Annotated in this window: 428 protein-coding genes, 4 tRNA genes, 6 pseudogenes and 2 riboswitches (1 of these 440 running past the window's edge); of the genes and pseudogenes, 223 read left to right on the top strand and 215 right to left on the bottom strand. The window is 63.1% G+C overall.

Annotation, left to right across the window (positions count from 1 at the left end; genetic code table 11):
• The 7 genes from AC1RCO_RS02465 to cobW all read right to left on the bottom strand — a co-directional run.
• A protein-coding gene (locus AC1RCO_RS02465; protein ID WP_011061925.1) for a tartrate dehydrogenase crosses the window boundary here: on the bottom strand, positions 1 to 205 show its 5' portion. It extends 908 nt beyond the left edge of the window; 205 of the gene's 1,113 nt are visible here — the first part of the coding sequence; the start codon lies at positions 203 to 205; the stop codon falls past the left edge of the window.
• 161 nt (positions 206 to 366) lie between these two features.
• Positions 367 to 1,269, bottom strand: a complete 903-nt coding sequence (locus AC1RCO_RS02460; RefSeq protein ID WP_011061926.1) for a LysR family transcriptional regulator — start codon at positions 1,267 to 1,269, stop codon at positions 367 to 369.
• An 84-nt stretch (positions 1,270 to 1,353) separates the two neighbouring features.
• On the bottom strand, positions 1,354 to 3,000 hold the full coding sequence (locus tag AC1RCO_RS02455; RefSeq protein ID WP_207239385.1) for a phospholipase D-like domain-containing protein: 1,647 nt from the start codon (positions 2,998 to 3,000) through the stop codon (positions 1,354 to 1,356).
• Positions 3,001 to 3,182: 182 nt separating this feature from the next.
• Complete coding sequence (locus tag AC1RCO_RS02450) at positions 3,183 to 3,779, bottom strand: vWA domain-containing protein (protein ID WP_026020114.1); 597 nt, start codon at positions 3,777 to 3,779, stop codon at positions 3,183 to 3,185.
• A 53-nt stretch (positions 3,780 to 3,832) separates the two neighbouring features.
• Positions 3,833 to 4,840, bottom strand: coding sequence for a magnesium chelatase ATPase subunit I (locus AC1RCO_RS02445; RefSeq protein WP_041752348.1), 1,008 nt, complete (start codon positions 4,838 to 4,840; stop codon positions 3,833 to 3,835).
• Positions 4,841 to 4,967: 127 nt separating this feature from the next.
• Positions 4,968 to 8,741: a cobaltochelatase subunit CobN gene (gene cobN / locus AC1RCO_RS02440; RefSeq protein ID WP_207239387.1), complete on the bottom strand. Its 3,774-nt coding sequence runs from the start codon at positions 8,739 to 8,741 to the stop codon at positions 4,968 to 4,970.
• 3 nt (positions 8,742 to 8,744) lie between these two features.
• A complete protein-coding gene (cobW, locus tag AC1RCO_RS02435; RefSeq protein ID WP_011061931.1) occupies positions 8,745 to 9,815 on the bottom strand; it encodes a cobalamin biosynthesis protein CobW in 1,071 nt (356 codons plus the stop codon).
• A 98-nt stretch (positions 9,816 to 9,913) separates the two neighbouring features.
• Positions 9,914 to 10,125, bottom strand: a riboswitch (cobalamin riboswitch).
• 141 nt (positions 10,126 to 10,266) lie between these two features.
• Positions 10,267 to 10,492, top strand: a riboswitch (cobalamin riboswitch).
• A gap of 96 nt (positions 10,493 to 10,588) precedes the next feature.
• Here cobW and AC1RCO_RS02430 point away from each other — a divergent pair.
• From AC1RCO_RS02430 to cobM, 4 genes are all read left to right on the top strand, one after another.
• The gene (locus AC1RCO_RS02430; protein ID WP_011061932.1) at positions 10,589 to 10,777 is read left to right on the top strand and encodes a CbtB domain-containing protein; all 189 of its coding nucleotides are present in this window, start codon (positions 10,589 to 10,591) and stop codon (positions 10,775 to 10,777) included.
• An 11-nt stretch (positions 10,778 to 10,788) separates the two neighbouring features.
• Positions 10,789 to 11,490: a CbtA family protein gene (locus tag AC1RCO_RS02425; RefSeq protein WP_401017833.1), complete on the top strand. Its 702-nt coding sequence runs from the start codon at positions 10,789 to 10,791 to the stop codon at positions 11,488 to 11,490.
• On the top strand, positions 11,487 to 11,900 hold the full coding sequence (locus AC1RCO_RS02420; protein ID WP_011061934.1) for a cobalamin biosynthesis protein: 414 nt from the start codon (positions 11,487 to 11,489) through the stop codon (positions 11,898 to 11,900). The genes AC1RCO_RS02425 and AC1RCO_RS02420 overlap by 4 nt, the downstream gene beginning before the upstream one ends.
• An 82-nt stretch (positions 11,901 to 11,982) precedes the next feature.
• The gene (cobM, locus tag AC1RCO_RS02415; protein WP_019094335.1) at positions 11,983 to 12,729 is read left to right on the top strand and encodes a precorrin-4 C(11)-methyltransferase; all 747 of its coding nucleotides are present in this window, start codon (positions 11,983 to 11,985) and stop codon (positions 12,727 to 12,729) included.
• 202 nt (positions 12,730 to 12,931) lie between these two features.
• Here the strand turns inward: cobM and nfuA are convergent, their stop codons facing one another.
• Both nfuA and AC1RCO_RS02405 read right to left on the bottom strand, forming a co-directional pair.
• The gene (gene nfuA, locus AC1RCO_RS02410; RefSeq protein ID WP_011061936.1) at positions 12,932 to 13,516 is read right to left on the bottom strand and encodes a Fe-S biogenesis protein NfuA; all 585 of its coding nucleotides are present in this window, start codon (positions 13,514 to 13,516) and stop codon (positions 12,932 to 12,934) included.
• Between the two features lie 142 nt (positions 13,517 to 13,658).
• Positions 13,659 to 15,950: a fatty acid cis/trans isomerase gene (locus AC1RCO_RS02405; protein WP_053152490.1), complete on the bottom strand. Its 2,292-nt coding sequence runs from the start codon at positions 15,948 to 15,950 to the stop codon at positions 13,659 to 13,661.
• Positions 15,951 to 16,104: 154 nt separating this feature from the next.
• Between AC1RCO_RS02405 and metH the strand changes: the two genes are divergently transcribed.
• The gene (metH, locus tag AC1RCO_RS02400; RefSeq protein ID WP_492617336.1) at positions 16,105 to 19,815 is read left to right on the top strand and encodes a methionine synthase; all 3,711 of its coding nucleotides are present in this window, start codon (positions 16,105 to 16,107) and stop codon (positions 19,813 to 19,815) included.
• 139 nt (positions 19,816 to 19,954) lie between these two features.
• Positions 19,955 to 20,176, top strand: coding sequence for a DUF2970 domain-containing protein (locus AC1RCO_RS02395; RefSeq protein WP_015636084.1), 222 nt, complete (start codon positions 19,955 to 19,957; stop codon positions 20,174 to 20,176).
• Between the two features lie 7 nt (positions 20,177 to 20,183).
• Here the strand turns inward: AC1RCO_RS02395 and AC1RCO_RS02390 are convergent, their stop codons facing one another.
• Positions 20,184 to 21,269, bottom strand: a complete 1,086-nt coding sequence (locus AC1RCO_RS02390) for an ABC transporter substrate-binding protein (RefSeq protein WP_011061940.1) — start codon at positions 21,267 to 21,269, stop codon at positions 20,184 to 20,186.
• A 596-nt stretch (positions 21,270 to 21,865) separates the two neighbouring features.
• On the opposite strand from AC1RCO_RS02390, the gene AC1RCO_RS02385 reads away from it, so the two are divergent.
• Together AC1RCO_RS02385 and AC1RCO_RS02380 are read left to right on the top strand one after the other, a co-directional pair.
• The gene (locus AC1RCO_RS02385; protein WP_011061941.1) at positions 21,866 to 23,524 is read left to right on the top strand and encodes a nitrite/sulfite reductase; all 1,659 of its coding nucleotides are present in this window, start codon (positions 21,866 to 21,868) and stop codon (positions 23,522 to 23,524) included.
• The gene (locus tag AC1RCO_RS02380; protein WP_011061942.1) at positions 23,508 to 24,002 is read left to right on the top strand and encodes a DUF934 domain-containing protein; all 495 of its coding nucleotides are present in this window, start codon (positions 23,508 to 23,510) and stop codon (positions 24,000 to 24,002) included. The genes AC1RCO_RS02385 and AC1RCO_RS02380 overlap by 17 nt, the downstream gene beginning before the upstream one ends.
• 422 nt (positions 24,003 to 24,424) lie before the next feature.
• Here AC1RCO_RS02380 and sohB read toward each other — a convergent pair whose 3' ends face one another.
• On the bottom strand, positions 24,425 to 25,459 hold the full coding sequence (sohB, locus tag AC1RCO_RS02375; protein ID WP_492617335.1) for a protease SohB: 1,035 nt from the start codon (positions 25,457 to 25,459) through the stop codon (positions 24,425 to 24,427).
• A gap of 203 nt (positions 25,460 to 25,662) precedes the next feature.
• Here sohB and AC1RCO_RS02370 point away from each other — a divergent pair, with 203 nt between their 5' ends.
• The 3 genes from AC1RCO_RS02370 to AC1RCO_RS02360 all read left to right on the top strand — a co-directional run bounded on the left by AC1RCO_RS02370 (position 25,663) and on the right by AC1RCO_RS02360 (position 28,719).
• The gene (locus tag AC1RCO_RS02370; RefSeq protein WP_492617334.1) at positions 25,663 to 26,373 is read left to right on the top strand and encodes a histidine phosphatase family protein; all 711 of its coding nucleotides are present in this window, start codon (positions 25,663 to 25,665) and stop codon (positions 26,371 to 26,373) included.
• Between the two features lie 51 nt (positions 26,374 to 26,424).
• The gene (locus AC1RCO_RS02365; RefSeq protein WP_011061945.1) at positions 26,425 to 26,739 is read left to right on the top strand and encodes an SCP2 sterol-binding domain-containing protein; all 315 of its coding nucleotides are present in this window, start codon (positions 26,425 to 26,427) and stop codon (positions 26,737 to 26,739) included.
• Positions 26,740 to 27,000: 261 nt separating this feature from the next.
• Positions 27,001 to 28,719 carry a hydrogenase maturation protein gene (locus AC1RCO_RS02360; protein WP_019094329.1) on the top strand — a complete coding sequence of 573 codons (1,719 nt, stop codon included), beginning with the start codon at positions 27,001 to 27,003 and terminating at the stop codon, positions 28,717 to 28,719.
• Positions 28,720 to 28,768: 49 nt separating this feature from the next.
• Here AC1RCO_RS02360 and AC1RCO_RS02355 read toward each other — a convergent pair whose 3' ends face one another.
• Entirely contained in the window at positions 28,769 to 31,402 is a 2,634-nt protein-coding gene (locus AC1RCO_RS02355; RefSeq protein ID WP_492617333.1) for an MGH1-like glycoside hydrolase domain-containing protein, read from the bottom strand.
• A gap of 200 nt (positions 31,403 to 31,602) precedes the next feature.
• Here AC1RCO_RS02355 and AC1RCO_RS02350 point away from each other — a divergent pair, with 200 nt between their 5' ends.
• The 12 genes from AC1RCO_RS02350 (at position 31,603) to AC1RCO_RS02295 (ending at position 45,248) form a co-directional block, all read left to right on the top strand.
• A complete protein-coding gene (locus tag AC1RCO_RS02350; RefSeq protein ID WP_401153894.1) occupies positions 31,603 to 31,878 on the top strand; it encodes a hypothetical protein in 276 nt (91 codons plus the stop codon).
• Positions 31,879 to 32,276: 398 nt separating this feature from the next.
• Entirely contained in the window at positions 32,277 to 33,047 is a 771-nt protein-coding gene (locus AC1RCO_RS02345) for a FadR/GntR family transcriptional regulator (RefSeq protein ID WP_072449937.1), read from the top strand.
• Positions 33,048 to 33,149: 102 nt separating this feature from the next.
• Entirely contained in the window at positions 33,150 to 34,352 is a 1,203-nt protein-coding gene (locus tag AC1RCO_RS02340) for an ABC transporter substrate-binding protein (RefSeq protein WP_015636094.1), read from the top strand.
• Positions 34,353 to 34,422: 70 nt separating this feature from the next.
• A complete protein-coding gene (locus AC1RCO_RS02335; RefSeq protein ID WP_011061951.1) occupies positions 34,423 to 35,283 on the top strand; it encodes a branched-chain amino acid ABC transporter permease in 861 nt (286 codons plus the stop codon).
• A gap of 2 nt (positions 35,284 to 35,285) precedes the next feature.
• Entirely contained in the window at positions 35,286 to 36,296 is a 1,011-nt protein-coding gene (locus AC1RCO_RS02330) for a branched-chain amino acid ABC transporter permease (RefSeq protein ID WP_220222860.1), read from the top strand.
• The gene (locus tag AC1RCO_RS02325) at positions 36,293 to 37,054 is read left to right on the top strand and encodes an ABC transporter ATP-binding protein (RefSeq protein WP_220222861.1); all 762 of its coding nucleotides are present in this window, start codon (positions 36,293 to 36,295) and stop codon (positions 37,052 to 37,054) included. The genes AC1RCO_RS02330 and AC1RCO_RS02325 overlap by 4 nt, the downstream gene beginning before the upstream one ends.
• Positions 37,054 to 37,749: an ABC transporter ATP-binding protein gene (locus tag AC1RCO_RS02320; RefSeq protein ID WP_015636097.1), complete on the top strand. Its 696-nt coding sequence runs from the start codon at positions 37,054 to 37,056 to the stop codon at positions 37,747 to 37,749. Before AC1RCO_RS02325 ends, AC1RCO_RS02320 begins: the two co-directional genes overlap by 1 nt.
• A gap of 13 nt (positions 37,750 to 37,762) precedes the next feature.
• Positions 37,763 to 39,043, top strand: a complete 1,281-nt coding sequence (locus AC1RCO_RS02315) for a Zn-dependent hydrolase (protein ID WP_053159302.1) — start codon at positions 37,763 to 37,765, stop codon at positions 39,041 to 39,043.
• On the top strand, positions 39,040 to 40,452 hold the full coding sequence (locus AC1RCO_RS02310; RefSeq protein ID WP_492617332.1) for an amidase: 1,413 nt from the start codon (positions 39,040 to 39,042) through the stop codon (positions 40,450 to 40,452). The genes AC1RCO_RS02315 and AC1RCO_RS02310 overlap by 4 nt, the downstream gene beginning before the upstream one ends.
• Positions 40,453 to 40,941: 489 nt before the next feature.
• Entirely contained in the window at positions 40,942 to 42,336 is a 1,395-nt protein-coding gene (locus AC1RCO_RS02305) for an amidase (protein WP_492617331.1), read from the top strand.
• An 87-nt stretch (positions 42,337 to 42,423) separates the two neighbouring features.
• Positions 42,424 to 43,773 carry a citrate-proton symporter gene (locus tag AC1RCO_RS02300; protein ID WP_492617330.1) on the top strand — a complete coding sequence of 450 codons (1,350 nt, stop codon included), beginning with the start codon at positions 42,424 to 42,426 and terminating at the stop codon, positions 43,771 to 43,773.
• Positions 43,774 to 43,889: 116 nt separating this feature from the next.
• Complete coding sequence (locus AC1RCO_RS02295; protein ID WP_492617329.1) at positions 43,890 to 45,248, top strand: OprD family outer membrane porin; 1,359 nt, start codon at positions 43,890 to 43,892, stop codon at positions 45,246 to 45,248.
• A 94-nt stretch (positions 45,249 to 45,342) separates the two neighbouring features.
• On the opposite strand, the gene AC1RCO_RS02290 is transcribed toward AC1RCO_RS02295, so the two are convergent.
• Positions 45,343 to 46,245, bottom strand: coding sequence for a LysR family transcriptional regulator (locus AC1RCO_RS02290; protein ID WP_015636103.1), 903 nt, complete (start codon positions 46,243 to 46,245; stop codon positions 45,343 to 45,345).
• A 198-nt stretch (positions 46,246 to 46,443) separates the two neighbouring features.
• Between AC1RCO_RS02290 and AC1RCO_RS02285 the strand changes: the two genes are divergently transcribed.
• Positions 46,444 to 46,917 (top strand): hypothetical protein, encoded by a 474-nt coding sequence (locus AC1RCO_RS02285; RefSeq protein ID WP_015636104.1) that lies wholly within the window; start codon positions 46,444 to 46,446, stop codon positions 46,915 to 46,917.
• A gap of 12 nt (positions 46,918 to 46,929) precedes the next feature.
• Here AC1RCO_RS02285 and AC1RCO_RS02280 read toward each other — a convergent pair whose 3' ends face one another.
• The 4 genes from AC1RCO_RS02280 to AC1RCO_RS02265 form a co-directional block, all read right to left on the bottom strand.
• Positions 46,930 to 48,075 carry an EAL domain-containing protein gene (locus AC1RCO_RS02280; RefSeq protein WP_492617328.1) on the bottom strand — a complete coding sequence of 382 codons (1,146 nt, stop codon included), beginning with the start codon at positions 48,073 to 48,075 and terminating at the stop codon, positions 46,930 to 46,932.
• Between the two features lie 281 nt (positions 48,076 to 48,356).
• A complete protein-coding gene (bsrA, locus tag AC1RCO_RS02275; RefSeq protein WP_011061963.1) occupies positions 48,357 to 49,268 on the bottom strand; it encodes a LysR family transcriptional regulator BsrA in 912 nt (303 codons plus the stop codon).
• A gap of 85 nt (positions 49,269 to 49,353) precedes the next feature.
• A complete protein-coding gene (locus AC1RCO_RS02270; protein ID WP_227454146.1) occupies positions 49,354 to 49,833 on the bottom strand; it encodes a hypothetical protein in 480 nt (159 codons plus the stop codon).
• Positions 49,830 to 60,929, bottom strand: a complete 11,100-nt coding sequence (locus AC1RCO_RS02265; protein WP_492617327.1) for a two-partner secretion domain-containing protein — start codon at positions 60,927 to 60,929, stop codon at positions 49,830 to 49,832. The genes AC1RCO_RS02270 and AC1RCO_RS02265 overlap by 4 nt, the downstream gene beginning before the upstream one ends.
• Before the next feature lie 355 nt (positions 60,930 to 61,284).
• On the opposite strand from AC1RCO_RS02265, the gene AC1RCO_RS02260 reads away from it, so the two are divergent.
• Together AC1RCO_RS02260 and AC1RCO_RS02255 are read left to right on the top strand one after the other, a co-directional pair.
• Positions 61,285 to 62,460, top strand: a complete 1,176-nt coding sequence (locus AC1RCO_RS02260) for an SRPBCC family protein (RefSeq protein ID WP_342403921.1) — start codon at positions 61,285 to 61,287, stop codon at positions 62,458 to 62,460.
• Positions 62,461 to 62,484: 24 nt separating this feature from the next.
• Positions 62,485 to 63,588 (top strand): SMP-30/gluconolactonase/LRE family protein, encoded by a 1,104-nt coding sequence (locus AC1RCO_RS02255; RefSeq protein WP_492617326.1) that lies wholly within the window; start codon positions 62,485 to 62,487, stop codon positions 63,586 to 63,588.
• A 130-nt stretch (positions 63,589 to 63,718) separates the two neighbouring features.
• Here AC1RCO_RS02255 and AC1RCO_RS02250 read toward each other — a convergent pair whose 3' ends face one another.
• The 12 genes from AC1RCO_RS02250 to AC1RCO_RS02195 form a co-directional block, all read right to left on the bottom strand.
• Positions 63,719 to 63,952, bottom strand: coding sequence for a DUF465 domain-containing protein (locus tag AC1RCO_RS02250; RefSeq protein WP_015636110.1), 234 nt, complete (start codon positions 63,950 to 63,952; stop codon positions 63,719 to 63,721).
• A 135-nt stretch (positions 63,953 to 64,087) separates the two neighbouring features.
• On the bottom strand, positions 64,088 to 66,754 hold the full coding sequence (locus AC1RCO_RS02245) for an ATP-binding cassette domain-containing protein (RefSeq protein ID WP_072444274.1): 2,667 nt from the start codon (positions 66,752 to 66,754) through the stop codon (positions 64,088 to 64,090).
• A gap of 141 nt (positions 66,755 to 66,895) precedes the next feature.
• The gene (locus AC1RCO_RS02240; protein WP_011061967.1) at positions 66,896 to 67,162 is read right to left on the bottom strand and encodes a DUF1652 domain-containing protein; all 267 of its coding nucleotides are present in this window, start codon (positions 67,160 to 67,162) and stop codon (positions 66,896 to 66,898) included.
• Positions 67,163 to 67,370: 208 nt separating this feature from the next.
• The gene (locus AC1RCO_RS02235; protein WP_019094004.1) at positions 67,371 to 69,482 is read right to left on the bottom strand and encodes a hybrid sensor histidine kinase/response regulator; all 2,112 of its coding nucleotides are present in this window, start codon (positions 69,480 to 69,482) and stop codon (positions 67,371 to 67,373) included.
• Between the two features lie 249 nt (positions 69,483 to 69,731).
• Positions 69,732 to 70,382 carry a DUF799 domain-containing protein gene (locus tag AC1RCO_RS02230; protein WP_169893267.1) on the bottom strand — a complete coding sequence of 217 codons (651 nt, stop codon included), beginning with the start codon at positions 70,380 to 70,382 and terminating at the stop codon, positions 69,732 to 69,734.
• A 5-nt stretch (positions 70,383 to 70,387) separates the two neighbouring features.
• The gene (locus AC1RCO_RS02225) at positions 70,388 to 70,759 is read right to left on the bottom strand and encodes a DUF4810 domain-containing protein (protein WP_072449923.1); all 372 of its coding nucleotides are present in this window, start codon (positions 70,757 to 70,759) and stop codon (positions 70,388 to 70,390) included.
• Positions 70,760 to 70,788: 29 nt separating this feature from the next.
• A complete protein-coding gene (locus tag AC1RCO_RS02220; protein ID WP_492617603.1) occupies positions 70,789 to 71,448 on the bottom strand; it encodes a CsgG/HfaB family protein in 660 nt (219 codons plus the stop codon).
• Positions 71,449 to 71,898: 450 nt separating this feature from the next.
• Positions 71,899 to 75,003 (bottom strand): error-prone DNA polymerase, encoded by a 3,105-nt coding sequence (locus AC1RCO_RS02215; protein ID WP_492617325.1) that lies wholly within the window; start codon positions 75,001 to 75,003, stop codon positions 71,899 to 71,901.
• A complete protein-coding gene (locus AC1RCO_RS02210) occupies positions 75,000 to 76,415 on the bottom strand; it encodes a Y-family DNA polymerase (protein WP_492617324.1) in 1,416 nt (471 codons plus the stop codon). The genes AC1RCO_RS02215 and AC1RCO_RS02210 overlap by 4 nt, the downstream gene beginning before the upstream one ends.
• Positions 76,416 to 76,422: 7 nt before the next feature.
• On the bottom strand, positions 76,423 to 77,040 hold the full coding sequence (gene imuA / locus AC1RCO_RS02205) for a translesion DNA synthesis-associated protein ImuA (protein WP_011061974.1): 618 nt from the start codon (positions 77,038 to 77,040) through the stop codon (positions 76,423 to 76,425).
• On the bottom strand, positions 77,040 to 77,657 hold the full coding sequence (gene lexA / locus AC1RCO_RS02200) for a transcriptional repressor LexA (RefSeq protein WP_015636117.1): 618 nt from the start codon (positions 77,655 to 77,657) through the stop codon (positions 77,040 to 77,042). Before lexA ends, imuA begins: the two co-directional genes overlap by 1 nt.
• Positions 77,658 to 77,695: 38 nt before the next feature.
• Complete coding sequence (locus tag AC1RCO_RS02195) at positions 77,696 to 78,613, bottom strand: LysR family transcriptional regulator (protein WP_011061976.1); 918 nt, start codon at positions 78,611 to 78,613, stop codon at positions 77,696 to 77,698.
• Positions 78,614 to 78,716: 103 nt separating this feature from the next.
• Here AC1RCO_RS02195 and AC1RCO_RS02190 point away from each other — a divergent pair, with 103 nt between their 5' ends.
• Positions 78,717 to 80,459 carry an amidohydrolase gene (locus AC1RCO_RS02190; protein ID WP_492617323.1) on the top strand — a complete coding sequence of 581 codons (1,743 nt, stop codon included), beginning with the start codon at positions 78,717 to 78,719 and terminating at the stop codon, positions 80,457 to 80,459.
• 101 nt (positions 80,460 to 80,560) lie between these two features.
• The gene (locus AC1RCO_RS02185; RefSeq protein WP_019093757.1) at positions 80,561 to 81,298 is read left to right on the top strand and encodes a TorF family putative porin; all 738 of its coding nucleotides are present in this window, start codon (positions 80,561 to 80,563) and stop codon (positions 81,296 to 81,298) included.
• A gap of 195 nt (positions 81,299 to 81,493) precedes the next feature.
• On the opposite strand, the gene AC1RCO_RS02180 is transcribed toward AC1RCO_RS02185, so the two are convergent.
• The 3 genes from AC1RCO_RS02180 to AC1RCO_RS02170 all read right to left on the bottom strand — a co-directional run bounded on the left by AC1RCO_RS02180 (position 81,494) and on the right by AC1RCO_RS02170 (position 84,695).
• Entirely contained in the window at positions 81,494 to 82,462 is a 969-nt protein-coding gene (locus AC1RCO_RS02180; RefSeq protein ID WP_492617602.1) for a Gfo/Idh/MocA family protein, read from the bottom strand.
• Between the two features lie 17 nt (positions 82,463 to 82,479).
• Complete coding sequence (locus tag AC1RCO_RS02175) at positions 82,480 to 83,367, bottom strand: Dyp-type peroxidase (protein WP_492617322.1); 888 nt, start codon at positions 83,365 to 83,367, stop codon at positions 82,480 to 82,482.
• Between the two features lie 290 nt (positions 83,368 to 83,657).
• A complete protein-coding gene (locus AC1RCO_RS02170) occupies positions 83,658 to 84,695 on the bottom strand; it encodes an AraC family transcriptional regulator (RefSeq protein WP_492617321.1) in 1,038 nt (345 codons plus the stop codon).
• Between the two features lie 260 nt (positions 84,696 to 84,955).
• Between AC1RCO_RS02170 and AC1RCO_RS02165 the strand changes: the two genes are divergently transcribed.
• Entirely contained in the window at positions 84,956 to 85,900 is a 945-nt protein-coding gene (locus AC1RCO_RS02165) for a SphA family protein (protein ID WP_492617320.1), read from the top strand.
• A gap of 226 nt (positions 85,901 to 86,126) precedes the next feature.
• On the opposite strand, the gene AC1RCO_RS02160 is transcribed toward AC1RCO_RS02165, so the two are convergent.
• The 8 genes from AC1RCO_RS02160 to AC1RCO_RS02125 form a co-directional block, all read right to left on the bottom strand.
• Entirely contained in the window at positions 86,127 to 87,332 is a 1,206-nt protein-coding gene (locus AC1RCO_RS02160) for a DSD1 family PLP-dependent enzyme (RefSeq protein WP_161467416.1), read from the bottom strand.
• 85 nt (positions 87,333 to 87,417) lie between these two features.
• Positions 87,418 to 88,746 (bottom strand): D-arabinono-1,4-lactone oxidase, encoded by a 1,329-nt coding sequence (locus tag AC1RCO_RS02155; protein WP_170866355.1) that lies wholly within the window; start codon positions 88,744 to 88,746, stop codon positions 87,418 to 87,420.
• A gap of 86 nt (positions 88,747 to 88,832) precedes the next feature.
• Positions 88,833 to 89,240 (bottom strand): c-type cytochrome, encoded by a 408-nt coding sequence (locus AC1RCO_RS02150; RefSeq protein WP_019093750.1) that lies wholly within the window; start codon positions 89,238 to 89,240, stop codon positions 88,833 to 88,835.
• 197 nt (positions 89,241 to 89,437) lie between these two features.
• Complete coding sequence (locus AC1RCO_RS02145) at positions 89,438 to 90,244, bottom strand: energy transducer TonB (RefSeq protein WP_492617319.1); 807 nt, start codon at positions 90,242 to 90,244, stop codon at positions 89,438 to 89,440.
• On the bottom strand, positions 90,241 to 90,687 hold the full coding sequence (gene tolR, locus AC1RCO_RS02140; protein ID WP_492617318.1) for a protein TolR: 447 nt from the start codon (positions 90,685 to 90,687) through the stop codon (positions 90,241 to 90,243). Before tolR ends, AC1RCO_RS02145 begins: the two co-directional genes overlap by 4 nt.
• A gap of 16 nt (positions 90,688 to 90,703) precedes the next feature.
• Positions 90,704 to 91,414 carry a protein TolQ gene (gene tolQ / locus AC1RCO_RS02135; RefSeq protein ID WP_011061988.1) on the bottom strand — a complete coding sequence of 237 codons (711 nt, stop codon included), beginning with the start codon at positions 91,412 to 91,414 and terminating at the stop codon, positions 90,704 to 90,706.
• A gap of 81 nt (positions 91,415 to 91,495) precedes the next feature.
• Positions 91,496 to 93,418 (bottom strand): phytase, encoded by a 1,923-nt coding sequence (locus AC1RCO_RS02130; protein WP_492617317.1) that lies wholly within the window; start codon positions 93,416 to 93,418, stop codon positions 91,496 to 91,498.
• A gap of 39 nt (positions 93,419 to 93,457) precedes the next feature.
• The gene (locus AC1RCO_RS02125; protein WP_401260326.1) at positions 93,458 to 95,980 is read right to left on the bottom strand and encodes a TonB-dependent receptor; all 2,523 of its coding nucleotides are present in this window, start codon (positions 95,978 to 95,980) and stop codon (positions 93,458 to 93,460) included.
• A 482-nt stretch (positions 95,981 to 96,462) separates the two neighbouring features.
• On the opposite strand from AC1RCO_RS02125, the gene AC1RCO_RS02120 reads away from it, so the two are divergent.
• The 4 genes from AC1RCO_RS02120 (at position 96,463) to AC1RCO_RS02105 (ending at position 101,383) form a co-directional block, all read left to right on the top strand.
• A complete protein-coding gene (locus tag AC1RCO_RS02120; protein ID WP_011061991.1) occupies positions 96,463 to 97,377 on the top strand; it encodes a GGDEF domain-containing protein in 915 nt (304 codons plus the stop codon).
• Positions 97,378 to 97,386: 9 nt separating this feature from the next.
• On the top strand, positions 97,387 to 98,424 hold the full coding sequence (locus AC1RCO_RS02115; protein WP_011061992.1) for an AraC family transcriptional regulator: 1,038 nt from the start codon (positions 97,387 to 97,389) through the stop codon (positions 98,422 to 98,424).
• Positions 98,425 to 98,607: 183 nt separating this feature from the next.
• Positions 98,608 to 100,233 carry an NADP-dependent glyceraldehyde-3-phosphate dehydrogenase gene (locus AC1RCO_RS02110; protein WP_232643393.1) on the top strand — a complete coding sequence of 542 codons (1,626 nt, stop codon included), beginning with the start codon at positions 98,608 to 98,610 and terminating at the stop codon, positions 100,231 to 100,233.
• Positions 100,234 to 100,339: 106 nt separating this feature from the next.
• Positions 100,340 to 101,383, top strand: coding sequence for an FUSC family protein (locus AC1RCO_RS02105; protein WP_011061994.1), 1,044 nt, complete (start codon positions 100,340 to 100,342; stop codon positions 101,381 to 101,383).
• Here AC1RCO_RS02105 and AC1RCO_RS02100 read toward each other — a convergent pair.
• Positions 101,380 to 102,585, bottom strand: coding sequence for a molybdopterin molybdotransferase MoeA (locus AC1RCO_RS02100; RefSeq protein ID WP_401017768.1), 1,206 nt, complete (start codon positions 102,583 to 102,585; stop codon positions 101,380 to 101,382). The two genes, AC1RCO_RS02105 and AC1RCO_RS02100, sit on opposite strands and share 4 nt — an antisense overlap.
• Complete coding sequence (moaB, locus tag AC1RCO_RS02095) at positions 102,582 to 103,121, bottom strand: molybdenum cofactor biosynthesis protein B (protein ID WP_011061996.1); 540 nt, start codon at positions 103,119 to 103,121, stop codon at positions 102,582 to 102,584. The genes AC1RCO_RS02100 and moaB overlap by 4 nt, the downstream gene beginning before the upstream one ends.
• A 226-nt stretch (positions 103,122 to 103,347) precedes the next feature.
• On the opposite strand from moaB, the gene mobA reads away from it, so the two are divergent.
• The 3 genes from mobA (at position 103,348) to fdhD (ending at position 105,848) form a co-directional block, all read left to right on the top strand.
• Positions 103,348 to 103,962 (top strand): molybdenum cofactor guanylyltransferase MobA, encoded by a 615-nt coding sequence (mobA, locus tag AC1RCO_RS02090; protein ID WP_176707089.1) that lies wholly within the window; start codon positions 103,348 to 103,350, stop codon positions 103,960 to 103,962.
• A gap of 109 nt (positions 103,963 to 104,071) precedes the next feature.
• Positions 104,072 to 104,962 carry a LysR family transcriptional regulator gene (locus AC1RCO_RS02085; RefSeq protein ID WP_011061998.1) on the top strand — a complete coding sequence of 297 codons (891 nt, stop codon included), beginning with the start codon at positions 104,072 to 104,074 and terminating at the stop codon, positions 104,960 to 104,962.
• 58 nt (positions 104,963 to 105,020) lie between these two features.
• Positions 105,021 to 105,848, top strand: a complete 828-nt coding sequence (gene fdhD, locus AC1RCO_RS02080; RefSeq protein ID WP_011061999.1) for a formate dehydrogenase accessory sulfurtransferase FdhD — start codon at positions 105,021 to 105,023, stop codon at positions 105,846 to 105,848.
• Positions 105,849 to 105,920: 72 nt separating this feature from the next.
• On the opposite strand, the gene moaE is transcribed toward fdhD, so the two are convergent.
• The 5 genes from moaE to moaA are packed head-to-tail and all read right to left on the bottom strand — an operon-like array spanning position 105,921 to position 109,082.
• Positions 105,921 to 106,379 (bottom strand): molybdopterin synthase catalytic subunit MoaE, encoded by a 459-nt coding sequence (gene moaE / locus AC1RCO_RS02075; protein ID WP_015636138.1) that lies wholly within the window; start codon positions 106,377 to 106,379, stop codon positions 105,921 to 105,923.
• A 2-nt stretch (positions 106,380 to 106,381) separates the two neighbouring features.
• Positions 106,382 to 106,633 (bottom strand): molybdopterin converting factor subunit 1, encoded by a 252-nt coding sequence (moaD, locus tag AC1RCO_RS02070; protein ID WP_011062001.1) that lies wholly within the window; start codon positions 106,631 to 106,633, stop codon positions 106,382 to 106,384.
• Complete coding sequence (gene moaC / locus AC1RCO_RS02065; protein WP_036996513.1) at positions 106,630 to 107,112, bottom strand: cyclic pyranopterin monophosphate synthase MoaC; 483 nt, start codon at positions 107,110 to 107,112, stop codon at positions 106,630 to 106,632. Before moaC ends, moaD begins: the two co-directional genes overlap by 4 nt.
• A 26-nt stretch (positions 107,113 to 107,138) precedes the next feature.
• Positions 107,139 to 108,038, bottom strand: a complete 900-nt coding sequence (locus AC1RCO_RS02060) for a bestrophin family protein (protein ID WP_492617316.1) — start codon at positions 108,036 to 108,038, stop codon at positions 107,139 to 107,141.
• A gap of 45 nt (positions 108,039 to 108,083) precedes the next feature.
• Positions 108,084 to 109,082, bottom strand: a complete 999-nt coding sequence (moaA, locus tag AC1RCO_RS02055) for a GTP 3',8-cyclase MoaA (protein ID WP_041752364.1) — start codon at positions 109,080 to 109,082, stop codon at positions 108,084 to 108,086.
• 456 nt (positions 109,083 to 109,538) lie between these two features.
• Between moaA and AC1RCO_RS02050 the strand changes: the two genes are divergently transcribed.
• The 5 genes from AC1RCO_RS02050 (at position 109,539) to AC1RCO_RS02030 (ending at position 114,703) form a co-directional block, all read left to right on the top strand.
• A complete protein-coding gene (locus AC1RCO_RS02050) occupies positions 109,539 to 111,863 on the top strand; it encodes an FdhF/YdeP family oxidoreductase (protein WP_492617315.1) in 2,325 nt (774 codons plus the stop codon).
• 128 nt (positions 111,864 to 111,991) lie between these two features.
• Positions 111,992 to 113,413, top strand: a complete 1,422-nt coding sequence (locus tag AC1RCO_RS02045) for a cytochrome ubiquinol oxidase subunit I (RefSeq protein WP_065363305.1) — start codon at positions 111,992 to 111,994, stop codon at positions 113,411 to 113,413.
• Between the two features lie 16 nt (positions 113,414 to 113,429).
• Positions 113,430 to 114,446 (top strand): cytochrome d ubiquinol oxidase subunit II, encoded by a 1,017-nt coding sequence (gene cydB, locus AC1RCO_RS02040; RefSeq protein ID WP_015636145.1) that lies wholly within the window; start codon positions 113,430 to 113,432, stop codon positions 114,444 to 114,446.
• Positions 114,433 to 114,564: a hypothetical protein gene (locus tag AC1RCO_RS02035; protein WP_015636146.1), complete on the top strand. Its 132-nt coding sequence runs from the start codon at positions 114,433 to 114,435 to the stop codon at positions 114,562 to 114,564. Before cydB ends, AC1RCO_RS02035 begins: the two co-directional genes overlap by 14 nt.
• The gene (locus AC1RCO_RS02030; RefSeq protein WP_492617314.1) at positions 114,557 to 114,703 is read left to right on the top strand and encodes a DUF2474 domain-containing protein; all 147 of its coding nucleotides are present in this window, start codon (positions 114,557 to 114,559) and stop codon (positions 114,701 to 114,703) included. The genes AC1RCO_RS02035 and AC1RCO_RS02030 overlap by 8 nt, the downstream gene beginning before the upstream one ends.
• A 58-nt stretch (positions 114,704 to 114,761) precedes the next feature.
• On the opposite strand, the gene AC1RCO_RS02025 is transcribed toward AC1RCO_RS02030, so the two are convergent.
• The 3 genes from AC1RCO_RS02025 to AC1RCO_RS02015 all read right to left on the bottom strand — a co-directional run bounded on the left by AC1RCO_RS02025 (position 114,762) and on the right by AC1RCO_RS02015 (position 119,481).
• Positions 114,762 to 115,736, bottom strand: coding sequence for a Dyp-type peroxidase (locus AC1RCO_RS02025; RefSeq protein WP_015636148.1), 975 nt, complete (start codon positions 115,734 to 115,736; stop codon positions 114,762 to 114,764).
• Positions 115,737 to 116,062: 326 nt separating this feature from the next.
• Positions 116,063 to 118,336 carry an FdhF/YdeP family oxidoreductase gene (locus AC1RCO_RS02020; protein WP_011062010.1) on the bottom strand — a complete coding sequence of 758 codons (2,274 nt, stop codon included), beginning with the start codon at positions 118,334 to 118,336 and terminating at the stop codon, positions 116,063 to 116,065.
• Positions 118,337 to 118,587: 251 nt separating this feature from the next.
• On the bottom strand, positions 118,588 to 119,481 hold the full coding sequence (locus AC1RCO_RS02015) for a DMT family transporter (protein WP_011062011.1): 894 nt from the start codon (positions 119,479 to 119,481) through the stop codon (positions 118,588 to 118,590).
• A 132-nt stretch (positions 119,482 to 119,613) separates the two neighbouring features.
• On the opposite strand from AC1RCO_RS02015, the gene AC1RCO_RS02010 reads away from it, so the two are divergent.
• The 17 genes from AC1RCO_RS02010 to AC1RCO_RS01930 all read left to right on the top strand — a co-directional run bounded on the left by AC1RCO_RS02010 (position 119,614) and on the right by AC1RCO_RS01930 (position 138,417).
• Positions 119,614 to 120,051, top strand: coding sequence for an Lrp/AsnC family transcriptional regulator (locus AC1RCO_RS02010; RefSeq protein ID WP_011062012.1), 438 nt, complete (start codon positions 119,614 to 119,616; stop codon positions 120,049 to 120,051).
• 305 nt (positions 120,052 to 120,356) lie between these two features.
• Positions 120,357 to 120,998, top strand: coding sequence for a response regulator (locus tag AC1RCO_RS02005; RefSeq protein ID WP_077934451.1), 642 nt, complete (start codon positions 120,357 to 120,359; stop codon positions 120,996 to 120,998).
• Between the two features lie 71 nt (positions 120,999 to 121,069).
• A complete protein-coding gene (locus tag AC1RCO_RS02000; protein ID WP_492617313.1) occupies positions 121,070 to 124,690 on the top strand; it encodes an ATP-binding protein in 3,621 nt (1,206 codons plus the stop codon).
• A gap of 123 nt (positions 124,691 to 124,813) precedes the next feature.
• Positions 124,814 to 126,343 carry an N-acetylglucosamine-binding protein GbpA gene (gene gbpA, locus AC1RCO_RS01995; RefSeq protein WP_072449898.1) on the top strand — a complete coding sequence of 510 codons (1,530 nt, stop codon included), beginning with the start codon at positions 124,814 to 124,816 and terminating at the stop codon, positions 126,341 to 126,343.
• Between the two features lie 318 nt (positions 126,344 to 126,661).
• Positions 126,662 to 128,182 carry an N-acetylglucosamine-binding protein GbpA gene (gene gbpA / locus AC1RCO_RS01990; RefSeq protein ID WP_073857945.1) on the top strand — a complete coding sequence of 507 codons (1,521 nt, stop codon included), beginning with the start codon at positions 126,662 to 126,664 and terminating at the stop codon, positions 128,180 to 128,182.
• Between the two features lie 66 nt (positions 128,183 to 128,248).
• A complete protein-coding gene (locus tag AC1RCO_RS01985; RefSeq protein ID WP_123430511.1) occupies positions 128,249 to 128,755 on the top strand; it encodes a cytochrome b in 507 nt (168 codons plus the stop codon).
• On the top strand, positions 128,752 to 129,285 hold the full coding sequence (locus tag AC1RCO_RS01980) for a type II secretion system protein N (RefSeq protein ID WP_065363300.1): 534 nt from the start codon (positions 128,752 to 128,754) through the stop codon (positions 129,283 to 129,285). The genes AC1RCO_RS01985 and AC1RCO_RS01980 overlap by 4 nt, the downstream gene beginning before the upstream one ends.
• Positions 129,286 to 129,404: 119 nt before the next feature.
• A complete protein-coding gene (gene gspD / locus AC1RCO_RS01975; protein WP_492617312.1) occupies positions 129,405 to 131,219 on the top strand; it encodes a type II secretion system secretin GspD in 1,815 nt (604 codons plus the stop codon).
• Positions 131,216 to 132,709: a type II secretion system ATPase GspE gene (gene gspE, locus AC1RCO_RS01970; protein ID WP_065363299.1), complete on the top strand. Its 1,494-nt coding sequence runs from the start codon at positions 131,216 to 131,218 to the stop codon at positions 132,707 to 132,709. The genes gspD and gspE overlap by 4 nt, the downstream gene beginning before the upstream one ends.
• A 2-nt stretch (positions 132,710 to 132,711) precedes the next feature.
• Positions 132,712 to 133,929: a type II secretion system inner membrane protein GspF gene (gspF, locus tag AC1RCO_RS01965; protein ID WP_492617311.1), complete on the top strand. Its 1,218-nt coding sequence runs from the start codon at positions 132,712 to 132,714 to the stop codon at positions 133,927 to 133,929.
• A 17-nt stretch (positions 133,930 to 133,946) separates the two neighbouring features.
• Entirely contained in the window at positions 133,947 to 134,381 is a 435-nt protein-coding gene (gene gspG, locus AC1RCO_RS01960) for a type II secretion system major pseudopilin GspG (RefSeq protein WP_072450556.1), read from the top strand.
• Positions 134,382 to 134,384: 3 nt separating this feature from the next.
• A complete protein-coding gene (gene gspH / locus AC1RCO_RS01955) occupies positions 134,385 to 134,879 on the top strand; it encodes a type II secretion system minor pseudopilin GspH (RefSeq protein WP_065363297.1) in 495 nt (164 codons plus the stop codon).
• Entirely contained in the window at positions 134,854 to 135,249 is a 396-nt protein-coding gene (gspI, locus tag AC1RCO_RS01950) for a type II secretion system minor pseudopilin GspI (RefSeq protein ID WP_065363296.1), read from the top strand. Before gspH ends, gspI begins: the two co-directional genes overlap by 26 nt.
• Complete coding sequence (gene gspJ / locus AC1RCO_RS01945) at positions 135,246 to 135,890, top strand: type II secretion system minor pseudopilin GspJ (protein WP_492617310.1); 645 nt, start codon at positions 135,246 to 135,248, stop codon at positions 135,888 to 135,890. Before gspI ends, gspJ begins: the two co-directional genes overlap by 4 nt.
• Positions 135,883 to 136,767 carry a type II secretion system minor pseudopilin GspK gene (gene gspK, locus AC1RCO_RS01940; protein ID WP_492617309.1) on the top strand — a complete coding sequence of 295 codons (885 nt, stop codon included), beginning with the start codon at positions 135,883 to 135,885 and terminating at the stop codon, positions 136,765 to 136,767. Before gspJ ends, gspK begins: the two co-directional genes overlap by 8 nt.
• A gap of 6 nt (positions 136,768 to 136,773) precedes the next feature.
• The gene (gene gspL / locus AC1RCO_RS01935; RefSeq protein WP_262212330.1) at positions 136,774 to 137,913 is read left to right on the top strand and encodes a type II secretion system protein GspL; all 1,140 of its coding nucleotides are present in this window, start codon (positions 136,774 to 136,776) and stop codon (positions 137,911 to 137,913) included.
• Between the two features lie 3 nt (positions 137,914 to 137,916).
• A complete protein-coding gene (locus AC1RCO_RS01930; RefSeq protein ID WP_065363292.1) occupies positions 137,917 to 138,417 on the top strand; it encodes a type II secretion system protein M in 501 nt (166 codons plus the stop codon).
• 79 nt (positions 138,418 to 138,496) lie between these two features.
• On the opposite strand, the gene AC1RCO_RS01925 is transcribed toward AC1RCO_RS01930, so the two are convergent.
• Positions 138,497 to 139,168 (bottom strand): Bax inhibitor-1/YccA family protein, encoded by a 672-nt coding sequence (locus AC1RCO_RS01925; RefSeq protein ID WP_011062013.1) that lies wholly within the window; start codon positions 139,166 to 139,168, stop codon positions 138,497 to 138,499.
• A gap of 123 nt (positions 139,169 to 139,291) precedes the next feature.
• On the opposite strand from AC1RCO_RS01925, the gene AC1RCO_RS01920 reads away from it, so the two are divergent.
• Positions 139,292 to 139,379: transfer RNA gene (locus tag AC1RCO_RS01920), tRNA-Ser, on the top strand.
• Between the two features lie 219 nt (positions 139,380 to 139,598).
• On the opposite strand, the gene AC1RCO_RS01915 is transcribed toward AC1RCO_RS01920, so the two are convergent.
• Positions 139,599 to 139,892: a hypothetical protein gene (locus AC1RCO_RS01915; RefSeq protein WP_041752365.1), complete on the bottom strand. Its 294-nt coding sequence runs from the start codon at positions 139,890 to 139,892 to the stop codon at positions 139,599 to 139,601.
• 287 nt (positions 139,893 to 140,179) lie between these two features.
• On the opposite strand from AC1RCO_RS01915, the gene AC1RCO_RS01910 reads away from it, so the two are divergent.
• Positions 140,180 to 140,521 carry a hypothetical protein gene (locus AC1RCO_RS01910; RefSeq protein WP_401332173.1) on the top strand — a complete coding sequence of 114 codons (342 nt, stop codon included), beginning with the start codon at positions 140,180 to 140,182 and terminating at the stop codon, positions 140,519 to 140,521.
• A 4-nt stretch (positions 140,522 to 140,525) separates the two neighbouring features.
• Here the strand turns inward: AC1RCO_RS01910 and AC1RCO_RS01905 are convergent, their stop codons facing one another.
• The 7 genes from AC1RCO_RS01905 to AC1RCO_RS01875 all read right to left on the bottom strand — a co-directional run bounded on the left by AC1RCO_RS01905 (position 140,526) and on the right by AC1RCO_RS01875 (position 147,412).
• Entirely contained in the window at positions 140,526 to 140,789 is a 264-nt protein-coding gene (locus tag AC1RCO_RS01905) for a hypothetical protein (protein WP_401332171.1), read from the bottom strand.
• Positions 140,786 to 141,139 (bottom strand): hypothetical protein, encoded by a 354-nt coding sequence (locus AC1RCO_RS01900; protein WP_401332169.1) that lies wholly within the window; start codon positions 141,137 to 141,139, stop codon positions 140,786 to 140,788. Before AC1RCO_RS01900 ends, AC1RCO_RS01905 begins: the two co-directional genes overlap by 4 nt.
• A 17-nt stretch (positions 141,140 to 141,156) precedes the next feature.
• Positions 141,157 to 141,609, bottom strand: a complete 453-nt coding sequence (locus AC1RCO_RS01895; protein ID WP_492617308.1) for a structural protein P5 — start codon at positions 141,607 to 141,609, stop codon at positions 141,157 to 141,159.
• 1,245 nt (positions 141,610 to 142,854) lie between these two features.
• Complete coding sequence (locus AC1RCO_RS01890) at positions 142,855 to 145,947, bottom strand: TipJ family phage tail tip protein (RefSeq protein WP_492617307.1); 3,093 nt, start codon at positions 145,945 to 145,947, stop codon at positions 142,855 to 142,857.
• A gap of 57 nt (positions 145,948 to 146,004) precedes the next feature.
• Positions 146,005 to 146,577, bottom strand: coding sequence for a tail assembly protein (locus AC1RCO_RS01885; protein WP_072444327.1), 573 nt, complete (start codon positions 146,575 to 146,577; stop codon positions 146,005 to 146,007).
• A 52-nt stretch (positions 146,578 to 146,629) separates the two neighbouring features.
• A complete protein-coding gene (locus tag AC1RCO_RS01880) occupies positions 146,630 to 146,980 on the bottom strand; it encodes a hypothetical protein (RefSeq protein ID WP_072444329.1) in 351 nt (116 codons plus the stop codon).
• A 39-nt stretch (positions 146,981 to 147,019) separates the two neighbouring features.
• Positions 147,020 to 147,412, bottom strand: coding sequence for a hypothetical protein (locus AC1RCO_RS01875; protein ID WP_072444331.1), 393 nt, complete (start codon positions 147,410 to 147,412; stop codon positions 147,020 to 147,022).
• 680 nt (positions 147,413 to 148,092) lie between these two features.
• Here AC1RCO_RS01875 and AC1RCO_RS01870 point away from each other — a divergent pair.
• Positions 148,093 to 148,437: a hypothetical protein gene (locus AC1RCO_RS01870; RefSeq protein WP_072444335.1), complete on the top strand. Its 345-nt coding sequence runs from the start codon at positions 148,093 to 148,095 to the stop codon at positions 148,435 to 148,437.
• A gap of 19 nt (positions 148,438 to 148,456) precedes the next feature.
• On the opposite strand, the gene AC1RCO_RS01865 is transcribed toward AC1RCO_RS01870, so the two are convergent.
• From AC1RCO_RS01865 to AC1RCO_RS01675, 39 genes and pseudogenes are all read right to left on the bottom strand, one after another.
• Positions 148,457 to 149,239 (bottom strand): C40 family peptidase, encoded by a 783-nt coding sequence (locus AC1RCO_RS01865; RefSeq protein WP_492617306.1) that lies wholly within the window; start codon positions 149,237 to 149,239, stop codon positions 148,457 to 148,459.
• Positions 149,240 to 149,241: 2 nt separating this feature from the next.
• Positions 149,242 to 149,925, bottom strand: a complete 684-nt coding sequence (locus tag AC1RCO_RS01860; RefSeq protein ID WP_492617305.1) for a phage minor tail protein L — start codon at positions 149,923 to 149,925, stop codon at positions 149,242 to 149,244.
• 51 nt (positions 149,926 to 149,976) lie between these two features.
• On the bottom strand, positions 149,977 to 150,390 hold the full coding sequence (locus AC1RCO_RS01855) for a hypothetical protein (protein WP_492617304.1): 414 nt from the start codon (positions 150,388 to 150,390) through the stop codon (positions 149,977 to 149,979).
• A complete protein-coding gene (locus AC1RCO_RS01850) occupies positions 150,377 to 151,801 on the bottom strand; it encodes a hypothetical protein (protein ID WP_492617303.1) in 1,425 nt (474 codons plus the stop codon). The genes AC1RCO_RS01855 and AC1RCO_RS01850 overlap by 14 nt, the downstream gene beginning before the upstream one ends.
• The gene (locus AC1RCO_RS01845; protein ID WP_210713272.1) at positions 151,798 to 152,136 is read right to left on the bottom strand and encodes a phage tail protein; all 339 of its coding nucleotides are present in this window, start codon (positions 152,134 to 152,136) and stop codon (positions 151,798 to 151,800) included. The genes AC1RCO_RS01850 and AC1RCO_RS01845 overlap by 4 nt, the downstream gene beginning before the upstream one ends.
• A 45-nt stretch (positions 152,137 to 152,181) precedes the next feature.
• The gene (locus AC1RCO_RS01840) at positions 152,182 to 155,430 is read right to left on the bottom strand and encodes a phage tail tape measure protein (RefSeq protein ID WP_492617302.1); all 3,249 of its coding nucleotides are present in this window, start codon (positions 155,428 to 155,430) and stop codon (positions 152,182 to 152,184) included.
• A gap of 175 nt (positions 155,431 to 155,605) precedes the next feature.
• Positions 155,606 to 156,136, bottom strand: a complete 531-nt coding sequence (locus AC1RCO_RS01835; protein WP_401154925.1) for a UDP-N-acetylglucosamine acyltransferase — start codon at positions 156,134 to 156,136, stop codon at positions 155,606 to 155,608.
• Positions 156,137 to 156,205: 69 nt separating this feature from the next.
• Positions 156,206 to 156,457 (bottom strand): DUF1799 domain-containing protein, encoded by a 252-nt coding sequence (locus AC1RCO_RS01830; RefSeq protein WP_463588328.1) that lies wholly within the window; start codon positions 156,455 to 156,457, stop codon positions 156,206 to 156,208.
• A gap of 65 nt (positions 156,458 to 156,522) precedes the next feature.
• Positions 156,523 to 156,903 (bottom strand): phage tail assembly chaperone, encoded by a 381-nt coding sequence (locus AC1RCO_RS01825; protein WP_463588329.1) that lies wholly within the window; start codon positions 156,901 to 156,903, stop codon positions 156,523 to 156,525.
• 3 nt (positions 156,904 to 156,906) lie between these two features.
• On the bottom strand, positions 156,907 to 157,560 hold the full coding sequence (locus AC1RCO_RS01820) for a phage tail protein (RefSeq protein ID WP_102881647.1): 654 nt from the start codon (positions 157,558 to 157,560) through the stop codon (positions 156,907 to 156,909).
• Positions 157,561 to 157,962: 402 nt separating this feature from the next.
• The gene (locus tag AC1RCO_RS01815; RefSeq protein WP_492617301.1) at positions 157,963 to 158,379 is read right to left on the bottom strand and encodes a phage tail terminator-like protein; all 417 of its coding nucleotides are present in this window, start codon (positions 158,377 to 158,379) and stop codon (positions 157,963 to 157,965) included.
• Entirely contained in the window at positions 158,376 to 159,029 is a 654-nt protein-coding gene (locus AC1RCO_RS01810) for a hypothetical protein (RefSeq protein WP_492617300.1), read from the bottom strand. The genes AC1RCO_RS01815 and AC1RCO_RS01810 overlap by 4 nt, the downstream gene beginning before the upstream one ends.
• Positions 159,026 to 159,394, bottom strand: coding sequence for a hypothetical protein (locus AC1RCO_RS01805; protein WP_492617299.1), 369 nt, complete (start codon positions 159,392 to 159,394; stop codon positions 159,026 to 159,028). The genes AC1RCO_RS01810 and AC1RCO_RS01805 overlap by 4 nt, the downstream gene beginning before the upstream one ends.
• 13 nt (positions 159,395 to 159,407) lie before the next feature.
• The gene (locus AC1RCO_RS01800) at positions 159,408 to 159,716 is read right to left on the bottom strand and encodes a hypothetical protein (protein ID WP_401332123.1); all 309 of its coding nucleotides are present in this window, start codon (positions 159,714 to 159,716) and stop codon (positions 159,408 to 159,410) included.
• A 34-nt stretch (positions 159,717 to 159,750) separates the two neighbouring features.
• Positions 159,751 to 160,254: a DnaT-like ssDNA-binding protein gene (locus tag AC1RCO_RS01795; RefSeq protein ID WP_492617298.1), complete on the bottom strand. Its 504-nt coding sequence runs from the start codon at positions 160,252 to 160,254 to the stop codon at positions 159,751 to 159,753.
• 3 nt (positions 160,255 to 160,257) lie between these two features.
• Positions 160,258 to 160,566, bottom strand: coding sequence for a hypothetical protein (locus AC1RCO_RS01790; protein ID WP_210457177.1), 309 nt, complete (start codon positions 160,564 to 160,566; stop codon positions 160,258 to 160,260).
• Positions 160,567 to 160,617: 51 nt separating this feature from the next.
• Positions 160,618 to 161,565 carry a major capsid protein gene (locus tag AC1RCO_RS01785; protein WP_492617297.1) on the bottom strand — a complete coding sequence of 316 codons (948 nt, stop codon included), beginning with the start codon at positions 161,563 to 161,565 and terminating at the stop codon, positions 160,618 to 160,620.
• A gap of 11 nt (positions 161,566 to 161,576) precedes the next feature.
• On the bottom strand, positions 161,577 to 162,293 hold the full coding sequence (locus AC1RCO_RS01780) for a hypothetical protein (RefSeq protein WP_492617296.1): 717 nt from the start codon (positions 162,291 to 162,293) through the stop codon (positions 161,577 to 161,579).
• Between the two features lie 82 nt (positions 162,294 to 162,375).
• Positions 162,376 to 162,699, bottom strand: a complete 324-nt coding sequence (locus AC1RCO_RS01775) for a hypothetical protein (protein WP_492617295.1) — start codon at positions 162,697 to 162,699, stop codon at positions 162,376 to 162,378.
• 27 nt (positions 162,700 to 162,726) lie between these two features.
• The gene (locus tag AC1RCO_RS01770) at positions 162,727 to 163,821 is read right to left on the bottom strand and encodes a minor capsid protein (protein WP_492617294.1); all 1,095 of its coding nucleotides are present in this window, start codon (positions 163,819 to 163,821) and stop codon (positions 162,727 to 162,729) included.
• Positions 163,796 to 165,259 carry a DUF4055 domain-containing protein gene (locus AC1RCO_RS01765; protein WP_072444368.1) on the bottom strand — a complete coding sequence of 488 codons (1,464 nt, stop codon included), beginning with the start codon at positions 165,257 to 165,259 and terminating at the stop codon, positions 163,796 to 163,798. Before AC1RCO_RS01765 ends, AC1RCO_RS01770 begins: the two co-directional genes overlap by 26 nt.
• Entirely contained in the window at positions 165,256 to 166,557 is a 1,302-nt protein-coding gene (locus tag AC1RCO_RS01760) for a terminase large subunit domain-containing protein (RefSeq protein ID WP_015636176.1), read from the bottom strand. The genes AC1RCO_RS01765 and AC1RCO_RS01760 overlap by 4 nt, the downstream gene beginning before the upstream one ends.
• Positions 166,544 to 167,005: a DUF2280 domain-containing protein gene (locus AC1RCO_RS01755; protein WP_492617293.1), complete on the bottom strand. Its 462-nt coding sequence runs from the start codon at positions 167,003 to 167,005 to the stop codon at positions 166,544 to 166,546. Before AC1RCO_RS01755 ends, AC1RCO_RS01760 begins: the two co-directional genes overlap by 14 nt.
• Before the next feature lie 31 nt (positions 167,006 to 167,036).
• A pseudogene (locus AC1RCO_RS01750) lies at positions 167,037 to 167,117 on the bottom strand (putative metallopeptidase); the annotation flags it as partial.
• A complete protein-coding gene (locus AC1RCO_RS01745) occupies positions 167,116 to 167,637 on the bottom strand; it encodes an HNH endonuclease (protein ID WP_401260365.1) in 522 nt (173 codons plus the stop codon). The gene AC1RCO_RS01745 and the pseudogene AC1RCO_RS01750, both read right to left, overlap by 2 nt.
• Positions 167,637 to 168,260, bottom strand: a complete 624-nt coding sequence (locus tag AC1RCO_RS01740) for a putative metallopeptidase (RefSeq protein ID WP_492617292.1) — start codon at positions 168,258 to 168,260, stop codon at positions 167,637 to 167,639. Before AC1RCO_RS01740 ends, AC1RCO_RS01745 begins: the two co-directional genes overlap by 1 nt.
• A gap of 493 nt (positions 168,261 to 168,753) precedes the next feature.
• Positions 168,754 to 169,251: a YfbU family protein gene (locus AC1RCO_RS01735; protein WP_492617291.1), complete on the bottom strand. Its 498-nt coding sequence runs from the start codon at positions 169,249 to 169,251 to the stop codon at positions 168,754 to 168,756.
• A 115-nt stretch (positions 169,252 to 169,366) separates the two neighbouring features.
• Positions 169,367 to 169,711 carry a hypothetical protein gene (locus tag AC1RCO_RS01730; protein ID WP_492617290.1) on the bottom strand — a complete coding sequence of 115 codons (345 nt, stop codon included), beginning with the start codon at positions 169,709 to 169,711 and terminating at the stop codon, positions 169,367 to 169,369.
• Complete coding sequence (locus tag AC1RCO_RS01725) at positions 169,708 to 170,037, bottom strand: MFS transporter (RefSeq protein WP_492617289.1); 330 nt, start codon at positions 170,035 to 170,037, stop codon at positions 169,708 to 169,710. Before AC1RCO_RS01725 ends, AC1RCO_RS01730 begins: the two co-directional genes overlap by 4 nt.
• Positions 170,038 to 170,176: 139 nt before the next feature.
• Positions 170,177 to 171,262 carry a RelA/SpoT domain-containing protein gene (locus AC1RCO_RS01720; protein WP_492617288.1) on the bottom strand — a complete coding sequence of 362 codons (1,086 nt, stop codon included), beginning with the start codon at positions 171,260 to 171,262 and terminating at the stop codon, positions 170,177 to 170,179.
• A gap of 34 nt (positions 171,263 to 171,296) precedes the next feature.
• Positions 171,297 to 171,437, bottom strand: a complete 141-nt coding sequence (locus tag AC1RCO_RS01715) for a hypothetical protein (protein ID WP_492617287.1) — start codon at positions 171,435 to 171,437, stop codon at positions 171,297 to 171,299.
• Positions 171,438 to 171,650: 213 nt separating this feature from the next.
• Positions 171,651 to 172,394, bottom strand: coding sequence for a hypothetical protein (locus AC1RCO_RS01710; RefSeq protein WP_492617286.1), 744 nt, complete (start codon positions 172,392 to 172,394; stop codon positions 171,651 to 171,653).
• Positions 172,395 to 172,406: 12 nt separating this feature from the next.
• Positions 172,407 to 173,102, bottom strand: coding sequence for a hypothetical protein (locus AC1RCO_RS01705; protein ID WP_492617285.1), 696 nt, complete (start codon positions 173,100 to 173,102; stop codon positions 172,407 to 172,409).
• Positions 173,099 to 173,710, bottom strand: a complete 612-nt coding sequence (locus AC1RCO_RS01700; protein WP_492617284.1) for a recombination protein NinG — start codon at positions 173,708 to 173,710, stop codon at positions 173,099 to 173,101. Before AC1RCO_RS01700 ends, AC1RCO_RS01705 begins: the two co-directional genes overlap by 4 nt.
• Positions 173,707 to 174,222: a hypothetical protein gene (locus AC1RCO_RS01695; protein ID WP_492617283.1), complete on the bottom strand. Its 516-nt coding sequence runs from the start codon at positions 174,220 to 174,222 to the stop codon at positions 173,707 to 173,709. The genes AC1RCO_RS01700 and AC1RCO_RS01695 overlap by 4 nt, the downstream gene beginning before the upstream one ends.
• The gene (locus tag AC1RCO_RS01690; RefSeq protein ID WP_492617282.1) at positions 174,219 to 175,001 is read right to left on the bottom strand and encodes a hypothetical protein; all 783 of its coding nucleotides are present in this window, start codon (positions 174,999 to 175,001) and stop codon (positions 174,219 to 174,221) included. Before AC1RCO_RS01690 ends, AC1RCO_RS01695 begins: the two co-directional genes overlap by 4 nt.
• Positions 174,991 to 175,896, bottom strand: a complete 906-nt coding sequence (locus tag AC1RCO_RS01685) for a helix-turn-helix domain-containing protein (protein WP_492617281.1) — start codon at positions 175,894 to 175,896, stop codon at positions 174,991 to 174,993. Before AC1RCO_RS01685 ends, AC1RCO_RS01690 begins: the two co-directional genes overlap by 11 nt.
• Positions 175,897 to 175,947: 51 nt before the next feature.
• A complete protein-coding gene (locus AC1RCO_RS01680) occupies positions 175,948 to 176,370 on the bottom strand; it encodes a phage regulatory CII family protein (protein ID WP_492617280.1) in 423 nt (140 codons plus the stop codon).
• 82 nt (positions 176,371 to 176,452) lie between these two features.
• The gene (locus tag AC1RCO_RS01675) at positions 176,453 to 176,695 is read right to left on the bottom strand and encodes a transcriptional regulator (protein WP_492617279.1); all 243 of its coding nucleotides are present in this window, start codon (positions 176,693 to 176,695) and stop codon (positions 176,453 to 176,455) included.
• A gap of 100 nt (positions 176,696 to 176,795) precedes the next feature.
• Here AC1RCO_RS01675 and AC1RCO_RS01670 point away from each other — a divergent pair, with 100 nt between their 5' ends.
• Positions 176,796 to 177,611: a S24 family peptidase gene (locus AC1RCO_RS01670; protein WP_492617278.1), complete on the top strand. Its 816-nt coding sequence runs from the start codon at positions 176,796 to 176,798 to the stop codon at positions 177,609 to 177,611.
• A gap of 49 nt (positions 177,612 to 177,660) precedes the next feature.
• Complete coding sequence (locus AC1RCO_RS01665; protein ID WP_492617277.1) at positions 177,661 to 178,611, top strand: hypothetical protein; 951 nt, start codon at positions 177,661 to 177,663, stop codon at positions 178,609 to 178,611.
• A 257-nt stretch (positions 178,612 to 178,868) separates the two neighbouring features.
• On the opposite strand, the gene AC1RCO_RS01660 is transcribed toward AC1RCO_RS01665, so the two are convergent.
• Positions 178,869 to 179,183, bottom strand: coding sequence for a DUF1654 domain-containing protein (locus AC1RCO_RS01660; RefSeq protein ID WP_492617276.1), 315 nt, complete (start codon positions 179,181 to 179,183; stop codon positions 178,869 to 178,871).
• Between the two features lie 494 nt (positions 179,184 to 179,677).
• Between AC1RCO_RS01660 and AC1RCO_RS01655 the strand changes: the two genes are divergently transcribed.
• From AC1RCO_RS01655 to AC1RCO_RS01610, 10 genes are all read left to right on the top strand, one after another.
• Positions 179,678 to 180,529, top strand: coding sequence for a ParB/RepB/Spo0J family partition protein (locus AC1RCO_RS01655; protein ID WP_492617275.1), 852 nt, complete (start codon positions 179,678 to 179,680; stop codon positions 180,527 to 180,529).
• A 598-nt stretch (positions 180,530 to 181,127) separates the two neighbouring features.
• Positions 181,128 to 181,559, top strand: coding sequence for a hypothetical protein (locus tag AC1RCO_RS01650; protein ID WP_492617274.1), 432 nt, complete (start codon positions 181,128 to 181,130; stop codon positions 181,557 to 181,559).
• On the top strand, positions 181,556 to 181,747 hold the full coding sequence (locus AC1RCO_RS01645; protein ID WP_041118603.1) for a hypothetical protein: 192 nt from the start codon (positions 181,556 to 181,558) through the stop codon (positions 181,745 to 181,747). Before AC1RCO_RS01650 ends, AC1RCO_RS01645 begins: the two co-directional genes overlap by 4 nt.
• Positions 181,744 to 181,944: a hypothetical protein gene (locus AC1RCO_RS01640; protein WP_041118604.1), complete on the top strand. Its 201-nt coding sequence runs from the start codon at positions 181,744 to 181,746 to the stop codon at positions 181,942 to 181,944. Before AC1RCO_RS01645 ends, AC1RCO_RS01640 begins: the two co-directional genes overlap by 4 nt.
• Positions 181,941 to 182,114 (top strand): hypothetical protein, encoded by a 174-nt coding sequence (locus AC1RCO_RS01635; RefSeq protein ID WP_492617273.1) that lies wholly within the window; start codon positions 181,941 to 181,943, stop codon positions 182,112 to 182,114. Before AC1RCO_RS01640 ends, AC1RCO_RS01635 begins: the two co-directional genes overlap by 4 nt.
• 138 nt (positions 182,115 to 182,252) lie before the next feature.
• Positions 182,253 to 183,353, top strand: coding sequence for a hypothetical protein (locus AC1RCO_RS01630; RefSeq protein ID WP_492617272.1), 1,101 nt, complete (start codon positions 182,253 to 182,255; stop codon positions 183,351 to 183,353).
• Between the two features lie 10 nt (positions 183,354 to 183,363).
• Positions 183,364 to 184,125, top strand: a complete 762-nt coding sequence (locus AC1RCO_RS01625) for an ERF family protein (RefSeq protein WP_492617271.1) — start codon at positions 183,364 to 183,366, stop codon at positions 184,123 to 184,125.
• Positions 184,109 to 184,726: a lambda exonuclease family protein gene (locus AC1RCO_RS01620; protein ID WP_492617270.1), complete on the top strand. Its 618-nt coding sequence runs from the start codon at positions 184,109 to 184,111 to the stop codon at positions 184,724 to 184,726. Before AC1RCO_RS01625 ends, AC1RCO_RS01620 begins: the two co-directional genes overlap by 17 nt.
• Positions 184,723 to 185,241, top strand: coding sequence for a hypothetical protein (locus tag AC1RCO_RS01615; RefSeq protein WP_492617269.1), 519 nt, complete (start codon positions 184,723 to 184,725; stop codon positions 185,239 to 185,241). Before AC1RCO_RS01620 ends, AC1RCO_RS01615 begins: the two co-directional genes overlap by 4 nt.
• Positions 185,242 to 185,322: 81 nt before the next feature.
• Positions 185,323 to 185,685, top strand: coding sequence for a hypothetical protein (locus AC1RCO_RS01610; protein ID WP_492617268.1), 363 nt, complete (start codon positions 185,323 to 185,325; stop codon positions 185,683 to 185,685).
• On the opposite strand, the gene AC1RCO_RS01605 is transcribed toward AC1RCO_RS01610, so the two are convergent.
• From AC1RCO_RS01605 to AC1RCO_RS01595, 3 genes are all read right to left on the bottom strand, one after another.
• Positions 185,682 to 185,963, bottom strand: coding sequence for a hypothetical protein (locus AC1RCO_RS01605; protein ID WP_475264027.1), 282 nt, complete (start codon positions 185,961 to 185,963; stop codon positions 185,682 to 185,684). The two genes, AC1RCO_RS01610 and AC1RCO_RS01605, sit on opposite strands and share 4 nt — an antisense overlap.
• Positions 185,964 to 186,285: 322 nt before the next feature.
• Positions 186,286 to 186,795 carry a hypothetical protein gene (locus AC1RCO_RS01600; RefSeq protein WP_492617267.1) on the bottom strand — a complete coding sequence of 170 codons (510 nt, stop codon included), beginning with the start codon at positions 186,793 to 186,795 and terminating at the stop codon, positions 186,286 to 186,288.
• Between the two features lie 87 nt (positions 186,796 to 186,882).
• On the bottom strand, positions 186,883 to 187,260 hold the full coding sequence (locus AC1RCO_RS01595) for a hypothetical protein (protein WP_492617266.1): 378 nt from the start codon (positions 187,258 to 187,260) through the stop codon (positions 186,883 to 186,885).
• Positions 187,261 to 187,337: 77 nt separating this feature from the next.
• Here AC1RCO_RS01595 and AC1RCO_RS01590 point away from each other — a divergent pair, with 77 nt between their 5' ends.
• From AC1RCO_RS01590 to AC1RCO_RS01570, 5 genes are all read left to right on the top strand, one after another.
• Complete coding sequence (locus AC1RCO_RS01590) at positions 187,338 to 187,643, top strand: hypothetical protein (RefSeq protein WP_492617265.1); 306 nt, start codon at positions 187,338 to 187,340, stop codon at positions 187,641 to 187,643.
• Complete coding sequence (locus tag AC1RCO_RS01585) at positions 187,640 to 187,999, top strand: hypothetical protein (RefSeq protein WP_492617264.1); 360 nt, start codon at positions 187,640 to 187,642, stop codon at positions 187,997 to 187,999. The genes AC1RCO_RS01590 and AC1RCO_RS01585 overlap by 4 nt, the downstream gene beginning before the upstream one ends.
• Positions 187,996 to 188,199: a hypothetical protein gene (locus AC1RCO_RS01580; RefSeq protein WP_492617263.1), complete on the top strand. Its 204-nt coding sequence runs from the start codon at positions 187,996 to 187,998 to the stop codon at positions 188,197 to 188,199. Before AC1RCO_RS01585 ends, AC1RCO_RS01580 begins: the two co-directional genes overlap by 4 nt.
• A 114-nt stretch (positions 188,200 to 188,313) precedes the next feature.
• Positions 188,314 to 188,601, top strand: coding sequence for a hypothetical protein (locus tag AC1RCO_RS01575; RefSeq protein WP_492617262.1), 288 nt, complete (start codon positions 188,314 to 188,316; stop codon positions 188,599 to 188,601).
• Positions 188,602 to 188,673: 72 nt separating this feature from the next.
• On the top strand, positions 188,674 to 189,072 hold the full coding sequence (locus tag AC1RCO_RS01570) for a hypothetical protein (RefSeq protein WP_492617261.1): 399 nt from the start codon (positions 188,674 to 188,676) through the stop codon (positions 189,070 to 189,072).
• A 176-nt stretch (positions 189,073 to 189,248) separates the two neighbouring features.
• Here the strand turns inward: AC1RCO_RS01570 and AC1RCO_RS01565 are convergent, their stop codons facing one another.
• Positions 189,249 to 190,043 carry a hypothetical protein gene (locus AC1RCO_RS01565; protein WP_492617260.1) on the bottom strand — a complete coding sequence of 265 codons (795 nt, stop codon included), beginning with the start codon at positions 190,041 to 190,043 and terminating at the stop codon, positions 189,249 to 189,251.
• A gap of 270 nt (positions 190,044 to 190,313) precedes the next feature.
• Between AC1RCO_RS01565 and AC1RCO_RS01560 the strand changes: the two genes are divergently transcribed.
• Positions 190,314 to 190,505 (top strand): hypothetical protein, encoded by a 192-nt coding sequence (locus tag AC1RCO_RS01560; RefSeq protein ID WP_492617259.1) that lies wholly within the window; start codon positions 190,314 to 190,316, stop codon positions 190,503 to 190,505.
• A 52-nt stretch (positions 190,506 to 190,557) separates the two neighbouring features.
• On the opposite strand, the gene AC1RCO_RS01555 is transcribed toward AC1RCO_RS01560, so the two are convergent.
• Positions 190,558 to 191,205, bottom strand: a complete 648-nt coding sequence (locus tag AC1RCO_RS01555) for a hypothetical protein (RefSeq protein ID WP_492617258.1) — start codon at positions 191,203 to 191,205, stop codon at positions 190,558 to 190,560.
• A 57-nt stretch (positions 191,206 to 191,262) separates the two neighbouring features.
• On the opposite strand from AC1RCO_RS01555, the gene AC1RCO_RS01550 reads away from it, so the two are divergent.
• On the top strand, positions 191,263 to 191,550 hold the full coding sequence (locus AC1RCO_RS01550) for a hypothetical protein (RefSeq protein WP_492617257.1): 288 nt from the start codon (positions 191,263 to 191,265) through the stop codon (positions 191,548 to 191,550).
• Between the two features lie 153 nt (positions 191,551 to 191,703).
• Here the strand turns inward: AC1RCO_RS01550 and AC1RCO_RS01545 are convergent, their stop codons facing one another.
• Positions 191,704 to 191,934: a hypothetical protein gene (locus AC1RCO_RS01545; RefSeq protein WP_492617256.1), complete on the bottom strand. Its 231-nt coding sequence runs from the start codon at positions 191,932 to 191,934 to the stop codon at positions 191,704 to 191,706.
• A gap of 83 nt (positions 191,935 to 192,017) precedes the next feature.
• On the opposite strand from AC1RCO_RS01545, the gene AC1RCO_RS01540 reads away from it, so the two are divergent.
• Both AC1RCO_RS01540 and AC1RCO_RS01535 read left to right on the top strand, forming a co-directional pair.
• Positions 192,018 to 192,557 carry a hypothetical protein gene (locus AC1RCO_RS01540; RefSeq protein WP_492617255.1) on the top strand — a complete coding sequence of 180 codons (540 nt, stop codon included), beginning with the start codon at positions 192,018 to 192,020 and terminating at the stop codon, positions 192,555 to 192,557.
• Positions 192,554 to 193,384 (top strand): hypothetical protein, encoded by an 831-nt coding sequence (locus AC1RCO_RS01535; RefSeq protein WP_492617254.1) that lies wholly within the window; start codon positions 192,554 to 192,556, stop codon positions 193,382 to 193,384. Before AC1RCO_RS01540 ends, AC1RCO_RS01535 begins: the two co-directional genes overlap by 4 nt.
• Positions 193,385 to 193,386: 2 nt before the next feature.
• Here the strand turns inward: AC1RCO_RS01535 and AC1RCO_RS01530 are convergent, their stop codons facing one another.
• Positions 193,387 to 193,629 (bottom strand): hypothetical protein, encoded by a 243-nt coding sequence (locus tag AC1RCO_RS01530; RefSeq protein ID WP_492617253.1) that lies wholly within the window; start codon positions 193,627 to 193,629, stop codon positions 193,387 to 193,389.
• A 127-nt stretch (positions 193,630 to 193,756) separates the two neighbouring features.
• On the opposite strand from AC1RCO_RS01530, the gene AC1RCO_RS01525 reads away from it, so the two are divergent.
• From AC1RCO_RS01525 to AC1RCO_RS01480, 10 genes and pseudogenes are all read left to right on the top strand, one after another.
• Positions 193,757 to 194,512: a hypothetical protein gene (locus AC1RCO_RS01525; RefSeq protein WP_492617252.1), complete on the top strand. Its 756-nt coding sequence runs from the start codon at positions 193,757 to 193,759 to the stop codon at positions 194,510 to 194,512.
• A gap of 58 nt (positions 194,513 to 194,570) precedes the next feature.
• Positions 194,571 to 194,762, top strand: coding sequence for a hypothetical protein (locus AC1RCO_RS01520; protein WP_492617251.1), 192 nt, complete (start codon positions 194,571 to 194,573; stop codon positions 194,760 to 194,762).
• Positions 194,759 to 195,136: pseudogene (locus AC1RCO_RS01515) on the top strand (hypothetical protein). The gene AC1RCO_RS01520 and the pseudogene AC1RCO_RS01515 overlap by 4 nt, the downstream one beginning before the upstream one ends.
• Positions 195,137 to 195,279: 143 nt before the next feature.
• Positions 195,280 to 195,660 (top strand): hypothetical protein, encoded by a 381-nt coding sequence (locus AC1RCO_RS01510; RefSeq protein WP_492617250.1) that lies wholly within the window; start codon positions 195,280 to 195,282, stop codon positions 195,658 to 195,660.
• A 37-nt stretch (positions 195,661 to 195,697) separates the two neighbouring features.
• Complete coding sequence (locus AC1RCO_RS01505; RefSeq protein ID WP_041774360.1) at positions 195,698 to 195,940, top strand: DUF4224 domain-containing protein; 243 nt, start codon at positions 195,698 to 195,700, stop codon at positions 195,938 to 195,940.
• Position 195,941: 1 nt separating this feature from the next.
• Complete coding sequence (locus AC1RCO_RS01500; RefSeq protein WP_492617249.1) at positions 195,942 to 196,991, top strand: phage integrase; 1,050 nt, start codon at positions 195,942 to 195,944, stop codon at positions 196,989 to 196,991.
• Positions 196,992 to 197,389: 398 nt separating this feature from the next.
• Positions 197,390 to 197,785 carry a hypothetical protein gene (locus AC1RCO_RS01495; protein WP_492617248.1) on the top strand — a complete coding sequence of 132 codons (396 nt, stop codon included), beginning with the start codon at positions 197,390 to 197,392 and terminating at the stop codon, positions 197,783 to 197,785.
• A 227-nt stretch (positions 197,786 to 198,012) separates the two neighbouring features.
• A complete protein-coding gene (locus AC1RCO_RS01490; RefSeq protein ID WP_176707088.1) occupies positions 198,013 to 198,990 on the top strand; it encodes a fimbrial protein in 978 nt (325 codons plus the stop codon).
• Positions 198,991 to 199,180: 190 nt separating this feature from the next.
• Positions 199,181 to 199,432, top strand: a pseudogene (locus AC1RCO_RS01485) (SOS response-associated peptidase family protein); the annotation flags it as partial.
• Positions 199,433 to 199,677: 245 nt separating this feature from the next.
• Positions 199,678 to 199,941, top strand: a complete 264-nt coding sequence (locus AC1RCO_RS01480; protein WP_073698917.1) for a hypothetical protein — start codon at positions 199,678 to 199,680, stop codon at positions 199,939 to 199,941.
• Between the two features lie 94 nt (positions 199,942 to 200,035).
• Here AC1RCO_RS01480 and AC1RCO_RS01475 read toward each other — a convergent pair.
• Both AC1RCO_RS01475 and AC1RCO_RS01470 read right to left on the bottom strand, forming a co-directional pair.
• Positions 200,036 to 200,344, bottom strand: a pseudogene (locus AC1RCO_RS01475) (lysis system i-spanin subunit Rz); the annotation flags it as partial.
• A pseudogene (locus tag AC1RCO_RS01470) lies at positions 200,343 to 200,851 on the bottom strand (glycoside hydrolase family 19 protein); the annotation flags it as partial. The pseudogenes AC1RCO_RS01475 and AC1RCO_RS01470, both read right to left, overlap by 2 nt.
• 395 nt (positions 200,852 to 201,246) lie before the next feature.
• On the opposite strand from AC1RCO_RS01470, the gene AC1RCO_RS01465 reads away from it, so the two are divergent.
• Positions 201,247 to 202,023, top strand: a complete 777-nt coding sequence (locus tag AC1RCO_RS01465; RefSeq protein WP_232643403.1) for a hypothetical protein — start codon at positions 201,247 to 201,249, stop codon at positions 202,021 to 202,023.
• Positions 202,024 to 202,026: 3 nt separating this feature from the next.
• On the opposite strand, the gene AC1RCO_RS01460 is transcribed toward AC1RCO_RS01465, so the two are convergent.
• Positions 202,027 to 202,683, bottom strand: a complete 657-nt coding sequence (locus AC1RCO_RS01460; RefSeq protein WP_065363288.1) for an HD domain-containing protein — start codon at positions 202,681 to 202,683, stop codon at positions 202,027 to 202,029.
• Between the two features lie 544 nt (positions 202,684 to 203,227).
• Between AC1RCO_RS01460 and AC1RCO_RS01455 the strand changes: the two genes are divergently transcribed.
• A complete protein-coding gene (locus tag AC1RCO_RS01455) occupies positions 203,228 to 203,428 on the top strand; it encodes a hypothetical protein (RefSeq protein ID WP_019094218.1) in 201 nt (66 codons plus the stop codon).
• A 240-nt stretch (positions 203,429 to 203,668) separates the two neighbouring features.
• Here AC1RCO_RS01455 and AC1RCO_RS01450 read toward each other — a convergent pair whose 3' ends face one another.
• Together AC1RCO_RS01450 and AC1RCO_RS01445 are read right to left on the bottom strand one after the other, a co-directional pair.
• A complete protein-coding gene (locus AC1RCO_RS01450; protein WP_011062092.1) occupies positions 203,669 to 204,505 on the bottom strand; it encodes a bifunctional allantoicase/(S)-ureidoglycine aminohydrolase in 837 nt (278 codons plus the stop codon).
• Between the two features lie 186 nt (positions 204,506 to 204,691).
• Positions 204,692 to 205,576, bottom strand: a complete 885-nt coding sequence (locus AC1RCO_RS01445; protein ID WP_011062093.1) for a LysR substrate-binding domain-containing protein — start codon at positions 205,574 to 205,576, stop codon at positions 204,692 to 204,694.
• 223 nt (positions 205,577 to 205,799) lie between these two features.
• Between AC1RCO_RS01445 and AC1RCO_RS01440 the strand changes: the two genes are divergently transcribed.
• A complete protein-coding gene (locus AC1RCO_RS01440) occupies positions 205,800 to 205,994 on the top strand; it encodes a hypothetical protein (protein ID WP_011062094.1) in 195 nt (64 codons plus the stop codon).
• Between the two features lie 80 nt (positions 205,995 to 206,074).
• On the opposite strand, the gene ykgO is transcribed toward AC1RCO_RS01440, so the two are convergent.
• The 9 genes from ykgO to AC1RCO_RS01395 form a co-directional block, all read right to left on the bottom strand.
• Positions 206,075 to 206,224 (bottom strand): type B 50S ribosomal protein L36, encoded by a 150-nt coding sequence (ykgO, locus tag AC1RCO_RS01435; protein WP_011062095.1) that lies wholly within the window; start codon positions 206,222 to 206,224, stop codon positions 206,075 to 206,077.
• Between the two features lie 186 nt (positions 206,225 to 206,410).
• Entirely contained in the window at positions 206,411 to 207,625 is a 1,215-nt protein-coding gene (locus AC1RCO_RS01430) for a TPM domain-containing protein (RefSeq protein WP_065363287.1), read from the bottom strand.
• Positions 207,626 to 207,781: 156 nt separating this feature from the next.
• The gene (locus AC1RCO_RS01425) at positions 207,782 to 209,188 is read right to left on the bottom strand and encodes an aldehyde dehydrogenase family protein (RefSeq protein WP_011062097.1); all 1,407 of its coding nucleotides are present in this window, start codon (positions 209,186 to 209,188) and stop codon (positions 207,782 to 207,784) included.
• Between the two features lie 10 nt (positions 209,189 to 209,198).
• Positions 209,199 to 210,242 (bottom strand): homoserine dehydrogenase, encoded by a 1,044-nt coding sequence (locus tag AC1RCO_RS01420; protein WP_065363286.1) that lies wholly within the window; start codon positions 210,240 to 210,242, stop codon positions 209,199 to 209,201.
• A 375-nt stretch (positions 210,243 to 210,617) separates the two neighbouring features.
• Positions 210,618 to 211,055 carry an Lrp/AsnC family transcriptional regulator gene (locus AC1RCO_RS01415; protein ID WP_011062099.1) on the bottom strand — a complete coding sequence of 146 codons (438 nt, stop codon included), beginning with the start codon at positions 211,053 to 211,055 and terminating at the stop codon, positions 210,618 to 210,620.
• A 22-nt stretch (positions 211,056 to 211,077) separates the two neighbouring features.
• The gene (gene thrC / locus AC1RCO_RS01410; RefSeq protein WP_011062100.1) at positions 211,078 to 212,454 is read right to left on the bottom strand and encodes a threonine synthase; all 1,377 of its coding nucleotides are present in this window, start codon (positions 212,452 to 212,454) and stop codon (positions 211,078 to 211,080) included.
• Between the two features lie 16 nt (positions 212,455 to 212,470).
• Entirely contained in the window at positions 212,471 to 213,361 is an 891-nt protein-coding gene (locus AC1RCO_RS01405; protein ID WP_011062101.1) for a LysR substrate-binding domain-containing protein, read from the bottom strand.
• A 41-nt stretch (positions 213,362 to 213,402) separates the two neighbouring features.
• On the bottom strand, positions 213,403 to 214,839 hold the full coding sequence (locus tag AC1RCO_RS01400) for an amino acid permease (RefSeq protein WP_011062102.1): 1,437 nt from the start codon (positions 214,837 to 214,839) through the stop codon (positions 213,403 to 213,405).
• A 153-nt stretch (positions 214,840 to 214,992) separates the two neighbouring features.
• On the bottom strand, positions 214,993 to 216,267 hold the full coding sequence (locus AC1RCO_RS01395) for a cystathionine gamma-synthase family protein (protein WP_011062103.1): 1,275 nt from the start codon (positions 216,265 to 216,267) through the stop codon (positions 214,993 to 214,995).
• Positions 216,268 to 216,506: 239 nt separating this feature from the next.
• Between AC1RCO_RS01395 and AC1RCO_RS01390 the strand changes: the two genes are divergently transcribed.
• A complete protein-coding gene (locus AC1RCO_RS01390) occupies positions 216,507 to 217,043 on the top strand; it encodes a DinB family protein (RefSeq protein ID WP_011062104.1) in 537 nt (178 codons plus the stop codon).
• On the opposite strand, the gene AC1RCO_RS01385 is transcribed toward AC1RCO_RS01390, so the two are convergent.
• Positions 217,044 to 217,355 (bottom strand): hypothetical protein, encoded by a 312-nt coding sequence (locus tag AC1RCO_RS01385; RefSeq protein WP_041118987.1) that lies wholly within the window; start codon positions 217,353 to 217,355, stop codon positions 217,044 to 217,046.
• A gap of 92 nt (positions 217,356 to 217,447) precedes the next feature.
• Between AC1RCO_RS01385 and AC1RCO_RS01380 the strand changes: the two genes are divergently transcribed.
• Positions 217,448 to 217,747 (top strand): YceK/YidQ family lipoprotein, encoded by a 300-nt coding sequence (locus AC1RCO_RS01380; protein ID WP_125063483.1) that lies wholly within the window; start codon positions 217,448 to 217,450, stop codon positions 217,745 to 217,747.
• Positions 217,748 to 217,810: 63 nt separating this feature from the next.
• Positions 217,811 to 218,200, top strand: a complete 390-nt coding sequence (locus AC1RCO_RS01375) for a YceK/YidQ family lipoprotein (protein WP_041118989.1) — start codon at positions 217,811 to 217,813, stop codon at positions 218,198 to 218,200.
• A 27-nt stretch (positions 218,201 to 218,227) separates the two neighbouring features.
• Here AC1RCO_RS01375 and AC1RCO_RS01370 read toward each other — a convergent pair whose 3' ends face one another.
• Positions 218,228 to 219,001, bottom strand: a complete 774-nt coding sequence (locus AC1RCO_RS01370; protein ID WP_011062108.1) for an EAL domain-containing protein — start codon at positions 218,999 to 219,001, stop codon at positions 218,228 to 218,230.
• A 246-nt stretch (positions 219,002 to 219,247) separates the two neighbouring features.
• On the opposite strand from AC1RCO_RS01370, the gene AC1RCO_RS01365 reads away from it, so the two are divergent.
• A complete protein-coding gene (locus AC1RCO_RS01365) occupies positions 219,248 to 220,249 on the top strand; it encodes an AraC family transcriptional regulator (protein ID WP_011062109.1) in 1,002 nt (333 codons plus the stop codon).
• Between the two features lie 46 nt (positions 220,250 to 220,295).
• Here AC1RCO_RS01365 and AC1RCO_RS01360 read toward each other — a convergent pair whose 3' ends face one another.
• The gene (locus AC1RCO_RS01360; RefSeq protein WP_011062110.1) at positions 220,296 to 220,817 is read right to left on the bottom strand and encodes an SgcJ/EcaC family oxidoreductase; all 522 of its coding nucleotides are present in this window, start codon (positions 220,815 to 220,817) and stop codon (positions 220,296 to 220,298) included.
• Positions 220,818 to 220,990: 173 nt separating this feature from the next.
• Here AC1RCO_RS01360 and AC1RCO_RS01355 point away from each other — a divergent pair, with 173 nt between their 5' ends.
• Genes AC1RCO_RS01355 through AC1RCO_RS01340 form a run of 4 tightly spaced genes read left to right on the top strand, consistent with a single transcriptional unit; the run spans position 220,991 to position 225,589 of the window.
• Complete coding sequence (locus AC1RCO_RS01355) at positions 220,991 to 222,151, top strand: sensor histidine kinase (protein ID WP_019094128.1); 1,161 nt, start codon at positions 220,991 to 220,993, stop codon at positions 222,149 to 222,151.
• Positions 222,148 to 222,816, top strand: coding sequence for a response regulator (locus tag AC1RCO_RS01350; protein WP_011062112.1), 669 nt, complete (start codon positions 222,148 to 222,150; stop codon positions 222,814 to 222,816). The genes AC1RCO_RS01355 and AC1RCO_RS01350 overlap by 4 nt, the downstream gene beginning before the upstream one ends.
• Positions 222,813 to 225,140 (top strand): ATP-binding protein, encoded by a 2,328-nt coding sequence (locus tag AC1RCO_RS01345; protein ID WP_011062113.1) that lies wholly within the window; start codon positions 222,813 to 222,815, stop codon positions 225,138 to 225,140. The genes AC1RCO_RS01350 and AC1RCO_RS01345 overlap by 4 nt, the downstream gene beginning before the upstream one ends.
• A complete protein-coding gene (locus AC1RCO_RS01340) occupies positions 225,137 to 225,589 on the top strand; it encodes a response regulator (RefSeq protein WP_015636233.1) in 453 nt (150 codons plus the stop codon). Before AC1RCO_RS01345 ends, AC1RCO_RS01340 begins: the two co-directional genes overlap by 4 nt.
• Positions 225,590 to 225,754: 165 nt before the next feature.
• Here AC1RCO_RS01340 and AC1RCO_RS01335 read toward each other — a convergent pair whose 3' ends face one another.
• On the bottom strand, positions 225,755 to 226,552 hold the full coding sequence (locus AC1RCO_RS01335; protein WP_015636234.1) for an AraC family transcriptional regulator: 798 nt from the start codon (positions 226,550 to 226,552) through the stop codon (positions 225,755 to 225,757).
• Positions 226,553 to 226,637: 85 nt separating this feature from the next.
• Between AC1RCO_RS01335 and AC1RCO_RS01330 the strand changes: the two genes are divergently transcribed.
• The 3 genes from AC1RCO_RS01330 (at position 226,638) to AC1RCO_RS01320 (ending at position 229,598) form a co-directional block, all read left to right on the top strand.
• Positions 226,638 to 227,636 (top strand): bile acid:sodium symporter family protein, encoded by a 999-nt coding sequence (locus tag AC1RCO_RS01330; protein ID WP_015636235.1) that lies wholly within the window; start codon positions 226,638 to 226,640, stop codon positions 227,634 to 227,636.
• Between the two features lie 104 nt (positions 227,637 to 227,740).
• On the top strand, positions 227,741 to 228,769 hold the full coding sequence (locus AC1RCO_RS01325) for a hypothetical protein (RefSeq protein WP_342403901.1): 1,029 nt from the start codon (positions 227,741 to 227,743) through the stop codon (positions 228,767 to 228,769).
• 208 nt (positions 228,770 to 228,977) lie between these two features.
• Positions 228,978 to 229,598, top strand: coding sequence for a LysE family translocator (locus AC1RCO_RS01320; RefSeq protein ID WP_011062117.1), 621 nt, complete (start codon positions 228,978 to 228,980; stop codon positions 229,596 to 229,598).
• A 12-nt stretch (positions 229,599 to 229,610) separates the two neighbouring features.
• Here AC1RCO_RS01320 and ptrR read toward each other — a convergent pair whose 3' ends face one another.
• On the bottom strand, positions 229,611 to 230,489 hold the full coding sequence (gene ptrR, locus AC1RCO_RS01315) for a putrescine utilization regulator PtrR (RefSeq protein ID WP_011062118.1): 879 nt from the start codon (positions 230,487 to 230,489) through the stop codon (positions 229,611 to 229,613).
• Between the two features lie 101 nt (positions 230,490 to 230,590).
• On the opposite strand from ptrR, the gene AC1RCO_RS01310 reads away from it, so the two are divergent.
• The 6 genes from AC1RCO_RS01310 (at position 230,591) to AC1RCO_RS01285 (ending at position 238,897) form a co-directional block, all read left to right on the top strand.
• Positions 230,591 to 231,982, top strand: a complete 1,392-nt coding sequence (locus AC1RCO_RS01310; RefSeq protein ID WP_342403900.1) for an aldehyde dehydrogenase family protein — start codon at positions 230,591 to 230,593, stop codon at positions 231,980 to 231,982.
• Positions 231,983 to 232,162: 180 nt separating this feature from the next.
• On the top strand, positions 232,163 to 232,477 hold the full coding sequence (locus AC1RCO_RS01305; RefSeq protein ID WP_011062122.1) for an Arc family DNA-binding protein: 315 nt from the start codon (positions 232,163 to 232,165) through the stop codon (positions 232,475 to 232,477).
• A 231-nt stretch (positions 232,478 to 232,708) separates the two neighbouring features.
• Positions 232,709 to 234,892 (top strand): TonB-dependent siderophore receptor, encoded by a 2,184-nt coding sequence (locus AC1RCO_RS01300; protein ID WP_492617247.1) that lies wholly within the window; start codon positions 232,709 to 232,711, stop codon positions 234,890 to 234,892.
• Positions 234,893 to 235,131: 239 nt separating this feature from the next.
• The gene (locus tag AC1RCO_RS01295) at positions 235,132 to 236,556 is read left to right on the top strand and encodes an FAD-binding oxidoreductase (protein WP_220222915.1); all 1,425 of its coding nucleotides are present in this window, start codon (positions 235,132 to 235,134) and stop codon (positions 236,554 to 236,556) included.
• Positions 236,557 to 236,581: 25 nt separating this feature from the next.
• On the top strand, positions 236,582 to 237,529 hold the full coding sequence (locus tag AC1RCO_RS01290) for a LysR family transcriptional regulator (RefSeq protein ID WP_072444464.1): 948 nt from the start codon (positions 236,582 to 236,584) through the stop codon (positions 237,527 to 237,529).
• Positions 237,530 to 237,577: 48 nt separating this feature from the next.
• On the top strand, positions 237,578 to 238,897 hold the full coding sequence (locus AC1RCO_RS01285) for an MFS transporter (RefSeq protein ID WP_492617246.1): 1,320 nt from the start codon (positions 237,578 to 237,580) through the stop codon (positions 238,895 to 238,897).
• An 89-nt stretch (positions 238,898 to 238,986) separates the two neighbouring features.
• On the opposite strand, the gene AC1RCO_RS01280 is transcribed toward AC1RCO_RS01285, so the two are convergent.
• From AC1RCO_RS01280 to AC1RCO_RS01270, 3 genes are all read right to left on the bottom strand, one after another.
• Positions 238,987 to 239,466, bottom strand: a complete 480-nt coding sequence (locus tag AC1RCO_RS01280; protein ID WP_123397474.1) for a DUF4265 domain-containing protein — start codon at positions 239,464 to 239,466, stop codon at positions 238,987 to 238,989.
• A 70-nt stretch (positions 239,467 to 239,536) separates the two neighbouring features.
• Entirely contained in the window at positions 239,537 to 240,223 is a 687-nt protein-coding gene (locus AC1RCO_RS01275) for a hypothetical protein (protein ID WP_220222916.1), read from the bottom strand.
• Positions 240,223 to 241,191 (bottom strand): hypothetical protein, encoded by a 969-nt coding sequence (locus AC1RCO_RS01270; protein ID WP_220222917.1) that lies wholly within the window; start codon positions 241,189 to 241,191, stop codon positions 240,223 to 240,225. Before AC1RCO_RS01270 ends, AC1RCO_RS01275 begins: the two co-directional genes overlap by 1 nt.
• Before the next feature lie 347 nt (positions 241,192 to 241,538).
• Here AC1RCO_RS01270 and AC1RCO_RS01265 point away from each other — a divergent pair, with 347 nt between their 5' ends.
• The 3 genes from AC1RCO_RS01265 to AC1RCO_RS01255 all read left to right on the top strand — a co-directional run bounded on the left by AC1RCO_RS01265 (position 241,539) and on the right by AC1RCO_RS01255 (position 244,505).
• Positions 241,539 to 241,922, top strand: coding sequence for a nucleotide pyrophosphohydrolase (locus AC1RCO_RS01265; protein WP_220222918.1), 384 nt, complete (start codon positions 241,539 to 241,541; stop codon positions 241,920 to 241,922).
• 25 nt (positions 241,923 to 241,947) lie between these two features.
• Entirely contained in the window at positions 241,948 to 243,822 is a 1,875-nt protein-coding gene (locus AC1RCO_RS01260) for a DNA/RNA helicase domain-containing protein (protein ID WP_492617245.1), read from the top strand.
• Between the two features lie 290 nt (positions 243,823 to 244,112).
• The gene (locus AC1RCO_RS01255) at positions 244,113 to 244,505 is read left to right on the top strand and encodes a DUF6124 family protein (RefSeq protein WP_220222920.1); all 393 of its coding nucleotides are present in this window, start codon (positions 244,113 to 244,115) and stop codon (positions 244,503 to 244,505) included.
• A 77-nt stretch (positions 244,506 to 244,582) separates the two neighbouring features.
• On the opposite strand, the gene AC1RCO_RS01250 is transcribed toward AC1RCO_RS01255, so the two are convergent.
• From AC1RCO_RS01250 to AC1RCO_RS01220, 7 genes are all read right to left on the bottom strand, one after another.
• Complete coding sequence (locus tag AC1RCO_RS01250; RefSeq protein WP_213665628.1) at positions 244,583 to 244,876, bottom strand: type II toxin-antitoxin system RelE/ParE family toxin; 294 nt, start codon at positions 244,874 to 244,876, stop codon at positions 244,583 to 244,585.
• On the bottom strand, positions 244,864 to 245,136 hold the full coding sequence (locus tag AC1RCO_RS01245) for a CopG family ribbon-helix-helix protein (protein WP_102864761.1): 273 nt from the start codon (positions 245,134 to 245,136) through the stop codon (positions 244,864 to 244,866). The genes AC1RCO_RS01250 and AC1RCO_RS01245 overlap by 13 nt, the downstream gene beginning before the upstream one ends.
• Positions 245,137 to 245,496: 360 nt before the next feature.
• Complete coding sequence (locus AC1RCO_RS01240) at positions 245,497 to 247,530, bottom strand: LTA synthase family protein (RefSeq protein WP_492617244.1); 2,034 nt, start codon at positions 247,528 to 247,530, stop codon at positions 245,497 to 245,499.
• Positions 247,531 to 247,579: 49 nt separating this feature from the next.
• The gene (locus tag AC1RCO_RS01235) at positions 247,580 to 248,191 is read right to left on the bottom strand and encodes a hypothetical protein (protein WP_262212386.1); all 612 of its coding nucleotides are present in this window, start codon (positions 248,189 to 248,191) and stop codon (positions 247,580 to 247,582) included.
• Positions 248,191 to 249,486, bottom strand: a complete 1,296-nt coding sequence (locus AC1RCO_RS01230; RefSeq protein WP_492617243.1) for a sialidase family protein — start codon at positions 249,484 to 249,486, stop codon at positions 248,191 to 248,193. Before AC1RCO_RS01230 ends, AC1RCO_RS01235 begins: the two co-directional genes overlap by 1 nt.
• 45 nt (positions 249,487 to 249,531) lie before the next feature.
• Positions 249,532 to 250,077 carry a cytochrome b/b6 domain-containing protein gene (locus tag AC1RCO_RS01225; RefSeq protein WP_258610968.1) on the bottom strand — a complete coding sequence of 182 codons (546 nt, stop codon included), beginning with the start codon at positions 250,075 to 250,077 and terminating at the stop codon, positions 249,532 to 249,534.
• The gene (locus AC1RCO_RS01220) at positions 250,077 to 250,343 is read right to left on the bottom strand and encodes a PepSY domain-containing protein (protein WP_041752407.1); all 267 of its coding nucleotides are present in this window, start codon (positions 250,341 to 250,343) and stop codon (positions 250,077 to 250,079) included. Before AC1RCO_RS01220 ends, AC1RCO_RS01225 begins: the two co-directional genes overlap by 1 nt.
• A gap of 170 nt (positions 250,344 to 250,513) precedes the next feature.
• Here AC1RCO_RS01220 and AC1RCO_RS01215 point away from each other — a divergent pair, with 170 nt between their 5' ends.
• The 3 genes from AC1RCO_RS01215 (at position 250,514) to AC1RCO_RS01205 (ending at position 253,288) form a co-directional block, all read left to right on the top strand.
• Positions 250,514 to 251,176, top strand: a complete 663-nt coding sequence (locus AC1RCO_RS01215) for a response regulator (protein ID WP_019092959.1) — start codon at positions 250,514 to 250,516, stop codon at positions 251,174 to 251,176.
• Entirely contained in the window at positions 251,173 to 252,555 is a 1,383-nt protein-coding gene (locus AC1RCO_RS01210) for an ATP-binding protein (RefSeq protein ID WP_015636265.1), read from the top strand. The genes AC1RCO_RS01215 and AC1RCO_RS01210 overlap by 4 nt, the downstream gene beginning before the upstream one ends.
• Positions 252,556 to 252,745: 190 nt before the next feature.
• A complete protein-coding gene (locus AC1RCO_RS01205; RefSeq protein WP_492617242.1) occupies positions 252,746 to 253,288 on the top strand; it encodes a hypothetical protein in 543 nt (180 codons plus the stop codon).
• A gap of 75 nt (positions 253,289 to 253,363) precedes the next feature.
• On the opposite strand, the gene AC1RCO_RS01200 is transcribed toward AC1RCO_RS01205, so the two are convergent.
• The 8 genes from AC1RCO_RS01200 to AC1RCO_RS01165 form a co-directional block, all read right to left on the bottom strand.
• Positions 253,364 to 254,137: a 1,6-dihydroxycyclohexa-2,4-diene-1-carboxylate dehydrogenase gene (locus AC1RCO_RS01200; protein ID WP_103291465.1), complete on the bottom strand. Its 774-nt coding sequence runs from the start codon at positions 254,135 to 254,137 to the stop codon at positions 253,364 to 253,366.
• Between the two features lie 142 nt (positions 254,138 to 254,279).
• A complete protein-coding gene (gene benC, locus AC1RCO_RS01195) occupies positions 254,280 to 255,293 on the bottom strand; it encodes a benzoate 1,2-dioxygenase electron transfer component BenC (protein WP_401017576.1) in 1,014 nt (337 codons plus the stop codon).
• Between the two features lie 10 nt (positions 255,294 to 255,303).
• Positions 255,304 to 255,792 carry a benzoate 1,2-dioxygenase small subunit gene (gene benB, locus AC1RCO_RS01190; protein WP_103407227.1) on the bottom strand — a complete coding sequence of 163 codons (489 nt, stop codon included), beginning with the start codon at positions 255,790 to 255,792 and terminating at the stop codon, positions 255,304 to 255,306.
• A complete protein-coding gene (gene benA / locus AC1RCO_RS01185) occupies positions 255,789 to 257,153 on the bottom strand; it encodes a benzoate 1,2-dioxygenase large subunit (RefSeq protein ID WP_492617241.1) in 1,365 nt (454 codons plus the stop codon). Before benA ends, benB begins: the two co-directional genes overlap by 4 nt.
• A 222-nt stretch (positions 257,154 to 257,375) precedes the next feature.
• Positions 257,376 to 258,332, bottom strand: a complete 957-nt coding sequence (locus tag AC1RCO_RS01180) for an AraC family transcriptional regulator (RefSeq protein ID WP_492617240.1) — start codon at positions 258,330 to 258,332, stop codon at positions 257,376 to 257,378.
• A 136-nt stretch (positions 258,333 to 258,468) separates the two neighbouring features.
• On the bottom strand, positions 258,469 to 259,398 hold the full coding sequence (catA, locus tag AC1RCO_RS01175; RefSeq protein WP_011062148.1) for a catechol 1,2-dioxygenase: 930 nt from the start codon (positions 259,396 to 259,398) through the stop codon (positions 258,469 to 258,471).
• 51 nt (positions 259,399 to 259,449) lie between these two features.
• Positions 259,450 to 259,740 (bottom strand): muconolactone Delta-isomerase, encoded by a 291-nt coding sequence (gene catC / locus AC1RCO_RS01170; protein WP_011062149.1) that lies wholly within the window; start codon positions 259,738 to 259,740, stop codon positions 259,450 to 259,452.
• 10 nt (positions 259,741 to 259,750) lie between these two features.
• Positions 259,751 to 260,899: a muconate cycloisomerase family protein gene (locus tag AC1RCO_RS01165; RefSeq protein ID WP_011062150.1), complete on the bottom strand. Its 1,149-nt coding sequence runs from the start codon at positions 260,897 to 260,899 to the stop codon at positions 259,751 to 259,753.
• 125 nt (positions 260,900 to 261,024) lie between these two features.
• On the opposite strand from AC1RCO_RS01165, the gene AC1RCO_RS01160 reads away from it, so the two are divergent.
• Positions 261,025 to 261,933, top strand: a complete 909-nt coding sequence (locus AC1RCO_RS01160) for a LysR family transcriptional regulator (RefSeq protein WP_011062151.1) — start codon at positions 261,025 to 261,027, stop codon at positions 261,931 to 261,933.
• Between the two features lie 72 nt (positions 261,934 to 262,005).
• Here AC1RCO_RS01160 and AC1RCO_RS01155 read toward each other — a convergent pair whose 3' ends face one another.
• The gene (locus AC1RCO_RS01155; RefSeq protein WP_011062152.1) at positions 262,006 to 262,758 is read right to left on the bottom strand and encodes an outer membrane beta-barrel protein; all 753 of its coding nucleotides are present in this window, start codon (positions 262,756 to 262,758) and stop codon (positions 262,006 to 262,008) included.
• Positions 262,759 to 262,942: 184 nt separating this feature from the next.
• Here AC1RCO_RS01155 and AC1RCO_RS01150 point away from each other — a divergent pair, with 184 nt between their 5' ends.
• The 3 genes from AC1RCO_RS01150 (at position 262,943) to AC1RCO_RS01140 (ending at position 264,542) form a co-directional block, all read left to right on the top strand.
• Complete coding sequence (locus tag AC1RCO_RS01150) at positions 262,943 to 263,398, top strand: RDD family protein (protein WP_492617239.1); 456 nt, start codon at positions 262,943 to 262,945, stop codon at positions 263,396 to 263,398.
• A 61-nt stretch (positions 263,399 to 263,459) separates the two neighbouring features.
• Positions 263,460 to 263,795, top strand: coding sequence for a DUF6388 family protein (locus tag AC1RCO_RS01145; protein ID WP_015636275.1), 336 nt, complete (start codon positions 263,460 to 263,462; stop codon positions 263,793 to 263,795).
• 42 nt (positions 263,796 to 263,837) lie between these two features.
• Positions 263,838 to 264,542, top strand: coding sequence for a YoaK family protein (locus AC1RCO_RS01140; RefSeq protein WP_065363244.1), 705 nt, complete (start codon positions 263,838 to 263,840; stop codon positions 264,540 to 264,542).
• 15 nt (positions 264,543 to 264,557) lie between these two features.
• Here AC1RCO_RS01140 and AC1RCO_RS01135 read toward each other — a convergent pair whose 3' ends face one another.
• Positions 264,558 to 265,307 (bottom strand): SDR family oxidoreductase, encoded by a 750-nt coding sequence (locus tag AC1RCO_RS01135; protein ID WP_401336045.1) that lies wholly within the window; start codon positions 265,305 to 265,307, stop codon positions 264,558 to 264,560.
• 186 nt (positions 265,308 to 265,493) lie between these two features.
• On the opposite strand from AC1RCO_RS01135, the gene tusD reads away from it, so the two are divergent.
• The 6 genes from tusD to AC1RCO_RS01105 all read left to right on the top strand — a co-directional run bounded on the left by tusD (position 265,494) and on the right by AC1RCO_RS01105 (position 268,966).
• A complete protein-coding gene (tusD, locus tag AC1RCO_RS01130) occupies positions 265,494 to 265,886 on the top strand; it encodes a sulfurtransferase complex subunit TusD (RefSeq protein ID WP_019092899.1) in 393 nt (130 codons plus the stop codon).
• Between the two features lies 1 nt (position 265,887).
• The gene (gene tusC, locus AC1RCO_RS01125) at positions 265,888 to 266,250 is read left to right on the top strand and encodes a sulfurtransferase complex subunit TusC (RefSeq protein ID WP_011062158.1); all 363 of its coding nucleotides are present in this window, start codon (positions 265,888 to 265,890) and stop codon (positions 266,248 to 266,250) included.
• Entirely contained in the window at positions 266,250 to 266,546 is a 297-nt protein-coding gene (tusB, locus tag AC1RCO_RS01120; protein ID WP_065363243.1) for a sulfurtransferase complex subunit TusB, read from the top strand. Before tusC ends, tusB begins: the two co-directional genes overlap by 1 nt.
• A complete protein-coding gene (locus tag AC1RCO_RS01115) occupies positions 266,543 to 266,878 on the top strand; it encodes a TusE/DsrC/DsvC family sulfur relay protein (RefSeq protein ID WP_011062160.1) in 336 nt (111 codons plus the stop codon). Before tusB ends, AC1RCO_RS01115 begins: the two co-directional genes overlap by 4 nt.
• Entirely contained in the window at positions 266,875 to 267,876 is a 1,002-nt protein-coding gene (locus tag AC1RCO_RS01110) for a glycosyl transferase family protein (RefSeq protein WP_065363242.1), read from the top strand. Before AC1RCO_RS01115 ends, AC1RCO_RS01110 begins: the two co-directional genes overlap by 4 nt.
• 88 nt (positions 267,877 to 267,964) lie before the next feature.
• Positions 267,965 to 268,966 (top strand): glutathione S-transferase family protein, encoded by a 1,002-nt coding sequence (locus AC1RCO_RS01105; protein ID WP_492617238.1) that lies wholly within the window; start codon positions 267,965 to 267,967, stop codon positions 268,964 to 268,966.
• 71 nt (positions 268,967 to 269,037) lie between these two features.
• On the opposite strand, the gene cysG is transcribed toward AC1RCO_RS01105, so the two are convergent.
• From cysG to AC1RCO_RS01075, 6 genes are all read right to left on the bottom strand, one after another.
• A complete protein-coding gene (gene cysG / locus AC1RCO_RS01100; RefSeq protein ID WP_342402460.1) occupies positions 269,038 to 270,432 on the bottom strand; it encodes a siroheme synthase CysG in 1,395 nt (464 codons plus the stop codon).
• Positions 270,433 to 271,713, bottom strand: a complete 1,281-nt coding sequence (gene serS, locus AC1RCO_RS01095; protein WP_011062164.1) for a serine--tRNA ligase — start codon at positions 271,711 to 271,713, stop codon at positions 270,433 to 270,435.
• 16 nt (positions 271,714 to 271,729) lie between these two features.
• Complete coding sequence (crcB, locus tag AC1RCO_RS01090) at positions 271,730 to 272,104, bottom strand: fluoride efflux transporter CrcB (protein ID WP_011062165.1); 375 nt, start codon at positions 272,102 to 272,104, stop codon at positions 271,730 to 271,732.
• Complete coding sequence (locus tag AC1RCO_RS01085; RefSeq protein WP_015636284.1) at positions 272,101 to 273,426, bottom strand: replication-associated recombination protein A; 1,326 nt, start codon at positions 273,424 to 273,426, stop codon at positions 272,101 to 272,103. The genes crcB and AC1RCO_RS01085 overlap by 4 nt, the downstream gene beginning before the upstream one ends.
• Before the next feature lie 33 nt (positions 273,427 to 273,459).
• The gene (lolA, locus tag AC1RCO_RS01080) at positions 273,460 to 274,083 is read right to left on the bottom strand and encodes an outer membrane lipoprotein periplasmic chaperone LolA (protein WP_011062167.1); all 624 of its coding nucleotides are present in this window, start codon (positions 274,081 to 274,083) and stop codon (positions 273,460 to 273,462) included.
• Between the two features lie 68 nt (positions 274,084 to 274,151).
• Complete coding sequence (locus tag AC1RCO_RS01075) at positions 274,152 to 276,560, bottom strand: DNA translocase FtsK (RefSeq protein ID WP_019092904.1); 2,409 nt, start codon at positions 276,558 to 276,560, stop codon at positions 274,152 to 274,154.
• Between the two features lie 295 nt (positions 276,561 to 276,855).
• Here AC1RCO_RS01075 and trxB point away from each other — a divergent pair, with 295 nt between their 5' ends.
• From trxB to infA, 4 genes are all read left to right on the top strand, one after another.
• Positions 276,856 to 277,806, top strand: a complete 951-nt coding sequence (gene trxB / locus AC1RCO_RS01070) for a thioredoxin-disulfide reductase (RefSeq protein ID WP_492617237.1) — start codon at positions 276,856 to 276,858, stop codon at positions 277,804 to 277,806.
• A gap of 72 nt (positions 277,807 to 277,878) precedes the next feature.
• The gene (aat, locus tag AC1RCO_RS01065; RefSeq protein ID WP_015636287.1) at positions 277,879 to 278,559 is read left to right on the top strand and encodes a leucyl/phenylalanyl-tRNA--protein transferase; all 681 of its coding nucleotides are present in this window, start codon (positions 277,879 to 277,881) and stop codon (positions 278,557 to 278,559) included.
• A 58-nt stretch (positions 278,560 to 278,617) separates the two neighbouring features.
• Positions 278,618 to 279,325 carry an arginyltransferase gene (locus AC1RCO_RS01060; protein ID WP_492617236.1) on the top strand — a complete coding sequence of 236 codons (708 nt, stop codon included), beginning with the start codon at positions 278,618 to 278,620 and terminating at the stop codon, positions 279,323 to 279,325.
• A gap of 100 nt (positions 279,326 to 279,425) precedes the next feature.
• The gene (gene infA / locus AC1RCO_RS01055; protein ID WP_002553999.1) at positions 279,426 to 279,644 is read left to right on the top strand and encodes a translation initiation factor IF-1; all 219 of its coding nucleotides are present in this window, start codon (positions 279,426 to 279,428) and stop codon (positions 279,642 to 279,644) included.
• Between the two features lie 127 nt (positions 279,645 to 279,771).
• On the opposite strand, the gene clpA is transcribed toward infA, so the two are convergent.
• Positions 279,772 to 282,042, bottom strand: a complete 2,271-nt coding sequence (gene clpA, locus AC1RCO_RS01050; RefSeq protein ID WP_492617235.1) for an ATP-dependent Clp protease ATP-binding subunit ClpA — start codon at positions 282,040 to 282,042, stop codon at positions 279,772 to 279,774.
• Between the two features lie 29 nt (positions 282,043 to 282,071).
• The gene (gene clpS / locus AC1RCO_RS01045) at positions 282,072 to 282,434 is read right to left on the bottom strand and encodes an ATP-dependent Clp protease adapter ClpS (protein WP_011062173.1); all 363 of its coding nucleotides are present in this window, start codon (positions 282,432 to 282,434) and stop codon (positions 282,072 to 282,074) included.
• Positions 282,435 to 282,652: 218 nt separating this feature from the next.
• Here clpS and cspD point away from each other — a divergent pair, with 218 nt between their 5' ends.
• Positions 282,653 to 282,916, top strand: coding sequence for a cold shock domain-containing protein CspD (cspD, locus tag AC1RCO_RS01040; RefSeq protein WP_019092905.1), 264 nt, complete (start codon positions 282,653 to 282,655; stop codon positions 282,914 to 282,916).
• A gap of 79 nt (positions 282,917 to 282,995) precedes the next feature.
• On the opposite strand, the gene icd is transcribed toward cspD, so the two are convergent.
• Positions 282,996 to 284,252: an NADP-dependent isocitrate dehydrogenase gene (icd, locus tag AC1RCO_RS01035; RefSeq protein ID WP_011062175.1), complete on the bottom strand. Its 1,257-nt coding sequence runs from the start codon at positions 284,250 to 284,252 to the stop codon at positions 282,996 to 282,998.
• Between the two features lie 504 nt (positions 284,253 to 284,756).
• On the opposite strand from icd, the gene AC1RCO_RS01030 reads away from it, so the two are divergent.
• From AC1RCO_RS01030 to AC1RCO_RS00915, 24 genes are all read left to right on the top strand, one after another.
• Entirely contained in the window at positions 284,757 to 286,982 is a 2,226-nt protein-coding gene (locus AC1RCO_RS01030; protein ID WP_370059372.1) for an NADP-dependent isocitrate dehydrogenase, read from the top strand.
• A 147-nt stretch (positions 286,983 to 287,129) separates the two neighbouring features.
• Positions 287,130 to 287,576 carry an NUDIX hydrolase gene (locus AC1RCO_RS01025; protein ID WP_053152686.1) on the top strand — a complete coding sequence of 149 codons (447 nt, stop codon included), beginning with the start codon at positions 287,130 to 287,132 and terminating at the stop codon, positions 287,574 to 287,576.
• A gap of 71 nt (positions 287,577 to 287,647) precedes the next feature.
• Complete coding sequence (gene mnmA, locus AC1RCO_RS01020; RefSeq protein ID WP_047287898.1) at positions 287,648 to 288,781, top strand: tRNA 2-thiouridine(34) synthase MnmA; 1,134 nt, start codon at positions 287,648 to 287,650, stop codon at positions 288,779 to 288,781.
• Positions 288,778 to 289,401, top strand: coding sequence for a high frequency lysogenization protein HflD (hflD, locus tag AC1RCO_RS01015; protein ID WP_011062179.1), 624 nt, complete (start codon positions 288,778 to 288,780; stop codon positions 289,399 to 289,401). Before mnmA ends, hflD begins: the two co-directional genes overlap by 4 nt.
• A gap of 119 nt (positions 289,402 to 289,520) precedes the next feature.
• Entirely contained in the window at positions 289,521 to 290,891 is a 1,371-nt protein-coding gene (gene purB, locus AC1RCO_RS01010) for an adenylosuccinate lyase (RefSeq protein WP_492617234.1), read from the top strand.
• A gap of 83 nt (positions 290,892 to 290,974) precedes the next feature.
• Positions 290,975 to 292,141 (top strand): ribosomal protein uL16 3-hydroxylase, encoded by a 1,167-nt coding sequence (locus AC1RCO_RS01005; protein ID WP_015636294.1) that lies wholly within the window; start codon positions 290,975 to 290,977, stop codon positions 292,139 to 292,141.
• A complete protein-coding gene (locus AC1RCO_RS01000) occupies positions 292,134 to 292,556 on the top strand; it encodes a GNAT family N-acetyltransferase (RefSeq protein WP_011062182.1) in 423 nt (140 codons plus the stop codon). Before AC1RCO_RS01005 ends, AC1RCO_RS01000 begins: the two co-directional genes overlap by 8 nt.
• Positions 292,557 to 292,734: 178 nt before the next feature.
• Complete coding sequence (locus AC1RCO_RS00995) at positions 292,735 to 293,490, top strand: secretin N-terminal domain-containing protein (RefSeq protein WP_011062183.1); 756 nt, start codon at positions 292,735 to 292,737, stop codon at positions 293,488 to 293,490.
• A gap of 515 nt (positions 293,491 to 294,005) precedes the next feature.
• A complete protein-coding gene (aceA, locus tag AC1RCO_RS00990; RefSeq protein WP_011062184.1) occupies positions 294,006 to 295,331 on the top strand; it encodes an isocitrate lyase in 1,326 nt (441 codons plus the stop codon).
• Positions 295,332 to 295,932: 601 nt separating this feature from the next.
• The gene (locus tag AC1RCO_RS00985) at positions 295,933 to 296,346 is read left to right on the top strand and encodes an NADH-quinone oxidoreductase subunit A (RefSeq protein ID WP_011062185.1); all 414 of its coding nucleotides are present in this window, start codon (positions 295,933 to 295,935) and stop codon (positions 296,344 to 296,346) included.
• A 10-nt stretch (positions 296,347 to 296,356) separates the two neighbouring features.
• Positions 296,357 to 297,031 (top strand): NuoB/complex I 20 kDa subunit family protein, encoded by a 675-nt coding sequence (locus AC1RCO_RS00980; RefSeq protein WP_011062186.1) that lies wholly within the window; start codon positions 296,357 to 296,359, stop codon positions 297,029 to 297,031.
• A gap of 70 nt (positions 297,032 to 297,101) precedes the next feature.
• Positions 297,102 to 298,883 carry an NADH-quinone oxidoreductase subunit C/D gene (gene nuoC / locus AC1RCO_RS00975; protein ID WP_492584113.1) on the top strand — a complete coding sequence of 594 codons (1,782 nt, stop codon included), beginning with the start codon at positions 297,102 to 297,104 and terminating at the stop codon, positions 298,881 to 298,883.
• Between the two features lie 2 nt (positions 298,884 to 298,885).
• Entirely contained in the window at positions 298,886 to 299,383 is a 498-nt protein-coding gene (gene nuoE / locus AC1RCO_RS00970; protein ID WP_011062188.1) for an NADH-quinone oxidoreductase subunit NuoE, read from the top strand.
• Complete coding sequence (gene nuoF, locus AC1RCO_RS00965) at positions 299,380 to 300,735, top strand: NADH-quinone oxidoreductase subunit NuoF (RefSeq protein ID WP_011062189.1); 1,356 nt, start codon at positions 299,380 to 299,382, stop codon at positions 300,733 to 300,735. Before nuoE ends, nuoF begins: the two co-directional genes overlap by 4 nt.
• 137 nt (positions 300,736 to 300,872) lie before the next feature.
• On the top strand, positions 300,873 to 303,587 hold the full coding sequence (gene nuoG, locus AC1RCO_RS00960; protein ID WP_492617233.1) for an NADH-quinone oxidoreductase subunit NuoG: 2,715 nt from the start codon (positions 300,873 to 300,875) through the stop codon (positions 303,585 to 303,587).
• Positions 303,584 to 304,591, top strand: coding sequence for an NADH-quinone oxidoreductase subunit NuoH (gene nuoH, locus AC1RCO_RS00955; RefSeq protein WP_011062191.1), 1,008 nt, complete (start codon positions 303,584 to 303,586; stop codon positions 304,589 to 304,591). Before nuoG ends, nuoH begins: the two co-directional genes overlap by 4 nt.
• Positions 304,592 to 304,602: 11 nt before the next feature.
• Entirely contained in the window at positions 304,603 to 305,151 is a 549-nt protein-coding gene (nuoI, locus tag AC1RCO_RS00950; RefSeq protein WP_003223795.1) for an NADH-quinone oxidoreductase subunit NuoI, read from the top strand.
• Between the two features lie 9 nt (positions 305,152 to 305,160).
• On the top strand, positions 305,161 to 305,661 hold the full coding sequence (nuoJ, locus tag AC1RCO_RS00945; protein ID WP_011062192.1) for an NADH-quinone oxidoreductase subunit J: 501 nt from the start codon (positions 305,161 to 305,163) through the stop codon (positions 305,659 to 305,661).
• Positions 305,662 to 305,665: 4 nt separating this feature from the next.
• Positions 305,666 to 305,989 carry an NADH-quinone oxidoreductase subunit NuoK gene (gene nuoK, locus AC1RCO_RS00940; protein ID WP_011062193.1) on the top strand — a complete coding sequence of 108 codons (324 nt, stop codon included), beginning with the start codon at positions 305,666 to 305,668 and terminating at the stop codon, positions 305,987 to 305,989.
• Entirely contained in the window at positions 305,986 to 307,839 is a 1,854-nt protein-coding gene (gene nuoL / locus AC1RCO_RS00935; RefSeq protein ID WP_011062194.1) for an NADH-quinone oxidoreductase subunit L, read from the top strand. Before nuoK ends, nuoL begins: the two co-directional genes overlap by 4 nt.
• Before the next feature lie 39 nt (positions 307,840 to 307,878).
• On the top strand, positions 307,879 to 309,411 hold the full coding sequence (nuoM, locus tag AC1RCO_RS00930; protein ID WP_019092840.1) for an NADH-quinone oxidoreductase subunit M: 1,533 nt from the start codon (positions 307,879 to 307,881) through the stop codon (positions 309,409 to 309,411).
• Positions 309,412 to 309,418: 7 nt separating this feature from the next.
• A complete protein-coding gene (gene nuoN, locus AC1RCO_RS00925) occupies positions 309,419 to 310,882 on the top strand; it encodes an NADH-quinone oxidoreductase subunit NuoN (RefSeq protein WP_011062196.1) in 1,464 nt (487 codons plus the stop codon).
• A 237-nt stretch (positions 310,883 to 311,119) separates the two neighbouring features.
• A complete protein-coding gene (locus AC1RCO_RS00920) occupies positions 311,120 to 311,470 on the top strand; it encodes a hypothetical protein (RefSeq protein WP_019092839.1) in 351 nt (116 codons plus the stop codon).
• On the top strand, positions 311,457 to 311,774 hold the full coding sequence (locus AC1RCO_RS00915) for a helix-turn-helix domain-containing protein (protein ID WP_053152691.1): 318 nt from the start codon (positions 311,457 to 311,459) through the stop codon (positions 311,772 to 311,774). The genes AC1RCO_RS00920 and AC1RCO_RS00915 overlap by 14 nt, the downstream gene beginning before the upstream one ends.
• A 68-nt stretch (positions 311,775 to 311,842) precedes the next feature.
• Here the strand turns inward: AC1RCO_RS00915 and cysS are convergent, their stop codons facing one another.
• Both cysS and AC1RCO_RS00905 read right to left on the bottom strand, forming a co-directional pair.
• Entirely contained in the window at positions 311,843 to 313,225 is a 1,383-nt protein-coding gene (gene cysS / locus AC1RCO_RS00910; protein ID WP_053159449.1) for a cysteine--tRNA ligase, read from the bottom strand.
• Positions 313,226 to 313,243: 18 nt separating this feature from the next.
• Entirely contained in the window at positions 313,244 to 314,944 is a 1,701-nt protein-coding gene (locus AC1RCO_RS00905) for a glutamine--tRNA ligase/YqeY domain fusion protein (RefSeq protein WP_103290711.1), read from the bottom strand.
• A gap of 270 nt (positions 314,945 to 315,214) precedes the next feature.
• Here AC1RCO_RS00905 and AC1RCO_RS00900 point away from each other — a divergent pair, with 270 nt between their 5' ends.
• Together AC1RCO_RS00900 and AC1RCO_RS00895 are read left to right on the top strand one after the other, a co-directional pair.
• Positions 315,215 to 315,718 (top strand): peptidylprolyl isomerase, encoded by a 504-nt coding sequence (locus AC1RCO_RS00900; RefSeq protein WP_011062201.1) that lies wholly within the window; start codon positions 315,215 to 315,217, stop codon positions 315,716 to 315,718.
• Positions 315,715 to 316,467, top strand: a complete 753-nt coding sequence (locus AC1RCO_RS00895) for a UDP-2,3-diacylglucosamine diphosphatase (protein ID WP_011062202.1) — start codon at positions 315,715 to 315,717, stop codon at positions 316,465 to 316,467. Before AC1RCO_RS00900 ends, AC1RCO_RS00895 begins: the two co-directional genes overlap by 4 nt.
• 194 nt (positions 316,468 to 316,661) lie before the next feature.
• Here AC1RCO_RS00895 and AC1RCO_RS00890 read toward each other — a convergent pair whose 3' ends face one another.
• From AC1RCO_RS00890 to AC1RCO_RS00875, 4 genes are all read right to left on the bottom strand, one after another.
• On the bottom strand, positions 316,662 to 318,191 hold the full coding sequence (locus tag AC1RCO_RS00890; protein WP_011062203.1) for a DHA2 family efflux MFS transporter permease subunit: 1,530 nt from the start codon (positions 318,189 to 318,191) through the stop codon (positions 316,662 to 316,664).
• Between the two features lie 77 nt (positions 318,192 to 318,268).
• Positions 318,269 to 319,471 (bottom strand): HlyD family secretion protein, encoded by a 1,203-nt coding sequence (locus tag AC1RCO_RS00885; protein ID WP_011062204.1) that lies wholly within the window; start codon positions 319,469 to 319,471, stop codon positions 318,269 to 318,271.
• A gap of 14 nt (positions 319,472 to 319,485) precedes the next feature.
• A complete protein-coding gene (locus AC1RCO_RS00880) occupies positions 319,486 to 320,955 on the bottom strand; it encodes an efflux transporter outer membrane subunit (RefSeq protein WP_401402903.1) in 1,470 nt (489 codons plus the stop codon).
• Complete coding sequence (locus tag AC1RCO_RS00875) at positions 320,945 to 321,427, bottom strand: MarR family winged helix-turn-helix transcriptional regulator (RefSeq protein ID WP_011062206.1); 483 nt, start codon at positions 321,425 to 321,427, stop codon at positions 320,945 to 320,947. Before AC1RCO_RS00875 ends, AC1RCO_RS00880 begins: the two co-directional genes overlap by 11 nt.
• A 299-nt stretch (positions 321,428 to 321,726) precedes the next feature.
• Here AC1RCO_RS00875 and AC1RCO_RS00870 point away from each other — a divergent pair, with 299 nt between their 5' ends.
• From AC1RCO_RS00870 to AC1RCO_RS00845, 6 genes are all read left to right on the top strand, one after another.
• Complete coding sequence (locus AC1RCO_RS00870; protein WP_225368700.1) at positions 321,727 to 321,978, top strand: hypothetical protein; 252 nt, start codon at positions 321,727 to 321,729, stop codon at positions 321,976 to 321,978.
• Positions 321,979 to 322,046: 68 nt separating this feature from the next.
• Complete coding sequence (locus tag AC1RCO_RS00865; protein ID WP_492617232.1) at positions 322,047 to 325,220, top strand: hybrid sensor histidine kinase/response regulator; 3,174 nt, start codon at positions 322,047 to 322,049, stop codon at positions 325,218 to 325,220.
• Positions 325,221 to 325,241: 21 nt separating this feature from the next.
• Positions 325,242 to 325,412, top strand: a complete 171-nt coding sequence (locus AC1RCO_RS00860; RefSeq protein WP_019092833.1) for a helix-turn-helix domain-containing protein — start codon at positions 325,242 to 325,244, stop codon at positions 325,410 to 325,412.
• Between the two features lie 268 nt (positions 325,413 to 325,680).
• Positions 325,681 to 326,271 (top strand): fimbrial protein, encoded by a 591-nt coding sequence (locus AC1RCO_RS00855; RefSeq protein ID WP_065363231.1) that lies wholly within the window; start codon positions 325,681 to 325,683, stop codon positions 326,269 to 326,271.
• Between the two features lie 72 nt (positions 326,272 to 326,343).
• Entirely contained in the window at positions 326,344 to 327,093 is a 750-nt protein-coding gene (locus AC1RCO_RS00850; RefSeq protein WP_011062210.1) for a fimbrial biogenesis chaperone, read from the top strand.
• Between the two features lie 85 nt (positions 327,094 to 327,178).
• Entirely contained in the window at positions 327,179 to 329,659 is a 2,481-nt protein-coding gene (locus AC1RCO_RS00845; RefSeq protein WP_492617231.1) for a fimbria/pilus outer membrane usher protein, read from the top strand.
• 4 nt (positions 329,660 to 329,663) lie between these two features.
• On the opposite strand, the gene AC1RCO_RS00840 is transcribed toward AC1RCO_RS00845, so the two are convergent.
• The 3 genes from AC1RCO_RS00840 to AC1RCO_RS00830 form a co-directional block, all read right to left on the bottom strand.
• Positions 329,664 to 333,341: a translocation/assembly module TamB domain-containing protein gene (locus tag AC1RCO_RS00840; protein ID WP_492617230.1), complete on the bottom strand. Its 3,678-nt coding sequence runs from the start codon at positions 333,339 to 333,341 to the stop codon at positions 329,664 to 329,666.
• Positions 333,338 to 335,065: an autotransporter assembly complex protein TamA gene (locus tag AC1RCO_RS00835; RefSeq protein ID WP_065363227.1), complete on the bottom strand. Its 1,728-nt coding sequence runs from the start codon at positions 335,063 to 335,065 to the stop codon at positions 333,338 to 333,340. Before AC1RCO_RS00835 ends, AC1RCO_RS00840 begins: the two co-directional genes overlap by 4 nt.
• A 65-nt stretch (positions 335,066 to 335,130) precedes the next feature.
• Entirely contained in the window at positions 335,131 to 335,781 is a 651-nt protein-coding gene (locus tag AC1RCO_RS00830) for a GNAT family N-acetyltransferase (RefSeq protein ID WP_011062214.1), read from the bottom strand.
• A 176-nt stretch (positions 335,782 to 335,957) separates the two neighbouring features.
• On the opposite strand from AC1RCO_RS00830, the gene xthA reads away from it, so the two are divergent.
• Positions 335,958 to 336,770: an exodeoxyribonuclease III gene (gene xthA / locus AC1RCO_RS00825; protein ID WP_019092829.1), complete on the top strand. Its 813-nt coding sequence runs from the start codon at positions 335,958 to 335,960 to the stop codon at positions 336,768 to 336,770.
• 48 nt (positions 336,771 to 336,818) lie between these two features.
• Here xthA and AC1RCO_RS00820 read toward each other — a convergent pair whose 3' ends face one another.
• Positions 336,819 to 337,151, bottom strand: a complete 333-nt coding sequence (locus AC1RCO_RS00820) for a DUF1508 domain-containing protein (protein ID WP_011062216.1) — start codon at positions 337,149 to 337,151, stop codon at positions 336,819 to 336,821.
• A 294-nt stretch (positions 337,152 to 337,445) separates the two neighbouring features.
• On the opposite strand from AC1RCO_RS00820, the gene AC1RCO_RS00815 reads away from it, so the two are divergent.
• Entirely contained in the window at positions 337,446 to 338,828 is a 1,383-nt protein-coding gene (locus AC1RCO_RS00815; protein WP_492617229.1) for a substrate-binding domain-containing protein, read from the top strand.
• 42 nt (positions 338,829 to 338,870) lie between these two features.
• Here the strand turns inward: AC1RCO_RS00815 and AC1RCO_RS00810 are convergent, their stop codons facing one another.
• Positions 338,871 to 340,100 (bottom strand): acyl-CoA dehydrogenase, encoded by a 1,230-nt coding sequence (locus AC1RCO_RS00810; RefSeq protein ID WP_011062218.1) that lies wholly within the window; start codon positions 340,098 to 340,100, stop codon positions 338,871 to 338,873.
• A gap of 179 nt (positions 340,101 to 340,279) precedes the next feature.
• Between AC1RCO_RS00810 and AC1RCO_RS00805 the strand changes: the two genes are divergently transcribed.
• From AC1RCO_RS00805 to AC1RCO_RS00795, 3 genes are all read left to right on the top strand, one after another.
• Positions 340,280 to 341,215 carry a LysR family transcriptional regulator gene (locus tag AC1RCO_RS00805; RefSeq protein WP_011062219.1) on the top strand — a complete coding sequence of 312 codons (936 nt, stop codon included), beginning with the start codon at positions 340,280 to 340,282 and terminating at the stop codon, positions 341,213 to 341,215.
• 125 nt (positions 341,216 to 341,340) lie between these two features.
• Positions 341,341 to 341,745 (top strand): MerR family transcriptional regulator, encoded by a 405-nt coding sequence (locus AC1RCO_RS00800; RefSeq protein WP_011062220.1) that lies wholly within the window; start codon positions 341,341 to 341,343, stop codon positions 341,743 to 341,745.
• 62 nt (positions 341,746 to 341,807) lie between these two features.
• Positions 341,808 to 342,707 (top strand): hydroxymethylglutaryl-CoA lyase, encoded by a 900-nt coding sequence (locus tag AC1RCO_RS00795; protein ID WP_047337304.1) that lies wholly within the window; start codon positions 341,808 to 341,810, stop codon positions 342,705 to 342,707.
• Between the two features lie 611 nt (positions 342,708 to 343,318).
• Here AC1RCO_RS00795 and AC1RCO_RS00790 read toward each other — a convergent pair.
• Entirely contained in the window at positions 343,319 to 345,022 is a 1,704-nt protein-coding gene (locus AC1RCO_RS00790; RefSeq protein WP_492617228.1) for an AMP-binding protein, read from the bottom strand.
• Positions 345,023 to 345,250: 228 nt separating this feature from the next.
• On the opposite strand from AC1RCO_RS00790, the gene AC1RCO_RS00785 reads away from it, so the two are divergent.
• Genes AC1RCO_RS00785 through AC1RCO_RS00770 form a run of 4 tightly spaced genes read left to right on the top strand, consistent with a single transcriptional unit; the run spans position 345,251 to position 350,812 of the window.
• A complete protein-coding gene (locus tag AC1RCO_RS00785) occupies positions 345,251 to 346,414 on the top strand; it encodes an isovaleryl-CoA dehydrogenase (RefSeq protein ID WP_015636316.1) in 1,164 nt (387 codons plus the stop codon).
• Positions 346,415 to 346,425: 11 nt separating this feature from the next.
• On the top strand, positions 346,426 to 348,033 hold the full coding sequence (locus tag AC1RCO_RS00780) for a carboxyl transferase domain-containing protein (RefSeq protein ID WP_015636317.1): 1,608 nt from the start codon (positions 346,426 to 346,428) through the stop codon (positions 348,031 to 348,033).
• Positions 348,034 to 348,050: 17 nt separating this feature from the next.
• Positions 348,051 to 348,866 carry a gamma-carboxygeranoyl-CoA hydratase gene (locus tag AC1RCO_RS00775; RefSeq protein WP_342402404.1) on the top strand — a complete coding sequence of 272 codons (816 nt, stop codon included), beginning with the start codon at positions 348,051 to 348,053 and terminating at the stop codon, positions 348,864 to 348,866.
• A complete protein-coding gene (locus AC1RCO_RS00770) occupies positions 348,866 to 350,812 on the top strand; it encodes an acetyl/propionyl/methylcrotonyl-CoA carboxylase subunit alpha (RefSeq protein ID WP_019095141.1) in 1,947 nt (648 codons plus the stop codon). The genes AC1RCO_RS00775 and AC1RCO_RS00770 overlap by 1 nt, the downstream gene beginning before the upstream one ends.
• A gap of 53 nt (positions 350,813 to 350,865) precedes the next feature.
• Here AC1RCO_RS00770 and AC1RCO_RS00765 read toward each other — a convergent pair whose 3' ends face one another.
• On the bottom strand, positions 350,866 to 351,531 hold the full coding sequence (locus AC1RCO_RS00765) for a LexA family protein (protein ID WP_011062227.1): 666 nt from the start codon (positions 351,529 to 351,531) through the stop codon (positions 350,866 to 350,868).
• 131 nt (positions 351,532 to 351,662) lie between these two features.
• Between AC1RCO_RS00765 and AC1RCO_RS00760 the strand changes: the two genes are divergently transcribed.
• Together AC1RCO_RS00760 and AC1RCO_RS00755 are read left to right on the top strand one after the other, a co-directional pair.
• The gene (locus tag AC1RCO_RS00760; RefSeq protein ID WP_015636319.1) at positions 351,663 to 352,010 is read left to right on the top strand and encodes a DUF6124 family protein; all 348 of its coding nucleotides are present in this window, start codon (positions 351,663 to 351,665) and stop codon (positions 352,008 to 352,010) included.
• A 488-nt stretch (positions 352,011 to 352,498) separates the two neighbouring features.
• Positions 352,499 to 353,653 (top strand): M14 family metallopeptidase, encoded by a 1,155-nt coding sequence (locus AC1RCO_RS00755; protein WP_011062229.1) that lies wholly within the window; start codon positions 352,499 to 352,501, stop codon positions 353,651 to 353,653.
• 36 nt (positions 353,654 to 353,689) lie between these two features.
• On the opposite strand, the gene AC1RCO_RS00750 is transcribed toward AC1RCO_RS00755, so the two are convergent.
• Entirely contained in the window at positions 353,690 to 354,145 is a 456-nt protein-coding gene (locus AC1RCO_RS00750; RefSeq protein WP_011062230.1) for a winged helix-turn-helix transcriptional regulator, read from the bottom strand.
• Between the two features lie 104 nt (positions 354,146 to 354,249).
• Here AC1RCO_RS00750 and AC1RCO_RS00745 point away from each other — a divergent pair, with 104 nt between their 5' ends.
• Positions 354,250 to 355,470, top strand: a complete 1,221-nt coding sequence (locus AC1RCO_RS00745; protein WP_492617227.1) for an MFS transporter — start codon at positions 354,250 to 354,252, stop codon at positions 355,468 to 355,470.
• A 21-nt stretch (positions 355,471 to 355,491) separates the two neighbouring features.
• Here AC1RCO_RS00745 and AC1RCO_RS00740 read toward each other — a convergent pair whose 3' ends face one another.
• Together AC1RCO_RS00740 and AC1RCO_RS00735 are read right to left on the bottom strand one after the other, a co-directional pair.
• Complete coding sequence (locus tag AC1RCO_RS00740) at positions 355,492 to 356,031, bottom strand: cytochrome b (RefSeq protein WP_011062232.1); 540 nt, start codon at positions 356,029 to 356,031, stop codon at positions 355,492 to 355,494.
• On the bottom strand, positions 356,028 to 357,113 hold the full coding sequence (locus AC1RCO_RS00735; RefSeq protein WP_492617226.1) for a catalase family peroxidase: 1,086 nt from the start codon (positions 357,111 to 357,113) through the stop codon (positions 356,028 to 356,030). Before AC1RCO_RS00735 ends, AC1RCO_RS00740 begins: the two co-directional genes overlap by 4 nt.
• A gap of 167 nt (positions 357,114 to 357,280) precedes the next feature.
• On the opposite strand from AC1RCO_RS00735, the gene AC1RCO_RS00730 reads away from it, so the two are divergent.
• Both AC1RCO_RS00730 and AC1RCO_RS00725 read left to right on the top strand, forming a co-directional pair.
• Positions 357,281 to 357,787 carry an RNA polymerase sigma factor gene (locus tag AC1RCO_RS00730; RefSeq protein WP_011062234.1) on the top strand — a complete coding sequence of 169 codons (507 nt, stop codon included), beginning with the start codon at positions 357,281 to 357,283 and terminating at the stop codon, positions 357,785 to 357,787.
• A complete protein-coding gene (locus tag AC1RCO_RS00725; protein ID WP_019095137.1) occupies positions 357,784 to 358,509 on the top strand; it encodes an anti-sigma factor family protein in 726 nt (241 codons plus the stop codon). Before AC1RCO_RS00730 ends, AC1RCO_RS00725 begins: the two co-directional genes overlap by 4 nt.
• Positions 358,510 to 358,512: 3 nt before the next feature.
• Here the strand turns inward: AC1RCO_RS00725 and AC1RCO_RS00720 are convergent, their stop codons facing one another.
• The 7 genes from AC1RCO_RS00720 to AC1RCO_RS00690 form a co-directional block, all read right to left on the bottom strand.
• Complete coding sequence (locus tag AC1RCO_RS00720) at positions 358,513 to 359,502, bottom strand: Csu type fimbrial protein (protein ID WP_011062236.1); 990 nt, start codon at positions 359,500 to 359,502, stop codon at positions 358,513 to 358,515.
• Positions 359,503 to 359,534: 32 nt separating this feature from the next.
• Positions 359,535 to 361,892, bottom strand: coding sequence for a fimbria/pilus outer membrane usher protein (locus AC1RCO_RS00715; RefSeq protein ID WP_492617225.1), 2,358 nt, complete (start codon positions 361,890 to 361,892; stop codon positions 359,535 to 359,537).
• A 119-nt stretch (positions 361,893 to 362,011) separates the two neighbouring features.
• Positions 362,012 to 362,803 carry a fimbrial biogenesis chaperone gene (locus tag AC1RCO_RS00710; RefSeq protein WP_492617224.1) on the bottom strand — a complete coding sequence of 264 codons (792 nt, stop codon included), beginning with the start codon at positions 362,801 to 362,803 and terminating at the stop codon, positions 362,012 to 362,014.
• A 46-nt stretch (positions 362,804 to 362,849) separates the two neighbouring features.
• The gene (locus tag AC1RCO_RS00705; protein ID WP_015636326.1) at positions 362,850 to 363,350 is read right to left on the bottom strand and encodes a Csu type fimbrial protein; all 501 of its coding nucleotides are present in this window, start codon (positions 363,348 to 363,350) and stop codon (positions 362,850 to 362,852) included.
• 4 nt (positions 363,351 to 363,354) lie between these two features.
• Positions 363,355 to 363,891: a Csu type fimbrial protein gene (locus AC1RCO_RS00700; RefSeq protein WP_015636327.1), complete on the bottom strand. Its 537-nt coding sequence runs from the start codon at positions 363,889 to 363,891 to the stop codon at positions 363,355 to 363,357.
• A 20-nt stretch (positions 363,892 to 363,911) separates the two neighbouring features.
• The gene (locus AC1RCO_RS00695) at positions 363,912 to 364,448 is read right to left on the bottom strand and encodes a Csu type fimbrial protein (RefSeq protein ID WP_011062241.1); all 537 of its coding nucleotides are present in this window, start codon (positions 364,446 to 364,448) and stop codon (positions 363,912 to 363,914) included.
• Between the two features lie 102 nt (positions 364,449 to 364,550).
• On the bottom strand, positions 364,551 to 365,051 hold the full coding sequence (locus tag AC1RCO_RS00690) for a Csu type fimbrial protein (RefSeq protein ID WP_015636329.1): 501 nt from the start codon (positions 365,049 to 365,051) through the stop codon (positions 364,551 to 364,553).
• A 240-nt stretch (positions 365,052 to 365,291) separates the two neighbouring features.
• Here AC1RCO_RS00690 and zapE point away from each other — a divergent pair, with 240 nt between their 5' ends.
• The 4 genes from zapE to AC1RCO_RS00670 all read left to right on the top strand — a co-directional run bounded on the left by zapE (position 365,292) and on the right by AC1RCO_RS00670 (position 368,791).
• The gene (gene zapE, locus AC1RCO_RS00685; protein ID WP_492617223.1) at positions 365,292 to 366,422 is read left to right on the top strand and encodes a cell division protein ZapE; all 1,131 of its coding nucleotides are present in this window, start codon (positions 365,292 to 365,294) and stop codon (positions 366,420 to 366,422) included.
• Positions 366,419 to 367,033, top strand: a complete 615-nt coding sequence (locus AC1RCO_RS00680) for a hypothetical protein (protein WP_169893234.1) — start codon at positions 366,419 to 366,421, stop codon at positions 367,031 to 367,033. Before zapE ends, AC1RCO_RS00680 begins: the two co-directional genes overlap by 4 nt.
• On the top strand, positions 367,020 to 367,388 hold the full coding sequence (locus tag AC1RCO_RS00675; RefSeq protein WP_262212467.1) for a hypothetical protein: 369 nt from the start codon (positions 367,020 to 367,022) through the stop codon (positions 367,386 to 367,388). Before AC1RCO_RS00680 ends, AC1RCO_RS00675 begins: the two co-directional genes overlap by 14 nt.
• Before the next feature lie 89 nt (positions 367,389 to 367,477).
• The gene (locus AC1RCO_RS00670) at positions 367,478 to 368,791 is read left to right on the top strand and encodes a leucine-rich repeat-containing protein kinase family protein (RefSeq protein WP_492617222.1); all 1,314 of its coding nucleotides are present in this window, start codon (positions 367,478 to 367,480) and stop codon (positions 368,789 to 368,791) included.
• 65 nt (positions 368,792 to 368,856) lie between these two features.
• Here the strand turns inward: AC1RCO_RS00670 and AC1RCO_RS00665 are convergent, their stop codons facing one another.
• The 3 genes from AC1RCO_RS00665 to AC1RCO_RS00655 all read right to left on the bottom strand — a co-directional run bounded on the left by AC1RCO_RS00665 (position 368,857) and on the right by AC1RCO_RS00655 (position 372,485).
• Positions 368,857 to 369,561, bottom strand: a complete 705-nt coding sequence (locus AC1RCO_RS00665) for a YebC/PmpR family DNA-binding transcriptional regulator (protein WP_011062247.1) — start codon at positions 369,559 to 369,561, stop codon at positions 368,857 to 368,859.
• A gap of 108 nt (positions 369,562 to 369,669) precedes the next feature.
• Positions 369,670 to 371,061 (bottom strand): FAD-dependent oxidoreductase, encoded by a 1,392-nt coding sequence (locus AC1RCO_RS00660; protein ID WP_011062248.1) that lies wholly within the window; start codon positions 371,059 to 371,061, stop codon positions 369,670 to 369,672.
• A gap of 98 nt (positions 371,062 to 371,159) precedes the next feature.
• Positions 371,160 to 372,485, bottom strand: a complete 1,326-nt coding sequence (locus AC1RCO_RS00655) for an MFS transporter (RefSeq protein WP_492617221.1) — start codon at positions 372,483 to 372,485, stop codon at positions 371,160 to 371,162.
• Positions 372,486 to 372,771: 286 nt separating this feature from the next.
• Here AC1RCO_RS00655 and AC1RCO_RS00650 point away from each other — a divergent pair, with 286 nt between their 5' ends.
• Positions 372,772 to 373,659, top strand: a complete 888-nt coding sequence (locus AC1RCO_RS00650) for a LysR substrate-binding domain-containing protein (RefSeq protein ID WP_011062250.1) — start codon at positions 372,772 to 372,774, stop codon at positions 373,657 to 373,659.
• Positions 373,660 to 373,830: 171 nt separating this feature from the next.
• Here the strand turns inward: AC1RCO_RS00650 and AC1RCO_RS00645 are convergent, their stop codons facing one another.
• Positions 373,831 to 374,691 (bottom strand): LysR substrate-binding domain-containing protein, encoded by an 861-nt coding sequence (locus tag AC1RCO_RS00645; protein WP_053152736.1) that lies wholly within the window; start codon positions 374,689 to 374,691, stop codon positions 373,831 to 373,833.
• Between the two features lie 110 nt (positions 374,692 to 374,801).
• Between AC1RCO_RS00645 and AC1RCO_RS00640 the strand changes: the two genes are divergently transcribed.
• From AC1RCO_RS00640 to AC1RCO_RS00630, 3 genes are all read left to right on the top strand, one after another.
• The gene (locus AC1RCO_RS00640) at positions 374,802 to 375,911 is read left to right on the top strand and encodes a 2-aminoethylphosphonate--pyruvate transaminase (RefSeq protein ID WP_019095128.1); all 1,110 of its coding nucleotides are present in this window, start codon (positions 374,802 to 374,804) and stop codon (positions 375,909 to 375,911) included.
• Between the two features lie 101 nt (positions 375,912 to 376,012).
• Positions 376,013 to 376,840, top strand: a complete 828-nt coding sequence (gene phnX, locus AC1RCO_RS00635) for a phosphonoacetaldehyde hydrolase (RefSeq protein ID WP_015636337.1) — start codon at positions 376,013 to 376,015, stop codon at positions 376,838 to 376,840.
• A 202-nt stretch (positions 376,841 to 377,042) separates the two neighbouring features.
• Complete coding sequence (locus AC1RCO_RS00630; protein WP_011062254.1) at positions 377,043 to 377,597, top strand: cytochrome b; 555 nt, start codon at positions 377,043 to 377,045, stop codon at positions 377,595 to 377,597.
• Here AC1RCO_RS00630 and AC1RCO_RS00625 read toward each other — a convergent pair.
• The 4 genes from AC1RCO_RS00625 to AC1RCO_RS00610 form a co-directional block, all read right to left on the bottom strand.
• Positions 377,588 to 378,517, bottom strand: a complete 930-nt coding sequence (locus AC1RCO_RS00625) for a 1-aminocyclopropane-1-carboxylate deaminase/D-cysteine desulfhydrase (RefSeq protein ID WP_152686316.1) — start codon at positions 378,515 to 378,517, stop codon at positions 377,588 to 377,590. The genes AC1RCO_RS00630 and AC1RCO_RS00625 overlap by 10 nt on opposite strands.
• Positions 378,518 to 378,725: 208 nt before the next feature.
• Positions 378,726 to 380,765 (bottom strand): NADPH-dependent 2,4-dienoyl-CoA reductase, encoded by a 2,040-nt coding sequence (locus AC1RCO_RS00620; protein WP_065363214.1) that lies wholly within the window; start codon positions 380,763 to 380,765, stop codon positions 378,726 to 378,728.
• A gap of 161 nt (positions 380,766 to 380,926) precedes the next feature.
• Positions 380,927 to 382,072, bottom strand: coding sequence for an EstA family serine hydrolase (locus AC1RCO_RS00615; protein WP_011062257.1), 1,146 nt, complete (start codon positions 382,070 to 382,072; stop codon positions 380,927 to 380,929).
• A gap of 148 nt (positions 382,073 to 382,220) precedes the next feature.
• Positions 382,221 to 383,288 (bottom strand): fatty acid desaturase, encoded by a 1,068-nt coding sequence (locus AC1RCO_RS00610; protein ID WP_220222959.1) that lies wholly within the window; start codon positions 383,286 to 383,288, stop codon positions 382,221 to 382,223.
• Between the two features lie 509 nt (positions 383,289 to 383,797).
• Here AC1RCO_RS00610 and AC1RCO_RS00605 point away from each other — a divergent pair.
• Positions 383,798 to 384,928 (top strand): carbon-nitrogen hydrolase family protein, encoded by a 1,131-nt coding sequence (locus AC1RCO_RS00605; RefSeq protein ID WP_019093771.1) that lies wholly within the window; start codon positions 383,798 to 383,800, stop codon positions 384,926 to 384,928.
• Positions 384,929 to 384,932: 4 nt separating this feature from the next.
• Positions 384,933 to 385,973, top strand: a complete 1,041-nt coding sequence (locus AC1RCO_RS00600; RefSeq protein ID WP_077934513.1) for an AraC family transcriptional regulator — start codon at positions 384,933 to 384,935, stop codon at positions 385,971 to 385,973.
• A gap of 28 nt (positions 385,974 to 386,001) precedes the next feature.
• Here the strand turns inward: AC1RCO_RS00600 and AC1RCO_RS00595 are convergent, their stop codons facing one another.
• Complete coding sequence (locus AC1RCO_RS00595) at positions 386,002 to 386,127, bottom strand: hypothetical protein (RefSeq protein WP_011062261.1); 126 nt, start codon at positions 386,125 to 386,127, stop codon at positions 386,002 to 386,004.
• 214 nt (positions 386,128 to 386,341) lie between these two features.
• Between AC1RCO_RS00595 and AC1RCO_RS00590 the strand changes: the two genes are divergently transcribed.
• The gene (locus AC1RCO_RS00590; protein WP_492617220.1) at positions 386,342 to 387,430 is read left to right on the top strand and encodes a transketolase-like TK C-terminal-containing protein; all 1,089 of its coding nucleotides are present in this window, start codon (positions 386,342 to 386,344) and stop codon (positions 387,428 to 387,430) included.
• An 11-nt stretch (positions 387,431 to 387,441) separates the two neighbouring features.
• Here the strand turns inward: AC1RCO_RS00590 and AC1RCO_RS00585 are convergent, their stop codons facing one another.
• Positions 387,442 to 387,912 carry a MarR family winged helix-turn-helix transcriptional regulator gene (locus AC1RCO_RS00585; RefSeq protein ID WP_019093768.1) on the bottom strand — a complete coding sequence of 157 codons (471 nt, stop codon included), beginning with the start codon at positions 387,910 to 387,912 and terminating at the stop codon, positions 387,442 to 387,444.
• Between the two features lie 160 nt (positions 387,913 to 388,072).
• Here AC1RCO_RS00585 and aceE point away from each other — a divergent pair, with 160 nt between their 5' ends.
• Positions 388,073 to 390,748 carry a pyruvate dehydrogenase (acetyl-transferring), homodimeric type gene (aceE, locus tag AC1RCO_RS00580; RefSeq protein ID WP_492617219.1) on the top strand — a complete coding sequence of 892 codons (2,676 nt, stop codon included), beginning with the start codon at positions 388,073 to 388,075 and terminating at the stop codon, positions 390,746 to 390,748.
• A gap of 5 nt (positions 390,749 to 390,753) precedes the next feature.
• On the opposite strand, the gene AC1RCO_RS00575 is transcribed toward aceE, so the two are convergent.
• Positions 390,754 to 391,599 carry a DUF2242 domain-containing protein gene (locus AC1RCO_RS00575; protein ID WP_015636345.1) on the bottom strand — a complete coding sequence of 282 codons (846 nt, stop codon included), beginning with the start codon at positions 391,597 to 391,599 and terminating at the stop codon, positions 390,754 to 390,756.
• Between the two features lie 92 nt (positions 391,600 to 391,691).
• A complete protein-coding gene (locus AC1RCO_RS00570) occupies positions 391,692 to 392,591 on the bottom strand; it encodes a LysR family transcriptional regulator (RefSeq protein ID WP_401334786.1) in 900 nt (299 codons plus the stop codon).
• A gap of 124 nt (positions 392,592 to 392,715) precedes the next feature.
• Here AC1RCO_RS00570 and AC1RCO_RS00565 point away from each other — a divergent pair, with 124 nt between their 5' ends.
• Positions 392,716 to 393,921, top strand: a complete 1,206-nt coding sequence (locus AC1RCO_RS00565) for an MFS transporter (RefSeq protein ID WP_492617218.1) — start codon at positions 392,716 to 392,718, stop codon at positions 393,919 to 393,921.
• A 58-nt stretch (positions 393,922 to 393,979) separates the two neighbouring features.
• Here AC1RCO_RS00565 and AC1RCO_RS00560 read toward each other — a convergent pair whose 3' ends face one another.
• Positions 393,980 to 394,858, bottom strand: coding sequence for a sterol desaturase family protein (locus AC1RCO_RS00560; protein WP_207240008.1), 879 nt, complete (start codon positions 394,856 to 394,858; stop codon positions 393,980 to 393,982).
• Between the two features lie 66 nt (positions 394,859 to 394,924).
• On the opposite strand from AC1RCO_RS00560, the gene AC1RCO_RS00555 reads away from it, so the two are divergent.
• A complete protein-coding gene (locus tag AC1RCO_RS00555) occupies positions 394,925 to 395,890 on the top strand; it encodes an AraC family transcriptional regulator ligand-binding domain-containing protein (protein WP_207240007.1) in 966 nt (321 codons plus the stop codon).
• Positions 395,891 to 395,959: 69 nt separating this feature from the next.
• On the opposite strand, the gene AC1RCO_RS00550 is transcribed toward AC1RCO_RS00555, so the two are convergent.
• From AC1RCO_RS00550 to AC1RCO_RS00510, 9 genes are all read right to left on the bottom strand, one after another.
• Positions 395,960 to 397,831 carry a SurA N-terminal domain-containing protein gene (locus tag AC1RCO_RS00550; protein ID WP_103290744.1) on the bottom strand — a complete coding sequence of 624 codons (1,872 nt, stop codon included), beginning with the start codon at positions 397,829 to 397,831 and terminating at the stop codon, positions 395,960 to 395,962.
• Between the two features lie 226 nt (positions 397,832 to 398,057).
• Positions 398,058 to 398,330, bottom strand: coding sequence for an HU family DNA-binding protein (locus tag AC1RCO_RS00545; protein WP_011062271.1), 273 nt, complete (start codon positions 398,328 to 398,330; stop codon positions 398,058 to 398,060).
• 148 nt (positions 398,331 to 398,478) lie between these two features.
• Positions 398,479 to 400,875, bottom strand: a complete 2,397-nt coding sequence (lon, locus tag AC1RCO_RS00540) for an endopeptidase La (RefSeq protein ID WP_011062272.1) — start codon at positions 400,873 to 400,875, stop codon at positions 398,479 to 398,481.
• Positions 400,876 to 401,037: 162 nt separating this feature from the next.
• Positions 401,038 to 402,321 carry an ATP-dependent Clp protease ATP-binding subunit ClpX gene (gene clpX, locus AC1RCO_RS00535; RefSeq protein WP_011062273.1) on the bottom strand — a complete coding sequence of 428 codons (1,284 nt, stop codon included), beginning with the start codon at positions 402,319 to 402,321 and terminating at the stop codon, positions 401,038 to 401,040.
• Positions 402,322 to 402,433: 112 nt separating this feature from the next.
• Positions 402,434 to 403,069: an ATP-dependent Clp endopeptidase proteolytic subunit ClpP gene (gene clpP / locus AC1RCO_RS00530; protein WP_011062274.1), complete on the bottom strand. Its 636-nt coding sequence runs from the start codon at positions 403,067 to 403,069 to the stop codon at positions 402,434 to 402,436.
• A gap of 92 nt (positions 403,070 to 403,161) precedes the next feature.
• A complete protein-coding gene (gene tig / locus AC1RCO_RS00525; RefSeq protein WP_401261943.1) occupies positions 403,162 to 404,472 on the bottom strand; it encodes a trigger factor in 1,311 nt (436 codons plus the stop codon).
• 411 nt (positions 404,473 to 404,883) lie between these two features.
• Positions 404,884 to 404,968, bottom strand: a tRNA-Leu gene (locus AC1RCO_RS00520).
• Positions 404,969 to 405,025: 57 nt separating this feature from the next.
• Positions 405,026 to 405,101, bottom strand: a tRNA-His gene (locus AC1RCO_RS00515).
• Between the two features lie 32 nt (positions 405,102 to 405,133).
• A tRNA-Arg gene (locus tag AC1RCO_RS00510) sits at positions 405,134 to 405,210 on the bottom strand.
• A gap of 280 nt (positions 405,211 to 405,490) precedes the next feature.
• On the opposite strand from AC1RCO_RS00510, the gene folD reads away from it, so the two are divergent.
• Complete coding sequence (gene folD, locus AC1RCO_RS00505) at positions 405,491 to 406,345, top strand: bifunctional methylenetetrahydrofolate dehydrogenase/methenyltetrahydrofolate cyclohydrolase FolD (RefSeq protein ID WP_011062276.1); 855 nt, start codon at positions 405,491 to 405,493, stop codon at positions 406,343 to 406,345.
• A gap of 283 nt (positions 406,346 to 406,628) precedes the next feature.
• Positions 406,629 to 407,567, top strand: coding sequence for a D-alanyl-D-alanine endopeptidase (gene pbpG, locus AC1RCO_RS00500; protein ID WP_011062277.1), 939 nt, complete (start codon positions 406,629 to 406,631; stop codon positions 407,565 to 407,567).
• Between the two features lie 53 nt (positions 407,568 to 407,620).
• Here pbpG and AC1RCO_RS00495 read toward each other — a convergent pair whose 3' ends face one another.
• Entirely contained in the window at positions 407,621 to 408,295 is a 675-nt protein-coding gene (locus AC1RCO_RS00495) for a peptidase C39 family protein (RefSeq protein WP_011062278.1), read from the bottom strand.
• Between the two features lie 222 nt (positions 408,296 to 408,517).
• On the opposite strand from AC1RCO_RS00495, the gene AC1RCO_RS00490 reads away from it, so the two are divergent.
• On the top strand, positions 408,518 to 408,688 hold the full coding sequence (locus tag AC1RCO_RS00490; RefSeq protein WP_011062279.1) for a hypothetical protein: 171 nt from the start codon (positions 408,518 to 408,520) through the stop codon (positions 408,686 to 408,688).
• A gap of 79 nt (positions 408,689 to 408,767) precedes the next feature.
• On the opposite strand, the gene AC1RCO_RS00485 is transcribed toward AC1RCO_RS00490, so the two are convergent.
• Both AC1RCO_RS00485 and AC1RCO_RS00480 read right to left on the bottom strand, forming a co-directional pair.
• A complete protein-coding gene (locus AC1RCO_RS00485) occupies positions 408,768 to 409,523 on the bottom strand; it encodes a TerC family protein (RefSeq protein ID WP_011062280.1) in 756 nt (251 codons plus the stop codon).
• Between the two features lie 30 nt (positions 409,524 to 409,553).
• On the bottom strand, positions 409,554 to 409,805 hold the full coding sequence (locus AC1RCO_RS00480) for a hypothetical protein (protein WP_011062281.1): 252 nt from the start codon (positions 409,803 to 409,805) through the stop codon (positions 409,554 to 409,556).
• 134 nt (positions 409,806 to 409,939) lie between these two features.
• Between AC1RCO_RS00480 and nhaR the strand changes: the two genes are divergently transcribed.
• Positions 409,940 to 410,845, top strand: coding sequence for a transcriptional activator NhaR (nhaR, locus tag AC1RCO_RS00475; protein ID WP_019092849.1), 906 nt, complete (start codon positions 409,940 to 409,942; stop codon positions 410,843 to 410,845).
• Here nhaR and AC1RCO_RS00470 read toward each other — a convergent pair whose 3' ends face one another.
• Positions 410,846 to 412,003: an MFS transporter gene (locus AC1RCO_RS00470; protein ID WP_019092848.1), complete on the bottom strand. Its 1,158-nt coding sequence runs from the start codon at positions 412,001 to 412,003 to the stop codon at positions 410,846 to 410,848. It lies immediately after the preceding gene.
• A 341-nt stretch (positions 412,004 to 412,344) separates the two neighbouring features.
• Here AC1RCO_RS00470 and sstT point away from each other — a divergent pair, with 341 nt between their 5' ends.
• On the top strand, positions 412,345 to 413,574 hold the full coding sequence (gene sstT / locus AC1RCO_RS00465) for a serine/threonine transporter SstT (protein WP_011062284.1): 1,230 nt from the start codon (positions 412,345 to 412,347) through the stop codon (positions 413,572 to 413,574).
• A 63-nt stretch (positions 413,575 to 413,637) separates the two neighbouring features.
• Here sstT and AC1RCO_RS00460 read toward each other — a convergent pair whose 3' ends face one another.
• Both AC1RCO_RS00460 and AC1RCO_RS00455 read right to left on the bottom strand, forming a co-directional pair.
• On the bottom strand, positions 413,638 to 414,147 hold the full coding sequence (locus tag AC1RCO_RS00460; protein WP_011062285.1) for a DUF1993 domain-containing protein: 510 nt from the start codon (positions 414,145 to 414,147) through the stop codon (positions 413,638 to 413,640).
• A 72-nt stretch (positions 414,148 to 414,219) separates the two neighbouring features.
• On the bottom strand, positions 414,220 to 415,242 hold the full coding sequence (locus AC1RCO_RS00455) for an AraC family transcriptional regulator (protein ID WP_011062286.1): 1,023 nt from the start codon (positions 415,240 to 415,242) through the stop codon (positions 414,220 to 414,222).
• Between the two features lie 177 nt (positions 415,243 to 415,419).
• Between AC1RCO_RS00455 and AC1RCO_RS00450 the strand changes: the two genes are divergently transcribed.
• Positions 415,420 to 417,939 (top strand): flavin-containing monooxygenase, encoded by a 2,520-nt coding sequence (locus AC1RCO_RS00450; RefSeq protein WP_492617217.1) that lies wholly within the window; start codon positions 415,420 to 415,422, stop codon positions 417,937 to 417,939.
• Between the two features lie 221 nt (positions 417,940 to 418,160).
• Positions 418,161 to 418,811, top strand: coding sequence for a YceH family protein (locus tag AC1RCO_RS00445; protein ID WP_019092845.1), 651 nt, complete (start codon positions 418,161 to 418,163; stop codon positions 418,809 to 418,811).
• Positions 418,812 to 418,912: 101 nt separating this feature from the next.
• Here the strand turns inward: AC1RCO_RS00445 and AC1RCO_RS00440 are convergent, their stop codons facing one another.
• On the bottom strand, positions 418,913 to 419,731 hold the full coding sequence (locus AC1RCO_RS00440; RefSeq protein WP_011062289.1) for a shikimate 5-dehydrogenase: 819 nt from the start codon (positions 419,729 to 419,731) through the stop codon (positions 418,913 to 418,915).
• A gap of 249 nt (positions 419,732 to 419,980) precedes the next feature.
• Between AC1RCO_RS00440 and AC1RCO_RS00435 the strand changes: the two genes are divergently transcribed.
• The 3 genes from AC1RCO_RS00435 to AC1RCO_RS00425 all read left to right on the top strand — a co-directional run bounded on the left by AC1RCO_RS00435 (position 419,981) and on the right by AC1RCO_RS00425 (position 421,082).
• Positions 419,981 to 420,349 carry a hypothetical protein gene (locus AC1RCO_RS00435; protein WP_015636359.1) on the top strand — a complete coding sequence of 123 codons (369 nt, stop codon included), beginning with the start codon at positions 419,981 to 419,983 and terminating at the stop codon, positions 420,347 to 420,349.
• A 248-nt stretch (positions 420,350 to 420,597) separates the two neighbouring features.
• On the top strand, positions 420,598 to 420,792 hold the full coding sequence (locus AC1RCO_RS00430; RefSeq protein ID WP_011062291.1) for a hypothetical protein: 195 nt from the start codon (positions 420,598 to 420,600) through the stop codon (positions 420,790 to 420,792).
• 107 nt (positions 420,793 to 420,899) lie between these two features.
• Positions 420,900 to 421,082 (top strand): hypothetical protein, encoded by a 183-nt coding sequence (locus tag AC1RCO_RS00425; protein ID WP_492617216.1) that lies wholly within the window; start codon positions 420,900 to 420,902, stop codon positions 421,080 to 421,082.
• Here the strand turns inward: AC1RCO_RS00425 and AC1RCO_RS00420 are convergent.
• On the bottom strand, positions 421,079 to 422,140 hold the full coding sequence (locus tag AC1RCO_RS00420; RefSeq protein WP_011062293.1) for an AI-2E family transporter: 1,062 nt from the start codon (positions 422,138 to 422,140) through the stop codon (positions 421,079 to 421,081). The genes AC1RCO_RS00425 and AC1RCO_RS00420 overlap by 4 nt on opposite strands.
• Positions 422,141 to 422,299: 159 nt before the next feature.
• Between AC1RCO_RS00420 and trhP the strand changes: the two genes are divergently transcribed.
• On the top strand, positions 422,300 to 423,625 hold the full coding sequence (gene trhP / locus AC1RCO_RS00415; protein WP_492617215.1) for a prephenate-dependent tRNA uridine(34) hydroxylase TrhP: 1,326 nt from the start codon (positions 422,300 to 422,302) through the stop codon (positions 423,623 to 423,625).
• A 149-nt stretch (positions 423,626 to 423,774) separates the two neighbouring features.
• Here the strand turns inward: trhP and ctpM are convergent, their stop codons facing one another.
• Entirely contained in the window at positions 423,775 to 425,454 is a 1,680-nt protein-coding gene (ctpM, locus tag AC1RCO_RS00410; protein WP_053152777.1) for a methyl-accepting chemotaxis protein CtpM, read from the bottom strand.
• A 191-nt stretch (positions 425,455 to 425,645) separates the two neighbouring features.
• Complete coding sequence (locus AC1RCO_RS00405) at positions 425,646 to 426,962, bottom strand: Na+/H+ antiporter family protein (protein WP_161466524.1); 1,317 nt, start codon at positions 426,960 to 426,962, stop codon at positions 425,646 to 425,648.
• 347 nt (positions 426,963 to 427,309) lie between these two features.
• Here AC1RCO_RS00405 and AC1RCO_RS00400 point away from each other — a divergent pair.
• Both AC1RCO_RS00400 and AC1RCO_RS00395 read left to right on the top strand, forming a co-directional pair.
• Positions 427,310 to 428,599 (top strand): annotated as a pseudogene (locus tag AC1RCO_RS00400) (cache domain-containing protein); the annotation flags it as partial.
• Positions 428,600 to 428,701: 102 nt separating this feature from the next.
• Entirely contained in the window at positions 428,702 to 429,457 is a 756-nt protein-coding gene (locus tag AC1RCO_RS00395) for a methyl-accepting chemotaxis protein (protein WP_401402980.1), read from the top strand.
• A 58-nt stretch (positions 429,458 to 429,515) separates the two neighbouring features.
• Here AC1RCO_RS00395 and AC1RCO_RS00390 read toward each other — a convergent pair whose 3' ends face one another.
• From AC1RCO_RS00390 to AC1RCO_RS00375, 4 genes are read right to left on the bottom strand one after another with little or no spacing between them, the layout of a single operon-like run.
• Positions 429,516 to 430,829 (bottom strand): sensor histidine kinase, encoded by a 1,314-nt coding sequence (locus tag AC1RCO_RS00390; protein WP_011062298.1) that lies wholly within the window; start codon positions 430,827 to 430,829, stop codon positions 429,516 to 429,518.
• Positions 430,826 to 431,494 (bottom strand): response regulator transcription factor, encoded by a 669-nt coding sequence (locus AC1RCO_RS00385; protein WP_041119167.1) that lies wholly within the window; start codon positions 431,492 to 431,494, stop codon positions 430,826 to 430,828. The genes AC1RCO_RS00390 and AC1RCO_RS00385 overlap by 4 nt, the downstream gene beginning before the upstream one ends.
• Complete coding sequence (locus AC1RCO_RS00380) at positions 431,494 to 431,811, bottom strand: PepSY domain-containing protein (RefSeq protein ID WP_011062300.1); 318 nt, start codon at positions 431,809 to 431,811, stop codon at positions 431,494 to 431,496. Before AC1RCO_RS00380 ends, AC1RCO_RS00385 begins: the two co-directional genes overlap by 1 nt.
• Complete coding sequence (locus AC1RCO_RS00375; protein WP_011062301.1) at positions 431,811 to 432,119, bottom strand: PepSY domain-containing protein; 309 nt, start codon at positions 432,117 to 432,119, stop codon at positions 431,811 to 431,813. The genes AC1RCO_RS00380 and AC1RCO_RS00375 overlap by 1 nt, the downstream gene beginning before the upstream one ends.
• A gap of 161 nt (positions 432,120 to 432,280) precedes the next feature.
• On the opposite strand from AC1RCO_RS00375, the gene AC1RCO_RS00370 reads away from it, so the two are divergent.
• The 16 genes from AC1RCO_RS00370 (at position 432,281) to codA (ending at position 446,467) form a co-directional block, all read left to right on the top strand.
• Positions 432,281 to 433,360 carry a patatin-like phospholipase family protein gene (locus AC1RCO_RS00370; RefSeq protein WP_370059394.1) on the top strand — a complete coding sequence of 360 codons (1,080 nt, stop codon included), beginning with the start codon at positions 432,281 to 432,283 and terminating at the stop codon, positions 433,358 to 433,360.
• Positions 433,361 to 433,489: 129 nt separating this feature from the next.
• Positions 433,490 to 433,846: a 6-carboxytetrahydropterin synthase QueD gene (queD, locus tag AC1RCO_RS00365; protein ID WP_011062303.1), complete on the top strand. Its 357-nt coding sequence runs from the start codon at positions 433,490 to 433,492 to the stop codon at positions 433,844 to 433,846.
• 83 nt (positions 433,847 to 433,929) lie between these two features.
• A complete protein-coding gene (locus tag AC1RCO_RS00360; RefSeq protein ID WP_346625187.1) occupies positions 433,930 to 434,382 on the top strand; it encodes a GNAT family N-acetyltransferase in 453 nt (150 codons plus the stop codon).
• 17 nt (positions 434,383 to 434,399) lie between these two features.
• Entirely contained in the window at positions 434,400 to 434,906 is a 507-nt protein-coding gene (locus tag AC1RCO_RS00355) for a nucleoside 2-deoxyribosyltransferase (protein ID WP_210671435.1), read from the top strand.
• A gap of 140 nt (positions 434,907 to 435,046) precedes the next feature.
• Positions 435,047 to 435,907 carry a MurR/RpiR family transcriptional regulator gene (locus AC1RCO_RS00350; protein WP_015636369.1) on the top strand — a complete coding sequence of 287 codons (861 nt, stop codon included), beginning with the start codon at positions 435,047 to 435,049 and terminating at the stop codon, positions 435,905 to 435,907.
• Positions 435,908 to 435,939: 32 nt separating this feature from the next.
• Positions 435,940 to 436,497: a D-alanyl-D-alanine dipeptidase gene (ddpX, locus tag AC1RCO_RS00345; protein ID WP_015636370.1), complete on the top strand. Its 558-nt coding sequence runs from the start codon at positions 435,940 to 435,942 to the stop codon at positions 436,495 to 436,497.
• Between the two features lie 148 nt (positions 436,498 to 436,645).
• Positions 436,646 to 438,220 (top strand): ABC transporter substrate-binding protein, encoded by a 1,575-nt coding sequence (locus AC1RCO_RS00340; protein ID WP_011062308.1) that lies wholly within the window; start codon positions 436,646 to 436,648, stop codon positions 438,218 to 438,220.
• Positions 438,221 to 438,338: 118 nt separating this feature from the next.
• Entirely contained in the window at positions 438,339 to 439,355 is a 1,017-nt protein-coding gene (locus AC1RCO_RS00335) for an ABC transporter permease (protein WP_011062309.1), read from the top strand.
• 1 nt (position 439,356) lies between these two features.
• Positions 439,357 to 440,256, top strand: coding sequence for a D,D-dipeptide ABC transporter permease (ddpC, locus tag AC1RCO_RS00330; protein WP_015636372.1), 900 nt, complete (start codon positions 439,357 to 439,359; stop codon positions 440,254 to 440,256).
• Positions 440,253 to 441,248, top strand: a complete 996-nt coding sequence (locus AC1RCO_RS00325; RefSeq protein ID WP_011062311.1) for an ABC transporter ATP-binding protein — start codon at positions 440,253 to 440,255, stop codon at positions 441,246 to 441,248. The genes ddpC and AC1RCO_RS00325 overlap by 4 nt, the downstream gene beginning before the upstream one ends.
• Positions 441,245 to 442,216: an oligopeptide/dipeptide ABC transporter ATP-binding protein gene (locus AC1RCO_RS00320; protein WP_011062312.1), complete on the top strand. Its 972-nt coding sequence runs from the start codon at positions 441,245 to 441,247 to the stop codon at positions 442,214 to 442,216. Before AC1RCO_RS00325 ends, AC1RCO_RS00320 begins: the two co-directional genes overlap by 4 nt.
• A 101-nt stretch (positions 442,217 to 442,317) precedes the next feature.
• Positions 442,318 to 442,941, top strand: coding sequence for an NUDIX hydrolase (locus AC1RCO_RS00315; RefSeq protein WP_011062313.1), 624 nt, complete (start codon positions 442,318 to 442,320; stop codon positions 442,939 to 442,941).
• 86 nt (positions 442,942 to 443,027) lie between these two features.
• On the top strand, positions 443,028 to 443,402 hold the full coding sequence (locus AC1RCO_RS00310) for a hypothetical protein (protein WP_011062314.1): 375 nt from the start codon (positions 443,028 to 443,030) through the stop codon (positions 443,400 to 443,402).
• Entirely contained in the window at positions 443,399 to 443,596 is a 198-nt protein-coding gene (locus tag AC1RCO_RS00305) for a helix-turn-helix transcriptional regulator (protein ID WP_011062315.1), read from the top strand. The genes AC1RCO_RS00310 and AC1RCO_RS00305 overlap by 4 nt, the downstream gene beginning before the upstream one ends.
• Positions 443,597 to 443,768: 172 nt before the next feature.
• Positions 443,769 to 445,040 (top strand): cytosine permease, encoded by a 1,272-nt coding sequence (codB, locus tag AC1RCO_RS00300; protein WP_011062316.1) that lies wholly within the window; start codon positions 443,769 to 443,771, stop codon positions 445,038 to 445,040.
• 170 nt (positions 445,041 to 445,210) lie between these two features.
• Complete coding sequence (gene codA / locus AC1RCO_RS00295) at positions 445,211 to 446,467, top strand: cytosine deaminase (RefSeq protein WP_492617214.1); 1,257 nt, start codon at positions 445,211 to 445,213, stop codon at positions 446,465 to 446,467.
• 83 nt (positions 446,468 to 446,550) lie between these two features.
• Here codA and AC1RCO_RS00290 read toward each other — a convergent pair whose 3' ends face one another.
• Positions 446,551 to 447,540 carry a diaminopimelate epimerase gene (locus tag AC1RCO_RS00290; RefSeq protein WP_492617213.1) on the bottom strand — a complete coding sequence of 330 codons (990 nt, stop codon included), beginning with the start codon at positions 447,538 to 447,540 and terminating at the stop codon, positions 446,551 to 446,553.
• Positions 447,541 to 447,721: 181 nt separating this feature from the next.
• Positions 447,722 to 448,192 carry an Lrp/AsnC family transcriptional regulator gene (locus tag AC1RCO_RS00285; protein ID WP_015636382.1) on the bottom strand — a complete coding sequence of 157 codons (471 nt, stop codon included), beginning with the start codon at positions 448,190 to 448,192 and terminating at the stop codon, positions 447,722 to 447,724.
• Between the two features lie 241 nt (positions 448,193 to 448,433).
• Here AC1RCO_RS00285 and AC1RCO_RS00280 point away from each other — a divergent pair, with 241 nt between their 5' ends.
• On the top strand, positions 448,434 to 449,585 hold the full coding sequence (locus AC1RCO_RS00280) for an MFS transporter (protein WP_492617212.1): 1,152 nt from the start codon (positions 448,434 to 448,436) through the stop codon (positions 449,583 to 449,585).
• Positions 449,586 to 449,928: the final 343 nt, after the last annotated feature.

The following is a 449,928-nucleotide window of genomic DNA, read 5'->3' as shown; positions in this document are numbered from 1 at the left end:
CCCAGTCGTCGGGCATCATGCTGCCATGGGCCTGGTAGTGCTCGCTGCACCAGTTGAAATGATCGAATTGCAAGGCGATGCCGAAGCGCCGGCTAACGGCTTCCAGCACACGCAGGCCTTCGGGGACCACTTCGCGGCCGATGCCGTCACCGGCGATCACCGCAATGCGATGGGGAGGTTTTACAGCGGGATTGATCCTGGACAAGCCGTCTCTCCTGGTCTGACGTGTTGTTGTTATGGAGGCAGGTCAAGCGCACGGGCGAGCCCATTCTGGCCACAGCGCGGGGCCGGTGGGAATTGCTCATTACGGAAACCGCCTTCGCAAAATTCGAAGGCACGCGGGAAGAGTCCTGCTATGACCGGCGGCTAGCCCGCGGCTGCCGCAGCCTGCTCGCAACCGGCCAGGTAGTCGAACAGCTCGCGGCTGGCCAGGGACGGCTGTTCCTGGCGCCGGCAGAGGTACATCTGGCGGTCGGCCCAGGGGTCGTCGATTTCGATAAAACGCAAGGCCATCTCCTTGCGAAAGATCTGCACCGCCCCCTGGGGCAGCACCCCCACGCCCTGCCCTGCGGCGATCAGCCGGCACACGGCCTCGAAGCTGCGCACCTGCACCCGCAGGCGCAAGGGCATGCTCACCGCCGCGGCCGCCTCGCTGATCAGGGGAGTGATCGCGGCGTTGTCCTCCAGGCCGACGAAGTCATAGCCCAACAGGTCCTGAAAGCGCGCGTGGCTCATCTTGAACGGGTGGTCCTGGGGCACGATCAGGCACAACCGGTCGCGGCAATAAGGGATGAAATGCAGGTCCTGGCCCCGTGGCCGGGTGGTGACGATGCCCACATCGGCCACGCCGTCACGCACCGCCAGGAGGATCTCGCGGCTGCGCTCCTCGCGGATGTCCACGCGAATGCCCGGGTGCAGGTCGCTCCACTGGGTCAATTGCCGGGGCAGTTCCTGGCTCATGGCCGAACTGTTGGCGTACAGGCTGACCCGGCCGGTGGCGCCCTTGGCGAAGTCGGCCAGGTCGGCGTGCATCACATCCACCGCCCGCAGCAGGCTTCGCGCGTGCTCGGCCAGGGCCTGCCCCGCCGCCGTCGGCAATACCCCGGTGGAGGTGCGGGTCAGCAGCGCCACCTTGAAATGCTGCTCCAGGAGCGACAGGCGCCGGCTGGCGGCGGACAGCGACAGGTGCGACTGCTCGGCGGCCCGGGACAGGTTGCCCAGGGTCAGGGCCTTGAGAAACAGCTCGATGGAGGTCAGGTCCGGGGCCATGGCAGGGTCCTTGTGCGCGGTCCGTGAAAACTACCCAGTCGGGCGCGCCCTGTCCAACCTTGTGGCGGCTGCTCGCAGCCCCGGTCAGCGCCCGGAAAAACGCAGCCGCGACAGCTGGCGCAGATCCCCTTCCAGGTAGTAGGCGTTGCTCCAGCTGTCGTCCACCGCCAGGGGCTGGACCTGCTTGAGGGCCAGTTGCCTGGCGAAGTAGCGAAAGCGGTAGTGTTCGTAGAACCGCAGCAGCTCCAGGCCGTAGCGGTCCGCCAGGTCGATGTCGCCGCGGATGATCAGGAAGTTCTCGTCATTGCTCTGGCTCGCGCCGACGCTGAGGTTGTGACTGCCGCTGATGATCACCGGCGCCTCGCTGGTGAAGTCGGTGACGATGGCCTTGGTGTGCACCAGCAGGTTGCCCTTCTGGCCTTTGAGCCCCTCCTTGAGCCAGCCCTCCAGGCCATTGTTGAGCAAGGCGGTGGCGGCGAACTCGGCCGTGCGGTCGGCGTGAAAACCGGTGATGCGGCTGGCGGTGTTCTGCAGGCCGTAGCGCAACACATCGTCGCGGGGCTGGCCGAGCAAGGCATCGAGAATGCTGTCGGGCAAGGCGAAGGCGGTGACGAACAGCAGGTCGCGGCGGGCGCCGTTGATGATATCGACGAACTCCGCGAGGTCGCCCTGGCCGCTGCGCGGGGAAAACCCGGCGAACAGCGGCGCCTGCGGCTGCATCGGGTTGTTCCGGGTCAGCCAGGTGCGCGTGGCGCCGACATCCGCCGGCGTCGCCCAGACCTGCTCGAACACCTCCAGGTAGCGCGTGGCGATGTCCACGTGGTCGAGGCTGTGCAACACGTTGGCCTGACGGTAGACACCATTGGCGGTGAAGTTGGTGCTGCCGCACAGCACCGATTGCGGCTGGCGCTGGCCGGCGGCGTCGAGGCGGCCGAGGACGATGAACTTGTCGTGGAAGATCGCGTGGGTCACCCGCCCGCGCTTATTGGCCTCGGGCAGGTGCTGCAGGCTGGCCTGGTTCATCGTGGTGTCGGCATCGCCGGGGGCGGCGTGGTACAGCACCCGCACCTGTACGCCGCGGTCGAAAGCCGCGTTGACGGCATCGATGATCGCCTGCAACTGGTACTCGTAGATGGCGATGTCCAGGCTCCAGCTGGCGTCCGTGGCGCGCTGAATGAACCCCAGCAGCGCCTCCAGCAGGCCGTTTTCCAGCCACTGGCGGGGCGCGTCCGGCCACTTTTCGATGGGCAGGTTCTTGTTGGCGCTGAGCAACGCATCGAGCTCGGGAAACTTGCGCGAGAACGCCTGGCTGGCAGCCACCGCACGGTTGAAGATCACCCGCTGGCCGGGAGGCTGGCCGTTGTCGGCGGTGATGCTCAACTGCAGGGACTCGCCCAGTTGCGGCGCGTCCGGGCTGCCATAGGCCAGGTGCACCCGGTAGTTGAGGGTGGCGCCGGGGTTGACCGCGTAGTCGGCCCAGCGGAATTTCTGCAGGGGCGCCTGATCGCTGGGGGTGGCGTTGTATTGGGGGAAGGTATGGGCCTTGCCGGGGAAGGTCAGGCTGTTGAACAGAAACAGCCAGGGCTTGCTGCCGGTCTGTTTTTCGATGGCAAAACCCAACAGGCCCTGGCGCCGCGACGCATCCAGGTCCATGGCCAGCAGCACCCCGTTGGTTCCGGCATAGGCCTTGACCCGGAAATCGTCCTTGTCGTTACGCACCAGTACCCGCATGAAGTCACTCCTGTGAAAGACAGCGCAAAGCGTAGCCGCTTCCCGCCCCGGCATGCCAAGGCAAATCCCTGTAGGAGCCGGCTTGCCGGCGAAGAGGCCCTTGAAGACTTGCACCGCCAGGCCGGACGCTTTCGCTGGCAAGCCAGCTCCTACGGGGGATGTGCGGTGTGTCGGGGAGGTAGTCAGTCGATATGCTGGTAAACAGCGTTGAGGAGAGTCGCCAGTTCGCGGGCGCGGCCCAGGCGGATCGGGCCTCGTTCGATGTCGAGCAGCAAGGTCGGGCAGTTCAGGGGCCTGGGCGGTGGCAGGTTCTTCAGCCGGCCATCGGTGATCAGCAGCACGCGCTGCTGCTCCGCCGGCAGGCGCCGTTGGCGTTGTTCCAGCCACTGGGCCGCTTCGTTCAGGGCTTGGGGCAAGGGCGTGCCGCCGCCGGCACCCAGGCCGTCGAGCCAGTGCCGCAGGTCCCTGGAGGCCTTCAGGCCCTGGACCTGCCAGCTCGGCGCACGGCCGCTGGCAGTGAGCAGGGCCAGGCGTGCACGCTGGCGGTAGGCGTCGTCGAACAGTTGCGCCAGCAGGCCCTTGGCATCGCTCAGGGCGCTGTGCCGGCGGGTCGAGGCCGACGCGTCGACTATCACCAGCCACAGCTCATGGGGCGAGCGGCTGCGCAAGCGAAACAGCAGGTCTGCACGCAACCGTGGACGGCCTTTGAGCAAGGTGCCGGGCCAGTTGACCGAACCGGCGCTGGCCTCGCGGCTTTTGCCTTGCCGGCCGTGATCCAGGTGCCCCGCCCGGGGCTTGGCATCCGCCCCCCGGTCAGTGCGGGGGCGGATGCCTAGGGCTTTTTTGGCCAGCTGGGCACTTCACGACGGGCGCCGGTGGGCAGGGCCTGGGCCGGCATTTCGCCCCATTGGCCCTGGCCTTCGCTGGGGTTGGCGTTGGCTGGCGCCGGTGCCTGGGGGCTTTGCCCGGACTGTGGCGCGCTGGGCGGTGTCTCCCGCCGCCGGTGGCGCAAGGCGAACTCGGCCACGGCGTCGATATCCTCCTCGGCAATCGCCGGGGCGCCACGCCAGGCGGCATGGGCGCGGGCCGCGCGCAGCCAGACCAGGTCGGCGCGCAGGCCGTCCACGGCAGCAGCAAAGCAGCGCTCGGTAATCAGCGCCAGGGCCTGGTCGTCCAGCGGGATGCTGGCCAGGGCGGCCCGCGCCTGTTGGCAGCGCTCGCGCAATGCCGCCTGGGGTTCGGCCCACTGGGCGCAGAAGCCCTGGGGATCGCTGTCGAAATCCAGGCGGCGGCGGATGATCTGCCCCCGCTCCTGGGGCGCGGGCTGGCCGCTGAGGGCGACGTTGAGGCCAAAACGGTCCAGCAGTTGCGGACGCAGTTCGCCCTCCTCCGGGTTCATGGTGCCGATCAGCACGAACTTCGCCGAATGGCGGTGGGAAATACCGTCGCGCTCGATCAGGTTGGTGCCGCTGGCGGCCACGTCCAGCAGCAGGTCCACCAAGTGGTCAGGCAGCAGGTTGACTTCATCGACGTAGAGCACGCCGCCGTCGGCCTTGGCCAGTACCCCCGGAGAAAATTGCGCCCGGCCCTGGCCCAGGGCGGCGTCCAGGTCCAGGGTGCCCACCAGGCGCTCTTCGGTGGCGCCCAGGGGCAAGGTGACGAACTGCCCGCTGGCCAACAGGTCCGCCAGGCCCCGGGCCAGGGTCGACTTGGCCATGCCCCGTGGGCCTTCGATCAGCACGCCGCCGATCTTCGGGTCGATGGCGGTCAGGCACAGGGCCAGTTTCAGTGCTTCGGCGCCGACCACGGCGGACAGCGGGAAATGTGGGGTGTCGCTCATGTGTGGGTCTCGCTTGGGTCGGGGGTATCCCGCAGGACGCTTTGGCGAGCAAGCTCGCTCCTACAACGGCAATGCCAGCCCTGTAGGAGCGAGCTTGCTGGCGATCGAGTGCGCAGCACTCGCCGCATCAGGAATCTTCTTCTATATCCAGCAGCAGGTGTTCCAGGGCTTCACGATAATCGCCGGGCTCTTGCCACAGGCCACGCTGCTGAGCTTCCAGCAGGCGCTCGGTCATGTCGCGCAGGGCGTGGGGATTATGCTGGCGGACGAACTCGCGGGTCGAGCCATCGAGCAGATAGGCATCGGCCAGCAAGGCGTACTGGTGATCGTCGATCAGCTCGGTGGTGGCGTCGAAGGCGAACAGGTTGTCCAGGGTCGCGGCCATTTCGAAGGCGCCCTTGTAGCCGTGGCGCTTGACCCCTTCGATCCACTTCGGATTGGCCGCCCGGGAGCGGATCACCCGATTCAGTTCTTCCTTGAGGGTGCGGATCTTCGGCAGGTCCGGCTGGCTGTGGTCGCCGTGATAGCTGGCGGCCTGGTTGCCGCTGAGGCTTTCCACCGCCGCCAGCATGCCGCCCTGGAACTGGTAGTAGTCGTTGGAGTCCAGCAGATCGTGCTCGCGGTTGTCCTGATTCTGCAGCACCGCCTGCACCTGCCCCAGGCGGGTGGCGAACTGCTCGCGGGCGGCGGTGCCTTCGTCGCTGCCCCCATAGGCGTAGCCGCCCCAGTTCAGGTAGACCTCGGCCAGGTCCTCGCGGCTCTGCCACAAGCGGCCGTCGATGGCGCCCTGGACCCCGGCGCCATAGGCTCCCGGCTTGGCACCGAAAATCCGCCAGCCGGCCTGGCGCGCGGCCGCATCCTGCTCCAGGCCCGAGGCGATCAAGGCCTCGCGCTCGGCGCGGACCCTGGCCGCCAGCGGGTTCATGTCCTCGGGCTCATCGAGGGCCGCCACCGCTTGCACCGCTGCGTCGAACAGGCGGATCAGGTTGGCGAAGGCGTCACGGAAGAACCCGGACACCCGCAGGGTCACGTCGACCCGCGGCCGGTCCAGCAGGCTCAGGGGCAGGATCTCGAAATCGTCGACCCGCTGGCTGCCGGTGGCCCACACCGGGCGCACACCCATCAGGGCCATGGCCTGGGCGATGTCGTCGCCACCGGTGCGCATGGTGGCGGTGCCCCAGACCGACAGGCCCAATTGCAGCAGGTGGTCGCCGTGATCCTGCAAGTGGCGTTCGAGGATCAGGTTGGCCGACTGGAAACCGATGCGCCAGGCGGTGGTGGTGGGCAGGTTGCGCACGTCCACCGAGTAGAAGTTGCGTCCGGTGGGCAGCACATCGAGGCGGCCACGGCTGGGGGCGCCGCTGGGGCCGGCAGGGACGAAACGCCCGTTCAGGGCGTCCAGCAGGCCGCGCATTTCCGCCGGGCCGCAGGCGTCCAGACGCGGCGCGACCACCTCGCGCAGGCCGTCGATGATGCTCTGCACCGGCTCCCAGCCGGGTTCGTCCAGCTGTGGGACGGGCCCTTGCAGCGCCGCTACGATCAACCCGGCGGCGTAGAGCTCCAGGCGCTCGCGAACGTCACCGGCGGTGCGCCACAGCGCCTCGCTGAGCTGCCGCAACGGCTGCGGCCGGCGCCCGGTCCAGGGCTCGGCCAAGGCACAGTCCAGGGGGTCGAAGCCCAGGCCGAAAGCCTTGGCCAGGGCCCGCAGCAGGCTGGCATGGGCGCCCTTGCCGTCGCCCCGGGGAATGCGCAGCAGGGCCAGCAGGGTGTCGATGCGCAAGCGCCCCTCGGGGGACTCGCCGAACAGGTGCAGGCCATCGCGGATCTGCGATTCCTTGAGGTCGCACAGGTAGGTGTCCAGGCGCGGCAGCCAGAGCGCGGCGTCGGCGTCGCTGTCGAGCTGTTCGCCCAGTTGCAGCTCGCGGTCGATATGGGTCTCGCGCACCAGCTTGAGGATGTCCCGCTGCAGCTCCCGGGCCCGGCGCGGGTCCAGCAACTGGGCTTCGTAGTATTCGTCCGCCAGCAGTTCCAGGTTGCGCAGCGGGCCATAGGTCTCGGCACGGGTCAGGGGCGGCATCAGGTGATCGATGATCACCGCCTGGGTGCGGCGCTTGGCCTGGGCGCCCTCCCCCGGGTCGTTGACGATGAACGGGTAGATGTTCGGCAACGGCCCCAGCAGCGCATCCGGCCAGCATTGCTCGGAAAGGCCCACGCCCTTGCCCGGCAGCCATTCCAGGTTGCCGTGCTTGCCGACATGGATCAGCGCGTGGGCGCCGTAGGCCTGGCGCAGCCAGAAGTAGAACGCCAGGTAGCCATGGGGCGGCACCAGGTCCGGGTCGTGGTAGACCGCGCTGGGGTCCACCTGGTAACCCCGGGCCGGCTGGATACCGACGAAGGTCAGGCCAAAGCGCAGGCCGGCGATCATCATCCGCCCGCCGCGGCACATCGGGTCTTGCTGCGGCGTGCCCCAGCGCGCCAGCACCGCTTGGCGGTTGGCTTCGGGCAGGGCCTGGAACAGCGTCAGGTAGTCGGCCATGGCCAGGCTTTGCTGGCAGGGGCGCTGGTCGAGGCTGTCCAGGTCGTTGCTGACCCCACCCAGCAACTGCTGGATCAACTCGGTGCCGCTGGCCGGCAGTTCGGCCGGCAGCGGATAGCCTTCGGCGTGCAGTGCCTTGAGGATGTTCAGCGCCGCCGCCGGGGTGTCCAGCCCCACGCCGTTGCCGATGCGCCCGTCCCGGGTCGGGTAGTTGGCCAGTACCAGGGCCACGCGCTTGTGGCCGTTGTCCAGGCGCCCCAGTTCGACCCAGCGCCGGGCCAGTTCGGCGACGAAATCCATGCGTTCGGGCTGGCCGCGATAGCAGACCACGTCCGACTGGCTGCGCTCGCTGCGCCAGGCCAGGTCCTTGAAGCTGATGGGCCGGCTGATGATGCGCCCGTCCAGTTCCGGCAAGGCGATGTGCATGGCCAGGTCCCGCGGCCCCAGGCCCTGCTCGCTGTCACGCCAGCCCGGTTCGTTGTCCTGGGCGCAGATCGCCTGGATCACCGGGATATTGCGGCGGAACGGCCGCAGGTGCGGGGCTTCGGGGCTGGACTGGGCAAAGCCGGTGGTATTGAGGATCACCCCGGCCGCGGTTTCATCCAGCCAGTCTTCCACCTGGCTCAGGCAGCCCGGTTCCTTGAGGCTGGCCACCGCTATCGGCAAGGGGTTGAGGCCCGCCGCCAGCAAGCGCTGGCAAAACAGGTCGATAAAGCCGGTGTTGGCCGCCTGCAGGTGGGAGCGGTAGAACAGCAGCGCCGCCACGGCTTGCCCCGGCTGCCAGTCGGCCTGCCAGTCACTGAGGGCAGCCTGGCTTTTGTGCGGGTGGTAGATCGCCGTGCGTGGCAGGGCCTGCGGTTCGCTCCAGGGGTAGTCGCGCCCCAACAGGCCGCTGGCCAGGCAGCGGTAGAAATTCAGCGCGTTGTCACGCCCGCCCTGGCGCAGGAACTGCCACAGGCGGTCGCGTTCGCCGGCAGCCACCGTGCTCAAGTCGCTGAGTTCCGGGTCCGGGCGGTCGTCCCCCGGCACCAGGATCAACTGCACCCCGCGCCTGGACAGCTCCACCAACTGCTCGACGCCGTAGCGCCAGTAAGCGATGCCACCGTGCAGGGAAATCAGGATGACCTTGGCGTGGCGCAGCACCTGGTCCACATACAGGTCCACCGAGGCGTGGTTCTGCACCTGCATCGGATTGGCCAGGCGAAAGCTCGGGTAGTCCTCGGGCAATTGCTCGGCGGCGTCCGCCAGCAGCGCCAGGCTGGAATCGCCGCTGCACAGGATCACCAGCTCGGCGGGGGTTTGTCCCAGGTCGGCAATGTTGTCATCCGACACGAAACCGCCGGGCTGGGTCCTGAGCAGGTGCATGGCTTAGACGCTGAGTGCGGCGCGCAGTTGCGCTTCGAGCTGGGCGGCGTCCAGTTCCTGGCCGATCAGCACCAGGCGCGTGGTACGGGCCTCGTCGGCGCCCCACTTGCGGTCGAAGTGCTTGTCGAAGCGCGTGCCCACGCCCTGGATCAGCAGGCGCATCGGCTTGTTGGGGATGGCGGCGAAACCCTTGACCCGCAGGATGCCGTGCTTGACCACCAGTTGGGTCAGGGCGTCCAGCAGCAGGCTTTCGTCGGCCTGGGGCAGCTCGATGGAGATGGAATCGAAGGCGTCGTGATCGTGGTCGTCGTGATCGTCATCGCCGTCATGGTGATGGTCGTGGTGGCTGTGGCGGCCGTCGATGTGTTCCTCGGAACCGGCACCCAGGCCCAGCAGCACATCCAGGGGCAGGCGACCGCTGCTGGCTTCGATGACCTTGACCGCCGGCGGCAGCTCCTCGGCCACTTCCAGGCGCACCTTGGCCAGGTCTTCGGGGCTGATCAGGTCGGTCTTGTTGAGGATCACCAGGTCGGCGCTGGACAGCTGGTCGGCGAACAGCTCATGCAGCGGCGATTCGTGGTCCAGGTTGGGGTCGAGCTTGCGCTGGGCGTCCACTTGATCGGGGAAGGCGGCGAAGGTGCCGGCGGCCACGGCCGGGCTGTCGACCACGGTGATCACCGCATCGACGGTGCAGGCACTGCGGATTTCCGGCCACTGGAAGGCCTGGACCAGAGGCTTGGGCAGCGCCAGGCCGGAGGTCTCGATGAGGATGTGGTCCAGGTCGCCACGGCGCGCCACCAGTTCGCGCATCACCGGGAAGAACTCCTCCTGCACGGTGCAGCACAGGCAACCGTTGGCCAGCTCGTAGACTCGGCCGCTGGCCTCTTCCTCGGTGCAGCCGATGGCGCATTGCTTGAGAATTTCGCCGTCGATGCCCAGCTCGCCGAATTCGTTGACGATCACCGCAATGCGCCGGCCCTGGGCATTGTCCAGCATGTGCCGCAACAGGGTGGTTTTGCCCGAGCCGAGGAAGCCGGTGACGATGGTGACGGGAAGTTTGGCCAGTGTTTTCATCGGATGCCCTTTGGCAAAAGGAGGCGGGCAAACGGGACGAGAACCGCAACGCCGGGCGCGCGGAGATTTCGCCACCGGATCACCCCGCCCGGTTGTAGTGAGAATCTTGGATCGAGGCAGGTCTCCTGGCTGAGGGCTTGCCAGTCGTCGGACCGGCGATTGCTGCGCCTTCCCACCGGCGTCGTCGACACCCATGCAGTGGCCTTGCAGCAATCGAACCCTTCACAGTTGCGGGGGCAGCCGCGGCATCGACCGCGTTCCCTTCTTAGCTTCGACCCATGGCCGAAGAACCTCGAAAGCGCAAGGCTACGCAGAGCCAGGGGGACGGTCAATCGACAATGCGCCCGTAGCAGCCGGCTTGCCGGCGAAAGGGCCATTGAACCTTGCACGAGCGCGGCGCACACCTGCGCAGCGGTCACGGCAATTGACGCCCCTGCCCCGCCCATGATCTCCTACACACCTTGTTACGGGTGCCCTTTACAGGGTGAAACGGGAAACCGGTGAATCACGTGCTTAACTAAAAAGCCGTGGCCAGTCCGGTGCTGCCCCCGCAACGGTAAGCGAGCGAAGTGTCAGATCCACTGTGCCAAGGCATGGGAAGGCGACACTTGCCGGCACGGCATGACACAGCCCTGCCCCTCGCAAGCCCGGAGACCGGCCCGCAACACTTACATAACAACCCGCGGTGGGCGGGCGCTGTTGCAAACCCTGCGTGGCCATCACGCGGGGTTTTCCTGCGCCTCTACCCCGCTGACACTCCAGAGGGAAGCGCCATGTCGATCATCAGCAGCACCAGCCACTCCGCCAGCACGACCTCCACCCTGAGCCAGCGCCTGGTGGCCGCCATCGGCGCCTCGATCCTCGGCGCGTGCCTGGTGTACTTCGCCGGCTTCTCCCACATCGAGGCGGTGCACAACGCGGCTCACGACACCCGCCACAGCGCCGCCTTCCCTTGCCATTGAGACCTGCCGACATGATCAAGCGTATCGCGCAAACCGCAGGTTTCACCGGCCTCTTGGCCGCCCTGCTGCTGACCCTGCTGCAAAGCTTCTGGGTCGCCCCGTTGATCCTGCAGGCGGAAACCTATGAAAAGGCCCCCGCGGCCGAAGTCCATGAGCACGCCGAAGGCGCCATGGCCGTCCACAGCCACGATGCCGAAGCCTGGGAGCCGGAAGACGGCTGGCAGCGCGTGCTGTCCACCACCGGAGGCAACCTGGTGGTGGCCGTGGGCTTCGCCCTGATGCTGGCCGGCCTCTACACCCTGCGCGCGCCGAACCGCACGTCCCAGGGCCTGCTCTGGGGCCTGGCCGGCTATGCCACCTTCTGCCTGGCGCCGACCCTGGGCCTGCCGCCGGAACTGCCGGGCACCGCCGCAGCCGACCTGGCACAGCGGCAGATCTGGTGGGTCGGCACCGCCGCCTCCACCGCTGTGGGCATTGCCCTGATCGTGTTCGCCCGCAACTGGCTGCTGAAGGTCCTGGGCGCGGCCATCATCGCCGTACCCCACGTGATCGGCGCGCCGCAGCCGGAAGTGCATTCGATGCTGGCCCCGGAAGAACTGGAAGCGCAATTCAAGATCGCCTCGCAGCTGACCAATGCGGCCTTCTGGCTGGCCCTCGGGCTGATCAGCGCCTGGTTGTTCCGGCGCAAGAGCGCGGGCCAGTACTCGGCATGATCGAAGTGAGCGCAGCGCCGACCCTGGTGGTCGGCCTGGGCTGCCAGAAAGGCTGCCCGGTGACCACGCTGCGCGCCTTGCTCGACCAGGTCCTGGCGGCGCACCAGTGGCAGGCCCGACAGGTCCTGGCCCTGGCCAGCATCGACCTCAAGCGCAACGAACCCGGCCTGCTGCAACTGGCGGAGCAACTGGAACTGCCGCTGACCTGTTTCAGCAGCGGCCAGCTCGCCCCCTTTGCCCTGCGCCTGAGCCACCGCTCGCAAATCGCCTTCGAACGTACCGGCTGCTACGGCGTGGCCGAAAGTGCCGCCCTGGCCCTGGCCGAACAGCTGTCACCCGGCCCGGCCACACTGCTTGTTCCCCGGCAAAAATACGCCCAGGCCACCCTGGCATTGGTCGCCGCCCGGTAGAATCCCCGATAATTCCCGCCTTCGATCATGAGCAATCTTCATCTGAAGCACGGCTCCCGACCTTTTTTCACAGGACACAGCCATGACTGTCTATTTCATCGGCGCCGGCCCCGGCGACCCGGAACTGATCACCGTCAAGGGCCAGCGCCTGATCCATCGTTGCCCGGTGATCATCTACGCCGGCTCCCTGGTCCCCCAGGCAGTGCTCGACGGGCACCGCGCGGAGCGGGTGATCAATAGCGCCGAACTGCACCTGGAGCAGATCATCGAGGCCATCAAGCAGGCCCATGCCCGGGGCCAGGACGTGGCCCGGGTGCATTCCGGCGACCCGAGCCTGTATGGCGCCATCGGCGAGCAGATCCGCTGCCTGCGGGAGCTGGGCATCCCCTTCGAGATCATCCCCGGGGTCACCGCCACCGCCGCCTGCGCTGCCCTGCTGGGGGCCGAACTGACCCTGCCGGACGTCTCCCAAAGCGTGATTCTTACCCGCTACGCGGACAAGACCGCGATGCCTGCCGGCGAGGATTTCGCCAGCCTGGCGGCCCACGGCGCCACCATGGCCATCCACCTGGGGGTCAATCACCTATCGAAGATCGTTGCCGAGTTGCTGCCCCACTACGGCGCAGACTGCCCGATTGCAGTGGTGCACCGCGCCACCTGGCCGGATCAGGACTGGGCCCTGGGAACCCTGGCGGACATCGTCGATCAGGTGGCGGCCAAGGGTTTTCGGCGCACGGCACTGATCCTGGTGGGCCGGGTGCTCGCCACGGATGCATTCAGCGAATCGTCGCTGTACCGCGCCGGGCACGCACACCTCTATCGCCCCTGACACACACCCTGTGTAGGAGCTGGCTTGCCAGCGAAGGCGATCTTGGCATCGTGCAAGGCTTGAGGGCCCATTCGCCGGCAAGCCGGCTCCTACGAGGTGGGAGTTCCTATGTTGCCGCGCTGGACGCTTTGTAGGAGCTGGCTTGGGGGCATAAAAAAACGGCGCTCACGGGGCGCCGTTTTTTCAAGTCGCAGCGAACGCCTTAGTAGTAGGCGTTTTCTTTCTGCGTGTGGTCGGTGACGTCACGTACGCCCTTGAGCTCCGGAATGCGCTCGAGCAGGGTGCGCTCGATGCCTTCCTTCAAGGTCACGTCGGCCTGGCCGCAGCCCTGGCAACCGCCGCCGAACTGCAACACAGCAATGCCGTCCTCGACCACGTCGATCAGGCTGACCTGGCCGCCGTGGCTGGCCAGCCCCGGGTTGATCTCGGTTTGCAGGTAGTAGTTGATGCGCTCGTTGACCGGGCTGTCGGCATTGACCATCGGCACCTTGGCGTTGGGCGCCTTGATGGTCAGCTGGCCGCCCATGCGGTCGGTGGCGTAGTCGACCACCGCATCATCGAGGAAACCTTCGCTGAAGGCGTCGATGTAGGCGGTGAAGCTTTTCAGGCCCAGGGCCTTGTCTTCGGGTTTCTCTTCGCCCGGCTTGCAATAGGCGATGCAGGTCTCGGCGTACTGAGTCCCTGGCTGGGTGATGAAGATGCGGATGCCAATCCCCGGGGTGTTCTGCTTGGATAGCAGATCAGCCAGATAATCGTGGGCGGCGTCGGTAATGGTTATGGCGCTCATGGTGGTTCCTCGCAGACGTGGGCGCAGTTTACGCCAATCCAAGCCGCTGACAAAGTCCTAGTATTTTTGTCGGGATAGACTTTGGTATAGAGCGTCCCCGGACCGCGCCAAGGCGCAGTCCGGGGACGATCACAGCTCTATGTCAGAGGTTTTCGTAACGGTTCATGTCCAGGACCCCGGCTTCCACCGGGTCGGTTTCCTGCAGGTAGCGGGTCTGGTCATGGAAGTACTGCCAGAACTGCGGATGGCTGCGGCGGATGCCCCAGCGCTCGACGATCTTCTCGAAGCTGGCGGCGTCCCGGGCCGCCTGCATGGCGTCGACGAACTCCGGCACTTGCCCGGCCGGTACGTTGAACATGAAGTTCGGATAGCTGCTGAGAATCCCCGGGAATATGGTCAGGGTGTCCAGCCCCGGCTGATAGCGCAGCGACTCGCCGAGCATGAAGGCCACGTTACTGTGGGCGCGGTTGCGCAGCATGCTGTAGAACTCGCGCTTACCGCTGGCGGTCTGGACACGCAGCAGGGTCGCTTCCGGCAACTGTTCGATGACCTTGAGGCCCGCCGCCGGGCGCGATGCCAGGCGGCTCAGGGCCTGCTCGGCATCCTGCAGCGCCGGGTCGATGTTCGGGCGTGAGCAGTAGGCGCTGTCACAGCGGTTGATCGGATCCGGCTTGGCGTTGAGGTCGCCATAGCGGGCCAGCAACTGGTTGGCGAAGTCCTTTTTCGGGTCCTTGAGGTCGAGCTTCAGCGCGCTGCGCTTGTCGTCGTCGATGGACTCGTAATCCAGCCACATCTTGAACTTGCCACTGTTCTGGTACCAATCGTCGAGGAAATCCTCGCGAGTGCCGGCGGGCATCAGGCGCAGGAAGTTCTGCTCCGCGCCATTGCGGATCAGGTCGAAGTACAACCGGGTCTGGGCCTGGTGGGAGACGTTGCCGAACACGTCGAAGTTCACCGCCAATTGATAGTAGGTGCGCTCCAGCAGCGGGTAGTCGAACAGCCACATCGTCTGTGGCACTTCGCCGATCAGGCCCTTGGTCACCGAGGCGCTGTCGAAGTGGCGGAAGATGCTCAGCAGCGCGTTGTCGTTGCCGGCCCACAGGGTCGACCAGCTGGGCGCCGGCGAATCGGCATAGGAATCGCGGCGCAGGGCCTCGTACTCGTTGCGCTTGTCGCGATAGGCCAGCCACAGGCTGAGCACGCTGCCGACGTCGTCGTTCTGCCCGGGCATGGCCAGCAACGGCGTGGCCTGGCCGCGATAGGCCGGGTCGGTGATGTACAGGTCATGTTCGGGGGCCTGGAACAGCGCCCAGAAGTTGTCGCGGATCACGTCGGTGGCGATCTGCCCGCGGCACACCGGGCCACGGATAAAGGTGCGCACGAAGTATTCGGCGTTATCCAGCATGAACTGGTAGCGGGCCTTGGCCGGAATCGCCTCGAAGGTCTCGAACGGGTTGGCCCGGCGCGCCGGCCCGTAGCCCGGCAGGGCCGTGACCTGCCAGTCGCCGCTGTAGAACAGGGTCTTGACTCGGGCCATCTTCGCCGCGCTCAGCGGGTAGGTGATATGGGTCTTGTGCACGATCACCCCTTGCACCGGCCACAGGCGGTAGTACACCTGGGTGCCCGGGTCGTCGTTGGGGCGACGGGTGTTGATCAGGTCGATGGGCTGGCCACTGGGGGTACGGGAACGCACCCACTGGAAGAAATGCCCCGGCTCTCCGCCTTCAAAATAGAGATGGGCGAGGAACAAGTGTTCGTAGAGCCAGCGCGCCACCAGGCTCTCCCGGGCGCCAGGGGCGTTGAGCAGGTTTTCCCACTGAGCCACTTGCAGGCTTTCCCGGGCACTGGGGGCCAGGCCTTGCTCGTCGATGGGCGCGCCCGAGGCCAGCCAGCGTTGCAGGGTCAGGTATTGCTGATCGGTCAGGCCGGTGACCGCCAGGGGCATGCCTTCCTTGGGGTGAGCCCCGGCATAGGCGTCGAACTCCGCCGGCTGCGGGCACATGTTCTCGCGGCTCAGGCCCAGGGCGATCTCGCTGGGCAACTTGGCGTTGGGTTGCAGCGGGGTGCGATGGCCCAGTTCCAGCATGCGCGCCATCAGCGCCGCCTGGCTGCCCTGGGCGTCAAGCACCGAATAGAAGCCCTTCTGCTGCCAGGCACGCTGGCCAGTGGCGTCATAGAACAGCCGCGTAGGCGCTTGGGCCTTGCTGCGCTCGCCGTCGTACACCGGAATCTTCGAAGCACCGCGGCTGGCCCCTTCACCACTGCCCAGGTTGAGCTGACAGGCGGAGTCGTAACAGGCATGACAGGCCACGCATTTCTCGGTAAAGATCGGCTGGATGTCGCGGGTATAGGAAATCGCCGGCGCCGGACCTTGTGCCAGGCACACTGAACTCAGAAGCAGCAGCGCGCTGCTGACGATAAAACGAAACGGCATGTCCCTGGTCCCGAAAGAAAAAAACGCCGCGATTCTACCGGTCTCACCCCTCGACCAACATGAACGATATTCATGCAAAAACCACGCATGCCGCAAAACCATGCAGGTTTGCTATGATCGCCGCCCTTCGTAATGGCCTTACCAGGTAGTTCTCATGTCCGATCGCAGTGCTCGCCTCCACGCCCTCCAGCAAGCCCTCAAAGAGCGCATTCTGATTCTCGATGGCGGCATGGGCACCATGATCCAGAGCTACAAGCTCGAAGAACATGACTACCGTGGCAAGCGCTTCGCCGACTGGCCCAGCGACGTCAAGGGCAACAACGACCTGTTGGTGCTGACCCGCCCGGACGTGATCGGCGCCATCGAAAAAGCCTACCTGGATGCCGGTGCCGACATCCTCGAGACCAACACCTTCAACGCCACCCAAGTGTCCCAGGCCGACTACGGCATGGAAGAACTGGTCTACGAATTGAACGTAGAAGGCGCCCGCCTGGCGCGCAAGGTGGCGGACGCGAAAACCCTCGAGACCCCGGACAAGCCACGTTTCGTCGCTGGCGTCCTGGGCCCGACCAGCCGCACCTGCTCGCTGTCGCCGGACGTCAACAACCCCGGCTACCGTAACGTCACCTTCGATGAACTGGTGGAAAACTACACCGAGGCCACCAAGGGCCTGATCGAAGGCGGTGCCGACCTGATCCTGATCGAGACCATCTTCGACACCTTGAACGCCAAGGCCGCGATCTTCGCCGTGCAGGGCGTGTTCGAGGAGTTGGGCTTCGAACTGCCGATCATGATTTCCGGGACCATCACCGATGCTTCCGGGCGCACCCTCTCCGGCCAGACCACCGAAGCCTTCTGGAACTCCGTGGCCCACGCCAAGCCGATCTCGGTGGGCCTGAACTGCGCCCTGGGCGCCAGCGAGCTGCGCCCCTATCTGGAAGAGCTGTCGAACAAGGCCAGCACCCACGTCTCGGCGCACCCCAACGCCGGCCTGCCGAACGAGTTCGGCGAGTACGACGAGTTGCCGGAACAAACCGCCAAGGTCATCGAAGAGTTCGCCCAGAGCGGCTTCCTCAACATCGTCGGCGGCTGCTGCGGCACCACCCCGGGGCATATCGGCGCCATCGCCAAGGCCGTGGCCGGTTATGCCCCGCGACAGATCCCGGACATCCCCAAGGCCTGCCGCCTGTCGGGCCTGGAGCCCTTCACCATCGATCGCAACTCGCTGTTCGTGAACGTCGGCGAGCGCACCAACATCACCGGCTCGGCCAAGTTCGCCCGGCTGATCCGCGAGGACAACTACACCGAAGCCCTGGAAGTCGCCCTGCAGCAGGTGGAAGCCGGCGCCCAGGTGATCGACATCAACATGGACGAGGGGATGCTGGATTCGAAGAAGGCCATGGTGACCTTCCTCAATCTGATCGCCGGGGAGCCGGACATCTCCCGCGTGCCGATCATGATCGACTCTTCCAAGTGGGAAGTGATCGAGGCCGGCCTCAAGTGCATCCAGGGCAAGGGCATCGTCAACTCCATCAGCATGAAGGAAGGCGTCGAGCAGTTCATTCACCATGCCAGGCTGTGCAAGCGCTACGGCGCCGCCGTGGTGGTGATGGCCTTCGACGAGGTCGGCCAGGCCGATACCGAGGCGCGCAAGAAGGAAATCTGCAAGCGCTCCTACGACATCCTGGTCAATGAAGTGGGCTTCCCACCGGAAGACATCATCTTCGACCCGAACATCTTCGCCGTAGCCACCGGCATCGAGGAACACAACAACTACGCCGTTGATTTCATCAACGCCTGCGCCTACATCCGCGACGAGCTGCCCTATGCCCTGAGCTCCGGCGGTGTGTCCAACGTGTCGTTCTCGTTCCGCGGCAACAACCCGGTGCGTGAAGCGATCCACTCGGTGTTCCTGCTGTACGCGATCCGCAACGGCCTGACCATGGGCATCGTCAACGCCGGCCAGCTGGAGATCTACGACCAGATCCCGCAACAGCTGCGCGACGCCGTGGAAGACGTGGTGCTCAACCGCACGCCCAACGGCACCGACGCGCTGCTGGCCATCGCCGACCAGTTCAAGGGCGACGGTAGCGTCAAGGAAGCGGAAACCGAGGAATGGCGCAGCTGGGACGTCAACAAGCGCCTGGAACACGCGCTGGTCAAGGGCATCACCACCCATATCGTCGAAGACACCGAAGAGTCGCGCCAGAGCTTCAGCCGCCCGATCGAGGTGATCGAAGGCCCGCTGATGTCCGGCATGAACGTGGTCGGCGACCTGTTCGGCGCCGGCAAGATGTTCCTGCCCCAGGTGGTTAAATCCGCCCGGGTAATGAAACAGGCGGTGGCCCACCTGATTCCCTTCATCGAGCTGGAAAAAGGCGACAAGCCGGAAGCCAAGGGCAAGATCCTCATGGCCACGGTCAAGGGCGACGTGCACGACATCGGCAAGAACATCGTCGGCGTGGTCCTGGGCTGCAACGGCTACGACATCGTCGACCTCGGGGTGATGGTGCCGGCGGAGAAGATCCTGCAGGTGGCCAAGGAGCAGAAGTGCGACATCATCGGCCTGTCCGGGCTGATCACCCCGTCCCTGGACGAGATGGTCCACGTCGCCCGCGAGATGCAGCGCCAGGATTTCCACCTGCCGCTGATGATCGGTGGCGCCACCACCTCCAAGGCCCACACTGCGGTGAAGATCGAGCCCAAGTACAGCAATGACGCGGTGGTCTACGTCACCGACGCCTCCCGCGCGGTGGGCGTGGCCACCCAGCTACTGTCCAAGGAGCTCAAGGCCGGCTTCGTGCAGAAGACCCGCGAGGAATACGTGGAAGTGCGCGAGCGCACCGCCAACCGCAGCGCCCGCACCGAGCGCCTGAGCTACCCGGCGGCCATCGCCAAGAAGCCGCAGTTCGACTGGAGCAGCTACCAGCCGGTCAAACCGACCTTCACCGGCGCCCGGGTGCTGGACAACATCGACCTCAAGGTGCTGGCCGAATACATCGACTGGACGCCGTTCTTCATCTCCTGGGACCTGGCCGGCAAGTTCCCGCGCATCCTCGAAGACGAAGTGGTGGGCGAAGCTGCCACCGCGCTGTACAAGGACGCCCGGGAGATGCTCGACAAGCTGATCAACGAAAAGCTGATCAGCGCCCGCGCCGTGTTCGGCTTCTGGCCGGCCAACCAGGTGCAGGACGACGACCTGGAAGTCTACGGCGATGACGGCCAGCCCCTGGCGCGCCTGCACCACCTGCGCCAGCAGATCATCAAGACCGATGGCAAGCCGAACTTCTCCCTGGCCGACTTCGTCGCGCCCAAGGACAGCGGCGTCACCGACTACGTCGGCGGCTTCATCACCACCGCCGGAATCGGTGCCGAAGAAGTGGCCAAGGCCTACCAGGATGCCGGTGACGACTACAACTCGATCATGGTCAAGGCCCTGGCCGATCGCCTGGCCGAAGCCTGCGCCGAGTGGCTGCACCAGCAGGTGCGCAAGGAGTACTGGGGTTATGCCAAGGACGAACAACTGGACAACGAGGCACTGATCAAGGAGCAGTACAGCGGTATCCGCCCTGCCCCGGGCTACCCGGCCTGCCCGGACCATACCGAGAAGAGCACCCTGTTCGCCCTGCTCGACCCCGAGGCCAGCGAAGGCCGTGCCGGCCGTAGCGGCGTGTTCCTTACCGAGCACTTCGCCATGTTCCCGGCGGCCGCCGTCAGCGGCTGGTACTTCGCTCACCCGCAGGCGCAGTACTTCGCCGTGGGCAAGGTCGACCAGGACCAGGTCCAGAGCTACACCGAACGCAAGGGCCAGGACCTGGCCGTGAGTGAACGCTGGCTGGCACCCAACCTGGGCTACGACAACTGACCCACGTTGTGCAGGAGCCGGCTTGCCGGCGAAGGCGGTCCCCTGGGCCTCTTCGCTGGCAAGCCCATTCCTGCAGCCGCCCGCCACCCCGGGCGGCATTGTCTATGCTCTGTTGACACCCAACCGTGTCGAGGGATTTATGGACGATCCAAGCAAGGACAATCAGCCTCCGACCTTCCTGCAGATGCTGCAAAGCGTGCTGGCCGCCGCCTTCGGCGTACAGAGCGGGAAGAACCGCGCCCGCGACTTCAGCCACGGCAAGCCCAGCCACTTCATCGTGCTGGGCATTCTGTTCACCACCCTGTTTGTTCTGGTGCTGCTGGGCATCGCCAACCTGGCGATGCACCTGGCGGGGGTCTGAAGCGGCGTCAGCGCAGCAACAGCTGCAAACCGAAGGGATAGCGGTAGCTGTCCGGCTTGCCTTGGGCGGACAGCCCGCGAAAATCGACCCTGGTGCCCACCTGATCCCCCAGGCGCAGCAACTGCCGGGCCTGGGCCGGGGTCAATGCCTGGAACAGCGACAGTTGCCAATCCGGCCCGCCCAGGCGCCGGGCGTCCAGCCCCAGGGCATCATCGTGCAACGCCACCAGGGCCCAGCCCCCTAGGGTGAAGTGCCCCGCCTCCAGCACCGACAACTTGCCGTCGATCAGGGCCTGCAAGGCCTCGGGCGAACTGTTGACTCCACTGAACAGCAGATCCGTTCCCGGCTTGCGGCCCAGTTCCCGGGCCGCTTGCATGGCCCCCAGGGCCATTTCGTCATTGGCCGACCAGACCAGTTGGGTTTTCGGGTAGCGCTTGAGCAACTGTTGCGCCTGGCGGTAGGCGCGCTCCCGGTTCCATTCGCCATAGACCAACTGACGCAAATGCACCTGCGGATGTTCGGCCAGGGCCCGGCGCAAGCCGCGCTCGCGCAACTGCGCCGCAGGTGTGACCTTGAGCCCGGAAAATGCAAGCAGTTCGATGCCGTGCCCTGCCGGGACCGGCCCAAGCTTGTGCAGCAGCTCCTTGAGCATGCGGTAGCCGGCTTCCTCATCGTCGCCCACCATGCTGCCGATCCAGTCCGAATAGTTCTGCCGGCTCTGCCCGATCAGTTCCCGCTGGTCCAGGGTCAAAGGGCTGTTGACGATAAACAGCTTGATCCCGGAACCCTGGGACAGACGCAGGATCTGCGGAGCCACGTACTGTTCGTTCACCAGCATCAGGTAATCGGGTTTGTCGCGGCCCTGGAACAGCTCCCGGGCCTGCTGCAGAGTGTTCTGCGGATCGCGCTCGGCATAGAGGATGCGCAGGTCAAGCCCCAGGTCCCGGGCCGCGGCCTGCATGAACTGCGAATAACTGACCCAGAAGGTCTCCGTGGAATTGCCGGGATTGAGAAACACCACCGATGTGGCATGAGCGACCGCCCAGAACGGCAGACTCAGGCACAACAGCCACTTGCACAGACGCTTGAACATTACGAGAAGAGCCCCAGAATTTCGCCCAGGCAGTATAACTGGCAAAGTGCTGGCCAACGGCGGCAAATTGTCATGATTGTCCGACAATTCAGGCTCTTTTTTATCGCTCGACTACTGGTGACTGACCCAGAACACGGCCGTACCCACGACCAGTATGATCAGAAAGAGAATGGCCCAAGCATCAACGCTACTGTCACTTTTCCTTACTTTGGTTGGATGGCTCATAGCATCGCCTCTAGTAGATTTTGTCGGTGACTGCTCAAAGACACGTCCACAGTTAAGACCAGGATTGCCCCTACCACAAATGGGGTTACTCTCACGCCCCTACCGTTAGTCGTTTTGGTTCTGTGCATATACTCAAACATCACTTTTGCGCATAACCGCAAACTGGTATCGTTCGGCGGCTCCGTTGGGAGTGCGCGGCCGTGCGCGCAGATTTGCTTACATGGGTGGCGTGAAGCGTGAACGAAGGCAAGACGAGGTGAGACCGGCGAAAACCGCGCTGGACGCCAGTCCGAGCAGCGTACCGAAGCCGTTCACCGCAGTATTTGCCAAGTGCGCTTGAGCGCCGCCTGTAGCCTGAGAACTGGACCTATATGTACGTATACGACGAGTACGATCAGCGGATCATCGAGGACCGCGTCAAGCAGTTCCGTGATCAGACCCGACGCTATCTGGCAGGCGAGCTGAGCGAAGAAGAATTCCGCCCCCTGCGCCTGCAGAATGGCCTTTATATCCAACGTTTTGCCCCGATGCTGCGGGTCGCCGTGCCTTACGGCCAACTGACCTCGCGCCAAGCGCGGATGATGGCCAAGATTGCCCGCGACTACGACAAGGGCTACGCGCACATCAGTACCCGGCAGAACGTGCAGTTCAACTGGCCGGCCCTGGAAGACATCCCGGACATCCTCGCCGAACTGGCCACCGTGCAGATGCACGCGATCCAGACCAGCGGCAACTGCCTGCGCAACGTCACCACCGACCAGTTCGCCGGTGTCGCCGCCGACGAGCTGATCGACCCGCGCCCCTGGTGCGAGATCGTCCGCCAGTGGACCACCTTCCACCCGGAATTTGCCTACCTGCCGCGCAAGTTCAAGATCGCCATCAACGGCTCGACCTCTGACCGCGCGGCCATCGAAGTCCATGACATCGGCCTTGAGCCTGTGTACAACGCCGCCGGCGAGCTGGGTTTCCGCGTGCTGGTGGGTGGCGGCCTGGGCCGTACCCCGGTGGTCGGTGCCTTCATCAACGAGTTCCTGCCCTGGCAGGACCTGCTGAGCTACCTCGACGCCATCCTGCGGGTCTACAACCGCTACGGCCGGCGTGACAACAAGTACAAGGCGCGGATCAAGATCCTGGTCAAGGCCCTGACCCCTGAAGTGTTCGCCGAGAAGGTCGAGGCCGAGATGGCCCACCTGCGCGGCGGCCAGACCACCCTGACCGATGCCGAAGTGCATCGCGTGGCCAAGCACTTCGTCGACCCGGACTACAAGACCCTGAGCAACCAGGACGCCGAACTGGCCGCCCTGGACCAGCAGCACCCGGGCTTTGCCCGCTGGCGCACGCGCAACACCCTGGCCCACAAGAAGCCGGGCTACGTGGCCGTGACCCTGTCGCTCAAGCCCACCGGCGTAGCGCCGGGAGACGTTACCGACAAGCAGTTCGACGCCATCGCCGACCTGGCCGACCGTTACAGTTTCGGCCAGCTGCGCACCTCCCACGAGCAGAACATCATTCTCGCCGACGTCGAGCAGAGCCAACTGTTCACCCTGTGGGGCGAGTTGCGGGAGAACGGCTTCGCCACGCCGAACATCGGCCTCTTGACCGACATCATCTGCTGCCCGGGCGGCGACTTCTGCTCCCTGGCCAACGCCAAGTCGATCCCGATCGCCGAATCCATCCAGCGCCGTTTCGACGACCTGGACTACCTGTTCGACATCGGTGAACTGGACCTGAACATCTCCGGCTGCATGAACGCCTGCGGCCACCACCACGTGGGCCACATCGGCATCCTCGGGGTGGACAAGAAAGGCGAGGAGTTCTACCAGGTGTCCCTGGGTGGCAGCGCCAGCCGCGACGCCAGCCTGGGCAAGATCCTCGGCCCGTCCTTCGCCCAGGACGACATGCCCGACGTGATCTCGAAGCTGATCGACGTGTACGTGGAACAACGTACCGAAGACGAACGCTTCATCGACACCTATCAACGTATTGGCATCGACCTCTTCAAGGAGCGCGTCTATGCAGCGAATCATTAAGAACAACGAGGTCATCGACGAAACCTGGCACCTGCTGCCCAAGGACGCGACCCTCGACGGCATTTCCAACTGCGACGACCTGATCGTGCCACTGGCCCTGTGGCGCGAGCATGCTCACGCCCTCAAGGCCCGCGATGGCGGCCTGGGCGTATGGCTGGATGCGGACGAAGAAGCCGAGGAAATCGGTGACGACGTCGAGCAGTTCCAGGTGATTGCCCTGAACTTCCCGGCCTTCACCGATGGCCGCAACTACTCCAACGCCCGCCTGCTGCGTGACCGCTACGGCTACAAGGGCGAGTTGCGAGCGATTGGCGATGTACTGCGCGACCAGCTGTTCTACCTGCACCGCTGCGGCTTCGATGCCTATGCACTGCGGGCCGACAAGGACCCCTACGAAGCCCTGGAAAGCCTCAAGGACTTCTCGGTGACCTACCAGGCCGCCACCGACGAACCGCTGCCGCTGTTCCGTCGCCGCTAAGCCCTGGCGCCAACAAAAAGCCCTGAACCGGGAAACCGGTTCAGGGCTTTTTTGTGCAGACCTGCCACTCTCACCGTAGGAGCCGGCTTGCCGGCGAAGAGGCCCTCGGGCCTTGTGCAAAGCTTGCAACCGCCTTCGCTGGCAAGCCAGCTCCTACAGCAGACGCCCGCAAACGACACACTCCTGTAGGAGCCGGCTTGCCGGCGAAAAGGCCCTCAGGCCTTGTACAAATCTTGCAACCGCCTTCGCTGGCAAGCCAGCTCCTACAGCAGACGCCCGCAAACGACGCACTCCTGTAGGAGCCGGCTTGCCGGCGAAAAGGCCCTCGGGCCTTGTGCAAGTCTTGCGATCGCCTTCGCTGGCAAGCCAGCTCCTACAAAGCCAGCTCCTACAAAAAGCCAGCGCCTACAAGGCCGGGGGGGTTACCAGAAGCGCTGTTGGGTCAGGCGGCTCCACCAGGTCAGCAGCACGCGGTCGATGGAGCCGCTGGCCGCCAGCCCTACCCGCTCTTGCAGGCTCTTGCGCTCGGCATAGTGCAAGTGGAAGACATCGGCACTCTTGGCCTTGTCCGCCAGGTATTCGTCACTGGTCTGCAACTCGTCCACCAGCAGTTTTTCCTGCGCCGCCACGCCCAGCCAGACTTCACCAGTGGCCACTTCATCAATGGCCAGTTGCGGGCGATAGCGGGAAACGAAGTTCTTGAACAGTTGGTGGGTGACGTCCAGGTCTTCCTGGAATTTCTCCCGGCCCTTCTCGGTATTTTCGCCAAACACCGTCAAGGTGCGCTTGTACTCACCAGCGGTCAGCACTTCGAAATCGATGTCGTGCTTCTTCAGCAGGCGGTTGACGTTGGGCAACTGGGCCACCACGCCAATGGAACCGAGGATGGCGAACGGCGCGCTGATAATCTTTTCACCGATGCAGGCCATCATGTAGCCGCCGCTGGCCGCTACCTTGTCGATGCACACCGTCAGCGGCACACCGGCCTGGCGGATACGCGCCAGCTGCGACGAAGCCAGCCCGTAGCTGTGGACCATGCCGCCACCGCTCTCCAGGCGCAGCACCACTTCATCCTTGGGCGTTGCCAGGCTCAGCAGGGCAGTGATTTCATGGCGCAGCCCTTCGGTGGCCGAAGCCTTGATGTCGCCATTGAAGTCCAGCACGAAGACCCGGGGCTTGGCCTCGGCCGGCTGTTTCTTGTGCTTCTTCTGGCTCTTTTCGGTCTTGCTCTTGGCCTTGCGCAGGGCCTTGAGCTGATCCTTGTCCAGCAGGCTCTGCTCCAGGCGCTCGCGCAGTTCCTTGTAGAAATCATTCAGCTTGCTGACCTGCAACTGCCCCACACCCTTGCGCCGCCCCTTGCTGCGCAGCGCAGCGGCGGTGATCAGCACCACCAGGATGGCGACCACCAGGGTCACGGTCTTGGCCAGGAAACTGGCGTATTCGGCGATAAACTCCACAGGGACTCCTCAAACATGGACCGCTGCCAACGAGCGGCGTAATGGGCTAAAGCATACCGGCGCGACTGGTCGGCCACCAGTCGGGAAACCTTGTGTAACCAAGCTCCAACAATCATTTCAAACAAGCGTATGTTTTTTCATTGACAGCTCACCGGCATCCTCATAACCTCGCAAAACTTTCAACGTACCGGGATGACGCGGACGTGGGCAGCATCTACTTGATTCGACATGGCCAAGCCTCCTTCGGTGCAGACGACTACGACGTGCTGTCGGCTACCGGCGTGCGCCAGGCGGCGGTGCTCGGCGAACATCTGGCAGCGCTGGGCATCGGCTTCGATCGCTGCCTGTCCGGCGATCTGCGGCGCCAGCAGCACACCGCCCAGGCCGCTCTGGAACAGATGAGCGCCGCAGGCTTTGACAGCCCGGCCCTGGAAATAGATTCCGCCTTCAACGAATTCGATGCCGACGCCATCATCCGCGCCCTGCTGCCCGACCTGCTGCCCCAGGAACCCGAAGCCCTGAACATCCTGCGCAACGCCGCGCAGAACCGCGGTGAGTTCCAGCGCATCTTCGCCCTGATCATCCAGCGCTGGCTGGCCGGCACCTACGACCCACCTGGCCTGGAAAGCTGGCTGGGTTTTGTCGAACGCGTCCAGGGCGGCCTGCAACGGATTCTCGAAGCAGCCAACAACCAGCAGAAGATCGCCGTGTTCACCTCCGGCGGCACCATCACCGCCCTGCTCCACCTGATTACCCGGATGCCCGCCCAGCAGGCTTTCGAACTGAATTGGCAAATCGTCAACACCTCGCTCAACCAGCTGAAGTTCCGCGGTCGCGAGGTGTCCCTGGCTTCCTTCAACGGTCATGCCCATCTGCAACTGTTGAAGGCCCCGGAGTTCATCACCTTCCGTTGAGCCCGGCTTACTGTGACCCTTGCTGTAACCACCCCATAAAAGGATCGAACCATGACCTCCGTAGCTGACGCCGTACAAGCCATGCAAGCCAAGTTCAACCCAGCTGCCGCTGCCGGCCTGGACCTGGTTTTCGGTTTCCGCATCGATGACTCCAAGCATTTCTCGCTGGTCGTCAAGGACAGCACCTGCGAACTCAAGGAAGGCGAGAACCCGGACGCCCAGGTCACCCTGGTGATGGACGGCGAGACCCTGGACGGCATCGTCAGCGGCGAGACCGACGGCATGCAAGCCTTCATGGGCGGCAAGCTGCGCGCCGAAGGCGACATGATGCTGGCCATGAAACTGAGCGAGCTGTTCCCAGCCTAAGACCGCGCAAGGTCCGGCTGTACCCGAATCCCGCCCCTGTGGCGGGATTCGTCGTTTCTGGCTGCCGCAACCGCTCTGGCCCGTGCCTTTGCCCTGAATCAATACCGCTGGGCGGCTGGCATTTCAGGCGAGACGCTTGATTGATCTCGGTCAGTTCCCACCCCGCAACGCCCCTCTACTCTTGCGCCTTCCATCGCGGCCAGGGACGGCTCAGCCGGAGCCACCTGCCATACCGCCATCACTCACGGAAGAGTCTGCATTATGCGATCACTGAAGATCATCCTGCTGTCTACCGCCTTCAACGGCCTGACCCAACGCGCCTGGCTCGACCTGCGCCAGGCCGGCCACCGCCCTAGCGTGGTGCTGTTCACCAGCGAAGAAGAGGTCTGCCGGCAGATCGAAGAGGCCGAGGCCGACCTGGTGATCTGCCCGTTCCTCAAGGACCGGGTCCCCCAGCAACTGTGGAGCCACCCCAAGCGCCCGGTGGTGATCATCCACCCCGGCATCGTCGGCGACCGCGGGGCCAGCGCCCTGGACTGGGCCATCAGCAAGGAACTCAAGCGCTGGGGCGTCACCGCGTTGCAGGCGGTGGAAGAAATGGACGCCGGGCCGATCTGGTCGACCCACGAATTCAACCTGCCCGCCGGGCTGCGCAAGTCCGAGCTGTACAACGGCCTGGTGAGCGACGCGGCGATTCACTGTATCCGCGACGTGGTGGAGAAATTCCGCAACGGCTACACCCCCCAGCCCCTGGACTACGACAAACCCTCGGTCCTCGGGCGCCTGCAACCGAACATGAAGCAATCCGACCGCACCTTCAGCTGGCACGACAGCGCCCAGTTCATCAAGCGCAGCATCGATGCCGCCGACGGTCAGCCCGGCGTCCTGGCCAGCCTCGCCGGCGGCCAGTACTACGTCTACGACGCCCACCTGGATTCACGCACCGGCATGCCCGGGCAACTGCTGGCGGTGCACGACGACGCAGTACTGGTGGCCTGCGGCGATCACAGCTTGTGGATCGGCTCCCTGCGCCAGAAGCCCCAGCCTGGCGAGGAAACCTTCAAGCGCCCCGCCCGCCACGTGCTCGGCGAGCGCCTGGCCGATGTCCCGGTGCTGGACTGGTCGGTGGCCAACAGCCCGTTCAGCACCGAGGCCTACCAACCTATCCGCTACCGCGAAACGGGCAAGGTCGGCGAACTGACCTTCGAGTTCTACAACGGCGCCATGAGCACCGAGCAGTGCCAACGCCTGGTCAGCGCCCTGCGCTGGGCCAAGGCCCGGGACACCCAGGTGCTGCTGGTGCGTGGCGGCCGCGGTGCCTTCAGCAACGGCGTGCACCTCAACGTGATCCAGGCCGCCGAAGTACCGGGCCTGGAAGCCTGGGCCAATATCCAGGCCATCGACGACGTCTGCCTGGAACTGCTCACCGCCCGCCAACTGGTGGTCAGCGGCCTGACCGGCAATGCCGGCGCTGGCGGCCTGATGCTGGCCCTGGCCGCGGACGTGGTCCTGGCCCGCGCCGACACCGTGTACAACCCCCACTACAAGAGCATGGGCCTGTACGGCTCCGAGTACTGGACCTACAGCCTGCCCCGCGCCGTCGGCCAGGCCATGGCCAAGCAACTGACCGAAGCCTGCCTGCCCATCAGCGCACTCCAGGCCCTGCAGATGGGCATGGTCCAGGAGATCGGCCCGCGCTGCCCGGACGAGTTCGGCCTGTGGCTGCTGCAACGGGCCAACGGCGTGCTCAACGACCCGCGCTACCAGCACCTGCGCCAGCGCAAGCTGGATGCCGACCCGCAACTGATGCAGCACTGCCGCAACGCCGAGCTGGAAGAGATGCACATGGACATGGTGCAGAACCGCAAGGGCTTCGCCGAGAAGTGCAGCAACTTCGTCTACAAGCGCAAGACCTGCTGCACCCCGGAGCGGCTGATCGAAGCCTGGGCCAAACCCCAGGACATCGCCCTGGTGGGCTGACCCAAAGCCTCCCCCCCTGAACCGTCGCCCGGGTCGCCGGGTGACAACTTCAGCGCTGTGGCTGCAACAGCAACGCCACCAGCGCCGTCCAGCCGGTCTGGTGGCTAGCCCCCAGGCCGCGCCCGGTTTCGCCATGGAAGTATTCATGGAATAGCACCAGCTCGCGGTCCTCGGCCTCCACCTGCAACTGCGGGTAGCCGCTCATGGACGGCCTGCGCCCGTCCTCGTCCAGCAGAAACAGTCGCGTCAGGCGCTGGCTCAAGCCGTCGGCCACTTCCTCCAGGGACGCCAGATACCCGGAGCCCCGCGGGTACTCCACCGAGAAGTTGACGTCGTAGTAGCGGTGAAACTCGCGCAGGGATTCGATCAGCATGTAGTTGATCGGCATCCACAGCGGCCCGCGCCAGTTGGAGTTGCCGCCATACAACCGTGAATCGGACTCCGCCGGCACATAGCGGGCACACAACTGCTTGCCGTCCACCTGCATGGCGAACGGCTGCTCGAAGGCCTTGGACAGGGAGCGGATACCGAAGTCCGAGAGGAACTCGCTGTCATCGAGCATGCGCTTGAGCAGGTCCTTGGTACGCTCGCCGCGCAACAGCGCCAGGAGCATGCGGTTACCCTTGCCCGGCTCGTACCAGCGCGACACCAGGCTCGCCAGGTCCGGCCGGTGATGCAAGAAGCCCAGCAGGCGCTGGGCCAGCCCCGGCAGGTTTTCGTGCTCATGCTGCTCCAGCACCTGCACCGCGAACAGCGGCATCAGGCCGACGATGGAGCGCAGGCGCAGGGGTTCGTTCTGCCCATCAGGGCGGTGCAGCACGTCGTAGAAGAACTGGTCCTGTTCGTCCCACAGCCCCTCGGCGCTTTCATCCACGCGGTTGATGGCCCCGGCGATATACAGGAAGTGCTCGAAGAACTTCACCGCAATGTCCACGTACACCCCATTGCGCTTGGCCAGTTCCAGGGCGATACGCATCAGGTCCAGGGCATAGGCCGCGACCCAGGCCGTGCCATCGGCCTGATCCAGGGCGAAACCTTCGGGCAAGGCGGCGGAGCGGTCGAACAGGGCGATATTGTCCAGGCCGAGGAAGCCGCCCTGGAACAGGTTGCGGCCTTCTGCGTCCTTGCGGTTGACCCACCAGGAAAAATTCAGCAGCAGCTTGTGGAATATGCGTTCGAGAAAATCCAGGTCACCGACGCCAGTCAGGCACTTTTCCTGCTGGTAGACCCGCCAGCAGGCCCAGGCGTGCACCGGCGGATTGGCGTCGTCAAAACGCCACTCGTACGCGGGCAACTGGCCGTTGGGATGCATGAAGCGATCCTTCACCAGCAGCAATAACTGCTGCTTGGCAAAGCCGGGATCGATCAGGGCAAAGGCTACCGCCTGGAAACCCAAGTCCCAGGAGGCATACCAGGGGTACTCCCAGGTGTCGGGCATGGAGACGATGTCGCAGTTGGACAGATGGCGCCAATGGGTGTTGCGCAGATGCTCGCGTTCACTAGGGGGTACCGGCTGGCCGGGATCACCATCAAGCCACTGGTTGACGTCGAAGTAGTACAGCTGCTTGGACCACAGCAACCCCGCCAGGGCCTGGCGCTGGACATTGCGCGCGTCGCTACTGGCGATACCTTGCTGCAACGCCCCGTAGAACTCATCGGCCTCGCGCCGGCGCTGCTCGAACAGGCGGCGGGCGCTGACCGGTTCGCTACCGGCCGGGGCAAAGCGCAGGAACAGGCGCTTGCTCTCGCCGCCCGCCAGATCCAGGACGAAGTGCGCCGCCACCCGGGTGCCACCATCGAAACTCACCGCACTGGCCTGTCCATCCACCAGGTAGTCGTTGAAACCATCCTTGAACGGCCCGGGTGACGCCAGCCCGTCCAGCTTGGGGAAATTGCTGTCGTTGTTGCAGAACAGCCACTGGCAGGGCTCGGCCCCCCAGGCGGTGATCTGCCGGTCGGGCAGTTGCCCATGCCGCGCCAGCACCTTGTCGCCCTCCAGGCGCATGCTCGGCCGCGGTGTGTTGCCGCCCCAGCTCCAGGTGTTGCGCGCCCAGACCTGGGGCAGCACCCGCAGCCGCGCCGGCTGGTGGAAACGGTTGTGCACGGTGATGTGCATGAAAATGTCATCGGCCGTGTGCTTGGCGTATTCCACCGTCACGTCGAAGTAGCGGTTGTCCTCGAAAACCCCGGTATCGAGGATCTCGTACTCGGTGTCGTTCAGGCCGCGACGGGCGTTTTCCGCCACCAGATCGGCATAGGGAAAGGCCGCATGGGGGTACTTGTAGAGCATGCGCATGTAGGCATGGCTGGGCACGCCGTCGAGGTAGAAGTACAGCTCCTTGACGTCCTCGCCGTGGTTGCCCTCGGCATTGTTCAGGCCGAACAGACGCTCCTTGAGAATGCTGTCGTGTTCATTCCACAGCGCCAGCCCCAGGCACCAGTGCTGGGCCTTGTCGGAGAACCCGGCCAGCCCGTCCTCGCCCCAGCGGTAGGCACGGCTGCGGGCATGTTCGTGGGGGAAGTAGCTCCAGGCGTCGCCATCGGCGCTGTAATCCTCGCGCACCGTGCCCCACTGCCGTTCACTCAGGTATGGCCCCCACTGGCGCCAGAGCTCGGCGTCGCTGCCCTGCAGGCGCCGGCCTTCAACCGTATCGAGGATGCTGCTGGTGGATTTTGCCGGCATCGGGGAGTGTCCTTGGCCATGGAGGTGACTTGCAGTGTAGGAGCAGCCCGTCTCGCTGCCCCGTGACAAATGTTTCACGGTACGAAGGCCCGAGGTGCCTAAAAACCCACGAGGCATCCGGGCCAGAGCCATTACGGCTAAATTTTTCACCCCTGGCTCGTTATAATCGGCAACCCTTTTATGGCAATGCGGATTCAATGATGTTCAGTTGCAAAGCGTTTTTCCCGGGCGCACTGCTCGCGGCAGCCTTCTCGACCCAGGCTGAAGGCCTTGACCTGAGCTACCCGCAGCCCCCGTTACCGGCCACCCCCATCCAGACCCCGGCGCCCCAGAGCGACATGCCCACCTTCAAACTGCAGTTCAAGCCAGGCATCAGCTACGAGCACCATTGCAGCGGCCAATGCACCTACGAAACCAATATCGACCAGTTGCACGACCGCGAAACCCGCCACAGCGCAAGCGTCGGATTCGACTGAGCCCGGCCATTAAACCTGCGGCACGCTTGATCCACACTCGCGCTCCTGAGTCCTACAGCGAACTCAGGAAGTCCTGCCCTGCCGGCGAAGTGGCCCGCAGCCTTGTGCAAGCCTTGCGACCGCCTTCGCTGCCAAGCCAGCTCCTACACAAGCGTCCGGCATCGCGCAAAATTCCGTAGGGACCGGCCTGCAGGCGAAGAGGCCCTGAGGCCTTGTGCAAACCTTGAAGCCAGCTCCTGCGGGTTTCATGAGGGTTGGACGGGGGTGGAGGCCGCTCGGTTGTCCAGCTACGACCCCTCAACACCAAAAACGACACCCCATTCCCTCAGGCGGTTGACGCGCCGCCCTCATCTCTATTTATTACTATTTATCCGCATTAATACGATAAATAGCCGCCCATGCTGAAACGCCCCGTTCGCCGCAAACGCCAGAAGCTTTCCGACGTGATTGTCGAGTCGGTGAAGCGTTCCATCGTCACCGATGCCCTGCGCCCCGGGGATCGCTTGCCCACCGAGAAGGAGCTGATGGAAAGCTTCCAATGCTCCAAGGGCTCGGCCCGGGAGGCGCTCAAGGCGCTGGAGGTGGAGGGGCTGGTCAACACTCGCACCGGGCCAAACGGCGGCGCCTACCTGAACCAGGCCGGTACCGAGCCGGCCAGCCGCGCGCTGCGCAACTACCTGCACTTCCAGCACATGGACGGCGAGCAGGTCTATCAGTTGCGCAAGGTGATCGAGGTGGAGCTGGCGGTGTCGGTGATCGGGCGCTTGAGCGAGGCGGATTTCAAGGCCCTGCAGGACAATATCGACTTCTGCAGCCAACCCGAGGACAGCGAGGCCGGCCAGCGCGAGCAGCGCATCGCCGAGCTGGAGTTCCACAACCTGCTGGGGCGAGCCTGCCCCAACCCGCTGCTGAGTTTCATGGCGCAGTTTCTCAACGATTTGCTGCGCGACCTGGTGGTGCTGAAGAAGGCCTACAAGCCCAAGCGCAAGCAGTTCGACGCCGCCAACCTGGATTACCACAAACGCTTGCTGCTGGCCTTGCGCGCCGAAGATGAAAGCGCAGTGCGCCAGTTGATGCACGAACACATGTGCGACGCCGAGCACCACATGACCGCCCTGGAAGGCGAAGTCACCCAGCACTTCCTGCTGGAGTTCGACCACCACCGATAGCGCCCGCCGTCCACCGCTTTGCCAATAACAAGCCTGAACACAGGCTGCTACGTCGATTCGCCATTGCCACTCCTGCCAATAACTAAACCAGGGAGTTACCCCATGCAGCGTCGTACGTTGTTGAAAGCCGGTCTGGCCGTTAGCGGTGCCCTCAGCCTCGGGCTGGGGGTGCGCAACGCCTTTGCCGCCGAACCCTTTACCTTCTACGGTTTGAAGTCGATGTCCGGCGCCTTTGCCAGCTACGGCAAGTTCGCCGACATGGGCTCGCGCCTGGCGGTGGAGCAGTACCCGACCCTGCTGGGGCGACCGCTGCACTACAAGGTGATCGATACCGAGGGCAACGCCGGCAAGGCGGTGCGCCGGGTCCAGGAGGCGATTGCCCAGGACGGCGCACGGTTCTTCCAGGGCTGCACCCTGTCGTCTTCGGCGCTGGCGGTGGCCAAGGAGGTGGGCAAGGTCGGTGGGGTGTTCATGACCCCGGTGGGCGCCGATGAGGTCACTGGCAAGGACTGCAATGCCTCGACCTTTCGCTGGTCGGTGCCAACCTACGGCGCCATCCGCGAAACCATGGTGCCGCTGATCAAGTTGCTGCCCGAGGCCAAGCGCTGGTACACCATCACCCCGCAATACGTGTTCGGCGAAGCCTTGCTGGAAGGGGCGAAGCAGGTGTGTGCCGAACATGGCATCGAGCACATCGGCAACAGCTACCACTCCTTGCAGGAGCAGGAATTCTCCGGCTACCTGACCAACGCCATCGCCGCCCGCCCTGATGTGCTGGTGCTGCTGAACTTCGGCAGCCAGTCATCCAACGCCCTGCGCCAGGCGGTGAACTTCGGCATCAAGGAACGCATGAAGGTGCTGCTGGTGTGGTCCGCCGGGCTCGACCAGTTCCAGGAGCTGGGCAGCGACGTCTTGGAAGGCGTCTACCTCGGCGCGCAGTACTGGCATCAGGTGGACACCCCGCTCAATCGCGAACTGGTGAAGCTGACCCAGGCCAAATACGGCATCAACCCCACCTACCCGCTGGCCGCCGACTACATCGGCAGCAAGATCATCCTCGACACCATTGCCGCCACCGGCAGCTTTGACGGCGCTACCGTGGCCAAGGCCATGCAGGGCCTGACCTACCAGGGCCCCACCGGCGAGGAGAGCATCCGCGCCGGCGACCATCAGGTGATCAAGGATTACTACCTGCTGGTGGGCAAGGCCGCCGCCACGATGCGCGACAAGGACGACCTGGCCGAGGTGCTCAGCGCCGGTCGCTCGTTCCCGGATGTCAGCGCCACCGGCTGCGCCCTGGCCTGACGCTCGACACTTCTATCGCTGGCTACAGGCAGCGGGCTCCGTCCAAGGGCTCCCTGCCGAGGGTTCCTGCATGCTTAATTTGTACCTGTTCCAGATCCTCAACGGCCTCGGGCTGGGGATGATCTACTTCCTGATCGCGGTGGGCCTGACGATCATTTTCGGCCTGCTGAACTTCGTCAACTTCGCCCATGGCGCGTTCTTCGTGCTCGGCGCCTACATCTGCTACACCGCCGTCAGCCTGACCGGCAACTTCTGGCTGGCCCTGGTGCTCGCGCCCCTGGTGGTGGCGGCCCTGGCCTGGATCATCGAGCGCCTGTTGATCCAGCGCATCTACCACTTGCCGCACATGTTCCAGATCCTGGTGACCCTGGGCATCGCGCTGATCATCCAGGAAGCCAGCGTGATGATCTGGGGCCCGGTGGGCAAGGCCGTGGCGGTGCCGGAACTGCTGCGCGGGGTGCTGGTGATCGGCGACTTCGTCTACCCCTACTACCGCCTGTTCCTGATCCTGTTCTCGGCCCTGGTGGGGCTGGGCCTGTGGCTGCTGCTGGAGCGCACGCGCTTCGGTGCCCTGGTGCGGGCCGGCAGTGAAAGCACCGAGACCGTGTCGCTGCTGGGCACCAATATCTTTCGCCTGTTTTCCATGACCTTCGCCCTCGGCGTGGCCCTGGCCGGGATCGCCGGGGTGCTGTTCGCGCCCTTGCGCGGCGCCCAGCCCTTTGTCGGCCCGGAGATTCTCGGGGTGGCCTTCGTGGTGGTGGTGATCGGCGGCATGGGCTCGTTCGGCGGCGCCCTGGTGGGCGGCCTGCTGGTGGGGGTGGTGCAAAGCCTGATGACCAGCCTCTGGCCCCAGGGCGCCAGCCTGATGATCTACGGCGCCATGGCGGCAGTCATTCTGGTGCGTCCTTACGGCCTGTTCGGGAGAGCATGATCATGAGCGAGAAAAATCCCCTGCCCTTTGCCAAGACTCAATCGCGCGGCCTGCTGTGGCTGGTGATCGCGGTGCTGATCGGTCTGCCTCTGGTGCTGCCGTCGGCGACCCTGGCCAGCGAGATCCTGATCTTCGCCCTTGCCGCACTGGCCTGTAACCTGCTGCTGGGCTACACCGGGCTGCTGTCGTTCGGCCAGGGCATCTTCTTCGGCGCCGGTGCCTACTGCGCCGCCCTGTTGATGATCCATCTGCAGCTGGGGCTGTTCAGTGCCCTGCTCGGCGCGGCGCTGGTGGGAGCCTTGCTGGCACTGCTGGTGGGCGCCCTGGCGATCCGCCGTACCGGCATCTACTTCGTGATGCTGACCCTGGCCTTCAGCCAGATGGCCTACTTCATCGCCTACACCCTCAGCGACTGGACCGGCGGCGACAACGGCCTGCTCAGCGTGCCGCGCCCGGAGATCCGCATCGGTGACACGGTGCTGCTGTCCCTGGCCGACGCCCGCTATTTCTACGGCTTTGTCGCGGTGCTGTTCCTGCTGATTTTCATCGGTGCCCGGCGGGTGATCGCCTCGCCGTTCGGCAGCACCCTGATGGCCATCCGCGAGAACGAAACCCGCGCCGCCGCCATCGGCTACGACACCCGGCATTTCAAGATCCTGGTGTTCATGCTCTCCGGCGCGGTCACCGGGATTGCCGGGGCGCTGTACGCCATGCTCCTGCACTTCGTGCCGCTGTCGAACATCGACCTGGCGATGTCGGAAAACATCCTGATCATGACCATCGTCGGCGGCACCGGCTCGCTGTTCGGTTCCCTGCTCGGCGCCGGCGCCATCGTGCTGCTGGGCGAGTTCCTCTCCGAGCTGTGGCCACGCTGGCTGATTCTGCTGGGGGTGATCCTGATCCTGGTGGTGGTGTTCATGCGCGGCGGTTTGTGGGGCGGTTTGTCGAGCCTGACGGAACGCCTCAAAGGCTCACGCAAGACGGCCTTGCTGGCCGAGGAGAAACGCTCATGAGCAAGCCTGCGCAGTACCTGCTGGAAACCCAGAACCTGGAGCTGGCCTACGGTGCCTTCCACGCGGTCAACGGGGTCAACCTCAAGGTCGAGGCCGGCACCATCCACACCATCATCGGCCCCAACGGCGCCGGCAAGACCAGCCTGTTCCACTGCCTGACCGGCGAACGCCAGGCCACCGCCGGGGCCATCCGTTTCAACGGCAAGAACATCATCAAGAAACCCGCCCACGGCCGGGTCGGCCTGGGCATGGCGCGCTCCTTCCAGCTCACCAGCCTGTTCCAGAACCTCAGCGTGCGGGAGAACCTGCGCCTGGCCGCCCAGGGCCGCGACGGCCTGGGGGCGCTGAACTTCTGGCGCCACGTGGACAGCCGTCGCGAGCACCTGGAGGTGGCCGACCAGGTGCTGGAACGCCTGCAACTCACGGCCCGGGCCCAGACCCTGGCCGGCGAGCTGTCCCACGGCCAGCAACGGGTGCTGGAAGTGGGCATGTCGATCTGTTCGAAACCGCAATTGCTGATGCTCGACGAGCCCACCTCGGGCATGGGCATCGATGACATCCCGATCATGACCCAACTGATCAGCGACCTGGGCCGCGACCACACGGTGCTGCTGATCGAACACAACATGAGCATCGTCATGTCCATCAGCCAGCGCATCACCGTGATGAGCCACGGCAAGATCCTGGTCGAGGGCACGCCGGATGTGGTGCGCGCCGATGAGCGTGTGCGTGTCGCCTACCTGGGAGAAGCCGCCTGATGCTGACCGTCGAGAACATCCATTCCTACTACGACAAGAGCCACGTGCTCGAAGGCGTCTCGCTCAAGGTGGAGGCCGGTGAACTGGTGACCCTGCTGGGGCGCAACGGCGCGGGCAAGACCACCACCTTGCGCAGCATTCTGGGGATCATCTGCCCGCGCCAGGGCCAGATCCACTTCAACGGCCAGCAACTGGTGGGCCAGAAAATCTTCGAGATCGCCCGCCAGGGCCTGGCCCTGGTGCCGGAACACCGGGGCATCTTTCGCCTGCTCAGCGTCGAGGAAAACCTGCGCATCGCCCAGCGCAAGACCAGCCGCTGGCAGCTGGACGACATCTACCGAATGTTTCCGCGGCTCAAGGAGCGCCGCAAGAACGCCGGCCACGCCCTGTCCGGCGGCGAACAGCAGATGCTGGCCATCGCCCGTGCCCTGCTCAATGACCCCAAGCTGCTGATCCTCGACGAACCCACCGAGGGCCTGGCGCCGGTGATCGTCGACGAGCTGGTGAAGATCCTGCGCACCCTCAAGGAAGGCGGCCTGCCGGTGCTGCTGGTGGAACAGAACCTGATGGTCTGCGACAAGCTCGCCGACCGTCACTACGTGCTCGAACAGGGCCGCGTGGTCTACCAGGGCAGCGCCGCCGAGTTTCGCGCCGACCCGACCATCAAGAACCGCTACCTGGCCCTGAGCGCCTGACGGGAGAAATGCCATGAACAGTCGACTGGACCCACTGCAGTCCTTGCAAAGCAATGCCCCGCTGATCAACCGCGAGCGCCTCTGGCAGTCCTTGATGGACCTGGCCCGACTGGGCGCCACCGCCAAGGGCGGCGTATGCCGCCTGGCCCTCACCGACCTCGACCGGCAGGCCCGGGACCTGTTCGTGCGCTGGTGCGAAGAGGCCGGCTGCAGCGTCAGCGTGGACGGCATCGGCAATATCTTTGCCCGCCGCGCCGGGCGTGACCCGAACCGCGCCCCGGTGATGACCGGCAGCCATATCGACACCCAGCCCACCGGCGGCAAGTTCGACGGTTGCTACGGGGTGATGGCCGGGCTGGAGGTGATCCGCACCCTGAACGACCTGGGCCTGGAAACCCAGGCGCCGATCGAAGTGGTGGTCTGGACCAACGAGGAAGGCTCGCGCTTCCCGCCGTGCATGATGGGTTCGGGGGTGTTCGCCGGCAAGTTCGACCTCGCCGAGACCCTGGCCAAGCAGGACGAACAGGGCCTGTCGGTGGGCGCCGAGCTGCGGCGCATCGGCTATGCCGGTCCGCGTGCGGTACTCGGCCACCCGGTGGGCGCCTATTTCGAAGCGCATATCGAGCAAGGGCCGGTGCTGGAAGACCGCCAGACCACCATTGGCGTGGTCATGGGCTGCCTGGGCCAGAAGTGGTTCGACCTGACCCTGAGCGGGGTCGAGGCCCACGCCGGGCCGACGCCGATGCACCTGCGCAAGGACGCTCTGGTGGGCGCGGCGCAAGTGGTCAGCGCGGTCAATCGCATCGCCCATGCCCATCAGCCCCATGCCTGCGGCACCGTGGGCTGCCTGAGCCTGCACCCGGGCTCGCGCAACGTGATCCCCGGGCAGGTGCAGATGACCCTCGACCTGCGCCACCTGCACGCCGATCGGTTGCAAGCCATGGTCGATGAAGTGCGCCAAGTGATCGAAGACAGCTGTCGCCAGCATGGCCTGACGTTCGAGCTGACCGCCACCGCCGACTTCCCGCCGCTGGACTTCGACCCCGCCTGCGTGGCCGCCGTGCGCCAGGGCGCCGAGCACCTGGGGCTGAGCCACATGGACATCGTCAGCGGCGCCGGGCACGACGCGATCTTCATCGCCGAGCTGGGCCCGGCAGGGATGATCTTCGTGCCCTGCGAGGGCGGCATCAGCCACAACGAAATTGAAAACGCCGCGCCCCAGGACCTGGCCGACGGCTGCGCGGTCCTGCTGCGGGCCATGGTCAATGCCGCTCAAGGAGCTCAATCGCTATGAAGCAAGCCACTGACATCGCCGCCTTGAGCGGCGTCGAACTGCTGCGCCATTACCGTGACAAGCGCCTGTCACCGGTGGAGGTCACCGAAGATGCCCTGGCGCGTATCGAGCGCTTCAATCCCCTGGTCAACGCCTACTGCCATATCGATCACCAAGGGGCTCTGGACGCGGCACGGGCCTCCGAACAGCGCTGGCTCAAGGGCCAGCCCTGCGGCGCCCTGGACGGCTTGCCGGCGTCGATCAAGGACCTGACCCTGACCCGCGGCATGCCCACCCGCAAGGGCTCGAAAACCACTGCGGCCGCCGGCCCCTGGGAGGTCGACGCACCCTTCTCCGGTTTCATGCGCGCGGCCGGCGCGGTGCTGCTGGGCAAGACCACCACCCCGGAGTTCGGCTGGAAAGGCGTGACCGACAACCCGTTGTACGGCATCACTCGCAACCCCTGGGACACCCGCCTGACGGCCGGTGGCTCTTCCGGCGGCGCAGCGGCGGCGGCCTCGCTGAACCTCGGCGTGTTGCACCAGGGCAGCGATGCCGGCGGATCGATCCGCATTCCCTGCGCCTTCACCGGCACCTTCGGCATCAAGCCGACCTTCGGCTACGTGCCGCAGTGGCCGGCCAGCGCGATGAACATCCTCTCGCACCTGGGGCCGATGACCCGCAGCGTCGATGACGCCGTGCTGATGCTGCAGACCGTGGCCCGTCCGGATGCCCGTGACGGCCTGCTCGGTGCCCCGCGCAGCACGCCCTGGTTACCGGAAAATGCCAGCCTCAAGGGCCTGCGCATCGCCTACAGCCCGGACTTCGGCTACGTCAAGGTCGACCCGCAAGTGGCGCGAGTGGTGGCTCGGGCCGTGGAGCGCCTGGCGCAACTGGGGGCGCAGATCGAGCAGGTCGATCCCGGTTTCAGTGATCCCCTGGAGATGTTCAATACCCTGTGGTTCTCCGGGGCAGCGCGCCTGACCACAGCCCTCAGCCCCGCCCAGCGCGCCTTGCTGGACCCGGGCCTGCTGCGCATCGCCGAACAGGGCGAAGGCATCAGCCTCAGCGACTACAGCGCCGCCCTGGAGGCGCGCGCCGCCCTGGTGGCCCACATGGCCGCCTTCCATGAGCGCTACGACCTGCTGCTCTCGCCCATGCTGCCCCTGACTGCGTTCGCCGCCGGACACAACGTCCCACCGGGCTCGGGCCTGGGGGAATGGATGGAGTGGACGCCCTTCAGCTACCCCTTCAACCTGACCCAGCAACCGGCGGCTTCACTGCCCTGCGGCTTTGCCGACGACGGCCTGCCCGTGGGCCTGCACGTAGTGGGCGCACGCTTTGCCGACGAGCAAGTGCTGCGCTTGTGCCGGGCCTATGAGCAAGCGTTCCCCAGCCCCCACCCCCAAGCCCCCGTCCTGCGACACTGACCCGCACAAAATCCCGTAGGAGCCGGCTTGCCGGCGAAGAGGCTCGCGAGCCTTGGGCAAACCCTGAGGCCGCCTTCGCGGGCAAGCCCGCTCCTACACCTGATTCCGGCATCGCGCGAAATCCCGTAGGAGCCGGCTTGCCGGCGAAGAGGCTCGCGAGTCTTGTGCAATCCCTGAGGCCGCCTTCGCGGGCAAGCCCGCTCCTACACCTGATTCCTGTATCGCGCGAAATCCCGTAGGAGCCGGCTTGCCGGCGAAGAGGCCTGCGAGTCTTGTGCAAACCCTGAGGCCGCCTTCGCGGGCAAGCCCGCTCCTACAGAACGTCGCGATTGGGTGGGGCCGTATTCAATCGGGCCGAGGGATACGCCGCTGCAGTGCTCACAAAAACGCAACACCAGGCTGCGTCCTTTGTGATGGTTGGGCTAGGGTGGAAGCGATACAGTCGGGCCATCAGCAACCCGACTGACGCCCGACACAAGGATGCGTTCGATGACTGATTTGCACAATCTATCCACCACCCAGCTGCTGGCGCAATTCGCCAGCCGCACCCTCTCGCCACTGGACTACTACGAGCATCTGCTGGCCCATGTCGGGCGCTGGGAGCCGCATATCCGTGCGCTCTACGCCTTCGATCCGGAGCAGGTGCGCCTGCAGGCCCGGGCCGCCACCGAGCGCTGGAACAAGGGCGCCCCCAACGGCCCGCTGGACGGGATTCCAGTGACGATCAAGGAACTGATCGCCACCCAAGGCACGCCGATTCCCCTGGGCAGCGCGGCCACCACGTTGAAGCCGGCGTTGCAGGATGCTCCACCCGCCGCGCGGATGCGTGAGGCCGGGGCGATCATCCTGGCCAAGACCACGGTGCCGGATTTCGGCATGTTGTCCTCGGGGTTGTCGAGCTTCCACGGCATTACCCGCAACCCCTGGAACACCGCCTGCAATACCGGTGGCTCCAGTTCCGGCGCCGCTGCGGCCGCCGCGGCCGGTTACGGGCCGCTGCACATCGGCACCGACATCGGCGGCTCGGTGCGCCTGCCGGCCGCCTGGTGCGGGCTGGTGGGGTTCAAGCCGACCCTGGGGCGGATTCCCATCGACCCGTATTACACCGGACGCTGCGCCGGGCCCATGACCCGCAGCGTCGATGACGCGGTGCTGATGATGCGCTACCTGGCCAGACCCGATGCCCGGGACGCCACCAGCCTGCCGCCCTTGACCGGCGAGTGGAGCGATGCGCCGGTGTCGGTCAACGGTTTGAAGATCGGCCTGATGCTGGAACCCGGCGCGGGGCTGCAGCCGGAAGGTTTTGTCTGCGCGGCGGTGGAACAGGCTGCGCGGCTGTTCGAAAGCCATGGCGCCCAGGTCCGCACCCTGGCACCGATCATGGACCGCGCTCAGCTAGACGGCCTCGACCGCTTCTGGCGCGCCCGACAATGGGCGGAACTCTCGGCCCTGGGTGCCGAGCAGTTCGCCAAGGTGCTGCCCTATATCCGCGACTGGGCGGCGCCGGGGGCCGACTTGTCCGGGGTCGAGGCGGTGCTGGGCTTCAACCAGACCTTCGAGATGCGTCGCCGCGCCGCCCAGGTGTTCAGCGAGTTCGACCTGGTGTTGTCACCCACCAACCAGATCAACCATTTTCCCGCCCAGTGGCCGTCACCGAGCAATGATCCGCAGCAGCCGTTCGAGCACATCGTCTTCACCCTGCCCTGGAACATGGGCGAACAACCGGCGCTGTCGATCAACTGCGGTTTCGCCGCCGATGGCATGCCCATCGGCCTGCAGATGATCGCCCCGCGCTTTGCCGATCAATGGCTGCTGCAAGTGGCCAAGACCTATGAGAGCTGGCGCGGAGCAATCCACAGCTGGCCAAATCCGCCGTCCCACTGACACACCGAAACTGCCACCTTCACCCCAGCCCCGGGCCTTGCCGCCCGGGGCCTGGGCAACCTATGAATAAAAATTCGAGGGGCCAGTATGCACAGCCAAGCGTCCAATCCATCCGCCACACCCGAGCCCGAAACGCCCAACGCGGCGGGAGGCAAGCGCAGCGTATTCGCGGTGATCCTCGGCAATGCCGTGGAGTTCTTCGATTTCGGGGTCTACGCCACCTTTGCGGTGATGATCGGCCACACCTTCTTTCCCTCCGACAGCGCCTTTGTCAGCCTGATGTTGTCGGTCACCGCCTTCGGAGTGGGTTTTATCGTGCGGCCCCTGGGGGCGGTGCTGATCGGCGCCTACGCCGACCGCGTCGGGCGCAAGCCGGCGATGCTCCTGACCCTGGTGATGATGGCCGTGGGCACCGGCAGCATCGCCATCCTGCCCAGCTATGAAAGCATCGGCATCGCCGCACCGATCCTGCTGGTGCTCACTCGGCTGATCCAGGGCCTGGCCTGGGGTGGCGAGGCCGGCCCCGCCACCACCTACATCCTCGAAGCCGCGCCAGCCCACAAGCGCGGCACCTACGCCTGCTGGCAGGTGGTGGCCCAGGGCGTGGCCGCCATGGCCGCCGGCACCGTGGGCTACACCCTGACCCAGGTGCTGTCCCCCGAGGACCTCAACAGCTGGGGCTGGCGCGTGCCCTTCGTGTTCGGCCTCTTGGTACTGCCAATCGGCATCTACATCCGCCGCAACCTGGCGGAAACCTTCCATGGCCAGGGCGAAGAAGCCAGCACCGGCAGCCTGGTGCGCCAGGTGTTCGGCGAGCATCGCCGGGCGCTGGTGCTGGGGCTGCTGATTCTGTCGGGCAGCACCATCACCCAGTACTTCATCAACTACATGACCACCTTCGCCCTCACCGAACTGAAACTGCCCACCAGCATCTCCATGCTCTCGACCCTGGTGGCCGGCGCGGCCATGGCGGTGTGCGCGATTGCCGGCGGCATGCTCTGCGACCGTTTCGGCCGCCGCACCATCCTCATGGCGCCGCGGGTGGTGCTGTTGCTGGTGCTGTTCCCGGCGTTGCAACTGATGACCGAGCACCCCAGCCCGACGACCTTCCTGCTGACCCTGGCGGTGCTCTCCGGGCTGCACGGCATGAGCGGCGCGGCGCTGATCGTGCTGCTGGTGGAGAGTTTCCCCAAGACGGTGCGCTCCACCGGTTTCTCCATCGTCTACGCCTTTGGCGTGGCGGCTTTCGGCGGTACGGCGCAGATCATCATCACCTGGCTGATCGGCACCACCGGCAACCCGATGTCACCCGTGGGCTACCTGCTGGTGGCCAACCTGGTGTGCCTGACCGCCGCCTGGTTCGCCAAGGAAACCCGCCCACAAACACCCGGGCGCAGCACCCCCGGCCAACGGCTCGCAGAAGCCCGCGCCCGCTGAGCATTCGCCTCACTGCCCAAAACCCTTTTCCGGCACCGCGTCTTTCTCTACCCTGCCGGCCGCGCATGACCGCGGTCGGGCGGAGGTTCGACGCCTTTGATTTGTGGGGAAGCGACATGAAACAGCTCGTACTTTGCCTCCTGGCCATGAGCGCCAGCAGCCCCCTGCTGGCCCAGGACAACCCGCGCCCAAGCCAGCAGGCCCAGGCCCCGGGCTTTATCGAAGGCAGCAGCCTGGACCTCAACCTGCGCCATTACTACTCCAACCAGCACACCCAACGCGACACCTACCTGACGATCAAGAAACCCGACGGCAACCAGCGCACCCGGGTGCGGGAAACCTGGGTACAGACCGGCATGCTCAAGTACAGCTCCGGCTATACCCAGGGGCTGATCGGCATTGGGGTGGACGCCGGCCTGTTCAGCGCAGTGAACCTGGAGCGCGGCCACGGCCGGGTGGCCAACGGCGGCGACCGAGTGCTGGTGGACAGCGACGGCGACGCCCTGCCCACCTGGAGCCGCCTGGGCATCGGCGATGTGCGCTTGCGCCTGTCCAACACCGAGCTCAAGGCCGGGCGCCTGATGACCGACAACCCGGTGCTGCGCTACAAGGACAACCGCGCACTGCCCTCCAGCTTCCAGGGCGTGGGCCTGTACAGCAACGAAACCGACTGGTTGTCGCTGCAGGCCGGCAGCTTCGACCGGGCCATCCCGCGCACCGGCACCGGCAGCGAACGCCTGACCACCACCTTCGGCAACCGCGCCTACAGCGGCGAGCGCATCAGCTACCTGGGCGCGACGGTCAAGCCCGGCCTGGGCCTGGAAGGCAGCCTTTATGCCTCGCGCTTCGAGAACATGTGGGACCAGTACTACCTGGGCCTGACCCACCGCGCCGGAGACAAAAGCCGGCTGGCGCTGAAGACCGCGTTCAACTACTACCACACCCGGGACCAGGGCCAGCAGCGCCTGGGCTACATCGATAACGACGCCTTCAGTCTGGCGCTGACCGGCAGCCATCAGGCCCACAGCCTGACCCTGGCCTGGCAGCAAGTGTTCGGCAACGAGTACTTCGACTATGTGTGGGAGTCCACCGGCAACTACATGGCCAACTCCCTGTACTCGGACTACAACGGCCCCAATGAAAAGTCCTGGCAGTTGCGCTACGACCTGGATCTTGCCGCCTACGGCGTGCCCGGGCTGAGCGCCAGCCTGTGGCACGCCAAGGGCTGGGGCATCGATGGCACCCAGTACGACGGTGACCGCAATGGCCGCAACCGCGGCTACAACGTACGCGGCCTGGACGGCGCCAAGCACAACGAGAATGGCCTGATGCTGGCCTATGTGGTGCAGTCCGGGCGGCTCAAGGATGCGGTGCTGCGCACCATCGTCTACAACCACCGCGCCAGCGGCGGGCAGATCGACGGCAGCTATGACGAGTTCCGCCTGGTGGGGAATTTCCCGTTCAACCTGTTCTGACCACCGCCCCTCCTCCGTAGGAGCCGGCTTGCCGGCGAAGAGGTCCGTAAGCCGTGCAGCGTTCTTGGAAACGCCTTCGCGGGCAAGCCCGCTCCTACGCCAGGCTATGGCGTTGCATCGCCCGGACAAGCATTTCCTGGCACCTGAGGGTCGCCACTGACAAGGGCCGGTTGCGCACCACGCACAGGTCCACCCGGATCCGCTCCAGGTATTGGTCGTCGATCGGCACGGCCACCAGCCCATCCCCCAGGTCCCGGGCCTCGGCATCCACCTGGGGCAGGATCAGCACTGCCGCACGTTGGCGGGCCAGGCTTTTCTGCACCTCCAGGGAGCTGGTGGTGAATACCGGAAGGATGTTCACTCCGCGCTTTTTCGCCGCGCCCTCCAGGGCCTGGCGCACGCCGTAGGCCGAGTCGGGAATCGCCAGGGGCTGGCCCTCCAGATCCTGCAGGCGAATGCTCGGGCACTGGGCAAACGGGTGCTCAGCGCTGACCAGTACCCGGTGCCACAGTTGGCAGTGGGCGGTCACCTCCACTTCGGCCCGTTCCGGCAGGTAGAACGCCAGGCCCAGGTCGGCCTCGCCGCTGCACAGGGCATCCAGAGTGGCGCCGGCACTGGCGATGACGATGTTGAAGGTGACTTTCGGATGGGCCCGGTTGAACGCCGCCAGCACCGGCGCCAGCACGCTGGAAACGATACTTTCCGACACATGGATGCTGACGTTACCCGCTACCTGGCTCTGCCGGCTGGCGATCACATCGCGCACCTGGTCGAAGCCGCGCAAGGTGGAGGTGACCTGCTCGGCCAGGCATTCACCCTCCACGGTCAGGCGAATGCCCCGGGGCCCGCGCTCGATCAGCGCGGTGCCGAAGAAGTGCTCCAGTTGCTCGATCTGCCGGCTGACTGCGGTGGGGGTCACGTACAGGCGCTCCGCCGCCTGACGCAGGGAGGCGCACCGGGCTACCTCGTGGAAGTAACGCAACGCTCGTAATTGCATGGCCGCAGGTCCCATCGTTGAACTGAGCCATGAGGCAGGCAATTACTGCGCCAGCCGCAGCGCCCCGGAACCGTTCAACACGCGGTTTTCACACAAAAGATTGATCTGAACGATGCCCCTGCCTACCCTGCCAGGGCGCCGATGCCTCATTCGGCAAGAACCCTCCCCCCCCCTTGCCGTCTGCTTCCAAGGATTTCCATGAGCACTCTGCCCCGCACCGCACCACTTGCCGCAACCCTCACCGCCCTGGCGCTGCTTGGCGCCTGCTCCAGCGTGACCCGGGAGATCAACCCGGAGCCCACCATCACTTCCGCCGGCATCCTGGCCTTTCGCGATATCTGCCTGAAGTCCGCGCCGTCCTTCGCCGGCGCCGAGACCGCCGCGCGCAACCATGGCATCAGTGACCTGACCGATGCCGGCTTCGCCAAGATGGGCATGAACGAGGACCAAAGCCTGGGCGTTCAGATACAGGCCAACAAGGAATGCGCGATCACCACCCCGACCCAGAACGACAGCTCGCTGACCCAGCAATTTCTCAGCGTGGCCGGCAAGTTCTCCAGCACCCCGGTGGCCCAGAGCGTACCGAGCAAGATCACCCTCAACGGGCAGACCTTCATCCTCATGCACGACCGTCGTGGCGGTGAAGCCTATGTGATGCTCAAGACGCAGTGACCGCGCTGCATCCTAGCTCTGGCTGAGCTGTCGCTGCGGCGGCCGGCTCAACGTCAGGACCCGGACCAGGGCGGCTGCATTCATCGGTTTGTGAAACAGAAAGCCCTGGGCCGCATCGACACCCAGGCGCTGCAGGTGCGCACGTTGCTTTTCGGTCTCGATGCCTTCGGCCACCAGCTCCAGGTTCAGCGCACCGGCCATCCCCACGATGGCCGCGATGATCCGGGTTTCCTTGGGCCCCGTAGCGTTGGCGACAAATCCGGAGTCCAGCTTGAGCTGGCCAAAGGGAATGTCCGCCAGGCGCATGATCGAGGAATGCCCGGTGCCAAAATCATCCAGGGACAGACGCACGCCACCGTGCACCAGCACACTGATGTTCTCGATGCACTGCATGCTCAGGACCAGAGCCTGGCGCTCGGTGATCTCCAGGGTCACCTGGCGCGTGGGCACCTGCGCCTCGTCGATCTGTTGCAACACCCGCAAGGCGAATAGCGGATCGCTCAGCTGGCTGGCCTCAATGTTGTAGGAGAACATCAGGGCATCGCCGCTGACGTGGCCCTGCAACTGCCGCTGCAGCGCCAGGCCCTGCTGCAACAGGCAATCGAACAATTGGCGATGGCCCTGCGGGCTGTCGAACAGGTCGAGAAAGAACTGCGGCCCCAGCACCCCCTTGTGAGGATGCTGCCAACGGGCCAGGACTTCGACGCCGGTGATCCGCCGGGTCTTCATGCAGACCTGGGGCTGGAAAAAAGGCACGATCTGCCGCTGTTCCAGGGCCTGGGAAACATCCAGTTCGGCCACCCAGTCGTTGTTGGCGCAACCAGCTCCCGCCGCCCCTGGAGCATCGTCACGTGCATGGCCTTTCACCGTACGCTTGATGGCCAGCGCCTTGAGCAGCAAGGCGCTGATCTGCAGCGTGTCCAGCTCGCTGTAACTGCCGACGCAGTACTTGCCGGAACGCACGCGAAAGTTCGCCAGCCCCCAACGGATCGGCGCTTGCAGCGCTTCGCATTCCATCATCGAGAAAAAGCCGTGGTGCTCGCAGAGCCTGCGCAGGTAGGGGATGGCGTTCAGGGAGTGCAGCGAGTCGCAGATCACCAGGTCCAGTTCATCCAGGGCGGGCGGGAACTGAGCGCCGTCGCAGTCATCGCTGATCACTTGTACCCGAGCAAAACCGCAAGACGCGAGAATTCTTGAAAAATGTCGAACCCGAAAAGCGTTCGAACACAACAACAGTACGCTCAGCGTCGACATCACCGCGGCTCCGGATAAAAAACCATGCTAGCCAAATTGAACTCAACTGAGTTCAAGACACTTCGCCAATGGAAGTAGGAAATTTCTGAGACTTGGCATTTTCTCAAGAAACTACAGGGCCAGAGCTGGTCGACCGAGGCCGGCCCCTCCTGGGCAGCGCCCCGTTTACCAGGAGTGCATGGCGACTATGGAGCACTGGCAATGGCCGCAATCTCCCTGCGCAACCATTGCAGGCCCGGCGCCTGTTGCTGCTGGCGATGCCAGATCAGGCTGACCTGCACCGGCGCCGCCAGCAGCGGCAGGCTGGCGATGCGGATCGGCAGCAAGGCGCAGAAATGCTCCGCCAGGTAGCGTGGCACGGTGCCCAGCAGGTCGGACTGGGCAACGATCAGCGGAATGCTCAGGTAGTTGGGCACGAACACCTGCACCTGGCGCTGGACCTTGGCCGAGCCGAGAACGATTTCCAGGGGCGAGCCGCGCCCACCCCGATCGGGAATCGCCACGTGCAGGCAAGCCTGGTAGGCCTCCAGGCTCAGTTCCGGGGCAAAGGCCGGATGGTCGCGACGGCCGATCACCACCAGTTGCTCCTCAAGCAGCGGCTGGTAGCACAGGTCCGGGCTGTCGAAATACAGGTAGTCCACCGCCAGGTCGAGCATCCCGGCACCGAGCCAGGCGGCGATGGCGTCGGCGCTGTCGCTGCGCACCGCCAGCCGGACCCCGGGCGCTACCTGCTGCAGGCGTCGGGACAGAGCCGGCAGCAGGCGCGCCTGGGCGTAATCGTTCATCGACAAGGTGAACAGTTGCTGGGCCGCCGCCGGCTCGAACGCCGCAGCAGGATCGAGGCCCTGCTGCAACAGGTGCAGGGCCTGGCGCACGGCCACATGCAGGCTCAGGGCCCGGGAGGTGGGTTGCATGCCGCGGGCGGTGCGAATGAACAGCGGCTCGTCCAGGTGCCGGCGCAGGCGCGCCAGGGCATTGCTCACCGCCGGTTGGCTGAGGTTCAGGCGTACCGCGGCCCGGGACAGGTTCTGCTCCTGCATCAAGGCGTCGAACACCCGCAACAGGTTGAGGTCCAGGCGCTGCACATTGAGCTTCATGAATAATGCCCATTGAAATTATCCAGGGGCTGGATAATTCGCGGCGCCAGCCCCGGCTGTCAATAACGGCAGCCGGAGCAAGGGGTCAGTCAGCAACCCCTGGACCAGCATTGCTCTCGGGCAGGAAAAGGCGCGCCGCCAGCCAGCAGGTCAGGCAGGCAGCCACGAATAGCACCAGCATCTCCACCTGGTAGTCGGCGAACTGTGCCTTCTTCACGCCATGGACCACCAGGGCGATGAAGATCAGCGCCCATAGGCTGGCCACGCTTGCGCCCACCAGGGCCAGCACCGCACAGGCGCGCGGGCTGTGGTAGACCTTCATCAGCGTCACCCCCAGGGCGAAGACCAGGAACGGCAGCAGAAACGCCACCTGGGCCACCAGCGGTGCAAGCACCGGCATCAGCAGCAACTCGCCCCCCCGCACCTCCCCCAGCAATCGCGGGTTGCTGGCCAGGTGGGCCAGCAGCGTGACGAACTTGAAGGCGCCGAACACCAGCCCCAACACCAGCGGGCAGAAGAAAAACGCCATGAACACCCGGCGTCGCGGGTAAGCCGCCGCACTCATGGCGCACAGCCCTGGCTCTTGGAGTAGCCCAGCAATTTGCAGCCAAACTCCACCCGGGACTTGTAATCCAGAATATCCACGCCGCCATCCATTCCTTTTCGATCACCGATCATTATCTCGGGCATGATCGACGTATCGGTCACCAGCCCGGAAAGCCAGGTGAATGCACTCCGGTCGCCCATGTACTGCTCATGAATCGGCTGCAGGATAGTCTGTTCGCCTTTCAATTGCTTGATGTCCCAGGCGACCGGATCGCTGGTGGCCTTGTTGTAGAGGTTCTTGAAGTTCTCGAAGCCACCGGTGATCAGCGCATCCCCGGCTGCCTTGCGCCAGTCATAGACCGGCGCCATCAGCCGGCCGACACCAAAGGTTATGTACGAGAGGTTATCGTCGGCTCCCAGGCCGGTCCAACCGGCCCTGGACACCTCTTCCGCCCCACCGAACCACTTGGCACCAATCCCCATGTTCTGCTCGTAGACATGGCTGGCACCAAAGAAATTGGCCCGGTTGTCGATGGTGTTCAAGTAGGTCACCAGGCGCCCGGCAGCCCCTTCGGTGTTGTAGAGATAGTCGAAGGTGTTCTTCGAGGAACGGGTCACATCCTTGTTCATGATGTTCCAGGCATCCTTCATGGCCACGTACTTGATCGAGGCATTGACCGCCGCGCGGCAACTGTCGCTGGTCGGCGCCTTGTCGCAGAGGCTGCGCATTTCCGAGTCCAGCCACTCGCTGAGTTTCTCGGCCTTGGCCACCGCAGCCTTCTTCTGCTCATCGGTAGAGCAGGTACGTCCCGACAGGCAGTTGCCCACCTCATCGAAGGCCTGGTGCGTCAGGTAGTTGTACTGAGTGCCATTGGCCGCCACCGCCGAGGCGATGCTCATGTCACCACCGGACGCCGACGCGCCGAGTACGCCGACAATCTGCGACAGGGCCATCAGGTTGGCCTGGGCCTGGATGTACTCCGGCGAGCCGGGGATCAGGTTGTCCGGCAGCAGCTTGTCCCCCAGCACCCCCACCAGCAACTCGTTGGCACCACCGGCGATGGCGCCGGTGCGAAAATCACCGCCCATGGCTTCAGACAACAGGCCGCCAAGCCCGGCATGCAGAGCGATTTTCGCCAGGCCGCCTTCGGTCAGGCCCAGGTCGCCGATCTTGCCGGCACCATAGGCCCCGCCAATGCTCGCCGCGGTGCCGGCAGCGGCGCTGGCCAGGTTGTCCTTGAAGCTGCCGCCATAGACCGCAGTCTTGATCAGGGCATCGGCCGTGACCTTGACCGCCACGGTCTGCAGGCTCTTGGCATCCAGGCCCATGGCGCTCGGGTTGTAGTTCAACCCCTGGGCCACTCCGGCGGTGGCTGCGGCCACTGTGTAGCCCTTGATGCTCTCCTTGGAGGTCACGTCCTTGAGGACCTTGCCCAGGTTGCCGCGGTTGTCGATGGTGCTGACCGTGGCCTTGGTGGCGACGTTCACCGCCACTGCCTGGAGCATGGTGTTCATCCCGGCCATCATCGGCCCCATCACCGCCGCCAGGGCGATGGCGATGATCAACTGCGCTGCCGGGCCCAGGCCCGAGTTGTTGTACTTGAAGGACTCGTGGATCTCCTTGACCTGGCGCCAGTCCACATCGCCACGGGCCTCGGCCTGTTTCAGCCAGGCCAGTTGCGGGTCGGCCTGGACCATGGCGTCGATGGCCTGGCTGACGCTCTTCTGGTCAATGTGCTTGATGTCGATCTTCAAGCCTTCCACGGCCTTGATAGTCAGGCTGCCGCCGGCCACCAGGCTGCTCTGGCGCAGGGTTTCATCGGTGTTGCCGCGGCCTTTGGAGGAATTCCAGAAGGCATTGTTGTTGCTCTTGGTGTGGCTTTCGTCGTGCAGGTCCTTGACCCCCTCGAAGGTGATCGCGCCGCCACTGTCCAGGGTCAGGTCCTTGGCGCTTTCCAGCTTGGCCACCTGGTATTTCTGGTCGCCGCCGCTCTTGAGGGTCAGGTCGCCGCCAGTCGTGATCTCGCTGCCGATGTTGGTGACCTGGGTCACCTCGTCACGGCGGGTCTTCTTGCGGCCCCAACTGCCCTTCTTCTTCATGTCGTACAGCGAGTAGTCGCTGTCCTGGGCCGCCAGCAACTCCAGGTTGTCACCGGCCACCAGGTAGGCTTCGTTGCCGGCGCTGATACGGCTGGAGATCAGGCTCAGGTCCTTGCCGGCACTGAGGACCACATCGGCGCCGGCGGTCAGCGAGGTGCCGATCTGGCTGACATGGTCTTCCTGGCGGGTGACCTTCTTGGTCTTGGAGTAGCTGTGCTGCTCATCCGCCGCCGAGGCCAGGGTCAGGTCACCCGCCGCATCCATGGCGATGTTGCGCTTGGCCTCGATCTGGCTGGCGACTGCCGTCAGGTCGCGTCCGGCGCTGACCGCCAGATCCCTTCCGACGCTGACGCTTGAACCGTGCTGGGTGATGCTTTCGTTGAGGTAGCGGTCGCGGGTGAGCTTGTCGTGCTCCTGGGCCGATACCAGGTTGACGTCGCGCGCAGCGATCAGGGTCGTGTCGCCGCCACTGCTCAGCACCCCGCCGATGTTATTGATATCGCGACCGGCACCGACATTCAGGTCGTTGCGGGCCTCGATCCGCCCGGCGTTGTCGGCGTAGTCCAGGCGCTGGGTAGTGGAGCCAGGGTTGCTCTGGAAGGTGGTGATGCTGCGCTCGTTGATCACGTCCCCGGCCAGGGCGCGGACCGTCACGTCACGCCCGGCGATAATACCGCCGGACTGGTTGACCACGTTGTCCCCGGCCAGCAGGTTCAGGCGATTGCCCGCCTCGATCAGGCCACCGTTGATCAGGTCAGTCCCCGCCGTGGCACTGAGGTTCTCACTGGCGCGCAAGGTCCCGGAGTTGACCAGGTCCTTGCCGGCGATCAGGGTCACGTCGCGGCCCTGGACCAGCGCGCCATTGGGCGCCAGGCGGTTGTTGGCGTTGGCCAGGTACAGCACTGGCACCAGCACCTTCTCGCCGTTCACCTCCTGCTCTTCGAGCCAGACGATGTCGTGGGTCAGGGCCGCCACCTGCTGGGAGGTCAGGGTCACGCCCACTGCCAGGTTGAGCGAATCCTTGCTGGCGATGGCGTTGTTCATCAGGTACTTGAACATGCCCTCATCGCTATTCTGGCCATCGAGGAAACGCTGGCCGGTACGGGCCGTGACCGCTTGCTGGATCAGGCGCTGCTCGTAAAAACCATCACCCAGGCGCTTGGCGCTCTGGTCCGGGTCGTAGCCCAGTTTCGACAGCAGATAGTCCGAACCCATGAACTGCTTGAGGTCGGTGAGCAGCGGGTTGGTCTCGATCAGGTACTTGTGCGGATTGCTGCGCACACTGCTGTCCGGCAGGCCCTGGACGCGGTTGACGCTCTGGTTGCCAGCACTGCCCGTGGGCAGCAGCACGCCCCCCGGCGAATCCCCGGCCACGGCGTTCACCTGCACCGTCGCTGCGCGGCCATCGATGCCCGTGGCCTGGTGATCAACCAGGTTCAGGTCGCGAGCGCCCAGGGCCACTTGCGGCAGCGGCCGGTTGCTCAGTTCCCGGGGCTGGACCGGCTCCGGACCGGCCTGGCGAGTGCTCAGTTCCAGGCTGGCGCCGCCCATGCTCCAGCTCTGCGCCGGGGCCGAGGGCTGCGCTGCGCCGCCCTGGCCGCTCAGGCGGAACAGGCCGTTCTGCCCGGATGGCAGGCTGAAGTTGGGCAGACTCAGGGGGTTGACCTGCTGCTGCGCCAGGTCCGGCGGTAGCTGGGAGTGGAGCACTACCATCAGCGGCTTGCTGGAGGCGCCCACCGCCGTGTCGCGGGTGCTACCGCCCACGGCGATGGCATTCTTGACCACGCTGATATTGCTGATGTCGTTGGCTGCCGTGAGCCGGGCCTTGCCACCGGCCTGGATGATGGCCGGCGCCGCCGAAGAGCTCAGGGTCGAGGTCTCTACCGGCCGGTCGATGCCATAGAAGATCCCCGGGTTGAACTTGGCCACCAGGGCGGCGAAGTCCTCCTGGTTGAAGGCACTGCCCTGCGGGTGCGCCCGGTCATAGGCCTGCACGTCACGGGCCAGCTGGAAGAACAGCCCGCGATTGATCTTGACCCCGGCGCCGACTTCATAGCCGGAAGAACCGGACGCCACCAGGGAGGCCTGGTTGGTGATGGTGCCGCTGGTGATGCTCAGGTCATTGCCTGCCGACACGGTGCTGTAGCGGTTGAGGAAACTGGTGCTGTTGACCGTCAGGTTGCCCCCCGCGTTCAGGGTCGACTGCGGCGAGTCGCTGGTCACCACGCCTTCCACCGTCCGGTAGATAAACACCGGCCCCCGGACCCAACTGGCGCCACCGCCGCAGTGCTGGACGCAGCGGATGGTCATGCGGCCATCGGTGATCTGCTGGCTGGCTTCGTATTTTTCCCGGTCGTTGACCAGATCCAGTGCAGCGATATTGATATCGCCGCCACTCTGGATGTTGCCGGAGATGTTTCTCAGGTTTTGGGCCGAGGTGCCTGCCGCCATGCCGGCCACAGTCAGGCCGCCCAGGCTGTAGAACTCGCCATAGCTGTTGGTCAGGGTATTGACGTTGAAGCCGGCGTTCTGGCCGCTGAATACGAAACCGTGGTCGTTGACCAGGGTCGGGGTGGTCAGGTTCAGGCCCTGGGCGGCGCCCAGGGTGCCGGTGTTGAGCACGCCGCCGGCATTCACCGAGAGTCCGGCGTTGGAGGTCAGGCGCCCGGCGTTGTTCAGTTGCCCGGCGACCGTGACCTGGGTACCGCCGCCACCGGCGATGCTGCCCGCGGCGCCAAGGTTGAGCTGGGCCGCGCCAAAGCCAAGGGTGCCCAGGCTGGATACCCGGCCATTACCGGAATAGGTGCCGCCGATCTGCAGGTCCAGGCTGCCATCGCTGGCCAGCAGCCCGTCGTTGTTCCAGTTGCCACCCCGGGCCTGCAAGTGCTGGCTGGCCAGCAACTGGCCAGCGGCGGTCTGGCTGAAGTGGTTGACGTCGAGGTTCAGGCGCCCGGCCTGGATCACGCTACTGTTGGTCCAGCTGTCGGCGGTCAGCGTCAGCCCGCCCCGGGTGACCAGGCTGCCGCCGGCATTGATCACGTTGCCGGTGGCGATATCGAAGTTGCCTTCGCCCAGGTGCAGCAGGCTGCCACCCTGATTGAGGAAACCCGACGCCGCCAGGGTCAGGTCGGTGTTGGCGGATTCCAGCAGGCCGTTGCGGTTGTCGAACAGCCCGCCGATCTGCAGGTCGGTCTTGCCGCCAGGGGCCAGGGCCCGCAGTTTGCCGCCCTGGTTGTCCAGGCTGGCGCCGCGCAGCGCCAGGCTCTCGCGGCTTTCAATCAGGCCGCCCTGGTTGACCAGGGAACCGTTGAAATCCAGGTCGATGTGCTGGCCGTTGATCTGCCCGGTGCTGTTGTCGAGCTGATTGCCGCTGGCCTTGACCCGCCCGCTGGCATACAGCCCGCCCTGGCTGTTATCCACCCCGGCGCTGCCGGCATTGAGCAGCAAGTCGCCACCCTTGGCCGCCATGCGTCCGGCGCCGTTGTCGAAACCGGCCAGGGCTTGCAGATCCAGGCGCTGGGCCTCGGCCTGCCCGCCATGGTTGTTCAGCACCCCCGATATCCGGGCCTGGAACAGCCCCTTGAGGCTGGACAGTACACCCGCGCGGTTATCCAGGCTGGCGCCTTGAATGTCCAGGTCTCCATCCTCGGCAATCAGCTTGCCGCCCTGGTTATCGATGCCCCCGGTCGCTGCCAGGGTCTGGGCCTTGGCGCTCTGGATCGCGCCCTTGGCATTGTTCAGGCTGCCGGCGCTCAGGCTCAGGCCGGCGTCGCGGCTGTAGATCAGGCCGTCATTCTGGTTGCGCACCTCGCCACTGACGTTGACCTGCAGCGCACCGTTGGCAGCCAGGGTGCCGCGGTTACTGTTGTCCAGGCTGTTGCTGAACAGAGTCATCAGGTTCTGGCTGACCAACTGCCCGTCCTGGTTGTCGATGCGGCTGGAACGCTTGAGCAGCAGCGGGCCGCTGGCGGCCAGCTTGCCCTGGGTGTTGACCAGGGCACCCAGAAGATCGAGGGTCACCGCGCCTTCACCGCGCAGGTTGCCACCCTGGTTGTTCAGGCTATTGCCGGTGAAGTTCAGGCCGCCCACGGCGCTGAGGCGGCCGCCCTGGTTGTCCAGGTCGCCGGCGCCAATGTCGAGGCTGGCGCTGCTTTCAATCAGCCCGCCCCGGGCGTTGTTCAAACCTCCACTGCCAAGGATCAGTTGCTGCTCGCCCTTGCTGGTGACGATGCCCTTGTCGCTGTTGTCCAGGCTCGCGGCCTTGAGGGTCAGCTGACCCTGGCTGGCCAGCCCGCCTTGCGCACTGTTGAGCAAGGCGCCGCTGAGGTCGATATTCAGATCCCCCAGCAGGCTCGACAAGGTACCTTGCTGGCGGTTGTCCAGGCTGCCGCCGCTGACCTTGAGCCCCTGCCAGCCGGATATCAGGCCCTGCTGGTTGCCCAGGTTCACGGCCTCGACCCCAAGCTGCTGGTGGCTGATCAGCTTGCCGCCACTGTTGTCCAGGCTGCGCCCGGCCAGGTTGAAGCCCTGGGTGCTGGAGATTTCCCCGGCCTGGTTCTGCAGGTCCCGCAGCCCGGCAATGCTCAGCACGCCCTGGGTGTTGATCAGGCCCTGGCGGTTGTCCAGGTCCGAGCCTTGGGCCCCCAGGTCGATGCCCACACGGGTGCCGCCGAGCAGGCGCCCACCCTGGTTGTCCAGGCCGTTGGCGCTGATCTGCAGCGGCCCGGCGGCCTGGATCAGGCCCTGGTTGCGCAACGGGCCAGTGACCCGCAGGTCCAGTTCGCCGTCGCTGAGCAGCGAGCCGCTGTGGTCCAGGCTAGCGGCATCGATCTGCAACGCGGCGGCGGCGATCTTGCCCTTGAGCGCGGTCAGCGCGCCCTCGATGCGCAAGGTCAGGGCCTGGTTGCTGAGCAACTGCCCGGCGCTGTTGTCCAGGCTGCGGGCGGCCAGTTCGAAAGCCTGCTGGCTGGAGATTTCCCCCTGACGGTTGTCCACCGCGCCGAGGTTGCTCAGCAGTAGCACACCGGGGGCATTGATCAGGCCGCCCTGGTTGTTCAGGGTGCCATGGTTCAGGTCCAGGCTCAGGCGGCTCTTGCTGAACAGCTTGCCGCCCTGCTGCTGCAACCCGGTGACCGAGGCCGTCAGGGCCTTGGCGCTGCCGATGCTGCCCTGCTCGTTGTTGACCTGGGCAGCGTTCAGGCTCAGTTCATCACCGCTGTTGAGGTTGCCGCCCTGGCTGTTGTCCAGCGCTCCGGTAGTGAGTGACAGCCGGCCCTTGGCGCTGATGATGCCCTGCTGCTGGTTGTCCAGCCGGGCACTGGCCAGGGTCAGGCCCGCGTCGCTCAACAACTTGCCGCCCTGGTTGCTCAGGGCCTGCCCGGCGCTGACCTGCAAGGCACCACCACTGGACAGGCTGCCCCGGTCGTTGTTCAGGTTGCGGGCCTGGGTCGCCAGGCGGCCTTCGCTGCTGATCCGGCCTTTGCGGTTGTCGAGGTCTTCACCCAGTTCCAGGTCCAGGCGCTGGGCCCCCACCAGTTGCCCGCCCCGGTTGTCCAGGCCGATGCCGCTGAGGCTCAGGCCCTGGTCCGCGGAAATCAGGCCCAGGTTCTGGTTGAGCACCCGGGCCACCTTCAGGGTCAGGTCACCACTGGCCAGCAGGCGGCCCTGGTCACTGTTGTCCAGGCGCTCGCCGCTCAGGTCGATCTGCCGGCTCGACACTTCACCGCCGCGGTTATCCAGTCGCCCGACCTGCAGGTCCAGGGCGCGGGTGGCGCCCACCAGCCCCTCCTGGCGGTTGTCCAGGCTGGCGGCCTTGAGGGTCATCTGCCCTTCGGCCAGCAGTATTGCGCCCTGGTTGTCGGCGTGCCCGCTGACCTGCAGTTGGCTGTCGCCACGGCTGTGCAACTGGCCGTCGCGGTTGTCCAGACTGGCGCTGCGGCTGTCGATGGCTGCAGCCGAGATCAGCCCCTTGACGTTGGCCAGGGCCTGCTCGATGCGCAGGGTCAGGGCCTGATTGCTCAGGAGCTTGCCGGCACCGTTGTCCAGTTCCCGGGCGTTGAGGCTGAAGGCCTTGGCCCCGGAGATTTCACCGCTGCGGTTGTCCACCCGGTCGAGGTTGCGCAACAACAACTGCCCCGGGGTGTGCAGGTTGCCGCCCTGGTTGTCCAGCAGGCCATGGTTCAGGTCCAAGGTCAGGTCGGCGTTGCTGAACAGCTCGCCGCCCTGCTGCTGCAGACCAGTGATGCTGGCATTGAGGGCCTGGTCGCTGCCGATCCGGCCCTGGTTGTTGGTCAGTTGGGCAGTGGTCAGGGTCAACTGCCCGGCACTGGTCAGGCTGCCGCCCTGGCTGTTGTCGAAAGCGCCGGTGCCCAGGCGGGCATCGGCCTTGGCGCTGATCACGCCCTTGTCGCTGTTGTTCAGGCTGGTGCTGTCCAGGGTCAGCCCCTGCTCGGCGACGATCGAGCCGCCCTGGTTGAGCAGCGCCCCGCGGCTGTCGAGGCTCAGGGCCCGGGCACCGGTCAGGCGTCCGCCGCGGTTGTCCAGGCTGCCAACCTTGAGGGTCAGCAGGTCTTCGCCGCTGATCAGGCCGCGCTGGTTGTCCAGGGCTGCGCTCAGGGTCAGCAGCAACGGCTTCTGGCTCACCAGCTGGCCGCCGCTGTTGTCCAGGCTGTCGCCACTCAGGGTCAGCCCTTGCTTGCTGAACAACAGCCCCTGGTTCTGGTTGATGACCCGGGCCACCTGGAGCAGCAGGCGCTGGTCCGCCAGGACCTTGCCGCCATCACTGTTGTTCAGCCCCTGGCCGTTGACCTGCACTTCCCCCTGGCCCGACAGTGCACCACCACGGTTATCCACCTCGACGACGTCCAGGGTCAGGGCCTTGAGGGAGGCCACCAGGCCCTGGTCCCGGTTATCCAGGGACTGGCCCTGCAGATGCAGAACGCCTTCGGCCACCAGCTCGCCGCCATGCTGGGCAAGGCTGTCCACCTGGGCATGGAGTTCGCCTTTGCTGGCGATGCGGCCAGCGTGGTTGAGCACCTCGCCGCTGTTCAGCGTCAGGGTTGAAGTGGCGCTGAGCAGGCCACCGCTGTTGTCCAGGCGGTTGCCTTCGACGGTGACGGCGGTCCGGCTTTCCAGGCGGCCCTTGTCGCGGTTATCCACGTCACGACTGTGCAGGCCCAGGGCCTGATCGGCACGTATCACCCCACCGCGGTTGTCCGCACTCTCGCCGCGCACCACCAGGGTGTCGCTGCCGGAAATCCTGCCCTTGCGGTTGTCCAGTTGCCCGGCCTGTACTTCCATGGCCTGGTTAGCCTGAATCAAGCCCCTGTCCTGGTTGTCGAGACGCCCGGCGACCTGGACCTCCAGGCGCTCCTCGCTGCGCAGGTTACCGGCCTTGCTGTTGTCCAGGGATGCGGCCTGCACCTTCAGCAAGCGCTCCGCCCCCAGGGCACCGCCACGGTTGTCGATGGCCCCGCTGGCGTTGATATCCAGGGTTTCACCGGCCATCACCAGCCCGGCGACGTTGTCCAGCGCCGCCAGTTGCAGGCGAACCTGGCTCAGGCTGCTGAGCTCGCCGTGGCGATTGCCCAGGTGGCCGATCTCGGCCTTGAGTTGGCCGTCGCTGGTGATCAGGGCATTGTGGTTCAGCACCTGGGTGGCCTGCAGTTCCAGGCTGTCGCTGCTCAGGACCCGGCCCTGGTTCTGGTTGTCCAGAGTGCCGGCGCTGACCTTCACCTGATGCTGGCCACTGAGGGTCCCGCCCCGGTTGTCCAGGGTCTGGGCCGTGTTCAGGGTCAGGTCGCGGCTGGCGACAATGCTCTTGCCGCGGTTGTCGAGATCCCGGGCGTTGAGGCTGATATCGCCGTTGGCGTTGCGAGAGTTATCGGCATTGACCCCGGCTTCGATGATGCCCTGGTTGCTCAGTTGGCCACCGCTGTCCAGCTGGATGCTGTCGCGGGCGGCGAGGGTTTTCTGGCTGCTCAGGTCGCCCCGGGTCTGTACCTTGAGTTCGCTGCCGGCATAGACCGCGCCCTGGGCCTCCAGACTGCCGGCCTTGATCGCCACCGCGCCCTTCTCGGCAGTGGCGTCCGCCATGCGCAACTGGCCGTTGGCATCCAGTTGGATATCACCGCCACTGGCGATCAGCTTGCCGTCGAGCTTCACCCCGACCCCGGCCTCGGTGCCCACCAGTTTGATCGCCCCGGCGTACATACCGCCCAGGGCTGATGAGTCGATGGCCAGTTGCGGTGCATCCACCGGGTTGGCGGTGCGGGCCGTGGCGTTCAAGGTCTTGGCGTCGACGTCGTTGGCCCCGGCGATCACCGCCAGGTGCCTGGCCTGGATCTCGGCGTTGATCTTGGCGCTGCGGGTGATGATTTCGAACTGGTCGATATTGCTCGCGTTGAGGCCCGCACCCTCGATGGCGACGCTGCCCTGGTCCACCTGGTAACGCTGGACCTGGCCGTTCTCGATCACCGGCTTGCCGGTGGTCAGGGTGGCTTTCGGGGTGTTGATGAAGCCGCAGCCGTTGCAGCTCACGCCATAGGGGTTGGCGACAATGACATGGGCCGACTGCCCGGCCACTTCGGTGTAGCCCTTGAGCTGGCTGGGGCTGCCGCCGTTGACCTCGTTGAGGATCACATTGGCCGCGCGGCCGCCCAGGTTGGGGTTGCCGAGGATGATCCCGCCGAGCTGGGTTTCCTGGGTACGGCCGGTGGCGTTGTTGAGGATCACCCCCTGCTGGCCGACGTTGTAGTCGCTGAACTTGTTGTGCGACAGGCCGCTGCCATTGGGCGTGGCAATGTTGACGATGGGCACGCCATTGCCGGCCTGACCCAGTGTTGTACCGCTGCCGTTGACCACGATGCCGTCGGCCATCGCCACCACGGGCTGCCAGAACATCATGTTGGCCAGGACGAACGCCAGGCTGCGCTTGGACAAGCCGCAGAACGAATCACGGGATTGCAGGACAGCAGAGGGTTGCTGGGCCAGGAAGGTGAAGTGGCGAACGTCCATGTCAGTCTCTTAGCAATGCAGGAGCACAAGCCCCTGGAGCCTTCATCCTGAAGGCCCATGGCGAGGAAAAATTGATTTCGGCAAGCAGGGTCGAACTGGCAGCCCCTCGATGCCTGACAGGCAAAACGGAACCAGAAAGAAGCAGAGTGCGAGCAGAAATGATATCAATTCAATATCAAAATACTAAATAGCCACTATTCTGGCGTCAATCTTTCATTCGCCTCGCTGTCGTTTCCCTGGGCTTTATCCGGGCATTTTCAGCCTGATGAATAATCCTCATTCCCACTATCCATTGGCTGGATAATTACCCGCCGGCTACGCTGCAGCCCATAAAAACAACAACGGGAATCGGGCCGTGCGAGAAACCACCCAGCACTTTCGTCAGCAATACCGAGCGGCGGTCAGTCCGCGCTACAACCCCTGGCTGCATGGCGGCTTTGTCCTGGCCTATGGCCTGCTGTGCATCGGCCTGCTATGCAGCACCCTGAGCCAGGTGCAGCCCCTGGAATGGCTGGCGGTGCCGCTGGCGCTGCTGTTCTTCAACCTGTGCATCTACGTGGTGCACCGCTGGCTGGGGCATCACAAGCAGCGCTTCGCGCGGATGTTCTATGCCCGTCATACCGGCGACCACCACAGCTTCTTCGCCCCCGGGCTGATGGCCTATGAAGGCTACCGGGACTGGCGGGTGATTCTGTTTCCGGCCTGGCTGATCGTGGTGCACAGCCTGCTCTTCGCCCTGCCCCTGTGGGCGCTGCTGCGCCTGTGGAATGGCAACGTGGCGGCGCTGTTCGCCAGTTGCACCCTGCTCGGCTACCTGGCCTACGAGGTGTTCCATGCCTGCGAGCACCTGCCCGCCAATCACCCCCTGGCGCGCCTGCCCTGGGTACGGCAGATGCGCCGCCTGCACGAACTGCATCACCGCCGCGAGCTGATGCAGGAGCGCAACTTCAATATTGTCCTGCCGCTGATGGACTGGCTGTTCGGTACCCTGCACTGGCAACCGCAAGAGCCGCCCGCCGTCACTTCCACCCCTGACGAGGCCACGCCCATGACCCGCATGCAGCACCAGGTCGACATCCCCCGCAGCGCCGCCAGCACCCTGGCCTATGCCGCCAGCTCGCGGCTCTGGCCACAGTGGCACCCCTCCTCGCTCAAGGTCGAGGGCGACGAAGGCCCGCTGTTCGCCGGGCAAGGCTTCGAGGAAGACATCCATGCCGGCGGGCGCAGCGGTCACCTGAGCTGGAAGGTCGAGGAATACCTGCCGGGGCACCGCTGGCGTGCCAGCGCCCGGGGCGATCACGGCCTGCACCTGCAGGTGACCTACGAATGCCAGCCCCTGGGGGCGCAGCACACGCGCTTCGTGCGGACCCTGGAGTACGGCTTTGACAACCTGCTGATGCGCCTGGGCAATCAGCTGTTATTCAAGCGACGGATAGAACGGGAATCCGCCGCCTCATTGCTGGCATTGTGCGAGATGGCCCAGCAAGCTATCCCGCTGCCCGCCACCGAGGCCCCCGGCCGCCCGTCCTGAGGCCGCCCCGACAGGAGTCATTGCATGAATCAGATTGCCCCCCGCCGCTTCAGCGGCCTGCGGATTGTCCTGCTGGTGCTGCTGGCCGTCCTGGCCTTCCTGCTGCTGATGCCGACCAGGGTCCAGCCGGTGGCCTGGAACCCGGCGCCGGCGCCGTCCCTGAGCCAGGGGCCGTTTGCCGAGAACCAGAAGCTCAAGGCCGTGCAGCCGGTGGGCGCCCGGGACATCGACGGCCCCGAAGCCCTGCTGCTGGAACACGAACAACTGCTCAGCGGCCTGCATGACGGCCGGGTGATCCAGACCAGCCTCGACGGCAGTGCGCTCAAGGTGCTGGTCAATACCGGCGGCCGGCCCCTGGGCCTGGCCCGGCACCCGGACGGGCGCCTGATCATCGCCGATGCCATCAAGGGCCTGCTGGCCCTGGACAGCCAGGGCCAGTTGCAGGCCCTGAGCACCGAGGCCAACGGCCTGAAGTTCGGCTTTACCGACGATGTGGCGGTCGATGCCGCGGGGCGCTACGCCTACTTCAGCGACGCCACCAGCCGCTGGGGCTATGGCCATGACGGCGAAGCGGTGATCGAGCACGGCGCCGATGGCCGCCTGCTGCGCTACGACTTCCAGAGCGGCACCACCGAGGTGCTGCTGGACCGCCTGGAGTTCGCCAACGGCATTGCCCTGGGGCCGGACGAGGCCTATGTGCTGGTCAATGAAACCGGCGCCTACCGCATCAGCCGCTACTGGCTCAAGGGTGACAAGGCCGGCAGCCACGACCTGTTCATCGACAACCTGCCGGGGCTGCCGGACAACCTGAGCTTCAATGGCGCCGGGCGTTTCTGGGTGGCCCTGTACGCACCGCGCAACCCGTTGCTCGACGCCACCGCGCCCTACCCCTTCGTGCGCAAGATGCTGGTGCGGGCGATGACGGTATTGCCCAAGCCGGTGGAGAAACGCGGCTTCGTGCTGGGCCTGGATACCCAGGGCCGGGTGATCGCCAACCTGCAGGATGGCAGCAGCGGCAACTACTCGCCGATCACCACGGTGCGCGAATATGGCGATGTCTTGTACCTGGGGTCGCTGACGGCCAGGCACATGGCCCGGTTGTCGTTGAAGGAGGCGCTGGCGCCTTGAGGCTGGGGGCGTTGCAGCTTGGGGTGGGGACAGCCCGGCGGGCGTCTGGGCGGCTATGCCGCCCAGCGGGAGCAAGCTCCCTCGTCACAACAAGCTCCTTGCTACTGCGAGCGTCTTTGCTACAGGGGGGTCAGGAACCGGCGGTGAGTTTCCCGGCGATCTCATCCTTGATCAGCAGGCGTTTTTCCTTGAGTTTCTTCAGTTCGTCGTCTGCGGCAGCGGCAGCTTCGGCCTTGAGCACCTGATCGTCGATGCTGGTGTATTTGTCGAACAGCGCATTCAGGTGGGGGTCACTGGCCCGACGCTGTTGAATGTCTTCTTTACTGCAGCTCAGGTCCTGGTAAAGGTCGTGGGTCACCGGCATGGAACACCTCCGTGGTTGATCGGCAGCAAGGGCGTCATCACGCCCCCGCCGGTTATCAGAATGGCCTCGCCGGACCGGGTCTGTCGACCGCCAATCAGACCAGCGGTAACCGTTCGTCGCCACTTTTGCCCTGGATCAACGTCCGCCCAGCGCTTGGGCAAGAAAGGGCGCGGTGCGGCTAGTGCGCTGCTTTGCCACCTGGTGCGGGGTGCCGCAGGCCACCAGGGTGCCGCCCTGGTCGCCGGCACCAGGGCCGATGTCGATCACCCAGTCGGCCTGGGCCACCACGCGCATTTCGTGCTCCACCACCACCAGGCTGTGCCCGGCCGCCACCAGTTTGTCCAGTTGCTCCAGCAGACGGTCCACATCCCGTGGGTGCAGGCCGGTGGTGGGCTCGTCCAGCACGTACAGGGTGGCGCCCCGGGCAGTGCGCTGCAGCTCGGTGGCCAGCTTGATGCGCTGCGCCTCACCGCCGGAGAGCTCGGTGGCCGGCTGGCCCAGGCGCAAGTAATCCAGGCCGATGTCGCGCAGCACTTCCAGGGCGCGGCGGATGCCCGGTTGTTCGGCAAACACCGGCAAGGCCTGCTCGACACTCAATTGCAGCACCTGGGCGATGTTCAGGCCCTGCCAGGTCACGGCCAGGGTCTGGGGGTTGTAGCGCGCGCCATGGCAGGTCGGGCACGGGGCGAACACGCTGGGCATGAACAGCAGCTCGACGCTGACAAAGCCCTCGCCCTCGCAGGCCGGGCAACGGCCCTTGGCCACGTTGAAGGAAAACTGTCCGGCGTCGAAGCCCCGCTCCCGGGCCTCGTCGGTGGCGGCGAACAGCTTGCGCACCTGATCGAACAGCCCGGTGTAGGTCGCGAGATTGGAACGCGGGGTGCGGCCGATGGGTTTCTGGTCCACCTGTACCAGGCGCTTGATCTGCTCCATGCCGGCCACCACCCGCCCGCCGCTGCTGACCGGTGCGTCGTCCGCCAGGTCCAGCTCCGGCGCCTCATCGCTGGCCGAAGCCTTGCCCAGGTGCGCGCCCACCAGTTCCAGCAGGGCCTGGCTCACCAGGCTCGACTTGCCGGAACCGGAAACCCCGGTCACCGCGGTAAAGCAGCCCAGGGGAAACTCGGCGTCCAGCTCCTTGAGGTTGTTGCGGCTGATACCTTCCAGCCGCAGCCAGCCTCGGGGCGGGCGCGGGGTACGCCGGGCCGGGGCCTGCTCGGGAAACAGGTAGGCCCGGGTCTGGGACTGCGCCACCTCGGCCAAGCCGGCCGGCGGGCCGCTGTACAGCACCTGGCCGCCACGCTCTCCCGCCGCCGGGCCCACGTCCACCAGCCAGTCGGCACGGCGCATGGTCTGCACATCGTGCTCCACCACGAACAGCGAGTTGCCGGCGGCCTTGAGCCGCTGCAAGGCCTCGAACAGTGCCTCGGCATCCGCCGGGTGCAGGCCTGCCGAGGGCTCGTCCAGCACATAGATCACCCCGAACAGCTGCGAGCCCAGCTGGGTCGCCAGGCGCAGGCGCTGCAACTCACCGGAAGACAGGCTCGGCGTGCTGCGCTCCAGGGCCAGGTAGCCCAGCCCGAGGTCGGTCAGGGTGCTGACCCGCTCCAGCAGGTCCTGGGCGATGCGCTGGGCGGCCAGACGCTTTTCCAGGGACAGGTTCGGCGTATGCCGCACATCCGGCGCGCCGCGATGCTCCGGGGCGCCCTGGGCATGGCGCTGCTGACGCGCGGCACGAGTCTGGGCGTGGCTCAGCACCGGATCATCGGCGGGCGCCTGCTCCAGGTAATCTGCCGCCGCCACCGGCCGCAGCACCTCGGCCAGTTGCAGCAGCGGCAGGCGCGCCAGCTCGCCGATATCCAGCCCGGCAAAGGTCACCGCCAGGGCCTCGCGCTTGAGCCGCTTGCCCTCGCACAGCGGGCACGGGCTGCCGCGCATGAACTGCGACACACGCTTTTTCATCAGCGCGCTCTGGGTGTGGGTGAAGGTGTGCAGCACATAGCGCCGGGCGCCGCTGAAGGTGCCCATGTAGCTGGGTTCCTGCTTGCGCTTGAGGGCTTCGCGGGTCTGTTCCGGGGTCAGCCCGGCGTACACCGGTACTGTGGGGGTTTCTTCGGTGAAGAGGATCCAGTCACGCTGCTTTTTCGGCAGTTGCTGCCAGGGGATGTCGACGTCGTAGCCCAGGGTCACCAGGATGTCCCGCAGGTTCTGTCCCTGCCAGGCCAGGGGCCAGGAGGCCACGGCGCGCTGGCGGATGGTCAGCGAAGGGTCGGGAACCATGCTCGCTTCGTCGACCTCATAGACCCGCCCCAGGCCATGGCATTCCGGGCAGGCGCCTTGGGGCGTGTTCGGCGAAAAGTCCTCGGCATACAGCATCGGCTGCCCCGGCGGGTAGCTACCGGCCCGGGAATAGAGCATGCGCACCAGGCTCGACAAGGTGGTCACGCTGCCCACCGAAGAGCGCGTGCTGGGAGTGCCGCGCTGCTGTTGCAGGGCCACCGCCGGCGGCAGGCCGTCGATGCGGTCGACATCCGGCACCCCCACCTGGTCGATCAGGCGCCGGGCATAGGGCGCCACCGATTCGAAGTAGCGACGCTGGGCCTCGGCATACAGGGTGGAGAACGCCAGGGACGACTTGCCCGAGCCCGACACCCCACTGAACACCACCAGCGCATCCCGGGGAATGTCCACGTCGACATTCTTCAGGTTGTGCTCGCGGGCGCCGCGCACCCGGACAAAACCGCTGGCTGGAAAGGACGAAGGGCTCGCCTGGGAAGCATTGGAGGGGCTACGGGAAGCAGTCATGAACCAGCCTTATGTCGAGAACCGCGAACAGTCGAAGCGCGATCATCACACAAGGTCCGAGGCCCGAGGCAAGCCCCGTGGAAGATCGACGCGCGTACCCGGGGTTCGAGCCTCGCCCCCGGCGCAATGTTCCCTGGCGCTTCAGCGACCGTGCTGGCGGCGGGCTTGCTGCTCGGTGCTCAGGCGGGTGTGCTGGAGGTCGTAGCGCAACTCGGCAATCAGCTCCGACAGCGCCCGGGAGCTGGTCAGGCCGCGGGTGGCGATGCCGGTGACCAACAGGTCGACGCGCCCGCTGGCGGGGTCGCAGATGCGCACAGTCATGGCCCCGTCGTGGCCGACGGTGCACTGGCAATGCAGGGGCAGGAAGCTGGTTTCAACGATTCTGCGCAGTTCAAGGGTGGAGATCACGGCGGAGCATCCAAAAAAGGTTGAGAAGAAAAACCGCGCAAGACGACGTTTGTTGTTATGGGATCAGGCGGTCGATGCCCCTGTCCTTGGTCAGCAGAAAAAACGTACAAGTTCATTCAACTTCATGCAGCGTAGAAGTTTGACGCCAGTTTGTCGTCGCCCCCTGGGGATTTTTATGCGCTGCTTCACACTTGGCGCCAGGCGCCGCTCAGGCCTCCAGCACCGAACGCACCATGGCGCTCAGGTCTGCAGGCCCGTAGGGCTTGCTCAGCAGGTGGGTGTCGGGGCTGAGCTGGTGGTTGCGCGAAATCATGTCGCGGGTGTGCCCCGAGGTGAACAGCACCGCGATTGGCGGTGCCTGGGTCTTGGCCCAGGTGGCCAGGTCCGTGCTCTTGATCAGACCGGGCATCACCACGTCGGTGAAGATCAGATCGACCTTGAGCCCGTCCAGCAGCAGTTGCATGGCAGCGTCACCATTGCTCGCGGTGCGCACCCGGTAGCCCTCGTGTTCGAGCATTTCCACCGCGGCGCTGCGCACCTCGGCGTTGTCCTCCACCACCAGGATGCTTTCCTCGCCACCGCCCGCCCGCTGACCCGGGCGCGGCGCCTGCTGCAGCGTAGGTTCGGCACTGCGGGCAAAGTACATCTGCACCCGGGTGCCCTGCCCCGGGCTGCTGAAGATCTCGATATGGCCGCCGCTCTGCTTGACGAAACCGAACACCATGCTCAAGCCCAGGCCCGTGCCATGACCGTCGGCCTTGGTAGTGAAGAAGGGTTCGAAGGCCTGCTTGAGCACCTCGGCGGGCATGCCCGGGCCATCGTCAGCCACACTCAGGCACAGGTACTCGCCGGCAGCGATGCCCTTGCCGGCGCAGAAGCGCGAATCCAGCACCTGGTTCTCGGCGCTGATGAGGATCCGCCCCTCGCCGCCCAGGGCATCCCGGGCATTGATCGCCAGGTTGAGCACGGCGTTTTCCAACTGGTTGCGATCCACATGGATGCACCAGGGCTCGGCGGGCAATTGCACATCGATGCAAATGGTTTCGCCCAGGGCCCGCTGCAGCAACTCTCCCAGGCCCTCGTACAGGTGCCGCGGGTTGTAGCTGGCCGGTGACAGCGGCTGGCGCCGGGCAAAGGCCAGCAGTTGGTTCGACAGCTTGGCGCCGCGCTCCACCGCCGTCAGCGCGGCGGCCGTGCGCCGCTGCACATTGGCGTTGCCCGCTTCGTGGCGGGACAGCAGATGCAGGTTGCCGGCGATCACCTGCAGCAGGTTGTTGAAATCATGGGCCACGCCGCCGGTCAGGCCGCCAATGGCTTCGAGTTTCTGCACCTGGCGCAGTTGCTCCTCGGCGCTGAGCCGCGCGTTGACCTCCTCCAGCACCCGCTGCTCCAGGTTGCGGGTCAGTTGGCGCAGGGCTTCCTCGGCGATCTTGCGCTCCTGGATATCGATCAGCACCCCGGGGAAACGCAAGGCCTGGCCCGACTCGTCGAACTCGCAACGGCCGCAGGCCAGCACCCAGGTGTAGCTGCCGTCCTCGCGGCGCACCCGGTATTCGGCGTTGTAGGGCCCGCCCTGGGTCACGCTGTAATGGGCCAGTTCCTTGATGCGCGGCAGGTCATCGGGGTGGATGCGGCTTTCGGTGATATCGATCGGCAGGTTGTCCAGGGGCTGGTCCGCCGGGTAGGAAAAGGTCCGGGCAAAACGCTCGTCGCAAGACAGCACGTCGGCCTGGACGTCCCAGACGAAGGAGCCCAGCAACGCCCCGGCATTCAGCGCCAGCTGCACGCGCTCGTTCTCCGCCCGGTAGGCGGCCTCCGCGGCCTGGCGGCGGCGCTCGGAAATCACATGGGCGGTGGTTTCCACGACAATGGCGATGACCCCGGCCGGAGCCTGGTCGTCCCCCGCCACCGGGCTGTAGTAGAGGTCCATCCAGACGTCTTCCGGCACCCCGTTGCGCAGCAGCACCAGTTCCTTGTTGTGATAGGACAGGGTGCCGCCGCTGAGGCAGGTGTTCATCACCCCGCGGTTGAACTCGGCGACCTCCGGCCAGCCCATCTCCACGGCGCAGCCCAGCAGGTAGGGATGGCGGCCGCCGGCGAACTCGGCATAGGCATCGTTGTAGATCATGTAGCCCAGGGGGCCCCAGAGCATCACCATCGGCAGCGGCGAGCCGAGCATCAGTTGCACCGTGCTGCACAGGCTGTGGCTCCAGTGCTGCAACGCCCCGAGGCTGGTGGCGGACCAGTCGAAGGCACGGATGCGCTCGGCCATTTCGCCCTTCCACCCCTGGCACCCGTGATGATCAGATAAGAACGGCATGAGCGGACTCTACGAAGAACGTGGCACAGCGTGGGTTTTCAAGAGGCCGCGACGCAGCCTCCAGAGCCTTTGAGCACGGTGCACGCGGATGGTTTCACCAGGGCCGGGATCGGCTTCGCCACTGGTCGGCCATGCCGCCGGGCAACGCCCTTCGCGCGACTGAAAAAACAGAATAGGCGATGGCCCGGGTTCCAGGCGGACGCCGACAGGCGCCGCCTGAAAAAGAGCGGATTGCCCGCTCCCTGCCCCTCAGTCGGTGCCGTATTTCGGCGAACGCGGACCGTACAGCAAGCCGGTGCGTTGCCCGGCCGACAGCAGGCGCTGGCTGGTGATGCCGGCAATCGGATGGCCGGCGTCGGTGCTGGTGTTGATGATCTGCTTCACCGCAGCGGTGATCAGCATGCCCACCAGGCCACCGTTGTTGCCGTTGTTGCCTTCCTCACTGGAGGCGCGGGCGCTGCCGGTCCACAACGTGGTGCCGGTCTTCAGGTCCACCAGGGTGGCGCTGGCGGTGACCACGGTGGCACTGCTGATCAGCATGTAGCTGGTGCCGTATTCCTTGACCGTGATGTACAGGCCGGCATCGGCGCCGAAGATCTCGTTGAGCTTGGCCGGCGCCAGGCCGTGGATGTCCGCCGGGTTGGTCAGGCCGTTGTGGCGGAAGGTTTCATCCACCACCGCGATCGGCATCACGTAGTAACCGGCTTCGGCCAGGGGAAAGGTCACCTGGGACAGCATGCTGTAGGTGGCCTTGATGTCCGGCGATTCATTGAGCGGCGGCAGCACCAGGATCGACTTCGGCCGGGCCTGCTTGTAGGCCGAGTAGTCCACGCTCCTGGGCGCGGCGCAGCCCACCAGCAGGCTCACGGCCAACAGGCCCAGCAGGTTGCGCAGGGTCATCAGGCTCATTGGGCGGCTCCCTTCTTGGCGTTCTTGAGCAGGAAGTCCATGTACGAGGCGGATTCGGGGAACAGCGCCTTCTCGGTATTGAACTGCTGCACCATCTGGTCATCCTTGCCCAGGCTCGCGTAGAGCATGCCCAGGTGGGCGTGGTAGCCCGGCGGCACGGCCTTGCCGGTGGACTTGATCTTCTGCAGGTCGCGCTCCAGGGCCTCGACCTGGGCCTCCCGGGCCTCCTCGCCCTTGAAGTACTCGTAGGTCTGGGTCTGGTAGGTTTCCCACTGGTACAGCGTCTTCGGCCCGCTGCAACCGGCCAGCAGCACACAGCCCAGCAAGGCGCCGGCCATCATTGGCCGCGCCATCATCGTCTTCGACATGCTTGCACTTCTCCCTGTCAGCTGTGTGATCAGCGGCCCGGTTTCCAGGCGCCGGCGTCGATGGCCTCGACCATGCGGTTGACCGCCTCGCGCATGGCCAGGTCGAGGACCTTGCCGTTGAGGGTCGAATCGTAGGCAGCGGTACCGCCGAAGCCGATCACTTCACGGTTGGACAAGGCGTACTCGCCAGCGCCCTGGGTCGAATAGACCACTTCGGAGGTGCTGATGTTGACGATGTTCAACGCCACCTTGGCGTAGGCCACCTGGGTCTTGCCGCGGCCGAGGATGCCGAACAGCTGGTGGTCGCCGATTTCCTTGCGACCGAACTCGGTGACATCGCCGGTGACCACGAAGTCCGCGCCCTTGAGCTTCTGCGCCTGGCCCTTGATGGCCGCTTCCTGCTGGATCTCGCCCATGTTGTCGCGGTCCAGCACGCTGAAGCGGTTGGTCTGCTGCAGGTGGGTGATGAGGATGGTCTTGGCCTGGCCGCCGAGGCGGTCGACGCCATCGGAGAAGATTCCGCGCATGTAGCTGGAGCGGTTGTCGAACTTGCCCACGGCCATCGGCACCCGGGCTCCGGTCCATACCTGGCTGGCGCTCTGGACCTTCTCCACCGGCAAGGCCCGGGAGCTTTCCGTGGCGCAACCGCTCATGCCCGCCAGCACCGCCAGTGCTACAGCGGACAACATCAACTTCGAGATCACTCTCACTCTATGTTCCTTCTTGAGTATCCATTTGGGTGCACTGTCTAGATGCACTTGCGCCCTGCCGCACGTCTGCGGCCCCAGTCTGTGCAGGCTCGAAAGTCGTCGGCCGAGCGTTCTGAAACTTGATGCAGGGGGCATCATCGGCGGCGATTATGCCAAAGCGCCATCAGTGCGAAAAGGAATAAAAAACCTTGGCGTCATTCTGTAACCATTGCCACAGACTCGGGGGATAGCAAAGCGGCAGGCCACTGCCGATCCGCGTTTCGTGTAGCCGCTGCCGCAGGCTCGGGCCGCGGTCGGACGAACGGCTTGGACGGCATTGCGACGCAGCAGACGCGGCGGTCTTGAGGACGCCGGGGATCCGACGGGAGACCGCCAAGCAAGGCCCTGCGGGCCATTTCGCAGCCTCGCCCGGGCTCGGCAGCGGCTACATCAGCGAAAGTCGCGGCTGCGTACGTGAATGCCATCCAGCAACGGGCTCAGGTCACTCAGGCGCCCGGCAATCAGGTGGCGCACCTCGCCCTCGGTTTCCAGGGTGCCGTCGACCTTGAGCAACTGCGCGCCCACCAGCACCCGGCGCTGGCGCTCGGCCAGGTCGCGCCAGACCACCACATTGACGTTGCCGAACTCGTCTTCCAGGGTCACGAAGGTCACCCCGCTGGCGGTGCCCGGCCGCTGGCGCCCGGTGACCAGCCCGGCCACGCTCACCGAACGCCCGTGCTCCACCACCAGCAAGTCGCGCGAGCTGCGGCAGCGCCGGGCCGCAAGCTGCGGGCGCAGCAGCGCCAGGGGGTGCGGCCCGAGGGTGGTACCCAGGCTGTGGTAATCCGCCTGCAGGTCTTCGCCGACACTGGGCCGGGGCAACGCTACCGGCGCTTCCTCCTGGCTCGGCAGGCCGGCGAACAGCCCCAGCTGTCTTTCCACCCCGGCCACTTCCCAGCGTGCCCGATAGCGATCCCCGGCCAGCGCCTGCAAGGCGCCGGCATCGGCCAGCAATTCCTGGGCGCGGACATCCAGGCGGGCCCGCTCGCCCAGGTCGGCGATATCGACAAAGGCCCGTTGCCGGCGGGCACGTTCGATGCGCCGGGCATCGTCCTCGCGAAAGCCCTTGATCATCCTCAGCCCCAGGCGCAGGGCCGGCTGCCCGGGGGGGCCATTTCCAGCGCGTGCAGGCTGGACAGGAATCGGCTCCAGGCTGCAGTCCCAGTCACTGGCGCCCACATCCACCGCAAGAACCTGCAAACCATGGCGCCGGGCGTCCTGGAGGATCTGGTCGGGGCTGTAGAAGCCCATGGGCCAGCTGTTGATCAGGGCGCAGGCGAAGGCCGCCGGTTCGTGGCACTTGAGCCAGCAACTGGCGTAGGTCAGCAAGGCGAAACTGGCGGCATGGGATTCGGGAAAGCCGTAGCTGCCAAAGCCCTTGATCTGCTCGAAGATCTGCGCCGCGAACTCGTCGCTGTAGCCGTTCTTGCGCATGCCTTTGCGCAGCCGTTCGCGGTGCGGTTCCAGGCCGCCGTGGCGCTTCCAGGCGGCCATGGAGCGGCGCAACTGATCGGCCTCGCCCGGGGTGTAGTCGGCGGCGACAATGGCGATCTGCATCACCTGCTCCTGAAACAGCGGCACGCCCAGAGTTCGCTTGAGCACCGCTTCCAACTTCGGCGACGGATACGTCTCCGGCTCTTCGCGGTTACGCCGACGCAGGTAGGGATGCACCATGCCGCCCTGGATCGGCCCGGGGCGGACGATGGCCACCTCGATCACCAGGTCATAGAAGTTCTGCGGCTTGAGCCGGGGCAGCATCGACATCTGCGCCCGGGACTCGATCTGGAACACGCCGATGGTGTCGGCGCGGCCGATCATTTCGTAGGTGGCGGGGTCTTCAGGCGGAATGCTGGCAAGGCTGTAGCGCTGGCCGCGGTAGCCGTGGATCAGGTCGAAACAGCGGCGGATGGCGCTGAGCATGCCCAGGGCGAGGATATCCACCTTGAGCAGGCCGACCATGTCCAGGTCGTCCTTGTCCCACTGGATCACCGTACGCTCGGCCATCGTCGCGTTCTCCACCGGCACCAGGCTGTCCAGGGGCTGCTCGGAAATCACAAAGCCACCGGGGTGCTGGGACAGGTGCCGGGGAAAGCCGATCAACTGCCCGGTCAGGCTCAGGACCCGGCGCAGCACCGGGCTCTGGGGATCGAACCCGGCCTCCTGCAGGCGCTCGACGCTGGGCGGCGTATCACTCCAGTGGCCGCAGCAGTCGGCCAGGGCATTGACCTGATCCGGCGGCAGGCCCAGGGCCTTGGCCACATCCCGCACCGCCCCGGCGCCGTGGTAGGTGCTGACCACCGCGGTCAGCGCTGCGCGGTGCCGGCCATAGCGCTGGAACACATACTGCAGCACCTCTTCGCGGCGCTCGTGCTCGAAGTCGACGTCGATGTCCGGCGGCTCGTTGCGTTCACGCGACAGGAAGCGCTCGAACAGCAGGGTCGAGCGGTCCGGGTCGATCTCGGTGATGCCGAGGGCGAAACACACCACCGAGTTGGCCGCCGAGCCCCGGCCCTGGCAGAGGATGTGCTGGCGCCGGGCGAAGTCGACGATGTCGTGCACCGTGAGGAAATAACTCTCGTAGCCCAGGTCGCAGATCAGCGTGAGCTCCTTGTCGATCTGCTTCAGTACCTCGGCCCGGGCACCAGCGGGCCAGCGGCGCACGATGCCGCGCTGGGTCAGCACCCGCAGCCAGGAGCCAGCGTCGTGCCCCTCGGGCACCAGCTCCCGGGGGTATTGGTAGCGCAGCTGGCCGAGGTCGAAAGCGCAGCGCCCGGCGATGGCCAGCGACTCGTCGAGCAGGGCCTGGGGGTACAGGCCTTGCAGCACTTCGACGGGCCGCAGGTGACGCTCGCCGTTGGCGAACAGGCGTTGCCCGGCCTCGGCCACCGGCAGGTGATGGCGGATCGCGGTCATGGTGTCCTGCAGCGCCCGGCGCCCGCGCACATGCATGTGCACATCGCCACAGGCCACGGCTGGCAGCCCCAGTTGCCGGGCCAGGGCCAGTTGCTGTTGCAGGTGCCGGGCATCGTCCTGGCCGCAATGCAGCTCCAGCGCCAGCCACAGGCGCTGGGGGAACACCTGCTGCAACCAGCGGCCCTGGGCCAGCGGCTCGCCGGCGCCCGTCAGCCACAGGGCCAGCAGCCCCGGCAAGGGTTCGGCGAAGTCCTCGCGCAGCAGGCGATAGCTGCCCTTCTCGGCCCGGCGCCGGGCCCGAGTGATCAACCGGCACAGGCCCTGGTAACCCGCCAGGTCTTCCACCAGCAGCACCAGGCGCGGGCCGTCCTCGACCTGCATTTCACTGCCGACGATCAGCTTGAGCCCGCTGTCGCGAGAGGCCTGCCAGGCGCGGACAATCCCCGCCAGGGTGCACTCGTCGGTGATCGCCAGGGCCTGGTAGCCCAGGGCCTTGGCACGCTGGAACAATTCGGCGGCACTGGAGGCGCCGCGCTGGAAGCTGAAGTTGGACAAGCAGTGCAGCTCGGCGTAGGTGCTCATGCGAACCAGCCCTGCAACAGCAACGGCCCGGGCTCGCCGACCTGACGATAGGCCCAGCCTTGCTGGCCGGCGGCGGTTTCGATCAGGTAGTAGTCGCGGCGCACATCGGCACCGTCCCACCAGCCGGACTCGATCCGCTCCGGGCCCATGAGGATGCGCACCGAGCCCTCGCCCAGCACCTGGGGCTCGGTGAACAGCCAGCCGGGGCGGCGCAGCCCGGGGATGGCCGGGCACGGGCGCGAATCGGTCTGCGCCTGCCAACTGCGCTCCGGGCGGTGATCGGCGCGATGCCCCAGGCCCTGCACCGCGTCATCCCCCAGGCGCGCCCGCAGGCGTTCGCGCAACTGCTCCCAGGGCAGGTTCTGCTGCGGGCGCTCGTCGAACAGCTCGCTGTGCCGGGGCACGAACAGCGGCAGGTCCTCGGCCACCAGCCGCAGGTTGCGCACCGGCGCCGGCACCTGGATCTGTTCCAGGCGCCCGCGGGCCAGTTCGAACAGCATCGCCGGGTCGCGCTCGGCGCTGAGCAGCCCCACCGGAATCAGGGTGTCGGCGCCTTCGGCGTGCTCCAGGTGCAGGGCAAAGCGCTGCACGCCACTGTCGCGACCACAGAGAAAAGCCGCCAGATCGGCGGTGAGCCGGCGCAGGGGAAACAGCAGCGCCTGATGGGACTGCACATCGAAATTCAGCTCGATGCGCAGGTCGAAGCGGTCCGGCGGCTGATAGAAGGCCAGCCCCAGCGGGCGCTCGCCGAGCAGGGTATCCAGGTGCTTGAGCAAGCTGCCGTCAAAACGCCGGGCCAGGCTGGGCCGGGGCAGCTCCCGCAGTTGCTGGAAGCTGCGCACCCCCATGCGCGACAGGGCCGTGGCCTGCTCCGGGGCCAGCCCCAGGCGCTCGATGGGCATGGCCCCCAGGGCCTGGGCCAGGGCCGCGCAGTCGGCCACCGCCAAACCGTCATAGGCATTGGCCAGGACCCGGGCCGCCGCTGGGTTGGGGGCGGCGACGATCCGGTGGCGAAAGCCCAGGGCCTGCAATTCACGGCGCAGGCGCGCTTCCAACTGCGGCCAGGGGCCGAACAGGCCCAGGCTGGATTCGATCTCCAGCACCAGGGTGCGCGGGTAGGCGACGCTGACCTGGGAGCTGAAGCCATAGGCCCAGGCCGCAAGAAACTGCTGCCAGTGCTCGATCTGCCGGGGGTCGTATTCGGCGCTGGCAAAGGCCTTGGTCAGGGCCTGGGCGGCTGTCAGCGATTGCCCGGGGCGCAGGCCCAGTTCGCGAGCGGCGGCGTTCACCGCCTGGATCACCCGGCGCTGCGGGGTGCCGCTGAGCAGCGCCAGGGGCGCTTCGGGCTCGGCGCGCTGACGCAAGACTGCGTCCAGCGCCAATTGCGGGAACAGGATGCACACCCAACGCATGCCAACCTCAGTGCCCGGCGGGCCAGGCGATAGGCGCCGGATGGGCCAGCCCGCCCCGGCACTTGAGCACCCGCAACTGCCCGGGACGGCCTTGCACGGCAATTCGCAAGGCCGCCGGCGAGGGGTTGCGCGCCGTCTCCAGGGGGCGGTAGGCAAAGGCCAGGGTCTGGCCGCTTTCCGCCGCCACCTGCAGGCGCCGCAGGGCGCGATCGTCAGCTTGCTGCGGCCAGCACAGCACCGCGCCGCAACTGCCGGAACGCAGGCACTGCTCGGCGGCCCACAGGGCATCACGCTCCCCGGCCTGGATGATCGACAACTGGCGCACATCCACCCCGGCGTTCTGCCAGGCCTGGGGATAGGGCACGAACGGCGGCGCCACCAGCACGATGCGCTCCCCCGCCGCGCTCAGCCGCGCCAGGCTCGGCCACAGCAGTTGCAGCTCGCCCAGACCCTGGGCGGCAATGAGGATTTCGGTCAGTGCCGCTTCCGGCCAGCCGCCCGTAGGCAGCACCGCATCCAGGGCGGCATGGCCGGTGGGCTGCGGGCTGGCAGGCGCGGCGGCCGGGCGGCCTTTCCACACCCGCCCGGCATTGAACAGCGAATCCAGTGCGACCACGGCGCCCATCAGCCTTGCCTCACCAGACCGCAGAACACGCCTTCGATAAACAGTTCGTGGTCGGCCGTGACCTCGATCGGCTGGTAGGCCGGGTTGCGCGGCAACAGGCGAATGCCCTGCCCCTTGCGCTCGAAACGCTTGATGGTCACCTCACCGTCGAGGCGGGCGATCACGGTCTGGCCGTTGCGCGCCTCACTGCTGCGGCGCACTGCCACCAGATCACCGTCGAAGATGCCGTCGTCGATCATCGAATCGCCCTGGACCCGCAGCAGGTAATCCGGAGTGCGGGAGAACATCCCCGGGTCCAGCAGCAACTGGCCGTGTATGTCGGCATCGACGCCAATCGGCGCACCGGCGGCCACCCGCCCCAGCACCGGGATCTCCAGCAGCTCGGGGCGCCGTGGCTGGTTGAGCAGGCGAATGCCCCGGGCCTGATGCGGGTTGACCTCGATGAACCCGGCCTCGGTCAGCGCCAGCACATGCTTGCGCGCCACGCTGCGCGAGGCGAAACCGAACGCCTGGCTGATTTCAGCAAGGCTCGGGGGCTGGCCGTGATCGGCGATGCGCTCGCGGATAAAGGTCAGGATGGCAGTGCGGCGGGGAGATAAAGTCGTCATGGAGTACATTTGTACTCCTCTCGGATTTATCTGACAAGAACCGCCAATCAGTCCAGGCCACGGCTGGCCAGGAAGCCACTGACATAGTCGATGAATGCCTGCACCTTGGCGGTCGCTCGCCGGTGGCTGGGGTAGACCGCGAGGATGTGCGGCCCGAAGCTGTCCGGGTCGATCGCGTAGTCGGCCATCACCCGCACCAGGCGCCCGTCGGCCAGGTACGGTGCGGCGCTCCACAGCGGCGTGTGCAGCAGGCCGCGCCCGGCCAGGGCATTGGCCAGCAGCAGGTCGTAATTGTCACTGCGCAGGCGTGGTGCCTGGGGTTGGGGCAGGCTCAGGCGCTGGCCGTCGCGCTCGACCCACCAGAACTCCCGGCTGAGCAAGGGGTGGCGATACAGCAGCCATTCATGTTCTTCGAGGGTCTGCGGGGTCACCGGCCGGCCCTTGCGCGCCAGGTAGGCCGGGCTGGCGCACAGGGCCAGGCGGTTGCTTCCGACCACCCGGGCAATCAGCCCCGGCAGGTCGTCATGGCCTTCGCGCAGGGCCAGGTCGTAGCCGCTTTCCAGCAGGTTGACGAACTCGTCGCACAGGTCCACTTGCAGATTGATCTGCGGGTACTGCTCAAGAAAACCGCCACACACCTGATCCAGGAATGCCTGGCCGTAGGCCAGCGGCGCGGTGACCTTGAGGTTGCCGCGCAGACCGTGCTGCAGCTGCTCCACCTCCTCGCCCACCTCTTCCAGCCGCTGCAGCACCTGGCGCGCGGTCTCCAGGTAGAGCCGGCCGATTTCGGTGAGCACGATGCGCCGGGTACTGCGCTCGAACAAGCGCGAACCCAGCTCGGCCTCCAGGTGGTTGACCGCCTTGGTCAGGGCCGAGGGGGTCTTGCCCAACTGCTCCGCCGCCCGGCTGAAACTGCCCAGCTGGGCGGTGACCACGAACATCTTCAAGGCATTCAACTTGTCCATGGTTTTTCCACCCAGGCAAAAATGTTTTTCGTGAAGCAGCCGTTCTGCCCGCTGCGGGCAGTCCCTAAGCTGGCGATCAGACGCAATAACAAGGAAATGTTCAATGAAAAGATTGACCCCCACGCTGTTACTGGCCGCCATGAGTTTTGCCTCGTTGGAAGCCATGGCCGCCGCCGACCTGGTGCTGCTCAACGGCCAGGTGTTCACCGCCGACCGCGCCCAGCCCAAGGTCCAGGCCCTGGCGGTGGAGAACGGCAAGGTCCTGCAAGCCGGCAGCGATACGCAGATCAAGGCACTGATCGACAGCCACACCCGGGTCGTCGACCTGGGCGGCAAGACCCTGATGCCGGGCCTGATCGACACCCACTCCCACGCGATCTTCGGTGGCCTGGAAATGACCGGCGCCAACCTGCAGGACGAGGTGGTCAGCCTCGACGAACTGGAAAAACGCCTGCGCGCCTGGCGTGACGACGGCAGCGCCCGGCATGCCGACGTGCTCAGCATCGCCGGCATGAGCTCGGCCTACTGGGCCCAGGCCCAGGCCCTGGGCCAGCGCTTCAACCAGGGTGAATGGGCCAGCGTACCGGTGGTGTTCACCGGCAGCGATCACCATACCGCCTGGGCCAATGACTTCATGCTCCAGCGCGCCGGGATCGACGCCGCCCTGCTCAAGAGCCTGCCCGAGGCCGAACGCGGCACCATCGGCCAACTGCCCGACGGCCGCCCCAACGGTTTCCTGGTGGACGCCGGCTGGGACCGGGTGGCCGCGAAAATGCCGGGGCCGGGGCCCGAGCAGATGCTACGCGCCGCGCAGTCGGCCCTGCACTACAACAACAGCCTGGGGATTACCGCCTGGATGGACCCGGCCGCCAACGCCGCCCCCGGCGAAGCGGTGTTCGCCCTCAAGCCCACCGAGCACACCGTCGGCGTGCTGCCGGCCTACAAGGCCCTGGCCGAGAGCGGCGGGATGACCGCCCACGTCGCCGCCCTGCTGGTGGCCAACCCCCGCAGCCGGCCGGCCGACCTCGACACCCTGGACAAAGTGCGCCAACAGTTCCAGGGCATTCCCAACCTGACCCTGCCGGGCATCAAGATCTTCGCCGACGGGGTGATCGAATACCCGGCGCAGAGCGCGGCGATGCTCGAGCCTTACAGCAACTCGCACAAACCCGGCGAACTGCTGATCGACCCGGCGCATTTTGGCGAACTGGTCAGCGCCATCGACCAGCGCGGCTGGCTGGTGCACATCCACGCCATCGGCGACCGTGCGGTGCGTGAGTCGCTGAACGGCATCGAGCAGGCGCGCAAGGATCGCCAGAGCGGCATCAGCCACTCCATCACCCACCTGCAGATGGTCAACCCCAAGGAGTTCGCCCGCTTCAAGCCGCTCAACGTGATTGCCTCGATGCAACTGCTCTGGGCCTCGGCCGACGACTACACCCTGGACATGATCAAGCCCTACGTCAGCGCCCTGGCGTTCCGCTACCAGTACCCGGCGCACTCGCTGCTCAAGCAGGGCGCGACCCTCGCCGGCGCCAGCGACTGGCCGGTGTCGTCGCCCAACCCGTGGAACGCCATGGCCCAGGCCATCACCCGCCAGGGGCCACTGGGGGTGCTCAACGCCGACGAACGCCTGGACCGCGAAACCCTGTTCTATGCCTACACCCAGAATGCCGCGCGCACCCTGGGCCTGGAACAGCAGATCGGCTCGCTGACGGCCGGCAAGCAGGCCGACTTCATCGTCCTCGACCGCGACGTGTTTACCGTGGACGAAAAGGCCCTGCATGAAACCCAGGTGCTGCAGACCTGGTTCGCCGGCCGCGAGATCTACAGCCGCCCGCTCTGACCCCGCGCCACCGTTGCACCGCCTGCCCCGCGCCCTGGTGACGCCGGGGTACGGCGCCGCCTTGCCCGCTCCCCCATAACAATCACAACAACGGGATACCCATGAAGACCCTCACCCTGCTCACCCTGGGCGCCGTGTGCCTGCTGCCGCAGGCCGGCCACGCCCTGCCCCTGACCGACGACCTGGCCGTGGAACTGGAGCTGACCCTGGCCAGCGACTACCGCACCCGCGGCATCTCCCAGACCCAGAACGACCCCGCGGCCCAGGCGGCCGTGACCCTGCTGCACAGCAGCGGCCTGTACCTGGGCACCTGGAGCTCCAACGTCGATTTCGGCGGTGGCCTGAAGACCCGCCAGGAAGTCGACTACTACGGCGGCTGGCTGTGGCAGGCCAGCGCAGACATCAGCCTGGACCTGGGCTACCTGAAGTACAGCTACCCCCGGGAAGCCCAGTTCAACCAGAGCGAGGTGTACGGCATCCTCAGCGTCTACGGGGTCAAGCTGGGGGCCTATTACTCCGACGATGCCCCCGGCATCGACAGCCAGCAGAGCACCCTGTACCGCTACCTTGGCTACGAGACCCGACTGCCCCTGGAGCTGGGGCTGCAACTGCGCTACGGCCAGATGGACTTCAAGGACCCGCGGCTGATCCGCGCTTCGGGCCAGGGCGAAGACAGCTACCACGAATGGGAAGCCAAACTGACCCGGGAAATGGCCGGTCTGGAACTGGGCCTGAGCTACATCGACACCGACCTGTCCCGCAGCCAGTGCACCAGCAACTACGGCTTCAGCGACCTGTGCGGAGCGACCTGGGTGGCCAGCATCAAGAAGACCTTCTGAGCGACCAGCCGCCCGCCCCCGTAGGAGCCGGCTTGCCGGCGAAGGGGCCCGAACGACTGGCACCCGCCTCAAGGCCGCCTTCGCTGGCAAGCCAGCTCCTACAAAAGCCCGCAGGAACAGGCCGGCAATGCGCCCCACAAACCCCGTAGGAGCCGGCTTGCCGGCGAAGGGGCCCGACAGGCATGCGCCCTGGGATCAGCCGCGCTGCAGGATGCGGTCCATCACCCGGTCGGTCTTCAGGGCTTCGCTGGCCAGGGCCGGGTGCCGGATCTGGCCGCGGATATGGGCATTCATGCCCTGCACGTGATGCCACTGGATGTGCGCGGGGTTGTCGATGAACAGGTTCAGGGTCTCTTCGGCTTCAAGTTGCAGCGGATGCTCGTCGAACACGGAAAAAGTGATGCGCCCCTGGCTGCCGACGATTTCCACCCGGTCTACCCGGCGGTCGGCGACGAAGTTCCAGGCGCCGCTGCCCAGCGCCCCACAGGCGAAGCGCCAACTGGCGCTGACCGCATCCTCGGCGGCATACAGCCCGGCCTGGCGGGTGCTGAAGCCGGCCACCTCGACGATATCGCCCAGCAGGTACTGGAACAGGTCCAGACCATGGCTGGCCAAATCGGCGAAATAGCCGCCGCCGGCCACTTGCGGGTCGGTACGCCAGTTGGCCGCGCCGCTGCGGTCGACCTCGGAGGCAGCCTTGCTCAGGCTCCAGTGCAGGTGCCGGACCTCCCCGATGCGCCCATCCGCCAGCCATTGCCGCACCTGCGCAAAGCGCGGCAAGGAACGCCGGTAATAGGAGACGAACAGATGCAGCCCGGCCTGCTCGAAGGCCTGCTGCATGGCCAGGCTTTGCCCGGCATGCAGGGCCATGGGTTTTTCCACGCAGCAATGCTTGCCGGCGGCGGCCACTTGCAGGCTGTAGGCGTAATGGCTGTCGGGGGGCGTGGCGATGTACACCGCGTCCACCTCGGGGTCGTCGATCAGGGCCTGGGCATCGGTGTACCAGCGGGCAATGCCATGGCGCTGCGCATAGTCGCGCACCGCCTCGGGGCGGCGGCCCATCACCGCCACCAGCGCCGACCCCGGAACCTTGTAGAAGGCCGGGCCACTCTTGCGCTCGGTGACACTGCCGCAACCGATCATGCCCCAGCGCACGGTCTTCAGCGGCTCGGCCCCGGTGTTCATTTCGACGCTTGCAGCGCGCGCAGGTCGAGCTGGCCCTTGTGCAGCGGCGGGCACCAGTAGTAGCCCCCGGTGATCGGCCGGCTCATGCGGTACAGGCCGTCGGTGATGCCGTCTTCCAGGCCGCTCATGCGCCGCAGTTGGGCTTCGAAGGCGTTCAGGGTGTGGCCGAAGGCAAGGAACATCAGGCCACCCTTGTCACCTTCGATCCACGGCATCGAGCGGCGCACGAGAAAGGCTTCCGGGGCGAAGCTTTCCTGGGCGGTGCGCTTGACGTGGGCCGAGACCGGCGCGTCGTCCAGTTCTTCGTTGTCGCTCAGGCGCCGGCCCATGATGTGGTCGCGCTCTTGCTGCTGCATCGCGGCAAACCCCTGGAAGTCGTGCTGCCACTGCTGGATCGCGGCAAAGCTGCCACCGCGCAGGCCGTCTTCGCCCTCGGCCAGTGCCGCGGCCACGGCGGCTTCGTCCTGAGGGTTTTCGGTGCCGTCTTCATAACCGGTGAGGTCGTGGCCGGTCTTGTGGCGGAAGGTCTCGTTCATGCCGACCAGGCGCAAGGCCGGGGCCAGGGCGGCCGCCAGCTCGTTGCTGCGGTGCAGCAGCTCGCCGCGATCATCACCGTGCAGCCAGACCCACAGCGCGTGCTGGGTCGAAGGGTTGTCCACGCCCACGCCGGTCAGCGCCGGGAACGCCTTGAGCCCTTGCACTCGCGCGCCCAGGGCCTTGACCAGCGACGCGCCAAAACCTGCCACCGCCGTTGCGCCATCCACCCGTGCCAGCAACTGGTCGAGGGCCTGGGGCAACGCCTCGATGGACTCAAGGGCAAAGAACAGGTGGCGGGCCTGGGACGGAACGGGTGCAGCGAGGATGCCGGGCTGGTAGTAACTCATGGGAACTCCTGAATAAAGGCGCAGGAGTTTACCGCCATGGGCTGCCGGCGTCAGCGTCGAAACGGGCAAGGCTTGTCGCCGCTTGCGCGGCGACGTTGCAAGGCCGTGGTGAAAAGGCCGGGCCGGGGTTGTGTAGCCGCTGCCGCAGGCTGAGAACGGCATGGGCGGCATTGCGACGCAGCAGACGCGGGGATCTTGAGGCCGCTCAAGGTTCGACGGGAGATCGCCAAGCAAGGCCCTGCGGGCCTTCGCGCAGCCTCGCGGGCTCGGCAGCGGCTACAGGGCGGCCTTCAATGCAGCGCCGCCTCTTCGCGAAAGGCGCTGGGGCTCAGGCCGGTCCAGCGCTTGAAGGCCCGGCGGAAGCTGCGCACGTCGCTGTAGCCGACCTCTTCGGTGATGCGTTCGATGGACAGCTCCGGGTTGCCCAAGAGGTTCAGGGTTCGCGCCTGGCGCACCCGCTCCAGCAGCGCCTCGAAGGTCAGGCCGTGTTCGGTCAGGCGCCGGCGCAGGGTGCGCCCGCTCATGTTCAAATCCCCCGCCACCTGCTCGATGTGGCTGCCGGCCCGCAGGTCCCGGCTCAGGGCGCGCTCCACCGCCTGGATCAGGTCCATCTTCTGGTGCACCTGGGCGCTTTCCAGTTCCAGCAGCTTGAGCGCCTGGCGCAGCGCCACCGGATGATGGTTGGGCAGCGGCGCCTGCAACCAGCGGGCCTCGATCACCATGCGCGCCTGCAGGCAGCCGAACTGCACGTGGGGGCCCAGCAACCGGGTATAGAGCTCGGCATAGGCCGGCGCGGCGTGCATGAACTCCACCCGCAGGGCCTGGAAATCCGCGCTGACCAGGGCCCGGCCATAGATCAGCAGGCTGGCGAAGAATTCTTCCGCGGCAAAGATCTGCACCTCGCCATAGGGCAGGCGGCATTGCAGTTCGACAAAGAACTCCTCGCCCTGACGCCCGACATCGGCGGTGACGATGGTGCCGGAGGTGTGCTGATGGCGGATGCCCAGCTCGAAGGCGTCGCCCAGGGTCCGGCACAACGACAACGCATGCCCCAGCAGGCCCAGGGTGCCCAGCACATTGCGGCTGCCGACCCAGAGCCCCAGGCCCTGCTGCGGCAGCGCCGCCAGGGCACGTTCGATCATCGCCACCGCCTGGCGGTAGGAGATGCGCAGGGTCGGGTCCTGCAGGTCGTCCAGGGTAAAGCCCAGGCCGCGACACAGGCGCTCGGCGCTGACGCCCTTGGCTTCGGCGACATCCGCCAGGGTCTGCAGCAGGAAGGGTGAAACCAGGGCCAGCTGGTCGTGGGCATCGGCGGCTTTGATCTGCATGGGAGTGGGCTTCCGGGCCGCTTGAGCGGCTGTTTTTATTGTCGGTCAGGCACCGGTGCCAAGGCTTCACCGGCGGTTCAAGCATATCCCGTTGCCTGGGGTTTTACGGGGGAATGTAACAAAACATTGCAAAGTGTCCGACAAAGTCCCCCTCCCTGTCCGCCAATACCCTGCCCCGCGCCCGGCCCAGGGCTTATTTCTATGGGGCGGGCGGCGTGCCTGCCGCCGCGCCCCCACTAACAATAAGAATGAGCCCTACCATGCACCCGACCCGCCTCACTCGCTCCCTGCACCTGGGCGTGGCCCTGGCCGCCTGCGCCAGCCTGAATGCCCAGGCCACCGAATCCGGGGTCGACAATATCGGCCCCGGCACCGACGGCTTCTACGTGCTGCCCCTGAGCCCCGACCAGCTCCCGGAGCACATGTTCGCCTTCAACCTCTACTACAACCATTACCAGGCCAGGAAGCTCGACATCAGCTCCTTTGGCGGCAAGGTCCAGGAGGTCAGGATCACCTCCGACGCGATCATCCCGCGCCTGGACTACCTGAGCCCGCTGCGGGTCCTGGGCGGGCGCCTGGGGGGCTACGTGGCCCAGCCCTACCTGCGCCAGCAGGTGTCGCTGTACGGCCAGAGCGACCGCCGCGAAAGCATGGGCGATACCACCTTCGCGCCGATCATCCTGTGGGACATGGGCCCCGACCTGACCCTGGGCGCGGCCTTGGAAGTGACCCTGCCCACCGGGCAGTACGATGCCGACCGGCTGGCCAACACCAGCAACAACTTCACCACCTACAAGCCGCTGTTCTCCATGACCTGGCTGCCCAGCGAGCGCACCGAGCTGTCGTTCAAGAGCACCTACAGCTTCAACCAGGAAAACCACGCCACCCACTACCGTTCCGGGCAGATCTTCCACTTCGACTATTCGGCCAGCTACCGCCTGACCGACGACCTGAGCCTGGGGCTCAACGGCTACTACCTGAAGCAGACCACCGACGACAAACAGCACGGCAAGACCGTGACCTTCATGGGCGAGGACGTGAGCGACGGGGTACGCGGGCAAGTGCTCGCCATCGGCCCGGCGCTGCACCTGCGCTTTCTCAAGTACGCCAGCGCCGAGATCCGCTGGGCCAAGGAGTTCGATGTGGAAAACCGCCCCGAGGGCGACATGCTCTGGGCCAAGCTGACCATTCCCTTTGCCCTGTGAAACCCGCGGCAGCCTGAAGCCGCTGCGGGCTCGGCGGGAGATCGCCAGGCAAGGCCCTGCGGGCCTTTGCGCAGCCTCGCCGGGGCTCGGCAGCGGCTACAGGCGGTTGCCGGGACGCGTTTCGTGTAGCCGCTGCCGCAGGCTGCGAACGGCCCGTAGGGACGCGGCGTTCTTAAGGCCGACAGCGCTCCGACGGAGGATCGCCAGGCAAGGGCTATACGTGGGATCAGTACACCGGCCAGCGTTCGACGATGCGCCCGCCGCGCAGGGCCAGCAGGTCGCCAAACTGCAGCAGTACCGCTTCGCTCTGCTGCGGGCGCAGGAAGACCTGGTCGTCCACCTGCAAGCCCACGGCGCGGGAGCCGTTGACCATCTCCTGGTTGGAGCTGCGACCGAACAGCTCGTTGCTCTGCAGACCCGCCGGCGATTCGAAATCCGCCAGCCAGTGGCCGCCATAGATGAAGAAGGTCTGGCGCTGGTTGCGGTCCCACCAGGAGAACAGCCGCGACTTGTCGTCCAGGGCCGGGATCCGCACCGGCCCGGTACTCTTGAGCACCGGGGTGGCGATAAAGGCGGCCGGCACGTGCTGCTCCAGGGACGCCAGGTCGTAGTGGCTGGGCTTGAGCAGTGCGGTGCCCACCGACACTTCGCTGCTCAGGGATTCCTGCTCGTGGCGACGGTAGCTGGGGCTGCCGGCGGTATTGAGGGTCAGGCCGGCGTGCCACAGCGCCGGGTACTGCTGGCGGGTGAAGTCGACAAAACCGTTGTAGAGCGCCATGACCTGGTCGAACAGGCTTTGCGGCGAGCCCAGAATCCCCGGCACGCCCATGTCGACAAAGGGGTCGTAGCCCATGAACCCGGCAAACTCCAGGTGCCGGGGGTGGGCGCTGATCAGCGCCAGCATCTGCCCGAGCACGGCATGGTCCGCCACGCCGCCACGGTGCAGCCCCACATCCAGTTCGATGTTGATGCGCATCCGCGTGCCCAGGCCCTGGGCCAGCGCCAGGTACTGCTGCAGGCGTTCGGGGGTATCGAGCAGCCATTGCAGTTGCCGGCGCGGGTCGAACGGCCCCTTGAGCTGCTGGTAGAACAGCTCGACGGCGCGGATCGGCAGGGGCTTGCCCAAGAGGATATCGGCGTCGGCAAATACCTCGGCGTCGTGGTTGAGAAACGGCTGGTGGAAGGACATCAGGCGCCGGGTACCGGCGCGCTGGGCGATGTAGGCCAGCAGCCCGGGCGACGGCAGGGATTTTTCCACCAGGCGCAGGTGCTTGCCGCCGCGCTGCACCGACTGCATGACCACATCGATGTTGTGGTCCAGGCGATCCAGGTCGATCAGCATCACCGGTTGCATCGGCCCGTGGGCCTTGAGCTCGCGATTGAGCTCGGCGAAGTACGGGCTGTAGGGCAGGCCCCGGTCGCCGGGCCGCAGCCAGGCGCCGACACCGGCCAGCAAGACTCCGGCCCCCAGGGTGCCGGCCATGAAATGACGACGGTTCATTGTGCGCATCTCCTGTTCACGCCACACCCAGCACCGAGGCCAAGTGGGCGTTGATGAATTTGCCTTGCGGGTCCAGTGCCTGGCGCACCCTGGCGAAGGCTGCCCATTGCGGGTACAGCCCCTGCAGGGTGCGGGCGTTGAGGCTGTGGTGCTTGCCCCAGTGCGGGCGCCCCTGGTACTTCCAGAAGATCGGCTCCACGGCGGCGAAGAAGTTGTGGTGGTCCATGCTGTAGTGCTGGTGCACCGAGATCGAACAGCTGTCGCGACCTTCGAACATGCTCAGGGGAATGTCGTCGGCCTTGACGTAGCGGTACTCGATGGGAAACCAGGTGCGCAGGTCCTTGTCGCGGATCAGCGCGAGGATTTCCCGCAGGCACGCCGGCCCCAGGTGCGCCGGCACCGAGTACTCCATTTCGTTGAAGCGCACGCTGCGCACGTTGGCGTAGATCTGGTAGGAATCCCCCACCCGCTCATCGAAGCGCGCCAGCCAGCGCAGGCTGTTGAGCAGGTGGCGGCGGGTCTCGGGGAAGTCGCTGACGTACTTGTCGAGGTTTTCGATCAGGTTGACGAACTCGTTGCCGCCCTCCTCGGCCGGATCGGTGGGCGGGGTCGGCGGCTCCGTGGTTTCGTTCAGGGCCACCGCCAGGGCGTAGTCGGAGTGGGTGACCACGAGCATTTCCCAGTGCTGGTTGTCGCGGGTCAGGTTGTCCATGTCCTCCAGCAGTTCCTCGGTCTTGCCGATCCACTGTTTTTCCCGCAGGCGATAAGCCTCGCGGTTCTGCAGGCGCACCCGGGTCGCCACCCCCAGCGCGCCGAGGGACACCCGGGCGGCGTGGAACACCTCGGCGTTGCGCCGGGGGTCGCAGTCCAGCACTTCGCCGCTGGCGGTCACCAGTTGCAGCCCGCAGACCCGGGACGAATAGGAACCGAAGCCGACCCCGGTGCCGTGGGTGGAAGTGGCAATCGCCCCGGCCAGGGTCTGGTAGTCGATATCCGCCATGTTCCACAGCGCCTGCCCCACCTCCTTGAGCGCCGGGCCCATCAGCGACATGGGCGTGCCGGCGGCGAATTCGGCTTGCAGGGTCTTGGGGTCGTGGTCCAGCAGGCCGTTGAAATAGGCCAGGGACAGCAAGGTGCCGTCGGTGGGCACCAGGGCGCTGAAGGAGTGCCCGGCACCCACCGGGCGGATCTTGCCCGGGGCCTGGCGGACCACCTGGCGCAGTTCATCCAGGTCCTTGGGCGCCAGCCGCGCCTGGGGCAGGCAGCTTTGCGCGCCGGACCAGTTGCGCCAGGGAATCAGCCGCGGGGCGCGGGCCAGTTCGGCCAGCAGCGGGTTGCTGCACAGCGCGCTGAACGCGCCGAGGGCGCCGGCCCCTTGCAGCAGCCGGCGTCGGGAAAGGTGCATGACCATGAAGGGGGAACCTGTGCTTTTTATTGGAATGAATGGCCGGACATGAAGCTGATCAGGGCCAGGAACTGCTCTTCGCTGCACTGCATGCACTGGCCCATGGGCGGCATGCCCTGGTAGCCGTTGATGCTGTGGTCCAGCAGGGTGTCGGCGCCCTGGGCCAGGCGCGGCGCCCAGGCCTTGGCATCGCCGGCCAGGGGCGCGCCGGAGGCCGGGTTGGCATGGCACAGCTGGCAGCTGCTGGCGTAGACCTGGGCCAGGGCCGGGTCGGCCGGGCTCTGGCGGGCGGCGTCGAGGCGCACGGCAGCAGGCGGTTCAGCCTCGCCGCAGGCGCTCAGCAGCAGCCCCAGGGCTAGGCCCAGGGCGCTACGAATCGGTAGCCAGGAGTGGCGCCGCAACGGGCGCAAACAGGCGGGGGTGACAGTGGGCATCGGCGGTCCTCAGTGCGGCCAGGGCAAGGGGCCCGCCCCGGCGACAGCGGCGGACCACACCCGGCCACACTAAGACACCCGCGCCCCGGGGTTGAGGGCATTGGCGGCCAGCCAAGGGGACAGGCTCGGCCAGCCAGGGCGCGCACGGTCAGCCAGAGGCTGCCTGCATGGCAACGGGCCCATGCCTGCCCCGCGCCTTACTTGATCCGGTAGTGGAAGGTGTTGCGCACCGCCGGCACCGTTACCGCCTGGCCGTCGATCAGCCGCGGCTGATAACGGAAGGTCGCCACCGCTGCCAGGGACGGGCGCATGAACAGGGGGTGGCAACCGTCGATGACCTTGGGGTTCTCCACCCGCCCCTGGGGGTTGACGCTGTATTCCACGGTGCAGTCGCCTTCCAGGTTCTTGTCCAGGGCCCGTTGCGGGTAGTCCGGGGCCTCCTTGCTCAGGGGCTGGTACTGGCGACTGTCGGCCGCCGCCTGGGCCGCCTGCTGGCGCGTGCGCTCGGCAGCCAGCCGCGACTGTTCGGCACGCTGGGCCTGCGCTTGTTCCTGGGCCACACGTTGCTCGGTATCGCGCTGGCGCTGCTCGGCCTCCAGGCGCTCGCGCTGCTGCTCCTGCACCTGCTCACGTTTCTTGTCTTCCACACGCTTGCGCGCCAGGGCCGCCTGCTCCAGCTTCTGCGCCTGTACCTGGGGGTCAACCCGGGGCCTGGCCGGCTCCGGCGCAGCCGCGGGCGGCGGCGTTGACGGTGGCGCCACCTCGGCCACCGCCGGCAGCGGTTCCGCGGGGGCGGCAGGCGGCGCCAGCATCACCAGTTGGGTGGTCAGTACCGGCGGCGTCTCGACCTGCGGCTTGTCCACCGACCAGCCCAGCACCAGCGCCACCAGCACTCCGGCGTGCAGGGCCAGGGCCAGGCTGGCCGCCAGGCTGTTGCGCCAGAAGCCGGACGCCTCGGGCCGCAGGGGCATCGCGGTGGGGTTGTGCATGATCATCGCCGTCATTGCGGGGCCTCGGTCACCAGCCCCAGGTTGTGTACCCCACCCCGCTGCAACGCGGCCATGGCCGCCACCACGCTGGAATAGGCGGCGTCCTGGTCGGCGCGGATATACACCTGGGTGTCGCCGCGCCGGGCAATCACCTGGGCCACCTTGGCGCGCATCTGCTCAAGGTCCACAGCGCTGTCGGTCTGGTTCCGGGTGTCCAGTTCACCGCCCAGGTTCCAGTAGTAGCCGCCACCGGCCTGCACCGACAGGGTGAGGATCTGCTGGCGGCTGTCGGTGGCCAGGGCTTCGCTGGCGACCTTGGGCAATTCGATTTTCACCCCCTGGGTGAGCATCGGCGCGGTGACCATGAAGATCACCAGTAGCACCAGCATCACGTCGATGTAGGGCACCACGTTCATTTCCGCCTTGGGTCCGTGCTTGCGTTGCGGCCGGGTCAACATCGGCTTGCTCCTTCTCTCAGGCGGCCACGGCCAGGTGGCTCGGGGTACCCTGCAAGGTGCGATGCAGGCGTACTTGCAGTTCATTGCCAAACGCGTAGTAGCGGGTCAGCAGGGTCTGGCTGCGGGCCGAAAAGCGGTTGTAGGCAATCACCGCGGGAATGGCCGCGAACAGGCCGATGGCGGTGGCAATCAGCGCCTCGGCAATGCCCGGGGCCACGGTGGAAAGGGTCGCCTGCTGCACCTGGGACAGGCCGAGGAAGGAATTCATGATCCCCCACACGGTGCCGAACAGGCCGATATAGGGGCTTACCGAACCCACAGTGGCGAGAAACTGCAGGCCCTTTTCCAGGCGGGTTTCCTGCTCGCTGATGGCCACGTACAAGGCCCGTTCCACACCCTCCAGCACCCCTTCTCCGGCACCGCCGGGCTGGCCGCGCAGGTGGCTGAACTCCTGGTAGCCGGCGGCAAAGATCGGCTCCACGCCGCCTTCGGCGTCGCTGCCCTTGGCCACTTCGCGGTACAGCGGCAACAGCTCGGGGGCGGCGCGAAAACGCTGGATGAAAGCCTGGAAGCGCTGCTCACGACCGCGCAGCACGGCGCCACGCTGGATGATCAGGTACCAGCTGAGCAAGGACGCCAGGAGCAAGGTCAGCATCACCGCCTTGACCAACAGGCTGGCATCGCTGATCAGCCCCCAGATGCTCATGTGTTCGAGTGTGGCCTGCATGGTGGAACTCCTTCTCGGGTGCCCGCCTGGGCTGGCGGGGCTATTCGATGACATTCAAATGACAAGGTGATGACCGCCGGCTCAGGGCAGCTTCAGGGCCTGGGTGACCTCGGCCCAGGGCACGAACTTGAAGTTCTGGGTCTGCTCGGGCATGCGCTTGCGCCCGTCCTGGACCACCAGCAGGCCCTGGCTCCAGGGCCCGCCGAGGTTGGCCGAGGTGACTTCCAGGCCGTCGGTTTCCGAGGCGCCGTCGATCCCCGCCCGGGCGTTGAGGCTGACCCGGAAGGCGCCATGGGAAGCAAACGGCGGTTCGGCATCCAGCACCAGGTAGCTGTCGTTGCCCTGGCTGGAAATCACCAGGTAGTCGCGGGCGTTGCTCTGGTACAGGGCCAGGCCCTCGACATCGGCCTGCAACAGGCCGCCGACCTTGATCACGCTGTGCAGGGTCGCCGGCTGCTCGGGCCGGGCATCCACCGCCCACACGCCGACGTCCTCTTCACCGAGGAACAGGCGCTGGCGCTGGTCATCGGCGACGCAGCCCTCGGGCTGGCTGGCCACCTTGAACCGGCGCACCAGCTCGCCCTGGGCGGTACCGCCGGGGGCGCTCAGGCGGTACTGGACGAAGGTGCCGTCCTTGTCGTTGGCAATGGCGTAGATCTCGCCACTGGCCGGCTGGAACAGGCAGATGCCGTAGATTTCCTTGAGCGGCGTGGGCACCTCCCCGGCCTCGCTCAGCTCGCCGCTAGCGCGGTCGATGGCGAACAGGCTGAGGCTGTTGCGGTCGCGGTTACTGGCCACGGCCAGGTCCACACGGCGCTCGCCGAGCTGGAAGTTGGGCCGCACGTCGACGTTGTTCAGGCGCCCCACTGCCAGCTCCTGCAACAGCTTGCCCTGCAGGTCGTAGGCCAGCAGGCCCTGCTTCTTGTTGGTGCCCAGCACCCGGCTCAGGGAGGGCTGCTGCGGGTGGACCCAGATCGCCGGGTCATCGGCGGCATCGCCCTGGCGCCCCACCGGCTCGCTCTGTGCCGCCGCCTGTACGGTGGGCAATACCGGCGGCAGGGCCACCGGGGTGGCCTGCCAGTTCAACTGGCCCTGGTACAGGCGCCCGTCCTCGTCATCGCGCAGCAAGACCTGCTGGCCTTTGTCGCTGGCGCGCAGGGCGATGTTTTCCGGTTCCTTGAGGCCGGCCAGGGGCAACGTGGCCTGGGCCACCCAGCCTTTTTCCTGCTGCTGGTAGAGGTGCAGTTGCGCGGCCTTCGGGTCCAGGCCCAGCACCCCGCCCGGCACCAGGGCCATGGCCCCGGCGCTTTTCCTGATGTCGCCAAAGGGCGCGCGCAGGGCCACCGGCTGGCGCGCGGTGTCGGCTTCGGCATGGGCCGGGTAGGCCCACCAGCCGACATTCTGTTCATTGACCAGCAGTTGCTGGGCGGCGTCGTCCACCTGGCAGAACTTGGCCTCCGGCGGCAGGGGCAGGCCACGTACCCGCTGCGGCTCGGCGCTCAGTTGCGCGCCGTGGCCCACCAGCCACTGCTCGCCCTTGCCCTCCTCGCCCACCAGGAACAGGAACAGGTTGCTGGCCTCGTCGCGGTACAGGCACAGGCCGTTGACCGGGTAGTCCCGAGTGGGCAGGTACAGCGGCTGGCCCCAGGTGCGGCTGGCCGGGTCGAGGCTCACCAGCAGTGCCTGCTGGCGCTGGTTGTCGAGGCTGGCCACCAGCAGTTGGCCACCGGCGGCGCGGCTGTCCAGGCCGTTGAACGAGCCCTTGAAGCGGGCCAGCTGGCGGCCCTGTTCATCCACCAGCAACAGGCCCTCGCGTTCGCTGGCCAGCAGCCGGTCGGCGCCTGTGCCGGCGGGCACGAAACCCAGGCCGGTAACGCCCGGGGTCTGCTCGGCCCAGGGCTTGAGGTTCAGGCCGGGCACGCTGGGGGCAGCCAGGGCGGCGCCACAGGTCATGCCAATGCACAGGGCCAGCAGGCGGTTTCTTGCGGTCGATACAGTGCTCATCACAATCCTTGGGTGTGCGGTCGGGCAAGGGCCCGCTACTTAGAAATGGGTGAAGGTCAGGCCGAGCTTGTAGGTCGGGCCGTATTCCTCGTACTGGGCGTTGTAGGAGCGGTTGCCGGTGTAGACGAAGTACGGCTGGTCGGTGAGGTTCTGCGCCTCGAAGCTCAGTTGCAGGTTCTTGGTCAGGGAGTACTTGGCGCTGAAATCGACGAAGGTCTGGGCATCCACATGCAGGTCGTGGGCCTTGTCGCTGATGGAGGCCAGCTCATAGAGGTAGGCCGATTTGTAGTTGGCCGACAGGCGCAGGCTGAGCTTGTCGTCTTCCCAACCGAGCATCAGGTTGCCCACGGTGTCCGACTGGTTGGGCAGGTCGATGTCGCGCTTGCGGTTGACCCCGGCCTTCTGGTCGAAGCCCTCGATGCTCGCGCTGGAGCGGCTGAAGGTGCTGTTGGCGCCCAGCAGCAGGCCGTTCCACGGCGCCGGCAGCCAGTCGAATTTCTGCGAATAGGCCAGTTCCAGGCCGTACAGCTTGGCGCTGTCGCCGTTGGCGAAGGTGTGCGCCTCGGAGAACCCGCTCCAGGCGCCGGTGCCGGCCAGGTCGGTGTTGTAGACGAAGTTCTGGATGTCCTTGTAGAACACGAAGGCCGAGACGCTGCCGGCGCGGCCCATGTAGTGCTCGATGCCCAGGTCCAGGTTGCTCGACTCCAGGGGCTTGAGGTCGGGGTTGCCGAAGGTCGCCTCGTCGCCGTCGATGACAAAGCCCGGGGCCAGTTGGCCGAAGGTCGGGCGCACCACGCTCTTGGTCCAGGCCGCGCGGACCTGGGTGTTCTTGTCCAGCTGGTAGCGCGCATGCAGCCCCGGCAGCCAGTGCTGGTAGCGGCGTTGGGTGTCGGTGGCGGTGAAGGCGCCGTCGGTGACCCCGGTGCCCTTGGCCTCGAACTCGGTACCCTCGTAGCGCAGGCCGGCGATGAAGCGCCAGTCGTCGATGTCCAGGGTGTTCATGAAGTAGCCGGCGTTGATGTCTTCGCGGATCTTGAAGTCGTTGACCCGGGATTCTTCCTCGTCGTAGAAGGCCGCCTGATTCAGGCCGCCGATCAGTTGCTTGATGGCGCCGCCACTGATGCCCGGGCCGAAGCGGCCAAGGGAATAGTCCACATTGCCCTTCTGGAACTGCCCGAGGTTGAGCTGCTGGTCGGTAAAGCCCAGGGTGTCGAAGTCCTTGTAGACCCAGGCTTCCAGGTCGTTGTCCTTGTTGCGTCGGCTGACTTTGCCGCCGAACTTGAACTGCGCGGCGTAGCCACTCAAGTCATAGTCCCGGGCCAGGTCCAGGCGCAGGTTCTTCTCGGTGTCGGTGGTGTTCTGCTTTTCCCAGTCGACCTTGTCCAGGGTGAAGTTGGCCGGGTCATAGAAACCGGCGCCGATCACCGGGCGCGGCTTGCCGTTGTCGTAGAAGCCGCTGTCGGAAAAATCGCTGTTGCCCTTGAAGGTGGCCCCGGCGATATGCGCCGGGCTGTCTTCGCTGGAACGGCTGTAGCCGGTCTGGCCGCTGAGGGTCCACAGGCCGAGCTGGCGCTCGCCGCCGAACACGTAGGACTGGATCTCCTGGGTTTCCTCGCGCTGCTTGAGCTTGCGCGAGGCTTCGGCGTCGCCGCGCTCACCGGCGGCCAGGGGGTCGGCGAACTCGATGCTGGTGGAGTTGCGGGTCTCGCTGTCCTTGTAGCGGCTGTACAGGGTGCGCAGGTAGTAGCTGCTGCTGTCGTCGGGCTTGTAGTCGAAGTTCAGGCCGCCACCGGCGCGCTCGCGGCTGATGGCGTAGTCGCGCTGCTCGAATTCCTGCAGCTTGGCGCCTTGTTCGAAGTCCCAGGCGCCGCCGGTCTCGACGTTGTCGGAGCCGAAATCGCGCTTCTGCCAGCTCAGGGCCGCGGCCACGCCGAAGTTGTCGACGCCGTCGCCGAGGCTGAAGCGGTTGCTCGCCGCGCCGGAGAATTTCGGGCTGGCCTGTCGCGTGTTCTGGTCGTAGCTGGCCTCGCTGCTGCCGGTGTAGAACAGGCCCTTGTGGTCGAAGGCCGAGAGGCTTTTCACATCCACGGTGCCGCCCAGGGAGTTGGCGTCCATGTCCGGGGTCAGGGTCTTGATCACTGACAGCGACTGCACAAGCTCCGAGGGCAGTACATCCAGGGCCACGGCCCGGCGGGCGCTTTCCGGCGAGGGCACCAGGGTGCCGTTGATGGTCACGCTGTTGAGGTCCGGGCCCAGGCCGCGGACGCTGACAAAGCGCCCTTCGCCCTGGTCGCGCTCGATGCTGATGCCCGGCAGGCGCTGCGCCGCCTCGGCGACGTTCTGGTCCGGCAATTGGGCCACGCCGTCGGCGTGCACCACGCTCTCGATGCTGTCCGAGCGCCGCTGCTCCTTGAGCGCCTGGTCGATGCTGGCGGCCTGGCCCACCACTTCCACATGCTCGGTGGCCGCAGGTTCCGCGGCGCTCAAGCGTTCACTGGCGATGGCCATGGCCAGCGCGGTCAAGGTAAAGCTGACAAGCCCGGGACTGCTGCGCTTGTACATGATGGTCCTCCCCCAAGAGTCCGCTAACGCCGGGCAAGAGGCCCGGCAACTGGGAGGGCACGCTAGGGTCGGCGAATGACGGTTCTGTGACAGGCCTGGGCGGCAACGGGCCAAAACGCCCCATTGCCCGGCTTTCGCCCCGGCAAATGAGCTGAATTGACCCCTGTGGAAACGGGCTTGCCCGCGAAAGCCATTCCCCGCCAGGCGCAGGTCTTGCCGGCCCCTTCGCCGGCAAGCCGGCTCCTGCAGATCCGTTGTGCGTCCGCCGCCCCGTAGGAGCGGGCTTGCCCGCGAAAGCCATCCCCCCTCGGGCGCAGGTCTTGCCGGCCCCTTCGCCGGCAAGCCGGCTCCTGCGGGCCGAAAAAAAACGCGTTCGCCGTGAGCTGATTCGACCTCACGCCGGGTTTCCCCGGCGTCACCCCACTGTCACAAACATCTGCTGTGCTGGCGCCCTCTCACTCCTGGCAAAAAGGAACGCGGCCATGTTCTCCGTGCTCAAACCCCACCGCTGGAAACTCGCCGCGCTGTTGCTGGCGGCCAATGCCGGGCTGCTGCTGCACCTGGCCTGCGGCAGCCTGAAATCGGTCAGCGAGTGGCAGTGGCTGGACATCATCGGCGAAGGCGGCTCGGCGCTCCTGGCCCTGGTCTGGCTCGGGCTGGTGCTCAAGAGCCGCCCCGCCGGGCGGGTCACCAACTACCTGGCCCTGGGCCTGAGCTGCATTTTCTTTTCCTGGTGGATCGACAGCCTCGACGAGTTCATCCGCCTGCCCGACAGCATCACCTGGGACCACTGGCTGGAGTCCGGGCCGATGCCCATCGGCATGATCCTGCTGACCATCGGCATCTACCACTGGCACCGCGAACAGCTGGCCATCAGCGCGCAGATGGAAAAGAAGGAGCGACTGTTTCGCGAGCATCGCCAGTTCGACAAGCTCACCCCCCTGGCCGGCGCCGACTACCTCAAGCGCGAGCTGGCCAGCAGCCTGCAAGACAGCCGCCGCCAGCAGCAGCCGCTGTCGCTGCTGGCCCTGGACCTGGACCACTTCGCGGCGATCAACCAGGACTACGGCCATGCCGAAGGCGATGCGGTGCTGCAGGCCCTGAGCCATGTGCTGCTGCTCAACCTGCGGCGCCAGGACCTGCTGTGCCGGCTGGCCGGCGACCGCTTCGTGGTGCTGCTGCCCAACACCGGGGAAAGCCAGGCACGGCTGCTGGCCCTGGAGCTGCAACAGGCGGTACAGGGCCTGGCACACAAGACCCGGCAACACGGCGAGCGCCTGCACCTGGCGGCCAGCACTGCGGTGGTGATGGCCCTGGAGGAAACCCCGGAGGGGCTGCTCAAGCGCCTCAACCTGGCCCTGGCCCGGGCCAAGCAGCCCCTGGCAAAAACCGCCTGAGGCGCCGTCATGACCGTGAAGACCAGTTGGTACGAAGCCGATACGCGGTTTATCCCCGGGCACTATCAACCGGCGGCGCTGATCGACCTGGCGCTGTCCCGGGACATCGACAGCCACCGCCTGCTGCGCGGCACCGGGCTGTTCCACGAGGACATCCTGGCCGGCCAGACCCGCCTCAGCCCGCAGCAGTTCCTGGCGCTGATCGGCAACGGCCGGCGCCTGCTGGATGCCGACGACAGCAGTTTCCTGTTTGGCCAGCGCCTGCTGCCCGGGCACTACGGCGCCGCCAGCCATGCCCTGCGCCATGCGCAGAACCTGCACCAGGCCCTGGACGCCCTGGTGCAGCAGCAGGCGCTGCTCAGCCCCCTGGCCAGCCCGCGCCTGGTGCTGGACGAGCACCACGCCTACTGCTACTGGCTGGACAGCTGCGGCGCCGGCGAGCACTGGCGGTTCCTCCTGGAAGCCAGCATGACTTCACTGGTGGCCATGAGTCAGTGGCTGGCCGGCCAGCGCCTGCCCTGGGAATGCAGCTTCAGCCACAGCGAGCCGCGCTACGTCGAGCAGTACTGGGTGCACCTGGGGGAACAGACCCAGTTCCAGCGGCCCCTGGACCTGATGCGCATCCCCCGGCAATACCTGACCCGGCCCTGGCCCGGGGCCTCGGCCACCGCCGGCCAGGTGGCGCGCCTGGAGGCCGGCGAGCACCTGCGCCAACTGGGATTTGCCAGCAGTTTCCTCGACACCCTGTACCGCTACCTGAAAACCCAGGTACGCCACACCCCGAGCCTGGAGCAGGCGGCCCAGGATTTCGCCATGAGCCCGGCCACCCTCAAGCGCAAGCTGAGCAAGCACCACAGCGGCTACCAGCAACAGGTGGACCGGGTGCACAAGCACGTGGCGCTGTACCTGTACCAGATCAAGGGCTGGAGCAACGAGGCGGTGGCCGAGTACCTGAACTTCAATGACCCGGCCAACTTCCGCCGGTCATTCAAGCGCTGGACCGGCAGCACCCCGAGCTTGATCCGGCAGTTGCTGGGCAGCGGCTGAAACGTTTAATCTCGAACCACCACCGCTGACGCGCCGCGGGCCCGCACAGGGGCACCGCGGGCCGTCGCGTTCGGGCGCCCGGTGGAAAAACCGCTAAAGCGCCGGGCCATTAAGGCGTATAAACCATGGAGCGATGCCGTCGCTGTCACCGCGCCGGAGCCATTTCCAACACGGGGTAGAGTCATGACCACAGCCAATCTATTGAGCCACCTGTTTCCTGCCGCCGCCGACATCCCCGAAGCCTTTCGCCTGCCCGACCCGGTGGAGCAGCGCGACTACCTGGTGGACGGTGAGCTGCGCACCTGGAACGGCCCCCTGGCCCAGGTCCGCAGCCCGATCTACCTGAGCGGCGCCGAGGGCGATACCCAGGTGATTCTCGGCAGCACCCCGCTGCTGGACGCCGACACCGCCCTCACCGCCCTGGACGCCGCGGTGCGCGCCTACGATCGCGGCCAGGGCGCCTGGCCAACGATGCGCGTGGCCGAACGCATCCAGCACGTGGAAGCCTTCCTGGCGCGCATGCGCGAGCAGCGCACGGCGGTGGTCAAGCTGCTGATGTGGGAAATCGGCAAGAACCTCAAGGACTCGGAGAAAGAGTTCGACCGTACCTGCGACTACATCGTCGACACCATCGGCGCGCTGAAGGAACTGGACCGGCGCTCCAGCCGCTTCGAACTGGAGCAGGACACCCTCGGCCAGATCCGCCGCGTGCCCCTGGGCGTGGCCCTGTGCATGGGCCCCTACAACTACCCGCTGAACGAGACCTTCACCACCCTGATCCCGGCGCTGATCATGGGCAACACCGTAGTGTTCAAGCCAGCCAAGCTCGGTGTGCTGCTGATCCGCCCGCTGCTCGAAGCCTTCCGCGACAGCTTCCCGGCCGGTGTGATCAACGTCATCTACGGCAGCGGTCGCGAAACCGTCAGCGCGCTGATGGCCAGCGGCAAGATCGACATTTTCGCCTTCATCGGCACCAACAAGGCCGCCAGCGACCTGAAGAAACTTCACCCCAAGCCCCACCGCCTGCGCGCGGCCCTGGGCCTGGATGCGAAGAACCCGGGGATCGTGCTACCCGACGCCGACCTGGACAACGCGGTCAGCGAAGCCCTCACCGGCTCCCTGTCGTTCAACGGCCAGCGCTGCACCGCGCTGAAGATCCTGTTCGTCCACGAAGCCGTGGTGGAACGCTTCATCGAGCAGTTCAACGCCAAGCTGCAAGGCCTCAAGCCGGGCATGCCCTGGGAACCGGGGGTGGCCCTGACGCCGCTGCCGGAGAACACCAAGGTCGACTACCTGCACGCCCTGGTGGCCGACGCCCAGGCCCACGGCGCCAAGGTGGTGAACGCCCACGGCGGCGAGGCCCGGGCTTCGTTCTTCTACCCGGCGGTGCTGTACCCGGTGACCCCGCAGATGCGCGTCTACCACGAGGAGCAGTTCGGCCCGGTGGTGCCCATCGTGCCCTACCGCGACCTGGACACCGTGATCGACTATGTCCTGGAATCGGACTTCGGCCAGCAACTGAGCCTGTTCGGCAGCGACCCGGCCGAGATCGGCCGGCTGGTGGACGCCTTCGCCAACCAGGTCGGGCGGATCAATATCAACGCCCAGTGCCAGCGCGGCCCGGACACCTTCCCCTTCAACGGCCGCAAGAACTCCGCCGAGGGCACGCTGTCGGTACATGACGCACTGCGCACCTTCTCGATCCGCACCCTGGTGGCGACCAAGTTCCAGGAGCGCAACAAGCAATTGATCAGCGACATCATCCGTAATCGCGAGTCGAGCTTCCTGACCACCGACTACATTTTCTGAGGGAGCCCCGAGCGTTCGCCCTGGCGCGAACGCCCGGCCCCTGCCGCCAACCGGAGGAACCGATCTGGGCCCGTTCAAACACCTGCGGGGCATCACCCTGCCACCTTTGCTGCGCCGCCTGCTGCGTCCCGTGCTCGACCCGTACCGGCGCTACCGTCACGCCCGGCTGATCCACGCGGTGCGGGTCGCCCTCGGCCTGATCGCCACCATCCTCCTGACCACCGGCCTCAACCTGCCCCATGGCGAGTGGGCCTCGGTGACCATGCTGGTGGTGATCGGCGGCCTGCAGCACCACGGCAACATCGGCAAGAAAGCCGCGGAACGGGCCATCGGCACCCTGGTGGGCGCCGGGGTCGGGCTGGTGCTGGTGGTGCAGCAGGCCTACTTCGGCCACCCCTGGCTGACCTACCTGGGCATGTCGGTGGTGTGCGGCTACTTTTCCTATCACGCCATCGGCAAGGGCGGCTACACCGCGCTGCTGGCGGCGATCACCGTGTTCATCGTCGCCGGCCACGGTGACAACCAGGTCAGCGACGGCCTGTGGCGGGCGGTGGACATCCTCATCGGCATTGCCCTGGCCCTGGCGTTTTCCTTCGCCATTCCGCTGTATGCGGTGTACTCCTGGCGCTACAACCTGGCCAGCGCCCTGCGCGACTGCGCGCAGTTGTACGGGCGGATCATCAAGGGCCAGTCGGTGACCGACGACGAGCACCTCAAGCTCCTGGGCCGGGTCAACAGCGCCATGCTGCAACTGCGTTCGCTGATGCCTTCGGTGTCCAAGGAAGTACGGATTTCCATGACCGAGCTGGACGCCATCCAGCGCAACCTGCGCATGTGCATCAGCACCCTCGAGATCCTCGGCAACACCCGCCCCGATGCCAGCGACCCGCAGGCCATGGCGCAGATGCAACTGGCGCTCAAGGCCGAGCACCGGCAGATCCGCGTGCAACTGATCGGCATGGCCCGGGCCCTGCAATCGGGGGTCACCCAGCGCCTGGAGAAATCCGTGGAAGGCCACCCCGAAAACGCTCTGGAGGCCCCGGTGTATTCGGCCCTGGATGGTTACCGGCTGCTGACCCGGCAACTGGCCGCGACCCTCGGCGAGATGCACCAGCGCCTGGCCAAGAGCGCCCGGCACTGGAAGATCTAGAACAGCTCGCTGAAAGGAATGAAGGGCGCCCGATCCCCTGCCTGCAAGGTCCGGCCCTCGACGATTTCCACCAGGCCATCGGCCCAGGAAGCCCCCAGCAACACCCCGGAACTCTGGTTCGGATAGAGCACGGCGCGGCCGTTCTCCAGGCGCGCCCGCAGGTACTCGCGGCGCTTGCCGGCCTTGGGCCAAGCGAAGGCCACAGGCACCTCGACGCTCAGCGGCGCCACCTCCTGTACCCCCTGCAGCCGCAGCAGGTAGGCCCGGGCCAACAGGCCGAAGGTCACCAGTGCCGAGGCCGGGTTGCCCGGCAGGCCGATCACCGGCACCTGGCCGAAGTAACCCACGGTCAGGGGCTTGCCGGGCTTGATGGCGAGTTTCCAGAACAGCGGCCGGCCACTGTCCCTGAGCACCTGCCCGAGGCAGTCGGCATCCCCGGCGGAAACGCCGCCGGTGGTCAGGATCAGGTCCGCGCCATGCTGCAACTGCTCCAGCCTGAGGCGGGTGTGCTGCGGCCGGTCGGGCAGGATCCCGGCGTCGATCACCTCGCAGCCCAGGGCGTCCAGCCAGTGCCTGAGCAGGGTACGGTTGCTGTTGTAGATGCAGCCGGGGCGCATGGGCATGCCCGGCTCCAGCAATTCATCGCCGGTGGACAGCAGCGCCACGCGCGGGCGGCGCACCACCTGCAACTCGGTGCAGCCCTGGGCGGCGGCCACCGCCAGTTCGAAGGGGCCGAGGCGCTTGCCGGCCTGCAGCAACACCTCGCCGGCGCGGTTCTCCTGGCCCTGGGGGCGAATGTTCTGCCCCGTTTTCAGGGCCTGGGTAAAACGCACCCGGCCGTCTTCCAGCAGCTCGACGTTCTCTTGCATCTCGACGCAGTCGGCGCCTTCGGGCACCGGGGCGCCGGTGAAGATCCGCGCACAGCTGCCCGGTTGCAGGGGCGCACCGGGCTGCCCGGCGAACACGGTCTGCGCTACCGGCAACGGTGCACCGTCCCAGTGCTGCAGGTTCAGGGCGTAGCCGTCCATGGCACTGTTGGGCCAGGGCGGCAGGTCCAGGGTCGCCACCAGGTCGGTGGCCAGTACCCGTTGCCGGGCCTGATCCACGGCCAGGGTTTCGCTCTCCGGCAGGCGCTGGGCGTCGGCCATGGCCAGCAGGCTGGCCAGTGCCTCTTCCACCGGCATCAGTGGGTTCTGGCTCATCCCCGGCTCTCGCAGGCCTGCACCGGCTTGAGGTGCGGCACGAAGTTGCATGGCCGGTGTCGGGCATCCAGCTGCTCGGCGAGGATGCCTTCCCAGGCGGTGCGGCAGGCCCCGGTGGAGCCCGGCAGGCAGCACACCAGGGTGCCGTTGGCCAGCCCGGCCAGGGCCCGGCTCTGCACCGTGGAGGTGCCGATATCGAGAATCGAGATGGCGCGAAACAGCTCGCCGAAACCGTCGATGTGCTTGTCCAGCAGGCAGCCCACGGCTTCCGGGGTGCTGTCGCGGCCGGTAAAGCCGGTGCCACCGGTGATCAGCACCACCTGGATGCGCTCGTCGGCGATCCAGGCCGCCACCTGGGCGCGGATCTTGTACAGGTCATCCTTGAGCAGGTTGCGCTCGGCCAGGCTGTGGCCGGCCTCCAGCAGGCGGCTGACCAGCAGTTGCCCGGAGGTGTCAGTGGCATATTCCCGGGTATCGCTGACCGTCAGCACGGCAATGTTCAAGGGTACAAACAACGCATCCGACTTCACGCTCATGTCATTCTCCGACCGGCAGGCTAAAAATCATGAACCCAGGCTAAAGGCCCGCCGACGCGGCTGTCTAATCGTTCTGGCTGACCGGATTATCGATGCGCTCTATCATCCTGCCGGGCCCTGCCAGGGGGCCGATAAAGCCCGTCAATCGGCCATTCAACACTTCCGATTGGACGTACCCGAAGGACAATGCCATCGTTTGCGCCACCTACTTGATATGCGTCCCGCCATGACCCCGACCCAGCCCGCCCCCGCCTGTTCCCTGCCCTGCTCGATCCTGCTGCTGGCCGGTGGCCGCGGCTCGCGCATGGGCGGCCAGGACAAGGGCCTGGTGGCCTGGCGCGGCCAGCCGCTGATCGCCCATGTGCAGGCGGTGGTGCGGCCCTTGAGCGATGACCTGATCATTTCCTGCAACCGCAACGCCGAGCGCTACCGGGCCTATGCCGACCGCTTGGTGGAGGACGGGCAGAAGGATTTCCCCGGGCCCCTGGCCGGAGTCCTGGCCGGCCTCGCGACGGCCCGCCACCCCTGGCTGCTGGTGCTGGCCTGCGATGCGCCGCAGATCGACGCGGCGCTGATCCAGGCCCTGCTGGATGCCCGCGGCAACGACGCCAGGCCGGTGATGGTGCAGCAGGCCGGGCAATGGCAACCCATGTTCAGCCTGATCCCCACGGCGCTGCTGGGCGACCTGCGCCAGGCCTGGGACAACGGCGAGCGCAGCCTGCTGCGGGCCCTGGCCGCCCATGGGCTGAGGCCCCTGCCCTGCGCCGCGGACGATCCGCGGCTGAGCAACTTCAATACCCCTGAACTACTGTCTGAAGCAGGCCCCAAGCCCCTGGCCTGAACACCGCCGGAGGTGCCCAAGGGCGCGACCGGGCAAGGCCCCAGGCCTTTTCATGGGCGCAACACCTGCGTTATTACTGAACCCGACTTTTCCCACAACAGGTGCCACCGTGGACATCAAGCAACTCAAGTTTCTGATCGCCCTGGAGCAGACCCGGCACTTTGGCCAGGCCGCCGCGCGCTGCCATATCACCCAGCCGACCCTGTCCATGCGCCTGCGCAATCTTGAGGATGAACTGGACCTGATCCTGGTCACCCGTGGCCAGCGCTTCGAAGGCTTCACCGAAGCCGGCGAGCGGGTGCTGGCCTGGGCCAAGACCCTGCTGGCAGCCCATGACGGGCTGTTCGCCGAAGCCGCTGCCTGCCGCGGGCAACTGGTGGGCAAGCTGCGCCTGGGGCTGGTACCGCTGAGCGGCTTCAACCCCATCAGCTACGTGCAACAGCTATCGTCGAGCTTCCCGGAACTGCAGTTCAGCCTGTCGTCCATGAGCTCCGACCGGATCATCGAGGACATCGGCAACAACCAGCTGGACCTGGGGGTCTGCTACCTGGACCACGTCAACCCCAACTACCTGGACTTCTTCGAGATCGGCGAGACCCGGGTCGGCCTGCTCTACGACACCCGGCACTTTCATTTCGAAGGCACCGAGATGAGCTGGGAGGACGCCGCCGAACTGCCGCTGGGCATGCTCAGCACCGGCATGCACTATCGCAAGTCCATCGACCTGAGCTTTCGCAGCCGCGGGCTGAACCCGCAGCCGATCCTGGAAAGCGACTCCACCTACCAGCTGTTCCAGGCGATCCACGAAGGCTTCTGCTGCTCGATCATGCCCCTGGACAGCGGCCTGGATTCGCCCATCGAGAACCTGGCCTTTATCCAACTGCCGGATGCCAGCGTGCTGGCGCCACTGGGGCTGGTGATGCGCAAGACCGAGCCGCGCTCGGCGATTGCCGAAAAGTGCTTCGCCGAAGCCAAGAAGCTGTTTGCGATCAAAGAGTGAATCAATGCCCCAGGGCCGCCCATGGCCCTGGGCAAATCGAATGCAACGAGGTGTGGTCATGGTTTGCCGGATCGAACAAACGGAGCAACAACCCGAGGCCAATGCGCCGGCGCCGGCGCCGCAGCGGGTGGCCTATCGCGAGTACAGCGCCGACGGCCCGATGGCCGAGGCGCCGCTGGCCGCCGAGATCGCCCTGGCGATCACCTACAACGGCCTGAGCCAGGCGGTGATGATGGTGTCTCCGGGCAACCTGGAAGACTTCATTCGCGGCTTCAGCATCACCAACGACATCGTCAATGACCTCGGCGAAATCTACGACATCCGCCTCAGCCACTTCCCCCAGGCCTGCCAGGCCGACGTGGAAATTTCCAGCCGGGCGTTCTGGGCGCTCAAGGACCATCGCCGGCAAATGGCCGGCACCAGCGGCTGTGGCCTGTGCGGAGTGGAGGCCCTGGAACAGGCGCTGCCGCAACTGCAGATCCTCGAACCCGCGGCCCTGCCACCTGCCGAACACCTGCAGGGCCTGCGCGAGCGCATCGAACAGGCCCAGCACATGGCCCGCAGCAGCGGTGCCCTGCATGCGGCGCTGTACTTCGACGAACAGGGCGAGGTGCGCCTGTGCCAGGAAGACATCGGCCGCCACAACGCCCTGGACAAGCTGATTGGCGCGCTGCTGCAGGCCGGGATCGATGGCCGCCAGGGCTTTACCGTGGTCACCAGCCGTTGCAGCCTGGAACTGATCCACAAGGCCGTGCGCGCCCGCCTCGGCACCCTGGTCAGCCTCTCGGCGCCGACCGCACTCACCGTGCAATGGGCCAACAAGCATCGCCTGAACCTGATCCACGTCCCCCACCGCAACGCCCCACGGATCTACAGCCCGGTGTAAATGCACCACGCCGGATGACATGCATCCGGCGTGGTTAGCCCCTTCCCTCAAGCCTCTGTCAGCGGCATAAGCTCAACGTTCTACACCCCAACGTTCGGCCGCCTGCCGGTCGCTCTCGCGGCCGTCGATCCAGCGTTCGCCGGCCGGGGTGACTTCGCGCTTCCAGAACGGGGCGCGGGTCTTGAGGTAATCCATGATGAAGGCGCAAGCCTCGAAGGCCGCTTGGCGATGGGCGCTGGCCACCCCGACAAAGACGATGGGCTCACCCACCTGCAGCAACCCCACCCGGTGCACCAGGCTCACCCGGTTCAGCGGCCAGCGCGCCTGGGCCTGCTCCACGATGCGCTGCAGCGAGCGCTCGGTCATGCCCGGGTAGTGTTCAAGAAACAGGCTGTGCACCGCCTCCCCCAGGTTGAGATCGCGCACATAACCGACAAAGGTCACCACGCCGCCGACGCTGGCGTCGCCGGCCTGCAAGCCGGCATTCAACTGATCGAGGCTCAACGCCTGGGTCTGCACCTGGATGCTCATGCTCAGCCCCCGGTCACTTGCGGAAAGAAGGCGATTTCATCGAAGTCCTCGATGGCCGCATCGAGCTTGCACAGTTCCTGATTCAGCGCGCACATCAGGCTGTTCTCCCCCAGCACCTGCGCCCAGGTTTCACCCCGGGCCATCAGCCGCTGGCGCAGGTCCTCGACGGTGCGCAGGCTGGCATCCAGGGGCAGTTTCTCGCCACCGCAGCCCAGTTGCTCACGGTAGCGGGCAAAGTAGTTGACCAGAATCATCGGGCCTCTCCTGCGATAAAGGTGCCGGACTTGCCGCCCTGCTTCTTCAGCAGGTGCAGCCCTTCGATGACCATGGCGCGGTCCACCGCCTTGCACATGTCATAGATCGTCAGCGCCGCCACGCTGGCGGCGGTCATGGCTTCCAGCTCGACCCCGGTGGCGCCGTTGAGCCGGCAGCAACTGGTGATCTGCACCCGGTCCGGCGGCAGTGCCTGCAGTTCGATGTGGATCCCGGTGAGCAGCAACGGGTGGCACAGGGGGATCAGTTCGTGGGTCTTCTTTGCCGCCATGATCCCGGCGATGCGCGCCACGGCGAACACATCGCCCTTGGGATGGCCCTGGTCCTGGATCAGTTGCAGGGTGGCCGGGAGCATGCGCACCCAGGCCCGAGCCTGGGCCTCGCGCTCGGTAGCGGCCTTGCAGGTGACATCCACCATGCTGGCCCGGCCCTGGTCGTCCAGGTGAGTGAGTTCATTCATGTGCAACCTCGGATAACAACAGTGGATCAGCTCAGGACATAGTCCACCGGCTCCAGCGCCGGCGGCAGTTCGGTGGCCCCCAGGGCTTCGAGAATCTCGCGCTCGATGTTGCGCACGATGGCGCTCAGCGGCAGGTCGTTCTCGTCGTGGCCGAAGGGGTCTTCCAGCTCGTCGCCAATGGCGTCCAGGCCGAAGAAGGTGTAGCTGACGATGGCGGTGAAGATCGGCGTCAGCCAGCCCAGGGGCTCGGCCATGGCAAAGGGCAGGAGAATGCAGAACATGTAGCTGGTGCGGTGCAGCAGCAACGTGTAGGGAAACGGCAGCGGCGTGGCCTTGATCCGCTCGCAGGTGGATTGCGCGCCGGTGATGGCCGCCAGTTGATTGGCCAGCAGCAGGTAGCGCCATTCGCTGAGCCGCCCCGCCTGGGCCTGGTCCGAACACTGGCGCGCGATCTGGCGCAGCAGGCTGTCCGGCAGGTTGCTGGTGCTTGCCGGCGGCAACTGGCTGAGCCAGGTTTCGGCAGCGCTCAGTTCATCTTCGCGGCGCAGCCGGGCCTTGAGGGCATGGGCGAAACCGCACAGGTCACCCAGGATCGCGCTGCGCGCCCGGGCATCTTCAAGCACCTGGGTTTCGCGGATCATCGAGCGCACCTCGGTCACCACCGTGCCCAGGGCCTTGCGCGCTTCGTACCAGCGGTCGTAGCAGGCGTTGTTGCGAAAGCTCATGAAGATCGACAGCGACAGGCCGAGCAAGGTGAACGGGGTGGCATTGACCTTGGAGAAATACGCCGGGTGCAAGGTCTCGATCAGCACGATGGCCGAGGCCAGCAGGGTCACCAGCAGGCTGCGCAGGGCGATGCGCTTGGCAATCGACCCCTTGAGGGAAATCAGCACGCTGATCAGGTTGGGTTTGGATCTGACGATCATCGGGGTAGAACCTTTGCACAATGAAAAGCCGTGATGAGCAGCGGTTCAGCCGCCGGTCATGTTCATGAAGCGCACCACCTGCACCTCGTCGTTGAGTTCGAAGTGATGGCTGTAGGGCTTGAGTTTCATCGCCTCGACTATGGCCCGCTGCAGGCGCCCGGTATCGCCGGGGTGAGCGCGCAGCACGGCCTTGAGGTCCACCGAGTGCTCGTTGCCCAGGCACAGCAGCAAGCGGCCTTCGACGGTCAGGCGCACGCGGTTGCAGGTGCCGCAGAAGTTGTGGCTGTGGGGCGAGATGAACCCCAGGCGAATGTGCGGCGCCTCGGCCAGGCGCCAGTAGCGCGACGGGCCCTGGGTCGACTCGGCGGACTCGATCAGGGTGTAGCGCTCGGCGATCCGCTCACGAACCCGGGCACTGGAAAAGAACGCATCGCTGCGGCTGTGTTCGCTGATGGTGCCCAGGGGCATTTCCTCGATAAAGGAGATGTCCAGGCCGCGGTCGATGGCAAAGGCCACCAGCTCGTTGATCTGCTGGTCGTTACGCCCCTTCATCACCACGCAGTTGAGCTTGGTGCGCTCAAAGCCGGCGGCAATCGCCGCGTCGATGCCGGCAACCACCTGGCCCAGCTCGCCGGTGCGGGTCAGCTGCCGAAACAGGGTCGGGTCCAGGCTGTCGAGGCTGATATTCAGGCGCTTGACCCCGGCGTCGAACAACGGCGCGGCCAGCTTGCCCAGTTGCGAGCCGTTGGTGGTCATGCACAGCTCTCGCAGCCCGGGCAGCCGGGCAATGTCCCGGCACAGCTGGACCACCCCGGGGCGGATCAGCGGCTCGCCGCCAGTGAGGCGGATCTTGCGGGTGCCCAGGGCCACGAAACGTTCGGCCAGCTGGTACAGCTCCTCCAGGGTAAGAATGCGTTGGCGCGGCAGGAACTGCATGTCCTCGGCCATGCAATACACACAGCGGAAATCGCAGCGGTCGGTCACCGACATGCGCAGATAGTCGACCCGCCGAGCGAAGCCATCGAGCAATACCTGATCTGACATCCGAGCCTCTTTCGACGATGGGAATCCATCGCGATTAGTTGAAGTTCTTCCACACAAGCACATGCAGGAGGTGTTATTGGCGGCAAGATTAAAAGCCATTAAAAGCCCCGTCCAATCGCTATTAACAACTGGCTGATCAATACAATCTATCGCTCCTGAAATCGCTTCCAACAAAGACCGAAACAAACAATCAACCAGTTGATATATATAGATTTTTAACATTGATAGAGGCTTTCGATCAGCCGGTCATTAATTGCGATTAGACAGCGGCCACGGGTGACGAATAGGCTTTATTCGTGGCCCATATAACGAGCCCTGAAAGTTACTCCACGCCAATAAGCAATACCGAACTCAAACAAGTTCACAACAACCGCATTTAGCCTGTGCAGTCAAACAATCACTGACATCGATTCAATGTCGGCCGGTTGCCTGCGTGCGCTGTATTGGAGAAATATCATGAGCGAAGTTGATCGATACAAACCCTACAAGGGCGCCGCTGCCGGTTGGGGGGCGCTGATCGCAGTGACCAAGAACTGGCTGGGCAGCGAGAACGCCTTCAAGAACATCCGCGCCATGCTCAAGACCAACCAGAACGGCGGCTTCGACTGCCCCGGCTGCGCCTGGGGCGAGTCGCCGGAAAACGGCATGGTCAAGTTCTGCGAGAACGGCGCCAAGGCGGTCAACTGGGAAGCCACCGGGCGCCTGGTGAACCCGGCCTTCTTCAACAAATACACGGTCTCGGCCCTGGCCGCGCAGAGCGACTACTGGCTCGAGTACCAGGGCCGCCTGACCCACCCCATGCGCTATGACGCCACCCAGGACCGCTATGTGGAAACCACCTGGGACGAAGCCTTCGACCTGATTGCCAGCCACCTCAAGGGCCTGGACTCGCCCAACCAGGCGGAGTTCTACACCTCCGGCCGGGCCAGCAACGAGGCGGCCTACCTGTACCAACTGTTCGTACGCGCCTATGGCACCAACAACTTCCCCGACTGCTCCAACATGTGCCACGAGGCCAGTGCCGTGGGTATGTTCGAAAGCGTCGGCGTGGGCAAGGGCACGGTGGTGTTCCATGACCTGGAACAGGCCGACGCGATCTTCGTCATCGGCCAGAACCCCGGCACCAACCACCCGCGGATGCTCGAGCCACTGCGCGAGGCGGTGAAACGCGGTGCCCAGGTGATCTGCTTCAACCCGCTCAAGGAACGTGGCCTGGAACGCTTCCAGCACCCCCAGCACACGCTGGAGATGCTCACCAACGGCTCCGAGCCCACCTCCTCGGCCTACTTCCGCCCGGCCCTGGGCGGCGACATGGCGGCCTTTCGCGGCATCGCCAAGTTCCTCCTGCGCTGGGAACGCGAAGCCCTGGCCAACAATGGCGAAGCGGTGTTCGACCGGGCCTTCATCGCCGAACACACCTCGGGCCTGGACAGCTACCTGGCCGAAGTCGATGCCACGTCCTGGAACCACATCGTCGAGCAGTCCGGCCTGAGCCTGGCCGACATCGAGCTGGCCGCGCGCATGTACCGCAAGGCCAAGCGCGCGATCATGTGCTGGGCCATGGGCCTGACCCAGCACACCCACTCGGTGCCGACCATCCAGGAAGTGATCAACGTGCTGTTGCTGCGGGGCAATATCGGCCGTCCCGGCGCCGGCCTGTCGCCGGTGCGCGGCCACAGCAACGTGCAGGGCGACCGCACCATGGGCATCAACGAACTGGCGCCCACCGAGCTGCTGGATGCCCTTGAGGCGCGCTTCGGCTTCAAGCCGCCCCGGGAGCACGGGCACAACACGGTGATGGCGATCTCGGCCATGGAACAGGGCCGGGCCAAGGTGTTCATCGGCCTGGGGGGCAACTTTGCCCAGGCCACCCCGGACACCCCGCGCACCCACGCTGCCCTGCGCAACTGCGAGCTCACCGTGCACATCGCCACCAAGCTCAACCGCAGCCACCTGGTGACCGGGCGCGAGGCGCTGATCCTGCCGTGCCTGGGCCGCACCGATATCGACATCCAGGCCAACGGCCCGCAAGGCATCACCGTGGAAGACACCTTCAGCATGGTGCATATCTCCCACGGCCAGCTCAAACCCAAGTCGCCGCACCTGCGCTCGGAACCGGCGATCATCGCCGGCATCGCCAACGCCACCCTGGGCCAGCACCCCATCGACTGGCTGTGGGCGATCGAAGACTACGGGCGCATCCGCGACCTGATCGCCGACACCATCCCCGGTTTTTCCGACTTCAACCTCAAGCTGCTCAACCCCGGCGGCTTCCACCTGGGCAACGACGCCAGCCAACGGCGCTGGAACACCGCCACCGGCAAGGCGCGGTTCATCCCCAGCGAGCTGCCGGAACACCTGGTCAGCGCCGGGGTGCGCAAGCTCAAGGTCAAGCCCGACCTGATCCTGCAGACCATGCGCTCCCACGACCAGTACAACACCACCCTGTATGGCCTGGACGACCGCTATCGCGGGGTCTACGGCATGCGCGAGGTGCTGTTCGCCAACGAGGACGACATCCGCCGGCTGGGCTACGAGCCGGGGCAGAAGGTCGACATCGTGTCGCTGTGGGATGACGGCCGGGAACGCCGGGTCAGCGGTTTCACCCTGATCGCCTACGACATTCCCGCCGGCCAGTCGGCCGCCTACTACCCGGAGACCAACCCCCTGGTGCCCCTGGAAAGCTACGGCGACCGCACCTACACGCCGACCTCCAAGTTCATCGCCATCCGCCTGGAGCCGGCGGCGGCCAGCAACCTGATCCAGTCCGTCGGCGTTTGACCCGGCCGGAGCGGCCAAGGCGCCGCTCCAGCCTGCCCCGCGCAGCCTTTTGCCGTACGCCGCGAACCCGGGTTCACGGCGGCCGGAAGGCGCCTGCGCGGGCCCCCAGCCATTACGAGGGTTTCGTCATGTTTCATCTACAGGCACTCGACCTAGCGCGCATCCAGTTCGCGTTCACGGTCTCGTTCCACATCATCTTTCCCGCCATCACCATCGGCCTGGCCAGTTTCCTGGCGGTGCTCGAAGGCTTGTGGCTCAAGACCCACAACAGCACCTACAAGGACCTGTACCACTTCTGGTCGAAGATTTTCGCCGTCAACTTCGGCATGGGCGTGGTTTCCGGGCTGGTCATGGCCTACGAGTTCGGCACCAACTGGAGCCGCTTCTCGGACTTCGCCGGGAGTATCACCGGCCCTCTGCTGACCTATGAAGTGCTGACCGCGTTCTTCCTCGAAGCGGGCTTTCTCGGGGTCATGCTGTTCGGCTGGAACCGGGTGGGTCGCGGGCTGCACTTTTTCGCCACGGTGATGGTGGCCATCGGCACCCTGATCTCGACCTTCTGGATCCTCGCCTCCAACAGCTGGATGCAGACGCCCCAGGGCTTCTCCATCGTCGATGGGCGGATCATGCCCATGGACTGGCTGGCGATCGTCTTCAACCCGTCCTTCCCCTTCCGCCTGATGCACATGGCGATTGCCGCATTCGTCGCCACGGCGTTCTTCGTCGGATCGAGCGCCGCCTGGCACCTGCTGCGGGGCAACGACACGCCGCCGGTGCGCAAGATGCTGTCGATGGCGCTGTGGATGGCGCTGATCGTGGCGCCGATCCAGGCGGTGGTCGGTGACGCCCATGGCCTGAACACCCTGGAGCACCAGCCAGCGAAGATCGCCGCCATCGAAGGTCACTGGGAAAACCACGGCAGCGAACCCTCGCCCCTGGTGCTGTTCGGCATTCCCAACATGGACGGCGAGAAAACCGACTACGCCGTGGAAGTGCCCTACCTGGGCAGCCTGATCCTGACCCACAGCCTGGACAAGCAGATCCCGGCGCTCAAGAGCTTCCCCAAGGAGGACCGGCCCAACTCGGCCATCGTGTTCTTCAGCTTCCGCATCATGGCCGGCCTGGGCATGTTGATGATCCTAACCGGGTTGCTGGGCCTGCTGCTGCGACGCAACGGCGGGCTGTACCGCAACCGCCTGTTCCTGCGCCTGGTACTGTGGATGGGCCCCAGCGGCCTGATCGCCCTGCTGGCGGGCTGGATCACCACCGAAGTCGGGCGCCAGCCCTGGGTGGTGTACGGCCTGCTGCGCACCAGCGACGCCGCCTCCAACCACAGCGTGGCGCAACTGAGCATCTCCCTGGCGCTGTTCGTGGTGATCTACTTCTCGGTGTTCGCCGTGGGCATCGGCTACATGATGAAGCTGGTGCGCAAGGGCCCGCAGCCCCACCACGAGCATCCGCCCAGTACTGCGCCCGGCCAGGAGCCGACTCCGCGCCGGCCGCTGTCGGCCATCCCCGAGACCTTCGCCACCGGCGACCACCACCTCTGAAACAAGGGCAACCAACATGACGATTCAAGGCATAGACCTGTCATTGATCTGGGGCGTGATCATCGCCTTCGGGGTGATGATGTACGTGATCATGGACGGCTTCGACCTGGGGCTGGGGATCCTCTTTCCGCTGATCCCCGATGCCCGGGAGCGGGACGTGATGATGAACACCGTGGCCCCGGTGTGGGACGGTAACGAGACCTGGCTGATCCTCGGTGGCGCGGCGCTGTACGGCGCCTTTCCCCTGGCCTATTCGGTGATTCTGGAGGCCCTGTACCTGCCGCTGATCTTCATGCTCGCAGGGCTGATCTTCCGCGGCGTGGCCTTCGAGTTCCGCTTCAAGGCCAGCCCCGAGAAACGGCACATCTGGGATTGGGCGTTCATCGGCGGCTCGCTGCTGGCGACCCTGTGCCAGGGCATCGTGATCGGCACCTATATCAGCGGCATCCCGGTGGTCGATCGGCAGTTCGCCGGCGGTACCCTGGACTGGCTGGCGCCCTTCCCGCTGTTCTGCGGCCTGGGGCTGATCGTGGCCTATGCGCTGCTGGGCAGCACCTGGCTGCTGGTCAAGACCGAAGGCATGCTGGAAGCGCGCATGCGCCACTACACCCGGCCCCTGGCGTTCGCGCTGACCGCGGTGGTGGCGGTGCTCTGCGTGTGGACCGCGCTGCTGCACCCGGAGATCGCCAACCGCTGGTTCAGCCATGCCCATATCGTGATCTTCGGTGCGCTGCTGGTGCTGGGGCTGGCGGCACTGTGCGGGCTCCTGGGCACTTTGCGCCAGCACCATTCCCACTGGCCGTTCGTGTTCACCCTGGTGCTGGTGTTCCTCGGCTACATCGGCCTGGCGTTCAGCATCTGGCCGAACATAGTGCCGCCGTCCATCAGCCTGTGGGAGGCGGCTTCACCGCTGTCCAGCCAGCTGTTCATCCTGATCGGCACCCTGTTCATCCTGCCGGTCATCCTGATGTACACCTGCTGGAGCTACTACGTGTTCCGCGGCAAAGTGAGGATTGGCGATGGCTACCATTGATCGAGCTACACCCCTGCCCTGGCACAAGGCTGTGGCGCAACTGAGCCTGCTGTTCATCGGCGCACTGCTGATGCTCGCCTGCAGCGGCGCACTGATGCTGGAGCTGGCGCATGGATAGGCTATCGACGCGGCCGGCATCCACCTGGCGGCGGTTGCTGTGGATGGGGGGTATCTGGCTGGCCAGTGTGGTGGGCCTGGGGCTGGTGGCCGGCGTGTTGCGGCTGCTGATGCAAGCCGCCGGCATGCACAGCCACTGAGCAGGGGCGATAAAGCCTGCAACCCCGGCCCGCAATAGCGGGCCGGTTTTTTTTGCGCCTACAGGCCGGTGGGCGCGCGCTCGGCCAGGTCTTCCAGCAGGTCGGCGGAGGGCACGAAGAACAGCCCGCCGGTGACCGCGGTGCTGAAGTCCAGCAGGCGATCGTAGTTGCCTGCAGGGCGGCCGACGAACATGTTCTCCAGCATCTGCTCCACCGGCCGTGGCGAGCGGGCGTAGCCGATGAAATAGGTGCCGAACTCCCCGGCGCCCGGGCGGCCGAACGGCATGTTGTCGCGCAGGATCTTCACCTCCTCGCCGTTCTCTTCCAGGGTGGTCAGGGAGCTGTGTGAGCAGCTGGGTTTCACTGCATCGTCGAGTTCGATATCCGACAGTTTGGTGCGGCCGATGATGCGCTCCTGGGCCTCCACCGTCAGTTCGTTCCAGGCGGTCATGTTGTGCAGGTACTTCTGCACCAGCACGTAGCTGCCATTGCAGAACTGCGGGTCCTCGTCCCCCACCAGGGTGAAATCCACCGCCTCGCGGCCTTCCGGGTTCTCGGTGCCGTCGACGAAGCCGACCATGCTGCGCATGTCGAAATAGCGGAAGCCCTGGACCTCGTCCACCACCTTGATCGAATCCCCCAGGGGCTTGAGCAACTGCGTGGCCAACTCGAAGCACAGGTCCATCTGTTCGGCACGGATGTGCAGCAGCAGGTCGCCGGGAGTCGATGGCGCGCGGCGCCCCTCCACGCCCACCTCGATGAACGGGTGCAGCGACGCCGGGCGCGGGCCGCCGAACAGGCGGTCCCAGGCGCTGGAGCCAAAACCGCAGACACAGGACAGATTGCCCCCCGGGACGCGCTTGCCCACCGAACGGGTCAAGGCGGCGATATCGGCGCACCAGTCGCGCACGGTTTGCGCGGCAGCGGCGCCGGGCGCCAGGGTGGCGACGATGAAGATCGCGCTACGGGTGATGGGATTGCAGATGGCTTGGGGCTCGGGCTTGCGCTCGGCCAGGGAGGACGGCTGGGTCATTATGGGTTCCACAGGCTGCGGTCGGAAAAATCACCGACAGGAAAATAGCAGATTGTGACCTTGGCCAGGGAGATTGCTCCCCCTGGAAGGTGCCGCCCTCCCATTCACCGAATCCCCGGGCCATCAAGCATCTCTGGCCTCCCGAAGCGCACGACCCTGTAGCCGCTGCCGAGCCTGCGAGGCTGCGCAAAGGACCGCAGGGCCTTGCTTGGCGATCTACCGCCGGGCATCAGCGTTTTCCGGATCGCCGCGGCCGCTACGCGACCGTGCGCAGCCTGCGGCAGCGGCTGCACGAGTCGCGAGGCGCTGTGGCGCTGTGGCTCCGTTCAAGCGGGGCTTGAGCGCAACACTCGCACCGGCACCGATTTGTAGGACGGCGTGCCGCTGTCCACGTCCAGGTAGTCCAGGGGCACCAGGCGGTTGGCTTCGGGGTAGTAGGCGCCCACCGTGCCATTGGCGATCTTGTATTCGATGGCGGTGATCTTCTCGTAGCGCAGCCGGCGCCCGCCGATCACCGTTTCGATGTCCACCAGGTCGCCATGGGCCAGGCCCCGGGCGGCCAGGTCCGCCGGGCTGATGAACAGTACGTCGCGGCGGCCGAACACCCCGCGATAGCGGTCGTCCAGGGCGTAGATGGTGGTGTTGTACTGGTCGTGGCTGCGCAGGGTGATCAGCCGCAGCACATCGGCGCCGTCCACTTCCTTGTCCTCATGCAGCCCGGGAAAGACGAAGAATTCGGCCTTGCCCGAGGGCGTCAGCCACTGCCGCTCGGCTGCCGCCAGGGGCATGCGGAAACCACCCGGCACGCGAATGCGGGCGTTGTAGTCGTCAAAGCCGGGCACGGTCTGTTCGATCAGGTCGCGGATCTTGTCGTAGTCGGCCACCAGCTCCAGCCAGGGCACGCGGCTGCCCGGCAGGGTGGCCCGGGCCATGCCGGCGACGATCGCCGGTTCCGACAGCAAAAACTCGGAGGCCGGCGCCAGCTTGCCGGCCGAGGCATGCACCATGGACATCGAGTCTTCGACGGTGATCGCCTGACGCAGGCCGTCCTGCATATCCAGCTCGGTACGGCCCAGGCAGGGAAAGAGGAAGGTTTCCCGGGCCACCAGCAGGTGGCTGCGGTTGAGCTTGGTGGCGATGTGCACGCTCAGGTCCAGCTTGCCCATGGCCGGGAAGCACTGGCCCGGGTCCGGCAGGGCCACGGCAAAGTTGCCCCCCAGACACAGCAGGGCCTTGGCGCTGCCGGCGATCATCGCCTGCATGGCTTGCACCGCATCGTGACCGTGATGCGCCGGCGGGGTGAAGCCGAAGGTCTGCTGCAGCTTGTCGAGAAAGGCCGGGGAAGGCTTCTCGGTAATGCCCACGGTGCGGTTGCCCTGCACGTTGGAGTGGCCGCGCAACGGGCAGATCCCCGCCCCCGGCTTGCCCAGGTTGCCCCGCAGCATCAGCAGGTCGCAGATCAGCCGGACATTGGCCGTGCCTTCGTTGTGCTGGGTGATGCCCATGCCGTAGGTGACGATGGTGGCGTTGGACTTGGCATAGGCCGCGGCGACCATTTCCAGGTCCGCCTGGTGCAGGCCGCTGGCCTGCTCGATGTCTGCCCAGGCGGTGGCATGCAGGTCCGCCGCCAGGGCCTCGAAGCCCTGGGTGTGCTCGGCGATGAATGCCTGGTCCAGGACTTGCCCCAGGCTGTCCTCCAGGGCCAGCAGCGCCTTCATGATGCCCTTGATAGCCGCCGCGTCGCCGCCGGCCTTGACCTGGAAGTACGACGAGGCGATGCGGGTGGAGCCGTAGGTGGCCATCTCCACCATGTTCTGCGGGTCGGCGAACCGCTCCAGGGCGCGCTCGCGCAAAGGGTTGAAGACCATGATCGGCACCTTGCGCCGCGAAGCTTCATGCAGGGTGCCCATCATCCGCGGGTGGTTGGTGCCGGGGTTGTGGCCAATGGAGATGATCAGCTCGCAGAGGTCGAAGTCCTCCAGCGACACCGTGCCCTTGCCGATGCCAATGGACCGCGGCAGGCCGACGCTGGTGGGCTCGTGGCACATGTTCGAGCAGTCGGGAAAGTTGTTGCAGCCGTATTCCCGGGCGAACAGCTGGTACAGGTAGGCCGCTTCGTTGGACGCGCGCCCGGAGGTGTAGAACTCCACCTGCTCGGGTTGCAGGCTGCGCAGGATCTCGCCGATGCGGGCAAAGGCGTCCTGCCATGCCACAGGCTTGAAGGTGTCGCTGGCGCGATCGTAGACCAGGGGCTCGGTCAGGCGCCCGAGGTCTTCGAGTTCGTAGTCCGAACGCTGCAGCAATGAGGTCACCGGATGCTGGGCGAAGAACGCCGGGGTTACCCGCTTGTTGGTAGCCTCCCAGGTCACCGCCTTGGCGCCGTTTTCACAGAACTGGAAGGTCGACTTGTGCTCCTTGTCCGGCCAGGCGCAGCCCGGGCAGTCGAAGCCGTCGGGCTGGTTGGTGCGCATCAGGGTCAGCGGCGCCTTGAGGGTGTCCATCTGCTCGCGCACCGCGGTCGCAGTGGCCTTGAGCGCGCCCCAGCCACCGGCGGGACCATCGTAGTTGCGGATTCCGGGAACCTTGCGTCGAGTACTCATGAGCGCTCCAGGGCCGGCCCGGCGCTGCACGACGCGAACCGGTGGTTGCGGGTGACCGAGGCGCGCCAGGGCAGGATGCCCAGGGGCCTGGATCAGGGGGCAAGCGCGCTGGAAAAGCCTCAGCGCAGGGTAAAATCTAGCCCTGCGGGTTGGCCTGTCAAGGCCAGGCGCCGACCGGTACAGGGCCCATGCCAGGGCCCCGGCCAGGCCCGGGGGAGCCTATTGCAGGCCCCCGCCAGAACCTGTAGCGCCTACTGCAAAACGCTGCGCCGGCGCTTGAGGGTCCAGCCCTGCTGCATGCCGGCCGCGGCCAGCAGGATCGCCCCCACGCCCACCCATTGCAGCAGCCCCAGGCGGTGCCCGAAGGCCACCCAGTCGACCAGGATCGCCGCAATCGGGTAGATGAACGACAAGGCGCCGGTCAGGGCCGTCGGCAGTTTCTGGATCGCCCCGTACAGCAGCACGTACATCACCCCGGTATGGAGAATGCCCAGGGTCAGCAGGCTGGCCCAGGCGCTGGCCTGCTGGGGTGGCGCGCCGAGGTTGGCCCAGGGCGCCAGCAACAGCACCCCGGTGCAGACCTGGATCAGGGCGATCAGGTGCGGCGGCGTGCCGCTCAGGCGCTTGATCAGCAGCGCGGCAAAGGCGTACAGCGCCGCCGCGCCCAGGGCCAGGGCAATGCCCAACAGGTAGTCGCCACCCTCCTCGCCCTGGCTGCCGTGGGCACTGACGATGGCCAGCATTCCGGCGAACGACAGGCCCAGCCAGAACAGCTTCTGCGGGGTGATCTTTTCTCCCAGGAACAACGCCCCGAGGGCCACCAGAATGAACGGCTGAACGTTGTACACCGCGGTGCCGATGGCGATCGAAGCCCGGGAGTAGGAACCGAACAGCAGCACCCAGTTGCCGACAATGGCCACGCCACTGAGCACCGCGAGGATCAAGGCGCGCTTGCTCAGAATGTTCTTACGCAAAAAGCCGAAAGCTCCACAAATCAGCAGCAAGGTCCCGGCGCCGAACAGGCACCGCCAGAACACCACATCCAGCACCGGTTGCCCGGACACCAGGACGAACCAGCCAATGGTTCCGGAAATCAGCATGGCAGCGGTCATTTCCAATGATCCGCGTCGGGTTTGTGCATCCATCATCAGGCTCCTTTGCAAGTGGGCAAATTATGCCCAGCCAGCAGAGCCCATCGCCAGATCAAAACCTGGGCTAGAATCGATTCAGACCTTTTTTATCAAGGCCAAAGAGCCCATTCACCTAACGAGATCGCCATGCTGGATGCCATCGACCAAACCCTGATCAGCGCCCTGATGCAAGACTCGCGACGCTCCCTCAAAGCCCTGGCGCAGATCAGCGGGCTGTCCGCCCCCAGCGTCTCGGAGCGCTTGCGCCGGCTGGAAGAACGCGGCGTGATCAGCGCCTATACCCTGGAGATCGACCCCAGGTTTCTCGGTTACCAGTTGCAGGCCATCGTCCGCATCCGCCCCTTGCCGGGCAAGTTGCAGGAGGTCGAACGGCAGATCCTGGCGATTGCCGAGTTCACCGAATGCGACAAGGTCACCGGCGACGACTGCTTCATTGCCCGTCTCCAGGTGCGCTCCATGGAACAACTGGACAGCCTGCTGGACCACCTCAATCACTACGCCGAAACCAACACCGCGATTGTCAAGAAATCGCCGATCAAACGGCGCCTGCCGCCTCTGGAATGAGCCCCATCCCGAAAGCGCCTTCAGGATTGAAAAACGCCAGAAACAAAGCAGAAAAGCACCGCTGAGAGCCCAATCCAGAGGCGTTTCACACTACAAATCAGCTACGCATCCTACATATTTACAGGACATTTCTTAGCAAACATAAGACGATTCTTAAAAGCGCCTCAGCAGCTTTTTGACGCCAATTTCAGTGATACCCTGCGAAACCTCTGACGAACCCACTAGCAAAATGCCTACTCCAACCAAAGGAAGCCGGCGCTTTGCTGGGTGCTCATGCCTGTCGAAAAGCCGAGTAGCGAAAAACGATGTCGATCCGCGTCCAGATAGCCGATGACCATCCCCTGACCCTGATTGGGATACACACCCTGCTGGAGAACCGCGCCAACCTGGACGTGGTCGCCCAGGCCCACAGTGTTGAAGCCCTGCTGGAGAACCTGCAGCGTCACCCCTGCGACCTGCTGTTGACGGATCTGATGATGCCCGGCGGCGAGCAGGTGGACGGTATCCGCCTGATCCGCCGCTTGCGCACGCTGTACCCGCAGCTGGCGATCGTGGTGGTCACCATGCTCGACAACCCGGCGCTGATCAGCAGCGTGCTCAAGCTGGGCATCCAGGGCCTGGTGAGCAAGCGCGGCCTGCTCAACGACCTGCCCAAGGCCGTGGCGGCCAGCCCGCGTGCGCCTTTCGTCTCCGCGTCGATCCAGCACCTGCTGGATTCCAGCGCCGCGTTGCACGGCAAGCCGTTGCTACAACCGGAGCAACTCTCGGCCCGGGAAGTCGAAGTACTACGCCTGTACGGCACCGGCATGAGCATCGGTGCCATTGCCCTGCATCTGTCCCGGAGCAAGCAGACCATCAGCACGCAAAAAAGCAGCGCCATGCGCAAGCTCGGCCTGGACACCTCTGCCAGCCTGTTCCTGTACATCCAGGAGCACGGCCTTTCCTGAGCTGCAAGCGCGGCACATCCCGGAGTCCCCCCTCTATGTATCTCTTTTCGCTTTCCTTCGTGCGCCGGAGGATGCAGCGCTTTTGCCTGCTGCTTATCCCGCTGGCCAGCCTGCCAACCCTGGCCACAGCCCACGCCGACAACCTGCCGCCAGCCGCCCGGGACAGCAACCTGCCGCTGAACAAACTGTTGCAGCTGCGCGACAGTCTGCCGCGCAAGCGCCTCAAGGTGGCGCGGATCGTACCGCCGGATCGGCCCATGGAGAGCGCCGGCAATCAGGTCTTGAAGGCCATCTCCGACCAGTACCTGCAACTCATCGGTGAACAACTGGACCTGCACTTCGAAAACGTCGAGCTGCCTTCGCCCCAGGCGGCGGTGGATGCGCTGCTGGAGCAGCGGATCGACCTGCTGCCAAGGGCCAGCGATTTTGAAGCAGCCAATCCGGAGCTGCGCCTGAGCCTGCCCTATTTGCGCAACCAGCCCATCATTGTCGGCCGCTCCAGTGACCGCAGCCTGCCCCTGGACCTGCGAGGCAAGCAGGTGCTGGTGCTAAAGAACTACCTGGACAGCAATCGGGTCCGCAAGGCCTACCCCCTGAGCATACTGCGCGAGGTCAGTACCACGGCGCTGGCCTTCGAGCAGTTGGCCCGGGGCGAAGCGGACGCCTTCATCGGCGACCAGTTCCGCTCCGGCTTGTACCTCCAGGCACGTACGGACCTGGCTCTGCACAACAAGTTTTCCGCACAACTGCCCGACACCGGCTTCGCCTTCGCCGTGCGCCGTGATGAACTCACCCTGCTGACCCTGCTCAACCATGCGCTGCAGAGCATTCCCGAGGCCCAGAAGCTCAAGCTCCAACAGCAGGCCAGCCACGGGCCGTTCCCCTACTCCCCGATCGACACGTTCATGCTCAGCCCCCAGGAACTGGGGTGGTTACAGGACCACGGGCAAATCAACTTGCTGGCCCATGAAGCGCCGCCGTACCTGTATCGCACCAGCGACGGGCGCTGGTCCGGTCGCAGCGTCGAGCTGCTGCAGACCCTCGCCGATGCCTTTCGCCTGGAACTGAACTTCGAGTCGAGCCAGTCCCGGTCCCACGACCTGGAGCAACTGGCCAGAGGCCACGTCGACCTGGCCAGCCGCCCGCTGGCGATTGCCGACGGCTCCCGCGGGATACGTTTCAGCCAGCCCTATGTCACCCGCAACTGGACCTTCATCATCCGCAACGGAGACAGCTCCCCCAGTTCCCTGGAGGCCATGGAGGGGCACACCCTTTCGCTGCCGCGCCAGCACCCGCTGCTTGAACACTTGCGTCTGCGCTATCCGCAGATCCAACTGATGCTTACCGACAACTTCCAACAGGCCCTTGACCTGGTGCGCCTGCGTCGGGCCGACGCGACCCTGGACAGCCCCGCTAGCGACCCGATGCAGCCTGGCCCCGGCCTGCAATACGGCCTGTCGATCAAGGCCACGCCCAGCCCCCACCAGTTCGCCGTGGCCCAAGGCTCCGGCGAGTTGCTGGGTATCCTCGACAAGCTGCTGGACTCGTTGTCCCGCGCACCGCTGAGTGATATCCAGGTGGTGGCCGAACGCCCCCGGGAGAATTTCTGGGAATGGGCCGCAGAGCAGGCCTGGCACGTCGGCGTCGGGGCTCTGGTGATCTTCGCCCTGTTCCTGGTGTGGAACTGGCGGCTGAAGATCCAGGTCAAGGAACGGATCTGCGCCCAGACCCGGCTGCAGGACAAGCTGGCATTCCAGTTCTCCCTGCTCAACGGTCTGCCGACGCCACTCTACGTCTGCGACCTGCATGGTCGCCTGAGCACCTGCAACCGCGCCTACGAGGAGTTCTTCAGCACCTCCCAGGAACAGGTGGAGGGCTGCCTGCCCACCGAACAACTGAACATGCCAGCGGAGTTCGCCCAGGTCCTGCAGGACGAGCACCTGCAACTGCTGCACAACCACCGGCCGCGCTTTCTCGACACCAGCCTGGTGATCAAGGGTGAACAACATTACCTGTACCAATGGCTGGTCCCCTTCTACAGCGCCCGGGGCCTGCTACAGGGACTGCTCGGCGGCTGGCTGGACATCTCCGAGCGCAAACACCTGGAAATCAAGTTGCGCGAAGCCAAACAGGTGGCACTCAAGGCCAGCGCGGCCAAGAGCGAATTCCTGGCGTCCATGAGCCACGAGCTGCGCACTCCGCTCAACGCTCTGGTGGGCCTGCTGGAGCTGGAAACCAGCAGCCGCACCTTGCCATCGCACAACCTGCGGGTGGCCCAACAATCGGCGACTTCGATGATCGACCTGATCGGCAACATCCTCGACCTGGACAAGATCGAGAGCGGCCTGATGCAGCTGGCTGCGCACCCTACCGCGCTGGAGCCGTTGCTGACCAACAGCCTCGGCCTGTTTGCCGCCCAGGCGCGGGAGAAAAACCTGCAACTGCACTTCGACTACCATGCCGACCGCCAGCGCCTGTACTGGGTCGACTCGCTGCGTGTGCAGCAGATCTTCCATAACCTGATCAGCAATGCGCTGAAGTTCACCGACCAGGGCGGCATCCATGTCCGAGTCAGCGAAAGTGTCCTGCGCGAAGGCGTCAGCCTGCTGACCCTGAGCGTCAGCGATACCGGGATCGGCATTCCCCTGGCCTTGCAGCCACAGATCTTCGAGCCCTATCGCCAGGCCAGCGCGCGCACCGCCCACCTCTACGGCGGCTCGGGCCTGGGCCTGAGCATCTGCAATCAGTTGACCCAGTTGATGGATGGGCATATCTGGTTGGAAAGCCAGCCCGGCCAGGGCTGTTGCGTGAGTGTGGAACTGCCCCTGAGCTGGCAATTGGCCCCAGGGCCAGTGGACGAGCCCCTGTTACCCGACCAGCAGGAGGCCAAGGCCCTGCGAGTCCTGGTGGTGGACGATGTGTCGACCAACGGCCTGGTGCTGACTCTGCAACTGGGTCGCCTGGGGCATCAGGCAGAACATGTGTGCAGCGGCGAACAGGCCTTGCTGGCCCTGAGCGAATCCACCTACGACGTGCTGATCAGCGACTGCAACATGCCGGGCATGGATGGCTACGCCCTGGCTCGCACCGTGCGCCAGGATGAACGGCGCCTGGGGCTGCCCCAGCGGCTGATCATCGGCTACACCGCCAGTGCCCTGAGCAATGAAGCCACCCAGTGCTCCAACGCCGGGATGAACGACCTGATGATCAAGCCGGTGACCCTGGCACGCCTGCAGGAAGTCCTGAACAACTACGCGCCGGTCGAGGAAGAGCCTCGGGATATTCGCGCCTTCAGCCTCGACCACCTGGATGAAGCAGGCCGGAACAGTTCGATCCTGCGCCGGCGCATTCTCCTTGAGCTGACCAAAAACCTGCAGCAAGAGATCCAGCAGATACGCGACACCGACCTGGCCGCCATGACGGAGACCATCGGTGACCTGAGCCACCGCCTGACCGGCGTGGCCTGTCTGATCGATGCCAGCGAAATGGCCGCGGCCTGCCAGGCCCTGCGCCAGGTCAACGTGCGACAGCCACAGGCAGTCCGCCGTTGCCAGGCCGACCTGTTGCACAGCATGGAGCGCATCTTCGAACAGGCCAAGGCCGACCTGGCGGCCCTGCGCCAGCCCCTCAGGCCCTGGTCCAGGGGCATTGCTCGCGCGCCGCTGACTGACTCTCGTACTTGTCCCATGTGAAGTGGCGCCCGCCCTTCCTACCCTTGCGCTTGCTTTCGGGGGGCGCAAGACAGGGGTGCCAGCTGCACATCCTTCCCCACGATCGCGTGTTGAATCCAATAATTCCCAACTAAGGATCAATCGATGATCACGTTGCACCGAGCCCGTTCATTCCTCAAGCTTCCGCTGGCCATGGCCATCGGCATGGCTGCGCTCGCGGCTCAACAAGCCAGCGCTCACGGTTATATCGAGAGCCCGAAATCCCGCGCCTTCATGTGCCATACCAATGGTGGCAAGCTCAACGCCAACTGCGGCGCCGTGACCTATGAACCACAAAGCACCGAGTACATCGGCCGCCCGGGGGAAGGGTCCATCTCGCACTTCCCAAGCAGCGCCCAGGCCTGCACTGGTGACTTCACCAAGTGCGGCCCGGCCAACGGCACCATCCCTGCCGGCGGCCTGGCGCGTTTCTCGGAGCTCAACGAGCAGACCGCCACGCGCTGGAGCAAGAACACCATCAAGCCGGGCCCGCAGACCTTTACCTGGCACTACACGGCGGCCCACTCCACCCGCTACTGGCAGTTCTACATCACCAAGAAAAACTGGAACCCGAACCAGCCACTGACCCGTGATTCGTTCGAAAGCACACCTCTGCTGGACGAGCCATGGCCAGCCCTGAACGCCCCGACCGCGGCGGGCGGCAAGACCAGGCACACCGTGAACATCCCGTCCGACCGCAGCGGTTACCACGTGCTGCTGGCGACCTGGAAAGTCCACGACACCGACGCCACTTTCTATCAGGTGGTCGACCTGAACATCGACAATGGCGCCACCATTCCGTCGACCTGGACCACTGTCGGCGCAGTTCAGCCTGAAGCCTTGAGCATCGGCGACAAGGTCAAGACCCGGGTGTTCAATGCCCAGGGCGAACAGGCCGCCAAGCAGATCGTGCTGCAAATCAGCTCCGCCGAACTGGCCAAGGCCGACGTCTGGCCGCACGAACTGGCCAAGAAGGTCAACGCTGCCAAGCAGGGCTACCAGATGGGCCTGCTCAACGACAAGGACGAAGTGCTACCCAACTTCGGCAAGAACGACATCCTGGTCAAGAAAGGCAGCGACATCGTCAACGTGATGATCGACAAGGAGCAGGCTGCCAAGCCGGGCGAACTGTCCATCACTGGCATGCAGTCCGAATACACCCTCAAGGACGGCAAGGTCGACCTGCACTTCAACGCCATCGCCAAGGGCGGCGACTACACAGTGAAAGCCACGGTGTACAACGCCAAGGGTGAAAGCGTGGCGTTCCAACAGGCTCCAGCCGGCAATACCCCGCACTTCTCCATGACGCTGACCGGTCAGAGCGCCGGCAAATACGACCTGGTCGTGGTAGCCACGTCGAAGAAAGGCGAAGTGCTGCAGCAGACTGCCAGCTTCTCCCTGAAACAGGAGGAAAGCGGCGGTGGCGGTGAGGGAGGCGGCAAGTACGATCACGTCTTCCCCCAAGGCTTGAGCACCTACAAGGCCGGCACCCTGGTGCTGCAACCCAAGGACGGCAATACCTACAAGTGCAAGCCCTTCCCCTACAGCGGCTACTGCGTGCAGTGGAAGGCCGGAGCGACGCATTACGAGCCAGGTACCGGTAGTCACTGGACCATGGCCTGGGATCGCCAGTAACCATCAGTGGTGAAGGTTTCACCTTGGAGCGTGGCATGTGAATGCCACGCTTTTTCTGCGTACAAAGCACGCTCCGTACCAGTGCTGGCAATCGCGCAAAAACGCGCGAAAACGCCCGGCACGCCTGGCCCTTGCTGCCCAACAGCGCTAGCTGGCGACTCTCGTACTCGTCCCATGTCCCCTCCCAGACCCTGCCGCGTAGCCTGTGGTTGTTCCCAGGGCAGCTCTGGCACGGATGCCAACCGTCCCCTCAGATCGGTCCCCAGTGGCGCCCCCGAGAACTCCTGCATTTCCTTCTATCTGCTCAAGGATCTAACAATGATCAAATCCAACCGAGTTCGCTCGTTCCTCAAGCTGCCTCTGGTCCTGGCCATGAGCGTTGCCGGCGTTGCTGCTCAGCAAGCTTGCGCTCACGGCTACATCGAGAGCCCCAAGTCCCGTGCCTACATGTGCAACGAGAAAGGCCTGAACCAGAACAGCAACTGCGGAGCGGTGGCTTACGAGCCACAGAGCACCGAGTACATCGGCCGCAAGTTCGAAGGCGGCTTCTCGCACTTCCCAAGCGCCGCCCAGGCCTGTACCGGTGACTTCACCAAGTGCGGCCCGGCCAACGGCACCATTCCTGCCGGCGGCCTGGATCGTTTCTCCGCGATCAACGAACAAAGCAGTACTCGCTGGACCAAAAATACCATCAAGCCAGGCCCGCAGACCTTCGCCTGGAAGTACGCCGCTCCGCACGCCACTCGCTACTGGCAGTTCTACATCACCAAGAAAGACTGGAACCCCAACCAGCCACTGACCCGTGATTCCTTCGAAAGCACCCCACTGCTGGATGAGCCATGGCCAGCCCTCAACGTTCCGGCGAAAGCTGGAGAAACCACCAAGCACACCGTGAACATTCCGTCCGACCGCAGCGGCTACCACGTCGTGCTGGCGACCTGGAAAGTCCACGACACCGACGCCACCTTCTATCAAGTGGTCGACCTGAACATCGACAACGGTGCAGTCATTCCTTCGGGCTGGACCACTGTCGGCCAGGTCAACCCGGAAGCCTTGAGCATCGGCGACAAGGTCAAGACCCGGGTGTTCAATGCCCAGGGCGAACAGGCCGCCAAGCAGATCGTGCTGCAAATCAGCTCCGCCGAACTGGCCAAGGCCGACGTCTGGCCGCACGAACTGGCCAAGAAGGTCAACGCTGCCAAGCAGGGCTACCAGATGGGCCTGCTCAACGACAAGGACGAAGTGCTACCCAACTTCGGCAAGAACGACATCCTGGTCAAGAAAGGCAGCGACATCGTCAACGTGATGATCGACAAGGAGCAGGCTGCCAAGCCGGGCGAATTGTCCATCACTGGCATGCAGTCCGAATACACCCTCAAGGACGGCAAGGTCGACCTGCACTTCAACGCCATCGCCAAGGGCGGCGACTACACCGTGAAAGCCACTGTGTTCAACGCCAGAGGTGAAAGCGTCCTGTTCCAGGAAGCTCCAGCCGGCAACAACCCGCATTTCAGCATGACCCTCACCGGTCAGGGCGCCGGTCAGTACGACCTGGTCGTGGTTGCTACTTCCAAGAAAGGCGAAGTGCTGCAACAGACCGCCAGCTTCGCCCTGAAAGCCGAAAACGGCGGCGGCGAGCCAGGCCAGTACGACCACGTGTTCCCGCAAAGCCTGAAGTCCTACAAGGCTGGCACAGTGGTGCTGCAGCCCAAAGATGGCAACACCTACAAGTGCAAGACCGGCCCTGTTGCCGGCTGGTGCACCATCTGGACCAGCACTAACAACGCCTATGAACCAGGCGTAGGTTTCGCCTGGCAGCAGGCGTGGGACAAGAACTAAGCCACACCTTCGTTAACCCGAGCGTGGCGCTTGGCGCCACGCTTCCTTTTGCCAGTCATGCCCCCTATGTCTACTCGCAATTACTCCAGGCTTCATGTGCTGCTGCACTGGACCTTCGCCACCATCATCATCTGGGCAACGCTCAGTGGCTTCGGCAACGCCCTGCTCAACCTGCCCACCGTGATCGCCGACGGGATCAACTTCATCAACGTGTCGTTGACCTTCCTGCTGATTCCGCTGCTTGGCCTGCGAGTTGTGTGTGCCCTGGACCGCCAGGAACCGGCCTCCCCCCATCGGCTCGCCCGCCTGCTGGCCAAGGGCGGACACCTGGCGCTCTACCTCACGACCGGCCTGGTGCTGGCCACTGGCGTATTGATGATGGAACGCCCGATCAATGTCTTCGGCCTGCTGTCACTGCCCCAGCCGCTGCAGGAACCGCTGCTCACCGCCTTCTTCAATAGGGTGCACAAGTACGCCTGCGTCGTGCTGGCGCTGCTGGTGGTCGGGCATGTGGCAGCGGTGGTGATCCATCACTGGCGCGGTGAAAAACTCCTGCGGCACATGAGCCTATGAACCTCCTGCGCCGATGCCCACGCGCCGTTCTACAGATCGGCGCGTTGTCGTTGCTGGTGACCTGGCTGGGCTGGCTCGCCTACAACAGCTTCCTGTTCGCCCAGCGTCTGGACGAGACCGTGCGCCCAGGGCCCCTGGCCGTCAGCGAACCGCCGCGCCTGCCGCCGAACAACGCGGCCATAGCCCAACTGTTCGGTGTGCTGCCCCAGGAAGCCACCGGCAACCTGCCAAGAGTGCCGCTGACGCTGCTGGCCAGCCTGGTGGAACGTCGCCCGGAACTGTCCAGGGCGCTGATTGAATCCCCTGAGGGCAGCCGTTTCTATGGCATTGGCGAGCCCCTTCCTGGAGGTGGCAGCCTGCGCGAGATCAGCACCCAACAGGTGCGCATACAACGCTTTGGCGAAGACCAGTCGCTGTCTCTGGCCCACCACTCGACTCCCCTGCTGATGCCGTTGCCCATGGCCCCCGAAATGCCTCAAAGCACTGCTGTGCGGGCAGAAACCCACAACCTCGTTCAACCCTCTTTGTGACCCCCCAAGACATCATGAAACGAACATTCATTGCAGGCTCCCTACTGGCCCTTAGCACCTTGATCGGCCCCGTCCAGGCCGCTGAAAAACCTCCCCAGGGACAACAGTGGACCTTGAACATGAAGGACGCAGAACTACGCGACCTGATCAACGAGGTCGGGCAGATCACCGGCAAGACCATGATCCTCGACCCGCGCCTGAACGGTAAGGTCACGGTCCAGTCCACCACCGCCATGGACCAGAAAGGCATTTACTCGCTGTTTCTCACCGCCTTGCGCAGCCAGGGCTACGTGGCCATGGACCAGGGCGACCGGGTACTGATCCTGCCGGTAGCCGAGGCCAAGACCAAAGCCTACGCCCAACCCGACGAGGGCAGCGAAGAGTTCATCACCGAAGTCATCGAACTGCACAGCGTCAACGCCAGCGAAGTGGTCTCCGCCGTCCGCCCTCTGGTCGCCTCCGACGCCTACATGGCAGCTTCCACCACATCCAACTCATTGATCGTTTCCGACAGCGCCAACAACGTGCAACGCGTGCGCCAGGTGATCGGAGAACTGGATAACGCCGGCGGGCGTCAGTTCAACATTCTCCAGCTCAAGCATGCCTGGGCCAACGACGTGGCCAAGACCTTGAGCGAAAGCCTGACCGATAACAGCAGTGGCCAGAGCAGCGCCAAGGCTATCGGCGATTCGCGCAGCAACCGCCTGATCCTGGTCGGCCCGGCACCGATTCGCCAACAGATGCAGCGCCTGGCCCTGAGCCTCGACGTGCCGAACAATGTCGGCGAGAACGCCCGAGTGCGACGCCTCAATCACAGCGATGCGAAGAAGCTCGAAGAACTGCTCAGCGGGATCGGCAAGCGCCTGGAAGCGGGAAGCCGCGGTAGCGACAATCAGAGACAGGAAAGCCCGGTGCTGGTGAGCGCCGACGAAAGCCAGAATGCCCTGGTGCTGATGGCCTCACCGGCACAACTGGCGACCTTCGAAAGCATCATCGACGAACTCGACCAGCCCCGCGCCCAGGTGCTGGTGGAAGCGGCCATCGTCGAAGTCAGTGGCGACATCAACCAGGCCCTCGGCGTGCAGTGGGCCGCAGGCCGGGGCAAATGGGGCGCCGTCAGCAACTTCAACAGCGCCGGCATGACTATCGGCACCCTGCTGGGCAACCTGGAGAGCGGCAAGAGCCCGACCCTCCCGGACGGAGCCGTGATAGGCATCGGCAGTAGCAACTTCGGCGCGCTGATCACCGCCCTGTCCAGCGACTCCAACAACAACCTGCTGTCCACCCCGAGCCTGCTGACCCTGGACAATGAGCAGGCGGAAATTCTCGTCGGCCAGAACGTGCCATTCCAGACCGGCTCCTACACCACCGACACCGCAGGGGCCAGCAACCCCTTCACCACCGTCGAGCGCAAGGACGTGGGGATCACCCTCAAGGTCACTCCGCATATCAATGAAGGCAACTTTCTGCGCCTTAAAGTCGAACAGGAAAGCTCCGAGCTGGCCGCGGCACCACCCGGCATCAGCACCAGCGATGTGATCACCAACAAGCGCTCGGTCAAGAGCACCATCCTGGCCAACGACGGGCAGATCATCGTGCTTGGCGGCCTGATCAAGGACAACATCAAGGTCCAGGTGAGCAAGGTGCCGTTGCTCGGTGATATCCCTTGGCTCGGCAAGCTGTTCAGCAGCAGCAAGGAGGTCAACGAGAAGACCAACCTGATGGTGTTCCTGCGTCCGACCCTGCTGCGCAATACGGCCAATGCCGACAAGCTGAGCACCCAGAAGTACAACAACCTGCGCGCCCTGCGCCCCCTGGATGGCAAGACCCGCGGCCAGCTTCCGCACAATCCGCATCAGTTGTTCGATGCCAACAGTGACGGCGACCAGGGCCTGATCGACATGCGTACCCAAGGGATTGCACCGCAGCCATGATCAGTCCCAACCCAAGCCCGCGCCTGGCGTTCGCCTATGCCCGCCGTCACGGCGTGGTCCTGGAGCACCAGGCCCAGGGCCCGGTGCTCTATTGCCGCGCCAATACCCCCTGGTCGGTGATCGCCGAGGTCCGCCGCTTCAACGGTGCGCCACTGCGCAGCGAAATCCTCGATGAACAGGCCTTCGCCCAGCGCATGGCTGCCCACTACCGCGACGGCCAGGACGGTGCCAAGCAGGTGGCCGATGGCCTGGGCGAACAGTTCGATGAAGAGTTCGACCTCTCCAGCCTCGCCGAGCAGTTGCCGAAAACCACCGACCTGATGGAGCAGGAAGACGACGCCCCGATCATTCGCCTGATCAACGCGATCCTCAGCGAAGCGGTCAAAAGCAAGGCCTCCGACGTGCACCTGGAGGCGTTCGAGGAACACCTTTCGGTACGCCTGCGGGTCGACGGCCTGCTGCGCGAAGTGCTGCGCCCGCGGCGTGAACTGGCGACCCTGCTGGTGTCACGGATCAAGGTCATGGCCAAGCTCGACATCGCCGAGAAACGCATCCCCCAGGACGGTCGCATTGCCTTGCGCATCGCCGGGCATGAAGTGGATGTCCGGGTCTCGACCCTGCCTTCCAGCCACGGCGAGCGGGTAGTGATGCGCCTGCTCGACAAACAGGCCGGGCGCCTGGACCTGGCGCACCTGGGCATGAACCCGGCGGTACGCCAGCGCCTGGAAACCGCCCTGCACAAACCCCACGGCATCCTCCTGGTGACCGGCCCCACCGGCTCCGGCAAGACCACCACGCTGTACGCCGGGCTGGCCAGCCTCAACAGCCTGGAGCGCAACATCCTGACCATCGAGGACCCGGTGGAGTACCACCTCACCGGTATTGGCCAGACCCAGGTCAACGCCAAGGTCGACATGACTTTCGCCCGTGGCTTGCGGGCCATCCTGCGCCAGGACCCGGACGTGGTGATGGTGGGTGAAATCCGCGACCGCGAGACCGCGGAAATCGCCGTGCAAGCCTCCCTCACCGGGCACCTGGTGCTCTCGACCCTGCACACTAACAGCGCCATCGGCGCGGTGACCCGCCTGGTGGACATGGGCATCGAGCCGTTCCTGCTTTGCACGTCGCTGCTGGGCGTACTGGCCCAGCGCCTGGTACGTCTTTTGTGTCCCGAATGCAAGGAGCCCCATGACGCCGATCCCGCCGCCTGCGAACGGTTGGGCGTGGGCCCGGATAGCGCGCCACAACTGTACCGGCCAGTGGGTTGCCCGAACTGCCAGCACTCGGGCTATCGCGGCCGCCGCGGGATCTACGAGCTGGTGCTGTTCGACGACGTCCTACGCCAGTTGATCCACACCGGCGCCGGAGAACATGAATTGGTCAGCCACGCCCGGCAACACAGCCCAAGCCTGTTCGACGATGGCCAGGTCATGGTGCTACAGGGGCTCACCAGCCTTGAAGAGTTGCTGCGGGTTACCCAGAGGGACTGAAGATGGCCGCCTACGAATACCTGGCCATGTGCGCCGCCGGCAAGAAATCCAGCGGTGTACTGGAGGCCGACAGCCCGCGCCAGGCCCGCCAAATGCTGCGCGAACGCCAGCTGATCGCTCTGAAAATCACCACCAGCCAGGGCCATCGCAGCACCGTCCTGGGCGAGGTCAAGACGGCTGGCGGCGGCCTCAGCAGCGCCGAGCTGGCCCTGCTGACCCGGCAACTGGCAACCCTGGTGCAAGCCTCGCTGCCCCTGGAGGAAGTGCTCGCTGCCGTGGCCGCACAGTGCGAAAAGCAGCGGGTAAAAAGCATGCTGCTGGCGCTTCGTGCTCGGGTCCTCGAAGGCTACAGCCTGGCCGTGGCCTTGGCCGCCTACCCCAAGGCCTTTCCCGACCTGTACCGGGCCACGGTGGCCGCCGGCGAACATTCAGGGCACCTGGACCAGGTGCTGATGAACCTCGCCGACTACACCGAAGCCAGCCAGGCCGCACGCCAGCAGATCCATCTGGCCATGCTCTATCCAAGCATTCTCATGGTGGCAGCCATCAGCATCGTCGGCTTCCTCCTGGGCTTCGTGGTGCCGGACGTGATCAAGGTATTCATCGACAGTGGCCAGGAGCTGCCGTTGCTGACCCGCGGGCTGATCGCCACCAGCGGCTTCCTGCGGGACTTCGGCCTGCTGCTGTTGATCCTGATCGGCGCCGCAGTGACGGCCCTGCGCATGCTCCTGAAACAGCCGGCCAACCGTGAACGCTGGCATGCGCTGGTGCTGCGCCTGCCAATCATTGGCGGGCTGGTCAGGGCCAGCAACTGCACGCGCTTCGTCAGCACCCTGGCGATTCTCGGGCGCAGTGGCGTACCGCTGCTGGACTCTCTGGCGATCGCCAGTGAGGTCGTTGCCAATCAGAAAATTCGTACCGGTCTGAAAGACATCGTCCGTGGCGTACGCGAAGGTATCAGCCTGACCCGAGCGCTTGAGCTCAACGGCAGTTTCCCTCCGATGATGCTGTACATGATCGCCAGCGGTGAACGCTCCGGTGAGCTGGACAGCATGCTCGAACGCGCGTCCAAGCAGCAGGGAGCACAGCTGGCCAACCGCATCGCCCTGCTGGTGGGCCTGTTCGAGCCGGCCATGCTGGTGTTCATGGGCGCGTCCGTGCTGGTCATCGTCCTGGCGATCCTGATGCCGATCCTCAGCTTGAACCAACTGATCACCTGAATGTGGAATCCCCCAACGTGCACACACGAAACAAGCAACGCGGTTTTACCCTGATCGAAATCATGGTGGTGGTAGTCATTCTCGGTGTTCTCGCCGCCCTGGTAGTACCGCAGATCATGAGCCGCCCCGATCAGGCCAAGGCCACCGCCGCCCAGAGCGACATCCATGCCATTGCCATGGCCCTGGACATCTATCGCCTCGACAACCACCAGTACCCCAGCAGCCAGCAAGGCCTTCAGGCGCTGGTGAGCAAGCCCAGTGGCAGCCCGGCGGCCCGCAACTGGAACCCCGACGGTTACCTCAAGCGCCTGCCGGTCGATCCCTGGGGTAATGGCTACCAGTACCGGGTGCCCGGCACCAAGGGTGGCGCCTACGACCTGTTTTCCTTTGGCGCCGACGGCAAGCTCGGCGGCGAAGGCGTGAACAGCGATATTGGCAACTGGGAACAATAGACCGTGCAGCGCCACCGTACCCGGGGCTTCACCCTGCTTGAACTGCTGGTGGTGATTCTGCTGATCGCCCTGACCGCCGGCCTGGTCGGCATCGTACGCCCGGACTCCGGTGGCCGCCAGGCGCACCAGGAAGCACAGCGCCTACTGGGCCTGTTGCAGCTGCTGCGCCAGGAAGCGCTGCTCAACTACAGCGACTACGGCGTGCGAATCGAGCCCGACGGCTACTGGGTGCTGCGCCTGGACCAGCAGGGTCGCTGGATCGAGGACAGGGATTTGCGCACGCATGCACTACCCGCCAAATTGCGCCTGCGCCTGGACGTACCCGAGGCCGGCGCGGCCCTGGGTACCAGTGACAGCCGCACTGGCCTGCCGCAATTGCTGGTGCTTTCCAGCGATGAAACCAGCGCCTTCACCTTGTGGTTCGAATACCGCGACCAAGCACTGCTGAGCCTTTCCAGCGATGGCATACAGGATGCGCAAATTGAAACCCGGAACTGAACAGGGCTTTACCCTGCTGGAGGTCATGGTCGCTCTGGCGATCTTTGCCACCCTGTCGATCGCCCTGTTCAGTGCGGTGCAGCATGTGGCCATGAACAGCGCAAACCTCACCGAGCGCACCCAGGCGCTGTGGATCGCCGACAACCGCATGAATGAACTGCGCATCGGCCTGCGAGAGCCGCAGAGCCAACGCAGTGCGGAACAGATCGAGTTCGGCGGCCGCCTCTGGTGGCTGTTCAGTGATATCCAGAGCGCACCCGACAGCCGTCTGCTCAAAGTCCAGTTGCGCGTCTCCGTCGAAACCACCCAGCAACGCGCACGCCAGTACAGCCGTGCACAACTGCTTGGCTACATCGAGGCCCGGCCATGAACCAGCGCGGTTTCACTTTGCTCGAAGTGATCGTGGCCATGGCCATTTTCAGCCTGTTGGGCCTGGCCACCTATCAGATGCTCGACAGGGTGCTGCGCAGCGATCAGCGCATTGGCCTGCATGAGCAGCAATTGCGTCAACTGCAACGGGCCATGAGTGTGCTGGAGCGTGACCTGGTGCAAGCCCGTCGACACCCGCTGGCGGACGACCCCAGCCAAAGCCAGGCACTGATCAGCCAGCCTGACGGCATTCGCCTGGTACGCGGTGGCTGGCGCAACCCGCTGGAGTACCCGCGCAGCAACCTGCTACAAGTCAGCCACCGTTGGGAAGGCGGCAGCTGGGTACGCGACACCCTGTCCCTGTCCCAACCCCTGGCCGTCCTCGGGGCGGCACAGCCTCCACCCGCCCCCATCAGCCAGAACCAGCAACTGCTGGCTGGCGTGGAGCTGACTCGCCTGCGCTTTATCGATGCCCGCGGCCAGGCCCACGAACACTGGCCGGCAGGGACCGAGAGCCTGAGCCTGCCGGCGGCCCTGGAAATCGAACTGGATGCCCCCGGCTACCCACAGGTACGCCGGCTGATACTGCTGCCCGGCGGCCTCGATGCCCAGGAACCCGACGAGGCCGCTCTGCATGAATAACCTGGCCCGGCAACGAGGAGTGGCCCTGCTCAGCGTATTGCTGATCACCGCCCTGGTGACCATGGTGGTAAGCAATATGCTCGCCCGCCAGCGGCTCAACCTGCACGCCAGCAGCAACCTGATAGAACAACAGCAGCTCTGGCAACTGGCGCTGAGCGGTGAAGCCTGGGCCCGTCAACAATTGCTCGAAGACACTCGCAACAAGGACGGCCTGCTGGTGACCCACCTGGGGCAGCACTGGGCGCAACCGGCGCCAGCGTTCAAGATCGGCGATGGACGCATTCATGTCCAACTGCAAGACCTCGGTGCCCGGCTCAACCTCAACAGCCTGCGCCAGCGCAGCGATCTGAATCTGCGGGCCCGCTACCAGCGCCTGCTGGCCTTGGAAGGCATCCGGGCCCACGATCCGGCACTCCTGGTCGGCCAGAACAACCGTGATGGCCTTCCGCTGCCCTTTAGCGACCTCAGTGAACTGCGCCAACTACCCGGGGTGGACAGCCAGACCCTGCAACAGCTTGAGCCGCTAGTGGGGGTATTCGGCAACAGCCCGATCAACGTCAACACCACCCGCGCCGAGGTCCTGGCCAGTGTTGAAGGCATCGACCTACCCACGGCTCGCATTCTGGTCAGTTCCCGTCCGGAAGGTGGCTATCCCGATATCACCCGTTTTCTTTCCAACCCGGTGCTCCAGGGCCGGGACATCAAAGCTCAGGGGCTTGGCGTCAGCAGTCGGCAGTTCCGCGCCACCATCGATGTCGAACAGGGCCGGCAACGCCTGCGCCTGGTGAGCGACCTGCGAGTCATGGATAGGGAAAAGGTCCGGGTGCAGCAGCGCACGCTGATGCCCACTCCTCCTGAACAACCGAAGACCGAGTAGAACGACATGAGGCAGTGGCTTTATCTATCTCCCCGTGCCACCGGCAACATGCCTTGGCAATGCTTCTGGTGGCAGGCCGGTGGCCAGTTGCACCAGGGCGACCTGCAGCAGGCTGCGGCCGCGCTGGGCAACCAGCCCCTGAGCCTGCTGCTTCCCATGGAAATGGCCAGCCACCATCAGGTCAGCGTGCCCGCCCGCAGTGGACGCTGGCTGCGCCAGGCATTGCACAGCGCGCTGGAAGAACAACTGATCGATGAACTGGACAACCTGCACCTGGCCCACGGGCCACTCAAGGACAAACGCCATTGCGCGGTGTTGGCGGTCAATCGTCAGCACCTGAACCAGTGCCTTGGACAACTGGCCGAACTGGGGTTGCAGCCTTCGCATATTCATGTCGACGCCGATTGCCTGCCCCCAGACCAGCCCCGGGCCCTAACCTGGGACGGTCGCTGGCTGCTGGGAGGCAGCGCGCCGATGCGCCTGGCCCTGTACCCGTGCGAACTGGCGGACCTGGCCCCCCTGCTTCCGGCAGACTTGCACTGGCAGGGGCCGCAACCACCGGGCCTGGAAAGTTTCGACCAGCATCACTGGCAGGCCGATGAACGTCCCTGGGAATGCTTGAGCCAGGGCGCGCAGCAGGCCATCGACCTGCGCCAGGGCGAATTCCTGCAGCGCCCCCGGCAAACGGCCCCCTGGCGCCTGGCCCTGCTCCTAGTGGTGGTGGCCGCAGGCTCCCACTTGCTGCAGAGCATGGGCCATCGCTGGTACCTGGAGCAGCAGAGCGAGCAGCTCCAGGCGCAGAACCAGGCATTGTGGCAGGCCCATTCGGGTACTGAGGAGCCTGTGACCGACCTCGCCGCCCAGGTACACGCCAAGCAACAGCAAAAGGTCGAGAAAAGCTCCGGTAGCGCCCACAAACTGTCACTGCTGGCCGAGCAATGGAGCGCCAGTTACGGCGCCCTGGCCCAGGTACAGCGCCTCGACTACCAAAGCGGCGAAGGCTGGAACCTGCAGATCAGTGCACCAGCGTTCTCCGATCTTCAACAACTGCGCGAAGGCCTGATTGCCCAGGGCCTGGATGCCAGTACCGATTCTTCCGTCCGCGATGCCCGAGGGGTCAGCGCACGGTTGCAGATCAAGGAGTGAGGCATGAGCCTGCCGTTACTGAAAAAACCACTGTCCGCCCTGCTCCACCCACCCCTGGGGCACTGGCATCGCCTGGCGAAACGCGAACAGCGAGCCCTTAAAGGGCTGACCCTATTCAGTGCCCTGACCGGCGCCTACCTTTTGCTCTGGCAGCCACAACAACAAGCCCTGCAGCTTGCCGAACAACGCTTTATCGAGGCCACACAATTGCAGCGCCTGATACTCCAACTGCATGCTGGCAAACCTGCCAGCCCCGTCACGGCAATCTCGGCCGAAGCCCTGCCCGGCATGCTGGCCCGTTCCAGCAGCCAGGCCGGCATCAGCCTGGAGCGCATGGACAACGAAGCGCCCGGTCGGGTCAGCCTGGCCCTGGAAGGCCCGCTCACCGGGGTGATCGCTTGGGTTGATGAGCTAGAACAGAAACAGGTGGACGTGCTGGCGTTTTCCATCGAGGTCAACAAAGACGCCGTCGCCACCGCGCGAATGCAGGTACAGGCACGTTGAAAAACTGAACGTCCCAAGGAGTCCAGGACAAAAAAAAGCCCGCCGAAGCGGGCTTTTTTCAATGGCTCAGCACCTGTGATCAGTCATCGCGACCCATGATGCCGAACAGTTGCAGCAGGCTGACGAACAGGTTGTAGATCGATACATACAGGCTGATGGTGGCCATGATGTAGTTACGTTCGCCGCCGTGGATGATGGCGCTGGTCTGGAACAGGATGCACACCGAGGAGAACAGCACGAAGCCGGCGCTGATCGCCAGTTGCAGGCCGCTGATCTGGAAGAACAGGCTGGCCAGCACGGCGCCCATCAGGACGAAGAAACCGGCGGTGATGAAGCCGCCGAGGAAGCTCATGTCCTTGCGGGTGATCAGCACATAGGCCGACAGACCGCCGAATACCAGTGCCGTCATGGCAAAGGCCGAGCTGACCACTTCGGCGCCGCCCTGCATGCCCAGGTAGCGGTTGAGAATCGGGCCGAGCAAAAAGCCCATGAAACCGGTCAAGGCGAAAGCCGACACCAGGCCCCAGGCCGAGTCACGAAGTTTGTTGGTGAGGAAGAACAGACCGTAGAAGCCGATCAGCACCACGAAGATGTTCGGATAACCGACACGCATCTGCTGTGCCACATAGGCCATCACCCCACTGAACGCGAGGGTCAGGGCCAGCAGGCCGTAAGTGTTGCGCAGGACGCGGCTAACCTCTAGCTGCTCGGCCTGCACGCCGTTGTTAACTGCGTAATCCTGTTCGCGCATGGCGACACTCCTGTTGGGGGAAACATTTAGTGGCATGGATGATAACAGAGGCTCTGTAACTCGCGACGCAGAGAGTTTGACAGTGTGTTTCATTCGGGTATTATGGCGCCCGCAATGCGATCTGGAGGTGTGGCCGAGTGGTTTAAGGCAGCGGTCTTGAAAACCGCCGACTGTAACAGGTCCTAGAGTTCGAATCTCTACGCCTCCGCCAAATCTCAACGAGAAAGCCCTGATTTTTCAGGGCTTTTTTGTGTCTGGAGTATTTTGCTCCCAGCCTCTCCTCACCTACCCAGCTCAAGCATTTTTTGGACGCGTCCGAATACTTTGATCTTTTTGAGAGGTTTTCGCCTCAATCTACTGCAACCGCAATATGCCGATGGCGCATACTGCTGTAGCCCTCCTCCGGCGTCCTGCCGAACGACCACATCCCCTATTCCACCCGACACCACCATGACTGCGCATACAAGGCGCCATCAACTTCCTCAACGCCATTGATGTTCATCCCAAGCTGCGCCATGCCGTTGACCTTTGCATCGAGCAGTCGCGGGAACACATCAGGGCCTGGATCGCTTTTGAATATCCAAGCCTGAACGCAAGGTCGTCCCAGCGCCTGACTGTGGCTCTCCAGGATATGGATGTCTCCTTTGACAGGCTGAATCTTGCTGAGCCTCTCGGAAGGTATTGCTGCGCCACGCTCCCTGCGGCGAACGATAAGAAAATTCATGGGGGATCACGCCAAAACTGTATATATGAACAGTATTTCACCACTTGGCGTGCAAGCGAATTGACGCCGACAGACGGAGCTATGCTTTCTCCTCGGCAGGGAGAAACGCCTATGTGCGGACGACTTTCGCAATACCACGGCATCCACGACTTCGTCGCAGCCCTGAGCATGCCCGCAAAACAATCATTGCCTACGGATTGAAGATGGCAAGGGACGACACATGGCGCTCCTATGAGGCTTTCGATAAGCTACTTAAATCAATGGATAGCAAAATGCCAGGAGTGAAAATGAAAGATGAATTCGACGTCACCACATCCTACGGGCTTAAGTCTGCCGCAGACTTTTTCCGCGAAGGCAGTGTGCTTGCCTGGTTCGTAAATCCGCTAGCGACTGCACTCTTCGCAGGAGAGCAACTGCTTAAAGCAAACTCAGAAAGCACTTCAGTTGAAAACCAAGGGAAAGCGGCTGTCGAAATTATCAAGCAAGGGAAAGAAAGTGGCGCTAAAAAAATCAAAGTGACTATTGATCAACAGGCCGGCGCAAATCTCAATATTCCAATTGATGGTGTAAACATCTCTGCGATGATGGGGAGTAACGGAAAAATGACCCTCGAGGTGGAATACGCGTAACGAATTATTCGTCCTTACAAGCTGCAGCCACGGCTTCCAATTGCCGTTCATATCCAATCCGCTGCCGGCGCTCCGCCAGCAGCGCCCGCACCTTCAGCTCCAAGCTGTCGGTCTTCTTGAGGCTGTCCGTGGCCCAGGCCGGCACGGGCACCGCCGACACTCTGCAGGGTACTTGCACCGGTACCTCCACCCGGACGGTACGAACTTCAGGCTCCCGCGCCGCACACCCTGCCATCAGCACCACGGCTCCCATCAGCAACCACTTCATAAGCCCAGCTCCTGATCAATGATCGACTCGGCGACCGGCGCCGGGTCGCCGCCGGTGCGCTCCTGCAGCAGGCGATTTGCCGCGGAGTAGTCGTGTTTGGCCAGCTCCTGGGCGTCGGCCTGGGCCTGGGCAGCGTGGCGCTCACGCTCCTGGCCAGCCAGCACCAGATCACCCAGTCTCCGCCCCTGCTCCCCCGCCAGGGCTTCCAGGTTGGCGCGGCCAGCCTTTGCCGTGGCCAGAGCCTCCTGGGCGGTGTCGAGCAGCGGGCGGTAATGCCTGGAAGCCAGCCAGGCCCCCAAGACAGCGCCGGCGACCAGCACCAAGACGACGGCCAGCAGAACGCCAGCCACCCGCCAGGCGCCGGCGCTCACTTCAGGGCCCTGCGCAGGCCTTCCTCAACCACAGCATCCGGGTAAGGGTTGCCACCGTTTTCGTGCACGATGATGCCCAGCACGGTCTCGCGCAGCGTCTTGGGGTCGGCCATGTTGATCGAATCGCGTACTCCGACGCCCAGGCGTTTGGCGATCGCTGCAGCGTATGCCTGGGTGTTGTTCTCGTTGCTGGGGGCCCATCGACTGATGAACTCCAGGGGCGTGTCGATACCGAGCTTGCCCACACCGGGCATGCCGTCCTTGCCGCGGTAGTTGAGCAGCAGCTTGCCCAGAGCGCGGATGCCGTTCTCGGCGGTATCGAAGCGGGCAAAGCGAGGTTTCGGTACGCCGACCTCCAGGCCGAGCTGCCCCTCCCACTGGTTGCGTGGGTTGTAGTCGATGTTTCCAGGATTGTTAGAGCGGACGCCGCGGGCGTTTTGAATTGTCATGGTCAAACTCCAGGCACAAAAAAGCCCGCACTCGGCGGGCTTGGGGGGATCTGCAGCAGTTGCTGCTCTGTGATTGGCATTACTTTTCTCCAGGCAAAAAAATCCCGCGCAAGGCGGGTGCATTCATACGCTGCTGTTACTACTGCGGATTGAACGGATAAGGGTACTCAGATACATCTATGTATGTGCATTGCGGTCTCGGGTTAACAGTGAGCGAGAACCATCCCGTTGGCGTCGTGCTGTGTACGGTCCCGTGGGTCGTCTCTGGAGACGTCCAAAAACTATGGGTTATGCTTCCGGTGTCACCTGAGCACCCCTCTTGCGAGCCTGTCTGCCACACCTCGTCACGACCCAGCTGAGATGCCAGCCAGCAACCCCTGCTCCACGGGATATTTGCCGCATAGGTCTTTGCGGGATTCAACGGCACCGTATAGAAGTACCCGCGAAATCCAGCCCTGCTTGGCAGCAGCGGCTGATCAAGCACTAACACTTGATACCCTCCGAGGAATGGCGCAACCCTTCCGTTTGGGTATGGTGGCGATGGTGGCGGTGGTGTTGACGTACCGATGATATTTAAAGGCCTCTGCAGGCTGTTGAACGTGAAGCCTCCGTTTTCATCTCGAGTTTTTAGTGCTGGCCCTTTGAATATTGGGGCCATTACATCAAAGCAATAGACCTTGATACCCTCAACAGGTCCGGCAAAGTAGAAGACGCTTGACGTACCCTCCTTTGACGCGAATGGCTTTCCGCACGTCCCTGTTACGTACACAATTGGGTTCACACAGTTCTCTACCGTGAACTTGTAAATATTGTCGTAGTAAGGGCTTGGCCCTCCTGCAGGATGGAGCTTCCTCCAAATCCCGTGATACTCAACGGGTCCGCTTTTGACCAGCCCGTATACCGACTTAGACGTGTCATAAAGAATCTCTTCAGACTCTTTGCGAACGATTAGCGCTGGGCCCATTAGTAATACCCGTAGTAAATGATGCAGTTCATCGGAAAGCCGCTAGGGATGTTGTATGTCCATGACATTGACGTGCTCGTCATGATCACGCCAGGCAGCTTTCCCGCTGTATTCATGCATGGCTCAAGGGGGGATACGATGCTTATCGGTATCTTCCCAGGAGGAATCGTGAACGTCACAGTGCCGTTAGCTCTGTTCGATATGACCAATCATCTGGCTAAGATTTTTGGTCATGTCAGCGGTTATTACACCGCTGCTATCACGGGTGATAAGACCTATCGTCATGTTGCATCCACGCTCAGATCGATGGCTTTAACGCCATTCGGATGGAAAACATACAGTCCTTTGTTGTTGATCATCAGCCTTGCCCCTCCTGGGGAGTTGCCCATCATTTGGAATGTTCCATCCGGACGAAACGCCCAGCCCGAAACATCAGCCTCATAGTTCTCAGACTGCAAGTTACTGCCGATCTTGAGCATGTCGATTGAGCCGTTCTTGATGAATGCAGTGTCGAGATAGGCGGCATTGTTTTGAACAACGAATGGGTAATAAATCTCCGTAGCGTTCGGGTCTACAATTGCAAATCGGCTTGCGGCGATCAGCACCTGGCTGGTGATGACCCCTTCGTTGTTCTCCACACCAACACCAATACCGGCCAGGTATGGCTTGTTGTCGACCGTGAGCTGGGTCTTGATCGAGTACATGGCCGCGAGCTCGCTTTTCAGGGTCTCGATCTCAACCTGCGCACCGCCACCCGAGTCGATCTTTTCCAGCAGATGCTGGCTCAACTGCGTCTCGGTGATCTGGTCGTTCAGGTACTCAAGGATCACACCGGCATCGGCGGAGGACTGTCCCATCACCGGCCCGTAGAAAGCGCCGACGTTGCCGATGCGGTCCACCAGCCGGGCCCAGAAGAAGAACCGCACGCCAGCTGCCAGGCCCATGATGGTCAGGTCGGTCTGCGGATAGGCGTAGTCGCCGAACTTGGTCGCCGTGGCCACCTGATTGGTCTGGCTGTACCAGATTTCAGTTCGTTGCAGATCCGCGGTGGTGACTCCGGCCGGGATGCCCCAGGCCAACTTGATGCCGAACACAATCGACTCGGCGGTGAATGACGACGGCACGGGCGGCGGCGTGGTCTTGCCGTTCAGCACGGTCTCGACTGAGGTCGCGAACACCGACCCGATGTCGAGCGAGTTGATGGCCCGCACCTTGGCCACATACCGCCCCGCGTAGATCCCGCTCACATCGATGGATGTGGTGCCCGTGCGGCCGGCAAAGATCCAGTCGCCATCGTTCTTTCGCCAGTAGACTTCGTAGGCGATCGCCGCTTCTGGCCTCTCCCACTCAATCGTCATGACGCTGACCGCGCTGCCCTGGTCGACGAAGTGGTCATTGCTCACCGTCACGTTCGCCGGCGGCCGCTGGACACTCGGCGGGATCACCGTCACCGGTGGCCGATCGATGCGCGTGCCGTTGTCGATTGCGCCGTACTTGCTCGCGTTGTGGCGTACCGCGCTGATCGTGAACTTGATCTCCGAGTCGGAGAAATCCTCCGCCACCGACATCACGCGAAACAGTTGGGTGGCCAGGGTTGTCGAGTCAATCGCCCACATCGAATGCTGGGGCGGCAGTTCATCCAGCTTCTTCTCCAGCACAACCTGTTGGACTTCAGCAGGAAACCCGGTGGTATCCATCGTCACGCGACCACTCGACCACTTGATCCCCTTGCGGTCCCAGGTCAGCGGATACCCGACCGATTTGATCTTGCGGGAGACAGCAGTGCCCGTGGGCATGATCACTGTGATGGTGTCGCCGGGGTATGCCTTCACGTCGGCATCCAGTACCAGGCTATCGAGCGTGGAAGAGCGCAGGCGCCCACCAATGCGGCGCCCTGCCCGATCATTGTCCGCAATACGGATAATTTGCCCGGGGCGCGCCAGGGTGCCGTCCAGACCCACAGAGAACCCCACGCTTTCGGTTTCCAAGCGGTTGGTCAGCAGCGCCCACTTGCCGATGCGCTGCGCCTGGGCCTGGGAAGTACAGCCGGTGGCGGTGATTTCGGTCTGCTGGATCCCGTAGCGGGTGATACCAGCCTGGTCATCGACGTACTCGACCTTTTGCCGGTAGAAGTCGGCCGGGTCGTTCCAGCTGACCAGGGCCACGGTGTAGCGGGTCTTCTTGGCTGAGCCGAAGTAACCGAACTTGCCGTCGATCACGTTGGCGTTCGAGTAGGTGTAAACCGGGTCTTCCGGGATATCGGCAATAGCCATGACCGACCCGGCGGCCCAGTACGACATTCCCCGAAAGGTCGTGGCCAGGTCCTGCAGCACGTCCAGGGCGTTGGAGCGGGTCTGCAGGAACAGATTGCAGGTGAACCGCGGCTCCATGCCGCCCTTCCCGTCCGGCACCATCTGATCGCAGTACTGGCCGATGCGGTACAGCTCCCAGCGGTCCACCTGGCCCTCGTTCAGCAGGTGGCCCAGGCCATAGCGGAAGTGCAGCAACAGGTCGTAGAAGATCCAGGCCGGGTTATCAGTCCAGGCTAACTTGAACGAACCATCCCAGATGCCGGAGTACAGCCGGCTTTCCGGGTCGTAATTGCTCGGCACGCGAATGATGCGGCCGCGAAGGTCGAAGGATCTGGTGGGGATCGCCTGGAACTGCGAGGCATCGAACTGTAGGCCGACGACAGCAGAACCCGGGTAGCGCAGCTTGGCGTCGATGACCTCGGTGATGGCGTCGATGCTCGTCTTGTCCGCAATAGCGCCAGAGGTGCTGTTCGGCGTCAGGCGGGTAACGCGAATCTGCCAGTTACTGCTCGCCGGCGGCAGGTCCACCCGGTGGGAGCGCTCGTACTTCGTCGAGGTCTTGCCGCTGAACGCCGAGGCCAGCACCTGCACATAGGGCCCGCCGTCGGTGGAAACCTCGATCTTGTATTGCACGGTGTAGCCATTGGTGTCGCCGTTGCTGGTGTTCGTCTGCGCCAGGCGCGGGGTGGACAAGCGCACGCGCACGGCCGACAGCTGCAGGTTCTGCACAGCGCGGACCCAGGGTTGGCCATACTTCAGCTCAACACCCACCGCGATCTCGCTTTCGACCGCTGGAAAGCCCGGGATATGCAGCTGATCCTGGCTGCCTGTGCGGGCGTCCAGAGTGACACCGCTGAAGTTACGGGTGCCGTCGGCATTGGCCAGCGGAGTCTCGTCGAGATAGACCGAGCGCTCACCCGCGACCAGGCCCTGGATCTCGCCCTCGCTCACCAGGTCGAGGATCCGCGCATACGCGGTACTTTGCAGGCTGTCGGGGGCCTCAACGGACGGCCGTGGCTTCGACTCGCCGCCCTTGGCTCCGGTGATGATCTGGTTGTTCATGGCTTTCCTTCAGGCAAAAAAATACCCGCACTCGGCGGGCCTGGTGGCGGGTTAGACTTACATCTGATCTTCGGAGTAGATTCCGGCGCTGATCACCGCGCTGCCGACGATCATCCGGCCATAAAGCAGCGGGACCGGGTTGCCCTGGACGCTGGTGTTTACGGCGCCGTTGAAGCTGTAGCTGGGCCGGTTATTGGGGCTGTCCTGGGTGCCCAGGCCCTTGGCTTGCGGGCTGAGCATCTGAATTACGCCGCCGGCAACCATTGCAATACCTGCTGGGGCAAGCCCTTGAAATCCAGGAATGAAGGAAGCAGCAATCAGAACCGCACCCACGATTGTCTGCAGTAGGCCCGCGCGCTTCGATCCTGAAATGACTGGGACAATCCGTACAGCATCACGCCCGGTTGGTTTTACAAGATCTCTTTCGGAAAGGTTTTCCTTCCCATTGAAGATCGCATAGCGCAGTCCTTTGCTTGAGCTCTCAGATATATGCTGCTCAAAGCCCGGAAACTGCTTGAAATAACCCATGATGTCCCGCCAACCTCCCCGGGTAATCATCCTGTGCCGACGGCCAAATAGCTTAGCCAGGGAGCCAGACAGCAGGACGGTTTGCATCTTTTCAGCAGACATATTTTCTCCAGGCAATAAAAAACCGCCCGTAGGCGGCTTGAGTATTCGGCGTTCACAAACACCTGTTCAACGAGGGGACAAGACCGCCTCGACCAATCTGCGACCAGGAAGCTCTCTGATAGAGCTTGACGATGCTCCCACTACCCTGCTGAGCAAGCTCAATGTTCAAAACATCATCGGTTTGGCCAGAGTCAGTTCCAGCAATAATCCGATATCCATTTTGGGTCTCGCTCATCACAGATGTGGACCTGTAGTCCTGCCATGCCGGATACACACAGAGCGCAATGTCCTTGGGTTTTTTCGTAGAAATGTGGGTGCTGACTGGATTTCCTGCCATCAAGTCAGATGGGGTTGAACATCCCGCCAACAGCGCCAGCGCAACCACCCCAATCAGTATCCGCATGATTACCTCTCGAACAGAGATACAAAGACAAAAATTGGCTTACCGGATTCTGATTGGTATACCGCTTGAGCCGATCTCCCACCCGCCGACTAGCTTGTCATTCCGGATGAGAAACTTATAAGGCTTGGCGCCAACGTATCCACCGTAACTATTTTTTGCATTGACCGTCACATCCAAGAGAAATCCTGCCTCAATTTTCCTGCCTTCAAAAACGCTGCCTACCATGTACCCCCTGTATACCGTGCCAAAGCTGTATCGAGCTGAGTCGGGGTCTTTCAGATAAATGCCAAAGAAATTTTTCACTGCTTTCTCGGCGTCCTCCTGATACACAGAGGCTCCATAATCAGCCGCCTGTATTTGCTCAGGGGTCGGTTTTGAGGCGCAGCCAGTAACTAAAAATAACGACAGAAGCAGAAGTGAAATCCAGCGCATAACAACTCTCCATGTTTTCTTGGAGAATACCATTTACGCTCAAGCACGAAAGCCCCGCATGGGCGGGGTTCGTGAAAATGGGAGGGTTAGATGTCCTGCAAGATCTCTCGGAAGCGCTCTACGGCAGCCTGGTTGTAGTGAAACGTCTCGACCTGCTTGCTGCTGTACCGCGCAACACAGCAAGAGCACGACCATACGATCCGTCAGATGTTTGAGACTCAATCAGCAGGCAACTGAAGCCCGGCCAAGAGCCGGGTACATCCGCGCGGACTTACACGCCATGATCAGAAGGAACTTAGATGCCACACCGACTAATATCTTTGAAAACTGCGCTGAGCAACCCATCGAATGACGTACTGGCTGCTTTAGCAGTCCGTCAGGGACTCATAAATGCCCTTGAGGGTTGGTCTGGCAGGACTGACCGCTGCTGCACATTCATGCCCTACGGCACAAAGCTAACCAGCGAGCTTCGTTGCTTCGCTCTCAGCCTGCTGGAGCAGTTGGACAACTATTTCCCGACAGCGACCCGACCTTACCCTCAATATGATCTGGAAGGTTTCTGGAAGATGGCTCAGGCGGAAGCGGGATAGTACCAGATGCACAGGGCCCAACGTGGGACTGGGCTTTGTGCTGCTGGAAACCTGATGTTACCACCCTGCAGACGCAAAGGACTTGCAGTAATGCCCTCACCGAGCCGAGTAGCTCTTGCCCTCATCTTTCTGCTGGCCTCAACTGCCGGCGCTGCCAATGACGAAGTCTCCCAAGAATGGGAGCATCTGATAAAAGCGGACTTCCAAGACGGCTGTGTGAGTCGGTTGGACGAATACCGATCCACCTTTGGAAGCAACGGAGTACGCCTCGGCGCATGGCTTGTGCAAACCTGCGAAGGCAATTTTGAGTATGGTGCGAGTTACTATCCGCTCAACGTGCACACCGAAAATAAACGGATCGGGGTCAGGCGAACGCAGAAACTTCCTCCGCTGACACCAGCACAGTTAAAAAAAATGTACTCGCTGAAGGGATAGCGCGACAGAGTGCTATCCGCTATGCCCTGTTTGTGAGATTGCTTGCCATGTGCCGCCAGTAGCTGACAGTCACCTCTCGCCAGTACCCGCCGTAGGTGTCCCGCTTGCTGTCCCGGTTGTAGAGGTGATGCAGAATCGACCCTGGCGCCGGGAAGTGTTGGGGCTCAGTCTTCAGCACACCTTCGGCCAGGTATACCCCGGCGTGGTTCGGCACCTTCGACCGGATCTGCATCAGCACGATGTCGCCGTGCTGCGGCGCACTGACCTGGCTGAACCCGGCCGCGGTTAGGTTCTCCAGATAAAGGTTCCCGCCCTTCTCCCACCACCCGTCCTCCCGCTCGTACTGGCCCAGGTCGATGCCCATTTCGCGGCAGTAGAAGTCGAGGATGATGCTCAAGCAATCGTGCACGCCGTGGGCGAACTTGCGGCCGATCAGCGGGGCCTGGTAGCCATCAGGCGCGAAGCTCACAAACTCGCCTGGGCGCACCCGTTCATCATCGCCCTTGCGGACCTCAAGGATGTGCCAGGGAAGCCCGGAAGCCTCGCAGGACACGCGATCTGCCTCACTGGGTGCTGCTGGGTAGTCTGGATGGCTATGCACGACTGCCAGCACCTGGCCGCGATCCTCGGCGGCGGCGAAGTCCTCGGGCGCCAGGCGGAAATGCTCACTGGGCGTCGAGGCCGTGTTGCGGCAAGGCACATAGACTTCCTTTCGCCCTTCGCGAATCACCAGGCCGCAGCACTCACGCGGGTACTCAGCCAGCGCATGCCGCTCAATGGCGGCGCAAGTGGACTTGTTCATGGTCAGCTCCGAAGCAGGCCAGCGGCCGGGAATGAGCCGTAAGGCAGAGGATTGTTCTCGCCGAAGCGAAGCTTGCAGCTGCTCAGGCGCCCGCCGCATTTGTCCTTGGAGGCGTCGGTGACGATGATGTCGTTCTCATCGGCCACGGGCCCGCCGTTGTAGCCGCAGTAGGGCCCGCGATAACCGCCGCAACTGAGCCACCAGCAGACGTTGGTCACGATCTGCCGGCGCGGCAGCTGAACCCCGGCGAAGTCCAGGGCCGAGGCCAGCTCAAACTGCACCGTTTCGTTGTTCTCGGCAGCCTTGCGCTCGACGTACCAGATGTCCGGCGGCAACTCTTCGTCGGGGTCTGCTTCGGGCTGGCCGTCCAGGTACTTGCCCAGGGTCCGGTGCCGGATCAACTTCGCCCCCACCAGATCCTCGAAGTACAGCACCAAGGCTGTGATGAACCCGCCAACGTTGCCAACGGACAGGGTCGGCATAGGCTGAGCGCCCTGCCCCGTCATTTCGAAGCCCTCGGCTTTGATTGGCCAGGGCGAATACTCCTCGCCCTGCCAGTAGATCGACGACTGCTGCGGGTAGCCGTGAAAGCGGTACAGCTCGGCGCCCAGCGCGGTAGCGTCGAGTTCGAAAAGCTCCACCCACGCGCCAGGCTCCAAGGTCTGGATATCGGCCGTAATTGGCATCGTGTTTCCTCAAGGCAAAAAAAATCCCGCTCGTTGGCGGGGTTCGAAAACTTACTCCGGCCGCTGCGGGCGACGCTCCGGATCAGGGAAGTCGGAGCCGCCTTTCGCCCAGGTTCTGAGCTGGCAGCGATATGTGAGCCACTGCTTGCGCGTACCAGGCAGCAGGTCGGCAACGTCAATCCCCGCTTCCGCCTCTTCCAAGCGATCAAGCTGCTTTGCCACCTCCTCCAGCTCCTCAGCTATCCATGCCACATCCGCTACACCTTGCTTGTACGCTGAGGGGCCCCAGCCTGGGAAAAGCCAAACCTGGTCGAAGTATTCCGGCGTGCCCTCCACCGCAATTCCGCCTTCCGGCGCTGGTCCGTTGGTCTTTATGATCTGCACCCCGTCCTTGTCAACGTAGAGGATTGATGGATCTTGAGGTGGAGGGCTGATTTCCAGGTCTTCAATTTTAGGCGGCTGCACGGATAACAATCCTCCAGTTCGCAGGGGTGAGGTTGGCTGACGCACCTGTCTGGGCGTCAAGAACGGTTAGTCCGGTGGATGCCACCTTGATGAATATCAGCGATCCGTTAGCCCCGATTGAATAGCCAGATGCTGGTAGCACATGAATGCCAGCGGACCATGACGCTTGATCTACGATAGGAACCGCAAAGAGCTGCATGCTGGTGGGGATAGCGCCGAGACCGTGCTGGATACTCTGGAGTAGGCCGTTGGTGTACGTCAGTCCGTCGCTCTGGTAGCGCTTTGTAGGGTAGTACCACTCCCAGCCGCCCACGGAGCCATTAATGCTTGCGCGCGTAGCCATTGCGCCGCCTGTTAATGGGCGCGCAAGCATTGTCCAGCCGGTCGGGTCATACCAGCTCATCTCAAGTGTTCCGTAGAATCCAGCGCCTCCAACGGTTTCCGGAGTGACGATGTACTTACCACTGGCTCGCAGCACGTTGATATCGGAGATATACCCCACCCCGTCGGTGGGGCGCCCTCCCCTGGGGTCCGACCCTAGGCCGTAATCACTGGCCAACATAACCCTTCGAGGTGTCTGCCAGGAGTCCGTATAGCGCTGGAATGTCAGAATGTCGGCATCATGGTCGGTGATAATCCGGGTACGTCGCGTTGATGCCCCCATCAGCGTAATAACTTGACCATTGCGACCCGCTGGGAATCCTGGGGTTGTCCCGCCATAGGCACCAAAGCCCGTCACGTCATCAGCGGCTACATCCAGAGCCTTTGACCCGACACCAAAGTCTCCAGCCAGAACAAAAGGTTTCCATGGCCCCCTGGTGGCTCCGTTGACCCGGCTAAACCAGACCTTCTCCCCATCAAGCGACGTGGCGATAAAGGTGGATGAATCGCCATCGGCGCCGCCTGTCATCGAAAGCAGCTGGCCGCCCCCTGCTGCCGGGGGCCGTCCGACGGTGCTTTGGTTCCAGTAGGTGATGCCGCCAAGCTTAAGCTGATAGATGTTGTCGACGAGCGGAGCTTGCGCGCCGATGCCGTAGTCCTTGGCGTTGATCAGGTTGCCGAGCTTGGTTTTCTCTGGCGTGGTGTAGTCATTTGAGGACAACCCCTTACCTGCAACGGGTTCAACGAAATCCGGAAGCTGAGGCACCGGAACTTTCCCGTTGACCAACTGCGCGACCTTTACGCCGAGGTCTGACCCTGGCACCGCAGCATCGGCCACTGCCTTCGCCGCGGCGGCGGCATCCTGTGCTTCTGCCGCATCCGCCACACCCTGATCAGCCTTCGCCTGCGCTGCCTCTGTGCGCGTATCAAGCTCCGCGAAGTTCTCGTTAATGATGATCCCGCCGTCACGAAGCGTGTCGCCGGTCTCGTCGTTCGCCTCCTCGCCTACATCGATTAGCCGAATGCTCATGGGTGAAATGCCTGTTCGAAGGTTGCGGTCAGGGTGTAGGCATCGCCCCCCATGGCCTTGGGTTGGTACTCGGAGCATCGATAGAGCATTTGACCGCCCAGCGGGTCAGACCAAAAAAAAGGCGTTGCGCCGGCATGCCGGTCGAGGAACGCCATAATTTCCTTGATGCGCGCCTTCTGGCCCGTGAACGTCAGGGGCCAGGACTGCGAGCGGTTGTTGATTCCGTCCTGGGCCCGCTGCTCGTAACCATCGCCGAACTTGGCCGACTTGGTTCGAAACGCAATGGTCGCCGCAGGATCGTTGTTCGGCTTCCAGGTAAAGGTTTCAGTTGCCATATTTTCTCCAGGCATAAAAAAGCCCGCCGAAGCGGGCAACGCCAATCAACCACGCCCCCTGATGGCCATGTAGATCTGGCCTCCTGGCCGGAGGTCCTTCGCGATCTGCTCTTGGGCGCCCTGCTTGGCGGACTTGGCATAGGCCTGAGCCAGAACCTGGCCGTCCGCTTCGCTGGCCCCGCCGCTCCCTTCAGGGACGTTGAAGGTCTGCTGAATCACCACCTGGTTATTGCTTGAGCTTGAACCACCGCCCAATGCTCGGATACCCAGCTGTCCGCCAGAGGTCCTGGCCAGCGGCACAATCGCCTCGGGCCCAGCCTCGCCGACAACTCCAGTCTTGCCGCCAGCCATCCCGAAAGCGGTGGGCTTGCTCACGATGCTGTTCGTGAAGGCGCCGCCATCCTTGAAAAACTGGACACCGCCATCCCATCCGCCACCGTTGGCCTGATAGCTGGAGAAGTCGACCCCGGTATACCCGGCCTGCGTTGAGCCGGCCGAGGCCGCCCCACCGCCGAAGTACGACCCAGCAGCAGAAGCCGCCATGCCGAACAACGAGCTCAGTGCCGAGGAGCTGGCCTGGCGCACAGCGATTCGGGCCATATCAGCGAGAATAGATTTGGTGAAGTCAGCGAACGACAGCTTCCCGGTCATCGCGAACTGCACAATCGCGTCTTCCATTGAGCCGAAGGCGTTGGTGAAAAGGCTCTTGGTCTGGCCAGCAACATCCCGTGCCGACTCCAGGTAGTTCTGCCAGGCCGAAGATGCTCCATTCCTCCAGTCGCCCTGAGCTGCCGTCATGTCGTCGTAGTTGCTGACCACGGTGTCGTGCAGCTTCTGCTGGGTGGCTTCCAATGCCTGCAGCTTCTGCGTGTACTCGTCGAGGCTCATGCCCCGGGAGCCATCGCCGTACTGGTTGGCCAGGTCCAGCTTTTGCTGGTTGATGCGGTCATCGATCGCGTTCTGCTGGTTCGTCAGGTCTCGCTGGCGGTCACCCTGGCCAAGACCCGCGGCAGCACGCATGCCCTGCTCGCGCAGAGTATCGACTTGCTGCTGCAGAGCGCTGGTGTAGGTCTTGACCGCCAGCTCCTGCTTCTTCAGCCTGCCCTCTTCGTTCTTAGCCAGCACGATCAGCTCGGTGTCAGCGTCCCGCTGAGCCTTGACCATGGCGGCTCGGGCATCGGCGATCTTCTGGTCCAACTGGATGCGCTGGGCGGCGGAGGTACTGGCCTTACCCTTGGCGGCCTCAAGTGCCGCAATTTCCGCTTCATAGGCCGCTGTGACCTCGTCCCGCTCATTGCCGATCAAGGCCTCACGCTTGAGCAGGTAGTCGGCCTGGGACACCAGCCCAGCCTTCTGCGCTGCGTCCAGTTCCTTCTGGGCATTTTTGTACTCGGACAGGATGCCGGCGAGGTTGTTTTTCGAGGTGTTGAAGGCCGTCAGATCTACCGCGCTGGCGGCGGTCTTCGTGTCTTTGTACTTGCTGTTAATCGCCGTTTTTTGACCATCAACACTTTCCTTGGTCAAGCGACTATTAGTCGGATCAGACACCCGGAGAGCTGCAAGCTCTTTTTCCAGATCCTCCAGTTCATCCTTGCGTTTGTCTGCGTTAGATCTTGTGGCCTTCTTTCTCGCATCAAGCTTATCAATCGCCTTCTGGCCGGCCTCCATGATCGCGTTACGCTCTTTCTGCCTCTTCGCGTAATCGGTCTCTGCTGCGTCCTTTACTTCCAATCCCTTGATGTAATCGCGGAGGCTTTGTTTTCCCTTCTCACCAATGTAAACAGGATACTCGCCCGGTATTCTCTCACTGCCACCTCGAGTTTCAAGGCGCTCAAGAGCCTCCTTTGCAGTTTGAATCCGCTCCGCGTTGGATTGGCTGCGCCCTGCGTTCTTCAGATTGTCCGCAGCCTTTGCGACCAGGTTGTAACCTTTCTCCCAGAGACTGAGGTTCTCCAGAATCTTGGGCGTCCGGTCGTTGATCGCATCCGCATACTGATCGGTGGCCAGCTTTACCGCCTCCGCATGTCGCCCCTGTTCTTCGAGAGCAACGATCTGCGAATAAACCGACGTAGTCAGATAGTGGTATTGCTCATTGAGCGCGGCAGAGGCCTTAACGGGCTCATCAGCCAACTTCACAAACTCGGCGATCGTGTCGCCCACCGCCTTGCCTGTTGCCTCCTGCATAGACACGGCGGCCTGGGTGATCCCCAGAAAGCTCTCTCCAGCAATCTTGCCGTTACCCGCAAGGGTGGTCAGAACCTCCGCGGCCTGCCCTGTTGTCCCGACCATATCGCTGACTTGCTTGGCCATGACGCCAAGCTGGGAAGCGGTAAGCCCGGCCGATCCGCCAGTTAAGATCAGTGACTTGTCGAAGGCATCCTGCTCTTCGCTGCCCTTGTAATAGGCGTAGGCAAGGCCACCGATTGCAGCAGTTACAAGAGCGATAGGCGCCGCGAGCGCGAAAAGGCTAGCAGCACTGGCACCGGCTCCAGCACCAAGCTGCGCAACCGCACGAACACCACTTCCCCAGTCCCCAGATTGCAGGGCGTTGGTCAGCTGCATGACGTTTTCTTGAGCCTGGCGGGTACCGAGCTTCAGCTTGTCGAACGCGCCCTCTGTAGCCGTGATGCCAGCCCGATCCTTGCCTACCTTGGCCAGGGCCTCGCTATAGCGGTCAGCGTTGATTGCGCCAAGACGGAAAGCTTCATGGGCGGCCTTTTCCTGCGCCTCCAGCTTGGCCAGCTTCACATTCAGGGGGTCGATACTGTTGACCGTGCGCTTCAGTGCCTCGATCTGCCGGTTCTCGGCGTCAATCAGGCGCTGCTTCTGCGCCGTCTCCTTGGCTTCGGCTTTCTCGATCTTGTCGAAGGATTTGCCGAGGCGCTCCTGATAGGCCTCTTGCTGCTCAATGGTGACCAGGCCGCCCTTGCGGGCCCGCTCAAGCAATCCCTCTGCCTGGACCAGCTTCTCCATGCTATCGATGTTGCCGGTCATCGCCCTGTCGAGCTGGCTGATGATGGCGATTTCGCTGGCGGCGCTTGTCCCGGCCTTGCGGCTCGCGTCGACCTGGCGCTCCTTCGCGCTGGTAGCTTTATCGATGCCCTGGGCGGCCTCAGCCTCAGCTTGGCTGATCTTCTTGCCGGTGTTGGCCAGGCCTTCACCGGACTTGCCGAGTTCATCAATCGCTTTTTCGGCATCGACCGCCGAATCCACCAGCTTGTCGAGGTCATCAGCAGCCTTGACGGCCTGGGACGACTCAACTGCAATGCCGATCGAAGCGAAGGTAGTGCTCATTGACGTCTCTCTTTTCTGTGGGATGCCCCACTTTCAGTTGCATTTCCTTAGGCAATAAAAAACCCGCTCAAGGCGGGCTTTTTACAAAAAGGTGTTCAGGCGCGATATGTAATAAGTACTCATGAACCTCAGACTGGCCTCATGTCAATCTCAAGTCAGGCACCTACAACAACGCTTAAGCATCAATCTTTGCCACACTTATTGCCTCTAGGAAAACTCGGATGTTCTCCTGAACAGCCCTGTTGATTGACTCTTTAATCCGCGTCGCTCCCGAAAAAGCATACGTTCCAGGAACTGAGCCAATGCTAGCGACGTCTCGCTCATAGACAATCTTGCCCGACTTCCTATTTACAATCTGGTAGGTAGCTCTCGCCTTCGACGTCATCGTGACGCCTCCCCCAGCAATGTCCAATTCCGTGATCTTCACAAAAATGTTCACTTTTTGGGAGGAGTCATCATTGAAAACCGAGATTCTATCAACGCCTTCACGCAAAGCACTTTCCCAGAACCTGGGGACCTCTTCTCCATTCGAAGGGATTTCTCCACGAGCCTCATTAGGACCAGCAAAAGACACGGACATGGACCTCAAGTCCGCATCAATTTTGTTGGTGGACATTTGCAGTCCCTGAACGGAAAAGTTTAACGGCGGTGGTGATGCGCACCCAGCCAAAAAAGCAATGGCCAGGGCCCCAATCAAAACTCTCATGCTGATCCCTCATCGTGATTTGGCGAAACTCTACCATCACACGAAGGAGGCGCCAAAGGCCTCAGGGGATCAGCTTTTACTTGTGTGTTCAACCATTACGGTCAGGGCCTCAGCCTCCATCTGCCGGATGTCATTGAAAATGCTTTGCCGGGAGCCAGCCGGCACACCACACATTCGGATGACACTCGGCAGGACGCCGTAGTCCAGACCGGTAGCGCCGCACGCGCCGACCCGCCACTGGGTGCTCATCGCTTCGAAAACGGTGAAGGCCGGCCAGTTGTCTGGCCAGACCTCGCAGTCCTGGCCGGTGAGATCACCCACCAGAAAGCCAAAGATCTTCAGCTCTTCAGCCGAAGGCCCTTGCTCGTAGAGTGCGCGCGCGGCGCTTAGGAGTTTCCCAGGCGGGCCTGATTGAACGCCTCGGAATATGCAGCCAATACCGCGCTGGGTATCGAGACAATCGAGGTGACCAGGATGCGGATATTCTGGTCGTTGAACTCCTCTTCGAAGTCCCAGCCAGCCACCACAGCCTTCACCTGATCCACCTGCAGGTCGATCTGGGCCGCGGTGAAGGTTTTCAGGTCCAACTCGTCAGCCTTCAATCCCAGGGCCTTGTGCCGCTCGCCCCACTCGGCGTAAAGCTCGGCCAAGCCGGTCCGGTCCAGGTACTTGAACTCGAACCCCACCTTCACCGGCTCGCCGCCCAACTGAGGGATCAGCACGTCAGCCTTGAAGGTTGGGTTCTGGATCAGCGAGAACTTTGCCATGGGTTACACCGAGGTCAGATAGCGGGTTGGCTCGGACTGCAGCGCCAGGTTGACGGTGCGGGTCAGTAGGTTGTTACGCGATACCGCCGGCTGCTTGGAGAACGAGGTGTAGGCCCCGTACAGCAGCGTGTCATTGCCCGGGAGGTTGAGCCTTGCAGCCTGCACCTTCTTGCCCGCATCAGCCGACATCAGCACCGCGTTGAAGGGTTGAGCCGGATCATCTGCGATGGTCAGCACCATGCTCGCCGCGGACTTGTCGGTCGGGATCTGCTTGCCCTGGTCATCTTCCAGGAAGGTGACGTCGAGATAGTTCTGCTCGCCGCCGGAGAAAGCCAGGTCGGTAACCTGCGGAATCAGTACCCAGGTGAGGATCTTTTTCATGGTGCCTGCACCGTTGCCAGCCGGGAACAGCTGCGTATCGGTGGTATCGATCCCTTCCAGGGTGATCGCCGTGGCAGTCGCGGCTTTAATGCGCACCACCTTGTTGTCCAGCTTGCTCCAGCCGGAGGTCAGCAGCACGATATCGCCGGCGTCCAGGTCGGCGCCCACAACGGTGGCGACCGCCTCGGAGGCGTTGGAAATTGCGGTGAAGGACAGAGCGGTGGCGTAAGTCGCGGCGTGCTGGAAGGTGCCGCCATTGGGAATTTTGTAGCCCATTGGGTGTTTCCTCTCTTCAGAAATGACAAAACCCGCTCAATGGCGGGTTTGTAGGGTTGCCCGAAGGGCGATTTATGGAGCAGAAGCGCTACTCAGGAAATCGGCAACCTTCGTACTCTTCAAGTGGCAGTCCAGACTTGGATCCAACGACAACGCCGGCCAGTCCACAGTGAGGGCAACAAGCATGCTTGTCTTCGTACCATCTCGTTATTTGAGTTGGAAAAGACCACTGGCCGCAGGCGCTGCAGATGCATCTTTCACTTGCACTGACTTCCTCTCGATTGTTCCAGCCGTGGTTATCGGCTGACTCATCCAGCCACTGTAAGCGTGCTTTTGTTGCATCATCCATGGCGTAACCCTGATCACCCAATCTGAATGCACGCGATTTTAGCGCGATGACGATCAGTTGGTATCGGCGCGGTACTGGAAGGACACAGGTACGGTGTAGGTAGTGTCTCCCTGAATACCCGGGCCCTGGTCTGGTGGCGTCATGGTGACCACCGTTAGGCCGGCCTTCTCGTTCCGTTCATACAGCGGAAACAGCGCACTGATCTCATCTGCCAGGCCTACAGCAGGACCGCGGTACTTGCCCGATGGCGTTACAACGCTGGCCTGGAAGACGCCGGTGTACAACCGGTGATCGCCGCCCAGGGTGTTGCTCGCAGTATCCGCCGGCAGCGTGTAGGCACGGAGGTAAGTTTCTCCGCCCTTTGGCGTGTAGGCCTCGTTCTCGACGACCACTTTCAGCGGCGGTACCCTGGCTTTCGCCCAGGCGATAACCCGGGCCTGGTAGATCGTGGCGATCACGTTATGGCTCATACCTGGTTGTTCCTGATGGCTTCGTCGACGATCTGCTGGAACCTGGCGAGCGTGATTCGAACCATGCCGCCAGGGGCCTGCTTTGAATGCCCGTACTCGAGCGGCACCGCATAAGGCAGGTTGTTCACGATGTAGGCTGTCTGGCCTGCTGTCAGTTGCCCGACCTGCAGCCGCAGCTTGGCCAGGGTCACACCTCCAGAAGGATCGACCTGATCCAGCGTGCCGTCGGCGGGTGTATCGATCGAAAACTGCCAGTTTCCCCGGAAGCGACCGCCAACATAGTCCTTGCCGGCCACCAGGCCGTTCACGTTGAAGTTCTGGTCGCGCTCGGTCTTGGTCAGGGGCTTGGCATACTTCACACCACGGCGCAGCTTGCCGGCCTTGGTGAAGTTGCTTTCGTCCAGGTTGATCAGCGTGTTGCGCACCGAGACCTTGAAGTCGTAGTTGTCGGCTGACCGCGTGTTGGCCGCTCGGTGCGCCACGTTGGCGGCCCAGATCTCCGGATTACCCACCGGTGACATGCGAATCACGCTGCTGCCGATCTCGATCACGATCTCGCGAAAGGTGGCGTCAATGCCGGCCTGGGCCTGCTCGGCGAACTGGCGGATGTTCTCGGCGAAGCTGCCGTTCCTGCCCGCGTACCGGTTCATGACCGCACCTGCAGCTCGTACAGAATCGGCGTACCGGCTGGGTTGATCTCTTTCAGCGGCGGAACGATAGACCAGGTCCGGCCCTGAATGACCACCTTGTTCAGCAGATCCGGCGCCCACGCCAGCCCCTGAGCGGCGACCTTGAGCTTCTTGTCGCCCTGCTTGATGAGGCTGTTGTTCTGGAACTCCAGGCCTGTGAAGTCGAGAAGGATACCCTGGGCCGTCTGCTCGATGATGGTGTCAGGGCCGGCCGAGTCGGTATCAGGATCGTACTCGCCAGGCTTGAAGTCGCGGATGGTTACGGGCTGGCCGAACTCTGTGATCATCTCCAGAGCCATCACGGCCATTTCGTCGTAGAAGGCCATGAGGGCTCCAGGTCTATGGTTTTTTTCGGCCCTCTTCGTGGCGGAGATAAAGAACACCGAGGATTGGAAGGCACACTCCAAATATGCCAAGAGCCCATCCTATGTGTTGCCGTCCGAGGACCTTTAGCGCAACACCAAACACTCCGAACGCGAAAAAAGGGAACCCGATTGCTGCAATCGCTAAGGCATGATCACCAAATAATCTGGCCAGCACTTTTTCCGCACCAAATACCGATACGTACCAGAGATACATCCAGCCAAGAATACTCAGACCTGCCAATCCGAGAATTATTAAATCGCCAACAAATCCAAATCCGCGCATCTGTGTCCTTCCTTTGGAGATACGTCAGACTAAATCAGGCACGAACCGCGAACAAACCTCGCTTCTGTAGGTAGTCAGCAAACTGCGTGGCGCTTGGCCGGTCCGGCGCCGCCGGCAACAGTCGGCCACTAGTGTTCGGGATGGTGGCGTACTCGCGGGTTACCGCACCTTCGACACGCTCTAGGGTTACCGCGCCTTTGCGCTTCTCGATCGGGTCAATGTCGTCCTGATGAATCTCGGCCGCCAGGGCCATCTGGCCGTACTGAATCCGCGCCGGCAGGTAGTTATTGGGCTTGATCTCCTGATCCAGCAGAACCTCCCGGCGCGGCCAGGCCAGAGACTGCTCGCTACTGGTCTTGCGCCCTTTCCAGGTCATGCCATCCATTGCCAGGGCCGCGCGGCGAAGCAAGGCTTCCTGGGCAGGCACCTCAGCGGGAATGGTCACGCCAAACTTCACGGCGTACATGGCCAGATCCTCGGCGGATGCGTAACTTTCGGCGTCAGGCTTTCCGGTGCCATCCTCGACTATCAGTGCCATAAATCAGCTCGCTGGAATGAGTTTCACAATTTCGGCTTTCGGGGCCTTCGGATCGAACTCGATGCCCTGGGCAGTGAGCCAATCACGCAGATCTGCCACGCCCATTTTGGCCGGGTCAGTTTCAGCCGCGCCGCCGGGCTCGACGATATCCACCTCGACCTGGGCGGCCTCGTAAGCCTCAACCACGACCGGCCAATCCCCCATAACGATGACTTTGGTAACGCCGGGCTCTGGCCTGTCGAAGTACTGCGGGTTGCGATAGCGCTTATCTGGATCGAAGTCCGTGGTTTGCGCAGAGTAAGTCAATTCCATGGGTATCTCCAAAGCGGCTCAATGCGAACCGCTTGCTGAGGAAGGCGCTGATTAAGGCGCGGACAGGTCGATCAGAACGCCGGCGGTGACCTTGTCGCTGGTGGCGTATTTGGTCCAGTTGGCACCCGCGCCGATCGCGGCCAGGTTCGGGTTCACCCCACCGGTGGCGTCCTTCCAGCTGTAGCCGAGCAGGTCCAGGTTGAAGGTGCCCTCAGCGCGGAAGCCCATCGCCAAGTTTTCCTGGGTGTTGATGGGGTACGAACGGAAGCCCGGAGCCTGCGACTCGGTGATTTTGATCGCCCCAGCCTGCAGACCGAAGATGGTTTCGGTCGGGATGGTGTCCGATACCAGGACGGGCTTACCCATGGTCCCAGGCTGGCCACCGTAGATAACCACGCCGGCTTCTTCGTAGACCTTCTCAGTGATGGCCTGGTCCACCATGTCGAAGTAGGTGGCCGAGTCCATGGTCCACAACGCAATGCGACCGAAGCGATCGCCGAACTTGCGCATGCCCTTGGTCAACGCCTTCTTGCCATCAGTGGCAAAGCTGGCCTTGGTGACCATATTGGGGTTGGCACCGATGGCAGCCTTCAGCGCGGCCATGGCGTACTGGATGTAGCCTTCCAGCACCGCGTCGGCGTAGTCCTGGCCCACCAGCTCGGAGAACTCTTCCGGCGAGCGCGCGCGACGCTTGAAGGCCTCTTCGGTGGTCTCGTAAGGACCGTACTTGAAAGGCACCTTCACACCGACCATTTCGCCGGAGCCGATCTTCTGGCCGGCAACCTCGGCTGTCGAGCTCACATCTCGGTGAGCGATGGAGCCGCCGAGCTTGTAGAAAGCACGCTTGCGCAGGTCGCCTTCGATCAGTTCGTTGTCCAGCACCAGGGCGCCGTTGGAAGAGGCGTTAAAGATGTCGATCACATCCTGGATGCGCTCCAGGTAAGCGGTTTGGGCAAGATCGTTGTAGACGATCATGTCCGAGGTGACGGTAGTCCCCATGGGTTACTCCATTATTTAGGCAATTTCAGGTAGGCGTCCTGGCCGTTTGCAGTGATGAACTCACGCTTGGCGACTGAGGACATTTCGGAACGTTTCAGAGCGGCCCCACCGCCATTTCCAGCACCGCCGGCCCCGCCGCCTGATGCCTTGCTGCCTGCGATCAGAGGACCAAACGCAGGGTCTTTGGTGAATTCACTCTTCAGCTCTTCCAGCGTGGTTGCGGAGAGCTTGCCGGCTTGGTCAAGCACCACAACGGTTGGCTTGCCGTCGCGCTGCTCAACGCTCAAGCGACGTTCGATGTGAGGAAGAAGTGCCTTCGCGCTGCCAGGGATGGCCAGGGTGGTTGCGATCTCAGTGGCGGTACGGCCCACCGTCAGATCCCGGATCTGGCCATGCAGGGTGTTGCGCTCTGACTCCAGCTGACCGGCCAGCTCTGCCTCACGGCGGCTGTACTTCTCGGACCAGGACTTTTCGAGCTCTTCGACGTTGCCCGACTTGCGCAGGGCCTCCTCTCGCTCCAGGCGCGCCTGCTCCTGGGCATCCTTGCGGGCCTTATCAGCTGCCTTCTTCTCGTCGAGCAGTTCCTGAACCTTCGATTTTAGGCCGGTGACGTCTTCAGGTTGAGGCAACCCTTCAATGCCCAGGACGTACTTGCCGTCCTTCTCGGTGTAAAAAGCGCGCACGGATTCGTCTACCCCATCCAGGGTATCCAGTTGGAATTTCAGCATTGGTTGTCTCCCAGAGACGAGATGCAGGCCCTGCCTGCAGGCATAAAAAAACCCGCCGAAGCGGGTCTGTCTTTTTCATCTGTTAATCGATGTAGATCATTCGTATAACCGCAGCAACACGAGCCCCATATGGGCTCTGTCCGTAAGCCGCCATAACCAAGTCGTCCAACCCTCCACCAAACTTCTTGGCTTTCTCAAGGAGATCAGGAAATGCGGCAACAAATAAAATAATTTCCTTGGACTCAACATCCAGTCTTCCGGCGGCAAACGCTTTCTGAACAATCCCACCAAGCGTTGCCAATTCCTTTAAAGCTGCCGGACAATTATTTGCATCAATTGCGCATTGGAAAAAGTAAATACCGATTTCAACGTCATATTTTTCGGAGACTTTCAGGCTGTAAATCATGATTGACTTCATAATGAACGGTAGGCCTTATGACCCTATCAAACCCGCACGTTCGAATGCCAGAGGCTCAAGCATCTTCATCTGTTCAAGCGTCAGCGGTGCAAAGTTCCGATCAAGCTGCAGCTCTGCAAAGCGCTCCACGCTCAGGCCGCCCTCGCGGAACAACCTGGCGCGCTTGGGACCGATAGCCCTGTCCTGAAATGCCGCCGGCTGCAGCTTGAGCCACTCGTAATAGCTAAGGTCCGCCCTGACCTGCTGCGGGCCATCCTCACCGACAGATGCTCGTGTGGCGTCCTTGGCGAACAGCGCGCTGAACTTGGTCACGGCCACGACCGTCGAGCGACAGTTGATGTGGATAGGCGGCCTGGGCCCTTCGGTCAGCTTAAACCGGCGCTTGTCGAGCGTTCGGCACTGAGGCGTGGTCTTCGAATCCAGCGTGCTGACCCACTCCACGGCCTGGACCACGTCGGAGTTCTCTTTCAGCGTCTCCATGCGCGCCTGGGTGGCGACGTGCTGCACTGCTGTCCGCACAATGGCGCCGGCGTTGCGGTTGGTCGTGGCCAGGATGCCATCGTTGTAGTTGAGCGCCTTGGTCCCGCGGATGTTCTTGATGATCTGGAAGTTGGTCTGCCCCTCGAAGAAGCCCTGCCGGATAGCGCCCGTGAGACGCTGCCGCTCGGTGGCGGTGAAGCCATCAATGAACGACTTGAGCAGCTTGCCGCCATCCACGCCGCGCACACTCAGCGGATTGGAGAGGATTGCCGTCCTGATCGCTGCAGCGCCAGGGACAGAAGCCTCAAATGACACGCCCACCGGTGCTGTCCGTGTAAGGCTGGTAGCCTCGAACTGCGCCTCATAGTTGGCGATGTCGACCAGGTCCAGGTTCAGCTTCTCGCTGTACCGGTCAAAGATGCCCAGCAGCAGGCTATCGACTTCCTGCAGCAGCACCTCAAGGCGCCGGGCGGTGTACTCAGTGAGGTCCGCGCGGGCCAGGCGGTCGCGGATCGACCTGTCGATCTCCTTGAGGAAGGGGCCGAACTTCTCGACCTCTCCCGACTTCAACTGCTCGAGGAAGACAGCGTGCCGGATAGTGGCATCAAGGATCGCTTGGTTTGCCGCCATCACCAGCCCCTCCGGTCAGGTCATCCAGTTGCGGGCCCGCGTCAGCGGTCTGCAGTTCATCCCGGATCTCGTCGTCGGTCTTCTCCGGATCGATAACGCCGCGGTCGCGCAGGTATTGCCAGAAGTCAGCCTCAGGCAGCCGGCCACCCTGCACAGCGTTGAACAAGGCAGAAAGGATCGCAGGGTCGAGGCTGATCTGCGTGAAGTCCTGGTTCAGCTTATAGAGCGATTCACCGGCGACGTTCAGGAACTCGCCCATCCACTCCAGGCACTGCGAATAGGCCTCGCTGACGTTGCTCACGATCAAGGACAGCACGCTGTGCTCGGCGGCGCTGTCGTTGTCGGCCTGGGTGGCCGTCTTCACTGCGCTACCACGCTCGATCAACCTGGCGCCGAGGGCGATCAACTGATCCTCCTTGGCGTCCATGGCTTCCTTGATCATGGTGTTGGCCTGCGCCTGGAGAATGCCGGCAGTTCCGTTCTGAGGCAGAGGCAGAATGGCCCGGGAACCGAAGTAGATCCCCTTCTCTTCCAGCATCTTCACCCACTGCTCATCAAGGCCGGCCATGTACACCTGGGGCTGGCCCATCAGGTAAGCCGCGTCCTCATAGTCGGCACTGTTGCGGTAATGCCCGATGTTGATCTCAGCCATGTCGTATAGCGGAGAGTCGTCGATGCTCGCGTCGTTGTTCTCGCTTCCCAGGAACTGGAAAGGGATCACCCTCCACCGCTGGCCTGCGCCGTTCAACGGGGTGAAAGGGGCTATGACCATGGAGGTCTGACCCGAGCCCTCCTCCCACACCTCCTGGGTGTAGTTTCCTTCTGCATCCAGACGTAGCACTCGATACTGGGTTACCTGCTTGCTGCCGAAGCCATCATCGGTGTCGACATCGACCTTCTCCTCCAGAACCACCAGGCTCAGCAGGTGCTGGCCACCAACCTTGCGGGTCTTCCAGTTCTTGATCGCTTCCGTCGGGTAACTGCTGATCGTCGAACGGACACGGCCAGACGCCATATCGGCAACACTCACGGCCTGACCATCAACTTGCGGGTAGTCCACCAGCAGCCCGTGACGGCCCACCTCGAGCAGGTGCCCAATCACTGACTGGGACTGCTGATAGATGCTCACGCCCTGGCCATCGACATCCTTGGCCACGTAATCGAGCGCGCCCGGGACCGTCAGCGTCGGCCAGGTACGGAATACGGCACCCACCAGGCTGTGCTTGGTCCGGCCGGTGGCGTTGTAGAACACGGCCCGCTGTTTGTAGCCGTCGTAGCGCTCCCGGTTCTCCCTGCTCGTATCATGAGCATTCGGCCGCGGCAGATATCGCTCGCCAGCAGCCTTGATGGTTTCCGAGCCCTTGCAGACGTCGCGCACCAAGCGCCAGCGGTTTCTCGCCGCGTCGTACTCGGGGCGGGTGAAAGTGACGTCTGTCATCGGGCAAATCCCATATTCAGCGAGGTGACCGGTTTCACGATCGGGAACTCTTTGTGGATGAAGTAGCCGCCGGCGTCGTTGGCGTGGTCGTTTCCTTGTGACTTGTCGGGCTCGCCATTGGGTGCCCATACCTGCTGCTCCAGGCCGTCGGCGTAGGTCGGGCAGGTAAACGGGTTCACCAGGTAACGCCTCTCGCCCTGGGCATTGCAGAACATGGCGTTCATGGCGTTGATCCGATCCTTTACTGGCGGGTTGGCCGCAGGCGCGATGACCGAGAAGCCGGCCTGCTTGAGCATGGCGATGTCCGTCATGCTGGCGTTGACCGACTTGCGCGAGTCGCCCGAAGCGTCCGGATAGATCCTGATCTCGCACGTCTTCTTGAAGTCGTTGCCGTCGTGCTGCCAGTAGCGCTCCTTGATGCGGCGGATCATGTCCGGCGTGTCGTAGCCATCGATCAGCTCATCGACTGCCCTGGGGAGTCCCTGGTCGCGTTTGACGTGGGTGATCGCCGCCATCTTGCCGACGTTGAAGTCCATCCCGATAAACAGCGGTTCGCCAGCCTGCACAGTGTCAAAGCACTGGTTCAGCTTGCGGTCGTAGGCGTGATAGATCGACCCCGAAGTCAGGTTGACGAACTGGCCGTTCAGGTAGGCCCTGATCAGTTGCTCGGGGTACGACTCCATCAACGATGGGATGTAGTCGTCGGGCAGGTTCAGCTCGTTGTCGAAGGTGCTGGCCTGGACCAGGCCATACATCTCCTTGAGCGCCGGCTTGTCGCGCAGTTGCTTCACGAATTGCTGGAAGACGAACTTGAAGCCCTCAGGGGTCGTGGTGACGTCTACCCCGTTCTTCAGGCCCGGCAGGTTGTAGCGCATCCGGGCAATGATCTTGCGCCAGGCCTGCTGCGCCTTGATCGACGTCAGGACATCCAGCTCATCCACCAGGGCGTGGCCGATCTTGAAGCCGACGATGGTCTGCGGCTTCTCCATCGACCGGCAGATCACAGTGCCGCGGCATTGCCGGCCGCTGTAGATATGAACCTCATGGTTCGCCTGGTTTATCTTGGTCTTCAACCCCCAGTCATAGGCCACTTCATCCATGGTCGGATAGAAGATGTCCCGAATCTGCGGATAGGTTGGCGCGAAGTAACCAGCGTTGACGCCGGGCCACTCCATGAAGTGCTTGCTCAGTGCCGAACAGCCTACCCAGGTCTTTCCCGACCCAAAGCCAGCAACAAAAGCGCGGAACTTGTGGGGCAACGTGAGGAACTGAGCCTGGGGTATGTTAAGGCTCGGCATTCGGCTTCCTCGCATCCACCACATCGACCTGAATCCGGCTCGGGATCAGCGGCTCGTCGTCCGGCTCTTCCTTGCGGGCCCGGTTGACGTACATATCGCCGCACTCCTTGGCGGCCTGCTCGTAAAGCTGGGCAGTCAGGGCCAGGTTGCGCATGCTCTCGGCCTTCTCGGCCATCCTTGCTAGGCCGCGGAGGCGAAACGCGCGGTTGGCGATTGGGATATCAGCTGTCTCTTCGCGGAATCGCTTTCGGGTGTCGTGAAAGAGGGTTGCCCACTTCACAGCAAGCCCCTTCCCCGCAACCTTGGTTGGGTCATGCGTCTCCACCTGTTGGCGGGTCACCACAAGCCCGTATTCATTCTTGACGGCTTCCACCACCTGGGACGGGGTGTCAAAGCACGCCAACGCCTGAACGATGAAGCTCTTCACCTCATTTTTCAGGGCTGCCATAAATTTTCATCCGTCTAGAGCCTGTCAAGAATCAGGCCGACTTGAGCAGACAGGTTCCGCAGGCCCTCGATATGTTCAATTTCCCCACCTCGGCAGGATTGTTTGCAGCGTCAGATGTGCGTCCATGACTGGCGACGAACTACATCAAGGGCCGTCCGTTTGTGAACGCCGTAGCGCTCAGCCAGAGTTTCGACGTCAACACCAGACACAGAATGAAGCGCTCGCATTTCAAGCACCTCATGCTCTGTCAGCTTGGCTTGCCCGTTCGATTCGCCCTTTGCCGTCTGCAGCCCACACTCATACGAGTGGTGCTGGTTAGCCGAAGATGTAACCCACTCCAAGTTGGATGCAGCCGCATTGCCTCTGTCGGCATCAATATGGTTAACCTCGGCACCATGAAATGGAGGCTCGCCCAAAAATGCGATTGCTACGAGCCGATGAACAAGCTCAGTTCGCTTGCCTCCTGGATAACAGAGATCGACACTCAGATATGGTCGAGCCTTGCTGCGCCCAGGCGTCTTTAGAATTGTCCCGGCCTTCGCGCACGTTCTGGTCGTCAGACGCTTGATTCGACCCAAGCTACTTACTGCGTAGTCCGGATAGTTTTGAATCGTCTTCCACTGCTCTTCCATTACACAGCCCTCAATAAACAGGTACCGCAAGCACTCGCAATTGAGGCACGGCTGACGGATGGTGGCTTTTTGGCTGCTTCGACCATTCGAGCAACATCACTATCTGGAGCCCCTACGCCGTAGCGCTCAACGATGGCAACGAACTCACTTACATCGTGCCCTCGAAGCATCAGCTTGGGCGCCCCTTCTTTCGTAAACTTGGGCGCCCCGTACTGATCCAGCTCTTGGGCTATATGAAACAACTCATGTTCAACCAGGGCACAGAAGTCAGCGTCGGAGCACTGAGCACAGTAGTCAGCAGCCAGGGTTATGATGAAAGCCGGCACATCGCCGAACCATTCACGCATCTGTTGCTCCATCCGTGCCTTCTGCCAGCCGCCGGCGCGGAACGCGACCTGCTCGGCCTGGCCCAGGACTATGCGGCCCTGCTTCTCGAAGCTCGACGATGCCCACATGACCTGGATGTCTGCATCCAGTAGGTGGGCATGGTCTTCGTTGTGGATGCTGCCGGCGTCGGCGAGGATCTGGGCTTGGAGCCACTCCCATACCTCAGGAGCAGGCGCTAGGCGGATGCCATAGTCGGAGAGCTCGACCAATGATGAGGGAGGATATCGACGGTTCACGGTTTTCTCTTATGCACTGTCATCCTGACGAGCCACTGAAAAACGCACGGCCGAAACTATGGCAAAATGATCTTTTCCAACTTAGCGAGGCAAATCACTTGAATCTTCCCCTAGAAAAGAATTTTGTTCTTAATTTTACCCACCAAAATACGCCAAGAACGATGACTGGCACCGCATACGAGAAAAACGCCACTGATCTACTCTACGACCAGCTATCGTGCAGTAATCAACTACCAGTCATGATTTCTATAAACCCGCCAAGCAGACCAGAATATTTACAAAAAGCAGGGTATATCGCTATCTCGGTAGATTGGAGTGACATCGACGAGCCAGTCACACTATGAATTAGGTGCTGACTCGATGTGCCGTGATGTCGGCGTGCACGTCACTACGATTGGGCAACAGAGACATAAAGCTTTAGTTTTAAGCTGAGGATTTGGTGCGGAACAGAGTAAATATTTTCTACGGATTACTGCCCAACACCATTAATATCTCAGTCATCTCCGGCCTGAAGTACCTTTTCTATGAATTCAACAGAATGTGGGTAGGCCTTCTTGGTATGGAAGGCGCCTAACATTGCCCGGTATCGTCTCAACATCGGCATGTGGGAGTTCCAAGTATTTTGCTCCCATGATGCTATGCCTTGGAACTCACCTTTTTCATCCAAAATAAAAGTTGCATATGAATAGTGTGCGGACTCTTCATTCCCGTCAAAACCAGGAAAAAGAGCTTCTCGCTTCAACTCTTCGGACACTCCAGCTTTGGCAAGACTATTCTGGAGTTCACGATACATCCCCAAAATTGCTCGCACCTCTTCACAGATATGCGTGGATACAGGCTCTGTTACTGCTCGATCGATCAGATTCTCGATCTCATACTCATACCCCCGATCAATGGCTTCCAAGGCGATCTTGTGATCCCGCCTTTGCGGTTGGAGGTGGGAAAGAATTTCGTACTGGTTCTTGAGTATCAACAGCTGCAGCTTGTCCATGTAACTCTCCATATAGCGAAATGCCAGCTAGACCATATGGATAACCTAATCCCAGTTCAAGCCCTACCTACCAATGTCATGACACGACTTACTGAATCGTGAAACGTGTCGCGACCTATGACTTCCTGCGCCCTACCCTTTCCTTGCGGATATCACAGCGCAGGCAGTGCTCACAATTCAGCGTCCTGCACAGCCAGACCTTCACCCGCTGCCAGTAAGTGACCATGAAGACGTACCGAACGCCGGCCAGGGCCAGGGAGGCGTACAAGGTCGCCTCCGCCACCGACTGAGACATGATCAGCCTGTCGTTGCGCACCAGAAGCGCGTAGCCGCTCAGCGCCATAGTCGCGTAGATCAACTTCCCAAGCACCCCGTCACGGACCTTGCCGCTCAAGCAGCACCAGGTCGCCCATAGCGCGATCACTCCAGCCGACCAGGTTGCAACGTGTTCCAGGATCATGTGCCACCTCCCCCGAACTTCGAACGTATGAACGCCCAAAGGTCAGCAGCTTTGATTGCCCGGGTGATAGCGGCGATCAACGAGCCGCCGAAGGTGCCGAGCAGGAAACCGACACCAGCAACGCTACGGGGCTCTACCACTCCCAGGTAAGCGCTAACCAGTCCAGTCAGGTAATGGGCGCAGGCAGCACCCGAGAAGATGAAGACAGCCCAGGCCTTTCGGTCTACCAGGTCGTCGCGGTGCCACCAGCTCGCGGCGAGCGCGCCAAGCAATCCCGCGGTGAACCACGTATCAAGCCTGTCGAGCAGGCGGTACAGAAACTCCATGCGCTCGACTCCGTGGCATGATTGAATATGTCGGCGCCCGTCGCCCCCCTGCTCAAAGTACCAGGAACGATGAAGCCACAAACAAAAAAGCCCCGCTGCTAGCGGGGCTCGATGATCTCAAAAACTGTAGCGAAAATTCTTACTTCTTAGCTAGGCCAGAAAATGCCTTCGCAGCTTTACGGCCTTGCATCTCTCTAATTCTCCGGAGATTCTCTACAAAGTGCTTTGTATCCAAAAAGTAGTTGGGGTAGGCCTTTTTCAATGACTCAAGAGATTGTGCTGCCACCAATACAATCTGGATTTCAGGAGACCCTTTGGCAGTTTTTTCTGCCTCAAGATAATCTTCTGTTGCCTTTACAAGCTCAGCCCTCGCATATCCAGTAATTTCGACCTGGTTGTCTTTAGGTTGCAACTCCATAAGAAAATAGTGCGCCTTTCCCTGTACATCTTTAGGGATTTCCACTACTGCCTTATACATCTCAAGCTTGGAGATCACCTCAAGCTCAGCCTCCAAAGCCAAGGTTTTATCAAAAATTTCATCTTGGCTGAGCGTGCGATGCCCTTCGAATACTGGAAGCTTCTCTACGATGGCAAATGAAGACGATGCGTATGTGAAAAACTCAAGCCATTTTTCATTACCAATACTTGACTTAAGAGCCTGCTCAAGAAAAACACCAGCTGTCTCAACCGCCGTAGCCCATGCATGCTGTATGCGGTTTCGTATCTGGATTTCCAGTTGCAATCCTTCATAGGAAGGACCGTCACCTTTACGATTGTTGTACTTATAAATGAGATGAATCCCTCTATACCCAGAGGCCTTCGGCTCAGCAATATAGTCGTATTCAGAAACCAGCACATGATCGAAACGACTCTCACGGTAAGAGTCCCATAGCTTGTAAATGGCATCGGACGACTCTACTACAGCACGCAAGCCGCCAATGTCCTGCATTCGTGACAGGCTCATTTTGGGAAACCGATGCAACTTTGCAAGAATAGAAGGGATTCGCTTTAGGCGCTGAGCAACCGTTGCTTCCAGATTTAGCTTATTGAGCTTGGCTCGCAAACTCGCCTGAAAAGTGTTTACAGGATAGCTATGAATTGATCGCCAATTGTTGAGGACCTCAAGGGCTTGCTCGACCTCATCAAAATCCGCAGCGTCATTTATAAGTGTCATGCCCGCTTTTTTTACCCGCTCCTTGCTGTACGCTGGCTTAACCCACGCCATTTTCACCTTCCTACTGGCTATCGACGGTTGACTGTCACGTTTCAATTTTGAGCGTCGAATCATGCCCCACCTCAAAGGTCTGAGCCAGTGGAATATCAAATGCGATGTTGAAATGGCGCTCTGGCGAAACTAAACGCGCAGCCATTCCGTCTGCAGTCCAAGTCCACACCTGCATCTGCGCGCCCTCCCTAGCCTTGCTCTCGCTAACTCAGTCTCGTGACACCCCGACAGCATATGAGGTAAGGGTGCGCGGGCTGCCGGCGTTGATTCCGTACGTCGCACTATCCGGCTATCGACGTCCAGGCTATCCCGAGGGCTGTCCTGGCTACAGGCAAATTCGAGGCATAAAAAAACCCAGCAATAGCTGGGCTCTTGAATTTTCTTAAGTTTAAAGGTCATCTGCGGTGATAGGGCTGGCCCGTCTGGCTACTTCCTTTTTGGTTTTTTTCCAAGCTCGTTCAAGGTCTGAGAAGTCGTCTTCGACACCCCATCGCTGCCCGAATGGCGGCAGGTCATAATCTCGTCTCAGCTTTTCAGCCAGTAGATAAGCTTCGTAGCCAAAATATCCGACCATCTCCGCTTTATGCATATAGACCTCAGTAGGGTCTAATGCTGCGTCATAAATTGCACTGAGATGCTGGCTTGCCAACGCCTTGTCCGTCGCTATTCGCGCGAAATCACTAGCTTGCTCGCGGCTGAGCTGCTTAAGCGCCGATTCAGAAACATCCAGATCAGGGTAAGAGCATGTTGGCCAGCTTTGATAGTCGCGCTCGGGCGTTAGCTGGGAGACAAGATCCTTGTAGTCCCAAACATTACGCCGGGTTTGGAGTACGTACAAATCAAGCTTTGCAACCAGGCCAATCGCAGCAAAAACAGCCTCGTGCTTGCGCTCGCGGCTTTTAAAGAACCAGTCTTTAGCTACACCGATTAGCGAAGCTACAACACCGCTCGCTAGAACGATTTTGACGAGCTCCCCCCACCCCAAAACCGCCGTAGTAGCCTGAACAACTTCCAAAATAATACTCCATAAAAAACCCGACACATCGGCCGGGTTTCGCTTGCCACTCCTCGACACGCGCAGGAATGACAGGATGGATAAAATAATGGCGGAACGGCGGATTGATGTCAACACGCCATTTCATCTTTATGCGGCCTCACTCAAAAGGAGCCCTTCATCCCGAATAATGTGACCAGCCTCAACCAGTGATTCATCAACCAAAGCATCAAGTGCCGCGAAGATCTTCTGCCTCCACTCTCTCCTGGTTCGCTCAGGCGTGCCGTCGTTGTCCCAGGTGTTCATGTCGTAGAAGCTGTCTTTCAGCACGATCATGTCGGCGGAACGTGTTTCGTCCTTCTTCGCCTTGGCCTGGCCGGCCGCCACTGCCGCCTTCACCATCGACTCACGGCGCCACGCCGGCGCATCAAGCGGGATCTCGACCGACACGGACGTCGCCACCTTCTGCCGCGCCCCCTTGAGCTGGGGAATGGCCCAGGCAGTGGTAGCCTTGAACAGGAACAGCTTCGGGGCCGGGGTGCTGATCAGAGCCTGCAGCGCCGAGATTGCTTGCACCTTCCGCCCCTTGTGAGTGCTGTACTTGGCCACAAGCGCATTCCAGTATTTAGGCTCCAGGCCATGGTGCAGCCTGGCCGATACCCAGCAATCCACCTGGGTGCGGTCGATGGTTTCTGCTCCGCGGGAGCGAACCAGGGTGGCCAGATCACCGCCCTCCTCCTCGTCGGCAGAGTTGTAAAGTTTCTGCCATGCCTGCTTGCTGGTGTTGTCGATAGCTTCGGCGGCTAGGGCCGAAACAACTGCGCTTAGAACGCCTGGGTAAATCATGCGGCAGCCCTCTTCAGTTCTTTGATTTTTTCGCGGTAGTCGGCCTTGATGGCCTTGATCTCTTCGATGGTGTGCTTGCATGCGGGATGCGGCCCTTCCAGCCAGGCAAGTTTCTCGGCGCCAATTCGCTCCAGAAGCGAAAGCCGGTAGTTCACCAAGTTGCCGGACAGGTGCGTGTTACATGGGGCGCACTGCTTCCAGACGTTCAAAGGCTCGAAGCGGATTTCTGGGTTCGCTCCTACGGTGCGGTAATGGCCTGCGTGGTACTGGCCGTCGTGGTGCCGCCCGCAGCTGACGCAAGGGAGATCGGCATCGCGCAGGCGTACCCATTCATTGAAAACGGCCTGAGCTTCTCGGAGGTGGTCCGCCCTACTCTTCAGCTTCTCCTTGCGGACCTTGATCTCCCGGCGCTCAACATCAGCCAGGGCTTTCCGGGCGCTTGCCTGCCCCTTCTCTGACTGCCCGTGAGCGATGGCGCACTCTATCTCCCCGCACACGGCCTGGGAGGCGCGTACGGGCGTGAACATCACCCGGCAAGATGGGCAGCGCTTGCGACGCTTGCCGACGGACGTGAGCGGGGTTTTGCGCTGTAGTGGGGTGCGCTTCACGCGGCCTCCTTGAATGCTTCGAACTCAGCCATTTCGGTCAAGCGCTCTTCCGTGAGCGACGGCCAGTCATTCAGCACCAGGTACGCGCAGCACTGACGCCAGAAGTCTTGGAACACCTCCTCTCCCATCGAGTCGTAGGAAAGGCTGCGGGGGGTCTTGCGGATTAGCTGGCCCAGGCCCGGAATGTCGAACGCCTCCTCGTCGCAATACACGCCCGACTCCAGCTGTAAGGCCTTGATTGCGTCGTGGGACTGCTTGCCGGAAAACCGGTCGATGTTCTGGCTCAGCACCCGGCCCAAGCCGTGGACCAAACCATTAAAACGTGGATTGCGCGGCTGTTTGAGGTCGGCGCGGATCTTCGTGTTGATCCGAAACTCACGCTCTCGAAGGATCGAGCGATCGGCATCGGAGGACGGCACGAATGCCGCCACCTCCTTGCCGGTGGCTGGGTCGACCAGGCGGCGCAGAACTAGGTACACGGGCATTGGGCGGGGCTTGGCTGTATTGGTCATTGCGCCGCCCTCTTCGCTTCCAGTTCCTGCGCCTGCTTGATCAGCAGGGCCCGGCGATCAGCCAACTCATTTGCCGCTGCAATCCGTATCTCGTCCTTCTGCTCTGCGCTGGCCTTGCGCATTTCCAGCATCGAGTTTTTCACCAGCTCCAGCTTCTGACGGAGCGCCGGCTGTGCCCGTGTGACGGTGCCAGTGAGCAAACCCGCGATAGCCCGACCATCCTCGGTGATCGGCTCGACACTCAGGTCCGCCAGGTACTTCTGGGCGTGTTCGAGCGGGATGCGTTTCAGCTCCATCGCTTTGGTCACAGCCTGGATGCGGCGGTTCGCGTCGAAGCCAACAGACACGTGCCAGTTGACTGGCTTCGCATCCTCGCGGGCCTGACTCACGAACCGCTGGTAGGCGTCGATGAACGCCATACGTGCGCCGATTTTGTCGCCGCCATCCAAGATGGGTTTTGCAGCAGCCAGAGCCAGCTGGATCTCGTCGGTCAGCACCACGGTTTCGAACTCGTCGTTCGTGGTCATGGCAATGGCCCAAGCCTCATCCTTTCCCGGGCGCCCATCTGCCGACTGGGCATGCTTCAGGATCGTTGCAACCGTGAGGCGGCCGCCCTCGATACGGCAGCTGCGAAGCGCTGCGGTAAGCACAGGCTCGGTGTATTCGCGCAGGTCGTCGACCATCAGCAATGCCGCGGCCTGGGTGAGCTGCTGCCCCATCACCTCAGCAGTGGCAAACAGGGACAGGAGTAGTCGTTCTTGCTGTGCGTCATTCAGCATGGGCAGCAGTCTTCTTGGCTCGGAGCGCTTCAAGGGCCTGTTCGGCAGCGCTGAAGTTGGTCTGGGTCTGCTCGATCTGCCGAGCCGTGGTCCCGTTCATCTGGCGATTGGTGGCCCATTGGGTGTGGTACGCCTCGGCCTTAGCCAGCAGGTCGCCGATGCTGTGCATGTTCGAAACAACCCGTGCGTCATTGATGGTCAGGAAATAGGCGGCGACGTGGTGTGCGACGTCGATGCCAAGGCGGTCGATGACCTGGCCCAGCTGCCCGGCGACCTTGGCGTTCCACACCGGCCATGCACCATGGCGCTTGCGGTAGGCCATGGCGTAGTTGGCCCAGGCCTTGAAGGTCTTGCAAGACTGGTCCTTGGGGCCCGGCATATCGGCCGGGATTTCACAGCGCGGCTGCTGGGTAGCGAATGGAACGACCTGACCCGTCGTGACCTTGGCGGAAGCCTGGGGCGCAATTGGTTCAATGACCGGTTCATTGACTGGTTCAGAAGAGTGACTGGTTCTGGGTGCAGCTCCTGCACTACCCCCTAGTGCAGGAGATTCACTAGGGAGTGAACCTGCTGCACCACCCTGGTGAATCTGCTGCACTACCCCTGGTGCAGGAGGTTCACTACCCCCCTCAAGGGTCAGAAAGTAGACATTTGACGAGTTGCCCTTCGGCCCTCCCTTCCGAATTTCCTTGCGAAGCAGCCCCGCCTCACACAAGGCGGTGATGTGGTTCATGACGGAGCGCTTGCTGATCTCGCACTGGTCGGCGATGTGCTGATAGGACGGCCAGCACTCCCCCATATCGCTGGCGTTGTCGGCCAGCTTGATCAGTACCAGCTTGCGCAACGGATTGCCGACGCGAATCTTCATCGCGGCGACCATAAGCCCCATGCTCATGTAACACCTCCTCGCGCGCTGACCTTGTTGATCGTGGCGATGAACTTCATGTCAGGCCGCCTTCACCGACGCATCCATCACGTCGAGGCTTTGGCGGACATGCTGAATCTCTTGGCGGATCTGGGACTTCTCGAACGCACTGACGTGGTTGTCATCCAGGGCTTCATGCACCGCGATGGTCAGTTCCGCCACTTCCTTGCCCACGCTGATCAGTGATTTGGTCAGGGCCTGCGGCTTCGGCGCATTACGCGCCACTAGGTCGAAGCCAAACTCGCAAGCCAGTGCAGCCAGGGGCCGCATATCCCCGGTGTGAAGCAAGATCCCGAACAGATGCTCAATCGTCAGGTGGTGTGCATCGTTGTCTGGGTTGGCGCGCTGCAGCAGGCTCACATGAGGAACCCCCATTTTGGTGGCCAACGCCTTCGCCTCGTTATCCAGCACAGCGCTCTGGCAGGACCGCAGAAAATCTTCCATTCGTAAAACCTCAGCTTTGTTTCCGTGGCGCCCTGCCCAAGCAGAAGCGATCATTTGCTCAATGGATCGGCGGACAGGGATGTCAGGCGGCTTCTACTGCCTGCTGCTTAGTGCCACGCACATAGGCCCAATCAATGTCTGGGCGCAGCTGCTCACAGGTAACCTGGCCCTGGCTCTCCCGCTCGATGTTGATTGCGAGAGATGCGCTAGGCCGACGATTACCGTATGCAACCTGCTTGAGTTGGCCGGGGCTCGTATCGCAAGCCGTTGCGAATGCCAGTAAGGCCTCGTTTTCGAGCGGCTTCAGAAATTCGTGCAGGTTCATACGCACCTCATTAAATAGCTGCCAGATTAGCGTTTGCTAATTTTTTAAGCAATAGCAATCCGTAATTTACTGATTGCTAACTGGAAGCGATGATTCAGAAATGGATATCAACAAACTAAGAGTTGAGGCTCTGCGGGCAATCATGGCCGGCGCCTCACAAAAAGAATTCGCAGACCGTCACAACCTTGACGCCTCTTACCTTTCTCAAATTTTGAATGGGCATAGAGGTCTGGGTGACAAGGCAGCGAAAAACCTAGAGGAGAAAATCGGCCTGCCGTCAGGTTCGTTGATCTCCCCGTCACAGGCGGTCGATGGGAAAAATGGCGCTCCTCGAGTCAGCACAGCCGCAGATGCTGCTCGTCTAATGCTTTCCAAACTCGGCAACCGCCTTCCAGAAACCGCACGGAGCGAACTTCTCGCAGTTGCCGAAGCAACTGACGCGGGGTCTAATAATGTCGTTTCAGTCGACTTTTCAGGTTTGCGCGCGAAGCCCGACGAAATCCTGATTCCCCAGTACGACGTCCGCGGCGCCATGGGTCACGGCCAACTGCCCGATGACTACAGCGAGGCGATCCGCAATCTGGTCGTGCGAGAAGAAGTGCTGCGCGAGAAAGGCGTAACCTACACCTCTGCTTCTGCGTTGGCGATGATCACCGGTTGGGGTCAAAGTATGGAAGGCACAATCAACGACAAAGATCCGGTGATCGTTGATCGAGGTGTAACCGAGTTCATCGGTGAAGGCGTATACGTCGTCACATGGCATGGCCTGCTCTATATCAAGCGTTTACAGATGAAAGACGCCGAAAACTTTTGGCTGATATCAGACAACAAAAACAACAAGGACCTAGAGGCGCACGTTGATGACGTGACCATTCATGCCAAAGTTCTGTTGGTGTGGAACGCTAAGAAGCTCTAGGCGGGCCGTGTGATACACAAGTAACGTACCGGCATAACAGGGAAGTAAGATGTCAGAAAGTCAAAGCGACTTAATAATTGATGAAGTCCCGATATTGAAGGACGTAGCATCAATAACTTCTAGAGCAAACTATCAGTCCCCGCTCTCTTTTTACCCTGACCACGGGAATCGAAAATTTGGAGGAATAATAGCTCCATACCACCTGCATGGTGAGAAAATAAAATGTGGAATTCAATCTTGTAGAACGCCCCATTGGCACGGATATTTGATATCGACAAGTGACAACAAGGAAACTAACATAGGAAAGGATTGCGGGAAAAATCACTTCAAAGCTGACTTTTCAGCAGAAATGAAACGCCACGACGCTCTCTATGAGCGCAGACTGAAACTCAATAGAATTTTAGATTTAAAGAAAGACGCTCCAGCTTTACTCTCTCAGCTGGTGTCCTTACAAGATAACTATGATCACCTTAAGTCGATGCGTTTCAAATTCAGGGGGGGTTTATCCTCCGCCGAAAGCAACCGCCTAGCAGCCAAGGTCAAATCGGCAGATCCGACTATCTATGAGTATCAGGCGCGCACAAAGGAAGAGCGCGATGCATATCTAGAAACTAACCCCACCGCGAGAAAAAGCGGAACGGTCCCGCCCAAAGAAATCCCAATTGGCGAAATAAAAGGCTTCACATTTTTAGCCGCCACTTATAAAGACGAAGAAATCTTTAACTACATAAATCCATTGCGTCAACTGATAAAATCGAACAAAAATCAGATTGCAAGCTGGAAGCAAGGTCAAATTAACGAAACTCACATATGGATTGGCAAGTCAAAGACATTGATCCCGGCAATGGAAGATATCATTGCTCAAGGCGTTGCTTTTTTTACACTTGAAAACCTAGAAAAACTATCAGCAATAGATATTTCAGACAAAAGCATTAGGCATATTGCAATGGAATTAAAAGATCAAATAGAAATCCTACGAAACAAGCTCAAGACAACTTAATATTTATCATATTCTCCACACTTGGAAGGGCCGCCCAAAGCAAGCACTGCCCTGAACTTAGCGGCTCATAGCTCCCAAACCTAAAAAATCCAGATGTTTCATTTATAGTTTTCCATGTAGCAATCTGGAAGCCTTCACAAAGCCCGAAAACTAAGCACTCCTGATAGTCTTCTGGTTGTTCTTGGTCTGTATTGAATATAGTTATGACCTGTTTCATATGACGCCCACCACTTAGTAAATCCATATCTGAATCTCCGTCAAAATGGCGCTTCGCTCGGCACGCGATCGATATCAGATTCGACGAGCACAATATCGTCATCCTCTCGAGCCCCCCAGGTCAGCTTCACGGTGCCGTCGTCGTTGAAGGTCATATCGATCCCGTCGGTTTCTGCCAGCACCTCAAGAATCTCCTCCCACTCCCTGTCTCCGTCTATATCCAAACGATGGATCGTGACCCAGCGCTGAATCTGCGCCACTGGATGATTGATCATCGATGAGACCCTGAGCCCTAAGCGCTCGATGCCGGTCATCTCCTGGCGCTCAGCGCCCTCTTTCTTCTGCTGTTCGCTCATTTCTCAACTCCATACAACTGTATATTCATACAGTTTTTTTCTGAGCATACCCCAGCGCTACAGAAATGTAACCAGCGTTCTGGTCACACCGTGATTTAACAAATTATAGATATTTAGCATTTGCTATTGACTCGTAATTTAGCAATTGCTAACTTTTACTCATCACAGTGACACACAGCCACTGCGAAGGGCCTACACCCGCCGCTCTTTAGTCGCACAGCTTCACTCTTGCCGGATCACCACCGGCCCAGCTTCCAAGGCAGCGATGGACAGGCCTCAACAGTCCAGAGGGGTGGCAACTGCCCCGGGCGTGCAGCGTAAAGCGCCAAGAACAGTTATCCAGCGGGAGAACAAGCCGAAAGGCCCGCGGCTGGAGTCAACAATCAGAAGATAGCCGGAGGCCGACGCCAGCAGCGGGCCCCGACTGGAAAGCATCACTGAGCAACCTTCTCGCGAGGGCTGCTTGGGATGACAACCACTTGGAAATAAATTGCATGGCCAAGTCTTTCAAGCAAATGATCAAAGACGGGGATCTGAAGCGCGCTGACGCGATGAAGGCTCGCCTGGAAGATCTACACGAAGAACCCGGCTTCAACCTTCGGGCCGAAGGTGAAGAGCTGGAGGAAAGCATCAGCGCACTGGCGGAATTCATCTTTGCCGGCGGCCAGATTCCCGCGCTTGAAGTACGACCTCGCGCTGAAGGTGGGATGTGGGTTGTCGACGGCCACCGCCGTCGCCGCGCCTACTTGAAACTGGATCAGGCGGGGCGCCTTCCAAGAGTGCCGAGCAAGGAAGACCCAGAACGCCTGGAGGCCTGGATCTCGATCGTGCCCTTCGAGGGCAACGACGCCGAACGGGTAGCCAGGGTCATCACCAGTCAGGAAGGAAAGAAGCTCTCTCCTCTTGAGCTGGCAGACGGCTACAAGCGACTCACCGCATTTGGCTGGACGCCCGATCAGATCGCCAGGAAGGTCGGCAAGACCCGCCAGCACGTCGAGCAGGTGATGACGCTCGGAAACGCCAATACCGATGTTCTACAGCTGGTCGCTTCCGGCCAGGTGTCCGCTACAACGGCGGTGCAGGTGGTGCGCCAGCATGGCGAGGAGGCAGGCAAAGTGCTTGGTGGCGAGCTACAAAAGGCCAAGGCCACCGGCAAGTCAAAGGTAACCGCAGGATCGATGCGCGGACCGACAACACCGCGTCAGCGGCTCGAGGCCATCCAAGCAGCAGCACAGGAAATCTTCAAAGCATTACCCGATGGTTGCCTTGATAGTTCAGGGCCAGAGATCAGCCTTCCCACAGCACTACTCCTCAAGCTCCAGCGAGCGGTTAGCGAAGCTGCTTAACAATTCAATTGCATAGAACAACCAGCGCCACGACAGCCTGTCGTTAACTGCCCGATCCTCTCTATGAGAGCGCATCGGGGTGTGATCTGAGGCCAAGCCTCGGGCAGCGGATGCGCCAACCAGTCGGCCTACAGGGCTACCCCTTCCGCCGAATGCCGGTTGAGCCCCGGCCAGATCACACCCCGATGCGGCACCATTTATCTAAGCCTGAGCAGGGCCACCGATAATGATGTTCTTGCTTCCGCATTTGCACACGGGAACTCGAGCCTCGGATCGCCCTCGATAATACTCATAATCGCTTGCTGGAACTGTATCGAAGCCCTGCCAGTGCTCTTCTGTTCTGCCAAAGTCATCCGAGCTGCTGACCTGCACACCTTCGTGACCACAATCCCTGCATGTCGCTTTACGACTGCTATCTGACCAACTCATGTTGACCTCCTTTTCTTGTAGAGCTTCCTGAAATTTAGCAGTCCTTTTTACTTTTACCCTTCCCCGACTAATCCCGAATGCACTCCCCTCCGCGCCCATCGGCAACCAGCGGAGCGGATGAGTGCATCCGAGTTTTGTTGGACCAGCACCCGCCACTCTGGAGGCAATCATGTCAGCACTACGCAAGGCACAGCTCGAATACGACAACCGTATGCCGCCACCGGTGAGCGATGACGACCTGGCCGAATCGGAATGGCTTGAGGTAAACGCCGAGCGCCTGCTGATGGGTTACCGGATCTCCTGGGGATACCAACCTTCAGAACGTGGCGAGGTCACCCAGTCCGACTTTGCGAGGGCGGTTCAGGACCACCTGAACCAACGCCAGATCGACGGTGAGGACCAACAAGACGCTTTCGGCCAGCTGGTGATCAATGCCATGGGCTTTCGTAGCTCGGGGCTCCTGATGGATCTAGCGGTGTACCTGCTTGGTAAGAAGTCAGCCTTGAAGGACATCGCGCTTGAGCTTTTGAAGCCTCACGCCGAGGCCGCGGTGGCCTTTGAACAGGAGCAGCCGCGCTTAGAGCAGGAGTGCGGGTTTTGAGCCCTCACATCCTCATCGACCAAGCCCTCGAAGGCGTTGCCGATCCCAACAGCCAGTCCGATATCGATGTCCTGGTGCAGGGCCTGATCACCCGCCTCTTCACTGACGGGGCAATCACTACCGACGAATTCACCCACTACTGCAAGCGCCTGATGGAAGCCTGTCACCGGCGCAAGGAGGCAGAATGACCACTTCCCCAGTCAAGTCGCTCATTGAGGAGCAACTGGAAGACATCACCGCTCACAACCTGCGTGATGCCTACAGCCTGGCCGAGCGCCGAGGCTTTTTCGGACCGCCAGTTGAGCAGTATGCGGAGCCAGGTTACCGCGGCCGGGTGCTGCAGGTTCTGCGCTATCGCGTTGCCCAGCTGGAGCAGCGGCAATGAGCGGCACCGGCGCACACAAGCGCGGCCAACAGCTGGCGATCCGCTGCGCGAAACTCCGTCGCGAAGGCCTGTCCCTTTCCGAGGTGGCCCAGGCAACCGGCATCAAGAAGGAGCAAGCCAACGCCAAGATCACCCTGGGCGAGCGCCTGCTCTCGCTGGTCGAGTCGTGATCTCCCTTCTCTACTGGCGTAGCTCCTTCCCTGCCCTCGCCCTATGCACCGCCGCAATGCTGATTAGCGCTCTCGCCGATCACCTCACCCAGTAACCCTTCTGACAAAGCGCTGCGAGATTCGCGGCAAGGAGCTCCCGTGTCCGCACAAACTGAACTGGCCGCGGTGCCGCCACAAGAAACAGCCCTTGCTGTTTACAGTGCGCCGAATGGCCTTGAGCCTTGGTTGCAACAGATTCGCGCCGAGATCGACGGCTTCACCCCTGATATCAGCACTCGCAAGGGTCGCGAGGCAATCGCCTCGATGGCCTACAAAGTCGCGCGTTCGAAAACAGCGCTGGATGAAGTCGGCAAGAAGCTGGTGGCTGACCTGAAGGAGGTGCCGAAGAAGATCGACGCAGAGCGAAAGCGTGTCCGCGATACGCTCGAAGCCTGGCAGGAAGAAGTCCGCCGGCCTCTTAACGATTGGCAAGTGGCTGAAGATACGAGGGTCGACAGGCACAACGACGGCATAGAGAGCATCAAGGCCTTGGCCAGGTTCGAAGAGCCTCCTGCGGCTTCTCATATCGCCCGGGTGATCGCCGACTTGGAGGTGCTGGCTATCGACGACTCCTGGGAAGAATTCTTACCTGCGGCGGCCCAGGCCAAGGATCAAACGCTGATCGCGCTACGCGGCCTTCTGGTCAAGCGCCAGAAGGAAGAAGCGGAGCAAGCCGAGTTGATCCGCCTACGCGCCGAGGCCGAAGCCCATGAGCAAAAAGAGCGCGAAGAATGTATCGCCCGGGAAGCCTCTGAGCGCACCCGTGCTGAAGCCGAGCAAAAGGCCCAGGCTGAGCGCGAGGCTGTTCTGCGCCGCGAGCAGGAAGCCAAGGCCGCTGCCGAACACCGCGAGCTGCAACTGAAATTGCAGGCTGAGCAAGCAGAGCGCGCCCGGGTAAAGGCCGAGGCCGACCGTGTGGCCGCCGATCAGCGCGCAGAGCAGGAACGCAAAGACGCTGCACGTCGGGCCGAGGAAGCTGCCGAGCAGGCACGCCAGGACGAGCGTCGCCGCGCTGATGCCGCTGCCGCCGAGATCCTCCGCCAGCAAGAAGCCCGCGAGCGCGATAAGGCGCACCGCGCCAGCATCAACCGCGCCGCCCTAAAGGCCTTCATCGCAGGCGGCATGACCGAGGAATGCGCCAAGCAGGCAATCACCCTGATCGCCCAGCGCAAGATCCCGAACATCGCCATATCCTACTGAGGCACAGACCATGAGCAGCACGATCATTGTGCCGGAGCAGCGCCGCCAGGTGGCCGCGCCCGCCCAGGCCGACAGCAGCATCCTGGCCGTTATCAGCCGGGCCGCCACCGACCCTACCTGCGACATCGACAAGCTGGAGCGCCTCATGGCGATGCATGAGCGCATGCAGGCCCGTGATGCCGAAGCTGAGTTCAACGCCGCCATGGCAGCCATGCAGAGCGACATCCCGAGCATCGCAGAGCGCGGCGCGATCGTCGTGAATGGCCAGAAGCGAAGCGACTACGCCACCTTCGAAGATATCAACGACGTCATCAAGCCGATCATGCAGACACACGGCTTCGCCATCACCTTCAAGGTCGAGAACACGCCCGGCGGGCTCACCGTCACCGGCATCCTGATGCACCGGGCAGGCCACCGCGAAAGCACCACCATGCTCCTGCCGCTCGACACCAGCGGCAGCAAGAACGCCGTCCAGGCGGTTGGGTCGTCTACCAGCTACGGAAAACGCTACGTGATGAGCGCCCTGCTCAATCTCACTACGCGCGGCGAGGACGACGACGGCCATGCGGCAGTGCCAACAGCCAATGTCACCAGCGTTCAAGCAGCTGCCATCAGCGCCCTGCTCGACCGCTGTACCCAGAAGACTCAGGACTGGTTCACGAGCGAATACGGCTCGGTCGAATGTGTGCCAAAAGCTCGCCACGACATCCTATGCGCCCAACTGAACAAGGCTATCAAGGCCGCGGAGGCTGCAAATGCGGATAGTCACTGACATTGAACAAGGCACGCCTGAGTGGCTGGCCCTGCGCCTGGGCATCATCACCTGCTCGGAGCTGGACTGCTTGCTGGTCAGCGGCAAGGGTGAAGCAGGATTTGGCGTGGCCGCCTTCACCTACATGGACCAGCTCATCGGCGAGCGCATCACCGAAGAAGCCGCAGAGATCCCTTTTCAGACCAAAGCAACGCTCCGCGGCCATGAGCTGGAAGGTGTCGCGCGAGGGCTCTATGAGGACCGCGAGAGCCTCAAGACTCGTTCAGTCGGGATCATCTTGAACCACGGCATCGGTTATTCACCTGACGCACTGGTCGGCGATAAGGGCCTCACCGAGATCAAGACCAAGCTACCCAAATTTCAGGTGAGCGTGATCCTGGCCGACGAAGTCCCAAAAGAGCACGTCGCCCAGTGCCAGGGCGGCCTGTGGGTTTCCGAACGCGAGTGGCTGGACTTCATCAGCTACTGGCCGGGAATGCCGCTCTTCGTCAAGCGCGTGTACCGCGACGAAGCCGTGATTCGCAAGCTTGCCGAACGAGTGAAGACCTTTTACGAAATCCTTGATGAGCGTATGAACAAGGTGCTGGGGATAGCAGCATGACCGACAACCACATCCTCATAGGCGCACAGCGCCAGGCAGAACTGGAGGCAGCTAAGGCTGCCTTCTTCATGTCCGGCAACAAGGTCCAGGTGCTGGAGTCTTTCAGGTTCCAGCCTCGCCGGCCACGCAAGGACCTGGGTGGCCAGCATGGCAAACGCGCCACCCGCCCGCAGCCAAAGCGAACCTACGAAGACCAGTTCGCCCAGCGCAAGGCCTACGTCGACACGATCCGAGAGCTCGCCAAGACCATGACCATCGACCAGGCCATGGCCGCCACCGGAAAGTCCGAGTCAGCCATGCGCCGGGCCGCCCATGAAGGCGGCTTCACGTTCAAGAGCAAGGTCGTGGATAGGGAGCGGGATTTGAAGCTCATCGAGCGCCTGGCGGCCCTGCGGGACGCTGGAGTGTCACGTATCGCTGCATGCAGGAAGGTCGGGATCTCTGACACCCTGCTGAATCGCCTGGTGCGCGACTACGACTTCAGCTTCCCGAAGCGCTGGGAGAAGCGCGCTTGAGACGCTTCAGCAACCGCCTGCAACAGCGCAAACGCCAAACCTGGTCGACGATACCGGCCAGCGGCATCGAAGAGGTAGGCCATGGCCAAGACTGGAAAAGAGCGATCAGCGAAAACCGCCGAGAAGCGGATCGAGTTCGACGAGAAGGAGCTGCGGCACAGGCTACGACTGGGCACCCGGCAGAAGCTTGAAGATCTGATGGCCTGGAACGGTATTGAGGAGATCAGTGAGGCAGTTCAGAACCTGATTCTGAATGCTCACGCCCTAGGCCCGACTCTCTCCTACCAAGCAATCGAATATCCGCGCCACAAAATCACGGTTAGCGAAAACGTGGCGCGGATGATTCAAAACGCAGGCCAGCGCCAAGCAGCGAGACTTGATGCTAAAGACGAGCAAGTGTCTAGCAAAACGAGCATTCGAGACGCCAAGTCACGCCCCTGCTAATCGACAATTAGAGTCAGCGTGATTGACCCAGGCAATGCAGGGTCTGATAACTGCTTTTCTACGTGACCACTGTACACCTCAAGCGTGGTATGCATTTCGAACTCCCCTTCAAAGGAAAAGCCGCTATCACAGTAGTAGTTGCCTTTTATCAGGGTCACCCTGAACACATCCGGCGCGATTTGCTCGGCGAATAGCGGCTCTCTAAACACTTTAGAGTCGTATCCTGCCATGCGGGCCCCATAACCAATTGCGATTCGCCTAATTCTGATCTTACGCAACAGTAACTCCTCATAGCGGCCCCCAGCCGTCGCCCCGTAATACTCCAACCCAGCCCAAATGGCCACCATGCTGCGGGGCCAAAGCTACAAGTTACGAGAAAGATCAGATTTGGGCCGGCACAGACCTGCAGGCCGCTTCCCCCCCTAAACGACTGGTGGCATCCGAATGGATCCCCCCCTATCGACACAACGCTCGACTAAGCAGAGGCCGCCAAGATATTCGCGGCCGCCGGCGCCTGGAGCCAGAAGAAAGCTTCTGGACGGACAGAATCTGACATCCGAATGCTCCAAGGCGCGATGACGCGTGTAGATGCGTTATAACTCAAGCGCAGAAATGATCTACGACTTGCGTTACTGATTGGAAGCGGATGGATTGGAACTTCTGTCCTGGTTTTGGCTTTTGTCCACATTCAAAAGCGTAGGACTGAAGCTCTATGTTGCCGACGATCTCTTTAAGTCGAGCGAGCTCGGTTTCACGCTTCTCAAGCTCAGTCCCTGAAATGGTAGCGGGCGGCGAATCTTTGCCCAAGTCAGCTAACACACGAACGTGATTTTCTTTTCCGTTAACGATGAAATCGAAACTGTGGTAACAGCCTATGAACGCCTCCGTCGCAGGCCTCAGCTCTAGATTCAGGTCTTTATAGGAGGCCTTCTTCCCCTTCTGCGTATCGGAGACCGTAAACCCATTGGATGTCACGTATTTTACAAACTCATCCATCGTTTGGTCAGTGATTGACTTCCTAAATCCTTGGTGTTTGGCCGATAAAACTTCCACCTGCTGATCGATCTGCTCATTTACCTCGGCCAGACGCTTTGCTTTCTGTAGCGACATCACAAACTCCGTTTTCTGACCCGGCACACACCGGACACCCGTAATACCCCAACCCAAACCAAATTGCCACCACCGGTCACGGAGGAGCTATTCGACTCTAACCTTCATCGTAGGCACTGCTTCCATCGTGGGCCGACGCAGCTCTGGGTCGTTTGAGTCTAAGCACCGAAACTGAAGCTCGGCATTGGCATAGCGGCCATATCCAGAATCCCGAGACGCATCTTGGACTGGCATCAGTTGCTTGCCTTTACGCTCGCAGAATGCGTTGGCCTCCCGATAGAGCTCAGCTTTTACTGCACCTCCCCCAAAGGTGGTGAAGCTTCCATCCTTCGCGATCATGTAGCTGTCTTGGCCCATCGGGACGACGCCAGGGCCTGAGCAGCCGGCGATAACCAGGGCAGTCATTGGAACCAGCAAATACCGCATTGGCAGTGCTCCTTGCGTGATGCGGAAAAATTTAGCCATCACTCTGCCACACCTCAAATACCACAACCACTGCCGCATCCGGTCTCGGAGGGCGGCGCGCACCCGAGGTAATCGCAATGCCAGCACTTCACAGCATCATCCACAAGATCGACAAGAAGCCGGACGAAAGCCCCGCAGTGTTCCACTACGGCGGCACCGCGCAACAGGTCGCCCAGGGCGCCAGCGGGGAAAAGGTCGGGTTCGGCGCAACACCCCATCATGAGCGCCTGAAGGCCGAGCGTGCACGGCTGGCTCCCGAGGTGCGCAAGCACGCCGAGAGCGGGCTTAACGCAACGCAGATCGGCACAGCACTGTCCATGCGCGTGCAGCGCGTCTTGATGATCGCTACAGAGAACAACATCGTTATCAGGGGAAGGCCGTGAAGGCGGAGAAGACTGGAGCCGCGAAACACTCAGCGGACTACCGAGCCCGCGAGAAGGCGAAGGCCGAGAAACTGGGGATCGAGGACGTCACCATTACGATGCCGGCGGGCATCAGGAAAGCACTCACAGCTGAGCTCAAGCGCCACGGCTACAAGCAGGTTCAGGAACTGTGGCAGGACATGGCTCTTTCTTGGATCGCCCAGGATACAGAGGAGCGGGCGCGGCGGCTTGAACGACCTGCCGCGCCAGCTTTTTACATCTCCCCGAAACTAGCGCGACAGTTCAATGAATCCAGTATGGCCGAACTTACGCGCGAGCCCGGCGATGAGCAGGTTTTCCCGGATCAGGCGGTGTGATCACCGAGGAATCCACCATCTTCAAAGCGAGCTTTGAAGTTCTCCTTGTTGCATCCGGTCATCTTCCCGCAGTGCCTGCACTGCTGCAGATTTCCGAAGAGCATCGCGCTTTCAAAGCCTGCTCGGTCACCGATCCAAATAGCCGAATCAAACCAGTTTCTGCAGTGCTCGCACCGCACCTTGATTTCTGTTGTAGCTGACATTTTTACCCTCCCTGATCCGGCCCCACGCCGGTAACTTCTAATAGCCCATCTAAAACCAAATTGCCACCATGCCGCCCGGCCACGGAGGGCGGCGCATGCATGGAGAAAGCCATGAACGACGAACAACGCCATCAGGAATGGATCGCTAAGCGCAAAGCTGAAGAAGCCAGGCGCCGTGAGCGCGCCGCGGAGTGCCTGAAGGATCACCAGTACACAGTCCTGGCCGATACCGACCAGTTGAAGGCCTGGCGCTGCAAAGCCCCTGGAACCAACTGCTACGCCTTCGACATTCTCATCACGCGCTTCGGCATCGCTACTGTTGGGGACATCGACGGCCTGACATTTAGCGTCGGCCTGTCCTACGGCATCGAGTTCCTCGCTGGTGACGACATCGGCTAATACATCCACTCGAAGCTGGAGCGGAACTGCCAAGAGCGCGAATTCGACGAGGACGCCCTCCGCTCCGCCCTGGTGACTGGCGCATGCAACAGGATATGTGAACACGTCGACGAGGATGAGCACGGCGAGCTGCCAGAGTGGGTACGCAACGATGGCGGCCGTTACGAAGCCGGCCGCTGGAGCGAGCTTCGGGAGCTGGTCGAAGCGAAGCTGAAACCGCTTGAGTTTGGCGAGGACGGGTATGACTTCTGGGATGAACTGAATGATCGTCTGTACGAGGCCGATCACGTCGAATCCATCGAACAGGCGAGCCTGCTCATGAACGAGCACCACGAAGAGCTGGGCCTGGGCTGCGACTACTGGGAAATCAGCATCGACAAACCGCGCGACAACCTGATCAACCGGTTGTACCTGGTCAATCACGCCGCCAAGACGATCCTCGCCCAGCAAGACGCAGCGAAAGCCGCCTGACGCTCCGGCGCTGCCCGCCAGCGCCTTCCCCTATTCAACGATAACGCCTGTCCGGCGAGCGCGGCGCCTGCAATGAATCAATAGCCGAACGCAAGACGGGAGTGCCAAGCACCGGGCGGCCACAAGAAACAAGAGAGCCTTAGATCGAAAAATGTAACACGACATCTGCGGGCCGATTACTTCGCGGCTAGCGATGCCAAATCAAGTTGCCCAAATTTTCCACGACGAGGAGCATTACGGGCGAAATCTGAAAGCCCTTCAAATACTGCGGTTGCACTATAGTCAGAGATCCCGATCACTGGGTTAAACCCTAATAATTGGCACATGCGTTTCATTTTGGAGTTTCCGGCGCCCACCACCATAACGAACCTAAAACCCAAAATAACAAACGAGTGATACCAACTTCCCTCAACCCTATTGCAGGTAGGAAAAGAAAACATACGTCTAGTACTTACATCAGAATTAAGCTCTATATACAAATAAACATTATTAACCTCTGAACCCGAGAGCAAAAAGTTGGCAAACTCCTGTTCATACCGTGCACCCAACCCATTCCCGTATGGGTTTTTCTCTCGCTGCCAATCCCACACACTGGCACGCCAAAAAACACTGAGAGCAAAATACATTAGAGCATCAATATGACCTTTATCTAGAGAATCAGGACTATAAGCCTCTACCATATGATGCTTTGCTACTGGTTGCTTACTACTCAACATTTCAAAAATAGGAAAACCGCTTTGAGTCGCCCAAAGCTGGCCAACGATTCGCTCGCCCTTCTTTGAGAATAAATCCTCGCAAGCACCACACAAAAGCGGTTGCTTTACTTGCTTATCTGTCTGCGCGATAGAGTTTGTATACTGATTGACTGCTACCGACTGCTGCACTCCTGAATCAGTGTCCCAGCGAAGATGAAAATACGCGGCGGCAGGTATCAAATGACTCTTTATTAATTCTTTTTCCAGTTTACACAACCTACATATTGCCATTGCCGCTGCCCTTCCATGAACTCGGTAAATCGACAGATATTACCTTAATTTTTTGGCTAGCCCCTTCGCTTTACCGTTGTCAGGGGTCTTCTTCCGACAGAGAAGGTGGTGACACGCTGAGTCCTAGCGCATGCCAGCTGGCTAATCGAGCTCCCTCGGAGACGCGTCAGCGCTGAAGAGGCAACGAGCTCATAGCCGCACAACAGAAATTCTCTATGGCGCCTCTGCGAGGGTAACGCCTGCCCGGAGTACATCATGAGCGCATTCGCAGTCTTCGGCATGACAGCCGGTGTAGCGCTGGCTGAGGCCAGGAAGATCACCAAGACCACCAAGCCAAGCGGAAAGGCTGGCGCCACCTTGGAACTGACGCTCACAGAGTGGAATGAGGCCTTGGAAAAGCAGATTACGGCAATCTTCAACATAAAAGGCAAATCGGTAGTCAATTAGAAAACTAAGCTACCGAAAATTGAATGGAGTGGCTACGTTGCGACAAGTCAGGCTACTTCCCTAGTTTGGCCTTCTCCCATTCTTGCTTGAGGATATGCTGGCACCACCAAACGACATTTTCAGCTAGCTTCTTCGCTGGGCCGCCAGGCTGGTCGCATTCTTTATGCAACTCCTCAACAGCCTTCATAAACTCTTTCGAATCGACTTCCTCAGGATTTAGAAGAAGTTCAAGTTTTGCCTTCAAACTAACCAGCTCTTTTTTTGCCTGCATGTGCGAAACAGACCAGTCCGCTTGAATCTGATTTGCTATCACTGAGTCATTGATTCTCTGTAACTTCCAAGATTCCTGCGCTGCGTCCCAGTAGATGTTTAGCTGATTTACATTCAGCGCCGCGGCGATGTATTGGGCGCAGGTATCACGCAGTTCATTAATCCAATTCTGCCTGCTCACCTTCAGGGAGCTCTGCTTAGCTATCAGCTCTTGGCTAGAAATATTTTCCCTTTGAATCTTTGCGTTCTCAGCTGCGACCGATTCTTGACTTGAAACAGTTTTATTGAAGTTACGGATTGTCAAATATGTACCAAGCATAAAAATGACAATTGTTGCAAAGAAAGTCCACAAGTTTGACCAGTCAAACCCGGTATCAACGACGACTTTCGGCACCTGCTCAAGATAAACAACTGACGTTTCGTATTTCACTGCTTACTCCAATTATGCAAAGCCATCATCAGGCCATGATACGTCCGAGGTATCCCCATGCCCACAGAAAACAAACCGGCCGATCCGTTCGGCCCCAACGGTCGCACCTTCCATCTCCACCTGTCCGTGCGTGGCGCGTTGCGGGACTTCAACAAGCGTCAGCTCAATGGGATGTTCCGCTTCGAGGGTGGCCGTTCATGCACCTCCAAAGAAGCGAAGGCTCATCTGCTTGAGGCTCTGGCCCAAGGCAAGGAGGTTCTGCCTTTCGGCCCCCCGTGCGCTGGCTTCGACTTTTCCGGGGGCGGCTGTCCCGGCCATGACCTGGTAACGAAGGAGGCTGTATGAGCACGCCACACCTCAGTAGCTTGAAGGATCGCGCCGCCCAAGGCCTCCTCACGCGCGACAACACCGGAGGCTATTTCGTTGTCGAGTGCCGGAGCTGCAGCATCCAATAGTGGTTGGCTTGAATGTCCCTCAACAAAAGGCCAGACCGGGGCGCTACTTGTCGAAGACCTTGCTTGCCTCGTCCCGGATGAATGCGTAGGCCTTCTCCTTGTTAGGCCACAACCCTTGCCGCTTCAGTAGCAGTTCTTCCGTGTCCTCATCGTCAGCAATCCAGGCCCTGGCCTCCTCTACCTCTCCCGTGCCGAGCATCTTGAAATCAAATCTGATCTTGGTCCCGCGATACAGGTACAGGTCGGGTTCACCTTGAAAAATCTCGTACGCCATACAGCCTCCTAATCCGGCCCAATGTCGGGACATCAACCAATAGCCCACTTCAGCAAATCACGCCACCGTGGCGAGGTAACCCCATGCCCACAGAAACCCAACACCTGGAGCAGCGAGTAGCTGCCCTTCAATCCGACCTGAACTCCAAGGACGAGCAGATAGACGCTCTGACCTTCAGCGACAACGACCGCGAGCTGTCCCGGCGTGACTGGTTCGAAGTCGCGCAGGTGGCAGAGAAGCGGGTCGAGGAGCTGCGTGGCGATCTAGCCAGCGCCAATGCCGACAAGGACGCCTACGCGCAGAACGCTATAAACCTGCGCAATCGCCTGGATACCCTCAAGTTCCAGCGCAACGACTACGCCAAGCGCTCTGCGGAGCTGGAGGCGCTGTTGCGTGACGTGGTGGACGGTGAGCACACCACTCCCGGCTGGAATCAACGCATGAAGGTCGCCCTATACGCCAGCGCAGAGCCGAGCGCGCTTGTTGAGCAGGATGGCCTGGAGGGGGTCGAGGACGTGGCGCGGCAGATCTCCGCAAGAGCAAAAGCTCGCGCTGCCCTGGACTGCCCAGACTGCGGGGATACAGGCCTGGAGCCATGCAGCAAGCACGGGTGGAAGCCATGAGTAACGAAATGATCAGCGTGCCGCGTGAGCTGCTGTTTCGAGTGTCTAACCCATTTGCGCCAAACGATCAGGCCAACGCTCGTTCGGAGCTGCGCGCCCTTCTCGCCAAGCCCAATACCGAGATTCCGGCATCGGTTACCGGTGATGACGTCCTGCGCTGGATGGATGAGCACGCAACCGCCCAGCACCAGGGCAATGCAGTAGCGGCCCGGGTATGCGGCTACACACCAGGGCTGGGACAGGTTGAGCTGAAACTGCCGGGCAATCTACCCTCATGGCTGGAGCTTGACGAAGTGGTAACCGTGCTGCAGGGCGACGTCCAGCACCAGGGCGAGCCGATCATCGGCGGCTATGCATTCGTTGGCCTGAGAAAGGACGGCCAGCTGTGCGTGAACGTGCACAACCGCGAAGACATAGCCCAGGCCGAGGCGGACCACTGGAAGGAAAAGGGGTTCGTGACCGCGGTCAAGCCCGTGATAATTCCAGCGGAGTGGCGCCAGGACAAGCCAGCCGCCCAGCATCAGGGCGAGCCGGTGGCGTGCATGCCCGTTGAACGCTGCTACGACGTCCGGGCGAAGATGATCATTGCCTTCAACGAGGCCAAGAAGGCTGGCGGCGACTTGGATGATGCGCTTGATGCGGCATACAAGTCGGCCTTGCGCTATTCGCCTAACCCGATGATGTGCGACGAGCAGCCCACGCCGGTTGCGGTGGTGCTGCCAGAGCGCATGCCTGGCGACGATGGGGTATGCACTGAGTCACATTTCGCGTCCGGCTGGAATACCTGCCTCGATGAAGTAGCGCGCCTCAACCCTCCCCAGCAGTAACACTACGGCAACTGGCTGCTGATCCAGCGCTCAGCTGCAGAGATTGCTTCCTCAAGGGCTGCCCGGTAGTCCACCCATGGCCCGACAAGCTCCGCCGCCATATCGCCAACGCCGGGCAGATTGCTAGGTTGGATCACGCGAACAGCAGCCGGCACTTCATCGTTTGGACGATCCCATTCGAACTTGAGGAATACAACTTGCCCGCGGTACTCATGCACCACTGGCACGTCAAGATCGTGTGGCACAAGCCCTCCAAGGCTGAACGAAGTTGAACAGTTGTTCTACACCTGTTGACCTCATATAGAAATCGAGGCCATAGGCCACCCCTCCCCCACATTCAAGTCAGCCGCTGTAGCGGCCAAGGACGAAGTCATGCCTGAAATAAAAGAACGGCCGATCCTGTTCTCAGCGCCGATGGTGCGCGGCATCCTGGACGGCAGGAAGACGGTCACGCGGCGCCCAGTAAAAGGAGGTCAGATACCAGCCGAAGACGCCGCCAGCAATGACGGCGGGCCACGCTGGAATGCCATTGGCCAACGCCATCCGCGCTATGGGTATTGCGTCTTCGGCGAGACTGAGGCGGAGTGCGCCCGGGAGTTGGCCGAGCGCGGCGTCTGCCCCTACGGGCGGCCTGGTGACCGGCTGTGGGTGCGCGAAACCTGGGGCGTGATCAGCCACACCTGGAATGAACATGGAGAAATGGTTGATTGGATGCCAGACCGGCCAGCCACGGCTATTCGGGAACTGCCCTTTGGGCGCGGCTACTACTCTGGCCATGTGATCTATGCAGCCGACGGGCCCAACGAATGGGCCGGTGATGACGACGGTGGCGGCGAGCCTCGCTCTGCATGGCACCCATCTATTCACATGCCCCGCGCTGCTTGCCGCATCCTGCTGGAGATCACCGACGTGCGCGTCGAGCGGCTGCAGGACATCACGCCGAACCAGGCAATTGCTGAAGGCGTCGATGCTGACATATGCCGCCAGTACCTTGAAACCTCGCCCTCCCGACATGAGTGCAAGGAGGCAGAAATCCACGGATTCGCCGGCCTATGGCAATCCACCGGCGGCGACTGGAACGCCAACCCCTGGGTCTGGGTCGTCGAGTTTCGGAGGGTGCAGCCATGATCCTCCCGTATGCCGCCCTGCTTTTCATGGCTTGGAACATCTACACGGGGCCAAGGCCATGAACAGATTCTTTCGCAGAAAGGCCGAGGCCTGGTTGATCAGGCTGGCTGCATGGATCTTGATCGGCCGCAACATTGCCCTTTGCAAGGTCGTATCCCGCCGCGACAACAACGACATGTGGGGAATGGCTGAGAGCCTGGAAGGGATCGCCGACCGCATAAGCTCCGGCTACAAGGGGCCAAGGTCATGAAAGCGCGCATCGAGAAGAAGCTCAGCAAGCGCCTGGTCGAGCTTGCTCCATCGCAGTTCAACGGCGCATGACTCGATAGAGACGAGCCAAGCGAACTGGCTTACGAGCAGGGCACCCGGGTCAGTCACGTTTGGAGCGTAGGCGGCGGAGTCGACTACTGGGGCGAAGGCTGCGATGCCTACACCACCTGGGAAATCTGGAAGATGAACTGGTGCTGGCATGGGCCGTTCGAAACCTACCCGGAGGGGCATCGGCATCAGCTCTACCCAAACACTGAAGGGTTCAAACCGACTACGCGGAACCTTCTGGCGCTGGCTGCTGAATGCGAGCGCCTAAGCCAGAAAGCCATACAAGAGTCCGCCCGGCCCAGGTAGCAGTCACCTCAGGACAGGAAGGACATAGACCGGGCGAACCCAGAGACAGTGCCACGGCGCAACGCCGGCGGCGATCAGCACGATCTGAAACACCCCACTCAACACTCGGAAAGCCTGCCGGCGATGGCGGGCGAGGAATCCCTATGCCCGAAATCAAATGCGAATACGGCCACACCCAGAGCGTCGGGACAGATGCCTGGATCGCCACCCTAACCCTGGACCAGATGCGCTACGCCCGAGACCAAATTGCCGAGAAGATCAAGGCTGCCGAGACCCAGCCAAAGCGCACCGTGTGGCGGGTAAGCAACGGCGCCCTCTGCCAGGGGAATTACCGCGAGGAGGACTTCGAGAAAGCAGTTGACCACCTGCTGCGGATCTACAAAGGCGAATTCATGAAGGCCGCACCGGACTGGATCAAAAAGCCGTTCGGCTATCTGGTGTTCGAACGCCAGCTGCCGTGCCTGGTCCCGGAGCTGGTTACCCAGTTCGAATACGACACCGAATGGTTCCCCGCCAAGCCCTAACTCAAACTCTGCCGCCACGCGCGGCGTGGAGAACCCTATGGAAACTGAGATCCTTTCGGACGAGGAACTGGCCGATCTGACTGGCTACAAGCTCAGGGGCTGGCAACGTCGCTGGCTCCTTGATCGTGGCTGGACTTTTGTCGAGAGCCGTAGCGGTCGCCCCCTGGTTGGGCGTCAGTACGTTCGCATGAAACTGGGCGCAACTCTGGAAGTGGTACAGCTCGCGCCACCCCCGCCGGCCACCCCTGCGTGGATACCTGATATCTCAAAGGTGAGGTGATATGCGCCCCCGCAAAACGCAAAATCGGAATCTGCCGCCGCGCATGTATGTGCGGCAGCGCACGCGAAAGAACGGAAAGGTATGGGTCAGCTATTACTACCTGGACCCCACAGGAAAAGAGGTCACGCTTGGCAGCGATTTGAGCCTGGCGCGCCTGAAGTGGGCAGAGCTGGAGGCGAAGGACAAGCCGCAGGATCTGTGCCTTATGCGGGCCATCTTCGACCGATACGAGCGAGACATCATCCCGAAGAAGGGAGAGCGAACCCAGAAGGACAACCGCGCCGAGCTGCGCCAGCTCAGGCCCTACTTTGACGATGCCCCCATTGACGCGATCACCCCCTCCCAGATCGCACAATACCGGGACGCGCGCAGCGCAAAGGTTAGGGCAAACAGGGAGATTGCCACCCTCTCTCACGTCTTCAACATGGCGCGGGAATGGGGGCTGACCGCCCGGGAGAATCCGTGCCAAGGGATTCGTAAAAACAAGGAAATACCGCGGGACTTCTATGCAAATGACGCAGTGTGGGATGCGGTCTACAAGAAGGCTGTTCAGGAGCTGAAGGTCGCAATGGATCTTGCGTACTTGAGCGGCCAGCGGCCCGCAGACGTGCTTTTAATGAGGAAGGATGACATCGAGGGATCTGCGCTAGGGGTCGTGCAGAACAAGACCCATAAAAAGCTCAGGATCATCCTGGAGGTAGAGGGGAAAGAGACAGGTCTCGGAGCTCTTGTACAGAGCATTCTCCGGCGAAACGAGAGCCACAGCTCGCCTTATTTCATCCTGACCGAGGAAGGCAGGCGAGTTACCACAACCATGCTACGCAGGCGCTGGGACGACGCCCGAGATGAGGCGGCAAAAGCTGCTGAGGCGGATGGCGACATGATTCTTGCGAGCCGCATCCGTCAGTTTCAGTTTCGCGATATCCGGCCCAAAGCAGCCTCGGAAATCACGAACGTGGAAGATGCAAGTCTGTTGCTGGGTCATACCAAAGGCGACATAACAGAGCGCGTTTACCGTCGCATCGGGGCTCTCGCAAAGCCCACAAAATAGCCTAAAAAGAGTTCCAAAACTGGAAGCTCGGGCCTTGCATATCAAGGCCTGTAGCCGCCCTATTTCAAAGCAGTATTAGGACGCAAAACAGCTTCAAAGGCCCGAATTATCTAGACTTGTAGGTCGGTCTTGAAAACCGCCGACTGTAACAGGTCCTAGAGTTCGAATCTCTACGCCTCCGCCAAATCTCAACGAGAAAGCCCTGATTTTTCAGGGCTTTTTTGTGTCTGGCGTTCAGGCTTGGCGCCATTCCACTTTAAGCGTTCCATAACTTCCCCCTCTGGCGTTCTGCCGCCCCAGCAGCCCCCCCCTCCCCCTACAGTTCCTCGGCGCAAATCGCGCCTCGCTCAAACCTCGACGACTGCATGCACATACAGCATTGGATTCGAGGTAGTACCGTGCACGCCGAAGACACCGACACAGCCGAAGACTGGCTGGGTATCCCCACACCCCCGGAAACCTGCAAGCAGCACATACTGGTGCTGGAAAATGAACCGGCAGCTGCGCGCAGCTCGGGAAACCATTTTCAAACTGGTCAACATGCAAGCGCAGACAGGAAAGGCCGCGACAAGGCTCGGACCAGGCTGCGTGCAAAGGCCGGAGAAGCTGCGGGGCTGTGGAAGAAAGCCAGCAACCTTGAACTGACAGTGCGAAGCAAGGACCGGGCGAATGAGGATCTGCGTCGGCAGATCCCTGTTGGCGCCCGCCCTCGGCAATTACTGGTAAGCCTCTACCGCGGTAACCAGCACTCGCTCGTGCCGGATCCACCAAGGCGCCCTGTGCGCCAAACATGACTCGCCATGAGATCTATACATAGCCGGCCCTCGAACAGAAAAAGCCTCCGCAGATCATTGGCGACGCGCCATAGCTGTAGCCGCAAGAAAATTCAGAAACGCCTTAAACTCAACAGCCAACGCAATTAATAAACTAGGGGGCTTCCAATTCAAAAACAGACCAAAGAAAAATGCTACTTAACTACGGACCCCATACCTGCAGCCGACAATCCCTACGATTAAAATCAATGAAAGGAAAAATTATCGCCACGATATTATTTTTCTACTCCGCTCTTGGCTTCGCGGGGGAATGCACTACAAATAGTGAGACAACTTTTTTAAATATTCCTGATTTTACAATACGACGAGACACACCCATAGGAACAGAAATCGGAGCTTCTTCTACAACCATCGATGCATTTTCTTGCACAAAAGGATTCAGCTATCAAGAGTTTGGCATCAAGGGATATGGCACTGCGGCGCCAAAAATAAATGGGCTGAATGTTTATAAATTAGGATCAAATTCAGCCGGAATAGGATATGCCATATACGCTAACAGCCCTAACACTTGCAACAATTATCTCTTCCCCTTAGACGATGGTGACCACAAGCTTTTTTGCTCTGTAAATGGAACATTTTCAGCGAAGCCAATACAAGGCTTTATAAAATTAGTATTTTACAAAATCGGGAACATCACTCCCGGCAGAAAAACCGAGCAAAAAGTAGCTTCCCTAATATTGCGTAACAACAAAAAAGATTGGCATCGCCCAGAGTCATACTTACACACAACACCATTCACGGTGATAACGCATGGTTGTACACTTAATACCGCCAACATCAAAGTTCCACTTGGCAACGTCGAAACCAAAGAACTAAGCAGCTCAGGTATTACTGCTGCGGAGAAACCCTTTTCGATTCCCCTGAGCTGCGACACCGGGACAAAAGTCAAACTAACCCTCGACGCAGGCCCCGCCGGCGTTTATGACAATACCAATGGATTACTCAATCTTACCAACCCTGCTTCAGCAGATACCGCCCAAGGTGTGAAGATTCAAATACTATCAAATAATGTGCCTGTGACATTTGGGAAGTCTTTAGATGTCGGCGTGCAAACCATCGAAGGAACCTTCGACATTCCCCTTCAGGCTCGTTATTACAGGAGTGTGGAGAAGCTCAAGGCGGGTGAGGCTAACGCCACTACCACTTACACCATTACTTATGAATAGTCTTCCGGGGTCTAAAAAATATAAGCCTCTTCACTCCATGGAGAAACAACGGCCCCCACCCCTTCTCTGCTTTCAAAGCTCTACGAACACCAACTGGTCCTCGAAGCCCCCATCATCGAGTTGTCGAACTGAGTGGAGCTGCGAGGCAGTTGCTGATGCGGCTGAGAACGTACGCAGTACCTTGGACACAATAGTCTACATTCGCGACCGCCGGCCGGTAGTCCTGGCCCCGGACCAGCTTCGGGAATGGCTCGACCCTGCAACGCCCAACGAGCGCGCCGAGCAGATGGCCTTGAACCAGCGCGAGGCTGCCGAGGCCTTCGAGTGGTTCAAGATCGGCACTGCCGTCGGTAACCTCAACAATCACGGCCCTGAACTGATCGAGCCCTTGACGATGCCATCGCAGGCCCGCTCACAGATCACTCCCCTGCTCCGGCTTTGATCTGCATCTGCCACCAGGCTTGATGGATAACTCACTACCTTCTTCGGATATCAGAAGAGACGTGAACCTCCCTTGCGAGCCGTAAAAAATTTGCTGCTTTCAACAATGCAGCTACGCTTGCGAGTGGTTGCCTATTCCGATTAAAAGCCCTAAAGGCGGTGCATACGGCCATACTGCCCTCAATTGCTTAGGGAGAGAGTCGGGCAACTAAAATCTACAACCATCAGTCTAAAAGGAATATAGACATGAGCATTAACGTCAAAAACAATTCATCAAATAAAATTGAAGTTGCCATTAACCAATGGGGCGATAACGGCAAAACTGGTTACTTTGCTCTCAGCGTAGACGGATCAGATACCTGGGATAGAAGCGATAGCCGGGGATTTGTACTCTCATTGAGAAAAGGAGGCACTGAAAAGCCATATTATGTACAGTCTGATAGTTCAATTGTGGTTGGAAATACAGACGTGAAAGACAACGGTCGCGTTCTTACCCCACTAAGTAATTAATTGAAAAATATCATTCAAGGTGCCTGCCAGGCACCTTGTTTTTTAAAGCTAAAGCAGATCAATAGTTAACAAACGACGCTATCGTTGATGATTCTCAGACGTACGCCTGACACGCCCGCAAAGCGATCAATCCTTGGTCACCCTCTCCGGCAATGGCGACAATTCGTTGAGCAGCCGCTGGGTCAAGTTCGGCTCTCGCTGCTCCATGAACCAGGCCGCCGGCGCCGGTGGCAGCTGGCAACCCACCGCCACCACCCGTGGCGGTGCTGGCGAGTAGGACTGACAACCGCAGCTCAGTAGTAGCAAGCTTGTCACGCAGGCGAACCTGATTCGATTGAGCATCGCGCAATTCCTTGTAGTGGGTTTCGTCATTCGCTTGCAGCCGATCCTCCAGAGCACAGCGAGCACCACCAGGCCGCAGACTGAGCGGCCTGCTCTGGTTGCTCGAGCAATTCGGGCTGGGCTTCAAGCGGCAGGCCCAGCCTTTCGCCGGCGGCGCGGTAGTTCGATCTGCCGGTGAGCTGGCCCAGGCCACGGCCACGGCCACGGGAGCGATAGCCGTCGCCCGTGGCCTCCAGGCCGTTGCCCATGCGCCCACCATAGACAGCATTGCCGAAGCGCTCCGGCTTACCGCCCAGTTCATCCGCCCGCGGCACCAACGAACGCCACCGGCTGGCTACAGCGCAGACCTGACCGATCTGGCGGATGCGGTCGGCGCGATAGTTGAGGTTTTCCACCAGGGTGCGCACCTGACCGGACTCATGGCCGACCTGGGCCAGGAACACCGCCTGACGCGCCAGCCTGTCGATCTTCCAGCGGGCCATGGCGCGGTTGAGCGCAGGAACAAAAACGCCCGCAACGGGCGGGCGCTGGGGAGGACCTGCAGCGATTGCTGCTCTGTGAGTGGCATTGTGTTTTCTCCAGGCAATAAAAAACCGCTCAGGGCGGGCGCATTCGAACGCTTCAGTTACAGCTGTGGATTGAACGGGTACTGCTGTAACCCGCCTCCGGCGTTCTGCCGACCCAGCCCCCCCTACAGTTCGTCGGCGCAAGTCGCGCCGTGCTCAAGCTTCGAATACTGTATATATATACAGCAACCAACTCGGGTCAGCACCGCACACACTGGAGGCACCGCAACAGCCGATTGTCTGCTTCCCCTCACGCCCCTGGAGCGCGGCAGGAACTCCATACGTATCAAGCGAGACACCACGGCTTTTCAGGAAAAGTGGCGATATGGCGGCGGTCATATGCCTCGGGCCATTTCGGCCCGCACTCAAGCACGCACTTCACTTAAGGATGAGCAGCATGAACGATGATTTGAAGCAGTCAGGCTCTACTACGACCTCGCAGACCACCACATCGCTGGAGCAGGTGAAAACCGGAAGGGTCTTGGATTTCACCTGGGCACCTAACGCCAACACCACGACCACCACCGTATCAGCGGACTTTGTCGACTACCGAGTCGATACAGCCCAAGGCAGCCCTACCGGGGACAGCCACTCCATAGCACGCTTTACCTATGTCCAGGGCAAAGGCGGCGGCCAGATCAGCCAGCTGTTTCTCGAGGAGATGCGTGCCGGTGTACGAGCCAACACCCAGATCGGGCTGATGGTCGGACGCAAATGGGTCATGGACCCCAACGGCGAAGTCTCGGGCAGCATCGGCACCTATGTGGTCGAACAATTCGATGACATGCGCGCCAGTGTCAATTATGTCGGCTCCTTCGCCCGCGTCTTCGCCGACCCCAGGATGGTCAGCTACCACGCTGGGGGCCATGTGCACCCCAATGTCTCAATCACCGGCAGCAGGCCCCTGACCATGGCGGATTCAGGTAAGTCGATCCTGGTCATTAGCGACACCGACGTCACGCTCACGATAGGTGACGATGTGACTGAAGGGTTCAAGGCCACTCTGATCCAGGCTGCGGCCGGCAAGATCAACATCGCGGTATCGAGCAGCCACATGATCTACAGCAACGCAGGGGGCCGCACGCGCACGCTCAATCCCCTGGATGAGCTGGAAGTCAGCACCTTCCCATTCGGCCCGGTGTTCCTGGCCTTCCGCGTCAGACCTACGGCCTGACGATTAATCGGGGGCTCCGATCTCCTCCATGAATCCGTCCAGGAAATCCTTCAGGCGCGCATGCCTGACTGCCGCCAACCGCGCCCCTTCGACCGTCTGAAATCCCGAGGCAAGGGAGAGTAGCTTGGTGTGGAAGTGCTCAATGGTAAAACGCTTGTCTTGATAGGGCCTGCCGATGGCGGTGGGGTTTGTGATGTCGTACAGCGCAGAGCCCATTCGCCCAGCGATGTAGAAACAACGGGCGACTCCGATCATGCCGATGGCGTCCAGGCGGTCGCTGTCCTGAAGGATCCTGGCTTCCAGGGTGAGGGGTTCGACGCCCGCGGAGAAGCTATGAGCCTGGACCGCGTGGGCAACAAGCTCAATACGCGGGGCAGGCCAGCCCATGCGCTGCAGAATAGACGCTGCTTTACTGGCCGAAAGAGTGGATGCCTGCGACCGCAATGGCGAGTTTTTCTCGACGGCCACGCAATCGTGCAAGAGGGTTGCGGCAAGCAACGCTTCCAGGTCCCCACCTTCCTTGTCCTGCAGGCGCCGAACATTCATCCAGACCCGATGAATATGAGAAAGATCGTGAGAGCCGTCCGTGCTGTCCTCAGGCAGGAAAGCGAGCAAGTCGGACGCCAGGCTCTGGTAAGGAAAAAACGGCTCTTCAAGCATTTCGTGGCTCCATGGAAGTACTGATCCTGCAGCGTCGGCGAAACGACTCGAGCAGATATCTCGGCGCTATAGAGAATCGGCGGCTAAGCAGAGAAGTACTTGAGCCAATAAGCATCCCGGCATTCATTGGTGAAGCTGATGTGAGCAGGGCGGATGATTTTGTCGAGAGGTTGGCGAACCCCCTCATGGCAGATCCAGCCTTCGACGCAGGCTGCATCGCTGGGAAACCGCCCTGCTCTGCTAGCCGCTTGATGAGTGCCCTGTCATCGTCGGCGGTGACGGTGTCCCCCTGATCGAGCCGGCTTTCCTGACTCGCGTTGTCAAGTAGCGCGGTGCGAGGCGATGCAACTCCCAGGCTTGCACTGACGTAGCTGGCAAGGTGGTCTGAATGAACCATGGACTCTGTCCGCAGGTGGATTGGGACGACTGACAAGCACGCTGACGACGCGCTGGGACTTTACCGATAAGGCGAGCCAATCGACAACCCCGGCCAATGCCACACGCTGTATCCGTTACTCACCTGTAGCAGGAACCTTTTTCCGGAATGGCAATCAGTGCTGCACGCTTTCCGATCAATCATTCAGTGGGCACCGGCATGATCTTGAGAAAAACGGCTCTATACATGGCCTTGGTAATGGCAGGCGTCCTTATCGGCTACAGCATCAAGCCCAGCAATGGGCTCCAGGTAACCGCAGGGCAACTTATAAGCTGCGGCAAGACCACCATTCCAACCATCGAGATGTGATGCCGGCGCACCTGTGCGCCCTCCTCCCTCGCAGCAGATTCCAGCAGGCCCTCAACGACCTTGGACCTGGGCACCGCGCAAAAGAGCAAGACATTGCCAGGGGCGATTGCCTGCGCCCATTCTGGGCTGAACTCCAGGCTCTACCCCTCAGACAAAAGAAAACCGGCGAATGATCGCCGGTTCCTGTCACTCGCCGTTCAGCAGTGCGGAGGCCAGAACGGCCCCTGCACTGCCGTCGGATCAATGCGCTGCGTTGAGGGTCAGGCGCATCTGGCGGTTCACATCCTTGTACAGCAGGTAGCGGAAACGACCCGGGCCGCCGGAGTAGCAGGCCTGTGGGCAGAAGGCGCGCAGCCACATGAAGTCACCGGCCTCGACCTCGACCCAATCCTGGTTCAGGCGATACACCGCCTTGCCTTCCAGGACGTACAGGCCGTGCTCCATGACGTGGGTCTCGGCGAACGGAATCACGCCGCCCGGCTCGAAGTTGACGATGTTGACGTGCATGTCATGGCGCATGTCGCTCATGTCGACAAAACGCGTGGTGCTCCAGCGGCCTTCGGTATCGGGCATGACCCGCGGCTCGATGTCCTGCTCGTTGGTGACGAAAGCGTCCGGGTATGGCACGCCATCGACTTTCTGGTAGTGCTTGCGGATCCAGTGGAAACGCGCCTCGGTGCCGCTGGTGTTGCGCAGCTTCCAGTCGGCAGCCGGTGGGATAAAGGCATAGCCGCCGGGCTTGAGGACGTGCACCTGGCCTTGCAGGGTCAGGTTGACCTCGCCTTCGACGACGAACAGTACCGCTTCGGCGTTGGGGTCCTGCTCGGGCTTGTCGCTACCGCCATTGGCGCCGACTTCAACGATGTACTGGGAAAAGGTTTCGGCGAAACCCGACAGCGGACGAGCGATGACCCACATGCGCATGTTGTCCCAGTGCGGCAGGTGGCTGGTGACGATGTCGCGCATCACGCCCTTGGGGATCACGGCGTAGGCTTCGGTGAACATTGCGCGGTCGGTGAGCAGTTCGGTCTGTGCCGGGTGCCCGCCGTGAGGCGCGTAATAGGTGGTTTTGGACATGGAGACTCTCCTCATTGTTGTTTTGCTGCCCCGCGCGGCAACGCTGCCAGGGTGAACAAACCTGCGGGTCGACGCGCCAGGGAAGCGGCGCGGACCGCTGCTGGCCACCACGATATCCAGCGTTACGCACATGCACAAATTAAATACTGGAATCCGCCATATTCATTTATCGAATGCCGCGCGACTTCAGCCCTGAGTGTCCTGGGCCAGCACCCGCGACAAGACTCGCGCCAGTTCCTTGACCATGGGATCTGCCGCCGGGCGGTGCAGCAACGCCACCTCGAACACGTCCACCGAGGGTAGCCCGGTGCTTTTGGACAGGACCTGGTGGCCAGCCGTGACCGCACGCAATGGCAGCAGGCCTATGCCCATGCCATCGGCAATGGCCGACTGCAGGCCGCTGAGGCTGGAGCTGGTGAAGCTGATATGCCAGCGCCGGCCCACCGCCTCCAGGGCATTGATCATGGCATCGCGGTACACCCCGCGCGGCGGGAAGGTCACGATAGGCAGCGGGTCGAGATCGATGCAGGGGTTTTTCGCGCTATCCACCCATCGGGTCTTCTCCGGCCAGCAGGCCAGTGCCTCGCGGCTGTTGCGCAGTTGCTTGAGCACCACCAGGTCCAGTTCGCCACGGTCATAACTGGCGTTGAGGTCGCGACTCATGCCGCTGGTGACCTCCAGCTTGACCTGGGGATAGCGCCGGTTGAACGCAGCCAGTTGCTCGGTGGTGCGGCCGGCAGCGAAGTCGTCCGGCACGCCGATACGCACCGTCAGCACCACTGTGGCCCCGGACAGCGCCTCGAACATTTCATCGTTCAGTGCCAGCAGGCGCCGGGCATATCCCAGCAGGGTCTCGCCGGCATCGGTGGGCAACACATCGCGATTGCCGCGCTCAAGCAGGCGCTGCCCGACCATCTCCTCCAGGCGGCGGATCTTCTGGCTGATGGTGGATTGGGTGGAATGCAGGCGGGTGGCGGCCGTGGTGAAACTGCCGCAGTCGGCCACCGTGACAATGGCCCGCAGCAAGTCGAGGTCGAACAGGCGGCTATTGGGTTTCTCAATGTCGCTCATGCTGGTATCTGTTTTCTGAATGCGTTGCGCCTTTCTACCGGGTCTGGCCCGAGGACACAATTGCCCCCGCGGCGCTGAGCAGCCCCGTGCCAAGGCGGCATCCTGCAAGCACGGCAGATATTTTTTCCGGGCCCGCCTGATTGGCAATGTGTATCGACATGTAACGGCGTAGGATGAGTCTCCGGTTCGCTCTATCCCTGACCCTGCTCTGGAGATGCTGAAAATGAAGTTGAACTGCCTCAAGGTGTTGCTGATCGGCGCCACCCTTCTACTGGGCGCCTGCTCCAGCGCGACCACCCACCCCTGCTATTCGGACAAGTGCCGGCTTGGCGGTGGCGTGAGCAATCTGAATCTCAACGGCAACAGCGCATTGGGCAACAGCTTCAACGAGTACGGCTCGACCCTGCTGCACGACTGAAAAACCTGCCCCCCATGCCTGGGTGCTGTCGGGAGTGGCTCGCTCCAGCAGCGCCTTGTCACTCCCGACCGCCCCCGCACTCACCCCTTGTTCCGGTTCTTCGCCCCGCCCTGGCGAGCCTTGAAGCGCGGATTGGATTTGCAGATCACATAGATGCGACCGCGACGCTTGACGATCTGGCAGTCGCGGTGACGATTCTTGGCTTCTTTGAGGGACGACAGGACTTTCATGGCAACGCTTCCTTGGGACTGAAATCAATGTAATAACATATCATATTCACCAATGAGAATTATTATCAACCATCAGTTTCCGCCACCCTGACCGCTCAACGATTCTCTGCGCCGCCATCGGCCCGTTGCCCGGCCCCGCAGGCTTGGGAGAGCAGGACGGCTGCGTGATCATTACCGCGCCCAGCCTCACCAACTGCCCGACGCCCCGCCGCCGCCACTGGAACCGCCGCCCCCGGAGAAACCGCCACCCGAGCTTGAGCGGCCGCCACTGCTGCTGCCACCGCCACTGCTCCAGCGAAAGCCACTGCCGCCGGCAAACAGTATGAAACTCAGGAAATAGGCGAACGGCACGACCCGCAGCCAACGCTGAGCCGCCTGCCAGGCATCCACACCCAGGCCCATCAGCAGAACCAGCGTCAGCAACACGGCAAAGCGCCATAAAAAGCCCCGGGGGCTCTTGCGCCAGCTGTTGCGCATCATCCAGTACAGCAGCCAATGGCCGCCCAGCACCAGCAGCACCCCCGCCGGCCAGGCCAGGCCGTAGAGGAAAGTCAAACGGCCCAGATACTGGCTGACCAGGGTCAGCAGGCCGATGTACAGCAGCAGCCCCAGCACCCCGTAGAACACCCGCCGCGCCTGCCACAGCCCGGCGAAGGTCGCACCGCCGATCAACATGCACAGCGGCACCAGGAACAACTGCGCCAGCCACTCATGGCCGCCCACGGCTCCCACCAGCACCGCCATCAGCACCACTGCGCCCCCCAGCACCCGGCGCCAGTTCCAGCCGGCGGCCAGCATCACCCCCGCCACCGAGCCGAAAACGAACGCCAGCAGCAAGGCATAGGCTTCGAGCGGCACCGCCAGCCCCGCAGGCTCGGGCAACGAGCCCCCGTCCACCAGCAGGATCAAGTCATCCAGGGCACGGTCAATACCGCCGGCAAAGTCGCCCTGACGAAAGGCCGGGGTCAGGTCCTGGGCGATGATCTGCCCGGCCAGCAGGTCGGTGACCACCGGTTCCAGGCCATAACCGACCTCGATCCGCACCTTGTGGTCGTTCTTCGCCACCAGCAGCAGGATGCCGTCGTCTACCCCCTTGCGCCCCAGCTTCCAGGCGCGAAACAACTGGTTGCTCAGGGCCTCGATGCTCTGCTGGCCCAGGTTGGGCAGCAGCATCACCGCGATCTGCGCGCCGCGGCGCTGCTCCAGCGCCTCCAGCTTGTGCACCATCCGCTCCTGGGTGGCGCTATCCAAGGTCGCGGTCAGGTCGATCACCCGCCGGTCCAGGGGCACCTTCACCAGCCCCGGCGGCGCCTCCTCGGCGTGCACCAGGGCCGGCGACAGCAGCCCGAGAAACAGCGCCAGCCACAGGCCACGCCCTTGTTGCAACCACACCTTGATCATCGGCCCGCTTCCCGCATCGTTCATCCTGAAGCGGCGAACTTTACCACTGCCCGTACCGCGACCGATTCACCGCACCTCACCGCCAGCAAAAAAACACCGGGCAGGTGACCAAACCTGCCCGGTGCCCGGCGACCTGTCGTGTTGCTGCAATCAGCCTCAGCCCAGGCGGTTGAGGCACACCACCTTGGGCTGGGTCATTTCCTCATAGGCGAAACGCACCCCTTCTCGGCCCAGGCTGCCGTACTTGAAGCCGCCAAAGGGCATGGCATCGAAACGGTAATCGGAAGAGTCGTTGATCATCACCCCACCCGCCTCGATCCGCCGCGCAGCGTCCATAGCGATACGCAGGTCATTGGTGAAGATCCCTGCATGCAGGCTGTATTCGGGCTGATTGGCCAAAGCGATGGCCTGATCCAGATCGTCGAACGGTTGCAAGACCACCACTGGCGCAAAGACCTCGTCCTGCCACAGGCGACTGCCGTGGTCGACATTCTCCAGCACCGTGGCGGCGTAACAGGAACCCCGGCGCTGATGCCCACAGAGCAAACGCGCGCCCTGTTGCAGCGCTTCATCCACGACCTTCTGCGCGTTCTGCGCCGCCTGCAGGCTGATCATCGGCCCGATGTCCGTGCTGCTGGCCAGCGGGTCGCCACTGACCTGCTCCCGAGCCAGGCGCACAAAAGCCTCTCGAAACGCCTCATAGATCGAGGCCTGGACCAGCAGGCGCTGGGTGCCGATGCAGTTCTGCCCCGCCGCCCAGAAGGCCCCGGACACGCAGCTTTCCACCGTCGCCGCCAGGTCACAGTCGGCCATCACGATCACCGGCGCATTGCCTCCCAGGTCCATGGCCAGCTTTTTCAACCCGGCGCTGCGGGCGATCTGCTCCCCGGTGACAAAGCCGCCGGTGAACGACACCATGCGCACCTCACGGGCTTCCACCAGGGCCTTGCCCAGGTCCGCACCACCGGTGGCCAGGGTCACCACCGAGGTCGGCAGGCCGGCATCGCGCAAGTAGTCCACCAGCTTGATCGCCGACAGCGGCGCCAGCTCCGAGGGCTTGAGAATCACCCCGTTGCCCCCGGCGATGGCCGGGCCCAGCTTGTGCGCCACCAGGTTCAACGGATCGTTGTAAGGCGTGATCGCCAGGATCAGCCCCAAGGGCTCGCGCGAAAACCAGCCCTGGCGGTTTTCCGAACCTTCATAGGCATCAAACGGCAGCACCTCGCCGGCATTGCGCTTGGCCTCTTCGGCCGACAGCTTGAGGGTGTTGATGCAGCGCTTGACCTCTTTCTGCGCCTGTTTCAGGGTCTTGCCCGCTTCATCGACGATCAACCGGGCGAAATGTTCGGCGTCGCGCTCGATGTTCAGGGCCGCCCGCTCCAGAATCCGTGCCCGCTGATAGCGCGGCAGCGCCGCGCAGTCGCTGACACCCTGGCGGGCTTGCTGCAACAGGTAGGGCACGGCACAGGCCTCAAGGCGTGGCACTGTCCCGATCAGCCGACCATCGAAGGGGCTGCAGACATCAATCGAATCGGCGGCCAGCGCCAGACGTGACAGGTTCATGGGCATGCTCCTAGCGGGCCAAGCGCGACTGGTGGATGTGAATGATGTCCGAGAGCAAGGCAAAGGCGGTCTCGATGCGCCCAGCGCCCGGCCCGGACACCGTCACCGCGCCCAGCAGTTCGGTGTTGAACGACACCGCGTTGATCGCCCCGCCAATGCCCGCCAGCGGATGGGCCAGGGGCAACAGGCGCGGCTCGACACTGGCTTGCAGCGAGCCATCGGCCAGGCGTTGGGCCGAACCGATCAGCTTCCAGCGCGCGCCCTCGGCACGGGCCTGCTCCAGGTCCTTGGCCGTCAGGCCGGAGATACCCCGGCAACTGACATCACTGACGGTCAACTGCGCGTCGAGCAATTCGTTGGCCAGGATCACCACCTTCAAGCGCACGTCAAAGCCTTCGACATCCGCGCTCGGATCGGCCTCGGCATACCCCAGGGCCTGGGCCTCGGCCACCGCTTCGGCAAAGCCCAGGCCGGCCTCCATGCGGGTCAGCACAAAGTTGGAGGTGCCATTGAGAATGCCCTCGAACCCCAGTAGCCCACTGCCGGCCAGGGACTGCTTGGCCATGCGGATCACCGGGGTGCCGCTCATCACCGCGCCTTCGTATTCGAAGGCCGCCAGATTGCGCCGGGCCAGGGCCTTGAGCTCGGCGCTGTGCAGGGCAATGGGGCCCTTGTTGGTGGTCACCACGTGCTTGCCCTGCTCCAGGGCCCAACGGCAGAAGGTACTCGCTGGCTCGCCGTCCACCGGGTTGGTGAAAGTGGCCTCGGCAATGATGTCGGCGCCGGAGTCCTTGATCACCTGTTCGTTGAGCGCCTCCACCTGGCCGCCCGGCAGTTGCGCCAAGGCGCCCTTGGTTGCCGGCAGCTTGCTCAGCAGACCGGCATCCAGCCCCTGGGGAGCGACGATGGAGCCCAGGAACAGATCGCTGATGCCAACGATCTTCAAGCTGAAACCCAGTTGTTTTTTCCACGCCTGATTGCGCTCGGCAATCAGTTGCGCCAGGGCCCGGTTGACCCCGCCGAAGCCCACCAGGGCGATGTTGTATTCAGTCATTTTTGTTGTGTTCCATCCGGGTTGAGAAGCTGATGGACACAAGGTTAGGGGTCGGGACCGGGCAGTGAAATATGCCGTTTTGCTGTATTTGCTGAGCATTTTGCCCAGCGCCGGTGACCACTGCCGAAGGCTGCGCTCACAGGCGCTGGCTACGCAAAACCCGCAACCAAGACTGCCCCTGTAGCCGCTGCCGAAGGCTGCACCCGGCTCCGCAGGAGACGCTAACCCTGGCGGTGCGGTCCAACAGGACACCACACAGGGTTCCATTCATCGCAACATGCTGATTGACCGCGCAGGAAGGTCCTTCGGCCCTTTTCGCAGCCTCGCCAAAGGCTCGGCAGCGGCTACAGGAGGCCAGAAGATCCGGCTCTGCGCTCAGGCCACAGAGGACAAGACAAAGGACGTCACGGTGTTTTCCACCCCGGGCAAGGCGGCGATGTCATTCCACACCCGGTGCACCCGCTCTACGCTGGCGGCGCTGACCCGCACCAGCACATCGAACTCGCCGCTGAGCACTTCGCACTGGATGATCTCCGGCATCGCGCGCAGCGCCTGCAATACATCGGCCCCGCGCATGCGGTCGTAGCGGTAGACGAAGATCAGCGCATTGATCCGGGTATCCGCCCCGCGCCCTTCGCCCAGGCGAATGGTGTAGCCCTGGATCGCTCCGTCGCGCTCCAGGCGTTCGATGCGCTGGCGCACTGCGTTGCGCGACAGGTTGACCTTGGCCGCCAGCTCGGCATGAGCCGCCCGGGCATTGCGGGTCAGCTCGGCGATGATGCATTCGTCCAGTGGATCCAGGATCCGCTTCATGAAGCCTCCTTCGCGGTGCCCATCACAGTGCCTTCAGGCAGTGCAGTACGGCGGCAAAATCATCCGCCGCCAGTGCCTGCCACTGCGCCGTGGAAGGCGCCGCGAGTGGCTGCGGTGCCAGCCCTGGAATACCCAGCGAGCCCAGCAACCGAGCCGACTTGGCCGGCGCGATCTCCCCCAGGGTGACCATGGGCGCCACCAGGCTGCGGCGGTACAGGCGCGCCGCCAGGACACCGATGGCAGCATGGGGGTCGATGATGTAGCCGGTGTCCCGATAGAGGCTGCTGATCTCCTTGCCGGTCTCTTCATCGCTCACCGAGTAGGAGTCGATGATCATCCGCGCCTGCAGCCAGAACTCGTTGCCCAGGGTCATCTCGCCACTGCCTTCAAAGCGCTGCATCAGGCCCGCCACCGCATGCGGGTCCTGGCCATAGAGCTCCCAGACAAAGCGCTCCAGGTTGGCGAACAGCGACAGGTCCATGGCCGGCGACAGGCTCTGGCTGGCCTCGGCGCGACAATAGCGGTTCTTCAGGAACAGCTGGTGCAGGGCGTCGTTGCGGTTGGTGGCGACAATCATCTGGGTGATGGGCAGGCCCATCTTCTGCACGATATAGCCGGCATAGACCTCGGCGAAGCTGGCCGCCGGCACGCTGAAACCGATGGGCCGCTGGCCGCCCCCCAGTTGCAGCACGGCATGGAAATACAGCACCAGCTGGGCCATGACCCCGACCCAATTGCTGGAGTTGAAGCCGATCACCTCGCGCTCGGCCAGGGGCCATTGGCGCAGCAGGCGGGCCACCAGGGTCTGGCAGTCGTCGAAGCTGCCCTGCACGGCAAAGCGCCACAGCCCGGGGTTGTGTGCCGCCTGCAACTGCTGCCCTTGCTGCTCGGGCACGCCGTGCTGCGGATAGAACACCAGCACCTGGGTCTGCGGGCAGTCCTTGAAGGCGTCGATGGCCGCCAGCGCGGTATCGCCGTTGCTGGCCCCCACCAGCACCCCGTGGCGCTGCCGGCGCTGGAGGAAATAGCCCACCAGTTGCGCCTGCAACCGCGCGGCAAAATCCTTGGCCGAGCCTGTGGGCCCATGGAACAGTTCCAGCACCCATTCATTGCGGTCGATCTGTCGCAGGGGCGCCACCGCGCGGTGGCCAAAGCCACTGTAGGCGCGGCTGAGCAAGGCCTTGAAGTCCGCCTCGGGCAGGCAGTCGCCCACAAAGGGGCTGAGCACCCGGAAGGCCAGTTCGGGGTAATCCAGGGTCGACCAATTGGCGATCTCCTGGGGGCTGAAGCGTGGCAGCTCGGCAGGCACGTACAGCCCGCCATCGGCGGCCACGCCGGATAACACCACGCTTTCGAAATCCACCTGCTCGGCGGTACTGCGGGTACTCACATAACGCATGTTTGGCTCCGGCCAGTCATTTATGGCGATGGGCCTGCTCCACCAGCCAGGTGGAAAATTCCAGCGCATCGGGGTGTGGATCGGCCCCGGCGCCACGCACCAGGTAAAAGGATTCGCTGGCCTCGATGCGCTGACTGAAAGGCTCCAGCAAGCGCCCGTCGGCGAGCATCTGGTCGACCATGGAGGAACGGGCCAGGGCCACGCCCAGGCCCAGTTCGGCCATGCGCAAGGTGGAAATCAGGGTGTCGAACTGCATCCCCCGGGACGAATCCACTTGCTCGGCGCCGGCCCGCTGCAGCCAGTAGCCCCAGCCCTCTTCGTAGCCCAGCACATGCAGCAGCGGGTGCCGGGCCAGGTCCGCCGGCACCTCTAGCGGCGCCTTGTCCAGCAAGGCCGGGGCGCACACCGGGAACAGCGTGTCCCAAGTCAGGCGCTGGGCCACCAGCCCCGGCCAGTGGCCGTGGCCCCAACGAATTTCCAGGTCGTCTTCGCCATCCAGCTCCTTGACCCAGATATTGCTGATGTAGCGGATATCCACCAGCGGGTGCCTGTGCTGAAAATCCGCCAGTTTGGGCGCCAGCCAGTGGACGAAAAACGCCAGGCTGCCGCGCACCTTGATCGGCCGGCGCTTGTGCTGGCCGAAAATTTCGTTGGTGCCCACCGCCAACCGGGTGATCGCGTCCTGCACCACCGGCAGGTAGGAGCGGCCCTCCTCGGTCAGGTCCAGGCCGCGGGGCAGGCGCTTGAACAGCGCCACCCCGAGGTGGCTTTCCAGCTGGCGAATCTGTTGGCTGACCGCGCCCTGGGTGAGGAACAGTTCCTCGGCGGCGTGGGTGAAGTTAAGGCAACGGGCGGACACCTCGAAGGCGCGCAGCCAGTTCAGCGGGGGCAAGCTTTTCTGCTTCATGGCCTGGCTCTCATGGACACCCTGGGCGCCGGGCGCACCCGTCAACCCTGCAGGGCATCGGAGGGCCGAGCCAGGGCTGCCAGGGACAGGCGCCGCTGGCGGCTACTGCGGGTAATGTAATACACCAGGTAGCACCAGGCGATGAAGGGCAGGCCGAAGTACAGGGCCACGCGCTGCTCGGGGTCGAAACCAATGCCGACACAGGCCAGGGCGCAGCACAACAGCGCCCCCAACGGCACCCAGGGGTAGCCACGAACACGGAATTTCAAGTCGCGCACGTCACCGCCGTTGGCCACGAAGTGCCGACGAAAGGCGATCTGGCTGGCGGCGATGCTCATCCACACCACCACCACCGCCAGCCCGGAAATCGACACCAGGGCCAGGTAGATGGTGTCCGGGGCGAACACGCTGCTGAGCAGCGAGGCGGCGCCACCGGCCATGCTCACGATGATCGCGTTGAGCGGCGTGCCCATGCGGGTCAGGGCCGAGAACTGCTTGGGCAGGTGCCCCTGGTCACTCAGGGTCCAGAGCATCCGCGAGGCGGCGTACAGCCCGGAGTTGGCGGCGGACAGCAACGCGCTGATGATCACGAAGTTCATGATGTCGGCCGAGTACGGAATGCCGATGTAGGTGAACACCGTGACGAACGGGCTTTCCACCAGGCCGGCCTGCTCCCGGGGCAACAGGGTGGCGAGGACGAAGATGGTGCCGACGAAGAAGATCGCCAGGCGCAGCACCGTGGTGCGGATCGCCCGTGGCACATTGCGTTGCGGGTCACGGGTTTCGCCAGCGGCGATGCCGATCAGTTCGGTGCCGGAGAAAGCGAAGGCCACCGCCAGTAGGGTCATGGCGATCGGCATGAAACCGGTGGGGAATAGCCCCTCACGGGTGAAGTTGCTCAGGCCGATGCTGTGGGCCTGGTCGATGTGCAGAAGACCGAGAATCGCCCCGCCGCCCACCACCAGGAATGCCAGCACGGTGATCACCTTGACCAGCGACAGCCAGAACTCGGTCTCGGCGAACAGCCGCACCGACACCACGTTGGACAAGAACACCACCATGGCGAACAGCGCGCTCCAGATCCACACCGGGGTCTCGGGGAACCAGCGGGCCATGAGGATCCCGGCGGCGGTGAATTCCGAGCCGATGGCCACGGTCCAGGTCAGCCAGTACAGCCAGGCCACGGTGTAGCCGGTGCCGGGGCCGAGAAAGCGCGTGGCGTAGGTGCTGAAGGAGCCGGTCTCGGGCATCTGCACCGCCAGCTCGCCGAGGCACATCATCACCAGGTACACCATCAGCGCGCCGATGATGTAGGCGATCACCGCACCCAGCGGGCCGGCCTGGTTCACCGTGTAGCCGGACGTGAGGAACAGCCCGGTGCCTATCACCCCGCCCAGGGCGAGCATGACAATGTGCCGGGTCTGCATTTCTTGCTTGAAGCCGCCGCGCAAGTCGGTCTGTTGTTCTTGTAGGGACATGATGGTTCTCATGAAAGTTGTCAGGGCAAGTCTCAATTTCTGCGACTGTGGAAATGGGCAGAAAACAAATCGGATGCCACCAGGTTTTTATTGTTATTCCTCTTCATGAAGCCCCCACTGGCTGCCTTGCTGTGGGGGTGTTGCGCGCTCTTTTCAGTGGGCGACCTCGGCCCGCGGGTCCTGGGATGGGATGGCGCCAGGCGCCGCATTCTGCTTGAGGGATTGGCGCAGCCAGGCGAAGGCCTGCTGCAGGTCGGCCAGCAGGTCATCGGTGTCTTCGATGCCCACCGAAATCCGCACCAGGCCTTCGGAAATGCCCAGGGCCTGGCGCTCTTCCAGGGTGTTCTCCACATGGCTGGTAGTGCGCGCCGGGCCGTAGATGGTTTCCACCGCCCCCAGGTTGCCGGCGCAGTGGGCATAGCGCAGGCGTGGCAACAGCTGCTTGACGCTGTCCATGCCACCCACCAGGACAAAGCTGACGATGGCGCCGAAACCGCGCATCTGCGCACAGGCCACGGCGTGGTTCGGGTGGTTGGGCAGGCCCGGGTAGTTCACGGCTTCCACCAACGGCTCGTTGAGCAGGAACTGCGCCAGCTGCGCGGCGCTGTGCTGTTGCTGGCGCATGCGCAGGGCCAGGGTCTTGATCCCGCGAATGATCAGGTAGGCCGAGAACGGATCGAGGCTGGCACCGTTGATTTCCCGGTAGTGACGCACCTGGCTCATCAGCGCTTCGCTGCCGCAGGCCACGCCACCAAGCACATCGCCGTGACCGCTGAGGAACTTGGTAGCGCTGTGGATCACCACATCCACGCCCAGCGCCAGGGGGTTCTGGTTCAGCGGCGTAGCGAAGGTGTTGTCCGCCACCACCAGGGCGCCGACCTGTTTCGCCGCGGCGACCAGACGCTGGATATCGACGATCTTCAGGGTCGGGTTGGTCGGCGTCTCCAGGTACAGCAGGTCGCAGCCCTTGGCGATCTCGGCCTCGATCTGCTGCTGGTCGAAGGTTTCGCAGAGGGTCACGGCCACGCCCATGCGCGGCAGGAATTCCTCGAAGATCTTGTTGGTACCACCGTAGCTGTCCTTGGTCGACACCACCCGCTGGCCGTGGCGCAGGAAGCTGTAGAGCACGCCGCTGATGGCTGCCATGCCGCTGCTGAAGGCCACCGCCGATTCGGCGTTTTCCAGATCCTGCAGCTTGGCTTCCAGGGTTTGCACCGTGGGGTTGCTCATGCGGCTGTAGATAAAGCCCGGGGCCTTGCCCAGGGCCACGTCGTACCACTGGTCGATGTCGTCGTAGCCATAGGCGGCGCTGGCGACAATCGGGGGTTGCGTGGCGTTGTAGGGATGACGGACTTGCTCTCCGCCCCAGACCACCCGGGTAGCGGTTCCGGGGTTTTCCAGCCCTGTGCGTTCAGGTTTTTTATTCATTGCAACGGCTCACCATAAAGGGTGCGCGGCCTGTTGCCGCGCTGGATCTGGTGGCCAATATAGAGAAAAGCCCAAGCCCCGAGAAACGATGTTATCGGGGCCAAAGGGGCGGTTTTTTTAATGGCTGCACAGCCCTGCAAACGGCCTGCGCACGAGGCTTTTGTGACGCCTCTTGCATTGCGGCACCGGGGCTTGCGAAGCTGCTGCGCGCCAGCCCGCAAACCCCGAAAGGAACCGCAATGAACCGCACCGAGCACCTGTGCCTGATGGCTCGCTACAACCAGTGGATGAACAGCAAGCTGTACAGCGCCGCCATGGGCCTGTCCGATGCGCAACTGGCTCTGGACCGGCAGGCCTTTTTCGGCTCGATCCTCGGCACCCTCAATCATTTGCTGGCCGGCGACACCATCTGGCTCAAGCGCTTTGCCCAGCACCCGGCGCGGTTTGCGGCCCTGGCGCCGCTGCAGCAGGTGGCCCTGCCACAGGACCTCAAGACCCTGCTGTTCCCAAACCTGGGCGGGCTCTGGCAGCAGCGTCAGTGGCTGGACCAGTTGATCCTCGATTTCAGCCAGTCCCTGAGCGACGCCGACCTGGACAGCAGCCTGCATTACGCCAACACCCGGGGCGTGGTCGCCGAGCGCGATTTCTATAGCCTGCTGGTGCATTTCTTCAACCACCAGACCCACCACCGCGGCCAGGCCAGCACCCTGCTGACCCAGGCCGGGGTGGATATCGGCGATACCGACCTGCTTATGCTGATACCCAGCGATATCTGATCAGGCTTGAGCCCAACGGGCGCACAACAGGGGCAGGCCGCGCTCGTGCCAGAAGCCCATGGAAATCCCGCCGCTGGACATGCCGCCATGGGCAAAGGCCTCGACGAAGAAGTGCCCTGCCGAGCTCCAGGCCCTGCCGGTCAGTTGCTCGAAGGCCTGGACGATCAGGGCTTCCAACTGCTGCGCCGTGGCCGGCCAGGGCGTGTGGGCCAGATGCGTGGCCATGGCTCGCCACAAATAGGGGTCACCCCGCAGCCCCCAGGACAGCGGTTCCTCGGCGAACAGCCGTGCGACGCTGCGCTCTCCCTCCATCGAACCCTCCCGGCACTGCGCCCAGTATTTATTCAGCGCCCAATCTAGCGTCTGCATCGGGCTTCTGCGACCATGCGCGCGGAAAAACCCGCTTGCTAAGGAATGGCGCCATCAAAGCCCTCAATGCTCTGTTCGTTGTGTCCCTGCTGTCCCTGGTGGGCTGCGGCACCCTGATCGCCCGCACCCCCAATGCCCATACCAGCTACGACTACTACAAAGGCACCCAGGCCAATATCGAACTGCTGACCATGCGCGGAGCCAGCGGCTACGACGGCTACGTCACGCTGTTCTGCTGGATGAGCATTGTCTGCCCGGTGGTGGCCATCGTCAGCCTGCCGGTGGACGCCGTGGCCGACACCGCGCTGCTGCCCTATGACGCGATGAAGCCCTGAGCCGCGCCCCCCCCTGCCAATGGCCTGAATGGAAGAGCGATCATCCGAATCATCAATTACCTGTTGCTGCTCAACACCCTGCTGCTGTCCGGCTGCGGCACCTACATGACTCGCGGCAATGCCCTGGACTTTCGCGACGACCGCTACTACCGCAGCGTCAAGACCAACGCCCAAGTGCTCACCGGCTACGACATGGGCTACGCACGCATGATCACCGGCGGCTGCTGGGTGATGGTGGTGTGCCCGATCCTGATGATCGCCAGCCTGCCCCTGGACGCGGCGCTCGACACCGTGCTGCTGCCCTACGACGCGCTCCAGCCGGAGCGGCCCAAGCGCAACATGCACGTGGATAGGAAGGAGATTCCCGAGCAAGACCTGCAGGCATTGCCCATCAGTGCCGAGGTGCAAGACCCGACGGCCCACACCCCGCCCATCACCCCGCAGGCTGATTGAACCCCTTCAGGCGGGCATGCACCCGGGCTACGCCTGATCCGGCGTGCACAGCTGGGGCACCCGCTGCGCCAGGCGGCAACGTCGCCCCAGGCGATCCACCTGGGGGCGGCCGAACAGGTAGCCCTGCCCCCACTCGCCACCACAGGCCGTGGCCAGGCCCTGGTCGGTGGCAGTCTCCACCCCTTCGATGATCACGCAGGGCGCCAGGGTCTTGCACAGTTGCACCAGGTGGCTGAGGGTCTGGGCGCTGTTGAGTTCGCTGCGGGCGCGCTGGATGTAGCCCTTGTCGATCTTGACGATGTCCGGCCGGGTCTGGCGGATGAACTCCAGGGTGCCCAGGCCCGCGCCGAAATCGTCGATGGCCACCCGGCAGCCCAGTTCGCGCAGGCACAGGACAAACTCGCTGGCCGCCTCGATGCTCGGTGGCGTGGCGCTTTCGGTGATCTCGATGACCAGCCGCGCGGCCACGCCGGGAAAGTCCCGCAACTGCTGGACAATGGGGTACCAGAATGAATCGATGATCGCGCTCTGGGCCGAGATATTGCACCCCAGGCGCAGGCGTTCGTCCCGTTGCAGGCTGTCGATCACACAGAGCACCACGCTGCGGTCCAGCTCGCGCATCACCTGGTGTTTCTCCAGTAGCGCCAGGGGGTAGACATCCCCGCCCTGGGCATCGACATGGCGCAGCAACCCTTCGTGGTAGAGCACCCGGCTGCTGTCGGGCAGCCACACCACCGGCTGGAATGCCAGCATCAAATGGCCCTCGGCCAATTCACGATAAAAGTCTTTGATGCTTTGCATGACAGATCCATAGGCAAGCCAACGACGCACCCTCGAACGTGGCACGACGAGCCCGCCGCCGCACTCGCCCAAGGGTCCCTGCCCAACCATGATCGACCCTGCCCGGGCCACCCGGAAGTGTTCCCGGATACCTTTCGCTTGTCCTCGGAAACCTGGGCCGGTGCTTATTCGTCTGTGGCCTTTTGTTTATTGCAATCATGCAAAAGGCCTCATCGATATCATTTAGCCACTAGTCCAGGAAGACCTATGCACAGAATGACCAGCGCCAGCTTTCGGGTGCTTGCCGATGTCATGAGAGAAGGCGGCGCGAATGTCGACGCCCTGCTCAGAACCTTCGGCAGCAGCATCCAGGACGTTGAGGAAAATCCCAAGGGCGTGAGGCTGGAACTGGTCTATCAAGTAATGCGCGAAGCCACCCGCCGCACCGGCAACCCGGACCTCGGGCTGCTGGCCTACAGCAAGGCCCACCCGGCCAACCTGGAGGCCCTGGGCTATGCGGTGATGTCTTGCGCGACCCTGGGGGCAGCGCTGCAGCGCCTGGTGGACTACCAGGCGCTGACCAGCAACGGCTTCTGCATGTGCCTGGAACGCAAGCCCGACGCGTTGCAACTGATCGGCTTCGACGTCACCGCCGAGCCTTCGCTGATCCCCCGGGCGGTGATCGACGCCGGCGCCGCCCAGACCCTGGGCCTGCTGCACTGGCTGCTGCCCCAGCACAAGCCGCGGCCGCTGGTGGCGGCCTTCACCTACCCCGAGCCTGCGGACACGCGCATGCTGCGCCGGCTGATGGGCGACAACCTGCAGTTCTGCGCGCCCCACAACAGCCTGACCTTCAGCAGCCAGGACTGCGCCATCGCCCTGCCCACCGCCGACCCGGCGCTGGATGTGCTGCACATGGAATACGCCCGCAACCGCCTCAATGTGCTGCTCAGCGGCTCGATGACTGCGCGGGTGCGCCGCGCCCTGTCCGAATCCCTGGCCCAGGGCGCGCCCAGCGACCTGCCGCATATCGCCCAGGCAGTGGGGGTCAGCACCCGCAGCCTGCAACGCAGCCTGGGCCATGAAGACGTGCACTTCTCGGCGCTGCAGGACGAGGCGCGGCTGATGCTGGCCCACAGTTTTCTGCGCAACTCCATGCGCAGCGTCAAGTACATCGGCGCCCTGTTGGGCTTTCGCGACCAGAGCAGCTTTCACAAGGCCTGCCTGCGCTGGTTCGGCATGACCCCGGGGCGCTACCGCGAGCAGTGACAGCAACGCCGAGCAAAGGCTCGGCGCAAGGTGACAGGAGCCTGGATCAGTGGCTGGCTTGCAACTGCGGCTGCACTTGCGGCATGGCCGAAGAGTGGTGGTTGAGGATTTTCCACTGCCCGCCCAGGCGCTCGTAGAGGAAGGTGTAGCGAGCCTGGACCTGCTGTTTCTTGCCGTCGGCGGCAGTCAGGGTGAAGGTGTAGACGCCGCTGTCCATGGCCGCATCCGGGCCCAGGTGACGAATCTCCCGGTAGTTGATCTGGCCCACCGGCCGCGAGGCCATGAAGTGCTCGAAGTAGTCCTGGATCTGCGCGTGGGTGCTGCGCACCTGGTTGGAGACCGTGGGTTGCAGCACTGCATTGGCCGCATAGAGGCTGACCACGGCTTGCGGGTTGCCGGTCTGCAGGGCGCTGTTCCAGCGGTCGAAGAGACCGGCGATTTCCCGGTCCTGCAGGTTCTGCGGCTGCTCGGCCACGGTGCGGTACACGTAAGGGGTGGCTTCCAGGGCCTGAGCCAGTGGCGTGCTCAGCACGAAGAACAGGGCCAGGGCGGTGCTTTTCAGTTTCATTCACGGACTCCAGTGGGTTTCAATGAGCCCCACTGTGCCCCGGGCCGTCGCCCCTGCCATCGGCCAACTGGAGCCTGCGGCCTATGCCATTCGGCAGATAGGCGCGATACCGGGCACGGGGGTCTAATACCCTGCCCCGAGCCACTGCACCGCCCCCACCCTGGAGTTTCCCGATGCCCAGCCCGCCCCTCGATCCCGCCAGCGCCCTGGCCCTGCGCAGCCAGTACCGGCAGTCGCAAAGCCGCGCCGCGCGCCTGCGGCTGCTGGTGGACACCGGCCAGGAGCTGCTGCAACTGCCCCCCGGACAGATGCGCCAGCGGGTGGTGCAGCGGGCCTGCGCCTTTGTCGCCATGGACCAGGGGCTGTTACTGGAATGGAGCAGCGACGGCGTGGCCCACGCCAGCGCCGAACAGGGCCACGGCGAATGCCTGCAAGCGCTGCGCGCCGTGGCCGGGCAGGCCCAGTGGCTGGAGCGCCCGCTTGCGCAAACCGGGGTGCTGCGCGTACTGCTGCACCGCGCCGACGGCCAGCCCTTCGGCGCCCTGCTGCTGGCCAACAGTGTGCCCATCAGCGCGCCGGACAGCGAAGACCTGGAATCCCTGCAACTGCTGGCCACGCTGTTGGCCACGCACCTGGAAAACCAGCGCCTGCTGCAGGACCTGCAAGCCCGGGAGCGCAGCATGTCGGAGCTGGTGCAGCGCCTGTTCAGCGCCCAGGAGGATGAGCGCAAGCGCGTCGCCTACGACCTGCACGACGGCCTGGCGCAAACCCTGGCCGGGCTGCACCAGCGCCTGCAGGGTTTCGCCGGGCGCTGCCCGCCGCTGCCGGAGCCCCTGCACGATGAACTGCAGACCATCCTGCAACTGGCCCAGGGCTGCGTCGGCGAAGGCCGGCAACTGATCGGCGGCCTGCGCCCCCATGTGCTGGACGACTTCGGCCTGTTGCGGGCCATCGACCGCGAGGCCGACCGCCTGCGCGACGCCGGGCTGGCGGTGCACTGGCAGCAGCGCTACCCGGAGCGCCTGCCGGCGGCCCTGGAAATCGCCCTGTTCCGCATCGCCCAGGAAGCCATCAACAACATCCTCAAGCATGCCCGGGCCCACAGCGTCAGCCTGAACCTGGCCCTGGAAGCAGGCCAGGCGGTGCTCGGCATCAGCGACGACGGCGCAGGTTTCCAGCCGGCATCCGGCCAGGGCATCGAACAGTTGGGCCAGGTGGCCATGCAGGAACGCGCCCATTTGCTGGGCGGGCGTTTCACCTGCCACAGCCGGCCCGGCAGCGGCACGCGGATTCTCGCCCGCGTCCCCGTCCCCTCCCTGGAGCACGCGGTATGACAGCGGTGATACGCCTGGTCCTGGCGGACGATCATGAAGTCACCCGCACCGGCTTCATCGCCCTGCTGGCGGGCAACCCGGAGTTCGAGGTGGTGGGGCAAGCCAGGGATGGCGAGCAAGCCCTGGCCCTGTGCGAGCAACTGCGCCCGGACCTGGCCATCCTCGATATCCGCATGCCCCTGCTCAACGGCCTGGGGGCCGCGCGCCTGCTGCAACAGCGCCAGCCCGAGGTCAAGGTGGTGATCTTCACCATGGACGACAGCCCCGATCACCTGGAAGCCGCCATGGCCGCCGGCGCCGTGGGCTACCTGCTCAAGGATGCCAGCCGCGAAGAGGTGCTCGACGCCCTGCAGCGTGTGGCCCGCGGCGAAGAGGCGCTCAACAGTGCAGTCAGCGCCCGCCTGCTGCGGCGCATGAGCGAGCGCGGCAACGGCCAGGCGCCCCAGGCTCAGGCCCTGACTGCCCGCGAGCGCCAGGTGCTGGGGCTGGTGGCCGGCGGCTTCAGCAACCGCGAGATCGGTGAAAAGCTGGGCATCACCACCGGCACCGCCAAGGCCCATGTGGAACGAGTGATCGGCAAGCTCGGCGCCGCCGACCGCACCCAGGCCGCGGTGCGCGGCATGGCCCTGGGGCTGGTGGCGCAACCTGCCGGGCAGTGGCCGTGAACCTGCTCAGCGCCCGGCGCTGGGCCGACCTGCCGCTGCGGGGCAAGGCGCTGGTGGTGATCTCCCTGCCACTGGTGATCCTGCTGCTGTCGCTGGTGCTGATCTACAGCACCGAGCGCCAGACCGCCCGCGCCGAGGAGGACGTGCGCCGGGTGCTGCTGGTGCAGGGCGATATCCAGGCGGTGCACACCCTCCTGGCCGAGGCCGCCGCCAGCGTGCGTGGCTACCTGCTGACCCGGCGCGAGGACTTTTTGCCCGCCTACCTCCAGGCCCGGCCGCAGATCGAGGCCGCGTTGCAACGCCTGGACCAGAATGTCCAGGACCCACGCATGCGCGACTACCTGCAGACCATCACCCCGCTGATCCGCACCAAGCTCGACGGCCTGGTGGCCCTGCGCAACGGCAGCCGCGACGACGCCGCCACGGTGACCGCGATCCTGATCGACAACAAGCAGGTGCTGGACGTGCTGCGCGAGCAGATCAGCGCCATGCGCGTGCGCGAGGATGCGCTGCTGGCCGAACGTAGCGCAGCCGCCGCGGCAACCCGCATGCGCCTGCTGTTCGCCACCTTGCTGGCCGCCGGCTGCGGGCTGTTCGGCGCCATCGTCGCGGTGCTGTTGCTGTCCCGGGGCATCGTCACCCGGGTGCAGCAGGTACAGGGCAATGCCCAGCGCCTGGCCCTGGGCCAGCCGCTGCGCCCGCAAGCGCCGGAACAGGATGAAATCGGCCAGCTGGGCACGCGCCTGGTGGAGGCCGGGCAACTGCTGGCCGAGCGCGAACGGGCCCTGCGCGACAACGAGGAACGCCTGCGGCTGATCATCGACGGGGTCAAGGACTACGGGATCTTCGCCCTGGACACCGCAGGCCGGGTTACCACCTGGAACGTCGGTGCGGAACGGATCAAGGGCTACAGCGAGCAGGAAATCATCGGCCGGCATTTTTCCCTGTTCTACCTGCCCGAAGAGTGCCCCCAGCACCCGGACATGGCCCTGCGCGAGGCCACCGCCCACGGCCACTACATGGAAGAGGCCTGGCGCTGTCGCAAGGACGGCAGCCGCTTCTGGGCCAGCGTGGTGATCACCGCGCAGTACGACGCCAGCGGCGCCCTGCGCGGTTTTTCCAAGATCACCCGGGACATCACCGATCGCCGTGCCGCGGAAATCGCCCTGGGCACCGCCCGCGAGGAAGCGGAAAGCGCCAGCCGCGCCAAAAGCGAATTCCTCTCGCGCATGAGCCACGAACTGCGCACGCCGCTCAACGCCATCCTCGGCTTCGCCCAACTGCTGGACATGGATTCCAATGCCGGCCAGCGGCCCCAGGTCGGGCATATCCTGCGGGCCGGGCAGCACCTGCTAGGGCTGATCAACGAGGTGCTGGACATTGCCCGTATCGAGGCCGGGCGCCTGCCGCTGAACGTCGAGCCCATGGCCCTGGCGGCGGTGCTGCACGAAGCCCTGACCCTGGTGTCACCCATGGCCGCGGACGCCGGCATCACCCTGGCGCCGCTGCCGGAACTGGCGGCGGACAGCGGCGTGATCGCCGACCGCCAGCGCCTGATCCAGGTGCTGCTCAACCTGCTGTCCAACGCCATCAAGTACAACCGCGCGGGTGGCCGGGTCAGCATCGACGTGGCGATCGAGGCATCGCGCCTGCGCCTGAGCGTGCTCGACACCGGCGCCGGCATCACCGCCGAGCGCCTGGAGCGCCTGTTCAAGCCCTTCGAACGCCTGGACGCCGACCCCAGGGTCGAAGGCACCGGCCTGGGGCTGGCCCTGAGCAGGAGCCTGCTGGAAATGATGGACGGCAGCCTGGGCGTACAGAGCACCCCGGGCAGCGGCAGTTGCTTCACCCTGGAGCTGCCCTTCGTGCGCCTGGCCGCTGCAGCCGCCGTGGCGCCCTGCAACGCCCCGGCGCTGAACGTGCCGGCGCCACAGCCCGCAAGCCGCTACCAGGGCAAGGTGCTGTGCATCGAAGACAACCTGCAAAGCCTGGCGCTGATCGAAACCCTGCTGCAACGGCGCCCGGGCATCCGGCTGCTGTCGAGCATGCAAGGCCAGATGGGCCTGGACCTGGCCCGCCAGCACGCGCCGCAGATGATCCTGCTGGACGTCAGCCTGCCGGACCTGCCCGGCCTGGAGGTGCTGCAACGCCTGCGGGCCTCCAGCGCCACGGCCGACACCCCGATCCTGATGATCACCGCCGACGCCAGCGAACCGACCCGGCGCGCCCTGCTCGACGCCGGGGCCACGGCGATCCTGACCAAGCCCATCCACATCCCGGTGTTCTTCGCCCACCTCGATGCCTGTCTCCCGGAGCTCCCATGACTGCCGATCTGCGCATCCTCATCATCGATGACCAGCGCCCCAACCTCGACCTGATGGAACAGCTGCTGGCCCGCGAAGGGCTGCACAACGTCCTCAGCAGCACCCAGCCGCTGCGCAGCCTGGAGCTGTTCAACAGCTTCGAGCCGGACCTGGTGATCCTCGACCTGCACATGCCCGAGTTCGATGGCTTTGCGGTACTGGAACAGCTCAACCGACGGATCCCGGCCAACGACTACCTGCCGATCCTGGTACTCACCGCCGACGCCACCCGCGACACCCGCCTGCGGGCGCTGGCCCTGGGCGCCCGGGACTTCATCAGCAAGCCCCTGGATGCCCTGGAAACCCTGCTGCGGATCTGGAACCTGCTGGAGACCCGGGCCCTGTACAAGACCCTGCGCACCCTGGTGCCGCCGGAGCGCATCGAACTGCTGCGCCCACCAAGAACCTGACCTGCCACACCTGGCCCCACCACCGCCCCCTGTAGCCGCTGCCGCAGGCTGCGAACGGTCGCGCAGCGGCCGCCGGGCGGGCGCCACGGTGTGTCAGGAGCCCGGTTCGGGTCTGCTGCGCAGCCCATCGCAGCCTGGGGCAGCGGCTACAGGAAGCTCGGGGGGTCAGAGGTCGCGGAAGAACTCCCCCGGGGTGGCGTCGAACTGCTGGCGAAAGGCGGCGATAAATGCCGAGGTCGAGTCATAACCACAGGCCAGCGCCACATCGGTGACCCGCTCGCCCTGCTCCAGGGGAGTCAGGGCGCCCAGCAGGCGCAGGCGCTGGCGCCAGGCACGGAAGGTCAGCCCGGTGTCCTTGAGGAACAGGCGGCTGAGGGTCTTCTCCGTCACCCCGAGCTTCTGGCTCCACTGGCCCAGCGTCGTGGCCTGCTCCGGGTGCGCCTGCAGGCTGCGGTAGATCGCCCGCAGGCGCACGTCGTGGGGCAGCGGCAGCATCAGGTCCAGCTGCGGCGCGGCGGCCAACTGGTCCAGCAGCACCTGGGCCAGGCGCCCGTCGGCGCTGTCCTCGACATATTCCACCGGCAATTCACTGAAGGCGCGGATCAACTCCCGCAGCAGGCTGCTGACCGCCAGCACCTGGCAGCTGTCTGGCGCCGCCCAGGTGGTAACGCTGCAATCGAGATACAGGCTGCGCATCTCGGTGCGCGGCGAGCTGAAGACCCGGTGCGGCACCCCGGCGGGAATCCACACCGCCCGTTGCGGCGGGGCGATAAAGCGCCCGCCGCTGGTCTGGATCTCCAGCACCCCGGCAATGGCGTAGGACAATTGCACCCACGGGTGGCTGTGGCGCCGGGTCAAGGCGCGATTGGGCAAGGATTCGGTGCGCCCGTACACCGGCCGCGGAAGGCTGGGCAAACCGGGAATACTGCGCCGGACGATCTTTTCATGTCCTTTAGGCGGCATTAACTGGCTCCTTGGCGTTAGTCGGTAAAACGCAGCCACGTTAGAGTCGCCCCACCGCACTTGGCAACCCCCGGATGATCCCGCTATGACTCGCTCGCGTCTTTTGCCCGACAACTTCACCCTGACCCTGATCGGCGTGGTGCTGCTGGCCAGTTTCCTGCCGGCCAGCGGCCAGGTGGCCATAGGTTTCGGCTGGCTGACCAACATCGCCATCGGCCTGCTGTTCTTCCTCCACGGCGCCAAGCTCTCGCGCGAGGCGATCATTGCCGGGGCCGGCCACTGGCGCCTGCACCTGCTGGTGTTCAGCCTGACCTTCATCCTCTTTCCCGTGTTGGGCCTGGCGCTCAAGCCGCTGCTGTCACCGCTGGTGGGCAACGACCTGTACATGGGCATGCTGTATCTGTGCGCCCTGCCGGCCACGGTGCAATCGGCGATCGCCTTCACCTCCCTGGCCCGGGGCAACATCCCGGCAGCCATCTGCAGCGCTGCGGCGTCGAGCCTGTTCGGGATCTTCCTCACCCCGCTCTTGGTGACCCTGCTGCTGAACGTGCACGGCGAAGGCGGCTCGACCCTGGACGCCATCCTCAAGATCAGCGTGCAGTTGCTGCTGCCCTTTATCGCCGGGCAGATCGCCCGACGCTGGATCGGCGCCTGGGTCGGGCGCAACAAGAACTGGCTGCGCTTCGTCGACCAGGGCTCGATCCTGCTGGTGGTCTACGGCGCCTTCAGCGAAGCGGTGAACGAAGGCATCTGGCACCAGATCCCGCTGTGGGAACTGGCCGGCCTGGTGGTGGCCTGCTGCGTCCTCCTGGCGCTGGTGCTGCTGGCGTCGAGCTTTCTCGGCAAGCTGTTCGGCTTCGACCAGGAAGACCGCATCACCATCCTCTTCTGCGGCTCGAAAAAGAGCCTGGCCACCGGCGTGCCCATGGCCCAGGTGCTGTTTGCCGGCAGCACCATGGGCGTGCTGATTCTGCCCCTGATGCTGTTCCACCAGATCCAGCTGATGGTCTGCGCGGTGCTGGCCCAGCGCTACGCCAAGCGCCCGGAATCGGTGGCCGAGCTGATGGGCCAGGTCGACCCGTAGCCTTTCCTGCAAGGCGGCCCGGTGGCTGGCCGGGCCTGCGCGCAGATGGCGGTGAAGATCGCGCAATGGCATGATGCCGCGGCGAAAATCATCAAGGACCGCTGATGTTTCCCCATCGAATTCAAGCCCCCAGCCAGGCCGACCTGGAACTGCAGGTTAGCGCCCGGCTGGAGGCCGATGACCAGGCCCAGGTCATCGTCCAGTTCGCCAAGGCCGAACAGTACGACGGCGAACTGCTGAGTCAGCTCGACACGCTCTGCGCCCGTTTCGGCGAGCGCCTCAATGTGCGTTTCTACAGCCACTATCCGGGCAGCGCGTTTGACGGCCGCACCTTGCTCGCCCTGCCCAATGTCCACTCCCTGAGCCTGGATTGCCTGGACACGCTGGAACACTTCGAAACCATTGGCAGCCTGCACAAGCTCAAGGATTTCGCCCTGCAAGTCATCAGCGCCGACCTGCCGGGCCTCTTGGCCCTGCCCAACTTGAGGGGGCTGCGAACGCTGCGCCTGTCCCTGGACAAAGGCCCGGCCATAGACCTGGCGCCCCTGGCCACCATGGCCAAGCTGCACACCCTGTCCCTCAGCGTGCAAAGCCATCACCTGGACGTACTGAGCCAGTGCCCGGGCATCCGCCACCTGGACCTGCATCGCATGCCGGCCAAGACGCCCCTGGGCATGGTCGCCGGCATGACCGGCCTGCACAGCCTCTCGGTGACTTTCGGCAGCCGTGAACAGATGCCGGAGCTGCGCAATCCCCAGGTCAAGGAACTGGCGATCATGCGGGTGCGTGGCCTCAACCGCCTGGACCTGGACGGCTTTCCCCTGCTTGAAGTGTTGAAGATCGAGGACCAGGCGCAATTGAGCCAACTGGACCTTGGCGGGGCGCCGCAGTTGCGCAAGATGAGCCTGATCAACCTCAAGACCCTGGGGGAACTCAGCGGCCTGAAAACCTCGAACATCGCTGACCTGCGCATCATCAAGGCCCCACAGTTGGATCTGCTGACACTGATCGACAGCCACCTACCGGCCAGCGTGCAGCACCTCAAGCTGCTCAGTGGCAAACGCGCCGTGGACAAACAGCTCGACGCCCGGCAACAGCAGCTGGGCATTCCTGAACCCCACGGCCCCTATTGACCCGCCCTTGTAGGCGCGAGCTTGCTCGCGAAGGACGTCAACGAAAACGCGCACCTGCAGGGAACAGGCGGCGCTTTGGAAATCATCGCGAGCAAGCTCGCTCCTACAGATTCACCGCCCCTTCCGTGATCACCCGCACCCGTGGCGCGCATTGGCACCCTACGGCTGTGCTAACGTTCGCCACCCCCAAAGCTTGAAACCCTGCCCCATGTCCATCACTGAGAATCTCCTGGCCTTCACCCTGGCCGCCACGCTGCTGACCCTGACCCCGGGCCTGGACACCGCCCTGGTGCTGCGCACCGCCACAGTGGAGGGCCGGCGGCAGGCGCTGCGCGCGGCGTTGGGCATCAATGCCGGCTGCCTGATCTGGGGCGCGGCTGTGGCCTTCGGCCTGGGGGCCTTGATCGCGGTGTCGGAACTGGCCTTCAACCTGTTGAAGTACTGCGGCGCCGCCTACCTCGCCTGGCTGGGACTGAACATGCTGCTGCGCCCGCGCCACTCGTTTGCTCCCACAGGCGCGAACAGCGACCCCGGCACCAACTGGTTTCTCAAGGGCATGCTGGGCAATGTGCTCAACCCCAAGGTGGGAGTGTTCTACGTGTCCTTTCTGCCGCAGTTCATTCCCCAGGGCCAGCCGTTGGTGGCCTGGACCTTCGGCCTGGTGAGCATTCACGTGGTACTGGGGCTGGTCTGGTCGCTACTGCTGATCGCCGCCACCCGGCCCCTGGCCGGTGTGCTGCAGCGGGAAAAGGTGATCCAGTGGATGGACCGCACCACAGGGATGATCTTCGTACTGTTTGCCGCTCGATTGGCCTTGAGCAGGCGCTGAACATCGCTCCCCTCAAACCTCAGCCAGCACCGCCCCACGCTCCTCCAGCAGCTTCACGAAACTGCTCAAACTCTGGGACACGGTGCCGCGCCGCCAGACCAGCCAGGTGCGCAGGAAGCGAAAACGCGGGGACAACGGCCAGACGCTGACCGTGGCGCAGCCGGGCATGCTTTCCAGCATGCTGCGGGGCATCAGCGCCAGCCCGGCGCCGGCGCTGACGCAGGCCAGCATGCCGTGGTAGGACTCCATTTCATGGATCTTGCCCGGCACCGCGGCGTCCTGGGTGAACCAGCTTTCAAAGTGATGACGGTAGGAGCAGTTGGCGCGAAAGGCGTAGATGCTTTCGCCGTTGACCTCCCGCGCCCGGGTAATCGGCGCATGGCCCAGCGGGGCGATCAGCACCATTTCCTCCTCGAACACCGGCAGCCCTTCCAGGGCCGGGTGGCGCACCGGGCCGTCGACGAAGGCGGCCACCAGACGGCCGGACAGCACGCCGTCGATCATGGTCCCGGAGGGGCCGGTGGACAGGTCCAGTTCCACCTTGGCGTACTGCTGGTTGTAGGCCGCGAGCAGCGCCGGGATGCGTACCGCCGCCGTGCTTTCCAGCGAGCCCAGGGCAAACGGGCCCTGGGGCTCCTCGCCGGCCACGGTCAGGCGCGCCTCGGCCACCAGGTCGAGAATGCGCCGGGCGTAGTCGAGGAAATTCCAGCCGGCGGGGGACAGGCGCATGCGGCTCTTCTCGCGGATAAACAGCTCCACCCCCAGGTCCTGCTCCAGTTGCTTGATCCTGGTGGTCAGGTTCGACGGCACCCGGTGGATCAGTTGCGCGGCGGCACTGATGCTGCCCTGCTCGGCAACGGCCTTGAAAATTTCCAGCTGGACCAGATCCAAAGCATTCTCCAAACGTGAACGACCTGCTCAATATTATTCAGTTTTCAGCAAAGATCCAGCACCGTAACCTGCTGCCATTCCCACCCGAGCAGGACGGTGCCATGAGCCTTGTTTCCAGCCACACCCACGCCTTGTCGATCAACCCCGCCACTGGCGAGCAGATCGGCGCCTACCCCTACCACTCCGAGGCTGAGCAGGACGCCGCGCTGAGCCGTGCCGCCGCTGGTTTCGCCCAGTGGAAACGCCAGAGCATCGCCGAGCGCGCCAGACGCCTGAACGCACTGGCCCAGGCCCTGCGGGACAACAGCGAGGCCATGGCCCGCATGATCAGCCTGGAAATGGGCAAGCCCCTGCCCCAGGCCCGGGGCGAAATCGAAAAGTGCGCCCAGCTGTGCCTGTGGTACGCCGAGCACGGCCCGGCCATGCTGGCCCCGGAAGCGACCCTGGTAGAGAACAACAAGGCACGCATCGAGTACCGGCCACTGGGCCCGATCCTCGCGGTGATGCCGTGGAACTTCCCGATCTGGCAGGTGCTGCGCGGCGCGGTGCCGGCGCTGCTGGCGGGCAACACCTACGTGCTCAAGCACGCCCCGAATGTCATGGGCAGCGCCTACCTGCTGCTGGACGCCATGCAGCGCGCCGGTTTCCCTGAAGGGGTGTTCGAGCTGCTCAACGTCACCCCGGACGGCGTATCCAGCGCCATCGCCGACCGCCGCATCGCCGCCGTGACCCTCACCGGCAGCGTGCGCGCCGGCATCGCCATCGGCGCCCAGGCCGGCGCCGCGCTGAAGAAGTGCGTGCTGGAACTGGGCGGCTCCGACCCCTTTATCGTGCTCAACGACGCCGACCTCGACGAAGCGGTCAAGGCCGCGGTGATCGGCCGCTACCAGAACACCGGCCAGGTCTGCGCCGCCGCCAAGCGCCTGATCATCGAGCAAGGGGTGGTGGAGGCCTTCACCCGCAAATTCGTCGAAGCCACCCGCGCCCTGGTGATCGGCGACCCGCTGGCCAGCGACACCTACATCGGCCCCATGGCCCGCTTCGACCTGCGTGACGAGCTGCACCAGCAGGTCCAGGCGACCCTGGCCGAAGGCGCCACCCTGCTGCTGGGCGGCGACAAGGTCGAAGGCGCCGGCAACTATTACCAACCCACGGTGCTGGCCAACGTCACCGAGCAGATGACCGCCTTCAGGCAGGAACTGTTCGGCCCGGTGGCCGCCATCATCAGCGCCCGCGATGCCGAGCACGCCCTGGAACTGGCCAACGACAGCGAGTTCGGCCTCACCGCCACGATCTTCACCCAGGACCTGGAACGGGCCCGGCAGATGACCGACGAGCTGGAAACCGGCGGCGTGTTCATCAACGGCTACAGCGCCAGCGACCCCCGGGTGACCTTCGGCGGAGTGAAAAAAAGCGGCTTCGGGCGCGAGCTGTCGCACTTTGGCGTACGCGAATTCTGCAATGCGCAGACGGTGTGGCTGGATCGCCGTTGAGGCTCGGAGGCCACGTCATAGGCTGAACGACCCCGGTGTAAAACGGACCTGGATCAGGTCCGCTTTTTAATCGGATTAGAGGCCGGCTCTGGTGCGAATCAGAACTTTCCTAATGAAAAAGCGCCGTTTTTTTCATTCTTTTAAGAATTTTCTTGAAGCAAGCAAGCCTGCCTCATTCTTATGATGCTGCTCTTTGGCATTACTCTGAGGTCCGCTATGTGCTCCTCCCTGCAAAAGTTCATCGTTCGTCTCCCAGGCGACCTGCACAACCAGCTCAAACACATTGCCAAACGAGAAAACCGCAGCATGAACAATGAAATCGTCGACCGCCTGGAAAAGTCCCTGGTCGTCGATGAAACCCGCGAGATGAATGAGAAGCTCATCAGCCTGCTGCTGCGCAAGGTCGATTCCATGGAGGAGCGGATCAAGTGCCTGCAGATGGGCCACCCGGAGCCCGAGCAGGATTGCCCACCGCCGTGTTACGCAAGGACTTGAAGCGGCCACTCCCGCCACGCGATCTTCTACCTTTCCCGCCTTTACCCCCTCGCTGCAGCTTGTATGATGGCGCCTGCCCGACAGTACCCAGCGGCAACCGCCAGGCCCCGGCCTGATGCCCGCAGGGCTCCCCCGCTGTTCCTCACTACACACGCAGGTCGACGCTCGTAGCCTTCCCAGGAACCTCCCCCGGCTTCTGCCATGGGGCCGCGTCGCCTTCTAGGATTGTTCATGAGCCGGATTCACCCGACTGCCCCCGCGCGCACCTGCAGCTCAGCTTTGCCCCTCAACCGCCTGACCCTGGGCCTGCTGCTGGCCGGCAGCAGCGCCGTGGCCAACGCCGCGGGCACCCAGTTGCCGACCCAGACCATCAGCGGCGAAGAGCCCTACGGCTATCGCGTCGACAGCGCCTCGGTGGGTGGTTTCAGCGAAGCGCCCTTGCTGGATACCCCGGCCTCCATCAGCGTGATCAATGAAGACATGATCCTCGACCAGCAGGCCCGCCTGCTCAGCGACGTGCTGAAGAACGATGCCTCGGTGGGCCAGAGCTACGCGCCGGTGGGCTACTACGAAAACTTCGAGGTGCGCGGCTTCTCGCTGAATGCCGCCAGCAGCTACAAGATCAACAACCGCACCATCACCGGCGAGCAGAACGTCGCCCTGGAAAACAAGCAGCGGGTGGAATTGCTCAAGGGCCTTTCCGGCCTGCAAAGCGGGGTCAGCGAGCCCGGCGGGCTGATCAACTACGTGACCAAGCGGCCCACGGACATTCGTTCGGTGACCGTTTCCACCGACGACCGCGGCAGCGGCTACCTGGCCACCGATGTCGGCGGCTGGTTCGGCAGCGAACAGCAGTTCGGCCTGCGTGCCAACCTGGCCCATGAAGACCTGCACTCCTACGTCGAGCACACCAATGGCCAGCGCGACTTCGCCTCCCTGGCCCTGGACTGGAACATCAGCCCCGACGCCCTGCTGCAACTGGACATCGAATACCAGAACAAGCAGCAGCGCTCGGCACCGGGCTATCAACTGCTGGGGGGCTCCAGCCTGCCCCACCACGCCTCGCCGAAAAGACTCCTGGGGCACCAGAGCGGGTCAAAGCCGGTGACCAATGAATCGCTGAACATCGGCGGCAGTTTCGAGTACCGCTTCAACGATGACTGGAAGGGCAACCTCAGTGCGTCGCGCAGCAAGGTGGTGATCGATGACTACAGTTCGTTTGCCTGGGGCGGCTGTACCACCGGCTGCATCAATGCCAACGGCAACTACTTCAGCCCCGAAGGCAACTACGACATCTACGACTTCCGCAGCCCCGACGACACCCGGCGCAACGATGAAGTGCAGGCGGTGCTCAATGGCCGCTTCGACACCGCAGGCCTGGGCCATGAGTTGAGCGTGGGGACCAGTGCGTTTCGTCGTGTGGTGGACAATCGCGATCAGGTCATGCACCCCATCGGCAGTGGCAATATCGACAGCGAACCCGAGCACTTTGCCCCCTACGACGGCCCACTCGGCGACTCTCATCGACGCCTGGACAGCCGCCAATACGGCCTGTTCCTCAGCGACCGCATCAGCTTCAGCGAACAGTGGCAGACGGTTCTCGGCGGGCGTGAAGTGCGCCTGGATGAAAAAGCCTTCAACAGTCAGGACGGCACCCAGCGCCACACCCAACGCTATGTGTTCCTGCCCCAGGCCGCATTGATCTACAAACCGCTCAACAACATTTCGCTGTACACCCAATACAGCAAGGGCCTGAGCCTGGGTGGCCAGGCACCGTGGTTCGCCAGCAACGCCTACAACACCCTCGCCCCCACCGTCTCGCGCCAGATCGAAACCGGCATCAAGTACGACTGGCAGCGCATGAGCTTTACCGCCGCCCTGTTCCAGATGCGCCAGGCCTACCAGTACTCACGCCCGGATGCTGCTGGCGGTTTCACCTACGTCCAGCAGGGCCAGCAAAAGAACACCGGCCTGGAGCTCTCCGCCAACGGCTGGGCCACCCCGCGCCTGCAGATTGCCGCCAGCGTCGCGGCGATCCGCTCCCGGGTCGAGGGCACCGGCACCCCGGCCTACGAAGGCCACCAAACCCTCAACGTCCCCCGCCTGCGGGCCAGCCTCCAAGGCGACTACGCCCTGCCCTGGCTCGACGGCCTGGCCCTGCTGGGCGGCATGCAATACAGCGCCAGCCAATACGCCGACCGCCAGGGCAACGTCGCCACTGGCGCCTACGCCATCTTCAACATCGGCAGCCGCTACAGCACGCGCATCGACGGTTACGACACGGTGTTTCGCCTGACCGTGGACAACCTGTTCGACAAGCGCTACTGGCGCGATACCGGGGAATACATGGGCGACGACTACCTGTTCCAGGGCGCGCCGCTGACGGCTCGGTTGAGTGCTTCGGTGAATTTCTGAGGCAGACGGCCCCTACCTGCCTCTCCCGTAGGAGCCGGCTTGCCGGCGAAGGCGATCTCATGGGCGCCTTGCCTGGCAAGCCAGCACCTGCAGAGACCTGCCGCCATCTGCCCCCGCGATAGCACCATCTCCAATCTGCACGACCCACCCTCTGCGTATGCAGTTACGATATGGGCAACTCCCTCCCCACCCCGGCCTGACCTTCCGTGCGGTGCGAACAACAAACCGGAGATTGCCTGATGCTGCCCCCTGCCCCCGATATCGCCCGACTCCAGCCCCTGCCCGTCGCCCTGGTGGATGAACTGACCACTCTGCTGGGCCAACGCTTCAGCACCTCCGCCAGCGTTCGCGAGCACCATGGCCGGGACATCTCCGCCCTCGATCCGCTGCCGCCGCAAGGGGTGGCCTTCGTCAATCACCTCGACGAAATCATCGCCGTGCAGCAGGCCTGCCATCGCCACCGGGTGCCGATCATTCCCTATGGCAGCGGCAGTTCCCTGGAAGGCTGGCTGCATGCGGTGCACGGCGGGGTGTGCATCGATGTGTCGGCGATGAACCAGATTCTGGAAATCCGCGTCGACGACATGGACGTCACCGTGCAACCCGGGGTAACCCGCAAGCAGCTCAACGCTGCGCTGCACGGTACCGGCCTGTTCTTCCCCATCGACCCCGGCGCCGACGCCTCCCTGGGCGGCATGGCGGCGACCCGGGCCTCGGGCACCAATGCCGTGCGCTACGGCACCATGCGCGAAAACGTCCTGGCCCTGACCGCGGTGCTGGCCGATGGCCGAGTGCTGCACACCGGCGGCCGGGCGCGCAAATCCTCCTCGGGTTATGACCTCACCCACCTGCTGGTAGGCTCCGGCGGCACCCTGGCCACGGTGGCCGAGCTGACGGTGAAACTGCACCCGATTCCCGAAGCCATTTCCGCCGCGGTGTGCAACTTCCCCAGCGTCGACCAAGCGGTGCAAACGGTGATCCAGGCCATCCAGCTGGGGGTGCCGATCGCCCGTATCGAACTGATTGACGCCCTCACCGTGCGCGCCCTGAACGCCTACAGCAAAACCCGATTGAACGAGGCGCCGTCGCTGTTCTTCGAGCTGCACGGCTCGCAATCCTCGGTCCAGGAACAGGTGGAAACCATCCGCCTGCTGGCCGATGAACACGGCGGCCAGGACTTCGAATGGGCCGTGCACCCGGAAGACCGCAGCCGCCTGTGGCAGGCGCGGCACGACGGCTACTTCGCCGCCGTGGCCCTGCGCCCCGGCTGCCGCGCCCTGACCACCGACGCCGTGGTGCCGATCTCACGCCTGGCCGAATGCATCGAAGCCACCGCCGCCGACCTGCAGCAGCAAGGCTTGCTGGCGCCGATTTTCGGCCATGTCGGCGACGGCAATTTCCATGCGGTGATCCTGGTCGACCCCGACGACCCCGAGGAAGTGCAGCGTGCCGACGGCGTGGCCCAGCGCCTGGCGGAACGGGCCATCGCCCTGCAGGGTTCCTGCACCGGCGAGCACGGCGTCGGCCTGACCAAGCAGGCCTATATGAGCCTGGAGCACGGGCAGAACGCGGTGGACGTGATGGCGGCGATCAAGGCCGCCCTCGACCCGCAACAACTGATGAACCCGGGCAAGATCTTCCCCCGCGGCCCGGCCGTCGACTAAGGCAGCGGCCCGCCAAGGAGCCAGCATGGAAATCCGCCAGCTGAAATACTTCGTCGCCGTGGTCGATGCCGGCAGCCTGTCCCGCGCTGCCCGGGAAGTGCACGTGGCGCAATCGGCCCTGAGCAAGCAGATGTCGGCCCTGGAAGCCGACCTCGGCGCCCAGCTCTTCCATCGCAGTAACAGCGGCATCCGCGTCAACGACGCCGGCAAACTGTTCTACGAATACGCCCAGGGCCTGCTCAAGCACCTGCAGGACGCCCGCGCTGCAATCAGCAGCGAACCCGGCGCCCTAAGCGGCTCCATCGTGGTCGCCCTGCCCCAGAGCGTGGCCAGCACCGTGGCCCTGCCGCTGATCCAGGCCGTGGCCCGCACCTACCCCAAGGTCGAACTGCACCTCAATGAAGAGCTCACCGGCAACCTGGTGGACCAACTGGTGCGGGGCCGGGTCGACATTGCCCTGTTCACCCCCATCGGCCTGCCGCCGCAAGTCAGCTTCAGCCCGCTGCTGGAAGAAGACTTCTACCTGATCCACCGCGCCGACGACCGCCACGCCCCGCCACCGGGCAGCGTCACCCTGGCCGAAGCCGTGGCCCGGCCGCTGGTGTTTCCCAGCCGCGCCCACAGCCACAGCACCCGGGCCTGCGTCGACCAGGCCCTGGAACGCCTGCACTTGCCACCGGCCCAAGTGGCCATGGAGGTCAACTCGGTGCACATCCTCAAGAGCGCCGTGGAGGCCGGCATCGGCCCCAGCATCATGCCGCTGAACCTGGCCCTGCGCGAAGTCGCCGAAGGCCGGCTGGTGGCCCACGCTATTCAGCCCCGGGAAGTCTTTCGCACCCTGGGCATCTGCGTCTGCGAAGCCTTGCCCGGCAGCAACCTGCGCAGCGCCATCGCCCACCTGATCGCCCAGGTGGTGCGCGACATGAGCCGCTCCGGCGAATGGCCCGCCACCCGCCTGCTACCCGAGGCCTGAACCGCTGTTTCACCCATTGCTTCGACAACAAGAATAAAGAGGCTAGCCATGAACCCACCTGCCCCGCCACCTGCGGCTCTCGACGATGCGGCCCTGAACTCGGCCTACCGCAAGACCGCCTGGCGCATCATCCCGCTGCTGATTTTGTGTTACCTGGTGGCCTACCTGGACCGGGTCAACGTCGGCTTCGCCAAGTTGCAGATGCTCGACGACCTCAAGTTCAGCGAAGCGGTGTACGGCCTCGGCGCCGGGATCTTCTTCGTCGGCTACCTGCTGTTCGAAATCCCCAGCAACATCGCCCTGCACCGCTTCGGCGCGCGGCGCTGGATCGCCCGAATCATGGTCACCTGGGGCCTGCTGTCGGCGGCCATGATGTTTATCGAAACGCCGCTGACCTTCTACGTCTTGCGGCTGCTGATCGGCATCGCTGAAGCCGGCTTCTTCCCCGGCATCATCTTCTACCTCACCACCTGGTTCCCCAGCCAACGCCGTGGGGTGATGACCGCCCTGTTCATCATGGCCCTGCCGATTTCCAGCCTGTTCGGCTCACTGATCTCCGGCCTGATCCTGCAACACCTCAATGGCGTCTCCGGCTACGCCGGCTGGCAATGGCTGTTCGTCATCGAAGGCCTGCCCGCCGTGGCCCTGGGCGCCGCGGTGTTCTTCCTCCTGCGCGACCGCATCGCCGACGCCCACTGGCTCACCCCGGAAGAACGCCACGGCATGCAAGCCGCCATCGACCGCGAAGCCGCAAACAAACAAAGCCACCGCCTGCGCGACGGCCTGCTCAACCCACAGATCTGGCTGCTGGGCGCGGTGTACTTCTGCCTGGTGCTGGGCCAATACGTCATCAGCTTCTGGCTGCCCACCATCATCCGCAACAGCGGCGTGCAACAGCCCTGGGCCATCGGCGCCCTCACCGCCCTGCCCTACGCCGCCGCAGCGGTGGCCATGGTCATCGTGGGCCGCAGCTCGGACCGCCACGGCGAGTATCGCTGGCACCTGGCGGTCTGCGCGGGGATTGGTGCGCTAGGCGTGGCGTTTGGCACCTTCTTTGGTGACAACCTGATACTGGCCATGTTCGGCCTGATCGTCGGCACCGCCGCCATGATCAGCAGCCTGCCGGTGTTCTGGGGCTTGCCTACCGCCGTAGTGGGCGGCGCGGCAGCCGCGGCGGGCGTGGCATTGATCAACACCCTGGGCAATGTGGCGGGGTTCTTCAGCACCATCGTGGTGGGCTGGCTGACCCAGGTAACGGGAAACACCCAGACCGCAATGTACTTCATGGCGGCCATCCTGCTGATCGGCGGCGGGCTGGGCTTGATGGTCAACCCCGTACGCAAGACGGCACGACTACAAACTGCCTGACGCGCCCCCCTGTAGGAGCCGGCTTGCCGGCGAAGGCGTCACAAGACCGCCCTCGCCGGCACAAATAACACCATCGCCGAGCACCTGAATCAGTCCAGCCACCAGTTCAACAGCGTCTCGTCCTCATCGTCATCGAGGTTTTTATAGACATTGGCGTAGTACCACTGGATCCCGGTTTGCTCGCGGAAACCATCGAAAAACCTGTTGATGTTCTCCATCCCGTTTTTTGCAGGGACCGCCAACGCCAGCGCCCCCCCGCACACCCCATCCAAGGTCCCATTCAGCTCACGAATGACATCGCTTTCGAGTGCCGAGATCACCGCCGGATCAATGTAGTCGGCATAGATCTGAATGCAGAAATTCCCGCCCCGCTTCAGCACTTGCGCCGGCGCATCGGGATTGCGGATGGAAACGATATCGCCCCGCGCCAGGTTCTGCGCCAGACCCGGTGAGGAGAGCAACTCGTAGGTATCCTCATCGATGCGCCGCGCCAACAGCTCCTCGCGAACGGCGCCATCGTCATCGGCCATGTACACCTGAATCAGCACAGGGGATTGCTTGTCGTCCATACGGGGCTCCACAGTTTCCACGTTCAACACCTGACCCTTGTTCTGTTACCCAGCGCTTCCATCTCCTGCCTCAGGGCAAGGGCTCAAAACGCCCACTGCCCGCATTCCACGCAAACCCCGGCAACGTGCAGTCCTGAAAGCCAATCCGCAGTTGCTCCCCCTCAGCCTGCACCTGCAAGGTATCCACCCCCAGGTTGCGACACCCCGGCGCCGCAACCGCCAGGCTCTGCAACAACTTGCCATTGGCCTTGTCCATCACCTCCACCGTCGTGATCCGCTGATCATTGCCCGGCATCGGCACCTGGAAATACCAGCGTTTAGTGGAAGCACTCTGCAGCAGCGTGGTGACCGGCTGCGGCCACGAGCGATCCGAATCCACCAGGCCCACCAGCTTCAGCGCAATGGGCAAGGTCTTGCCCGTGCGATAACTGGTCCAGGTGCCGCGCACCTGCTCCTGCTGGCGAGAGTTCATCAAGTCATTGAACTGCAGACGCGCCACCGGCAAGCCCTGCTCGTCCAGCTCATCCATGGCCAGCGTCTTGTTGCTGTAGCTGAAGGTCGGCTTGAGGCGGATCGGCGTGCGATAGCGCTGGTAGGCATAGGTGCCCTGGTAGACCGCATTCTGGCTGCCCAGGGTCAAGACAACCGCCTGCTTGCCCACGGTCCCCTCATACACCCCGTGGGACGCCTGCGCCGGCAACAGCCACAGCGCCAACACCAGCACCGCCAGCCCCCGAGCAACATCAAACCCACGCATCAGAAACGCTCCTCGCCCGATGAAAGATATTCCAGCCGATCAGGGCTGATCACCCGGTAATAATCCCAACGCCGAGTGCGCTGGTCGTAATTGATGAAGTCCTGCTTGCTGAACTCCATCTGCCCACCGGGGGAAAAGCGCAGATCCCCCTCCACCGCGAACTGCTCCAACTGCGGATGGCGCAGGTATTCCCGGCGCTCACGGTTGTACAGGTAGTACTGAGTGGGCGAGCACCACAGCCGGCCATCCGACTCCGCCAGGCGATAATTCTGAGCCTGAAAATCAATCCGCGCCTCGGCCTGGAAATGCCCGAAAGTCAGCGTCCTGGTACCGACCGACGACATGCACCACTGCCCACTGATCTCCTGCACCCGCCGCCCGGTGGTGCGGCTCATGACTCGAATACTGTCCACCCGCGCCACCTCCTCCCCGGCCTTGCGCGCGGCATGCACACTGAAATAGAAATCCCGATCGAACACCGGCTGCAGCAACTCCCCCTCAAACGCCTCCCGCTGACTGCCACCAAAGCGCGTCACCCGCTGCAACTGCAACGGCTGCTGCGTGCCCGTGCGCAGATCCACCAGACTGCCCTGCAACGCCTGCGCCCCCTCGGCGAACGGCTGCAACGACACCGCCGTCGCCGGCAGAGTCGGGTTGTCCATGATGTTGATCAAGAGCGCGGAGCCGGGATGGAAAGGCGTGGATTCCAACGCCATGGGCAGGCGCTCGGATTCGGAGAACCAGTAGCCGGACATACCGCCGCCGTATTGGGAGTCGTAGGTGAGCGCCAGTTCAACCGGAGTGTCGCCGAGGGTGCCGCGGTAGGTGGTGGTGGGGTTGGCTTGGGCGGCTGGGGTGAGGAGCCCGAGGCCGAGCAAGAGTGCGGCAGTCAGCCGGAAAAGGAGGTGTTGCAGGTGACGCTGTTGGCCAGCCCTTGTTTGTGAACTGCTGCCAATGGGCTGGGTCATGCCTGCGTTCCTTGCGGTGGGGAAAAGGGGCGCAGGATAGCAAAAGTTAGGACATCAGCCCCGGAATAGGTTTGTTGTCACGCTGCTAAAACCTTTACAGGTTAAATAGCGCTGTATTCAAACAACACAATCATTTTTTGCCAACATCCTCTGGCAACACTGTCCCATTTGGTGTTGTTTGCTCTAGAAAATGGATACGTTTTGGAGGCTGAACAAGCTCCGAACCGTAATTCAACGAGTACCGGTAAAAAACCTTACTCAAAAATCGAAATCTCCTACAATCTTCCTTCCCATTTCTGACACAGCTCTCAGTCGCGCCAGCTGTAGTCAAACTACGAGGCAAGATTGTGAGCACCCTAGTTGCCCCCACTGAAGTACTAATCGACACCCATCGCCTAGCAACTGCTCTACAGCGCTTCGCCGACGACCGCGACTGGCAGCAGTTCCACTCCCCCAAAAACCTGCTCCTAGCTCTCACCGGTGAAACCGGCGAGCTCTGCGAAATCTTCCAGTGGATGAGCGAAGCCGACGCCAAGGACGCAGCCAAGCGTCCAGAAACCGCTCAAGCCGTGAAAGATGAGTTGGCCGACGTACTCATGTACCTCGTGCGACTAAGCACGGTACTGGGCGTCGATCTAAACGAGGCGGTGACAAACAAACTCGCCTTGAACGGCCAGAAGTACCCCGTCGACAAAGCCAAAAGCACCAGCAAGAAGTACGACCAACTCTGACCCCCCTGGGCTCTAAGGACCACTTGTGATCGTTTACTCGGCGACCAAGCAACAATTCCTCGACGTTTGCGACAACAACGATATTGAAGAGGTGATCCTCAAGCACTTCAAAGAGGCCACTGGCAAGAAAGTGGCGGCTTCAGAGATCCGATCTTGGCAGGGATCGCTCACTTACATGGCCAAGGTCCTAAGAGACAAGGACCTGCCGGAGGATGCCGGAGTAGCCATTGAGCTACATATTCCGCAATCCATGAAACGTATCGATTTCTTGCTGACAGGCCACGACCAGCACCAGGGTAAAAATGCCGTGTTGGTGGAACTGAAGCAATGGAGCAAAGCCAGCGCCACCAGTAAAGATGCGATCGTAAAAACCGCGCTGGGTGGCAGTCATGTTGAAACCATTCATCCTTCCTATCAGGTGTGGTCTTACGCCACTTTGCTGGAAGGCTTCAATGAAGCCGTCTATGACCAAGGCATCAAAGTACACCCATGCGCTTACCTGCATAACTATGTCAGCGATGGTGTTATCAACTCGGCTCACTACGACGCCTATACCAGCAAGGCACCTTTGTTCCTAAAAGGTCCTGACGAGTTGACGAAACTGAGAAGTTTCCTCAAACAGCACATCTATTACGGCGACAACCAAGACGTTCTTTACGAGCTTTCTAGCGGTAAGAGCCGCCCCTCCAAAGCTTTGGCTGAAGCTCTAACTGGGCTAATGGATGGCAAGCCTGAGTTCGTTCTGATTGATGATCAAAAGACCGTCTTCGAGTCAGTACTTGCGGCGGTCGCAGAGGCCTCTGCCGATGCTCCGAAGGTGCTGATCATTGAGGGTGGCCCTGGTACCGGAAAGACAGTAGTAGCCATCAACCTGTTGGTCAGGCTCACGGCCTTACGCCTGATGAGCAGGTATGTCTCAAAAAATGCCGCCCCACGTGCCGTGTACGAGAAGAAACTGGTCGGCACTGTCAAGCCCACCAAGTTCTCCAGCCTTTTCTCCGGTTCGGGGGCTTATACCGAAATCAAGCCTGACTTTTACGACGCGCTGATCATTGATGAAGCCCACAGGCTGAATGAGAAAAGCGGCTTTTATGGCAACGAGGGTGAAAACCAGATCAAAGAACTAATTGGGTCCGCTAAATGCTCAGTGTTCTTTATCGACGAGGATCAACGCGTAACCCTTAAGGATATTGGCAGCAAACAAGCAATCCGAGAGTTTGCTGAGGCCCGAGGGGCAACGGTGGAGGAATACACCTTGTCTTCCCAGTTCCGTTGCAGTGGCTCCGATGGTTACTTGGCATGGCTAGATGACGTGCTGGGCATTCGCAAAACCGCGAACCCAATACTCGATGCCAGTGAGTACGAGTTCAAAGTGTTCGACTCGCCACAAGCAATGCATGAGGCAATCGAACAAAAGAACCACGGAAACAAGGCGCGTGTCGTCGCAGGTTACTGCTGGCCATGGAGCAGCAAGAAAGACCCTAAAGCCAAAGACATTGAAATCGGTGAACACTACGCCCGCCAATGGAATCTGGATCAAGACGGCAGTCTGTGGATCATCGCGGATAAATCTGTGGATCAGGTCGGCTGCATTCACACCTGCCAAGGGCTAGAGGTGGATTATATCGGTGTGATCATCGGGCCAGATTTGATCGTGCGCGATGGAAAGGTAGTGACATCCCCCAAAGCGCGAGACAAATACGACAAGACGATTCGTGGTTGGAAAAGGCTGATGAAAGAGCAGCCCGACTTCACGCGACAAGAGACTGATCTCATCATCAAGAACACCTATCGGACCTTGATGACCCGAGGAATGAAGGGCTGCTACCTTTATTGTACCGACCCAGAGACGGCGCAATATTTTGCCAACCGACTGGCAGAGGGGGAGTCAGCTTTGTAGGTGTCGTTAGTCAGGTTTCCTATTCCGGTGATGGCGTACCCAATCCTGCTATCACTGGAAGGCTAGCGAAGACTCCCCCCTCTCTACCTTTCAGGTGCCATATTCACTGCCCAATTCACAACTCCGTGTAAGACTAGTCCCTTTCTATTGAGCAACTTTTCCTAGAGAGTTCAAACGCCTTGTAACGTCAAAAAGTGCTGCCTAGGCTCGGTCCATCGCTGCACATCAGTGATCGGGTTTAGCAGCTCGAAATAGCACATTGGCGCACCCACTAATATTGGAGATGCACCATGAAAAAGCTCGTTCTCGGTCCGCCCCGGCCCTTACCTGGGCAATTCAGAACCCCCGAACACGATATCGATACCCAGCGCATTCGATTGGCCTTGGCGGCGCATAGCGCTGAAACCTCGATCCTCAATAGCCTGAAAGACACCGTACCTACGTCCGTAGGTCATCAATCCATGTTCAGTGTCCGCCCCGGCATCAATGCCGAAGAAGCATTGGTGCATGTGTCGTTGCTGCTGGACTGTGCGGTACAGGTCAGCGATGAAATCACCGAGCGCGCCAGCGGTGTGGAGCGTGGTTTGATTTGGTCGATGATCCATTCGGTGGAGATGGCTAGAGCGGTGGTGGATTCTTTGCTGGATGCCAAAAGACCGGCAGAAAACATTCAGCAAAGCTGAGGAAGGAGAAAACGGGGTAAGCCGTGACTTACCCCGTTACCATCTGACTGAAGCGCTAAACAGCTTGCGACTAAAACTCAGTAACCGGCTTCTTTCTGGTGCCGAAAGGCAAGTATGTAAACAGCATCATCCGCACGCTCATGCCGATAAAGTGCGACATAACCCGAATCACCGAACTCGATGATCAGCTCGCGCAGCTCCGGCAGTTCTGGAAAGGGACGACCGATTTCTGGGTCTTCCTCCAGTCGAGCGATTTGACGCTCAATCACTTGGGCAGCTCGTTGAGCGATCAGCGGGCCTTTCTCGACTAAAAACTGGCGACAACGCTCCAACCCTTGCGCAGCCCCTTCGGTGAGAATCAATCGTGGCACTTAGGCAGCTCCGCCTCAGCCTCGGTACCCCAGGTATTGAGCCAAGCCCGAGTTTCTTCGCCGGTCAGATGCCGACCCGTTTCCTGATAAGCCGCCCAAGACGCCAAGGCTTCTTGTTTGAAGCCCTCACGGGCTTCCTCACGCTCGACGTACTGCGCTATTGCTTCGCGCATGATCCAGTGGGACGAACGTTGACGCAGCCCCGCCAGATGCTGAATGCGTTTTTTTAGCTCGTCATCAATCTTGATAGAAGTGGCCATAGCCGAACCCTTGTTATCTAAAGGTATTACCTTTCGATAAGGTATCAGGCACCCAACGCAGCTGTCCATGCACCGAAGGCGCGGATAATGTCACGCAGCACTGGCCTAGGAGGACACGTGGGGAGACAGGTATGTATTTAAGAATAAGCCTGAGTTACCCCGTCCCCCTCTAACTTCTGCTGCTCGCAAGAACAGACTGTTCGATGATCAGGCGCTTGATATAGCGCTCAATCGCCTAACCACCAGCAGCTTCAGCCTTGAACTGGTTACCTATTAAATAGAGTTCAGGCGGTCTTTCGGCCGCCTTCGCTGGCAAGCCAGCTCCTACACGGGGCGGCGCCAACCTATGGCTATGCGCTGTCAGCGCACGTTGCGATACAACATCAACCGCGCCCCCTCATGCATCCCCCGCGTCAACTCCAGCAACCGTTCAAACTCCTGCGGATGTTCCTGCGCCACATCCTCACGCGGTGTGTTTGACGCTAGGTCATGCAAGGTCGCCCCACTGCCGTCGTGTTGCATTTGCAGCAGGAAGTTCTGAGTCACGCCGCCAATCACCGGAAAGGTCCCTTCCCTTAATACCAGCGGCACCACCCGCTCGCCTTCCGGAGCAGGCTGTTGAATGTCCCGCCCCATGGCGCCATTGGTGAAGGGCATCCCGGCCATGCCGGCTACGGTGGGCAGCAGGTCGGCGAGGCCGACGGCTTCTTCGATCACCTTGGGCTGCAACATCCCCGGGGCATGGATCAGCAGCGGTACGTTGTTGCTTTCCAGCCCCAGCTGTTCAAAGGCGGGGGCCATGTGGGGGATCTGGCTGATGCGGGTGTTGTGGTCGCCGAAGAACACGAAAATCGTGTTGTCGTAGTAGCCGCCCGCTTTGGCGATCTCCATCAGGCGGCCGATGTTGAAGTCCAGCAGGCGCACGGCGTTGTATTGCTCCAGGCTGCGGGAACCGGCGGCCTGGACGTGTTCTAGGGGCAGGTCCTGGGCTTGAAAGCCGTCGTTGTCCTTGGGAATGGTGAACGGGCGGTGGTTGCCGGAGGTTTGCAGGTAGGCGAAGAACGGTTGGTCCTGGGGGATGGCGCGCAGCAGGCGGTCGCTTTCCTTGAACAGGTCGAGGTCGGAGATGCCCCAGACGTCTACCTGGGGCGATTGCCAGTGGCTTTCGTCGTACAGGCGCACGTTGTCGATGCTTTGGCGGATCAGGCCATTGATGTTGGCCCAGCCGGCGTTGCCGCCGATCAGGTAGAGCTTGTGGTAGTCGCTGAAGGCGTTGATCAGGCTGTGTTGCCGAGTGATCAGGGGCTGGCGGGTGGCGGTCTCTTGGCGGGTGACGTCGGGCACGCCGGTGATGCTGGCCCACACGGTCTTGGCGGTGCCGGTGACCGGGACGTAGAAGTGTTTGAAGAACCAGCTCTGGCGGGCCAGGCGGTCGAGGTTGGGGGTGGGGTTGAGCGGGTTGCCGTAGGCGCCCACGGCGCTGGTGCCGAGGGATTCGAGCATGACGAAGATGACGTTGGGCGGCCGGGGGCGGTCGATGCGGTACGGCTGCACGCCTTGTTGGCGGGTGAAGTTCAGGCTGTGCGGGTCGGGGTTGTCGACGCCGAGATAGCGGGCCAGGGCCGGGTAGTGTTGGCGCACTTGGGCTTCGTCGTACTGGGCCTCGCCGGCCTTGAGGGTGTCGTAGAAGAACAGCACGGGGTTGAGGCCCAGGGCGGCGATCTGGCTGTTGCCGGAGAAGTAGGCATCGCTCCAGCGCAGGGGCACGGGGTTTTCCAGGTTGAGGTTTTCTACCCGGCCCAGCAGGCCGAGGAACACGGCGGCGATGCCCAGGACGCTGACGCTGGCCAGGGACCAGCGGCCCAGGGGTTGCGCCGGGCGATCGAGGGTCAGGCGTTCCAGGCGCAGCAAGGCGTAGCACCACAGGCTCAGGGCGCCGCCCCAGGCGAGGACGATCCACAGCACCGGGTAGCTTTCCCAGAGCATTTGCCGGGAGATCTGTGCGTCGTCCAGGTAGCGCAGCACCGTGGCGTTGATGCGCACGCCGAGGTAGGCGTAGTGGCCGAGGTCGATGATGTACAGCAGCCCTACCCCGCCCAGTACCAGCAGCAGGTAGGCCCGGGCCAGCCAGCGCAGGGCTGGCTGGCGCAGCAGGTTCCAGCGCGGCAGCCAGGCCAGCAGGGCCAGGGGCAGCAGTATCAGCAAGGTCAGGCGCAGGTCGAAGCGTAGGCCGATGCCGAGGGTCTGGAGGATGGCCTCGCGCTGGTCGGCGGCGCTCAGGTCCACCCCGGAAAAACCCACGGCGAACAGCAGCCGCAGCAGTGCCAGCAAGCCGAATACCAGACCTATCGCGCCCACGCCGTAGCGCAGGCGGCGTGATTGCAACCCGCCCATCATTGACCTCTGTGTGGTGTTGTCGAAGGCCGCGGCGCGGCCTGTTGGTTTACCCGGCAAGGGGCTGCCCGCGGCTGCGCTGGGTGACGCGGCGCCACAGCCACAGCAGCAGCGCGCCGCTGCCGGCGATCAGGCAGTAGCCCGCCAGCAGCGGGTCCAGCAGGTAGTCCCAGTAGTTTTCCGAAGGCTTGAGGCGCAGGGCGAAGGCCAGGGTCCCGGCTGCCAGCATCAGTACCCCCAGCAGGTTGCGTTGCCATAGCAGCACCAGCGCCGCCAGGCCCATCAGCACGATCATCGGCCGTGGGTTGTAGCCCCAGCGGTAGGGGTCGAGGTAGGTCAGGCCCAGGGTCGCGGGGTACAGGCTCAAGGTCAGGCCGATAAACAGCAGCAAAACCTGCACCCGGTGTTTGGCTGGCAAGGGCGCAATCACCCCCAAGTGCCGCAGGCTGACCCAGCCCAGCAGCACCAGGGTGCTGATGGCCAGGTCATCGGTGAAGCTGCGCACATAGGCCGCCAGCGGCAGCTGGTTCAGTGGAATAAAGCTGACCAGGGCCAGCACGGGCAGCAGCCAGGGCCGCCAGGGCGCGGTCAGGCGCAGGCTGCCAAGCAGCACGAAGCCCAGGAGGATAAAACTCAGGTGGGCTTGCCATAGCGACAGCATCACAGGCGCTCCGCCAGCCACGCCGCGTTGAAGCTGACGTGCTTGATAAAGGTGTTGTTCCAGGAATAGACCAGGTGGTACAGGCCGTCCGTCCCGCGGCTGAAGTAGGGGTATTCGTACTCGAAGTCGCAGCCCTGGGGCTTGCACACCCGGTAGTCGAGGTTGCTCAGGAAGCGCTGTTCCAGGGGCAGACGCCGGGCGCCGCTAGAGGCACGGAAACCTTCGCCGATGATGTCCTTGTAGGCCTCGTGGGAAAACGGCTGGCCCAGGGGATCGGGGGACTGGTCCAGTTCCACCAGCGGGCGCCACTGGCTGAGGCCGGCATCGGTGCCGTACAGGCTGAGTTTGAAGCGTCCGTCCTGCAGGTCGTTGAGGGCCACCAGCAGGCCCTGGTCGTCGGTGCCCACCGCCGCCAGCGATGAGTTGGGGTTGGACGGTTGCAGCGGATAGGGCTCGCTCCAGGTCTGCCCGGCGTCTTCGGTGCGGCTGGCCAGGACCTTGTGGTGGGTGTCGCCGGCGTAGCGCAGCATGGCCACGGCGCGGCGTTCGTCCAGGGGCACGATGGTCGGTTGCAGGGAGTGCTTGCCACGGCTGATGCGGAATTTGTCGATCACCGCGCCGTCGGCGCTCAGGTACAGGTACTCGGCGAACTTGCCCATGAACTCGTGGTACACCGGCAGGCCGATCGAGCCGTCGGCATGGAACACCGGCGCGGCGCGCACCAGGGTGCTGATGTTGAAGAACGGCGAGGTCACCAGCTGTCGCGGCGCCGACCAGCTGCGCCCTAGGTCATCGGAAACCATCAGGTTGATGGCGCTGGTGGCCCAGCCGCCCACCGACACCGAAACGTAAAACATCCACAGGCGCTGGTCCGGGCCCAGGGCGATCACCGGGTTGCCGAGCTTGCGGATATAGCGCCCGGTGCCGTCACGGGTCGATTCGCGGGTGGCCAGTACTTGCTCGGCGCCCCACTCGCCGCTCTGGGCGTCAAAGCGTGCGCTGCGCACCTGGACGTCGGCGGCGCCTTCCCGGGAGCCGGCGAACCACACGGCCATCAGGTCGCCGCCGGACAAGGCGGTCACCGAGGAGGAATGCACGAAGTCATCCAGGTCCGAAGAGACGAAGCGGCTGTTGTATTGCGGCGTGCTGTTGGCTTTAGCCACATCGCTGCCGACGGCGGCCTGGGCAAACGGCGCCAGTTGGTGAGGCGGATGGCTGCGCCAGGCGGCAATAAAGACGACGGCCAACAGCAGGCTGCCGCAGAGGAAGATCAGGCGAAAGGACAGCGCACGCATACAGGAGCCCGTGGCAAATACAGGGTGGGAACAAGGGAGAAACCATTAGCGCTTATCACTGCCCGGCAAGGGCCGGCGGCGGCCGGTGAGCATCGACAACGGCAGGTTGTCGCGCACCTGCAGGCTTTCAAAAATCGCCGCGCACAGGTGCAACAGCACCAGCCCTAGCAGCACATCGGCGCTGGTCTCATGCACTTGCAGCGGCCAGTCGGCGCCCCACAGGGCATCGACCTCTTGCATCAGGAAACCGCTGATGCCGATCAGCAACAGGGCCAGCAGCATCAGCAACATCACTAAAGCCCCGAGGGGCGAATGCCCCAGGCGATGCTCGGGGCGCCCGGCCAGCAGCGAGCGCAGGTGCCGCGCCAGCCGGGCCCGGGTCGGCCAGAAGTCGGACCAGCGCGCACTGCGCGGCCCGACAAATCCCCAGGCTGTGCGCAACAGCAGCCAGGCCATGGCGTAGTAGCCGAGCCAGACGTGCCAGTCGTCACCGGCTTCATTGAAGAAGTAGTTGCCGATAAAGACCCCGGCGATGGACAGGTGAAACAGTCGCACCAGCGGGTCCCACAGCCGCAGGGAAGCCTCTGGCATCAGCCTTTAATCTCGGTCTTCACCGCCTTGCCGGTGACCGGGTCGTGGTAGATCTCGACCTTGCGCTTGTCCTTGTCGAAGCCGTAGATCTCGTAGCAGTTGCCGTCGGTGACCTTGAACTTGCTGATCTGGTAGCCCTGGGCCTTGAGCTGTTCCTGAAAGGCCTTCTGATCCTGCCATTGCGAACGTTCGGCGGTGGTGCATTGCGGGCCGGCGAGGGCCAGGGGGCTGGCGAGAACCAGGGACAGCAGGAGGATCTTGCGCATGGAAAACGCTCCGGTGATGGGGGAGATTCCACTGTGCAAAACCAAGCTTAGTGAAAGCTTAGTTGGCAACGCGCGGTAACATTTTCCCCGCTAAAAACCCCTGCCGACGGACCCTGGCCAGCGTCATCATGCGCCCCTTCCCTGCCCCCTCGCCCTACCGAGAACCGCCCATGCGCCTGCTGCTTGTCGAAGATGATCGTGCCCTCGGCCAGGGCATCCGCGTGGCCCTGAGCGCCGAAGGCTACACCCTGGACTGGCTGCAGGACGGCGCCAGCGCCCTGCACGCCCTGCGCACCGAAAGCTTCGACCTGTTGCTGTTGGACCTGGGCCTGCCGCGGCTCGACGGCCTGGAGTTGTTGCAGCAATTGCGCGCCGCCCAGCAGGACCTGCCAGTGCTGATTCTCACCGCCCGCGACGGCACCGCCGAGCGCATCGCCGGGCTGGATGCCGGGGCCGACGACTACCTGGTCAAGCCCTTCGATGTCGAGGAATTCAAGGCCCGGGTCCGCGCCCTGCTGCGCCGCAGCCAGGGTCGTGCCCAGCCGCTGCTGGAACACGCCGGCATCCGCCTCGACCCGGCCAACCAGCAGGTGCACTACCAAGACAACGAAGTGGTGCTGACGCCCATGGAATACCAGTTGCTGCACCAGCTGATGGTGCGCCCGGGCAAGGTGGTGACCCGCGAGCGCCTGTCCCGGGCGCTGTACGGCTGGCAGGACCGGGTCGAGAGCAACACCCTGGAAGTACTGATCCATAACCTGCGCAAGAAGCTCTGCAGCGAGCTGATCCGCACCGTGCGCGGCGTCGGTTACGTGCTGGCGCTCAAGCCATGAACTCGGTGCGCACGCGGATCCTGCTGCCGGTCCTGGTGCTGGTGCTGCTGGGGGACCTGCTGATCAGCTGGCTGGTGCTGCGCGACAGCCACCACGAAATCGAAGAGGTCTACGACGCCCAGCTGGCCCAGAGCGCGCGCCTGCTGCAAGGGGTGCTGCGCCAGCGCGACCCGGCTCAAAAGCCGGACGCGGCGGACTGGGAGCGCCTGCACCAGGCCTTCGACCAGGCCATGAGCCGGGTCGGCGTGGCAGGCGCGGCCCACCCCTATGAAACCCGCCTGACCTTCCAGGTCTGGCGCGACGATGGCCAGTTGCTGATGCGCTCCGCCGAGGCCCCGCTGCTGGAGGCTCCTCCCACCACCCTGGGGGCCCACGACATCCTGGAAAACGGCAAGGACTGGTGCGCCTTCCTGCTGGCCGACCCACAGCAGGGCTTGCTGATCTGGGTTGGCGAGCGCGATGACATCCGCCAGGACCTGATCCAGCGCATCGTGCGCCATACCCTGTGGCCGACCCTGATCGGCGTGCCGCTGCTGGCGCTGCTGATCTGGCTGACCATCGGCTGGGGCCTGGCGCCGCTGCGGGCCATGGCCCGGGCCATTCGCGGGCGCAGCAGCGACACCTTGCAGCCGCTCGGGCTCAAGCCCCTGCCCCAGGACCTGGAGCCGATGCAGACCGCCCTCAACCAGTTGTTGGCCCAGATCGACAGCCTGCTGGAGCGCGAGCGGCGCTTTATCGCCGACGCCGCCCATGAACTGCGCACGCCCCTGGCGATCCTGCGGATTCATGCGCAGAACGCCCAGAGTGCCGGCAACCCGGAGCAACGCCGGGAAGCCCTGGACTTTCTGGTGAGCGGCGTCGACCGCGCCACCCGCATCGGCAGCCAGTTGCTGACCATGGCCCGCATCGAGCCACAGCTGAACAGCCCGCGCCTGAGCCGCATCGACCTCAGCGCCCTGGTGCGCGAAGAGCTGGCGGAACTGACGCCCCTGGCCCTGGAGAAAGACGTCGAACTGGTGCTGGAAGGCGACGAAGGCTGCCTGATCGCTACCGACCCGGTGGCCCTGGCCATCGCCCTGCAGAACCTGGTGACCAACGCCCTGAACTTTGCCCCAGCGGGCAGCGAGGTACGAGTCGGCCTGCGACCTCAGGCGGACGGCGCGATGCACCTGTGTGTGGAAGATGCGGGGCCGGGTATCGACGAGCAGCAGCGCGAGCGTTTGCTGGAGCGCTTCTACAGCCAGGGCAACGCCAATGGCGCCGGGCTGGGGCTGGCGATTGTGCAGATGATCGTCAGCAAGATCGGCGGTCGCCTGGAGTTGCGCAATCGGCCTGAGGGCGGGCTGTGTGCATTGTTGTTGCTGGGGCCGGCGCTTTAGTCGGCGGCGCGAAGGGCCTATCCTGTGCGCCGCTCGGGAATGGGGGCGGCCTTGCGGGCGTATTCGCTGGCAAGCCAGCGCCTACACAAGCACGCCCCCGTAGGAGCCGGCTTGCCGGCGAAAGCATCCGTAAGATCGCCTTCGTCGGCAGCCGACTCCTACAAACGAAATGACAATCAGGGAGACACCCATGGCCATGCCGGAACGGCTGAAACCAACACCCGCCACGCCGAAAATACGTGCGCTGATGAAGGGCTTGCTGAAGCAGATCCTCGACCGCATCTGGGACAACCAGGAACGGGAAAGCCCCGAGATCAGTGTGCTGATCGAACAATGGAACAGCCACGCCGGCCGACCTTTCGAGTTCCACGAATTTCGCGATATGCACAGCCATACCAGCGCGGCGAACTTTCTGCGCACGGCCTTTCATCAGGAGCGCTACGTTGACGACCTGAGCTTCGCCGAGGCCTGCGCCCTGGCGGATTTCATCTGCCTGTGCGAAGGCACGGAGTCTGATACGGACTACGCCCTGAACCTGCTGGAAACCAACTTCCCCGAGGCCAATGCCTCGGACCTGATCTTCTGGCCCAACGAGTGGTTTGGCGATCAAGATATGTTGCATATCGAGCTGAGCTCGGCGCAGATCATCGGTTATCTGATGGCGCAGTCTTCGCGGCAACTGCAGGATGCACCGCCGATCACCTTGCCCTACCCCATTCCACCGCAGCCATAGAGGCCCTCGGGCTGGCCAGCTGCATAAGCACCGCCGTGGCCAGCCACAGGTAGGGGCGTCCAGTTCGCCCCTCGTTCAGCCCTGATCGCCGCCGCCCACCGGCAGCACCGTGCCGGTGATATAGGAGGCTTCGTCGGAGGCCAGGAACAGGATCGCCGCCGCCTGCTCGTCAACGCTGCCGTAGCGGTGCATCAGGCTGCTATCCAGGGTCTGGTCGACGATCTGCTGGTACCAGGCCTGCTCTTCGGTACTGGGCTCGGCGCTGTTGCGCGGAATGCGCCGCGGCGGTGCCTCGGTGCCGCCGGGAGCGGTGGCGTTGACCCGCACGCCGCGGCCGGCGGTTTCAAAAGCCAGGCATGCAGTGAGTGCGTTGATGCCGCCCTTGGCCGCGCCGTAGGGTACGCGGTTGAGGCTGCGGGTGGCGATGGAGGAAACGTTGACGATGGCGCCGCTGCCCTGCTCCAGCATCTGCGGCAAGGCGGCGTGGCAGCACCACAGGGTGGGGAACAATGAGCGGCGCACTTCGGCTTCGATCTGCGCCGGCTCGTAGTGCTCGAAGGGCTTGGCCCAGATGGTGCCGCCGACGTTGTTGATGAGGATGTCGAGGCGGCCGAAGTGGGCGATGGCGGCGGCCATGATGCGGCTGCATTCGCTGTACTGCTCCAGGTCGGCGGTCAGGGCCAGCACCGGGTAGCGGGGGCTGAGTGCAGCGGCCAGTTCGAAGACCAGTTCGGAGCGATCCACCAGCACCACGCGAGCGCCCTCCTCGGCCAGGCGTTCGGCAACGCGACGGCCGATGCCCTGGGCGGCGCCGGTGACCAGGGCGACTTGGTTGTGGAAACGGTTCATGGAAACCTCGTGAATGCAAAAAGATAGGGAGAACACCACCCGACGTAGGAGCCGGCTTGCCGGCGAAGAGGCCCTTGAGCCTAGCAGCGCTCTTGTGGACGCCTTCGCTGGCAAGCCAGCTCCTACAGCGGCGAGGCGCTCTTCAGGCGGCGCTGGCGGCGAACTTCTCGTAGTAGAAGTTCGCCGGGGCGATGCCCTGTTCGCGGATGAACTGGCTCACCGCCTCCACCATTGGCGGCGGCCCGCACAGGTAGACATCCACATCGCCCTGGTTGAGGTGCGCCGGTTCGATGTGCTGGGTCACGTAGCCCTTGCGCGGGTACTGGCTCTCGGGGTTGGCCACGCAGGCGCTGAAGCTGAACTGCGGGATACGCGCGGCAAAGTCTTCCAGGCGCTCCAGTTCCACCAGGTCGAAATCGTTGGTCACGCCGTAGATCAGATGCAACGGGTGCTCGCTGCCCTGCTCGGCGATTTTCTCCAGCATGGCGGTGAACGGCGCCAGCCCGGTGCCACCGGCCAGCAACAGCAAGGGCCGGCGGATGTCCCGCAGGTAGAAGCTGCCCAGGGGCCCGGCCAGGGTCATGCTGTCGCCGGCTTTGGCGAGACTGGTGAGGAAGCTGCTCATCAGGCCGCCGGGCACATTGCGGATCAGGAAACTGACTTCGCCATCGCGCTGCAGGGAGCTGAAGGAATAGGCGCGGGTCTGCTCGCTACCAGGCACGCCAAGGTTGACGTACTGCCCCGGCAGGAACGCCAGCTGGTTCAGGGCCTCGCCCTTGATCGACAGGGCGATGGTGCTGTCGGACAACTGGCGCACCGCGCTGATGCTGGCCTGAAAGGTGGCTTGCCCGGCGCGGCAGACCTGGGACGAAGCCGGCACCCGCACCACGCAATCACCGAGGGCGCGCATCTGGCAGGTGAGGACAAAACCCTGCTCGGCCTCGTCGGCGCTCAGGGCGTCTTCGATGTAATCCTCCCCCAGCTCGTAGCGCCCCGCCTCGGCCAGGCACTTGCAGGTGCCGCAGGCGCCGTCGCGGCAGTCCAGGGGAATATTGATGCCCTGGCGGTAGGCGGCGTCAGCCACGGTTTCGCCCGGGTTGGCGTTGACGAAACGGGTCACGCCGTCTTCGAAATTGAGTGCGATTTGATGGCTCATGGCGGTCGCCTCAGAGGTGGTAGATATCGACGACCTGGCGAACGTAGTCGTTCTTCAGGATGACTTTCTTGGCCAGGATCAGCGGGTTTTCGCCCCGCAGGTCGAGGGTGTAGAAGCTGCAGCCGAAGTAGCTGTCCACGGTCTTGTAGCGAAAGCTCAGGGTGTGCCAGTTGAAGCGCAGCTTGCAGAAGCCGTCGCCGTGCTCCAGCAGCTCGATATTGCACAGGTTGTGGGAGGTGCGGGTGTCGGGAATGCTGGCGCTGGAGCGCTCGGTCTTGATGCGGAACACCCGGTCTTCCAGGCCGCTGCGGTTGCCGTACCAGATCAGCGAGATTTCCCGCTGCGGGTCTTCGGTCAACTGGTCGCTGTCGTCCCAGGAGGGCATCCAGAAGGTCGCGTCCGGGGCGTAGAGCTCCAGCCAGCTGTCCCAGTCCTTGTCGTCCAGGTAGCGGGCTTCGCGATACAGGAAATCCCGCACGGCATCGTAGGAAATGTTCATTGCACGGCCTCCACTGCGATCTGGCGTGAGGCTTCACGCTCCAGGGCCGCGAGCAGGGTTTGCTGCCAGTACTTGTGCTGCATCACGAACAGGCCTTCATCCTCGGTGCGCACGCCGCTGAGGATCGGTTGCAGGTCGATTTCTTTCGCTGCGTCGTCCGCGCCCTGGACCCAATGCTCGGCGCCGCGGGACATGTCGTTCCAGGCCGTGGTGCTGCCCTGGTAGCCGAGCTGGCAGGAGCGGAATTCCTCCAGGTCGTCCGGGGTGGCCATGCCGCTGACGTTGAAGAAGTCTTCGTACTGGCGGATGCGCCGGGCCCGGGCTTCGTCGCTCTCGCCCTTGGGCGCGATGCAGTAGATGGTGATTTCGGTGCGGTCCACGGAGATCGGCCGGGCGATGCGGATCTGCGAGCTGAACTGGTCCATCAGGTAGAGGTTCGGATACAAGCACAGGTTGCGCGAGTTCTCGATCATCCAGTCGGCGCGGGCCTGGCCAAAGTCCCGGGCCAGCTCGTCGCGGCGTTCGTACAGCGGGCGGTCTTCGGGGTTGGACCAGCGGGTCCAGAGCAGCATGTGGCCCTTGTCGAACGAGTAGAAACCGCCGCCCTGCTTGGCCCAGGTGCCGGCGCTCATGGTGCGGATGTCTTCCCCGGCCTCGCGCTGCTTGCGCTGGTTCTGGGTGGCGGCGTAGTTCCAGTGCACCGAGCTGACGTGGTAGCCGTCGGCGCCGTTCTCGGCGGTGAGCTTCCAGTTGCCTTCGTAGATATAGCTGGAAGAGCCGCGCAGCACTTCCAGGCCGTCGGCGGACTGGTCGACGATCATGTCGATGATCTTCGCCGACTCCCCCAGGTGCTCCACCAGGGGCAGCACGTCGGGGTTGAGGCTGCCGAACAGGAAACCGCGGTAGGACTCGAAGCGCGCGACGCGGGTCAGGTCGTGGGAGCCTTCGCAGTTGAAGCTGGCCGGGTAGCCGGCGGCGGCCGGGTCCTTGACCTTGAGCAGCTTGCCGGTGTTGTTGAAGGTCCAGCCGTGGAACGGGCAGGTGAAGGAGGCCTTGTTGCCGGTCTTGTGCCGGCAAAGCATGGCGCCGCGATGGCTGCAGGCGTTGATGAAGGCGTTGAGCTCGCCGTTCTTGTTGCGGGCAATGAAGATCGATTGCCGGCCCATGGTGGTGCTGTAGTAGTCGTTGGGATTGGGGATCTGGCTGTCGTGGGCCAGGTACAGCCAGTTGCCTTCGAAGATGTGCTGCATCTCCAGGTCGAACAGCCGGGGGTCGGTGAACATCTCCCGCTTGCAGCGGTAGACGCCCTGGTCGGGGTCTTCTTCAAGCAGGGAATGCAGGTATTCGGGTCGCAGGGACATGGCCGCCGCCTCCATTGTTTTTATTCAGGCAGGGCCATGCTAGGACGGGGGTTGGCGGGGCAAAAGCCGATGCGTGCAGACCTGTATCCGTTTTCTGCAAAAGCGCCGGCGGTGGGTTGTGTAGGAGCCGGCTTGCCGGCGAAAAGGCCCTTGGATGGGGTGCTGAGCCTGCCGGCCCCTTCGCTGGCAAGCCAGCTCCTACAAGAGGCCGATGCCTGAGGATCAGTGCCGACGCTTGAGGGTGTCGGAGGGCAGTTCGCCGTATTGCTGGCGGTAGCTTTGGGCAAAACGCCCAAGGTGCAGGAAGCCGAAATCCAGGGCCAGTTCGGTGACGTTGCGCACCGGGCTGTGCGGGTCGCTGAGGCAGGCGTGCACCCGTTGCAGTTTCTGCTGGCGGATGTAGTTTTTCGGCGTGGTGCGGGCGTTGCGCTCGAACAGCGCGTACAACGAGCGCAGGCTCATGCGCGCCTGTTGCGCCAGTTCTTCGCAGCCGATGTCGTGCTTGAGGTTGCGTTCGATGTAGTCGGCAATCCGTTCGAAGGTCGCCGCCGAGGCGCTCAGGGTGCCGCGCTGGACGTTGGTCTGCATCAGGCCCAGCAGTTTGCCCACCAGGATCTGTGCGTAGTGCTCCTGGATCTTGGGCATGGTCTCCAGGGCTTCGGCCTCCTGGCACAGCAAGCTCAGCAATGGCACGAAGCCTTCCAGCTCCTGCAGTTGGTAGCGCTGGCGCAGAAAGCGCACGCCCTGCCCCGGGTACTGCCAGCGCTGTTCCTGGCAGGCGTTTTCCACCAGGTGGGTGGGAATCTTGATGATGAATTTTTCGCAGTCGTCGGAATAGGTCAGGTCCACCGGGTCGTCGGGGTTGATCAGCAGCAGTTCCCCCGGGGCGAAGTAGTGCTCCTGGCCCGGGCCACGCCACCGGCAGTGGCCCCGCAGCAGTACTTGCAAGTGGTAGATGCTTTCCAGGGCCGGCGAGGTGACGCGCACGCTGGCGCCGTAGCTGATGCTGCACAAATCCAGGCTGGCCAGGGCCCGGTGTTGCAGGCTGGCCTGGGGATGGCCGGCCCGGGGCAGGCGGATGCAGTGGCTGCCCACGTGCTGGTTGACGTAACCGGATACGGCATAGGGATCGGCTTGAACAAACACGCTGCTGCGCTCACTCAACAGATGCATCTGCATGATCGGGTCACTCTGATGGTTCTTATTGGGTCTGCGCTTCAGGCACGCAGCGCAGTCTCGTCAGGCCCGGCATAACGGCAAAAGCCACGGGCACCTGGGTCGGTGCTCCGTGGCCGGGCCAGGCACGGTCGGCGCTTCAGTCCTCCAGGGCGCGGACCCGCTCGTGGCGCTGCTGCTCTTGCGGCTGGGCCGAAGACTGCAGGGTGAAGTCGAACTCGATCTCGGCAAAGCGCCCGCTGACCCCCAGGGCCTTGGCCCGGGCCTGGTCTTCGCTGAAGGTGATCTGGGCGATCAGCTCGTCGCGGGTGGCGTAGGCAAAATCGTCGTGCAGGTACTGGTCACCATCCAGGTTGATCTGGGTGGTCAGGTGGCGATGGTCATCGGCGGAGATGAAGAAGTGGATGTGCGCCGGGCGCTGGCCATGGCGGCCCAGTTGGTCCAGCAGTTGCTGGGTCGGGCCATCCGGCGGGCAACCGTAGCCGGACGGCACGATGCTGCGAAAGCGGTAGCGGCCCTCGGCGTCGGTGACGATGCGCCGGCGCAGGTTGAACTCCGACTGGCTGCCGTCGAAGTAGGAATAGGTGCCGCCGGTGTTGGCGTGCCAGACATCGACGATGGCCCCGGCCAGTGGCTCGCCGGCGGTGTTGCGAACCTGCCCCTGCATGAACAGCACCACCCCCGGGTCGACGCCGTCGTCCAGGCGCGCTTCGCCCTGGCTCAGCGGTGCACCGGCCACGTACAGCGGGCCTTCGATGGTTCGCGGGGTGCCGCCGGTCTTGCCCACCTGTTCGTCGGCGGCGTCCATCAGCAGGTCCAGGTAATGCTCCAGGCCCAGGCCCGCGGCCAGTAGCCCGGCTTCCTGGCGGGCGCCGAGAACGTTGAGGTAATTGACGGCCTTCCAGAACTCTTCCGGGGTGATCTCCAGGTCTTCGATGATGTTCACCGAATCCCGCAGGATGCGGTAGATGATGGCCTTGGCCCGGGGGTTGCCGCCCTCGGTGAACTGGCCGCTGGCTTCTTCAAGAAACTGCTGGGCGCTGGCAGTGTGGGAAATTCTGACGTTCATGATTAATCCTCATCTTGTATTTATTAGAGTGGTGAACGGGCTGGCACGGGCTCAGCGGTCATCCTCATGAATGGAAGAAGGATGCCTGCACATCGCATCAACTTCGATGGCCATATAGGGGTACAGCGGCAATTGCATCAGGGTGTCGTGCAATTCCTGCACGCTATCGACGTCGAACACGCTGTAGTTGGCGTACAGCCCGGCGATGCGCCACAGGTGGCGCCACTTGCCTTCGGCCTGCAGGCGTTGGGCCAGGGCCTTTTCGTCGGCTTTCAGCTGCGCGGCGCGCTCGGGGTTCATGTCGACCGGCAGGTTCACGGTCATTTTCACGTGGAATAGCATGCAGCCCTCCTCAGGTGTGATGCAGCACGGGGGTGGTTTTGTCGCGACGGAAGAACGCCAGGCGCTCTTCGTCCAGGCTCAGGCCAAGGCCCGGTGCCTTTGAGACATGCAGGTGGAAATCCCGGTACACCGGCGGCTCGGCGAGGATGTCCTCGGTCAGCAGCAGCGGGCCGAACAGTTCGGTGTCCCAGCTCAGTTTGTTCAGGGTCAGGAAGGCGTGGGCCGAGGCCAGGGTGCCGATGCCGCCCTCGAGCATGGTGCCGCCGTACAGGCCGATGCCCGCCGCCTCGGCAATTGCCGCGGTGCGCAGGGTGGCGCGAGGGCCGCCGTTCTTGGCGATCTTCAGGGCGAACACCGAGGCCGCCCCTTCCCGGGCCAGGTTGAAGGCGTCTTCCACGCACTCGATGGATTCGTCGGCCATGATCGGCGCCGGGCTGCTGGCATTCAGGCGCACCATGCCGGCGCGGTTGTTGCGCGAAATCGGTTGTTCGATCAGGTCGATGCCATTGCCGCCGAGGATGCGGCAGGCGCGCAGGGCCACGGCTTCGTCCCAGGCCTGGTTGACGTCGACCCGCACGCTGGCGCTGTCGCCCAGGGCCTTCTTGATGGCGATCACGTGGGCCAGGTCGCGGTCCACTTCACCGGCGCCGATCTTCAGCTTGAAGATGCGGTGGCGGCGCAGGTCGAGCATCTTCTGCGCTTCGGCGATGTCCTTGGCGGTGTCGCCACTGGCCAAGGTCCAGGCCACCGGCAGCGCATCGCGCACCCGGCCGCCCAGCAGTTCGCTGACCGGCAGCCCGAGGCGCTTGCCCTGGGCGTCGAGCAAGGCGCTTTCGATACCGGATTTGGCGAAGGTGTTGCCGCGGATGCTCTGCTCCAGGCGCAGCATGGCGGCGTTGATGTTGCTGGCGTCCTGGCCGATCAGCAGCGGCGCGACGAAACGGTCGATATTGGTCTTGATGCTGTCCGGGCTTTCATTGCCATAGGCCAGGCCACCGATGGTGGTGGATTCCCCCAGGCCTTCGATGCCGTCGGCGCAGCGCAGGCGGATCAGCACCAGGGTCTGGTTCTGCATGGTGTGCATGGCCAGCTTGTGGGGGCGGATGGTCGGCAGATCGACGATGATCGTCTCGATCGATTCAATGGCAGAAGCGTGCATTTCCATACCCATCAGGTTCTTGAAGTTCTGCCAGCGATTCTGTCCCGGCTTTTTCCGGGGTTCCAATATAGAATTGGTCTGGCTTGATACCTTTAAGGTATGCACTTCACCACTGGGGAGCTGTCATGGAACTGCGTCATCTGCGCTATTTCCAGGTGCTGGGGGAAACCCTCAATTTCACCCGCGCCGCCGAGCGCCTGCACATCGCCCAGCCGCCGTTGAGCCGGCAGATCCAGCAACTGGAAGACGAGTTGGGGGTGCTGCTGCTGGAGCGTGGCCGACCGCTGCGCCTGACCGCCGCCGGGCGGTTTTTCTACGAGCATTCCAACCGGGTACTGGAGCAGTTGGGCAAGGTCTGCGACAACACCCGGCGCATCGGCCTGGGGCACAAGACCTGGCTGGGCATCGGCTTTGCCCCCTCGACCCTGTACGGCGTGCTGCCGCAACTGATCCGCCGCCTGCGCAGCAACGGCACCCTGGAACTGGAACTGGGCCTGTCGGAGATGACTACCCTGCAGCAGGTGGAAGCCTTGAAGGCCGGGCGCATCGATATCGGCTTCGGGCGTATCCACATCGACGATCCGGCCATCGTGCAGAAGGTGCTGACCGAAGACCGCCTGGTGGTCGCCCTGCCCGCCGGCCACCCGCTGCTGGGGCAACCGGTGAGCCTGGCGCAACTGGCGGACGAGCCTTTCGTGCTGTACCCGGCCAACCCGCGCCCGAGCTACGCCGACCATGTGATCGCGCTGTTCAGTGCCCGCGGCCTGAACCTGAAGATCGCCCAGTGGACCAACGAATTGCAGACCGCCATCGGCCTGGTGGGCGCCGGCATCGGCATTACCCTGGTACCGGCCTCGGTGCAGGTGCTGCACCGTGACGACATCGGCTTCTGCCCGCTACTGGAGGCCGAGGCCACCTCGCCGATCATCCTCAGCCGCCGCATCGGCGAGCCCTCGCCGGGCCTCACCCACTGCCTGCACCTGATCGCCCAGTTGCGCAGCGAGATCGGCCGCGAACACCCCATCGTCAGCTGAAAGCACAACCGCCGGCCCCATCGAAAGACGGGCACCGGCGGCTCTCTTGCAGCTTGAAACGGGCGGCAGCCCTTAGAAGGTCAGGCCAACCTTGAAGCCATACTCGTTACGCTTGAGCTTGGTGTTGTCAGCCACAGGCGTATCTTCGTCCAGCTTGTACTCGGTGCGGGTGTAATAGACCCCGGCCATGACCGGCAGCGAGCCGTTCTGGTTCATCAAGAAATTCACCTCGGCGTAAGGGTTGGTGCGGTCCTTGAGGTCCACGGTGTCGCTGCCGACGTCATCCACCTTGAGCCGCGCCTTGCCGTTGATGGTGTGGCGCGCCCCCAGCTCGACGCGCATGGTCAGGTCGTCGAACTGGTGGTTGTAGCCCAGAGCGGCCTTGGCGAAGGGCGACTTGTTGGTGAGCTTCATGTCGTAATCGCCGGTGTCCGGCTCGTAGCGGGTCCAGGTGTAGCCACCCCCCACCAGCACATCGACAAAGTTGCGTGCGTCCAGGGCCGCGCGCCAGCCCAGGTCGAGGTCGGCCTGGCCTTCCTTGAGCTTGTTGTCGTGCTTCTTGCCGAACTTGGCCTCGACCCCGGCCTGGTAGATCAGGCCCGATTCGGCGGTCATCTTGTTGCCGAAGTTGTAGAACACACCCCCTTCACCCAGGTGCTCCTTGTCGCTTTCACTACCGCCTTCGAGCTTGAAGTCGTTGTAGCTACCGAGGATACCCAGGGTGGAAATCGGCCCGGTGGCCGGGGCGGCCATGGCGCTGCTGGAAAGGGCCAGCAAGGTGGCTGCAGAGGTGCTGGCCAGAAGGGTTGCGAATACCTTTGACATCGTGTGTAGATCTCCCTGTTTGAATAAGGCAAATGCTGCAGGAGCCTTTTCGAGGGAAGTCGAAAGCAAAAGGTTCTAATTATTTTTCACGTTTTTTTCACATCCCTGTGAAGCCTCGCCCCCGCAGGGGCTTTAAGCCTTACAATAGGGCGCTCAATACAGGGCGTAGTCTTTGGGGCAGTGCATGGAAGTATCGAGAGCCGGCCTGATCATCCGGCGCATTCTGGCTTATCTGGTCGACGGCCTGCTGGTACTGCTGCTGTGGTTTGTCCTGTGCCGACTGGCCGAACGCCTCCAATACCCGGATATGGAGCAATTCTCCACCTGGTGCCTGCTGGCCACCTGGTGCCTGTATTTTCCCCTCAACGAATACCTGTGGCGTGGCTACACCGCCGGCAAGGCACTTTGCGGCCTGCAAGTGATCAATGGCATCGGCCAGCCCCCCTCGCTGTTGCAGGTATTGATCCGCTCGGCGACCCGTCCCTTCGAAGCGGCCATCAGCCCGGTGACCCTGCTGATCTGCTGCGAATCAAGCCGCGGCCAGCGCATCGGCGACCGGCTGGCGCGCACCTATGTCATCCCGTGCAAGGATCTGGCGCGGCTGCGTGGCTTGATGGCCGCTCAGCCGAACCTGCCTTGAGCATCCGGCCGTAACCCATTCAGTCTTGCGCCCTGGCGTGGCGCTTTTTCCGGGAGTCTTCATGGCAATCGATCAACACCCGCATGAACAGGCCTTGGTCACGTTCCTCGAACAGCGCCCCGAGCTGCGCGAACAGCTGGACAACCTCAACCCCCTGGAAGCCCGGGCCCGGGGCGAAACCCCGGCGCAGTATCGCGCCGAGCGCCTGCATGAAGCCTTCGAGGCCGAAGCCGAACGCCTTGGGCTGTTCGCCTGGGAACTGAGCCTGCAACTGACCGCTGCCAGCCCCGAGGAATTCCACGTCCAGCGCCTTGAGGTGCACCGGGAAGTGGCGGAGATGGCCGGCATGCCGTGGGACGAGTACTGCACCCTGCACCACCTTGACCCTCGGCCTTGACCCGCACGCGCCCCTCGCAGTCCCTGTTCAGGAGAACCGACGATGTTGCCTTCGACTTCCACGCAATCGGCCAGCGCAGCCCTGCAGCACGCGCAGAAATGGCGCGGACGGGTCGGCCTCGGGCTGGTGGCCTGCCTTTCGGTGCTGGCGGGGATGACCGACGCCATCGGCTTCATGGCCACCGGGGATTTCGTTTCCTTCATGAGCGGCAACACCACGCGCATGGCCGTAGCCATCAGCGATGGCGAACCGGGCCTGGTACTGCGCCTGCTGCTCCTGGTGGCGACCTTTATCGTCGGTAACGCCCTGGGCGTGGTGGTCAGCCGCCTGGCCGGGCACCGTGCCCTGCCCTTGCTGCTGAGCATCGGCGCGTTGCTCTGCGCCTCTGCTGCCTGGCCTTTCGAGCAGCAACTGCCGGCCCTGCTGGCGGCCATCATTGCCATGGGCATGCTCAACGCCGCGGTGGAGGAAGTGAACGGCCTGCCCATCGGCCTGACCTACGTCACCGGCGCCCTCTCACGCTTTGGCCGCGGCCTGGGGCGCTGGATGCTCGGCGACCGGCGCAACGGCTGGCGGGTGCAACTGGTGCCCTGGAGCGGCATGTTCGCCGGGGCGGTGCTGGGCGCCTTGCTGGAACAGCACCTGGGGCTCAAGGCACTGTATGTCAGCGGGTTGTTTGCCGTGCTGCTGGGTGTGGCGTCATTGAAGATCCCCCGCCGCTGGCAACTGGGCTACAAGAACCGCTGACATTGAGCATGGCTATCAGCTGAACAGGCCGCCGCTGTCGGTATCGATCACGATCGACGACAGGCTGATATGCCGCGGCCGGGTCAGGGCGAAGATCACGGCCTCCACCACATCACGGTTGGTGCCCTGCTCGCCCTTCTGCCGCGCCGGAATCTGCTGCCAGGCCTCATCCAGCGGCGAGACATCCTCCAGGTACGGCGGGTGCACGCACAGCGAGCGCACCGGCGTGCCCTTGAGCATCTGCCGCAGGCCATCGGCCAGGGCCAGTTGCCCGTGCTTGGCCGCATAGAACGGCAGCGACACGCTGTGCAGCGGTGCATTGGGCAAGCCGCTGATGGAGCCGATGGTGACGATGTCCGGGCGCTTGGAAGCCTTGAGCACCGGCAGCAGGCCCTGGGTCAGGAGGAAGGTGCCGCTCAGTGCGGCGTCGATCACCCCGGTGACTTCAGCGGCGCTGTGGGGCTGCTCGCTGGCCTCCAGCCACATGGCGCCGTTGTTGATCAGGATGTCCACTTGCGGGTGGCGGACGTGGATCTCAGCCAGGGCGGCCTTGACGCTGTCGCTGCTGGCCAGGTCCACCACCACCTGATCGGCGGGGCTGCCGGTACGCGACTCGATGGCCGCGCTGACCTGCGCCAGGGCCTCGGGGTTGCGCCCACAGAGAATCAGCTTGCAGCCCTGGTCCGCCAGGCTGATGGCCAGCGCGGCCCCCAAGCCTCTTCCGGCCCCCGTGACCACTACCACCGCCGAATTCAGATCCATCATCCCTTGCTCCTTGTCCCCGGTTGAATGAAGGCGCGAGTCTATCCCTCGCTTCGCGGTTTGGGGCCGGGCAATGCTTTACCCGATATGTCCTGCATGCCTGGAACCGGAGCCCCAGGGGCGAAACGGGTTTAGCCGATGTTCGGAGAAAGCTTTATCATGGCCGCAGTTTTATCCATCGAGTCCGTCATGAAGTTCGCCATCGCCCTGTTCTCTGCCGCCCACGCGCCTTCCTCGCGCCGCGCCCTGCTGTTCGCCCAGGCGGCGCTGGCGGGCGGGCATGAAATTGTCCGGCTGTTTTTCTACCAGGACGGCGTGTACAACGCCGCCAACAGCATCGTCACGCCCCAGGACGAACAGGACCTGCCTCGGGAATGGCGCGAGTTTGTCGGCCAGCATCAACTGGACGGCGTGGTGTGCATCGCCGCAGCCCTGCGCCGAGGCGTGTTGAATGCTGACGAAGCCCAGCGCTACCAGCGTACGTCGGTGAGCGTCGAAGCCCCCTGGGAGCTGTCGGGGCTCGGGCAATTGCATGACGCGGTACAGGCCGCCGACCGCCTGATCTGTTTTGGAGGGGCGTGACATGGCCAAATCCCTGTTGTTGATCAGCCGCCAGGCGCCGTGGACCGGCCCTGGCGCCCGGGAAGCGCTGGATATCGTCCTGGCCGGCGGGGCCTTCGACCTGCCCATCGGCCTGCTGTTTCTCGATGATGGCGTGCTGCAACTGGCGCCCGGGCAACAGGCCTCGCTGCTGCGCCAGAAAGACCTGAGCGCCAACCTGCAGGCGCTGTCGCTGTTCGGCGTCGACGAACTGTTTGCCTGCAGCGCCAGCCTCGCTGCCCGCGGCCTCGACCCGGCGAGCTTGAGTCTTGACGATGTACAGCTGCTGGACGCCCCGGAACTGGCCGGGATCATCGACCGTTTTGACCAGGTGATTACCCTCTGATGTCGACCTTGCATGTGTTGTCCCACTCGCCCTTTACCGACACCCGCCTGAGCAGTTGCCTGCGCCTGCTGGGCAGCGCCGACGGCCTGCTGCTGTGCGGCGACGCCGCCTATGCCCTGCAACCGGGCAGCGCCATTTGCAGCGAACTGAGCACCCGTAGCGGCTTGAATCTGTACGTGCTGGAAGAAGACCTGAACGCCCGCGGCCTGGCCCTGCCGGCCTGGGCCCGCGCGGTGGACTACCCGGGCTTCGTCGAGCTGTCCCTTCAGCATGACAAGGTCAACACCTGGCTATGAGTACCCTGACTGTGGGCGCTCGCGCCATCGAACTGGACAAGGACGGCTACCTGGTCAACCTCGACGACTGGTCCGCCGACGTGGCGCAAGCCCTGGCCGCCAACGAAGAGCTTGAGCTGAGCGCGGAGCACTGGGAAATCCTCGAACTGCTCCAGGGCTTCTACAGGGAATTCCAGCTGTCCCCGGCCACCCGCCCGCTGATCAAGTACACCGCCCTCAAGCTGGGCCCGGACAAGGGCAACAGCCTGCACCTGAACCGACTCTTCAAAGGCACTCCCGCCAAACTTGCCGCCAAGCTGGCGGGCCTGCCCAAGCCGACCAATTGCCTATGAACGATTTCGCTCCCCTGCTCACCCAAACCCCGGAAGAACACCCTTTCGCCCAATTCGTGCGGATTCTCGGCAAGGGCAAGCGCGGCGCGCGCAACCTGACTCGCGAGGAAGCCCGGGAAGCCATGGGCATGCTGCTGGACGGCCAGGTCGAGGACACTCAGCTCGGCGCCTTCCTCATGCTGCTGCGGCACAAGGAAGAAAGCCCGCAAGAGCTGGCGGGCTTCACCGAAGCCTTGCGCGAACGCCTCAACACCCCGGCGATTGCCCTGGACCTCGACTGGCCGACCTACGCCGGCAAGAAGCGCCACCTGCCCTGGTACCTGCTGGCGGCCAAGTGCCTGGCGCAAAACGGCGTGCGCATCCTGCTCCACGGCGGCGGCGCCCATACGGCCGGTCGCCTGTACACCGAGCAGTTGCTGGAGCCCCTGGGGATTCCCCTGTGCCGTGACTGGCAGGCGGTCGGCCAGGCACTGGACCAGGGCAACCTGGCCTTCATGCCCCTGGGGGACTGGGCGCCGCAACTGCAGCGCATGATCGACCTGCGCAACATCCTCGGCCTGCGCTCACCGATCCATTCCCTGGCGCGAATCCTCAACCCCCTGGGCGCCCGCTGCGGCCTGCAGAGCATCTTCCACCCCGGCTACCAGGCAGTGCACCGCGATGCCAGCGGCCTGCTGGGGGACAACGTCATCGTGATCAAGGGCGATGGCGGCGAGATCGAGATCAACCCGGACACCGCCAGCCATCTGTACGGCAGCACCGGTGGCGTCAGTTGGGACGAGGAATGGCCGGCACTGTCGGCACAACGCCATGTGAAACCTGCGAGCCTGGAACCCGAGCACCTCAAGGCGCTGTGGCGCGGCGATGTAGAAGACAGCTACCCGCAACTGGCCCTGCTGGCCACCATGGCCCTGGCCTTGCGTGGCCTGGGCACGCCCCGGGAGCAAGCCTTCGCCCTGGCCCAGCAGTACTGGGATGCCCGGGACAGATCGATTTAATCGATCAAAACCGCCCATGCTTTGCGCTTTTTGTTCGAACCCAGGGGCATAGACTGCACTCCAACGCAAAACAGCCGAGGAGCATTTCATGGGTCTGCTGATCGAAGGGCGCTGGCATGACCAGTGGTACGAAAGCGGCAAGGACGGCGCCTTCCAACGAGAACAGGCGCAACGTCGCAACTGGGTCACTGCCGATGGCCGCCCCGGCCCCAGCGGTGAAGGCGGCTTCGCCGCCGAGGCCGGGCGCTACCACCTTTATGTGTCCCTGGCCTGCCCCTGGGCCCACCGCACGCTGATCCTGCGCAAGCTCAAGGGTCTGGAAAAGCTGATCGACGTCTCGGTGGTCAGCTGGCTGATGCGCGAGAACGGCTGGACCTTCGACACCGCCTACGGCTCCAGCGGCGACCCCCTGGACCACTTCGACTTCATGCACCAGCGCTACACCGCCGACACCGCGGACTACACCGGCCGCGTCACCGTACCGGTGCTGTGGGACAAACAGCGCCAATGCATCGTCAGCAACGAATCGGCGGAAATCATCCGCATGTTCAACAGCGCCTTCGACGGCTTGACCGACAATACCCTGGACTTCTATCCGCAACCCTTGCGCAGCAGGGTCGATGAGCTCAACGGGCGCATCTATCCGGCACTGAACAACGGTGTGTACCGCGCCGGGTTCGCCACCTCGCAAAAGGCTTACGAGACGGCGTTCGATGATGTCTTCGCCGAACTGGATGCGCTGGAGGCCCTGCTCGGCACGCAGCGCTACCTGGCCGGCGAGTACCTGACCGAAGCCGATGTGCGGCTGTTCACCACCCTGATCCGCTTCGATGCGGTGTACTACAGCCACTTCAAATGTAACCTGCGGCGGATTGCCGATTACCCGAACCTGTCCAACTGGCTGCGGGAGCTGTACCAGTGGCCGGGGATTGCCCAGACCGTGGACTTTACCCACATCAAGGGGCACTACTACGCCAGCCACACCACCATCAATCCGACAGGCATTGTGCCCAAGGGGCCGTTACAGGACTTCAGCCGCGGCCATGATCGGCAGCGGTTGAGTGGGCAAGGGGTTTGGTGCAGGGGTTGAGGACGCTTTCGCCGGCAAGCCGGCTCCTACAACAGCGGGATGTGTAGGAGCCGGCTTGTCGGCGAAGCTTTTCAGACCTCGGACTGAGCGCCTTCGAACCAGGCCAGCTTCTCGCGTAGCTGGACCACTTCGCCAACGATCACCAAGGTCGGGGCATGCACTTCGTGTTCCGCCACCAGGGCCGGCAGGTTGCCCAGGGTGCCGGTGAAGACACGCTGGTTGCTGGTGGTGCCCTGCTGAACCAGCGCCGCCGGGGTGTCGGCGCCGCGACCGTGCTTGATCAGTTGCTCGCAGATGGTCGGCAAGCCCACCAGGCCCATGTAGAACACCAGGGTCTGGGCCGGCGCCACCAGGTCGCTCCAGGGCAGGTTGCTGGTGCCGTCCTTGAGATGGCCGGTGACGAAACGCACCGACTGGGCGTAGTCACGGTGAGTCAGGGGAATCCCGGCATAGGCCGAGCAACCACTGGCCGCGGTAATCCCCGGCACCACCTGGAACGGAATGCCGTGGGCCGCCAGTTCTTCGATCTCTTCGCCGCCCCGTCCAAAGATGAACGGATCACCACCCTTCAGGCGCACCACCCGCTTGCCTTGCTGGGCCAGGGTCACCAGTTGCTGGTTGATCTGTTCCTGGGGCACGGCGTGATCGGCGCGACGCTTGCCGACGTAGATGCGTTCGGCGTCGCGGCGGCACAGCTCGAGAATCGCCGGCGCCACCAGGCGGTCGTAGAGCACCACGTCGGCCTGCTGCATCAGGCGCAGGGCGCGGAAGGTCAGCAGGTCCGGATCACCCGGGCCTGCGCCCACCAGATACACCTCGCCCGGCGCATGAGGCGCCTTGCCCGCAATCTTGGCCTGCAACAGACGTTCGGCTTCCGCCCCCTGCCCCGCCAGCTGACGATCGGCAATGGGCCCTTGGAACACGTCCTCCCAGAACGCCCGGCGTTGCTGCACATCCGGAAACAGGCCTTTGACCTGGGCGCGGAAACGCGCCGCCAACCCTGCCAGTTGGCCGTAGGTGGAAGGAATCCAGGTTTCCAGCTTGGCCCGGATCAGCCGCGCCAGCACTGGCGCATCGCCGCCACTGGAGACTGCGATGACCAGCGGCGAACGGTCGACGATGGCCGGGAAGATCACGCTGCACAGGGCCGGCGCGTCCACCACATTGACCGGCACGCAACGCCGATGGGCATCGACGGAAACCTGGGCATTCAGGGATTCGTCATCGGTGGCGGCGATGATCAGGGTGCAGCCGTCGAGGTCTGCCTCGACATACCCGCGCAACAGGGACTCACCGCCGCTGGCGACGATCAGTTCCTGCAATTGCGCTTCTATTTCAGGTGCGACCACTCGCAGCTGCGCACCGGCATCGGCCAGCAGACGGGATTTGCGCAAGGCAATCTCCCCTCCGCCGACCACCAACACACGACTGCCGCGAAGGTTGTGAAACAGCGGCAGATATTCCATTTAGCCGATGACCTCAAGGCCACCCATGTACGGCTTCAGCACATCCGGCACACGGATCGAACCGTCGGCCTGCTGGTAGTTCTCCAGCACCGCCACCAGGGTGCGGCCCACGGCCAGGCCGGAACCGTTGAGGGTGTGCACCAGCTCCGGCTTGCCGGTTTCCGGGTTGCGGAAGCGAGCCTGCATGCGGCGGGCCTGGAAGTCGCCACAGTTGGAGCACGAGGAGATCTCGCGGTACTTGTCCTGGCTCGGTACCCAGACTTCCAGGTCGTAGGTCTTGACCGCACTGAAGCCCATGTCGCCGGTGCACAGGGCCAGTACGCGGTACGGCAGTTGCAGCAGTTGCAGGACTTTCTCGGCGTTGGCGGTCAGGCCTTCCAGGGCTTCCATGGAGGTCGACGGCTCGACCACCTGGACCATCTCGACCTTGTCGAACTGGTGCTGGCGGATCATGCCGCGAGTGTCACGGCCCGAGGCACCGGCTTCACTACGGAAGCACGGCGTGTGGGCGACGAACTTCAGCGGCAGTTGCTTGGCGTCGAGAATCTCGCCAGCGACGATGTTGGTCAGCGACACCTCAGCGGTCGGGATCAGGTACAGATCGGCTTCGCCTTCGCGAGTGATCTTGAACAGGTCTTCCTCGAACTTCGGCAACTGGCTGGTGCCCACCAGCGCCGGAGCCTGCACCAGGTACGGGGTATAGGCCTCTTCGTAGCCGTGCTCGCCGGTGTGCAGGTTGATCATGAACTGCGCCAGGGCGCGGTGCAGACGGGCAATCGGGCCGCGCAACAGGGCAAAACGCGCGCCGGACAGCTTGGCCGCGGTTTCAAAGTCCAGCCAGCCGTGGGTTTCGCCCAGGGCCACGTGGTCCTTGATCGGGAAATCGAAGGCGGTCGGGGTGCCCCAGCGGCGCACTTCGACGTTGCCGTCTTCGTCTTCGCCCACCGGCACCGACTCGTGGGGCAGGTTGGGAATGCCGAACAGGATCGAATCCAGTTCGCTCTGGATGTTTTCCAGCTCCGCCTTGCCGGAGCTCAGCTCGTTCCCCATGCGCTCAACGTCGGCCATCAGCGGGGCGATGTCTTCGCCGCGTTGCTTGGCCTGGCCGATGGACTTGGAGCGCGCGTTACGTTCAGCCTGCAGTTGCTCGGTGCGGGTCTGCACGGTCTTGCGCTGTTCTTCCAGCGCTTCGATGCGTGCCACATCCAGGGCAAAGCCGCGGGATGCCAGACGATCCGCTACGTCCTGGAGGTTGCTACGTAACAGTTTGGAATCGAGCATGTCGTTCTCTCGTTTATCAAAGTTTGGTCAAGGACAGGCCGGCCCAGGTAGCAAGCAGCCCGCCGAATACACTCAGTGCCGCATAGCCCAGGGCCAGCGCCACTTGTCCGCTTTCCAGCAGACGCACGGTATCCAGTGAAAAGGATGAAAAAGTCGTCAGGCCACCGAGGAAGCCCACTATCAATCCGGCACGCACTTCGATCGGCACTTCCGGACGGACCAGGAACAGCCCGTACAACACGCCGATCAGCAGGCAGCCCACGATATTAACGGCCAGCGTCGCGGTATAGAAGTGCCGCGGCCAATTGGCATTGATCCAGTTGCCGGTGGCAAAGCGCAACAGGGTGCCAGCCACACCGCCGGCGGAGACTGCGAGGATCAGGGGGATCAAGGTTTTCTCCGCTGCAAGGGGCTGGCCCGGTCCAGGGCGGCCAGGTGCTTGAGCTTCTCGCCGATCTTCAGTTCCAGGCCACGGGGCACCGGTTGATAGAGCGGCAAGGGTTCGAGTTCTTCGGGGAAATAGTCTTCACCGGCGGCGTAGGCATCCGGCTCGTCATGGGCGTAGCGGTATTCGTCGCCATAGCCCAGTTGCTTCATCAGCTTGGTCGGGGCATTGCGCAGGTGGATCGGCACTTCCAGCGAGCCGTGCTCGGCAGCAGCGCGCATGGCGGCCTTGAAACCCATGTACACGGCGTTGCTCTTCGGCGCACAGGCCAGGTAGGTGATGGCCTGGGCCACTGCCAGCTCGCCTTCGGGGCTGCCCAGGCGCTCCTGCACATCCCAGGCCGCCAGGCACAGGCTCAGGGCCCGCGGGTCGGCGTTGCCAATATCTTCGCTGGCCATGCGCACCACGCGCCGGGCCAGGTACAACGGGTCGCAGCCACCGTCGAGCATGCGCGCGAACCAGTACAGGGCGCCGTCGGGATTGGAGCCGCGCACCGATTTGTGCAACGCGGAAATCTGGTCGTAGAAGGCTTCGCCGCCCTTGTCGAAACGCCGGCGGGTGTCACCCAGCAGGCTTTGCAACAGATCGACACTGATCTCGCCACCGTCTTCCGCCAGGTCCGAGGCGTTTTCCAGCAGGTTGAGCATGCGCCGGCCATCGCCATCGGCGGCCGACAGCAGCATCTGGAAGCCTTCATCGCTGAGGCTCAGCTGGCGCTTGCCCAGCCCCCGCTCCTCGGTCAGGGCGCGCTGTACCAGGGTGCCCAGGGCCGCTTCATCCAGGCTCTTGAGCACATAGACCCGCGCTCGGGAGAGCAAGGCGTTGTTGAGCTCGAAGGACGGGTTTTCCGTGGTGGCGCCGATAAAGATCAGCGTGCCGTCTTCCACGTAAGGCAGGAAGGCATCCTGCTGCGATTTGTTGAAGCGGTGCACTTCGTCGACAAACAGGATGGTTCGCCGACCGTATTGCCCGGCCTGCTGCTTGGCGACTTCCACCGCCTGGCGGATCTCCTTGACCCCGGCCAGTACCGCCGAGACGGTTTCGAAGTGGGCATCCGAGACTTCCGCCAACAGCCGCGCCAGGGTGGTCTTGCCGACCCCGGGCGGGCCCCAGAAGATCATCGAATGCAGCGCGCCCTGCTCCAGGGCCTCGCGCAGCGGCTTGCCCCGGGCCAACAGGTGCTGCTGGCCAACGTACTCGTCCAGGTTGGTCGCACGCAGGCGTGCGGCCAGTGGCTGGGCAATCGGGGCACTACGAAACAGGTCCATGGACTACCTTCGAAACCTTGCGGTTGCGGCTGCTTACTCTTGGATCACATCGGCACCCTTGGGGATGTCGAACTTGAACTTGGACGCCGGGATGGCTTCGTTGGCCTTGACCCCGGTGAACAGGATATTGGTGCGCTGGCCAACGCTGTCGATCAACTGCATGTCGTTGATCATGCCGTTGCGAAACGACAGGCGCAGGCTGTCGAACAGGGTGTCGCGGGTTTTCGGCTTGAGGGTGAAGTCCATCACGCCGCCGGCTTCCTTGGAGGTGATGTCGAAGCTTTCGCTGATTTTCGACACGTCACCGGAGAGCAACAGGGCCGGGGTCTGGGTCAGGCGCTGGTCGAGCTTCTTGATGGTCACCTGCTCCAGGTCCGGGTCCCACAGGGAGACTTTCTGGCCGTCGGAAACCATCAGCTGTTCTTGTGGCGCATCGGTGTGCCAGTAGAACAGGCCCGGGCGCTGCAGGGACATCTCGCCGGCGGTTTCCTGCAACTGGGTGCCGCTGCCATCCAGGGTCAGCTGGGAAAAACGCGCGGTCAGGGTCTGGGACTTTTCCAGCAACTGGGTCAGGCGCGCCACGTCTTTGGGGTCGGCGTGGGCCGACAAGGTGGTCACAGCCAATACCGGCAGCAGCAACATGCGAATCAGGCGCATGGAATTCCTCATTAATTGGATGGGTATACGAGCGGCGTGACTTCACGCCGCTGCAAGCGAAACAGGGATCAGTCGCGCGTCGGGCCCGGCGCCAGCACTTCGCGGGAGCCGTTGGTGTTCATCGCCGTCACCACCCCGGCCATTTCCATGGCTTCGATCATCCGGGCGGCGCGGTTGTAGCCAATCTTCAGCTTGCGCTGTACCGCAGAGATCGAGGCCCGGCGGCTTTCCAGGACGAACTGCACGGCTTCGTCGTAGAGCGCGTCGGCTTCCGGATCATCGCCGTCACCGCCACCGCTGCTGCCTTCGAAACCACTGCCCGCCTCTTCGACACCGTTGAGGATGTCGTCGTTGTATTCCGGCGCACCGCGCAGCTTCCAGGCCTCCACCACGCGATGCACTTCATCATCGGAAACGAAGGCGCCGTGGACGCGGATCGGCAGGCTGGTGCCCGGCGGCATGTAGAGCATGTCACCGTGGCCCAGCAATTGTTCGGCACCGCCCTGGTCGATGATGGTCCGCGAGTCGATCTTGCTCGACACCTGGAACGCCATGCGGGTCGGGATGTTGGCCTTGATCAGGCCGGTGATCACGTCCACCGATGGCCGCTGGGTGGCGAGAATCAGGTGGATACCGGCGGCACGGGCCTTCTGGGCGATACGGGCGATCAGTTCCTCAACCTTCTTGCCGACGATCATCATCATGTCGGCGAATTCGTCCACCACCACGACGATGGTCGGCAGCTTGGTCAGCAGCGGCGCTTCGTCGTGAATGCTTTCGCGGTTGTACAGCGGATCGGCCAGCGGGGTACCGGCGTCAATCGCTTCCTTGACCTTGGCGTTGAAGCCCGAGAGGTTGCGCACGCCCATCTTGGCCATGAGCTTGTAGCGCCGTTCCATCTCCGCCACGCTCCAGCGCAGGGCGTTGGCCGCGTCCTTCATGTCGGTCACCACCGGGCACAGCAGATGCGGAATGCCCTCGTAGATCGACAGTTCGAGCATCTTCGGGTCGATCATGATCAGCTTGGCGTCTTCCGGGCCGGACTTGAACAGGATCGACAGGATCATCGCGTTGACCCCCACCGACTTACCGGAACCGGTGGTACCGGCCACCAGCAGGTGAGGCATTTTCGCAAGGTCGGTGATGATCGGCTTGCCGCCGATATCGTGGCCCAGGGCCAGGGTGACCGGGGATTTGAAGTTGTCGTATTCCGGGGTCGAGAGCACTTCGGAGAAGCGCACGATCTGCCGGTCTTCGTTGGGAATCTCGATGCCCACGGTGGTCTTGCCGGGAATCACTTCCACTACGCGAACACTGGTCACGGCCAGGGAACGCGCCAGGTCCTTGGCCAGGTTGGCGATCCGGCTGACTTTCACCCCTGCCGCCGGCTGGATTTCGTAACGGGTAATCACCGGCCCCGGGTGGATCGAATCCACCGAGACTTCGACGCCGAACTCCTTGAGCTTGATTTCCAGCAGGTGGCCAACCGCCGCCAGGGATTCGGGGGAATAGTTCAGCTGTTTCTTTTCTGCCGGGTCGAGGATCGAGATCGGTGGCAAGGTGCCTTCCACCGCGCTGTCGACGAACAGCGGCACCTGTTTCTCTTTCTGCACGCGCTTGCTGGGCTCCGGCGCCTTGGTGGCGATCGGCGTGATCACTGGCGGCACCTGCTTTTCGCGCTCGGACATGTGCTTGCTCAGGGCCTGCTCGCGCTCGATAAGGCGCTCCTTGACCTTGGCCTGCTCGCGCTTGTCGGCCACGTTCGGGGTCACGACTTCATCGACCCGGGCATCCACTTCGCGCAATTGCGCCACCAGTTGCTTGCGCTCCACGCGCGCATCCCACCAGCGGTTGGCGGCGCCCTGGAACAGTTCGAACAGGTCGAGGGTGATCTTGCCGGTCACGTCCATCACCTTGAACCACGACAGGTCGGTGAACACCGTCAGGCCGAACAGGAACAGGGCAATGAACATCAGGGTGCTGCCCTGCACGTTCAGGGCATTCTTGGCCAGGTCGCCCAGGCTTTCGCCCAGGGCGCCACCGGCACCGGCCGGCAGGCCCGTGGCGGCATGGAAATGGATATGGGCCAGCGCGGCGCCCGACAGCACCAGGAACACCAGGCCGATCAGCCGCCAGGAAAACAGCCAGCCGCTCCACTGCCAGGGCTCATGGCGCTGGCGGAAGATCTGGTAGGTCTTGATCGCCAACAGCAGCGGGAAGATATAGGCGAAGTAACCCAACACCATAAACAGGATATCGGCGCTGTAGGAACCGGCCGGGCCACCGAAGTTCTGCACGTCTTCAATCTTGCTGTTATGACTCCAGCCCGGATCATCTTTCCCATAGGTCAGAAGTGCCATCATCAAGAACAGGCACAGGGCGCCAATGGCGATCAACGCACCTTCCTTGAGCCGGTAGTGCAATTGTTGACGCCAGAGCGGAACAACAGGTTTAGGTGCTGCGGTGGATTTCTTCAAAACGCGTCTTTTCCTGCGCCAAGGGCGCGTCCAACGGGTGATTGACTACAAGATACTGCTCAATCCGAGCAGGTAAATAAAGTTGACCGGCGTAACTGGGGCTACTTTTAACACTCTGCCCCTTGCTTCTGAAACAGTGCAATTCTGAATAAACCCGGTACAGCGTCGTATTGTACGGGTTTGTTCACGCCATGCCACGTCGGAACCCTCCGACCAGCATAGTCAACGGCCTGTTACGCACTGTTCAATTGGAGCATGCATTCTCTTTTGTGACAAAGGCTTATGAGGTGTTTTTATGAACGATGCGAAGCATTCACGCCTGATCATTCTGGGCTCTGGCCCTGCCGGTTACAGCGCTGCCGTCTATGCCGCTCGGGCCAACCTCAAACCGACGGTGATTACCGGCTTGCAAGCCGGCGGCCAACTGACCACCACCACCGAAGTCGACAACTGGCCCGGCGATGTCGAAGGCCTGACCGGCCCGGTGCTGATGGAGCGGATGCAGAGACACGCCGAACGCTTCGACACCGAGATCGTCTATGACCACATCCACACCGCACAGTTGCAGCAGCGGCCGTTTATCCTCATCGGCGACAGCGGCACCTACAGTTGCGACGCGCTGATCATCGCCACTGGCGCCTCGGCGCAATACCTGGGCCTGCCCTCCGAAGAGGCCTTTGCCGGCAAGGGGGTTTCCGCCTGCGCCACCTGCGATGGCTTCTTCTACCGCAATCAGGTGGTGGCCGTGGTGGGCGGCGGCAACACCGCCGTGGAGGAAGCACTGTACCTGTCGAACATCGCCAAAGAAGTGCACCTGGTGCATCGCCGCGACAAGCTGCGGGCCGAGAAGATTCTCCAGGACAAGCTGTTCGACAAGGCCGCCAATGGCAATATCCGCCTGCACTGGAACCAGCACCTGGAGGAAGTGCTGGGCGATGCCAGCGGCGTGACCGGCGCCCGCCTCAAGGACAGCCACAGCGGAGAAACCAAGTATCTGGCACTGGCCGGGGTGTTTATCGCCATCGGCCACAAGCCCAATACCGATCTGTTCCAGGGCCAGCTGGAGATGCGCGACGGCTACCTGCTGGTGCGTGGCGGCAGCGAAGGCAATGCCACGGCCACCGGCATCCAGGGGGTATTTGCCGCCGGCGACGTGGCCGACCACGTCTATCGCCAGGCCATCACTTCGGCCGGCGCCGGCTGCATGGCAGCGCTGGATGCGGAAAAATTCCTCGACGACAACTAAGCCCTCGCCCTACGCTTGTGGCGGGCCCGCAATGGCTCGCCACCGCCCTCCCCTGCCGCAAGTCTGGATACCATGCTGACCTGGTTACAACGCAACACACTCGACTTCCCGCCGCTGGAAAAGGCCATGCGCGAGCCCAATGGCTTGCTGGCCGCGGGCGGAGACTTGTCTGCCGACCGCCTGATCCAGGCCTATCGTCACGGCTGCTTTCCCTGGTTTTCCGAGGGTCAGCCGATTCTCTGGTGGTCCCCCGATCCGCGCACGGTGTTATTCCCGGACGAACTGCATGTCTCCCGCAGCCTGGGCAAACTGTTGCGCAAACAACGCTATCAGGTGACCTTCGATCAGGACTTTGCCGCAGTCATCAGCGCCTGTGCAGCGCCTCGCGCCTATGCCGACGGCACCTGGATCAGCGAAGCGATGCAACGCGCCTACCTGCAACTACATCAACGCGGCTACGCCCATTCGGTGGAGGTCTGGGATCAGGGAGTGCTGGTGGGCGGCTTGTATGGACTGGCCATGGGGCAGCTGTTTTTCGGCGAGTCGATGTTCAGCCGCGCCGACAATGCCTCGAAATTCGGCTTTGCCACTCTGGTGGAACGCTTGAAGGCGTGGGGATTTGTGCTGATCGACTGCCAGATGCCCACCGAACACCTGCACAGCCTCGGCGCCCGATCCATTTCCCGGCCAGAGTTCGCGAATTACCTGAAACACCACCTGGACCTGCCGAGCCGCGCCATATGGGTTTCCTAGGCGGGTTTGCCGGGGGTGGCTTACACTTAATTGCAAAGCTTATTCCGAGGGTTGACTCATGACCGAGTTGGCGCGCCTGAAGTTCTATGCCACCCAACCCCACTCTTGCAGCTACCTGCCCGACGAACAGGCGACCACTCTGTTCCTCGATCCCAGCCAGCCCATGGACGTGCATGTCTACGCGGATCTGTCGGAAATGGGCTTTCGGCGCAGCGGCGATCATCTGTATCGCCCCCACTGCCAGAACTGCAACGCCTGCGTGCCGGCGCGCATTCCTGCTACACAGTTCCTGCCCAGCCGCCAGCAAAAGCGCATTCTCAAACGCAACAGCGACCTGACCGTACACGCGGCCAAACCCTGCTTCAGCGAAGAGTATTTCGACCTCTACCAGCGCTACATCGAGCAACGCCACGCCGATGGCGACATGTTCCCCCCAAGCCGCGACCAGTTCTCGACCTTCCTGGTTCGAGACCTGCCCTTCTCGCGCTTCTACGAGTTCCGCCTGGACGGCCGCCTGCTGGCCGTGGCGGTCACCGACCTGCTGCCCAATGGCCTGTCGGCGGTCTACACCTTCTATGAACCCGACGAAGAGCGCCGCAGCCTCGGGCGCTTTGCGATCCTTTGGCAAATCAGCGAAACCCTGCGCCTCGGGCTGGATGCGGTGTACCTCGGCTACTGGATCAAGAACTGCAAAAAGATGAACTACAAGACCCAATATCGCCCCATAGAGCTGCTGGTTAACCAGAGATGGGTGATCCTCAACTAGAAGGTCTTGGCTTAAACCCCACTTTTCGGGCACAATGCACGCCGCTTTTGCCTGGCGCAGTTGCACCGGGCCATTCATTGGACACCGAGGGCTTTACTGCATGTCGAAAGAAGACAGCTTCGAAATGGAAGGCACTGTCGTCGACACCCTGCCCAACACCATGTTTCGTGTGGAGTTGGAAAATGGGCACGTCGTAACCGCGCATATTTCCGGCAAGATGCGCAAGAACTACATTCGTATTCTTACCGGTGACAAAGTGCGCGTCGAGCTGACGCCCTATGACTTGAGCAAAGGGCGCATCACTTACCGCGCTCGCTAAGCAAGTCAATACAAGACGCCCGGTTATGCCGGGCGTTTTTGTTCGTCTGCAAAAAAACGTTTCAAACGCCAGATAGCACAAAGGCACCTCCCGGTGCCTTTGGCTGTACTGCTGTGTTATGCGGCGATCAAGCCATTTCCGCCGTGGTCTCGAAATCGAAGGTCAGCTCGCCATCCTTGATGTCGATGTGGACCACACCGCCATGGTCGGACAACTCGCCAAACAGGATCTCCTCGGCCAGGGGACGCTTGATCTTGTCCTGGATCAAGCGCGCCATCGGACGGGCGCCCATGGTCACGTCGTAACCACCGGCGGCCAGCCAGCTGCGGGCGGCATCGGTCACTTCCAGCTGCACGCGCTTGTCTTCCAGCTGCGCCTGAAGCTCGGTAAGGAACTTGTCCACCACGCTCTTGATCACTTCGTGGCTCAGGCGACCGAACTGGATAATGGTATCCAGACGGTTGCGGAACTCCGGCGTGAAGCTCTTCTTGATCACTTCCATGGCATCGGAAGAGTGATCCTGATGCGTGAAGCCGATGGAGGCTCGCGCCGCGGTTTCAGCACCGGCGTTGGTGGTCATGATGACGATCACATTGCGGAAATCCGCCTTGCGCCCGTTGTTGTCGGTCAGGGTCCCGTGGTCCATCACCTGCAGCAGCAGGTTGAAGACTTCCGGGTGGGCCTTCTCGATTTCATCGAGCAGCAATACGCAATGCGGCTGCTTGGTGATGGCCTCGGTCAGCAAGCCACCCTGGTCGAAACCGACATAGCCGGGAGGCGCACCAATCAAGCGCGAGACGGTGTGCCGCTCCATGTACTCGGACATGTCGAAGCGTACCAGCTCGATCCCCATGGCCTTGGCCAACTGCCGCGCCGCTTCGGTCTTGCCGACACCGGTAGGACCGGCGAACAGGAAGGAACCGACCGGTTTGTCCGGCGATTTCAGGCCTGCACGGGACAGCTTGATCGCGGTGGACAGCGAATCGATCGCCGCATCCTGGCCAAACACCGTCAGCTTGAGATCGCGTTCAAGATTGCGCAGCATCTCTTTATCGGAACTGGTGACGTGTTTTGGTGGAATCCGCGCGATTTTCGCCACGATGTCTTCGACCTGGGCCACTTCGATGCGCTTCACGCGCTTCTCCGCCGGCTGCAGGCGCTGATAGGCACCTGCCTCGTCGATGACGTCGATGGCCTTGTCCGGCATATGCCGGTCATTGATATAGCGCGAGGCCAATTCTGCAGCGGCACGCAGGGCTTCATCACTGTATTCGATACTGTGATGCTGCTCGAAACGCCCCTTGAGGCCGCGCAGGATGCCAATGGTGTCTTCAACCGAGGGCTCGGACACATCGACTTTCTGGAAGCGCCGCGCCAAGGCCCGGTCCTTCTCGAAAATGCCACGGAACTCCTGGAAGGTAGTCGAGCCGATGCAACGGATATCACCCGAGGACAGCAGCGGCTTGAGCAGGTTCGAGGCGTCCATCACCCCACCGGAGGCCGCACCGGCACCGATGATGGTGTGGATTTCGTCGATGAACAGGATCGCCTGAGGGCGTTTTTTCAGTTCGCCCAGCAGCGCCTTGAAGCGCTTCTCGAAATCGCCGCGGTATTTGGTACCGGCCAGTAACGCCCCGAGATCCAGCGAGTAGACGACGCTGTTGACCAGCAGGTCCGGCACTTGATTGTCGACGATGCGCTTGGCCAGGCCCTCGGCAATCGCGGTCTTGCCCACGCCTGCCTCACCCACCAGCAGCGGGTTGTTCTTGCGCCGGCGCGCCAGGATCTGCGCTACGCGCTCGACTTCCTGCTCGCGTCCTACCAACGGATCAATGCGGCCCTGACGGGCCAACTCATTGAGGTTGCTGGCATAGGCATCCAGAGGATTGCCCGAAGAAGACGACTCACCACCCTCTTCGTCCTGCATATCCTGTTCACCTTCAGAATGATCGCCATGCCCGGGCACCTTGGAGATGCCATGGGCGATGTAGTTGACCACGTCGATACGGGCAACGCTCTGCTGTTTCAGCAGGAACACCGCCTGGCTCTCTTGCTCACTGAAGATTGCCACCAGCACATTGGCACCGGTGACTTCACGCTTGCCCGAGCTCTGTACGTGAAAGACAGCACGTTGCAATACACGCTGGAAACCCAGGGTTGGCTGAGTTTCGCGATCCTCGTCGTGCACGGGAATCAGCGGCGTTGTGGAGTCGATGAACTCCTGCAGGTCGTGCTTGAGTTTGTCGAGGTTTGCTCCGCAGGCACGTAAAACGGTGGCGGCGGCCTCATTATCCAAAAGAGCCAACAAGAGATGCTCGACGGTCATGAACTCATGACGCTTCGAACGGGCCTCCTTGAAGGCGAGATTGAGGGTGACTTCGAGCTCGCGGTTTAACATAGCTTCACCTCATACCCAAGTGGTCGGCGTTAACCGTCCTTCTCGATTTCACAGAGTAGCGGATGCTGGCTTTCCCGGGCGTACTGGTTGACCTGCATGGCCTTGGTCTCGGCGATGTCGCGGGTAAACAATCCACACACTGCCCGCCCTTCGGTATGGACGGCCAGCATGACCTTGGTCGCCAGCTCGCGATTCAGGTTAAAAAACATCTCGAGCACTTCGACGACGAAATCCATCGGCGTGTAGTCATCGTTGAACAAAACCACCTTGTACATCGGCGGCGCCTGGAGAGCAGGCTTAGCCTCCTGTACTGCCAAGCCAGCGGAATCGTCGTCGTGCAAGTCCGGGCGATCCTGATTGAATGTTAGTCGAATCTGGCTGATTGCATGCATGGAAAGAAAGGTTCGTCAGTTGTGCAAATACAGTGGTGGGGGCGCCCTGGAAGGATTTCAACTCCGACCGCCGGGTCAACTTGACTATCGGCAAAACGGTGTTACAACCAATAGGGCCCACATTGGGTAATAAACGTCCGCGGCGTCAACCTTTTTACCAAGCTTGGCGGCGGATGAACTGGATGATACTCCAGTGATGGAGTCTGTTGCAGAGGGATATGAGTATGGCTAGCGGTAAGGTCAAGTGGTTCAACAACGCCAAGGGTTATGGCTTTATTAATGAGGAGGGCAAGACTGACGATCTGTTTGCCCATTACTCGGCCATCGATATGGATGGCTACAAGACCTTGAAAGCCGGACAGGCTGTGAGCTTCGAGATCATCCAAGGGCCCAAGGGCCTGCATGCGATCAAAATCAGCGCGTTGAAGGTGCCCGGCGAAATCGTCACCGCCGAGGCCCAGCCCGAAAGCGCCCTGAGCTGATCCAACCAACATCCAGTCATAAAAAAACCGGCCGACTCAAGGGATTGAGTCGGCCGGTTTGCTTTGGGCGCCGTACAGCTTACATGTGCGAGATCAGCGCATCGCCGAAGGCCGAGGAAGACAGCAGGGTTGCACCGTCCATCAGGCGTTCGAAGTCATAGGTCACGGTCTTGGCCGAGATTGCGCCATTGGTGCCCTTGATGATCAGGTCGGCCGCTTCGGTCCAGCCCATGTGGCGCAACATCATCTCTGCGGAGAGGATCAGCGAACCCGGGTTGACCTGGTCCTTGCCGGCATACTTGGGCGCGGTACCGTGGGTGGCTTCGAACATGGCCACGGTATCGGACAGGTTGGCGCCTGGCGCAATGCCGATGCCGCCCACTTCCGCCGCCAGGGCGTCGGACAGGTAGTCACCGTTGAGGTTGAGGGTCGCGATCACATCGTATTCGGCCGGGCGCAGCAGGATCTGCTGGAGCATGGCGTCGGCGATGGCATCCTTGACGATGACGTTCTTGCCGGTTTTCGGGTTCTTGAACTGCATCCAGGGACCGCCGTCCAGCAGGGTCGCGCCGAACTCTTCGGCCGCCACTTCGTAGGCCCATTCCTTGAAGGCACCTTCGGTGAACTTCATGATGTTGCCTTTGTGCACGATGGTCAGCGAGTCGCGGTCGTTATCCACTACATATTGCAGCGCCTTGCGCGCCAGACGCTTGGTGCCCTGCAGGGAAACCGGCTTGACGCCGATGCCGCAGTTTTCGTCGAAACGGATCTTGGTGACACCCATTTCCTCCTTGAGGAACTTGATGACCTTGGTGGCTTCTGCCGAGCCGGCTTTCCACTCGATGCCGGCGTAAATGTCTTCGGAGTTTTCACGGAAGATGGTCATGTCCACGTCACCCGGCTTCTTCACCGGGCTGGGCACGCCTTCGAACCAGCGCACAGGGCGCAGGCATACATAAAGATCGAGTTGCTGACGCAGGGCCACGTTCAGGGAACGGATGCCACCACCGACCGGAGTGGTCAGCGGGCCCTTGATGGAAACCACGTAATCCTTCACTGCGTCCAGGGTTTCCTGAGGAAGCCAGGTGTCCTGGTCGTACACTTGAGTCGCTTTTTCCCCGGCATACACTTCCATCCAGGAAATCTTGCGTTCGCCGCCGTAAGCCTTCTTAACCGCAGCATCGACAACCTTGATCATGACCGGGCTGATATCAACACCAATACCGTCGCCTTCGATGAAAGGAATAATCGGGTTGTTAGGAACATTGAGAGAATGGTCTGCGTTGACGGTGATTTTGTCGCCGACTGCTGGAACCTGAATCTTCTTGTATCCCATGCTGAACTCCGTTGTGTGGATTGAACATCTGGCTGCGTTCGAGCGTACCCCAGTTGAATCTGGACGGGAACCTCATGTTCCACCCATATGCCGTGAAAGCTGCACAGTTCGCGGCCTACAAGCCTGAAAGCAAAGGGAAAAGTGCCAAAATAAAGCACCCCGAGCGACTCTACGCCTGCACCCTGCCTGCGACCTTTAGACCAATGGACGAGAACGGGCGCCTATGAAGCATCGGCGTTTTGCTAGCTACCTATGTATAATGCCGCCGCTGACCACAGAGTCACGACGGCCGAACGCTCTGCTACCGACAAAACAAGCCGAGAATGGCCGCCCAAAGCCGGGTTGTTACCGCAGCCCACCCGCTTGACGCTCGACTGATGCACCCAACATCACCGCGAAGAAACCTCGACATTCGGCTCATGGATGACCTTTGAACGAAAGCGCTTACCCGGCGCACCTCGAGTTTCTGCGCACGCTTTAGCAAAGAAGAGAGTTAATCCGAATATGCCCACCCGCTCGAAGATCATCTACACCTTCACCGACGAAGCCCCGGCCCTCGCCACCTATTCCCTGCTGCCTATCGTAGAAGCCTTCACCGCTTCGGCTGATATCGCCGTGGAAACCCGCGACATCTCCCTGGCCGGCCGCATCCTCGCCAGCTTCCCTGAGCAGTTGGGTACCAAAGCGGTGCCGGACCACCTTGCCGAACTGGGCGAGCTGGCGGTCACCCCAGAAGCCAACATCATCAAGCTGCCGAACATCAGCGCCTCGGTCCCGCAACTGCAAGCCGCGATCAAAGAGCTGCAGGCCCAGGGCTATGCGCTGCCGGACTACCCAGAAACCGTGACCTGCGACGCCGACAAAGACGCCAAGGCGCGTTACGACAAGGTCAAGGGCAGCGCCGTGAACCCGGTCCTGCGTGAAGGCAACTCCGACCGCCGCGCTCCGCTGTCGGTGAAGAACTATGCGCGCAAGCACCCGCACAAGATGGGCGCCTGGGCCAAGGACTCCAAGTCCCACGTTGCCCACATGAGCAACGGCGACTTCTACGGCAGCGAAAAAGCGGCCCTGATCGAAGCAGCCGACAGCGTCAAGATCGAACTGATCGCCCAGGACGGCACTGCCACCGTCCTGAAGGAAAAGACCGCCGTGCAAGCCGGCGAGATCCTCGACTGCGCCGTAATGAGCAAAAAGGCCCTGCGCGCCTTCATCGCCGCTGAAATCGAAGACGCCAAGAAGCAAGGCGTACTGCTCTCGGTACACCTCAAGGCCACCATGATGAAGGTCTCCGACCCGATCATGTTCGGCCAGATCGTTGCCGAGTTCTATCAGGACGCCCTGAGCAAGCACGCCACCGTGCTGCAGGAAATCGGCTTCAACCTGAACAACGGCATCGGCGACCTGTACGCCCGCATCAAGGCCCTGCCGGCCGACCAGCAAGCTGCGATCGAAGCCGACATCCAGGCCGTCTACGCTGCTCGCCCTGCCCTGGCCATGGTCAACTCCGACAAAGGCATCACCAACCTGCACGTGCCGAGCGACGTGATCGTCGACGCCTCGATGCCTGCCATGATCCGTGACTCCGGCAAGATGTGGGGCACCGACGGCCAGCTGCACGACACCAAGGCCGTGATCCCGGACCGTTGCTACGCCACCATCTACCAGGCCGTGATCGAAGACTGCAAAGCCAATGGCGCGTTCGATCCGACCACCATGGGCAGCGTGCCGAACGTTGGCCTGATGGCGAAAAAAGCCGAAGAATACGGTTCCCACGACAAGACTTTCGAAATCAAGGCTGACGGCGTGGTTCGCGTCACCGACAGCAAAGGCAGCCTGCTGCTGGAGCAGAAAGTCGAAGCCGGCGACATCTTCCGCATGTGCCAGACCAAAGACGCGCCGATCCAGGACTGGGTCAAACTGGCCGTCAACCGTGCTCGTGCCAGCAGCACCCCGGCCATTTTCTGGCTGGACCCGATGCGGGCCCACGACGGCGTGATGATCGAGAAAGTTCAGACCTACCTGAAGGATCACGACACCAGCGACCTGGACATCCGCATCATGTCCCCGGTCGAAGCCATGAAGTTCACCCTGTCCCGCACCCGCGACGGCAAGGACACCATCTCGGTGACCGGCAACGTACTGCGCGACTACCTGACCGACCTGTTCCCGATCATGGAACTGGGCACCAGCGCCAAGATGCTGTCGATCGTGCCGCTGATGAACGGTGGCGGCCTGTTCGAAACCGGCGCCGGCGGCTCGGCTCCCAAACACGTACAGCAGCTGCTGGAAGAGAACTTCCTGCGCTGGGACTCCCTGGGTGAGTTCCTGGCCCTGGCCGCTTCCCTGGAGCACCTGGGCAACACCTACAACAACCCGAAAGCCCTGGTGCTGGCCAAGACCCTGGACCAGGCGACCGGCCAGTTCCTCGACAACAACAAGTCGCCCTCGCGCAAGGTCGGCAACATCGACAACCGCGGCAGCCACTTCTACCTGGCGCTGTACTGGGCTCAAGCCCTGGCCGCCCAGACCGAGGACGCTGCCCTGCAAGCGCAGTTCAGCACCCTGGCCAAGACCCTGACCGAGAACGAAGCGACCATCGTCGCCGAGCTCAACGCCGTACAGGGCAAGCCCGTGGACATCGGTGGCTACTACAGCGCCAACCCCGAGCTGGTGAGCCAGGCCATGCGCCCGAGCGCCACCCTCAACGCGGCCATCGCTGCGCTGGTGTAAGCACGAGCGAACACACAAACCCCGGCCCCGCGCCGGGGTTTGTGCTTCTGGAGTCCGCAGCAACCGGCCTGTCGGCGAAAAAGACAGCGCTCGCTTCGCCGGCAAGCCGGCTCCTACAATGCTCACCCTTTATAAAGGAGTGCCTTTATGGAATGGCAACCGCATATTACTGTCGCCACCATCGTCGAGGACCAGGGCAGCTTCCTGTTCGTCGAGGAATACCAGGGCGAACAAGCCGTGCTCAACCAGCCCGCCGGGCACCTGGACGCCAATGAAAGCCTGCTCCAGGCGGCCGTACGCGAAACCCTGGAGGAAACCGGCTGGGATGTGGAGTTGACCGGCGTAGTCGGCATCTACCTCTACACCGCCCCCAGCAACGGCGTGACCTACCAGCGCGTGTGCTTTGCCGCCAAGCCACTGCGCCATCATCCGGACTATCAGTTGGATGACGGCATCATCGGCCCGCGCTGGCTGAGCCGCGAGCAACTGCTGGAGCAACGGGCCAACTGGCGCAGCGAGCTGATCCTGCAGTGCCTGGACGATTACCTGGATGGCCAGTTGCACAGCCTGGCACTGATCCGACCAATGCTTTAACCGCAGTTTTAGCCTTGCAGGCCTCAGCCTGTTAGAATCGCGTCCTTTTTCAAGACACCCGTTGAATTCCTATGCGTGATCCAGCCCCTTCTGATAACCAAAAGAAGCGCGTCATTGTCGGCATGTCCGGCGGCGTGGATTCTTCCGTTTCCGCCCTCCTGCTGATGGAGCAGGGTTACCAGGTGGAAGGCCTGTTCATGAAGAACTGGGAGGAAGACGACGGAACCGAATACTGCACCGCCATGGACGACCTGGCCGACGCCCAGGCCGTGTGCGACAAGATTGGCATCAAGCTGCACACCGCCAACTTCGCCGCCGAATACTGGGACAACGTGTTCGAGCACTTCCTGGCCGAATACAAGGCCGGCCGCACGCCGAACCCGGATATCCTCTGCAACCGCGAAATCAAGTTCAAGGCCTTCCTCGACTACGCCATGATGCTCGGCGCCGACCTGATCGCCACCGGCCACTATGTGCGCCGCCGCGACATCGACGGCCGCACCGAACTGCTCAAGGGCCTGGACCCGAACAAGGACCAGAGCTACTTCCTCCACGCCGTTGGCGGCGAGCAGATCGCCAAGACCCTGTTCCCGGTAGGCGAGCTGGAAAAGCCCGAAGTGCGCGCCATTGCCGAAAAACACGACCTGGCCACGGCGAAGAAGAAAGACTCCACCGGCATCTGCTTTATCGGTGAGCGGCGCTTCAGCGACTTCCTCAAGCAATACCTGCCGGCCCAGCCCGGCGAGATCAAGACCACCGAAGGTGAAGTCATCGGCCGCCATCACGGCTTGATGTACCACACCATCGGCCAGCGTCAGGGCCTGGGCATCGGCGGCCTGAAAGACGCCGGCGAAGAGCCGTGGTACGTGCTGATCAAGGACCTGGAGCACAACGAGCTGATCGTGGGCCAGGGCAATGATCACCCCTGGCTGTTCTCCCGCGCCCTGCTGGCCTCCGACATCTATTGGGTCAACCCCGTCGACCTGAGCCAGCCGCGACGCCTGACCGCCAAGGTGCGCTACCGCCAGAGCGACCAGCCCTGCACCCTGGAAAAGACCGCCAACGGCTACCGCGCCACCTTCGACGACCCACAGCGCGCCGTCACTCCCGGCCAGTCCGTGGTGTTCTACGACGGCGAGATCTGCCTCGGTGGCGGCGTGATCGAAGTGGCCGAACCCTGGAGCAGCAAGGACGCCCGTCCATGAGCCCGATTCAGGAACAACTGACGGCGCTGGGCGGTGTATTCCTGGCCGCTGTGCTGGTGGACCGGATCGCCAAGACCGGCCAGGTCAGCGAAGCGGCCTTGAGCTGCATGCTCGGCAGCCTGCTGATCCGCGACCCGAAAGACACCCTGGAAGTCTACGGCGGCGACGACATCAACCTGCGCGAGGGTTACCGGGCCCTGATCGGCGCCCTGGAGCGCGACCCCAGCACCCTGCAGCGCGAACCGCTGCGCTACGCTTTGTCGATGCTCGGCCTGGAGCGCCAGCTGGCCAAGCGCGACGACCTGCTGGAGACCATCGGCAAACGCCTGCCGCAGATCCAGTCCCAGGTAGAACATTTCGGTCCAGCCCACGAAAACGTCATCGCCGCGTGCGGCGGGCTGTACCAGGACACCCTGAGCACCCTGCGCCAGCGCATTCAGGTGCACGGCGACATGCGCAACCTGCAGCAGCCCAGCAATGCCTCGAAGATCCGCGCCCTACTGCTGGCCGGCATCCGCTCGGCACGCCTGTGGCGACAGCTGGGCGGCCATCGCTGGCAACTGGTGATCAGCCGGCGCAAATTGCTCAAAGAGCTTTATCCGTTGATGCGCAGCAGCTGAGCTGCGCCTGATTTTTCAAGAGCTGCGCGTAAGACGCTGGTCAGTTGGCAACGGACCGGCGGATATTTTCATGTATGATACGCGCCCCATTTCGTTGCCCGACTGTCCGAGAACACCCCATGCAGCTCTCTTCGCTCACTGCGGTTTCCCCTGTTGACGGCCGCTACGCCGGCAAAACCCAGGCCCTGCGCCCCATTTTCAGCGAATACGGCCTGATCCGTGCTCGCGTTCTCGTTGAAGTGCGCTGGCTCCAGCGCCTGGCCGCCCACAGCGCCATCAGCGAAGTGCCGGCGTTCTCCGCCGAAGCCAACGCCGTGCTCAATGCCCTGGCAGAGAATTTCTCCCTGGAGCACGCCGAGCGCGTCAAAGAGATCGAGCGCACCACCAACCACGACGTCAAGGCCATCGAGTACCTGCTCAAGGAGCAAGCTGCCAAGTTGCCTGAACTGGCCAACGTCAGTGAATTCATCCATTTCGCCTGCACCAGCGAGGACATCAACAACCTGTCCCACGCCCTGATGCTGCGCGAAGGCCGTGATGAAGTGATGCTGCCGCTGATGCGCCAGACCGCCAACGCCATCCGCGAGCTGGCGATCCGTTTCGCCGAAGTGCCGATGCTCTCGCGCACCCACGGCCAGCCGGCCTCGCCGACCACCCTGGGCAAGGAGCTGGCCAACGTCGTTTACCGCCTGGAGCGCCAGATCACCCAGGTCGCCGCCGTGCCCCTGCTGGGCAAGATCAACGGCGCCGTAGGCAACTACAACGCCCACCTCTCGGCCTACCCGGACATCGACTGGGAAGCCAACGCCCGCGCCTTCATCGAAGACGAACTGGGCCTGGCCTTCAACCCCTACACCACGCAGATCGAGCCGCACGACTACATCGCCGAGCTGTTCGACGCCATTGCGCGCTTCAACACCATCCTGATCGACTTCGATCGCGATATCTGGGGCTACATCTCCCTGGGCTACTTCAAGCAGCGCACCATCGCCGGCGAAATCGGTTCCTCGACCATGCCGCACAAGGTCAACCCGATCGACTTCGAAAACTCCGAAGGCAACCTGGGCATCGCCAACGCCCTGTTCCAGCACCTGGCGAGCAAGCTGCCGATCTCCCGCTGGCAGCGCGACCTGACTGACTCCACCGTATTGCGCAACCTGGGCGTGGGCTTTGCTCACAGCGTGATTGCCTACGAGGCCAGCCTCAAGGGCATCAGCAAACTGGAGCTCAACGCCCAGAAAATCGCCGAAGACCTGGACGCCTGCTGGGAAGTCCTGGCCGAGCCGATCCAGACCGTGATGCGCCGCTACAACATCGAAAACCCCTACGAAAAGCTCAAGGAACTGACGCGCGGCAAGGGCATCAGCCCAGAAGCGCTGCAGACTTTCATCGACGGGCTGGACATGCCCGCCGCGGCCAAGGCCGAGCTGAAACAGCTCACCCCGGCCAGCTACATCGGTAATGCCGCAGCCCAGGCCAAGCGCATCTGACCGATTGCTCGACCTTTTGACGCCCGGCCGCGCCGGGCGTTTTTATTCCTGCTAGAAAAGTACACTTTTTCAATAGGTTACACATGAATCCTGATATTCCTCTTCAACTTCTGGGCGGCATCACTGCACGGGAATTTCTGCGTGACTACTGGCAGAAGAAACCCCTGCTGATCCGTCAGGCCCTGCCTGACTTCGAAAGCCCGATCGAACCTGACGAACTGGCCGGCCTGGCCCTGGAAGAAGAAGTCGAATCGCGCCTGGTGATCGAAAACGGCGAGCGCCCATGGGAACTGCGCCGCGGGCCCTTCGCCGAAGACGAGTTCAGCAAGCTGCCGGAACGCGACTGGACCCTGCTGGTCCAGGCCGTGGACCAGTTCGTCCCGGAAGTCGCCGAGTTGCTGGAGCACTTCCGCTTCCTGCCGAGCTGGCGCATCGATGACGTGATGATCAGCTTCGCTGCGCCTGGCGGCAACGTCGGTCCGCACTTCGACAACTACGACGTGTTCCTGCTGCAAGGCTTTGGTAAGCGCAACTGGAAGATCGGCCAGATGTGCGACTCCGAGAGCCCGCTGCTGCAGCACGCGGACCTGCGCATCCTCGCCGAGTTCGAAGAAACCGAAAGCTGGGTCCTGGAGCCCGGCGACATGCTCTATCTGCCACCGCGCCTGGCCCACTATGGCGTTGCGGTGAACGATTGCATGACCTATTCGGTCGGTTTCCGTGCCCCAAGCGCCGCCGAAGTCCTGACCCACTTCACCGATTTCCTCGGCCAGTTCCTGCCGGACGAAGACCGCTACACCGACGCCGACGTGCAGCCGGCCAGCGACCCGCACCAGATCCAGCAGGACGCCCTCGACCGGCTCAAGGGCCTGCTGGCCGAGCACATGAGCGACGAGCGCCTGCTGCTGACCTGGTTCGGCCAGTTCATGACCGAACCACGCTACCCGGAACTGGTGACCGGACCCGAACTGGAAGAAGAAGACCTGCTGGGCAGCCTGGAACAGGGCGCGATCCTGATCCGCAACCCGAGCGCGCGCCTGGCCTGGTCGGAAGTGGATGAAGACCTGCTACTGTTCGCCAGCGGCCAAAGCCGCCTGCTTCCCGGTAAGCTGCGCGAACTGCTGAAAATGATTTGCGCCGCCGATGCCTTGCATATCGACAACCTCGGCCAGTGGCTGGCGGATGACGATGGGCGCGGCCTGTTGTGTGAACTGGTCAAGCAAGGGAGCCTGGGGTTTGCCGATGAATAAGATTCACGTACGTGTCGCAGACTGGCAAAAGGACAACGCCGAGATCCGGCGCATCCGTGAAGCCGTATTCATTGCCGAGCAATCGGTGCCGCCCGAACTGGAGTGGGATGCCGACGACGACAGCGCCGTGCACTTCCTGGCCTTCGAGGGCGACTTCCCCATCGGCACCGCGCGCCTGCTGCCCGACGGCCATGTGGGCCGGGTTTCGGTGCTCAAGGACTGGCGCGGCCTGAAGGTTGGCGACGCGCTGATGCGCGCGGTGATCGATGAAGCCGAAAAGCGCGGCCTGAAGCAACAGATGCTCAGCGCCCAGGTCCAGGCCACGGCGTTCTATGAGCGCCTGGGCTTCTCCATCGTCAGCGAGGAGTTCCTCGAAGCGGGCATTCCCCACGTCGACATGGTTCGCGGCGCCTGACCGACACGCCGCTCGCGGCAACGGCCAGCCAAAACGCCCCGCCATCCCTCCTCCGGCAACTAAGCTGGAGACCGGGATGCCGGGGCGTTTTGCCGTGCGCGATTCAACTTGCCCCACCCAAAGCCGACAAAGTGTCAAACTCAAGGCTTTACGCCAGCTACTCGCGGAGATAACGGATATGTCCCTACGCACCCTGCTCACGACGCTGCTGCTGACCTTCAGCTGTTCGGTCATGGCCGCCACCGAGATCGTGCCCCTCAACAACCGCACCAGTGCCGACCTGCTGCCGGTGGCGCAGAACTTCCTCGGCAAGGACGGCAAGGTCAGCGCCTATGGCAACCAGCTGATCGTCAACGCCGAACCGGGCAAGATCGCCGAACTGCGAGCCTTTATCGCCCAACTGGACACCGCGGCCAAACGCCTGCTGATCACCGTCGACACCAACGAAAACAACCTTCAGGACAACCAGGGCTATTCGGTCAACGGCGTACCGCAGACGCGGATCATCAACCGCAGCACCGAGAGCCGCGACGGCGGTATCCAGCAGATCCAGGCCAGCGAAGGCGTGCCAGCGCTGATCCAGGTCGGCCAGAGCGTGCCGTTGACCACCACCCAGACCGACCCCTACGGGCGCCTGCAGAACCAGACCCAGTACCGCAACGTCACTCAGGGCTTCTATGTCACCGCCAGCGTTACCGGTGAAACCGTGCACCTGAGCATCAGCACCAACCGTGACCGCATGAGCCAGGAACGTCCCGATGTAGTGAACGTGCAAAGCACCGACACAACTGTCAGTGGGCGCCTGGGCGAATGGATCACCCTGGCCGGAGTCAATCGCCAGACCCAGGCCGACAAACAGGGCCCGGGCCGCAGCTACTCGACTCAAGGCCGGGACGACATGACCTTGCGGGTCAAGGTCGATGCCTTGGACTAAAGCACCAAAAACTGACTGATTAGTCGCATTAGACCAAAGATGTAGTGCCACAAAAAAAGCACTACAAAACATTTGACGAGCCAAAAAACCGCGGGCATGATGGCCTCGCTCCCGCTAATCAGGGGCCCTGGCAAGGGCCTTCGGATCGCCGCTCTAACCTACCCACCTGAGCCGATTCGTGTCTGTACCGCCCACAAGGTGTGTTTGACGAGATTGCGACTGGAACGAAGTTGTCCCGAGGGACGGAAGCGTAATTAGGTAGATCGGCAACACACTGATGGAACGCACCAAGGCCCACGACGCCGGCATGCGCCCCGCAGCTCGCCTTCACCTGCTCACTTTCCCCTCGAGCCCATCGTTCACCCGTCGCCATCCCCGCCAGACCCGACTTGACCGCCATAAGCTTCCTGGTCAGCGAGCAGCCTTTTACGCAGCGTTATGACGCGTGATCGGCGGAGCCGGAATTCTCCAACCAAGAACGACTTTTTACACAAGACGCGACGAGGTTTATCTCCATGGCACTGACACGCGAACAGCAAATTGCAGCCCTTGAAAAAGACTGGGCTGAAAACCCGCGCTGGAAAGGCGTGACTCGCACCTACTCCGCTGCCGACGTGGTCCGTCTGCGTGGCTCGGTTCAACCCGAGCACACCCTGGCACGCATGGGCGCCGAGAAGCTCTGGAACCTGGTCACCCAAGGTGCCAAGCCGTCCTTCCGTCCTGATAAAGATTTCGTCAACTGCATGGGCGCCCTGACCGGCGGCCAGGCTGTACAACAGGTTAAAGCCGGTATCCAGGCGATCTACCTGTCGGGCTGGCAAGTGGCTGCGGACAACAACTCCGCCGAATCCATGTACCCCGACCAGTCGCTGTACCCGGTGGACTCGGTTCCAACCGTGGTCAAGCGCATCAACAACTCGTTCCGTCGCGCCGACCAGATCCAGTGGAAAGCCGGCAAGAACCCGGGCGACGACGGCTACATCGACTACTTCGCACCGATCGTGGCCGACGCTGAAGCCGGTTTCGGCGGCGTACTGAACGCCTACGAGCTGATGAAGAGCATGATCGAAGCAGGCGCCGCCGGCGTTCACTTCGAAGACCAACTGGCTTCCGTTAAGAAGTGCGGCCACATGGGCGGCAAGGTACTGGTTCCAACCCAGGAAGCCGTACAGAAGCTGACCGCTGCCCGTCTGGCGGCCGACGTTGCCGGTGTACCGACCATCATCCTGGCCCGTACCGACGCCAACGCCGCTGACCTGCTGACTTCGGACTGCGACCCGTACGACCAGCCATTCGTGACTGGCACCCGCACCCAGGAAGGCTTCTACAAAGTGAAAGCCGGCCTGGACCAGGCAATCGCCCGCGGCCTGGCTTACGCTCCGTACGCCGACCTGATCTGGTGCGAAACCGCCAAGCCGGACCTGGACGAAGCCCGTCGCTTCGCCGAGGCGATCAAGAAGGAATACCCGGACCAGATCCTGTCGTACAACTGCTCGCCTTCCTTCAACTGGAAGAAGAACCTGGACGACGCGACCATCGCCAAGTTCCAGCGCGAACTGTCCGCCATGGGCTACAAGCACCAGTTCATCACCCTGGCCGGCATCCACAACATGTGGCACAGCATGTTCAACCTGGCGCACGACTACGCCCGCAACGACATGACCGCCTACGTGAAACTGCAAGAGCAAGAGTTCGCTGACGCCGCCAAGGGCTACACCTTCGTGGCTCACCAGCAGGAAGTGGGCACCGGCTACTTCGACGACATGACCACCGTGATCCAGGGTGGCTCGTCCTCGGTAACCGCGCTGACCGGCTCCACCGAAGAAGAACAGTTCCACTGATTTAGGCCTCACGGCTTGATCGAGCGGCCAATGCAGACCCGGTAAAAACAACTGCATTGCTGTACAGCTGACGCCCCGACTGGTTCGGGGCGTTTTTTTTGCCCCCCTCCTGTAGGAGCCGGCTTGCCGGCGAACCTCTACCCTGCGCGCCCTCCTCAAAAGCCTCGGCATGCCCGCCCCTGCAAAAAAGCTGGCCAAACATTGATCCAGGACGGTGTTAGCAAGGGCGAAAGAGGTTAAAAGGTGCGCCCCTGCTACTTGCAGTAACAGGGATATAACAAGCAACTTTCCCACACCCCGAAGGAAAGCAGATTAAAACAGCCTCCAAACAATATTGATTATCATTTAGCGGTTGTAACTTTCGTTACAGCAGCTACAAAACATAATTAACAAAACCTCCCCTAATGCCCGCAGGCCGCGGCTTACGGGGCTACCGGGGTGAGCTATGTCCTTATTACGATAAACAATTTCGCTTTAGAAATTTTACTTGCCCGGTGTTTAGCCATAAAATCAGCGCGATTGATTGCGCTGCGACATATCGTCACTGCTTTATTTCTTTATCAAGCTCAGAGACTCTTGCTCTCTGTTAAGGATTACCAGCATGCCCGAAGCGACAGGACTCATGGCCCACAACTGGGGCTTTGCCATTTTCCTTCTGGGCGTTGTCGGCCTTTGCGCCTTCATGCTCGGCGTCTCCAGCCTCCTCGGGTCAAAAGCCTGGGGCCGCAGCAAAAACGAACCGTTCGAGTCCGGCATGCTACCTACCGGTGGCGCCCGCTTGCGGCTCTCAGCCAAATTCTATCTGGTCGCGATGCTCTTCGTGATCTTCGATATCGAAGCCCTCTTTCTCTTTGCCTGGTCTGTGTCCGTCCGCGAAAGCGGCTGGACCGGATTCGTCGAAGCTCTCGTTTTCATAGCAATTCTGTTGGCAGGTCTTGTCTACCTTTGGCGGGTGGGGGCTCTTGACTGGGCTCCGGAAGGTCGTCGTAAGCGGCAGGCGAAGCTAAAACAATGAGGCTTTGGCGATGCAATACAATCTCACCCGGATCGACCCCGATGCTCCTAACGATCAGTACCCGATCGGCGAACGGGAAACCGTTTCCGATCCGTTAGAGGATCAGGTCCACAAAAACATCTTCATGGGCAAGCTGGAAGACGTGCTGAGCGGCGCGGTCAACTGGGGGCGTAAGAACTCCCTGTGGCCGTACAACTTCGGCCTGTCCTGCTGCTACGTGGAAATGACCACCGCCTTCACGGCGCCCCACGACATCGCGCGCTTTGGCGCCGAGGTTATCCGGGCATCGCCGCGTCAGGCGGACTTCATGGTTATCGCCGGGACCTGCTTCATCAAGATGGCGCCGATCATCCAGCGTCTCTATGAGCAAATGCTCGAGCCGAAATGGGTTATCTCCATGGGTTCGTGCGCCAACTCCGGCGGCATGTACGACATCTACTCGGTAGTCCAGGGGGTGGACAAGTTCCTGCCCGTGGACGTCTACGTACCTGGCTGCCCGCCCCGCCCCGAAGCGTTCCTGCAAGGCCTGATGCTCTTGCAGGAATCCATTGGCCAGGAGCGTCGCCCACTTTCCTGGGTCGTCGGCGACCAAGGCGTGTATCGCGCCGAGATGCCGTCGCAAAAGGAACAGCGCCGCGAACAGCGTATACAGGTCACCAACCTGCGCAGCCCTGACGAAGTCTGATCCAGTTCTGTTCTTACAAAGAAACGAACCTGGCTTCACTCTTTACGTTGACCGAAAGCGATAAAAAACCATGACTACAGGCAGTGCTCTGTACATCCCGCCTTATAAGGCTGACGACCAGGATGTGGTCGTCGAACTCAATAACCGTTTTGGCCCTGAGGCGTTCACCGCCCAAGCCACCCGCACCGGCATGCCGGTGCTGTGGGTTACGCGCTCCAAACTCGTTGAAATCCTGACTTTCCTGCGCAACCTGCCCAAGCCGTACGTCATGCTCTATGACCTGCACGGCGTGGACGAGCGCCTGCGCACCAAGCGCCAGGGTCTGCCAGGTGCCGACTTCAGCGTGTTCTACCACTTGCTGTCGATCGAACGTAACAGCGACGTGATGATCAAGGTGGCCCTGTCCGAAGGCGACCTCAGCCTGCCCACCGTGACCGGTATCTGGCCTAACGCCAACTGGTACGAGCGTGAAGTCTGGGACATGTTCGGCATCGACTTTGCCGGTCACCCTCACCTCTCGCGCATCATGATGCCGCCGACCTGGGAAGGTCACCCGCTACGCAAGGACTTCCCGGCCCGCGCCACCGAGTTCGACCCGTTCAGCCTTAACCTGGCCAAGCAGCAGCTGGAAGAAGAAGCCGCGCGCTTCCGTCCGGAAGACTGGGGCATGAAGCGTTCCGGTGCCAACGAGGACTACATGTTCCTCAACCTGGGCCCGAACCACCCTTCGGCCCACGGTGCCTTCCGCATCATCCTGCAGCTGGACGGTGAAGAGATCGTCGACTGCGTACCGGACATCGGCTACCACCACCGTGGTGCCGAGAAGATGGCCGAGCGTCAGTCCTGGCACAGCTTCATCCCTTACACTGACCGTATCGACTACCTCGGCGGGGTGATGAACAACCTGCCGTACGTGCTTTCGGTCGAGAAACTGGCCGGCATCAAGGTGCCGGAGAAGGTCGACGTCATCCGCATCATGATGGCCGAGTTCTTCCGGATCACCAGCCACCTGCTGTTCCTGGGTACCTACATCCAGGACGTCGGCGCCATGACCCCGGTGTTCTTCACCTTCACCGACCGTCAGCGCGCCTACACCGTGATCGAAGCCATCACCGGCTTCCGCCTGCACCCGGCCTGGTACCGCATCGGCGGCGTCGCCCACGACCTGCCGCGTGGCTGGGAGAAGCTGGTCAAGGACTTCGTCGAATGGCTGCCCAAGCGCCTCGACGAATACACCAAGGCTGCCCTGCAGAACAGCATCCTGAAGGGCCGGACTATCGGCGTTGCCGCCTACAACACCAAGGAAGCCCTGGAGTGGGGCGTCACCGGTGCCGGCCTGCGCTCCACCGGTTGCGATTTCGACCTGCGCAAGGCCCGTCCGTACTCCGGCTACGAGAACTTCGAGTTCGAAGTCCCGCTGGCCGCCAACGGCGACGCCTATGACCGCTGCATGGTTCGCGTCGAGGAAATGCGCCAGAGCATCAAGATCATCGACCAGTGCCTGCGCAACATGCCGGAAGGCCCGTACAAGGCGGATCACCCGCTGACCACGCCGCCACCCAAAGAGCGCACCCTGCAGCACATCGAAACCTTGATCACGCACTTCCTGCAAGTTTCGTGGGGCCCGGTGATGCCGGCCAACGAATCCTTCCAGATGATCGAAGCGACCAAGGGCATCAACAGTTATTACCTGACGAGCGATGGCGGCACCATGAGCTACCGCACCCGGATCCGTACTCCAAGCTTCGCCCACCTGCAGCAGATCCCTTCGGTGATCCGCGGCAGCATGGTCGCGGACTTGATCGCGTACCTGGGTAGTATCGACTTCGTTATGGCCGACGTGGACCGCTAAGCATGAACAGCACGCTTATCCAGACAGACCGTTTCGCCCTGAGCGAAACCGAGCGCTCGGCCATCGAGCACGAGATGCATCACTACGAGGACCCGCGCGCGGCGTCCATCGAAGCCCTGAAGATCGTCCAGAAGGAACGTGGCTGGGTGCCTGACGGCGCCGTCTACGCCATCGGCGAGATCCTCGGCATTCCTGCCAGCGACGTTGAAGGCGTGGCGACGTTCTACAGCCAGATCTTCCGCCAGCCAGTGGGCCGCCACATCATTCGCGTCTGCGACAGCATGGTCTGCTACATCGGCGGCCACGAGTCCGTGGTCAGCCAGATCCAGAGCGAGCTGGGCATCGGCCTCGGCCAGACCACCGCCGACGGCCGCTTCACCCTGCTGCCGGTGTGCTGCCTGGGCAACTGCGACAAGGCACCGGCGCTGATGATCGACGACGACACTTTCGGCGACGTGCAGCCTGCTGGCGTGGCCAAACTGTTGGAGGGCTACGTATGACCCTGACCTCTTTCGGTCCTGCGAACCGCATTGCGCGCACCGCAGAAACCCATCCCCTGACCTGGCGCCTGCGCGACGACGGCGAGCCGGTCTGGTTCGACGAGTACCAGGCCAAGAACGGTTACGCGGCGGCCCGCAAGGCCTTCGCCGACCTGTCCCAGGACGACATCGTGCAGACCGTCAAGGATGCCGGCCTCAAGGGTCGCGGCGGTGCGGGCTTCCCCACCGGTGTGAAGTGGGGCCTGATGCCCAAAGACGAATCCATGAACATCCGCTACCTGCTGTGCAACGCGGACGAAATGGAGCCCAACACCTGGAAAGACCGCATGCTGATGGAGCAACTGCCCCATCTGCTGATCGAAGGCATGCTGATCAGTGCTCGCGCACTCAAGACCTACCGCGGCTACATCTTTCTGCGGGGCGAGTACACCACCGCCGCCAAGCACCTGCGTCGTGCCGTGGAAGAAGCCAAGGCCGCAGGCCTTCTGGGCAAGAACATCCTGGGCAGCGGCTTCGATTTCGAGCTGTTCGTCCACACCGGCGCCGGGCGTTACATCTGCGGTGAAGAAACCGCACTGATCAACTCCCTGGAAGGCCGTCGCGCCAACCCGCGCTCCAAGCCGCCCTTCCCTGCCGCCGTGGGCGTGTGGGGCAAGCCGACCTGCGTGAACAACGTCGAGACCCTGTGCAACGTGCCGGCGATCATCGGCGACGGCGTGGAATGGTACAAATCCCTGGCCCGCGAAGGCAGCGAAGACCACGGCACCAAGCTGATGGGCTTCTCCGGCAAAGTGAAGAACCCCGGCCTGTGGGAGCTACCCTTCGGCGTGACCGCGCGCGAGCTGTTCGAAGACTACGCCGGCGGCATGCGCGACGGCTTCAAGCTCAAATGCTGGCAGCCAGGCGGCGCCGGTACCGGCTTCCTGTTGCCCGAGCACCTGGACGCCCAGATGTATGCCGGCGGCATCGCCAAAGTGGGCACCCGCATGGGTACCGGCCTGGCCATGGCGGTGGACGACAGCATCAACATGGTGTCCCTGCTGCGCAACATGGAGCAGTTCTTCGCCCGCGAGTCCTGCGGCTTCTGCACACCGTGCCGCGACGGCCTGCCCTGGAGCGTCAAGCTGCTGATGGCCCTGGAAAAAGGCCAGGGCCAGCAAGGGGACATCGAGACCCTGCTGGGCCTGGTGGGTTTCCTCGGCCCGGGCAAGACCTTCTGTGCTCACGCACCGGGTGCCGTGGAGCCTTTGGGCAGCGCCATCAAGTATTTCCGTCCAGAGTTCGAAGCCGGCATCGCGCCCACCAGCGCCGCCGTCCCGCCTCTGGCCCGACCGATCGTAGTCGGCGCGTAACGCTTAAATGAGGGCGCCGGGCCCGTGCCCTGCGCTCGACGTGCGATGACGCCGTGAACGGCTGTGTTGATTCGCACGCATAACAAGATTCCATTAGCCACGCCCGCTGACACCGGGCCAACGAAGAACTTTGAACCATGGCCACTATCCACGTAGACGGCAAAGCGCTCGAAGTCGATGGGGCGGACAACCTGTTACAGGCTTGTCTGTCACTAGGCCTCGACATCCCTTATTTCTGCTGGCATCCCGCTCTCGGTAGCGTCGGTGCCTGTCGCCAGTGCGCGGTCAAGCAGTACACCGACGAGAACGACACCCGTGGTCGTATCGTCATGTCCTGCATGACCCCGGCCACCGACAACACCTGGATCTCCATCGACGATGAAGAATCCAAGGCGTTCCGCGCCAGTGTCGTCGAGTGGCTGATGACCAACCATCCCCACGACTGCCCGGTCTGTGAGGAAGGCGGTCACTGCCACCTGCAGGACATGACGGTGATGACCGGCCACAACGAGCGCCGTTATCGCTTCACCAAGCGTACCCACCAGAACCAGGACCTCGGCCCGTTCATTTCCCACGAGATGAACCGCTGCATCGCCTGCTATCGCTGCGTGCGCTTCTACAAGGACTACGCCGGCGGCACCGACCTGGGCGTCTACGGCGCCCACGACAACGTGTACTTCGGTCGCGTGGAAGACGGCACCCTGGAAAGCGAGTTCTCCGGCAACCTCACCGAGGTCTGCCCGACCGGTGTGTTCACCGACAAGACTCACTCCGAGCGCTACAACCGCAAGTGGGACATGCAGTTCTCGCCGAGCATCTGCCATGGCTGCTCCAGCGGTTGCAACATCTCCCCGGGCGAGCGCTACGGCGAGCTGCGCCGCATCGAGAACCGCTACAACGGTTCGGTGAACCAGTATTTCCTCTGCGACCGCGGCCGCTTCGGCTATGGCTACGTCAACCGCAAGGACCGTCCACGCCAGCCACGCCTGGCCGATGGCACCAAGCTGACCCTGGACCAGGCACTGGATCAGGCCGCAGACCTGCTGCGCGGCCGTAACATCGTCGGTATCGGTTCGCCCCGCGCCAGCCTGGAAAGCAACTACGCGCTGCGTGAGCTGGTAGGTGCCGAGCACTTCTACTCCGGTATCGAAGCCTCCGAGCTGGAGCGCATCCGCCTGGTTCTGCAGGTTCTGAACGACAGCCCGCTGCCGGTCCCGAACATGCGCGACATCGAAGACCACGACGCCGTCTTCGTTCTCGGTGAAGACCTGACCCAGACCGCCGCACGCATGGCCCTGGCCCTGCGCCAGTCGGTCAAGGGCAAGGCCGAGGAAATGGCCGATGCCATGCGCGTCCAGCCTTGGCTCGACGCTGCGGTGAAGAACATCGGCCAGCACGCGCTGAACCCGCTGTTCATCGCCAGCCTGGCTGAAACCAAGCTCGACGACGTGGCCGAGGAGTGTGTACACGCCGCTCCAGACGACCTGGCGCGCATCGGTTTCGCCGTGGCCCATGCCATCGACGCCAGCGCCCCTGCCGTGGAAGGCCTGGACAGCGAAGCCCTGGAACTGGCCAAGCGCATCGCCGATGCCCTGCTGGCAGCCAAGCGTCCACTGATCATTTCCGGTACCTCCCTGGGCTCCAAGGCGCTGATCGAAGCCGCGGCCAACATTGCCAAGGCCCTGAAGCAACGCGAGAAAGCCGGCTCCATCAGCCTGGTGGTGCCAGAGGCCAACAGCCTCGGCCTGGCCATGCTCGGCGGCGAATCCGTGGACGCCGCCCTGCAGGCGGTGATCGACGGCCGTGCCGACGCCATCGTGGTACTGGAAAACGACCTGTACACCCGCACCGACGCGGCCAAGGTGGATGCAGCGCTGAACGCGGCGAAGGTGGTGATCGTTGCCGATCATCAACAAACCGCTACCGTCGAGCGCGCGCACCTGGTGCTGTCGGCGGCCAGCTTCGCCGAAGGCGACGGCACCCTGGTCAGCCAGGAAGGTCGCGCCCAGCGCTTCTTCCAGGTCTTCGATCCGACCTACCTGGACGCCAGCATCATGGTCCACGAAGGCTGGCGCTGGCTGCACGCCCTGCGCAGCACCCTGCTGAACAAGCCGGTGGACTGGACCCAACTGGACCACGTGACCGCTGCCTGCGCCGCGAGCACCCCGCAACTGGCCAGCATCGTTGACGCCGCGCCATCCGCCGCGTTCCGCATCAAGGGCCTGAAACTGGCTCGCGAACCGCTGCGCTACAGTGGCCGTACCGCCATGCGCGCCAACCAGAGCGTGCACGAGCCACGTACCTCGCAAGACCCGGATACCGCCTTCGCCTACTCCATGGAAGGTTACTCGGGCTCCGCCGAACCGCGCTCGCAAGTGCCGTTCGCCTGGTCGCCGGGCTGGAACTCGCCACAGGCCTGGAACAAGTTCCAGGACGAAGTCGGTGGCCACCTGCGCGCCGGTGACCCGGGCACTCGCCTGATCGAAACCCAGGGCGACCGCCTCAACTGGTTCGCCAGCGTGCCGCGAGCCTTCTCCCCGGCCCCGGGCACCTGGCAGGCCGTGCCGTTCTACCACCTGTTCGGCAGCGAGGAAAACTCTTCGAAAGCCGCTCCGGTGCAGGAGCGCATCCCGGCTCCGTACGTTGCTCTGGCCAAATCCGAAGCGGATCGCCTGGGTGTCAACGACGGTGTCCTGCTCGCGGTGAACGTGGCTGGCCAGACCCTGCGTCTGCCGCTGCGCATCAACGAAGAGCTGGGTGCTGGCCTGGTGGGCCTGCCTGCCGGCCTGGCGGGTATTCCTCCGGCAATCGCAGGCATTTCCGTTGATGGTCTGCAGGAGGCGGCACAATGAGTTGGTTTACCCCTGAAGTGATCGACGTGATCCTGACGGTCGTCAAGGCCATCGTCATCCTGCTGGCCGTAGTGATCGCCGGTGCGCTGCTGAGCTTCGTCGAACGTCGCCTGCTGGGCTGGTGGCAGGACCGTTACGGTCCGAACCGTGTTGGCCCGTTCGGCATGTTCCAGATCGCAGCCGACATGCTGAAGATGTTCTTCAAGGAAGACTGGACTCCACCGTTTGCCGACAAGGTGATCTTCACCCTGGCACCGGTGGTGGCCATGTCCGCCCTGCTGATCGCCTTCGCGATCATCCCGATCACCCCGACCTGGGGCGTGGCGGATCTGAACATCGGCCTGCTGTTCTTCTTCGCCATGGCCGGTCTGTCGGTCTACGCGGTACTGTTCGCCGGCTGGTCGAGCAACAACAAGTTCGCCCTGCTCGGCAGCTTGCGTGCCTCGGCGCAGACCGTGTCCTACGAAGTGTTCATGGGCCTGGCCCTGATGGGCATCGTGGTACAGGTCGGCTCGTTCAACATGCGTGACATCGTCGAGTACCAGGCGCAGAACCTGTGGTTCATCATTCCGCAGTTCTTCGGCTTCTGTACCTTCTTCATCGCTGGCGTGGCCGTGACTCACCGTCACCCCTTCGACCAGCCGGAAGCGGAGCAGGAACTGGCCGACGGCTACCACATTGAATACGCCGGTATGAAATGGGGCATGTTCTTCGTCGGTGAATACATCGGCATCATCCTGATCTCGGCGCTGCTGGTCACCCTGTTCTTCGGTGGCTGGCACGGTCCGTTCGGCATCCTGCCGCAACTGTCCTTCGTCTGGTTCGCACTGAAGACCGCGTTCTTCATCATGCTGTTCATCCTGCTGCGCGCTTCCATCCCGCGTCCGCGTTATGACCAGGTGATGGACTTCAGCTGGAAATTCTGCCTGCCACTGACCCTGATCAATTTGCTGATAACCGCTGCGGTTGTGTTGTGGAACACACCTGCGGTTGCGGTTCAGTGAGGATTTGACCCATGTTCAAATATATTGGCGACATCGTTAAGGGTACTGGTACCCAGTTGCGCAGCCTGGTCATGGTCTTCGGCCATGGCTTTCGCAAGCGCGACACCTTGCAATACCCGGAAGAGCCGGTCTACCTGCCTCCACGCTACCGTGGCCGCATCGTCCTGACCCGCGACCCCGATGGCGAAGAGCGTTGCGTAGCCTGCAACCTGTGCGCCGTGGCCTGCCCCGTGGGTTGCATCTCGCTGCAGAAAGCTGAAACCGAAGACGGTCGCTGGTACCCGGACTTCTTCCGCATCAACTTCTCGCGCTGCATTTTCTGCGGCCTCTGCGAGGAAGCCTGCCCGACCACCGCGATCCAGCTGACACCGGATTTCGAGATGGCCGAGTTCAAACGTCAGGACCTGGTTTACGAGAAAGAAGATCTGCTGATCTCCGGTCCCGGAAAGAACCCTGATTACAACTTCTATCGTGTTGCAGGTATGGCCATTGCCGGTAAGCCAAAAGGCTCCGCGCAGAATGAAGCCGAGCCGATCAACGTGAAGAGCTTGCTGCCTTAAGGAAGAAAGATGGAATTCGCTTTCTATTTCGCGTCAGGTGTTGCGGTTGTCTCCACACTCCGTGTGGTCACCAATACCAACCCTGTGCACGCCCTGCTCTACCTGATCATTTCGCTGATCGCCGTGGCCATGACCTTCTTCAGCCTTGGCGCGCCGTTCGCCGGTGCCCTGGAAGTGATCGCCTACGCCGGCGCCATCATGGTGCTGTTCGTGTTCGTGGTGATGATGCTGAACCTCGGCCCGGCCGCGGCTCAGCAAGAGCGCATCTGGCTCACGCCCGGCATCTGGATCGGCCCGGTCATCCTGGCCGCGCTGCTGCTGGCTGAACTGCTGTACGTACTGTTCAGCCATCAGAGCGGTGCCGGTATCGGTCAAACCACCGTCAGCGCCAAGGCCGTGGGCATCAGCCTGTTCGGTCCTTACCTGCTGGTGGTCGAACTCGCCTCGATGCTGCTGCTTGCCGCGGCCGTCACGGCGTTCCACTTGGGCCGCAACGAGGCGAAGGAGTAATACGATGCCTACTATCTCTCTCGGTACTATCCCGATGGAACATGGCCTGGCGGTTGCCGGTATCCTGTTCTGCCTCGGTCTGGTCGGCCTGATGGTCCGCCGTAACATCCTCTTCGTGTTGATGAGCCTGGAAGTGATGATGAACGCCTCTGCACTGGCCTTCATCGTTGCGGGTGCCCGCTGGGCGCAGCCGGATGGACAAGTGATGTTCATCCTGGTGATCAGCCTGGCAGCCGCCGAGGCCAGTATCGGCCTGGCGATCCTGCTGCAGCTGTACCGCCGCTTCCACACTCTCGATATCGATGCAGCCAGCGAGATGCGCGGATGAACCTTCTCTTTCTGACTTTCGTATTCCCCCTGATCGGTTTCCTGCTGCTGTCGTTCTCCCGTGGACGCCTCTCGGAAAACCTCTCGGCCCTGATCGGTGTCGGCTCCATTGGCCTGTCGGCCATCGTTGCTGCCTACGTGATCTGGCAATTCAACGTCGCGCCGCCCGAGGGTGGCCACTACACCCAGGTGCTGTGGCAGTGGATGTCGGTGGACGGTTTCGCGCCGAACTTCGCCCTGTACCTGGATGGTCTGTCCGTGACCATGCTGGGTGTGGTGGTGGGCGTGGGCTTTTTGATCCACTTGTTCGCGTCCTGGTACATGCGTGGTGAAGCCGGCTACTCGCGCTTCTTCGCCTACACCAACCTGTTTATCGCCAGCATGCTGTTCCTGGTACTGGGCGATAACCTGCTGTTCCTGTACTTCGGCTGGGAAGGCGTGGGCCTGTGCTCCTACCTGTTGATCGGTTTCTACTACAGCAACCGCAACAACGGTAACGCCGCACTCAAGGCCTTCATCGTTACCCGTATCGGCGACGTGTTCATGGCCATCGGCCTGTTCATCCTGTTCCAACAGGTGGGCACGCTGAACGTCCAGGAACTGCTGGTGCTGGCCCCGCAGAAATTCCAGGCCGGCGACTTCTGGATCACCCTGGCAACCCTGATGCTGCTGGGTGGCGCCGTGGGTAAATCTGCCCAGTTGCCACTGCAGACCTGGCTGGCGGACGCGATGGCCGGCCCGACCCCGGTTTCGGCACTGATCCACGCCGCAACCATGGTCACCGCCGGTGTCTACCTGATCGCCCGTACCCACGGCCTGTTCACCCTGGCGCCGGAAATCCTGCACCTGGTGGGCCTGGTCGGTGGCGTGACCCTGGTACTGGCCGGTTTCGCCGCGCTGGTGCAGACCGACATCAAGCGGATCCTCGCCTACTCCACCATGAGCCAGATCGGCTACATGTTCCTGGCCCTGGGCGTTGGCGCCTGGGACGGCGCGATCTTCCACCTGATGACCCACGCCTTCTTCAAGGCCCTGCTGTTCCTTGCTTCCGGTGCGGTGATCGTTGCCTGCCACCACGAGCAGAACATCTTCAAGATGGGCGGCCTGTGGAAGAAACTGCCCCTGGCCTACGCCAGCTTCATCGTCGGCGGCGCGGCCCTGGCGGCCCTGCCTCTGGTGACCGCAGGCTTCTACTCCAAGGACGAGATCCTCTGGGAAGCCTTCGCCAGCGGCAACCATGGCCTGCTGTACGCCGGCCTGGTGGGTGCGTTCATGACCTCGCTGTACACCTTCCGCCTGATCTTCATCACCTTCCACGGTGAAGCCAAGACCGAAGCCCACGCCGGCCACGGGATCTCCCACTGGCTGCCGCTGGTGGTACTGATCGTGCTGTCCACTGCGATCGGCGCGATGATCACCCCGCCCCTGCATGGCGTGCTGCCGCAAAGCGTCGGCCATGCCGGTGGCGAAGCCAAGCACAGCCTGGAAATCGCCTCGGGTGCCATCGCCCTGGCCGGTATCCTGCTGGCCGCCCTGTTGTTCCTTGGCAAGCGTCGCGTTGTGACCGCCATCGCCAACAGCGGCATCGGGCGTCTGCTCTCGGCCTGGTGGTTCGCCGCCTGGGGCTTCGACTGGATCTACGACAAACTGTTCGTCAAGCCATACCTGGCCATCAGCCACGTACTGCGCAAGGACCCGCTCGATCAGACCATCGGTTTGATCCCGCGTATGGCCAAAGGGGGTCACACCTCCCTGAGCCGTACCGAGACCGGTCAACTGCGTTGGTACGCCGCCTCGATGGCAGCCGGTGCCGTGCTGGTCATCGGCGCCATTGTGCTGGTAGCGGTCTGATATGAACCTTGCGAACTTGCGAAAGGAATTGAGCCCGTCATGATTCTGCCTTGGCTAATCCTGATCCCCTTCATCGGCGGCCTGCTGTGCTGGCTGGGTGAGCGCTTCGGCGCCACCCTCCCCCGCTGGATTGCGCTGTTGACCATGACCCTGGAACTCGCCCTCGGCCTCTGGCTGTGGGCCCACGGTAACTATTCATATGCTCCGGCGCCTGGCGTCGATCCGACTTGGGCCCTGGAGTTCAAGCACCAGTGGATCGAGCGCTTCGGCATCAACGTGCACCTGGCGCTGGACGGCCTGTCGCTGCTGATGATCCTGCTGACCGGCCTGCTGGGTATCCTCTCGGTACTCTGCTCCTGGAAAGAGATCCAGCGCCACGTGGGCTTCTTCCACCTGAACCTGATGTGGATCCTGGGCGGCGTGGTCGGCGTGTTCCTGGCGCTGGACCTGTTCATGTTCTTCTTCTTCTGGGAAATGATGCTGGTGCCGATGTACTTCCTCATCGCGCTCTGGGGTCACAGCTCGGCAGACGGCAAGAAAACCCGGATCTACGCAGCGACCAAGTTCTTCATCTTCACTCAGGCTTCCGGCCTGATCATGCTGGTGGCGATCCTGGGCCTGGTGCTGGTGAACTTCAACAACACCGGGGTCATCACCTTCGATTACGCCCAGTTGCTGAAGACCAAGATGTCCACCGCCACCGAGTACATCCTGATGCTCGGCTTCTTCATCGCCTTCGCGGTGAAGCTGCCCGTGGTGCCGTTCCACTCCTGGCTGCCTGACGCTCACGCCCAGGCACCGACCGCCGGTTCCGTGGACCTGGCGGGCATCCTGTTGAAGACGGCGGCCTACGGCCTGCTGCGTTTCGCCCTGCCACTGTTCCCCAACGCCTCGGCAGAGTTCGCACCGATCGCCATGACCCTGGGTCTGGTCGGGATCTTCTACGGTGCCTTCCTGGCCTTCGCCCAGACCGACATCAAGCGCCTGATCGCCTTCTCCAGCGTTTCCCACATGGGCTTCGTGCTGATCGGGATCTACTCAGGCAGCCAGCAGGCCCTGCAGGGCGCGGTGATCCAGATGCTGGCCCACGGTGTTTCGGCAGCCGCGCTGTTTATCCTCAGCGGCCAGCTGTACGAGCGCACCCATACCCGCGACATGCGTGAAATGGGCGGACTGTGGTCGCGTATCGCCTACCTGCCAGCCATCAGCCTGTTCTTCGCAGCCGCCTCCCTGGGCCTGCCGGGCACCGGCAACTTCGTCGGCGAGTTCCTGATCCTGATCGGCACCTTCGTCAGCGCTCCATGGATCACCGCGATCGCGACTTCGGGCCTGGTGTTCGGCTCGGTCTACTCGCTGATCATGATCCACCGTGCCTACTTCGGCCCGTCCAAGTCGGACGCGGTACTGCACGGAATGGATGCTCGCGAACTGATCATGGTGCTGGGGCTGGCGGTACTGCTGATCTACATCGGCGTTTACCCGCAACCGTTCCTCGATACCTCTGCCGCCACCATGCATGGCGTGCAGCAATGGCTCAGCACCGCCTTCACTCAACTCGCTTCGGCCCGGTAAGAGCGCTATGGACTTTACGATTCAACACTTTATAGCCCTGGCGCCGCTGCTGATCACCAGCGCCACCCTTGTGGTGGTGATGTTGGCGATCGCCTGGCGGCGCAACCACGCCCAGACCTTCCTGCTATCGGTTGCCGGTCTGAACCTGGCATTGCTGTCGATCTTCCCGGTGCTGAAAGTGGCACCGCTGGCGGTCACCCCGCTGTTGCAGATCGACCAGTTCGCCTGCCTGTACATGGCCCTGATCCTGGTGGCCACCCTGGCCTGCGTCACCCTGGCCCACGCCTACCTGGGCGATGGCAGCAGCGGTTACCCGGGCAACCGTGAAGAGCTGTACCTGCTGATCCTGCTGGCCGCCGCTGGTGGCCTGGTACTGGTCAGCGCGCAGAACCTGGCCGGCCTGTTCATCGGCCTGGAGCTGCTTTCGGTACCGGTCTACGGCCTGGTGGCCTATGCCTTCTTCAACAAGCGCTCCCTGGAAGCCGGCATCAAGTACATGGTGCTGTCGGCAGCCGGTTCGGGCTTCCTGTTGTTCGGCATGGCCCTGCTCTACGCAGAAGCCGGCAGCCTGAGCTTCAGCGGTATCGGCCAGGCCCTGGCCGCCACTGGGCTGCCAAGCCCGCTGGCGCAACTGGGCCTGGGCATGATGCTGATCGGCCTGGCCTTCAAGTTGTCGCTGGTGCCGTTCCACCTGTGGACCCCGGACGTCTATGAAGGCGCCCCGGCCCCGGTGGCCGCCTTCCTGGCCACCGCCAGCAAGGTGGCGGTATTCGCGGTGCTGGTGCGTCTGTTCCAGCTGTCGCCAGTGGCCAGCAGCGGTGTTCTGAGCAACGTGCTGACCGTGATCGCCATTGCCTCGATCCTGGTGGGCAACCTGTTGGCGCTGACCCAGAGCAACCTCAAGCGTCTGCTGGGTTACTCCTCCATCGCCCACTTCGGTTACCTGCTGATCGCCCTGGTGGCCAGCAAGGGCCTGGCCATGGAAGCCATCGGCGTGTATCTGGTCACCTACGTGATCACCAGCCTGGGCGCCTTCGGCGTGATCACCCTGATGTCCTCGCCGTACAAGGGCCGTGACGCCGACGCCCTGTACGAGTACCGCGGCCTGTTCTGGCGCCGTCCGTACCTGACGGCCGTCCTCACCGTGATGATGCTGTCCCTGGCCGGTATCCCGCTGACCGCAGGCTTCATCGGCAAGTTCTACATCATCGCTACCGGTGTCGAAGCGCACCAATGGTGGCTGGTCGGTTCCCTGGTCATGGGCAGCGCCATCGGCGTCTTCTACTACCTGCGAGTGATGGTCACCCTGTACCTGATCGAACCTAACCTGCGTCGCGTCGATGCCCAACTGCACTGGGAACAGAAAGCCGGTGGCGTCATGCTGCTGGCCATCGCGCTCCTGGCGTTCTTCCTCGGCGTATACCCACAGCCGCTGCTGACCCTGGTCCAGCACTCCGGCCTGGCGGGTTGATCGCTTAGGTTTCAACGCAACAAACAGAACGGCACCTTCGGGTGCCGTTTTGCATTTCAGGGCCCTGCCCTCCCCTCTTCCCAGCGAAACTCGGAATCGCCCTTCCTGTCACGTCGGCCCGGTCCGACATTCAGCCCGCTGCCGCAGGCATAGACTGCTGCCAGATCAAACGCGGCGCTCAGCGGGCCTTGACCAAAGCTGCAGCATCATCCAGTCTATACGTAGGAAGCGTATGAAATGAATGCTCTGTTTATTGAACTACCGGCATTTGCGCGATACCGAAAGGACTTCCTTGACGACGAGTTGTTCTGCGAACTGCAGATCGAGTTGCTGCGCCACCCGCACGCGGGTGTTCTGATTCAGGGCACTGGCGGCTTGCGCAAGATGCGTTTCGTCGATGAGCGACGCAATAAGGGCAGGCGTGGCGGGCTGAGAGTGATTTATTACTGGTGGTCCGGAGGGGCGCAATTCTGGCTCTTCACCCTGTTCGACAAGGAGCAGATGGACGACCTGCTACCGCAGCAGCGACAACAGCTCAAACAACTGCTGGAACGTGAAATCGAGGCCAGACGACATGACCAAACGTGACATCTTTTCCGAACTGGTAGAAGGCATCGACGCCCTCACCCAGGAACGCCAGGGCAAGATCACCCTGCGCAGCCATAAAGTGAAACTCGACAAGCTGCCGCCCATCACCGCCGCCGAGGTGATGAACATCCGCCAGCAACTCAACCTCTCGCGCTCGGTATTCGCCATGTACCTGCGCACCAACACCCGCACCCTGGAGAACTGGGAACAGGGCCGCGCCATACCCAACGCCCAGGCCACGACCCTGATCCGCCTGGTGGAACGCTACCCCGATACAGTGGAGCGCCTCGCCTCGCTGGCCTGATCCGGCACTGTTCGAAGGGCAACAAAAAACCCGCACCAGGCGGGTTTCTTGTTGCAGCGAACGCAGGCTCAGTCAGCCAGGCGCCAGGTCGTACCGCCCTTGCCGTCTTCCAGGATCACGCCCATGGCGGTGATCTGGTCGCGGATCCGATCGGACTCTGCCCAATCCTTGTTGGCACGGGCCGCCAGGCGGGCCTGGATCAGCGCCTCGACTTCTGCCGCATCGACCCGACCTTCGGCACCGGCCTGCAGGAAGTCGTCGGCCTCCAGTTGCAGCACGCCCAGCACACTGGCCAGTTCCTTCAAGCGGGCTGCCAGACCGGCCGCCGCATCGATATCGCTCTCACGCAGGCGGTTGATCTCGCGCACCATCTCGAACAGCACGGCACAGGCTTCCGGAGTACCGAAGTCGTCGTTCATCACCTGGGTGAAACGCTCGACGAAGGCTTCGCCACCGGCCGGCGCCACTTTCGGCAGGCCCTTGAGTGCATGGTAGAAACGCTCCAGCGCGCCCTTGGCGTCCTTGAGATTGTCTTCCGAGTAGTTGATGGCGCTGCGGTAGTGGCTGGCCACCAGCAGGTAACGCACCACTTCCGGATGGTACTTGTCGAGCACGTCGCGAATGGTGAAGAAGTTGTTCAAGGACTTGGACATCTTCTCGCCATTGATGCGGATCATGCCGCAGTGCATCCAGGCGTTGGCGTAGGTCTTGCCGGTAGCCGCCTCGCTCTGAGCGATCTCGTTCTCGTGGTGCGGGAACTCCAGGTCGCTGCCGCCGCCATGAATGTCGAAGGTCTCGCCCAGGCAGCAGGTGGACATCACCGAGCACTCGATGTGCCAGCCCGGACGACCGTCACCCCAAGGCGATGGCCAGCTCGGCTCACCCGGCTTGGCGGCTTTCCACAGGACGAAGTCCAGCGGGTCCTGTTTCGACTCGTCGACTTCGATCCGCGCGCCGATGCGCAGGTCTTCGATCTTCTTGCGCGACAGCTTGCCGTAGCCCATGAACTTGCCGACGCGGTAGTACACGTCGCCATTGCCCGGAGCGTAGGCGTAGCCCTTGTCGATCAGGGTCTGGATCATCGCGTGCATGCCGGGGATATGGTCGGTGGCGCGCGGTTCCATGTCCGGCTTCTTGATGTTCAGCCGCGCCTCGTCCTCGTGCATCGCCGCGATCATGCGCTCGGTCAGGGCCTCGAAGGCCTCGCCGTTCTCATTGGCACGATTGATGATTTTGTCGTCGATATCCGTGATGTTGCGCACATAGGTCAAGTCATACCCGCTGAAACGCAGCCAGCGGGTAATCAGGTCGAAGGCCACCATGCTGCGGCCGTGCCCCAGGTGGCAGTAGTCGTACACGGTCATGCCGCACACGTACATGCGCACCTTGTTGCCATCCAGCGGCTTGAAGACTTCTTTGCTCTTGGTGAGCGTGTTGTAGATCGTTAGCACGTTAGTTCCTTGACTGAATCACTGACCCCAGGAGTCGCGCAGGGTCACAGTACGGTTGAATACCGGAGCGCCTGGTTTCGAGTCCTTGATATCCGCGCAGAAGTAGCCTTCGCGCTCGAACTGGAAACGGTCTTCCGGCTGTGCGTTGCCCAGCGAGGGTTCGGCACGACAACCAGTGAGCACTTGCAGGGAGTCAGGGTTGATGTTGTCCAGGAAACTCGCGCTGTCCTCGGCCTTCTCCGGGTTCGGAGAACGGAACAGACGATCGTACAGACGCACTTCGCACTCGACGCTGGCGGCAGCCGGCACCCAGTGGATCACGCCCTTGACCTTGCGGCCTTCAGGGTTCTTGCCCAGGGTGTCCGGATCGTAGGAGCAACGCAGCTCGACGATATTGCCCTCGGCGTCCTTGATCGCTTCATCGGCACGGATCACGTAGCTGCCACGCAGGCGCACTTCGCCGTTAGGCTCCAGGCGCTTGTAGCCTTTGGGCGGCTCTTCCATGAAGTCGTCACGGTCGATGTAGATTTCACGGGCGAACGGCAGCTGGCGCACGCCCAGCGCTTCTTTCTGAGGGTGACGCGGCAGTTCGAGATTCTCGACCTGGCCTTCCGGGTAGTTGGTGATCACGACTTTCAACGGACGCAGCACGCACATGGCGCGGGGTGCGTTCTGGTCCAGATCCTGGCGGATGCTGAATTCCAGCATGCCGTAGTCGACCACGCCGTCGGAGCGGTTGGTGCCAACCATCTCGCAGAAGTTGCGGATCGACGCCGGCGTGTAGCCACGACGACGAAAGCCCGACAGGGTCGACATGCGCGGATCGTCCCAGCCATTGACGTGCTTCTCATCCACCAGTTGCTTGAGCTTGCGCTTGCTGGTGATGGTGTAGTTCAGGTTCAGGCGGCTGAACTCGTACTGACGCGGGTGCGCGGGCACCGGCAGGTGCTCGAGGAACCACTCGTACAGCGGACGGTGGCTTTCGAACTCCAGGGTGCAGATCGAGTGGGTGATGCCTTCGATGGCATCCGACTGGCCATGGGTGAAGTCGTAGTTGGGGTAGATGCACCACTTGTCACCGGTCTGGTGGTGGTGAGCGTGACGGATCCGGTACATGATCGGGTCGCGCAGGTTCATGTTCGGCGAGGCCATGTCGATCTTGGCCCGCAGCACGCGGGCACCATCCGGGAACTCGCCAGCGCGCATGCGGGCGAACCAGTCCAGGTTCTCTTCCACCGAACGTTCGCGGAACGGGCTGTTCTTGCCTGGCTCGGTGAGGCTGCCGCGGTATTCCTTGGCTTGCTCGGGAGTCAGGTCGCAGACATAAGCCTTGCCCGCCTTGATCAGGTCCACGGCCCAGTCGTGCAACTGGTCGAAATACTGCGAGGCGTAGCGCACTTCACCGGACCACTCAAAGCCCAGCCACTTGATGTCGCTTTCAATGGCGTCGATGTATTCCTGGTCTTCCTTGGCCGGGTTGGTGTCGTCGAAGCGCAGGTGCGTGACACCACCGAATTCCTGGGCCAGACCGAAGTTCACGCAGATCGACTTGGCGTGACCGATGTGCAGGTAACCATTGGGCTCCGGAGGGAAGCGGGTCACGATCTGTGTGTGCTTACCCGAGTCCAGGTCCGCCTGGATGATCGGGCGCAGGAAGTTGACCGGTACGGCCGGTCCAGTCTTGGAATTCGAGGTAGGGTCGACAGTGGGCTTGCTCATAGGATCCTTGAACGTACAAGTGCGTGGCCGGGTGCGGCCTGACAAATCAAAACGGATATCATAGCCGATGCTGTCAAGTACCTGACAGAGCGCAGCTTTAAAACTGCGACTATTAATGGCAGGCCGGTGAAAAAACAGCCTCGAAATTCGTGGCTGTCACGCTAAACTGCGCTCCTTGGCCACAAGATGGCCAAACCGGTCCGGGTTGCCCGCGCGTCCCGATACCCAGGATTTTCTTGAAAACGCTTCTCCTTATAAAGAGTACCGACCATGACCCAAGTCAAACTGACCACCAACCACGGCGAGATCGTGCTGGAACTGAACGCCGAGAAAGCCCCGTTGACCGTGGCCAACTTCGTCGAATACGTGAAAGCCGGTCACTATGAAAACACCGTTTTTCACCGCGTCATCGGTAACTTCATGATCCAGGGCGGCGGCTTCGAACCTGGCATGAAAGAAAAGAAAGACAAGCGTCCAAGCATCCAGAACGAAGCTGACAACGGCCTTTCCAACGACAAGTACACCGTTGCCATGGCCCGCACCATGGAGCCGCATTCGGCTTCCGCGCAGTTCTTCATCAACGTTGCCGACAACAGCTTCCTCAACCACAGCGGCAAGACCGTGCAGGGCTGGGGCTACGCCGTATTCGGCAAAGTGATCGCCGGCACCGAGGTGGTCGACAAGATCAAGGGCGTGGCCACCACCATGAAGTCCGGCCACCAGGACGTACCCGCAGACGACGTGATCATCGAGAAAGCCGAGATCATTGAGTGATACTGCTGATTTCAGATCTGCATCTGGAAGAGGAGCGCCCGGACATCACCCGGGCGTTTCTGGAATTACTCGGTGGGCGCGCCCGCGCCGCCGAGGCGCTGTACATCCTCGGGGACTTTTTCGAGGTATGGATCGGCGACGATGCCATGACCCCCTACCAGCTTTCCATTTGCCAGGCATTGCGCGAGCTCAGCGACAGCGGCACGCAGATCTTCCTGATGCATGGCAATCGCGACTTCATGCTCGGCAAGGCCTTCTGCAAGGCGGCCGGCGCCACCCTGCTCAAGGATCCCAGCGTCGTCGACTTCTACGGCGAGCCGGTATTGCTGATGCACGGTGACAGCCTGTGCACCCGTGACGAAGCCTACATGCGTATGCGCCGCTACCTGCGCAACCCGCTGAGCCTGTGGATTCTGCGCCACCTGCCCCTGGGCACCCGGCGCAAGCTGGCGCGCAAGCTGCGCAACGAAAGCCGGGCCCAGACCCGCATGAAGGCCAACGACATTGTCGATGTGACCCCGGACCAGGTACCGCAGGTCATGCAGGAACACGGGGTGCGCACCCTGGTTCACGGCCACACCCATCGCCCGGCGATCCACAAGCTGCAGATCGGCGAACAAGCCGCCAAGCGCATTGTGCTGGGGGACTGGGACCGTCAGGGCTGGGCGCTGCAGGTGGATGAGCAGGGTTTCCAACTGGCGGCGTTCGATTTCGTACCGACGCAACTGGCGCTGCCCGGTTCGCCCTGAACGGACGCCCTCGCTGCCGTAGGAGCCGGCTTGCCGGCGAAGGGAACAGCAAGCCTTGCATGGCCCTGTCGGGCGCCTTCCCTGGCAAGCCCGCTCCTACAACAGATGCCCTACCGTAGGAGCCGACTTGCCGGCGAAGGGGCCAGCAAGCCTTGCATGACCCTTCCGGACGCCAGCGCCTGCGACGAAAGGCATCAATGCCCCGCCGCGGCTGGGCCGGCCTTGGCAGCGAATGGCGGCTTGGCCAGCCAGACCAGCAGAATCAGGCCCATGAAGCCCCAGCCCAGCAAGGTGAAGTAGTCCACGGTCGAGAGCATGTATGCCTGGCTGGTCAGGACTTGATCCAGCTGCGCGTAAGCCTTGGTGCTCGCGCCTCCGAGATTGCTCAGCGCATCCCGGGTGACCGGGTCGAAGATGCTCATGCTTTCGCTCATGTAAGCGTGATGCTGGTCTGCCCGGCGAATCCAGATCCAGGTGGTCAGCGACGCCGCAAAACTACCCCCCAGAGTCCGCAGGAAGGTTGCCAGGCCAGCGCCGTCGGCGATCTGGTGCGGTGGCAGGTCGGACATCAGGATGCTCAGGGTCGGCATGAAGAACAGCGCCACGCCGATGCCCATGAACAGTTGCACCAGGGCGATGTGCTGGAAGTCCACTTCATTGGTGAAACCGGCACGCATGAAGCAGCTCAGGCCAATGGCCAGGAATGCCAGCCCGGCCAGCAGGCGCAGGTCGAACTTGTTCGCGTACTTGCCGACAAAGGGTGACAACAGCACCGGCAGGATGCCGATCGGTGCCACCGCCAGCCCCGCCCATGTCGCGGTGTAGCCCATCTGGGTCTGCAACCATTGCGGCAGGATCAGGTTAATACCGAAGAACCCGGCGTAGCCCAGCACCAGCACTATCGTGCCAATGCGGAAGTTGCGGTGCGCGAACAGCCGCAGGTTGACCACCGGATGCTGGTCGGTCATTTCCCAGATGATGAACACCGCCAGCGCGATCACCGAAATCGCCGCACCGATGATGATGAAGTTCGACTCGAACCAGTCCAGGTCATTGCCCTTGTCGAGGATCACCTGCAACGCGCCGACGCCAATGACCAGCGAAATCAGCCCGACGTAGTCCATCGGCTGACGGCTGGTGACCACCGGGCGCTTGGCCAGCTGCGAACGCACCACCATTACCGCAAAAATGCCGATCGGAACGTTGATGAAGAAAATCCACGGCCAGCTGTAGCTGTCGGTGATCCAGCCGCCAAGAATGGGACCAGCAATCGGCGCCACTACCGTGACCATTGCGAGCAATGCCAGGGCCATGCCGCGCCTGGCGGGTGGATAAACGGCGATCAACAGGGTTTGCGTCATTGGGTACAACGGCCCGGCCACCAGGCCTTGCAGCACACGAAAGCCGATCAGCTCAGGCATCGAGGTCGAGATGCCGCAGAGAAACGAGGCCAGCACAAACAGCATCGTCGCCCAGAGAAACAGTTTTACCTCGCCAAAGCGCCGGCTGAGCCAGCCGGTCAGCGGCAACGCAATCGCATTGCTCACGGCGAACGAGGTAATCACCCACGTGCCCTGCTCCGAACTCACACCAAGGTTGCCGGAAATCGTCGGCAACGCCACGTTGGCGATGGTGGTGTCGAGCACCTGCATGAAGGTCGCCAGCGACAGGCCGATGGTGCTGAGCAACAGGCTGGGCGGCGTGAAAGAAGCGTTATTGCTCATCGCGAATCCTTTGGAACCGGGGTGGCGCTGCGCCCCTGTGGGGCGAGCAAGCTCGCACCCACAGGGTCAGTGGCGAATCAGCGTTGCGCGGTTTTGCTGACCACAGCGCTGTTGTCATGGATCAGCTGAGCGATCATCGCGTCGGCTTCGGCCAACTGCCGGTCGTAGACGTTGGTGCTGAACGAGGCCTTTTGCTGCGGTTGCTGCGCCAGTACCGGGCCGCTCTGGTCATGCAGGTTCACTTCAACATTGGTCGACAGCCCAACCCGCAGTGGGTGCTTGGCCAGCTCTTCGGCATTGATGTGAATCCGCACCGGCACACGCTGCACGATCTTGATCCAGTTGCCGGTGGCGTTTTGCGCGGGCAACAGAGCAAACGCGCTGCCGGTGCCGGCGCCGAGGCTGTCGACGGTGCCACTGTATTTCACGCTGCTGCCGTAGATGTCGGACTCGATGTCCACGGGCTGGCCGATGCGCATGTCACGCAGTTGGGTTTCCTTGAAGTTGGCATCGATCCACAGTTGATCCAGCGGGATCACCGCCATCAACGCCGTACCCGGTTGCACTCGCTGGCCGAGCTGCACGGTGCGTTTGGCAACGTAACCGGTGACCGGCGCGATCAGGGTGCTGCGCGCATTGGTCAGGTAGGCCTGACGCAGATCCGCAGCCGCCGACATCACGTCCGGGTGCGACGAGACCACGGTGTCATCGACCAGCGCACTGGTGGTTTTCAACTGCTGCTTGGCGTTGGCCAGGGCGTTTTGCGCCGAGGTCAGGTCGTCGCGGGCGTGGGACAGTTCTTCCTGGGAGATCGCGCCGCCAGCGGCAAGGTTTTTCCGGCGGTTGAAGTTGTCCTGAGCCTTCTGCACTTCGGCCTGTTGCGCGTTGACCTGGGCTTTCATGCCGTCGACATTGCTGTACAGGCCGCGAACCTGACGCACGGTACGCGCCAGTTTCGCCTGGGCACTTTGCAGACCGACTTCGGCATCGTTGGGGTCGAAGTTGATCAGCACCTGACCTTCGTGGACCAGGTCACCATCGTCGGCGCCGATGCTGACCACGGTACCGGTCACCAGCGGAGTGATTTCAACGACGTTGCCGTTGACGTAGGCGTCATCGGTGCTCTCATTCCAGCGCCCGATGAATTCGTGATAAGCCCAGACACCGGCACCGGTGAGGGCCACAACGATGGCCAGCACCAGCAGCATCACTTTGCGCTTGCGCGGATTGCCGGTGTCTTGCGAGTTGTCTTGAGCTTGGGTGTTTTCGGCAGTGGCCATGACAAATACCTGAATTAGTTGTGCGGCGTAGCTGGAATGGCGTTGGCTGCGCTCAGGGTCTCGCCCTGAAAGCCCCCGCCCAGCGCTTGCATCAGTTGAATCGACAGATCGATCTGCTCGGCATTGAGGTTGGCCAACTGACGTTGGGCCTGCAGCAGTTGCTGCTCGATGCTGAGCACGTCCAGGTAGTTGCCGATGCCGGAACCGTAACGCTGGACCACGGTGTTATAGGAATCCTGAGCAATATCGGTGGCGTGCTGTTGCGCGCCGATTTGCCGGCCGATGTCACGCAACTGGTTGATCGTGTCGCTGACATCACCCAGCGCTTTCACCAGGCTTTTGTTGTACTGCGCCACCGCCAGATCGTAATCGGCGTCACGCGAATCGAGGTTGGCGCGCAGGCGCCCGCCATCGAAGATCGGCAGCGAAATGGTCGGGGCAATGCTGAAGAAGCGACTGGCCGAACCAAACATTGCGTCACCCAACAAGGATTCGGCACCGGCGGACGCCGTAAGGTTCAGGTTGGGATAGAAGCGGGTTTTCGCCGAATCGATGTCTTTGCTCGCGGCCTCTACACGCCAGCGGGCGGCGATCAGGTCCGGGCGACGGCCAAGCAGCTCTGCCGGAAGAACCGAGGGCACTGCCACGGCGCTGGCTTGCAATACTTTGGGCCGGGCGATTTCACTGCCGCGATCCGGGCCTTTGCCGAGCAGCACGGCCAGGGCGATTTTCGCACTGCTCAGGCGTTTTTCGGCGTCGATCAGGCTGGCTTCGGAACTGGCTTCCAGACTCTGGGTTTGCTGGAGCTGGTACTGGCTGTCGATCCCGGCGCTCAAGCGACGCTGGCTCAGATCGAGCATTTGCCTGGTGCGCTTGAGGTCGTCGCTGGCCAGGTCATAGACGATGTGCGCCTGCCCCAGATCGCTGTAGGCCCGGGCCACATCGGCGGCGAGGGTCAATTGCGCGGCCTGACGGTCGACTTCAGCAGCACGGGCCTGGCCGAGTGCGGCTTCCCAGGCATCACGCTGGCCGCCCCACAGGTCGAAGTTGTAATTGAAGCCGGCGCTGATGTTACGCACGGTGGCGTAGGCATCGCCCTGCCCCAGCGGATCCTGATCCTTGGCCAGGCGCGAACGGCTGATGCCGGCGCTGGCGTCGAGGGTCGGATAGCGTTCGGCATCGGCGGCATACGCGGCGGCGCTGGCCTGATGGGCACGGGCGGCGGCGATCTGCATGTCCGGGCTGTCGCGCAGGGCTTCGCGGATCAGACCGTCGAGCTGTGGATCGCCAAGGCTGGTCCACCAGTCGCTTTTCGGCCATGCCGCAGGCGACAGGGTCACACCGTTGAGGGATTGGCCGGCCTTCAGGCTTTTCGCGTCGAGATTTTTGCCTTGGGTATCGAGGCCGCTGTAATTGGCGCATCCGGCAAGGATCATCGCCGACAGCACCAGCGTCAGGCTGCTGCGCAAGGTCTTACTGCTCATTGTGTTCACCTAAGCGCTGGATGGTGATCGGGTCACCGGCGGCCAGCAGGATTTTCTTGAGGATGTATTCCAGGGTCTTCAACTCGTCCGGGGAGATCGCGCCAGCCAGTTCATTCATCGCGTCGGCGCCGATCTGCGGCAGCCGATCCGTCAACTGCTGGCCCTGTTCGGTCAGGGTCAGTTGCACTTGGCGGCGATCACCTTCGCTGCGTTGGCGAGCCAGGAAGCCCTTCTGCTCCAGACGATCGAGCATGCGTGTCATCGAACCGCTGTCCAGCGACAGGTGCCGGCACAGCTCGGCCGGGGTATCGACGCCGAACTGGGCCATGATGATCAACACTTTGAACTGCGCGGCAGTGATGCCGTGGGGTTCCATGTGGGTGTCGATGATCCGGTCCTTGAGCAATGCGGCGCGGCCCAGCAACAGGCCGAGATGGCAGGTTTTGAATTCGTCCGGGGTGAAATGCTTCATGTGCCCACCTAATAACTGCCTAGGCAGTGAATATATGTCGAGATGTTACTGCCTAGGCAGCGAATGTCAACGCAATAGTTAGGTTGCTTTGTAATTAGTTGACCAATGGACTGGGTCTTTATGTTGAACAGGCGGGCGTCATCGCCAACCTGCTGGCGACGGATCGTTTCCATCCCTCTGCCTGCTGCCTGTGAATCATCGGGGTTGGCCTATTCCACGATGACTTCGACAAAGGCTATGGCTCGCACGTGCCCCCGGTATCACCCTCCTTCAGCGAATTGAAGATGGAGCGCATACAGGTGCACGACTGCAACGCCAACGAGGAACTGGCCCAGGCGCCAACCTGCATTGCCCGGCTCGGTCACCCGTCGGGTCTACCGGTGATGGCGGGAAGCTTGGAGACCGCGCAAGAACTTGATCTGTTGCATAAAATCGACTGCACTCAGATTCAGGATTTCCTGATCTTTCACGCCATGTCTTCGGATCAATTCCGGCAGTTGCTGTCCCATGACGGGCCGGCAAACGCGTACGGATTGGCAAGCGGGTGTTGATACCCGTCACTTGCCATCGAGGTCACTGTGTCCAACGGCTCTCCCATCACTGCTGCCCAGGCCCTCTAATGCCACATCCCAACGCCTTTCTGGAGAAACTCGCCAGCAGTTCATCGCGCCTGAACAAGAGCCTGCTGGTGCTCGGCGCCCTGGTGTTGCTGTTGCTGGGTATCAGCTATGTGGGTGTGACGCGCATGATCGAAGAGCGGCGCGAAACCTTGCAATTTCACTTTGCCCGGCTGATGGAGAATGTCCACGAACAGGAAGTGTTCCTGCAGGATATTGCCCGGGAAAGCGCCAAGGGCGAACGGCTGCCCAATGCCATGTTGCCCCCCTACTCACAAAAACCCCTGCCCGATGAAGGGCCGAACATTTACGAAGGCCGCGGCCTGCCGTTTTCGCTGCCCTATAGCTTGAAGATCAATACGGACAGGATTGCCCCCAGCCAATACCCGAAAATCTTTGCGCTGGGTACCCATCTGGCGGCCTATTACAGCGCGTTCTGGTCGGCCTCGCACTATCAGTCTCCGCAGGTTGTCCTGATCAATGGCCCCGACAATTTTGACCTGGCCGTACCCTCCGTCGGGCGTTTGCGCGGTACGGGGCAATTACCGATGCAGACGGGCCATCTGGTCGATGTGATGACCCAGGTGAACAAACGCCTGCGCGGGCACAACTCGCCATTGCCAGATACTCAGGTGCGCTGGGAACCCTATGTCTCTTCCGAGGACGACAAGAGCGCGCCCACCCTGCTGGCTTACGTGAGTATCAACCTGGCGAAAACCGCATTGACCGTCGAGGGCGCCGATACCTGGGTGGTACTGGGCTCGCTGATGAACCTGTCCCAGGTCAACAACATCGAACGGCTGATGCAGTGGTCGATCTACGATGACTTCACCTTGATCACCCCCCGTGGCGTGGTATTGACCGGTGCTCTGAAACCCGGCCAGGTGCTGGATGAAGGGGTGAATTTCAACCGCGACGGCCTGGTGTTCAAACTGAGCAGCCCCGGGGAGCAACACTGGACGGCGATCTACGTCATCAGCCTGCGCAGTTTCCTCGACTACGCGCTGTGGCCATTGCTGTGCCTGGTTGCTCTGGCGCTTGCGCTACTCGGTTGCAGTCGGGCGGTCAATCGCTGGTACCAGGCCCGGGTCATCCTGCCCGCGCAGAAGGCGCACGCCAGCATCGCCGAAAGCGAGGCGTTCAGCCGCACGGTGATCGATACGGCGCCGACCGGCCTGTGCGTGATTCGCCGCAGCGATCACCACGTCCTACTGGAAAACCAGCGCGCCCAGCAATGGCACGATAACGGCCGGTTGATGAGCTTGCTCACACCCCTTACGGGCCCCGGTCACGCCGATCTTGAAATCAATGGGCGCCACCTGCACGTCGCCTTTGTGCCCACCCGCTATCAGGGCCAGGACGCCTGGTTATGTGCGTTGCATGACGTGACCCGGCATGTCGAAGATGCGGCGGCGCTGGAAGAAGCGCGCCAGGCCGCCGACTCGGCAAACCAGGCCAAGAGCCGCTTCCTCGCTACCATGAGCCACGAGATCCGCACTCCCCTGTACGGCGTGCTGGGAACTCTGGAGCTGCTCGGCCTGACCTCGCTCGCCCCGCGCCAGCAGGATTACCTGCACACCATCCAGCGCTCCTCCGCCACGTTGTTCCAACTGATCAGCGATGTGCTGGATGTGTCGAAAATCGAAGCCGGACAGATGACCCTCGAACTTCAGGATTTCTGCCCGCTGCAACTGACCGAAGACACCGTGCGCACCTACAGCGCCTCCGCCCGATCCAAGGGCCTGCTGCTCTATGCCTGCATCGACCCGGCGCTGCCGGACCGGTTGCGCGGCGACCCGATACGGATTCGCCAGATCCTCAACAACCTGCTGAGCAACGCCATCAAGTTCACCGATAACGGTCGCGTAGTGCTGCGGGTTCAGTTGCTGGAAAGCGACGATGGCCGCGCCCACGTGCAGTGGCAGGTCAGCGATTCGGGAGGAGGAATTTCCCTGGCGCAACAGCAACAACTGTTCGACCCTTTCTATCAAGTCAACGATGCCACTGAACAGGCCGGTGCCGGATTGGGACTGGCCATTTGCAAATGGCTGTGCGAGTTGATGGAGGGCCAGTTGAACCTAGTCAGCGAGCCCGGGCTCGGCAGCAGTTTCACCCTTCAACTCGCACTGGAACACGCACCCGGTGAGCTGGCCGGTTGCCCTGTGTTCAACCCCGGCAGCAGCACCGTCTATGTGCGTGCGCAAGTCACTGAGCAGGCACAACACCTGATCGCCTGGCTCAACCGTTTTGGCCTCGACTGCCGCCCGCTGAGGCCCGATACACCGGTGCCATCGGCACTGCTGGTAGAGCTTTCCCCCCTGGCCGATACCGCGGCCTGGCCCGGTCCGAAGGTCGTCGCCAGGGCGGATGGCCCCAACCCTGCGCAATTGCGCGGTACCGACCGAGAAGTCGACGCCCATGATGTCCGCGCGATCGCCTGGGCGATTTACCAGGCCCAGCACGGCGTCAGCACCGACAGCCAACCTTCGTCGCCGGAAAAGCCCCGGCAGTTGAATCTGCAAGTGCTGGTGGCGGAAGACAATGTGATCAACTCGGCGATCATCAAGGAGCAACTGGAAGTGCTGGGCTGCTCGGTGGTCGTCGCGGCCAATGGCGAGCTGGCGCTGGCGCAGTGGTCGCCCGGACGCTTCGATCTGCTGCTGACCGACGTCAACATGCCGGTCATGAACGGCTACCAATTGGCCACGGCGTTACGGCTTCAGGATCAGACGCTGCCGATTATCGGCGTCACCGCCAACGCCTTGCGCGAAGAAGGCGAGCGCTGCGCCGACGTCGGCATGAACGCCTGGATGGTCAAGCCACTGAACCTCGCCACCCTGCGCGCGCACTTGGAAAGACATTGCAAAATCGCCCTGCCGGCGACCAGCGTTGCCCCTCTAAAGCTGTCACCGAAAATGCGCGAACTCTTTGTCACGACGCTGCGCCAGGACATGCAGACCACGCTGACGGCATTGGACAACGCCGATGCCCATCGCGTGGCGCAACAGCTGCACAGCATGGCCGGTGCATTGGGTGCGGTACAGCTCGAAGAACTGGCCACAACCTTCGTCGAGCTGGAGTGCCGCCTGAACGGCCTGAGCTTGACCCACGCCCTGGACCTGGAGGTACGCCAGAATCTGGCTCGATTGAAAGACCTGCTGGGCGCCCTTGAATAATTTCAACGCGGATAATCAGCCATGGAAACCCTCAAGGTTGCCATTGCCGATGACCACCCCATCGTCCCGGTGGGGTACGAGAGCGGGTTGAGCGTGGCCAATGCTTTCGCACTGATGGAATACCTGACGCGGCACCTCCCCAACGTGCTGGTGCTGACAGCGCTTTACTCACCTGTTGCTAAAGGAAAATAAAATAGTGCGTTTATTTATTCCGGGAGAGGGAGTCAGAGACGACTGACTTGAGAGCGCAAAGATAAAAAGCATTCAAAAGATGTTCGCCACGAGCAAACTTGAAGTCAACAGCAACTATAAAAACTTGAATTACCATACACAACAACCAACTCAAACTAACAGACAACTACATTCCAGTTGCAATCAACTTCTAGGAATCGTCTGATGTACCACCAAAAATTCGCGTTATATCGTGTTGTTGTTTTAAACCTAACCATTGGAAAACAACATGAAAAAACTAACTCGCGCACTTCTCGCCCTTTCGATCATTGCCGCTACCGGAAATGCTCTGGCAGCCGATCCGGTTACACCAACCAAGGCTGGCAGCGGCACTATCAACTTCACCGGTACCATCAACAACGATGCCTGTTCGGTCGAAGGCGCCGGAAACAACAAGACCATTTCAGTCGCCATGGGCGAAGTTTCGATCAAGGACATGGGCACCGCCACTGCACCTAAAGGCAACGGCACCCTGAGCGCCGAGAACTTCGACATGAAGATCAACTGCAACGCTGGAACCAAGGTCGCGATGATCTTCGAACCAACCAAGGGCGCAGGTTCGGGCATTGAACCCGGCACCAAGGTGCTGCGCCTGATCGATGGCCTGGGGGCTGCGAAAGGTGTCGGCATTGCGCTGCTTGATTCCAATGGCGCCGTGATCGACCTCAGCTCGCCGAGCACCGCAAAAATCGAAAACACTCTGCAAGACAGCAACGCAACCCTCAAATTCTCCGCAGCCTACGTAACCACCGTCGATCCGAAACTGGCTGTTGCCGGTCGTGGCGACGCCACCCTGCCGTTCACGCTGCAATACGAATAACCCGCGCGAACACACAAGCCTGGTGCGGGGCCGTTCGGCCCTGCATCCTCATTCACTTGCGCGGTAGCCCTCATGTTTTATCGTCACTCACTGTCCTTATGTGCAGGCCTGCTGGGCCTGTTCGCGGTCAATCAGGCCATGGCCGGAATTTCCTTGAGCAGCACCCGTCTGATTTTCGACGGCCAGCACAAGGAGGCCGGAATCACCGTGCGTAACAGCGGTGAAGATGTGTTGATCCAGTCGTGGATCGACACCGACTCCAGCGAAACCGCAGCCGTACCCTTTGCTGTGACGCCGCCCCTGGTGCGCGTCAGCGGCGACGAGCAGCAAATATTGCGGGTGATCTACGAAGGTGCGGGCATGCCGACCGACCGCGAGTCGGTGGTGTGGCTCAATGTGCAAGAGATCCCTAAAGCGGCGAAATCCGAGAACACGTTGCAACTGGCCGTGCGCCAGCGCATCAAGGTGTTCTTCCGCCCGGCAGGCCTGAAAAACAACGCCTATCTGGCACCGAGCGAACTGACCTGGCGCCTGACAGAACAAGCCGGCAAGAGCTTGTTGGTGGTGAATAACCCAGGCCGGTATCACGTGTCGATTGCAGATATCACACTTCAATCCGGCACCATCAGTGAACACCCCTTCGATTCGATGATGATTGCCCCCGGCGAACAAAAAAGCTTCCCCCTTAAACAACTTCACAACGCCAATACAGCCCACCTTTCATTCAGCAGTATTAATGACTATGGCGCACAAGATCGTTATGGCGCGCAACTTTCCAACAGTGCTGACACCCGAGCCAGTTTGAATAAACAAACCCCATAACTTACGTGCCGCTGTGACGGCTGCACTTCCACTGTATTTCTCTTCGCTCCGTTAGTTGGTATCGGAGGTGATATAGGGTTCCTGAATGTTTTTACTCAAGCGCGACGGATGGGCGCCGTTTTCGATTGCCCTGGTTTTCAGCTGCACCTGCCTTGCCGATGACGAAGAACAGTTCAATACCTCGTTTCTGCAAGGCGCAACGTCTTCTGTCGATCTGCAATCACTGCTCGCCAGCAGCCGCGTGCTGCCCGGTATCTATCGGGTGGACCTGTACGGCAACGAGACGCTGGTCGGGCGCCGCGACATCGATTTTCGTCGCCCTTCCGGCACGAACAAGATCGAGGCCTGCCTGACTCTGGAGATGGTGCAGCAATTGGGGGTCGACATCGGCAAGCTGCAGGCCAGCGGCAAACTGGGCAGCGATGATCCCGACACCTGCCTGGACCTGCCCGCCTTGATCGATCACGCCAGCGTGCGTTACGACGTGCCCCGCCTGCGCTTGATGGTCAGTGTCCCGCAAAGCGCCATGGCGCGTGGCCGACGTGGTTATGTCGACCCGGCCCTGTGGGACGAAGGCGTTCCCGCCGCGTTCATCAACTATCAATTGAGCAGCAGCCGCAACGGCACTCGGGGTGAAAGTACCCTGTCCAACAACGTCGGCCTGCGCAACGGCATCAACCTCGGCGCCTGGCGCTTGCGTAACGAATCGAACTTCAGCAGCAGCACCGGCCGCCCTAGTACATTCAAAAGTAACCGCAGCTATCTGCAACATGACGTGACTGCCCTGAAAGGCCAGTTCAGCGCCGGGGATATCTTTTCAGATGCCGACCTGTTCGACAGCGTGCGCTATCGCGGCCTGAAGCTGGCGTCCGACGACGGCATGCGTGCCGACAGCGAGCGCGGTTATGCGCCGATCATTCGCGGCATTGCGCAGTCCAGCGCCACCGTGGAGATCCGCCAGGACAGCTACCTTCTCTACACCGCCAATGTGCCGCCGGGGCCGTTCGAGATCAGCGATATCTACCCCAGCGGCTCCAACGGCGACCTGGAAGTGACGATTATCGAAGCCGATGGTCGCCGCCGGGTGACGGTGCAGGCATTTTCCAGCCTGCCGATCATGGTCCGTGAGGGCCAGTTGAAGTACAGCGTCTCGGCCGGCCAGTACAACAGCAACAGCGATGACCAGCAGTCACCGCAATTTGTCAGCAGCACCCTGGCGTACGGCATCAGCAGTAACTTGTCCGGGATCGTCGGGGTGCAGGCCTCGGAAAACTTCAAGGCGCTGTCCGTCGGAGCTGGCCGCAATACGACTATCGGTGCCGTCTCACTGGACTTGACCCACTCCATGAGCAGCACTTTCGGCGCAACCATCACCGGCAACAGCCTGCGCGCCCTGTATGCGAAGACGTTTACCGGCACCGACACCAACTTCACCCTCGCCGCCTATCGCTACTCGACCGAGGGCTATCGCACCCTCACCGAGCACGTCGAGGAACTGAGCAACGACGGCCAGAAGCGTATCGGCAACTCGAAAACCCGTACCGACCTGACCGTCAACCAGAGCCTGGGCCGAAACCAGCGATACGGCAGCATCTACATCAACGCCAGCGACCAGCGTTACTGGGGACGCGGTGGTTCGCAAAGCCTGTCGGCGGGTTACAGCAACTATTGGGGCGATGTGAGCTACAACCTCGGCGCCACCTACTCCAAGGATGTCGGCAACTACGGGCCGGCGAACAATGACACGCTGGTGAACCTGTCCGTATCGTTCCCGCTGGGCTCCAAGCCTCGTGCACCCCGCGCCTTCGTCTCGGCCAGCACGCAGAAGTCCGGCGATACCATGCAAATGGGCATCAATGGCTATCTGTCGCAAGACAGCGACACCTATTACTCGGTGCAAGCCGGCAACAGCAGCACTGGCGGCAGTTCCGGCTCGGTCAACCTCAGCACCCGCACCTCGGTAATGGATATCAGTGCCGGCTACAGCCAGGGGCGCGGCTACAACTCGCAAAACCTTAACCTGTCAGGCTCGATCGTCGGCCATGGCGGCGGGATCAACCTGGGACAGACCGTGGGCGAGACGTTCGCGCTGGCGCAGGTCGAAGGCGTGGAAGGGGTGAAAATCGGCAGTTTCTCCGGAGCCAGGACCGGCAGCAACGGCTTCGCCGTGGTCCCCAATGCGCAGCCCTATCGCGTGAACTGGATCAACCTCGACACTCGAGACCTGGGCGCCGATATCGAGATCGACAGTGCGACCCGGCAAGTGGTGCCACGTCGTGGTGCCGTGGTGCTGGCGCGTTACACCAGCAAGACCGGACGGCGAGTGCAGTTCGCGCTGTTCGACGCTCGACACCAGCCGATTCCGTTTGGCGCGTCGCTCGAAGACAGCGCCGGCAAACAGTTGGCGATCTCTGACCCTGGTGGCAAGGCTCTGGCGCTGGTTGAAGCCGACGCCGGTACCCTGACCATCAACTGGCAGGGCCAGCGCTGTGAAGCGCCTTATGCGTTGCCCGAACGCAATGCCGCGCTGAACTACGAGCGGGCGACACTGGTGTGCCGCCCCTGATTCCTCAGAAATCGCGCTTGTAAAAGATATCCAGGGAGCTGGCGAAACCGCTCGCCGCTTCCAGATAGACCTTCTTGCTCAGCTTGTAACGCAGAGCGATGGTACTGGCCGGCTCAAAGACCCCGACGCCATAGCGCAGGCTGAGCCTTTCGGAAATGGCGCCGCTGGCCACCACGCTGGTGTTGTTGCCGCTGCCCTGGGTATCGAGTTGGAAGTCCTGAATGCCCAGGTTCTTAGCAATGCCGCCAGTCAGTTCCGAGCTGCCCATCAGCCCCAGCCCGAGAGCCGCCTGGGCCAGCATGTTGTTGTCTTCACCGGTGGACGTCAGCGGGCGCCCCAGGACCAGATAGGACAGCGCCTGTTCCTGGCTCATGGCCGGCTCCGAAAAGATCTGCGTCGCCGGTTGCTCGGCGCTGCCGCTCAGGCGGATGCCGGCAATCACGTCGTCAGTCTGGCGCACGGCCTCGATGTCCAGGTAAGGCTGGTCGATGGGGCCGGCAAACAGCAGCCGCGCACGACGCACGGTCAAGCGCTGGCCGTAGGCCCGATAGCGGCCGTCGTTGAGCCACAGCTCACCGCGGGTATCCATGTTGTCACCAATGTGCACGTGCCCCTGCAGGTTGGCAGTCAGGCCGAAACCGCTGAAGGCCAGCTTGTCCTGGCCCACCTCCACATCGATGTTCATAGCCATGGCCATGGGCTTTTTGCCGTCGTCGGTCTGCTGGCCGACGATCACCGTGTCGTCGGAGACCTTGACCGTCGAAGGCGGCAATTCGCGCACGGTGATCTGGCCCTTGGGGATCAGCACCTTGCCGGCAATCGCCAGCTTTTCTTCCTGCAGCGAGATCTTCAGGTCCGGCGCCACCTCCAGCGCTGCATAGGGCTCCACCGTCACCGGCAGTTGGGTGCCCTTGAGGCTCAGGTCCACCAATAGCGCCCGGCCCCAAGCGATGTTGCCATTGAGGCTGCCCTGCCCGGCCTTGCCGCTTTTCCAGCCGCCGTTGAGCTGCACGCTCTCGCCAGCGATCTGCGCGCTCAGTTGCAGGTCTTCAAGGCTGATGGGCAACTCGGAGCCGGACACCTCGCCCCCGGACAACTGCACGTTGCCGTTGACCTGAGGCGCCAGCAGGCCGCCAGACAAACGACCGCTGCCATTGAGGCTGCCGCTGAGCTTTTCCACCATGGGCACGAACGGCCGCGCCACGGACAGATCCAGCCCACTGAGGCGGAAATCACCGGACAGCGGTTTGCTTTTCGGCAAAGGATTGATCTGCGCCTGGAGCATCAGCTCACCCAGTTTGCCGCCGTCGAACTGCAACTGCGTGTCGATGCGCCGCGGGGTGAGTCGGGTATTGAGCTTCAACGCCTGATAGGGGAAATCCAGCCACTGGTCCTTTTCCTTGACCCGCAAGGTGCCGCCGCTGGCGTCCAGCATGATCTGGCCCTGGGGCCCGCTGGCCGGCAAGTCCAGTTGCACATCGGCATTGAGCATGCCCTTCCAGGCGAAATCCTTGGGCAGCCACTGCGCCAGGCTGTCGAGGGGAAAACGCTTGAGGTGATAACGCAGTTTCGGGTCCGGCATCAGCCGCTGGTCTTCACCGCACAGGCTGGCATCGCCGCTGGCCCAGCAGTGGGCAGCGAAGTTCAGCGTGCCGTTGGCCAGCCGCTCAAGCCGGGCCGGGTTCTGCAGCTTCCAGTCCTGGCCGCCGGTCTGTACATCACCGCTGGCCAGGCGCCCGCGCCAGTTGCCCTGGTCCAGGACGCCATCCAGGCCCAGGGCCAGTTTCAACAGCGGCCCTTGCAGGTCCAGTTGCAGTTTCTGTTTCTTGATGTCGCCCTGGCCGGCCAGGGTCAGGGTCCCCAACTGCGTGTCGCCCAGTTGAATCCCGCTGCCCTTGAGGTCCACCTGGGCCTTTTGCACACCATCCAGAGTGGCGTCCAACTTGAGGTTCTGCAGGCGGTTTTCGGCAAAGGCCAGTTGCTGCCCGGCCAGGTCCAGCTTGCCCTGTGGCGCCTTGAGGGTGCCGGCCAGGTCCAGCCGACCGTTGAGCTGCCCACGCAACTCGGGCCAGAGCTGACCCAGGCGCGGCATCTTGATCTCCAGCTGGCCGGCGATCTTCTGTTGCAGGCTGCCGGAGCCGTTGATCCGGTTGTCTCCCAGGCGGATGTCCAGCGCGCCCAGGGTCCATTGCTCGCCCGCTCCGTCGGCCTTGGCCTGGAGAACCGCCGGCTGTCCGCGCAAGCGTCCCTTGAGGTCGAGGTTGGCATTGAGCTTGAGTTGCTGGTTCTTCATTTCGCCCTGGCTGCGCAGGGGGCCGGCCAGGGTTCCGGGCAGCTCCGCCACCCAGTACGCGGGGTTGATGGCCGACAGATCCAGGGCGGTATCCCAGGCAATGCCGTCGGCGAACTGCAGGTTCAGGTGGCCCTCGGCCTTGCCCTGGCCCGCCGCCAGCTTGAACTGCGGCAGATAGATTTTCGTCAGGTCGCCGCTGAACGGGCTGCTCAGGCTGAACGCGCCTGCCGGGCCGTCCAGGTCGCCCTTGAAGTTGCCCAGGTAGTTACCGTCACGGTAAGCCACTTCGGCATCAAAACTGCGGACCCGCACCGCTGGCTCGTCAATCAGCGGATACAGGCGGTGCCAGGGGAAGTCCAGCCAGGCCAGCTTGGCCTCGGCGGCGAAACCTTCGCTCCAGTCCAGTTGCCCACTGAGCTTGAGGTGTTGCTTGTCGTTGGCGCTCAGGTCCAGGGCGGCAATCTGTGCGCCCTTGGCGTCGACCTTGCCTTGCAGCAACAGGGCCACCGGGCCCTGCTCCGCCGGCAGGCTGGCCTTGCCGGCGAGCTGGTAGCCGCTTTTCAGGTCGCCCTGGCCAGTCAGTTCCAGCTGATCCAGTTGCAGGGTGTCCGGCAGATCGGCGCTGGCCTTGAACCCGTCGGCAGTGATGCGCACCTGGGCCGGCAGGTTCTCCACCAGGGGCTGCAACTGGCCGCTCAATTGCCCTTGCAGGTAGCCACTGCTGTCGGCATTGAGCTGCAGAGTCTTGAGCAGGTCGCCTTCAACCTTCAACGCCAGGGACCAGGGGCCACCGCCGGGAGCGGGCAAGCCGAGGTTGCCCTGGGCGGTCAGGGGCCAGTCGCCACTGGGTTGCAGCAGCCCGGAAAGGTCCAGACTCAGTTCATCGCGCTTTAGGTGCAAAGAGTCGATCTGCAGGCCTTGGGCAGTCCAGTGCGCCGCCAGCTGCAGGGTCTTGAGTTCTTCACTGCCATTGAACAGCAGGCTGCCCACACGCACTTGCCCCAACTCGATGGCCAACGGCAGCTTCAATTCCGGCAGGCTGATGGGCTCCGAACTGGTTTCGGTTTCGCCGCTCGGAGGGAACAGCAGGCTGACCTGATCGGCTTCCAACTGCTCGATGCACAGGGTCATGCGCAGCAGGCAGCCGGGCGACCAGGTGAACTGCACGGCGTTGAGCTCGACCCGGTTGCCCTCCTGTTGCCAGAGCAAATGATCGGCGCTCCAGTGCCCGCCAAGGCGGCCCTCGAAATTGTCCAGGGTCAGCCCCGGCACTCGCGCCAGGGCCCAGCGGCTGCCAGCCTGGGTTCCGAGTACGCTGGCCACGGCCAGAATGATCAGGATCACCAGCGCAACAATCGCCAGCAGCGTTATCTTCAAACCACGCTTCAAAGCTCTGGCCCCATGGAAAAGTGCAAACGAATACCGCCGTCGTCATTCATCGCGTGGGCCAGGTCGACCCGGATCGGTCCCACTGGCGAAACCCAGCGTACGCCGACGCCCACCCCGGTCTTGAGGTTAGGCAGCTCCAGCTTGTTGAAAGAGTTGCCCTGGTCGACAAAGGTCGCGATCCGCCATTTCTCGGCAATCGAATACTGGTACTCCACGCTACCGGCCACCATGTAGCGGCCGCCGATGCGATCGCCTTCGGAGTTTTCCGGTGACAGGGTCTGATAGTCGTAGCCCCGAACGCTCTGGTCGCCACCGGCAAAGAAGCGCAAGGACGGCGGAATCGACTTGTAGCCATTGGTGGCACTGCCACCGAACTGCACTCGCCCGAGAAAGCGGTGGTTGTCCCAGACCGTGGTCAGGCCCTTGAGCAGCACCGTGCCATATAGCAGGTTGGTGTCGGAACCGACCCCTTCCTTGGCCAGCTTGGTGTCGAACTGAATGCGATAGCCGTTATGCGGGTCGATGCGATTGTCGCTGCGCAGGTAGGAATAAGTCAGGCCAGGCATCAGCAGATTACTCAGTCCCGAGTCGTCCCCGAGGCGATATTCCTCTCGCTGATACTTCAGCGACAGCACCCGCTGCCAGCCGCTGGGCAACTTGCTGTGCCACTCGGGACCGATGGTGAGCAACTTACTCAGGGTATCGGTGCCGGCAATCTCTTCATTCTGGTAACCACCGGCGAACCGCAGCTTGTCGGTCAGAGGCGGGTCCAGGGGAATGTCGTACCACAGGCCGACGTTCTGCCGCGGGGCAGAAACTTCCGCCTCCCAGCCGTAACTGTGGCCCTGGGGGTTGACCCAGTGCCGGGTCCAGTTGGCCTTGACCCGCGGCCCCACGTCGGTGGAATAGCCGAGGCCGAGGCCCATGGTCCGGGGCTTGCGGGTTTCCAGCTGGACCGCCACCGGAATCACCTCGTGCTCGGCGGCAGTAGGCGCGGCGTCCACCCGCACGCCCTCGAAGTAGCCGCTCGACTGCAGGGCCTGGTTGAGTTCGGCAATCAGTTCGGAGTCATAGGGCGCGCCGGCCTTGAACGGCACCATGCGCCGCAACAGGTCTTCATCGAACAGGGAGTCGCCGCTAAAGCTGACCTTGCCCAGCGCGTAGCGCGGGCCGCTGTCATAGACCAGGTCGATGTCCGCGACACCTGCCTGGGGGTCCACCGACAGTTTCTGCTGGGTAAAGCGCCCGCTGAAAAAGCCATAGCGCGAAGCCTGGTTCTGGATCAGGCGCTTGGCGTCTTCGTAATGGCCATGATTGAGCACGGCACCAGGCTTGAGCTGGTCGCCGTCGGGAAGGCGAAACGACTTGAGGGAGGCCGCCGGGCCTTCGACCCGGACTGTCACGTTGCGCAGGTGCACCGGTTCGCCGGGGTCGATCCGCAACATCAGGCGCGGTTTGTCACCGCCGCGCACCTCACTCTGGATATGCGGTTGGTAGTAGCCCAGGGCCTGGGCGGCTTTCTTCGCCTGCTCCTCGGCGCCCCGGCTGAACCGCAGCAAGGCTTCTTCATCGCGATCGCCGACACTGCCAATGTAACCCTCCACATTGGCCTTCAACTCGTCATTGGCGGGCTTGACCCTGACATCCAATTCGCTCTGCGCCAGCGCCGCACAGCTTGTGAACAACAGCAAAAAGCCGCTGGTAAATCTTCCTGGAAACTTCATAGGCGCGGATGCTATCACGAGCTTGGGAGGGCGATAGAGCGCTCAGGTGCACGGAAAGTTCTATATCAGGCTGTTGCTCTTTGTAAGTGCTGCGGGTTGGGGTGAAAAAATACGTGCTCACGCACCGGCCCCACCGCAATCTCACCGATCTCTTCATAGCCCTGACGCTTGTAGAACTCCAGGTAACGCGGATTGCCGGTGTCCAGCACCACACCCTGGGAATGCTCGTCCACGGCGCACCAGTTGTGCACCGCCGCCAGCAATTGCTCGCCGAAATGCTGGCCCTGAAACTGCGGATGTACCCCCAGCAGCGGCAGCACATGCACTGCATCATTGGGCAGGCAGGCCTGCACCGCCTGGTGATACTCCAGATAGCGCTGGGTGCAGCGAAACCCGGTGCTGAGCACCATGCGCAGGCGCCAGGCCCAACTTTCGGTGATGCCCAGGCGCCGTTGCGGCGGCGCGATCAGGGCGATACCGATCAGCCGGTCATTGACCAGCAGGCCGATGGCCGGCAGGTCCTGAAGAAAATGCTGCTTCACCAATTCGCGCACTGTGGCTCGTACCCGCTGTTCGTAGCCGGGGCGATCGGCTTCGAAAATGAAACCGAAGGTCGGCTCATGGCGGTAGGCCTGGTACAGCAGCGACCGCGCTTCGCGGGAATAGCCGCTGTCGAGCTGGTGAATATCGGCGATGACATTGGAGGAATCAGGCATGACGGTCACTCTCCCCTGGACCCGGCTCAAATGGCCGCGTTCTTGTTAGTACGAGCCCTGCGCGCCGCTGATCGTTCCCGCGCCCCTGGGACATTAGCAGCGCATCCGCCACGCCGCCACGCTGGCCGGCCCGGGCGTTGTCAGCTAGCATCGCTGTTTTGCCAGGACCGCCGACCATGAAAATTGTCTCGTTCAATATCAACGGGCTGCGTGCCCGCCCCCATCAGCTGGCGGCGCTGATCGACAAACACCAGCCGGACGTGATCGGCCTGCAGGAAACCAAGGTCGCCGACGAACAGTTCCCCCTTGCCGACATCCAGGCCCTGGGCTACCACGTGCATTACCACGGCCAGAAAGGCCATTACGGCGTAGCCCTGCTCTCGCGCCAGGCACCGTTGGCCCTGCATAAAGGCTTTGAAGGTGACGACGAGGACGCCCAGCGGCGCTTTATCTGGGGCACCTTCGCCGATGCCAACGGCACCCCGGTGACCATCATGAACGGCTACTTCCCCCAGGGCGAAAGCCGCGACCATCCCACCAAATTCCCGGCCAAAGCGCGCTTCTACCAGGATCTGCAGCACCTGCTGGAAAGCCGTTTCAGCAATGACCAGCCCCTGGTGGTGATGGGCGATGTGAACATTTCCCCGGAAGATTGCGACATTGGCATCGGCGCCGAGAACGCCAAGCGCTGGCTGAAGACCGGCAAGTGCAGCTTCCTGCCGGAAGAGCGCGAGTGGATGGCCCGCCTGAAGAACTGGGGCCTGGTGGACAGCTTTCGTCACCTGAACCCCGAGGTGAACGACCGCTTCAGCTGGTTCGACTACCGCAGCCGCGGCTTCGAGGATGAGCCCAAGCGCGGCCTGCGCATCGACCTGATCATGGCTTCCCAGGGGTTGTTGCCACGGGTCAAGGACGCTGGGGTCGACTATGAACTGCGGGGCATGGAAAAACCTTCGGACCATGCGCCGATCTGGCTCGAACTGGGCTGATCGACAGGCACAAAAAAGCCCATCTGCCGATGGGCTTTTTTTTTGCGGTTACAGCTGTATGTGCTCGACTCGCTCCGTGGTACCGGCACTGGCGATAGCGCTGATGGCGCTCTCGAGGGTGGCTTCCGAATCGTACAAGTGGCTGACCAGAATCACTTCCTTACCGGACTTGAGCTTGAAAAAAGGTTTGCCGCCCGACGAAATTTTCTTGACGTAGCGTTCCGGGGAAGCGCAGTGTGCGCGGAACAGGCCGAGAGCCGCCTCGGCACTGTCCCGGCAAGGGTAGCGGTCGCTTTGAAGCATGGTCTGCGCCTCCTTTGTCTTCAGCAAGAATCTGCATGCACCACTGCCATACTGCTTCAGCTCGAACCAGGCACTCATTTGTAACTCCTTTGCACACTACGAAATAGCAGCTCAACACTGCCGAGGCATCCGCGGGGGATGACGCGTTGGCAGTCGCCCCAATCCCCGCCAGACAAAGTTGCCCACTCTACGCGCCGTTCCGGGGTTGGTCTTTAGGACAAATCTCAAAAAATCTAGAGAAAACAGCTATTTATGATGTAGGACTTTCGCCATTTCTCCGCAAATAGCCCCGTCCGTCACATCCCTGTCACCTCCCTGACTTAATGTCCCCAGCACTTACCTCCTCCCTCTATATAGAAGGCCAGTGCCGCCATGCCCCGCGCTTCCACCGTCAGCGAACGAGATATCTGGTGCCGGACCATCAGCCTGTTTCTGATCGGTTTCGTTTGCTACGCCCTGCCCTGGTCGGTATTCGCCGCCCTGCCCCCAGCCCCGGACAATGCGCCGGTCCTGCGCATCCAAGGCTCCAATACCATCGGCGCCCGGCTGGGCCCGGCCCTGGTCAAGGGCCTGATGGAAGAACAGGGCCTGCGCGATATCAGGATCACCGCCAGTGGCAAAGACAATGAACAACAGGTGGTGGGGCAAACCGCCCAGGGCCGAGCGGTGCGGGTGGAAGTGGCCGCCCACGGTTCGAGTACCGGCTTTGCCGCTCTGAAAACCGCCCGGGCCGACCTGGCCGCCGCTTCACGGCCGATCAAGGACAGCGAGCTGGTGGACCTTGAAAGCCTGGGGGACCTGAAAAGCCCCAGCGCCGAACAGGTGATCGCCATCGACGGGCTGGCAATCATCCTGCATCCGCACAACCCGCTGAACCAACTGAACACCGAGCAACTGGCCCGGCTGTTCAGCGGCGAAGCCAGGACCTGGGAAGAACTGGGTGGCATTGGCGGCGCGGTACATCTCTATGCCCGGGATGACCAGTCCGGCACCTACGACACCTTCAAGGAACTGGTACTCAGCCGTCGCGGCAAGACCCTGGGCCCCGGCGCAAAACGTTTCGAATCCAGCGAGCAGTTGTCCGACGCAGTCAGCCATGACCCCCAGGGCATAGGTTTCATCGGCCTGCCCTATGTGCGCCAGGCCAAGGCGGTGGCCATTGTCGACGGCGACTCACAGCCGATGCTGCCGCTCAACAGCCTGATCGCCACCGAGGATTACCCGCTGTCACGGCGCCTGTACCTGTACCTGCCGCCCAATGGGCAGAACCCCTGGGCCGATGCCCTGGTGAGCTTTGCCCAGGGCAGCAAGGGCCAGGCCATCGTCGCCGCCAACGGCTTTATCGCCCAGACCGTGCAGGCCATGCGCGTCGCTCCCGGCCCGGAGATGCCGGAGGCTTATCAGGCGCTCACCCGCCAGGCGCAGCGCCTGACGGTCAACTTTCGTTTTGAGGAAGGCAGCGCCAGCCTGGACAACAAGGCCCGCCAGGACCTCAATCGGGTACTGGATTACCTGCGCCAGCACGGCAAGATGAACCGCCAGGTGACCCTGGCCGGCTTCGGTGACGCCAAGAACGATCCGGCCCGCGCGGCCCTGCTGTCCAAACTGCGGGCCATGGCGGTACGCCGGGAACTGGTGAAGAGCGGCGTGGTGTTTCGCGAGATTCGCGGCTTTGGCGCCGAGTTGCCGGTAGCGGCCAACAGTGCCGACGAAGGGCGGATCAAGAACCGCCGCGTGGAGGTCTGGGTGTACTGAACTCACAGCGGCCGGCCTTTCGACAGGCCGGCCGCATCGCCCTCAATGCCCGCTGCGCATCAGCTCCTTGGGTACATACTTGCCGATTTCATACTTGCCGATCGCCGCGCGGTGCACCTCATCCGGGCCGTCGGCCAGGCGCAAGGTACGCTGCATCGCATACATGTAGGCCAGCGGGAAGTCGTTGGAGACCCCGGCCCCGCCGTGGATCTGGATCGCCCGGTCGATCACCCGCAGGGCCACGTTCGGCGCCACGACCTTGATCTGGGCAATCTCGCTCTTGGCCACCTTGTTGCCCACGGTGTCCATCATGTACGCGGCCTTCAGCGTCAGCAGCCGGGCCATGTCGATCTCCATCCGCGAGTCGGCGATCTTGTCGATGTTGCCCCCCAGGCGCGCCAGCGGCTTGCCAAAGGCAGTACGGTTCACCGAACGCTTGCACATCAGTTCCAGCGCCCGCTCCGCCATGCCGATGGAACGCATGCAGTGGTGGATCCGGCCCGGGCCAAGGCGGCCCTGGGCAATCTCGAAACCACGGCCCTCACCCAGCAGCACGTTCTCGTAGGGCACCCGGACATTGTCGAACAGCACTTCGGCGTGGCCATGGGGTGCGTCGTCGTAGCCGAACACCGGCAACGGGCGAACAATCTTCACCCCGGGGGTATCCACCGGCACCAGGATCATCGAGTGCTGCTGGTGACGCGGCGCATCCGGGTTGCTCAGGCCCATGAAGATCAGGATCTTGCAGCGTGGGTCGCAGGCGCCCGAGGTCCACCATTTCTTGCCGTTGATCAGCCACTGGTCGCCGTCGCGTACCGCACGGGCCGCCATGTTGGTGGCATCGGAGGACGCCACGTCCGGCTCGGTCATGGCGAACGCGGAACGGATCTCGCCGCGCAGCAATGGCTCCAGCCAGCGCTGTTTCTGCTCTTCGTTGGCGTAGCGCACCAGCACTTCCATGTTGCCGGTATCCGGTGCCGAGCAGTTGAAGGGCTCCGGGCCCAACAACGACCGCCCCATGATTTCCGCCAGCGGCGCGTACTCAAGGTTGGTCAGGCCTGCCCCCAACTCCGACTCAGGCAGAAACAAATTCCATAGCCCGGCCTCCTTGGCCTTGAGTTTCAGCTCTTCCATGATGGCGGTCGGCTGCCAGCGATCGCCTTCGGCAACCTGACGCTCGAAGACCGCTTCAGCCGGATAAACATAGGCATCCATGAACGCGGTGACACGCTCACGCAGTTCCTGAACCTTGGGGGAATAGGCGAATTCCATGGGCAGCTCTACCTTTGTGACGATCGGGTGTTGGAGGACTGAAATCGATGCTAGATCAGCTACGAAAATTTACCTAGCCTATTCTCGGCGTGTATTAACATTCATCACCGATATATGATCGGCTGATCCGACAGGCTTCCGAGCCCTCCCACAGGCCCTAACAATAAGAGTGCAGCGCAATGAATCTGAGCAAGGTCGATCTCAACCTCTTCATCGTTTTCGATGCGATCTACACCGAAGCCAACCTGACCCGCGCAGGGCAGATCGTCGGCATCACCCAACCGGCGGTATCCAACGCCCTGGCACGCCTGCGCGAGACCTTCAACGACCCGCTCTTCGTGCGTACCGCCCAGGGCATGGTGCCCACGCCCATGGCGCAGAACATCATCGGGCCGGTGCGCAATGCCCTGTCGCTGCTGCGGGTTTCGGTCCAGGAAAGTCGCATTTTCAACCCCCTGCAAGCGGTCAAGACCTACCGCATCAGCATGACCGACCTCACCGAAGCGGTGATCCTGCCACCACTGTTCCAGCGCCTGCGGCGCCTGGCGCCGGCGGTGATCATCGAAAGCTTTCTCTCCAAGCGCCGGGAAACCACCAAGGAGCTGGCAGCCGGGCGCCTGGACTTTGCCGTCGACGCACCGCTCAATACCGACCCCCAGGTGCGTCACGTCAAGCTGATGGAAGACCGCTATGTGTGCGCCATGCGCAAGGGCCACCCGCTGGCGGGCAAGGAAAAATTCAGCCTGGACGATTACCTGTCCCTGACCCACATCCATATCTCCAGCCGCCGCAGCGGCCTCGGGCATGTCGACCTGGCCCTGGGCAAGATGGGTATCCAGCGCAAGATCGCCCTGCGCTCCCAGCACTACCTGATGGCTTCCCAGGTGCTGCAGCAGACCGACATGGTGATGACCGTACCGGAGCGCTTTGCCCGTCGCCATGAACTGCACGCGTTCAACCTGCCGGTCAATGATGTCCCGCCGGTGGAAACCCACCTGTACTGGCATGAGAGCACCGACCAGGACCCGGCCAACCGCTGGATGCGCGAGCAGATGATCGAGCTCTGCCAGCAGGTCACGGCCTACGAAAAGAAGCTCGACCAGCAGACCGCCTGAGCCCTTTCGCCGGCAAGCCCTCACTGCAGGAGCCGGCTTGCCGGCGAACGGGATCGGCTCGGACTGCTTGACGTATACGTCAACCTGCCTTTAGCTTAGCGCCAAGCCCCCTCTTGAGCGCCTCCATGAGCAGCCAGACCTACAGCATTTCCGACCTCGCCCGCGAGCTCGACATCACCACCCGGGCCATCCGCTTCTATGAAGAGCAGGGCCTGCTGGCTCCCGAACGCCGTGGCCAGGAGCGCATCTATTCGCCCCGGGACAAGGTCAGCCTGAAACTTATCCTGCGGGGCAAGCGCATCGGCTTTTCCCTGGCCGAGTGCCGCGAACTGATCGAGCTCTACGACCCGAGCAGCGGCAACCTGAAGCAGCTGCACAGCATGCTGGCGAAAATCGCCGAGCGTCGCGAACAGCTCGAACAGCAACTGCTCGACATCGAACAGATGAAGCTGGAACTGGACACCGCCGAAGAGCGCTGCACCCAGGCGCTGGAACAGACCATCCTGAACCAGAAAAGCACCGCCCGATAATCATCGGCACACCTGCGCCCGGACGCCGGTATCCGCCACTCCCTATAAGAAGGTGAACCTCTATGTCACTCCCCAGCCATGTACGCCTGATCGAAGTCGGCCCCCGCGACGGCCTGCAGAACGAAGCCCAGCCCATCAGCGTCGAAGACAAGGTGCAATTGGTGGATGCCCTCACCGCCGCCGGCCTGGGCTACATAGAAGTCGGCAGTTTCGTGTCACCCAAATGGGTGCCGCAGATGGCCGGTTCAGCCGAGGTCTTCGCCCGTATCCAGCGCAAGCCCGGGGTTGTCTATGGCGCACTGGCGCCCAACCTGCGGGGTTTCGAAGATGCCCTGGCGGCTGGGGTCAAGGAAGTGGCGGTGTTCGCCGCGGCCTCGCAAGCCTTCTCCCAGCGCAACATCAACTGCTCCATCAGCGAAAGCCTGGAACGCTTCGTGCCGATCATGGACGCCGCCAAGCAGCACGGCATCAGCGTGCGCGGTTACGTGTCGTGCGTGCTGGGCTGCCCTTATGAAGGTGAAGTGGCCCCGGAACAGGTGGCCATGGTCGCCCGTGAACTGCATGACATGGGCTGTTACGAGGTCTCTCTGGGCGACACCATTGGTACCGGCACCGCCGGTGCCACCCGGCGCATGTTCGAGGTGGTAGGCGCCCAGGTACCACGGGAAAAACTCGCCGGGCACTTCCACGACACCTACGGCCAGGCCCTGGCCAATGTCTACGCCAGCCTGCTGGAAGGCATCGCGGTGTTCGACAGCTCCATCGCCGGCCTCGGCGGCTGCCCCTATGCCAAGGGCGCCAGCGGAAACGTCGCCACCGAAGACGTGCTCTACCTGCTCAATGGCCTGGGCATCCATACCGGTATCGACATGGACCGCCTGATCGACGCCGGCCGGCAGATCTGCAACGTGCTGGGGCGCCCCACCGGCTCCCGCGTGGCCAAGGCGCGTAACGCCAGCTGAGGCATTGTGCGGCCGGGTGTTACCGGCCACTCCGATCTGGGGCGGGAACGAGTAACACGGAAACAGTTTGTCGAATTTGTTGCGGTACAGATTGTCCTACAAAATTATCAAACCATTGATTTTAAAGGACTTTAAAAAGTTGGCACGGCTTCTGCTATCTCTATGGCATAACAAGAATAAAAAGCAGCAAACCTAATAAAAATAAGACGTAACGACTCTGAGATAACAAAAACAACACGGCAGAGACGCAGCTAACAGATTTTTTTGGAGAGGATGCACTGTGCAGGAGGGCTTGCAAGAGCCACCCGCAACCGGTCAGAGAACAATAAAACTACCCTGAGGTAGCTCCCGAACTGGTTGGATCGCCCTGGCGACACATTGAATCAGCGCTCAAAAAAATACGTTTGCTCTTGATCCCGGATGGGGATCGCCAAAAACAGCAGTAAAGGGCAACGGTTGCCAAAAACAACAATAGACCGCCCCTCAATAATAAAAAAAGAGCACGCAACGACAAAATTAAAGGGGAGCTTCGGCTCCCCTTTGTGCTTTCTGCAATCCCTCTTTGCTGCCCATAAAGCGTGCACCGGCGCCGATGCACGCTCCATCCGGGTTCACCCCTTGCTCATGCGCTCACGCAGCTCCTCGATGCTGATTTCGCGCATGCGGAACTTCTGGATCTTACCGGTCACGGTCATGGGAAACTCTTCAACGAACTTGAAGTAACGCGGCGTCTTGAAGTGCGCGATACGCTCCTTGCACCAGGTCTGCAGCTCCAGCTCATTGGCCGAATGGCCAGGGTGGAACTTGATCCAGGCGACGATCTCCTCGCCGTACCTGTCGCAGGGGATGCCGATTACCTGCACATCGGCCACCGCAGGATGGGTGAAGAAGAACTCTTCCAGCTCTCGCGGATAAATGTTCTCGCCACCGCGAATGATCATGTCCTTGTTGCGCCCGGCAATGCACACATAACCCTGCTGGTTCATGGTGGCCAGGTCACCGGTGTGCATCCAGCCGGCCTGATCGATGGACTCGCGGGTGCCCTCAGGGTTGTTCCAGTAACCGAGCATGACGCTGTAGCCCCGGGTGCACAGCTCACCGATGGTGCCGCGGGGCACCACATTGCCGGCCTCGTCGATGATCTTGCTCTCCAGGTGCGGCTGGGTCCGGCCCACGGTGGTCACCCGCAGTTCCAGGTCGTCGTCCGGCCCGGTCTGCAGCGACACCGGGCTGGTTTCGGTCATGCCGTAGGCGATCTGCACTTCGCTCATGTGCATTTCGCTGATCACCCGGCGCATCACCTCGATCGGGCAGGTGGCCCCGGCCATGATCCCGGTCCGCAGGCTCGACAGGTCGAACTCGCTGCGTCGGGGCTGATCGAGCACAGCGATAAACATCGTGGGTACGCCGTACAGGCCGGTGGCGCGCTCTTCGGCCACCGCGGTCAAAGTCAGCAGCGGGTCAAAGGCGTCATTGGGATAGATCATGGTGGTGCCGTGGGTGATGCACCCCAGGTTGCCCATGACCATGCCGAAGCAGTGGTACAGCGGCACCGGGATCACCAGCCGGTCGGCAGCAGTCAGGCCCAGGCTCTCCCCCACCATGTAACCGTTGTTGAGGATGTTGTAGTGGCTCAGGGTCGCGCCCTTGGGGAAACCGGTGGTGCCGGAGGTGTACTGGATATTCACCGGCTGGTCGAAATCCAGGCTGTCCTGGCGCGCCTGCAACTGCTCGGCCGTGGCCCCCGCCCCCAGCGCCGATAGCTGCGACCAAGGCAGGAAACCCGACGGCGGCTGCGCATCCAGGCTGATCACCCCGCGCAGCTCGGGTAACCGCTCGCTGTGCAATTGGCCGATGGACTGTTGCGCCAGCTCGGGCACCAGGCCCTGGAGCATGCCGTGGTAATCGGACGTCTTGAAGGCTCCGGCGCAGATCAGCCACTGGCAGCCGGACTGCCTGAGCACATACTCCAGCTCGGAACTGCGGTAGGCCGGATTGATGTTCACCAGAATCGCGCCGATCTTGGCGCTGGCGAACTGGGCGATGCACCACTGGGCGCAGTTGGGGGCCCAGATCCCCAGGCGATCGCCGGTCTTGAGCCCCAGGGCCAGCAGCGCCCGGGCATGCAGGTCGACCGCCTCGAGCAGTTGCTGCCAGGTGTAGCGCAGCTGCTGGTGGCGCACCACCAGAGCCTCGCCCTGGGGATAGGCGGCGACGGTGTTATCGAAAGCCTGGCCGATGGTCAACGCCAGCAGCGGCTGGTCTTGCGTACCACGGGTGTAACTGCGATCCGGCTGGAAACCCGAGTGTTCCATGACGACCCCTATTGTCTTTATTAGTGGGTGTGCAGGAGCCAGGCGAAAGGTGCAAAACAGCCTGGCTCCAATCGAAAGCCTCGCTACTCTGGCGCAAGTTGACGTTTACGTAAAGGGCGATTGACAGCCACCGGTCGCAGGTTTACGTTAACGTAAAGGTGAGAGCCAGGCCGCGCCGCTCTCGACATCCTGTTCCCTCAATAAAAACAAGTTTGAAGGTGCCCCGCCATGAGTTACCCGACCCTGAACTTCGCCCTCGGTGAAACCATCGACATGCTGCGCCAACAGGTCCAGGCCTTCGTCAAGGCGGAGCTGGCACCCCGGGCAGCGCAGATCGACGTCGACAACCTGTTCCCCGCCGACATGTGGCGCAAATTCGGCGACATGGGCCTCTTGGGCATCACCGTGGCGGAAGAATACGGTGGCGCCGGCCTGGGTTACCTGGCGCATGTGGTGGCCATGGAGGAGATCAGCCGCGGCTCGGCCTCGGTGGCGCTGTCCTACGGCGCGCACTCCAACCTCTGCGTGAACCAGATCAACCGCAACGGCAACCACGAACAGAAGAGCAAATACCTGCCCAAGCTGATCAGCGGCGAACACATCGGCGCCCTGGCCATGAGCGAACCCAATGCCGGCTCCGACGTGGTGTCGATGAAGCTGCGGGCCGACAAACGCGGCGACCATTTCGTGCTCAACGGCAGCAAGACCTGGATCACCAACGGCCCCGATGCCAACACCTACGTGATCTACGCCAAGACCGACCTGGAGAAAGGCCCCCACGGCATCACCGCGTTCATTGTCGAGCGCGACTGGAAAGGCTTCAGCCGCAGCAACAAGTTCGACAAGCTGGGCATGCGCGGCTCCAACACCTGCGAGCTGTTCTTCGATGACGTGGAAGTGCCGGAGGAAAACATCCTCGGCGTGCTCAATGGTGGCGTCAAAGTGCTGATGAGCGGCCTCGACTACGAGCGCGTGGTGCTCTCCGGCGGCCCCACCGGGATCATGCAGGCCTGCATGGACCTGGTGGTGCCCTACATCCACGACCGCAAGCAGTTCGGCCAGAGCATCGGCGAATTCCAGCTGATCCAGGGCAAGATCGCCGACATGTACACCCAGCTCAACGCCAGCCGCGCCTACCTGTATGCGGTGGCCCAAGCCTGCGAGCGCGGCGAAACCACCCGCAAGGATGCCGCCGGAGTGATCCTCTACAGCGCCGAGCGCGCGACCCAGATGGCCCTCGACGCAATCCAGATCCTCGGCGGCAACGGCTACATCAATGAATTCCCCGCCGGCCGCCTGCTGCGCGACGCCAAGCTCTACGAGATCGGCGCCGGCACCAGCGAGATCCGCCGCATGCTGATCGGTCGCGAACTGTTCAACGAAACCCGCTAACGGAGCTGTCCATGGCAATCTTGCATACCCAGCTCAACCCGCGCTCGGCGGAGTTCGTGGCCAACAGCGAGGCGATGCTGGCCCAGGTCGACGCCTTGCACAGCCTGCTCGCCCAGGTCCAGCAAGGCGGCGGCGCCAAGGCCCAGGAGCGCCACACTTCGCGGGGCAAGCTGCTGCCCCGCGAGCGCATCAACCGCCTGCTCGACCCCGGCTCGCCGTTCCTGGAAATCAGTGCCCTGGCCGCCTATGAGGTCTATGGCGAAGACGTACCCGCCGCTGGCGTGATTGCCGGTATCGGCCGGGTGGAAGGCGTCGAATGCATGATCGTGGCCAACGACGCCACGGTGAAAGGCGGTTCCTATTACCCGCTGACGGTGAAAAAGCACCTGCGGGCGCAGACCATCGCCCAGCAGAACCGCCTGCCGTGCATCTACCTGGTGGACTCCGGCGGCGCCAACCTGCCGCGCCAGGATGAAGTGTTCCCGGACCGCGAGCACTTCGGGCGGATCTTCTTCAACCAGGCCAACATGAGCGCCCAGGGCATCCCGCAGATCGCCGTGGTGATGGGCTCCTGCACCGCCGGGGGTGCCTATGTTCCGGCCATGGCCGACGAAGCCATCATGGTCCGTGAACAAGCCACTATCTTTCTCGCCGGCCCTCCCCTGGTGAAAGCCGCTACCGGCGAAGTGGTAAGTGCCGAGGACCTGGGCGGCGCCGATGTGCATTGCAAGATTTCCGGGGTCGCCGACCACTATGCCGAGAGCGACGAGCACGCCCTGGCCCTGGCCCGGCGCAGCGTGGCCAACCTCAACTGGCACAAACAGGGCCAATTGCAACAACGCACGCCGATCGCTCCGCTGTATGCCCGCGACGAACTCTATGGCGTGGTCCCGGCCGATCCCAAGCAACCGTTCGATGTACGTGAAGTCATCGCCCGGCTGGTGGACGGTTCGGTATTCGATGAGTTCAAGGCCCTGTTCGGCACCACCCTGGTCTGCGGCTTCGCCCACCTGCACGGCTACCCGGTGGCCATCCTCGCCAACAACGGCATCCTCTTCGCCGAAGCCGCGCAAAAAGGCGCGCACTTCATCGAGCTGGCCTGCCAGCGCGGGATTCCGCTGCTGTTCCTGCAGAACATCACCGGTTTCATGGTGGGGCAGAAATATGAGGCTGGCGGCATCGCCAAGCACGGCGCCAAGCTGGTGACCGCAGTGGCCTGCGCCCAGGTACCGAAGTTCACGGTGATCATCGGCGGCAGTTTCGGTGCCGGCAACTACGGCATGTGCGGCCGGGCCTATGACCCGCGCTTCCTGTGGATGTGGCCCAACGCGCGCATCGGCGTGATGGGGGCCGAGCAGGCCGCCGGAGTCCTGGTGCAGGTCAAGCGCGAACAGGCCGAGCGCGGCGGGCAAAGCTTCGACGCCGCCCAGGAAGCCCAGATCAAGCAGCCGATCCTCGACCAGTACGAGCATCAGGGGCACCCCTACTACTCCAGCGCACGGCTCTGGGATGACGGCGTCATCGACCCGGCGCAAACCCGTGACGTACTGGCCCTGGCCCTGTCTGCGGCCCTCAACGCCCCCATCGAACAGAGCCGCTTCGGCGTGTTCCGCATGTAATCCTGCGCGAGAAGAACATGAGCGACTTCAATACCCTGGAACTGCTGCGTGACCCTCGAGGCTTCGCCACCCTGTGGCTCAGCCGCGAAGACAAGAACAACGCCTTCAACGCCGAAATGATCCGTGAACTGATCCTCGCCCTGGATCAGGTGCAGGGCGACCAGAGCCTGCGCTTCCTGCTGCTGCGCGGGCGCGGCCGGCATTTCAGCGCCGGCGCCGACCTGGCCTGGATGCAGCAATCGGCCGAGCTCGACTACCACACCAACCTCGACGACGCCCGGGAACTGGCGGAGCTGATGTACAACCTGGCCAAGCTGAAGATCCCGACCCTGGCGGTGGTGCAAGGCGCGGCCTTTGGCGGGGCCCTGGGCCTGATCAGCTGCTGCGACATGGCCATCGGCAGTGACGAGGCGCAATTCTGCCTCTCCGAAGTGCGCATCGGCCTGGCACCAGCGGTCATCAGCCCGTTCGTGGTCCAGGCCATCGGCGAACGCGCTGCCCGCCGCTATGCCCTCACCGCCGAACGCTTTGGCGGCCAGCGGGCGCGGGAAATCGGTCTCCTGGCAGAAAGCTATCCCGCCGCAGAGCTGGATCAACAGGTCCAGCAGTGGGTCGACAATCTGCTGCTCAACAGTCCCCAGGCGATGCGCGCCAGCAAGGACCTGCTGCGGGAAGTGGGCAACGGCGCGTTGACCACCGCCCTGCGTCGCTATTGCGAAAACGCCATCGCCCGCATCCGGGTCAGCGCCGAAGGCCAGGAAGGCCTGCGGGCATTCCTGGAAAAACGCCCGCCCAGCTGGCAGTCCGAGACCACGTCCAAGGAGTCCCGTTGATGAGCGCCCCTGTTCTAGACACCCTGCTGGTGGCCAACCGCGGCGAGATCGCCTGCCGGGTGATGCGCACCGCCAAGGCCCTGGGCCTGACCACCGTGGCCGTGCACAGCGCTACTGACCGCGACGCCCGGCACAGCCGTGAAGCGGATATCCGCGTGGACCTGGGCGGCAGCAAGGCTGCCGACAGCTACCTGCAGATCGACAAGCTGATTGCCGCCGCCCGGGCCAGCGGCGCCCAGGCCATCCATCCCGGGTATGGGTTTCTCTCGGAGAACGCCGGTTTTGCCCGAGCCATCGAAGCCGCCGGGCTGATTTTCCTCGGCCCGCCTGCCGCGGCCATCGACGCCATGGGCAGCAAGTCGGCAGCCAAGGCGCTGATGGAAACCGCCGGGGTGCCCCTGGTTCCGGGTTACCACGGTGAAGCCCAGGACCTGGAAACCTTCCGCAATGCCGCCGAACGCATCGGCTACCCGGTGCTGCTCAAGGCCACCGCGGGCGGTGGCGGCAAGGGCATGAAAGTCGTCGAGGACGTCAGCCAACTGGCCGAAGCCCTGGCCTCGGCCCAGCGCGAAGCCCAGTCGTCCTTCGGCGATTCGCGGATGCTGGTGGAAAAGTACCTGCTCAAGCCACGGCACGTGGAGATCCAGGTGTTTGCCGACCAGCACGGCAACTGCCTGTACCTCAACGAACGCGACTGTTCGATCCAGCGCCGCCACCAGAAAGTGGTCGAGGAAGCTCCGGCCCCGGGCCTCAGCCCCGAACTGCGCAAGGCCATGGGCGAAGCCGCGGTGCGCGCGGCCCAGGCCATTGGCTACGTGGGCGCGGGCACCGTGGAGTTTCTCCTGGATGCCCGTGGCGAATTCTTCTTCATGGAGATGAACACCCGATTGCAGGTGGAACACCCGGTCACCGAGGCCATCACCGGTCTGGACCTGGTGGCCTGGCAGATCCGCGTGGCCCGCGGCGAAACCCTGCCCATCAGCCAGGAGCAGGTGCCACTGCGCGGGCATGCGATCGAAGTACGGCTGTATGCCGAAGACCCGGCCAACGACTTTCTTCCGGCCACCGGGCGCCTGGAGCTGTACCGCGAATCGGTTGCAGGCCCCGGTCGGCGGGTGGACAGCGGTGTCGAGGAAGGCGACAGCGTTTCGCCCTTCTACGACCCGATGCTGGGCAAGCTCATTGCCTGGGGCGAAGACCGCGAGCAGGCGCGCCTGCGGTTGCTGAGCATGCTGGACGAGTTCGTCATCGGTGGCCTGAAGACCAACCTGGCGTTTCTGCGGCGCATCATTGCCCACCCGGCCTTTGCCGAAGCGCAGCTGGATACCGGCTTTATCCCTCGCTATCAGGAGCAGTTGCTGCCAGCCGCAGGCGAGCTGAGTGCAGACTTCTGGCAAGCGGCCGCCCACGCCTTCAGCCAGAGCCAGCCGCCACGCACACGAAGCGATGATCCCGACTCGCCATGGTCCGCCATCAACGGCTGGCGCAACGGCCTGCCAGCGCAAACCAGCCTGCACCTGAGCTGCGCCGGCCAGGATCAGGCCATCAGCCTTGGCGCTCGCACTGCGGCCTTTGAGCTGCAGGGCGAGCACCTATGGACAGAGCAACAGGGACTGCGCCGCGAGCACCGGGCCATCCGCCGCGGCGACACCCTGTACCTGAACTGGCAGGGCGACACACATGCCGTCAGCGCCTATGACCCGATTGCCGCGGCCGAAGCCAGCCATAGCCAGCAAGGCGGGCTGACTGCGCCGATGAATGGCAGCATCGTTCGGATATTGGTCAGCCCGGGTCAAAGCGTCGAGGCCGGTACGCAATTGGTGGTGCTGGAAGCCATGAAGATGGAGCACAGCATTCGTGCCCCCCAGGCCGGGGTCATCAAGGCGCTGTATTGCCAGGAAGGCGAAATGGTCAGCGAAGGCAGTGCATTGGTGGAGTTGGAATAACTCCCAAGTAAGAAAGCCCCTTCCTGTTTGCAGGAAGGGGCTTCTAGGGAAAGTTAAAACTTCGCAGTAGCTTGTACGACTACACCAATAATCCGGCACTTGTCGCTGTAGAGCATCTTCGGATAAGTAGGATTGAGCGGAACCAGGTAACGCAAACCACCCTCTTGCACCAACTTGCGGAAGATCGCCTCGTCACTACCAGGACACTGTACAACCACCAACTTCCCGGGTTCGGCGCCAATCGCCGGGTCCACCAGGATCAGCATGTCCTGGCTGATGCTCAGACCGCTGGGAGCGATCATCGCGTCGCCGACCACCACCAGCCAGAATGCCGCGCCCCGGGCCTGATAGTCGGAAAGCTCGTAGCGCTCCGGCACGTAGGCAGGCTGCCCGTCTTCGCGAACTTCGCCGGCCACCCGCCAATCGCTCACCGGGTATCGGAAGTACGGGTTGTACTTGTTGAGCAGCGCAGGCCCGTCTGCCAGGGGCTCGCCATCGTCTCCTAGCAAGGGTTTCTCGCGGACCACCAGGGCCACTTCGAGAAAGCCCATGCCGATCTCTTCCAGCACCCGGTTCATGTCTTCGATCTTCGGTTGGCGGCGCTTGCTCAACCAGTGACCGATACCCCCTTGAGACATGCCCAGGCGCTCGGCGAGCTTTTCCTGTGTGACCTTGCGGCCTTTCATGTTGGCTTTGACCAACTCGATCCATTTGTCCATGGGCCGAACAATACGTTGTGTATTTCCAGCCTCAACACACAACTTGTAGTATTTGAAATCCCGTCACAATTACAATATGTATTAGCATCGGCCTACCCCTATTTCCTTTCTCAGACAGGGCAGAACACTTCATGAACACAAGCAGCAAGGACGTGCCGGAACTCGATACAGAGACCACATTAAGCTCACTCAAGGACAGCCAGGCTGCCCGACGCGCAATGGACTATTACTTGAAGCCGGCCATTACCGAGTCAGACAAGGAAGAGAAGTTCTTCGAAATCAGGCGCAGCCTGAGCAGCGAGGAAGCCATGATCCACGCTTCCGACCTGCTGCGCTGTGCAGCGGCCACCGCCTACGATGCAGCGGACAATCTGCGGGGAGCCAATCGCGACCTGGCGTTTTCAGTGGTGCACATGATCGATCTGGCCAAGGCCCTGGTGGACAAATCACTGGAAAGCCAGCGCGTTGAGTCGAACTGAAGCCCTGCGTACGGCTGGACGTGAAGCCAGCGACGGGAAAAAACGGAAGTGGAAAAATATTTTCCGGAAGGCGGGGAAAAACATTTGACTTGCAAATGATAATGATTATTATTGCAAGCAACTGGTCGCGAGATCAGTCGATAGCCCAAAGGACCTTAGGTCGGACCTTTGGATTATCTCCTCATCAGGCTAATCACGGTTTTTGACCCGGCTTTTTGCCGGGTCTTTTTTTTTGCCAGTTTTTCTGGCTTGGCTTCAGGCTAATGAAGACTGTAGGTGTCGCAAAAAATAATGGCGGCGATGATAGCAAAAGAATGTCCTTTTGCAAGCAAACGCCCGTCGTAAAAGCCTCGCAAATCAAAAAGTAGCGCTTGAGAATCAATCGCATAGCCACTAAGCTTCGTCTGCGTCAAGGACGACGCCCCCCTTCTTTTACCCCCCCTTCTGTGTAGAGTAGCGCTCATAACAATCCTGATAAGGAATCGATTATGACCGTGGGCAATCACACTTCTTTTGATATTTGCGCTGATTTCGACAGTGGCAACATCGACGTACTGGATATCAGCAACCCGTTGCAGGCACTGCTGGCCATCCGCCCGGATACCCGCAGCCCGCACTTCCAGTGGTTTCATTTCAAGGTCAGCGGCCTGCATGTCGGCCAGGAACACTGGTTTCGCCTGACCAACGCCAGCCAGTCCTCCTACAACAAAGCCTGGACCGGCTACCAGGCAGTGGCCTCCTACGACCATGTGAACTGGTTTCGCGTACCGACGATCTTCGAAGGCGACGCCTTGCGCTTCAACCTGGAAGCCACCCAGACCCATGCCTGGTTCGCCTACTTCGAACCCTACAGCCGTGGCCGCCACGACTGGCTGATCGACCAGGCCCTGACCAAGGCCGGCACCGAGTTGCTGGCCGTGGGTAAAAGCGTCGAAGGCCGGGACATCCAGTTGCTGCGCAAAGGCAGCGGCGCGCCAGGCCAACGCAAGATCTGGATCATCGCCCAGCAGCATCCCGGTGAGCACATGGCCGAATGGTTCATGGAGGGCGTGATCGAGCGCCTGTTCCGTCACGATGATGCGGAGCTCAACGCGCTACTGGCCAAGGCCGACCTGTACCTGGTGCCGAACATGAACCCCGACGGCGCATTCCACGGCCACCTGCGCACCAACGCCCAGGGCCAGGACCTGAACCGTGCCTGGCAGACCGCCAGCCAGGAACTCAGCCCGGAAGTGCTGTTCGTCCAGCAGCAGATGGAACAATACGGCGTCGACCTGTTTCTCGATGTGCACGGCGATGAAGAGATTCCCCACGTGTTCACCGCCGGCTGCGAAGGCAACCCGGGCTATACCCCGCGACTGGAGAAGCTCGAGGAGCATTTCCGCAGCCACCTGAAACGCCAGACCCGGGACTTCCAGACCACCCACGGCTACACCCGGGACAAACCCGGCCAGGCCAACATGGCCCTGGCCTGCAATGCCGTCGGGGAAAAGTACGACTGCCTGGCCTTGACCCTGGAAATGCCCTTCAAGGACCACGATGACAACCCCAACCCGCTCACCGGCTGGTCGGGCAAACGCTCCATGCAACTGGGCAAGGATGTGTTGAGCACCCTGGCCGACCTGGTGGATCACCTGCGCTGAACCCGACTGAGGGCTGCGCCCCCCGTTGCGCAGCCCTCAGTCACCCTCCCCGACCGGCACCCGCCGGCAATCCTCCGGCCCCAGCAAGCGCCCGTCCGCCGAGCGCAGCTCCAGCGCGCGCAACGGCTGCCCGGTCTGCCGGTCGACCATCCGTGAATGCGCTTCCCCTTCCTGGTAGAAAAACGCTTCGCCCCATTGGCGCAAGCCGATGATCAGGGGAAACAGCCCCCTGCCCTTTTCCGTCAGCACGTACTCCTGGTAGGCACTGCCATCCGACGCCGGGACAACCTCGAACACCCCATGTTCCACCAGGGTCCGCAGGCGTGTGGCCAGGATGTTCTTGGCCATGCCGAGGTTGCGCTGGAACTCGCCAAAACGGCGGATTCCGTCAAAGGCATCCCGCACGATCAGCAGCGACCACCAGTCGCCAATGGCGTCCAGTGAGCGGGCAACCGGGCACTCGGCATCTTGCAGGCTGGTGCGCTTGACCATGTAGGGCATTCTCCGATCAGGCCAAAGGAAAGTGGTTGCAATATAAAACCACGATCTTTACCGTACAACTGGTTTCATTATGAAACCAAAACTCGGAGCCCAACATGTCAGCCAATTCTTCCCCTCATGCCTCGCCTGCTCTTTCCACCAAAGTGGTGCTGCTGTTCGCCATCGCCTGCGGTCTGGCGGTGGGTAACGTCTACTACGCCCAGCCACTGCTGGATGCCATGGCTCATACCTTCGACCTGGCGCCGGCCACCGTGGGCATCGTCATCACCCTGACCCAGGTCGGCTATGGCCTGGGCCTGCTGTTGTTGGTGCCCCTGGGGGACCTGTACAACCGGCGACGGCTGATCGTGACCCAGACCCTGCTCTCGGTGCTGGCCCTGCTCACCGTGGCCCTGGCCCCGAGCAGCGCCTGGCTGCTGCTGGGCATGGCCTGCATCGGCCTGCTGGCGGTGGTAACCCAGGTACTGGTGGCCTACGCCGCCAACCTGGCCCCGGCAGAGCAACGCGGCCGAACCGTGGGCATGGTCACCAGCGGCGTGGTGGTAGGCATCCTGCTGGCCCGTACCGTGGCCGGGACCATGGCCGACCTGGCGGGCTGGCGTTCGGTCTATCTGTTGTCCGCCGGGCTGACCCTGCTGGTGGCCCTGGCCCTGTGGAAAACCCTGCCTACCCGCGAGCAACCCAAGGCCACCCAGGGTTACGGGCAATTGCTCGGTTCGCTGCTGCAACTGTTCAGGGAGGAAAAAGTGCTGCGGGACCGGGCGGTGCTGGCGATGCTGATCTTCGCCGCCGGCACCGTGCTGTGGACGCCATTGGTGTTGCCATTGAGTGCCCCGCCACTGTCCTTGTCCCACACCGAGATCGGCCTGTTCGGCCTCGCCGGCGCGGCAGGCGCCCTGGGCGCGGCACGGGCCGGGCACCTGGCCGACCGCGGCCTGGCGCAGTGGACCAGCGGCCTGGCACTGGGCCTGATGCTGCTGTCCTGGCTGCCCATTGCCTTCACTCAATCGTCCCTGTGGGCCCTGCTGTTCGGGGTAATCAGCTTCGACCTGGGCCTGCAGGCCGTGCACGTCACCAGCCAGAGCCTGATCTACAGCGTGCGCCCCGAGGCGCAGAGCCGACTGGCCGCCGGCTACATGCTGTTCTATTCCCTGGGCAGCGCCGCAGGCTCCATCGCCGCCACCGCCACCTATGCCTGGGCCGGCTGGACCGGGGTCTACCTGCTGGGTGCCGGGATCAACGGCGTGGCGCTGATCTACTGGCTGTGGAGCCTGGCCCCGGGCAAAGCCGCGGCCAGGGTTCGTTGCGCCACTTGAGCCCGGCGCCGCCGGGTTCAATCAACCGCGGCCGCGCAGCATGCTCTGCAGCACGCCATCGCGACGTACCCAGCCATGGAACAGCGCCGCGGCCAGATGCAGCAGCACGGTGAAAAACAGCAGGTACGCCAGATAACCATGGGCCTTGCGCAACACCGCAAACAGCTGGGCATTGGCCGGCAGGATCGCCGGCAGTTGCAGCGAACTGCCGAGCATCACCGGGTCGCCGGCCGCCGAGATCATGCCCCAGCCCAGCAGCGGCAGGCTCAGCATCAAGGCGTACAGCAGCACATGGGAGGCCTTGGCCGCCAGCACCTGCCAGCCCGGCAGGTCTGCCGGCAACGGCGGTTGTCGGGTGTAGAAACGCACCCATAGGCGCACCAGCACCAACAGCAGGATGGCGATCCCCAGGGGCTTGTGCAGGTGGATCAGCCATTCATGACGCGCGGAAACCGAGGCCACCATGCCGGCGCCGATGAACAGCATGGCGATGATCAGCAACGCCATCAGCCAGTGCAGCAGGCGCGCCAGGGGAGCGAAATGTCGAGGTTGGCTATTCATGGACGTGGCTCCTGGGCGCCGGGCAATTGGCTGACTTCGCTGGTGCGACGCAGGTAGGAACTGGCGTAGGCCGCAGAGCGCGCTGCCAGCAGAGGGTCGTCGGACGCCTGGATGCCGCTGGGGAGGATCAGCGGGTCGTAATTGATGTCCCGACACTCGCCGCTGTTCTGCGCCTGGGTGCTTTGCAGCACCAGGGTCCCGGCGTTGATTACCGGCCGCTGCGCCGGCCAGGCCTTGCTGGCGTCATCCGTGGGGTCACCGGGCGCCGCCAGGGTGATCTGCAAGCGCCAGCGCAGCGGCCCTTGGGCCAGGCGCCGAACCAGGTCCTGCTCCAGGTAGTCGGCGCCTTGCGGGGCACTGCCTGCATCAGGCCCATCCCGGGTCTCGGGCACTACCCCCCAGCGCACTGCCTGGCGCTTGCCGCTGCCATCCACCAGGTAGAAGGCATTGATCCCGTTGTAGCTTTCACTGGCATAGCTGGCCGAAGGTTTGGCGCCCTTGACCCATTGCAGGAACGGCGTCGCCTCGGGATGGCTGGCGAAGAATGCCGGCACTTTGCTCGGGTCCGGCTTGCCCGTGGCCGGATCAGGGGAGCCGGCCTGTTGCAACTGATAGAAGGCTTCGGGAGTGCCCACCGGGAACACCGGCATGCTGTTCATCCCGGTCCGCCACTGCTGGCCGTTGGCCTGGAGGAAACGCAGCGCCAGGCTGCGGATCGGCACGCTGCTGTCCGGCGCATAGGGGTTGCCACTGGGCAGGGCAAAGCGCCCCACCACCGGCGTGCGTGCCTCATTGAACACCAGCGCCGTGGAGTAGGCCCGGGCCTCGCCGCTGCTTTCGAAGTAACCGATGACGCACACCCCTTTGGCGTGATTGCGGCGATACCCCGGGTGCACGCCATTGTTGGTTTCCAGCACATCCACCAGGGCCTTGGGGGTCAGGCGACCGGGATCGAGGCGGCCATGCACATAGGCCATAGCCGCCCCAGCAGCAGCCACCACCAGGACAATGGCGCCCAGGCGCAGGGTCAGGCTGACGGGCCCCAGGGGTGGGCGGTCGGGCTTTGATGAAGGATCAACCATGGGACATCTCCAATACGCATAGCCATGAGGGCAAGGATCTGTCAGACGCAGCTCGCCCAGGGTTATTCCACGACCGGTATTTATTTTCCTGCGGCTGGAATAACCTGCTGTGCGGCGCGTCTTCCTAGCCTCAAGCCTAGTGACTGGCCCAGCATCCGCAGGATTTCATGAACGATCTCGACCAACAGCTACGCCCGCTGATTCCAAGGCTGCGCCGCTTTGCCCTGTCCCTGACGCGCCAGCCCAGCAGCGCCGACGATCTGGTGCAGGCCTGCCTGGAACGCGCCCTCGCCGGATGGACCGAGAAACGCCCCGAAGGCGACCTGCGGGCCTGGCTGTTCGCCATCCTCTACCGGCAGTTCCTCGATGCCCACCGGCGTTCCCGACGCTACGCGCGGATGCTGGAGTTCTTCACCGGCCGTGACGACAGCCAGCCCTCGGTGGAGCGCACGGTGATGGCGCAATCGACCCTGGAAGCCTTCGACCGCCTGAATGCCGAACAGCGCGCCCTGCTGCTCTGGGTGTCGGTGGAAGGCTTGAGCTACAAGGAGATCGCCGAGATTCTCCAAGTGCCCACCGGCACCGTGATGTCGCGCCTGTCCCGGGCCCGCCAGGCCCTGCGCCAACTCAGCGACGGCGAAATCAGCAGCCCTTCTCTACGGATACTCAAATGATCAGCCTGCCCCCCAGCGACAGCGACTTGCACGCTTATGTCGACCACCAACTCAGTGAGCAGGACCGCCGGCTGCTGGAACACTACCTGGCCAGCCACCCGCAGGTGGCGGCCCGGGTCCAGGCCTGGCAGCAGGACGCCCAGCACCTGCGGGCGGCCCTGGGTGGTGCCCTGCTGCAGCCGGCCAACCCGGCGCTGGACCCTGTGCAGATCCGCGCGCGCCTGAAGCAACGTAGCCTGCGCCGCCTGGCCAGTGCCGCGGTGCTCCTGGTGGCGGTGGGCGTGGGCGGCCTGAGCGGCTGGCAGGCGCGGGAACTGACCCTGGCCGGCAGCAGCGTGCTGCCCATGACCGACGCCCTGCAGGCCTATCGTCTGTTTGCCGAGCAGGGCATGCTCCCCGCGGACTTCAAGGTACAGGGCAATCAGAGCATGCAGGCCTGGCTGGACCGCTACTTCACCCAGGCCAGCCCATTGCCGGATCTGCAGGGGGCCGGGTTCAGGGCCGTCAGCGGGCGCCTGCTGAGCACCGAGCAAGGCCCGGCGGCCATGGTGCTGTACGAGGATCGCGAGGGGCGCAAGGTCAGCTTCTACATCCGCCCGCCAGGGCCGCAGAACAAGCTGCTGCCCCCGGGCAGCCGCCGCGAGGGCCCGTTGCAGGCGCAGTACTGGTCCGGCCAGGGCTACAACTACGCCATGGTCGGCCCGGCGGAAATTCCCCTGTAGCCCTCAGAAGCCCACGTCCAGCACCACGTTGTCGATATAGGTGCCGGCCGGCGGGGTGCTCTGGTCGGTGTAGATCCTGGCGTTGTAGTTGAAGATCTGGCTGCCGGTGCCCAGGCCGTTGCCGGGGTTCACCTCGGCATCGGTGCTGGAGCGCCGGGCACTGCCGACACTGCCCCAGCGGGTGCTACCGGCACTCTTGAAGATGTCGTAGGCCAGGTAGTTGCTGCCGGAAATCATCTGCCTGCGCCCCCCCGCACTCACCGGGTGCTGGCCGTCGCTCAGGCCCACGGTGTAGGCACTGCCCTTGGTGCAGGCCAGGTTGATGGTCTGCCCGGTCACCGTCGCGAAGGCGCTGATCACCGGCGCGCTGCCGAAACTGATGTTCGGCGCAGTGATCACGCAATCGTTGGACACCGTCATGTTCACGGTCAGGCTCTGGGTACCGCTGCCGACATCCCGGCCCAGACAGATCCCCAGGGCGCCGATTCCGGAGCAATAGTTCCAGCTCCAGAGAATGCTCAGGTTCTCGGTATAGACCCCCGCCGCAACGTTGCTGCCGGTGAGCGTACCCAGGTAGATGGGCACCGTCTTGGCCACGGTCGGGCTGCCCAGCAGGCCCAGCAGATCGATGATGGAATTGCGGGCGAAGTCGAACTGCACCCCGCGGGTGATCGGATAGCTGGTGCTGTTGTTGGCGTACAGGGTGTAGCTGATGACGTCGCCGGTAGGTCCCACCATGCCGCTGGTGGTGGAGGTGATGGTGGCGTAGAAATGATCGTTGCTGGCCAGAATGCTCAGCAGCGAGCCGGTACAGCTCAGCCCGGCATTGGTGGTGGAGGCCGGCTGCGAGGTGGTGCGCACCAGGATCGAGCTGACGGTACCGAAGCCTGCCGGCGCGGTCGGGACCGTTGTGCACAGTGCCTGGGCCGTGCACGACAGCACGCTCGCCAGCAGCCCCAGTATTGCCTGTCGCCATCCCTTGCCCGCATTCACACGCCACGCTCCTTGATCCGGTGATACCGCCGTTACTGACAGACCAGCGGGCCAATCAACGGCACCTGCTGCTGTTGCATGTCGATGTCGAACTGCGCCCGGCAGGTCTTGCCGTCGGCCAGTTCCACGTGCAGGGTGTTTTGGGGCGCGAGGTTTTCCAGATAGACCAGCCCATCCCAGCCGACCACCGTCCGCGCCCCGCTCTGCTCATGAGTGACGTTGCTGCCCAGGGGCAGCTCGCGCTGCTGGGCGTCCACCAGCACCACGCTGGCGGCAATGATCCGGGTCAGCGGAAACTCCAGCAGGTAGCCGCTGCCACGCCGCACCGCCACCCGCTGCTCGACATTCGGGCTCTGCACGTTGGCCGGCAGGTTCAGCGGATCGATCTCGTACTTGCCGCGGTAATAGGCGCTGCTCCAGGGCACCAGCAGATGGCCGTTCTTGTCGGTCTGGCCCACCAGCTGGTTTTCATAGCGCACCGGGATGTCCTTGTAGCCGTCGGTACTGACCACCACGAAGGCGTCGTCGATCTGGTTGGCGGCGAACACCTGGCGGTCCATCCACACCAGTGAACCGCTGGCATCGGCCCAGCGGGTCTCGGCATCGCTGGTGCCATAGACCCCGGCCTGCAGGCGCACCGACTGCAGGCGCCAGGTCACATCGGCCTGGCGATAGTCGGCGCCACTGCCGGTGGCGTAACCAAGGTTGTAGCCAACCCCGCCTTCGATCGGCACCGAGCGGCTGAAGTTGACCCGCTGGCGGTTTTCCCCGGTCTTGCTGCGCTCGTTGCTCAGGCTCAGGCTGCCGTGCAGGTCGAAGGGGATCACCAGTTGTGCCTGCATGGCCCAGTGGCTGTCGCCGATCTCGCGGTTGGCCGACAGGTAGAAGCTGCTGCTGTGCCACAGCGGCTTGCTCCAGGTCAGGTTCAACAGCCGGGTACGGGTCGAGTCGGCTGCGCGCACGTCGAAATAACCGGCGCCCAGGCTGCCGAAGCGCTCCAGGTTGAGGCTCAGGGTCAGTTGCTCGCTACGCTGGCTGAGGCTGGTGTAGGGGCTGTCGACCACCGTCAGGTCGGCGTACTGATCACGCCGCTGCACCCGCTGGTAGGCGACGCTGTAGCGCTGGCTGCTGTACTGATAGCCAAGGCTCAACTGCTGGCCGCCGTCGCCGTCGAAACGGCTCTGGCTGACGGCGGTATTGATCACCCCGAACTGCCCCAGCCGCAGGTTGCCGCCGACCCCGCCCAGGGTCAGGGAGTCCGAGGCTTCGGCATGGCCTTCCAGGGTCAGGCTGTCGCTCAGGCCGTAGCGCAGGCTGCCGGAAGTCACCCCCGGGCCATAGCCGAAGTCGCGCAGGGTGTAGTCCCGGCGCAAGGTACCCGCGGCCACCGAGAAGTCCGTCAGGCCCTTTTGCAGCAAGGTGCTGGTGACGTAGAACGGCACCGTGGTAGACACCTGCCGGCCAAGGGCATCGGTGGTGACCACCACCGCTTCGCCGGCGCCGTTGATGAAGGGAATGTTGGTCAGGGTGTAGGGGCCGGGCTGCAGGTCGGCGCTGCTGGATTTGTAGCCGTTGATGAACAGGTCCACCGAGGACGGCACCGCTGCTTCCCCGGCGAACTGCGGCAAGGGATAGGTCACCAGGTCCGGACGCACCGAGAAATCCCGGGACAGTTGCACCCCGCCCAGGCGCACCGAGTTGCTCCAGGGCAAGGCGCCACTGATCAGGTCACCGGCCTCGTAGGTCAGCAGGCGTTCATCGTCGGAAAAACGCCAGGTGGTGTCATAGCGTCGGTAACCGTTGTTCAGGGAGCTGTTCCCAACCCCCGACAGGGTCTGGCGGTACTGCCCGGTGTTGGACAGCGTGCCCCAGGAGTCGAACAGCCGCACCTCGTTCCAGGCCGCCAGGTAGGTGCCGCCGTCATCGGTGTCGTTGAGGTACAGGTCGTAGTTGAGCAACCCGCCGAAGCTGATCAGGGCCGGGGTCCGTGGGTAGGCCTGGCGGCTGCCGATGAATTGCTCCGGCAACCAGTCGGGCGGCACGTCCAGCAGCAGCCGCTGGCCCTGGCTGTCGTAGTCGCTGTGCAGGCCCGGCAGGCTGTCCAGGTCGACCTCGGCGCCCAGCCCCTCGGGCAGCTTGATCCCGGTTTCACGTAGGGTCTGCGCCGGCAGAAACAGCCGGCCGGAGCGCTGCTCCACCGCCACCACCTTCCCTGTGTTCATCTGATTGATCACCAGTTCCAGAAACAGCTGTGCATCGGCCATCGACTCCAGGCTGCTGGGCGGCGGCGGCAGTTCGCCCGCCGGCACCTCTGCGGCCAGCATCAGGCTACACAGGCCGGTCACCAGCCCTTGCCACCTGCGAAAACGCCGAGCCGGGTCCTGGCTCATTGCGGGCTCAAGTCCATCTATGGACATCTCCATCCCGGGGCGGATGCGCCACCGCGCTCACATCCGTCCGTACCTCTCCCCACCGGCCGTCCGACTGGCGGCCGCGTTGCGCCCGGGGCTCAGTGCGTAGGCGCCAGGTCCTGTACCTGCGGTGCTCCATTGACCCGCAGTTGCAGGGTCGACTCGGCCGCCAGGGTTTCCGGCACCGGCCAGCGCATCACCGCCCCGGGCAACACATAGCCCAGCAGCCCAGGCGCCACGGGCCGGGCCTGCCCGCCCTGCCTGAAGGCCACATCGGTCAGGCGGGCGTGCACCGCGCCCTGGTTGCGCAGCTCGAAAAACGTCTTGCCGTCCACTGCCACCTTGCGCCAGCTCAGGTCCGGCACGCCGGCCCCCTTGGGATCGCGCGGACGGGAGGTGTCTTCCTTGCTCCACAGCCCGGCGCCATAGGCGAACAAAGGCACCGAGTAGCGCATCTGGAAGCGGATCGCTGCCGCACTCTTGGCATCCCCTTCCGGGGTGATGGGCTTGGCCGAGGGAATCTCGTCGATGATGATCCGGTACGCCAGCTCCTGCCCCGGTGGCACCTCGCGGGTGCGGGTCAGGCGTACCAGTTGCTTCTGCCCCGGCTCGATCTTCGCCACCGGCGGGCTGCCGATGACATCGCGCTGGTTCTGGTACTGGTCGGCAAAGCCGCTCTGGCTCCAGGCAAACACCCGGATCTGCAGGTTGGCGGTCTCGGTACCGCGGTTCTCCAGCCACAGCGCGCTGGCCTGCTGATCGGCCTCCAGTACCGGGTCGATCGGCCAGATCAGCACCGAACTGGCGGCCTGAACCCTGGGTACAACCGCCAACAGCCCCGCCAGGATCAGATAACCGGTCCCCCGCATGCCCTGCAAAGGTAAATGCATACTGCTACTCCTTGTCCGCCTGCCGGCTGGTTATGAATGCGCCCCATCACCACGACAGCTGCACCTGCAGCACATCGCTGTACGTCCCCCCAGGCTGATTGCCCGGCAACTGCACCTGCCCGTAGATCGGCAGGCTGATGTTATTGGCATCGCTGTAGGCCACGGCCACGCTCTGACCTATCCCCAGGCTCTGGCTGTAGCCCGCATCGCGAAACAACTGATAGGCCACCCGCGCACTACCGCTATTGAGCTGCATGTGCCGGCCACTGCTGTTGTACTGGCCTCCGTCCACCGTCATGTTCAGGGTCACCCCCGGCGTGCACTGCAACTGCACGCCCCCGGTGAGCGCCACTCTGACCGTGCTGGTGGACAGCGCCGACTGGCTGCCGAAGGCCAGGCTGCCGTAGTTGCTGACGCCCCCCACCACCAGGCACCCGGCGGTGATGGTGGCGCTGACCTGGAAGCTCTGGCTGGTGGCCGCAGCGATCCACCCCGGCCAGGCACTCGCGCAGGCCAGGAGCAGCAGCGCACAAGCGTGGCTGGCCATGGCATCAGAAGGTCAGTTGCACGGACACCGTATCGGTGTAGGTGCCGGCCGGCAGCCCCGCCTTGCCCACCGCCTGGCCATAGAGGTTCACGGTTTGCGCCACCCCGGTGCTTGGCGCCAGGTTGATCACGCCGTTGATCGCGACGATCTGCGAATGCCCGGAGTCGGTGTACAGGTCATAGGGCACATAGTTGGCCACCCCGTCGAACAGGGCCCGGGTGCCACCGGTGGACTTGCCGTCATTGGCGCCGCCCTGGATGGTCAGGGTCGGCGTGGTGCCGGTGGAGCAGAGGATCGACAGCGCGCCGCCACCGCCGCCCAGCACCTGGCCGGTGGCCGTGGTGAACAGGCTGTTGGTGGTGCCGAAGTTCAGGGCACCGAAGTTCAGCCCGGTGCTGCCGCCGACGCCGTTGACCTGGCAACTGCTGGTGAGGATCAGGGTCGAGCTGATCTGCCCGGTGACCGTGGTGGCGGCATTGGCCGTTGAAGCCATGACCAGCCCCAACAGAGGCCAGCCGATTCTGGATACAAGCGCGTGCATGATGTGTGTCCTCTCATGGTTTACCAATCCAGCGTGATGGTCAGGGTGTCGGTGTAGAGCCCTGCCGGAACCGCGCGGGTATTCGCGACCACAGAGCCGAACACCGGGATGGGAATCCGTCTGCCGCTGCTCACTGCGAAATTGCGCTGCTGGCCGATGCTGTAGCTGTCGCTACCGGATGCATCGACGAACAATCGATAGGGGATGGTCTGGCGGCCATTGCTCAAGCGCCGGGTCGTGCCGTCGCCGTTGAGGCCGCCATTGATGGTCACGGTGAAGCCGGTGACCGAGGAGTTGCAGGCCACCTGCAGCTGGCCCTCGGCGCTGTTGGTGAGGCTGGCCTTGATCGGCGCGACCCAGGTCGGGCCCTGCTGGCCGAAGTTGAGCATGCCCGGGTCGCCGATCGGGCTGGCAGACGGATCGCCGCCGCTGCTGACCTGGCAGGCAGCGGTAATCACCAGGCGTGCCTGGATCTGCCCGCTGATTGCCGCCTGGGCGTCGTCCGCCAACAGGCACAACGAACCCAGGGCGACAATCGTCCAGGTCCTGCCTTTCATTGCAGCCATCCCAGTTCCATCAGGACTCCCACATGGGCCGTTCACCATGAACCGCCCTCCCTGCTCTGCCCCGTTACTGGTGGCAGCATTCATGCCCCGGCCCTACCAGGTCAGGGTCACTTTCAATACATCGGAATAACCGCCGGCCCGGGGGATCTCGGCCAAAGGTTCGATACGCCCGTACAAGGGCAGGTCCACCGTGCCGGAATCCGGCACCCGACCACTGACCGGTACATTCACCGGCAGCGGAATCCGCCGGGCCGGGTCCTGGTAGAGGCGATAAGGAATGGGTTTGCCGGCCCGGGTGTTGCTGGCCAGGTAGCGCACCTCGCCGACGCCACCGTGCAGGCCGCCGTCGATGCGCATCTGATAGGGGGTATCGGGGTTGCATTCCAGGCGCGGCTGGCGGCTGCCCGGCAGTGCCGCCGACAAGGGCCCGGCCGGGTCGTCCAGGCGCGCGGTGCTGCCGAAGTCCAGGGTACCGAGCTGTTCGATCCCCGCTTCGCGCTGCTGGCCGACCAACTGGCAGCCACGCAGCACATCGACCCGGACCTGCACCTGCAAGTCCGCGGCCCCTGCTGTCGCGCTGAGCAATGCGCTCATCACTGCCACACCCTTATATCCATTCAAGGCCTCAATCCTTATGAGGAGCATTCGCTGAAGTCAGGTTAGCAACCCGCGGGGAAACCGCCAGTTAGCGTATTAATTGCTCACGGCATGAGCGCTGCGCCAGGACGGCTGTAGCCATGCCTTTTCGAGATGACTGGCCGGGGCATTTTCTATTGGTTAAATTGGCGCGCCGCTCTTAAGGTGAGCGGCCTGGAACCATCGGGGTAATCACCATTGGCCGCTTTACCGCCAAAACCTGCACAGACTCGATCTCCCTGGCGTCGCCTGTTCGCCAGGCCTGCCCGCCGCCCGAGCGCCGCTGGCGCGCTGATCCATGACTACTTTCGCCATAAGGCCCTGGACCTGGGCTACACCCTGAGCCATGGCCAGTTGCAGGTGATCGAGCGCATGGGGCAACTGGCCGACGCCCTGGAGCAGGCCACCCCGCAGGCGCCGAGCCTGTACCTGTATGGCACCGTGGGGCGGGGCAAGAGCTGGCTGCTGGACGGCTTCTTCCGCGCCCTGCCCATCGACGAGAAACAGCGCCTGCATTTCCATGACTTCTTCGCCCAACTGCACCAGGGCATGTTTCGCCACCAACAGCAGGCCGATGCCCTGGAAACCACCCTGGATGAGCTGCTCCGCCAGTGCCGGGTACTGTGTTTCGATGAGTTCCATGTCCACGACATCGGCGACGCCATGCTCATCACCCGGCTGTTCAAGGCCCTGTTCAAGCGCGGCATCGTGCTGCTGGTGACCTCCAACTACGCCCCCGAAGGCCTGCTGCCCAACCCGCTGTACCATGCCCGCTTCAAACCGGTGATCGAACTGATCAACGCGCGCATGCAGGTCATGGAAGTCGGCGGTGCCGAGGATTACCGGACCCACGCGCAAACCCACGAACAACAGGCCTTTACCCGGGGGCAGTATCTCTGGCCCGGCACCGCGGCCCAGCGCCAGGCGCTCAAGCTGCCCGAACGCCACGCCCCGGCAACGCTGCTGCAGGTCGGCAGCCGCCAGCTGACCACCCGCCAGCGCCAGCAGCGCAGCATCCGCTTCGAATTCAACGACCTGTGCCAGCAGCCCACGGCAGTCATGGACTACCTGGAACTGAGCCGCCAGTTTGACACCTGGATCATCGATGAACTGCCGCCACTGGCGGAGTGCTCGATCGCCGCCCAGCAGCGCTTCATCAACCTGATCGACGTGCTCTACGACCAGGACAAGCGCCTGCTGCTGATCGGCCAGCGCCCGCTGGCCGAAAGCCTGGGCGGCCACGCCATCGACCTGGCCCGCACCCGCAGCCGCCTCGGGCAATTGCAGGAAATCGGCCCCGAGCACCCGCTTGAGCAGGTAGCCACATGAGTTCGATCAGCTTTTGCGAGCTGGTGTGCCTGCACCTGCAAGATTCAACCCTCCAGCACTCCCGGCTATTTGGCCTGGAGAGTTTCTCGGCAGCCGAACTGGCGGCCAAAGGCTATGAGCGGGTCGGCGAGCCCCAGGACTTTCACCAGTATGAAAAACGCTGCACGACGCGCTACCACCAGCGAACCCTGGAGGTGCTGTTCAAGTGCTACTTCCTTGACCGGCAACGGGTCGGCAGTGGCTTCAACCTGGCCCCCGGGGCCCGCCTGACGTCGGTGCTCAAGTACAGGAAACGCCTTGCGGCCCAGCAAAACCTGCCCCCTTCGCAGTTGGCGTTCCATTTCTCGGACGACAAGCAGGAAGGCGCGGTGATTCTGGATGACCGGCACGTCATGCGTTTCAACCAATGGAGCCGCCAAGGCGCCTACCTGCTTGCAACCCTGGAGAGCGACTTCGACCTGGAAAGCCCGCTGGGCAGAGCCGCCACCGGATCGGTAAAAAATACCCTGGAGCACCACAGCCTGGAGTCGATGCTGGCTGAGGCCGGGAACTCCAGGCAACCCGCGGCATTTCGCCGGCTGGCTGGAGCACTGCAAGATGCAAGCATTTGACCGCCAAGAGATTTACCGACTGGCAGAGGCACTTTTGCGCGCCATTGAACATGCCCAGCCGACGGCATTGGCGGCAGTTGGCGTGAGCCCGGCCATTTATGCAGAAATCCTCGAAGAGCTGGACAGCTCGGGAGAACAGGCCCGGGACCTGACCCTCGCGCCCTATGACCTGGCATTCCAACCGGACCGCAGCGGCCGGGTCGCCCTGGACCTTTACCCGCTGGGCACCGAGCCATCGATCATGAGAGTGGCCTGCCAGCTGTGGTCCAAAGGCCGCAAGACCGACCTGACCCTGATTGCCGACTACGTTCAAGGAGCGGGCGCGTTGGCCTTCAGGCTGCTGGAAACCCAATAGCCCCCATCCCATGGCCGCTCAGGCAGCAAAAACCGCCGAACTGCTTTATTCTGCCCGCCTTTTTCTTCTTTCGAGTGTTGACGCTGTTCATGGATACCCTTGCCCAACTGCGGGCTGGCCAACTGGCCGGCATCAAGCGCCTGGACCTGTCCTGCGGGCTGACTGAGTTCCCCCGGGAAATCTTCGATCTGGCCGACTCCCTGGAGATCCTCAACCTCAGTGGCAACGCCCTGAGCAGCCTGCCCGAGGACCTGCACCGGCTCACTCGCCTGCGCATCCTGTTCTGCTCGGACAACCGGTTCAGTGAAGTACCGGCCTGCCTCGGCCAATGCCTGCAACTGAGCATGATCGGCTTCAAGGCCAACCGCATCGAGCGGGTGCCGGCCGCCGCCCTGCCACCGCAGCTGCGCTGGCTGATCCTCACCGATAACCGCATCGCTGAGCTGCCGGAAGAACTGGGCCAGCGCCCGCTGCTGCAAAAACTCATGCTCGCCGGCAACCGCCTGACCCGCCTGCCCGAAAGCCTGGGCCAGTGCCACCGCCTGGAACTGCTGCGGATTGCCGCCAACCGCCTGACCGAGCTGCCGCCCTTCCTCCTCGCCCTGCCGCGCCTGACCTGGCTGGCCTATGCCGGCAACCCGCTGGAGTCGGAAGCCGATGCCACGGCCCTGGAATCCACTCCGACCACCCCCTGGAGCGAACTGACCCTGGAACAGCGCCTGGGCGAAGGCGCCTCGGGGGTGATTCACCAGGCGCAATGGCAGCCCGCCGGGCAACCGCCGCGGGCGGTGGCGGTCAAGCTGTACAAGGGCGAGATGACCAGCGACGGCTCGCCGCTGCATGAAATGAACGCCTGTATCAGCGCCGGGCTGCACCCGAACCTGATCCGCGTCGAAGGACGCATCCTCGACCACCCCCAGGGCCAGAACGGCCTGGTGATGCAGTTGATCGACAAAAGTTTTGCCAACCTTGCAGCGCTGCCCAGCCTGGATTCCTGCTCCCGGGATATCTACCCGGACGACGCCCGCTTCAACGCCGACGTAACCCTGGGCATTGCCCGCGGCATCGCCTCGGTGGGCGCGCACCTGCACGCCCAGGGCATCACCCATGGCGACCTCTATGGCCACAACACCTTGTGGAACGCCCAAGGCGACTGCCTGCTGGGGGATTTTGGCGCAGCGTCCTTCCATGCCCAGGACGACACCGTGCAAAGCCGGGCGCTGCAACGCCTGGAAGTGCGGGCCTTCGGCATCTTGCTGGAAGAATTGCTGGAGCGCGGGGATGGCTCGCTGAGCCTGGGGCAACAGCAGAAACTGGCGGCGCTGGTGCAGCGCTGCTGCCAGCCGGAGGTACTGGCGCGACCGGGCTTTACCCAGGTCTGCGAGGAATTGGCGGGGCTTTAAAACAGCTTCGCCGGCCAGCCGGCTCCTACAGAGGTATGCAGGAGCCGGCTGGCCGGCGAATCGCCTTAGCCTGCCAGGCCGACGAACATGTCCTGCACGTCGTCATGGTTGTCCAGGCCTTCGAGGAACGCCTCGACTTCAGCCATCTGCTCATCGCTCAGGCCGCTGACCGGGTTCTTCGGCTGGTAGCCAAGCTTGGCCGAAAGCACGGTGAAACCTTGCTCGGGCAGGGCTTTCTGTACCGCATCCAGGTCCGCAGGCTCGGTCAGGAACAGGGTCGCGCCCTCTTCGCCCGGCTCGAAGTCCTGGGCTCCAGCCTCGATGGCGGCCAGTTCCGGATCGGCGTCCGGACTGTCCGGCGAGGCCTCGATCATGCCCACGTGGTTGAAATCCCAGGACACCGAACCCGAAGCGCCCAGTTGGCCCTTGCGGAACGCCACGCGGATTTCCGCCACGGTACGGTTGATGTTGTCGGTCACGCATTCAACGATCAGGGGTACCTGGTGCGGGGCAAAACCTTCGTAGGTCACGCGGTGGTACTGCACGGTCTCGCCCAGCTGGCCCGAGCCTTTCTTGATGGCACGCTCCAGGGTCTCGCGGGGCATCGAAGCCTTTTTCGCCTGTTCCACCACCAGCCGCAGGTGGGCGTTGGTGGCGGTGTCGGCGCCGTTACGTGCGGCGATGGTGATCTCTTTGACCAGCTTGCCGAAAATCTTGCCCTTGGCATTGGCTGCCGCTTCTTTGTGTTTAACCTTCCACTGTGCGCCCATTACTCACTCTCTTGATCTATGGCGTCGAGTTGGATTTGGCCGACGCGATGGGCAAGTTTATACGTCCTCAAGGCCCTGATCGACCAAAAAGTCAGTGGCCGGCAGGCTTCAGCCCTTGTCGGCCTTGCCGGCCGCCGCAGCGAAACGCGCCAGGCGCACATCCAGGTGCCGCGGCCGGCGCCCGTGGTCCTCGGCCCGTTCCTTGCGGCGGATGGCGTTGCGCACCACCAGCGAACCCAGGTAGCGGATCGGCTCCGGCGGGAAGTAGCCCAGGGGGCCATTGACCAGCGGCGAGCGAGTCCAGGGGTTGTCCAGCCCCTGCACCAGGGAGGCGAGGATCTGCCCGCCCATATGGCAGGGGCCGACGCCGCTGCCGGAATACCCGAAACCGTAGAACACATTGCCCGCGCGGCTCATCTGGCCGAAGAACGGCAAGCCGGTCACCGAGCGATCCGACGGGCCATTCCAGGTGGCCGCCACCGGCACGTCGGCAAAGGCCGGGAAGAACTGCCCCAGGCTGCGCTTGAGCAAGCCGGCGTAGGGCGACGGCTGGTCGAACACCGGCAGCATCCGCCCGCCATAGGCGAAGGTGTTGCCGCCCTTGCCGAGCATGATCCGACCGTCCGGGGTGTTGTGGTAGTAGTGCACGAAGATCCGCGAATCCAGCACCGTCACGCCGCTGGTCAGGCCGATCTGCTGCAGCAGTTGGGGCCGCGGCTCGGTGATCAGCATGTCGCTGGAAACAATCGCCACGCTGCGCTCGAATTGCGGGAAGGCTCGGGCCATCCAGGCATTCATCGCCAGTACCACGCGCTCGGCGCGGATCTGCCCCAGGGGCGTGCGCAACAGCGCCGGGCGCCCCTCCTCCAGCCCGGTCATGGCGGTGTTCTCGTGAATCCTCACGCCCAGTTGCAGGGCCACCCGGCGCAGCCCGCGCACCAGCAGGCCCGGCTGTACGCTGGCCGCCGCCGGCGAATACCAGCCCTCCAGATGCTGGCTGGAACCGGCCATGCGCTGCACGTCGGCCAGGGGTCGCTTGTCGAAGGAGTTGATGCCGCGGCGCTCCAGCGCAGCGATCACGCCATCGGTGGAGCCGACCTGGGCCGGGTTGGTGGCCGTGTACAAAGTGCCGTCGAGGCGGTACTGGGCATCCACCCCGTAGCGCTCGCAGAAGGCGCCGATGGCATAGATGCTCTGCTCGGATTCCTTGACCAGGCGCACGGCCTCCTCGACACCGAACAGCCGCTCCAGGGTGAAGTACTTGGCCGACCAGGACAGCGCACAGCCACCGTTGCGCCCACTGGCACCGGCGCCGCAGATATCCGCCTCGATCAGCAGCACGTCCAGCCCGGGGTTCTGCTCCTTGAGCATGATGGCGGTCCACAGCCCGGTGTAGCCGCCGCCGACAATCGCCACCTGGCAGGTCGTGTCGCCCGACAGTGGCGGGCACGCCGGTGAGGGTTGCTGTTGCAGGGCCTGTTCCAGCCAGAAAGGTCGCATGGTGAGTCTCCAGGTAAAAAACGGCGAGTGGGTTCGCTGGCAAGCCTGCTCCTACAAGCCTTCGTAGGAACCGGTTTGCCGGCGAAGAGGCCCGAAAGTCAGGTACGCAGCGGTTTGATCAGCAAAGGTCCATTGGGAACGAGTGCGCGCACCGGCTCGAGCCCTTGGGGCCGGCTGTTCCAGTACGGCACCAGCACCAGGGCCGAGACCAGGGCGCAGGCGGCAAACACGATGAACACCGTGACCGTGTCGAAGTAACCCAGCAGCAGGCCACCCAGCACCGCGCCCACCGAGCCGCAGCCATTGACGAAACCGGCCGCGGTGGCCCCGGCCTTGGCCGAGCCGAAGTCGATGGCTGCAGCGCCACAGATCATCGAGTCCGGCCCGTACAGGGTCAGGCCCATGAAAAACAGCAGGGCCATCACCAGCACGACGCTGCCGGTATGCAGAGCGCCCATGAACAGCGCCAGGGACAGGGTCAGCGCCAGCAGGCTGATGACACAGGCCGGCATGCGCCGGGCGCCGAACAGCTTGTCCGAGGCCAGGCCGATCATCACCGGCCCCAACAGCCCGGCCAGCTCGAAGCTGGTGGGCACGATCGCCGCCCCCACCTTGCCCACCGAGGGCATCTGTTCGTAAACGATCACCGGCCCCCACAGCAGGATCGCGTAACGCGCCGGCTTGAGCAGGAAGTACGACAGCCCGAGGATCAGCACCGTGCGGTTGCGCAGGATCTCGCGCAGCGGTTCCCAGACGCTCATGCGCCGTTCGGCGGCGTCTTCTTCGGCGCTCTGCGGGGGCAATGGCTCCACGGCCGGCAGGCCCACGTCCTCCGGGGTATTGCGCTGGAAGATGAAGAACAGCACCGCGGTCAAGCCCACCACCACCGCGCTGGAAATGAACGCCGCGTGCCAGGTGCCGATCAGCGTATAGGCCCACCAGCCGGCAAAGGGCGAGGCCACCAGGCCGCCGAAGGCGTAGCAGGAACTCCACAGCCCCAGCACCCTGCCGCGCTGCCCGGCGGGAAAGAAACTGCCGATGTTCTTGCACAGCCCCGACCAGCCCGTGGACTGCGCCAGCCCCTGGACCAGCATGCAGGTGGCGAACACCGGCAAGGTGGCGAAGCTGCCCATCACCAGCGCCGCAGCGGCGGAAATCAGCAAGCCGCCCAGCACCACCACCCGCGGGCCGAAGCGGTCGGCGAAGATGCCCCAGGTGAACTGCCCCACGGCGTAGGCCGCCAGGTAGATGGCGTCGAGGTTGGCCATGGCCATCTTGTCGAGGGTGAAGTCGGGATCGTCGGCGATCCCGAGCTTGGCGACGGAAAAGGCTTTGCGGGTGAAGTAGAACGCCGCGTAGGCGATCCAGGTGATGGCGAAAATCTGCACGCGCCAACGTTTGATGGTGCCGATCTGCTTGTTCATTGTGGTTCTGACCTCAGGGTGAGTGTGCCGGCAGGATGCGAAGCAAACGCCTGTGTTTTTTATTCTTGAGCACTGCAGCAGGGCCCTCGCGGCGGGCGCTGCTGGTCAGATGAGTCCTGTTGCCGGCCCGTTTCGGGGGCCGAAGCTGCACACACAGGCATCAGGGCCCGGTGCCGGTCGACCGACCGGTCACTAGGCTTGCAAGGATGGAAGCAATTACTGACTAATAAATGAAATCGATTTATCGTATTTCAAATATAAGCTCAGCTTGTAAGAGGTTTGGCCCATGTCGGTTTCCCACGCCCAATTGAAAGCCTTCCACGCCGTGGCGGTGCACGGCAGCTTCACCCGGGCGGCCGAACGCCTGTACCTGACGCAGCCGGCGATTTCCGACCAGGTGCGCAAGCTCGAAGAGCGCTTCGGGGTGCTGTTGTTTCATCGCAACAAGCGCTCGGTGCGCCTGACCGACCTGGGCGAGCGCCTGCTGGCCATCACCCAGCGCCTGTTCGTGGTGGAAGCCGAAGCCAAGGAGCTGCTGCAGGAGTCCCGGGCCTTGCAGACCGGCAGCCTGGTACTGGCGGTGGATGCCCCGGTGCATGTGCTGCCGCAGATCGCCCGGTTCTGCGAGCTGTACCCCGGGATCAATGTGAAGATCGAAACCGGCAACACCGATGAATCGCTGCTGCGCCTGTTCAATTACCAGGCCGACCTGGCTCTGCTGGGGCGGGCCGTGGACGACGAGCGCCTGCTGTCTCTGACCCTGCGCAACGACCCGATGGTGGCGTTCGTCTCCCGTCACCACCCCTGGGCCGGCCGCCAGTCCATCTGCCTCGCCGACCTGGACGACACGCCCCTGGTGCTGCGGGAGGTCGGCTCGGTAACCCGCCAGACCCTGGAAGAGGAAATGAACCGCGCCGGCCTGCGCATCCGCCCGACCATCCAGGTGGAAGGTCGCGAAGCCGCGCGCGAAGCGGTAGTGGTGGGCATTGGCGTGGGGGTGGTCTCGGCGGCGGAGTTCGGCGCCGACGCCCGGGTCTGCGCCCTGCCGATCGTCGACTGCCAGCGGCGCCTGACCGAAACCCTGGTGTGCCTGCGCGAACAGAGTTCGCGACGGATCGTCGCCACCTTCCTCGACCTGGTACGCGAAAGCCTGGCCTCCCCCACCGCCCTGTAGGAACCGGCTTGCCGGCGAAGGCAATCTCCCAGGCACCACTACCGTAGGAGCCGGCTTGCCGGCGAAAGCGATCCCCCAGACACCGCTACCGCAGGAGGCTGGCTTGCCGGCGAAGGCGATCTTTCGGGCCTCTTCGCTGGCAAGCCAGCTCCTTCAAGAGTGGAGGTGGGCTCAGGCTGGAGCCAGGGCGAAAAACGCCTGGATCAGGCGCAGGTCCCGGCGCCGCTCGATGCAGCCGATCATGTGCCGGTTGACCAGCCCCGCACCGCGGATCGGCACCGTGCGCACCCGCGGGTCGTGGCCAACCTCCACCGAACTGACAATGCCCACCCCCAGGTGCGCCGCCACCGCCTCGGTCACCGCTTCGCGGCTGTCCAACTCCAGCAGCACCCGGGGCTGGACCTGGGCCAGCCCACAGGCCTCATCGAACGTCCGGCGGGTGATCGAACCCGGTTCGCGCAGCACCATGATCACCTGGTCCAACTGCTCGATGGCGACGCCCTCGGCCAGTTCCAGCCAAGGGTGCCCATCGGGCACCAGGGCACAGATCCGCGACTCGCCCAGGCTTTGCAGATGCAGGCCCTTGCGCGGCTCGACCTCGGTCAGCACCGCCACGTCGGCATGCTCGGACAACAGCGCCGCCAGGGTTTCCTGGGCATTGCCCAGGCGCAGGTTGACCGTCACCCCCGGGTAGCGCGCCCGCAGGCTGGCCAGCATCGGCATGACCAGATGGGGGCCGTCCGCTGCCACTTCCAGGCGCCCGGTGAGCAATTGCCGGTTGGCCTCGAGCATGGCCTGGGCCTCTTCCGCCAGGCCGAACATGGCCCGGGTAATGGCCGCCAGCTTGATGCCCTCTTCGGTCAGTTCCACCCGGCGCGCAGTGCGCCGCAGCAAGGTGATCTGGTAATGCTCTTCCAGGGCCTTGATATGCCCGGTGACCGCCGGCTGGCTGATGAACAGCCGCCCGGCGGCCCGGGTAAAGCTGCCTTCCCGGGCCACGGCGTCGAATGCGCGGAGTTGAAACAGGTTCATAGCTATCGGCCTCACTGATGGCTGGCATAACAACAAACAATTTGATTGATGACAAGGCAAACTGCAATTTAGTCCCCGTAGCGTCATCCCCACCTTTTCGAGGACACAGCATGAGCATCGCCGAGCCAATCCTGCTTACCCCCGGCCCCCTGACCACCTCCGCCCGCACCCGCCAGGCAATGCTGGTGGACTGGGGTTCGTGGGATGACCGCTTCAACCAGCTGACCGCCAGCCTGTGCCAACAGCTGCTGGCCATCATCCAGGGCGCCGACAGCCATCACTGCGTGCCCCTGCAAGGCAGTGGCACCTTCGCCGTGGAAGCGGCCATCGGCACCCTGGTGCCCCGCGACGGCAAGGTCCTGGTGCTGATCAACGGTGCCTACGGCAAGCGCCTGGCGAAGATCTGCGAAGTGCTCGGCCGGGATTTCAGCACCTTCGAAACCGCCGAGGACCAGCCCACCACGGCCGCGGATGTCGAGCGCCTGCTCCAGGCCGACAGCAGCATCAGCCACGTGGCGCTGATCCACTGCGAAACCAGCACCGGTATCCTCAACCCGCTGCCGGAAATCGCCCAGGTGGTGGCCAGCCATGGCAAGCGCCTGATCATCGACGCCATGAGTTCCTTCGGCGCGCTACCCATCGATGCCCGGGAGATCCCCTTCGATGCGCTGATCGCCGCCTCCGGCAAATGCCTGGAAGGCGTGCCCGGCATGGGCTTTGTCTTCGCTGCCAAGGCGTCCCTGGCCCAGGCCGGCGGCAATGCCCATTCCCTGGCCATGGACCTGCACGACCAGCACAGCTACATGGCCAAGACCGGCCAGTGGCGCTTCACCCCGCCGACCCACGTGGTCGCCGCGCTGCACGAAGCCCTGCTGCAATACGCCGAGGAAGGTGGCCTGCCGGCGCGCCACGCCCGCTACGCCGACAACTGCCAGACACTGCTCGATGGCATGGGCGAGCTGGGCCTGCGCAGTTTTCTGCCGGAAGCGATCCAGGCACCGATCATCGTCACCTTCCACGCCCCGAAAGATCCCCGCTACCAGTTCAAGGATTTCTACGAGCGGGTCAAGGCCAAGGGTTTCATCCTCTACCCGGGCAAGCTGACCCAGGTCGAAACCTTCCGCGTGGGCTGCATCGGCCATGTCGACCGCCGCGGCATGCAGGCTGCCGTCACCGCCATCGCCGAAGTGCTGCAAGAGATGGAAGTCCTCGACATCTGACTCCCCACCGAGCCTGTAGGAGCGAGCTTTCTCGCGAATCAGGCGACGCGATACAGAACCTTTTTTGCGAGCAAGCTCGCTCCTACACAGGCATCGAAACCATGAACTACAGCAACCCTTCTCAGCTGCAAGCGGCGATCCTCGACTGGGCCGGCACCGTGGTCGACTTCGGCTCCTTTGCCCCGACCCAGATCTTTGTCGAAGCCTTCGCCGAGTTCGATGTGCAGGTGTCCATCGAAGAAGCCCGCGGCCCCATGGGCATGGGCAAGTGGGATCACATCCGCACCTTGTGCGACCTGCCGGAGGTGGCCGAGCGCTATCGCAAGGTCTTCGGCCGCACCCCGACTGACGCCGATGTGACCGCTATCTACGAACGCTTCATGCCGTTGCAGATCGAGAAGATCGCCGAGCACTCGGCGCTGATCCCCGGCGCCCTGGAGGTGATCGCCAAGCTGCGTGGACAGGGGATCAAGATCGGCTCCTGCTCCGGCTACCCCAAGCAGGTGATGGACAAGGTGGTAGCCCTGGCCGCCACCAACGGCTACACCGCCGACCACGTGGTGGCCACCGACGAAGTGCCCAACGGCCGCCCATGGCCAGCCCAGGCCCTGGCCAACGTGATCGCCCTGGGCATCGACGACGTGGCCGCCTGCGTGAAGATCGACGACACCGTACCGGGCATTCTCGAAGGCCGCCGCGCCGGCATGTGGACCGTGGCGCTGACCTGCTCGGGCAATGCCCTGGGCCTGACCTACGAAGGCTACCGGGCCCTGGCCAGCGACACCCTGGCCAGCGAGCGCAAGCGCATCCACAAGCTGTTCGAGGCTTCGCGCCCGCACTACCTGATCGACACCATCGCCGACCTGCCCCAGGTGATCGCCGACATCAACCAGCGCCTGGCCCGGGGGGAAATGCCCCAGGGCAACTGATTCAGGCGCGGGGCAATATTAAAAAACGGCGGTGCCTTCGGGGCCGCCGTTTTTTTCATAACCGCCCACCGCCCCGGCGCTGCACAGGGGGGCAATAAAAGCCGCTACAGCTCCAGGCAGACCGGCATAAAGCGGATTACAGTTAAAGCACTCCGTCGCTCAAGAACGGAGGCTTCAGACCTGATGACCGAGGATGTCCCGTATGCCCTGGAAAAACACTGAGTCTCGCTACAGCACCATGACGATCGCCCTGCACTGGTTGATGCTGGTGCTACTGGCCGTGGTTTACGCCTGTATCGAATTTCGCGGCATCTTCCCCAAAGGCAGCGGTGGTCGCACGCTGATTGTCGAAGCCCACTTCATGCTCGGCCTGACAGTGTTTGCGCTGGTCTGGCTGCGCCTGTTCGCTCGTGCCCAGGGCGTAGCGCCGAAGATCCTGCCCACCCCGCCCCACTGGCAACGGCTGCTGTCGACCCTGATGCACTGGGCGCTGTACCTGTTCATGATCGCCATGCCGATCCTCGGCTGGCTGACCACCAGCGCCAAGGGCCATCAGGTGATGTTCTACGGCCTCGACCTGCCGCTGCTGCTGGCCGAGAACAAGCCACTGGCCAAGCAGCTCCAGGGCTGGCACGAACTGCTGGGCACGGTCGGCTACTGGCTGATCGGGCTGCACGCCCTGGCCGGGCTCTATCACCACTACGTGATGCGCGACAACACTCTGCAACGCATGTGGCGCAAGCGCGGTCAGGCCTGAGCCAACAGCCCGCGGCGGCCCTGCAGGCCGCCGGTATGCACGAAGATCAACCGGCAACCCGGGGCGAAACGCCCGGCCTGGACCTGTTCCTGCAAAGCCAGCAGGGCCTTGCCGGTGTACAAGGGTTCAAGCGGTAGAGCGCATTGTTGTTCAGTGAGCCGGATAAACCCGCTTAACACTTCATCGACCTTGGCAAAACCGCCGCGGCTGCTGTCCAGCAGTTGATAACCGCCGCGGCCCTGCCCGGCCTCTTGCAAGATCCCCTCGACCTGCTGCGCCACCCCGTGATCCTCGGGGACCGCCAGGGCGCCGTAGACCGGATGCGCTCCGGCCTCCGCCAGCACCAGCCCGGCCAGGGTAGTGCCCGTGCCGGCGGCCAGCCACCAGCCGTGGTAGTCGCTCCAGCCCAGGCTGGGCAACTGCCGCCGCACCTGATCGCGCAGGGTCATGCAGCCCGCTGCGCCGGCCAGGCCACCGCCACCTTCCGGCACCGGGTACAACTCCGGATACCTGGCCTGCCAGGGCGTCCAGAAACCCGCCTCGTGGCGCGCGCGATAACCGCCATAGCCCAGCCAGTGCAGGCGCATGCCGAAAGCTTGCAGGTCGAGCACCGTCGGTGTGTCCTGTGGATGGCCACGCAACAGACCCACGGTGGGAAAGGCAAAACGCCGGCCAGCAGCGGCCAGCGCATGCAGATGATTGGAATGGGCGCCCCCCAGGCTGATGATGCCGTGGGCACCGGCGGTGCGTGCCGCCGCCAGGTGTTCGGTCAGCTTGAACCACTTGTTGCCGCTGATCAGCGGGTCGATCAGGTCCAGGCGCAGCACCGCCACCTCGACCCCGGCCCGCGACAGCCAGTCCAGCTCCAGCCGTTGCAGCGGGGCGTGGGGTAACCAGTCGAAGGATTCGGGGAAGGACATCGGCAGCGGGGGTTCGGGGAAGAAGCTGCGCAGTCTATCAGCTCCAGGCCCAGGCTCATCCTTGTAGCCGCTGCCGTAGGCTGGGCACGAGGCCGCAGGACTCGCCCAGCGGGCAATCGCGCTGCAACCAGCGAGCGCGGTTGCCTGTCTTGCGGGTTCTGCGAACCCGTTCGCAGCCTACGGCAGCGGCTACAGTGACGGCAGGCCGTTACAGCTCGGCCGCCAGACGCGAACCCTGGTTGATGGCGCGCTTGGCGTCCAGTTCGGCGGCCACATCGGCACCACCGATCAGGTGCACGTTCTGCCCTGCCGCCACCAGGCCGTCCTGCAGTTCACGCAGCGGATCCTGGCCGGCACAGATGACGATGTTGTCCACCGGCAGCACCTGGGGTTCGCTGGCCTCACCGATACGGATATGCAAGCCGGCATCGTCGATCTTCAGGTACTCGACGCTGTTGAGCATCTGCACCTGCTTGTTCTTCAGACCGGTGCGATGGATCCAGCCGGTGGTCTTGCCCAGGCCGTCGCCGACCTTGGTCTTCTTGCGCTGCAAGAGGAACACCTGCCGCGCTGGTGCATGGGGCTCGGGCTTGATCCCGGCCACGCCGCCACGGGCCTGGAGCTGGGTGTCGATGCCCCATTCCTTCCAGAACGCCTGGCGATCCTGGCTGGTGGCCACACCCTGGTGCACGAGGAATTCGGAAACATCGAAGCCGATGCCGCCGGCACCGATCACCGCCACGCTCTTGCCCACCGGCTTGCGCTCGAGCAGCACGTCCAGGTAACTGAGGACCTTGGCGTGCTCCACCCCGGGAATCGCCGGCACGCGAGGGGCAATGCCGGTGGCCAGGATGATTTCGTCAAAGCCGCCGGCCACCAGTTGCTGTACATCGACGCGGGTGTTGAGGCACAGCTCGACATGGCTGGTCTGCAACTTGCGCTTGAAGTAGCGCAGGGTCTCGAAGAACTCTTCCTTGCCCGGCACTCGCTTGGCGATGTTGAACTGGCCGCCGATCTCGCTGGCGGAATCGAACAGGGTCACCTGATGCCCACGCTCGGCGGCCACGGTAGCGGCGGACAGGCCCGCCGGGCCGGCACCGACCACGGCAATCTTCTTGATCTGCTTGACCGGCAGGTAGTTCAGCTCGGTCTCGTGGCAGGCGCGCGGGTTGACCAGGCAACTGGTGAGCTTGCCGCCGAACGTGTGGTCCAGGCACGCCTGGTTGCAGCCGATGCAGGTATTGATTTCGTCGGCGCGGCCTTCGGCGGCCTTGTTGACGAAGTCCGGGTCGGCCAGGAATGGCCGCGCCATGGAGACCATGTCGGCATCGCCCTCGGCGAGGATCTGCTCGGCGACTTCCGGGGTATTGATGCGGTTGGTGGTGATCAGGGGAATGCTCACCGAACCGCGCAGCTTGGCCGTCACCTTGCTGAATGCGGCACGCGGCACCTTGGTGGCGATGGTGGGGATCCGCGCTTCGTGCCAGCCGATCCCGGTGTTGATCAGGGTGGCGCCGGCCTGCTCGATGGCCTGGGCCAGTTGCACGATCTCTTCCCAGGTGCTGCCGCCTTCCACCAGGTCGAGCATCGACAGGCGGAAGATGATGATGAAGTTCGGGCCCACCGCCTCACGTACCCGACGGACGATTTCCACCGGCAGGCGCATGCGGTTTTCATAGCTGCCGCCCCAACGATCGGTGCGGTGGTTGGTGTGGGCGGCCAGGAACTGGTTAATGAAATAACCTTCCGAGCCCATGATCTCGACACCGTCGTATTCGGCCTTCTGGGCCAGAGTCGAGCAGGTGACGAAATCGCGGATCTGCTTCTCGATGCCTTCCTCGTCCAGCTCCTTTGGCTTGAACGGGTTGATCGGTGCCTGGATGGCGCTGGGAGCCACCTGCTTGGGGCTGTAGGCATAACGCCCGGCATGAAGGATCTGCATGCAGATCTTGCCGCCGGCCTCGTGCACCGCACGGGTCACGATCTGGTGCTTGAGTGCCTCATCTTCGGTGGTCAGCTTGGCGGCGCCGGAATACACCCCGCCCTCATCGTTGGGGCCGATGCCGCCGGTGACCATCAGGCCCACGCCGCCCCGGGCACGCTCGGCAAAGTACGCCGCCATGCGCTCGAAGCCGCCGGGCTTTTCTTCCAGACCGGTGTGCATCGACCCCATCAGGGTGCGGTTGCGCAGGGTGGTGAAACCCAGGTCGAGGGGGGCCAGCAAATGCGGGTAAGGTGCTCCAGCCATGGTGTCACTCCAGATCGGGCAATCACGGAAAAATGCGGAAGCTCTGCGGCTTCCATCAGTAGTGCTGCACAGACTAAGAGCAGAACATCGGGCACTCAATGACCGTAACTGACAACTTAATGATCAGAACGAACACCCTTTTACCATCCCCCCCCTTCCTATTAAAGTGCCGCGTAGGCCAGCGCGGCCAGTTGCTGCGGACGGGGATCGATCATGGTGTGCCGGCCCGAGGTGGTGGTGACAAAGCCGAAGCTCACCTCGCGTTCGGGGTCGGCAAAACTGATCGGGCCGCCCAGGCCGATATGACCGAAAGTCTCGGGCCCCATGCCGAGGGAGGCAGCCGGATCGGCCGGTTGCTCCATCATGCAGCCCAGGCCATAGCGCATGGGGCGTCGCCAGATGCGATCCATGTCATTGCTGTGCTCACGGGTGAACTCACTCAACAGGTCGGGCCCGATCAGGCGGCCCCCCAGCAATGCGCTGTAAAAGCCGGCCAGGCCATGGGCGGTGCTGTGGCCGTTGACCCCCGGCTGCCGATAGGCCCACCAGCGGGGGTCGCAGGTGCGCCGGGGGACCATGCCCGGGTTGGTAAAGGCCAGGGTCGCGACATGCTCCGGCTCGGCAATGATCACCTTGCGCAGGTCCTCCGAGTAGTAGTCGCCCACCCGCCCCTCGGCGGCATCGAAATGCGCGATACGCTCAAAATCCTGTTCCTCGACCCCCAGGTAAACCTCCAGGTCATGGGGCCGGGTGATCCGCTCGTGGATGAAGGTGCAAGGCTCTCGACCGTCGACCCGGCGAATCAACTCACCGATGACCCAGCCAAAAATAGTGGTGGCATACCCCAACCCGGTTCCTGGCTGCCACCACAATGGCTCGGCAGCCAGGATCTCAACCATGTGCTCCCAGTCATACATCATGGCGTTGTGATTGGGCCCGCGCAGCGCCGGTATGCCGGAGGTGTGGGTCATGACCTGGCGCACGGTGACCCGCCCCTTGCCGCCCTGGGCAAACTCGGGCCAGTAGCGGGCCACCGGCGCGTCGAGCTCCAGCTTGCCCTCCTCCACCAGCATCAGGGCAGCCACTGCGGCCAAGGGCTTGATGGTGCAGAAGGTATTGGCCAGGGTGCCGTGGTGCCACGGCTTGTTGCCCTCCAGGTCCGCCACGCCGGCCCACAGGTCGACCACGGTCTGGCCGCCGACCTGCACACAGAGCCCGGCGCCGCGCTCCTGGGGATCATCGAACATTGCCTCGAAGGCGTGCAGCACGGCTTCGAAACCCTTCGCACATGTTCCTTGCGCTTCCATTCTCAAAACTCCCATCCATCGTCATGCCGCCCTGGCGAGAGTCGGCCAGGGTCAGCATGAGTTAAAAACCGAAACCAAGAGGCCGGTTGCATTCGTCAACGGCAATGCAAACCTGTGATAACAAGAGCAATAGAGGTGCAAAAGATCTTCAGCCTCTGGACTGAAAGTGGACCGTATCCAACTTGAAACGATTTGCCCGCTTGTAGGTACCGAAGTCATTGAAACGAACTCCGGCCTTCCCCATGACTTCATGGGCATAGGGCGCCGTCATCTGTCGAAGATAAAAAGGATCTTTCACGACAAAATGGTGAATACTGTGAGTACTGCCAAAGTTGAAACAGAACAACTGGAACGGCCACAACAGCCAATGGTTCATTACTTGGGTTTGCTGTAGAGCATTGCGTGGCGCAACATCACCATAATAATGCATATTGGAACTGATGAAATACAGGCAGAACTGTCGAATCATATTCGGCGCAACAACAATGACCACTGCACAATCAATCACGTTCATCACTTGCAGCACTAACGGCGAACTTGGTGGCGGCACTCCTGCCAGGCCGCCCAGCCAGGTAGACAAGTGATAACCCAGGAACACATACCAGCTGCCCCAGTACAGGAGCCCGAAAGGGGTATTGAGGCGAATGATCCTGGCCAGCAGTTTCATTTTCTGCCGCCAGCCCGGCGCGCAGACCGCATTTACAAAGCCGAACAGGAAGCCATCCATCAGCTTCAGCAGCCTGAGAATGCCCCAGGGGTTGCCGCTGGTGGTGATCCAGGCCTCGACATCGGTGGCGGTTCCGGATTCCTTGTGATGATGAAAGTGCAGGCCGCGCCTGAGCCAGGGGCTGGGCATTCCCGGGCGCGTCAGCCAGCACAGCAGCATCATGAAGTTATGGGCCAGAGGCTGTTTCCGGAAATACAGACGGTGAATCAGGTCATGTTCAAGTTCATGAATGATCGAGGTCGACAGCGCGTTTACCAAGATGCACAACCACGCGGGCATGATGCCCTTCACATACAACACACCAGTCACCACCATAACTGTCACCGAAACAGCCATGGCACTTGCACCCAGGGCGTTCTGATAGTTCAGGACAGGATAGCGTCTGCGTAGTTCGTTACCATGCTCGGTAATTTGGCGGGTGACTTCTTCGATCTTTTGCTGGTCAGTTACGGAGCGACCGCAATCAAGTTCCTTTTCTATGGAGTTCATCACTTCATCCTTTGAAGAAAATGAGTGGAGGCGAACTTCAATAGAAAGACATACTTCGATAGCAAAACAACCAATTGGGCCGAAACGGCGGCTACAACTGATAAGTGGCCCCCTGGACCGCTGGTTTTTTTAACAACTGTTATGAATGACCCAGCAGTCCACTTTGGAACTATTAGTTCGCCACTACTGAGCCTCTTTGGGTAAGTCCTGAAGAACTTTCAAGATTGCTTCATTGTCGAACAACCCATCAACGTGCAAAACCTCAAACTTCGAAGAAAGTAGGGGCAACTGCACTAAACCTGACTCGCTCGACGCAGGACCGCAGCACCCTGCCAGCCCTCTCCCCCCTGAGGCGACATCGCAGGCGCAGCCCAGGTAAAAGCCCGAAACGCCACGGAAAATGACCCATTTCATGCAAAAAACCGCTCTAACACACTGTTTTCCTGTACCTTTGGTCCAAATATCCGAGAAATGTCACGATCCAGCACACGGCCGCTGACTGTTTTCCCATGCGCAAACTTCTCTACATCATCCTCACCCTGGCCCTGCTTGCCGCCATCACCAGCTACGCCATCTGGACCCGTGATCGTCCAGGGGCGCACTACCTGTCGGACCTGCGTATCCAGCTCGCGGTGGACCAGGGTGTGCCTGCCGACCACGGCAACCTGCTGGCAATCCAGCCCGAGCTGTTCCCCACCGACTACCAGAGCATCGAGCGCCTGCATCGCAAGCTTGCGGCCTACATGCAGCAAGCCCGTGACAAGGGCCTGGTCAATGACAAGACCATCGTCGTGCTGCCCGAGCATGTCGGCACCTGGCTGATGGTCAGTGGTGAAAAGAATGAGCTGTATCAGGCCACCTCGCTGAAGGAGGCAATGAACTGGCTGGCGGTGAGCAACCCGCTGCCGTTTCTCAAGGCGCTGATCAGCGCCAGGGGTGACAGCCGCCTGGACGATGCGTACCTGCGCATGAAGGCCAAGAGGATGGCTCGGGACTATCAGTCGCTGTTCGGCGGCCTGGCCAAGGAGTTTCATGTGACCCTGGTGGCCGGCAGCATCATTCTTCCAGAACCCAGTGTCAGCCAGGGCAACCTGCAGATCGGCAGCGGCGCCCTGTACAACAGCAGCCTGGTGTTTGGCAGCGATGGCCTGCCCATGGGCCAGCCCCAGCGGCAGATCTACCCGACCTACGCCGAAAGCGGCTACGTGAAGGGCGATGCCGACAAAGCGCTGGAGGTTATCGACACCCCGGCCGGGCGCCTCGGTGTGCTGATCGGCAGCGACAGCTGGTACCCCGACAACTACCGCAAGCTCAATGACCAGCACGCCCAACTGGTGGCGGTCCCGGCCTTTGTCATGGGCCGTGATGGCTGGGACAAACCCTGGCGCGGATACAAGAGCATCGCCACCCCCAGCGAAGTCAGCCTCAAGCCCGAGGAAGTCAGCGAGGGGGAGGCCTGGCATCGCCTGACACTGACTGCGCGCGCACCCAGCAGCCTGGCCAGCGCCGGGGTCAGCGTGTTCCTGCGCGGCCAGTTCTGGGACCAACGCAGCAGTGGCCAGAGTTTCATCAACAGCAACGGCCAGACCTTTGCCGACGATGGCAACCGCGGCGCCCGTCTGCTGAACATCTGGTTGTAGGCCAATGAAAACCCCACCGATGCGCCTGGGCGACTTGTCGGTGGGCTTCGTCCATAGCCTGGTAGACGCGGTCCTCAGCTACGGGCAGGACCCCACCCCACTGCTGGAACAGTACGCCCTGGACGCCGCGCGCCTGGCCGAAGCAGGAGCGCGGCTGTCAATCCCGCGCTACATGCGCCTTGGCCACGGGGCGATCCAGCTGACCGGAGACCCGGCCCTGGGCTTGCGCATGGGCCGCCTGAGCCGGCTGAGCCAGGCCGGCCTGGCCGGAGTGACCGCAGCCCAGGCCCCCACCGTGCGCGAAGCCGCCCGCTGCCTGACCCGCTTCGAAGCTCTGTATGGCTCCAACTATCGCGGCCAGTCGAGCTTTCATGAGGATGCCAGCGGCGCCTGGCTGTGCTTCTACTCCATCAGCCCGTACAACGCCTACAACCGCTTCGTGGTGGACTCGATCATCTCCGGCTGGCTGCAGCAGTTGTCCAGCGTCGCCGACCAAGCGATCCACGCCGAACAGATCGATATCGAATTCCAGCGCCCGGACTACCACGAGGCCTATGCGGTACTCGGCCCCACGCCTATCCAGTTCGGCGCCGAACAGAACCAGCTGCGCCTGAGCCAGGCCAGCCTGGGCCTGCGCAACCCGCAGCATTGCCCGAGCACCTGGCGGCATCTGGTGCAGTTGTGCGAGAGAGAACTGGAACAACTGACCCGCACCCGCAGCCTGCGCGAACGCATCATTCAGATGCTGGGGCCGTTGCTCAATGGCGGCCGCGAGCCGGGCCTGGAAGAAGTGGCGATGCGCCTGAAGCTGCCGACCTGGACCCTGCGGCGCAAGCTGGCGGAAGAAGGGACGCAGTTCCGGGCAATTCTCAATGACACCCGCCGCGACCTGGCCATGACCTACATTCGCGATACTGAACTGGCGTTCGGGGAGATTGCCTATCTGCTGGGCTTTGCCTCAGCCGAGGCGTTTCAACGGGCCTTCAAGCGCTGGAATGGCCAGACCCCCGGGGATTTTCGCCGCAGCCACCGACAATTCGGCTAGAGAAACGGTAAAAAAAACGCCACCGGCGTTACAGCTCGGTGGCGTCTTCTGCAGGTTCCAGAGGATCCAGCTCGAAAGCCTGATACTCCAGCAGTTCCTCTTGGTATTCGTCCATGGCGGACTCCTTTTTCCGTTGTTGAAAGACCTTGTTCAATAGCCCTGTGCCTAATGACCATCGGGATCAGCATAAAGTGCCGGGATGACAGAAAAAATACTACCCCCCAGGTCAGGATTTCTATCATTAAAACGTAACAGCCCGTGAGGAATTTAACCCTCGAACACAGATGCAACTGCAACGATTGCAATTGCAATCATATTTGCCAATCCGTTAGGGTAGCCGCTCTCCCCCCTTGCGGACGGCGCCGAGCATGAACCCATCCTCACTTTTCCCCACTCGCCACAAGGCCCTCGCGCAACAGGCGGCCCAGGCCTGCCTGGACCTGCTCAGGAGCGCCCGCCCCCCTGGCGGTTCGCCACTCAACACCGTGCTGGAGATGGCCAATACCCTGGAGCTGGACCGGCGCACCGCACGCCAGTCCTTTGTGGTGCGCAGCCACAGCGCACCACAAAGGAGTACCCGGATCAGCGCCTGGCCATTGTGGTTCTCCACCGACAGCGCGGAAAAACCCCTGCTCTATCTGCACCGCTGCAGTTCTTCGGCGCAGTTGTGCGCGGTCAGCGCCGAGACCGCGGCGCGGGGCATCCTGTGCAACGACAGTGAGACCCAAACCTCCCCATGGCCCAAGGGTGCCGACCCGTCACTGGCGTTGTGGCTGGCCCACAACCCGCACTGCCTGCCATTCGACCCGGCCACTGGCGCGGAGGCCGAGGCGATTATCCTGGAGGCCCTGCAACGCCTGTATATCGAGGGCCAGCCAGGCTTCTACTACCTGGCCCTGCATGACCATGAGCTGCAACTGGAACTGACGCCCGAGCAACGGCAAGCCGCATTGCAGGGGATGTACAAGGTGACGGACACCACTGCCCACCCAGCGGCGGGGCGCGTGCGACTGCTGGGCGCCGGCCGGGCGTTTGCCCAGGTCAGGGCCGCGGCGGATCTGCTGCAGCGTGATTGGAACGTGGCCAGCCAGCTCTGGAGTTGCCCCAGCTACACCCGCCTGGCGCGGGAAGCGGCTGCGGCGCAGCATTGGAATCGCCTGCATCCTGGGCAGGAGAAGCGCGGCTCACACCTGCAGCGCTGCCTGGCGGATGACTCGGCGCCCGTGATTGCAGTGACTGGCTACGGCCAGGCGGTGGCCGAACAGCTACGCCCTCACCTCAAGGCCGAGCTGGTGGCCCTGGGCACCGACTCCTTCGATGCCGCCCGCGACCCGCGACGCGGCCGCTGCCCCGAGGCTCGCTGGATCGTCGTGCTGGCACTAAAGAGCCTGGCAGACGCTGGGCAATTGCCCATGCAATGCGTGGAACAGGCCATGGCGACCTATGGCCTGCCCTGACGGTACCGGGCTCAGCCCCTGGAGCCTGTGTCGCCACCATTGGCCGCCGCCCGAGCCAGGGTCGCGGTGCGTTCCAGGGCATCGGCAAAGGCGTGTTTCTGCTCGCTGTCCAGTTGCGAGAGAAACAGCTCGGCCACTGTCGCCTCGTAGATTTTCCACATCTTCTTGCGCAGCTTTCGCCCTTCGTCGGTGATGCTGACAAAGGCCGCGCGACCATCGCCCTCACAGCGCGAGCGCTGCACCAGGCCGTCTTTTTCCAGGCGATCCACCAGGCGTGTGAGGTTGTAGCGCTCGATGGCCAGCACATCGGCCAATTCGTGCATGCGCCGGGTACCTGCGGCGCCGCTTTCCAGGCCCCAGAGAGCGTCGTACCAGGCGTACGCCGGCAAGCCGGCCTGGGCCAGGCGGCGCTCGATTTCGCGAATCACCGTCCGGTGAGCCCTGACAAAACGGAACCAGACATCGGGCTCTTTTGAAGACATGCCACACCATCCGAAGGTTTGAAGAAGGGTTGCAATAGTAGCGCATGCCGGGATAGATTCGGCCATGTAGTTGCAATTGCAATTACTTTTCCCGGCGCCGAATACCCTCCGATTCCACAAGAATCCGCGCGCTGGAACCCCGCCCAACACGGAGCCAGGTATGACCCAGAACAACAGTGCAACCCTCGATAACGATCCCCAGGAAACCCGCGAGTGGCTCGACTCTCTGGAGTCGGTGCTGACGGTGGAAGGTCGCCCGCGGGCCCATTACCTGATCGACCAGTTGCTGGATTTCGACGTGGCACGCCACGGCGACTTCCATGGCCGGGTGACCACGCCCTACATCAACACCATTGCCCCCGATCGGCAGCTGCCCTACCCCGGCGACCTGGAGACCGAGCGCAAGCTCAACGCGATGATCCGCTGGAACGCCATGGCCATGGTGCTGCGCGCCGGCAAGCATTCGGGCGTGGGCGGCCACATCGCCACCTATGCTTCGGCAGCCGTGCTCTACGACGTGGGTTTCGATCATTTCTTCCGCGGCCGCAGCGACAGCTTCGACGGTGACATGGTGTACATCCAGGGCCACTCCTCCCCAGGCATCTACGGCCGCGCCTACCTGGAAAGTCGGATCAGCGCCGCCCAGCTCGACAACTTCCGCCGCGAGGCCGACGGCCAGGGCATTTCCTCCTATCCGCACCCCAGGCTGATGCCGGACTTCTGGCAGTTCCCCACTGTATCCATGGGCCTGGGGCCGATCACCGCGGCCTATCAGGCGCGTTTCATGCGCTACCTGGAGCTGCGCGGGCTCAAGCAGCACCAGGGGCGCAAGGTCTGGGCCTTCCTCGGCGACGGCGAAATGGACCAGCCCGAATCCCTGGCGGCGATTTCCCTGGCCGGGCGGGAGAAACTCGACAACCTGATCTTCGTCGTCAACTGCAACCTGCAACGCCTCGATGGCCCGGTACGGGGCAACGCCAAGGTTATCCAGGAGTTCGAAAGCCTGTACCGCGCCGCCGGCTGGAACGTGATCAAGGTGATCTGGGGCAGCGGCTGGGACGCGCTGCTGGAGAAGGACCGCAGCGGCCTGCTGCGCCAGCGCATGATGGAGTGCGTGGATGGCGACTATCAGAACTACAAGTCGCAGAACGGCGCCTATGTACGCGAGCATTTCTTCGGCAAGTACCCGCAATTGCTGGAGCTGGTGGCCGATCTCTCGGACGAGCAGATCTGGAAGCTCTCCCGGGGCGGCCACGACCCGCTCAAGGTCTACAACGCCTATGCCGCCGCAGTACGCCACAGCGGCCGGCCCACGGTGATCCTGGCGAAAACCGTCAAGGGCTTCGGCATGGGCGAGGCCGGCGAAGGCCAGAACATCAACCACCAGCTGAAGAAGATGGGGGCCGAGGCAGTGAAGGCCTTCCGTGATCGCTTCGAACTGCCGGTCAGCGATGAGCAACTGGCTGAAATGCCCTACCTCAAGCCCGCGGCGGACAGCACGGAAGGCCGTTACTTCGCAGCCTGTCGCAGCCGCCTGGGGGGCTATGTGCCGGCTCGCTACAACGACTGCGCACCGCTGCAGATCCCGGCCCTGGAAGCCTTCGCCACCCAGCTCAAGGACACCGGCGACCGGGCGATCTCCACCACCATGGCCTTCGTGCGCATCCTCGGCACCCTGCTCAAGGACCCGCAGATCGGCAAGCGGGTGGTGCCGATCGTGCCTGACGAGTCGCGCACCTTCGGCATGGAAAGCCTGTTCCGCCAGATCGGCATCCACTCGGCGGTGGGCCAGCTCTATACCCCACAGGATGCCGGGCAACTGAGCTACTACAAGGAGAGCAAGGACGGCCAGATCATGCAGGAGGGCCTGAACGAATCCGGGGCGATTTCCTCATGGATCGCCGCCAGTACCTCCTACAGCAACCACCAGGTCATGATCCTGCCCTTCTACATCTTCTATTCGATGTTCGGCTTCCAAAGGATCGGTGACCTGGCCTGGGCCGCCGGCGATGCGCGGGCCCGGGGCTTCCTGCTGGGCGCCACTTCCGGGCGCACCACGCTGATGGGAGAAGGCCTGCAGCACGACGACGGCCACAGCCATATCCTCGCCTCGGTGATCCCCTGCTGCATCTCCTACGACCCGACCTTCGCCTATGAACTGGCGGTGATCATCCATGAAGGCATGCAGCGCATGTATGTGCAGCAGGAGGATGTGTATTACTACATCACCCTGCTCAACGAAAACTACCCACAACCGGCCATGCCCGACGGTGCTCGCGAAGGCATTCTCAAGGGCTTGTACCGCTTCAGCTCAAGCACCGCCCAGGGTGCCAAAGCCCCGCGGGTGCAACTGATGGGCAGCGGCTCGATCCTGCGCGAGGTGATCGCCGCCGGGCAGCTGCTGGAGAAGGACTTCGGGGTGCAGAGCGACATCTGGAGTGCCACCAGCCTCACCGAACTGCGCCGCCAGGGCCTGGCGGCGGAGCGCTGGAACCTGCTGCATCCGCAGCAGCCTCGGCGAGCGGCCTATGTCGAGCAATGCCTGGAAGGCCATCAAGGCCCGCTGGTGGTGGCCACCGACTACATGAAACTGTTCGCCGACCAGATCCGCCCCTTCGTCGAGGGTCGGCGCTTCGTCGCCCTGGGCACCGACGGCTTCGGCCAGTCCGATACCCGGGAAAACCTGCGGCAGTTGTTCGAGGTGGACCGGCATTTCATCGCCCTGGCGGCGTTGAAAGCCCTGGCCGATGACGGGGAGATACCCTACAGCCAGGTCGGCGAAGCCTTGAGCCGCTATCGGATCGACGCTGAAAAAGTCGACCCGAGCTCGGTCTAGGAGCCTTAGTGCCCGCTGCTCGGCAGGGCCGGAATCGGCTCGCTGGGCGGCGGCAGGTTGCTGGCCGGTGGCGGCGTGACGGTTTGTGTGGCGGGCGCTGGCTCGCTGCTGGCTGCCGGCACTATCGGCGCCGCCTCGACCGGAGGAGCCAGGGGTTGCGAGACCGCAGGCTCAGGCTCGGTGGCGGGTGCCGGCGCGGCCACAGGGGCAGGCTCGACCACTGGCTGCGCCTTGGGCTCGGGCTTGGCTGGCGCCTCGGGCTTGTTCTCGGGAACCCCGAGGTCGGCCTTGGGTTTCTCTTCGATATGCGCCGCCTTCTTCGCTTCCTGGGGCAGGAACAACTCCACCAGGGCGAAATAGCGGTCATAGAACTTGGCCGAGGACACGGTTTCGCTGGCCACCTTGACCATCGAATCATCGGTAGAGCCGATCGGCATCGACACCGAGCCCAGCACGCCCACGCCGAGGCTGGCAGAGTTGTTCACCTTCTTCAGCGCATAGCGGTCCTGCAGGGCGTTGGCGAACATCGTCGAACGCTGGTCGCCGCTGCCGTCCTGGGCACAAACCACGTTGAAGCTGATTTCCAGGTGGGTCTCGCCGGTCTGCTGGAAGCTCTTGTGGCCGCTGACCAGCTTCGGATCGTTGCTGGTGATGATGTAGCCCTGGCTGAGCAGGGCACGCCGCGCGGCCTCACAGGAGGCGGCATCGCTCACCGGGTAATTGCGCGAAAACGTGCCGGAATCATCGAAGCTTTCGTGCTCGTAGATGGCGGTCTTGTGCGACGAACAGCCGGCCACCGCAGACAGCAGCAACACCCCGGCCGTGGCGCGCAGATGAAATGATTTAAACATCGAGAATCCTGAGGAAAACGCTCCGGCGCGTATTGTGCAACAGATCAGCGTCCCGCAGCGCGGGTAATTGGTGCCTTAAATTTCTCATCAGTTTACTGACCACTGTTTGCCGGAAAAAGTCGCTCGCTCAAGTGCTCGATCAACACCCGCAGCTTGGCCGCTGCATGTCGGCTCGAGGGCCACAACACCCAGAAGGCGCCGTTGTGCTCCAGGTATGGGTCGAGCACGGTTTGCAACTCGCCACGGCGCACCGCGGCCTGGACCATGAAGTCCGGCAGGCAGGCAATGCCCAGCCCGCTGCGCGCCGCGTGCTCCACCGCCTCGATGGAGCTGCTGGTCAGGCGAGTGGGCAGCACCGGCTCCGGTGCATCCGCTTGAACCTTGAAGGGCCAGGCCTCGAGCTTGCCGGTGTGGTGAAAGGTATGCCGCAGGCAGGAGTGACTGCGCAATTCCTGCGGGGTATGCGGCACGCCGCGCTGCTGGAAATAGCCGGGGCTGCCCACCAGCACCATGCGAAAGCGCCCCAGCTGCCGGGCCAGCAACCGCGAGTCCTTGGGGTTGCCGGTGCGCACTACCAGGTCGAAACCCTCTTCCACCACATCCACCATGCGATCGGAGAGGTCGATATCCAGCTCGATCTGCGGATAGCGTTGCATGAACTCGGCCAGTACCGGCATCAACAACCCATGGACCTGCGGCGCGCTGACCCGCAGCTTGCCCACCGGCGCGCTGGAAGAGTCACATAGCTGGAACTCCGCCGCCTCGACTTCGGCGGCGATCCTGCGGCAGCGTTCGAGGAATCCGGCGCCTTCGGCGGTGAGGCTGATGCTGCGGGTGGTGCGATGAAACAGACGAGTCTCCAGGCGCTCCTCCAGACGGGCGATACTTTTGCCAACCGCCGAGGAAGAGACTCCCAGAAGGCGCCCCGCTTCGGTGAAGCTGCGGGTTTCCGCCACCTGCATAAACACCGGGATACTGCCGAGCCAGTCCATCGCGTCGCTCCGAAATTAAGGACACCTGTGTCCGATAAGTTCGGAACCTTAGCCTATTTTTCCGCCATGAACAGCGCCCTACCCTAGGCCCCTCACTTCCGAACCCACCCATCGGGGCCTTTCCATGAGCAATTGCGTCAATGCCTGCGAACCCTTGCAAGTACCTGCCACAACCCACGAACGCCTGCCTGTCGGCGGCCTGCTGGCCCTGGCAACTGCCGGGTTCATCACCCTGATGACCGAAACCCTGCCCGCCGGCCTGCTACCGCAGATGAGTGCCGACCTGGGTGTGTCTGCAGCGCTGATCGGCCAACTGGTGACCGTCTACGCCCTGGGCTCACTGCTGGCGGCCATTCCGCTGATCCTCCTCACCCAGGGCTGGCGGCGCCGGCCCCTGCTGCTGATCGCCATCGGCGGTTTCGCCGTGGTCAACAGCATCACGGCCCTCTCCACCGAATACAGCCTGATCCTGGTGGCGCGCTTCTTTGCCGGAGTCTTCGCCGGCTTGCTCTGGGCCCTAGTGGCAGGTTATGCCAGCCGCATGGTGGCGCCACACTTGCAGGGCCGGGCGATTACCCTGGCCATGCTCGGCGCGCCGCTGGCGCTGTCGGTGGGCATGCCCGCCGGGACCTGGCTGGGCGCCCTGCTGGGCTGGCGCATGAGTTTCGCCGTGATGACTGTGCTGACCCTGGGCCTGATCGGCTGGGTACTGGTGCAAGTGCCGGATTTCCCCGGGCTGCGGGCGCAGAAGCGCCTGTCGCTGAGTCGTGTCCTGACCCTGCCGGGGATCCGGCCGGTGCTGTTCGTGACCTTCGCCTATGTGCTGGGCCACAACATTCTCTACACCTACATCGCGCCTTTTCTTGAGCCGGCCGGGCTTGGCGGGGAAATCGAGCGGGTGTTGCTGGTGTTCGGCCTGGCCGCCTTGCTGAGCATCTGGCTGGTGGGCCTGCTGATCGACCGCTGGCTGCGTGAGCTGGTACTGGCCAGCTGTCTGCTGTTTATCGGCTCGACCCTGCTGCTGGGCCTGCTCGGCGACCGGCCACTGGCAATCTATGGGGCAATCGCTATCTGGGGGCTGTCCTTTGGCGGCATGGCCACCTTGCTGCAGACTGCGCTGGCCAAGGCCGCCGGCGAGCACGCCGATACCGCGCAGTCGATGCTGGTGACCCTGTGGAACCTGGCAATCGCCGGTGGCGGCCTGGGCGGCGCGCTGCTGCTGCGGGGGCCGGGCGTGGCCACCTTCCCCTGGGTGATTGCCGCCCTGTTGCTGGTGACCTTGCTGGTGGCGATGAACGCCCGGCGCCAGGGCTTCCCTGCCCGAACTTAAAATCCGGCGCCCGGCTCGGGGGGCCGGGGCTCCAGCACCAGGGCTCGTGAAAGAATGCCTAGCCTCGCGAAGCAGGGTTCGCCGGCAAGGCGCCCTCTACCTTCGCCCCTGCACTGGAGCGGGCTTTACGGCTGCGTACCAGCGGCCAGAACAACTCTTGCGTCCAGCTCACGGGTGCCAAGTGTTCGATGCCATAGGCAACGGGCCGGCGCCGAGTGATCTTCGCCGTACCAAACAGCACATCCCAGAGGAACAGCAGGTTGCCGAAGTTGCCCTTGTAATGGGTCACACCATCCTCGGCGCTCAGGCCGTGGTGCGCCGAATGGGTGGACGGCGTAGAAAAGACCCGCTCCAGCAACCACATCAGCGGCCGCAGAAAACCGATGCGGTACAGCTTGTCATCCCAGGCCACACTGCTGTGAGCGGCGAAGATCACCGTCATCTTGAGAATCAGGTAACCGTAGTAGACCGGCGCCAGCCCCAGATAAATCAGCACTCCCGAGAACCAGATGCCGGGCATCAGCAGGTAATAGAAGCTGTTGTTGCGGTAGACGATGCGAATGCTCATGTAGGGCGCCGAATGGTGCGCGCGATGCAACGCGTACAGCGCCGGTACGCGGTGGGTCAATCGGTGCCACCAGTACTGGGTCATGTCATCGAAGACCAGGAACAGCAGCAGGCCGAGTACCCAGGGGATCTGTGCCAGTGCTCCCTTTGCTTCGGGCAGCGATAGCTGCATGAGCGCGCCGCTGGCCCACATCACCAGGGGAAAGGTCACACCGAGCAACAGGCTTGAGCCCACCGCCTCGATCAACACATCACGGCGCTGGCCGCGAGGTTGGCCAAAGGCCGAACAGGTGATTTCCAGGAGGATGAAAAACACAAAGATCGCCGAAACGATCAGCAGCGGGTTGTTGGTCAGCAGGTCGTGGTTCATGGCATTCTCGCTCTTATCCTTGTGGGCATCGCCCCACCATTAGAGATCAGCAAGGCAGCCCGCTCTATGCGCGAACTGGACAGAATTCCGCGAGATCCGGCCAAGGGCATGACCCCGCGTTTCCATCGCGGGCGCCTGGGTGAAGTCCTGCAACGCTTTCTCGATGACCAGAACACCGGCCCCCAGCAGGACTACAACCTGCTGCAGCTGGAGCAGCTGTGGCGCGCCGCGGCAGCGCTGGAGCCGGCCATCGGCCTCAAGCTGTTCGAACGCTTCACCCCCCAGGACTGGCACGTGATCGCCCACGCCAGCCTGTACTGTCCAGATGTCGCCGCGTCCATGGCGTTCTGGGTGCGCTACGCGCCCTTGGGTTCGGATACCGACCGGGTACAGCTGGTGGCGGATACCCGGGGGGCCGGTGTCGAGGTTGATATCGACACATCGGCGCCACTCGGCCGCTACCTGATCGAGCACTATGGCGTCATGTCCATCACTCAGTTGCGCCGTGGCACCGGCCTTACAGTGCAGCCGGTACTGGCCTGCTTCAGCCATCCGCGCCCGGCCTATCACGCGCAGTACCATCACTGGTTCGGCGAGCGGATCGAATTCGATTGCCCGGCCAACCGTTTCTACTTCGACCCGCAAACCCTGCAACTGCCGCTGCAAACCCGCCACGCCGGCATGCTGGAACTGCTGAGCGAGGAGCTGGATCGACGGGTGGCCCTGCACCGGCGACAGAGCGGTTGGGCCGCCAAGGTGGCAGCGGCTTGTCGCCAGGCCCTGGCCGCCGGCCACTCACCAACCCTGGAAAGCCTTTGCGCGCAACTGCATCAAACCCCGCGAACGCTGCGGCGACGCCTGGACGAACAGGGGTTGAGCTTTCGCGAATTGCTCGACCAGACCCGCGCCGAGCTGGAAATGCATCTGCAACTGCAAGGCGAATCCCGGGCCCAGATTGCCCTGCAGTTGGGCTACAACGATCAGGCGGCCTACCTGCATGCACGCAAACGCTGGAAGAACACCCTTGGCTGAGGTTTTTTCCAGCCCAAAAAAAGACCCCGGCATTGCGGCCGGGGTCTTTTCAACACTGTGGGTCAGGCATCAGTAACGCTTGATGTCCGCCTGGTTTTCCAGCTGCTTGCGGTAGGCGGCAAAGTCTTGCTGCCCTACCCGCGAGGCCAGGAAGCGACGGTATTGAGCCTTCTCTTCCTCGGTCGGCGCAGCGGCTTCGTTGACACCATTGAGCTGCAGCACCAATAGGTTGCCATTAGGCAGGGTCACGCTGGTGAAGGTCGGTTTGTCCTTGGACTCAGGCTTGGTCATGCGGAACAGCGCCTGCAGCACGGTCGGATCGATCCCTTCCTGGCCACGGGTCACGGCGTGCGCGACTTTCCAGTCCTGGCCATCCACCGGCTTGTTCAGCGCGGTCTTGCCGTCGCGCAGGCTGGCGATCAGCTCTTCAGCCTTGGTCTTGGCCGCGGCACTGGCGTGCTCTTTGGCCAATTGCGTGCGAATGGCACTGGCAACGCTTTCCAGTGGCAGTTGCTCAGGTTTGCGGTGCTCCTTGGCACGCAGCACTACCACGGTTTCCGGGTCCAGTTCGATGGCGGTGCTATTGGCACCCTCATCGAGGACTTCGGTGCTGAACGCCGCTTGTATCACGGCGCGGTTGGCTGCGATGCCGTCACCACCTTCACGGCCGAATGGCGCGGAAGTGTGGACAGTCAGCTTCAGGTCCTGGGCCGGTTGTGCCAGATCGGACGCTTCGAACGACGAGTCTTCCAGTTGCTTGGTGGCCTCGACGAAACGCTGCTCGACCTGCTGAGTCTTCAGATCCCGGGTCAGCTTGCCCTTGAGGCTGGCGAAGCTCGGCACTTCCGGCGCTTCGACACCCAGCAGCTTGATCAGGTGGAAACCGAAGCCGGTACGTACCGGCGCCGATACCTGGTCCTTGTTCAAGGCGTACAGGGCTTTCTCGAAGGTTGGGTCATAGACGCCAGGACCTGCGAAACCCAGGTCGCCGCCGTTGCTGGCCGAACCCGGGTCCTGGGAGAACTCCTTGGCCAATGCCTCGAAGCTTTCGCCCTTGGCCAGACGTGCCTGGATCTCTTCGATCTTGGCCTTGGCCTGGGCCTCATTCACCTTGTCATTGACTTCGATGAGGATGTGCGCGGCACGGCGTTGCTCGGACAGGTTGGCAATTTCCTTCTGATACAGCGCTTGCAGGTCCTCGTCCTTGACGCTGACCTGATCGAAGAAGGCGGCCTTCTTCAATTCGATGTAATCAATCACCACCTGGTCCGGAGTCATGAACTCCTTGGCGTGCTGGTCGTAGTACGCCTTGACCTCGTCGTCGGTCAGCTTGACCGCTGCCGGGTCGGCCTTGATGGTCAGGGAAGCGAAGTCACGGGTCTGCTTTTCCAGACGGGCGAATGCCAGCACCTGGGCGTCGGTGACAAAACCGCTGCCTGCCAGACCGGCGCGTACCTGGCCGATCAGCATTTCCTGAGTCAGCATCTGGCGAAATTGCAGGCGGGTGTAACCCAGTTGACGGATCACCTGGTCGAAACGCTCGGGGCTGAACTTGCCATCAACCTGGAACTCCGGCGTTTGCAGAATGACCTGGTCCAGCGCACCTTCGGAGAACGCGAACTTGGAATCCTGCGCACCTTGCAGCAACAGCTTGCGGTCGATCAGCCCTTTGAGAGCAGCTTCGCGCAGCATCTTCTCGTCCAACAGGGAGGCATCGAAGTCTTTGCCCAGCTGCTGCATCAACTGACGACGTTGCATGTCGACGGCCTGGCTCAACTCGTTCTGAGTGATTTCCTCACCGTTGACCTTGGCCGCGTCCTGATTGTGGGTAGTGGCCTTGAAAATGGCATCGAATCCCGTCAACGCCAACAGCGCGACGATAACCCCGATGATGGTTTTGGCAATCCAGCCTTGTGAATTGTCCCTGATATTCTGCAGCATGCGTCCCCCAGAAACGGTTGTACTTCAATTTGAGCAACCGTGGAGCGTGGGTAGAGTCCGGATAGAAGAAAGGCGCATCCGAGGATGCGCCTTCTCGTAACTGGCGGAGCGGACGAAGGTTAAACCCGCGACCCTCGGCGTGAACCGGTGGTAGACCGGTTGACTAGCGCCCCGCTGCCAGATCAGGCATGACCCCGACCCGGATGGGCAAAGACCCTGAAGAAACTTAGTTAACGGCTTCTTTCAGTGCTTTACCGGCTTTGAAACCTGGCTTTTTAGCAGCAGCGATTTCCAGAGTCTTACCGGTCTGTGGGTTACGACCGATACGCGCTGGACGATCAGTTACGGAGAAAGTACCGAAACCAACCAGCACCACAGAGTCACCGGCCTTCAGAGCGCCAGTAACGGATTCGATTACTGCGTCCAGCGCACGGCCAGCAGCAGCTTTCGGGAGATCAGCAGATGCAGCGATAGCATCAATCAGTTCCGACTTGTTCACTCTAAGTCCCCTTATATATCTATGAGTATGATTCTAAGTTTTTTGGTGAAAGCAAAAACGAGTGCTGAATGGCCTACAGACACTTAAGAGCCGCTTTATAACAAGGGCTCTAAAAAGCTGTCAAGGAAGCCCCCCAGGCTAATGCGTACTAATGCGTGCTAATTCTTTCCTTAGAGTCAGACTCGCGTTTTTCGTCCTTTGCGACTATCTCGGGAGCCACATCCGGCAAGGGCTCCGGCGCGTATTGCAGCGCAATTTGCAGGACTTCGTCAATCCATTTAACCGGTTTAATCTGCAGATCCTGCTTGATATTGTCAGGAATTTCTTTCAAATCGCGAACATTCTCTTCCGGAATGATCACTGTCTTGATTCCACCCCGATGAGCGGCGAGTAATTTCTCTTTCAACCCGCCGATAGCCAATACCTGACCACGCAGGGTGATCTCCCCCGTCATTGCCACATCAGCCCGCACCGGAATGCCGGTCAGCGCCGAAACCAGCGCCGTGCACATGCCTACACCAGCGCTGGGGCCGTCTTTCGGGGTCGCCCCTTCAGGCATGTGGATATGGGTGTCGCGCTTCTCGTGGAAGTCCAGGGGAATGCCCAGGCTCTTGGCCCGGCTGCGCACCACGGTCAGTGCTGCAGTGATCGACTCGACCATCACATCGCCCAGGGAACCGGTCTTGATCAACTGACCCTTGCCCGGAACCACAGCGGCTTCGATGGTCAGCAGTTCACCGCCCACTTGAGTCCATGCCAACCCGGTCACCTGACCGATCTGGTCTTGCTGCTCGGCCAGGCCGTAGCGGAATTTGCGCACGCCGAGGAAGTGCTCCAGCAGGTCGGAAGTGACCTTCACCGAGAAGCGCTTTTCCATCGCATGCTCTTTCACCGCCTTGCGGCAAACCTTGGCAATCTGCCGCTCCAGGCCGCGTACACCGGCCTCGCGGGTGTAGTAGCGAATGATGTCGCGGATCGCATCCGGCTCGAATTCCAGCTCGCCCTTCTTCAGGCCGTTGGCCTGAATCTGCTTGGGCGAGAGGTACTTGACCGCGATGTTGATCTTCTCGTCCTCGGTGTAGCCAGGCAGACGAATTACCTCCATCCGGTCCAGCAAGGCCGGCGGAATATTCATCGAGTTGGAGGTGCAGAGGAACATCACATCGGACAAGTCGTAATCGACTTCCAGGTAGTGATCGTTGAAATTATGGTTCTGCTCGGGGTCCAGCACCTCGAGCAATGCCGAGGCCGGATCACCGCGCATATCGCTGCCCATCTTGTCGATTTCGTCGAGCAAGAACAGTGGGTTGCGCACCCCCACTTTTGTCATCTTTTGAATCAATCTTCCTGGCATCGAACCGATATAAGTCCGACGATGACCACGAATCTCCGCCTCGTCACGCACGCCACCCAGGGCCATGCGTACGAACTTGCGGTTGGTAGCGTTGGCGATCGACTCCGCCAGGGAGGTCTTACCCACCCCAGGAGGCCCCACCAGGCACAGTACCGGGCCACGAATCTTTTTCACCCGTTTCTGTACGGCGAGGTATTCGAGAATCCGTTCCTTGACCTCTTCCAGGCCATAGTGGTCGGCATCGAGAATATCTTCGGCACGTGCCAGATCGAGACGAACCTTGCTCTGTGCCTTCCACGGCACCTGAACCAGCCAGTCGATATACGAGCGAACAACAGTAGCCTCGGCAGACATCGGCGACATCTGCTTGAGCTTGTTCAGTTCGGCCTGAGCCTTGGTCATCGCGTCTTTTGGCAGGCCTGCGGCATCGATACGCTTTTTCAGCTCCTCGATTTCGTTGTGCCCTTCGTCGCCATCACCCAGTTCTTTCTGAATGGCCTTCATCTGCTCATTCAGGTAGTACTCGCGCTGGCTGCGCTCCATTTGCTTCTTGACGCGACCACGGATGCGCTTTTCCACTTGCAGCAGATCGATCTCGGCGTCCAGCAATGCCAGGACATGCTCGACCCGAGCGGACAGATCGATGATCTCGAGGATTTCCTGCTTCTGCTCGATCTTCAACGCCATGTGCGCAGCCATGGTATCCACCAGGCGGCTTGGCTCATCGATGCTATTGAGGGACGACAACACCTCGGCAGGGACCTTCTTGCCCAGTTGCACGTACTGCTCGAACTGGGAAAGCAGACTGCGAACAAACACTTCCGACTCACGGTCAGGAGCATCGACTTCGTCAATCAGGGAGACTTCGGCACGGCAATGGCCATCAACTTCGCTGAAGCGCTCAACAGCACCACGCTGTTCGCCTTCAACCAATACCTTGACGGTGCCATCAGGCAATTTGAGCAACTGCAAGACAGTCGCAATGGTACCTACGCGATAGAGTGCATCTTCACCGGGATCGTCATCAGCAGGGTTTCTCTGCGCCAGCAAGAGAATCTGCTTGTCGCCCGTCATCGCTGCCTCGAGGGCTTCGATCGACTTCTCGCGCCCCACGAACAGCGGGATAACCATGTGCGGATAAACCACAACATCACGCAATGGCAGGAGAGGCAATTCGATGGTTGTCTTCATGATTTCGCCTCTACGGCGGCCGTAAGGCCGTAAACAGATGGAAGTAAGCTTGAAACCAAGATGGGGGCTGCCTGGAAAAAAAACAAGCTCAAAGACAGCACTTTAAGGCGCTAAAAACAAAGGGGCCCGAAGGCCCCTTCTTTCATTCCAACAGCGCGACGCTTACGCGTCTGGCGCTGCCTTGGCCGTCGGCTCACTGTTCTCATAGATGTACAGTGGCTGGGACTTGCCTTCAATAACGCTTTCGTCGATCACTACTTTACTCACCTCGGACTGCGAGGGGATTTCATACATAGTGTCGAGCAGAACACCTTCAAGAATGGAGCGCAGACCACGAGCACCAGTCTTGCGTTCAAGGGCTCGCTTGGCGACGGACTTCAAGGCATCGGTACGGAACTCCAGGTCAACACCTTCCATCTCGAACAACTTGGCGTACTGCTTGGTCAAGGCGTTCTTCGGTTCGGTGAGGATCTGAATCAATGCCGCTTCGTCCAACTCATCCAAGGTCGCCAGGACAGGCAGACGACCGACGAATTCCGGGATCAGACCGAACTTGACCAGATCGTCAGGCTCGACTTCACGCAGGGACTCACCGACTTTCTTGCCTTCTTCCTTGCTGCGAACTTCTGCGTTGAAACCGATGCCGCCCTTGGTGGAACGGTTTTGAATAACCTTTTCCAGACCCGAGAACGCACCACCACAGATGAACAGGATGTTACGGGTATCGACCTGCAGGAATTCCTGCTGCGGATGCTTGCGACCACCTTGCGGAGGAACGGAGGCAACCGTGCCTTCAATCAACTTCAACAGGGCTTGCTGAACGCCTTCGCCGGAAACATCCCGGGTAATCGAAGGGTTGTCAGACTTGCGGGAAATCTTGTCGATCTCATCGATGTAGACAATGCCCATCTGGGCCTTCTCTACGTCGTAGTCGCACTTCTGCAGCAACTTCTGAATGATGTTCTCGACGTCTTCCCCCACATAACCGGCTTCGGTCAGGGTAGTGGCATCGGCGATGGTGAAAGGTACATTCAACAGGCGAGCCAGGGTTTCGGCCAACAGCGTCTTACCCGAACCTGTAGGGCCGATCAGCAAGATGTTGCTCTTGCCAAGTTCGACGTCGTCACTCTTCTTGTCACGCTGGTTCAGACGCTTGTAGTGGTTGTACACCGCTACTGCTAGAACCTTTTTTGCACGCTCCTGACCAATCACGTACTGATCAAGGATGCCGCTGATTTCTTTAGGCGAAGGCAATTTATGCGCGCTGCTCTCGGCCTGTGCTTCCTGCACCTCCTCACGGATGATGTCATTGCACAGGTCGACGCACTCGTCGCAGATAAAGACCGAGGGGCCGGCAATCAATTTGCGCACTTCATGCTGGCTTTTGCCACAGAAGGAGCAATAAAGCAGTTTGCCGTTGTCCTCGCCGTTGCGGGTGTCAGTCATTCGTTCGATCCAAATCCGATAGGCTTGCAACACAAGATGAAGGCTATTGCGGGCTTTTTCAAGCCCGCCACTGATCGGAACAACCGACCATGCCTATTTTGAGCTGCTTATTTTAAGCGGGGCGCTGGTTGATGACTTCGTCGATCAACCCGTACTCACGCGCAGCTTCGGCGCTCATGAAGTTATCGCGATTGGTATCGCGCTCGATTTCTTCCAGGGTGCGCCCGCTATGCTTGGCCATCAGCGTGTTGAGACGCTCACGGATGAAGAGGATTTCCTTGGCATGGATTTCAATATCCGATGCCTGGCCCTGGAAACCGCCCAGTGGCTGGTGAATCATCACTCGGGAGTTTGGCAGGCAGAAACGCTTGCCTGGAGCACCGGCTGTCAGCAAGAACGCGCCCATGCTGCATGCCTGGCCAATACAAGTGGTTGAAACGTTAGGCTTGATGAACTGCATGGTGTCGTAGATCGACATGCCGGCTGTCACCGAACCGCCCGGGGAGTTGATATAGAGATGGATGTCCTTGTCCGGGTTTTCCGCTTCAAGGAACAGCAGTTGCGCACAGATCAGGTTGGCCATGTAGTCCTCTACAGGGCCCACCAGAAAGATCACTCGCTCCTTGAGGAGGCGCGAGTAGATGTCGTAGGCGCGCTCGCCACGAGCGGACTGCTCGACAACCATCGGGACCAGGCCGCCTGCGGCCTGGATATCAGAGTTCTGCTGAATATACGAATTACGGAACATGCTCTGCAGTCACTCCCAAATAGTCACGTCTTGAATACGCATAAGCCAGCGCGAAGGCTGGCTTATGGTGTGTGCTTCGAACGAGAAGAAAATCAGTCGGCTTGAGGTGCTTCTACCGGCTTGACCGCTTCTTCGTAGGAGACCGATTTGTCGGTCACGCTAGCTTTCTGCAGAACAGTATCCACAACTTGTTCTTCCAGCACAACCGAACGAACTTCGTTCAATTGCTGCTCGTTCTTGTAGTACCAGGACACGACCTGCTCAGGTTCCTGATAAGCCGAAGCCATTTCCTGGATCAGCTCGCGAACGCGGTCTTCATCAGGCTTCAGATCGAACTGCTTAACAACCTCGGCAACGATCAGACCCAGTACCACGCGACGCTTGGCCTGCTCTTCGAACAGCTCGGCTGGCAGTTGATCCGGCTTGATGTTGCCACCGAATTGCTGGACAGCTTGAACGCGCAGACGGTTAACTTCGTTGTCCAGCAGCGCCTTCGGCACTTCGATCGGGTTGGAGGCCAGCAGACCGTCCATGACCTGATTCTTCACTTTGGACTTGATGGCCTGACGCAGCTCGCGCTCCATGTTCTTGCGAACTTCGCCGCGGAAGCCTTCCAGACCTGCTTCCTTGATACCGAACTGAGCAAAGAACTCCTCGGTCAGCTCAGGCAGCTTAGGCTCGGAAACGCTATTGACAGTCACAGTGAACTCGGCGGCCTTGTTGGCCAGGTCCAGGTTCTGATAGTTCTCAGGGAAGGTCAGATTCAGGACGCGCTCTTCACCCGCCTTGGCGCCTACCAGGCCTTCTTCGAAGCCAGGAATCATGCGACCCGAGCCCAGCACCAGCTGGGTACCCTTGGCCGAACCGCCAGCGAAGACTTCACCGTCGACCTTGCCAACGAAATCGATGTTCAGTTGATCGTCGTTCTGCGCAGCACGATCGGCCACTTCAAAACGCACGTTCTGCTTGCGCAGGATTTCCAGCATGTTATCCAGGTCGGCATCAGCCACATCAGCGCTCAGGCGCTCAACGGCGATGTTTTCGAAACCGGCAACAGTGAACTCTGGGAACACTTCAAAAGTGGCAACGTACTCCAGGTCCTTGCCCTTCTCCAGCACTTTAGGCTCGACCGAAGGAGCGCCGGCAGGGTTCAGTTTCTGCTCGACAACGGCTTCATAGAAGGAAGCCTGGATCACATCACCTACTGCTTCTTGACGCGCATCAGCCTCATAACGCTGACGGATCACGCTCATTGGAACCTTGCCAGGACGGAAGCCTGGAATCTTGGCCTTTTGGGCAGTCTGCTGCAGACGCTTGTTGACCTGGCTCTCGATGCGCTCAGCCGGCACGGTGATGCTCATGCGGCGCTCAAGAGCAGAAGTATTTTCAACAGAAACTTGCATGGATATTCCTCGTTGCACAGACGTTAGCCGGCCGTTTTCCGACCCCAGAATCAAGGGCATGCATTCTAGAGGGTCAAACTCAAGAAGTCACCCTACTGAAAACGGGTAAAAAACCGCCGGCAATGTGAAGGCGGGGACAAAGGATTGAGCCTCGCCATGAGAGCAAATATTGCGAACCAAACCAGGGCCTCTACTTCAACCCTTCTATATATAGAAGGAGTCGTTCAGCACACCCCTGAAAAACGCCAGCCAATAGCTGAAACCCGGAACCTTCAACGACCAAAGGACAACATTCTGCCACTCAACCGGCTCATCGGATGCAGCCACTTAGAGGTATCGAATCCAGAAACGAAAACGGCGCAGCCCTTTTCAGGTGCTGCGCCGTTATCTGCTATTAACTAGCTACTTTATTGGTGCGGACGAAGAGACTCGAACTCTTACACCTTGCGGCGCTGGAACCTAAATCCAGTGTGTCTACCAATTCCACCACGTCCGCGTAACAAGCTTTTAAAGCAAAGGCGCCAGACTATTAATCTGGCGCCTTCTTCGAATATGGGGTGGACGATGGGGATCGAACCCACGACAACAGGAGTCACAATCCTGTGCTCTACCAACTGAGCTACGCCCACCATATTGCGTTACTTGTGCCAAAGCTGCCTAATGGCGCACCCGGCAGGACTCGAACCTGCGACCATCCGCTTAGAAGGCGGATGCTCTATCCAGCTGAGCTACGGGCGCCTTATTAATCTGTATTCTTTAACGATTACAAACTAATTGCTTTCAGTCGTTACGAGTTAAACATCAACTCTGCCCGACCTTCTTAACCAGTGCTAGGCTGTGCCCGACAAGTGCGACGAATGTTATAGACGGTCCGTTAGGTCGTCAACTCTTTTTTGAAAAAAATTCATTTAATTAAAGGGCTTAGGGGAATTTGCAGACCAAGCGCCTTTGCCCTCACGTTCCGACATGCGAGAATGCGTTCTCTTTTTCTCACCCTCTCGATGGTTAATCACGCGTCATGACTGCACAACTAATCGACGGCAAGGCGATCGCCGCTAGCCTGCGCCAGCAGATCGCCAAACGCGTCGCCGAGCGTCGCCAGCAAGGCCTGCGTACTCCAGGCCTCGCGGTGATTCTGGTCGGCAGCGACCCGGCCTCTCAAGTTTATGTCTCGCACAAGCGTAAAGACTGCGAAGAGGTCGGCTTCCTTTCCCAAGCCTATGACTTGCCCGCCAACACCACTCAAGAGGACCTGGCCGGCTTGATCGACCGCCTCAACGATGACCCGAACATCGATGGCGTCCTGCTGCAGTTGCCGCTTCCCGAGCACCTGGACGCTTCTCTATTACTGGAGCGTATTCGCCCGGACAAAGACGTGGACGGTTTCCATCCTTATAACGTCGGTCGCCTGGCCCAGCGCATTCCACTGCTGCGCCCTTGCACCCCCAAGGGCATCATGACCCTTCTGGAAAGCACCGGTGCCGATCTGTACGGCATGGATGCAGTGGTTGTCGGCGCTTCCAATATCGTTGGTCGCCCGATGGCCATGGAGTTGCTGCTGGCCGGTTGCACCGTGACCGTGACCCACCGCTTCACCAAGGATCTGGCTGGTCATGTCGGCCGTGCCGACCTGGTAGTCGTAGCCGCCGGCAAGCCGGGCCTGGTCAAGGGCGAGTGGATCAAGGAAGGCGCAATCGTCATCGACGTTGGCATCAATCGCCAGGACGACGGCAAGCTGGTGGGTGACGTGGTGTATGAAACCGCCCTGCCCCGCGCCGGCTGGATCACCCCAGTACCTGGTGGCGTCGGCCCCATGACCCGCGCCTGCCTGCTGGAAAACACGCTGTACGCAGCCGAATCGCTGCACAGCTGAGTTTGCTGCCCCGCAACAGAAAACCCGCCAATGGCGGGTTTTTTTTATTCTGAAATTAAAGGCAACCCGGGCTCTTTATCACCCCTGAATCTTAGCCCACGCCCATTGCTGCGCAAAGCCCTACCGTTCAGGAAAAAAACGTGTTTTTTCTTTATTTTTAAGGGCTTTCGGCTGACCGTGGAAGAACAATCGACAGTTCTTCAGCCATACTCATAAAATGTAACGTTTTTCCCAGAAAGCCCGTTAGCCAACGGCATATCCATTCTTTATCGAGTCCGCCCGCGTGAAAATTCGTCTCTCCATTCTCAGCTTGTTGTTTGCTGTGTCCGGCACACTGATCGCGCACAGCGTCGACGCCAGCGAAACCACCGCGGCGCCAAGAGACACTTCACAATTGCATATCGCGTCCGGCAGCGCCCTGCTGCTGGATCTGCAGACCAACAAAGTCATCTATTCCAGCAACCCGGACGTGATAGTCCCCATCGCCTCGGTGACCAAGCTGATGACCGCCATGGTGGTCCTGGACGCCAAGCTGCCCCTGGACGAATACATCTCCATGAACATCAGCGATACCCCGGAAATGAAAGGGGTGTTCTCCCGGGTCAAGCTCAACAGTGAGCTGAGCCGCCGGGACACCCTGCTGATCGCCCTGATGTCTTCGGAAAACCGCGCTGCCGCCAGCCTGGCCCATCACTACCCGGGCGGCTACGCAGCGTTCATCGCCGCAATGAACGCCAAGGCCAAGTCCCTGGGCATGACCCACACCCGCTACGTGGAGCCTACAGGCCTGTCGATCCACAACGTTTCCACCGCCCGTGACCTGAGCAAGTTGCTGGTGGCTTCGCGCAAGTACCCGCTGCTCAGCGAACTGAGTACCACCAAGGAAAAGACCGTAGCCTTTCGCAAGCCCAACTACACCCTGGGCTTCCGTAATACCGACCATCTGGTGAACAAGGAAAAATGGGACATCAAGATCACCAAGACCGGCTTTACCAACCAGGCGGGCCACTGCCTGGTGCTGGTCACCAGCATGGGTAATCGCCCGGTAGCGCTGGTGATTCTCGATGCCTTCGGCAAATACACCCACTTCGCCGATGCCAGCCGCATCCGCAATTGGGTCGAAACCGGTAAGAGCGGCTCGGTACCGGACGTCGCCCTGCGCTACAAAGCGGACAAGAACCTGAAGAACCGTCAGGTCGCCGCTCCCCAGGCCTCACACTGATACCCGGCAAAAAACAACGGCGCCCTCAGGCGCCGTTGTTGTCTGTAGCACACTCAATGACTGTCCAGTGCCTTGCTCGCCCGGGCTGCCGCCTGCTCCTGGCCGGCCTGGGCCAATTCATTGACGGCTTTCAACCAACGCTGGCGATCCACCTTGGCCGGCAACTGGTTGGGAGCCTGGATCAGTACCGCAAAGCTGCCGGCACTCTTCCAGGATGACTCGAACTCGCTGAAGCTCATCAGTTGCCGACGGCTTTTCGCCCCACGCAACAGCACTGTCTGCTTGTCGCGGTTGTAGCCGGCCAGTACGGCATAGCGCGGCTCAGCCCAGAATGTCGAACCCTCGGTAAAGCGCACCAGCACCGGGTAACCCGCCGCCACCTGCGTCAGCAACGCCGACAATTGGTTATCCAGGGGATAGACGACCATGCCGTATTCACGCGCCAGGTTCTGCATGTTCTGCTGCAACTGCGCCTCGGCACCCGGCAGATGCAATGGCTTGTCCAGCAGACCGGGCGTGATCACCACGCCCTGCTGCGACAGCATGCTGGCCAGTGCACCTGGGCCGCTCTGGTACATCTGGCCACGGAAAGACGGCACGCTGTTGAGTTCGACACGTTCCGGCAGGCGCTGGATGTCAGGCTGCACGCTACCGGCACAACCGGCCAGGGCCAAGACACAGGCGCTGGCCAGCAGCGCCACTCGAAACCGAGGAAATACCCGCACCATCTTTGCTCTCTATTCAGACACCGGGCGACCCGCCTCCGGCTGGGGCCCTGATAATAGGGCGCCCGCGGGCAAGGGTATAGCGTTAGGCGCCAGTTAATTGAAAACCATAGAGCGAAGTGTTCGAAGACTCTCGACTATTGGTCAATAGCTTGAAACACATAGGCTACTAGACTGTCGATTGTTAAGAGTGTGTGCCCCGCACGGGGCATAAAGGAGGCACTTATGAGCCTGACAACGACCATCCTGATGCTGATCCTCGGCTGGCTGGCGGTAGCCGCCGCTATGCTCTGGGGCGTGCTGCGCATCACCCGCCGCCACCACCATCAGCCCCGGCAAGCAGCCCCCGCCATCAAGGCTGGAAAGAGCGCCCGGCGTCCTGCCGCTGCCCACTGATCAAGGTTTCCCCTACCCCTGAAACAAAGCGGCCGCCTGACTCCAAGGAGTACAGGCGGCCGCCAGTCATGGCTGCGGATCAAGCGTCGCTATGGGCCGCCTGACGCTTCTGCCGGGCCCGGCGGGCCAGCATGTTGAGACTCTCAATGGCCGCCGAGAAGGCCATCGCCGCATACACATAGCCCTTGGGCACATGGGCGCCGAAACCTTCGGCGATCAGGGTCATGCCGATCATGATCAAGAAGCCCAGGGCCAGCATCACCACGGTCGGGTTGTCATTGATGAACTTGGCCAGCGGTTCGGCCGCCAGCAGCATCACCAGTACCGACACCACCACGGCAATGATCATGATCGGCAAATGCTCGGTCATGCCGACTGCAGTAATGATGCTGTCGATGGAGAACACCATGTCCAGCAACAGGATCTGACCGATCGCTGCGGCAAAGCCGATAGCCACGCCCGGAGTCTCGTTCTTGGCCTGCTCAGGTTCAGGGTCCATGCTGTGGTGGATTTCCGTGGTGGCTTTCCACACCAGGAACAGGCCACCGGCAATCAGGATCATGTCCTTCCAGGAGAAACTCTGCCCCATCACTTCAATCACCGGCTCAGTGAGCTGGACGATGAACGCAATGGTACTGAGCAGCGCCAGGCGCAGGATCAAGGCCATGCCGATACCGATGCGTCGTGCCTTGGCCCGGTGCTTTTGCGGCAACTTGTTGGTGAGGATGGAGATAAAGATCAGGTTATCGATGCCAAGCACGATCTCCATCACCACCAGGGTGGCCAGGGCGACCCATGCGGTGGGGCTTGCAGCGAGCTGTAAAAGGTAATCCATGGGTCAATCCTGACTCGGTTGTATGAAAGATCAGATTTCCTGGGACGCAGGCGCTGGTTTCTTCTCGCTGTCGTCCTCTGGCTTTTCCTTGCCGGTCACGCTCTGAGTCGCATCGCTGAGCGCCTGTTCCGCCGCTTTGTGGGTATCGTCGATGGCCTGCTTGGCCGACTCCGCCGCCTTGCCCAGCATCTGCTGCGCACTTTTTTCCGCCTGGTCACAACCCGCCAGGGTCAGCATAGACAGGGCCAGCAGCGACGCTGCGCCCAAGGTTTTGAAAGACATGCCGTATTCCTCGATAGAACGGACGGGACCAAGTAGGGCCCCGGCGATAGCGAGGCATTCTAAGGAGAGTGATACTTCAGGAAAATTCGTTTTTTTAGCAGTTATACTTCGTTTTTTACGAACTGAATGTGCCCATGCTCAACTACCGCCAGCTGCATTATTTCTGGGTTGTGGCCAAGACCGGCAGCATCGTCCGCGCCTGCGACCAGTTGAACCTGACCCCGCAAACCATCAGCGGCCAGATCAGCCTGCTGGAACAGACTTACGGCATCGAATTGTTTCGCCGGGTTGGCCGCCAGTTGGAGCTGACCGAAGCCGGACGCCAGGCCCTGCCCTACGCCGAGCAGATGTTCCAGCTCGGGGGCGAGCTGGAAGCCATGCTCCGCGCCCGCCCCGACGAACAGCAGATCCAGTTCCGGGTCGGTGTGGCGGATGTGGTGCCCAAGTCCATCGTCTATCGCCTGATCGCCCCGACCATGGAGCTCAGCGAGCCGATCCGCCTGACCTGCCGCGAAGACAAGCTCGAACGCCTGCTGGCGGACCTGGCCATCCAGCGCTTGGACCTGGTGATTTCCGACAGCCCGATGCCCTCGCACCTGGACATCAAGGGCTACAGCCAGAAGCTCGGGGAATGCGGCATCAGTTTCTTCGCCACCGAGGAGCTGGCGCGACGGCACGGCGCCGACTTCCCCCGGGGCCTGCACGGCGCGCCACTGCTGATTCCCGGGCAGGAAACCGTGGTCCGCAGCCGCCTGCTGCGCTGGTTCGCCGAGCAACAGTTGCAGCCACGGATCATCGGTGAATTCGACGACAGCGCCCTGATGCAGGCCTTTGGCCAATCCGGCAGTGGGATCTTCATCGCCCCGAGCGTGATTGCCGACGAGGTCATGCAACAGTACGGAGTGCAACTGATTGGCCAGACCGATGCCGTGGCCGAGTCGTTCTACGCCATTTCCGTGGAGCGCAAGGTCAAGCACCCCGGCATCGTGGCCATTACCGAAGGGGCGCGACGGGAATTGTTCACGCCCCTCAATCTCTGATCAGGAAGCGCAGGCACTCGGCGCTTTGAGCTTCATCAGCAGCAGCGCCAGGGCGATCGACAGCAGAATGAAACCCGAGGCCGCGAATCCCAGGCTGCCCAGGCCCAGGGTATCGATCACCCGGCCGCCGACCATTGCCCCCAGGCCAATGCCCAGGTTGGCCCCGGCAATGTTCAACGAAGCGGCGAAGGCCGGCGCCTGGGGGGCCGCCTTGATCAAGCGCACATGGCTCACCAGGAACATCGCCGCCTGGGTCACGCCCCAGATGGCCATGGCCGCTGCCAACCCCAGGGTCGAATGAATGCTCGGCACCAGGGCTACCATGCCGCCAATCATCAGTGCGCAGAACACCATGGAGGCGATCAGCGGGTGACGGTCCACCGCCCGGCCGCCCAGGGAATTGCCGATCAGGCCCACCGCGCCAAAGCCCATCAGGCACCAGCCCACCAGCGCACCGTCGAACCCGGCCAGGCGCTCGAGTATGTCCGCCAGGTAGGTGTAGGCAGTGAACATGCCGCTAAATACCAGGATCGACAGCAGCACATGCCCTTGCATCAGCGGGCTGCGCAGGATGCGAAACTGCGCCCGCAGGCTCACCTGCTCGTTGTGCTGGCGGGTTTGCGGCAGGTAGATAAACAGCAACAGGGCCTTGGCGAACGCCACCACCGCCAGGATGCCGAAGGCGCTGCGCCAGCCGAACGCATCGGCAATCAGGGTGCCCACGGGAATCCCGAACACCGTGGCGCAGACAATGCCGAAGCCGATCTTGGCAATCGCCCGCCCGGCGTAGTCCGGGCCGACGATGTCCACCGCCGTCTCGCTGGCCAGGGCCCAGAACACCGGCAACCCCAGGGCCGGCACCAGCCGCGCCAGGGACATCACCCAGATGTTCGGCGCCAGCGCCGCCAGGGTATTGGCCAGGCCGAACATCACCAGCACGCTGATAAACAGCTTCTTGCGGGGAAAACGCGCGAAGTAGGCGGTCAGAAATGGCCCGAAGGCAGCCACGGTAAAGGCGAACAGGGTCACTAGCAGCCCGGCCTGGGACACGCTGACCTGCAGGTCGCGGGCAATCGACGGCAACAGGCCGACGATGATGAACTCCGTGGTCAGCACGGTAAAACCGGCGGCCGACAACAGCAGGATGGGCAACAGCATGCAGAACTCCAGAAACAGCGACAGCAGCGACAGCCCGAAGGGCCCGCTGACTGGATAGAAAAAGGGGATGGCGAATCTTAACAGAGTGCGCCCGGCTCCGGGCAACCACCGCGTGCACGGCTCTGCAAGGGGCAAGTGGCAGATCGTCACATCGACGCGGTAACCCCGGCCTGCTGTGATAAAGTCCGCCCCCTGCTGAAAACAGGCCCTGTCGAGTTCGTCTACCCTTCAAACGTCTCGATCGCCCGTCGCCTTTTCAGACTGCGTCTGTGCCTGGCGGTTCAACCACCGGCGCTGGCGACCGGCAGGCTCCGCACATTAAAAAAAACAGAGATACCGCTATGAGCGCTTCACCCCCTTCCTTTCTGCATTCCCTCAAACGCCTGAGCCTGGTCACGCAGATCGTTATCGGCCTGATCGCCGGTATCGCCCTGGCACTGCTGGCACCGGAGGTGGCGAAATCCACCACCTTTATCGGCAAGGTATTCGTCTCGGCGCTCAAGGCCGTGGCCCCGATCCTGGTGTTCGTGCTGGTGATGGCCTCCATCGCCAACCACAAGCACGGCCAGGAAACCCATATCCGGCCGATCCTGGTGCTCTACCTGCTGGGCACCTTCGCCGCCGCCGTGGTGGCGGTGATCGCCAGCAGCCTGTTTCCTTCCGCCCTGGTGCTGTCCACCCACGACGTGGCCATCAGCGCGCCCGGCGGGATCACCGAAGTGCTGCAAAGCCTGCTGCTGAGCGTGGTGGACAACCCGGTCAGCGCCCTGATGAACGCCAACTTCATCGGCATCCTGGCCTGGGCCATTGGCATGGGCGTGGCCATCCGCCATGCCGGCGAGACCACCCGCACCGTGCTCGATGACCTGTCCAACGGGGTGACCGTCATCGTGCGCGTGGTGATCCGCTTCGCGCCCCTGGGGATCTTCGGCCTGGTGGCCTCGACCCTGGCCACTTCGGGCTTCAACGCCCTGCTCGGCTACCTGCACCTGCTGGCGGTCCTGATCGGCTGCATGCTGTTCGTGGCCCTGGTGATGAACCCGTTGATCGTGTTCTGGAAGATTCGCCGCAACCCCTTCCCGCTGGTGCTGACCTGCCTGCGCGAAAGTGGCATCACCGCCTTCTTCACCCGCAGCTCGGCGGCCAACATTCCAGTCAACCTGGAACTGAGCAAGCGCCTGGGCCTGCATGAAGACACCTACTCGGTGTCGATCCCGCTGGGCGCCACCATCAACATGGCCGGCGCGGCAATCACCATTACCGTGCTGACCCTGGCCGCCGTGCACACCCTCGGTATCGCCGTCGACCTGCCCACCGCCGTGCTGCTCAGCGTGGTCGCGGCCATCTGCGCCTGCGGTGCTTCCGGCGTGGCCGGCGGCTCGCTGCTGCTGATTCCCCTGGCCTGCAGCCTGTTCGGCATTCCCAGCGAAATCGCCATGCAGGTGGTGGCCGTGGGCTTCATCATCGGCGTGCTGCAGGATTCGGCGGAAACCGCGCTGAATTCCTCCACCGACGTACTCTTCACCGCCGCCGCGTGCATGGCCCAGGAAGACAAGGCGCAAGCCGCCTGATCCAACGGCCACAAAAAAGCCCGGCCAGGGTCAACCTGGCCGGGCTTTTTTATCGCCTGGGGTTTAGAACGCGCCCATGTAGTCGCGCTTGCCCACTTCCACACCGTTGTGACGCAGGATTGCGTAGGTGGTGGTGACGTGGAAGAAGAACTGCGGCAGGCCGTAGGTCAGCAGGTAGGACTGGCCACTGAAGCGCTTCTCTTTCGGGGTGCCCGGACGGGTCACGATCTCGATGCCTTCCTTGCCATCGATCTGCGCCGGTTGGATGCCGTCGATAAAGGCCAGGACCTTGGCGATCAGCGCCTGCAGGTCGGCGAAGGTGGTTTCAGTGTCGTCGTACTTGGGCAGCTCGACTTCGGCCAGGCGCGCCGATACGCCCTTGGCGAAGTCCACAGCGATCTGCACCTGGCGCACCAGCGGGAACATGTCCGGGTACAGGCGCGCCTGCAGCAGGGCGTTGGGCTCGATGTTCTTCGCCGTGGCGTGGGCTTCGGCCTTGTGCAGCACGTCGCTCAAGGCATTGAGCATTTGCTTGAAGACAGGAACGGAAGCGGCGTACAGGGAAATAGTCATGACAGTCTCGACAGGGAATGGCGGGAATACAGCGAGCAGCGATTATAGCCACAGCACGCCAGCACGGGGCCTTTATCCGCAGCGCTCCTGGCGATACACGCTGGGGGCCACGCCGAACCAGCGCTTGAAGCTCTGGGAAAAACTCGACAGGTCACTGAAGCCAAGCCTTTCGGCAACCTGGGACAGGCTCAGCCGCGGATTGCCCAGCAACTCCAGGGCCCGGGCGCCTCGATGCCCGGCCAGTACCTGCCGATAGCAGGTGCCCTCCTCCTGCAAGCGTCGCTTCAAGGTCCGCACGCTGGTGCACAGCAGCCGGGCCATGGCCGGCAAGTCCGGTACGCTTGCCGCCGGCAGGGCATCCAGGTGCTGGCGGACCAGCGCGGCAACCCCCTGATGGGCCTGTCGCCGCTCCAGCAACTGCGCACACATCTGCTCGCACATGGCCACCGTCAGCGGGTTGGCCTGGGGCAAGGGCCGTTGCAGGAAACGCCGGTCGAAGGCCAGGGTATTGGCGTCGGCCCGATAGTCGGCGGGCACCCCGAGAATCTGCGCCGGCTCGTCCCCTTCCAGCTCAGGGCTGACACTGCGACCGAAACGCAGCAGGCGAAAATCCGCACCGACTATTTCCTGCATCAGCGTCGCGGCGGCCGCCATGTCCCGCTGTAACAGGAACTGCGCCAACAAGGGGTCCGCCACCCGAGGCTCGGCAAAGGTCAGCACCCCGAGCCCCGGCTCCAGCCGGTAGCCGATCTCGGCAAAGGCATAGGTCAGCGGCAGGAAGCGCAAGGCCAGGGCCAGGGCATCCGCCGGGGTGGCGCTGCTGATCAGGCCGTAGCCGAACAGGCCATAGGTGGAGAAGTGATAACGCGCACCCACTGCATACCCCAGGCCCCGGGGCTGGCCGAGCAGCGCCAGCAGGTTACTGGCCAGGCGCAACTCCTGGGCCGCCGACAGCAGGCTGTTGGGGTTTTGCAACTGCTCCCGGGACAGCCCGCAACCGGCCAGCAACCGCGCTGGCGCCAAGCCCTTTTCGCAGCCGAAACCGAGCAGCAGCAAGGCGCTGGACGGTCCCCGGGTGAACGACTGAGTGCTCATGGGCGCGGCTCGTGAAGAAAGGTGTTGGCCCAAATACTAAAGCACTTGTCCCGTTACAGCATGGGGTCCACGGTTTATTCCCCGCATGCTTCACTGATCGGGGCTGCACCGCAGAAACAAGGAAGTGGCCCCGGGAGCATCAACCCTGCGCCGCACAACAATAACAACGAGGTCGTCATGCGCGAATTCGCACCTGCTACACACCCCGCCCCCGACTCGGCCACACCGCTGGAGGCCATCATCATCGGCAGCGGCTTTGGCGGCCTGGGCATGGCCATCGCCCTGCGCAAGGCGGGCGTGCACCGTTTCGTCATTCTTGAAAAAGGCCAGGACGTGGGCGGCGTCTGGCGCGACAACAGCTATCCCGGCGCTGCCTGCGACGTGCCCTCGCACCTGTATTCGTTTTCCTTCGAACCCAACCCGCACTGGTCCCGAGTGTTCGCGCCCCAGGCAGAAATCCATGGTTACCTGCAACATTGTGCCGGCGTCTATGAGCTCAAACCCCATATCCGCTTCGGCGCCGAGGTGCGCCATGCCGAATTCGATACCGCCAATGCCTGCTGGCATGTCACCTGCGCCGATGGCCAGCGCCATGCCGCCCGCCTGCTGATCAGCGCCACCGGCCAGTTGAGCCGCCCGGCCCTGCCCGACCTGCCGGGCATGGACAGCTTCCGCGGCCGGGTCTTCCACTCCGCCCACTGGGATCATGACTATCCCCTGGCGGGCAAGCGGGTGGCGGTGATCGGCACCGGCGCCTCGGCCATCCAGTTCGTCCCGGAGGTTGCCAGGCAGGTGGCCGAACTCAAGGTCTTCCAACGCTCACCGGCCTACATCATGCCCAAGGCCGACCGCCCCTACAGTGCCGAGGAAAAGCAGCGCTTCCTGCGCCAACCCTGGAAGATGAAGCTGGTGCGTGCGGCCCACTACCTGCACTTCGAATCCCGGGCTTTGGGCTTCACGCGCCTGCAGGGCCTGACCAAATGGGTGGTCGGTGGCCCGTTCAAGAAGCTGCTGCACACCTCGGTCGCCAGCCCCGAACTGCGCCGCCAGATGACCCCGGACTACCCCATCGGCTGCAAGCGCATCCTGCTGTCCAACGACTACCTCAAGACCTTCGACCAGCCCCATGTGCACCTGCTGACCCGAGGCATCCGGCAGATCACCGAGCACGGCATCGAAACCCTGGACGGCGAGGAACACGCCGTGGACGCGATCATCTATGGCACCGGTTTCGCCGCCACCGAGTTCCTCTCGCCCATGCGCATCACCGGACGCGACGGGCTCGACCTGAACCAGGCCTGGCAAGGTGGCGCGGCGGCCTACCTGGGCATCAGCGTGCCGGGTTTTCCCAACTTCTTCATGCTCTACGGGCCCAACACCAACCTGGGCCACAACTCCATCATCCATATGCTGGAAAGCCAGATTTCCCACGTCATGCAGGCCCGCCAGGCCCTGCTGGACAGCGGCGCCAGCCATGTGGAAGTGGACGAGCAGCGCCACCAGCGCTTTCAACTGGGCATCCAGCGCCGCCTGGCCACTTCGGTGTGGAGCGGCTGCAAGAGCTGGTATGTCGACGAACGGGGGCACAACAGCACCAACTGGCCAGGCTTCACCTGGTCCTACCGCTGGCTGGCGCGCTATGCCGGGCTGGCGGCCTATCGCCTGTCCAGCCCGCTGGACACCCAGTCCCCAGCCTGCGACGGGCAACGCATAGCCGCCCCCCGGGACTGGTTGGAGCGGGCCAACGCAGCCTTCCTGCGGGTTTTCCTGCGGGTCAGTTTCAGGGCCTTGATCGGCCCGCCCCGGGCCCTGGCCAGCCAGCGCAAGATCGTCGACCGGTTGTCATGGCTGATGCCCGGCTGCCTGGGCGTGAACCGCCGGAGCATGCAGTTGGACGGGCTCTCGTTGCAGATTGTCGACGCCGGAACCAGGGCGCCCAAGGGGGTGATTCTCTACCTGCACGGTGGCGCCTTCTGCCTGGGCAGCCCGCGCTCTCACTACAGCGTCACCAGCCGCCTGGCCAGGGGCAGCGGCTGCGCGGTGTGGGTGCCGGACTACCGGCTGGCCCCGGAACACCCCTACCCCGCCGCGCTGGAGGATTGCCTGGCCTGTTACGACGCGATCCGCGCCCAGCTCTGCCCGGCGGACAAGCTGCTGATTGCCGGCGACTCCGCCGGCGGCGCCCTGGTGCTGGCCCTGGTGCTGGCCCTGAAGGAGCGTGGTGACGGGATTGCCGCCGGGCTGATGCTGCTGTCGCCGGTCACCGATCCGGACCTGGGCGGCGCCAGCATGCAATCGCGCCAGGAGGCCGACCCGATGATCCGCCGCGACTGGCTGGAGCAAGCCCTCAAGGCCTACGCAGCGCCCGTTCAAGCACTGAGCCACCGCCCCCTGGAAGCAGACCTGCGCGGCTTGCCACCGATGCTGATCCAGGTGGGCGACCAGGAACTGCTGCTGTCCGACTCCACGCGCCTGGCCGAGCGTGCCAGGCAGTCCGGGGTGGCTTGCCAGTTGGAAATCCACCAGGGCCGCTGGCACGTGTTCCAGTTGCAGGCGTTCTACCTGCGCTCGGCGAGAAACGCCCTGCTGGGCCTCGCCCGGTTTGCCCGCCAATGCCTGGAGACCGCAGGCCAAACCCCGCAGGCAGCCGACTCACCCCGTACGACACAGCCTGCAACAGATCCGCAACCCAGCTGAACCGGCCGCCCTCGCCCAAAGCATGGTGGCGGGGGCGGCCCGGTCAACCGGCGCCGGCGCGAGCCGCGCCAAGTTCTGATGGCAAGATCCGGGTTCTGGAGGTAAAACAGAGCCCCTCGAAAGTGGCCGACCCGGCCACGCAGAAAACCCGGACGCTGTTCCAGCGCCCGGTGGCGTTTTTTTTCACGATCCATCCATCAGTGACCAAGGGACCAGCACTTATGAGCAGCGAGCACGACACACCCGGTGAAGCACTGCGCTTGAGCAGTACCGATATCCGCATCCTGGGTTCGTTGATCGAAAAGCAGGCCACCAGCCCGGAAACCTATCCCCTGACCCTCAACGCCCTGGTGATTGCCTGCAATCAGAAAACCAGCCGCGAACCGGTGATGAACCTGACCCAGGGCCAGGTCGGGCAAAGCCTGCGTGCCCTCGAAGCCCAGGGCTTCACCCGCCTGGTGATGGGCAGCCGCGCCGATCGCTGGGAACAGCGCCTGGACAAGGCCCTGGAACTGGTGCCGGCGCAACTGATCCTGTGCGGCCTGATGTTCCTGCGTGGCCCGCAGACGGTCAACGAACTGCTGACCCGTAGCGGGCGCATGCATGATTTCGAAGACAGCGAGCAGGTCCTGCACCAGCTCGAACGCCTGATTGCCCGGGGCCTGGCCCTGCACATTCCGCGGCAGGCCGGCCAGCGCGAAGACCGTTATACCCACGCCCTGGGTGACCCGGCGGACATCGAGGCAATCCTCGCCGCCCGCAGCAACCCGGTTGAGCGCAGCGCCGGCGGCGCGGTTTCAGTGGAACGCATCGAAGAACTGGAAGCGCGGATCGCTGCCCTGGAAGAGCGCCTGGCCCAACTCGAAGGCTGAACCCCGGAGCCGCTGCCGCAGGCTGCGATCGACCTCGAAGGGGGCTTCAGGGCCCTGCGGGCCTTGTCGCGGCCTGCGGCAGCGGTGACAGGGCTTCGGGCTCAGGGGCGGGCGAAGGCCACGGCCTTCTGGAACTGCTCTTCGCTCGGGCGCACCCCGGTATAAAGCACGAACTGCTCCAGCGCCTGGATGGCAATCACTTCCAGCCCGGTGATGACCTGCTTGCCCTCGGCCCGGGCCCGCAGGATCAACGGCGTCTCCGGCGGCACCGCCACTACATCGAACACCGTCTGCGCCGCCTTTATCGCCTCGGCGTCGAACGCCAACTGCTGCGCCTCTGGCCCGCCGCTCATGCCGATCGGGGTGACGTTGATCAGCATCTGCGGCCGCAGGCTGCCCAACTCGGCCTGCCACTCATAACCCAGGGAGCTGGCCAGGGCGCGCCCGGCCACTTCGTTGCGGGCCACGATCACCCCGTTGGCATAACCACCATCACGCAAGGCACTGGCCACGGCCTTGGCCATGCCGCCGCTGCCGCGCAGGGCAAAGCTCGACTCTCGAGGCACCCCGTGGCCCGCGAGCAATTGCGCCACGGCGATGTAGTCGGTGTTGTAGGCCTTGAGATGGCCGTTGGTGTTGACGATGGTATTGATCGAGGCAATGGCCCGGGCCGAGGCATCCAGCTCATCCACCAGGGCGATGCAGTCTTCCTTGAACGGCATGGACACCCCGCAACCGCGGATGCCCAGCGCCCGGATCCCGGCGACGGCGCCGGGCAGGTCCTGGCTGCTGAAGGCCTTGTAGTAGAAATTGAGACCCAACTGCTCATACAGGTGGTTGTGAAAACGCAGGCCGAAATTCCCCGGGCGCCCGGACAAGGACATGCACAACTGAGTGTCTTTGTTGGGGTTCATTTGCATATCGGTTTCCTCGCTCGGCACTTTCAGATGGACGGGATTGGTCTGGCGCGCCGCTTGGCCTGATCATATCGGCGCGTGTTCACCGGCCTTCGCCACCGCCCAGGGATGACGGTAAAGAGACCGGTACAGACCTTACACAATATTTACTCAGCGGCTGTGCAGATTTCGCAGGAACCGCTGTCTTAGAAGTATCCCCGCGTCAGTTCTTGAGTCTGGTGCAGACCATAAACGCTGGGGTTGAACCGAGGAATGACCATGATCTCCAAAATCCCCAAGATAGCCTTGCTCATTGGTGCACTCGCTGTCGCAGGCCAGGCTTCAGCCCACGGTGGTGGTGGCTGGGTCGGGCCCGCCGCCTTGGGTGCTGTTGTCGGCGCTGCCGTAGTGGGTTCGGTGATCGCCAACCAGGATCGCCCGGTCTATGTGCAGCAAGCGCCGGTGTATGTCCAACCGCAGCCGGTCTATGCCGCACCGCCACCACCGGTCTACTACCAGCCGGCACCGGTCTATGTGCAGCAACCGGTCTACTACCGCCCGGCACCGGTGTACTACGGGCCACCTCGCGGTTACTACGGCCACCCGCATTACTACTACGGCCCGGGTCCCGGCCGCTGGTAAGCACTGGCAGAATCAAACAACAGGCCCCGCCCCCAAAGCGGGGCTTGTTGCATTTTGCCACTATCCGAATGTCTGAATAATTCTCAAGCATGTCGTGACTGGAACAGTATTTGCGTTTAAATCCGGCAATAGTGTACTGATCCCACGGCTGCGGTGAGCGACATGCGACTGTCATGTTTGTGTCATTCAAGGACGACAAGATCGACACAGTCCGCTCGCCACAGGCCCATAACAACAAGGACGAATCCATGCCCACGCAAAACCCGCACCGCGTCGCCGGCCTCTGCACCTCCAGCCGGGTGTACGACGCCCTGACCGAACTCAAGCACCTGGAAGGCCACCGCAGCGCCAAGTTCCTCTCGCTGCTGGCCCAGAACCTGGTGCGCAAGGGCCTGCTCAACGAGCAGGAAGTGCTGCACATGCTCGACCAGGTGGTGGACTGAACTGCCGGCTGCGGTAGCACCGGCATCAATGTCCACTATCAGATTGGGTGATTTTTCGTAGCACTTGGGGCTTTGTAAGGTAACCCCCTCAGATCGAGGAGGTTGTCATGCCCAAGGTTCAGATCATGTCCGTCATCGGCAGCGCGGTCCCCGCATCGCTCAGGGAACTGGGGTTGCTGGCTTGCTGGTACCTGGTGCGCGACGGCGAGATGGTCAGCGGCCCGCTGACCTCCCTGCCCGCCGCCCAGACCCTGTCCCGGCAACTGGCGCTGCGCATCGTCCACCCCTAAGGCAACTGCACCCGGGGCCGGGTCTCGACGAACAGGGCCCAGCTGGACATGAACAGCGCGGCAATCAGGGGCCCGATGACAAAGCCGTTGAGGCCGAAGATCGCCAGCCCTCCCAGGGTCGAGATCAGGATCAGGTAGTCCGGCATCTTGGTGTCCTTGCCCACCAGGATCGGCCGCAGCAGGTTGTCCACCAGGCCGATCACGAACACCCCGAACAGCCCCAGCACCACCCCTTGCCAGATCGCTCCGCTGATCAGGAAGTAGGCCGCCACCGGCCCCCAGACAATCCCCGCCCCCACGGCCGGCAACAGTGACAGGAACGCCATCAGCACCGCCCAGAGCAAGGCGCTGGGAATGTCGAGGAACCAGAAGATCAAGCCCCCCAGGGCGCCCTGGGTCACCGCCACCAGCACATTGCCCTTGACCGTGGCGCGCACCACTCGGTTGAACTTCAATTGCAGGCGGCGCTTCTGGTATTCCGCCAGGGGCACGGCGGTGCGGATCTTGCGCACCAGCTCCGGGCCGTCGCGCAGAAAGAAGAACAGCAGGTAGAGCATGATGAAGAAGCTCACCACGAACTCGAAGGTGCCCTGGCCGAAGCTGAAAGCCTGGGTCGCCAGGTACTGGCTGCCCTGCATCGCGCTCTTGACCACCTTCTCCTGCAGCCCCTTGAGTTCGCCCAGGCCGAAGCGGTCCAGCAGGTGCTGGAAGTACGGCGGCAGGCTGTGCTTGAACTGAGCCAGGTAGGCGGCGATATCCAGCTGGCCGCTTTCGATTTTCTTGTACAGCTCGGCCCCCTCCTGCACCAGCAGCACGCTGGTGATGATCACCGGCAGAATCGCGATCACCAGGCAGATCAACAGGGTGCACAGGGACGTCAAGTTGCGCTGCCAGCCGAAGCGGGCCTGCAGCCGACGCTGCAAGGGGGCGAAGACAATGCCCAGGATCACTGCCCAGAACAGCGCACCGTAGAACGGCAGCAGAATCCAGATAAAGGCCAGGGTCACCAGTGCCAGCAACAGCAGCAGGCTTTTGTTTTGCAGGTTGGTTTGGTTCATCTACAGGTCCAGGTCTGTCACGCGGAAAATCAGCGTCCTGAGGCTTAGTCCCCGGCCGCGGCGCCGAGTGCCGTTTTTTCTGCTGTCGGCATAGATCCAGATCAATGAATACCCTAGCGCACTGGCTTACCCTCGCGACCTTTTGCGACCGACAGCCCCATGACGCTCCTCGCCAAACCCGAACTCCTGGCCCCCGCCGGCACCCTGAAGAACATGCGCTACGCCTTCGCCTATGGCGCCGACGCGGTGTACGCCGGCCAGCCGCGCTACAGCCTGCGGGTACGCAACAACGAATTCGACCATGCCAACCTGGCCCTCGGCATCCGCGAGGCCCAGGCCCAGGGCAAGCGTTTCTACGTGGTGGTCAACATCGCCTCACACAATGCCAAGCTCAAGACCTTCCTCAAGGACCTGGCGCCGGTGATCGAGATGGCCCCGGATGCGCTGATCATGTCCGACCCGGGGCTGATCATGCTGGTACGCCGGCACTTCCCGCAGATGCCGATCCACCTCTCGGTGCAGGCCAACACGGTGAACTGGGCCAGCGTCGAGTTCTGGCAACAGCAGGGCCTGACCCGGATCATCCTGTCCCGGGAACTGTCCCTGGAGGAGATCGAGGAAATCCGCCAGCAGGTGCCGGGCATGGAGCTGGAAGTCTTCGTCCACGGGGCGCTGTGCATGGCCTACTCCGGGCGTTGCCTGCTGTCGGGCTACATGAACAAGCGCGATGCCAACCAGGGCACCTGCACCAATGCCTGCCGCTGGAAATACAGCGCCCAGGCGGCCACCGAGAATACCGTGGGCGACATCGTGCAGAGCTACCAGCCGGAGCCGACCCTGGGCCTGGGCGCCCCCACCGACCAGGTGTTCCTGCTGCAGGAAGCCAATCGCCCGGGCGAGCTGATGCCGGCCTTCGAGGACGAGCACGGCACCTACATCATGAACGCCAAGGACCTGCGGGCGGTGCAGCACGTGGAGCGCCTGACCCGCATGGGCGTGCACTCGCTGAAGATCGAGGGGCGCACCAAGTCGCACTTCTATTGCGCACGCACCACCCAGGTCTATCGCCGGGCCATCGACGATGCCGCCGCTGGCCGCGAGTTCGACCGCCAGTTGATGAGCGATCTGGAGTCCCTGGCCCAGCGCGGCTACACCGAGGGTTTCCTGCGCCGGCATGTGCATGACGAGTATCAGAACTACCAGAACGGCAGCTCGGTGTCGGAGCGCCAGCAGTTCGTCGGTGAACTGACCGGCGAACGCCGCGACCGCCTGGCCGAAGTGAAGGTGAAAAACCGTTTCGCCCTGGGCGATCACATGGAACTGATGACCCCTCGGGGCAACTTCCACTTCGACCTGCACCAGTTGCAGAACGCCAAGGGCGAAGCCATCGAAGTGGCGCCAGGTGACGGCCATACGGTGTACCTGCCGATCCCTGATCAGGTGGACCTGCGCTTTGGCCTGCTGATGCGCGATATCAGCGCCTGAGCCGTGCAGGTAACACCCTGATGTAGCTGTTGACGGGGGCGGTGGGACATTCTGGTGGGCTGCCAAAAGACCGCCACGCAAGGCCCTTCGGGCCTTTTCGCAGCCTCGCAGGCTTGGCAGCGGCTACACCAGCCACCGGCGCCCCGCCCTCAGATACGGAATTGTCCCACCAGCCGCCCCAGGCGCTGACCCAGGTCCGCCAGGCTGCGGGAAGTCTGGGCGCCGCGCTGGGTTTCATCGGCCACACTGTCCACCGCCACGGCGATCTGATGCACGCTGCGATTGATCTCCTCGGCCACCGCAGTCTGTTCTTCCGCCGCACTGGCAATCTGCGCGTTCATCGAATTGATGGTGCCGATCAACTGGGCCATGGTGTCCAGCGACGCCCCGGCTTCGTTGGCCTTCACCGAGGTGCCGTCGCCGGCATCGCTGGAACGGCGCATGGCGTCCACCGCCACCCGGGTGCCCTGCTGCAGGCGGTCGATCATGCCCTGGATTTCCTGAGTGCTCTGCTGGGTGCGGCTGGCCAGGGCCCGTACTTCGTCGGCCACCACCGCAAAACCGCGCCCGGCCTCCCCGGCCCGAGCCGCTTCGATGGCGGCGTTCAGGGCCAGCAGGTTGGTCTGCTCGGCGATCGAGCGGATCACGTCCAGCACGCTGACAATCGACGTCACGTCCTGCTGCAGGCTGTCCAGGGAAGTACCGCTGTTGCGGATATCGCTGACCAGCGCATGGATCTGCTGGATGCTGCCATCCACCACGCGCTTGGCCGCCTGGCCCTCTTCATCGGTCTGCTGGGCGGCAACGGCTGCGCCCTGGGCACTGCGGGCCACCTCGTGGGCTGCGGAGGACATTTCGTTGATCGCCGTGGCCACCTGATCGGTCTCGTGGCGCTGGCGCTCCATGGCCTGTTCCGAACGCTGGGCCTGATCCGAGACCTGGGTCACCAGTTCGGTGAGCTGGCCGGTCATCTCGGTGATCTGCCGTACCAGGCCGTGGATCTTGTCGACAAAGCGGTTGAACGAACCGGCCAACTGCCCCAGTTCGTCCTGGCTGGTAATGGCCAGGCGCCGGGTCAGGTCGCCCTCGCCGGCGGCGATATCGTCGAGGTTGGCTTTCATCAGGTTCAGCGGGCGCAGCATGGTGTTGGCCACCAGCATGCCCAGGGCGGCGATCACCACCAGCACCACCGCGGCGATCCCGAGGATGCTCAGGACCATGCCTTCCATGCGCTGGTTGACGCTGCCCTGCACTGCGGCGACCTGGGCGTCGATGCCATCGAGGTTGACCGAGGTGCCCAGCACCATGTCCCACTTGGGCAGGTACTCGGTGTAGCCCAGCTTGGGCACCAGCACGTCGCTGCCCGGCTGGGTCGAGCTGTATTGCACATAGTGGCTGCCGTCCTTGCCGACCCGCACCAGCTCGCGGTTGACGTACACACCATTGGGGTCGCGGTTGTCCTTGAAGCTCTTGCCCACGCCGTCCGGACTGTTGCCCTTGAACAGGCGCACAGTCTCGGAGTCGTAGCCGAAGAAGTAGCCGTCCTTGCCATAGCTGATATTGGACAGCAGCTTGACCACTTCGGCCCGGGCGGCCTGATCGCCCTGCGCCGCCGCATCGTAGAGCGGCTTGACGGTAGTCAGCGCGACTTCCACATAACTCTGCAGGGTGGCCTTGGCTTCAGTCAGCAGCCGGTTGCGGGTTTCCTCGACTTCCTTCTGTGCCTGCTGACGCAGCATGAGCACGGTGCTCAGGCTGATCACCAGGGCGAACAGCAGTACCGGGAGTACTGCCAGGGACAGGACTTTGGCCTTCAGGCTCAAGCGCATAGGGGGCTCACTCTTGGTTTTTTATTGGCGTGATATGCGGTTAACGGCACGCCAAAAAAAAAGTTGAGCCTGAACCCCTAGGAGCCGGCTTGCCGGCGAAGGGGCCCTCGAGCCTTGCACCGACCTTGGCGATGCCTTCGCTGGCAAGCCAGCTCCTACGACAACCCCCGACGTCTACGAGAGCGAGATGATCAGAGGACCATGGCCGCCACCCAGCCAAAGGCCAGCAGCGGCAGGTTGTAGTGCAGGAAAGTCGGAACCACGGTGTCCCAGATGTGGTGGTGCTGGCCGTCGATATTCAGGCCCGAGGTCGGTCCCAGGGTCGAGTCCGAGGCCGGCGAACCGGCATCGCCCAGGGCACCGGCGGTGCCGACGATGCAGACGATGGCCAGCGGGCTGAAGCCCAGTTGCACACACAAAGGCACGAAGATCGCCGCGAGGATCGGCACCGTGGAGAACGACGAGCCGATGCCCATGGTCACCAGCAGGCCCACCAGCAGCATCAGCAAGGCGCCCACGCCCTTGCTGTGGCCGATCCAGGCCGCCGAGGCCTGGACCAGGGAATTGACCTCGCCGGTGGCCTTCATCACTTCGGCGAACCCCGAGGCGGCGATCATGATGAAGCCGATCATGGCCATCATCTTCATGCCTTCAGTGAACAGGTCGTCGGTCTCGCGCCAGCGCACGATGCCCGACACCGAGAAAATCAGGAAGCCGCACAAGGCACCGATAATCATCGAGTCCAGCAGCAGCTGGATCACGAACGCCGCGACTATGGCCGCCGCGGCCACCAGCAGGGTCCGCGGGTTGTACTGCACCGCCACCTGTTCGACCTTCTCGATACGGTCCAGGTCATAGACGCGCTTCTTGCGGTAGCTGAAGAACGCCAGCAGCAAGCCGCAAAGCATGCCCAGGGCGGGAATGCCCATGGCGTGGGTGACGTTGACCTGGCTGATATCGACGCCGCTGCGGGCCACGTTGGCCAGGAGGATTTCGTTGAGGAAGATGTTGCCGAAACCCACCGGCAGGAACATGTAGGGGGTGATCAGGCCGAAGGTGATCACACAGGCGATCAGCCGGCGATCCAGTTGCAGCTTGGTCAGCACATACAGCAGCGGCGGCACCAGCAGCGGAATGAAGGCAATGTGGATCGGCAGGATGTTCTGCGAGGCAATCGCCACCACCCACAGCAGGCCGATCAGCAGCCACTTGACCTGGCCGCCGCCGTTGGCGTCCTGCCGGTCCACCAGCAGCAGGATCTTGTCCGCCAACGCGTGGGCCAGCCCGGATTTGGCAATCGCCACGGCGAAAGCACCGAGCAAGGCGTAGGACATGGCCACGGTGGCACCGCCCCCCAGGCCGCTATTGAAGGCCTTGAGCGTGGCCTCGATGCCCAGGCCGCCGGCCAGGCCACCCACCAGGGCGCCAATGATCAGGGCGATCACTACATGCACGCGGGACAGGCTGAGCACCAGCATTACGCCAACCGCGGCAATTACTGCGTTAATCATCGTTACCTCATTACTGCGCCGCTAAAAATGGCGCAAAAGCCTGTGACCGACCGGAAGGCAGCGGGCTGCCGACATCGAAATGAAAGAGGTTCTTATTAGGGGGGCGCACTTTGCAGCAGCCGACCCGGCTTGTCAAAACCCCGCACCCCGCCGCCCGCAGGAGCGAGCTTGCTCGTAAAGCCCCCAAGACCAACCCCGTACCCGTGGCGAGGGAGCTTGCCCGCACCGGGCTGCACAGCAGCCCCAGCGCCTCGCGGTTTATTTCGAACAAGCGTTTAAAGAACGCCATTGGTCGGCCGCTACAGTGCAAAGTCTCAGATATTTATCGAATAAAGGACGTCTCCATGTCGCTCAGACAACTTTCCATCCAATGGAAAATCACCTTGCTGGCCGGACTCTGCCTGTTGGGCATCGTGTCGCTGTTGGTGGGGCTTTCGCTGTATCGCATGGAGCACAGCTCCGAGCTGGTGAAGGCCTCGAGCATGGAGATGCTCAACGAAGCCGCCCAGGCGCGGATCGAGGCCCAGGGTGAAGTCCAGGCACTGGGCATTCGCCAGCAATTCATGGACGCCTATCAATACGGCCACGGCTTCTCGCGCCAGGTGCTGTTCCTGCGGGAACAGGCCGAGAAACGCTTCCTCGACGCCTTCGACCTGCGCGAGGACCTGACCCGCCAGGTCAAGTCGGCGCTGCAGGCCAACCCCGACTTGCTGGGCCTGTCCCTGGTGTTCGAAGCCAACGCCCTGGACGGCAAGGACGAGTTGTTCGGCGGCCAGAGCGAACTGGGTAGCAACGAAAAGGGCCGCTTCGCCCTGTACTGGTCCCAACCCACCCCGGGCAAGCTGACCTCCATGTCACTGCCCGAAAGCGACATGAGCGACACCCGCACCGGCCCCAGCGGCCAGCCGGCCAACGCCTGGTTCACCTGCCCGCGCAGCACCCTCAAGCCCTGCGTGATCGAACCCTACTTCTATGACATCGACGGCCAGAAGGTGCTGATGACCAGCATCGTCTTCCCGCTGATGGTGGACGGCAAAGTCATCGCTTCGCTGTCGGTGGACATCAACCTCAACAGCCTCCAGGCCATCAGCCAGAGCGCCAGCAAGCGCCTCTATGCCGGCCAGACCAACGTCAGCATCCTGAGCCCGGTGGGCCTGCTGGCCGGCTACAGCCCGGACGCCAGCAAGCTCAGCCAGCGCCTGGACAGCGTCGACACCACCAACGGCGCCGAGCTGATCCGCCTGCTGGCCAACAGCACCCAGACCCAGAGCCTGCACAGCAACCGTGAACTCAAGGTGCTGGCGCCCTTCACCCCGATCCCCGGTGGCAAGGCCTGGGGCGTACTGCTGGATGTGCCGGAAAAAGTCCTGGTAGGCCCGGCCGAAGCCCTGAAAAGCGAGCTGGATGCGCGCAACAACAGCGGCACCCTGATCGAGCTCGGCCTGGGCCTGCTGGCCGCGGTGGTGGGCCTGTTGCTGGTGTGGCTGATGGCCCGCAGCGTGACCCGGCCGATCCTCGGCGTGGCCCACATGCTCGAAGACATCGCCAGCGGCGAAGGCGACCTGACCCGGCGCCTGGCCTACGACAAGCAGGACGAACTGGGCCAACTGGCCGGCTGGTTCAACCGCTTCCTGGACAAGCTGCAGCCGATCATCGCCGAGGTGAAACGCTCGGTGCAGGACGCTCGCGGCACCGCCGACCAGTCCTCGGCCATCGCCACCCAGACCAGCGCCGGCATGGAGCAGCAGTATCGCCAGGTGGACCAGGTGGCCACCGCTTCCCATGAAATGAGCGCCACCGCCCAGGACGTGGCCCGCAGCGCGGCCCAGGCCGCCCAGGCCGCGCGGGATGCCGACCAGGCCACCCGCCAGGGCCTGAACGTGATCGACCACACCACCCGCAGCATCGACTTGCTGGCCGCCGACATGAGCGCCGCCATGACCCAGGTCGAAGGCCTGGCTGCCAACAGCGAGCAGATCGGCACGGTACTGGAAGTGATCCGCTCGATTGCCGAGCAGACCAACCTGCTGGCCTTGAACGCGGCCATCGAAGCCGCTCGCGCCGGGGAAGCCGGCCGCGGCTTCGCGGTGGTGGCCGATGAGGTGCGCAACCTGGCCCAGCGCACCCAGGAGTCGGTGGAAGAAACCCGCCTGGTGATCGAGCAACTGCAGAACGGCACGCGGGAGGTGGTGGGTTCGATGAACAACAGCCATCGCCAGGCCCAGGGCAGCGTCGAACAAGTGGGCCAGGCGGTCACCGCCCTGCGCCAGATCGGCGATGCGGTAACCGTGATCAGCGACATGAACCTGCAGATCGCCAGCGCGGCCGAACAGCAGAGCGCGGTGGCCGAAGAGATCAACAGCAACGTGGCGACCATTCGCGATGTCACCGAATCGCTGTCGGAGCAGGCCAATGAATCGGCGCGGGTCAGCCAGTCGCTCAACAGCCTGGCCAACCAGCAACAGAGCCTGATGGACCAGTTCCGCGTCTGACCCCGCTGCCGCAGGCTGCGATAGCCGCCACGGGCGCCGAACCTGGCGCCCGGCAAGTTCAGCGCCTGGGCAGCTCGATCTCTACCCGCAAGCCGCCCCACTCGCTTTCCCCCAGGTTCAGGGTTCCACCGCAGGCGTCGACGATGTCGCGCACGATGCCCAGGCCCAGCCCGTGGCCGTGGGTCTGTTCATCCAGGCGCGTGCCCCGGCCGAAGACCTCATCGCGCCGCGCTTCGGGGATGCCCGGGCCGTCGTCGTCCACCGCCAGGCAGAAGCCCTGCGGCCGCTCTTCCACGCTCAGGCGCACCTGGGCATCCGCCCATTTGCAGGCGTTGTCCAGCAGGTTGCCCAAGAGCTCCAGCAGGTCTTCCCGGTCCCAGGGCAGGCGCAGCCCCGGTGGCGCCTGGTAGCTCAGTTCCAGGTGCTGGCCATGGATCATGTTCAAGGTCGCCAGGAGCCCCGGCAGCTCGGCATCGCACTCGAACAGCACCCCGGGCAGCGCATCCCCCGCCAGGCGCGCGCGGTTGAGTTCGCGATTGAGGCGCTGCTGCACCTGCTCCAACTGTTCCTGGAGCATCCTGCGCACCTCGGGGTGGCCGTCGAGCCTGGGGCTCGACGCCAGGCTCAGGAGCACCGCCAGCGGGGTCTTCAAGGCATGGCCCAGGTTGCCCAGGGCATTGCGGGAACGGTTGAGGCTGTCTTCGGTATGGGCCAGCAAGTGGTTGATCTGCGCCACCAGGGGCTCCAGTTCCACCGGCACCTGGGCATCCAGTTGCGAACGCTGGCCCTGTTGCAACTGGGCGATCTGCTCGCGGGCGGTTTCCAGCGGGCGCAGGGCGCGGCGCACAGTCAGGCGTTGCAGCAGCAGGATCAGCAGCAGCCCGGCCAGCCCCAGCCCGAGGCCGATCTGGCGCATGCGCTGGAAGCTTTCACGCACCGGGGTGTAGTCCTGGGCCACGCTGATGGAGATCGACTGCCCGAGGCGCTTGTAGTCGCTGCGCAGCACCAGCAGTTGCTGGCCCTCCGGCCCCAGTTGCAGGTTGCCCTGCAGGCCGGCGCGCTCCAGTTGCGGCAGTTCCTGGTCCCACAGCGAGCGTGAGCGCCAGTGCACATCGGCAAAATCGATACGGAAGTAGTGCCCGGAAAACGGCCGCTGGTAGGCCGGCGACAGACGCCGTTCATCCAGCTGCAGCCCCTGAGGGCCGCGCACCAGGGCCAGCAGCAGGCTCTCGCTGTCGTTGCGCAGGCCGGCTTCCAGGTAGCGTTGCAGGCCCACCTCGAACAGCCAGAGGCTGGTCTGCGCCAGCACCAGCCCGACCACCACCATCACCGTGATCAGGCCCAGGCTCAGGCGGCGCTGGATCGATCTCACGAAGTGGTTCCGCCGAACAGATAACCCTGGCCGCGGCGGGTTTCGATCACACTGCGACCCAGCTTGCGCCGCAGGTGGTTGACGTGAACTTCGAGGACGTTGGAATCGCGCTCGGTTTCACCGTCGTAGAGGTGTTCGGCCAGGTGGCTTTTGGACAGGATCTGCTGCGGGTGCAGCATGAAATAGCGCAACAGGCGGAACTCCGCGGCGGTCAGCAAGACATCCTGGCCGTCGCGGACCACACATTGCCGGCCCTCGTCCAGGTGCAGCCCGGCGGCCTGCAGGGTCTGCTGGTTGGCCTGGCCATGGGAGCGGCGCAGCAGGGCCTGGACCCGCAGGTGCAGCTCTTCGGGATGGAACGGTTTGCTCAGGTAATCGTCGGCGCCGGCCTTGAGCCCCTCGATGCGCTCGGCCCAGGAGCCGCGGGCGGTGAGGACCAGCACCGGCGTTGCCAGGCCATCGGCGCGCCACTTTCGCAGCACCTCCAGGCCCGGCACCCCGGGCAGGCCGAGGTCGAGGATGATCAGGTCATAGGGTTCGCTGGCGCCCTGGTACAGCGCGTCGCGGCCGTCGGCCAGCCAGTCCACGGCGTAGCCCTGGCGGTTCAGGCCTTCAAGCAGTTCATCGGCCAGGGATACGTGGTCTTCCACCACAAGCAGGCGCATCAGTCGTCTTCCTCATCTTTCAACAAACGCCCGGTGGCGGCTTCCAGGTCCAGCTCGCGAACCACCCCGTCCACAGTCAACAGCTCGACTTCATAGATGTACACATCGTGCTTTTCTTCCAGCTCGGCCTCCAGCAGCTTGGCCCCCGGGTAACGGTCCATGGCCTGCTTGAGCAGTTGCTCCAGAGGCAGGATCACCCCTTGCTGGCGCAGGCGCAGGGCCTCGTCCTGGTCCAGGTCGCGGGCCATGGCCAGGGAGCAGAACAGCAGCAGCGCCAGGGCTGCACGGCTGCCGGCGGTGCGCAGAGTGCGGTTCATTAGGTGTCCTGATGATCCTTGAGTACCTGGCCGCTCACGGCGTCCAGTTCCAGGTCCCATTCCAGCCCCTGCGGGTCGCGCAGTTCAACCTGGTAGATGTACTTGCCGTACTCTTCTTCCAGCTCGGTTTCACTGATGCTCGCCCCAGGATGCCGGGACAGGGCCGTGGCATTGAGTTTTTCAAAGGACACAATGGTACCAGCGTCGCGCAGTCTCAGGGCTTCGTCCGGCCCCAGGTCGCGGGCGTGGGCCAGGCTGGCGGTCAGGGCGACAAGGCTGGCGCCAAACAGCGCGGCAAGGGTCTTCATGGCAGTTCTCCAAAGTCGGTGGCCAAAGGCCGATGCCGCAGACCATACCCAAGGCAACTTAATTGAAACTGAATGGCCAGCATGGGCCTGACACAGGTTTCACTCGGCCCGCAGCCCCAGGTGTCTCTATACTCGGCGGCTGATTCAAGAGTGAGCCCGGTATGACCGCCATCCATATCAAGTTTCCCGCCCTGACCCTCAAGGCCGGCCCCCGCGCCCTGGCCCGCATCCGCCAGCAAGGCCTGCACCCCCGTGAAGTCGGCACCTTGCCCGGCGCCGCCGGCGGCCCCAAGGCCCTGGGCATCCAGGGCCTGGACCTGGCGCTGTTCGGTGAATGGCTGCCATCGGCGCCCCGGGAACGCTCGCTGATCGGCGCCTCGGTGGGTTCCTGGCGCTTCGCCAGCGCCTGCCTGCCGGACGCCGCCGAAGGCATCCGCCGCCTCGGCCAGTTGTACAACGCCCAGAGCTTTGCCAAGGGCGTGACCATGGCGCAGATCAGCCAGAGCTCCCGGCGCATGCTCGAGGACCTGCTGGAGGGCCGCGACGCTTCGATCCTCGACAACCCTCACTACCGGCTGAACATCATGGTGGTCAAAAGCCACGGCCTGCTCGCCGACGACCATCGCGGGCGCCTCGGCCTGGGGCTGTCCTCGGTGATCGCCGACAATCTGCGGGGCCGCGCGCGCCTGGCCCGGCACTTCGAGCGCCTGGTGCTGCACGACCCGCGCCTGGCCCCGCCCTTGCACGCCCTGGAAGACTTCCCCTCGCGCTTTGTGCCCCTGGACCGCGGCAACCTGCGCCAGGCGCTGCTGGCCTCGGGCTCGATCCCCATGGTCATGCAGGGCGTGCGCGATCTGCCCGGCGCCGGGGCCGGCACCTTCCGCGACGGCGGCCTGCTGGACTACCACCTGGACCTGCCCTACAGCGGCAGCGACATCGTGCTCTACCCGCACTTCACCGACCGGGTGATCCCCGGCTGGTTCGACAAGACCCTGCCCTGGCGCCGGGCCAGCCCGGAGCGCCTGCGGGACGTCTTGCTGCTGGCGCCGTCGAAGGAATACCTGGCGCGCCTGCCCTACGGCAAGCTGCCGGACCGCAACGACTTCAAGCGCTTCATGGGCGACGACGCCGGCCGGCAAAAATACTGGCGCAGCGCCATGGACGAAAGCCGGCGCCTGGGGGACGAGTTCCTCGAACTGGCGGCGCAGAATCGCCTGGGCGAACGCCTGCAAAGCCTGTGAGGGTGCCCCAGGCCGCGCACTGACCCTTTAGTCAGGGTTTTTCCGCAAGCGCCGGGGCAAGCTGATAAACTCGCCGCCTGCCTCAACTCGCCCCCGGGCGATAGCCATCTGACAGAGCTGACCGACACTGTGGAAATCTTCAAAGAATTTACCTTCGAATCCGCCCACCGCCTGCCTTTCGTGCCCGAGGGCCACAAGTGCGGCCGCCTCCATGGCCACTCGTTCAAGGTGGCGATCCACCTCAGTGGCGAGGTCGACGCACACACCGGCTGGATCCGCGACTTCTCGGAAATCAAGGCGATCTTCAAGCCGCTGTACGAGCGCCTGGACCACAACTACCTGAACGACATTCCCGGCCTGGAAAACCCCACCAGCGAAGTCCTGGCCAAATGGATCTGGAATGAGCTCAAGCCCCTGCTGCCGGAGCTGAGTGCGATCCGCATCCACGAAACCTGCACCAGCGGCTGCATCTACCGCGGCGAATAAGCCCGCCGAAGAAACCACCCCACGGGGTGGTTTTTTTATGCCTATGATTGCCCCACCCCGCCGTTACCCGAGCACTCGCGCCCATGCCGCCGACCATTCGCCCCGCTGCCCTGCCCGACCTCGCCGCCATCGAAGGCATCGCCAAGCGCGCCTATGCGCCCTATATCGCGCGGATCGGCCGGGAACCGGCGCCCATGCTCGAAGACTATTCGTGCCTGGTGCTGGCCCGGCAGGTCTGGGTCCTGGAGGAGCAGCAGGCAATCGCCGGTTTCGTTGTCCTGCTGGACGCCCATCAAGCCCTGCTGCTGGACAACCTGGCGGTCCACCCCGAGGCCCAGGGCCGGGGCCATGGCCGGCAACTGCTGGCCTTTGCCGAACAACAGGCCGTGGCCGCCGGTCACCGTTGCGTGCGCCTGTACACCAACGCAGCCATGAGCGAGAACATCGCCCTGTACAGCCGCCACGGCTACGTGGAAACCCACCGCGCCGTGGAGCACGGCCTGCACCGGGTGTACATGAGCAAGCCACTGGACTGAACCCAGGAGCCCTCTCCATGCCTCCACGTATCTACCTCGCCGGCTTCGACGTGTTTCGCGCCGACGCCCCGGCCCATGGCGAATACCTCAAGCAACTGTGCAGCGCCCAGGGCCTGCACGGCCTGTTTCCCCTGGATAACCAGGCGCCACCTCGCCTCACGCCAGAAGCCACCGCGCAGTGGATCTACCGGCAGAACCTGCTGATGATCCGCGGCTGCGATGCATTGCTGGCCAACCTGAATGACTTTCGCGGCCTCGAGCCGGATTCCGGCACCGCCTTCGAAGTGGGCGCGGCGGTTGCCCTGGGCAAACCGGTGTGGGCCTACTTCGAAGGCCCCGCCACCCTGCGCCGGCAGGTGCCCCACGATCACGCCGGGCGCGACGCCCAGGGCTTTGCGGTGGAGGACTTCAACCTGCCGCGCAACCTGATGCTGGCCTGCAGCTGGAGCGGCCGCAGCAGCAGCGTGGAAGCCGCCATCTTCGACCTCGGGTGCTGGCTGAGCGCTTCCCCTCCATCGGGCTGAGATAGCCGGCAACGTCACTTTCTGCCGAAAACGACCACCCCGGACAAAAGCCTTGTCTTGTCGCGAAAGCCGATGTTATGTTTCTAACACGAGATACAAAAATGAAACACAAATAACATTTCCAGCGAACGCCCGGCGAGATGGTCATGGACAAGAACAGTTTCCAAGTCACCCTGGAACAGCAGTTTGCAAGCCTGACCCCCACCGGCAAGCGCATCGCCACCTACCTGCTGGCCAACCTCCAGCAGTTGCCCTTCGAGACCGCCGACAGCATCGCCCAGCAAGCCGGCACCACGGGGATTTCCGTGGGGCGCTTCCTGCGCTCGCTGGGCTATCGCAACCTGGATGACGTCAAGCAAGGCCTGCGCGGCGATGCCCCGGCCTCCTGGCTGATCACCGATCGGCTCGGCGCCTTTCGCAGCGAAGCCCATCAGGACGATGCCCTGGAGCGCTCGATGCATCGCGAGATCGAGGCCATCCAGCATGTCTATGGCCTGGCCCGCAGCCAGCCCTTCGCCGCCATCGTGCAACAGATCGTCGAGGCCGATGCGGTGTTCATCATCGGCATCCAGTCGACCCGGGGCATCCTCAACGCCTTTCACAGCCACCTGGAATACATCCGGCCCAAGGTCTACTACGTGGACGGGCTTTCAGGCATCTACGCCGAAACCCTGAACTCCGGCTTTGCCAAGCCCTACGCGATCATCTCCGACTTTCGCGCCTACTCCAGCATCACCCAGACCTTCTGCGAAGTGGCCAATGCCAACGCCCTGCCCCTGGCCCTGGTCACCGACCTGCAGTGCCCCTGGGCCCGGGACTACCCGCTGGACCTGCTGCAACTGAAAACCGATGTCGGCCAGTTCTGGGATTCCCTCGCGCCCCTGACCTGCCTGTTCAACCTGATGGTGTCCGCCGTGGCCGAGGGCTATGGCGAGCGCCTGGACCAGCGCCTGGCCAAGAACCGACAGTTGCAGGAAGCCTTCGGCCAGTTCGAGTCCTGACCTTCAAGCGTTAACCCAGATGGAGTGAGTGAGTGAACAACAGCCCCCTTGTCGAAATCGACGCCCAGCGCCATCAGCTTCAGATCGACCTGATCTACGCCAGCGCCGACAACCTGGCCGGCCAGGTGATCTATCGCAACGCCCGCTGCCTGCTGCACAAGGACGCCGCCGCCTGCCTGTACAAGGCCAGCCAGCTGGCGCGCATGGCCGGCCTGGGCCTGCGCATCTACGACGCCTACCGCCCGGCCTACGCCCAGCACCTGCTGTGGCAGGCCCTGCCCAACCCGGACTACGTGCGCGACCCGCGCCTGGGCTCGCACCACACCCGGGGTGTGGCCGTGGACCTGACCCTGGTGGATGAAACCGGCGAGCCGCTGGACATGGGCACCGCCTTCGACGCCATGGAGCCCAAGTCGCACCAGTTCTACAGCGACCTGCCGCCCCAGGTGCAGCGCAACCGCCTGATGCTGCTGGGGATCATGCTCAGCGCCGGCTTCGAGGCGATCCCCACCGAGTGGTGGCACTACGAGCTGCCCAACGCCGAGGACTTTCCCCTGATCCAGGAGCACGACCAGCCCTTCGAACACTGATTTCCCGCTCCCCACCGGCCACAACAACAGGCAGCTAACTGCCCCAAGCCGGTCCTACTGCAACACTGCTTCAGCAACAACTGCCCGGTTATAGCTTTTATAAAAAACCTGACGAACTTCCCAACATCGAATGATCAAGGAAACCGGCATGACCCCTAACCGCAATCACCCTGATGTGCGTCTGTCCACCCGTGTCGCCCTGTCCCTGCTGTGCGCCGCCCTGAGCCTGGGCGCGTGGCAGGCAGCCAGCGCCGCCGCGCCCAAGGACACCCTGATGATCGGCAAGGCCGCCGACCCGCAGACCCTCGACCCCGCCGTGACCATCGACAACAACGACTGGGCCGTGACCTACCCGGCCTACCAGAAGCTGGTGACCTACAAGGTCGAGAACGGCAAGGGCAGCACCGAAGTCCAGGGCGACCTGGCCGAGAGCTGGAGCACCTCCGCCGACAACCTGACCTGGGATTTCAAGCTCAAGCCGGGCAACAAGTTCGACGACGGCAAGCCGGTGGACGCCGCCGCGGTGAAGTTCTCCTTCGACCGCCTGATGCAGCTCAAGCAAGGCCCGTCCGGCGCCTTCCCGGATGACATGAGCGTGGCCGTGGTCGACCCGCTGACCGTGCGCTTCACCCTGAAGAAACCCTACGCGCCCTTCCTCTACACCCTGGCCCACAACGGCGGCGGCATCATCAACCCGGACGTGGCCAACAAGGGCGAGGACGTCAACGCCTACCTCTCGACCCACACCGCCGGCTCCGGGGCCTTCCGCCTGAGCAACTGGCAGAAGGGCCAGGCGCTGACGCTGGAACCCAACAGCTATTACGCCGGCCCCAAGCCGAGCCTGAACAAGGTGGTGATCAAGATCATCAGCGAGGCCTCGGTGCGCCGCCTGCAACTGGAACGCGGCGACCTGGACATCATCGAGGACATGCCCGAAGACCAGCTCGGCACCCTGGCCGGCAAGCCAGGCATCGTGATCCAGACCTTCCCCTCGCTGCGGGTCAACTACCTGTACCTGAACAACAAGCGTGCGCCCCTGGACAACGTCGAAGCGCGCCAGGCACTGGTCCAGGCCATCGACTACAAGGGCATCGTCGACGGCATCCTCAAGGGCCAGGCCAAGCTGATGAACGGGCCGATCCCCGACGGCATGTGGGCCCACGACCCGAGCCTGCCGCTGATGCAGCAGAACCTCGACGGCGCCAAGGCCAGCCTGGCCAAGGTCCCGCAGAAAATCAGCAACCTGACCTACCTCTACTCGGACAAGGACGCCAACTGGGAGTCCATCGGCCTGACACTGCAAGCGGGCCTGGCGCCCCTGGGCATCAACCTGAAGATGGAGAAGCTGGCCAACGCCACCATGCGTGAACGGGTGGGCAAGGGCGACTACGACGTGGCCATCGGCTCCTGGAGCCCGGACTTCGCCGACCCCTACATGTTCATGAACTTCTGGTTCGACTCCAGCCTGCAGGGCTTGCCGGGCAACCGCTCGTTCTACAGCAACCCCGAGGTGGACAGCCTGATCCGCGATGCCGCGGCCACCAACGACACCGCCAAGCGCATCGAGCTGTACCAGAAGGCGCAGAAGATCGTCCTCAAGGACAACGTCTACGCCTACCTGTACCAGAAGAACTACAGCCTGCCGATGCGCGATTCGGTGAAGGGCTACGTGTTCCACCCGATGCTGGAACAGGTGTTCAACATCGCCGAAATCAGCAAGTAGGACCGGCCCTGCGTTCCCCGTCGCCGGCCCCTGAAACGGGGTGGCGCCGGGTTGCCGTGTCCCCGGCGAGGGGCCGTCGTGCCCCCTGCCGTTCGTCAAGCGTTAACGAGGTTGCCTCATGGCCTTCCTGAATATGTTGCGCAAACGCCTGCTCGGCCTGTTGCTGGTCGTGGTCGGGGTTTCGCTGATTACCTTCACCATCTCGCACCTGATTCCCGGTGACCCGGCGCGGCTGATCGCCGGCGACCGGGCCAGCGATGCCATCGTGCAGAACATCCGCCACCAGCTGGGCCTGGACCTGCCGCTGTACCAGCAGTACGGGCGCTACATGCTCGACCTGCTGCACGGCGACCTGGGCACCTCGATCCGCACCAGCCGCCCGGTGCTGGAGGACCTGCAGAGCTTCTTCCCGGCAACCCTGGAGCTGGCCCTGGCCGCCCTGCTGCTGTCGGTGCTGGTGGGGGTGCCGCTGGGGGTACTGTCGGCGGTCTATCACAACCGCTTCATCGACCAGATCGCCCGCACCCTGGCGGTCACCGGCATTTCCACCCCGGCGTTCTGGCTGGGGCTGGGGCTGATCGTGCTGTTCTACGGCCACCTCGGCTGGCTGCCCGGCAGCGGGCGCCTGGACGAAGGCCTGGAGCCGCCGCCCACGGTCAGCGGCTTCTACCTGATCGACTCGCTGCTGGCCGGGGACATCCCGCTGTTCCTCAATGCCCTGCAGCACCTGATCCTGCCGGCGGTGACCCTGGGCTTCGTCAACCTCGGGGTGGTGGCGCGGCAGATCCGCTCGGCCATGCTCGACCAACTGGGCGAAGACTACATCCGCACCGCCCGGGCCTACGGCCTGTCGCGCTGGGCGGTGATCCTGCGCCACGCCCTGCCCAACGCCCTGATCCCCTCGGTGACGGTGCTCGGCCTGACCCTGGGCGATTTGCTGTACGGCGCGGTACTGACCGAGACGGTATTCGCCTGGCCGGGCATGGGCGCCTACGTGGTGAAGTCGATCCAGGCCCTGGATTTCCCGGCGGTGATGGGCTTCGCGATCCTGGTGTCGTTCATTTATGTGCTGCTGAACATGGCGATCGACCTGCTGTACCGGGTGATCGATCCGCGCATTGGCGAGGTAAGTTGAGATGTCCGCTCCCTTGAACATTCCCCTGCCACAACCCACCGCGCAGGCCAGCGGCTGGCGCACCCGCCTGGCCTACCTGGGCTACCGCGTGCGGCAAAGCCCGCTGACCATCGCCGGGCTGTGCATGACCCTGCTGGTGCTGCTGTGCATGGCCTTCGCCCCCTGGCTGTCGAGCCATGATCCCAATGCCCTGAACCTGGCCCAACGCCTGGCCGCTCCCAGCGCCGCCCATTGGTTCGGCACCGACGAAGTGGGCCGCGACCTGTTCAGCCGGGTGCTCCACGGCAGCCGCCAGTCGGTGGGCGTGGGCCTGTTCGTGGCCTTCGCCTCGTGCCTGGCCGGGGGCCTGTTGGGCTGCCTGTCGGGGATCATCGGCGGGCGCTTCGACAGCCTGATCATGCGCCTGATGGACATCATGCTCTCGGTGCCATCGCTGGTGCTGATCATGGCCCTGGCCGCCGCCCTGGGCCCGAGCCTGTTCAACGCCATGCTGGCGATCACCCTGGTGCGCATTCCGTTCTATGTGCGCCTGGCCCGGGGCCAGGCCCTGAGCATCCGCCAGATGGGCTACGTCAAGGCGGCCCAGACCTACGGCGCCGGGCGCTGGCACATCGTCAGCTGGCACGTGGGGCGCAACGCCATGCCGCCGTTGCTGGTGCAACTGAGCCTGGACATCGGCAGCGCCATCCTCATGGCCTCGGCCCTGGGCTTCATTGGCCTGGGTGCGCAGCAGCCCACCGCCGAATGGGGGGCGATGGTGGCCACCGGGCGCAACTTCATCCTCGACAACTGGTGGTACTCGACCTTTCCCGGGCTGGCGATCCTGTTCACCGCCACCGGGTTCAACCTGCTGGGTGACGGCATCCGTGACCTGCTCGATCCACGACAACAGGGGAAATGACCATGAGCTCATCCGCCGTTCTCAACATCGACAACCTGAGCCTGGAATTCCCCGCCTACCGCAGCAATGTGCAGGCCCTCAACGGCGTCTCGCTGCACGTCAACCCGGGGGAAATCGTCGGCGTGGTCGGCGAATCCGGCTCGGGCAAGTCGGTGACCGCCATGCTCAGCCTGCGGCTGCTGCCCGAGCGCAGCTACCGCATCACCTCCGGCAGCCTCAGCCTGCTGGGCCGCGACATGCTCGCCACCCCGGAAAAACAGCTGCTGCAGATCCGCGGCCGCGATGCGGCGATGATCTTCCAGGAGCCGATGACCGCCCTCAACCCGACCCGGCGCATCGGCCGGCAGATGCTCGACGTGATCATCCATCACCAGCGCCTGAGCCAGGAACAGGCCCGGGCCAAGGCCATCGACCTGCTGCGCGACATGCACATCGCCGACCCCGAGCAGGTGCTGCAGGCCTACCCCTTCGAGCTGTCCGGTGGCATGCGCCAGCGGGTGATGATAGCCCTGGCGTTTTCCTGCGACCCGCAGTTGCTGATCGCCGATGAACCCACCACCGCCCTGGACGTGACCGTGCAGCGCCAGGTGCTGCTGTTGCTGCGCGAGAAAGCCCGGCAACGGGGCACCGCGATCCTGCTGATCACCCACGACATGGCGGTGGTCTCGCAGTTCTGCGACCGGGTCTATGTGATGTACACCGGCGCCGTGGTGGAGCAAGGCAGTACTGCCCAGGTCATGCTCGACCCGCAACACCCCTACACCCGCGGCCTGCTCAGCGGCCTGCCGGAGCAAGTGCGCCCCGGCGAGCCGCTGCTGACCATTCCCGGGCAGGTGCCCAACCTTGCTCACCTGCCCGGCGGCTGCACCTTCCGCGAGCGCTGCAGCCAGGCCATGGCGGTGTGTGCCCAACGGCCGCCGCTGCATTCGATCAACGCCAGCCAGCAGCACAAGAGCGCCTGCTGGCTGGCTGCCCCGGAGTCCGCCCAATGAATGCTTCGCAACCCCGGGCCGGCAGCGAGCCGCTGCTGCGCCTCAACGATGTACAGGTGCGCTTTCCCCTGAGCAACGACTGGCTGGGCCGGCCGCGGGCCTTCGCCCATGCCTTGAACGGCATCGACCTGGAACTGCGCCCCGGGGAAACCCTGGGCATCGTCGGCGAATCCGGCTGCGGCAAGAGCACCCTGGCGCAACTGCTCATGGGCCTGGTCAAGCCCAGCAGCGGCGACCTGCGCTGGGCCTACGCCAGCGACCGCGAGCGCCACAGCCACGTGCAGATCGTGTTCCAGGACCCGCAATCGTCCCTCGACCCGCGCCTGCCGATCTGGAAGATCATCACCGAGCCGCTGTTCGCCCTGGGCAACACCCCGGTGGCACAGATGCGTGAGATCGCCGCCAAGGTGGCGCAGCAGGTAGGCATCCGCGGCGAATACCTGGAGCGCTACCCGCACCAGTTCTCCGGCGGCCAACGCCAGCGCATCGCCATTGCCCGGGCCCTGGCGTCGAACCCGGACATCATCGTCCTCGACGAGCCGACCTCGGCCCTGGACATCTCGGTGCAGGCGCAGATCCTCAACCTGCTGGCGGACCTGCAACGCAGCCGCGGCCTGACCTTCGTGCTGATCTCCCACAACGTCTCGGTGGTCCGGCACATGGCCGACCGGGTGGCAGTGATGTACCTGGGGCAGATCGTCGAGCTGGGCAGCGCCGAACAGGTGCTGGAGCGCCCGCGCCACCCTTACACCCAATTACTGCTGGATGCGGTGCCGCGCCTGGGCGCGCCGCTGGCGGACAGCCAGCTCTCGGCGCCCACCGAACTGCCGGGCAACCGCAAGCTGCCCGCCGGCTGTTTCTTCTTCGACCGCTGCAGCCGCCGCGGCCCGGGCTGCGAGCTGCCGCAACAGCTGCTGGGCGATGCGACGCAGCAAGTGCGTTGCCATCGGCAACAGCTCACCGGGTGATCCCACCGCGCCACGCCGCCGACCACGGCGTGGTGCTTGCTCCCGGCGCGCCAAGGGCTTAAAACAAGCGCCTTCTCTCTGACGTTGCAGGAACCTCTTTCATGGAAAGCAGCTGGCTGACCCACGCCAAACGCCTGCAAGCCATCGCCTCCACCGGCCTGCATTTTTGCCGCGACGTGCATGATCGCGAGCGCTACCAGGAAGTCGCCGAGATCGCCCACGACATGCTCGCGCAGCTGGGCAACGTGCCCCTGGAGCGCATCAACGAACTGGTCTCGGACTTCGCCCAGCGCTACTCGACGCCGATGGTGGAAGTGCGCGGCGCGCTGATCGAGGACGGCAAGATCCTCCTGGTGCGCGAGCAGCACGACGGCCTCTGGGCCTTGCCCGGGGGCTACGCCGATGTGGGCCTGTCGGCGGCGCAGAACATCATCAAGGAAATCCGCGAAGAAGCCGGGCTGCAGGTTTCGGTGCGCCAGCTGTACGGCCTGCGGCACAAGGCCAAGGGGCCCTACAAGCCCGATCACCGGGACTTCTACAAGCTCTACTTCCTCTGCGAACGGCAAGACGCCGAGGCCCCGATGGCCGGCAGCGAAACCAGCGACGCGGCGTTCTTCGCCCCGGACCAGTTGCCGCCGCTGTCCCAGGGACGCACCGTGGAACGGGATATCCAGGAGGCCTTTGACTTCCACGAAGGCCGGCGCAGCGTGGCCCTCTTCGACTGAGCGTGACGGCGCCGATGTAAAGCACCCTTGACATTAAAAAGCGCCCCACCTAATGTAAAGGACACTTTACTAAAAGGAGATCGCCCATGGGCACCAAACGCTATTTCAGGGAATTCGGCCTGGCCTTGCTGGCCTACATCGCTTGCGTGCTGCTGAGCAGCCACTGGCTGGCGGACATGAACCCGGGCCCGGGCAAGATCGCCCTGGCCCTGGTGCCGGTGATCCCCATGGTAGCCATGGCCCTGGCGGTGGTGCGCCAGTTGCGACGCATGGACGAACTGGCCCGGCGCATCCAGCTCGAAGCCCTGGGCCTGTCCTTTGTCTGCACCGCGCTGATCACCTTCAGCTACGGCTTCCTGGAAACCGCCGGCCTGCCCCGGCTCTCGATGTTCTACGTATGGCCCGTGATGGGCCTGGTCTGGGCCCTGGCCACGGTGGCCGGCGTGCGGCGCTACCGATGAACAACCAACTGCGCGAACTGCGCACCCGGCAAGGCTGGTCCCAGGCCGAACTGGCCACCCGCCTCGAGGTGTCACGGCAGACGGTGAATGCCATCGAGACCGGGCGCTACGACCCCAGCCTGCCCCTGGCGTTCAAGATTGCCCGGGCCTTCGAGATGCCCATCGAAAGCATTTTCAGCCCCGACGAGGACTGAACCGCCGGTGAACCAATCTGGCCCAAGGGTGCACCGCTTTCGCCCCCGGGCCACAGGCAACCGGTGCAGGGGCACGGGCATCGGCTATAACTGCTGGGGCGCCCGGCCCTGCCGTCAAGGATTGGCACGGCGCCTGCAACAGCGTGGCATCACTGCGACCAGGGACAGGCCCATGACCCAGCACGAACCCGGCAACGACTACCCCTTGAGCGAAGTTCCGCAGCACGCCCGCAAGGGCCTGGCCTCCATGGCCATGGTGCTGCTGGGCTTCACCTTCTTCACTGCCACCATGTTCGCCGGCGGCAAGCTGGGGGTGGCCTTCGACTTCACCACCCTGCTGGTGGTGATCCTCGTCGGCAACCTGCTGCTGGGGATCTACGCCGCCAGCCTGGGCTACATCGCCTTCAAGAGCGGGCTGAACACGGTGCTGATGGGGCGCTTCTGCTTCGGCGAACGGGGCAGCAAGCTCAGCGACCTGATCCTGGGTTTCACCCAGATCGGCTGGTACGCCTGGGGCACCGCCACCGCCGCGGTGGTGCTGGGCAAGTATTTCCAGCTGGATCCGGGTGCGGTACTGGGGCTGATGCTGCTGTTCGGCATGGCCTTCTGCGCCACCGCCTACATCGGTTATCGCGGCCTGGAGATCCTGTCCTGGATCGCGGTGCCGGCCATGGGCCTGCTGTTGCTGCTGTCGATGTGGGTGGCCACCCGGCAGATCGGCGGCCTCGACGGTTTGCTGGGGGTCACGCCTAGCGCCAGCCTGGACCTCTCCAGCGCCATCACCCTGGTGTTCGGCACCTTCGTCAGCGGCGCCACCCAGGCCACCAACTGGACCCGATTTTCCCGCTCGGCGCGGGTGGCGGTGAGCGCCAGCCTGATCGGCTTCTTTATCGGCAACGGCCTGATGGTGCTGATCGGTGCCTACGGCGCCATCGTCTACCAGCAGCCGGACGTGGTCGAAGTGCTGCTGCTCCAGGGTTTTGCCATGGCGGCCATGGCCATGCTGCTGTTGAACATCTGGAGCACCCAGGACAACACCATCTACAACTTCGCCGTGGCCGGCTGCAACCTGTTGCGCACCGACCGGCGCAAGACCGTGACCCTGGTGGGCGCGCTGATCGGCACCCTGCTGGCGATGCTCGGCATGTACGACCTGCTGGTGCCCTACCTGATCCTGTTGGGCACGGTGATTCCGCCGATTGGCGGGGTGATCATGGCGGACTTCTTCTACCGCTGGCGCGGCCGCTACCCGCGCCTGGCCGACAGCCAGTTGCCGGCCTGGAACTGGCCGGGCCTGGCCGCCTATGGCCTGGGCACCCTGGCGGCCTTCTGCTCGCCCTGGGTCGCGCCGCTGGTAGGCATCGGCGTGGCCAGCCTGAGCTATGTCCTGCTCAGCGCCTGGCTCGGCGCCCGCACCAGCGCCACCCTCGACGCCCGGGCCTGAACCCGGGCCTTGCCCTCCCGGCGCGTTCCGGGTCTATCATGACCCGCCCCGAACCACCTGCCTGCTTCGACCGGTACCGGTTGAAGCACAGCCCAATGACCGAGGGACAAGGGCCGCCGCCCGGATCCCACGGCTGAACCGCTGATTGCCCGACCCGAGGAACCGCTCCGATGCTGATCACCAACGCCCGCCTGCGCCACCGTGAAGGCCTGCACCAACTGCACCTGGAAAACGGCCGCATCGCCCGCATCGTCCAGCAGGGCCCGGACGCCCCCACCGCCGCGCCGGCCTTCGGCCCCGAGCACCTGGATGCCGGCGGCAACCTGGTGGTGCCGCCCTTCGTCGAACCGCACATTCACCTGGACGCCACCCTCACCGCGGGCGAGCCGCGCTGGAACATGAGCGGCACCCTGTTCGAAGGCATCGAGTGCTGGGGCGAACGCAAGGCCACCATCACCGCCGAAGACACCCGCGCCCGCGCCCACAAGACCATCCGCGCCCTGGCCGCCCACGGCATCCAGCATGTACGCACCCATGTCGACGTCACCGACCCGGACCTCACCGCCCTCAAGGCCATGCTCGAAGTGCGCGAGCAAAGCGCGCACCTGATCGACCTGCAGATCGTCGCCTTCCCCCAGGAAGGCATCGAATCGTTCCGCAACGGCCGCGAGCTGATGGAAGAAGCCATCCGCCTGGGCGCCGATGTGGTGGGCGGTATTCCGCACTTCGAATACACCCGGGACCAGGGCGTGAGCTCGGTGAAGTTCCTCATGGACCTGGCCGAACGCAGCGGGTGCCTGGTGGACGTGCACTGCGACGAAACCGATGACCCGCATTCGCGCTTTCTTGAAGTGCTGGCCGAAGAAGCGCGCAGCCGGGGCATGGGCTCCCGGGTCACCGCCAGCCACACCACGGCCATGGGCTCCTACGACAACGCCTACTGCGCCAAGCTGTTCCGCCTGCTGGGGCATTCGGGCATCAGCTTCGTCTCCTGCCCCACCGAAAGCATCCACCTGCAGGGGCGCTTCGACAGCTTCCCGAAACGCCGCGGCGTGACCCGGGTCAATGAGCTGCTGGAGGCCGGGATGAACGTGTGCTTCGGCCAGGACTCGATTGTCGACCCCTGGTACCCCCTGGGTAACGGCAACATCCTGCGGGTACTGGAAGCCGGCCTGCACATCTGCCACATGCTCGGCTACCGCAACTTGCAGAACGCCCTGGACCTGGTCACCGACAACAGCGCCAAGGCCCTGGCCCTGGGCGAGCGCTACGGCATCGAAGAAGGTCGCCCGGCGAACCTGCTGATCCTGTCTGCCGACAGCGATTACGAAATGATCCGAAGCCAGGGCCTGGCGCTGTACTCCATCCGCCACGGCAAGGTGCTGATGCAACGGCAGATGGCCCAGGTGCAATGGCAAGACGCATGACCTGCAAAAAACCGTAGGCGCCAGCTTGCCGGCGAAGGCGCCCGTCAGATCGCTTTCGCCGGCAAGCCGGCTCCTGCAAGAAGCTACAAGCGCACGGCCTGACCAAACAGGCAGACCCGGCGCAGCTCGCCATCCTGTTCCTCCAGGCGCAACGGCGCGGTGCCGCCGGGCATCACCACCTGCACCTCGCCAGCCTTGACCCAGCCCACCCGCCACGCCGCGCTGGCCACGGCGCTGGCGCTGGTGCCCGAAGAGGCGGTCGGCCCTTCGCCGCGTTCGAACACCCGGGCGACGATGCGCTGCGCCGACTCGCGCATCGCCCATTGCAGGTTGACCCCTGCCGGGCACGGTTCGCCGCTGCCCAGGGGCAAGGCGAAAGCGGTGGCGGTCAGGCCCTCGGCCAGGGGCGCCTGGAGCATTTGCAGGTTGCTCGGCAGGGCCTCGCGATCGTCCACCAGGGTCACGCAGTGGGGGTTGCCGATGCGCACGAACTGGCTGTGCTCCCACAGCGGGTTCAGCGCTTGCAACGGTGCCACCCGGCTCAGCTCGCGACCGTTCAGGGTCACCGCCTCGACGCCAATGGCGGCCACCGCCTCGGGCCCGAAGGACGGCTGGCCGAGGTCCAGCCAGAACCCTGGCACCCCCGCCACCCGGGCCGGCTCCACCACGGTGGCCACCGGCGAGGTACCGGTGGGCTGGTCATGGTGCACCTGCAACAGGGTTGGCCCCTGCTCGGCCAGCAACCCCTGCTCGGCCAGGGCCTGGGCAAAGATGGTCAGGCCATTGCCACTGCGCTCGGCCAGGGTGCCGTCGGTGTTGACGATCAGCAGATCGAAGGGCGCCACGTCCTGGAACGGCCCCACCAGCAGACCGTCGCTACGGTGGGCCTTGGCCCCCGGCGGGCGGGTGCCCGGAGCCCAGTCACAGAGGGCGGCGATGGCCTGCTCGCTCCACAAGCGCCGGTCCCGCGCGGCCTGGGCGGCGCTGCCGGGCAAGGCGACCCCCAGGCTGCGCAACCGCGCGGGTGTCACCACCCCATAGATGTTGCCCCGTGCATCGTAGAACGCCGCCATCACACCGCCTCCTGGAAAACCGAGCCGCTGACATTACGGAGAAACCGGCGGCTCGACCAGAGGACAACACCGGCTCAGGCCGGCAAGACGACCTGTGCGCGGTACCCCAGCCGACGCCACCTGCCACAGAAGCCCCTGGGTTCGTGGCTTTCTCGGGCAAGCCCCGCAGGCCCCCTGAACCTCAGCCGGCCGTGGGCACTTCCAGGCCGACCTTGACCCGGTTCATCGCCACCAGGGTCTTGAAGCGCTTGACGTTGGGGTTGTCGAAGAACAGTTCGCGGGTCAGCTGGGTGTACTGGGCCATGTTGCGCACGCAGAAAATCAGCACGAAATCGCACTCGCCGGCCACGTAGTAGCACTGCTGGACCTGGGGGCAGGCCTGGAAGTTGCGCTTGAGGGCGTCGATCTGGTCGATGCGCTCACTCTCCACTTCCACCTCGACGATGATGCTCAGTTCGTGCCCCAGGGCATCCGGCGCGACGATGGCGCTGTAGCGCTCGATCACCCCCTCGTCGCAGAGGCGCTTGAGCCGCCGGTTGACCGCCGCGGTGGACAGGTTGACCCGCAGCCCCAGCTCGCTTTGCGCGGTGCTGGCGTCACGTTGCAGCTCGGCGAGCAGCTTCAGGTCGTAGGCGTCGAGGCTGGCATTCATGGGCAGGAAAACTCCGGGAAGGAACGGCACGCACTGCAACGTTTTTGTGTAAAGCCGCCGATTATGCGAAACAAACCGCCGGCCTGCGCAAATTTATTTCACCCGCAACCCTGTGCAGAAGCACTGCGCTGCGGATTTCTGCAACCTTCGAGGGCCAGATTTGTCACAATCCCCACCCGGCCGCCATCACGCCATGGGGGCATCAGGCGGCCGGCAGCGAGTTCGATCGCCAAGGATTTTTATGACTGCCAGCAACACCCACTTCCAGGCCACCCCCGGCCGCCTCGAACAGATGTCCACGCGCATCGCCTTTTTCATCGCCGGCTTCGGCATTGCCGCCTGGGCCCCGCTGGTGCCCTACGCCAAGGCCCGGGCCGGGCTCGACGAAGGCACCCTGGGCCTGTTGCTGCTGTGCCTGGGGGTGGGTTCGATCCTCGCGATGCCGATTGCCGGCGCCCTGGCCGGGCGCTTCGGCTGCCGCAAAGTGATGGCCGGCGGCACCCTGCTGATCTGCCTGGCCCTGCCCTTGCTGGCCACCCTGACCTCGATTCCGCTGCTGATGGCCGCGCTGTTCATATTCGGCGCCGGGCTGGGCGGCGTGGATTCCACGGTCAACCTGCAAGCGGTGATTGTCGAGCGGGCCAGCGGCAAGACCATGATGTCGGGCTTTCACGGGCTGTTCAGCCTGGGCGGGATCGTCGGCGCCGCGGGGGTCAGCGCCCTGCTCGGCCTGGGCTTGTCGCCACTGGGCGCGACCCTGGTGGTGATCGCCCTGATGCTGCTGGCGCTGCTCAAGGCCGCGCCGCACATGCTGCCCTATGGCAGCCAGAGCTCGGGCCCGGCCTTTGCCGTGCCCCATGGTGTGGTGCTGTTCATCGGCTGCCTGTGCTTCGTGGTGTTCCTCGCCGAAGGCGCGGTGCTGGACTGGAGCGCGGTCTTCCTCACCGCCGAGCGCGATCTGGATGCCGCCTACGCCGGCCTGGGCTACGCCGCCTTCGCCCTGACCATGACCCTGGGCCGCCTGACGGGCGATGCCATCGTCCATCGCCTGGGCGCGCGCCGGGTGATCATCATCGGCGGCACCACGGCCGCCGCTGGCCTGTTGCTGGCGACCCTGGCCCCGGCCTGGGAGGCGGCGCTGGTGGGTTATGCCCTGGTGGGCGCGGGTTGCTCGAACATAGTGCCGGTGCTCTACACCGCCGTGGGCAAGCAGAACGTCATGCCCGAAAGCATCGCCGTGCCGGCCATCACCACCCTGGGTTACGCCGGCATCCTGGCCGGGCCGGCGGTGATCGGCTTCATTGCCCATGGCAGCAGCCTGAGCGCGGCCTTCGGCCTGATCGCCGTCCTGCTGCTGGCGGTGGCCGCCAGCGGCAAGGTACTCAAGGTCTGAGCCACTTAAGCACAGCATTGCACCAGGGATTCGCCGCCGTCCCTGTAGGAGCTGGCTTGCCAGCGAAGGGGCCACCAATCAGGGCCCATCCTCCAGAACCTGCGCCGCTCGGGGGATTCGCCGGCAAGCCGGCTCCTACAGGCGCCGCCGTCCCTGTAGGAGCTGGCTTACCAGCGAAGGGGCCGCCAGCCATGGCCCATCCCCAGAACCTGCGTCGTCCTGGGAATTCGCCGGCAAGCCGGCTCCTACAGGCGCACCCTCCATGCAGGAGCTGGCTTGCCAGCGAAGGGGCCACCAATCAGGGCCCATCCTCCAGAACCTGCGCCGCTCGGGGGATTCGCCG

It is taken from the genome of Pseudomonas sp. GW823-FHT03E05, assembly GCF_058796855.1.
This window is presented reverse-complemented; position numbering and strand designations above follow the sequence as displayed.

Coding starts and splice junctions, on each gene's coding strand:
- AC1RCO_RS02460 (WP_011061926.1), bottom strand. CDS start 1,269: ATGGCCCCGGACCTGACCTCCATCGAGCTGTTTCTCAAGGCCCTGACC.
- AC1RCO_RS02455 (WP_207239385.1), bottom strand. CDS start 3,000: ATGCGGGTACTGGTGCGTAACGACAAGGACGATTTCCGGGTCAAGGCC.
- AC1RCO_RS02445 (WP_041752348.1), bottom strand. CDS start 4,840: ATGAGCGACACCCCACATTTCCCGCTGTCCGCCGTGGTCGGCGCCGAA.
- cobN (WP_207239387.1), bottom strand. CDS start 8,741: ATGCACCTGCTCAGGACCCAGCCCGGCGGTTTCGTGTCGGATGACAAC.
- cobW (WP_011061931.1), bottom strand. CDS start 9,815: ATGAAAACACTGGCCAAACTTCCCGTCACCATCGTCACCGGCTTCCTC.
- AC1RCO_RS02430 (WP_011061932.1), top strand. CDS start 10,589: ATGTCGATCATCAGCAGCACCAGCCACTCCGCCAGCACGACCTCCACC.
- AC1RCO_RS02425 (WP_401017833.1), top strand. CDS start 10,789: ATGATCAAGCGTATCGCGCAAACCGCAGGTTTCACCGGCCTCTTGGCC.
- AC1RCO_RS02420 (WP_011061934.1), top strand. CDS start 11,487: ATGATCGAAGTGAGCGCAGCGCCGACCCTGGTGGTCGGCCTGGGCTGC.
- cobM (WP_019094335.1), top strand. CDS start 11,983: ATGACTGTCTATTTCATCGGCGCCGGCCCCGGCGACCCGGAACTGATC.
- nfuA (WP_011061936.1), bottom strand. CDS start 13,516: ATGAGCGCCATAACCATTACCGACGCCGCCCACGATTATCTGGCTGAT.
- AC1RCO_RS02405 (WP_053152490.1), bottom strand. CDS start 15,950: ATGCCGTTTCGTTTTATCGTCAGCAGCGCGCTGCTGCTTCTGAGTTCA.
- metH (WP_492617336.1), top strand. CDS start 16,105: ATGTCCGATCGCAGTGCTCGCCTCCACGCCCTCCAGCAAGCCCTCAAA.
- AC1RCO_RS02395 (WP_015636084.1), top strand. CDS start 19,955: ATGGACGATCCAAGCAAGGACAATCAGCCTCCGACCTTCCTGCAGATG.
- AC1RCO_RS02390 (WP_011061940.1), bottom strand. CDS start 21,269: ATGTTCAAGCGTCTGTGCAAGTGGCTGTTGTGCCTGAGTCTGCCGTTC.
- AC1RCO_RS02385 (WP_011061941.1), top strand. CDS start 21,866: ATGTACGTATACGACGAGTACGATCAGCGGATCATCGAGGACCGCGTC.
- AC1RCO_RS02380 (WP_011061942.1), top strand. CDS start 23,508: ATGCAGCGAATCATTAAGAACAACGAGGTCATCGACGAAACCTGGCAC.
- AC1RCO_RS02365 (WP_011061945.1), top strand. CDS start 26,425: ATGACCTCCGTAGCTGACGCCGTACAAGCCATGCAAGCCAAGTTCAAC.
- AC1RCO_RS02360 (WP_019094329.1), top strand. CDS start 27,001: ATGCGATCACTGAAGATCATCCTGCTGTCTACCGCCTTCAACGGCCTG.
- AC1RCO_RS02355 (WP_492617333.1), bottom strand. CDS start 31,402: ATGCCGGCAAAATCCACCAGCAGCATCCTCGATACGGTTGAAGGCCGG.
- AC1RCO_RS02350 (WP_401153894.1), top strand. CDS start 31,603: ATGTTCAGTTGCAAAGCGTTTTTCCCGGGCGCACTGCTCGCGGCAGCC.
- AC1RCO_RS02345 (WP_072449937.1), top strand. CDS start 32,277: ATGCTGAAACGCCCCGTTCGCCGCAAACGCCAGAAGCTTTCCGACGTG.
- AC1RCO_RS02340 (WP_015636094.1), top strand. CDS start 33,150: ATGCAGCGTCGTACGTTGTTGAAAGCCGGTCTGGCCGTTAGCGGTGCC.
- AC1RCO_RS02335 (WP_011061951.1), top strand. CDS start 34,423: ATGCTTAATTTGTACCTGTTCCAGATCCTCAACGGCCTCGGGCTGGGG.
- AC1RCO_RS02330 (WP_220222860.1), top strand. CDS start 35,286: ATGAGCGAGAAAAATCCCCTGCCCTTTGCCAAGACTCAATCGCGCGGC.
- AC1RCO_RS02325 (WP_220222861.1), top strand. CDS start 36,293: ATGAGCAAGCCTGCGCAGTACCTGCTGGAAACCCAGAACCTGGAGCTG.
- AC1RCO_RS02320 (WP_015636097.1), top strand. CDS start 37,054: ATGCTGACCGTCGAGAACATCCATTCCTACTACGACAAGAGCCACGTG.
- AC1RCO_RS02315 (WP_053159302.1), top strand. CDS start 37,763: ATGAACAGTCGACTGGACCCACTGCAGTCCTTGCAAAGCAATGCCCCG.
- AC1RCO_RS02310 (WP_492617332.1), top strand. CDS start 39,040: ATGAAGCAAGCCACTGACATCGCCGCCTTGAGCGGCGTCGAACTGCTG.
- AC1RCO_RS02305 (WP_492617331.1), top strand. CDS start 40,942: ATGACTGATTTGCACAATCTATCCACCACCCAGCTGCTGGCGCAATTC.
- AC1RCO_RS02300 (WP_492617330.1), top strand. CDS start 42,424: ATGCACAGCCAAGCGTCCAATCCATCCGCCACACCCGAGCCCGAAACG.
- AC1RCO_RS02295 (WP_492617329.1), top strand. CDS start 43,890: ATGAAACAGCTCGTACTTTGCCTCCTGGCCATGAGCGCCAGCAGCCCC.
- AC1RCO_RS02290 (WP_015636103.1), bottom strand. CDS start 46,245: ATGCAATTACGAGCGTTGCGTTACTTCCACGAGGTAGCCCGGTGCGCC.
- AC1RCO_RS02285 (WP_015636104.1), top strand. CDS start 46,444: ATGAGCACTCTGCCCCGCACCGCACCACTTGCCGCAACCCTCACCGCC.
- bsrA (WP_011061963.1), bottom strand. CDS start 49,268: ATGAAGCTCAATGTGCAGCGCCTGGACCTCAACCTGTTGCGGGTGTTC.
- AC1RCO_RS02270 (WP_227454146.1), bottom strand. CDS start 49,833: ATGAGTGCGGCGGCTTACCCGCGACGCCGGGTGTTCATGGCGTTTTTC.
- AC1RCO_RS02265 (WP_492617327.1), bottom strand. CDS start 60,929: ATGGACGTTCGCCACTTCACCTTCCTGGCCCAGCAACCCTCTGCTGTC.
- AC1RCO_RS02255 (WP_492617326.1), top strand. CDS start 62,485: ATGAATCAGATTGCCCCCCGCCGCTTCAGCGGCCTGCGGATTGTCCTG.
- AC1RCO_RS02250 (WP_015636110.1), bottom strand. CDS start 63,952: ATGCCGGTGACCCACGACCTTTACCAGGACCTGAGCTGCAGTAAAGAA.
- AC1RCO_RS02245 (WP_072444274.1), bottom strand. CDS start 66,754: ATGACTGCTTCCCGTAGCCCCTCCAATGCTTCCCAGGCGAGCCCTTCG.
- AC1RCO_RS02235 (WP_019094004.1), bottom strand. CDS start 69,482: ATGCCGTTCTTATCTGATCATCACGGGTGCCAGGGGTGGAAGGGCGAA.
- AC1RCO_RS02230 (WP_169893267.1), bottom strand. CDS start 70,382: ATGACCCTGCGCAACCTGCTGGGCCTGTTGGCCGTGAGCCTGCTGGTG.
- AC1RCO_RS02225 (WP_072449923.1), bottom strand. CDS start 70,759: ATGTCGAAGACGATGATGGCGCGGCCAATGATGGCCGGCGCCTTGCTG.
- AC1RCO_RS02220 (WP_492617603.1), bottom strand. CDS start 71,448: ATGTTGTCCGCTGTAGCACTGGCGGTGCTGGCGGGCATGAGCGGTTGC.
- AC1RCO_RS02215 (WP_492617325.1), bottom strand. CDS start 75,003: ATGAGCACCTACGCCGAGCTGCACTGCTTGTCCAACTTCAGCTTCCAG.
- AC1RCO_RS02210 (WP_492617324.1), bottom strand. CDS start 76,415: ATGCGTTGGGTGTGCATCCTGTTCCCGCAATTGGCGCTGGACGCAGTC.
- imuA (WP_011061974.1), bottom strand. CDS start 77,040: ATGGGCGCCGTGGTCGCACTGGATTCGCTGTTCAATGCCGGGCGGGTG.
- lexA (WP_015636117.1), bottom strand. CDS start 77,657: ATGTACTCCATGACGACTTTATCTCCCCGCCGCACTGCCATCCTGACC.
- AC1RCO_RS02195 (WP_011061976.1), bottom strand. CDS start 78,613: ATGGACAAGTTGAATGCCTTGAAGATGTTCGTGGTCACCGCCCAGCTG.
- AC1RCO_RS02190 (WP_492617323.1), top strand. CDS start 78,717: ATGAAAAGATTGACCCCCACGCTGTTACTGGCCGCCATGAGTTTTGCC.
- AC1RCO_RS02185 (WP_019093757.1), top strand. CDS start 80,561: ATGAAGACCCTCACCCTGCTCACCCTGGGCGCCGTGTGCCTGCTGCCG.
- AC1RCO_RS02175 (WP_492617322.1), bottom strand. CDS start 83,367: ATGAGTTACTACCAGCCCGGCATCCTCGCTGCACCCGTTCCGTCCCAG.
- AC1RCO_RS02170 (WP_492617321.1), bottom strand. CDS start 84,695: ATGCAGATCAAAGCCGCCGATGCCCACGACCAGCTGGCCCTGGTTTCA.
- AC1RCO_RS02165 (WP_492617320.1), top strand. CDS start 84,956: ATGCACCCGACCCGCCTCACTCGCTCCCTGCACCTGGGCGTGGCCCTG.
- AC1RCO_RS02150 (WP_019093750.1), bottom strand. CDS start 89,240: ATGCCCACTGTCACCCCCGCCTGTTTGCGCCCGTTGCGGCGCCACTCC.
- AC1RCO_RS02145 (WP_492617319.1), bottom strand. CDS start 90,244: ATGACGGCGATGATCATGCACAACCCCACCGCGATGCCCCTGCGGCCC.
- tolR (WP_492617318.1), bottom strand. CDS start 90,687: ATGTTGACCCGGCCGCAACGCAAGCACGGACCCAAGGCGGAAATGAAC.
- tolQ (WP_011061988.1), bottom strand. CDS start 91,414: ATGCAGGCCACACTCGAACACATGAGCATCTGGGGGCTGATCAGCGAT.
- AC1RCO_RS02130 (WP_492617317.1), bottom strand. CDS start 93,418: ATGAGCACTGTATCGACCGCAAGAAACCGCCTGCTGGCCCTGTGCATT.
- AC1RCO_RS02125 (WP_401260326.1), bottom strand. CDS start 95,980: ATGTACAAGCGCAGCAGTCCCGGGCTTGTCAGCTTTACCTTGACCGCG.
- AC1RCO_RS02120 (WP_011061991.1), top strand. CDS start 96,463: ATGTTCTCCGTGCTCAAACCCCACCGCTGGAAACTCGCCGCGCTGTTG.
- AC1RCO_RS02115 (WP_011061992.1), top strand. CDS start 97,387: ATGACCGTGAAGACCAGTTGGTACGAAGCCGATACGCGGTTTATCCCC.
- AC1RCO_RS02110 (WP_232643393.1), top strand. CDS start 98,608: ATGACCACAGCCAATCTATTGAGCCACCTGTTTCCTGCCGCCGCCGAC.
- AC1RCO_RS02100 (WP_401017768.1), bottom strand. CDS start 102,585: ATGAGCCAGAACCCACTGATGCCGGTGGAAGAGGCACTGGCCAGCCTG.
- moaB (WP_011061996.1), bottom strand. CDS start 103,121: ATGAGCGTGAAGTCGGATGCGTTGTTTGTACCCTTGAACATTGCCGTG.
- mobA (WP_176707089.1), top strand. CDS start 103,348: ATGACCCCGACCCAGCCCGCCCCCGCCTGTTCCCTGCCCTGCTCGATC.
- fdhD (WP_011061999.1), top strand. CDS start 105,021: ATGGTTTGCCGGATCGAACAAACGGAGCAACAACCCGAGGCCAATGCG.
- moaE (WP_015636138.1), bottom strand. CDS start 106,379: ATGAGCATCCAGGTGCAGACCCAGGCGTTGAGCCTCGATCAGTTGAAT.
- moaD (WP_011062001.1), bottom strand. CDS start 106,633: ATGATTCTGGTCAACTACTTTGCCCGCTACCGTGAGCAACTGGGCTGC.
- moaC (WP_036996513.1), bottom strand. CDS start 107,112: ATGAATGAACTCACTCACCTGGACGACCAGGGCCGGGCCAGCATGGTG.
- AC1RCO_RS02060 (WP_492617316.1), bottom strand. CDS start 108,038: ATGATCGTCAGATCCAAACCCAACCTGATCAGCGTGCTGATTTCCCTC.
- moaA (WP_041752364.1), bottom strand. CDS start 109,082: ATGTCAGATCAGGTATTGCTCGATGGCTTCGCTCGGCGGGTCGACTAT.
- AC1RCO_RS02050 (WP_492617315.1), top strand. CDS start 109,539: ATGAGCGAAGTTGATCGATACAAACCCTACAAGGGCGCCGCTGCCGGT.
- AC1RCO_RS02045 (WP_065363305.1), top strand. CDS start 111,992: ATGTTTCATCTACAGGCACTCGACCTAGCGCGCATCCAGTTCGCGTTC.
- cydB (WP_015636145.1), top strand. CDS start 113,430: ATGACGATTCAAGGCATAGACCTGTCATTGATCTGGGGCGTGATCATC.
- AC1RCO_RS02035 (WP_015636146.1), top strand. CDS start 114,433: ATGGCTACCATTGATCGAGCTACACCCCTGCCCTGGCACAAGGCTGTG.
- AC1RCO_RS02030 (WP_492617314.1), top strand. CDS start 114,557: ATGGATAGGCTATCGACGCGGCCGGCATCCACCTGGCGGCGGTTGCTG.
- AC1RCO_RS02025 (WP_015636148.1), bottom strand. CDS start 115,736: ATGACCCAGCCGTCCTCCCTGGCCGAGCGCAAGCCCGAGCCCCAAGCC.
- AC1RCO_RS02020 (WP_011062010.1), bottom strand. CDS start 118,336: ATGAGTACTCGACGCAAGGTTCCCGGAATCCGCAACTACGATGGTCCC.
- AC1RCO_RS02015 (WP_011062011.1), bottom strand. CDS start 119,481: ATGGATGCACAAACCCGACGCGGATCATTGGAAATGACCGCTGCCATG.
- AC1RCO_RS02010 (WP_011062012.1), top strand. CDS start 119,614: ATGCTGGATGCCATCGACCAAACCCTGATCAGCGCCCTGATGCAAGAC.
- AC1RCO_RS02005 (WP_077934451.1), top strand. CDS start 120,357: ATGTCGATCCGCGTCCAGATAGCCGATGACCATCCCCTGACCCTGATT.
- AC1RCO_RS02000 (WP_492617313.1), top strand. CDS start 121,070: ATGCAGCGCTTTTGCCTGCTGCTTATCCCGCTGGCCAGCCTGCCAACC.
- gbpA (WP_072449898.1), top strand. CDS start 124,814: ATGATCACGTTGCACCGAGCCCGTTCATTCCTCAAGCTTCCGCTGGCC.
- gbpA (WP_073857945.1), top strand. CDS start 126,662: ATGATCAAATCCAACCGAGTTCGCTCGTTCCTCAAGCTGCCTCTGGTC.
- AC1RCO_RS01985 (WP_123430511.1), top strand. CDS start 128,249: ATGTCTACTCGCAATTACTCCAGGCTTCATGTGCTGCTGCACTGGACC.
- AC1RCO_RS01980 (WP_065363300.1), top strand. CDS start 128,752: ATGAACCTCCTGCGCCGATGCCCACGCGCCGTTCTACAGATCGGCGCG.
- gspD (WP_492617312.1), top strand. CDS start 129,405: ATGAAGGACGCAGAACTACGCGACCTGATCAACGAGGTCGGGCAGATC.
- gspE (WP_065363299.1), top strand. CDS start 131,216: ATGATCAGTCCCAACCCAAGCCCGCGCCTGGCGTTCGCCTATGCCCGC.
- gspF (WP_492617311.1), top strand. CDS start 132,712: ATGGCCGCCTACGAATACCTGGCCATGTGCGCCGCCGGCAAGAAATCC.
- gspI (WP_065363296.1), top strand. CDS start 134,854: ATGCGCAAATTGAAACCCGGAACTGAACAGGGCTTTACCCTGCTGGAG.
- gspJ (WP_492617310.1), top strand. CDS start 135,246: ATGAACCAGCGCGGTTTCACTTTGCTCGAAGTGATCGTGGCCATGGCC.
- gspK (WP_492617309.1), top strand. CDS start 135,883: ATGAATAACCTGGCCCGGCAACGAGGAGTGGCCCTGCTCAGCGTATTG.
- gspL (WP_262212330.1), top strand. CDS start 136,774: ATGAGGCAGTGGCTTTATCTATCTCCCCGTGCCACCGGCAACATGCCT.
- AC1RCO_RS01930 (WP_065363292.1), top strand. CDS start 137,917: ATGAGCCTGCCGTTACTGAAAAAACCACTGTCCGCCCTGCTCCACCCA.
- AC1RCO_RS01925 (WP_011062013.1), bottom strand. CDS start 139,168: ATGCGCGAACAGGATTACGCAGTTAACAACGGCGTGCAGGCCGAGCAG.
- AC1RCO_RS01915 (WP_041752365.1), bottom strand. CDS start 139,892: ATGAATTTTCTTATCGTTCGCCGCAGGGAGCGTGGCGCAGCAATACCT.
- AC1RCO_RS01910 (WP_401332173.1), top strand. CDS start 140,180: ATGAAAGATGAATTCGACGTCACCACATCCTACGGGCTTAAGTCTGCC.
- AC1RCO_RS01905 (WP_401332171.1), bottom strand. CDS start 140,789: ATGAAGTGGTTGCTGATGGGAGCCGTGGTGCTGATGGCAGGGTGTGCG.
- AC1RCO_RS01895 (WP_492617308.1), bottom strand. CDS start 141,609: ATGACAATTCAAAACGCCCGCGGCGTCCGCTCTAACAATCCTGGAAAC.
- AC1RCO_RS01890 (WP_492617307.1), bottom strand. CDS start 145,947: ATGAACAACCAGATCATCACCGGAGCCAAGGGCGGCGAGTCGAAGCCA.
- AC1RCO_RS01885 (WP_072444327.1), bottom strand. CDS start 146,577: ATGTCTGCTGAAAAGATGCAAACCGTCCTGCTGTCTGGCTCCCTGGCT.
- AC1RCO_RS01880 (WP_072444329.1), bottom strand. CDS start 146,980: ATGCGGATACTGATTGGGGTGGTTGCGCTGGCGCTGTTGGCGGGATGT.
- AC1RCO_RS01875 (WP_072444331.1), bottom strand. CDS start 147,412: ATGCGCTGGATTTCACTTCTGCTTCTGTCGTTATTTTTAGTTACTGGC.
- AC1RCO_RS01870 (WP_072444335.1), top strand. CDS start 148,093: ATGCCCTCACCGAGCCGAGTAGCTCTTGCCCTCATCTTTCTGCTGGCC.
- AC1RCO_RS01865 (WP_492617306.1), bottom strand. CDS start 149,239: ATGAACAAGTCCACTTGCGCCGCCATTGAGCGGCATGCGCTGGCTGAG.
- AC1RCO_RS01860 (WP_492617305.1), bottom strand. CDS start 149,925: ATGCCAATTACGGCCGATATCCAGACCTTGGAGCCTGGCGCGTGGGTG.
- AC1RCO_RS01850 (WP_492617303.1), bottom strand. CDS start 151,801: ATGAGCATTCGGCTAATCGATGTAGGCGAGGAGGCGAACGACGAGACC.
- AC1RCO_RS01845 (WP_210713272.1), bottom strand. CDS start 152,136: ATGGCAACTGAAACCTTTACCTGGAAGCCGAACAACGATCCTGCGGCG.
- AC1RCO_RS01840 (WP_492617302.1), bottom strand. CDS start 155,430: ATGAGCACTACCTTCGCTTCGATCGGCATTGCAGTTGAGTCGTCCCAG.
- AC1RCO_RS01835 (WP_401154925.1), bottom strand. CDS start 156,136: ATGAGAGTTTTGATTGGGGCCCTGGCCATTGCTTTTTTGGCTGGGTGC.
- AC1RCO_RS01825 (WP_463588329.1), bottom strand. CDS start 156,903: ATGGCAAAGTTCTCGCTGATCCAGAACCCAACCTTCAAGGCTGACGTG.
- AC1RCO_RS01820 (WP_102881647.1), bottom strand. CDS start 157,560: ATGGGCTACAAAATTCCCAATGGCGGCACCTTCCAGCACGCCGCGACT.
- AC1RCO_RS01815 (WP_492617301.1), bottom strand. CDS start 158,379: ATGAGCCATAACGTGATCGCCACGATCTACCAGGCCCGGGTTATCGCC.
- AC1RCO_RS01810 (WP_492617300.1), bottom strand. CDS start 159,029: ATGAACCGGTACGCGGGCAGGAACGGCAGCTTCGCCGAGAACATCCGC.
- AC1RCO_RS01805 (WP_492617299.1), bottom strand. CDS start 159,394: ATGGCCTTCTACGACGAAATGGCCGTGATGGCTCTGGAGATGATCACA.
- AC1RCO_RS01800 (WP_401332123.1), bottom strand. CDS start 159,716: ATGCGCGGATTTGGATTTGTTGGCGATTTAATAATTCTCGGATTGGCA.
- AC1RCO_RS01795 (WP_492617298.1), bottom strand. CDS start 160,254: ATGGCACTGATAGTCGAGGATGGCACCGGAAAGCCTGACGCCGAAAGT.
- AC1RCO_RS01790 (WP_210457177.1), bottom strand. CDS start 160,566: ATGGAATTGACTTACTCTGCGCAAACCACGGACTTCGATCCAGATAAG.
- AC1RCO_RS01785 (WP_492617297.1), bottom strand. CDS start 161,565: ATGGGGACTACCGTCACCTCGGACATGATCGTCTACAACGATCTTGCC.
- AC1RCO_RS01780 (WP_492617296.1), bottom strand. CDS start 162,293: ATGCTGAAATTCCAACTGGATACCCTGGATGGGGTAGACGAATCCGTG.
- AC1RCO_RS01775 (WP_492617295.1), bottom strand. CDS start 162,699: ATGATTTACAGCCTGAAAGTCTCCGAAAAATATGACGTTGAAATCGGT.
- AC1RCO_RS01770 (WP_492617294.1), bottom strand. CDS start 163,821: ATGGCGGCAAACCAAGCGATCCTTGATGCCACTATCCGGCACGCTGTC.
- AC1RCO_RS01765 (WP_072444368.1), bottom strand. CDS start 165,259: ATGACAGACGTCACTTTCACCCGCCCCGAGTACGACGCGGCGAGAAAC.
- AC1RCO_RS01760 (WP_015636176.1), bottom strand. CDS start 166,557: ATGCCGAGCCTTAACATACCCCAGGCTCAGTTCCTCACGTTGCCCCAC.
- AC1RCO_RS01755 (WP_492617293.1), bottom strand. CDS start 167,005: ATGGCAGCCCTGAAAAATGAGGTGAAGAGCTTCATCGTTCAGGCGTTG.
- AC1RCO_RS01745 (WP_401260365.1), bottom strand. CDS start 167,637: ATGGAAGAGCAGTGGAAGACGATTCAAAACTATCCGGACTACGCAGTA.
- AC1RCO_RS01735 (WP_492617291.1), bottom strand. CDS start 169,251: ATGGACAAGCTGCAGCTGTTGATACTCAAGAACCAGTACGAAATTCTT.
- AC1RCO_RS01730 (WP_492617290.1), bottom strand. CDS start 169,711: ATGATCCTGGAACACGTTGCAACCTGGTCGGCTGGAGTGATCGCGCTA.
- AC1RCO_RS01725 (WP_492617289.1), bottom strand. CDS start 170,037: ATGGAGTTTCTGTACCGCCTGCTCGACAGGCTTGATACGTGGTTCACC.
- AC1RCO_RS01720 (WP_492617288.1), bottom strand. CDS start 171,262: ATGGCGTGGGTTAAGCCAGCGTACAGCAAGGAGCGGGTAAAAAAAGCG.
- AC1RCO_RS01715 (WP_492617287.1), bottom strand. CDS start 171,437: ATGCAGGTGTGGACTTGGACTGCAGACGGAATGGCTGCGCGTTTAGTT.
- AC1RCO_RS01705 (WP_492617285.1), bottom strand. CDS start 173,102: ATGATTTACCCAGGCGTTCTAAGCGCAGTTGTTTCGGCCCTAGCCGCC.
- AC1RCO_RS01695 (WP_492617283.1), bottom strand. CDS start 174,222: ATGACCAATACAGCCAAGCCCCGCCCAATGCCCGTGTACCTAGTTCTG.
- AC1RCO_RS01690 (WP_492617282.1), bottom strand. CDS start 175,001: ATGCTGAATGACGCACAGCAAGAACGACTACTCCTGTCCCTGTTTGCC.
- AC1RCO_RS01685 (WP_492617281.1), bottom strand. CDS start 175,896: ATGAGCATGGGGCTTATGGTCGCCGCGATGAAGATTCGCGTCGGCAAT.
- AC1RCO_RS01680 (WP_492617280.1), bottom strand. CDS start 176,370: ATGGAAGATTTTCTGCGGTCCTGCCAGAGCGCTGTGCTGGATAACGAG.
- AC1RCO_RS01675 (WP_492617279.1), bottom strand. CDS start 176,695: ATGAACCTGCACGAATTTCTGAAGCCGCTCGAAAACGAGGCCTTACTG.
- AC1RCO_RS01670 (WP_492617278.1), top strand. CDS start 176,796: ATGGATATCAACAAACTAAGAGTTGAGGCTCTGCGGGCAATCATGGCC.
- AC1RCO_RS01665 (WP_492617277.1), top strand. CDS start 177,661: ATGTCAGAAAGTCAAAGCGACTTAATAATTGATGAAGTCCCGATATTG.
- AC1RCO_RS01660 (WP_492617276.1), bottom strand. CDS start 179,183: ATGAGCGAACAGCAGAAGAAAGAGGGCGCTGAGCGCCAGGAGATGACC.
- AC1RCO_RS01655 (WP_492617275.1), top strand. CDS start 179,678: ATGGCCAAGTCTTTCAAGCAAATGATCAAAGACGGGGATCTGAAGCGC.
- AC1RCO_RS01650 (WP_492617274.1), top strand. CDS start 181,128: ATGTCAGCACTACGCAAGGCACAGCTCGAATACGACAACCGTATGCCG.
- AC1RCO_RS01640 (WP_041118604.1), top strand. CDS start 181,744: ATGACCACTTCCCCAGTCAAGTCGCTCATTGAGGAGCAACTGGAAGAC.
- AC1RCO_RS01635 (WP_492617273.1), top strand. CDS start 181,941: ATGAGCGGCACCGGCGCACACAAGCGCGGCCAACAGCTGGCGATCCGC.
- AC1RCO_RS01625 (WP_492617271.1), top strand. CDS start 183,364: ATGAGCAGCACGATCATTGTGCCGGAGCAGCGCCGCCAGGTGGCCGCG.
- AC1RCO_RS01620 (WP_492617270.1), top strand. CDS start 184,109: ATGCGGATAGTCACTGACATTGAACAAGGCACGCCTGAGTGGCTGGCC.
- AC1RCO_RS01615 (WP_492617269.1), top strand. CDS start 184,723: ATGACCGACAACCACATCCTCATAGGCGCACAGCGCCAGGCAGAACTG.
- AC1RCO_RS01610 (WP_492617268.1), top strand. CDS start 185,323: ATGGCCAAGACTGGAAAAGAGCGATCAGCGAAAACCGCCGAGAAGCGG.
- AC1RCO_RS01600 (WP_492617267.1), bottom strand. CDS start 186,795: ATGTCGCTACAGAAAGCAAAGCGTCTGGCCGAGGTAAATGAGCAGATC.
- AC1RCO_RS01595 (WP_492617266.1), bottom strand. CDS start 187,260: ATGGCTAAATTTTTCCGCATCACGCAAGGAGCACTGCCAATGCGGTAT.
- AC1RCO_RS01590 (WP_492617265.1), top strand. CDS start 187,338: ATGCCAGCACTTCACAGCATCATCCACAAGATCGACAAGAAGCCGGAC.
- AC1RCO_RS01575 (WP_492617262.1), top strand. CDS start 188,314: ATGAACGACGAACAACGCCATCAGGAATGGATCGCTAAGCGCAAAGCT.
- AC1RCO_RS01560 (WP_492617259.1), top strand. CDS start 190,314: ATGAGCGCATTCGCAGTCTTCGGCATGACAGCCGGTGTAGCGCTGGCT.
- AC1RCO_RS01550 (WP_492617257.1), top strand. CDS start 191,263: ATGCCCACAGAAAACAAACCGGCCGATCCGTTCGGCCCCAACGGTCGC.
- AC1RCO_RS01545 (WP_492617256.1), bottom strand. CDS start 191,934: ATGGCGTACGAGATTTTTCAAGGTGAACCCGACCTGTACCTGTATCGC.
- AC1RCO_RS01540 (WP_492617255.1), top strand. CDS start 192,018: ATGCCCACAGAAACCCAACACCTGGAGCAGCGAGTAGCTGCCCTTCAA.
- AC1RCO_RS01535 (WP_492617254.1), top strand. CDS start 192,554: ATGAGTAACGAAATGATCAGCGTGCCGCGTGAGCTGCTGTTTCGAGTG.
- AC1RCO_RS01525 (WP_492617252.1), top strand. CDS start 193,757: ATGCCTGAAATAAAAGAACGGCCGATCCTGTTCTCAGCGCCGATGGTG.
- AC1RCO_RS01520 (WP_492617251.1), top strand. CDS start 194,571: ATGAACAGATTCTTTCGCAGAAAGGCCGAGGCCTGGTTGATCAGGCTG.
- AC1RCO_RS01510 (WP_492617250.1), top strand. CDS start 195,280: ATGCCCGAAATCAAATGCGAATACGGCCACACCCAGAGCGTCGGGACA.
- AC1RCO_RS01505 (WP_041774360.1), top strand. CDS start 195,698: ATGGAAACTGAGATCCTTTCGGACGAGGAACTGGCCGATCTGACTGGC.
- AC1RCO_RS01500 (WP_492617249.1), top strand. CDS start 195,942: ATGCGCCCCCGCAAAACGCAAAATCGGAATCTGCCGCCGCGCATGTAT.
- AC1RCO_RS01490 (WP_176707088.1), top strand. CDS start 198,013: ATGAAAGGAAAAATTATCGCCACGATATTATTTTTCTACTCCGCTCTT.
- AC1RCO_RS01480 (WP_073698917.1), top strand. CDS start 199,678: ATGAGCATTAACGTCAAAAACAATTCATCAAATAAAATTGAAGTTGCC.
- AC1RCO_RS01465 (WP_232643403.1), top strand. CDS start 201,247: ATGAACGATGATTTGAAGCAGTCAGGCTCTACTACGACCTCGCAGACC.
- AC1RCO_RS01460 (WP_065363288.1), bottom strand. CDS start 202,683: ATGCTTGAAGAGCCGTTTTTTCCTTACCAGAGCCTGGCGTCCGACTTG.
- AC1RCO_RS01455 (WP_019094218.1), top strand. CDS start 203,228: ATGGCAATCAGTGCTGCACGCTTTCCGATCAATCATTCAGTGGGCACC.
- AC1RCO_RS01450 (WP_011062092.1), bottom strand. CDS start 204,505: ATGTCCAAAACCACCTATTACGCGCCTCACGGCGGGCACCCGGCACAG.
- AC1RCO_RS01445 (WP_011062093.1), bottom strand. CDS start 205,576: ATGAGCGACATTGAGAAACCCAATAGCCGCCTGTTCGACCTCGACTTG.
- AC1RCO_RS01440 (WP_011062094.1), top strand. CDS start 205,800: ATGAAGTTGAACTGCCTCAAGGTGTTGCTGATCGGCGCCACCCTTCTA.
- ykgO (WP_011062095.1), bottom strand. CDS start 206,224: ATGAAAGTCCTGTCGTCCCTCAAAGAAGCCAAGAATCGTCACCGCGAC.
- AC1RCO_RS01430 (WP_065363287.1), bottom strand. CDS start 207,625: ATGATCAAGGTGTGGTTGCAACAAGGGCGTGGCCTGTGGCTGGCGCTG.
- AC1RCO_RS01425 (WP_011062097.1), bottom strand. CDS start 209,188: ATGAACCTGTCACGTCTGGCGCTGGCCGCCGATTCGATTGATGTCTGC.
- AC1RCO_RS01420 (WP_065363286.1), bottom strand. CDS start 210,242: ATGACTGAATACAACATCGCCCTGGTGGGCTTCGGCGGGGTCAACCGG.
- AC1RCO_RS01415 (WP_011062099.1), bottom strand. CDS start 211,055: ATGAAGCGGATCCTGGATCCACTGGACGAATGCATCATCGCCGAGCTG.
- thrC (WP_011062100.1), bottom strand. CDS start 212,454: ATGCGTTATGTGAGTACCCGCAGTACCGCCGAGCAGGTGGATTTCGAA.
- AC1RCO_RS01405 (WP_011062101.1), bottom strand. CDS start 213,361: ATGAAGCAGAAAAGCTTGCCCCCGCTGAACTGGCTGCGCGCCTTCGAG.
- AC1RCO_RS01400 (WP_011062102.1), bottom strand. CDS start 214,839: ATGTCCCTACAAGAACAACAGACCGACTTGCGCGGCGGCTTCAAGCAA.
- AC1RCO_RS01395 (WP_011062103.1), bottom strand. CDS start 216,267: ATGAATAAAAAACCTGAACGCACAGGGCTGGAAAACCCCGGAACCGCT.
- AC1RCO_RS01390 (WP_011062104.1), top strand. CDS start 216,507: ATGAACCGCACCGAGCACCTGTGCCTGATGGCTCGCTACAACCAGTGG.
- AC1RCO_RS01385 (WP_041118987.1), bottom strand. CDS start 217,355: ATGGAGGGAGAGCGCAGCGTCGCACGGCTGTTCGCCGAGGAACCGCTG.
- AC1RCO_RS01370 (WP_011062108.1), bottom strand. CDS start 219,001: ATGCAAAGCATCAAAGACTTTTATCGTGAATTGGCCGAGGGCCATTTG.
- AC1RCO_RS01365 (WP_011062109.1), top strand. CDS start 219,248: ATGCACAGAATGACCAGCGCCAGCTTTCGGGTGCTTGCCGATGTCATG.
- AC1RCO_RS01360 (WP_011062110.1), bottom strand. CDS start 220,817: ATGAAACTGAAAAGCACCGCCCTGGCCCTGTTCTTCGTGCTGAGCACG.
- AC1RCO_RS01355 (WP_019094128.1), top strand. CDS start 220,991: ATGCCCAGCCCGCCCCTCGATCCCGCCAGCGCCCTGGCCCTGCGCAGC.
- AC1RCO_RS01350 (WP_011062112.1), top strand. CDS start 222,148: ATGACAGCGGTGATACGCCTGGTCCTGGCGGACGATCATGAAGTCACC.
- AC1RCO_RS01340 (WP_015636233.1), top strand. CDS start 225,137: ATGACTGCCGATCTGCGCATCCTCATCATCGATGACCAGCGCCCCAAC.
- AC1RCO_RS01335 (WP_015636234.1), bottom strand. CDS start 226,552: ATGCCGCCTAAAGGACATGAAAAGATCGTCCGGCGCAGTATTCCCGGT.
- AC1RCO_RS01330 (WP_015636235.1), top strand. CDS start 226,638: ATGACTCGCTCGCGTCTTTTGCCCGACAACTTCACCCTGACCCTGATC.
- AC1RCO_RS01325 (WP_342403901.1), top strand. CDS start 227,741: ATGTTTCCCCATCGAATTCAAGCCCCCAGCCAGGCCGACCTGGAACTG.
- AC1RCO_RS01320 (WP_011062117.1), top strand. CDS start 228,978: ATGTCCATCACTGAGAATCTCCTGGCCTTCACCCTGGCCGCCACGCTG.
- AC1RCO_RS01310 (WP_342403900.1), top strand. CDS start 230,591: ATGAGCCTTGTTTCCAGCCACACCCACGCCTTGTCGATCAACCCCGCC.
- AC1RCO_RS01305 (WP_011062122.1), top strand. CDS start 232,163: ATGATGCTGCTCTTTGGCATTACTCTGAGGTCCGCTATGTGCTCCTCC.
- AC1RCO_RS01300 (WP_492617247.1), top strand. CDS start 232,709: ATGAGCCGGATTCACCCGACTGCCCCCGCGCGCACCTGCAGCTCAGCT.
- AC1RCO_RS01295 (WP_220222915.1), top strand. CDS start 235,132: ATGCTGCCCCCTGCCCCCGATATCGCCCGACTCCAGCCCCTGCCCGTC.
- AC1RCO_RS01290 (WP_072444464.1), top strand. CDS start 236,582: ATGGAAATCCGCCAGCTGAAATACTTCGTCGCCGTGGTCGATGCCGGC.
- AC1RCO_RS01285 (WP_492617246.1), top strand. CDS start 237,578: ATGAACCCACCTGCCCCGCCACCTGCGGCTCTCGACGATGCGGCCCTG.
- AC1RCO_RS01280 (WP_123397474.1), bottom strand. CDS start 239,466: ATGGACGACAAGCAATCCCCTGTGCTGATTCAGGTGTACATGGCCGAT.
- AC1RCO_RS01275 (WP_220222916.1), bottom strand. CDS start 240,223: ATGCGTGGGTTTGATGTTGCTCGGGGGCTGGCGGTGCTGGTGTTGGCG.
- AC1RCO_RS01270 (WP_220222917.1), bottom strand. CDS start 241,191: ATGACCCAGCCCATTGGCAGCAGTTCACAAACAAGGGCTGGCCAACAG.
- AC1RCO_RS01255 (WP_220222920.1), top strand. CDS start 244,113: ATGAAAAAGCTCGTTCTCGGTCCGCCCCGGCCCTTACCTGGGCAATTC.
- AC1RCO_RS01245 (WP_102864761.1), bottom strand. CDS start 245,136: ATGGCCACTTCTATCAAGATTGATGACGAGCTAAAAAAACGCATTCAG.
- AC1RCO_RS01240 (WP_492617244.1), bottom strand. CDS start 247,530: ATGGGCGGGTTGCAATCACGCCGCCTGCGCTACGGCGTGGGCGCGATA.
- AC1RCO_RS01235 (WP_262212386.1), bottom strand. CDS start 248,191: ATGCTGTCGCTATGGCAAGCCCACCTGAGTTTTATCCTCCTGGGCTTC.
- AC1RCO_RS01230 (WP_492617243.1), bottom strand. CDS start 249,486: ATGCGTGCGCTGTCCTTTCGCCTGATCTTCCTCTGCGGCAGCCTGCTG.
- AC1RCO_RS01225 (WP_258610968.1), bottom strand. CDS start 250,077: ATGCCAGAGGCTTCCCTGCGGCTGTGGGACCCGCTGGTGCGACTGTTT.
- AC1RCO_RS01220 (WP_041752407.1), bottom strand. CDS start 250,343: ATGCGCAAGATCCTCCTGCTGTCCCTGGTTCTCGCCAGCCCCCTGGCC.
- AC1RCO_RS01215 (WP_019092959.1), top strand. CDS start 250,514: ATGCGCCTGCTGCTTGTCGAAGATGATCGTGCCCTCGGCCAGGGCATC.
- AC1RCO_RS01210 (WP_015636265.1), top strand. CDS start 251,173: ATGAACTCGGTGCGCACGCGGATCCTGCTGCCGGTCCTGGTGCTGGTG.
- AC1RCO_RS01205 (WP_492617242.1), top strand. CDS start 252,746: ATGGCCATGCCGGAACGGCTGAAACCAACACCCGCCACGCCGAAAATA.
- AC1RCO_RS01200 (WP_103291465.1), bottom strand. CDS start 254,137: ATGAACCGTTTCCACAACCAAGTCGCCCTGGTCACCGGCGCCGCCCAG.
- benC (WP_401017576.1), bottom strand. CDS start 255,293: ATGAGCCATCAAATCGCACTCAATTTCGAAGACGGCGTGACCCGTTTC.
- benB (WP_103407227.1), bottom strand. CDS start 255,792: ATGAACATTTCCTACGATGCCGTGCGGGATTTCCTGTATCGCGAAGCC.
- benA (WP_492617241.1), bottom strand. CDS start 257,153: ATGTCCCTGCGACCCGAATACCTGCATTCCCTGCTTGAAGAAGACCCC.
- AC1RCO_RS01180 (WP_492617240.1), bottom strand. CDS start 258,332: ATGCAGATGCATCTGTTGAGTGAGCGCAGCAGCGTGTTTGTTCAAGCC.
- catA (WP_011062148.1), bottom strand. CDS start 259,398: ATGAACGTCAGAATTTCCCACACTGCCAGCGCCCAGCAGTTTCTTGAA.
- catC (WP_011062149.1), bottom strand. CDS start 259,740: ATGCTATTCCACGTGAAAATGACCGTGAACCTGCCGGTCGACATGAAC.
- AC1RCO_RS01165 (WP_011062150.1), bottom strand. CDS start 260,899: ATGCACGCTTCTGCCATTGAATCGATCGAGACGATCATCGTCGATCTG.
- AC1RCO_RS01160 (WP_011062151.1), top strand. CDS start 261,025: ATGGAACTGCGTCATCTGCGCTATTTCCAGGTGCTGGGGGAAACCCTC.
- AC1RCO_RS01155 (WP_011062152.1), bottom strand. CDS start 262,758: ATGTCAAAGGTATTCGCAACCCTTCTGGCCAGCACCTCTGCAGCCACC.
- AC1RCO_RS01150 (WP_492617239.1), top strand. CDS start 262,943: ATGGAAGTATCGAGAGCCGGCCTGATCATCCGGCGCATTCTGGCTTAT.
- AC1RCO_RS01145 (WP_015636275.1), top strand. CDS start 263,460: ATGGCAATCGATCAACACCCGCATGAACAGGCCTTGGTCACGTTCCTC.
- AC1RCO_RS01140 (WP_065363244.1), top strand. CDS start 263,838: ATGTTGCCTTCGACTTCCACGCAATCGGCCAGCGCAGCCCTGCAGCAC.
- AC1RCO_RS01135 (WP_401336045.1), bottom strand. CDS start 265,307: ATGATGGATCTGAATTCGGCGGTGGTAGTGGTCACGGGGGCCGGAAGA.
- tusD (WP_019092899.1), top strand. CDS start 265,494: ATGAAGTTCGCCATCGCCCTGTTCTCTGCCGCCCACGCGCCTTCCTCG.
- tusC (WP_011062158.1), top strand. CDS start 265,888: ATGGCCAAATCCCTGTTGTTGATCAGCCGCCAGGCGCCGTGGACCGGC.
- tusB (WP_065363243.1), top strand. CDS start 266,250: ATGTCGACCTTGCATGTGTTGTCCCACTCGCCCTTTACCGACACCCGC.
- AC1RCO_RS01115 (WP_011062160.1), top strand. CDS start 266,543: ATGAGTACCCTGACTGTGGGCGCTCGCGCCATCGAACTGGACAAGGAC.
- AC1RCO_RS01110 (WP_065363242.1), top strand. CDS start 266,875: ATGAACGATTTCGCTCCCCTGCTCACCCAAACCCCGGAAGAACACCCT.
- AC1RCO_RS01105 (WP_492617238.1), top strand. CDS start 267,965: ATGGGTCTGCTGATCGAAGGGCGCTGGCATGACCAGTGGTACGAAAGC.
- cysG (WP_342402460.1), bottom strand. CDS start 270,432: ATGGAATATCTGCCGCTGTTTCACAACCTTCGCGGCAGTCGTGTGTTG.
- serS (WP_011062164.1), bottom strand. CDS start 271,713: ATGCTCGATTCCAAACTGTTACGTAGCAACCTCCAGGACGTAGCGGAT.
- AC1RCO_RS01085 (WP_015636284.1), bottom strand. CDS start 273,426: ATGGACCTGTTTCGTAGTGCCCCGATTGCCCAGCCACTGGCCGCACGC.
- lolA (WP_011062167.1), bottom strand. CDS start 274,083: ATGCGCCTGATTCGCATGTTGCTGCTGCCGGTATTGGCTGTGACCACC.
- trxB (WP_492617237.1), top strand. CDS start 276,856: ATGAACGATGCGAAGCATTCACGCCTGATCATTCTGGGCTCTGGCCCT.
- aat (WP_015636287.1), top strand. CDS start 277,879: ATGCTGACCTGGTTACAACGCAACACACTCGACTTCCCGCCGCTGGAA.
- AC1RCO_RS01060 (WP_492617236.1), top strand. CDS start 278,618: ATGACCGAGTTGGCGCGCCTGAAGTTCTATGCCACCCAACCCCACTCT.
- infA (WP_002553999.1), top strand. CDS start 279,426: ATGTCGAAAGAAGACAGCTTCGAAATGGAAGGCACTGTCGTCGACACC.
- clpA (WP_492617235.1), bottom strand. CDS start 282,042: ATGTTAAACCGCGAGCTCGAAGTCACCCTCAATCTCGCCTTCAAGGAG.
- clpS (WP_011062173.1), bottom strand. CDS start 282,434: ATGCATGCAATCAGCCAGATTCGACTAACATTCAATCAGGATCGCCCG.
- cspD (WP_019092905.1), top strand. CDS start 282,653: ATGAGTATGGCTAGCGGTAAGGTCAAGTGGTTCAACAACGCCAAGGGT.
- icd (WP_011062175.1), bottom strand. CDS start 284,252: ATGGGATACAAGAAGATTCAGGTTCCAGCAGTCGGCGACAAAATCACC.
- AC1RCO_RS01030 (WP_370059372.1), top strand. CDS start 284,757: ATGCCCACCCGCTCGAAGATCATCTACACCTTCACCGACGAAGCCCCG.
- AC1RCO_RS01025 (WP_053152686.1), top strand. CDS start 287,130: ATGGAATGGCAACCGCATATTACTGTCGCCACCATCGTCGAGGACCAG.
- mnmA (WP_047287898.1), top strand. CDS start 287,648: ATGCGTGATCCAGCCCCTTCTGATAACCAAAAGAAGCGCGTCATTGTC.
- hflD (WP_011062179.1), top strand. CDS start 288,778: ATGAGCCCGATTCAGGAACAACTGACGGCGCTGGGCGGTGTATTCCTG.
- purB (WP_492617234.1), top strand. CDS start 289,521: ATGCAGCTCTCTTCGCTCACTGCGGTTTCCCCTGTTGACGGCCGCTAC.
- AC1RCO_RS01005 (WP_015636294.1), top strand. CDS start 290,975: ATGAATCCTGATATTCCTCTTCAACTTCTGGGCGGCATCACTGCACGG.
- AC1RCO_RS01000 (WP_011062182.1), top strand. CDS start 292,134: ATGAATAAGATTCACGTACGTGTCGCAGACTGGCAAAAGGACAACGCC.
- AC1RCO_RS00995 (WP_011062183.1), top strand. CDS start 292,735: ATGTCCCTACGCACCCTGCTCACGACGCTGCTGCTGACCTTCAGCTGT.
- aceA (WP_011062184.1), top strand. CDS start 294,006: ATGGCACTGACACGCGAACAGCAAATTGCAGCCCTTGAAAAAGACTGG.
- AC1RCO_RS00985 (WP_011062185.1), top strand. CDS start 295,933: ATGCCCGAAGCGACAGGACTCATGGCCCACAACTGGGGCTTTGCCATT.
- AC1RCO_RS00980 (WP_011062186.1), top strand. CDS start 296,357: ATGCAATACAATCTCACCCGGATCGACCCCGATGCTCCTAACGATCAG.
- nuoC (WP_492584113.1), top strand. CDS start 297,102: ATGACTACAGGCAGTGCTCTGTACATCCCGCCTTATAAGGCTGACGAC.
- nuoE (WP_011062188.1), top strand. CDS start 298,886: ATGAACAGCACGCTTATCCAGACAGACCGTTTCGCCCTGAGCGAAACC.
- nuoF (WP_011062189.1), top strand. CDS start 299,380: ATGACCCTGACCTCTTTCGGTCCTGCGAACCGCATTGCGCGCACCGCA.
- nuoG (WP_492617233.1), top strand. CDS start 300,873: ATGGCCACTATCCACGTAGACGGCAAAGCGCTCGAAGTCGATGGGGCG.
- nuoH (WP_011062191.1), top strand. CDS start 303,584: ATGAGTTGGTTTACCCCTGAAGTGATCGACGTGATCCTGACGGTCGTC.
- nuoI (WP_003223795.1), top strand. CDS start 304,603: ATGTTCAAATATATTGGCGACATCGTTAAGGGTACTGGTACCCAGTTG.
- nuoJ (WP_011062192.1), top strand. CDS start 305,161: ATGGAATTCGCTTTCTATTTCGCGTCAGGTGTTGCGGTTGTCTCCACA.
- nuoK (WP_011062193.1), top strand. CDS start 305,666: ATGCCTACTATCTCTCTCGGTACTATCCCGATGGAACATGGCCTGGCG.
- nuoL (WP_011062194.1), top strand. CDS start 305,986: ATGAACCTTCTCTTTCTGACTTTCGTATTCCCCCTGATCGGTTTCCTG.
- nuoM (WP_019092840.1), top strand. CDS start 307,879: ATGATTCTGCCTTGGCTAATCCTGATCCCCTTCATCGGCGGCCTGCTG.
- nuoN (WP_011062196.1), top strand. CDS start 309,419: ATGGACTTTACGATTCAACACTTTATAGCCCTGGCGCCGCTGCTGATC.
- AC1RCO_RS00920 (WP_019092839.1), top strand. CDS start 311,120: ATGAATGCTCTGTTTATTGAACTACCGGCATTTGCGCGATACCGAAAG.
- AC1RCO_RS00915 (WP_053152691.1), top strand. CDS start 311,457: ATGACCAAACGTGACATCTTTTCCGAACTGGTAGAAGGCATCGACGCC.
- AC1RCO_RS00905 (WP_103290711.1), bottom strand. CDS start 314,944: ATGAGCAAGCCCACTGTCGACCCTACCTCGAATTCCAAGACTGGACCG.
- AC1RCO_RS00900 (WP_011062201.1), top strand. CDS start 315,215: ATGACCCAAGTCAAACTGACCACCAACCACGGCGAGATCGTGCTGGAA.
- AC1RCO_RS00890 (WP_011062203.1), bottom strand. CDS start 318,191: ATGAGCAATAACGCTTCTTTCACGCCGCCCAGCCTGTTGCTCAGCACC.
- AC1RCO_RS00885 (WP_011062204.1), bottom strand. CDS start 319,471: ATGGCCACTGCCGAAAACACCCAAGCTCAAGACAACTCGCAAGACACC.
- AC1RCO_RS00880 (WP_401402903.1), bottom strand. CDS start 320,955: ATGAGCAGTAAGACCTTGCGCAGCAGCCTGACGCTGGTGCTGTCGGCG.
- AC1RCO_RS00875 (WP_011062206.1), bottom strand. CDS start 321,427: ATGAAGCATTTCACCCCGGACGAATTCAAAACCTGCCATCTCGGCCTG.
- AC1RCO_RS00865 (WP_492617232.1), top strand. CDS start 322,047: ATGCCACATCCCAACGCCTTTCTGGAGAAACTCGCCAGCAGTTCATCG.
- AC1RCO_RS00860 (WP_019092833.1), top strand. CDS start 325,242: ATGGAAACCCTCAAGGTTGCCATTGCCGATGACCACCCCATCGTCCCG.
- AC1RCO_RS00855 (WP_065363231.1), top strand. CDS start 325,681: ATGAAAAAACTAACTCGCGCACTTCTCGCCCTTTCGATCATTGCCGCT.
- AC1RCO_RS00850 (WP_011062210.1), top strand. CDS start 326,344: ATGTTTTATCGTCACTCACTGTCCTTATGTGCAGGCCTGCTGGGCCTG.
- AC1RCO_RS00845 (WP_492617231.1), top strand. CDS start 327,179: ATGTTTTTACTCAAGCGCGACGGATGGGCGCCGTTTTCGATTGCCCTG.
- AC1RCO_RS00835 (WP_065363227.1), bottom strand. CDS start 335,065: ATGAAGTTTCCAGGAAGATTTACCAGCGGCTTTTTGCTGTTGTTCACA.
- AC1RCO_RS00830 (WP_011062214.1), bottom strand. CDS start 335,781: ATGCCTGATTCCTCCAATGTCATCGCCGATATTCACCAGCTCGACAGC.
- xthA (WP_019092829.1), top strand. CDS start 335,958: ATGAAAATTGTCTCGTTCAATATCAACGGGCTGCGTGCCCGCCCCCAT.
- AC1RCO_RS00820 (WP_011062216.1), bottom strand. CDS start 337,151: ATGAGTGCCTGGTTCGAGCTGAAGCAGTATGGCAGTGGTGCATGCAGA.
- AC1RCO_RS00815 (WP_492617229.1), top strand. CDS start 337,446: ATGCCCCGCGCTTCCACCGTCAGCGAACGAGATATCTGGTGCCGGACC.
- AC1RCO_RS00810 (WP_011062218.1), bottom strand. CDS start 340,100: ATGGAATTCGCCTATTCCCCCAAGGTTCAGGAACTGCGTGAGCGTGTC.
- AC1RCO_RS00805 (WP_011062219.1), top strand. CDS start 340,280: ATGAATCTGAGCAAGGTCGATCTCAACCTCTTCATCGTTTTCGATGCG.
- AC1RCO_RS00800 (WP_011062220.1), top strand. CDS start 341,341: ATGAGCAGCCAGACCTACAGCATTTCCGACCTCGCCCGCGAGCTCGAC.
- AC1RCO_RS00795 (WP_047337304.1), top strand. CDS start 341,808: ATGTCACTCCCCAGCCATGTACGCCTGATCGAAGTCGGCCCCCGCGAC.
- AC1RCO_RS00790 (WP_492617228.1), bottom strand. CDS start 345,022: ATGGAACACTCGGGTTTCCAGCCGGATCGCAGTTACACCCGTGGTACG.
- AC1RCO_RS00785 (WP_015636316.1), top strand. CDS start 345,251: ATGAGTTACCCGACCCTGAACTTCGCCCTCGGTGAAACCATCGACATG.
- AC1RCO_RS00780 (WP_015636317.1), top strand. CDS start 346,426: ATGGCAATCTTGCATACCCAGCTCAACCCGCGCTCGGCGGAGTTCGTG.
- AC1RCO_RS00775 (WP_342402404.1), top strand. CDS start 348,051: ATGAGCGACTTCAATACCCTGGAACTGCTGCGTGACCCTCGAGGCTTC.
- AC1RCO_RS00770 (WP_019095141.1), top strand. CDS start 348,866: ATGAGCGCCCCTGTTCTAGACACCCTGCTGGTGGCCAACCGCGGCGAG.
- AC1RCO_RS00765 (WP_011062227.1), bottom strand. CDS start 351,531: ATGGACAAATGGATCGAGTTGGTCAAAGCCAACATGAAAGGCCGCAAG.
- AC1RCO_RS00760 (WP_015636319.1), top strand. CDS start 351,663: ATGAACACAAGCAGCAAGGACGTGCCGGAACTCGATACAGAGACCACA.
- AC1RCO_RS00755 (WP_011062229.1), top strand. CDS start 352,499: ATGACCGTGGGCAATCACACTTCTTTTGATATTTGCGCTGATTTCGAC.
- AC1RCO_RS00750 (WP_011062230.1), bottom strand. CDS start 354,145: ATGGTCAAGCGCACCAGCCTGCAAGATGCCGAGTGCCCGGTTGCCCGC.
- AC1RCO_RS00745 (WP_492617227.1), top strand. CDS start 354,250: ATGTCAGCCAATTCTTCCCCTCATGCCTCGCCTGCTCTTTCCACCAAA.
- AC1RCO_RS00740 (WP_011062232.1), bottom strand. CDS start 356,031: ATGAATAGCCAACCTCGACATTTCGCTCCCCTGGCGCGCCTGCTGCAC.
- AC1RCO_RS00735 (WP_492617226.1), bottom strand. CDS start 357,113: ATGGTTGATCCTTCATCAAAGCCCGACCGCCCACCCCTGGGGCCCGTC.
- AC1RCO_RS00730 (WP_011062234.1), top strand. CDS start 357,281: ATGAACGATCTCGACCAACAGCTACGCCCGCTGATTCCAAGGCTGCGC.
- AC1RCO_RS00725 (WP_019095137.1), top strand. CDS start 357,784: ATGATCAGCCTGCCCCCCAGCGACAGCGACTTGCACGCTTATGTCGAC.
- AC1RCO_RS00715 (WP_492617225.1), bottom strand. CDS start 361,892: ATGAGCCAGGACCCGGCTCGGCGTTTTCGCAGGTGGCAAGGGCTGGTG.
- AC1RCO_RS00710 (WP_492617224.1), bottom strand. CDS start 362,803: ATGCATTTACCTTTGCAGGGCATGCGGGGGACCGGTTATCTGATCCTG.
- AC1RCO_RS00705 (WP_015636326.1), bottom strand. CDS start 363,350: ATGGCCAGCCACGCTTGTGCGCTGCTGCTCCTGGCCTGCGCGAGTGCC.
- AC1RCO_RS00700 (WP_015636327.1), bottom strand. CDS start 363,891: ATGCACGCGCTTGTATCCAGAATCGGCTGGCCTCTGTTGGGGCTGGTC.
- AC1RCO_RS00695 (WP_011062241.1), bottom strand. CDS start 364,448: ATGAAAGGCAGGACCTGGACGATTGTCGCCCTGGGTTCGTTGTGCCTG.
- AC1RCO_RS00690 (WP_015636329.1), bottom strand. CDS start 365,051: ATGAGCGCATTGCTCAGCGCGACAGCAGGGGCCGCGGACTTGCAGGTG.
- AC1RCO_RS00680 (WP_169893234.1), top strand. CDS start 366,419: ATGAGTTCGATCAGCTTTTGCGAGCTGGTGTGCCTGCACCTGCAAGAT.
- AC1RCO_RS00675 (WP_262212467.1), top strand. CDS start 367,020: ATGCAAGCATTTGACCGCCAAGAGATTTACCGACTGGCAGAGGCACTT.
- AC1RCO_RS00670 (WP_492617222.1), top strand. CDS start 367,478: ATGGATACCCTTGCCCAACTGCGGGCTGGCCAACTGGCCGGCATCAAG.
- AC1RCO_RS00665 (WP_011062247.1), bottom strand. CDS start 369,561: ATGGGCGCACAGTGGAAGGTTAAACACAAAGAAGCGGCAGCCAATGCC.
- AC1RCO_RS00660 (WP_011062248.1), bottom strand. CDS start 371,061: ATGCGACCTTTCTGGCTGGAACAGGCCCTGCAACAGCAACCCTCACCG.
- AC1RCO_RS00655 (WP_492617221.1), bottom strand. CDS start 372,485: ATGAACAAGCAGATCGGCACCATCAAACGTTGGCGCGTGCAGATTTTC.
- AC1RCO_RS00650 (WP_011062250.1), top strand. CDS start 372,772: ATGTCGGTTTCCCACGCCCAATTGAAAGCCTTCCACGCCGTGGCGGTG.
- AC1RCO_RS00645 (WP_053152736.1), bottom strand. CDS start 374,691: ATGAACCTGTTTCAACTCCGCGCATTCGACGCCGTGGCCCGGGAAGGC.
- AC1RCO_RS00640 (WP_019095128.1), top strand. CDS start 374,802: ATGAGCATCGCCGAGCCAATCCTGCTTACCCCCGGCCCCCTGACCACC.
- phnX (WP_015636337.1), top strand. CDS start 376,013: ATGAACTACAGCAACCCTTCTCAGCTGCAAGCGGCGATCCTCGACTGG.
- AC1RCO_RS00630 (WP_011062254.1), top strand. CDS start 377,043: ATGCCCTGGAAAAACACTGAGTCTCGCTACAGCACCATGACGATCGCC.
- AC1RCO_RS00625 (WP_152686316.1), bottom strand. CDS start 378,517: ATGTCCTTCCCCGAATCCTTCGACTGGTTACCCCACGCCCCGCTGCAA.
- AC1RCO_RS00620 (WP_065363214.1), bottom strand. CDS start 380,765: ATGGCTGGAGCACCTTACCCGCATTTGCTGGCCCCCCTCGACCTGGGT.
- AC1RCO_RS00615 (WP_011062257.1), bottom strand. CDS start 382,072: ATGGAAGCGCAAGGAACATGTGCGAAGGGTTTCGAAGCCGTGCTGCAC.
- AC1RCO_RS00610 (WP_220222959.1), bottom strand. CDS start 383,288: ATGAACTCCATAGAAAAGGAACTTGATTGCGGTCGCTCCGTAACTGAC.
- AC1RCO_RS00605 (WP_019093771.1), top strand. CDS start 383,798: ATGCGCAAACTTCTCTACATCATCCTCACCCTGGCCCTGCTTGCCGCC.
- AC1RCO_RS00600 (WP_077934513.1), top strand. CDS start 384,933: ATGAAAACCCCACCGATGCGCCTGGGCGACTTGTCGGTGGGCTTCGTC.
- AC1RCO_RS00590 (WP_492617220.1), top strand. CDS start 386,342: ATGAACCCATCCTCACTTTTCCCCACTCGCCACAAGGCCCTCGCGCAA.
- AC1RCO_RS00585 (WP_019093768.1), bottom strand. CDS start 387,912: ATGTCTTCAAAAGAGCCCGATGTCTGGTTCCGTTTTGTCAGGGCTCAC.
- aceE (WP_492617219.1), top strand. CDS start 388,073: ATGACCCAGAACAACAGTGCAACCCTCGATAACGATCCCCAGGAAACC.
- AC1RCO_RS00575 (WP_015636345.1), bottom strand. CDS start 391,599: ATGTTTAAATCATTTCATCTGCGCGCCACGGCCGGGGTGTTGCTGCTG.
- AC1RCO_RS00570 (WP_401334786.1), bottom strand. CDS start 392,591: ATGGACTGGCTCGGCAGTATCCCGGTGTTTATGCAGGTGGCGGAAACC.
- AC1RCO_RS00565 (WP_492617218.1), top strand. CDS start 392,716: ATGAGCAATTGCGTCAATGCCTGCGAACCCTTGCAAGTACCTGCCACA.
- AC1RCO_RS00560 (WP_207240008.1), bottom strand. CDS start 394,858: ATGAACCACGACCTGCTGACCAACAACCCGCTGCTGATCGTTTCGGCG.
- AC1RCO_RS00555 (WP_207240007.1), top strand. CDS start 394,925: ATGCGCGAACTGGACAGAATTCCGCGAGATCCGGCCAAGGGCATGACC.
- AC1RCO_RS00550 (WP_103290744.1), bottom strand. CDS start 397,831: ATGCTGCAGAATATCAGGGACAATTCACAAGGCTGGATTGCCAAAACC.
- lon (WP_011062272.1), bottom strand. CDS start 400,875: ATGAAGACAACCATCGAATTGCCTCTCCTGCCATTGCGTGATGTTGTG.
- clpX (WP_011062273.1), bottom strand. CDS start 402,321: ATGACTGACACCCGCAACGGCGAGGACAACGGCAAACTGCTTTATTGC.
- clpP (WP_011062274.1), bottom strand. CDS start 403,069: ATGTTCCGTAATTCGTATATTCAGCAGAACTCTGATATCCAGGCCGCA.
- tig (WP_401261943.1), bottom strand. CDS start 404,472: ATGCAAGTTTCTGTTGAAAATACTTCTGCTCTTGAGCGCCGCATGAGC.
- folD (WP_011062276.1), top strand. CDS start 405,491: ATGACTGCACAACTAATCGACGGCAAGGCGATCGCCGCTAGCCTGCGC.
- AC1RCO_RS00495 (WP_011062278.1), bottom strand. CDS start 408,295: ATGGTGCGGGTATTTCCTCGGTTTCGAGTGGCGCTGCTGGCCAGCGCC.
- AC1RCO_RS00490 (WP_011062279.1), top strand. CDS start 408,518: ATGAGCCTGACAACGACCATCCTGATGCTGATCCTCGGCTGGCTGGCG.
- AC1RCO_RS00485 (WP_011062280.1), bottom strand. CDS start 409,523: ATGGATTACCTTTTACAGCTCGCTGCAAGCCCCACCGCATGGGTCGCC.
- AC1RCO_RS00480 (WP_011062281.1), bottom strand. CDS start 409,805: ATGTCTTTCAAAACCTTGGGCGCAGCGTCGCTGCTGGCCCTGTCTATG.
- nhaR (WP_019092849.1), top strand. CDS start 409,940: ATGCTCAACTACCGCCAGCTGCATTATTTCTGGGTTGTGGCCAAGACC.
- AC1RCO_RS00470 (WP_019092848.1), bottom strand. CDS start 412,003: ATGCTGTTGCCCATCCTGCTGTTGTCGGCCGCCGGTTTTACCGTGCTG.
- sstT (WP_011062284.1), top strand. CDS start 412,345: ATGAGCGCTTCACCCCCTTCCTTTCTGCATTCCCTCAAACGCCTGAGC.
- AC1RCO_RS00460 (WP_011062285.1), bottom strand. CDS start 414,147: ATGACTATTTCCCTGTACGCCGCTTCCGTTCCTGTCTTCAAGCAAATG.
- AC1RCO_RS00455 (WP_011062286.1), bottom strand. CDS start 415,242: ATGAGCACTCAGTCGTTCACCCGGGGACCGTCCAGCGCCTTGCTGCTG.
- AC1RCO_RS00450 (WP_492617217.1), top strand. CDS start 415,420: ATGCGCGAATTCGCACCTGCTACACACCCCGCCCCCGACTCGGCCACA.
- AC1RCO_RS00445 (WP_019092845.1), top strand. CDS start 418,161: ATGAGCAGCGAGCACGACACACCCGGTGAAGCACTGCGCTTGAGCAGT.
- AC1RCO_RS00440 (WP_011062289.1), bottom strand. CDS start 419,731: ATGCAAATGAACCCCAACAAAGACACTCAGTTGTGCATGTCCTTGTCC.
- AC1RCO_RS00435 (WP_015636359.1), top strand. CDS start 419,981: ATGACCATGATCTCCAAAATCCCCAAGATAGCCTTGCTCATTGGTGCA.
- AC1RCO_RS00430 (WP_011062291.1), top strand. CDS start 420,598: ATGCCCACGCAAAACCCGCACCGCGTCGCCGGCCTCTGCACCTCCAGC.
- AC1RCO_RS00425 (WP_492617216.1), top strand. CDS start 420,900: ATGCCCAAGGTTCAGATCATGTCCGTCATCGGCAGCGCGGTCCCCGCA.
- AC1RCO_RS00420 (WP_011062293.1), bottom strand. CDS start 422,140: ATGAACCAAACCAACCTGCAAAACAAAAGCCTGCTGCTGTTGCTGGCA.
- trhP (WP_492617215.1), top strand. CDS start 422,300: ATGACGCTCCTCGCCAAACCCGAACTCCTGGCCCCCGCCGGCACCCTG.
- ctpM (WP_053152777.1), bottom strand. CDS start 425,454: ATGCGCTTGAGCCTGAAGGCCAAAGTCCTGTCCCTGGCAGTACTCCCG.
- AC1RCO_RS00395 (WP_401402980.1), top strand. CDS start 428,702: ATGGAGCAGCAGTATCGCCAGGTGGACCAGGTGGCCACCGCTTCCCAT.
- AC1RCO_RS00385 (WP_041119167.1), bottom strand. CDS start 431,494: ATGCGCCTGCTTGTGGTGGAAGACCACGTATCCCTGGCCGATGAACTG.
- AC1RCO_RS00380 (WP_011062300.1), bottom strand. CDS start 431,811: ATGAACCGCACTCTGCGCACCGCCGGCAGCCGTGCAGCCCTGGCGCTG.
- AC1RCO_RS00375 (WP_011062301.1), bottom strand. CDS start 432,119: ATGAAGACCCTTGCCGCGCTGTTTGGCGCCAGCCTTGTCGCCCTGACC.
- AC1RCO_RS00370 (WP_370059394.1), top strand. CDS start 432,281: ATGACCGCCATCCATATCAAGTTTCCCGCCCTGACCCTCAAGGCCGGC.
- AC1RCO_RS00360 (WP_346625187.1), top strand. CDS start 433,930: ATGCCGCCGACCATTCGCCCCGCTGCCCTGCCCGACCTCGCCGCCATC.
- AC1RCO_RS00355 (WP_210671435.1), top strand. CDS start 434,400: ATGCCTCCACGTATCTACCTCGCCGGCTTCGACGTGTTTCGCGCCGAC.
- AC1RCO_RS00350 (WP_015636369.1), top strand. CDS start 435,047: ATGGTCATGGACAAGAACAGTTTCCAAGTCACCCTGGAACAGCAGTTT.
- AC1RCO_RS00340 (WP_011062308.1), top strand. CDS start 436,646: ATGACCCCTAACCGCAATCACCCTGATGTGCGTCTGTCCACCCGTGTC.
- AC1RCO_RS00335 (WP_011062309.1), top strand. CDS start 438,339: ATGGCCTTCCTGAATATGTTGCGCAAACGCCTGCTCGGCCTGTTGCTG.
- ddpC (WP_015636372.1), top strand. CDS start 439,357: ATGTCCGCTCCCTTGAACATTCCCCTGCCACAACCCACCGCGCAGGCC.
- AC1RCO_RS00325 (WP_011062311.1), top strand. CDS start 440,253: ATGACCATGAGCTCATCCGCCGTTCTCAACATCGACAACCTGAGCCTG.
- AC1RCO_RS00320 (WP_011062312.1), top strand. CDS start 441,245: ATGAATGCTTCGCAACCCCGGGCCGGCAGCGAGCCGCTGCTGCGCCTC.
- AC1RCO_RS00315 (WP_011062313.1), top strand. CDS start 442,318: ATGGAAAGCAGCTGGCTGACCCACGCCAAACGCCTGCAAGCCATCGCC.
- AC1RCO_RS00310 (WP_011062314.1), top strand. CDS start 443,028: ATGGGCACCAAACGCTATTTCAGGGAATTCGGCCTGGCCTTGCTGGCC.
- AC1RCO_RS00305 (WP_011062315.1), top strand. CDS start 443,399: ATGAACAACCAACTGCGCGAACTGCGCACCCGGCAAGGCTGGTCCCAG.
- codB (WP_011062316.1), top strand. CDS start 443,769: ATGACCCAGCACGAACCCGGCAACGACTACCCCTTGAGCGAAGTTCCG.
- codA (WP_492617214.1), top strand. CDS start 445,211: ATGCTGATCACCAACGCCCGCCTGCGCCACCGTGAAGGCCTGCACCAA.
- AC1RCO_RS00290 (WP_492617213.1), bottom strand. CDS start 447,540: ATGGCGGCGTTCTACGATGCACGGGGCAACATCTATGGGGTGGTGACA.
- AC1RCO_RS00285 (WP_015636382.1), bottom strand. CDS start 448,192: ATGAATGCCAGCCTCGACGCCTACGACCTGAAGCTGCTCGCCGAGCTG.
- AC1RCO_RS00280 (WP_492617212.1), top strand. CDS start 448,434: ATGACTGCCAGCAACACCCACTTCCAGGCCACCCCCGGCCGCCTCGAA.